Annotated in this window: 395 protein-coding genes, 3 tRNA genes, 2 other RNA genes, 2 pseudogenes and 2 riboswitches (2 of these 404 only partly in view); of the genes and pseudogenes, 193 read left to right on the top strand and 209 right to left on the bottom strand. The window is 70.2% G+C overall.

What is annotated here, in order from left to right:
- From pyrC to HYN04_RS09840, 5 genes are all read left to right on the top strand, one after another.
- Nucleotides 1-901, top strand: partial view of a dihydroorotase gene (gene pyrC, locus HYN04_RS09820; protein WP_110450590.1) — the 3' portion only. Its footprint begins 188 nt before the window's first position; only the last 901 of its 1,089 coding nucleotides appear in the window; its start codon lies off the left edge, out of view; its stop codon occupies nt 899-901.
- Nucleotides 902-1,001: 100 nt separating this feature from the next.
- Nucleotides 1,002-2,282, top strand: coding sequence for a NupC/NupG family nucleoside CNT transporter (locus HYN04_RS09825; protein ID WP_199285950.1), 1,281 nt, complete (start codon nt 1,002-1,004; stop codon nt 2,280-2,282).
- Nucleotides 2,283-2,287: 5 nt separating this feature from the next.
- Nucleotides 2,288-2,890 (top strand): CDP-alcohol phosphatidyltransferase family protein, encoded by a 603-nt coding sequence (locus tag HYN04_RS09830; RefSeq protein ID WP_110450591.1) that lies wholly within the window; start codon nt 2,288-2,290, stop codon nt 2,888-2,890.
- Between the two features lie 48 nt (nt 2,891-2,938).
- Nucleotides 2,939-3,748 (top strand): DUF1499 domain-containing protein, encoded by an 810-nt coding sequence (locus HYN04_RS09835; RefSeq protein WP_110450592.1) that lies wholly within the window; start codon nt 2,939-2,941, stop codon nt 3,746-3,748.
- Nucleotides 3,749-3,759: 11 nt separating this feature from the next.
- Nucleotides 3,760-4,890, top strand: a complete 1,131-nt coding sequence (locus tag HYN04_RS09840) for an NAD(P)/FAD-dependent oxidoreductase (RefSeq protein ID WP_110450593.1) — start codon at nt 3,760-3,762, stop codon at nt 4,888-4,890.
- Here HYN04_RS09840 and HYN04_RS09845 read toward each other — a convergent pair.
- The 11 genes from HYN04_RS09845 to HYN04_RS09890 all read right to left on the bottom strand — a co-directional run bounded on the left by HYN04_RS09845 (nt 4,867) and on the right by HYN04_RS09890 (nt 25,416).
- Complete coding sequence (locus HYN04_RS09845) at nt 4,867-6,285, bottom strand: dihydrolipoyl dehydrogenase family protein (protein WP_110450594.1); 1,419 nt, start codon at nt 6,283-6,285, stop codon at nt 4,867-4,869. The genes HYN04_RS09840 and HYN04_RS09845 overlap by 24 nt on opposite strands.
- Complete coding sequence (locus HYN04_RS09850; RefSeq protein WP_110450595.1) at nt 6,282-6,998, bottom strand: TVP38/TMEM64 family protein; 717 nt, start codon at nt 6,996-6,998, stop codon at nt 6,282-6,284. The genes HYN04_RS09845 and HYN04_RS09850 overlap by 4 nt, the downstream gene beginning before the upstream one ends.
- A gap of 88 nt (nt 6,999-7,086) precedes the next feature.
- Nucleotides 7,087-8,001, bottom strand: coding sequence for a tetratricopeptide repeat protein (locus tag HYN04_RS09855; RefSeq protein WP_110450596.1), 915 nt, complete (start codon nt 7,999-8,001; stop codon nt 7,087-7,089).
- Nucleotides 8,002-8,066: 65 nt separating this feature from the next.
- Nucleotides 8,067-10,631, bottom strand: a complete 2,565-nt coding sequence (locus tag HYN04_RS09860) for a cation-translocating P-type ATPase (RefSeq protein WP_241962605.1) — start codon at nt 10,629-10,631, stop codon at nt 8,067-8,069.
- 70 nt (nt 10,632-10,701) lie between these two features.
- Nucleotides 10,702-11,667: a phosphotriesterase family protein gene (locus HYN04_RS09865; RefSeq protein ID WP_110450597.1), complete on the bottom strand. Its 966-nt coding sequence runs from the start codon at nt 11,665-11,667 to the stop codon at nt 10,702-10,704.
- Between the two features lie 21 nt (nt 11,668-11,688).
- Nucleotides 11,689-13,407: a ShlB/FhaC/HecB family hemolysin secretion/activation protein gene (locus tag HYN04_RS09870; RefSeq protein ID WP_110450598.1), complete on the bottom strand. Its 1,719-nt coding sequence runs from the start codon at nt 13,405-13,407 to the stop codon at nt 11,689-11,691.
- Between the two features lie 10 nt (nt 13,408-13,417).
- On the bottom strand, nt 13,418-21,922 hold the full coding sequence (locus HYN04_RS09875) for an MBG domain-containing protein (protein ID WP_162599619.1): 8,505 nt from the start codon (nt 21,920-21,922) through the stop codon (nt 13,418-13,420).
- 472 nt (nt 21,923-22,394) lie between these two features.
- Nucleotides 22,395-22,742 carry a hypothetical protein gene (locus HYN04_RS13490; RefSeq protein WP_162599620.1) on the bottom strand — a complete coding sequence of 116 codons (348 nt, stop codon included), beginning with the start codon at nt 22,740-22,742 and terminating at the stop codon, nt 22,395-22,397.
- 228 nt (nt 22,743-22,970) lie between these two features.
- On the bottom strand, nt 22,971-23,573 hold the full coding sequence (locus HYN04_RS09880) for a glutathione S-transferase family protein (protein WP_110450600.1): 603 nt from the start codon (nt 23,571-23,573) through the stop codon (nt 22,971-22,973).
- An 87-nt stretch (nt 23,574-23,660) separates the two neighbouring features.
- Nucleotides 23,661-24,263, bottom strand: coding sequence for a hypothetical protein (locus tag HYN04_RS09885; protein ID WP_110450601.1), 603 nt, complete (start codon nt 24,261-24,263; stop codon nt 23,661-23,663).
- Between the two features lie 91 nt (nt 24,264-24,354).
- Complete coding sequence (locus HYN04_RS09890) at nt 24,355-25,416, bottom strand: haloalkane dehalogenase (protein ID WP_110450602.1); 1,062 nt, start codon at nt 25,414-25,416, stop codon at nt 24,355-24,357.
- Nucleotides 25,417-25,719: 303 nt separating this feature from the next.
- On the opposite strand from HYN04_RS09890, the gene HYN04_RS09895 reads away from it, so the two are divergent.
- The 4 genes from HYN04_RS09895 (at nt 25,720) to HYN04_RS09910 (ending at nt 31,748) form a co-directional block, all read left to right on the top strand.
- On the top strand, nt 25,720-27,723 hold the full coding sequence (locus HYN04_RS09895) for an amidohydrolase family protein (protein ID WP_110450603.1): 2,004 nt from the start codon (nt 25,720-25,722) through the stop codon (nt 27,721-27,723).
- Nucleotides 27,724-27,841: 118 nt separating this feature from the next.
- Complete coding sequence (locus HYN04_RS09900; protein ID WP_110450604.1) at nt 27,842-28,894, top strand: Tox-REase-5 domain-containing protein; 1,053 nt, start codon at nt 27,842-27,844, stop codon at nt 28,892-28,894.
- Nucleotides 28,891-29,286, top strand: coding sequence for a hypothetical protein (locus HYN04_RS09905; RefSeq protein WP_110450605.1), 396 nt, complete (start codon nt 28,891-28,893; stop codon nt 29,284-29,286). Before HYN04_RS09900 ends, HYN04_RS09905 begins: the two co-directional genes overlap by 4 nt.
- A gap of 179 nt (nt 29,287-29,465) precedes the next feature.
- The gene (locus HYN04_RS09910; protein WP_110450606.1) at nt 29,466-31,748 is read left to right on the top strand and encodes a penicillin acylase family protein; all 2,283 of its coding nucleotides are present in this window, start codon (nt 29,466-29,468) and stop codon (nt 31,746-31,748) included.
- A gap of 175 nt (nt 31,749-31,923) precedes the next feature.
- Here the strand turns inward: HYN04_RS09910 and HYN04_RS09915 are convergent, their stop codons facing one another.
- On the bottom strand, nt 31,924-32,916 hold the full coding sequence (locus HYN04_RS09915; protein ID WP_110450607.1) for an HNH endonuclease: 993 nt from the start codon (nt 32,914-32,916) through the stop codon (nt 31,924-31,926).
- A gap of 8 nt (nt 32,917-32,924) precedes the next feature.
- Nucleotides 32,925-33,845 carry an HNH endonuclease gene (locus tag HYN04_RS09920; protein WP_110450608.1) on the bottom strand — a complete coding sequence of 307 codons (921 nt, stop codon included), beginning with the start codon at nt 33,843-33,845 and terminating at the stop codon, nt 32,925-32,927.
- 330 nt (nt 33,846-34,175) lie between these two features.
- Between HYN04_RS09920 and HYN04_RS09925 the strand changes: the two genes are divergently transcribed.
- From HYN04_RS09925 to HYN04_RS09950, 6 genes are all read left to right on the top strand, one after another.
- Entirely contained in the window at nt 34,176-35,429 is a 1,254-nt protein-coding gene (locus HYN04_RS09925; RefSeq protein WP_110450609.1) for a tyrosine-type recombinase/integrase, read from the top strand.
- A 997-nt stretch (nt 35,430-36,426) separates the two neighbouring features.
- The gene (locus HYN04_RS09930) at nt 36,427-36,615 is read left to right on the top strand and encodes a helix-turn-helix domain-containing protein (RefSeq protein WP_110450610.1); all 189 of its coding nucleotides are present in this window, start codon (nt 36,427-36,429) and stop codon (nt 36,613-36,615) included.
- A 51-nt stretch (nt 36,616-36,666) separates the two neighbouring features.
- Nucleotides 36,667-36,804 (top strand): hypothetical protein, encoded by a 138-nt coding sequence (locus HYN04_RS09935; RefSeq protein WP_162599621.1) that lies wholly within the window; start codon nt 36,667-36,669, stop codon nt 36,802-36,804.
- On the top strand, nt 36,797-36,991 hold the full coding sequence (locus HYN04_RS09940) for a hypothetical protein (protein ID WP_110450612.1): 195 nt from the start codon (nt 36,797-36,799) through the stop codon (nt 36,989-36,991). Before HYN04_RS09935 ends, HYN04_RS09940 begins: the two co-directional genes overlap by 8 nt.
- Complete coding sequence (locus HYN04_RS09945) at nt 36,984-37,319, top strand: helix-turn-helix domain-containing protein (RefSeq protein ID WP_110450613.1); 336 nt, start codon at nt 36,984-36,986, stop codon at nt 37,317-37,319. Before HYN04_RS09940 ends, HYN04_RS09945 begins: the two co-directional genes overlap by 8 nt.
- An 82-nt stretch (nt 37,320-37,401) precedes the next feature.
- Nucleotides 37,402-37,971 carry a hypothetical protein gene (locus HYN04_RS09950; protein ID WP_110450614.1) on the top strand — a complete coding sequence of 190 codons (570 nt, stop codon included), beginning with the start codon at nt 37,402-37,404 and terminating at the stop codon, nt 37,969-37,971.
- Nucleotides 37,972-38,257: 286 nt separating this feature from the next.
- On the opposite strand, the gene HYN04_RS13495 is transcribed toward HYN04_RS09950, so the two are convergent.
- Nucleotides 38,258-38,650, bottom strand: coding sequence for a hypothetical protein (locus tag HYN04_RS13495; RefSeq protein WP_162599622.1), 393 nt, complete (start codon nt 38,648-38,650; stop codon nt 38,258-38,260).
- A 19-nt stretch (nt 38,651-38,669) separates the two neighbouring features.
- On the opposite strand from HYN04_RS13495, the gene HYN04_RS13835 reads away from it, so the two are divergent.
- Nucleotides 38,670-38,900 (top strand): HGGxSTG domain-containing protein, encoded by a 231-nt coding sequence (locus HYN04_RS13835; RefSeq protein ID WP_422385649.1) that lies wholly within the window; start codon nt 38,670-38,672, stop codon nt 38,898-38,900.
- 797 nt (nt 38,901-39,697) lie between these two features.
- On the opposite strand, the gene HYN04_RS09960 is transcribed toward HYN04_RS13835, so the two are convergent.
- Nucleotides 39,698-39,787 (bottom strand) — tRNA-Ser (locus HYN04_RS09960).
- A gap of 148 nt (nt 39,788-39,935) precedes the next feature.
- On the opposite strand from HYN04_RS09960, the gene msrA reads away from it, so the two are divergent.
- Together msrA and HYN04_RS09970 are read left to right on the top strand one after the other, a co-directional pair.
- Nucleotides 39,936-40,589 carry a peptide-methionine (S)-S-oxide reductase MsrA gene (gene msrA, locus HYN04_RS09965; RefSeq protein ID WP_110450615.1) on the top strand — a complete coding sequence of 218 codons (654 nt, stop codon included), beginning with the start codon at nt 39,936-39,938 and terminating at the stop codon, nt 40,587-40,589.
- Entirely contained in the window at nt 40,586-40,930 is a 345-nt protein-coding gene (locus tag HYN04_RS09970; protein ID WP_110450616.1) for an MmcQ/YjbR family DNA-binding protein, read from the top strand. Before msrA ends, HYN04_RS09970 begins: the two co-directional genes overlap by 4 nt.
- Before the next feature lie 214 nt (nt 40,931-41,144).
- On the opposite strand, the gene HYN04_RS09975 is transcribed toward HYN04_RS09970, so the two are convergent.
- From HYN04_RS09975 to HYN04_RS13500, 6 genes are all read right to left on the bottom strand, one after another.
- Nucleotides 41,145-42,476 (bottom strand): MFS transporter, encoded by a 1,332-nt coding sequence (locus HYN04_RS09975; protein ID WP_110450617.1) that lies wholly within the window; start codon nt 42,474-42,476, stop codon nt 41,145-41,147.
- A gap of 25 nt (nt 42,477-42,501) precedes the next feature.
- Nucleotides 42,502-42,891, bottom strand: a complete 390-nt coding sequence (locus HYN04_RS09980) for a DUF983 domain-containing protein (protein ID WP_422385650.1) — start codon at nt 42,889-42,891, stop codon at nt 42,502-42,504.
- Between the two features lie 57 nt (nt 42,892-42,948).
- Nucleotides 42,949-43,335, bottom strand: coding sequence for a limonene-1,2-epoxide hydrolase family protein (locus HYN04_RS09985; protein ID WP_110450619.1), 387 nt, complete (start codon nt 43,333-43,335; stop codon nt 42,949-42,951).
- Nucleotides 43,336-43,358: 23 nt separating this feature from the next.
- Nucleotides 43,359-43,697 carry a hypothetical protein gene (locus HYN04_RS09990; protein WP_110450620.1) on the bottom strand — a complete coding sequence of 113 codons (339 nt, stop codon included), beginning with the start codon at nt 43,695-43,697 and terminating at the stop codon, nt 43,359-43,361.
- A gap of 100 nt (nt 43,698-43,797) precedes the next feature.
- Nucleotides 43,798-44,229: a hypothetical protein gene (locus HYN04_RS09995; protein ID WP_110450621.1), complete on the bottom strand. Its 432-nt coding sequence runs from the start codon at nt 44,227-44,229 to the stop codon at nt 43,798-43,800.
- A gap of 55 nt (nt 44,230-44,284) precedes the next feature.
- On the bottom strand, nt 44,285-44,761 hold the full coding sequence (locus tag HYN04_RS13500) for a hypothetical protein (RefSeq protein ID WP_162599623.1): 477 nt from the start codon (nt 44,759-44,761) through the stop codon (nt 44,285-44,287).
- A gap of 110 nt (nt 44,762-44,871) precedes the next feature.
- Here HYN04_RS13500 and HYN04_RS10000 point away from each other — a divergent pair, with 110 nt between their 5' ends.
- Nucleotides 44,872-45,429: a TetR family transcriptional regulator gene (locus HYN04_RS10000; RefSeq protein WP_110450622.1), complete on the top strand. Its 558-nt coding sequence runs from the start codon at nt 44,872-44,874 to the stop codon at nt 45,427-45,429.
- A gap of 330 nt (nt 45,430-45,759) precedes the next feature.
- Here the strand turns inward: HYN04_RS10000 and lepA are convergent, their stop codons facing one another.
- The 13 genes from lepA to HYN04_RS10065 all read right to left on the bottom strand — a co-directional run bounded on the left by lepA (nt 45,760) and on the right by HYN04_RS10065 (nt 63,068).
- Nucleotides 45,760-47,565, bottom strand: coding sequence for a translation elongation factor 4 (gene lepA, locus HYN04_RS10005; protein ID WP_110450623.1), 1,806 nt, complete (start codon nt 47,563-47,565; stop codon nt 45,760-45,762).
- A 47-nt stretch (nt 47,566-47,612) separates the two neighbouring features.
- Nucleotides 47,613-48,908, bottom strand: coding sequence for an NAD(P)/FAD-dependent oxidoreductase (locus tag HYN04_RS10010; RefSeq protein ID WP_110450624.1), 1,296 nt, complete (start codon nt 48,906-48,908; stop codon nt 47,613-47,615).
- 10 nt (nt 48,909-48,918) lie between these two features.
- Nucleotides 48,919-50,319 (bottom strand): glutamine synthetase family protein, encoded by a 1,401-nt coding sequence (locus tag HYN04_RS10015; RefSeq protein WP_110450625.1) that lies wholly within the window; start codon nt 50,317-50,319, stop codon nt 48,919-48,921.
- The gene (locus HYN04_RS10020) at nt 50,316-51,719 is read right to left on the bottom strand and encodes an aspartate aminotransferase family protein (protein WP_110450626.1); all 1,404 of its coding nucleotides are present in this window, start codon (nt 51,717-51,719) and stop codon (nt 50,316-50,318) included. Before HYN04_RS10020 ends, HYN04_RS10015 begins: the two co-directional genes overlap by 4 nt.
- A 21-nt stretch (nt 51,720-51,740) precedes the next feature.
- The gene (locus HYN04_RS10025) at nt 51,741-52,490 is read right to left on the bottom strand and encodes a gamma-glutamyl-gamma-aminobutyrate hydrolase family protein (protein ID WP_110450627.1); all 750 of its coding nucleotides are present in this window, start codon (nt 52,488-52,490) and stop codon (nt 51,741-51,743) included.
- Nucleotide 52,491: 1 nt separating this feature from the next.
- Nucleotides 52,492-53,613 carry an ABC transporter ATP-binding protein gene (locus HYN04_RS10030; protein WP_110450628.1) on the bottom strand — a complete coding sequence of 374 codons (1,122 nt, stop codon included), beginning with the start codon at nt 53,611-53,613 and terminating at the stop codon, nt 52,492-52,494.
- Between the two features lie 6 nt (nt 53,614-53,619).
- A complete protein-coding gene (locus HYN04_RS10035; RefSeq protein ID WP_110450629.1) occupies nt 53,620-54,492 on the bottom strand; it encodes an ABC transporter permease in 873 nt (290 codons plus the stop codon).
- Entirely contained in the window at nt 54,492-55,397 is a 906-nt protein-coding gene (locus tag HYN04_RS10040; RefSeq protein ID WP_110450630.1) for an ABC transporter permease, read from the bottom strand. The genes HYN04_RS10035 and HYN04_RS10040 overlap by 1 nt, the downstream gene beginning before the upstream one ends.
- Before the next feature lie 22 nt (nt 55,398-55,419).
- Nucleotides 55,420-56,514, bottom strand: a complete 1,095-nt coding sequence (locus HYN04_RS10045; protein ID WP_110450631.1) for an ABC transporter substrate-binding protein — start codon at nt 56,512-56,514, stop codon at nt 55,420-55,422.
- A 94-nt stretch (nt 56,515-56,608) separates the two neighbouring features.
- Entirely contained in the window at nt 56,609-57,994 is a 1,386-nt protein-coding gene (locus tag HYN04_RS10050; protein ID WP_110450632.1) for a glutamine synthetase family protein, read from the bottom strand.
- A 75-nt stretch (nt 57,995-58,069) separates the two neighbouring features.
- Nucleotides 58,070-58,849 carry a bestrophin-like domain gene (locus HYN04_RS10055; RefSeq protein WP_110450633.1) on the bottom strand — a complete coding sequence of 260 codons (780 nt, stop codon included), beginning with the start codon at nt 58,847-58,849 and terminating at the stop codon, nt 58,070-58,072.
- 24 nt (nt 58,850-58,873) lie between these two features.
- On the bottom strand, nt 58,874-60,709 hold the full coding sequence (gene thiC, locus HYN04_RS10060) for a phosphomethylpyrimidine synthase ThiC (RefSeq protein WP_110450634.1): 1,836 nt from the start codon (nt 60,707-60,709) through the stop codon (nt 58,874-58,876).
- A 40-nt stretch (nt 60,710-60,749) separates the two neighbouring features.
- A riboswitch (TPP riboswitch) is annotated at nt 60,750-60,857 on the bottom strand.
- Between the two features lie 84 nt (nt 60,858-60,941).
- Nucleotides 60,942-63,068: a PQQ-dependent dehydrogenase, methanol/ethanol family gene (locus HYN04_RS10065; protein WP_110450635.1), complete on the bottom strand. Its 2,127-nt coding sequence runs from the start codon at nt 63,066-63,068 to the stop codon at nt 60,942-60,944.
- A gap of 202 nt (nt 63,069-63,270) precedes the next feature.
- Here HYN04_RS10065 and HYN04_RS10070 point away from each other — a divergent pair, with 202 nt between their 5' ends.
- On the top strand, nt 63,271-64,737 hold the full coding sequence (locus HYN04_RS10070) for a sigma-54-dependent transcriptional regulator (protein WP_110450636.1): 1,467 nt from the start codon (nt 63,271-63,273) through the stop codon (nt 64,735-64,737).
- Here HYN04_RS10070 and HYN04_RS10075 read toward each other — a convergent pair whose 3' ends face one another.
- The 3 genes from HYN04_RS10075 to ykgO form a co-directional block, all read right to left on the bottom strand.
- On the bottom strand, nt 64,738-65,076 hold the full coding sequence (locus HYN04_RS10075) for a hypothetical protein (RefSeq protein ID WP_110450637.1): 339 nt from the start codon (nt 65,074-65,076) through the stop codon (nt 64,738-64,740). It abuts the gene before it with no gap.
- Nucleotides 65,073-65,339, bottom strand: coding sequence for a nucleoid-associated protein GapR (gapR, locus tag HYN04_RS10080; RefSeq protein ID WP_110450638.1), 267 nt, complete (start codon nt 65,337-65,339; stop codon nt 65,073-65,075). Before gapR ends, HYN04_RS10075 begins: the two co-directional genes overlap by 4 nt.
- 148 nt (nt 65,340-65,487) lie before the next feature.
- A complete protein-coding gene (ykgO, locus tag HYN04_RS10085; protein ID WP_056023006.1) occupies nt 65,488-65,613 on the bottom strand; it encodes a type B 50S ribosomal protein L36 in 126 nt (41 codons plus the stop codon).
- 151 nt (nt 65,614-65,764) lie between these two features.
- On the opposite strand from ykgO, the gene HYN04_RS10090 reads away from it, so the two are divergent.
- The gene (locus HYN04_RS10090) at nt 65,765-66,982 is read left to right on the top strand and encodes a lytic murein transglycosylase (protein ID WP_110450639.1); all 1,218 of its coding nucleotides are present in this window, start codon (nt 65,765-65,767) and stop codon (nt 66,980-66,982) included.
- On the opposite strand, the gene HYN04_RS10095 is transcribed toward HYN04_RS10090, so the two are convergent.
- Nucleotides 66,979-68,283: an MFS transporter gene (locus HYN04_RS10095; protein WP_110450640.1), complete on the bottom strand. Its 1,305-nt coding sequence runs from the start codon at nt 68,281-68,283 to the stop codon at nt 66,979-66,981. The two genes, HYN04_RS10090 and HYN04_RS10095, sit on opposite strands and share 4 nt — an antisense overlap.
- Nucleotides 68,284-68,393: 110 nt before the next feature.
- Between HYN04_RS10095 and motA the strand changes: the two genes are divergently transcribed.
- Complete coding sequence (gene motA, locus HYN04_RS10100) at nt 68,394-69,263, top strand: flagellar motor stator protein MotA (protein WP_110450641.1); 870 nt, start codon at nt 68,394-68,396, stop codon at nt 69,261-69,263.
- A 5-nt stretch (nt 69,264-69,268) separates the two neighbouring features.
- On the opposite strand, the gene HYN04_RS10105 is transcribed toward motA, so the two are convergent.
- Nucleotides 69,269-70,282 (bottom strand): 5-(carboxyamino)imidazole ribonucleotide synthase, encoded by a 1,014-nt coding sequence (locus HYN04_RS10105; protein ID WP_241962723.1) that lies wholly within the window; start codon nt 70,280-70,282, stop codon nt 69,269-69,271.
- A gap of 67 nt (nt 70,283-70,349) precedes the next feature.
- Nucleotides 70,350-70,844 (bottom strand): 5-(carboxyamino)imidazole ribonucleotide mutase, encoded by a 495-nt coding sequence (gene purE / locus HYN04_RS10110; RefSeq protein ID WP_110450643.1) that lies wholly within the window; start codon nt 70,842-70,844, stop codon nt 70,350-70,352.
- A 95-nt stretch (nt 70,845-70,939) separates the two neighbouring features.
- Between purE and HYN04_RS10115 the strand changes: the two genes are divergently transcribed.
- Nucleotides 70,940-71,677: a GGDEF domain-containing protein gene (locus HYN04_RS10115; protein WP_338418724.1), complete on the top strand. Its 738-nt coding sequence runs from the start codon at nt 70,940-70,942 to the stop codon at nt 71,675-71,677.
- A gap of 21 nt (nt 71,678-71,698) precedes the next feature.
- On the opposite strand, the gene HYN04_RS10120 is transcribed toward HYN04_RS10115, so the two are convergent.
- Complete coding sequence (locus HYN04_RS10120; RefSeq protein ID WP_110450644.1) at nt 71,699-71,917, bottom strand: YdcH family protein; 219 nt, start codon at nt 71,915-71,917, stop codon at nt 71,699-71,701.
- 186 nt (nt 71,918-72,103) lie between these two features.
- Between HYN04_RS10120 and HYN04_RS10125 the strand changes: the two genes are divergently transcribed.
- On the top strand, nt 72,104-72,286 hold the full coding sequence (locus tag HYN04_RS10125; RefSeq protein ID WP_110450645.1) for a YdcH family protein: 183 nt from the start codon (nt 72,104-72,106) through the stop codon (nt 72,284-72,286).
- 11 nt (nt 72,287-72,297) lie between these two features.
- Here HYN04_RS10125 and HYN04_RS10130 read toward each other — a convergent pair whose 3' ends face one another.
- The 5 genes from HYN04_RS10130 to HYN04_RS10150 form a co-directional block, all read right to left on the bottom strand.
- Complete coding sequence (locus HYN04_RS10130) at nt 72,298-72,930, bottom strand: DUF1013 domain-containing protein (protein ID WP_110450646.1); 633 nt, start codon at nt 72,928-72,930, stop codon at nt 72,298-72,300.
- 82 nt (nt 72,931-73,012) lie between these two features.
- The gene (gene ribB, locus HYN04_RS10135; RefSeq protein WP_110450647.1) at nt 73,013-74,155 is read right to left on the bottom strand and encodes a 3,4-dihydroxy-2-butanone-4-phosphate synthase; all 1,143 of its coding nucleotides are present in this window, start codon (nt 74,153-74,155) and stop codon (nt 73,013-73,015) included.
- Nucleotides 74,152-74,727: an NADPH-dependent FMN reductase gene (locus tag HYN04_RS10140; protein WP_110450648.1), complete on the bottom strand. Its 576-nt coding sequence runs from the start codon at nt 74,725-74,727 to the stop codon at nt 74,152-74,154. The genes ribB and HYN04_RS10140 overlap by 4 nt, the downstream gene beginning before the upstream one ends.
- Nucleotides 74,724-76,445, bottom strand: a complete 1,722-nt coding sequence (locus HYN04_RS10145) for a class I adenylate-forming enzyme family protein (RefSeq protein WP_241962606.1) — start codon at nt 76,443-76,445, stop codon at nt 74,724-74,726. Before HYN04_RS10145 ends, HYN04_RS10140 begins: the two co-directional genes overlap by 4 nt.
- 156 nt (nt 76,446-76,601) lie before the next feature.
- On the bottom strand, nt 76,602-77,930 hold the full coding sequence (locus tag HYN04_RS10150; RefSeq protein ID WP_110450650.1) for an acyl-CoA dehydrogenase family protein: 1,329 nt from the start codon (nt 77,928-77,930) through the stop codon (nt 76,602-76,604).
- A gap of 150 nt (nt 77,931-78,080) precedes the next feature.
- Between HYN04_RS10150 and HYN04_RS10155 the strand changes: the two genes are divergently transcribed.
- Nucleotides 78,081-79,298 carry a serine hydrolase domain-containing protein gene (locus HYN04_RS10155; protein WP_110450651.1) on the top strand — a complete coding sequence of 406 codons (1,218 nt, stop codon included), beginning with the start codon at nt 78,081-78,083 and terminating at the stop codon, nt 79,296-79,298.
- Between the two features lie 18 nt (nt 79,299-79,316).
- Here HYN04_RS10155 and HYN04_RS10160 read toward each other — a convergent pair whose 3' ends face one another.
- On the bottom strand, nt 79,317-80,741 hold the full coding sequence (locus tag HYN04_RS10160) for an MATE family efflux transporter (protein ID WP_110450652.1): 1,425 nt from the start codon (nt 80,739-80,741) through the stop codon (nt 79,317-79,319).
- A gap of 294 nt (nt 80,742-81,035) precedes the next feature.
- Here HYN04_RS10160 and rfbB point away from each other — a divergent pair, with 294 nt between their 5' ends.
- Entirely contained in the window at nt 81,036-82,106 is a 1,071-nt protein-coding gene (gene rfbB / locus HYN04_RS10170; RefSeq protein ID WP_338418725.1) for a dTDP-glucose 4,6-dehydratase, read from the top strand.
- On the opposite strand, the gene HYN04_RS10175 is transcribed toward rfbB, so the two are convergent.
- The 4 genes from HYN04_RS10175 to HYN04_RS10190 all read right to left on the bottom strand — a co-directional run bounded on the left by HYN04_RS10175 (nt 82,092) and on the right by HYN04_RS10190 (nt 86,405).
- Entirely contained in the window at nt 82,092-82,913 is an 822-nt protein-coding gene (locus tag HYN04_RS10175; protein ID WP_110450655.1) for a YciC family protein, read from the bottom strand. The genes rfbB and HYN04_RS10175 overlap by 15 nt on opposite strands.
- A gap of 12 nt (nt 82,914-82,925) precedes the next feature.
- Nucleotides 82,926-83,612, bottom strand: coding sequence for a DUF7847 domain-containing protein (locus HYN04_RS10180; RefSeq protein WP_110450656.1), 687 nt, complete (start codon nt 83,610-83,612; stop codon nt 82,926-82,928).
- A gap of 70 nt (nt 83,613-83,682) precedes the next feature.
- On the bottom strand, nt 83,683-85,377 hold the full coding sequence (asnB, locus tag HYN04_RS10185; RefSeq protein ID WP_110450657.1) for an asparagine synthase (glutamine-hydrolyzing): 1,695 nt from the start codon (nt 85,375-85,377) through the stop codon (nt 83,683-83,685).
- Complete coding sequence (locus tag HYN04_RS10190) at nt 85,377-86,405, bottom strand: glycosyltransferase (RefSeq protein WP_110450658.1); 1,029 nt, start codon at nt 86,403-86,405, stop codon at nt 85,377-85,379. The genes asnB and HYN04_RS10190 overlap by 1 nt, the downstream gene beginning before the upstream one ends.
- 97 nt (nt 86,406-86,502) lie before the next feature.
- Between HYN04_RS10190 and HYN04_RS10195 the strand changes: the two genes are divergently transcribed.
- Nucleotides 86,503-86,579 (top strand) — tRNA-Met (locus HYN04_RS10195).
- Nucleotides 86,580-86,613: 34 nt separating this feature from the next.
- Here the strand turns inward: HYN04_RS10195 and HYN04_RS10200 are convergent.
- The 6 genes from HYN04_RS10200 to HYN04_RS10225 all read right to left on the bottom strand — a co-directional run bounded on the left by HYN04_RS10200 (nt 86,614) and on the right by HYN04_RS10225 (nt 96,103).
- Nucleotides 86,614-87,159: a GNAT family N-acetyltransferase gene (locus tag HYN04_RS10200; protein WP_241962607.1), complete on the bottom strand. Its 546-nt coding sequence runs from the start codon at nt 87,157-87,159 to the stop codon at nt 86,614-86,616.
- The gene (locus HYN04_RS10205) at nt 87,156-88,250 is read right to left on the bottom strand and encodes a lectin-like protein (RefSeq protein WP_110450659.1); all 1,095 of its coding nucleotides are present in this window, start codon (nt 88,248-88,250) and stop codon (nt 87,156-87,158) included. The genes HYN04_RS10200 and HYN04_RS10205 overlap by 4 nt, the downstream gene beginning before the upstream one ends.
- A gap of 83 nt (nt 88,251-88,333) precedes the next feature.
- Nucleotides 88,334-88,957 (bottom strand): class I SAM-dependent methyltransferase, encoded by a 624-nt coding sequence (locus HYN04_RS10210; protein WP_110450660.1) that lies wholly within the window; start codon nt 88,955-88,957, stop codon nt 88,334-88,336.
- A 60-nt stretch (nt 88,958-89,017) separates the two neighbouring features.
- The gene (locus tag HYN04_RS10215; protein WP_199285951.1) at nt 89,018-90,121 is read right to left on the bottom strand and encodes a response regulator; all 1,104 of its coding nucleotides are present in this window, start codon (nt 90,119-90,121) and stop codon (nt 89,018-89,020) included.
- Between the two features lie 170 nt (nt 90,122-90,291).
- Entirely contained in the window at nt 90,292-93,090 is a 2,799-nt protein-coding gene (locus tag HYN04_RS10220; RefSeq protein WP_110450661.1) for a TonB-dependent receptor, read from the bottom strand.
- A gap of 292 nt (nt 93,091-93,382) precedes the next feature.
- Nucleotides 93,383-96,103, bottom strand: coding sequence for a TonB-dependent receptor (locus tag HYN04_RS10225; protein WP_110450662.1), 2,721 nt, complete (start codon nt 96,101-96,103; stop codon nt 93,383-93,385).
- Nucleotides 96,104-96,372: 269 nt separating this feature from the next.
- Here HYN04_RS10225 and queC point away from each other — a divergent pair, with 269 nt between their 5' ends.
- Genes queC through HYN04_RS10240 form a run of 3 tightly spaced genes read left to right on the top strand, consistent with a single transcriptional unit; the run spans nt 96,373 to nt 98,121 of the window.
- Nucleotides 96,373-97,095: a 7-cyano-7-deazaguanine synthase QueC gene (gene queC / locus HYN04_RS10230; RefSeq protein ID WP_110450663.1), complete on the top strand. Its 723-nt coding sequence runs from the start codon at nt 96,373-96,375 to the stop codon at nt 97,093-97,095.
- Complete coding sequence (queE, locus tag HYN04_RS10235) at nt 97,092-97,724, top strand: 7-carboxy-7-deazaguanine synthase (protein ID WP_110450664.1); 633 nt, start codon at nt 97,092-97,094, stop codon at nt 97,722-97,724. The genes queC and queE overlap by 4 nt, the downstream gene beginning before the upstream one ends.
- Nucleotides 97,725-97,746: 22 nt before the next feature.
- Entirely contained in the window at nt 97,747-98,121 is a 375-nt protein-coding gene (locus tag HYN04_RS10240) for a 6-pyruvoyl trahydropterin synthase family protein (RefSeq protein ID WP_110450665.1), read from the top strand.
- 74 nt (nt 98,122-98,195) lie between these two features.
- Here HYN04_RS10240 and HYN04_RS10245 read toward each other — a convergent pair whose 3' ends face one another.
- The 3 genes from HYN04_RS10245 to HYN04_RS10255 form a co-directional block, all read right to left on the bottom strand.
- The gene (locus tag HYN04_RS10245) at nt 98,196-98,927 is read right to left on the bottom strand and encodes a superoxide dismutase (protein ID WP_422385651.1); all 732 of its coding nucleotides are present in this window, start codon (nt 98,925-98,927) and stop codon (nt 98,196-98,198) included.
- 80 nt (nt 98,928-99,007) lie between these two features.
- Nucleotides 99,008-100,093, bottom strand: a complete 1,086-nt coding sequence (gene aroC, locus HYN04_RS10250; protein ID WP_110450666.1) for a chorismate synthase — start codon at nt 100,091-100,093, stop codon at nt 99,008-99,010.
- Nucleotides 100,094-100,108: 15 nt separating this feature from the next.
- Nucleotides 100,109-100,789, bottom strand: a complete 681-nt coding sequence (locus HYN04_RS10255) for a dienelactone hydrolase family protein (RefSeq protein ID WP_241962608.1) — start codon at nt 100,787-100,789, stop codon at nt 100,109-100,111.
- Nucleotides 100,790-100,859: 70 nt separating this feature from the next.
- On the opposite strand from HYN04_RS10255, the gene pdxH reads away from it, so the two are divergent.
- Genes pdxH through HYN04_RS10270 form a run of 3 tightly spaced genes read left to right on the top strand, consistent with a single transcriptional unit; the run spans nt 100,860 to nt 103,539 of the window.
- Nucleotides 100,860-101,522, top strand: a complete 663-nt coding sequence (pdxH, locus tag HYN04_RS10260; protein WP_110450667.1) for a pyridoxamine 5'-phosphate oxidase — start codon at nt 100,860-100,862, stop codon at nt 101,520-101,522.
- On the top strand, nt 101,519-103,024 hold the full coding sequence (locus tag HYN04_RS10265; RefSeq protein WP_110450668.1) for a bifunctional aminoglycoside phosphotransferase/ATP-binding protein: 1,506 nt from the start codon (nt 101,519-101,521) through the stop codon (nt 103,022-103,024). Before pdxH ends, HYN04_RS10265 begins: the two co-directional genes overlap by 4 nt.
- Entirely contained in the window at nt 103,021-103,539 is a 519-nt protein-coding gene (locus HYN04_RS10270) for a thioredoxin family protein (RefSeq protein ID WP_110450669.1), read from the top strand. Before HYN04_RS10265 ends, HYN04_RS10270 begins: the two co-directional genes overlap by 4 nt.
- Here HYN04_RS10270 and HYN04_RS10275 read toward each other — a convergent pair.
- Nucleotides 103,536-104,648, bottom strand: coding sequence for an NAD(P)/FAD-dependent oxidoreductase (locus tag HYN04_RS10275; protein ID WP_110450670.1), 1,113 nt, complete (start codon nt 104,646-104,648; stop codon nt 103,536-103,538). The genes HYN04_RS10270 and HYN04_RS10275 overlap by 4 nt on opposite strands.
- A gap of 169 nt (nt 104,649-104,817) precedes the next feature.
- On the opposite strand from HYN04_RS10275, the gene HYN04_RS10280 reads away from it, so the two are divergent.
- The gene (locus HYN04_RS10280; protein WP_110450671.1) at nt 104,818-105,309 is read left to right on the top strand and encodes an Lrp/AsnC family transcriptional regulator; all 492 of its coding nucleotides are present in this window, start codon (nt 104,818-104,820) and stop codon (nt 105,307-105,309) included.
- Between the two features lies 1 nt (nt 105,310).
- Here the strand turns inward: HYN04_RS10280 and pgsA are convergent, their stop codons facing one another.
- The 7 genes from pgsA to HYN04_RS10315 all read right to left on the bottom strand — a co-directional run bounded on the left by pgsA (nt 105,311) and on the right by HYN04_RS10315 (nt 113,394).
- Nucleotides 105,311-105,877, bottom strand: coding sequence for a CDP-diacylglycerol--glycerol-3-phosphate 3-phosphatidyltransferase (pgsA, locus tag HYN04_RS10285; protein ID WP_110450672.1), 567 nt, complete (start codon nt 105,875-105,877; stop codon nt 105,311-105,313).
- The gene (gene uvrC / locus HYN04_RS10290) at nt 105,877-107,763 is read right to left on the bottom strand and encodes an excinuclease ABC subunit UvrC (RefSeq protein ID WP_110450673.1); all 1,887 of its coding nucleotides are present in this window, start codon (nt 107,761-107,763) and stop codon (nt 105,877-105,879) included. Before uvrC ends, pgsA begins: the two co-directional genes overlap by 1 nt.
- Nucleotides 107,764-107,817: 54 nt before the next feature.
- The gene (locus tag HYN04_RS10295; protein ID WP_110450674.1) at nt 107,818-108,120 is read right to left on the bottom strand and encodes a winged helix-turn-helix domain-containing protein; all 303 of its coding nucleotides are present in this window, start codon (nt 108,118-108,120) and stop codon (nt 107,818-107,820) included.
- Entirely contained in the window at nt 108,117-108,734 is a 618-nt protein-coding gene (locus HYN04_RS13605; protein ID WP_110450675.1) for a hypothetical protein, read from the bottom strand. The genes HYN04_RS10295 and HYN04_RS13605 overlap by 4 nt, the downstream gene beginning before the upstream one ends.
- Nucleotides 108,735-108,804: 70 nt before the next feature.
- Nucleotides 108,805-110,589, bottom strand: coding sequence for a long-chain-acyl-CoA synthetase (locus HYN04_RS10305; protein ID WP_110450676.1), 1,785 nt, complete (start codon nt 110,587-110,589; stop codon nt 108,805-108,807).
- A gap of 63 nt (nt 110,590-110,652) precedes the next feature.
- Nucleotides 110,653-111,486 carry a peptidyl-prolyl cis-trans isomerase gene (locus HYN04_RS10310; RefSeq protein WP_110450677.1) on the bottom strand — a complete coding sequence of 278 codons (834 nt, stop codon included), beginning with the start codon at nt 111,484-111,486 and terminating at the stop codon, nt 110,653-110,655.
- Nucleotides 111,487-111,495: 9 nt separating this feature from the next.
- Nucleotides 111,496-113,394, bottom strand: coding sequence for a DUF3604 domain-containing protein (locus tag HYN04_RS10315; protein WP_110450678.1), 1,899 nt, complete (start codon nt 113,392-113,394; stop codon nt 111,496-111,498).
- Between the two features lie 99 nt (nt 113,395-113,493).
- Here HYN04_RS10315 and HYN04_RS10320 point away from each other — a divergent pair, with 99 nt between their 5' ends.
- The gene (locus tag HYN04_RS10320; protein WP_162599625.1) at nt 113,494-114,534 is read left to right on the top strand and encodes a HupE/UreJ family protein; all 1,041 of its coding nucleotides are present in this window, start codon (nt 113,494-113,496) and stop codon (nt 114,532-114,534) included.
- 7 nt (nt 114,535-114,541) lie between these two features.
- Here the strand turns inward: HYN04_RS10320 and HYN04_RS10325 are convergent, their stop codons facing one another.
- On the bottom strand, nt 114,542-115,723 hold the full coding sequence (locus tag HYN04_RS10325) for an amidohydrolase family protein (RefSeq protein ID WP_110450680.1): 1,182 nt from the start codon (nt 115,721-115,723) through the stop codon (nt 114,542-114,544).
- Nucleotides 115,724-115,818: 95 nt separating this feature from the next.
- Nucleotides 115,819-116,301 carry a peroxiredoxin gene (locus HYN04_RS10330; protein WP_110450681.1) on the bottom strand — a complete coding sequence of 161 codons (483 nt, stop codon included), beginning with the start codon at nt 116,299-116,301 and terminating at the stop codon, nt 115,819-115,821.
- Between the two features lie 122 nt (nt 116,302-116,423).
- On the opposite strand from HYN04_RS10330, the gene HYN04_RS10335 reads away from it, so the two are divergent.
- The gene (locus tag HYN04_RS10335; RefSeq protein WP_110450682.1) at nt 116,424-116,996 is read left to right on the top strand and encodes a YqgE/AlgH family protein; all 573 of its coding nucleotides are present in this window, start codon (nt 116,424-116,426) and stop codon (nt 116,994-116,996) included.
- A gap of 6 nt (nt 116,997-117,002) precedes the next feature.
- Here HYN04_RS10335 and HYN04_RS10340 read toward each other — a convergent pair whose 3' ends face one another.
- The 12 genes from HYN04_RS10340 to coxB all read right to left on the bottom strand — a co-directional run bounded on the left by HYN04_RS10340 (nt 117,003) and on the right by coxB (nt 128,480).
- Complete coding sequence (locus HYN04_RS10340) at nt 117,003-118,658, bottom strand: putative bifunctional diguanylate cyclase/phosphodiesterase (protein ID WP_110450683.1); 1,656 nt, start codon at nt 118,656-118,658, stop codon at nt 117,003-117,005.
- Nucleotides 118,659-118,670: 12 nt separating this feature from the next.
- On the bottom strand, nt 118,671-119,282 hold the full coding sequence (locus HYN04_RS10345; RefSeq protein ID WP_110450684.1) for a GNAT family N-acetyltransferase: 612 nt from the start codon (nt 119,280-119,282) through the stop codon (nt 118,671-118,673).
- A 30-nt stretch (nt 119,283-119,312) separates the two neighbouring features.
- On the bottom strand, nt 119,313-120,617 hold the full coding sequence (locus HYN04_RS10350; protein ID WP_110450685.1) for a M16 family metallopeptidase: 1,305 nt from the start codon (nt 120,615-120,617) through the stop codon (nt 119,313-119,315).
- Nucleotides 120,592-121,980 carry a threonine synthase gene (thrC, locus tag HYN04_RS10355; RefSeq protein WP_110450686.1) on the bottom strand — a complete coding sequence of 463 codons (1,389 nt, stop codon included), beginning with the start codon at nt 121,978-121,980 and terminating at the stop codon, nt 120,592-120,594. The genes HYN04_RS10350 and thrC overlap by 26 nt, the downstream gene beginning before the upstream one ends.
- Complete coding sequence (locus HYN04_RS10360; protein ID WP_110450687.1) at nt 121,980-122,732, bottom strand: SURF1 family protein; 753 nt, start codon at nt 122,730-122,732, stop codon at nt 121,980-121,982. The genes thrC and HYN04_RS10360 overlap by 1 nt, the downstream gene beginning before the upstream one ends.
- Nucleotides 122,722-123,072, bottom strand: a complete 351-nt coding sequence (locus HYN04_RS10365) for a DUF983 domain-containing protein (protein ID WP_422385652.1) — start codon at nt 123,070-123,072, stop codon at nt 122,722-122,724. The genes HYN04_RS10360 and HYN04_RS10365 overlap by 11 nt, the downstream gene beginning before the upstream one ends.
- A 15-nt stretch (nt 123,073-123,087) precedes the next feature.
- Complete coding sequence (locus tag HYN04_RS10370) at nt 123,088-123,966, bottom strand: cytochrome c oxidase subunit 3 (RefSeq protein ID WP_110450689.1); 879 nt, start codon at nt 123,964-123,966, stop codon at nt 123,088-123,090.
- 73 nt (nt 123,967-124,039) lie between these two features.
- Complete coding sequence (locus HYN04_RS10375) at nt 124,040-124,645, bottom strand: cytochrome c oxidase assembly protein (protein ID WP_110450690.1); 606 nt, start codon at nt 124,643-124,645, stop codon at nt 124,040-124,042.
- Complete coding sequence (locus HYN04_RS13610) at nt 124,623-124,769, bottom strand: hypothetical protein (protein WP_199285952.1); 147 nt, start codon at nt 124,767-124,769, stop codon at nt 124,623-124,625. The genes HYN04_RS10375 and HYN04_RS13610 overlap by 23 nt, the downstream gene beginning before the upstream one ends.
- Entirely contained in the window at nt 124,766-125,743 is a 978-nt protein-coding gene (cyoE, locus tag HYN04_RS10380) for a heme o synthase (protein WP_110450691.1), read from the bottom strand. The genes HYN04_RS13610 and cyoE overlap by 4 nt, the downstream gene beginning before the upstream one ends.
- Before the next feature lie 105 nt (nt 125,744-125,848).
- Nucleotides 125,849-127,501 carry a cytochrome c oxidase subunit I gene (gene ctaD / locus HYN04_RS10385; RefSeq protein ID WP_110450692.1) on the bottom strand — a complete coding sequence of 551 codons (1,653 nt, stop codon included), beginning with the start codon at nt 127,499-127,501 and terminating at the stop codon, nt 125,849-125,851.
- A gap of 16 nt (nt 127,502-127,517) precedes the next feature.
- The gene (coxB, locus tag HYN04_RS10390; protein WP_110450693.1) at nt 127,518-128,480 is read right to left on the bottom strand and encodes a cytochrome c oxidase subunit II; all 963 of its coding nucleotides are present in this window, start codon (nt 128,478-128,480) and stop codon (nt 127,518-127,520) included.
- A gap of 229 nt (nt 128,481-128,709) precedes the next feature.
- Here coxB and tldD point away from each other — a divergent pair, with 229 nt between their 5' ends.
- Nucleotides 128,710-130,140 (top strand): metalloprotease TldD, encoded by a 1,431-nt coding sequence (gene tldD, locus HYN04_RS10395; RefSeq protein ID WP_110450694.1) that lies wholly within the window; start codon nt 128,710-128,712, stop codon nt 130,138-130,140.
- Nucleotides 130,141-130,156: 16 nt separating this feature from the next.
- Here the strand turns inward: tldD and HYN04_RS10400 are convergent, their stop codons facing one another.
- The 3 genes from HYN04_RS10400 to HYN04_RS10410 all read right to left on the bottom strand — a co-directional run bounded on the left by HYN04_RS10400 (nt 130,157) and on the right by HYN04_RS10410 (nt 134,338).
- Nucleotides 130,157-132,043: a peptide MFS transporter gene (locus HYN04_RS10400; protein ID WP_110450695.1), complete on the bottom strand. Its 1,887-nt coding sequence runs from the start codon at nt 132,041-132,043 to the stop codon at nt 130,157-130,159.
- A gap of 103 nt (nt 132,044-132,146) precedes the next feature.
- The gene (locus HYN04_RS10405; protein WP_110450696.1) at nt 132,147-133,505 is read right to left on the bottom strand and encodes a glutamate--cysteine ligase; all 1,359 of its coding nucleotides are present in this window, start codon (nt 133,503-133,505) and stop codon (nt 132,147-132,149) included.
- A 110-nt stretch (nt 133,506-133,615) separates the two neighbouring features.
- On the bottom strand, nt 133,616-134,338 hold the full coding sequence (locus HYN04_RS10410; RefSeq protein WP_110450697.1) for a 16S rRNA (uracil(1498)-N(3))-methyltransferase: 723 nt from the start codon (nt 134,336-134,338) through the stop codon (nt 133,616-133,618).
- 131 nt (nt 134,339-134,469) lie between these two features.
- Here HYN04_RS10410 and HYN04_RS10415 point away from each other — a divergent pair, with 131 nt between their 5' ends.
- The 3 genes from HYN04_RS10415 to HYN04_RS10425 are packed head-to-tail and all read left to right on the top strand — an operon-like array spanning nt 134,470 to nt 137,363.
- Nucleotides 134,470-135,330 (top strand): hypothetical protein, encoded by an 861-nt coding sequence (locus HYN04_RS10415; protein WP_110450698.1) that lies wholly within the window; start codon nt 134,470-134,472, stop codon nt 135,328-135,330.
- Nucleotides 135,331-135,375: 45 nt separating this feature from the next.
- Entirely contained in the window at nt 135,376-136,149 is a 774-nt protein-coding gene (ppk2, locus tag HYN04_RS10420; RefSeq protein WP_110450699.1) for a polyphosphate kinase 2, read from the top strand.
- The gene (locus HYN04_RS10425) at nt 136,146-137,363 is read left to right on the top strand and encodes a winged helix-turn-helix domain-containing protein (protein ID WP_110450700.1); all 1,218 of its coding nucleotides are present in this window, start codon (nt 136,146-136,148) and stop codon (nt 137,361-137,363) included. The genes ppk2 and HYN04_RS10425 overlap by 4 nt, the downstream gene beginning before the upstream one ends.
- Nucleotides 137,364-137,432: 69 nt before the next feature.
- Here HYN04_RS10425 and HYN04_RS10430 read toward each other — a convergent pair whose 3' ends face one another.
- Nucleotides 137,433-138,242 (bottom strand): class I SAM-dependent methyltransferase, encoded by an 810-nt coding sequence (locus HYN04_RS10430; RefSeq protein WP_110450701.1) that lies wholly within the window; start codon nt 138,240-138,242, stop codon nt 137,433-137,435.
- Nucleotides 138,243-138,301: 59 nt separating this feature from the next.
- Nucleotides 138,302-140,092 carry an ABC transporter ATP-binding protein gene (locus HYN04_RS10435; RefSeq protein ID WP_110450702.1) on the bottom strand — a complete coding sequence of 597 codons (1,791 nt, stop codon included), beginning with the start codon at nt 140,090-140,092 and terminating at the stop codon, nt 138,302-138,304.
- Between the two features lie 265 nt (nt 140,093-140,357).
- Between HYN04_RS10435 and ubiA the strand changes: the two genes are divergently transcribed.
- The 7 genes from ubiA (at nt 140,358) to ggt (ending at nt 148,247) form a co-directional block, all read left to right on the top strand.
- Nucleotides 140,358-141,314, top strand: coding sequence for a 4-hydroxybenzoate octaprenyltransferase (ubiA, locus tag HYN04_RS10440; protein ID WP_110450703.1), 957 nt, complete (start codon nt 140,358-140,360; stop codon nt 141,312-141,314).
- A gap of 49 nt (nt 141,315-141,363) precedes the next feature.
- Complete coding sequence (locus tag HYN04_RS10445; protein WP_110450704.1) at nt 141,364-142,599, top strand: cytochrome P450; 1,236 nt, start codon at nt 141,364-141,366, stop codon at nt 142,597-142,599.
- Nucleotides 142,600-142,679: 80 nt separating this feature from the next.
- Nucleotides 142,680-143,354, top strand: a complete 675-nt coding sequence (locus tag HYN04_RS10450; protein ID WP_110450705.1) for a YiaD family glycine zipper/OmpA-like lipoprotein — start codon at nt 142,680-142,682, stop codon at nt 143,352-143,354.
- A gap of 16 nt (nt 143,355-143,370) precedes the next feature.
- Nucleotides 143,371-144,324, top strand: coding sequence for a fatty acid desaturase family protein (locus HYN04_RS10455; protein ID WP_110450706.1), 954 nt, complete (start codon nt 143,371-143,373; stop codon nt 144,322-144,324).
- Nucleotides 144,321-144,986, top strand: coding sequence for a class I SAM-dependent methyltransferase (locus HYN04_RS10460; RefSeq protein WP_110450707.1), 666 nt, complete (start codon nt 144,321-144,323; stop codon nt 144,984-144,986). The genes HYN04_RS10455 and HYN04_RS10460 overlap by 4 nt, the downstream gene beginning before the upstream one ends.
- A gap of 42 nt (nt 144,987-145,028) precedes the next feature.
- On the top strand, nt 145,029-146,426 hold the full coding sequence (locus tag HYN04_RS10465; protein ID WP_110450708.1) for a S1C family serine protease: 1,398 nt from the start codon (nt 145,029-145,031) through the stop codon (nt 146,424-146,426).
- Between the two features lie 54 nt (nt 146,427-146,480).
- Nucleotides 146,481-148,247 (top strand): gamma-glutamyltransferase, encoded by a 1,767-nt coding sequence (gene ggt / locus HYN04_RS10470; protein WP_110450709.1) that lies wholly within the window; start codon nt 146,481-146,483, stop codon nt 148,245-148,247.
- A gap of 146 nt (nt 148,248-148,393) precedes the next feature.
- Here ggt and HYN04_RS10475 read toward each other — a convergent pair whose 3' ends face one another.
- Nucleotides 148,394-148,639, bottom strand: coding sequence for a hypothetical protein (locus HYN04_RS10475; protein ID WP_110450710.1), 246 nt, complete (start codon nt 148,637-148,639; stop codon nt 148,394-148,396).
- 111 nt (nt 148,640-148,750) lie between these two features.
- On the opposite strand from HYN04_RS10475, the gene HYN04_RS10480 reads away from it, so the two are divergent.
- The 3 genes from HYN04_RS10480 to HYN04_RS10490 all read left to right on the top strand — a co-directional run bounded on the left by HYN04_RS10480 (nt 148,751) and on the right by HYN04_RS10490 (nt 150,948).
- Nucleotides 148,751-149,152: an MAPEG family protein gene (locus tag HYN04_RS10480; RefSeq protein ID WP_110450711.1), complete on the top strand. Its 402-nt coding sequence runs from the start codon at nt 148,751-148,753 to the stop codon at nt 149,150-149,152.
- A gap of 69 nt (nt 149,153-149,221) precedes the next feature.
- Nucleotides 149,222-150,553, top strand: a complete 1,332-nt coding sequence (locus HYN04_RS10485; RefSeq protein ID WP_241962609.1) for a TldD/PmbA family protein — start codon at nt 149,222-149,224, stop codon at nt 150,551-150,553.
- A 158-nt stretch (nt 150,554-150,711) separates the two neighbouring features.
- Nucleotides 150,712-150,948: a DUF4170 domain-containing protein gene (locus tag HYN04_RS10490; RefSeq protein ID WP_110450713.1), complete on the top strand. Its 237-nt coding sequence runs from the start codon at nt 150,712-150,714 to the stop codon at nt 150,946-150,948.
- Between the two features lies 1 nt (nt 150,949).
- On the opposite strand, the gene HYN04_RS10495 is transcribed toward HYN04_RS10490, so the two are convergent.
- Nucleotides 150,950-151,615 carry a fused DSP-PTPase phosphatase/NAD kinase-like protein gene (locus tag HYN04_RS10495; RefSeq protein WP_110450714.1) on the bottom strand — a complete coding sequence of 222 codons (666 nt, stop codon included), beginning with the start codon at nt 151,613-151,615 and terminating at the stop codon, nt 150,950-150,952.
- Between the two features lie 118 nt (nt 151,616-151,733).
- Between HYN04_RS10495 and HYN04_RS10500 the strand changes: the two genes are divergently transcribed.
- From HYN04_RS10500 to lpxK, 5 genes are read left to right on the top strand one after another with little or no spacing between them, the layout of a single operon-like run.
- Nucleotides 151,734-153,512 (top strand): ABC transporter ATP-binding protein, encoded by a 1,779-nt coding sequence (locus HYN04_RS10500; RefSeq protein ID WP_110450715.1) that lies wholly within the window; start codon nt 151,734-151,736, stop codon nt 153,510-153,512.
- Nucleotides 153,509-154,237 carry a lysophospholipid acyltransferase family protein gene (locus HYN04_RS10505; RefSeq protein ID WP_110450716.1) on the top strand — a complete coding sequence of 243 codons (729 nt, stop codon included), beginning with the start codon at nt 153,509-153,511 and terminating at the stop codon, nt 154,235-154,237. Before HYN04_RS10500 ends, HYN04_RS10505 begins: the two co-directional genes overlap by 4 nt.
- 11 nt (nt 154,238-154,248) lie before the next feature.
- A complete protein-coding gene (locus tag HYN04_RS10510; RefSeq protein WP_110450717.1) occupies nt 154,249-155,277 on the top strand; it encodes a cation diffusion facilitator family transporter in 1,029 nt (342 codons plus the stop codon).
- Nucleotides 155,274-156,533, top strand: a complete 1,260-nt coding sequence (locus HYN04_RS10515; protein WP_110450718.1) for a 3-deoxy-D-manno-octulosonic acid transferase — start codon at nt 155,274-155,276, stop codon at nt 156,531-156,533. The genes HYN04_RS10510 and HYN04_RS10515 overlap by 4 nt, the downstream gene beginning before the upstream one ends.
- On the top strand, nt 156,530-157,549 hold the full coding sequence (gene lpxK / locus HYN04_RS10520; RefSeq protein WP_110450719.1) for a tetraacyldisaccharide 4'-kinase: 1,020 nt from the start codon (nt 156,530-156,532) through the stop codon (nt 157,547-157,549). The genes HYN04_RS10515 and lpxK overlap by 4 nt, the downstream gene beginning before the upstream one ends.
- Before the next feature lie 6 nt (nt 157,550-157,555).
- On the opposite strand, the gene HYN04_RS10525 is transcribed toward lpxK, so the two are convergent.
- Nucleotides 157,556-158,623 (bottom strand): phosphotransferase, encoded by a 1,068-nt coding sequence (locus HYN04_RS10525; RefSeq protein WP_110450720.1) that lies wholly within the window; start codon nt 158,621-158,623, stop codon nt 157,556-157,558.
- Between the two features lie 159 nt (nt 158,624-158,782).
- Between HYN04_RS10525 and HYN04_RS10530 the strand changes: the two genes are divergently transcribed.
- Nucleotides 158,783-161,212, top strand: coding sequence for a beta strand repeat-containing protein (locus HYN04_RS10530; RefSeq protein WP_110450721.1), 2,430 nt, complete (start codon nt 158,783-158,785; stop codon nt 161,210-161,212).
- Between the two features lie 3 nt (nt 161,213-161,215).
- On the opposite strand, the gene purD is transcribed toward HYN04_RS10530, so the two are convergent.
- The 7 genes from purD to HYN04_RS10565 all read right to left on the bottom strand — a co-directional run bounded on the left by purD (nt 161,216) and on the right by HYN04_RS10565 (nt 169,025).
- Complete coding sequence (gene purD, locus HYN04_RS10535; RefSeq protein ID WP_110450722.1) at nt 161,216-162,493, bottom strand: phosphoribosylamine--glycine ligase; 1,278 nt, start codon at nt 162,491-162,493, stop codon at nt 161,216-161,218.
- A 31-nt stretch (nt 162,494-162,524) separates the two neighbouring features.
- Nucleotides 162,525-163,241 carry a phosphate regulon transcriptional regulator PhoB gene (gene phoB, locus HYN04_RS10540; RefSeq protein WP_110450723.1) on the bottom strand — a complete coding sequence of 239 codons (717 nt, stop codon included), beginning with the start codon at nt 163,239-163,241 and terminating at the stop codon, nt 162,525-162,527.
- A 5-nt stretch (nt 163,242-163,246) separates the two neighbouring features.
- A complete protein-coding gene (gene phoU, locus HYN04_RS10545) occupies nt 163,247-163,942 on the bottom strand; it encodes a phosphate signaling complex protein PhoU (RefSeq protein ID WP_110450724.1) in 696 nt (231 codons plus the stop codon).
- A gap of 10 nt (nt 163,943-163,952) precedes the next feature.
- The gene (gene pstB / locus HYN04_RS10550; RefSeq protein ID WP_110450725.1) at nt 163,953-164,783 is read right to left on the bottom strand and encodes a phosphate ABC transporter ATP-binding protein PstB; all 831 of its coding nucleotides are present in this window, start codon (nt 164,781-164,783) and stop codon (nt 163,953-163,955) included.
- Between the two features lie 4 nt (nt 164,784-164,787).
- Entirely contained in the window at nt 164,788-166,074 is a 1,287-nt protein-coding gene (gene pstA / locus HYN04_RS10555; protein WP_110450726.1) for a phosphate ABC transporter permease PstA, read from the bottom strand.
- The gene (gene pstC / locus HYN04_RS10560; protein WP_110450727.1) at nt 166,067-167,509 is read right to left on the bottom strand and encodes a phosphate ABC transporter permease subunit PstC; all 1,443 of its coding nucleotides are present in this window, start codon (nt 167,507-167,509) and stop codon (nt 166,067-166,069) included. Before pstC ends, pstA begins: the two co-directional genes overlap by 8 nt.
- A 109-nt stretch (nt 167,510-167,618) precedes the next feature.
- Complete coding sequence (locus tag HYN04_RS10565; protein WP_241962610.1) at nt 167,619-169,025, bottom strand: ATP-binding protein; 1,407 nt, start codon at nt 169,023-169,025, stop codon at nt 167,619-167,621.
- Between the two features lie 199 nt (nt 169,026-169,224).
- Between HYN04_RS10565 and HYN04_RS10570 the strand changes: the two genes are divergently transcribed.
- On the top strand, nt 169,225-171,513 hold the full coding sequence (locus HYN04_RS10570; protein ID WP_110450728.1) for an O-linked N-acetylglucosamine transferase, SPINDLY family protein: 2,289 nt from the start codon (nt 169,225-169,227) through the stop codon (nt 171,511-171,513).
- Entirely contained in the window at nt 171,510-172,346 is an 837-nt protein-coding gene (locus tag HYN04_RS10575) for an FkbM family methyltransferase (RefSeq protein ID WP_110450729.1), read from the top strand. Before HYN04_RS10570 ends, HYN04_RS10575 begins: the two co-directional genes overlap by 4 nt.
- A gap of 7 nt (nt 172,347-172,353) precedes the next feature.
- Here HYN04_RS10575 and HYN04_RS10580 read toward each other — a convergent pair whose 3' ends face one another.
- The 5 genes from HYN04_RS10580 to rfbF are packed head-to-tail and all read right to left on the bottom strand — an operon-like array spanning nt 172,354 to nt 176,945.
- Nucleotides 172,354-173,313 carry an NAD-dependent epimerase/dehydratase family protein gene (locus HYN04_RS10580; protein ID WP_110450730.1) on the bottom strand — a complete coding sequence of 320 codons (960 nt, stop codon included), beginning with the start codon at nt 173,311-173,313 and terminating at the stop codon, nt 172,354-172,356.
- A 2-nt stretch (nt 173,314-173,315) separates the two neighbouring features.
- Nucleotides 173,316-173,849: a dTDP-4-dehydrorhamnose 3,5-epimerase family protein gene (locus HYN04_RS10585; protein WP_110450731.1), complete on the bottom strand. Its 534-nt coding sequence runs from the start codon at nt 173,847-173,849 to the stop codon at nt 173,316-173,318.
- Nucleotides 173,849-175,087 carry a class I SAM-dependent methyltransferase gene (locus HYN04_RS10590; RefSeq protein WP_110450732.1) on the bottom strand — a complete coding sequence of 413 codons (1,239 nt, stop codon included), beginning with the start codon at nt 175,085-175,087 and terminating at the stop codon, nt 173,849-173,851. The genes HYN04_RS10585 and HYN04_RS10590 overlap by 1 nt, the downstream gene beginning before the upstream one ends.
- Entirely contained in the window at nt 175,084-176,181 is a 1,098-nt protein-coding gene (rfbG, locus tag HYN04_RS10595; protein ID WP_241962611.1) for a CDP-glucose 4,6-dehydratase, read from the bottom strand. Before rfbG ends, HYN04_RS10590 begins: the two co-directional genes overlap by 4 nt.
- Nucleotides 176,142-176,945 (bottom strand): glucose-1-phosphate cytidylyltransferase, encoded by an 804-nt coding sequence (gene rfbF / locus HYN04_RS10600; protein WP_338418726.1) that lies wholly within the window; start codon nt 176,943-176,945, stop codon nt 176,142-176,144. The genes rfbG and rfbF overlap by 40 nt, the downstream gene beginning before the upstream one ends.
- 65 nt (nt 176,946-177,010) lie before the next feature.
- On the opposite strand from rfbF, the gene HYN04_RS10605 reads away from it, so the two are divergent.
- Nucleotides 177,011-177,742, top strand: coding sequence for a sulfotransferase domain-containing protein (locus HYN04_RS10605; RefSeq protein ID WP_110450733.1), 732 nt, complete (start codon nt 177,011-177,013; stop codon nt 177,740-177,742).
- 258 nt (nt 177,743-178,000) lie between these two features.
- Nucleotides 178,001-178,981, top strand: coding sequence for a M23 family metallopeptidase (locus HYN04_RS10610; protein ID WP_110450734.1), 981 nt, complete (start codon nt 178,001-178,003; stop codon nt 178,979-178,981).
- 9 nt (nt 178,982-178,990) lie between these two features.
- Here HYN04_RS10610 and HYN04_RS10615 read toward each other — a convergent pair whose 3' ends face one another.
- The 5 genes from HYN04_RS10615 to HYN04_RS10635 form a co-directional block, all read right to left on the bottom strand.
- Entirely contained in the window at nt 178,991-183,763 is a 4,773-nt protein-coding gene (locus HYN04_RS10615; RefSeq protein WP_110450735.1) for a beta strand repeat-containing protein, read from the bottom strand.
- Between the two features lie 110 nt (nt 183,764-183,873).
- The gene (locus HYN04_RS10620) at nt 183,874-193,545 is read right to left on the bottom strand and encodes a calcium-binding protein (RefSeq protein WP_110450736.1); all 9,672 of its coding nucleotides are present in this window, start codon (nt 193,543-193,545) and stop codon (nt 183,874-183,876) included.
- A gap of 204 nt (nt 193,546-193,749) precedes the next feature.
- Complete coding sequence (locus HYN04_RS10625; protein WP_110450737.1) at nt 193,750-196,761, bottom strand: beta strand repeat-containing protein; 3,012 nt, start codon at nt 196,759-196,761, stop codon at nt 193,750-193,752.
- Between the two features lie 243 nt (nt 196,762-197,004).
- Nucleotides 197,005-198,417 carry an HlyD family type I secretion periplasmic adaptor subunit gene (locus HYN04_RS10630; RefSeq protein WP_241962612.1) on the bottom strand — a complete coding sequence of 471 codons (1,413 nt, stop codon included), beginning with the start codon at nt 198,415-198,417 and terminating at the stop codon, nt 197,005-197,007.
- Entirely contained in the window at nt 198,414-200,153 is a 1,740-nt protein-coding gene (locus tag HYN04_RS10635; protein WP_199285953.1) for a type I secretion system permease/ATPase, read from the bottom strand. Before HYN04_RS10635 ends, HYN04_RS10630 begins: the two co-directional genes overlap by 4 nt.
- Before the next feature lie 459 nt (nt 200,154-200,612).
- Between HYN04_RS10635 and HYN04_RS10640 the strand changes: the two genes are divergently transcribed.
- Entirely contained in the window at nt 200,613-201,416 is an 804-nt protein-coding gene (locus HYN04_RS10640; protein WP_110450738.1) for a DUF6270 domain-containing protein, read from the top strand.
- Here the strand turns inward: HYN04_RS10640 and HYN04_RS10645 are convergent.
- The 3 genes from HYN04_RS10645 to HYN04_RS10655 are packed head-to-tail and all read right to left on the bottom strand — an operon-like array spanning nt 201,402 to nt 205,469.
- Nucleotides 201,402-202,490 carry a hypothetical protein gene (locus HYN04_RS10645; RefSeq protein WP_110450739.1) on the bottom strand — a complete coding sequence of 363 codons (1,089 nt, stop codon included), beginning with the start codon at nt 202,488-202,490 and terminating at the stop codon, nt 201,402-201,404. The genes HYN04_RS10640 and HYN04_RS10645 overlap by 15 nt on opposite strands.
- Entirely contained in the window at nt 202,483-203,514 is a 1,032-nt protein-coding gene (locus HYN04_RS10650; RefSeq protein WP_110450740.1) for a hypothetical protein, read from the bottom strand. Before HYN04_RS10650 ends, HYN04_RS10645 begins: the two co-directional genes overlap by 8 nt.
- Entirely contained in the window at nt 203,511-205,469 is a 1,959-nt protein-coding gene (locus HYN04_RS10655) for a hypothetical protein (RefSeq protein WP_110450741.1), read from the bottom strand. The genes HYN04_RS10650 and HYN04_RS10655 overlap by 4 nt, the downstream gene beginning before the upstream one ends.
- A gap of 66 nt (nt 205,470-205,535) precedes the next feature.
- Between HYN04_RS10655 and HYN04_RS10660 the strand changes: the two genes are divergently transcribed.
- The 9 genes from HYN04_RS10660 (at nt 205,536) to HYN04_RS10700 (ending at nt 213,078) form a co-directional block, all read left to right on the top strand.
- Complete coding sequence (locus tag HYN04_RS10660) at nt 205,536-206,804, top strand: hypothetical protein (protein WP_110450742.1); 1,269 nt, start codon at nt 205,536-205,538, stop codon at nt 206,802-206,804.
- A 108-nt stretch (nt 206,805-206,912) separates the two neighbouring features.
- Nucleotides 206,913-207,590: a glycosyltransferase family 2 protein gene (locus HYN04_RS10665; protein WP_110450743.1), complete on the top strand. Its 678-nt coding sequence runs from the start codon at nt 206,913-206,915 to the stop codon at nt 207,588-207,590.
- Nucleotides 207,587-207,922, top strand: a complete 336-nt coding sequence (locus HYN04_RS10670; protein ID WP_110450744.1) for a DUF2304 domain-containing protein — start codon at nt 207,587-207,589, stop codon at nt 207,920-207,922. Before HYN04_RS10665 ends, HYN04_RS10670 begins: the two co-directional genes overlap by 4 nt.
- Nucleotides 207,915-208,853: an NAD-dependent epimerase/dehydratase family protein gene (locus HYN04_RS10675; RefSeq protein WP_199285954.1), complete on the top strand. Its 939-nt coding sequence runs from the start codon at nt 207,915-207,917 to the stop codon at nt 208,851-208,853. Before HYN04_RS10670 ends, HYN04_RS10675 begins: the two co-directional genes overlap by 8 nt.
- Nucleotides 208,854-208,898: 45 nt before the next feature.
- Nucleotides 208,899-210,314: a hypothetical protein gene (locus tag HYN04_RS10680; protein WP_110450746.1), complete on the top strand. Its 1,416-nt coding sequence runs from the start codon at nt 208,899-208,901 to the stop codon at nt 210,312-210,314.
- A complete protein-coding gene (locus HYN04_RS10685) occupies nt 210,311-211,018 on the top strand; it encodes a hypothetical protein (RefSeq protein ID WP_110450747.1) in 708 nt (235 codons plus the stop codon). Before HYN04_RS10680 ends, HYN04_RS10685 begins: the two co-directional genes overlap by 4 nt.
- Nucleotides 211,015-211,386, top strand: a complete 372-nt coding sequence (locus HYN04_RS10690) for a hypothetical protein (RefSeq protein ID WP_110450748.1) — start codon at nt 211,015-211,017, stop codon at nt 211,384-211,386. Before HYN04_RS10685 ends, HYN04_RS10690 begins: the two co-directional genes overlap by 4 nt.
- A 61-nt stretch (nt 211,387-211,447) precedes the next feature.
- On the top strand, nt 211,448-212,284 hold the full coding sequence (locus HYN04_RS10695; RefSeq protein ID WP_110450749.1) for an ABC transporter permease: 837 nt from the start codon (nt 211,448-211,450) through the stop codon (nt 212,282-212,284).
- Nucleotides 212,281-213,078: an ABC transporter ATP-binding protein gene (locus tag HYN04_RS10700; protein WP_110450750.1), complete on the top strand. Its 798-nt coding sequence runs from the start codon at nt 212,281-212,283 to the stop codon at nt 213,076-213,078. Before HYN04_RS10695 ends, HYN04_RS10700 begins: the two co-directional genes overlap by 4 nt.
- Here the strand turns inward: HYN04_RS10700 and HYN04_RS10705 are convergent.
- Nucleotides 213,035-214,678, bottom strand: coding sequence for a glycosyltransferase family protein (locus HYN04_RS10705; protein ID WP_162599626.1), 1,644 nt, complete (start codon nt 214,676-214,678; stop codon nt 213,035-213,037). The two genes, HYN04_RS10700 and HYN04_RS10705, sit on opposite strands and share 44 nt — an antisense overlap.
- 85 nt (nt 214,679-214,763) lie before the next feature.
- Between HYN04_RS10705 and HYN04_RS10710 the strand changes: the two genes are divergently transcribed.
- Nucleotides 214,764-216,749, top strand: a complete 1,986-nt coding sequence (locus HYN04_RS10710; RefSeq protein ID WP_162599627.1) for a glycosyltransferase family 2 protein — start codon at nt 214,764-214,766, stop codon at nt 216,747-216,749.
- On the top strand, nt 216,746-218,014 hold the full coding sequence (locus HYN04_RS10715; RefSeq protein ID WP_110450753.1) for a glutamate carboxypeptidase: 1,269 nt from the start codon (nt 216,746-216,748) through the stop codon (nt 218,012-218,014). Before HYN04_RS10710 ends, HYN04_RS10715 begins: the two co-directional genes overlap by 4 nt.
- On the opposite strand, the gene HYN04_RS10720 is transcribed toward HYN04_RS10715, so the two are convergent.
- Entirely contained in the window at nt 218,004-218,663 is a 660-nt protein-coding gene (locus HYN04_RS10720) for a COQ9 family protein (RefSeq protein WP_241962613.1), read from the bottom strand. The genes HYN04_RS10715 and HYN04_RS10720 overlap by 11 nt on opposite strands.
- 171 nt (nt 218,664-218,834) lie before the next feature.
- On the opposite strand from HYN04_RS10720, the gene rpsU reads away from it, so the two are divergent.
- From rpsU to folP, 3 genes are all read left to right on the top strand, one after another.
- On the top strand, nt 218,835-219,068 hold the full coding sequence (gene rpsU, locus HYN04_RS10725) for a 30S ribosomal protein S21 (RefSeq protein ID WP_110451396.1): 234 nt from the start codon (nt 218,835-218,837) through the stop codon (nt 219,066-219,068).
- Between the two features lie 163 nt (nt 219,069-219,231).
- Nucleotides 219,232-221,118 carry an ATP-dependent zinc metalloprotease FtsH gene (gene ftsH / locus HYN04_RS10730; RefSeq protein ID WP_110450754.1) on the top strand — a complete coding sequence of 629 codons (1,887 nt, stop codon included), beginning with the start codon at nt 219,232-219,234 and terminating at the stop codon, nt 221,116-221,118.
- 35 nt (nt 221,119-221,153) lie between these two features.
- On the top strand, nt 221,154-221,957 hold the full coding sequence (folP, locus tag HYN04_RS10735) for a dihydropteroate synthase (RefSeq protein ID WP_110451397.1): 804 nt from the start codon (nt 221,154-221,156) through the stop codon (nt 221,955-221,957).
- Here the strand turns inward: folP and HYN04_RS10740 are convergent.
- Nucleotides 221,941-222,708 carry an SDR family oxidoreductase gene (locus HYN04_RS10740; RefSeq protein WP_110450755.1) on the bottom strand — a complete coding sequence of 256 codons (768 nt, stop codon included), beginning with the start codon at nt 222,706-222,708 and terminating at the stop codon, nt 221,941-221,943. The genes folP and HYN04_RS10740 overlap by 17 nt on opposite strands.
- Before the next feature lie 65 nt (nt 222,709-222,773).
- Between HYN04_RS10740 and thiD the strand changes: the two genes are divergently transcribed.
- Together thiD and HYN04_RS10750 are read left to right on the top strand one after the other, a co-directional pair.
- Nucleotides 222,774-223,580 carry a bifunctional hydroxymethylpyrimidine kinase/phosphomethylpyrimidine kinase gene (gene thiD / locus HYN04_RS10745; protein WP_110450756.1) on the top strand — a complete coding sequence of 269 codons (807 nt, stop codon included), beginning with the start codon at nt 222,774-222,776 and terminating at the stop codon, nt 223,578-223,580.
- A gap of 47 nt (nt 223,581-223,627) precedes the next feature.
- Nucleotides 223,628-224,146 (top strand): annotated as a pseudogene (locus HYN04_RS10750) (nucleotidyltransferase family protein).
- A 377-nt stretch (nt 224,147-224,523) separates the two neighbouring features.
- On the opposite strand, the gene HYN04_RS10755 reads toward HYN04_RS10750, so the two are convergent.
- On the bottom strand, nt 224,524-226,419 hold the full coding sequence (locus tag HYN04_RS10755; protein WP_110451398.1) for an ATP-binding protein: 1,896 nt from the start codon (nt 226,417-226,419) through the stop codon (nt 224,524-224,526).
- A gap of 241 nt (nt 226,420-226,660) precedes the next feature.
- On the opposite strand from HYN04_RS10755, the gene HYN04_RS10760 reads away from it, so the two are divergent.
- From HYN04_RS10760 to glk, 11 genes are all read left to right on the top strand, one after another.
- The gene (locus HYN04_RS10760; RefSeq protein WP_110450757.1) at nt 226,661-226,996 is read left to right on the top strand and encodes a hypothetical protein; all 336 of its coding nucleotides are present in this window, start codon (nt 226,661-226,663) and stop codon (nt 226,994-226,996) included.
- Nucleotides 226,997-227,057: 61 nt separating this feature from the next.
- Nucleotides 227,058-227,486, top strand: coding sequence for a hypothetical protein (locus tag HYN04_RS13505; protein ID WP_162599628.1), 429 nt, complete (start codon nt 227,058-227,060; stop codon nt 227,484-227,486).
- A gap of 103 nt (nt 227,487-227,589) precedes the next feature.
- On the top strand, nt 227,590-228,750 hold the full coding sequence (locus HYN04_RS10765; protein ID WP_110450758.1) for a phosphoserine transaminase: 1,161 nt from the start codon (nt 227,590-227,592) through the stop codon (nt 228,748-228,750).
- Nucleotides 228,751-228,807: 57 nt separating this feature from the next.
- Nucleotides 228,808-230,382: a phosphoglycerate dehydrogenase gene (gene serA / locus HYN04_RS10770; RefSeq protein WP_110450759.1), complete on the top strand. Its 1,575-nt coding sequence runs from the start codon at nt 228,808-228,810 to the stop codon at nt 230,380-230,382.
- 301 nt (nt 230,383-230,683) lie between these two features.
- Nucleotides 230,684-231,082, top strand: coding sequence for an MmcQ/YjbR family DNA-binding protein (locus HYN04_RS10775; protein ID WP_162599629.1), 399 nt, complete (start codon nt 230,684-230,686; stop codon nt 231,080-231,082).
- A gap of 76 nt (nt 231,083-231,158) precedes the next feature.
- A complete protein-coding gene (locus HYN04_RS10780) occupies nt 231,159-231,959 on the top strand; it encodes an ImuA family protein (protein WP_110450761.1) in 801 nt (266 codons plus the stop codon).
- Nucleotides 231,877-233,442 (top strand): Y-family DNA polymerase, encoded by a 1,566-nt coding sequence (locus HYN04_RS10785; protein ID WP_110450762.1) that lies wholly within the window; start codon nt 231,877-231,879, stop codon nt 233,440-233,442. The genes HYN04_RS10780 and HYN04_RS10785 overlap by 83 nt, the downstream gene beginning before the upstream one ends.
- Nucleotides 233,439-236,636 carry an error-prone DNA polymerase gene (locus HYN04_RS10790; protein ID WP_110450763.1) on the top strand — a complete coding sequence of 1,066 codons (3,198 nt, stop codon included), beginning with the start codon at nt 233,439-233,441 and terminating at the stop codon, nt 236,634-236,636. Before HYN04_RS10785 ends, HYN04_RS10790 begins: the two co-directional genes overlap by 4 nt.
- A 61-nt stretch (nt 236,637-236,697) precedes the next feature.
- The gene (locus tag HYN04_RS10795) at nt 236,698-238,200 is read left to right on the top strand and encodes a carboxylesterase/lipase family protein (protein ID WP_110450764.1); all 1,503 of its coding nucleotides are present in this window, start codon (nt 236,698-236,700) and stop codon (nt 238,198-238,200) included.
- A 186-nt stretch (nt 238,201-238,386) separates the two neighbouring features.
- The gene (gene pyk, locus HYN04_RS10800; protein WP_110450765.1) at nt 238,387-239,808 is read left to right on the top strand and encodes a pyruvate kinase; all 1,422 of its coding nucleotides are present in this window, start codon (nt 238,387-238,389) and stop codon (nt 239,806-239,808) included.
- A 109-nt stretch (nt 239,809-239,917) separates the two neighbouring features.
- Nucleotides 239,918-240,883 (top strand): glucokinase, encoded by a 966-nt coding sequence (glk, locus tag HYN04_RS10805; protein WP_241962724.1) that lies wholly within the window; start codon nt 239,918-239,920, stop codon nt 240,881-240,883.
- 220 nt (nt 240,884-241,103) lie between these two features.
- On the opposite strand, the gene HYN04_RS10810 is transcribed toward glk, so the two are convergent.
- Both HYN04_RS10810 and HYN04_RS10815 read right to left on the bottom strand, forming a co-directional pair.
- Complete coding sequence (locus HYN04_RS10810) at nt 241,104-241,889, bottom strand: enoyl-CoA hydratase/isomerase family protein (protein WP_110450767.1); 786 nt, start codon at nt 241,887-241,889, stop codon at nt 241,104-241,106.
- Nucleotides 241,886-243,052: an acyl-CoA dehydrogenase family protein gene (locus HYN04_RS10815; RefSeq protein ID WP_110450768.1), complete on the bottom strand. Its 1,167-nt coding sequence runs from the start codon at nt 243,050-243,052 to the stop codon at nt 241,886-241,888. The genes HYN04_RS10810 and HYN04_RS10815 overlap by 4 nt, the downstream gene beginning before the upstream one ends.
- A 75-nt stretch (nt 243,053-243,127) precedes the next feature.
- Here HYN04_RS10815 and HYN04_RS10820 point away from each other — a divergent pair, with 75 nt between their 5' ends.
- Together HYN04_RS10820 and HYN04_RS10825 are read left to right on the top strand one after the other, a co-directional pair.
- Nucleotides 243,128-244,345, top strand: a complete 1,218-nt coding sequence (locus tag HYN04_RS10820) for a CaiB/BaiF CoA transferase family protein (protein WP_110450769.1) — start codon at nt 243,128-243,130, stop codon at nt 244,343-244,345.
- Between the two features lie 313 nt (nt 244,346-244,658).
- Nucleotides 244,659-245,204 carry an AAA family ATPase gene (locus HYN04_RS10825; protein ID WP_110450770.1) on the top strand — a complete coding sequence of 182 codons (546 nt, stop codon included), beginning with the start codon at nt 244,659-244,661 and terminating at the stop codon, nt 245,202-245,204.
- Between the two features lie 60 nt (nt 245,205-245,264).
- On the opposite strand, the gene HYN04_RS10830 is transcribed toward HYN04_RS10825, so the two are convergent.
- The 3 genes from HYN04_RS10830 to HYN04_RS10840 all read right to left on the bottom strand — a co-directional run bounded on the left by HYN04_RS10830 (nt 245,265) and on the right by HYN04_RS10840 (nt 247,281).
- Nucleotides 245,265-245,414, bottom strand: coding sequence for an entericidin A/B family lipoprotein (locus tag HYN04_RS10830; protein ID WP_110451399.1), 150 nt, complete (start codon nt 245,412-245,414; stop codon nt 245,265-245,267).
- A gap of 264 nt (nt 245,415-245,678) precedes the next feature.
- Nucleotides 245,679-246,089, bottom strand: a complete 411-nt coding sequence (locus tag HYN04_RS10835) for a Zn-ribbon domain-containing OB-fold protein (protein WP_110450771.1) — start codon at nt 246,087-246,089, stop codon at nt 245,679-245,681.
- 4 nt (nt 246,090-246,093) lie between these two features.
- Nucleotides 246,094-247,281 (bottom strand): thiolase domain-containing protein, encoded by a 1,188-nt coding sequence (locus HYN04_RS10840; protein ID WP_110450772.1) that lies wholly within the window; start codon nt 247,279-247,281, stop codon nt 246,094-246,096.
- A 283-nt stretch (nt 247,282-247,564) separates the two neighbouring features.
- On the opposite strand from HYN04_RS10840, the gene HYN04_RS10845 reads away from it, so the two are divergent.
- The 4 genes from HYN04_RS10845 (at nt 247,565) to HYN04_RS10860 (ending at nt 249,676) form a co-directional block, all read left to right on the top strand.
- Nucleotides 247,565-248,341, top strand: coding sequence for a DUF2092 domain-containing protein (locus HYN04_RS10845; protein WP_110450773.1), 777 nt, complete (start codon nt 247,565-247,567; stop codon nt 248,339-248,341).
- A gap of 11 nt (nt 248,342-248,352) precedes the next feature.
- The gene (locus HYN04_RS10850) at nt 248,353-248,928 is read left to right on the top strand and encodes a DUF6515 family protein (protein WP_110450774.1); all 576 of its coding nucleotides are present in this window, start codon (nt 248,353-248,355) and stop codon (nt 248,926-248,928) included.
- A gap of 79 nt (nt 248,929-249,007) precedes the next feature.
- A complete protein-coding gene (gene rraA / locus HYN04_RS10855) occupies nt 249,008-249,490 on the top strand; it encodes a ribonuclease E activity regulator RraA (RefSeq protein ID WP_110450775.1) in 483 nt (160 codons plus the stop codon).
- A 96-nt stretch (nt 249,491-249,586) separates the two neighbouring features.
- Nucleotides 249,587-249,676: transfer RNA gene (locus HYN04_RS10860), tRNA-Ser, on the top strand.
- 218 nt (nt 249,677-249,894) lie between these two features.
- Here the strand turns inward: HYN04_RS10860 and HYN04_RS10865 are convergent.
- Entirely contained in the window at nt 249,895-250,230 is a 336-nt protein-coding gene (locus HYN04_RS10865) for a hypothetical protein (RefSeq protein WP_110450776.1), read from the bottom strand.
- Nucleotides 250,230-250,553, bottom strand: a complete 324-nt coding sequence (locus HYN04_RS10870; protein WP_110450777.1) for a hypothetical protein — start codon at nt 250,551-250,553, stop codon at nt 250,230-250,232. The genes HYN04_RS10865 and HYN04_RS10870 overlap by 1 nt, the downstream gene beginning before the upstream one ends.
- Before the next feature lie 438 nt (nt 250,554-250,991).
- Here HYN04_RS10870 and HYN04_RS10875 point away from each other — a divergent pair, with 438 nt between their 5' ends.
- From HYN04_RS10875 to HYN04_RS10900, 6 genes are all read left to right on the top strand, one after another.
- Entirely contained in the window at nt 250,992-252,251 is a 1,260-nt protein-coding gene (locus HYN04_RS10875; protein WP_110450778.1) for a cytochrome P450, read from the top strand.
- Between the two features lie 30 nt (nt 252,252-252,281).
- Nucleotides 252,282-252,680, top strand: a complete 399-nt coding sequence (locus tag HYN04_RS10880; RefSeq protein WP_110450779.1) for a cupin domain-containing protein — start codon at nt 252,282-252,284, stop codon at nt 252,678-252,680.
- Between the two features lie 341 nt (nt 252,681-253,021).
- Nucleotides 253,022-253,543: a hypothetical protein gene (locus HYN04_RS10885; protein ID WP_110450780.1), complete on the top strand. Its 522-nt coding sequence runs from the start codon at nt 253,022-253,024 to the stop codon at nt 253,541-253,543.
- 106 nt (nt 253,544-253,649) lie between these two features.
- On the top strand, nt 253,650-254,078 hold the full coding sequence (locus HYN04_RS10890) for a PaaI family thioesterase (RefSeq protein WP_110450781.1): 429 nt from the start codon (nt 253,650-253,652) through the stop codon (nt 254,076-254,078).
- Nucleotides 254,079-254,389: 311 nt separating this feature from the next.
- On the top strand, nt 254,390-257,122 hold the full coding sequence (locus HYN04_RS10895; RefSeq protein ID WP_110450782.1) for a TonB-dependent receptor: 2,733 nt from the start codon (nt 254,390-254,392) through the stop codon (nt 257,120-257,122).
- Nucleotides 257,123-257,431: 309 nt separating this feature from the next.
- Nucleotides 257,432-258,277, top strand: a complete 846-nt coding sequence (locus HYN04_RS10900) for a phytanoyl-CoA dioxygenase family protein (protein WP_110450783.1) — start codon at nt 257,432-257,434, stop codon at nt 258,275-258,277.
- Nucleotides 258,278-258,334: 57 nt separating this feature from the next.
- On the opposite strand, the gene HYN04_RS10905 is transcribed toward HYN04_RS10900, so the two are convergent.
- From HYN04_RS10905 to HYN04_RS10920, 5 genes are read right to left on the bottom strand one after another with little or no spacing between them, the layout of a single operon-like run.
- Complete coding sequence (locus HYN04_RS10905) at nt 258,335-258,610, bottom strand: hypothetical protein (RefSeq protein WP_110450784.1); 276 nt, start codon at nt 258,608-258,610, stop codon at nt 258,335-258,337.
- Between the two features lie 13 nt (nt 258,611-258,623).
- On the bottom strand, nt 258,624-259,475 hold the full coding sequence (locus HYN04_RS10910; RefSeq protein WP_110450785.1) for a S41 family peptidase: 852 nt from the start codon (nt 259,473-259,475) through the stop codon (nt 258,624-258,626).
- 48 nt (nt 259,476-259,523) lie between these two features.
- Nucleotides 259,524-259,667 (bottom strand): hypothetical protein, encoded by a 144-nt coding sequence (locus tag HYN04_RS13510; RefSeq protein ID WP_162599630.1) that lies wholly within the window; start codon nt 259,665-259,667, stop codon nt 259,524-259,526.
- A complete protein-coding gene (locus HYN04_RS10915; protein ID WP_110450786.1) occupies nt 259,640-260,374 on the bottom strand; it encodes a DUF4386 family protein in 735 nt (244 codons plus the stop codon). The genes HYN04_RS13510 and HYN04_RS10915 overlap by 28 nt, the downstream gene beginning before the upstream one ends.
- A gap of 44 nt (nt 260,375-260,418) precedes the next feature.
- Nucleotides 260,419-261,393, bottom strand: coding sequence for an NAD-dependent epimerase/dehydratase family protein (locus HYN04_RS10920; RefSeq protein ID WP_110450787.1), 975 nt, complete (start codon nt 261,391-261,393; stop codon nt 260,419-260,421).
- Between the two features lie 106 nt (nt 261,394-261,499).
- Here HYN04_RS10920 and HYN04_RS10925 point away from each other — a divergent pair, with 106 nt between their 5' ends.
- Entirely contained in the window at nt 261,500-262,426 is a 927-nt protein-coding gene (locus tag HYN04_RS10925) for a LysR family transcriptional regulator (protein ID WP_110450788.1), read from the top strand.
- A 4-nt stretch (nt 262,427-262,430) separates the two neighbouring features.
- Here the strand turns inward: HYN04_RS10925 and HYN04_RS10930 are convergent, their stop codons facing one another.
- The 3 genes from HYN04_RS10930 to HYN04_RS10940 all read right to left on the bottom strand — a co-directional run bounded on the left by HYN04_RS10930 (nt 262,431) and on the right by HYN04_RS10940 (nt 266,211).
- Nucleotides 262,431-263,861, bottom strand: a complete 1,431-nt coding sequence (locus HYN04_RS10930) for an SLC5 family protein (RefSeq protein ID WP_110450789.1) — start codon at nt 263,859-263,861, stop codon at nt 262,431-262,433.
- Between the two features lie 66 nt (nt 263,862-263,927).
- Entirely contained in the window at nt 263,928-265,013 is a 1,086-nt protein-coding gene (locus HYN04_RS10935; protein WP_241962614.1) for an SO2930 family diheme c-type cytochrome, read from the bottom strand.
- A gap of 19 nt (nt 265,014-265,032) precedes the next feature.
- Complete coding sequence (locus HYN04_RS10940) at nt 265,033-266,211, bottom strand: parallel beta-helix domain-containing protein (protein WP_199285956.1); 1,179 nt, start codon at nt 266,209-266,211, stop codon at nt 265,033-265,035.
- Between the two features lie 156 nt (nt 266,212-266,367).
- Between HYN04_RS10940 and HYN04_RS10945 the strand changes: the two genes are divergently transcribed.
- The gene (locus HYN04_RS10945) at nt 266,368-267,288 is read left to right on the top strand and encodes an alpha/beta fold hydrolase (protein WP_110450790.1); all 921 of its coding nucleotides are present in this window, start codon (nt 266,368-266,370) and stop codon (nt 267,286-267,288) included.
- Nucleotides 267,289-267,295: 7 nt separating this feature from the next.
- Here the strand turns inward: HYN04_RS10945 and HYN04_RS10950 are convergent, their stop codons facing one another.
- Nucleotides 267,296-267,706 (bottom strand): DUF2834 domain-containing protein, encoded by a 411-nt coding sequence (locus HYN04_RS10950; protein ID WP_110450791.1) that lies wholly within the window; start codon nt 267,704-267,706, stop codon nt 267,296-267,298.
- Nucleotides 267,707-267,847: 141 nt separating this feature from the next.
- Here HYN04_RS10950 and HYN04_RS10955 point away from each other — a divergent pair, with 141 nt between their 5' ends.
- The 3 genes from HYN04_RS10955 to HYN04_RS10965 are packed head-to-tail and all read left to right on the top strand — an operon-like array spanning nt 267,848 to nt 269,432.
- On the top strand, nt 267,848-268,045 hold the full coding sequence (locus tag HYN04_RS10955; protein WP_110450792.1) for a helix-turn-helix transcriptional regulator: 198 nt from the start codon (nt 267,848-267,850) through the stop codon (nt 268,043-268,045).
- A gap of 24 nt (nt 268,046-268,069) precedes the next feature.
- The gene (locus HYN04_RS10960; protein WP_110450793.1) at nt 268,070-268,510 is read left to right on the top strand and encodes a hypothetical protein; all 441 of its coding nucleotides are present in this window, start codon (nt 268,070-268,072) and stop codon (nt 268,508-268,510) included.
- A gap of 28 nt (nt 268,511-268,538) precedes the next feature.
- Entirely contained in the window at nt 268,539-269,432 is an 894-nt protein-coding gene (locus HYN04_RS10965; protein ID WP_110450794.1) for a TraB/GumN family protein, read from the top strand.
- 33 nt (nt 269,433-269,465) lie between these two features.
- Here the strand turns inward: HYN04_RS10965 and HYN04_RS10970 are convergent, their stop codons facing one another.
- Nucleotides 269,466-270,887, bottom strand: coding sequence for a cytochrome c peroxidase (locus HYN04_RS10970; RefSeq protein ID WP_199285957.1), 1,422 nt, complete (start codon nt 270,885-270,887; stop codon nt 269,466-269,468).
- A 145-nt stretch (nt 270,888-271,032) separates the two neighbouring features.
- Here HYN04_RS10970 and HYN04_RS10975 point away from each other — a divergent pair, with 145 nt between their 5' ends.
- From HYN04_RS10975 to HYN04_RS10995, 5 genes are all read left to right on the top strand, one after another.
- On the top strand, nt 271,033-272,547 hold the full coding sequence (locus HYN04_RS10975; RefSeq protein ID WP_110450795.1) for a flavin-containing monooxygenase: 1,515 nt from the start codon (nt 271,033-271,035) through the stop codon (nt 272,545-272,547).
- 80 nt (nt 272,548-272,627) lie between these two features.
- Nucleotides 272,628-274,433: an arylsulfatase gene (locus HYN04_RS10980; protein ID WP_199285958.1), complete on the top strand. Its 1,806-nt coding sequence runs from the start codon at nt 272,628-272,630 to the stop codon at nt 274,431-274,433.
- Entirely contained in the window at nt 274,430-275,491 is a 1,062-nt protein-coding gene (locus HYN04_RS10985; protein WP_110450796.1) for a glutathione S-transferase family protein, read from the top strand. The genes HYN04_RS10980 and HYN04_RS10985 overlap by 4 nt, the downstream gene beginning before the upstream one ends.
- Before the next feature lie 84 nt (nt 275,492-275,575).
- Entirely contained in the window at nt 275,576-276,025 is a 450-nt protein-coding gene (locus HYN04_RS10990) for a DUF3429 domain-containing protein (protein WP_110450797.1), read from the top strand.
- A 50-nt stretch (nt 276,026-276,075) separates the two neighbouring features.
- The gene (locus HYN04_RS10995; RefSeq protein WP_199285959.1) at nt 276,076-276,489 is read left to right on the top strand and encodes a DoxX family protein; all 414 of its coding nucleotides are present in this window, start codon (nt 276,076-276,078) and stop codon (nt 276,487-276,489) included.
- A 9-nt stretch (nt 276,490-276,498) separates the two neighbouring features.
- On the opposite strand, the gene acuI is transcribed toward HYN04_RS10995, so the two are convergent.
- The 5 genes from acuI to HYN04_RS11020 all read right to left on the bottom strand — a co-directional run bounded on the left by acuI (nt 276,499) and on the right by HYN04_RS11020 (nt 282,395).
- The gene (gene acuI, locus HYN04_RS11000) at nt 276,499-277,494 is read right to left on the bottom strand and encodes an acrylyl-CoA reductase (NADPH) (protein ID WP_110450798.1); all 996 of its coding nucleotides are present in this window, start codon (nt 277,492-277,494) and stop codon (nt 276,499-276,501) included.
- 37 nt (nt 277,495-277,531) lie between these two features.
- On the bottom strand, nt 277,532-278,353 hold the full coding sequence (locus HYN04_RS11005) for an alpha/beta hydrolase (protein WP_110450799.1): 822 nt from the start codon (nt 278,351-278,353) through the stop codon (nt 277,532-277,534).
- Nucleotides 278,354-278,368: 15 nt separating this feature from the next.
- Nucleotides 278,369-278,794: a hypothetical protein gene (locus tag HYN04_RS11010; RefSeq protein ID WP_110450800.1), complete on the bottom strand. Its 426-nt coding sequence runs from the start codon at nt 278,792-278,794 to the stop codon at nt 278,369-278,371.
- A 62-nt stretch (nt 278,795-278,856) separates the two neighbouring features.
- The gene (locus HYN04_RS13515) at nt 278,857-281,517 is read right to left on the bottom strand and encodes a TonB-dependent receptor (RefSeq protein ID WP_162599631.1); all 2,661 of its coding nucleotides are present in this window, start codon (nt 281,515-281,517) and stop codon (nt 278,857-278,859) included.
- A gap of 101 nt (nt 281,518-281,618) precedes the next feature.
- Nucleotides 281,619-282,395 carry a VOC family protein gene (locus HYN04_RS11020; protein ID WP_110450801.1) on the bottom strand — a complete coding sequence of 259 codons (777 nt, stop codon included), beginning with the start codon at nt 282,393-282,395 and terminating at the stop codon, nt 281,619-281,621.
- A gap of 161 nt (nt 282,396-282,556) precedes the next feature.
- Between HYN04_RS11020 and HYN04_RS11025 the strand changes: the two genes are divergently transcribed.
- The 3 genes from HYN04_RS11025 (at nt 282,557) to mdoH (ending at nt 286,422) form a co-directional block, all read left to right on the top strand.
- Nucleotides 282,557-283,678, top strand: coding sequence for an acyltransferase family protein (locus HYN04_RS11025; RefSeq protein WP_162599632.1), 1,122 nt, complete (start codon nt 282,557-282,559; stop codon nt 283,676-283,678).
- A complete protein-coding gene (locus HYN04_RS11030) occupies nt 283,678-284,325 on the top strand; it encodes a DUF998 domain-containing protein (protein WP_110450803.1) in 648 nt (215 codons plus the stop codon). The genes HYN04_RS11025 and HYN04_RS11030 overlap by 1 nt, the downstream gene beginning before the upstream one ends.
- 153 nt (nt 284,326-284,478) lie before the next feature.
- Nucleotides 284,479-286,422 (top strand): glucans biosynthesis glucosyltransferase MdoH, encoded by a 1,944-nt coding sequence (mdoH, locus tag HYN04_RS11035; RefSeq protein WP_110450804.1) that lies wholly within the window; start codon nt 284,479-284,481, stop codon nt 286,420-286,422.
- A gap of 7 nt (nt 286,423-286,429) precedes the next feature.
- Here mdoH and HYN04_RS11040 read toward each other — a convergent pair whose 3' ends face one another.
- A complete protein-coding gene (locus HYN04_RS11040) occupies nt 286,430-286,912 on the bottom strand; it encodes a hypothetical protein (protein WP_110450805.1) in 483 nt (160 codons plus the stop codon).
- A gap of 91 nt (nt 286,913-287,003) precedes the next feature.
- On the opposite strand from HYN04_RS11040, the gene thiE reads away from it, so the two are divergent.
- The 3 genes from thiE (at nt 287,004) to HYN04_RS11055 (ending at nt 289,634) form a co-directional block, all read left to right on the top strand.
- The gene (gene thiE / locus HYN04_RS11045; protein WP_110450806.1) at nt 287,004-287,669 is read left to right on the top strand and encodes a thiamine phosphate synthase; all 666 of its coding nucleotides are present in this window, start codon (nt 287,004-287,006) and stop codon (nt 287,667-287,669) included.
- Nucleotides 287,670-287,698: 29 nt separating this feature from the next.
- The gene (locus HYN04_RS11050) at nt 287,699-288,493 is read left to right on the top strand and encodes an inositol monophosphatase family protein (protein WP_110450807.1); all 795 of its coding nucleotides are present in this window, start codon (nt 287,699-287,701) and stop codon (nt 288,491-288,493) included.
- A 67-nt stretch (nt 288,494-288,560) separates the two neighbouring features.
- Nucleotides 288,561-289,634, top strand: coding sequence for a glycerophosphodiester phosphodiesterase family protein (locus tag HYN04_RS11055; RefSeq protein ID WP_110450808.1), 1,074 nt, complete (start codon nt 288,561-288,563; stop codon nt 289,632-289,634).
- Between the two features lie 4 nt (nt 289,635-289,638).
- Here the strand turns inward: HYN04_RS11055 and HYN04_RS11060 are convergent, their stop codons facing one another.
- On the bottom strand, nt 289,639-291,480 hold the full coding sequence (locus HYN04_RS11060) for an ABC transporter transmembrane domain-containing protein (protein ID WP_110451404.1): 1,842 nt from the start codon (nt 291,478-291,480) through the stop codon (nt 289,639-289,641).
- Nucleotides 291,481-291,601: 121 nt separating this feature from the next.
- Here HYN04_RS11060 and rpmE point away from each other — a divergent pair, with 121 nt between their 5' ends.
- Nucleotides 291,602-291,826 (top strand): 50S ribosomal protein L31, encoded by a 225-nt coding sequence (rpmE, locus tag HYN04_RS11065; RefSeq protein WP_110450809.1) that lies wholly within the window; start codon nt 291,602-291,604, stop codon nt 291,824-291,826.
- Nucleotides 291,827-291,829: 3 nt separating this feature from the next.
- On the opposite strand, the gene rcdA is transcribed toward rpmE, so the two are convergent.
- A complete protein-coding gene (gene rcdA / locus HYN04_RS11070) occupies nt 291,830-292,324 on the bottom strand; it encodes a protease adaptor protein RcdA (protein ID WP_110450810.1) in 495 nt (164 codons plus the stop codon).
- A 93-nt stretch (nt 292,325-292,417) separates the two neighbouring features.
- The gene (locus HYN04_RS11075; RefSeq protein ID WP_110450811.1) at nt 292,418-292,624 is read right to left on the bottom strand and encodes a DUF1192 domain-containing protein; all 207 of its coding nucleotides are present in this window, start codon (nt 292,622-292,624) and stop codon (nt 292,418-292,420) included.
- 95 nt (nt 292,625-292,719) lie between these two features.
- Between HYN04_RS11075 and HYN04_RS11080 the strand changes: the two genes are divergently transcribed.
- The 5 genes from HYN04_RS11080 (at nt 292,720) to HYN04_RS11100 (ending at nt 298,531) form a co-directional block, all read left to right on the top strand.
- On the top strand, nt 292,720-293,700 hold the full coding sequence (locus HYN04_RS11080; RefSeq protein WP_162599633.1) for an NAD(P)H-quinone oxidoreductase: 981 nt from the start codon (nt 292,720-292,722) through the stop codon (nt 293,698-293,700).
- Between the two features lie 180 nt (nt 293,701-293,880).
- On the top strand, nt 293,881-295,338 hold the full coding sequence (locus HYN04_RS11085) for an MFS transporter (RefSeq protein WP_110450812.1): 1,458 nt from the start codon (nt 293,881-293,883) through the stop codon (nt 295,336-295,338).
- Entirely contained in the window at nt 295,335-296,063 is a 729-nt protein-coding gene (locus tag HYN04_RS11090; protein WP_110450813.1) for an enoyl-CoA hydratase/isomerase family protein, read from the top strand. Before HYN04_RS11085 ends, HYN04_RS11090 begins: the two co-directional genes overlap by 4 nt.
- A 54-nt stretch (nt 296,064-296,117) precedes the next feature.
- Nucleotides 296,118-297,257 carry a zinc-binding dehydrogenase gene (locus HYN04_RS11095; protein WP_110450814.1) on the top strand — a complete coding sequence of 380 codons (1,140 nt, stop codon included), beginning with the start codon at nt 296,118-296,120 and terminating at the stop codon, nt 297,255-297,257.
- A 101-nt stretch (nt 297,258-297,358) separates the two neighbouring features.
- Nucleotides 297,359-298,531, top strand: a complete 1,173-nt coding sequence (locus HYN04_RS11100) for an acetyl-CoA C-acyltransferase (protein WP_110450815.1) — start codon at nt 297,359-297,361, stop codon at nt 298,529-298,531.
- 60 nt (nt 298,532-298,591) lie between these two features.
- Here HYN04_RS11100 and HYN04_RS11105 read toward each other — a convergent pair whose 3' ends face one another.
- Nucleotides 298,592-299,779, bottom strand: a complete 1,188-nt coding sequence (locus HYN04_RS11105; RefSeq protein WP_241962616.1) for a CaiB/BaiF CoA transferase family protein — start codon at nt 299,777-299,779, stop codon at nt 298,592-298,594.
- 132 nt (nt 299,780-299,911) lie between these two features.
- On the opposite strand from HYN04_RS11105, the gene HYN04_RS11110 reads away from it, so the two are divergent.
- Nucleotides 299,912-301,153 carry a TetR/AcrR family transcriptional regulator gene (locus tag HYN04_RS11110; RefSeq protein WP_110450816.1) on the top strand — a complete coding sequence of 414 codons (1,242 nt, stop codon included), beginning with the start codon at nt 299,912-299,914 and terminating at the stop codon, nt 301,151-301,153.
- 76 nt (nt 301,154-301,229) lie between these two features.
- Here the strand turns inward: HYN04_RS11110 and HYN04_RS11115 are convergent, their stop codons facing one another.
- From HYN04_RS11115 to HYN04_RS11140, 6 genes are all read right to left on the bottom strand, one after another.
- Entirely contained in the window at nt 301,230-303,110 is a 1,881-nt protein-coding gene (locus HYN04_RS11115) for an amidohydrolase (protein ID WP_162599634.1), read from the bottom strand.
- Between the two features lie 49 nt (nt 303,111-303,159).
- Nucleotides 303,160-304,677 (bottom strand): hypothetical protein, encoded by a 1,518-nt coding sequence (locus HYN04_RS11120; RefSeq protein ID WP_110450818.1) that lies wholly within the window; start codon nt 304,675-304,677, stop codon nt 303,160-303,162.
- 180 nt (nt 304,678-304,857) lie between these two features.
- Nucleotides 304,858-306,495 carry an N-acyl-D-amino-acid deacylase family protein gene (locus HYN04_RS11125; RefSeq protein WP_110450819.1) on the bottom strand — a complete coding sequence of 546 codons (1,638 nt, stop codon included), beginning with the start codon at nt 306,493-306,495 and terminating at the stop codon, nt 304,858-304,860.
- Between the two features lie 135 nt (nt 306,496-306,630).
- Nucleotides 306,631-307,500, bottom strand: a complete 870-nt coding sequence (locus tag HYN04_RS11130) for an SDR family NAD(P)-dependent oxidoreductase (RefSeq protein ID WP_110450820.1) — start codon at nt 307,498-307,500, stop codon at nt 306,631-306,633.
- Nucleotides 307,501-307,545: 45 nt separating this feature from the next.
- On the bottom strand, nt 307,546-308,325 hold the full coding sequence (locus HYN04_RS11135) for an enoyl-CoA hydratase/isomerase family protein (protein ID WP_110450821.1): 780 nt from the start codon (nt 308,323-308,325) through the stop codon (nt 307,546-307,548).
- 7 nt (nt 308,326-308,332) lie between these two features.
- Nucleotides 308,333-310,156, bottom strand: a complete 1,824-nt coding sequence (locus tag HYN04_RS11140) for a flavin-containing monooxygenase (RefSeq protein ID WP_110450822.1) — start codon at nt 310,154-310,156, stop codon at nt 308,333-308,335.
- Nucleotides 310,157-310,387: 231 nt separating this feature from the next.
- Here HYN04_RS11140 and HYN04_RS11145 point away from each other — a divergent pair, with 231 nt between their 5' ends.
- Nucleotides 310,388-311,206, top strand: a complete 819-nt coding sequence (locus HYN04_RS11145) for an enoyl-CoA hydratase (RefSeq protein ID WP_110450823.1) — start codon at nt 310,388-310,390, stop codon at nt 311,204-311,206.
- Nucleotides 311,207-311,215: 9 nt separating this feature from the next.
- Here HYN04_RS11145 and HYN04_RS11150 read toward each other — a convergent pair whose 3' ends face one another.
- Nucleotides 311,216-311,551 carry a hypothetical protein gene (locus HYN04_RS11150; protein WP_110450824.1) on the bottom strand — a complete coding sequence of 112 codons (336 nt, stop codon included), beginning with the start codon at nt 311,549-311,551 and terminating at the stop codon, nt 311,216-311,218.
- A complete protein-coding gene (locus tag HYN04_RS11155) occupies nt 311,548-312,357 on the bottom strand; it encodes an SDR family oxidoreductase (RefSeq protein WP_110450825.1) in 810 nt (269 codons plus the stop codon). Before HYN04_RS11155 ends, HYN04_RS11150 begins: the two co-directional genes overlap by 4 nt.
- A 191-nt stretch (nt 312,358-312,548) precedes the next feature.
- On the opposite strand from HYN04_RS11155, the gene HYN04_RS11160 reads away from it, so the two are divergent.
- The 15 genes from HYN04_RS11160 (at nt 312,549) to HYN04_RS11230 (ending at nt 334,678) form a co-directional block, all read left to right on the top strand.
- A complete protein-coding gene (locus tag HYN04_RS11160) occupies nt 312,549-313,469 on the top strand; it encodes a hypothetical protein (protein ID WP_110450826.1) in 921 nt (306 codons plus the stop codon).
- Nucleotides 313,466-314,605, top strand: coding sequence for a TraB/GumN family protein (locus tag HYN04_RS11165; RefSeq protein ID WP_110450827.1), 1,140 nt, complete (start codon nt 313,466-313,468; stop codon nt 314,603-314,605). The genes HYN04_RS11160 and HYN04_RS11165 overlap by 4 nt, the downstream gene beginning before the upstream one ends.
- A gap of 151 nt (nt 314,606-314,756) precedes the next feature.
- Nucleotides 314,757-317,705 (top strand): TonB-dependent receptor domain-containing protein, encoded by a 2,949-nt coding sequence (locus HYN04_RS11170; RefSeq protein WP_162599635.1) that lies wholly within the window; start codon nt 314,757-314,759, stop codon nt 317,703-317,705.
- Between the two features lie 241 nt (nt 317,706-317,946).
- A complete protein-coding gene (locus tag HYN04_RS11175) occupies nt 317,947-320,658 on the top strand; it encodes a TonB-dependent receptor (protein WP_162599636.1) in 2,712 nt (903 codons plus the stop codon).
- Nucleotides 320,659-320,671: 13 nt separating this feature from the next.
- Nucleotides 320,672-321,574 (top strand): phytanoyl-CoA dioxygenase family protein, encoded by a 903-nt coding sequence (locus tag HYN04_RS11180; RefSeq protein WP_162599637.1) that lies wholly within the window; start codon nt 320,672-320,674, stop codon nt 321,572-321,574.
- An 83-nt stretch (nt 321,575-321,657) separates the two neighbouring features.
- Entirely contained in the window at nt 321,658-322,248 is a 591-nt protein-coding gene (locus tag HYN04_RS11185) for an HD domain-containing protein (RefSeq protein WP_110450831.1), read from the top strand.
- 34 nt (nt 322,249-322,282) lie between these two features.
- A complete protein-coding gene (locus HYN04_RS11190) occupies nt 322,283-323,095 on the top strand; it encodes an enoyl-CoA hydratase (protein ID WP_110450832.1) in 813 nt (270 codons plus the stop codon).
- 33 nt (nt 323,096-323,128) lie between these two features.
- Complete coding sequence (locus HYN04_RS11195) at nt 323,129-324,916, top strand: ABC transporter ATP-binding protein (RefSeq protein WP_199285960.1); 1,788 nt, start codon at nt 323,129-323,131, stop codon at nt 324,914-324,916.
- The gene (locus HYN04_RS11200) at nt 324,913-326,760 is read left to right on the top strand and encodes an ABC transporter ATP-binding protein (protein ID WP_110450833.1); all 1,848 of its coding nucleotides are present in this window, start codon (nt 324,913-324,915) and stop codon (nt 326,758-326,760) included. The genes HYN04_RS11195 and HYN04_RS11200 overlap by 4 nt, the downstream gene beginning before the upstream one ends.
- An 83-nt stretch (nt 326,761-326,843) precedes the next feature.
- The gene (locus HYN04_RS11205) at nt 326,844-327,815 is read left to right on the top strand and encodes an NAD(P)H-dependent flavin oxidoreductase (protein ID WP_110450834.1); all 972 of its coding nucleotides are present in this window, start codon (nt 326,844-326,846) and stop codon (nt 327,813-327,815) included.
- Between the two features lie 37 nt (nt 327,816-327,852).
- Nucleotides 327,853-329,247 carry an amidase family protein gene (locus tag HYN04_RS11210; protein WP_110450835.1) on the top strand — a complete coding sequence of 465 codons (1,395 nt, stop codon included), beginning with the start codon at nt 327,853-327,855 and terminating at the stop codon, nt 329,245-329,247.
- A gap of 10 nt (nt 329,248-329,257) precedes the next feature.
- On the top strand, nt 329,258-330,130 hold the full coding sequence (locus tag HYN04_RS11215) for a MaoC family dehydratase (RefSeq protein WP_110450836.1): 873 nt from the start codon (nt 329,258-329,260) through the stop codon (nt 330,128-330,130).
- Nucleotides 330,131-330,172: 42 nt separating this feature from the next.
- Nucleotides 330,173-330,910: a 2-phosphosulfolactate phosphatase gene (locus HYN04_RS11220; protein ID WP_110450837.1), complete on the top strand. Its 738-nt coding sequence runs from the start codon at nt 330,173-330,175 to the stop codon at nt 330,908-330,910.
- A 94-nt stretch (nt 330,911-331,004) separates the two neighbouring features.
- The gene (locus tag HYN04_RS11225; RefSeq protein ID WP_110450838.1) at nt 331,005-333,035 is read left to right on the top strand and encodes an oxidoreductase; all 2,031 of its coding nucleotides are present in this window, start codon (nt 331,005-331,007) and stop codon (nt 333,033-333,035) included.
- A 149-nt stretch (nt 333,036-333,184) separates the two neighbouring features.
- Complete coding sequence (locus HYN04_RS11230) at nt 333,185-334,678, top strand: MFS transporter (protein ID WP_110450839.1); 1,494 nt, start codon at nt 333,185-333,187, stop codon at nt 334,676-334,678.
- A 19-nt stretch (nt 334,679-334,697) separates the two neighbouring features.
- Here the strand turns inward: HYN04_RS11230 and HYN04_RS11235 are convergent, their stop codons facing one another.
- Both HYN04_RS11235 and HYN04_RS11240 read right to left on the bottom strand, forming a co-directional pair.
- Complete coding sequence (locus HYN04_RS11235) at nt 334,698-335,783, bottom strand: acyl-CoA dehydrogenase family protein (RefSeq protein WP_110450840.1); 1,086 nt, start codon at nt 335,781-335,783, stop codon at nt 334,698-334,700.
- 13 nt (nt 335,784-335,796) lie between these two features.
- Nucleotides 335,797-336,972 carry an acyl-CoA dehydrogenase family protein gene (locus HYN04_RS11240; protein ID WP_110450841.1) on the bottom strand — a complete coding sequence of 392 codons (1,176 nt, stop codon included), beginning with the start codon at nt 336,970-336,972 and terminating at the stop codon, nt 335,797-335,799.
- Between the two features lie 130 nt (nt 336,973-337,102).
- Here HYN04_RS11240 and HYN04_RS11245 point away from each other — a divergent pair, with 130 nt between their 5' ends.
- On the top strand, nt 337,103-338,098 hold the full coding sequence (locus HYN04_RS11245) for an amidohydrolase family protein (protein ID WP_110450842.1): 996 nt from the start codon (nt 337,103-337,105) through the stop codon (nt 338,096-338,098).
- Between the two features lie 198 nt (nt 338,099-338,296).
- On the opposite strand, the gene HYN04_RS11250 is transcribed toward HYN04_RS11245, so the two are convergent.
- On the bottom strand, nt 338,297-339,472 hold the full coding sequence (locus tag HYN04_RS11250; RefSeq protein WP_110450843.1) for a CaiB/BaiF CoA transferase family protein: 1,176 nt from the start codon (nt 339,470-339,472) through the stop codon (nt 338,297-338,299).
- A gap of 132 nt (nt 339,473-339,604) precedes the next feature.
- Here HYN04_RS11250 and HYN04_RS11255 point away from each other — a divergent pair, with 132 nt between their 5' ends.
- From HYN04_RS11255 to HYN04_RS11275, 5 genes are all read left to right on the top strand, one after another.
- On the top strand, nt 339,605-341,083 hold the full coding sequence (locus tag HYN04_RS11255; protein ID WP_110450844.1) for an MFS transporter: 1,479 nt from the start codon (nt 339,605-339,607) through the stop codon (nt 341,081-341,083).
- A gap of 123 nt (nt 341,084-341,206) precedes the next feature.
- Nucleotides 341,207-342,523 carry an acyl-CoA dehydrogenase family protein gene (locus HYN04_RS11260; RefSeq protein ID WP_110450845.1) on the top strand — a complete coding sequence of 439 codons (1,317 nt, stop codon included), beginning with the start codon at nt 341,207-341,209 and terminating at the stop codon, nt 342,521-342,523.
- A 54-nt stretch (nt 342,524-342,577) separates the two neighbouring features.
- Nucleotides 342,578-343,621, top strand: coding sequence for a phosphotransferase (locus HYN04_RS11265; protein ID WP_110450846.1), 1,044 nt, complete (start codon nt 342,578-342,580; stop codon nt 343,619-343,621).
- Complete coding sequence (locus HYN04_RS11270) at nt 343,614-344,894, top strand: aspartate aminotransferase family protein (RefSeq protein ID WP_199285961.1); 1,281 nt, start codon at nt 343,614-343,616, stop codon at nt 344,892-344,894. The genes HYN04_RS11265 and HYN04_RS11270 overlap by 8 nt, the downstream gene beginning before the upstream one ends.
- A complete protein-coding gene (locus HYN04_RS11275; protein WP_110450848.1) occupies nt 344,881-345,882 on the top strand; it encodes a phosphotransferase enzyme family protein in 1,002 nt (333 codons plus the stop codon). Before HYN04_RS11270 ends, HYN04_RS11275 begins: the two co-directional genes overlap by 14 nt.
- A gap of 317 nt (nt 345,883-346,199) precedes the next feature.
- Here HYN04_RS11275 and HYN04_RS11280 read toward each other — a convergent pair whose 3' ends face one another.
- From HYN04_RS11280 to HYN04_RS11300, 5 genes are read right to left on the bottom strand one after another with little or no spacing between them, the layout of a single operon-like run.
- Nucleotides 346,200-346,694 carry an SRPBCC family protein gene (locus tag HYN04_RS11280; protein ID WP_110450849.1) on the bottom strand — a complete coding sequence of 165 codons (495 nt, stop codon included), beginning with the start codon at nt 346,692-346,694 and terminating at the stop codon, nt 346,200-346,202.
- Between the two features lie 11 nt (nt 346,695-346,705).
- Nucleotides 346,706-348,406: a class I adenylate-forming enzyme family protein gene (locus HYN04_RS11285; RefSeq protein WP_110450850.1), complete on the bottom strand. Its 1,701-nt coding sequence runs from the start codon at nt 348,404-348,406 to the stop codon at nt 346,706-346,708.
- A 13-nt stretch (nt 348,407-348,419) separates the two neighbouring features.
- The gene (locus HYN04_RS11290; protein ID WP_110450851.1) at nt 348,420-349,544 is read right to left on the bottom strand and encodes an acyl-CoA dehydrogenase family protein; all 1,125 of its coding nucleotides are present in this window, start codon (nt 349,542-349,544) and stop codon (nt 348,420-348,422) included.
- 14 nt (nt 349,545-349,558) lie between these two features.
- Nucleotides 349,559-350,767: an acyl-CoA dehydrogenase family protein gene (locus HYN04_RS11295; protein WP_110450852.1), complete on the bottom strand. Its 1,209-nt coding sequence runs from the start codon at nt 350,765-350,767 to the stop codon at nt 349,559-349,561.
- A gap of 50 nt (nt 350,768-350,817) precedes the next feature.
- Nucleotides 350,818-351,441: a glutathione S-transferase family protein gene (locus HYN04_RS11300; RefSeq protein ID WP_110450853.1), complete on the bottom strand. Its 624-nt coding sequence runs from the start codon at nt 351,439-351,441 to the stop codon at nt 350,818-350,820.
- Nucleotides 351,442-351,594: 153 nt separating this feature from the next.
- On the opposite strand from HYN04_RS11300, the gene HYN04_RS11305 reads away from it, so the two are divergent.
- The 3 genes from HYN04_RS11305 to HYN04_RS11315 are packed head-to-tail and all read left to right on the top strand — an operon-like array spanning nt 351,595 to nt 354,776.
- On the top strand, nt 351,595-352,557 hold the full coding sequence (locus HYN04_RS11305) for an AAA family ATPase (protein WP_110450854.1): 963 nt from the start codon (nt 351,595-351,597) through the stop codon (nt 352,555-352,557).
- Nucleotides 352,557-353,972 carry a vWA domain-containing protein gene (locus tag HYN04_RS11310; protein ID WP_110450855.1) on the top strand — a complete coding sequence of 472 codons (1,416 nt, stop codon included), beginning with the start codon at nt 352,557-352,559 and terminating at the stop codon, nt 353,970-353,972. Before HYN04_RS11305 ends, HYN04_RS11310 begins: the two co-directional genes overlap by 1 nt.
- Before the next feature lie 12 nt (nt 353,973-353,984).
- The gene (locus tag HYN04_RS11315; protein ID WP_110450856.1) at nt 353,985-354,776 is read left to right on the top strand and encodes an SDR family oxidoreductase; all 792 of its coding nucleotides are present in this window, start codon (nt 353,985-353,987) and stop codon (nt 354,774-354,776) included.
- Between the two features lie 13 nt (nt 354,777-354,789).
- Here HYN04_RS11315 and HYN04_RS11320 read toward each other — a convergent pair whose 3' ends face one another.
- The 4 genes from HYN04_RS11320 to HYN04_RS11335 all read right to left on the bottom strand — a co-directional run bounded on the left by HYN04_RS11320 (nt 354,790) and on the right by HYN04_RS11335 (nt 357,202).
- On the bottom strand, nt 354,790-355,260 hold the full coding sequence (locus HYN04_RS11320) for a DUF6644 family protein (protein ID WP_110450857.1): 471 nt from the start codon (nt 355,258-355,260) through the stop codon (nt 354,790-354,792).
- Entirely contained in the window at nt 355,257-355,808 is a 552-nt protein-coding gene (locus HYN04_RS11325) for a DUF6644 family protein (RefSeq protein ID WP_110450858.1), read from the bottom strand. The genes HYN04_RS11320 and HYN04_RS11325 overlap by 4 nt, the downstream gene beginning before the upstream one ends.
- 27 nt (nt 355,809-355,835) lie before the next feature.
- Entirely contained in the window at nt 355,836-356,297 is a 462-nt protein-coding gene (locus HYN04_RS11330) for a DUF6152 family protein (RefSeq protein ID WP_110450859.1), read from the bottom strand.
- Nucleotides 356,298-356,359: 62 nt separating this feature from the next.
- Nucleotides 356,360-357,202 (bottom strand): hypothetical protein, encoded by an 843-nt coding sequence (locus HYN04_RS11335; protein WP_199285962.1) that lies wholly within the window; start codon nt 357,200-357,202, stop codon nt 356,360-356,362.
- 246 nt (nt 357,203-357,448) lie between these two features.
- Between HYN04_RS11335 and HYN04_RS11340 the strand changes: the two genes are divergently transcribed.
- From HYN04_RS11340 to HYN04_RS11355, 4 genes are all read left to right on the top strand, one after another.
- Nucleotides 357,449-359,527 (top strand): 3-hydroxyacyl-CoA dehydrogenase NAD-binding domain-containing protein, encoded by a 2,079-nt coding sequence (locus HYN04_RS11340; protein WP_110450860.1) that lies wholly within the window; start codon nt 357,449-357,451, stop codon nt 359,525-359,527.
- A gap of 114 nt (nt 359,528-359,641) precedes the next feature.
- Nucleotides 359,642-361,273 carry an MFS transporter gene (locus HYN04_RS11345; protein WP_110450861.1) on the top strand — a complete coding sequence of 544 codons (1,632 nt, stop codon included), beginning with the start codon at nt 359,642-359,644 and terminating at the stop codon, nt 361,271-361,273.
- 295 nt (nt 361,274-361,568) lie between these two features.
- Nucleotides 361,569-363,242 carry a tetratricopeptide repeat protein gene (locus HYN04_RS11350; protein WP_162599638.1) on the top strand — a complete coding sequence of 558 codons (1,674 nt, stop codon included), beginning with the start codon at nt 361,569-361,571 and terminating at the stop codon, nt 363,240-363,242.
- A gap of 65 nt (nt 363,243-363,307) precedes the next feature.
- On the top strand, nt 363,308-368,080 hold the full coding sequence (locus HYN04_RS11355) for a cytochrome P450 (RefSeq protein WP_110450863.1): 4,773 nt from the start codon (nt 363,308-363,310) through the stop codon (nt 368,078-368,080).
- Here the strand turns inward: HYN04_RS11355 and fba are convergent.
- The 5 genes from fba to tkt form a co-directional block, all read right to left on the bottom strand.
- A complete protein-coding gene (fba, locus tag HYN04_RS11360) occupies nt 368,044-369,108 on the bottom strand; it encodes a class II fructose-bisphosphate aldolase (protein ID WP_110450864.1) in 1,065 nt (354 codons plus the stop codon). The two genes, HYN04_RS11355 and fba, sit on opposite strands and share 37 nt — an antisense overlap.
- A 12-nt stretch (nt 369,109-369,120) precedes the next feature.
- The gene (locus tag HYN04_RS11365) at nt 369,121-370,323 is read right to left on the bottom strand and encodes a phosphoglycerate kinase (protein ID WP_110450865.1); all 1,203 of its coding nucleotides are present in this window, start codon (nt 370,321-370,323) and stop codon (nt 369,121-369,123) included.
- Between the two features lie 4 nt (nt 370,324-370,327).
- The gene (gap, locus tag HYN04_RS11370; protein WP_110450866.1) at nt 370,328-371,335 is read right to left on the bottom strand and encodes a type I glyceraldehyde-3-phosphate dehydrogenase; all 1,008 of its coding nucleotides are present in this window, start codon (nt 371,333-371,335) and stop codon (nt 370,328-370,330) included.
- A 123-nt stretch (nt 371,336-371,458) separates the two neighbouring features.
- Nucleotides 371,459-372,670: a formate-dependent phosphoribosylglycinamide formyltransferase gene (gene purT / locus HYN04_RS11375; RefSeq protein ID WP_110450867.1), complete on the bottom strand. Its 1,212-nt coding sequence runs from the start codon at nt 372,668-372,670 to the stop codon at nt 371,459-371,461.
- A 3-nt stretch (nt 372,671-372,673) separates the two neighbouring features.
- On the bottom strand, nt 372,674-374,647 hold the full coding sequence (tkt, locus tag HYN04_RS11380; protein WP_110450868.1) for a transketolase: 1,974 nt from the start codon (nt 374,645-374,647) through the stop codon (nt 372,674-372,676).
- Between the two features lie 130 nt (nt 374,648-374,777).
- On the opposite strand from tkt, the gene HYN04_RS11385 reads away from it, so the two are divergent.
- The 5 genes from HYN04_RS11385 to HYN04_RS11405 all read left to right on the top strand — a co-directional run bounded on the left by HYN04_RS11385 (nt 374,778) and on the right by HYN04_RS11405 (nt 377,040).
- Nucleotides 374,778-375,041, top strand: a complete 264-nt coding sequence (locus HYN04_RS11385; RefSeq protein ID WP_110450869.1) for a DUF4164 family protein — start codon at nt 374,778-374,780, stop codon at nt 375,039-375,041.
- A gap of 3 nt (nt 375,042-375,044) precedes the next feature.
- Nucleotides 375,045-375,371, top strand: coding sequence for a cell division protein ZapA (locus HYN04_RS11390; RefSeq protein ID WP_110450870.1), 327 nt, complete (start codon nt 375,045-375,047; stop codon nt 375,369-375,371).
- Between the two features lie 56 nt (nt 375,372-375,427).
- Nucleotides 375,428-375,588, top strand: a non-coding RNA gene (gene ssrS / locus HYN04_RS11395) — 6S RNA.
- A 21-nt stretch (nt 375,589-375,609) separates the two neighbouring features.
- On the top strand, nt 375,610-376,194 hold the full coding sequence (locus HYN04_RS11400; RefSeq protein WP_110451408.1) for a 5-formyltetrahydrofolate cyclo-ligase: 585 nt from the start codon (nt 375,610-375,612) through the stop codon (nt 376,192-376,194).
- Nucleotides 376,195-376,203: 9 nt separating this feature from the next.
- The gene (locus HYN04_RS11405; protein WP_110450871.1) at nt 376,204-377,040 is read left to right on the top strand and encodes a TIGR00282 family metallophosphoesterase; all 837 of its coding nucleotides are present in this window, start codon (nt 376,204-376,206) and stop codon (nt 377,038-377,040) included.
- Here HYN04_RS11405 and HYN04_RS11410 read toward each other — a convergent pair.
- Nucleotides 377,021-377,680: an EF-hand domain-containing protein gene (locus HYN04_RS11410; protein ID WP_162599639.1), complete on the bottom strand. Its 660-nt coding sequence runs from the start codon at nt 377,678-377,680 to the stop codon at nt 377,021-377,023. The genes HYN04_RS11405 and HYN04_RS11410 overlap by 20 nt on opposite strands.
- A gap of 154 nt (nt 377,681-377,834) precedes the next feature.
- On the opposite strand from HYN04_RS11410, the gene HYN04_RS11415 reads away from it, so the two are divergent.
- Nucleotides 377,835-378,203, top strand: a complete 369-nt coding sequence (locus tag HYN04_RS11415) for a phage holin family protein (RefSeq protein ID WP_110451409.1) — start codon at nt 377,835-377,837, stop codon at nt 378,201-378,203.
- A 68-nt stretch (nt 378,204-378,271) separates the two neighbouring features.
- Here the strand turns inward: HYN04_RS11415 and groL are convergent, their stop codons facing one another.
- Entirely contained in the window at nt 378,272-379,921 is a 1,650-nt protein-coding gene (gene groL / locus HYN04_RS11420; RefSeq protein ID WP_110450873.1) for a chaperonin GroEL, read from the bottom strand.
- A 53-nt stretch (nt 379,922-379,974) separates the two neighbouring features.
- Complete coding sequence (groES, locus tag HYN04_RS11425) at nt 379,975-380,262, bottom strand: co-chaperone GroES (protein WP_110450874.1); 288 nt, start codon at nt 380,260-380,262, stop codon at nt 379,975-379,977.
- A gap of 223 nt (nt 380,263-380,485) precedes the next feature.
- On the opposite strand from groES, the gene HYN04_RS11430 reads away from it, so the two are divergent.
- Complete coding sequence (locus HYN04_RS11430; RefSeq protein WP_110450875.1) at nt 380,486-380,908, top strand: hypothetical protein; 423 nt, start codon at nt 380,486-380,488, stop codon at nt 380,906-380,908.
- A gap of 65 nt (nt 380,909-380,973) precedes the next feature.
- Here HYN04_RS11430 and HYN04_RS11435 read toward each other — a convergent pair whose 3' ends face one another.
- Nucleotides 380,974-382,272, bottom strand: a complete 1,299-nt coding sequence (locus HYN04_RS11435; protein ID WP_110450876.1) for an acyl-CoA dehydrogenase family protein — start codon at nt 382,270-382,272, stop codon at nt 380,974-380,976.
- A 139-nt stretch (nt 382,273-382,411) separates the two neighbouring features.
- Here HYN04_RS11435 and HYN04_RS11440 point away from each other — a divergent pair, with 139 nt between their 5' ends.
- Complete coding sequence (locus tag HYN04_RS11440; RefSeq protein WP_110450877.1) at nt 382,412-383,014, top strand: GNAT family N-acetyltransferase; 603 nt, start codon at nt 382,412-382,414, stop codon at nt 383,012-383,014.
- Nucleotides 383,015-383,030: 16 nt separating this feature from the next.
- Here HYN04_RS11440 and HYN04_RS11445 read toward each other — a convergent pair whose 3' ends face one another.
- Complete coding sequence (locus HYN04_RS11445; protein WP_110450878.1) at nt 383,031-383,909, bottom strand: SDR family NAD(P)-dependent oxidoreductase; 879 nt, start codon at nt 383,907-383,909, stop codon at nt 383,031-383,033.
- 163 nt (nt 383,910-384,072) lie between these two features.
- Here HYN04_RS11445 and HYN04_RS11450 point away from each other — a divergent pair, with 163 nt between their 5' ends.
- The 4 genes from HYN04_RS11450 (at nt 384,073) to HYN04_RS11460 (ending at nt 388,226) form a co-directional block, all read left to right on the top strand.
- Nucleotides 384,073-385,536, top strand: a complete 1,464-nt coding sequence (locus tag HYN04_RS11450) for an MFS transporter (RefSeq protein WP_241962617.1) — start codon at nt 384,073-384,075, stop codon at nt 385,534-385,536.
- Between the two features lie 196 nt (nt 385,537-385,732).
- A complete protein-coding gene (locus tag HYN04_RS13520) occupies nt 385,733-385,903 on the top strand; it encodes a hypothetical protein (protein WP_162599640.1) in 171 nt (56 codons plus the stop codon).
- 86 nt (nt 385,904-385,989) lie between these two features.
- A complete protein-coding gene (locus HYN04_RS11455; protein ID WP_110450879.1) occupies nt 385,990-387,369 on the top strand; it encodes a leucyl aminopeptidase family protein in 1,380 nt (459 codons plus the stop codon).
- Nucleotides 387,366-388,226 carry a C40 family peptidase gene (locus HYN04_RS11460; RefSeq protein ID WP_110450880.1) on the top strand — a complete coding sequence of 287 codons (861 nt, stop codon included), beginning with the start codon at nt 387,366-387,368 and terminating at the stop codon, nt 388,224-388,226. The genes HYN04_RS11455 and HYN04_RS11460 overlap by 4 nt, the downstream gene beginning before the upstream one ends.
- A 16-nt stretch (nt 388,227-388,242) precedes the next feature.
- Here the strand turns inward: HYN04_RS11460 and HYN04_RS11465 are convergent, their stop codons facing one another.
- Nucleotides 388,243-388,920 (bottom strand): c-type cytochrome, encoded by a 678-nt coding sequence (locus HYN04_RS11465; RefSeq protein WP_110450881.1) that lies wholly within the window; start codon nt 388,918-388,920, stop codon nt 388,243-388,245.
- Between the two features lie 166 nt (nt 388,921-389,086).
- On the opposite strand from HYN04_RS11465, the gene HYN04_RS11470 reads away from it, so the two are divergent.
- Together HYN04_RS11470 and HYN04_RS11475 are read left to right on the top strand one after the other, a co-directional pair.
- Complete coding sequence (locus HYN04_RS11470) at nt 389,087-389,833, top strand: 3-deoxy-manno-octulosonate cytidylyltransferase (RefSeq protein WP_110451411.1); 747 nt, start codon at nt 389,087-389,089, stop codon at nt 389,831-389,833.
- Nucleotides 389,830-390,678, top strand: coding sequence for a prephenate dehydratase (locus tag HYN04_RS11475; protein WP_110450882.1), 849 nt, complete (start codon nt 389,830-389,832; stop codon nt 390,676-390,678). Before HYN04_RS11470 ends, HYN04_RS11475 begins: the two co-directional genes overlap by 4 nt.
- A 375-nt stretch (nt 390,679-391,053) precedes the next feature.
- Here HYN04_RS11475 and nudC read toward each other — a convergent pair whose 3' ends face one another.
- Nucleotides 391,054-391,980, bottom strand: coding sequence for an NAD(+) diphosphatase (gene nudC, locus HYN04_RS11480; protein ID WP_110450883.1), 927 nt, complete (start codon nt 391,978-391,980; stop codon nt 391,054-391,056).
- A 73-nt stretch (nt 391,981-392,053) separates the two neighbouring features.
- On the opposite strand from nudC, the gene ffs reads away from it, so the two are divergent.
- Together ffs and HYN04_RS11490 are read left to right on the top strand one after the other, a co-directional pair.
- Nucleotides 392,054-392,152, top strand: an RNA gene (ffs, locus tag HYN04_RS11485) — signal recognition particle sRNA small type.
- A 16-nt stretch (nt 392,153-392,168) separates the two neighbouring features.
- A complete protein-coding gene (locus tag HYN04_RS11490; protein ID WP_110451412.1) occupies nt 392,169-393,995 on the top strand; it encodes a DNA polymerase III subunit gamma/tau in 1,827 nt (608 codons plus the stop codon).
- On the opposite strand, the gene HYN04_RS11495 is transcribed toward HYN04_RS11490, so the two are convergent.
- Nucleotides 393,992-395,710 (bottom strand): DUF4153 domain-containing protein, encoded by a 1,719-nt coding sequence (locus tag HYN04_RS11495; RefSeq protein ID WP_110450884.1) that lies wholly within the window; start codon nt 395,708-395,710, stop codon nt 393,992-393,994. The genes HYN04_RS11490 and HYN04_RS11495 overlap by 4 nt on opposite strands.
- 93 nt (nt 395,711-395,803) lie before the next feature.
- On the opposite strand from HYN04_RS11495, the gene recR reads away from it, so the two are divergent.
- From recR to truA, 5 genes are all read left to right on the top strand, one after another.
- A complete protein-coding gene (recR, locus tag HYN04_RS11500) occupies nt 395,804-396,406 on the top strand; it encodes a recombination mediator RecR (protein ID WP_110451413.1) in 603 nt (200 codons plus the stop codon).
- 44 nt (nt 396,407-396,450) lie between these two features.
- Nucleotides 396,451-397,680 carry a DNA recombination protein RmuC gene (locus HYN04_RS11505; protein ID WP_110450885.1) on the top strand — a complete coding sequence of 410 codons (1,230 nt, stop codon included), beginning with the start codon at nt 396,451-396,453 and terminating at the stop codon, nt 397,678-397,680.
- A gap of 33 nt (nt 397,681-397,713) precedes the next feature.
- Nucleotides 397,714-398,223 (top strand): peptide deformylase, encoded by a 510-nt coding sequence (def, locus tag HYN04_RS11510; RefSeq protein WP_110450886.1) that lies wholly within the window; start codon nt 397,714-397,716, stop codon nt 398,221-398,223.
- A gap of 66 nt (nt 398,224-398,289) precedes the next feature.
- Nucleotides 398,290-399,216: a methionyl-tRNA formyltransferase gene (fmt, locus tag HYN04_RS11515; RefSeq protein WP_110450887.1), complete on the top strand. Its 927-nt coding sequence runs from the start codon at nt 398,290-398,292 to the stop codon at nt 399,214-399,216.
- A complete protein-coding gene (truA, locus tag HYN04_RS11520) occupies nt 399,216-399,974 on the top strand; it encodes a tRNA pseudouridine(38-40) synthase TruA (RefSeq protein ID WP_110450888.1) in 759 nt (252 codons plus the stop codon). Before fmt ends, truA begins: the two co-directional genes overlap by 1 nt.
- Here truA and dapE read toward each other — a convergent pair.
- Genes dapE through argB form a run of 4 tightly spaced genes read right to left on the bottom strand, consistent with a single transcriptional unit; the run spans nt 399,947 to nt 403,533 of the window.
- Nucleotides 399,947-401,101 carry a succinyl-diaminopimelate desuccinylase gene (gene dapE / locus HYN04_RS11525; protein ID WP_110450889.1) on the bottom strand — a complete coding sequence of 385 codons (1,155 nt, stop codon included), beginning with the start codon at nt 401,099-401,101 and terminating at the stop codon, nt 399,947-399,949. The two genes, truA and dapE, sit on opposite strands and share 28 nt — an antisense overlap.
- Before the next feature lie 4 nt (nt 401,102-401,105).
- On the bottom strand, nt 401,106-401,942 hold the full coding sequence (dapD, locus tag HYN04_RS11530) for a 2,3,4,5-tetrahydropyridine-2,6-dicarboxylate N-succinyltransferase (protein ID WP_110450890.1): 837 nt from the start codon (nt 401,940-401,942) through the stop codon (nt 401,106-401,108).
- The gene (locus tag HYN04_RS11535; RefSeq protein WP_110450891.1) at nt 401,942-402,604 is read right to left on the bottom strand and encodes a pyrimidine 5'-nucleotidase; all 663 of its coding nucleotides are present in this window, start codon (nt 402,602-402,604) and stop codon (nt 401,942-401,944) included. The genes dapD and HYN04_RS11535 overlap by 1 nt, the downstream gene beginning before the upstream one ends.
- Nucleotides 402,601-403,533: an acetylglutamate kinase gene (gene argB, locus HYN04_RS11540; protein WP_110451414.1), complete on the bottom strand. Its 933-nt coding sequence runs from the start codon at nt 403,531-403,533 to the stop codon at nt 402,601-402,603. Before argB ends, HYN04_RS11535 begins: the two co-directional genes overlap by 4 nt.
- 139 nt (nt 403,534-403,672) lie before the next feature.
- On the opposite strand from argB, the gene HYN04_RS11545 reads away from it, so the two are divergent.
- On the top strand, nt 403,673-404,941 hold the full coding sequence (locus HYN04_RS11545) for a Xaa-Pro dipeptidase (protein WP_110450892.1): 1,269 nt from the start codon (nt 403,673-403,675) through the stop codon (nt 404,939-404,941).
- A gap of 293 nt (nt 404,942-405,234) precedes the next feature.
- On the opposite strand, the gene HYN04_RS11550 is transcribed toward HYN04_RS11545, so the two are convergent.
- The 11 genes from HYN04_RS11550 to HYN04_RS11600 all read right to left on the bottom strand — a co-directional run bounded on the left by HYN04_RS11550 (nt 405,235) and on the right by HYN04_RS11600 (nt 415,439).
- Nucleotides 405,235-406,377, bottom strand: coding sequence for an acyl-CoA dehydrogenase family protein (locus tag HYN04_RS11550; RefSeq protein ID WP_110450893.1), 1,143 nt, complete (start codon nt 406,375-406,377; stop codon nt 405,235-405,237).
- A gap of 45 nt (nt 406,378-406,422) precedes the next feature.
- Nucleotides 406,423-407,109 (bottom strand): ribosome biogenesis GTP-binding protein YihA/YsxC, encoded by a 687-nt coding sequence (gene yihA, locus HYN04_RS11555; RefSeq protein WP_110450894.1) that lies wholly within the window; start codon nt 407,107-407,109, stop codon nt 406,423-406,425.
- Entirely contained in the window at nt 407,106-408,890 is a 1,785-nt protein-coding gene (gene yidC / locus HYN04_RS11560; RefSeq protein ID WP_110450895.1) for a membrane protein insertase YidC, read from the bottom strand. The genes yihA and yidC overlap by 4 nt, the downstream gene beginning before the upstream one ends.
- Nucleotides 408,891-408,902: 12 nt before the next feature.
- Complete coding sequence (locus tag HYN04_RS11565; protein ID WP_110450896.1) at nt 408,903-409,328, bottom strand: ribonuclease P protein component; 426 nt, start codon at nt 409,326-409,328, stop codon at nt 408,903-408,905.
- Between the two features lie 34 nt (nt 409,329-409,362).
- Nucleotides 409,363-409,497 (bottom strand): 50S ribosomal protein L34, encoded by a 135-nt coding sequence (rpmH, locus tag HYN04_RS11570; RefSeq protein ID WP_110450897.1) that lies wholly within the window; start codon nt 409,495-409,497, stop codon nt 409,363-409,365.
- Nucleotides 409,498-409,592: 95 nt separating this feature from the next.
- The gene (locus tag HYN04_RS11575; RefSeq protein ID WP_110450898.1) at nt 409,593-410,573 is read right to left on the bottom strand and encodes an NADPH:quinone oxidoreductase family protein; all 981 of its coding nucleotides are present in this window, start codon (nt 410,571-410,573) and stop codon (nt 409,593-409,595) included.
- Between the two features lie 4 nt (nt 410,574-410,577).
- Entirely contained in the window at nt 410,578-411,630 is a 1,053-nt protein-coding gene (locus HYN04_RS11580; protein ID WP_110450899.1) for an alpha/beta hydrolase, read from the bottom strand.
- Entirely contained in the window at nt 411,627-412,250 is a 624-nt protein-coding gene (locus HYN04_RS11585) for a TetR/AcrR family transcriptional regulator (RefSeq protein ID WP_199285963.1), read from the bottom strand. The genes HYN04_RS11580 and HYN04_RS11585 overlap by 4 nt, the downstream gene beginning before the upstream one ends.
- Nucleotides 412,251-412,312: 62 nt before the next feature.
- Nucleotides 412,313-413,968 (bottom strand): M28 family metallopeptidase, encoded by a 1,656-nt coding sequence (locus HYN04_RS11590; protein WP_110450901.1) that lies wholly within the window; start codon nt 413,966-413,968, stop codon nt 412,313-412,315.
- 71 nt (nt 413,969-414,039) lie between these two features.
- Nucleotides 414,040-415,026: a threonine ammonia-lyase gene (locus tag HYN04_RS11595; RefSeq protein WP_110450902.1), complete on the bottom strand. Its 987-nt coding sequence runs from the start codon at nt 415,024-415,026 to the stop codon at nt 414,040-414,042.
- A complete protein-coding gene (locus HYN04_RS11600) occupies nt 415,023-415,439 on the bottom strand; it encodes a VOC family protein (RefSeq protein WP_110450903.1) in 417 nt (138 codons plus the stop codon). The genes HYN04_RS11595 and HYN04_RS11600 overlap by 4 nt, the downstream gene beginning before the upstream one ends.
- A 214-nt stretch (nt 415,440-415,653) precedes the next feature.
- On the opposite strand from HYN04_RS11600, the gene HYN04_RS11605 reads away from it, so the two are divergent.
- Nucleotides 415,654-416,943 (top strand): adenylosuccinate synthase, encoded by a 1,290-nt coding sequence (locus tag HYN04_RS11605; RefSeq protein ID WP_110450904.1) that lies wholly within the window; start codon nt 415,654-415,656, stop codon nt 416,941-416,943.
- On the opposite strand, the gene HYN04_RS11610 is transcribed toward HYN04_RS11605, so the two are convergent.
- Entirely contained in the window at nt 416,915-417,991 is a 1,077-nt protein-coding gene (locus HYN04_RS11610; RefSeq protein WP_241962618.1) for an alpha/beta hydrolase family protein, read from the bottom strand. The genes HYN04_RS11605 and HYN04_RS11610 overlap by 29 nt on opposite strands.
- A 144-nt stretch (nt 417,992-418,135) precedes the next feature.
- Between HYN04_RS11610 and HYN04_RS11615 the strand changes: the two genes are divergently transcribed.
- Nucleotides 418,136-418,909, top strand: a complete 774-nt coding sequence (locus tag HYN04_RS11615; RefSeq protein ID WP_110450905.1) for a LytTR family DNA-binding domain-containing protein — start codon at nt 418,136-418,138, stop codon at nt 418,907-418,909.
- A gap of 75 nt (nt 418,910-418,984) precedes the next feature.
- Here the strand turns inward: HYN04_RS11615 and HYN04_RS13790 are convergent, their stop codons facing one another.
- From HYN04_RS13790 to HYN04_RS11635, 4 genes are all read right to left on the bottom strand, one after another.
- On the bottom strand, nt 418,985-419,575 hold the full coding sequence (locus tag HYN04_RS13790) for a TetR/AcrR family transcriptional regulator (RefSeq protein ID WP_110450906.1): 591 nt from the start codon (nt 419,573-419,575) through the stop codon (nt 418,985-418,987).
- 16 nt (nt 419,576-419,591) lie between these two features.
- Complete coding sequence (locus HYN04_RS11625) at nt 419,592-420,890, bottom strand: cytochrome P450 (protein WP_110450907.1); 1,299 nt, start codon at nt 420,888-420,890, stop codon at nt 419,592-419,594.
- A 136-nt stretch (nt 420,891-421,026) separates the two neighbouring features.
- Nucleotides 421,027-421,914: an RNA polymerase sigma factor RpoH gene (gene rpoH, locus HYN04_RS11630; protein ID WP_110450908.1), complete on the bottom strand. Its 888-nt coding sequence runs from the start codon at nt 421,912-421,914 to the stop codon at nt 421,027-421,029.
- A 107-nt stretch (nt 421,915-422,021) separates the two neighbouring features.
- Nucleotides 422,022-423,050, bottom strand: coding sequence for an RluA family pseudouridine synthase (locus tag HYN04_RS11635; protein ID WP_110450909.1), 1,029 nt, complete (start codon nt 423,048-423,050; stop codon nt 422,022-422,024).
- Between the two features lie 155 nt (nt 423,051-423,205).
- Here HYN04_RS11635 and HYN04_RS11640 point away from each other — a divergent pair, with 155 nt between their 5' ends.
- Nucleotides 423,206-424,870, top strand: a complete 1,665-nt coding sequence (locus tag HYN04_RS11640) for an alkaline phosphatase D family protein (RefSeq protein WP_110451416.1) — start codon at nt 423,206-423,208, stop codon at nt 424,868-424,870.
- Between the two features lie 68 nt (nt 424,871-424,938).
- On the opposite strand, the pseudogene HYN04_RS11645 reads toward HYN04_RS11640, so the two are convergent.
- From HYN04_RS11645 to folE, 7 genes and pseudogenes are all read right to left on the bottom strand, one after another.
- Nucleotides 424,939-425,676, bottom strand: a pseudogene (locus tag HYN04_RS11645) (alpha/beta fold hydrolase); the annotation flags it as partial.
- Nucleotides 425,677-426,013: 337 nt separating this feature from the next.
- Nucleotides 426,014-426,358, bottom strand: coding sequence for a helix-turn-helix domain-containing protein (locus HYN04_RS11650; RefSeq protein ID WP_199285964.1), 345 nt, complete (start codon nt 426,356-426,358; stop codon nt 426,014-426,016).
- Nucleotides 426,355-426,705 carry a type II toxin-antitoxin system RelE/ParE family toxin gene (locus HYN04_RS11655; RefSeq protein WP_110450911.1) on the bottom strand — a complete coding sequence of 117 codons (351 nt, stop codon included), beginning with the start codon at nt 426,703-426,705 and terminating at the stop codon, nt 426,355-426,357. The genes HYN04_RS11650 and HYN04_RS11655 overlap by 4 nt, the downstream gene beginning before the upstream one ends.
- Nucleotides 426,706-426,800: 95 nt before the next feature.
- Nucleotides 426,801-427,682, bottom strand: a complete 882-nt coding sequence (locus HYN04_RS11660; RefSeq protein ID WP_199285965.1) for a TOBE domain-containing protein — start codon at nt 427,680-427,682, stop codon at nt 426,801-426,803.
- A 25-nt stretch (nt 427,683-427,707) separates the two neighbouring features.
- The gene (locus HYN04_RS11665) at nt 427,708-430,050 is read right to left on the bottom strand and encodes a TonB-dependent receptor (protein WP_110450912.1); all 2,343 of its coding nucleotides are present in this window, start codon (nt 430,048-430,050) and stop codon (nt 427,708-427,710) included.
- A 58-nt stretch (nt 430,051-430,108) separates the two neighbouring features.
- Nucleotides 430,109-430,537, bottom strand: coding sequence for a phosphoribosyl-AMP cyclohydrolase (hisI, locus tag HYN04_RS11670; protein WP_110450913.1), 429 nt, complete (start codon nt 430,535-430,537; stop codon nt 430,109-430,111).
- 8 nt (nt 430,538-430,545) lie between these two features.
- Nucleotides 430,546-431,172, bottom strand: a complete 627-nt coding sequence (folE, locus tag HYN04_RS11675; protein WP_110450914.1) for a GTP cyclohydrolase I FolE — start codon at nt 431,170-431,172, stop codon at nt 430,546-430,548.
- A 138-nt stretch (nt 431,173-431,310) separates the two neighbouring features.
- On the opposite strand from folE, the gene cysS reads away from it, so the two are divergent.
- Genes cysS through HYN04_RS11705 form a run of 6 tightly spaced genes read left to right on the top strand, consistent with a single transcriptional unit; the run spans nt 431,311 to nt 436,891 of the window.
- Nucleotides 431,311-432,708, top strand: a complete 1,398-nt coding sequence (gene cysS, locus HYN04_RS11680; RefSeq protein ID WP_110450915.1) for a cysteine--tRNA ligase — start codon at nt 431,311-431,313, stop codon at nt 432,706-432,708.
- The gene (locus HYN04_RS11685; protein ID WP_241962619.1) at nt 432,708-433,244 is read left to right on the top strand and encodes an SRPBCC domain-containing protein; all 537 of its coding nucleotides are present in this window, start codon (nt 432,708-432,710) and stop codon (nt 433,242-433,244) included. Before cysS ends, HYN04_RS11685 begins: the two co-directional genes overlap by 1 nt.
- Nucleotides 433,241-433,693 (top strand): iron-sulfur cluster assembly scaffold protein, encoded by a 453-nt coding sequence (locus HYN04_RS11690; protein ID WP_110450916.1) that lies wholly within the window; start codon nt 433,241-433,243, stop codon nt 433,691-433,693. Before HYN04_RS11685 ends, HYN04_RS11690 begins: the two co-directional genes overlap by 4 nt.
- Nucleotides 433,694-433,748: 55 nt before the next feature.
- Entirely contained in the window at nt 433,749-434,024 is a 276-nt protein-coding gene (gene yidD / locus HYN04_RS11695) for a membrane protein insertion efficiency factor YidD (protein WP_110450917.1), read from the top strand.
- 3 nt (nt 434,025-434,027) lie between these two features.
- The gene (gene thrS / locus HYN04_RS11700; RefSeq protein ID WP_110450918.1) at nt 434,028-435,968 is read left to right on the top strand and encodes a threonine--tRNA ligase; all 1,941 of its coding nucleotides are present in this window, start codon (nt 434,028-434,030) and stop codon (nt 435,966-435,968) included.
- Complete coding sequence (locus HYN04_RS11705; RefSeq protein WP_110450919.1) at nt 435,968-436,891, top strand: glycosyltransferase family 2 protein; 924 nt, start codon at nt 435,968-435,970, stop codon at nt 436,889-436,891. The genes thrS and HYN04_RS11705 overlap by 1 nt, the downstream gene beginning before the upstream one ends.
- 6 nt (nt 436,892-436,897) lie before the next feature.
- On the opposite strand, the gene HYN04_RS11710 is transcribed toward HYN04_RS11705, so the two are convergent.
- A complete protein-coding gene (locus HYN04_RS11710; protein ID WP_110450920.1) occupies nt 436,898-437,803 on the bottom strand; it encodes a hydroxymethylglutaryl-CoA lyase in 906 nt (301 codons plus the stop codon).
- The gene (locus tag HYN04_RS11715; protein ID WP_110450921.1) at nt 437,800-439,488 is read right to left on the bottom strand and encodes an ArnT family glycosyltransferase; all 1,689 of its coding nucleotides are present in this window, start codon (nt 439,486-439,488) and stop codon (nt 437,800-437,802) included. The genes HYN04_RS11710 and HYN04_RS11715 overlap by 4 nt, the downstream gene beginning before the upstream one ends.
- A 70-nt stretch (nt 439,489-439,558) precedes the next feature.
- Between HYN04_RS11715 and HYN04_RS11720 the strand changes: the two genes are divergently transcribed.
- Complete coding sequence (locus tag HYN04_RS11720; protein WP_110450922.1) at nt 439,559-440,314, top strand: glycosyltransferase family 2 protein; 756 nt, start codon at nt 439,559-439,561, stop codon at nt 440,312-440,314.
- Nucleotides 440,315-440,330: 16 nt separating this feature from the next.
- On the opposite strand, the gene HYN04_RS13525 is transcribed toward HYN04_RS11720, so the two are convergent.
- Genes HYN04_RS13525 through phaR form a run of 3 tightly spaced genes read right to left on the bottom strand, consistent with a single transcriptional unit; the run spans nt 440,331 to nt 441,545 of the window.
- The gene (locus HYN04_RS13525) at nt 440,331-440,504 is read right to left on the bottom strand and encodes a hypothetical protein (RefSeq protein ID WP_162599641.1); all 174 of its coding nucleotides are present in this window, start codon (nt 440,502-440,504) and stop codon (nt 440,331-440,333) included.
- Between the two features lie 40 nt (nt 440,505-440,544).
- Complete coding sequence (locus tag HYN04_RS11725) at nt 440,545-440,874, bottom strand: hypothetical protein (RefSeq protein WP_110450923.1); 330 nt, start codon at nt 440,872-440,874, stop codon at nt 440,545-440,547.
- Nucleotides 440,871-441,545: a polyhydroxyalkanoate synthesis repressor PhaR gene (gene phaR, locus HYN04_RS11730; RefSeq protein ID WP_110450924.1), complete on the bottom strand. Its 675-nt coding sequence runs from the start codon at nt 441,543-441,545 to the stop codon at nt 440,871-440,873. The genes HYN04_RS11725 and phaR overlap by 4 nt, the downstream gene beginning before the upstream one ends.
- A 137-nt stretch (nt 441,546-441,682) precedes the next feature.
- Between phaR and HYN04_RS11735 the strand changes: the two genes are divergently transcribed.
- The 3 genes from HYN04_RS11735 to HYN04_RS11745 all read left to right on the top strand — a co-directional run bounded on the left by HYN04_RS11735 (nt 441,683) and on the right by HYN04_RS11745 (nt 444,447).
- Nucleotides 441,683-442,858: an acetyl-CoA C-acetyltransferase gene (locus HYN04_RS11735; RefSeq protein WP_110450925.1), complete on the top strand. Its 1,176-nt coding sequence runs from the start codon at nt 441,683-441,685 to the stop codon at nt 442,856-442,858.
- A gap of 26 nt (nt 442,859-442,884) precedes the next feature.
- Nucleotides 442,885-443,610 (top strand): beta-ketoacyl-ACP reductase, encoded by a 726-nt coding sequence (gene phbB, locus HYN04_RS11740; RefSeq protein ID WP_110450926.1) that lies wholly within the window; start codon nt 442,885-442,887, stop codon nt 443,608-443,610.
- A gap of 231 nt (nt 443,611-443,841) precedes the next feature.
- Nucleotides 443,842-444,447 carry a DUF4908 domain-containing protein gene (locus tag HYN04_RS11745; RefSeq protein WP_241962620.1) on the top strand — a complete coding sequence of 202 codons (606 nt, stop codon included), beginning with the start codon at nt 443,842-443,844 and terminating at the stop codon, nt 444,445-444,447.
- Nucleotides 444,448-444,473: 26 nt separating this feature from the next.
- Here the strand turns inward: HYN04_RS11745 and gloB are convergent, their stop codons facing one another.
- Nucleotides 444,474-445,220 carry a hydroxyacylglutathione hydrolase gene (gene gloB, locus HYN04_RS11750; RefSeq protein ID WP_110450927.1) on the bottom strand — a complete coding sequence of 249 codons (747 nt, stop codon included), beginning with the start codon at nt 445,218-445,220 and terminating at the stop codon, nt 444,474-444,476.
- A gap of 72 nt (nt 445,221-445,292) precedes the next feature.
- Here gloB and HYN04_RS11755 point away from each other — a divergent pair, with 72 nt between their 5' ends.
- Together HYN04_RS11755 and HYN04_RS11760 are read left to right on the top strand one after the other, a co-directional pair.
- On the top strand, nt 445,293-446,045 hold the full coding sequence (locus HYN04_RS11755; RefSeq protein WP_110450928.1) for a class I SAM-dependent methyltransferase: 753 nt from the start codon (nt 445,293-445,295) through the stop codon (nt 446,043-446,045).
- A gap of 50 nt (nt 446,046-446,095) precedes the next feature.
- Nucleotides 446,096-446,896 carry an SDR family NAD(P)-dependent oxidoreductase gene (locus tag HYN04_RS11760; protein WP_110450929.1) on the top strand — a complete coding sequence of 267 codons (801 nt, stop codon included), beginning with the start codon at nt 446,096-446,098 and terminating at the stop codon, nt 446,894-446,896.
- A gap of 6 nt (nt 446,897-446,902) precedes the next feature.
- Here HYN04_RS11760 and HYN04_RS11765 read toward each other — a convergent pair whose 3' ends face one another.
- Nucleotides 446,903-447,598: a MarC family protein gene (locus HYN04_RS11765; RefSeq protein WP_110450930.1), complete on the bottom strand. Its 696-nt coding sequence runs from the start codon at nt 447,596-447,598 to the stop codon at nt 446,903-446,905.
- Between the two features lie 57 nt (nt 447,599-447,655).
- Here HYN04_RS11765 and pyrF point away from each other — a divergent pair, with 57 nt between their 5' ends.
- Complete coding sequence (gene pyrF, locus HYN04_RS11770; RefSeq protein WP_110451421.1) at nt 447,656-448,366, top strand: orotidine-5'-phosphate decarboxylase; 711 nt, start codon at nt 447,656-447,658, stop codon at nt 448,364-448,366.
- Nucleotides 448,367-448,514: 148 nt separating this feature from the next.
- On the opposite strand, the gene HYN04_RS11775 is transcribed toward pyrF, so the two are convergent.
- The gene (locus HYN04_RS11775; protein WP_110450931.1) at nt 448,515-448,724 is read right to left on the bottom strand and encodes a DUF1674 domain-containing protein; all 210 of its coding nucleotides are present in this window, start codon (nt 448,722-448,724) and stop codon (nt 448,515-448,517) included.
- Between the two features lie 63 nt (nt 448,725-448,787).
- Here HYN04_RS11775 and HYN04_RS11780 point away from each other — a divergent pair, with 63 nt between their 5' ends.
- The 3 genes from HYN04_RS11780 to purH form a co-directional block, all read left to right on the top strand.
- Nucleotides 448,788-450,137, top strand: coding sequence for an RsmB/NOP family class I SAM-dependent RNA methyltransferase (locus HYN04_RS11780; protein ID WP_110450932.1), 1,350 nt, complete (start codon nt 448,788-448,790; stop codon nt 450,135-450,137).
- Nucleotides 450,134-450,793 carry a ribulose-phosphate 3-epimerase gene (gene rpe, locus HYN04_RS11785; protein WP_110450933.1) on the top strand — a complete coding sequence of 220 codons (660 nt, stop codon included), beginning with the start codon at nt 450,134-450,136 and terminating at the stop codon, nt 450,791-450,793. The genes HYN04_RS11780 and rpe overlap by 4 nt, the downstream gene beginning before the upstream one ends.
- Before the next feature lie 51 nt (nt 450,794-450,844).
- Nucleotides 450,845-450,928: riboswitch (ZMP/ZTP riboswitch) on the top strand.
- A gap of 22 nt (nt 450,929-450,950) precedes the next feature.
- Nucleotides 450,951-451,528, top strand: the 5' portion of a protein-coding gene (gene purH / locus HYN04_RS11790) for a bifunctional phosphoribosylaminoimidazolecarboxamide formyltransferase/IMP cyclohydrolase (protein WP_110450934.1). Its footprint extends 1,036 nt past the window's final position; the window shows 578 of its 1,614 coding nt (coding positions 1-578); it begins with the start codon at nt 450,951-450,953; the stop codon falls past the right edge of the window.

The following is a 451,528-nucleotide window of genomic DNA, read 5'->3' on the forward strand; positions in this document are numbered from 1 at the left end:
GACCGTCGCCGCCGCCCGCGCCTATCGCGAACGCATCCTGGCGGCGGTGGAGCCCGGCCTGGATTTCACGCCCCTGATGACCTGCTACCTGACCGACGGCCTGGATCCCGCCGAGGTCGAGCGGGGCTTTGCCGAAGGGGTCTTCACCGCCTGCAAGCTCTATCCCGCCCACGCCACCACCAACTCCGCAGCCGGCGTGACGGACGTGCGCCACATCCACGGCGTGCTGGAGGCCATGCAGAGGATCGGCATGCCCCTGCTGATCCATGGCGAGGTCACCGACCACCATGTCGATATCTTCGACCGCGAGGCCGTGTTCATCGACCGGGTCCTGAACCAGCTGGTCGCAGATTTCCCGGCCCTGAAGGTGGTGTTCGAGCACATCACCACGGCCGACGCCGTAGCGTTCGTCGAGGCCTCGGGCCCCAACATCGCGGCGACCATCACGCCGCACCACCTGGCGATCAACCGCAACGCCATGTTCGAGGGCGGGATCCGGCCGCACTTCTACTGCCTGCCGGTGGCCAAGCGCGAGCCCCACCGCCTCGCCCTTCGCCGAGCGGCGACCTCGGGCTCGGCCAAGTTCTTCCTGGGCACGGACTCCGCCCCGCACCCGGTGGGGGACAAGGAAACCTCCTGCGGCTGCGCGGGCATCTTCAACGCCCCCTACGCCCTGGAAAGCTACGCCGCCATCTTCGAGGAAGAAGGCGCCCTGGACCGGCTGGAGGCCTTCGCCTCCGAGAACGGGCCGCGCTTCTACGGCCTGCCCCTCAACGCCGGCTCGGTGACCCTCGAGCGGCGCACCGCCTCGGTCCCCGGGGTGCTGAAGCTGGCGGCGGCCGACCTCGTGCCCTTCCACGCCGGGGAAGACCTGGGATGGAGCCTGGCCGACGCCGGCTGAGCAGGAGCGCCGCCGCCGTCCCGGCAGCCCGCCGCAGGTTTCCGGTTCACGGGGCGCCCAGGGTAGGCGTAAGCAGGGTCATCGGACGCAGGGAGATGGCATGGGCGCGGTCATGGAAGGCCTGCAGCAGATTCAGGGACTGGTCGGCCTGGTCTTGCTCACTGCGGGCGCCTGGGTCCTGTCGGAGGACCGGCGGGCCCGGCCTCGGCTTCGTTGGATCCTTGGGGCCCTCCTGCTCCAGGTCCTGATCGCCCTGGTGGTGGTCCGGGTTCCGTTCGTGTGGTCAGTTATCGGCCTTGCAAACCACGCCGTGGCGGCCGTCGAGAAGGCCACCCTTGTCGGCTCCAGCTACATGTTCGGCTACACCGGCGGCGCGCCCGCGCCCTTCGAGCTGAAGCCCGGCGCCGCGGCGCCCGTGATCATCGCCTTCCAGATCCTGCCGCTCATCATCGTCTACTCGGCCCTGGCGGCCCTGCTCTGGCGGTGGGGGGTCCTGTCGCGGATTGTGGCGGGCCTCTCCTGGGCCCTTCGCAGGACCCTCGGCGTCAGCGGCGTGGTGGGCCTCAGCGGCGGCGCGAACATCTTCCTCGGCGTGGTGGAGTCGCCCCTGGTCGTTCGCGCGTATTTCGAGCGGATGAGCCGGTCGGAGCTGTTCGCCGTCATGACCCTGGCCATGTCCACCATCTCAGGCGCCATTCTGGTCCTCTACGCCCAGACCCTCGCCAAGACGGTGCCGGACGCCGTCGGGCACATGATCTCCGCCTCGCTGATATCCCTGCCAGCGTCGGTGCTCCTGGCCCGCCTGATGGTTCCGGGAGACGGTGCGACAGAGACCTCGAGCGATGAGACGGGTCTCACTTATGACAGCAGCATCGACGCCATCGTCCGTGGGACGATGGACGGGGTCCAGCTGTTCCTCGCCGTGATCGGGATGATCATCGTGATCTTCGCCCTGGTCACCCTCGCGGATTTGGCCCTGGCGCTGGCGCCGGCGGTGCAGGGTGAGCCCCTCACCGTGAGGCGAGTCTTCGGCTGGATCTTCTCGCCCCTGATGTGGACCCTGGGCGTGCCCTGGGACCAGGCGCCACAGGCCGGCGCCCTGATGGGGACGAAGACCATCCTGAACGAGTACGTCGCCTACATGGACCTGGCCGCCCTGCCGCAGGGGACGCTGGATCCCCGCAGCCAGCTTATCGTGACCTACGCCCTGTGCGGCGTGGCCAACCTGGCCAGCGTCGGCCTGCTGGTTTCGACCATCGGGACCCTTGCGCCCTCACGCCGGGCGGAGGCTGCGAGCCTGGGCATGAAGTCCTGGGTTGCGGGGAACATGGCCTCGGCCATGACCGGGGCGGTGATCGGCCTCGTCACCCGCATCGCCTGACCGACATGTTCGACGCCCGCCTTCGTCCGCTCATCGACCCGGCCCTGAACCGGATCGGCCTGGCCCTTGCCCGACGGGGCGTGGGCGCAAATCCGGTGAGCGCCGCAGGCGCCATACTGGGTGCGCTTGCAGGGGTGACCATCGCCGCAGGTCATCCGCTTGCGGGACTGGCCCTGGTCCTCGCCAGCCGGTTCCTCGACGGCCTTGACGGCGCGATCGCCCGCGTCCGTGGAACGACCGACTTCGGGGGCTACCTGGACATCGTCTGCGACTATGTCTTCTACCTCGCGGTGCCCCTGGGCTTTGGTTTTGCGGCCCCGGAAAACCTGCCGTTCGCCCTGTTGCTGGCCGCATCCTTCACCCTGACGGCGGTGAGCTTCCTCGCCTACGCGACGCTGGCGGCCAAGCAGGGCCTAGAATCCCGGGCGCATGGGCGGAAGAGCTTTTTCTACAGCACTGGGCTGGCCGAGGGCGCCGAGACCCTGCTGGCCTTTGTCCTGATGTGCCTTTGGCCCGCTGCATTCCCGCAGATCGCCGTCATCTTCTCAGGCCTGTGCCTCCTGACGGTGATCCAGCGTAGCGTGATCGCCCGACGTGTGTTTCGATGACCCTGAGATCGCCGCCCGCCGGGTGCGCGCAGACCTGAAGGTTCCCGCATGAAACTCAAGCTGGCTCGCGCCTCGCTGATCGTTTCGCTCCTTCTGCCGCTCTACTTCATGGTGGCGGCGCTGGGCGTGAAGTTCGGCCTCTGGTCCTGGCAGACCGGGCTCGTGAAGATGATCATCCAGCTCGGGGCGCCGCTGATCGGGCTCACCCTCCTTCTCGGCCTTGTCGCGACGGTCGTCACCCTTTTCCGGAAGCCGCGCACGGGCTGGCGGATGGCCCTCGCCGGCCTGCTGGTCCCCGTCCTCGCCCTCGTCTATGTGGGCCAGGTCCAGTCCCGGTCGGCGCGCATTCCCCCGATCCATGACGTCTCCACCAACATTACGGACCCGCCGGTCTTTTCCCCCGCAGTCATGGCCGCCCGGAAGGCCGCCGGAGCCAACCCGGTCAGCGCCATGGACGCGCCGATGGGCAGCCTTCCCGCATACCAGGGGCCCGGCTTCGCCGCCCTGGCCGCCAAGACCCTCGGGCAGGTCGGACATGAGGCCTATCCGGCCGTTCGTCCCCTGGCCCTGTCCGCCGACCCGGCCAGGGTCGCGGCGGCGGCCGAGGCCGAGGCCAAGGCCCAGGGCTGGACCCTTGCGACCTCGGACCCGGCCGGAGGCGTCATCGAGGCGACGGCGGAGACCTTCTGGTTCGGCTTCAAGGATGACGTCGCCATCCGCATCCGGCCCGGGGTGAACGGAGGCTCTGTCGTGGACGTCCGCTCCACCTCCCGGGTCGGCCTGAGCGACATCGGCGCCAACGCCGTCCGCATCGAGGGCTTCCTTGCGGGGCTGAAGGTCCGGACCGAAGCCCGCTAGCCGCACAGCGGATGCTCCGCGCACGCGTCCGGGTCGTCCTGGTCGGGGCGGGACACGCCCACCTCCTGGTGCTGAAGCACGCCGGCGCCCTGCGTGCGGCCGGGGTCGAGCCGATCCTCGTCGCGCCGCCGACCTTCCACTATTCGGGCCTTGCGACCGCCGTGCTCTCCGGCGCCCTCCCGCCGGGCAGAGCCCTCCTGGACGTCGGCGCCCTCGCCGCGCGCTACGGGGTCCGGCACCTGCCGGCGGAGGTTGCGGCGATCGACCGGCAGGCACGCCGCCTGCATCTTTCCGATGGGCAGGACCTCGCCTACGACGCCGTCTCCTTCAACATCGGCAGCGTCACGGCCTGCGGGGGCGACCTTCAGGGCGAAGGCGAGGCCTGGCCGGTCAAGCCGCTTTCGGGTCTTGCCGGCCTCCGCAGGCGCCTGGAGGACCACCTTGCAGACGGCGTTTCGCCATCGATCGTGGTGGCGGGCGGCGGCCCCACGGGATTTGAGGTCGCCGCCGCCCTCGCCGGACGGGTGGAACGGGCGGGCCTGTCGCCGCGTGTGCTGATCCTCCGGCGGTCGATGCCGGACTGGGCGTCCGCTCGGGCCCTGGGAAGGCTCTCGGCGGCGCTCCAGCGCCGCGGAATCCTCCAGACCTCTGGCGAGGCCGCTGGGCGCCGACCGGGTGAGGTCCTGCTTTTGGATGGAGGAGCCCTGCCCTGCGACCTCCTGGTGATGGCCACCGGCCTGCAGGCGCCCGCCGTGATCGCCGACCTTGGCCTTCCCCTCTCCCAGGACGGTCGCCTCGCGGTCGGGCCCACCCTCCAGTCGCCTGGGGACCCCACGGTCCTCGCTGTCGGGGACTGCGCGGTGATCACCGGTTCGCCGCGCCCTCCAGCAGGGGTGTTCGGGGTGCGGGCCGCTCCGATCCTTGCCCACAACCTGGCGGCGCTGGGGACGGGCGCGCGCCTTGCAACCTTCGCGCCCCAGTCTCGATGGCTCTCCATCCTCGACCTTGGCGACGGGACCGGACTGGCCCTGCGGGGCCGGGTCTGGAGCCTCGGGCGCGGCGCCCTCATGCTGAAGCGCCGGCTCGACCTTGGCTTCGTCGACGGCCTGCGCGCCGCCTCAGGCGAAGTGCTTGAGGACTGACACCAACCTGCGGGTGCGGTCTGAGAACAGGGCCGGGGTGTAGAACTGGCCGGCCAGCCGCTTGTTGATCTCGCCGCGCGTGGGATAGGGCGCGATCATCCCAGTCATCTGGCTGAGCTTCAGCCCCGAGGCGAGGGCCAGGGACCAGAGGTGGATGTGATCCCCCGCATGGCGGCCCGCCAGGGTCACGCCCAGGATCTTGCCCCGGCCGGTGGTGACAAGCTTGCCGAAGCCCCGCACATCGCCCTCGGCCTGGGCCCGGTCGTTCTCGGCGAACTCGAAGACCTGGACCCGGACATCCGCCCCATGGCGTCGGCGCGCCTCGGCCTCGCCCAGGCCGATCGCCGCCACCTCGGGATCGCAGTAGGTCACCCGGGGGACCTGCAGGGCGTCAGCGTTGACCGGCAGGGCGAAGAGGGCCCGACGGACCACCAGAGAGGCGTGGGCGCCGGCGAGGTGGGTGAACTGGCCCCTCCCGGCGGCGTCGCCGATGGCGAAGACCCGGCGGTTGGTGGTCAGGAGCGAACGGTCGGTGCGAACGCCCTGCCGATCGAAGGCGATCCCGGCAGCCTCCAGGTTCAGCCCCTCCAGCGAGGGGGTCCGGCCCACGGCGACGAGGAGGTGTGATCCGGAGATCCGAACCTCATCGTCCCCTGACTTCGCGACCAGGACCGGGCCCGGCTCGACCCGGAGCACCGTGTGTCGCTCGAGGAGCTCGACCCCGTCGGCGAGCAGCTGGCGACGCACCACGCCGGCGGCTTGAGGGTCCTCGCGGCCGAGGATGTCCCCGGCCTCGACCACGACGACCTCGGAGCCCAGCCGGCGGAAGGCCTGGCCCAGCTCCACCCCGATGGGTCCGCCGCCCAGGACGATCAGGCGCTCCGGCAGGGCCTTGAGCTCGAACACGGTCTCGTTGGTCAGGTAGGGCGTGGCGTCCAGGCCCGGGATGGGGGGAACGGCAGCCCGGGAGCCAGTGGCGATGACGAACTTGCGGGCGGTTACGCGGATGCTGTTGCTGGCGACGGTCCGGCGGTCGACGAAACGGGCGGCCTCGCGCACCACCTGCACGCCCAGGCCTTCGAACCGCTCCTGGCTGTCGACCGGGGCAATGGTCCGGATGGTCTCGTGGACGTGGGCCATGACCCGGGCGAAGTCGACCTCGACCGGGCCGGCGGTGACGCCGAGGCCCCCGCCGCTGCGCGCCGAGTGGGCGGCGGAGGCGGCGGCGATCAGGGCCTTGGACGGGACGCAGCCATAGTTGAGGCAGTCGCCCCCCATTTCGCCCTTCTCGAAGAGGACGACCTTCAGGCCCAGCTGGGCGGCGCCTGCGGCCACGGAGAGCCCTCCGGAACCGGCACCGATGATGGCGATGTCCGCCTGGATCGTCTGGGTCACAGGGGCTTTCCCGAGCGGGCCCGGAGGCGCTGGAAGACGGTGGCGCCCAGGGTCAGGAGACCGAGGGCCAGGAGGGGCAGGAAGACCTTGGGCGAGAAGATCACCCCGAGGTCTGGGGTCCCGCCGCGGGAGAGGATCTCGCCGATCCCGGCGCCGATGCCGCTGTAGATGAAGGTCGCCGGCATGATGCCCAGGAAGGTCGCCAGGGCGTAGGCCCGCAGGGGGGCGTGGGCCAGGGCGGCGGCCACATTGACCAGCCAGAAGGGGGCCAGGGGAATGAGGCGCAGGGTCAGGATGTAGCCAAACGCGCCTTCCTGGACCCCGTCGATCACCGCCTTCAGCCGCCCGCCTGAAGCCTCGGCCCGGTCCCGCAGGGTCTGCCCGAGGGAGGTCTTGACGGCATAGAAGACCAGGATCGCGCCGAGGGTGGCGCCAATCACGGTCGCCGCGCCGCCGATCCAGGTCCCAAACAGGAAACCGCCAGCCAGGGTCAGGATCGTCCCTCCCGGGAGGCTGACCGCGGTGGCGAGGGCGTAGACCGCGATGAAGGCGAGGAGCGCCAGGGGCAACTGCTGGGCCACGAAGGCCCGCAAGGTGGCCTCATGGGCCTGGAGGGATGCGAGGTTGAGGTAGCCGCCGGCGCCACTGGCGAAGACGGCGATCACCCCTGCCAGAAGCAGGAGCAGGGGCAGGAAGCGTTTGAGGCGAGCCATCCGGTCTCCGATGCGGCGGGGCGCCTCCTCTTAGCGGCGACAGCGGGTAGGCGCCATCGCCTTGTCGCCGGGACGGAGGATGGCCCGCCTAGAGGTAGCCTGCGGTCGTGACGACGCACTTAACCCGGGCGATCTGCTCCCGGGCAAGGCGTTCGCCCTCGGCCTCCTGGGCGGCGTTGAGGACGTTCTTCGCATCCATGACAACGGTCTCGACGACGCCCTGGCGCATCTGGATGGTCTTGTCGCTGATATAGTCCGGCGGGGGTGCGGAGGCCGCGACCAGGGCCCACTTGTAGGCCTCGACCGGGTCCTTCTTCACGCCCTCGCCCGTGCGGTAATAGACGGAAACGGTGTCGGCATGATCGCACCAGCCCTGCTCGGCGGCCTTCCTGTACCAGTAGACGGCGCGGGACTTGTTGGGCAGGAACTCCGTCCGCTTTTCCCCGAGGCCGACCGCCACCAGGTCGGAAGCGTCGAAGGTGAACCCGAGATCGTACATGGTGGCCAGGTGATACTGGGCGTGGGGGTCGCCCTTCTCGGCGGCCTTCTCGTAGTAGGCGCCCGCCCCGGCGAAGTCGTGGCGGTTCTCGAGGATCTTGCCCAGGCGCTTCATGGCCTCCACGTGGCCCTGGGCCGCCGCCTTTTGGAATTCCTTGGCGGCCAGGTCGGTGCTTCCCTCCACCCCGGTCCCGGTCTGTAGGACGTCTCCGAGGGTGAACTGGGCCTCGGCGAGCCCCTGTTCCGCCGCCTTGCGGTACCAGGTCACCGCCTCTGTGGTGTCCTGGGGCGCGCCGTCTCCCGTCGCGTACATGCGGCCGACCTTGAGCTGGGCCGCCGCATCCCCCTTGTCCGCCGCCCCGCGGACGGCCGCGGCCTGCTGGGGGGTGTAGGCGGGCGCTGCGGCCTTGGCCTCATCCTCGTCGGGCGCCTTTCCGCAGCTGGCGAGACCGAGCGCTGAGACGAGGGCGAGGGCCGCGAGGCCCTTCAGACGTAGGCTGTGCATCCTGCCGGATCCTCCTTCTGCATCACCGGGCAGGCCATTCGACCCTTTCCGTTCCCAAGGAACCCTTAATGCGGGCGGAGGCGTCGCCGGAGCCACAGGACCTTGAGGCCTTCCAGACCAAGGAAGACGAACAGGGCCGCGAGGAGGACCAGGGCGGCCTCATGCGGGCCAAGGGGGGCGAAGCGGAACAGGCCGGCGAGGGCCGGCAGGACCTGCGAGGCCAGCAGCCCCAACGTGACCAGTCCCAGCACGACAGCGAGGGCCGGGTTGGGCCTGCGGACCGCCGAGGCCAGGGAGGCGCTGAAGCGGCGGTTGACGAGGATCAGGGCGACAATGCCCAGGACCAAGGCCAGGAAGGTGGCGGAGCGCAGGGTGTCGGCGTCCAGCCCCGTCCTCCAGAGCCCCAGGGACAGGCCCGCTGCGACGAGCAGGATAAGGGCGCCCTGCAACAGCGCCCCGCCGACCAGGCCCCGGGAGACCAGGGGCTCATCCGAGGGGCGCGGCGGGCGCTGTAGGAGGTCGCCCTCCTCGACCTCCGCCTCGAAGACGAGGGCGCAGACCGGGTCGATGATCATCTCCAGGACGGCGATGTGGAAGGGTCCCAGCAGGAGGGGCATGCCCGTGAGCAGGGGCAGGAGGGCCAGGCCGGCAATGGGGATGTGGGCGGCGACAATGAAGGCCATGGCCTTACGCAGGTTGTCGTAGATGCGCCGGCCCATGCCGATGGCCCGGACGATGGAGCCGAAGTCGTCGTCGAGCAGGACGAGGGACGAAGCCTCCCGGGCGACGTCGGCGCCGCGTCCGCCCATGGCGATGCCGATGTGGGCGGCCTTGAGCGAAGGGGCGTCATTGACCCCGTCGCCGGTCATGGCGACGACCTCGTCGGCGGCCTTCAGGGCCTCGACCAGCCTCAGCTTCTGCTCGGGCAGGATGCGGGCGCAAACGCCGACGGTCCGGAGCCTCTGCGCGAGGCCGGCGTCGTCCAGGGCCGCAAGCTCGGCGCCCGTCAGCACGTCATCGGCGTCTATGCCCGCCTGCCGGGCGATGGCCCGCGCCGTCTGGGGATAGTCGCCGGTGATCATGATCACGCGGATGCCGGCGGCCCGGCACTGGCGCACAGCTTCAGGAACTGAGGCCCGCAGGGGATCGGCCAGGCCGACGAGGCCCCGGAAGACCAAGGGAAAGTCGCGCTGGGAGGCCGGTGGCGGGCCTTCAGGCCAGCGGGCGTCGGCGACGCCCAGCACGCGTAGCCCCTGCCCGGCCAGCGCGTCCACCGCCGCCTCCATTCGGGTGCGGTCCGCGCCCGCCAGGCCGCAGAGGTCGGCGATGGCCTCCGGCGCGCCCTTGGCGGCGACGAGACAACCGCCGGCGGCCGGGTCGCCCTCCCAGACCTGGGTCATGGCCAGCAGGGCGCGGTCCAAGGGATAGTGCGCGACCAGGGCCCCAACGGCGCTCCGGGCGGCCGGGTCGCCGCCAAGGTCGTGGAAGGCGACTTCCATCGGGTCCACCGGCTCGGGCGCGCTGGCGAGGATGCCAAGCCTGACGAGATCAAGGAAGTCCGGGCCCAGGGGGAAGCCGCCGCCCCGCCCCCGCCGGGCGGTGCGCCCGTCGGCCAGGTGCAGGGCCTCGATCCGCATGCGGTTCTCGGTAAGGGTGCCGGTCTTGTCCGTGCACAGGACGGTGGCGGACCCGAGGGTCTCAATGGCGGCGGCGCGCCGGGTCAGCACCCGTCCCCGGGACATCCGCATGGCCCCCATGGCCAGGAAGATGGTCAGGACCAGGGGAAACTCCTCGGGTAGCATGGCCATACCCAGGGCGATGCCCGCCAGGGCCGCCTCCAGCCAGCCGCCCCGCAGGAGCCCGTAGAGGAGGGTCGCCAGGAGGCTGGCGGCGAGGCCGGCGGCGGCGAATCCCAGGACAAGCCGCCGGGTCTGGCGCTGGAGCCTTGGCGCCTCGGTCTCCAGGCTCGCCAGGACGCCGCCGATCCGGCCGATCTCGCTGGACGCGCCGGTGGCCGTGACGACGCAGAGCCCGGACCCGGCGACCACCAGGGCGCCCGCAAAGATGAAGGGCAGGTCCTCACCCCCCGGACGCGCCGTCGCCCCGGGCCCACCCGGGCCACAGGCAGCCTTGCGGACAGGGACGGACTCGCCCGTGAGCAGGGACTCGTCCACCTGGAGCCCCCGCCCCTCATACAGCCAGCCGTCGGCCGGCGCCCGGTCGCCCTCGTTCAACGCGACAAGATCGCCGCGGACCACCTCCCGCCCCGCGATGCGCTTGCGCACGCCCCCGCGGATGACCAGGGCCCGGGGGCTGGTCAGGTCGCGCAGGGCCTCAAGGGCCCGCTCGGTCCGCGCCTCCTGCACCACGGTGATGAGGCCGGACAGCACGGCGAAGGCCGCCAGGACCAGGGCCTCCTTGCGGTCGCCCAGGGCCATATAGATGCCGCCGGCGACAAGCAGCAGGGCCAGCATGGGCTCGCGCAGGACATCCGCCAGGATGCGGAACAGGGTGCGCCGCCCCTGCCGGGGCAGGACATTGAAGCCTTCGGCCTGCAGGCGGCGGGCCGCCTCGGCGTCGGTCAGGCCCGTAGGGGGCGGCGCTTCCAGACCGGGTGGCGACAGGCTCACGATGATGGGCTTCCCTGCGGGATGAGGGGTGAGCCTAGACCCGCTGGGGGCCGGGGTCTTTGACTTATCCCTAACCCTCGCCCGTCAGGAACCGGCGCGGGTTGTCCACGAACAGCATCCGGATGTCGTCGTCCGTGGCGCCCATCTCCTGGAGGTCCGGGATCACATGCCGGTGCATGTAGAGGTACTGGTCCGGATTGGACTTCAGGAAGGCGTGCTCGTCCGGCATGGAGCCGTCGGGCAGTTCGTTGTGGACATGCAGGCAGATGCAGTCGTGGGAGGGGCAGAGCCGGTGTCCCCAGCCGGCGTCCATCAGCCGCTTCAGGGTCACCGTGCGCATGTGCGGGCTCACATGCCGGCCCGGATAGCGGTCGAGGCCCAGATAGCAGCCCTGGTCGAGGATCCAGGTCAGGTATTCGGTGTCGGTGGTGTCATTGGAGTGGTCGATCTTCACCCGGGTGAGGTCGACGCCCTCCTCCTTGAAAATGGCGATCTGGCGCCTGGCGACCTGGCCGGTCGGGAAGGAGTGCACCATGATCGGCGCCCCGGTCTCCCGGTGGGCGCGGGCCACGGCCCTGGCCATGGTCTCCAGGGGCGGGGTCACGCCCTCGAAGTCGGCGGCGCACTTCAGCATGCCGGCCTTGACCCCCGTGCCGCGGAAGCCCTCCTCGATGTCGCGGATGAACTCCCGGGCCATCTGGTTGGGCCCGACGCCGGTGAGGAAACGCGGGACGTCCAGCCACCAGCCGGTGACGTTGATGATGTTGACCCCCGAGCCCTTCGAGGCCGCGACCAGCAGCTCGGCGTTGCGGCCGAGGTCGAAGGTGGTGGCGTCCAGGATGGTGTCGATCCCCGCGGCCTTGGCCTCCGACAGGGCGGCGATGGCGCGGGCCTCCCGGTCCTGGCCCAGGAGGTCGGGATAGGCGTCGTAGAGGCCGCTGGCGGCGACCATGACGTGCTCGTGCATGAGGGTGAAGCCGAGCTGGTCGCCGGAGATCGGCCCGAGCACGGAGTTTACAAGGCCAGAGCTCGCCATGGTGTTCCCTCCCCCGCCGGCTCAGTATCGCCAGGTCAGCGACGCCGAGATCCAGTCCCGGTCGGCGAACGCCTGGTCGCTTTCGACATGTGACCATTCCAGCCGGCCGAACATCGAGGCTCGCCCAGTCGTCGCCGCCTCGAAGCGCAGGCCCGCGCCAAGCTGGCGCGTATCCGCGCGGCCAAGCTCGCCCGGCAGCGGGGACTGGAGCCAGGTCCGCCCGGCCGCCCCAAAGACGTAGGGCAGGATTGTGGTGCGACCCGCCGGGAGGGCCCGGCTCACGTCGAGCCGGGCGGCAAGCATGTCGTCGCCGAGTAGGGAGCCGGTCGGCGGGCCGGAAATGAGATCAGCCGAGGCGATTGCGCCCTGCTCAGAGCGCAGCAGGGGATTCCCGAAGCCGGTCTGGCCTCGCAGCAGAACCCTCGCGGATGAGGCGTCCCCGAGCGGCGCGAAGACGCCCAGCGACCCCTGGAGGCGCGTGAATTTCGCATCCGCCCCGAAGCGGGACAGGGGCCTCAGGGGCGTCGCCTCGTCGACGGACCGGGCGCCCAGGCCATCTAAGCCCTGCGACACCTCAAGTTCGTAGTCCACGCGGCCGCCACGATCGAGGGCCTCAAAGCCGTCGATAGCGATCCTGGCGACCCGGGTCCGGTCCGCGAACAGGTCCACGGCGGGGCCCAGGATGCCGGTGGTCTGGCCTTCGCTGGCAGCCTCAAGGGTGAGCCGGATATCTTGTGAACGGTGGCGGGAGCGCAGGGTCGCGAGATTCACGAAAACGCCCACCCGGTTGAACTCATTCTGGAGGGCCAGCGGGGCGCTAGCGCCCCTCGGAGCCGACGCGCTGAAGGCGAGTTCACCCCCGACGCTCAGGCCACGGTTACCGAGCGGGACCTGGGCATGGAGCGAGGCGTAGCGACGAAGCGTGTCGTCGGACCAGGAGGGGTCGTCCGGCGAAATCGCGGCGGTGAGGAGGATCCGCTCACCCAGGCCCAGGAGACTGTTGAGCGCCAGGGAACCCGTCAGCTGCTCGCGCCCGACCTCTTCGCTCAGGCTGTTGTCGATCGTGACGGCCATCTGGAACGGTCGGTGTTCTCCAGCCACCACAAGAACCGTTCCGCCGGTGAGGGTGCCCGGGCTCAGCGCGGATTGCAGGGCCAGGCCGGAGGCGTCGCCGGCCAGCAGGAGGCGCCGCTCGAACTCGGAGGCGAGCAGGGGCTCGCGATCGACCAGGGGCGTGAGCACAGCCTCCACCCTGGCCCGTACGGCGTCGGGCAGACCCTGGAGGTCAATCCGCTCGACAAACCCGGATACGACCAGGACCCGCACGATCCCGGTGTCGCGTTCAAGATCCTGGGCGGGCACAACGACGCGCACAAGCGGGTAACCCGCCTCGAAATAGGCCGCCTGCAGGGCGGCGGCGTAACCATAGACATCCGCGACGGAGACTTCGGCCCCGAGGGCCGGCTTCAACGCCTGCGTCCGGGCCTCCAGCTGCGCCAGGCCGCCGTCGACCTGCAGGTCGCGCAGGGCGAAGCGAATGGCGTCTGCACCCTCCGGCGCACCCTGTCCCCTTGCGGCGGGGAAGCGAAAGCCGCCGGGAGGAACCTGGTTCTCGAGCGCCTGTGCTGGCCGTGACTGGCTTGGCGATGGCGTCTGGGCAAGGGATGGCGCCGACGCCAACATGACCACGCTGGTGACCAGGGCGAAGGCCGTCGACCTTGCGGCCAGGGAAGGCGTCATCGGCAGGTTCCTATTCGGGGGGCAGACAGACGCCGGCGGCGGCCGCGACACAGGCTCCGGCCACAGCGCCCACCGCCGGACGCTCTGTTGCGTCTCCGACCCCCGCCGCACCGTCGATCACAGCCGAGCCCTGTAGGGCTGGGGCGCTCCCCGACGCACCGCCGCCAGGCCCCGGCGCCGGACCTGTCCCCGGGAGCTGGCTTGCGGGAATGAGGTCGGGACCCAGGCCAATGATGGTCAGGTCCGCGCCGATAAAGGCGATCTGGTAGTTCGGATTGCCGACCGAGCCGATGAGGATCGGATAGGCCCCCGGCGCTTCTCCAGCCATTCGGGCCAGGCGTCCCGAAAGGGTGTCGGCGAACTGCAGGGCCCCGGTCGTGACCCGGTAGGTCAGGGCCGGATCCGGCTGACCCACGAAGCGCCTTACGGCATCGGCCGTAATCGTGATCGGCCTCGGGGTGATGGTCAGGTTGGCCCCGACATAGGTGACCGCGTAGTTGGCGCCGGCCGCCAGGCTGCCCTGGGTGATGGCCACGGTTCCCACCCCGGTGGACGGGGTGGCGGTGGTGGCCAGGGCCCCGGTCAGGACGTCGCCGTTGACCAGCCCCGAGCCCCCGACCGTGTAGGTCAGGGCCGGGTTCGCCTCGCCGTAGACGCGGCTCAGGGCGTTGGCCGTGAGGAGCAGGGGCCTCGGGGTGATGGTCAGGTTGGCCCCGACATAGGTGACCGCGTAGTTGGCGTTAGCCGCAAGACTGCCCTGGGTGATGGCCACGGTTCCCACCCCGGTGGACGGGGTGGCGGTGGTGGCGAGCGCCCCGGTCAGGACGTCGCCGTTGACCAGCCCCGAGCCCCCGACCGTGTAGGTCAGGGCCGGGTTCGCCTCGCCGTAGACGCGGCTCAGGGCGTTGGCCGTGAGGAGCAGGGGCCTCGGGGTGATGGTCAGGTTGGCCCCGACATAGGTGACCGCGTAGTTGGCCCCGGCTGCCAGGCTGCCCTGGGTGATGGCCACGGTTCCCACCCCGGTGGACGGGGTGGCGGTGGTGGCCAGGGCCCCGGTCAGGACGTCGCCGTTGACCAGCCCCGAGCCTCCGACCGTGTAGGTCAGGGCCGGGTTCGCCTCGCCGTAGACGCGGCTCAGGGCGTTGGCCGTGAGGAGCAGGGGCCTCGGGGTGATGGTCAGGTTGGCCCCGACATAGGTGACCGCGTAGTTGGCGCCGGCCGCCAGGCTGCCCTGGGTGATGGCCACGGTTCCCACCCCGGTGGACGGGGTGGCGGTGGTGGCCAGGGCCCCGGTCAGGACGTCGCCGTTGACCAGCCCCGAGCCCCCGACCGTGTAGGTCAGGGCCGGGTTCGCCTCGCCGTAGACGCGGCTCAGGGCGTTGGCCGTGAGGAGCAGGGGCCTCGGGGTGATGGTCAGGTTGGCCCCGACATAGGTGACCGCGTAGTTGGCGTTAGCCGCAAGGCTGCCCTGGGTGATGGCCACGGTTCCGACACCGGTGGATGGGGTGGCGGTGGTGGCGAGGGCCCCGGTCACGGTGTCGCCGTTGACCAGGCCGGAGCCCCCGACCGTGTAGGTCAGGGCCGGGTTCGCCTCGCCGTAGACGCGGCTCAGGGCGTTGGCCGTGAGGAGCAGGGGCCTCGGGGTGATGGTCAGGTTGGCCCCGACATAGGTGACCGCGTAGTTGGCGTTAGCCGCAAGGCTGCCCTGGGTGATGGCCACGGTTCCGACACCGGTGGATGGAGTGGCGGTGGTGGCGAGGGCCCCGGTCACGGTGTCGCCGTTGACCAGGCCGGAGCCCCCGACCGTGTAGGTCAGGGCCGGGTTCGCCTCGCCGTAGACGCGGCTCAGGGCGTCTGCGGTCAGGGTGATCGGCCGCGGGGTGATGCCCAGCGTACCGTTGACCAGGGTGAACTGGTAACCCACTTCGGAAGCGAGCATGCCCAGGGCGACCGTGATCGGCGCCGACCCGACGCCGGTGGACGCGGTCGCTGTTGTGCTGAGGCTCGCTGCACCCGTCGTGCTGTTGGCCAGGGTGTCGCCGGTCAGGAAGCCGGTCACGCCATAGGTCAGGGTCGGGTTGGCGTTTCCATAGATGCGGCTCAACGAGTCGGCGGTCACTGTCAGGACCGGCGCGATGCGATAGGCGATCACATTGGCGCCGGCGGGCGCATAGGCCGCAAATGCAGCTGCGTCGGCGATGTTGTAGCGCCGGGTGAAGCCGGTCACCCCCTCCAGCGTGTTGTCCGGCGTGTCGGAGAAGACCCCGTAGACGCCGCCGCCGGTCAGGCTGAAGGCCCCTGCCCCGGCGTTGTTGGTGAAGGTCCCGGTCCGAGCCTGAAGGTCGATGGCCCGGCCCGGGCCCGAGGCGGCCAGGACCGTCCCGGGGTTCAGGACGAGGTTGCTGCCTGTGGTCGGACCGGCGTTGGAGACGGCGATCGTCCGGGCGGTGATGGAATTCAGGGTCACCGAACCGCTGGTCGGCGTGGTGAGGCCCGCACCCGGCGCGAGGGTGATGCTGACCGCGCCGGTTCCCGCGTTGAGGGTCGCGCCGGCGCCCATGGTGATGACCGCCGCCCCCGCCTGGCGGTTGGCGTTGACGGTCGCAAGGTCTGACCCACCGGAATTGGCGGTCAGGTTCACGGAGCCATTGGCCGTGGTCATCGGGGCGTTCAGCAGGATGGATCGTCCCGACGTCAGGGTCAGGGTCCCAGCCGTGGCGCCACCAACATTCAGGGCGCTGATGAGGGTGATGTCGTTGGAGGCTTCCAGCGTGATGTTGGTCCCGCTGGCCAGGGCGGCGGCAAGGCCTGCGACGGGGACATAGCTGGTCCCCGTGGAATTGGTGGCGAAGGCCAGGCTGCCGGCTGGCAAAAGCGTGGATGTGAACAGGTGCACGGCGCCTGTATTGGACCCAAACACTGGTGAGCCGAGCGCCAGTCGCTCGCCCGCGGCGTCGAAGGCCACCGCGCTGCCGAACCCTCCGACCAGTCCCAGCCCATAGAGGTCCAGATTCCCGGTTCCGACATAACCCGCGCCCAGGGTCGCCGAGAGCGCACCGCCGCCAAAGCTGGTGTTCGTGAAGGTGAACAGCCGCACTGAGCCGGAGTCGGAGACCAAATTGCTGAAGCCGTCGTCGTTGGGCGCCCCGACCGCCAGCCGATTCCCGGGCCCGTTCAGCGAGGCGGAGACGCCGAACCAGTCGCTGGCATCCAGGTCGGCGCCGAGGTCGATGTTGTTTCCGCCGGTATAGCCCCGGCCAATAGTCGCCGCGAGCGCACCACCGCCAAAGCTGGTGTTCGTGAAGGTGAACAGCCGCACCGAGCCGGAGTTGGTGACAACATTGCCGAAGCCATCGTCTCCGTATGCCCCTACCGCCAGCCGATCCCCGGCCCCGTTCAGCGAGACTGAAAAGCCGAAGACATCGCTGGCCTCCAGGGCGGCGTCGAGGTCGAGATTATCTCCACCGACATAGCCCCGGCCCAGTGTCGCCGCGAGCGCACCACCGCCAAAGCTGGTGTTCGTGAAGGTGAACAGCCGCACCGAGCCGGAGTCGGAGTACCCATTGCCAAAACCGTCGTCTCCGGCCGCCCCGACCGCCAGCCGGTCCCCGGCGGCATTCAGCGAGACGGAGGCGCTGAACTGGTCGAAGGTGCCCAGGTCGGCGCCAAGGTCGAGATTACTTCCGCCGCTATAGCCCCGGCCGAAGGTCGCCGCGAGCGCGCCACCGGCGAAGCTGGTATTGGTGAAGGTGAATAGCCGCACCGAGCCGGAATTTGTGAACGCATTGGCGGAGCCGTCGTCCCCGGTTGCCCCGACCGCCAGCCGGTCACCGGCCGCATTGAGCGAGACGGAGAAGCCGAACCAGTCGTTCGCCTCGAGTGCCACACCGAGATCGAGATTGTTTCCGCCGGTATAGCCCCGGCCAATGGTCGCCGCGAGCGCACCACCGCCAAAGCTGGTGTTCGTGAAGGTGAACAGCCGCACCGAGCCGGAGTTCGTAAAGGCATTGCCGAGGCCGTCATCGCCGAATGCCCCGACCGCCAGCCCGTCCCCGGCCGCGTTGAGCGAGACGGAGAAGCCGAACTGGTCGCTGGACTCCAGGGCGGCGCCGAGGTCGAGATTGTTTCCAACGGGATAACCCCGGCCGAGGGTGGCCGCGAGCGAACCGCCGGCAAAGCTGGTGTTGGTGAAGGTGAAGAGCCGCACCGAGCCAGAGTTGGCGAAAACATCGCCAAACCCGGCGTCCCCCCACGCCCCGACCGCCAGCCGGTCCCCGGCGGCGTTCAGCGAGACCGAGCCCAACGCGTCATTAGCCACCAGGGTGGCGCCGAGGTCGAGATTGTTTCCCCCGCCATAGCCCCTGCCGAGGGTCGCCGCGAGGGCGCCTCCACCAAAACTGGCGCCGGTGAAGGTGAATAACCGCGCCGAGCCAGAGTTGAAGAATGCATTGGCGAAGCCGTCATCGCCCGCCGCCCCGACCGCCAGCCGGTCTCCGGCCGCATTGAGTGAGACGGAGACGCCAAACTGGTCGGAGTTCTCCAGGACCGCGCCCAGATCGATATTGCTTCCGCCGGTATAGCCCCGGCCAATGATGGCCGCGAGCGCACCTCCGCTGAAGCTGCTGTTGCTGAAGGTGAAGAGACGAACAGAGCCGGAGTCGGCGAACGCATTGCCGAAGCCATCGTCATTGTTCGCCCCGACAGCTAACCGGTCGCCCGCTGCACTCAGCGAGACGGATGTACCGAACTGGTCGTTGGCCTCCAGGGCGGCCCCGAGGTCGAGATTGGCGCCGCCCGAATAGCTCCGCCCGAGGGTCGCCGCGAGCGACCCGCCGCCGAAGCTGGCGTTGGTAAAGGTGAACAGACGCACTGAGCCTGACACGCCGAACGCGTTGCCAAAGCCGGCGTCGCCGGGCGCACCGACCGCCAGCCGGTCACCAGCCGCGTTCAGCGAGACGGAGGCGCCGAACTTATCGCCGCTGTCCAGGGCCGCGCCGAGGTCGAGATTGGCGCCGCCGGTATAGCCACGGCCGATCGTCGCTGCGAGCGCCCCGCCACCGAAGCTGCCGTTGGCAAAGGTGAACAGACGAACAGAACCAAAAAAGTCGACGCTACTTCCGAAACCATCGTCATTGGGCGACCCGACCGCCAGCCGGTCACCGACCGCATTCAATGAGACGGAATGGCCGAAGAGATCATTGGCCTCCAGGTCGGCGCCAAGGTCGAGATTGTTACCGCCGGCATAGCCCCGGCCAAGGGTCGCCGTGAGCGCGCCGCCGCCGAAGCTGGTGTTGGTGAAGGTGAACAGCCGCACCGAGCCGGAGTCGGTGAACCCGTTGCCAAAGCCGTCGTCGAGGGGAGCCCCGACCGCCAGCCGGTCCCCGGCCGCGTTCAGCGAGGTGGAGAAACCGAACTGGTCGTTGGCCTCCAGGGCGACACCGAGGTCGAGATTGCTTCCACCGCCATAGCCGCGACCCAGGGTCGCTGCGAGGGCCCCTCCGCCGAAGCTGGTGTTGGTGAAGGTGAACAACCGGACCGAGCCGGAGTCGGTGAACCCGTTGCCGAAGCCGTCTTCCACGGGCGCCCCGACCGCCAGTCGGTCGCCGGCGGCGTTCAGCGAGACGGACCAGCCCATGCGATCGCCAGCCTCGAGGGCGGCCCCGAGGTCGATGTTGTTGCCGCCCGTATAGCCTCGACCGATCGTGGCCGCGAGCGCGCCGCCGCCGAAGCTGGTGTTGGTGAAGGTGAACAACCGGACCGAGCCGGAATCGGAGACCGCATTGCCGAAGCCGTCTTCAATTCCCGCCCCAGCCGCAAGCCGGTCTCCCGCCGCATTCAGCGAGACGGAGATGCCGAAGAGGTCGAAGGCCTCCAGGGCGGCGCCGAGGTCGAGATTGTTCCCCCCGGTATAGCCCCGTCCGATCGTCGCCGTGAGCGCGCCGCCGCCGAAGCTGGTGTTGGTGAAGGTGAACAGCCGCACTGAGCCGGACAAGGAAAACCCATTGCCCGAACCCGCGTCGAAGGGCGCCCCAACCGCCAGCCGGTCGCCGGCCGCGTTCAGCGAGACCGAGACGCCGAACTGATCGCTGTTCTCCAGGGTGGCGCCGAGGTCGATGTTGTTGCCGCCGGTATAGCCCCGGCCAATCGTCGCCGCGAGCGCCCCGCCGCCGAAACTGGTGTTTGTAAAAGTGAACAGCCGCACCGAGCCGGAATAGGGGACCGTATTGGTCGCGCCGGCGTCGATGGGCGCCCCCACCGCCAGCCGGTCGCCTGCCGCGTTGAGCGAGACGGACCGACCGAAGGTATCCCCACCTTCCAGGGCGGCGCCGAGGTCGAGATTGCTGCCCCCGGTATAGCCCCGGCCAATGGTCGCTGCGAGCACCCCGCCGGCAAAACGGGTGTTGGTGAAGGTGAACAGCCGGACCGAGCCAGAGTCCGTGAACCCGTTGCTGGAGCCATCATCGAAATAGGCGCCGACCGCCAGCCGGTCCCCGGCCGCGTTGAGAGAGACGGACCCGCCGAACTGGTCATTGCTCCCGAGGGCGGCGCCGAGGTCGATGTTGTTTCCGCCCGTGTAGCCCCGGCCAATGGTCGCCGCGAGCGCCCCGCCGGCAAAGCCGGCGTCGGTGAATGTGAACAGCCGCACCGAGCCGGAGTCGGTGGCCGTATTGCCGAACCCGTCGTCGGTGGCCGCACCGACCGCCAGCCGGTCCCCGGCCGCATTCAGCGAGGTGGAGAAACCGAACTGGTCGTTGGCCTCCAGGGTGGAGCCGATGTCACGATCGGGACTTCCGAACCCGGTCCCGATGATCCCGGCATACTGCCAGGCCTGGGCCTGGGGGAAGTCACCGATGATGATGTCGCGGGGGTCCAGCAGCAGGCCCCCGCCCACACCGGTTTCGATCCGCGTCAGGTCGACATAGCGCAGGGTCTCCTTGCCTGAGACCTCGACCCAGCCGCCGCCGCGACGTCCGGTGGCGAGGACCGAGCCCAGCATGGTCGTGAGGTCGTCGGACCAGATCACCGCCGATCCGCCCTGGCCCCGGGACGAGGCGACATCTATCGTGACGCCGTCGTTGACGAAGGTGCTCCGGGCGGCGGCCAGGGTGGGCAGGAGCCCGAAACGGCCCTCATGCGAGGTATAGTCAGCCCGGGCCGTGCGATCCGCCGCGCCGCCCTGGAAGGCGCCGCCGACGCGGACCAGTCCGCCCATCGCCCCGCCCGAGGCGTCGATCCGGGTCGAAAGCAGGCGCACCGACCCGCCCGTAAGGTCCACCCGTCCGCCATAGCCGAGGAAGCCCGACGCCAGGTAGGCGCCCGAGGTCGCAAGGTCCCCGGTCGCCGTCACGGTGATGACGCCGCCGTGAAGTCCGCCAGAGGCGTTGTTGACCGCCCCCGCGATCTCCGTCACCGCGCCGCCGGCGGTATAGGTCAGCCGGCCGCCGGCGCCGGTCCGTCCCATCGCCGCAATCTGGTCCGCCAGGCTCAGGGTGCGCTCGGCGCGCAGGGTCACAGACCCGCCGTTGACCCCGCCCGAAGCGTTGATCGTTCCGCCCAGGCCGAGGAAGCCGCCCGCGACCTCGATCGTCCCGCCGTCCAGCCCTGCGCCGCCCGAGGCGTCGATGCGGCCCGTGACCTGGACCAGGTCCGACCCGCCCCCGTCGATGGCGACATTGCCCAGGCGAACCCGCCCGCCAGGGCCCTCGCGCACCGTGGTGGCGATCAGCGACCCGTCCACCCTGACCGCACCCAGCATGAGCTCGCGTGCACCCTGGGCCGACAGATAGATGCGCCCGCCCTCAGCCCGGGCGGTTCCGCCCGCCGTGACGAGGGCGCTGAGTGGACGCCCCAGGGCGTCCACGAGACCCTCGGCATCTGTCACCGGCAGCGCGACCTGCAGGAACTTGTCCCCCGAGAAGTCCACCGTCAGGAGATCGCCGGCGCCGAGGCCGATGCGGCCCAGCCGCGCCTCGACCACGCCCTCGTTGACCACACCCGACCCGACCAGGGCTGCGCCCTGAGAGGCCGTGACGGTTCCCTGGTTGACCACGGTGGCGGCGCGGCCGGCGCGCCGGAAGGTCAGGTTTCCTGACAGGAAGTCGGCGTCGGCGATGTCCAGGGTCGAACCGACGAACGCGCCCGTATCGATCGTCGCGCCATTGGTTATGGCGATGCCGTTGGGGTTGACCAGCAGGAACTGGCCATTGGCGCTCAGGGACCCGGCGAGGATCGAGGCGTCCTGGCCGGTCACGCGCCCCAGGAAGGCCGCCAGCGGACCCGGCTGATCGATGCGCACGCCGGCGCCTGAGGCGATGTCGAAGCTCTGGAAGTTGACGATCGCCCGTTGGGTGGACTGGGTGATCAGCAGGCGGTTCGGGGCGGGGTTCCCAAAGGCGACGCCGCCCTGCACGACCTGGGGTCCGACCGGCAGCTCACGCCCAGCCAGCGGCGCGACGGCGGAGGCTTCCTGGGCGATGGCTGGACCGAAGAACAGGGTTGCGACGCTGGCGAGCATCGCCCCGCGCAGGGATGTCCGAAGATGTCGACCGTTAATCGGTGAAGGGCGAACGCCAGGAGCAGGTTGCGCCAGTCGAATGGGCGAATCCGGCATTCAAATGCTCCGCCTGGGTGAGCGAGTCCATCGCCACCCCAAATAGCTATTCGACAGTTATGTTCTCTCGAGGAGGCCAACGGATGTCGGGGATTAAGGCATTATTTAGCGTGTCTTCCCCTGCTGTTCCAGCCCTCAACCCTGACGCGAGCACTCCGGACCCGCGCTTGCGCAGCAGTTGCGGGAGGCGTGGGGTCAGGCTGACCCCAGGCAGGTCTTCACACCGCCGGCCGGCGGAGGCTGGACCCCGCAGCCTGAGACCTTCACCCTTCGCCACATCCCGGCCAAGCCGGAACGGGAGCCCGCTTTACGGTCATCCCCATTGCTGGGACAGTCCTCGCCCTGACCCGGAGGGCGCGACATGGCGGCTGGCGTTTCATCCTTCCTTGCGGCCCTGGCCCTGGCGGCGGCGGGCGCCTCCGCCGAGGCGACCCTGCGGGCCGACGACATTCCCGTGGCGCATACCCCGAAGGTCCCGGGCGGATACGGCCGGACCTTCCCTGAGCCGGTCCTGAAGCGGTGCGGCGAGCCCCTGGCGGCGGGCGCCCCGGACCTGCGGGGGATCTGGCGGATCGTCGAGGTCAACGGCCGGGCGCCGGCGCCGGGCGAGCGCATGCACGGCTATGTCGAGCGGATCGAGCAGTGCGGGAACCGGATCGTCGACATGGGGGGCGGGACCATCGCCGACGCCCGGGCCGACGGGACCGAGGCCAACGCCGTGCACGACGTCTCGGTGCGGGACTTCCGCACCCCCATCGTCGCGATCGCGACCTACGAGGCGGGGGCCTTCATCCTGCGGCCCAAGGGGATGCCGGGGATAGAGGTCCGCCGCTGGCTGGAGCCTGACGGCCGGATGGGCTGGACCCGGCCCGACCTCGGCCGCATGCGGCTGGAGCGCATCGGCGGGCCGAACGATCCCTACACCCGGGGGAGTAGGCCCCGGCCAGCCCGCTCAGGCGGCCTCGGCGGCCCTGAAGGCGGGGCGCGCCTCCAGCCGGTCGGCATAGGCGCCGAGGTTCGGGAAGTTGCCGAAGTCCGCGCCGAGGCGGCGGGACATGATGACGGCGTGTCCCGTGATGGTGTCGGCGATGGTGAAGTCCCCGGCGATGAACTCGCGCCCGGCCATGTGCGCCTCGGCGGCCTCGAGCACGCGGTTGAGCAGCTTCACGGCCCGCGCCGCCATCTCCGGGTTCCGCCGGTCGGGGGGCAGGAGGACCGTCTCGACCACGTAGTTGTTGATCGGCGGCATGATCATGCCTTCCGCATAGTGCAGCCACTGCAGGAAGAGCGCGAAGTTGGGGGCGTCCAGACCGGGGGTCAGGTGCTGGGCGTACTTCGCCCCGAGATATTGGGCGATCGCGGTGCTCTCGGAGATGGTCGTGTCGCCGTCGATCAGGGTCGGGACCCGCCCGTTCGGGTTGATCCGGGTGTATTCCGGCCCCCGCATCTCCCTCTGGCCGAGGGTGAAGCGCTCCAGCTCGTAGGGCAGGCCGATCTCCTCGAGGAGCCAGACCGTACGCACGGCGCGGGAGTTCGGAGCGAAATAGACCTTCATGGGGATGTCCTTGCCTGAGGGGCGCCGGAAGAGGGGCAAAGCCTAGCAGCCCGAAGGATGTCGGGGCAACGGGCGGAGGGGACCGGTTTACCTCGGCCGCAGGAGGCCCCATCCGGCGAGACCGAGGGCGCCGAACACCCCTGCCGCAGCCAGCTGGATCGCAAGGAGCGAGAACACCGGCGTGGTCGCCCGGGCCTCGGTATAGGTCAGGGAGGCAAACTTGTTGCCGACGCCTGAGGTCATGGCCGGATCGGTGAAGATGACCAGGAAGTCGCGCAGGGATCGGTAGCGGACCAGGGCGGCGCGGTTAAACGCCCTGGGGTGGTCTCCGATCAGCTGCCCCTGGACACGACCGATGTAGACCGGCAGGGAACCGTTCCTGAGCAAGGCCGGAAGCACGACGCGCGCATAGGCCATGTCCGCCTTACGGGCCTCCGGGCCTGCGGCAAGCTGCTCAAGGTTCAACATGTAGAACTCTCGTCCGTCATCGCGGGCGATCAGGGTCTCCAGGGTCGTCAGGACCTCGGGATGTCCGGAGGCGGACGGGGACGTCCGAACTCGCTCCAGGAAGGCCCTGCCCTCGCTGGGCGTCAGGGCCGGGCCGGAACCCCCATACCAGAGAAGACAGGCCAGGTAGGCGAGGCCGACAAGCACCACCCAGCCCAGACGCAGTCTCTGACGGTTGATCATGCGTCACGCTCCCGATGGATTCCCGGCGCGCCGGCGGGCGAAGACTGGCCCTGTGGATGGGCATCTTGCAGACGATAGGCAGGCCCGGGCGTCACGGGAAGCGCTGGATGAAGGCGATGATCTCTCCAGCCATTTCGGGACCCGCGTCCTCCTGGCTGAAGTGCCCGGCAGCAAAAACCTTGTGCTCAACCCCCGGCCGCTTCGCACCTGGGATCTGGGAACGGTACATCTCGCCCCGCTCCGAATAGGTGAACGGGCAACGATCCCCCCACAGGGTCAGGAAGGGTATGTCCGATGCGCGCAGGACGTCCCAGGCCGCGTCGCAGCGCGTCCGTTCGACATCGTCGGCGGTGATCGGCACCAGCAGGGGGAAACGCCTGGACCCCGCCTTGTAACTCTCGTCGGGGAAGGGAGCGTCATAGGCCGCGCGGGCGGCGGCGGAGACCGGACTCACGCACCATCCCGGAATGATCCTCGAAGGCGCGAGGTCTGCGACAGTCTGGCTGTAGACCCGCCAGGCGAGGAAATAGAAGGATGGCCCGCGGGCGATCAGGGCCTGGATCTTCTCCGCATTTATCGTGTCATCCGGGTCCAGGGTCTCGCGCCAGTCCACCCCGAAGCGCTCCCGCAGCTGATCCGCCGTGAACGGCGCCTGGGCGGTCAGTCCGGGTATGGCCGGGCCGCTTGCGGGCAGGGCGGTGTTCGACATCACCGCGCGCGCGAACCTGTCGGGGTTCTCCGCCAAGACCCGGCCGCCGATCAGGCCACCCCAGTCCTGGCCGAAGATGGTCATTTGTTTCAGGTCGAGCTTGTCGATCAGAGCGCTGACCCAGGCGACATGGCCGCTGTAGGTGTAGCGCTCGGGGTCGATGAACTTGTCCGACCGGCCGAACCCGATCAGGTCGGGGACGATCACCCGATAGCCGGCTTCAACCAGCGGCCCGATCATCTTCCGGTAGAGATAGCCCCACATCGGCTCCCCATGGAGCAGGAGCAGGGTCTCCCGCGCGTCGCTGGGTCCGGCGTCGACATAGGCCATCCGCAGGCCGGGCTCGACTTCGAGGTAGCTGGGCGACCAGGGATAGTCTTCGACAACGGAGAACCGGGCTTCCGGCGTCCGCAGGATCCCCGTTCCGGGCTGGCCTTCGGGCATGGTCGCTCCCTTGCTGTCTGTGCTTGGCTTCGGCCAGATGCCCGAGGCCCCAGGCTGGGAAGCTTTCCGGGTCGTCCGGAGGCAGCTCTCAGGAGGCTATGCGGCGACGGGGACCGCGTCCATCGCAACCAAGGTCGTGGAGACGATCCAGGACGGGCGACGATCTACACCGCCGGCAAGCAGGCCAGCGCCAGGGGTGAGCCGGGTTCGCGGCGGCTTGCATGCGCACCCACGGTGACGCAACGTGCCGCCCTGTTTTTCGGGGGATTGGCGATGAGACTGGCGACTTACCTGGTTGCAGGAATGACGAGCGCTTCCCTGCTGGTTTGCGCACCGGCGGCGAACGCCCAGTCCGAGCGCTTCTCCCTGGTCGCGAACGGGAACAGGGTCGGCTATCTGAACGTCGATGGCGACGCGCGTCGACGGACCATCGCCTTCGACTACAAGATCAACGGCCGCGGGCCCTCAAGCACCGAGACCCTTGAGCTCGACGCCGCCGGACTGCCCGTCGCCTGGACAATCGACGGGGCTACGACCTTCGGCAGCAAGACAAAGGAAAGCTTTCGCCTCCGCGGCCGTCGCGCGACCTGGAGCGACGCCGCCGGGCCCGGGTCGGCGACCGTCGCCGACCCCAGCCTCTACATCTCCCAGCACGCCAGCCTCTGGGCGCCGGGTCTCTACGCCCGCGCCCTGCTGAAGGACGCCGACAGGGAGATGCCCGCGCTTCCCGGCGGCAGGGTGCGGCTCGAGAAGATCGAGGACCTCAACCTGCAGAGCACCACTGGCCCCGTGCGGGCCACGGCCTGGCGGCTGTCGGGCCTGGAGCTCACGCCCGTGACGATGGTTCTCGACGCCGACGGGAATCTCCTGGCGCGCGGGATCGGTCGCGCCGCCCTGGTCCGGGAAGGGCTGGAGGGTGAAGAGCGGCGCCTGCGGGACCTGACCGCGATCTGGAACGCGGATTGGCTGGTCGGGCTCCAGAAGGACGCCGCGCACCGCTACGACGGGCCCGTGCGGGTCCGGAACGTCCGGCTGTTCGATCCCCGCGCGAAGGTCGTGACGGGTCCGGTATCCGTCGTCTTCCACCGCGGACGCATCTCGGCGGTCGCCCCCTCAGACACGCCCGCGACCCCGGGCGAGACCTCCATCGACGGCGGCGGCGGCACGCTGGTTCCGGGCCTCTTCGAAATGCACGGCCATCTCGGCGACTTCGGCGCCCTGTGGAACGTGCTCGCCGGGGTGACCACCGTTCGCGACATGGGATCGGACAACACCATCCTGAGCGGCCTCATCGAGAACATCGACACCGGAAGGCTCGCCGGCCCCAACGTGATCCGTGCGGGGATGATCGAGGGCAACAGCGCGACGAACAATCAGACGGGGTTCGTCGTCGACAGCGAGGCGGCGGCGGTCCAGGCGGTCCGCTGGTACGCCGCGCGGGGCTATGACGACATCAAGATCTATTCCTCCATCAAGCCGGCCTGGGTCCCGGCGATGATCGCCGAGGCGCGCGCACAGGGCATGGGCGTCCTGGGCCACGTGCCGGCCTTCACGACGGCCGACGCGATGATCGACGCCGGCTACGATGAGATCACCCACATCAACCAGTTGATGCTGGGTTGGGTCCTCAAGCCGGACGAAGACACCCGCACCCTTCTTCGCCTCACAGCGCTGCGGCGTCTGCCGCAACTCGACCTCAACAGCGAGGCGGTCCAGGGGACCCTGCAGCGGCTGATCGACCGCAAGGTGGCGCTGGACCCGACCTTCGTGATCCACGAGGACCTGACGCTGAACCGCACCGGCGCGATGCCGCCGGGCGCTGCGGACTACTTCGATCACATGCCGGTCGGATGGCGGCGGGACGCGATGCAGGCGCTCACCGACGCGTCGAGGCCGGAGGATGATGTCGCCTATCGGGGCGCCTTCGATCAGATCGAAAAGTTCCTGACCCTCGCGCATCGGCGCGGGATCAAGATCGTGCCCGGAACAGACACCGGCGGCGCCTTCACCCTCCACCGTGAGCTCGAACTCTATCAGCGCCTCGGGATGACGCCCGCGGAGATCCTGGCGCGCGCGACGCTGGAGATGGCCCAGCACACCGGTCGGGACCAGACGCTGGGCTCGATCGAGAAGGGTAAGGCGGCCGACTTCTTTCTCGTGCCCGGCGACCCGACAAAGGACCTGAAGGCGATCAAGACCATCCGGATGGTCGTACGCGGGGGCGTGGTTTACTTCCCCAGTGAAGTGTACCCGAAGCTCGGCGTGCGGCCGTTCACGACGGCGCCTGCCGTGACGCCCGGCGGATAGACGGGACGCCGGAAGACTGAGGGAACCGGGAGAAACGCCCGACCCCAAAATGTTCTTGTTTTGTTCTTGTCAATCGGGCGATCGCGTGTGAGGGTCTCTTCCAGCCAAGGAGACCTGAATGCGCCAGTACCGACCGGATCCCTCCCGCCTCGAGGGCGAGGCGCTCGATCTTTGGTACAGGCGCTCTCCAGCCCGGATCCGGGCTGAGCGGGAGGCTGCGAGGCGGGAGCAATACGACGCCTTCTTCGGCCGGGCTGACAGGACCTCGGACGCTGTTCCGCAGGATGAAACGCCCTCGGCCCCGCCGTCCAACGTCATCCAGTTCGCCCGGGTCGGGCCGATCACGACGGCGCCCGCGGTCATCCCTACGGGCGCGCGCCCGATCCTCGGGGTTCCCCCCGTCACCGGACGGGAACCGGCTACGGGAGATCCGGGAAGCTTCTTCGCGACCTACAGAGCCATCCCCAACCCCGTGCGGGGGCCAGCCTACGTCACGGATCTTCCCAGGCCCCTGAACCTTGTGACGCCGCGGGCCGGCAACTGGTTCGAGCTGGGTGACGGGCGCCTCGTCCGGGGCGCAGATGAAGTCGAACGGCTCTTCGTCGAACAGCAACTGCGCCTGTCGGGGGAGGACAAGCCCGAGCCTCCGGCGCAGGTCCATGCTGGCGACCACTTCCGCGACGGCGCCATTCCCCGGGCGGAGCAGCTGGCCAAGGGAGAGCGGGAGATCGACCCGACCTGTCACGTCAATGGCGGCTGGGAGCCGGACCCGACCTTCTCGGGATACAAGGCCTGGACCCAGGACTACGAGGACCAGATCACCCGGGCCCCGGGCCTGGACTATGTCGTGCGCAATCCCTCCGAGAAGCCGGTGCGGTTCGACGGATGCGCCGTCTGGGACCCGCGCCGCCCGCTGCTTGAGGCCAAGGGGCCCGGCTATGAAGCCCTGGATCGAATGGCCCGAAAATCGACATTCTTGCGGTTCATCTGGAACGGCGTGCGGGACCAGGCCCGGAGGCAGAACAACGCCGCCCGGGGCCGAACCGTCGAATGGCATGTCGCCGAACCCGCCGTTGTTCCAACCTTCAGGGAGATCATCGAGCCCGCCCCCTCCCTCCGGGTCCTCCAGACTTCACCTCGGCCCGGCGCGCCCCTACCCAAGAGAAAGTGATCGAAATGACCCCCACAGACGACCGGACTCCGCAGGACGATGCAGACGCCTTGTACGAGCGCAGGCGAGAAGCGCGCAATTCGAGCTCAGAGGCCGAGGTCAGGCAGCGTCGCGAGGCCGACTTCCCCGAGCCCATGCAGGGTCGATGGATCGACCCGGAAGGTTCGGACATCGAAGTCATCATTCAGGGAAGCCAGATCCTCTGGGCCGGCGAACCCCGGCCCTACTTCGACAAGATGCTCGTGGGCGTCGAGGCGGACGAACTCTGCTACGAAATCTGCTTCCCCGAGAACATCGAGGAAGACAGTGTGACAACTCTGCTTCTTATGGGCGACGATCTCTTCTTCCAAAGCTGGCACGCCGTCGCCAGCTTCGTGCGGGAGGAGTCCTGAGGGGCTGTCCGCCTGACGACGTCCCTCCCGACCCACACCGCAATTTGACCCGTCCGGGAGGAACGCCCGACGGCGGGGGCCTGCCCCATCGCCCGGTCGGGCTCCGCGCCGTGATGCGACAGGGTCTGGCGTCCCGCCGGCCTGCCCACTAGCCTGTGGGAAACAGCGGGGGGAAGGTCATGGGACGAGTGATGGCGGCGGGGCTCGTGGCGGCCCTTCTCGCGCTTCCGGCGGCGGCGGCCGAGCCTGATTACCGGGCGGAGGTGATCCGCACTGCCTACGGCGCGCCTCACGTCATCGCCCGCGACTACGGCGGGCTCGGCTACGGCGCGGGCTATGCCTCCGCCGAGGACAATTTCTGCGACTTCGCCGAGCGGCAGATGACGGTGAACGCCCAGCGGTCCCGCTACCTCGGGCCGGGCGAGAAGAACGCCAACGTCATCAGTGACCTCTACCACCAGCACCTGATCCAGACCGGCGGCCTGGACGCCCTGATGGCTGGCCGGGGCAAGCCTTCGGCGCAGGCGCGCGCCCTCGCCCGCGGCTTCGTCGCCGGGGTCAACCGCTATGTCCGGGACGTCGGGGTCGCCAACCTCCCGGACGCCCGCTGCCGGGGCGCGGCCTGGGTGCGCACCTACGACGAGATGGACTACTGGCGTTCGGTGGTCGCGACCCAGCAGCCGACCCTGATGGCCGGCGTCGTCGCGGCCGCGCCTCCCGGCGCTCCGGACCTGCCGGGCCTGCAGGCGCCGGTGGAGCGCTCGCCGGTTCCGGAGGGACAGGGCAGCAACGCCTATGCCCTGGGCCGCGAGGTGACAAAGAGCGGCCGGGGCGTCCTGCTGGGCAATCCGCACTATCCCTGGGACGGCATCAACCGCTTCACGCGAATGCACATGATCCTTCCGGGCAAGCTCAACATCGTCGGCGCCGGGCTGCAGAACACCCCCACAATCGGTATCGGCCACAACCGCTGGGTCGCCTGGACCCACACGGTCTCCACGGCCCGCAGGTTCGGCCTGTTCGAGCTGATCCTGGATCCGAAGGACCCCACGGCCTACGTCTTCGAGGGCAGGTCCACGCCGATGACGCGCACAGTCGTCACCGTCCAGGTAAAGACCGATGCGGGTCTGCAGCCCGTCAGCCGCACCTTCTACGGCACGCGGTTCGGCCAGGTCGTCGAGAACGCCGGGCCGCCGTCCACGCCCTGGACCGCCGAGCGGGCCTATGCGGTCCGCGACGCCGGCCCCGGACTGCGCGCGACCGACCAGTACCTCGAGATGTACCAGGCCCGAAGCGTCCGCCAGCTGGCCGCCACCCTGGCGAAGTTCCAGGCTGCAGGGTTCAACACCACGGCCGTCGACGCCTCGGGTGAAGCCTATTACGGCGACGTGGGCGCCCTGCCCCATGTGACCGACGCCAAGGCGGAGGCCTGCACGGTCTCGGAAATGGCCAGGATCCTGTGGCGCACCCAGCGCCTGCCGGTCCTCGACGGTTCGCGCGCCGCCTGCGAGTGGGGGTCCGACCCGCGCGCCGTGACGCCCGGGGTCTTTCCGCCGCAGTCCCTGCCGCAGCTCTTCCGCTCGGACTACACCAGCAATTCCAACGACAGCTACTGGCTCACCAACCCGAGGGCGCCGCTGGCCGGCTATCCGCGCATTCTCGGCGAGGAGGCCACGGCGCGCTCGCTCCGCACCCGCCTCAGCCTGAAGCAGATCGACGACCGGGTCGCCGGACGCGACGGCCTGGACGGCGCAAAGTTCGACCTGGCCAGCGTCCAGGGGGTGCTGTTCGCCAATCGCAACCTCGGGGCGGAGATGGCCCGCGACCCCCTGGTCGGCCTTTGCCGGACGGCGGCGGCCGGACCGCACCCCGACCTCGCCGACGCCTGCCGGGCCCTCGAGGCCTGGGACCTGAGGGTCAACCTCGACAGCCGCGGGGCGCACCTCTTCCGGCTGTTCGCGGAGAAGGGCGGCCTGGTGTTCAGGGTCCCCTTCGATCCGGCCGACCCGGTGAACACCCCGAACACCCTGGATGTCGACAATCCCCGGGTGCTGGCCGCCCTGGTGGACTCGGTGAAGCAGCTACGGGGGCTCGGCATCCCCATGGACGCGGCCCTGGGCCAGGTGCAGACCGAACCCCGCGCCGGGGGCGAGCGGATCCCGATCCACGGGGGGCCGGGTCCCGAGGGGATCTTCAACGTGATCACCCCCGTCGACCTGAAGCCCGGCCTCGGCTGGACGAAGATCCGCCACGGCTCGAGCTGGATCATGGCGGTGGAGTTCACCGACAGGGGGCCCGTCAGCCAGGGCCTCCTCAGCTATTCCCAGTCCACGAACCCGGATTCACCGCACGCCGCCGACCAGACCCGCCTCTACTCGCAGAAGGGCTGGGACGACCTGCGGTTCACCGAGGCGGCGGTGCGCCGGGACGCCGTGTCGCGGGTGGTGCTGCGGGGGCGGTGAGGCCGGGCGTTACGCGTGACGGTGCACCGAGCCTAGCGACATTCCGGCGAGGCGCGCCTTTGGCTGACATGGCGCCGCCCGCTGATCGCGCCCAATCGCGGGTGCGGGGCGACAGGACGGATGGCTTGAGGTGGCGGACCTGTGCCCACGTTGCGCTAGGCGTCGGGCGACCGCCTCACCCCGCTAGGAACACATTCTCGCGGTGGTAAGCCAGGTAGGCCTCGCGGGCAGCGTTCAGGTTCTGCGCCTGCCAGGCGACCGAAGCGTCCTGCAGGCCGGAGGGCGAGAGGCTGACATGGCCCAGGCCGAGACGGTTCAGGTCCTCGCGGTCGATACGCGCCGAGACCATGACCTCGCCAGCCTCCCCGAACCCGATGAAGCCGCGATCGAACAGGAGGTCAGCATCCGGGGTCAGCATCAGGCCGTTCAGCCCGTCGAGACGTTCCTGCGGAGTCGTGCAGACCCGCCAGGGCTTGATGTGGCTGGCGATCAGGAGGGTGGGGTTGGTGACTCCAGTCAGCGGACAGACCGCACAGAGCTTGAGCACGTTTGAGCGGAACTGTCCCTGCCCGCGCCGGGCGTCGATGACTGACTTGCGCACAGTGGCGTCGAGGGTGATGTCGGACTTCAGCATCGACTCGACCTGGTCCTCGATCAGCTCGCGGATCAGGTCGCCTTGCCGGCTGTTCGCGCCCGGCCGACTGAAGTCGACATCCGGGAATTCGGCCGCCCGGGCCACAATCTGGAAAACTGCAGGAGACACCTCTGCAAGATAGGCCTTCTGGTTTCCCGCGCCGGTCTCCCTGTGGATGGGCGAATACTTCTCCGGCAGCATGGGTCCAAGTGTGGAGATCAACGTCTTCGGACTGACCGGCGCTTCGACGGGGATCCAGGATACGGGAAGAAGCCAGCCCTCGGCCTCCCAATAGGACCCGACGTTCTCGAACTCCGCAGGCTTCAAAGCGGTGAAGGCGTAGTCGGTCACCTGCCCCACAAAGCGAACCGCCTGCCGGGAGTAGGAGATCACCAGGTCACCGGGCGCCGCCTCGCGCATATTGTCGTAGAAGCGACTGCGGGCGCCGCCGGACTCCCGCTTGGGCGACCATAGGAAGCCGCCATCAACCTCCTGGCGCGCCGTCTGATTGTGATTGACCCACCAGAACCTCATCCGTCGCCTCAGGCCAGGAACAGGTTGTCGTTGTGCCAGCGCAGGGCGGCAGGGTCGGGCCTGCGGCTCAGGTCCTCCGGGGCGTGGATCGGCGCGCCATGCAATTCGTAATAGTGGCGTCCGTTCTGGAACTCCTCGCGGATGCGACGGCTCACTTCGAACCGCAAGTCAGGGGTCACCGTCACGTAGCCAGAATCAAAGAGACTGTGGATGTCCCGGCGCAGCAGGAGACCGTTCGCGGCCACATGTTCGCCGCCTTCGGCGTAGGGCCGGATATGGGCCGCCTCGAGCGCTGGCAGGGTCTTCTCACGGGTGATGGCGCAGCGGCGCTCGTAGGAATCCGTGACCAGCACCCGGAAAGCACCCTGCCCCAGCCGGGGACGGATCAGCTGTGGCGTGCCAAAGCGCGCAGCCTCTTCCGACATTCCAGAAGCGGCGGAGTCCGTCATCCGCGCAGACACCGAATCCCACAGCGCCGCCCCCTCGACCTCTGCAGTATCGTAGGTCTTGAACTGAACGATGTTGGGTTGCCAGCTGGAGGGCATCGGCAGCCAGTCGCGCTCCTCCAGGAAGAAGGGCTGAGTGAGAATGCGACAGCCGATCTGGAAGTCAGACCGGTCCGCGGGGTCCTGCCTTCGATACCGCGCAACCCGGCTCCGCACTTCGCCAAGCGAGGCGGCTCCGTTGGCTTCACCAAAGGCCTGCCAGGCCAGTGAAACAGGCATCTGGCTCGCATAGGCGAAGACCCCGCCACCGACGATGAAGTTTCGTGGAGAATGCAGTTTGAAGAGAAAGAGCTCGCCTGGGCGCAGGGCCTTGAAGCTGGCTGCCGACGGCGCCCAGAAGTTGACCTCACTGAGGTTCGGCTTGTGACGCAAAGTCTCGAACCAGTCGCCGTCTGTCACAGCGATTATCAGCCGCACGCCCATAGCCTGAAAGGTCAGTCAGAAAGCATGAGCGGTCAAGCGAGGATCGTAACAGAAACGACGGTCTCGGTCGTTCGACTGCGCGCCTTCAGATCGGACACCAACAACCCTACTATGGGGCGGCGGATCACTCCTCGGATTTTGCTGTCGAGGTGGCGGTGAGAGAGTCCGCCTCACACCCGATCCATGCCGTCCCACAATGTCGCTCAAACCCAATGAAACCGGGCATTCTAGCTTGGTCGTCCGTTACAATCCGTCCCGTTCCGTCCCATTGCGCTCCCCTAAAGACCGGCTATCTTAAGGGGAACGCATAGGGGAACGGGAACCCACGCCATGCCGCGCAAGGTCGAGAACCAACTGACCGCCCTACAGGTCAAGAACCTGGAGGCCGGGAGCTACATTGACGGCGGCGGCCTTCGGCTCCTGGTCAAACCCACCGGCGCGCGGTCCTGGGTCTTCCGCTTCACCCTGCGGGGAAAGACGCGGGACCTGGGGTTAGGCGATGCCGGGCCGGACGGCGTGAAGCTGAGCGAGGCCCGCGATCTGGCGGCGGCCCTGCGGCTCAAGGTCAAGGCCGGCGTCGATCCCCTGGGGGAACGCGAGCGGGAGGCCGCTGAGGCCCTTGCGAGGGCTCAGGCGGACAAGATAGCCGCCGTCACCTTCAAGGCCGCTGCGGAGGCTCATATTGAGGCCAATGGCGAAAGCTGGCGGAACCCGAAGCACCGGAAGCAATGGGGGAGCACCCTCAAGACCTACGTCTATCCGCACATGGGCGACATTCCGGTTTCCGAGGTCACGACAACCCATGTCCTGGCGGCACTGGAGCCGATCTGGAAAAATCGGCCGGAGACGGCAAGCCGGGTGAGAGGCCGGATTGAAGCGGTCCTGAACGCGGCCAAGGCCAAGGGACAACGCTCCGGCGAGAACCCGGCGACCTGGCGCGGCCACCTGAAAATGATCCTCCCCGCCCGGTCAAAGCTGACCCGGGGCCATCATGCGGCCATGCCCTACGCCAAGGTTCCGGCCTTCATGGCGCGTCTTCGGGCGGCGCGATCGGTCGGCGCCCGCGCGCTGGAGTTTGCGATCCTGACCGCCTCCCGGACTGGCGAGGTCCTGGGCATGACCTGGCGGGAGGTCGATCTGAAAGACAACGTCTGGACGGTCCCGGCGGCGCGCATGAAGGCCGGCAAGCTCCACCGGGTTCCGCTCTCCCCCCGCGCCCTGGCGATCCTGGCGGAAATGCGGAAGGCCGGCGCTGAGCTCGATGCGCCCGTCTTCCCCGGCCCCAAGGGCGGCCATCTGTCAAACATGGCGCTGGCCATGGTGCTCAGGCGCTTGGGTCATGAGGAAACCGTCCATGGGTTCCGATCTGCGTTCCGGGATTGGGGTTCCGAACAGACGGGATACTCAAACGAGGCGCTTGAAATGGCCCTGGCCCATACGATCGCGAACGCGGTCGAGCGCGCCTATCGGCGCGGCGATCTTCTGGAGCGCCGGGTGCGGCTTATGGCGGACTGGGCGGCCTATTGCGAGGGCGAGGCGGTGGCCGCCGGCGACAACGTGACACCGCTCAGGCAACCCGCCTGAGGGTCATGGACCCCGGGCGGAACAGGACCGGAACACGCCCGTTGACCAATCACCGCCGGCCACCGCAAGATTGCCTCAGGGGATAGGCCGGCCAGCCGACAAGCGCGTTTCCCGGCGCGCTTCCCCGATCACTCCGGGACCGCTGCGGGAGGCGGGCAATGGCATTGATCGGCGGGCACGGACGGAGGCGCACTAAGGACGCTGACGCCCAGTCTAGCGCAATACCGGCGGCTGAGGTCCCGCCGACCGACCTACGCTCAGAGCTACTCAACCTTGATTTTCGCTTTGGGCGCGCGGCTCTGATTGCAGAGCTTGAGCGGTTGACGGCCCCGCCGCGAGGGAGGCGCCCGCTCAATGACCGCGAGATATTGGATCCCCAGTTTGAGAGCGACGCCCGCGCTCTACTTGAGGGCAAGGACCCGTTTGCGCTCGCACCGCGCGCCGAAATTGTGCGAGCACTTTCAGAGGCCAACCCGGGCCATAACTTGGCGTCAACAAAGGCGCGCCTTAGAAAATACCTGAAGGAGAACAGAGCGGCGGCGGTTCTCATGAAGGTCATTCTAGCCCGGGGGCATGACTACCGGCACGGTGCATACATCGCGGCGCTTCGGTGTCGCGTGCCGGCTGAGTATGAAGTATCTGAAGCAATGCGGGAGGTTGTCGCGGTATGGGCTGACCAGGCGGAGGCAATGGTTTCCCGTTACCGCGACCGGCTGGGGGAGCCGCCAGGCACGATGACCCTGCGCGAGATTGAAACCGCCCTGGCGGCTTGGGTTCCACCACCTCCAACGATAGCCGACAATCTCTCTGGATTGAGCCCTGACCCGGAAAGTCCGCTTGGGGTCCTATGGCGCATGGCAGAGGGCTCCGAGAGACCTAGCGGCGGAGACGCAGAAAAATAGGGCCGGATTAACTTTGTATCCGGCCCAGACGGCAGCCTCTAATTGGTTCCCCGCTCGCCCATGGCAATCCAGCCCGGGCCAGCCGGGACCGCACTATGAACACCACAACCCGCGAGCCTGAGAAGCTCGCCTATTCGCTCGCTGAGGCGGCCAGGGTTTCCAGCCTGGGCCGCTCCACCCTCTACCGGCACATTCGGGCCAAGCGCCTGGAGCTGGTCCGCGTTGGCGGACGGAGCCTGATCCCCGCTGCGGCGCTGCATCGGCTTGTCCGGGGGGAGGCATAGCCCATGCCTCAAAAAGAAACCCCCCGCACGAGGGCGAGGGGCCGGACTGATTTGGCGATCGGTGTCCGCGCTCTCTCTAACCCGGCGACCCGCCAGGCGCAAATCCTGCGGTGTCGCTATGGCGTTCGCCCGATCCTGGCCGGCGTCCTGGCGGCGCTGATCTTCGGGGAGGCCGCTGACCATGGCTGAACCCCCCGTTGACCACCGCGAGACGGCGCGCGCGATCCTGCGGACAGATGCGCCCCTCCGGGAAAAGGAAGGGCAGTTTTTGGGCGGCCTGGCCTATCGCGCTGAGCCCATCTCCGAACGCCAGGCCAATTGGCTGGCGGTCCTGGTCAGCCGCTATGGCCCGAAGGCGGGAGGCGCGCATGACTGACCGCTATCCCGACCATCCCGGGAGCAAAGGCACGGACGGAACGTCTCAGGCCGCTGCGGCGGCCATGGCCCGCCCCGCGCAACGTCTCCGCCGGCGCGCTCTTGAAACCCTCGCCCGGCTCAGGGAGGCCACCGCCTTGGAGGTTGTCGAGGCGGCCCAGGTCCCCCGCGAGGCCCTTCAACCCCGGCTCTCTGAGCTGCGGAGGCTGGGCCTGGTCGAGCCCACCGGCGAGCGCCGGCGCAACCCCTCCGGCAAGTCGGCGGCGGCCCTTCGGCTGACTGATCGTGGCGCGGCGGCTCTCAGAAAGGAGGCTGGCGCGGCGTCCTAGGGCGCTTCGGCGGTCGGTGGCGCGCTGTCCCCGGACGGCGGCCACCGGCCAGCCTGGAGCCCCTGAGAGCCCCGCAATTCGCATGGGCAACAAGAAACCCCGACCCGGAAAGACCCTGAGCCATGGCCCGCCGGAAAACCAACCCTGGTTCTGGGTGACTAAGGCCATGCTGGGATCGATCACCTACAGAGCCCTGGGCATAAATGCCCGCCGGGTCCTGGATGCGGCGCTCTATGAGCACATGTCCCATGGGGGCGCGGAGAACGGCAATCTTGGCCTGACCTATGACCAACTGGCGGCCTGGGGAGTAAACCGGGCGGACGTTCGGAAAGCCCTGGCGGAAGTGTTCGCTACAGGCTTCCTCCGGCGGACCCGCGAGGGCGCCTTCACCCTGGGCGGGCGGATACAAGCCCGCTATGCCCTGACCTGGCTTCCAACCGGCGTCTGGCCAGGCGGTGGCCCGGCAACCCATGACTGGATCGAGGTCCTTGATCGGCTGGGCAAGGCCGGGATCGGGTCCGTCGCCCAGGCGAAGCTATGGCTGCGGGCCGAGGTCGAGACGTTCAGCCGCTCGAAACCCGCCGGCCAGAAACAGAAGCTAGCCCCTCATTTGAAAATCGTCCGCACCTCAAATGAGGGCCGGGTCAGATGAAAGCCGGCGCGCTCCGCCCCTCATTTGAAACCTTGGCCGGCCCCTCATTTGAGGGGTCCCTTCTATATCTTGGAAGGACAGGCACGGCGGAGCGAACGGGGGAGGGAGCGCGCCCCCCAAAAGGGCGCCGTAGCGACCGGACCCGGAAGCGGGCCGCCACACTCAGGGATGACCACCCATGACTAAGCGCCGTCGCGCGAGCCCCACGCCACCGCAAGGCCCAGACACCGCCTTGAGGGTTCCAACTGGACCCGATGAAGCGCTGGCGTTTGCGCTTGCCCGAACGCTACTTGAGCCGGGCGCCCGCCATGCCCTGGCGGCGGGGGAGTTTGCCGTTAAGGCCCTGAGCGATCAGCCCAAGCCCGGAGCTGGCGATTTTCAGAGGGCGATGGACCTTGCGCTTGATCGGGCCGGCGACCGGGAGGCCGCACGGAAGATGCTGGCCGCCCAGGCGGTGACGCTGGATGGTGTCTTTTGCGAGCTGACCCGGCGCGCGGGGGCGAACCTGGGAACCTATCCCGACGCGGTGGAGCGTTACCTTCGGCTGGCCATGAAAGCCCAGGCGAACGCGCGAGCGACCCTGGAGGCCCTTGCGCGGCTGAATGATCCCCCACCGGCCCCGCCCCGGATGGTTCAGCTCAGAGACAACGCCCAGGCTGTCATAGCCGACCAGTTCCACATTTCAGGGGGACAATCCCATGCAACCGCCGCAATTGGCCCAGTCCCCGCGATGCCGGGCGAGAACCCGGCGCGGTGGCCCGTGCCAAGCTCCGGCGGTGAAGGGCAAGGTTAGATGCCGGATGCATGGCGGGACCAACCCGGGGCCGCCGGCTGGGAACCGCAATGCTCTCCGGCATGGCTACTACGCCCTGAGCGTTCAAAGCCTCCGCCGCGCCCTGGCCCACATCCGAAGGGCTCAAGGCGCCTGAGCGCCGGGTCTGGTCTGCGTTCTCTGTCGGCGTCCTACTTCACACGGGCGGCGGCTCTGCGGCGGGCACACTCCCACGCCAAAGCTTGATCGTCGGCGTCACCAAACTTGAGAGCTATCATCATTGCGTCTTCGCAACGCCCCTCCTGGAGCGCCTGGACGTAGTTAGGCGCCGCCATCTTGGCGGCCCTGCGTTCGGCGGCGATTTGGCCTAACAGGGAAATGAGTGGGGCAAGGTTGGCGGGTGCCGAAGCATCCGGCATTGGGAGCAGGTTGCCGAAGGGCGAGGTCCTGGGTCGAAGTGTGTCTGGGTCGAGGCCCCGGCTCCAGTCGCGATCGATTGCAAGACCACCGCCTGGCTCGATCGACCTGCCTCCACCTGGCTCGATTGATTGACCGCCGCCGGGCTCGATCGATCGACCGCCGCCGGGAAGAATAGACAAGCCTCCCCCAGGCTCAATCGACCTACCGCCGCCGGGCTCGATGGAGTCACATCCCCCAGGCAGGATTGATCCAGGGATACACTCGCGCCAAGCTTGCGCCTGGGCGGCTTGCAGGCCCGCACCAAGGACAAGTGCAGCAACGGCGGCGGCCAGTCCCGATCGCATGTAAGCCCCCATCTCTCTGCTGGACCATCCCAGTTAGGTGGCCAACGGCGCTGGAGGAAACAGTGCCACGCTTCCCAAAAACCCGGAAGGCACACCCTGAGACAGCATGGCCTAGCAAGTCCCCCTATGGGGATCGTTATGGGGGACAAACGCCCCTCAAGCCGAATTGTTTAGTAAAAACAATGGCCAGTGGCGGTGAGAGAGGGATTCGAACCCTCGATAGAGTTTCCCCTATACACGCGTTCCAGGCGTGCGCCTTCAACCACTCGGCCACCTCACCCCACGGGCCGGAGGCGGGCCTCCGGCGTGGACGGGTGGAGATATACCGGCGCGGGGCGGCGGGCAAGGCGGCAGGTGCAATCGGCGGCGGGCGGGCCTATCTTGAGGCCAGACATCGCCGTCGCACCCCCGCCCCTCAGGAGCCCCGCATGGTCTTCTTCCGCAAGTCGCCCGACATGCCCACCGCCGCCACCGCCCTGCCCGGCCGGCCGGATCCCCTGCCCACGGCGGCGGTCAACTTCGTCACCGGCCAGCCGCTGAAGGGGCCCTTCGGCGAGGGCCTCTCCGTCGCCCTGTTCGCCATGGGCTGCTTCTGGGGCGTGGAGCGCAAGTTCTGGCAGACGCCCGGCGTGGTCGCCACGGCGGTGGGCTATGTCAACGGCTTCACCCCCAACCCGACCTACGAGGAGGTCTGCAGCGGGCGCACCGGCCACACCGAGGCCGTGCTCGTGCACTTCGACCCCGCCGTCATCTCGTTCGAGGGCCTGCTGAAGGTGTTCTGGGAAGGACACGACCCCACCCAGGGCATGCGCCAGGGCAATGACATCGGCAGCCAGTACCGGTCGGGGATCTACGCCTTCGACGAGGCCCAGGCCGAGGCGGCGCGCGCCTCGAAGGCCGCCTACCAGGGCGCCCTTTCGGCGAAGGGCTTCGGCGCCATCACCACCGAGATCGCCCCGGCCCCGGCCTTCTACTACGCCGAGCACTACCACCAGCAGTACCTGGCCAAGGTGCCCGACGGCTATTGCGGCGTCGGCGGCACGGGCGTGGCCTGCCCCATCGGGGTCGGCGTGAAGGCGTGACCCCGGAGGCCTTCGAGGCCGCCGCCCTGGCCCTGCCTGCGACGGAGAAGGTCGTCCAGTGGGGCGGCGCCGACGTCTACAAGGTGGGCGGTCGGGTGTTCGCCCTCAGGACCCTGGAAGGAGCCCTGTCGATCAAGGTCAGCGACATCGCCTACGCCGTGCTGGTCGAGACGGGGCGGGCCCGGCCGGCGCCCTACCTGGCGCGCGCCAAATGGGTGGCCTTTGAGGCGCTGGAGGACCTGGACGCGGACGAGGTGCGCGGCTGGCTGGCCAGCGCCCACGCCCTGGTCGCCGCCCGGCTGACGCGCAAGGCCCGGGCCGAACTGGGCCTCTCCGTTTAGGTGACGGGGATCACGGGCGGCCCCGGAGACCCCCTCCGTCGCGCATTCGCGCGCCACCTCCCCCTGATGGGGAGGAACTAGGGAGCCATTGCTCCCCCAAGGGGGAGCTCCCGGCGAAGCCGGGTGAGGGGGTCAATCCACGTCGCCGCCGTCCCCCTCCGGCCCGCTTCGCGGTCTGCGTCCCCCTGACGGGGAGGAATTGGGGGCCAGCCGCCTAGTCCTCGAGGATCAGGCTCTGCTTCTGGGTGTCGCGCAGGCGCAGGGCGACCAGGAAGGCGATGGACATGACGATCGCCACATAGGCGTAGAAGCCGCTCTCAGCGCCGGCCTTCTTGAACGCCAGGGCCACATACTCCGCCGACCCGCCGAAGATGGAGTTGGCCAGGGCGTAGGGCAGGGCCACCCCCAGGGCGCGGACATGGGCGGGGAAGAGCTCGGCCTTCAGCACGGCGTTCACCGCCGTGTAGCCCGACAGGATGAAGAGCAGCAGGACCACCAGGCCCAGGGCCAGGGCGGGCGAGGCGGCCGTGGACAGGGCCGTCATCACGGGAAAGGTCGCCAGGGCGCCGGCCCCGAAGGCGAAGGCCAGGGTGGTCTTGCGGCCCACCCGGTCCGACAAGAGGCCGAACAGGGGCTGGATGAGCATGTAGACCACCAGCGAGCCGGCGCTGATGGCCGTGGCCGTGTCCTTGGAGAAGCCCGTAGTGTTGACCAGGAACTTCTGCATGTAGGTCGTGTAGGCGTAGAAGGCGAGCGAGCCGGCCGAGGTCAGGACGAAGATCATCGCCGTCTCGCGCGGGAAGCGCCGGAACAGGAGGGCGGCGCTCGACTTCTCCGGCGCCGCAGCCTGGGCCGCCAGGAAGGAGGGGCTCTCGTGGATGCCCCGGCGGATGATGAAGACCACCACCGCCAGCAGGCCGCCGATCACGAAGGGAATGCGCCAGCCCCAGGCCTCCAGGGCCTCCCTGGGCATCAGGTTCTGCAGCAGGATCAGCACGGCCAGGGCCGTCAGCTGGCCCATGATCAGGGTGGTGAACTGGAAGCTGGACCAGAAGCCGCGGCGGGTCTTGCCCGCGACCTCCGACATGTAGGTGGCGCTGGCGCCGTACTCGCCGCCCAGGGACAGGCCTTGGACCAGGCGCGCCGCCACCAGGCAGATCGGCGCCAGCGGGCCCCAGACCGAATAGTCCGGCAGGATGGCGATGGCGAAGGAGCCGGCGCACATCAGCGAGACCGACAGGGTCAGGGCGGCGCGCCGGCCGGCCCGGTCTGCGTAGAGGCCGGTCAGCCAGGCGCCCAGGGGCCGGGCCAGGAAGCCCACCCAGAAGACCGCCGCGGCCTGCATCAGCTGGGCCGTCGTGTCGCCTTTGGGGAAGAAGTGCGGGGCGAAATAGAGGGCGAAGGACGAGTAGGCGAACCAGTCGTACCACTCCACCAGGTTGCCGGCGGCGCCGCCCATGATGGCGCGGATGCGGGCCAGGGGGCTGAGGGGCGGCGGTGCAGCGGGCGCGGGCCCGGCAGACGCTGAAGCGGCGGCCTCGGTCATGTCTCCCCCTCCCCGCCCGGCGCGTTCAGGCCCGGTCGGCCGTGTGGCGCTCCGCCTGGTCGGCGGTGGCGCGCAGGAAGGCCATGTGCCCGATGAAGGCGCCCTTCACGATCGGCAGGAAGGCCAGGGTCACGGCCGCCAGGAAGCCCAGGGTCACCGGCACGGTGACCAGGGTCGGCCCCTGCCAGACCCAGGGAATGAACAGCACCGGCACGATCACCAGGTGGCCGACGATCAGGATGGTGAAATAGGCCGGGCCGTCGTCGGCCGGATAGCGCGCCAGGTCGACGCCGCAGGCCGGGCAGGCCGGGTTCACCTTGAGGTAGGTCCGGAACAGCCGCCCCTCGCCGCAGTGCGGGCAGCGACCGCGAAGGCCGCGGGACAGGGCGGTGGCGAATGCGGGGCTCTGGGTCATGCGCCCCATATGCGCGCAGGCGGGGCAAAACGCCAGAGGGGCGGGGCGTCGCGGCCCCTATCCCGCCAGCTGGGCGGTCAGGACCTGGGCGTCGAAATAGTCGCGGTAGAAGACGATCTTGCCGTCCCTGACCTCGAAGACGCCGGTCACCGGCAGCTCCACCCACTTCGATCCGAAGAGATGCCTGTCGAGGCGCTCCATGAACACCACTGGCCCGGCGACGGCCCGGCGCAGGACATGGAACTCGTTCTTCGCGATCGGGGCGAAGAAGGGCTCCAGGAAGCCCACCACTCCGGCCGGGCCCACATGCACCATGCCCGGGGCGTTCATGTTCTCGTAGTGGCAGTCCTCGGCGACGAAGGGGGCGGCGGCGGCGTAGTCCTTGGCCTCCATGGCGGCCAGGAAGGCGTCGACCACGGCGGCGGGATCATTGGGGGCGCTCATGGGCGGTCTCCGGTTCAGGTGGGTCAGGCGCGGGCGTCGCCCAGGAGGACGCGGCGCATGTCGCCGCCCGTCCGGGCGATCAGGAAGAGCAGGTAGATGCAGAGGAAGGGCATGCCGCCGAAGAAGGCCACGACCGCCAGGCCCAACCCGCCGGCCGAGAAGCCGTTGCGCCAGGCCGTCCAGATCGCCGACAGGGCCAGCATGAACATGAAGTCCAGGTTGAACTGCCCCGCCCAGCCCATGCCGGCCATGTCGCCGAAGAAGGCCGGGAAGAGGTTCAGGCCGTGATTGGCGATCACAATCGCCGTATAGACGGTGATGACGCCGAGGGCGGCGACGAGGAAGATGCGGAAGAGGGTCATGGCCCGGACTCCGGAATGTAGCAGTTGCTACATTTGTGGCATAGTGTAGCGGGCGCTACAAGGGCGATCGGTCGGGATGACCCGACCGCACCTCCCAATCCTAGCGACTGGCTAGCAGCAGGGTTTTGAGGAGAGAGATCAAGGGACCAGCCATCGCGAGGAGCGTCAGGAGCACGATCGCCTGAGAGACGTAACCCCACTCGATCACGACCGCTGGGCGCGAGAGCAGCGGCTCGATGTCAGGGTCCACGACCTGGGTGAATACCATCGCAAAGATCGCGACCAGGACTAGCCCGAGCAAGGCGCCGCTGCAAACCAGGAGCCAGCCCCGGTAACCGTCCAGGGCGATTTTGGCTGCCCCTGTCTCCAGGATGCTCCAAAGCACCATCGTCGACATGAAGATCGCGAAGACCGGAAGGAGGCGAAGGAGGCCAGGATAGGGGAGCGGGAAGACCAACTTCCGATCCAGACCCCAGAACCTGATGACGACGGGTACAGTCAAGGCGGCCCTCCTCAAGTCTTCCGACTGCATGACTATTGCGGATCTTGCTCGAATACGCGAGCACGCGATGATGAGGTGACAACCCTCACGCTGTTTTAATCCGACCTGCCGCCCTCAAATTGCGGGAAATCCGGCGAAGAACGGACCACGGCACTTCCACCGCGCCGTTCGCCGGATCGAGGGTGACGTCGAAGCGGGGATGTGACGGCGTTACTGAAGGCGGCGTCGACAGTCGCCAAGACTCAGGTTCCAGGGCGGGAACCCGCGTGTAACCCTTTTGGGAAAGGTCGCGCCTGACGGCCTCGATCGGCGCGCCCGCCATGGCCAGACGCGCAGGGTACACGCGCAGCACGTCCCAGTAGCCGAACCCCAAACCGAGGCCCAGGAGCCAAAAACCCAAGCCGAAATCACGTTCCCAAGCGCGGAGAGCAAGCAAGACGAGGAAGAGGATTGCAGTCACGATGGCTCTTGGGCCTCGGCAGGGCCAGACAAGCGCCCGCGCCAGGCCGCCCCTGAAGGTCAGCGTCATCCCCGGGTTCGAATTCGCATGAAGCTCGACCACGACCCGCCTCCCAGCTCTCCCGCTCAAAAGCCTGCTCCCATTCCGAAGACGAGGCAACCCGGAGCCCTGTCCGGTTTGGCGCACCCGCCTGTCTCCGCTACAACCCTCCCATGACGGTCCGCGCGGCGCAGAGGCAGGTGGTGACGGAGCGGCTGGCGGGGCACCTGCTGGCCACCGGGCTGTCGCGCACCAGCGTCCGGCAGCTGGCGGCGGCGGCCGGGGTCTCCGACCGCATGCTGCTCTACTATTTCCGGGACAAGGCCGAGGCCCTGGGCGAGGCCATGGGGCATGTGGCGGCCCAGCTGGGCGGGCGGCTGGAGGCGGCCCTGCCGGCGGGCGCGCGCCTGTCGCCCGAGCGCCTGCTGGCCGAGTCGGCGCGGATCGTCACCGCGCCCGATGTGCGACCCTTCATGGCCCTGTGGATGGAGGTCATCGCCGCCGCCGCCCGGGGCGAAGCGCCCTTCGCCGGCATCGCCGGACAGGTCACCGCCGGCTTCCTGGGCTGGATCGAGACCCGGCTGGACATCGAGGATGCGGAGCGGCGGGCGGCGACGGCCGGCCTCATCCTGGCGGCCGTCGACGGCCTCGCCCTGCTGGAGATCGGCGCCGGGGCGCCGGCCGCCCTGGCGGCGGCGGAGCGGGCGCGGGACTTGCGCTTCACGCCGTAAGAATCCGACCCAACCGCCGTTGACCCCCTCACCCGGCTTCGCCGGGAGCTCCCCCTGATGGGGAGCAATTGGCTCCCTAATTCCTCCCCCAAGGGGGGAGGTGGACCGCGAAAGCGGGCCGGAGGGGGTCTGCTGAGGCGCCGTTGACCCCCTCACCGGGCTTTGCCCGGAGCTCCCCCTTGGGGGAGCAATTGAGCGTTCTAATTCCTCCCCATCAGGGGGAGGTGGACCGGGGCGCAGCCTCGGGACGGAGGGGGTCTCCTGAGAGACGCCGTTGACCCCCTCACCCGGCTTCGCCGGGAGCTCCCCCTTGGGGGAGCAATTCACGCCCTAGTCCGCGTCCATCTTCAGGGCGGCGATGAAGGCTTCCTGCGGGATGTCGACCTTGCCGAACTGGCGCATGCGCTTCTTGCCGGCCTTCTGCTTGTCCAGCAGCTTGCGCTTGCGGCTCATGTCGCCGCCATAGCACTTGGCGGTGACGTCCTTGCGCAGGGCGCGGATGGTTTCGCGGGCGATGATCCGGCCGCCGATCGCCGCCTGGAGCGGGATCTGGAACATGTGCGGGCTGATCAGGTCCTTCATCTTCTCGACCATGCCCCGGCCGCGGGCCTCGGCCCGGTCGCGGTGGACCAGCATGGACAGGGCGTCGACGGGCTCGGCGTTGACCAGGATGCTCATCTTGACCAGGTCGCCGACCCGGTAGTCCTCGACCTGGTAGTCGAAGGAGGCGTAGCCCTTGGAGACGCTCTTCAGCCGGTCGTAGAAGTCGAAGACCACCTCGTTCAGGGGCAGGTCGTAGATCACCATGGCCCGGCTGCCCACGTAGGACAGCTCGCGCTGCACGCCGCGGCGGTCCTGGCAGAGCTTGATCACCGCGCCGAGGTACTCGTCCGGCGTCAGGATGGTGGCCTTGATCCAGGGCTCGGCGATGGTGTCGATCTTCACCGGGTCGGGCATGTCGGCGGGGTTGTGGAGCTCCAGCACCTCGCCGTTGGTCAGGGTGATCCGGTAGACCACGCTGGGGGCGGTGGCGATCAGGTCGAGGTCGAACTCGCGCGACAGGCGCTCCTGGATGATCTCCAGGTGCAGGAGGCCCAGGAAGCCGCAGCGGAAGCCGAAGCCCAGGGCCGCCGAGGTCTCCATCTCGTAGGTGAAGCTGGCGTCGTTCAGGCGCAGGCGGCCGATGGCCGCGCGCAGGTCCTCGAAGTCGGCGGCGTCCACCGGGAAGAGGCCGCAGAACACCACCGACTGGGCGACGCGGAAGCCCGGCAGGGGGCTGGAGGTCTGGCGCTTCTCCTCGGTGAGGGTGTCGCCGACGGCGGCGTCGGCCACCTGCTTGATCTGGGCGGTGATGTAGCCGATCTCGCCGGGGCCCAGCTCGTCCACCTCGACCTGCTTGGGCCGGAAGACGCCGATCCGGTCGACCTGGTGGACGGCGCCGGAGTTGATCATCCGCACCTTCATGCCGGCGCGCAGGCGCCCGTCCATGACCCGCACCAGCACCACAACGCCCAGGTAGGGGTCGTACCAGGCGTCCACCAGCAGGGCCTTCAGGGGGGCGTCGATGTCGCCCTTGGGCGCCGGCAGCCGTGTGACCACGGCCTCCAGGACGTCGGCGATCCCCTCCCCCGTCTTGGCCGAGCAGAGGACGGCGTCGGAGGCGTCGATGCCGATCACGTCCTCGATCTGCTCGCGCACCCGGTCCGGGTCGGCGGCGGGCAGGTCGATCTTGTTCAGGACCGGGACGATCTCATGGTCGTTGTCGATGGCCTGGTAGACGTTGGCCAGGGTCTGGGCCTCGACGCCCTGGCTGGAGTCCACCACCAGGATGGAGCCCTCGCAGGCGGCCAGGCTGCGGCTGACCTCGTAGGCGAAGTCCACGTGGCCGGGGGTGTCCATCAGGTTGAGGATGTAGGTCTCGCCGTCCCGGGCCTTGTACTCCAGGCGCACGGTCTGGGCCTTGATGGTGATCCCGCGCTCGCGCTCGATGTCCATGTTGTCGAGGACCTGCTCGGTCATCTCGCGCTTCGACAGGGCGCCCGTCTCCTGGATGAGGCGGTCGGACAGGGTCGACTTGCCGTGGTCGATGTGGGCCACGATCGAGAAGTTGCGGATTCGGCTGAGCGGGGTGGTCATGTCGGGCCGGGCCTTAGCACACTCCGGCGCTCCGGGGCGAGGCCGGTTCAGAGCCGGTCGCGCAGGGCGTACCAGGTCAGGCCGGCCATGGTCAGGGGCCGACGCAGGAAGCGCCCGCCGGGGAAGGCCGGGGTCGGCAGGCGACGAAGGGACTCCAGCGCCCCGGACGCCGCCTCGTCCCCCGCCGCCTCGCACCCGAGGAGGTGGCCGACATAAGGCGCCAGCATGACCCCCTGCCCCGAATATCCCGCCGCCAGGGTCACGCCCGGCGCCGGCGCAGCGACGAGGGGCGTGCGGGGCAGGGTCACCCCCACCGAGCCGCCCCAGGCGTGGGTGATGCGGACGTCCGCCAGGCCAGGGTAGATCTTCAGGAGGCTGCGGCGGACATAGCCCGCGAGGTCGGCGGGATAGGTCTGGCGGTAGGTCTCGCCGCCGCCGAACAGGAGCCGGCCGTCGTCGGTCTTGCGGAAGTAGTTCACGACGAAGCGGGTGTCCGCCGCCGCCGCCCCGCTGCGCAGAATCCGGTCCGCCCGCGCCCCGAGGGGCTCGGTGACGAGGACGAAGTTGTTGATCGGCATGACCCGGTCCCGGGCCGTCCCGGCGATGGCGGTCAGGTAGCCGTCGCCGGTCAGGACCAGCCGGTCGCAGGCGATGCGAGCCGTGGAGGTGGCGACCTCGATGCCTCCGCCCCGGCGGGACCAGGACAGGGCGGGCGCTTGCTCGCAAATCCGTGCGCCGGCGGCCAGGACGGCCCGGGCCATGCCCAGGGCGAGGTTGAGGGGGTGCAGGTGGCCGCCGTCCCGGTCGAGGACGCCGCCATGATAGACGTCGGTCCCCAGGTCCTCCGCGAGGGCGTCCCGGGAGACGAGGCTCAGGGCCTCGCAGCCATAGACCCGGGCCATGTGATCGATGTGGGCCGCGTCCGCCCCCTCCCCGCCCGGACGGTGGCGGGCGACGATGAGACCAGGCCGGTAGCCTGCCTCGGGCGCAACATCGGCGAGAAGATCGGCCAGGTGGGCCCGCCCGGCCTCCGCCAGCTTCCAGAGCCGCAGGGCCTCGCCCGCGCCAACCCGGGACTCCAGCCAGGCCTGGTCCTGGCGATGGCCGGGATGGACCTGGCCGCCATTGCGCCCCGAGGCGCCCGAGCCGACCCGGGCGGCCTCCAGTACGACGACGGGGACCCCCGCCCGCGCCAGGGCCAGGGCCGCCCCCAGGCCGGTGAAGCCGGCGCCGACCACGCAGACCCCGGTGCGGACCTCGCCCTCCGGAGCCGGCAGGTCCGGCAGGCGGATGGCCGCCGTCTCGGCGTACCAGGAGCCCTTGGGGTGGCCGTCGTTGCGCATGGCGGCGGGCCTAGACGTTCAGCAGCAGGAACTCGCGCTCCCAGGGGCTGATGGTCTGCATGAAGGTCTCGTACTCGGCTCGCTTCACGGTTGCGTAGGCGCCGCAGAAGATCCCGCCCAGGACGTCCTTCAGGGCCTCGCACTGCTCGAAGAGGACAAGGGCCTCCAGGAGGTTGCGCGGCAGCTCGATGCCCAGGGCGGAGGCGTCGGTGGCCACAGGCTCGGTGGGGGTCAGGTCCTGGGTCATGCCCAGCCAGCCCGCCGCCAGGACGGCGGCGATGGCCAGGTAGGGATTGGCGTCGGACGAGGGGATCCGGTTCTCCAGCCGTCGGTTGGCGGGGTCCGACGGCGGCGCGCGCAGGCCGCAGGTGCGGTTGTCATGGCCCCACTGGGTGTTCACCGGGGCGCCCGTCCCCCGGGCGATGCGGCGGTAGGAGTTCACGTAGGGCGCCAGCACGGCCATGACGGCCGGAAGGTAGCGCTGCTGGCCGGCGATGAAGGACAGGTAGGCCCGGGTGGCCTCGCCCGTCTTGCGGTCCGAGAACAGGGGCCGGCCGTCGGCGTCCAGGATGGACTGGTGGATGTGCATGGCGCTGCCCGGCTCGCCGGCCATCGGCTTGGCCATGAAGGTGGCGTAGATGTCGTGCTCCAGCGCCGCCTCGCGGATGGTGCGCTTGAACATGAAGACCTGGTCGGCCAGCTCCAGCGGGTCGCCATGCCGGAGGTTGATCTCCATCTGCGCCACGCCGCTCTCGTGGATCAGGGTGTCGATCTCCAGGCCCTGGGCGTCGGAGTACTCGTACATGTCCTCGAAGAGGGCGTCGAACTCGTTGACCGCGGCGATGGAATAGCCCTGCCGGCCCGTCTCCGGCCGCCCCGACCGCCCGACCGGCGGGCGCAGCGGGTAGTCGGGGTCGGTGTTCTTGTCGACCAGGTAGAATTCCAGCTCGGGGGCGACCACGGGGGTCCAGCCCCGGTCGCGGTAGAGGCCGAGCACCCGGCGAAGGACCTGCCGCGGCGCCTCTTCGACGGGGCGGCCGTCGGGGTGGAAGGCGTCGTGGATCACCTGGGCCGTCGGATCCTGCGCCCAGGGCACCACCGCCAGGGTGGCGAAGTCGGGGTTCAGGAAGATGTCGGTGTCCGACTGGACCGCGGAGATGGTCCCCATCACCTCCGGGAAGTCGCCGGTGATGGTCTGGTAGAAGACCGCCAGGGGCAGGTTCATGGACGGCGCGCCGAGGAACTTGCGGACCGGCATGATCTTGCCGCGCGCCACCCCGGCGAGGTCGGGGACGACGCACTCGATCTCCTCGATGGACTGGCGCGCCAGCCAGGGCCCGGCGGCCTCCAGGGAGGCGACGCCGCGCTTCTCCCGGGAGCCCGGGGGCGGACGCTTCTTGCGGGAGGTCATCCCGCAGCCTCCGGCTTCAGGGCCCGCAGGATGGGCTCGGCTTCGTCGAGGGATCGGCGGATGATGGAGACCAGCCGGTCGATCTCGGCGTGGGTGATGATGAGAGGCGGGCAGCACACGATGGTGTCGCGGATGCCGCGCACCATAAGGCCGTTGCGGATGCAGAGGTCGCGCACCACCGGGCCGGCCTCGCCCTCCTTGTCGAGGAACCGCTTGTTGGTCCCGGGCTCGCGGACGATCTCCACCGCCCCGATCAGGCCGAGGGAGCGGGTCTCGCCCACCAGGGGGTGGTCGTTGAGGGTGGCCAGGGCGCGGGCCAGGTAGGGGCCGGTATCCTCGCGGGTGCGCTCCACCAGGCCCTCACGCTCGATGATGTCGAGGTTGGCCAGGGCCACGGCGGCGGCGGTCGGGTGGCCGCTGTAGGTATAGCCATGGACGAAGTCGCCGCCCTTCTCGCGCAGCTCGGCCACGATGTGATCGGCTACGCCGGTGGCGCTGATCGGCAGGTAGCCCGAGGACAGGCCCTTGGCCATGGAGATCATGTCCGGCTTCACGCCGTAGTGGTGGTGGCCGAACCACTGGCCCAGCCGGCCAAAGCCGCAGATCACCTCATCGCAGACCAAGAGGATGCCGTACTTGCGGCAGATGGCCTCGACCCTCGGCCAATAGCCCTCGGGCGGGATGATGACCCCGCCGGCGCCCTGGACGGGCTCACCAATGAAGGCCGCGACGTTCTCGGGGCCGACCTCGAGGATTCTGTCCTCGATGGCCTGGGCGGCGCGGGCGGCGAAGGCGTCAGGGTCCTCGCCGAAGCCCTCTCCGAAGAGGTAGGGCTGCATGACGTGCTCGACGCCGGGCACCGGCAGGTCGCCCTGGGCGTGCATGGCCTTCATGCCGCCCAGCGACACCCCCGCCACGGTGGAGCCGTGGTAGGCGTTCCAGCGGCTGATGAAGATGCGGCGCTGGGGCTGGCCCTTCAGCTTCCAGTAGTGACGGGCCAGGCGGAAGACCGTGTCGACAGCCTCGGAGCCCGAAGAGTTGAAGAAGACATGGCTCAGGTGGCCGCCCATCTTGCTGGCGATGCGGGCCGCCAGCTTCACCGGGGGCGGCGTCGCCGTCCGGAAGAAGGTGTTGTAGTAGGGCAGCTCGAGCATCTGGTCGTAGGCGGCCTTGGCCAGCTCCTCCCGACCATAGCCCACATTGACGCACCAGAGCCCGGCCATGCCGTCGAGGATGGCGTTCCCCTCCCCGTCGAAGATCGTGCTGCCCTCGGCCCGGGTGATGATCCGGCTGCCGCCCAGGCTGGCGATCAGCCGGTGGTCAGCCTGGGCCGGCAGGTGGTGCGCCAGGTCCAGCCGGCGAAGCTCGGCGATGTCGTGGTTGCGGATCGGAACAGTCACGCGGGGAACTCCTGAAGCGGATCAGCGGACAAGCGGTTCGCCCCGGAGGGCCCGCCCGAAGACGTTGAAGAATACCTGACTTTGCGGATTTTCGCCCGTCCGCCATTCCGGGTGCCACTGGACGGCGAGGACCGGGGCGGCGTTCACGCGCGCCGAGAAGGCCTCGACCACGCCGTCATCGGCCCGGGCCTCGACATTGAGGCCATCGCCCAGCCGCGAGACCCCCTGGAAGTGGACGGAGTTCACCCGGATCCGGTCCTCGCCCAGGGCCGCGGCCAGGACCCCGCCGGGCGTCAGGGCCACGTCGTGGGCGTGGTCGAACATCTCGTTGAAGCCCACCTCGTCCGGGGCGTGGTGCTTCAGCAGGTCCGGATGCTCCGAGACATCCCGCCGCAGGCTGCCGCCGAAGGCCACGTTCAGCTCCTGGAAGCCCCGGCAGATGCCGAAGACCGGCCGGCCCAGGTCGAGCATGGCGCGGATCAGGTCGCCGGTCATGGAGTCGCGGGCCGGATCGAAGGGGCCCGGGGCGTCGTCCGCAGCCTCACCGTAGGCTGAGGGGTCCAGGTTGGAGGGACTGCCCGTCAGGAGCAGGCCGTCCAGCCGCCCGGCCACATCCGAGGCCCGCATGTACTGCGGCATCGAAGGGATCAACAGGGCGGCGGCGTCGGCATAGGCCATGGCGGAGGCCACATAGCGGTTCATCACCGCCTGGGCGGGCTCGATCCCGACTGTGCGGGTGCAGCAGACGATGCCGGCGACGGGACGGGCCATGTCAGTTCAGGAGGACGGCGGGCGAGCAGGCGTGCCAGCCGAGCCAGACCTCCTCGCCAAGGGCGAAGTCCTCCTGGTCCCAGCGGGTCAGGTTGGACCTGAGCACCTTGACCCGCCGCCCCCCGGCGATCTCCACCTCATAGGTGCTCTCGCTGCCCAGGTAGGACTCGTGGCGGATGACGCCCCGTACGAGGTTGGAGCCGGCGGGGGAGTCGTCCAGCACCGGCGGGGGCCGCCCCGGCGCATACTTGTGCAGCTCGATCTTCTCGGGACGCAGGGCCGCCCAGACGGTGGCTCCCTTGCCGCCCGTGACGCCGTGGTCGAGGTAGATGTCGGTGGGGAGTTCCGGGGAGCGGATCACCGCCTGGTCCTGTTCATCCACGGCGAGGACACCCTCGAACAGGTTCACGGACCCGATGAAGTCGGCCACGAAGCGGCTGCCCGGAAACTCGTAGAGGTCGTTGGGCGTCGCCACCTGCTGCAGCAGGCCGCGGTTCATGACCGCGCACCGGCTGGCCAGGGCCAGGGCCTCGTCCTGGTCGTGGGTGACCATGATGAAGGTGATGCCGACGGTCTCCTGAAGGGAGCTCAGCTCGGTGCGCATCTGGTCGCGCAGCTTGGCGTCCAGGGCCGACAGGGGCTCGTCCAGCAGGAGCACCCGCGGGCGCTTGACCAGGGCCCGGGCCAGGGCCACGCGCTGGCGCTGCCCGCCGGACAGCTGGTCCGGCTTGCGTCCGCCCAGGCCGCCGAGCTGCACCAGCTCCAGCGCCTCCTCGACCCGCCGGTCCCGCTCCGCCGCCGGGACCCGGTCGATCCTGAGGCCGTAGGCGACGTTGTCGGCCACGCTCATGTGCGGGAAGACCGCGTAGGACTGGAAGACCATGTTCACCGGCCGCCGGTTGGGCGGCACGGTGGAGATGTCCTGCCCGTCGATCAGGATGCGGCCCTCGGTAGGGGTCTCGAACCCGGCGAGCATGCGCAGGAGGGTGGTCTTGCCGCAGCCCGAGGGGCCCAGCAGGCAGAAGAACTCCCCCTCGTCGATGGTGAGCGAGACGTTGTCGACGGCGACCATGCGGCCGAAGCGCTTGGTGACGTTCTCGAAGGTGATGATGGGCTTGCTCATGGCGCCTCAGGGACGGTCTTTGGGGCGGTCGAGGGCGGCGTGGCCTCCCGCCGTGGAGGCCGGGTCGCCCTGGACCTTCAGGGCGATGGCGGTGAGGACAACGGTCAGGACGATGAGAATTGTGGAGGCGGCGTTGACCTCCGGCGTCACCGAGAAGCGGACCATGGAGTAGACCTTGACCGGGAAGGTCACGGTGTCCGGGCCAGACGTGAAGAAGGTGATGACGAAATCGTCCAGGCTGAGGGTGAAGGCGAGGAAGCCGCCGGCGACCAGGGAGGGCGCCATGTGCGGCAGGATGACGTCCTTCAGCGTACGCCACTCACTGGCGCCGAGGTCCCGGGCGGCCTCTTCAAGCTCCCGGTTGAAGCTGGCCATTCTCGCCCGGACCACCACCGCCACGAAGGGGAAGGAGAAGGAGACGTGGGCGATGATGATGGCGCCCAAGTTCATCGGCCAGGGCAGGCCCTGCGGCCAGGGCAGGACCTTGGCGAAGAAAACCAGCATGGCCACGCCCAGGCAGATCTCGGGCGCCACGATGGGCAGGGCCAGGGCGCCGTCGAAGCCGGCCTTGCCCGGAAAACGGAACCGCCAGAGGGCCAGGGCGGCCAGGGCGCCGAGGATCAGGCTCAGGAAGGTGGAGACCGCGGCGATGGTCAGGCTGTTGACGAAGGCCTCAATCAGCGAGGCGTTGTTCAGCGCCTTCTCGTAGTACTTCAGGGTGAAGCCCTGCCAGACGATGTTGCGCCGGCTGTCGTTGAAGCTGAACACCATCAGCGCGACCAGCGGGGCGTAGAGAAAGACGCCGACGCCGGCCAGCCAAAGCTGCAGGGGCCACCGGCGCAGGTATTCCAGGGGACCGGGAGCCGGACGCTTCGCCATCAGGCCGGCTCCCGTCCGCGCCGCGAGAGCACCGCCTGCAGGGCGATGGCGATGAAGGTCATGTACATCAGGAGGAAGGACAGGGCCGCGCCGAAGGGCCAGTCATTGGCCCGCTTGAACTGCCGCTCGATGATGTTGGCGATCATCTGGCTGTCAGGTCCGCCCAGCAGGTCCGGCGTGAGGTAGGACCCCAGGGCCGGGATGAAGGTGATCACCACCCCCGAGGCGATCCCCGGCAGGGCCAGGGGCGCCACGATGGTCAGGAGGGTCCTCAGGTGCCCGGCGCCCAGGTCGAGGCTGGCCTCGATGAGCGAGGTGTCCAGGCGGTCCAGGGCCGAGTAGAGCGGCAGGACCATGAAGGGCAGGTGCACGTAAACCAGGCCCAACACGACGGCGAAGTTGTTGTGCAGGAGCTCCAGGGGCTGGAAGGGCCCGAGCGCCCCAAGTCCGAGTGCGCCGACCCCTGCGCCCATCCCGTTCCATAGCCATTCCAGGGACTGGTTGACGTAGCCTTCGGTCCGCAGGACTGCGATCAGGGCATAGGTGCGGATCAGGAGATTGGTCCAGAAGGGCAGCATGACGGCCAGGAGCAGCCAGGTCTTGGCCTTCGGGGGGGCGAAGGTGATGGCAAGGGCGACCGGGAAGCCGATCACCAGGCAGATCAGGGTGGTCAGGCCGGCGATGCCGACCGACTTTACGAAGATCTTCAGGTAGAGTGGATCGAGGGCCCTGAGATAGTTCGAGAAGGTCCCGGTCAGGGCGATCTCGGTCAGGCCCCGGTTCTCGCCGAAGGAATAGAGCCAGACGATCCCCATCGGGACCAGGAAAAACAGGGCCAGCCAGAACAGCGGCGGCGCCAGGACCGCGCCGAACAGGGCCTTGGCCGATTTCCAGTGCTGTTCCATCCCGCGGGGCCCCGGCGCCGGATCAGGCTGCGCGCACCCGGGTGACCACCTCCTCGTAGAGGCTGGCCTTGGCCGCCCCCTCGAAGGCGCCGTACTCGCACTTGGCCATGACGTCGGGGGGCGGGAAGATGGCGGGGTTGTTGCGGTAGCTCTCCGGCATCAGCGCCTTCGCCGCCGCGTTCGGCGTCGGATAAAGGATGGTCTCGCTGATCTTCTTCCCGGCCTCGGCGTCGAGGAGGTAGTTGATGAAGGCATGCGCATTGTTCGGGCGCGGCGCCCCCGCCGGGATGCAGAGGTTATCGGAGTTGATCAGGCTGCCCTCCTTGGGCACGACGAAGCCGATGTCAGGGTCCTCGGCCATGATCTGGGCGATGTCGCCGTTGTACTCCAGGACCAGGTCGACCTCGCCGGACAGCAGCATGTCCTGGCCGTTGTCCTCGTGGAAGGCCTTCACGAAGGGCTTCTGGCGGACCAGCATCTTCTCGATCTCGGCGACCATCTCGGGCGGGATGTTGTTGACCGAGTGACCCTTGTACTTGGCGGCCAGCCGGATCAGGTCGGCGGACTCGGACAGGAGGGCGATCTTGCCCTTGTAGGCGTCGGAGTCGAACAGCCATTTCCAGCTGTCCGGGACGCCCTTCACCTTGCTCTTGCGGTACCCGATGCCGAGGACCAGCCAGGTGTAGGGGACCGACATCTTCCGGCCGGGATCGTAGTCCGGGTTCATGAAGCTGGGGTCGATGTTCTTCAGGTTCGGGATCTTGGAATGGTCGAGGGGCTGGATGAGCTTGGCCTCGGTCATCCGGCTGACGAACTCGTTGGACGGCACGATGACGTCGAAGCCCGGATTGCCCGCCTTCAGCTTGGCGAACAGCTCGTCGTTGGTGGCGAAGAGGCTCATGTTCACGTCGACGCCGGAGGCCGCCTTGAAGTCGGCCAGGGTCGTCTCGCCGATGTAGGTGTCCCAGTTGTAGAAGTTCAGCTTGGGTTCCTCGCCGCCGCCGGCGGGTGCGGCGCCGGGCTGGGAGCAGGCGCTGAACGAGACCCCGATGGCGGCGGCGCCAAAGGCGGTGAGCAGGCTGCGGCGGGACGCGCCGCGTCCAGAAAGCATCGACATCGGGAAGGCCTCTCCAGGTGCTGGGATCTTTCCCGGAGGATGACGGCGCCGGCGCGCCCGGATCAATCCCGAAAGCGCCTTATCCTGTCCGGATTCAGGCGTTGCCCAGATACCAGTCGTAGTCGAGGGCGGTGACGACCGCGCCGAAGCGGTCCTGCTCCGTGCGCTTTACGGAGGTGAACATCTCCACGAAGCGCGGGCCAAGGTAATCCCGAAGCACCTCGGACCGTTCGAACATGTCAACGGCCGCGACCCAGTCGGTAGGCAGTCGGACCCCGTCCCGGGCTGCGGCGGCGTATCCGTCGCCCTCCACCGCCGGCCCCGGGTCCAGCCGGTTCACGATCCCATGGTGGGCGGCCGCCAGCAGGGCCGCCAGCACGAGATGGGGATGGGCGTCGGCCCCGGCGACCCGGTGCTCTACGTGCCGGGTGACCGGCGGCCCTGCCGGGATGCGCAGGGAGACGGTGCGGTTGTTCACCCCCCAGGTCGGCGCCACGGGCGCGTAGGAGTTGGCCCGGAACCGCCGGTAGCTGTTGGCGTTGGGCGCCAGGATGGCCATGCAGTCCGCCATCAGGGCCTTCATCCCGCCGATGGCGTGGCGCAGCAGGTCCGAGCCCTCGGGCCGCTCATCGGCGCAGAGGTTCTTTCCCTCGGAATCCGCGAAGCTCACATGCACATGGAAGCCGCTGCCGGCCCGGTCCGCCCAGGGCTTGGCCATGAAGGTGGCCTCGCAGCCATGTCGCGGCGCAATCCCCTTCACCGCGCGCTTGTAGCGGACCGCGTCGTCTGCGGCGGCCATGGCGTCGGGCTTATGGTGCAGGGTCAGCTCGAGCTGGGCCGGGGCGAACTCGGAGATGGCGCCCTCGAGGGGCAGGCCCATGATGTCGGCGGTGTCCCAGAGCTCGCGCAGGAAGGGGGCGTGATCCTCAAGCTCGGGCAGGCCGTAGACCTGGATGCCCTCGGGTCGCCGGCCGGTGCGGACGGAGCGGGCCGGGAGGATCTCGCCGTTCGGGCCGCGTTCCATGTCGAGGAGGTAGAATTCCAGCTCGCAGGCGGCGACGGGGGTCAGGCCGTCGGCGGCGTAGCGGTCGAGCACCCGGCGCAGCACATGGCGGGGGTCGAGGTCATTGGGGGTCCCGTCCAGCTCGTACATGGACAGCATGACCTGGGCGACGTCCGGGCCCAGCCAGGGCGCAAGCGTCAGGGTGCCGGGGACAGGACGGGCGCGACGGTCAGCGTCGCCGTCCTCCCAGACCAGGCCGGTCTCCTCGCAGTCCGCGCCCTGGGTGTCGACGACCAGGACGGAGCCCGGCAGGAAGCGGCCGTAGTCATAGACCGCCGCCAACTCCTCGATCCGCAGGCGCTTGCCCCGGGGCACGCCGGTCATGCTGGTGAAGACCACCTCGACGAACCTCACCTCGGGATGGGCGGCCAGGAAGGCGCGGCATTCCTCGGGATCGGCGACGGGATTGGCGGGCATGGGCGGGGACCTCGGGTCAGATATCTCGGGCACCTTTGCCACGCCCGGCGGGACGCGCCAACAGCCGGCGGCGGCCTACCGGGTCCCGGACTCGCTGGCGATGAGGGCGGCGACCCGCTCCATGGGCGCCTGCGACGTCGTGATGAGGCCCGAGGCCCCATTGTCCATGTCGATGATCAGGCTCAGGGCGAGGGCGACCAGGACGAAGAGGCCGCTCGTCGACATGAAGTGCCGGGAGCCGGTGGCGGCCAGGGTCAGTCCGACCAGCAGGGCCGATCCGAAGGCGTAGCCCAGGAGGCTCCGGATGATCCGGTCCGGGATCTTGGCGTCGAAGGCCGCATACCGGCGCTCGGCGTCGTCGAACATCTCGTTGGTGGCGTTCAGCAGGGGCACCGCGATCCGCTGGCCGGACGGCGTCTCGAGGGCCCTGTCGGTGGCGGCCCAGATGCGTCGCTGCAGGTCGCCGGTCTGGCGGCCGACGGCGTCAAGGGCCTCCCGGTCGCTCCTCGCTGCGGCGAACTGCATCCGCACCTTCACGTACTCCGCCATGAGGGGGTTGATCTCACTCCGGTTGGCGTCATCCAGCAGCTGTTGGCGCAGGTGGGTCGTGGAGATGGCGTTGGCCTCATGGGTCACGAGGTCCCGCCTCAGCTCGAAGTTGGACTGGGCCATGCCGAAGGTGAATCCGACCAGCAGGGCCAGCATGGTCAGGGCGGCGGACATGACGAAGGTCGTGCCCTCCTCGCTGGACATGTCGCGGCGCGCGCGGAACCAGAGGTAGGACCGGAACCCCAGCTCCAGGGTCAGGATGAGGAGGGTGGAGAGACCGATCCAGGTGAGGGCGGGGTTGATCATGGACGGCTCCTGGCGGGGGCCGGCCTAGTCCGCGGCGCCTCCCCTCAACGGAACATAGACCTCTCCGCCGCCGTCACGGAAGCGCTTCGCCATGTCGGCCATGCCGTCGGCGACGTCGTTCTGGGCCGCCGCCGCATCGCGGATCTCCTGGCTGATCTTCATCGAGCAGAACTTCGGCCCGCACATCGAGCAGAAGTGGGCGGTCTTGAAGGCTTCCTTGGGCAGGGTCTCGTCGTGGTAGGCGCGGGCGGTCTCGGGGTCGAGGCCGAGGTTGAACTGGTCCTCCCAGCGGAACTCGAACCGGGCCCGCGATAGCGCGTCGTCCCAGGCGCGGGCGGCGGGATGGCCCTTGGCCAGGTCGGCGGCGTGGGCGGCGATCCGGTAGGCGATGACCCCGTCCTTGACGTCCTTGCGATCCGGCAGGCCGAGATGCTCCTTCGGCGTGACGTAGCAGAGCATGGCGGTGCCGAACCATCCGATCATGGCCGCCCCGATGGCCGAGGTGATGTGGTCGTAGCCAGGGGCGACGTCCGTCGTCAGCGGGCCGAGGGTGTAGAAGGGCGCCTCGCCGCAGGCGGCCAGCTGCTTGTCCATATTGGCCTTGATCTTGTGCATGGGCACATGGCCAGGGCCTTCGATCATGGTCTGGACGCCATGCTTCCAGGCCACCTTGGTCAGCTCGCCCAGGGTCTCGAGCTCGGCGAACTGGGCGGCGTCATTGGCGTCGGCCAGAGAGCCGGGGCGCAGGCCGTCGCCAAGGCTGAACGAGACGTCGTAGGCCCGCATGATCTCGCAGATGTCCTCGAAGTGCTCGTAGAGGAAGTTCTCGCGATGGTGGGCAAGGCACCACTTGGCCAGGATGGAGCCGCCCCGGGAGACGATGCCTGTGACCCGCTTGGCCGTCAGGGGAATGTACGCCAGCCGGACGCCGGCGTGGATGGTGAAGTAGTCCACCCCCTGTTCGGCCTGCTCGATAAGGGTGTCGCGGAACACCTCCCAGTTGAGGTCCTCGGCCACGCCACCGACCTTTTCCAGGGCCTGGTAGATCGGCACTGTACCAATCGGGACCGGGCTGTTGCGCACGATCCAGTCGCGGATGTTGTGGATGTTCCGGCCGGTGGACAGGTCCATGACGGTGTCGGCGCCCCAGCGTATCGCCCAGACCATCTTGTCGACCTCATCGGCGACCGTGGAGAGGACGGCGGAGTTGCCGATGTTGGCGTTCACCTTGACCAGGAAGTTGCGGCCGATGGCCATCGGCTCCAGCTCGGTGTGGTTGATGTTGGCCGGGATGATGGCCCGGCCCCTCGCCACCTCGTCGCGGACGAACTCGGGCGTCACGAAGTCGGGGATGGAGGCGCCGAAGTCCTCGCCGTCGCGCAGGGCCGGGTCCGAGGCCTGGCGACGCAGGTTCTCGCGGATCGCGACGTACTCCATCTCAGGGGTAATGAGCCCCCGGCGGGCGTATTCGAGCTGGGTGACGGCGGCGCCGGCGCGGGCGCGGTAGACCCGACGGGGCGCCTCGAAGGCGGGCGCCAGGTGGGCGCCGGAGGCCCCGCCATTGTCCTCGGGACGGACCTCCCGGGGTTGGGAGACGATCTCGACGTCGCCGCGGGAGACGACCCAGGGCTCCCGCGTGCGCGCCAGGCCCCGGTTGATGTCGATGTCGACCGTCGGGTCGGTGTAGGGGCCTGAGGGGTCGTAGAGGGTGACGGGCGGCTCGCCGGCGGAGGGGTGGACGGCCACCTCACGGAACGGCACGCGTATGTCAGGCCAGTGCGTTCCGGCCTGGTGGACCTTGCGCGAGCCCGGAATGGCTCCCGTGGCGACTTCGGACCGGATGGGATTCTGGACGTTCATCGGCGATCTCCGCATGCAGCGGGCCGACGGCGCGGGCGAGCGTTTTCAAGGCGCCTTTCCCTTCGCCGGCATGACCCGGATCAGGTTCTGCGGGTCGCGGGCTCACCCGCCTCTCAGCCGCCTAGGCGCGGCTCCCCGAGGACCTTGGGACCCTAGGCCGGATTCCGGGACCTGGAAAGAAAAAGGGCGGCCGCCAGACCGGCGACCGCCCCATTCCGTTCCGGAGAGCGGCTCAGCCCTTCGGCGAAGCCGCGGCCCCGGCCGCCGTGCGGGTCTGGGACTTCTTCGACTCGGTGAGGATGTAGGCGCGCAGGTCCTCCACCTCCTTGGCGTTCAGGAACCGCGAGAAGCTCGCCATGCCGCGGCTGGCCAGGGCGCCGTCCAGCATGACCGACTTGAAGCTGTCCGCGGTGAGCAGCATCTGCGACTTGCGCAGGTCGGGCAGGTAGGTCCCCGAGACGCTGGGTCCATGACAGACCTGGCAGTTCTCGTGGTAGAGCGCGAAGCCGTTCTTTGCATCGCCCTTGCCCGCCACGACCTGGGTCAGGTCGAGGGCCGGGATCTCGGGGATGACGTAGGGCTTGGCGGTCGCCTTGCCGCCCAGCTTGAAGACCATCAGCCGGCCGGCGAGGCGGGGGCGGTCCTTCAGCATGATCGAGGCCGAGGTCGGGCCGGCGCCGCCATAGCCCACCATGAGGGCCACGTACTGCTCGCCGTCGAGCTCGTAGGTCGAAGGCGCCGCGACGATGCCGTTGCCGGTGTCCAGGCTCCAGAGCTTCTTGCCGGTGGCGGCCTCGTAGGCGACGAAGTCCCCCTCGCCCGCACCCTGGAAGACCAGGCCGCCCGCCGTCGACAGGATGCCGCCATTCCAGAAGAAGGGATGTTCGACGGTCCAGCGCGGCTTGCCCGCCACCGGGTCCCAGGCGATCAGCTGTCCCTTGTACATGGCCTTGATGGCCTTGATCTGGGCGGCGTCGTCAGGAAGGGCGTTGGCCAGGATGTCGGTGCCGACATTCCAGGCGCCGGCCTTGTACTTGAAGTCCTTCACGTTGGTGTAGGCGAAGGGCGCCGTGTGGGCGGGGATGTAGACCAGCCCCTCCTTCGGGTTGAACGCCATGGGATGCCAGTTGTGGGCGCCCAGCGGGCCCGGAAGGGCCATGGCGGGGGCGTTCTCGTAGCGCGCGCCCTCGACCTCGATGGGACGGCCGGTCTTCAGGTCGACACCCTTGGCCCAGGTGACCGGGGCGTAGGCGTTGGCCGAGATGAGCTGGCCGGTCGCCCGGTCGATCACATAGAAGAAGCCGTTCTTCGGCGCCTGCATCAGCACCTTGCGCGGCTGGCCGCCAATGGTCAGGTCCGCCAGCATGATGTGCTGGGTGGCCGTGTAGTCCCAGCTCTCGCCCGGGGTGGTCTGGTAGTGCCAGACGTACTCGCCGGTGTCCGGCTTCAGGGCCAGGATGGACGAGACGAAGAGATTGTCGCCCTTGCCGTCCGAGCGCTTCTGGTGGTTCCAGGGCGTACCGTTGCCGACACCCAGGTAGACGATGTCCAGGGCCGGGTCATAGGCCATGGAGTCCCAGATGGTCGCGCCGCCGCCGGTCTTCTTCCAGGTCTCGCCAAACCAGGTGCCCGAGGCCTTCTCGGCCATGATCTTGTCCGAGGCCGCGCCATCCGGCTTACCCTCGGGGTTGGGGGCTGTGTAGAAGCGCCAGACCATCTTGCCGGTGGCGGCGTCATAGGCGGAGACATAGCCGCGGACGCCGTACTCAGCGCCGCCGTTCCCGATCAGGACCTTGTCCTTCACGATCCGCGGTGCGCCGGTGATGGTGTAGGGCTTGGAATTGTCAGTGGTCTGCACCGACCAGGCAGGCTTGCCGCTGTCGGCGTTCAGGGCGATCAACCGGCCGTCCAGCGTGCCAAAGTAGACCTTGCCCTTCCAGACGGCGACGCCCCGGTTCACCACGTCGCAGCAGGCGTCAAAGCCCTTGGAGCCATCGACCTTGGGATCGTAGGACCACTTCAGGGCCCCCGAGCGGGCGTCGAAGGCGTAGACCTTGGACCAGGCGGTGGTGGTGTAGAGCACGCCGTCGACCATGACCGGGGTGGCCTCCTGGCCGCGGTCGGTATCGAACTCATGGTACCAGGCCAGGCCGAGGTCCTTGACGTTGGAGATGTTGATCTTGTCGAGCGGGCTGTAGCGCTGCTCGTCATAGGTCCGGCCGACGGCCAGCCATTCGCCATTGGCGTTCGCCGCAGCAAGGCGCTCACCATCCACGCGTCCACCCTTGCCGCCAGCCTGTCCGCAGGCCGCGAGCAGGACCGTCAGGGCGAATACTCCCGCAAGGCGCATAACCGTCATCGTTCCCTCCCCGGAGGCCCACATCTGGGCCAGGGTCGAGTATGCTCAGGGCGGAGGGAACGGCAAGCCATGACGTGGCGTCACTTGCCCGGGGGTGTTAACCTCGTGATCATGGACCGGAAACCCGGCCTTTACCTGCACCTGCCAGTCTAGGGCGTCGGGCGGGTTGTCAGTCCGTCCGGAACCCCAGGGAACGCGGCTCATGAGCAAGACCATCGTTGTGGTGGATGATGACCCGACCCAGAGACGCCTGATCCAGGCCGTACTCGAGCGGGAGGGATTCACCGCGACCTTGCTGGGCAGCGGGGACGCCCTGCTCGACCGGATGGCGACAGGAGCGCCGTGCGACCTCATCCTCCTGGATCTGGTCATGCCGGGCCGCTCGGGTCTGGAGACCCTGACTGAACTCCGAAGCCGCGGGCATCTGCATCCCGTCATTGTCCTGACCGCCTCGGGTGGCATCGACACCGTGGTCCAGGCCATGCAGGCCGGCGCCTCGGACTTCTTCGTCAAACCCGCTTCGCCCGAGCGGATCGCGATCTCGATCAACAACGCCCTTTCCATCGGAGCCCTTCGCTCGGAAGTCGCCCAGCTCCGGAAGCGGGCCGAGGGCCGGACTACCTTCGCCGACCTGGTCGGGGAGTCCCCGGCCATGAACCTCGTCCGCCGGATGGGCGAGCGGGCCGCTAGGTCCTCCATCCCAGTCCTGATCACCGGCGAGAGCGGGGTCGGTAAGGAGGTGATGGCCCGGGCCGTGCACGGCTCTTCCGACAGGGCCGGTCGTCCCTTCGTGGCCGTGAACTGCGGCGCCATTCCCGAAGCCCTGGTGGAGTCCATCCTCTTCGGCCACGAGAAGGGCAGCTTCACCGGCGCCACCGATCGCCATGCCGGCAAGTTCCAGGAGGCCAACGGGGGCACCCTGCTCCTGGATGAGGTGGGCGAGTTGCCCCTGGACGTCCAGGTCAAGCTCCTGCGGGTCCTCCAGGAGGGCGAGGTGGACCCGGTTGGCGCCCGCAGGTCGGTGAAGGTCGACGTCCGCATCATCTCGGCGACCAATCGGGACCTCGCCCGGGCGGTGGCCGAGGGCGTGTTCCGCGAGGATCTCTTCTACCGGCTCAATGTGTTTCCGATCGAGGCGCCGCCCTTGAGGGAGCGCCGCCAGGATATCCCCGCCCTGGTGGAGGCCTTCCTCCGAAGGTTCAGTATCGAGGAAGGTCGCGCCATCGCCGGGGCCAGCGCCGAGACCATGGACCTCCTGGTGAACTACGACTGGCCGGGCAACATCCGCCAACTGGAGAATGCGGTCTACCGGGCGATCGTCCTGGCCGATTCCCCCCAGCTTCAGCCTTATGACTTTCCCGCGATCTCGGGCCAATCGCCCCCCGCGCCCGCCGCAGCTGCGCCGTCACCGCCGCCCGCCCACCTTCCGCCGGCGGCCGTTCCCGCAGGCGCAACGAGCGCCGCACCGGCGCCCGTGAGCCTGCTGGACGAGGAGGGACACCTGCGGACCCTTGAAGCCATTGAGGCGGACCTCATCCGGCTCGCCATCGAGCGCTACCAGGGCCACATGAGCGAAGTCGCCCGCCGCCTCGGCATCGGCCGGTCGACCCTTTACCGCAAGGTGCGGGAGAATGGCCTGGGCGACCTCGTCGGACTTGGCGACGCCTGATCAGTCCCCGTCGTCCTGGGCGGGCGCCGGACGGTCTTTCCCACCCCTCCGGAAGCGAGACCGGCGGTTCGGCCCCGCGACCTCGCCGGTCGCCTTCGCGGCGATTTCCTTGAGCTTGCGCTGCTGGAGCGCGGAAAGCGCCTGGCCCGGGGCGCCCTTCTCCGGGTCTCCAAACGCCCGTCCATAGGTCTGGATCCGGGTCTCGACGGACCCCAGGAACTCACCCTCCCAATCGGAAAGGTCGACGCCGGAGCGTTCCGCCTTGCGGCGCGTCCGCCTGAGGGCGTTCAGGGCGGCCCGTCTCGCCGCCTCACGCGGATCGGCGGGCCCCCGCTTCAAATCTCGCCGATCGCCGAGAGGTAGAGGTCGAGGATGGCCTCTTCCTCCTGGCGCTTGGCCCGGTCCTGCTTGCGAAGCCGGACGACCTTGCGGAGGATCTTGACGTCGAAGCCGGCGCCCTTGGCCTCGGAAAAGACCTCCTTGATCTGCTCCATCACCTCGGCCTTCTCCTGCTCGAGGCGCTCGATGCGCTCCACGATGGTGCGAAGGCGCCCCTGGGCGTCCTGGTTCAGAACATCTGAGTGGGCGTCGTCGCCGGCCATGAAGTCAGGCTCCTGCAGGAATGTGTCTGGGATTGGGCGCAGACCCTAGTCGCAGGCGCACGATCTGTCTCACCCGCTCAGGGGAAGGCGGGGCGGCGAACCGGGTTCAGCTGTGGAAAACCGCATGCCTGGGCCCGCAGGCGTCGGCTCAGCCCTGCTTGGCCTTGAAGCGGGGGTCGGTCTTGTTAATGACGTAGACCACGCCCTTGCGGCGCACCAGCTTGCAGTCGCGGTGGCGAGTCTTGAGCGACTTGAGCGAGCTTCTGACCTTCATGACCTTCGTCTTCTCTGGGTGCGGACCAACGCCCGGGCGACCGAGTGAGGGGCGCGTATACGGAACCGCCGGGGCCGAGTCAATTGGGCGGGGGCCGGCGCCCGCGCAGATGGCGTTGCCCCGGCGGGCGGCGCGCCCTAACTCTTTGGGAATGAAGCGCCGAACCTTTCTCGCCACCGCGGTGGCCGCCATGGCCACGCCGGCCCTCGGGGCGGATCCCCCTGCGCCTCCGCCGGCTGGAGTCGACGTGGCCTTCGCCACATGGCTTTCAGGGTTCAGGGCCCGGGCCCTCGCCTCGGGCCTGCCCGCCGCCGTGATCGAGGCGGAACTGGATGGCCTGGCGCCCGACCCCCGCGTCCGGGGGGCCGACCGGAGCCAGCCGGAATTCTCCCGCCCGTTCAGTCACTACGTGAAGCGGGCGGCAGGCGAGGACCGGGCGGCGATCGGCAGGCGAAGGATGGCCGAGCTCGAACCGGGCCTGGCGCGGATCCAATCCGACTTCGGTGTCCCCCGGGAGGTGCTTGTCGCGATCTGGGGCATGGAGTCCGGGTATGGCGCGACGCTGGGAAGCCAGGACGTCATCCGGTCCATGGCGACCCTCGCCGCAGACGGGAGACGCCAGGCCTTTGCCGAAGAACAGCTCCTGGCCACCCTGCGCATCATCGCCTCGGGGGAATGGCCCCGCAGTCGGCTGGTAGGGTCCTGGGCCGGCGCCATGGGCCAGACCCAGTTCATCCCGGCGACCTTCCTGTCCCTGGCGGTGGACGCCGACGGGGACGGCCGGCGCGACCTCTGGGGCTCCGCCCTGGACGCCCTGGCCTCTGCGGCGAACCTTCTGGCCAAGGCCGGATGGCGGCGCGGCGAGGGCTGGGCGATCGAGGTGTCCGCGCCGGGCGGGTTTGACTTCTCCGTCGCGGAGACCCTGAAGGCCCCCCTGCCCGCCTGGGCGGAGATGGGACTGGTCCGGGCCGATGGCGCGGCCCTGTCGGCCGGCCCGCCTGAGGCCAGCCTGATTGCGCCGACAGGATGGCGGGGCCCCCTGTTCCTTCTCCTGCCGAACCATTTCGTGATCCGGCGCTACAACAACGCCGTGACCTACGCCATGGCCGGCGGATTGCTGGCGGACCGGATCGCCGGCCGGCCGGACCTGGTCCGCGCCTGGCCCGAGGAAGTCCCCCTTTCGCTGTCAGACCGGATCGCCGCCCAGACCGCCCTGCAGGCGGCGGGCCATGATGTCGGCGAGCCGGACGGTGTGATCGGCCTCAAGAGCCGCGCCGCGCTCCGGGCCTGGCAGAAGGCGCAGGGCTTGCCGGCCGATGGCTACCTCTCGCCGGACATGGTGGCCCGACTCCGCGGACCGGCCGCCTAGACCAGGGCCTCGTCCGCCGGCTCGACCTTTGCAGGCCGCGGATTCGCGGCCCTCAACTGCGGGTTGCGGTAGGCGTAAGCCAGCATCGCGACCATCAGGACGGCGTTCAGCAGGAAGGGCGCCGGGCGTATGTGCTCGTAGAGGAAGACAAACGCCGGGGCGAGGACGACGTTGATCCCGTTCACGGCGGCGATGGCGCCGGCGGCCCTGGCCTGCTCTTCCATCCGGACCGCCAGGGAGGCGCCGACGGTGAATCCCGGCCGCGCGAGGCCGAAACCCAGGCTGGAGATGGCGTACCCCGCCACGACGCCCCAGTAGTCGGGAGCCGCAGCGACAATCAGGTTGCCGATGGCGGCGATGGCGACGCCCCATCGCAGCAGTTGGCGCGGGGTCATCTCGAAGCGGGGTATCAGACCCCACTGGGCCAGGAGGCCCGCCATGGCCCCGAACATCATGGCGATGGCGATGAAGCCCTGGGCGGCGGTCGGGGAGAGCGCCAGCTTGTCGATGATCAGGAAGCCCAGGGTCTGGCCCTGGGCGGTCTGGCTGACGGCGACGATGAAGCCGTAGATCAGGAAGGGCGTCAGGCGCGGATCACGCCACATCGGCGGCCCGGACGGCTTGTCCGACCCGCTGGACCGCGGCGGCGGCGGGGGCCGGAATTGGCTTTCCGGGAGACGCCTCCAGACCACGACCAGCATCACCCCGGCCATCAGGGAGAAGCAGGCCATGGGCCCGGCGAGGCCCAGGAAGGGCAGTACGAAGAGCGGGGCGATGAAGGGGCCGATCACGGTGCCCAGGCTGAAGGCGCCCGCGAGGCCTGACATGGACTGGGTGCGCTGGGACTCCGGCGTGTGCTCGGCCACATAGGCCTGGGTGGCCGGGTTGGAGGCGGCCCCGAAGAGGCCGAAGAGGGCCCTCGCCAACAGGAACAAGATGAAGATTACGAACGGCGCCGCCAGATGGTGGAGCCCGGCGGCCACCACGACCGCGCAGAAGGCCATGGAGACCATGAAGCCGGCGAGGCCGACCATCATCAGCGGCTTTCGACCGTAGCGGTCGGACATCCGCGCCCAGAAGGGCGAGGAGAAGGCCCAGAGCAGGGCCGACAAGGAGAAGACAGCGGCCACCATAGGGTCCGGCATGCCGATCGATCGGCCGATGGCCGGCAGGACCGAGATCATCCCGGTGTTGCCAATGGCGGTGACCATGGAGACCGCGAAGATGATGGCGAAGGTTGACCGCGGCAGGCCTGTTGGGCCGCTGGGGCTGCTGGCGACGGGCGGGGAGCCGCTGGACATGGATCGGGTGATAGGACCCCGGCGGCCGCTGCGCCAGCCCGGATCATGCTCACCGGACGTTAAGCATTCCGGGCTAACGCTCAGTCGAACAGTCACCGGGCGCCGAACGCATGTTCCAGATCATTGGCATCGTCCTGCTCTTCGTCTGCGTCTTCGGCGTCTACATCGTCCATGGCGGACGCATGGACGTCGTCATCGCTGCGGCTCCCTTCGAGCTCGCCACGATTTTCGGAGCCGGCATCGCCGCCCTGCTCATCGGTAACTCGCCGACGGTCATCAAGGGCGTGGCTTCGGGCATGGGCAAGATCTTCTCAGGCCCACAGTGGAAGGCCTCGGACTACAAGGACCTCCTGTCCCTCCTGTTCCTGCTGACCAAGACCATGAAGGCCAAGGGCGTCATCGCCCTGGAGAGCCACATCGAGAATCCGCACGACTCAACGCTGTTCGGCCGGTTTCCAAAGATCGTGAAGGACCACTTCGCGGTCGACTTCATCTGCGACACCCTTCGCATGATGACCATGAACCTCGAGGACCCACACCAGGTCGAGGACGCCATGGAAAAGCAACTGGAGAAACACCACCACGAGGCCCTGGCCCCTGCGCACGCGCTTCAGAACATGGCCGACGCCCTGCCCGCCCTGGGGATCGTGGCCGCCGTTCTGGGGGTGATCAAGACGATGGGCTCCATCACCGAGCCGCCGGCCGTCCTCGGCGGCATGATCGGCAGCGCCCTGGTCGGCACCTTCCTCGGGGTGTTCCTGGCCTATGGCCTGGTTGGCCCCTTCGCGACCCGACTGAACGCCGTCGTCGAAGAAGAGTCGTCCTTCTACCGAATCATCCAATCGGTGCTGGTGGCCCACCTGCACGGCAACGCCGCCCAGATCTCCGTCGAGATCGGCCGCGGCAGTGTTCCCAGCATGACCCAGCCAACCTTCTCTGAGTTGGAGGAGGCCCTCCAGGCCATCCCGCCCGAGGCCTGAGGCCCCTAGAGACCCGAGATCCGGTTCACGTGGGCCATCTTGCGGCCGGCCCGCGCCTCCCGCTTGCCATAGACGTGCAGCCGGCAGGCCGGATCCGCCGCCAGGGCGGGTAACTGAAGGACTTCATCGCCCAGCAGGTTGGTCATTTCCACGCGGGCCGTGGCGTGGGTCGGGCCGAGCGGCCAGCCCGCCACCGCCCGGATATGCTGCTCGAACTGGTCGGTGGCGGCGCCGTCCTGGGTCCAGTGACCGCTGTTGTGGACGCGTGGGGCGATCTCGTTGACCCGGAGGCTTCCGTCCTCCAGCTCGAAGAGCTCGATTCCGGCCACACCGACATAATCCAGGCCCACCAGGACCTTGCGGGCGATGTCCTCGGCGCGCTGGGCGGTCTTGGCGTCCACCCCGGCTGGCGCTGTCGATCGTCGCAGTATGCCGTTCTCGTGGACATTCTCGGCCAGGGGGAAGGCGGCGACCATGCCCGCCCAGTTCCGGGCGGCGATGACCGAAAGCTCGCGGCGGAAGGCCGCCGGCGCCTCAACGATGACCGGTCGGCCTCCCAGGTCACGAAAGACAGCCGCCGCCGCCTCGGGAGATGCAGCCCAGGCCTGACCCTTGCCGTCGTAACCCTCGCGCCGCGTCTTGATCAGCACCCTTCCGCCCAGGTCCGCGGCGGCCCGAGCCGCCTCTTCGGCGGTGCCGGCGGCGGCGAAGGCGACGGTCGGTGCGCCGGCGGCGTTCAGGAAGGTCTTTTCATCCACCCGGTCTTGGGCGATCGCCAGGGCGCGCGGGCCAGGCGCCACGGGAACGCCCAGGCCGATCAGGGCCTCCAGGGCCCCGGCGGGCACGTTCTCGAACTCGACCGTGACCACCCCACAAAGCTCCGCCAGGGTTGCCAGGGCGGTGGGGTCGGAATAGTGCGCCGCGATATGGCGGGCGCTCACCCGGGCGGCCGGGCAGTCCGGCTCCGGGTCCAGGATCACCACGTCCAGGCCAAGGCGCCCGGCGGCCAGGGCCAGCATCCGCCCCAACTGGCCTCCGCCAAGAATGCCGATGGTCGATCCGGGAGGAAGGGGCTTCACGGCGCCCTCAGTCGTCCGAGACAGTAGTGGCCACGGAGGCGGTCTGGGCCTGACGCCAGGCGGCCAGTCGCCGGGCCAGGGCCTCGTCTGACAGAGACAGGATCTGGGCCGCCAGTTGTCCGGCGTTGCGGGCGCCGGCCTCGCCAATCGCCAGGGTGGCCACCGGCACGCCGGCAGGCATCTGGACGATGGAGAGAAGGCTATCCATGCCCTTGAGGGCCTTGGACTCCACAGGCACGCCCAGCACCGGCAGGTCGGTCAGCGACGCCGTCATCCCGGGAAGGTGGGCGGCCCCGCCGGCGCCGGCGATGATCACCTTGACCCCGGCGGCGCGGGCGCCCTGGGCGAACTCGACCATGCGAAGTGGGGTCCGGTGGGCCGAAACCACCTGGGCCGTCCAGGCCACGCCAAGGGCGTCCAGCATGTCGGCGGCGCCCTTCAGGGTCGGCCAGTCGGATCGGCTGCCCATGATGATGGCGACGGGTGCGGCGGCGGCGCTCATGACATGGGCCCTCTGGCGGCGAGGCGCGGGAGCATAGGCGCCGGCCCCCGCGGGTCAACACGCCGTCAGCATAATGCTATGGTTAACAGTGATTCGTGGGGGTCGTTCCTATGGTGCTGAAGATCACCGGGGCGAGAAACCAGCCGTTTTCGGACATCCGCAAACGCGCCCTGGTCCAGGCTGGCGCCAAGGTCGTCGGGCGGGGCCCCACGAGACCCGACGAGACCGCCTTCCTGGGCCTGTCAGAAGCTGACCTCACCCCCGCCGTACAGGGGGCTATCCGCACCCTGCTCACGGAAATCGACGACCTGAGGCAGGAAGTGGCGCGGCTCAAGGCCCGGCTCACCCAGGCCGAGGTCTTGGCGGACCAGGACGCCCTGACTCCGGCCCTGAACCGGCGGGCGCTCATGCGCGAGCTCGACCGGATCCGGACCTTCAGCCATCGTTACGGCTCGCCCGCGGCCCTGGTCTACATCGACCTCGACGATTTCAAGGGCGTCAATGACCGCTTTGGTCATGCCGCCGGAGACGCCGCCCTCCGGGCCGTGGCCGAACGCCTGAGATCACAGGTCGCCGGCTCGGACATTGTCGCCCGGATGGGCGGGGACGAGTTCGCTGTCGTCTTCACCCAGGCCAGCATGGCCGCCGCTGAGGCGAGGGCCTGGAGCCTGGCGCGCGCCCTGGAATCCAGCCCCATCCGCTTCGGGGAATGGTCAGCGCCCCTGCATGTCTCCTACGGCGTGGCGGAGATCACGCCGGACGTCGAGAGCGAGGAGATCGTGGCCCGGGCGGATGCAGCCATGTACGCCCGCCGGCGCGAGCGCCGGACCTGACGCACGGGCGGCCTTCGACCTTCAGGCGATGATGTCGGGGGTCAGCTGGTCCTTCAGCCGCTCGATCTCGTCCTTCAGGGCGAGTTTCTTCCGCTTGAGGCGACCGATCACCATCATGTCCGGGACCGGGGACAGGCCGATGGCCTGGATGGCGACCTCGAGGTCGTTATGATCCAGCTGAAGCTCAGACAGGCGACGACGGATCGCGGCTTCTTCGCCCGTGAGGCCCTCTCCGCTCATGGCGCTTCCCCCGGGGTGGCGACGCGGGGAAGAAGGCCCGCCCGGAAAAGAGGCTGTACCGGACGGGAGATGCTCATGTTCCGATCCCGGGGCTGCAAGGGGCCTGGAAAGCAACCTTATGTGATCTGACAACCGCCGTCAGCGGGTGTTCACTGTCTCCAGTCGCATGGAAGGAGACCCTGAGTCATGTCCATAGACGCCCGCATCCGCGAACTTGACCGCCGGCACCGGTCGCTGGAGTCAGACCTCCGGGAGGCAATGGCCCACCCCAGTTCCGAAGACGCCGCGATCCGGCAGATCAAACGGCGAAAACTCCGCATCAAGGAAGAGATCGAGGCGCTCAGGTCGCGGGTCCGCTCCGCAGCCTGAGCCTCCGGGTCTCAGTCCTCGTCATCCGTCTGGGGCCAGGGCTCCTGGGTCGTCTCGGCGGCCGGTTCGAGAGTCGGCCCCTCGGGCTCGACGATGCCCTTGCGGGCGTTGTCGCGGGCGCGCTTCTCGGCGGCCTTGCGGACAATGTCGTCCAGCTCGATCTGGGTCGAGAGACCGAGGCTCACCGGGTCGACCGGCTTGATGTTGGCCGAGTTCCAGTGGGTGCGGTTGCGCACCTGGTCGATCGTGGCCTTGGTGGTGCCGAGCAGGCGGGCGATCTGGGCGTCGGCGACCTCCGGGTGGTTCCGGACGAACCAGGCGATGGCGTCAGGGCGGTCCTGGCGGCGCGACACCGGCGTGTAGCGCGGCGCCTTCTTGGCAGGCTTGAGGTGCTCGGCATGCCGGCTCTTCAGCGCCGTCATCCGACGCTTCGCATCCTGCTGGGCCGCATCGATCTCCTCGCGGGAAAGCTGGCCATTGGCAATCGGGTCGGCGCCGCGGATATCGCGCGCAACCTCGCCATCGGCGATGCCCTTCACCTCAAGGGGGTGAAGACCGCAGAAATCGGCGATCTGCTCGAAGGTCAGGGAGGTGTTGTCGACCAGCCAGACAGCGGTCGCCTTCGGCATCAGAATGTCGGCCATGGCGGTCTCCTGAAATGACGGCGCCCGACCTTTCGGCCGGGCGCTGCGTAAAGCGGGGGTCTTATACTCCGGAATCCCCGGTTCAGTCGAGGGGGCGGCGCTCGACGATCCGTAGGCCATAGCCGGCTGAGCCGGGCAGAACGGTGGCGGAGTTGGTCAGGAGGACCATGTCCCTTACCCCGAGGTCGATCAGGATCTGGGCCCCGACCCCATAGTCCCGCAGGACGTTGGCGCCATGATCCACCGCAGGGTCGGCGCCATAGCGCTCGGAAAGCCACGACGGGTTGGAGTCGCTGATGAAGACCGCGACGCCCGCGCCATCGGCTGCACCGAGGGTCTCCAGGGCCTTGCTCACGAAACCCGAACGCACCCCACCGGCCCCGATCACGTCGGCGGCGAGGTCGAGGCGGTGCATGCGCACCAGGGTCGGACGGTCGGCCTCAATGCGCCCGCGGGTCAGGACCATGTGCTCGGTCCGGTCCAGGATGTTGCGGTAGATGACCATCCTGAAGCGACCCCCGAAGGCGCTTTCCACCGGGGTCTCAAGCACCCGCTCCACCTGGCGTTCGGTCCGCCGGCGGTAAGCGATGAGGTCGGCGATGGTGCCGATCTTCAGGCCATGGGTCTGGGCGAAGACGATCAGGTCAGGCAGCCGGGCCATGGACCCGTCGTCCTTCATGATCTCGCAGATGACACCCGCCGGGTTCAGGCCTGCAAGACGCGAGATATCCACGGCGGCCTCGGTGTGGCCGGCGCGGACCAGGACGCCGCCGTCCCGGGCGACCAGGGGGAAGACGTGGCCGGGCGAAACGATGTCGTCCGCGCCCTTGGTCGGGTCCACCGCCACGGCGATGGTGTGCGCCCGGTCATGGGCCGAGATGCCGGTAGTCACGCCTTCGCGGGCCTCGATGGAGACGGTGAAGGCGGTGCCGTGCCCCGACTGGTTGTCCGCCGACATGGGCGGAAGGCGCAGCTGGCGCGACCGCTCGCCGGTGATCGACAGGCAGATCAGGCCGCGAGCGTGCTTGGCCATGAAGTTGATCTGCTCGGGCGTGGCGAACTGGGCCGGGATAATGACATCGCCCTCGTTCTCGCGGTCCTCGGCGTCCACCAGGATGTAGGGACGGCCGTTGCGGGCGTCCTCGATGATGTCCTCGATGGGGCTGATGGCGGACTCGCCCGGGGCGGAGGCCGGCGGGTCGGTGACGAGATAGGGACGCTTCATGACGTGAACCTCATCCTTGCAAACTGGACGACCTGGCTGGCGACGGTGTCGAGCTGCCAGGCGTCGTGGGCCTCCCGCGGACGTCCGTCCTCGCCGAAGGAGGCGCTGTTGACGGTCATGGCGGCCCCGTAGGGGGTCGGCCAGCCGCGAAGGGCGTGAATGATCGAGCGTACGGCGGTCAGGGTCGTTCCCGAAGCCTGCGGGCCGGCGGCGGTCACGATCACCCCGACGGCGCGCCCCGAGAAATAGGGACGGGAATCCTCCCGGAGAAGCTCCAGGGTGTCGAGGGCGTTCTTCACCACCCCCGAGAGCGAGCCATGATAGCCGGGCGTGGCCAGGATCAGGCCGTCAGCGCCCCGCACGATGTCCGCCAGTTCCGCCTGGCGTTCCGACGGGCCGCCGGGACGCGGGTCATAGATGGGGAGCTCGGCCAGGAAGGCGCCGCCCACCAGCCGGGTCCGGGCGCCCAGCCCTTCCGCCGCCGAAAGGGCCGCCGACAGGGCAAGCTCAGTGCTCGAGCCCGCCCGCGTGGTGCCGCCCAGTCCGACGATCAGGGGCGCAGCGGCGGTCATTCCCGGGCCTCGAACACGGTCTTGAGCTCGGTCTTGAGAATCTTGCCGTTGGCGTTGCGCGGCAGGGGCTCGGGCCAGAACCGCACCTCCACCGGAACCTTGAAGGCGGCGAGGCGCTCGCGCACCCACTGCCTCAGCTCGGCCTCGCCGGCGGTTCCGCCGGGCTTCAGGTGGACCACGGCGGCGGGCTCCTCTCCAAGGGTCTTGTGGGGAACCCCGACCAGGGCGGCGTCCATCACGTCCGGATGGTCGAAAAGGACGTTCTCGACCTCGACGCAGTAGATGTTCTCGCCGCCGCGGATCAGCATGTCCTTGGCCCGGTCGACGATGAACATGAAGCCCTCCTCGTCCAGGCGGGCGAGGTCGCCGGTGCGGAGCCAGCCGTCGCGGAAGGTCTCGGCCGTCGCCTCGGGCTTGTTCCAGTAAAGCTTCACCACCTGCGGGCCCTTGACCCACAGCTCGCCCACCTGCCCGACCGGCAAGAGGGTGATCCCGTCGCCAGGATCGCGGATCTGCATCTCGCCCACCGGCGCGGCGGGACCGGCGCTGTCCGGCCGGGCCTCGTAGTCCTTGCCGGTGTGGCTGGTGAAGGTGGCCGTGGTCTCGGTCATGCCCCAGCCATTGCCCGGCGCAGAGCCGGGGAACACCTCGACGATGCGCCGCACCAGCTCCGGCGCCGAAGGCGCGCCGCCATAGGAGACCGAGACCAGGGAGGACAGGTCGTACTTCGCCCGGGCCGGGTGCTCGATCAGCTGCCAGGCGATGGTGGGCACGCCGCCGGTGGCGTCGATCCGCTCGCGCTCGATGATCTGCATGGCCTGCTCGGCCTCCCAGCGGCGCATGAGCACGATCTTGCCGCCGGCGTTCATGGTGGGGCCGAGGGTGGCCGACAGGCCCGTGGCGTGGAACAGGGGCACGACCAGCAGCGAGCTGCGCTGGGGCAGCTTGTGCGGGTCGCTTTCCGGCAGGGGCTGGCCGGCACGCAGGAAGTTCCGGACGGCGGCGATCCCGCTGGTCATGACGTTGGTGGTCATGTTGCGATGGGTGCCCAGGGCGCCCTTGGGCCGGCCCGTGGTGCCGGAGGTGTAGAGGATGGTCGCATCATCCTCCGGATCGATCGCCACGTCGGGAAGGGGCGCGTCGGGAAGGTCCATCCAGCTGTTGACCGGACCGATCGCTTGCTCCAGCCGGGCGGCCCGCGGGCCGGGGTCAGCGCCAGCGGGCAGGCGGGCGACATAGATCTTCTCGAGGTCCGGAAGCTCGTCCAGGTGAGGCGCGATCCGCTCCAGGCGCTCATCGTCCACCAGGGCCACCTTGGTCCCGGAGTCCGCCAGTCCGTACTGCAGCTCCGGCCCGGTCCACCAGCCGTTAAGGGGCGTCACGATCGCCCCGGCCAGGATCCCGGCGAAAAAGGCGACGGGCCACTCCGGCAGGTTGCGCATGATGACGGCGACCCGATCGCCCTTGCGCACGCCGTCGGCCTGCAGCTGGCGGGCCAGGGCGATGGTGGCGCGGGCGAAGGCCTCATAGGTCGCGCGGTCGTCCTCGTAGACGAGGAACTCGCGGGCGCCGAAGGTGCGGCCATTGAGGAAGATGTCCCGCAGGGTGGGCGGGGCGTTCTTCCACACCCGCTGGGCGACGCCACGGATCACCTTCTCCTCCATCTCGAACCGCTGGCCCGGCGCCGTCAGGCGCGCGTGCGCCTCGGCGATCGACATGACGGGCCATTCGGGAGTGGAGTCAGACGGCATAAGGGGTCTCGGCGGGAACTGGACGACGGCCGGGACCCTGAGGGCCTAACGCGACGGCGATCAAGTCAAAAAGGAAAAGGGGCGCCCCGAAGGACGCCCCCTGGAAACCGCATCAACGCCGGCTCAGGCCGAGGCGGCGTCCCGAGCCCGGCGGGCGTACTCTTCCTTCATCTCCGAAAGCTCCTTGGAGAACTTCTCCTGGGCTTCCTCGCGCAGGCGGGGGATGTGGTACTTGGGGAAGAGGTCGTTGTCGGGCCGGTAGTCCTTGAGCACCTGCTTGGCCAGGGTGACCTTGTGCACCTCGGTCGGGCCGTCGGCGATGCCCATCACCAGCGAGCTGGTGACCATATGCATGAAGGGCATCTCGTTCGAGACACCCAGGGCGCCGTGCAGGTGGGCGGCCTTTGTGGCGATGTCGTTGTAGACCTTGGGCATGGCCACCTTGATGGCGGCGATGTCCTTACGGACCATATTGTAGTCCTTGTGCTTGTCGATCAGCCAAGCCGTCCTCAGCACCAGGAGGCGGAAGCTCTCCAGGGCGATCCAGGAGTCGGCGATCTGCTCCTGGACCATCTGCAGGTCGGCCAGGCGGCCGTCGCGCGTGGTGCGGGAGACGGCCCGCTGGCACATCAGGTCCAGGGCGTGCTTGCAGGCGCCGACCGTCCGCATGGCGTGGTGCACCCGGCCGCCGCCCAGGCGCACCTGGGCGATCACGAAGGCCGCGCCGCGCTCGCCCAGCAGGGCGTCGTAGGGAACCCGGACGTCCTTGTACTCGACATAGCCCTCGTTCCCGCCGCCGATCTCGCCGCCGGCGCCGACGGCGACGTTGCGGATGATGCGGACCCCGGGGGTATCGGTGGGCACCAGGAAGATGGAGGTGCGCCGGTAGGGGTCCTTCGCGTCAGGGTCGGTGATGGCGTAGACCACCAGCACCTTGGCCCAGCGGGCGTTGGTCGAGTACCACTTCTCGCCGTTGATCACCCACTCGTCGCCGTCCAGCACGGCGCGGGTGCGGAAGGTCAGGGGGTCAGAACCGCCGGTGGGTTCCGACATGGAGAAGGCCGAGCGGATCTCGCCGTTCAGGAGGGGCCAGAGGTACTGCTCCTTCTGCTTGTCCGTGCCGTAGTGGGCGATGATCTCGGCGTTGCCGGTGTCCGGCGCCTGACAGCCGAAGATGGTGGGAGCCAGGCCGTTGCGGCCGAGCTTTTCGTTCATCAGGCCCAGCTTCAGCTGGCCATAGCCCTGGCCGCCAAGCTCGGGGCCGAGGTGGCAGGCCCACAGGCCCTGGGCCTTCACCTTGTCCTGCAGGGGCTTGATGAACTTCTCGCGGCCCAGGGGGCCGTGGGCGGCCATGCCAAGGTGGCTGAGGGGTTCGACCTCCTCGCGCATGAAGTCCTCGATCCAGTCGAGTTTCTTCTGGAATTCAGGATCGGTTTCGAAGTCCCAGGCCATGTCTTTCCTCCCGGCCGCCCGCAGGCGGCGTGGTGTTTTTCCGACTATCTGACGGCCTGAGAATTTGCGCAACGGCGGGCTTTCCCGGAAGGCGCAGGCGGGGCAAGGTCGGGGAGAGGCGCCCTGAGGGCCCAGTGGAGGAAACCGGACATGAGCACACCTGAATCCCACGGATTCTCCAGCACACGGCTGGCGCGCCTCGACCGGTTTCTGAAGGAAAAGTACCTCGATACGGGCCGGTTACCCTGCGCCCAGGTCCAGGTCCTGAGGGGCGACGACCTCGTGCACGAGAGCGTCCAGGGCCTGTCGGACCGCGAGCGGGGTCGCGCCTCCACCCGGGACGATGTCTACCGCATCTATTCCATGACCAAGCCGATCACGAGCCTGGCCTTCATGATGCTGGTCGAGGAGGGCGCGGTGGCCCTGGACGACCCGGTCGCGCGCTTCATTCCCGAGTGGAAGGACCTGGCGGTCTTCTCCGCCGGGACCGGTCCCTACCTGACGACCCCGCCGTCGCAGCCCATGCAGATGGTGGACCTCCTGCGGCATACCTCCGGCCTGACCTATGGCTTCCAGACCCGGACCAATGTCGACGCCGCCTACCGTAAGCTGAAGATCGCCGACTCCCATGGCGACCTCGACACCCAGGGCTTCGTCGACGCCCTGGCCCGCTTGCCCCTCGAGTTCTCGCCGGGAGAAGCCTGGAACTATTCCGTCTCCACCGACGTGCTGGGGGTCCTGGTCGAGCGGATTTCAGGGCGTCCCTTCCAGGACTTCCTGGCCGACCGGATCTTCGCACCCCTCGGCATGACAGAGACCGGGTTCAGCGTCCGCCCCGACCAGGCGGACCGCTTTGCGGCCTGCTACGCCCCGACCCCGCAGGGCGGCCTGACCCTCCAGGACGATCCGGCCACCAGCGCCTATCACCGCACGCCGAGCTTCCATTCAGGGGGCGGCGGCCTGGTCTCGACGGCGGACGACTACATGAAGTTCTGCCGGATGCTGGTGAACCGCGGCGAGCTGGGCGGCCATCGCCTGGTCGCGCCGGCCACCCTGCGCCTCATGGCCTCCAACCACCTGCCGGGCGGCCAGGACCTGACCATGCTGTCGCGCTCGCTCTTCTCGGAGGCGACCAACGCCGGCGTGGGCTTCGGCCTGGGCTTCGCCGTCACCTTCGACCCGGTCCGGGCCATGCTGACCTCCAGCCCTGGCGAGTACTACTGGGGGGGGGCGGCCTCGACGGCCTTCTGGATCGATCCGGTCAAGGATATCGCCGTGGTCTTCCTGACCCAGTTGATGGGCTCGTCGACCTACCCGATCCGGCGCGAGCTGCGGACCCTGGTCTACTCGGCCCTGATGGAGCCCTGATGGAAGCTCAAGCCGGGGTCAGGGGGTGTCCACCCGGGGCGGGGCCGCGGCGAGGTTGGGTTCAGGCTCCCCACTCCTGGGGGCGAAGGCGGCCAGAAGGCTCGACTTGCGCCAGTTGCCCCAGCGGTACCAGGCCAGGGCCAGCAGGCAGGAGGCGATCGACCCGATTGGGAAGCTGATCCAGACGGCGTCGGCGCCCAGCCAGGGCTGGAGCAGGGTCGCCACCGGGATGCGGATGCCCCACATGGCGATGATCATCGAGATCAGCGGCGGCCAGACCGAGCCGGTGGCCCGCACGATGCCCGAGAGGATGAAACTCATGCCGAAAGGGATGAATCCCCAGAGGACGAAATAGTTGATGTGCTGGGCGATGGGGATGGAGGGGCTGCCCTCCGGCAGGAAGAGCCGGGGCGCCAGGGGCCCGGCCGCATAGATCAGGAGGATCGGCAGGGCGCTGAGCAGGGCGGCGTAGCCAATGCCGGTCTTGGCCACCTGGTCCACGCGGTCCATCCGCCCGGCCCCGACGTTCTGGGCCGCCATGGACGAGACCGCCATGCCGAGGGCCATGGCCGGCATCTGGACATAGGCCCACATTTGCATGGCCACGCCGTAGGCCGCCGCCGTGGTCGAGCCATAGCTGTTGACGAAGCTGGTCATCGTCAGGGCGGCGAAGGACATGATGAACATCTGCAGGCCCATGGGCAGGCCCTTGAAGACCAGGCTGCGGATGATGCTGGGATCGGGAATCAGGTTCCGAAGTTCACCCGGCCGGGGGATCAGGATCGAGTCCTTCCGGTGCAGCCAGAAGATGATCGCCGCAAGGGTCAGCCCCTGGCAGATCAGGGTGGCGGAGGCGGACCCGGCGATGCCCATCCGGGGAAACGGCCCGAACCCGGTGATCAGCATCGGATTGAGCACGACCTCCATCGAGATGGCCAGGAGGGCGAAATAGAAGGGTGTCCGAGAGTCCCCCGTCCCTCTCTGCGCCATCTGCACGAAGGAGAAGAAGTACATGATGGGGATCGCCATGAAGATGACCCGCAGATAGGTCGTGGCGTCCGCCCGGGCGTCGCCCGGGGTGCCCATGGCGGCCAGTATTCCCGGCGTGGCCAGGAAGCCTGTAAGGCCGACCAGCAGGGAGATGGCCAGGAAGAAGATGATGCAGGTGCCCACCACGCGCTTGGCGAGCTCGCGGTTCCCAGATCCGATCGCCTGCCCGATCAGCAGGTTGGCGGACATGGAGACCCCGAACATGGCCCCCATCATCAGGAAGAAGACCTGGTTGGCGTTGGTGGTGGCGGTCAGGGCGGCTGGCCCCAGGACATGGCTGACCCAGAAGGCGTTTGAGGTGCCGCTGAGGGACTGGAGGATGTTGGTGCCCAGCACCGGCAGGGCGAAGGTGACGAGGGTGGGGCCGATGGGGCCCGTCGTCAGGTCCGGCATGCCGGGCCGCCGGCCCGGTCCGAACCCACCGGGTCCGCCGGGGCCTCCCGGGCCGCGGGGCGGGCCGCCGCCGAAGCCCCCTGAGGGGCCCTCGCGTCTGACGACCGAAGCCTCCATGCCCTGGCTCTTCCCTGGTCTGCGGGCCTGTCTCCCCCGGGGAAGCCGGCTCGCGGGGGCGTCCCGCGGCGGGGCGGCCCTTCTTGCGACTCCACTCTAGGCCCCGACGCAGGGCGCCTCAACCCGCCCGGCGGATTCCCTTGCGTCCCGAACGTCGCTAGGAACGGGTGAAGGTTCTTGAAGGCAGGTCCCCAGATGAAGCTCATCGTCACCGGCGGCGCAGGATTCATCGGGTCGGCCGTGGTCCGCAGGGCCGTCGGCGAAGGACGGCAGGTGGTCAACCTGGACGCCCTCACCTATTCCGCCAGCCTCGACAACGTCGCCTCCGTGGCGCGGTCTCCCGGCTATGTCTTCGAGCACGCCGACATCTGCGACGCCGCCGCGGTGGCCGCCATCTTCGAGCGCCACCAGCCGGACGCCCTCATGCACCTGGCGGCCGAGAGCCATAACGACCGGGCCATCGACGGCCCCATCGACTTCGTGCGCACCAATGTCCTGGGGACCGCCGTCCTGCTGGAGGCCGCGCGACTCTACTGGTCCGCCCTGCCCCCGGGCCGGCGCGAGGCCTTCCGTTTCCACCATGTCTCGACGGACGAGGTCTTCGGCGCCCTGGGCGAGGACGGCGCCTTCAGCGAGGCCACGCCCTACGACCCCAACTCGCCCTACTCCGCCTCCAAGGCCGGCGCCGACCATCTGGTGCGGGCCTGGGGCCGGACCTACGGCCTGCCGGTGGTGATCACCAACTGCGCCAACAACTACGGCCCCTTCCAGTTCCCGGAGAAGCTGATCCCGACGGTGGTGGTGCGGGCCCTGGAGGGCAAGACCATCCCCGTCTACGGCGATGGCCGGCAGGTCCGCGACTGGCTGCACGTGGACGACCACGCCGAGGCCCTGCTCACCGTTCTGGACCGCGGCCGGCTGGGCGAGACCTACTGCATCGGCGGCGACTCCACCCGCCGCAACATCGAGGTCGTACGCATGCTCTGCGAGGCCCTGGACCGCCATGCCCCGGCCAACACCCCGCACGCCGACAAGATCACCTTCGTCACCGACCGGCCGGGCCACGACTTCCGCTACGCCATCGACGCCTCGAAGATCCGCGACGAGCTGGGCTGGGCCCCGCGCACGCCGGTCCCCCAGGGCCTGGACGAGACCGTGCGCTGGTACGTCGAGAACCAGGCCTGGTGGCAGGCCATCCGCGACCGCGGCTTCGCCTCCGAACGCCAGGGCCTGTCAGGCGGCGGGTGAGGCCTCCGGAGCCGGAGCCGGGGCCACGGCCGGGCCGTCCTTCAGGGCGCGGAGCGACCGATAGATCGTCACCGCCAGGACGACGGTGAAGATCGAGCTCGCGAATGAGACCGCAAGATTAAGTAGGAAGAAGACGCCGGTGAGCGGCGAAAGGGCGATGTCCGGGTCGCTATCCAGGGGAAGGCTCGTCAGGAGGGACGCCGGGAAGAAGAGAAGCCCCGAGAGGATGAAGAGCCCGAGGAGTCGCCAGCGGTTGCCCCGGGTCAGGTCCCGGCTGCGCCGGAGCGCGTCGCCGAGGTCCTTCCCCTCGAAGATCATGGCCATCGGCGCCATGCAGAAGGCGAGGGCGATCATGATCCCGGGAACGATGAACAGGATCATGCCCAGAAGGGTGAAGATGCCGACGACCAGGGTCAGCAGGAAGAAGCTGACAAGGCTGGGCTTCGGGTCGCGCAGGACGTCCATCAGCCTCGGGTTCCGCCCCTCAGCGGAGGCGTCCGCCAGCTTGTACTGGGCGACGGCGAACCGCAGGACGATGGCGATGAACACCCCGATGAAGCCAAGGATCAGGGGCGCCATGGCGAGCCCGAACGGCAGCGATTCCGGATCAAGCCCAAGGCCCCTCTGCAGGGCAAGTCCCAGTCCGGCGAGCGGTATGGCCATGGCGACCAGCCCGGCGACGGTGACGCCGATGAGAAGCAGCATCAGGAGCGCCAGCGGGCCCAGAGCCTTGAGGAAGGCCCTGCAGGTCTTTTCGAAGGTCGCGATGACGGGAAGCTTGCTGGGCGCAAACGAAATGTCGGTCATACGGGGACTCCTTCAGACCAGCGGCGCCGGGGCCGAGGCCTCATTAAGACGGCGCAGTTCGAGGAAGGTGTGGGTCACGACAATCGTCCCGAAGACCCCCAGGAGGCCCCCCGCCGCCGCAGACACGACCGGGGCCACAAGGGCCCCGATCCCGGCGGTCGGGATCTCGCCCAGCAGGCCGGCTGCGGTGTAGAAGAGGAGGAGGATCAGCACGAGCCCGAGCAGCCGCCAGCGGTTCCCGCGGGTGAGCTCCCGGCTGCGCTTCAGGGCCTCCATCGGAGGCCGGTCCTCCAGGATGCAGGCGACGGTCGAGACCGTAAGCATGACGGCGAGGAACACCCCGGGGACAACCAGAACGATCAAGCCGAGAGTAACGAAAATCCACACCAGTAGGGATGTCAGAAACACAGGTAGGAACTTCGGCAGGGCCGCCTGTACGGCCGGCACGAACTCCGTACCGGCGTCGGCGCCCAGCGGCCCCGTCGTCGCCCGCACCGTCAGGATGTCCGTAACCGCACCGACCGCGAGAGTCAGCAGGATCCCGATCAGCAGCAGGGGGCCGTTCGCCACCAGGCCGGGAAGGCCAAACATCAGGCCCGCGAAGACGAAGAACAGGAGCTTGGACTGAAAGGTTGCAAAGGCCTGGCTGAAGATAGCCCCGACATTCAGCTTTCCCGGCGCCATGGTGATGTCGGTCATTGTGTCCTCCCCAGGGCCCTTCAACGGGCCGGGGTCAGTAACGCACAGTCCGGGCGCCCCGTCGAGGGCGCTACAGGCGTCCTGTACACCCCTCCAGGGCGGCGGCGGGCTCGGCCCCTTCCAGGTGGATCAGCGACCAGACGGCGAGGAAAAGCAGGGGCCAGGCCCCCTTGCCGCCCGGCGCGAAGGCGGCGGCGACCGCCTCGGGGGTTCGCAGGCGCCGGATGGTCTCCACCTGGGCTACGCGGGGGGCGATGTCGGCGGCGCGGGGCGCGATCCAGGCCTCGACAGGAACCGTGAAGCCCTGCTTCCGCGCCCAGGGGGCCGCCGCTGGGCAGGTCCGCGCCAGCCAGGCCCTGAGCAGGTACTTGCCGAACCGGCCGCGCACCTTGAAGCGATCCGGCAGGGTGAAGGCGAAGTCAGCGACCTCTGGGTCGAGGAACGGGGTGCGCCCCTCCAGGCCGTTCGCCATCAGGCAGCGGTCGAGCTTGATGAGGAGGTCGTTGGGTAGCCAGGTGGCCACGTCCGACCACTGGGCCGACTGCAGGGTCGACAGGCCACGGGGCGGGCGTCCAGCCTCCCGCCAGCGGGCAAGGACCTCAGGACGGTCGGGGCGGGGGTCGGCGGGGCGACCGCCCAACAGGGCGGGCCGGAGGGCGCGGCGATAGCGGCCATAGCCCCCGAAGAGTTCATCGCCCCCCTCCCCCGTCAGCACCACGCGCAGAGAGTCCCGGGCCGCCTCGGCCAGGCGATAGGTGGGCAGGGCGGCGTAGTCGGCGGTGGGATCATCGAGCGCCAGGGCGACCCGCGGCAGGAGACGCCAGAACTCGCTCTCATCGAAGCGCACCTCGCGCCAGTCGAGGTTGAGGGCGCGCGCCACGCGCTCGGCCTGGCCCCGTTCGTCCGCCGCGCCCTCGGCGTCGAAGCCGCAGGTGAAGGCTGTCACGGGACGGTCGGACAGCCGCGCCATCAGGGCGGCGATGGCGGCGCTGTCGATGCCGCCGGACAGGAAGAGGCCGTAGGGAACGTCGGACCTCTGGTGGACGCGGACGCTCTCCTCCAGGACCGCGTCCAGCCGGTCGACCAGGGCGGCCTCATCGGCCTCCCGCCGCGGCGCCCGGGCCGGAAGGCTGGGGCGGCCCGGGTGGGGCACAAGGCCGGCGGGCGTCACCTCGAGGATCTCGCCAGGGGCCATGCGCCGCAGGGACGGGAAGATGGTCGCCTTCCCCGTGGTGTAGGACAGGCCCAGGAGGTCCTCGGCGGCGGAGGCGTCCATGACCGGGTCGATCAGGCCCGCCGCCAGGAAGGCGCGGGGTTCGGAGGCGAAGATGACGGCCCCGTCCCGCTCCAGCAGGTAGAGGGGCTTGATGCCGAAGGGGTCACGGACCAGCCAGGTGCGCCCGTCCCCGCCCACCAGGCAGAAGGCGTACATGCCGCGCAGCCGGCGAAAGGCGTCCGGACCCTCGCGGGCGTAGAGGTGCAGAAGGGGCTCGAAGTCGGAGCCGGTGGCCAGGATGGGGCCGAGACCGTGATCCTCCGCCAGTTCCAGGTAGTTGTAGATTTCGCCATTGCCCACCACCACCGAGCCGGCGGCGTGCAGGGGCTGCCAGCCGCCCTCCAGGTCGATGATCGACAGGCGGGCGTGGGCCAGGTTCGCGCCCGGCAGGCTCTCGGTCCGGATGCCGTCAGGCCCACGGTGCGCCAGGGCGGCGATCAGGTCCGTGGCGAGGCGCTCGCCATTCAGTACGCCGGCGATGCCGCACATCAGCCCGCCCCGTATTCGCTGAAGAGATCGCCCCACCGGGCGACGACGGCGGCCTGGGAGAATTCCCCGGCGACCCGTGCAAGGCCCGCCTGGGCCAGCCCGGCGCGGGCGGCCGGATCATCCAGCAGGGCGCGGGCGGCCCCGGCCAGGGCGGCGGGATCGTCCACCGGGACCAGCCGGCCGTCCTCCCCGTCGCGGATCAGGGCCGCCGGGCCGGTGGAGGCCGCCGCCACCACGGGCAGGCCGTGGGCCCAGGCCTGGATCACCACATTGCCGAGGGGCTCGTAGCGGGAGGGAAAGACGCACAGGTCCGCGGTGCGGTAAAGGGCCGAGGCGTCGGTGCGCCAGCCCAGGAAGCGCACCCGGGAAGCCAGGCCCAGGCTCTCGGACAGGGCCTTCAGCCGCCCCTCCTCGGGGCCGGCGCCGGCGATCCAGAGGAAGGCGTCGGGCAGGCGCACCAGGGCCTCGAGCGCCACGTCGTGGGCCTTGGCCTCATGCAGCCGACCCATGGCCAGCAGGAGGGGCGCATCGGCAGGGGTGTCGAGGCCGGCCCGGTCGACGGGCCGGGCGTCCTCGGCGGGTGCGGCGAAGTTGGGGATGCAGCGGACCCGCCCGGCTGGCCAGCCCTGGGCGACGATCCAGTCGGCGATGTCCTCGGTGTTGGCCACCAGGGCGTCGAAGCCGCGATAGTACTTGAGGTTGTAATAGCCCCCCAGGCGACCCACCCGGGCCCAGGGCCCTTTCGGCGTGTGGCGGGCGGCCCGGTTCATCCAGGCCAGGGCGAGGCGGGTTCCCGAACCACGGGCGAACCGGCCCGCAAGGGGGGTGGTGAGCAGGTCGAGGGGGCCGCCGAACCTCAGAACCCGGGTCGGGACCCCAGCCGCCGTGAGCGCCGCCTGCCGGTGCGCATTGCCGCGGATCGCCGCCGACTGCGCCAGCCCGGTTCCGGACAGGGCCGTCACCAGGTCGACGAAATAGGTCTCAGCGCCGCCTTCGCCGGCCGTTCCCAGGAGATGCAGGACGCTCATCGCAGGACGGAACCTAGCAAGCCCTGCCCCGCTTCCCAAGCGGCTTGAAGCGCGCCGCGCCAGACCCTATAAACCGCCCCTCGCCGAAAGGCCCGGCGGCTGGGTAGCTCAGATGGTTAGAGCGGTGGATTCATAACCCACAGGTCGGCGGTTCGATCCCGCCCCCAGCTACCAATCCGGTACACTTCATCGCCATCATGATCCGGGGTCATTTCGCCGGGACGGATCCGCGGGCTTCGCGGCGCATGAAGACCCTTCGGCTTTCATCGAGACCCCGGGCCTCATGGTCGCTCTGGATGGCTTCCAGTTCGGCCGACAGGACGTCGATGACCTTGAACCCGATCCGCTCGTACCAGGGCGCATTCCAGGGAATGTCCCGGAAGGTCGAGAGAATGACGGCTGACAGGCCCGCCTCATGCGCCAGGGCCTCGGCCCGGTCCAGCAGGGCTGCGCCGAGGCGTCGCCCGGCGAACGCCGGCAGGACGTCAAGCTGCTCGACGTAAAGAGCCACGTTGAGGGCGCGGAACCGAATGGCGGCGACGGGATGCTGTCCGTCAAGAGTGGCGACCCACAGGCCGCCTGCTTCCAGCCGTGTGGCGAGCAGGGCCTCCGGAGCCGGTGGGTCCTCGGCGACCCAGGCTTCTCGCGTCCCCCGGAACCGCTGGGCCGCCTCGCGTTCAATCTCGCGAATGGCTGGAAGTTCGAACCGCCAGGCTGGCCGGACCAGACATTGCGCGGGCTCCGGAGGGCTCAAAGGATCCAGCCGCTTCCCAGGCTTGCGAGGGAGACGCCGACCAGGATGACCTGGTCGCCATTGCCCATGTCGACGATGACGTCCGCGCCTACCTGGCTGACCGAGTAGGACGGCCCGCCCTCCAGCTTCAGCCGGTCGCCCTCGGCGTAGGAGAAGTCGGTGATCCGGTCGATCCCGGCGCCCGCGAAGGAATAGAACAGGTCCGCGCCGGCTCCGCCGCTGATCGTGTCGTTGCCCCTGTCACCCCAGAGCCAGTCGTCACCCGCTCCGGACACGACGGAGTCATCGCCCTGACCCCCGCGGACCCAGTCGTTCCCGGCCCCGCCGTCGACCGTGTCATTGCCCATGTTGCCGTAGACGATGTCGAAGGCCGCATCGCCGAAGATCAGGTCGTTGTCCTTGCCGCCGACGACCCAGTCCTCGCCGTCGTTCCCGCGAAGGGTGTCGGCGCCCATGTTGCCGTTAATGTCGTCGAAACCCGAGCCGCCAAAGACGGAGTCATCGCCGGCGTCGCCGCGAAGGTAGTTGGAGCCCTGGGCCAGGCTGATGATGTCGTTGCCCTCCAGGCCATACACCGTGGCGTTGCCGGTCTGGGAGATGCTGTCCGCGCCAGTCGTGCCGCGGATGTGGTCCCACTCCACCACGAAGTAGAGGCTGTTGGCGGGGTTGATGTCATTCCACTTGAAGGCTGTTCCGATGCCGCCGGACGGCTGGGGCCAGGACTGCAGGCCAAAGGCCATGGCGTCCTGCACGCCGCCATAGTTGTCCGGCTCCACCCCCAGGGCGCCGGCGCCCCAGTTCGAGTATCCGGAGGTCACCAGGGTCCCGTCGCCCCAGCGCCATGTCCCCTCGACGTCGGCGTCCGAGCCCCCCAGCCAGAGGTAGCGGGCGCCGCCTCCGTCAGCCGCCGACGGCGCCAGGTCGAGGCCGGTCGTCAGCTGGGTCATGGACACCAGGGCCTGGTTCTCAGCGGCGCTGGTAATGTAGGCGAGGTGCCCGCCCTGGCTCTCGGCCCAGGCCTTGGCCGCCGCCCAGGTCATGGCGGTCTTGACGATCTGATAGGTGTGTCCGGCGTAGTAGTACGTCCCCACGGTGCGGGCTCCTCAAGCGTTGTGTCGGACCGACAAGAAGCGGCTCGGGTAAACGCCGGACCAAGACACAGGGCTAAACGGCGTTAACCTTTCACCGCCTCGCCCAGGACGTTCCAGCCGGCGAACCTCGGGACATTGGGCAGGAAGTCGCACTCGGCGCCTGAGGTTGGGAATCCGGCCCCCTCCAAGAGGGGAAGGATGGGTCGGGTCAGGCGGCAGCCGCCGGCCAGGCGCTTCCAGACCGGCTCTATCCGCCTCTGCCACCGGGCGACGCCTGGCTCAGGCGCCAGGCCGTGCTCGCAATAGAACAGGCGGCCTCCGGGCTTGAGCACCCGCATGGCTTCGGCAAGGGCCCGGTCCGGCGCATGCACCGAACAGAGGGTGAAGGTGCAGACAACGCTGTCGAAGCTGGAAGACTCAAAGGGCAGGTCCTCGGCCACGCCCGGCAGGATCTCCACCGCAAGACCCTCGGGCCGGGGCGCCGCCTCGGCCAGGTCGCGGAGCTCGGCCGCCGGATCCACGCCGCTGACGGAAATGACTTTGGCCGGATCGTAGAAGGCGAGGTTGAGGCCCATGCCCACGCCCAGTTCAAGCACCCGGCCGGAGGCGCGCGGCACCAGGCGCGAACGCTGTCGCATCATCTGCGGCCCTGAACAGGCGCAGGAGAGGAACTTCGGAAGAATCTTGCGTTCGTACCAGCTCGCCATTCCCAGCCTCCCTCGCCTCAAGGGGGCAGCATGGCCCGCCCCGTCGGCGCTGCAAAGGGGTCAGGCTGCGGCGACGGCGCCGTCGGCGCCGAGGGCAAGGGTATCCCGCACGACCTGGAGCAGTTGGTCGGGCTTCATCGGCTTCTCGACCACGCCGTTCATCCCGGCGCCCAGATAGGCCGCCGTCTCCTCGGAGTCGGCGTTGGCGGTCAGGGCGATGATCGGTGTGCGGCCCACCGGCTCAGGCATGGCCCGGATCCGCCGGGTGGCGGCGACGCCGTCCATCCGCGGCATGCGGATGTCCATGAGGATCAGGTCGAAGCGCCCGGAGGCGGCGGCGGTCACGGCCTCCTCGCCATCCTCGGCCGGCTCCGTCGTGCAGCCGAACATGCTGCACAGGGTCTCGGCGACCATGCGGTTGGTGGCGTTGTCGTCGACCACAAGGATGTGGGCGGCGCGGTCCGTGCCCGCGACCTCGGCGGGCCGCTCAGGCGGCTTCTCGGCCCGGAAGGCGAAGCTGAGGGTTTCGCCCTGGCCGGGATTGTGGAGGGTCCGCGCCCGGCCGCCCAGGCGACGGAGAATGTGGCGGCCCAGCATGAAGCCCATGGCGGCCTCCAGGCCGAACATGGCTTCGATCTCGCGCACATCGACCTCGAAGTCCGCGCGGGGGCCTCCGGACGCTGAGCGCACCCGGCCCTCCAGGATGACGTCCTCGCCGGATTCCCGCACGCGGAGCATGGCTTCCACCGCCCCGCGCTGGACGCCTGAGAGGGCATGGGCGAGGAAGCCGTCGAACACCTGCAGGGTCCGGTCGGCGTCAATCATGGCCGCGCCTTCGGGGGGGCCGTCATACGATACGAGGAGGGTGATGCCGGAGCCGGCCAGTCGGCTGCGCCAGCGGTCGTCCAGCCGGTCGACGAGGTCGCGCAGGGCCACGGGGCCAGGCGTGAGCGCGAGAGTGTCGGACATGGCGGCGCGAATGTCCGAAGAGGCCGCCGTGATCCGCCGGACGGACTCCGCCGCCGCCGCCACGCCCTCGACGCAGGCCCGCGCATCCGCGGGCGGCAAGGGGCCGGCCAGGCGAGTGGTGAGCGCCAGAATGCAATCCATCTGCTGACGGATCTCCTGGGTCACGCGGTCGAAGAGATAGTCCGGGGCCGACATGTCGTTCGGTGAGCCTTCTGCCTCGGGCAAAAGCCGTAAGGGGGCAGTCTTTCCCTAAAGTTAAGACTGAAACAATCCGGCCGCGAACTCCCGGAAAAGCGAAAGGGGCCCGCGGTCGCCCGCGAGCCCCTGAACACGGGCCCGGCCGGATCACCCGGCCGGATCTGCGCTTACCAGGTCTTGGAGACGCCGACGCCGAAGGTCCGCGGCTCGGTGTAGAAGGCGTTCCGGTACAGACCCGACGAGTCATCCGTCAGGTAGGTGTCGGTGATCACCTCTTCATCCGTCGCGTTCTTCACGAAGGCCTCGACAGACCAGCCATTGTCGGCGTTAGCCACCGAGAGCGTCAGGTTGACGTTGCTCCAGGCCTGGATCTCGTCCGGACCGGAATTGTAGATCCGGGCGAAGCTCTCAGTCTGGTGGTAATAGTCGGCGCGGGCGACGGCGGCCCAGCCGTTATCCATTTCCATCGTGTACTGGGCGCCCAGCGACACCGTGAAGTGCGGCGCGTTCGGCAGTTCCTTGCCCTTCAGGTTCACGTTGACACCGTCCGAAGCCGGCCCGAACGCGCCCGAGCAGGCCCCGAGAAGGTTGAAGGGGTTGTTGGTGGCGTTGGAGACCGACAGGGCGGTGCCCGCCGTCGCCTTGGAAACCACGCAGTTGGAAGCATTACTGGCCTTGACGACCATCAGGTTGGGATCGCCCTGGGTACGGTCAAAGACGTCGATCGAGGTCCCGCCGGTGATCTCGCTTTCCAGCCAACCGATGCTGGCGTTGAAGCGCAGGGGCTGGATCGGGTTCCAGATGGACTCCAGCTCGATGCCCTTCACCTTGGCGTCGATGTTCTCGTTGATCGAGGTCCGGTTCACGATCTTCGACACCTGGTAGCCGGTGTAGTCGTACATGAAGACGGTACCGTTCAGCTGGAGGGTGCCGTCCAGCAGGGTGTTCTTCGCGCCGATCTCGTAGGCGTTGATGAACTCAGGCTCGAAGGTCGCGTTCAGGCCCGTGCAGTTCTGCGAGCAGGCCGGGTTCAGGCCGCCTGCCTTGTAGCCGCGCGAGTAGAAGGCATAGATCAGGGACTGGTTGGTGAAGGACAGTTCCGGCTTCCAGTCGAAGCCAAAGCGGCCCGTCATTTCCTCGAAGTCCACGGCCAGGACCGGGGGGGTTCCGGCGGGCGGCCCGATGAGGCCAGAGGCAGGGATACCCTGCGCAGAATTCCCGGGAACGCCAAGCGTCACAGCGTAGTTCTTCTGTTCCTTCTCGTCCTTCGTCCAGCGCAGACCCAGGGTCCACTTGAAGTTCTCGGCCATCTCCCAGTAGACCTCACCAAAGACGGCGGTCGAAGTGAGAGAATAGGGCGCAAAGCTGTCGAAGTAGTTGTGGCCAGAGCGGTTCGGCTCCTTGTTCGGATCAATACCGACACAGCCATTCCCGGTGGTGCAGTTGGCATTTCCCGTATTCAGGAAATTGTTCACCTGATACCAGGCCGTGCCAGTATTGAACATCACGTAGTAGTCACCCTCGGCCGTGAAGTCGAGGTAGAGGGCGCCGACGTTGAAGTTCAAGGGACCGTCGAAGGACGACTGGAGCCGGATTTCCTGGTTGAACTGCTTGTTGGACGAAGCCGAGATATCGCTCGTCGTAAAGCGGTTGGCTGGCCCGTTCTGCGGATCGTTCACAACGCCGTTCGGGAACAGGGCCGGATAGATCACGTTCGGGTAGGCCGGGCCAACCGCGGCAAGGGCGTTCACCGGGTTCGGCGCGGTGTTGAAGTTCACCGACGGCGTGTAGCGGTTGTAGTCCTGGCGGGTGTAGAGCCGGGTGCGGGCCTGGTTGGTCAGCGAGGTCAGCAGCAGGTTGTCGGTGACGTCCCACTCCAGGTGGAGCTGAACGATGTCGGTGTCCGCGCGGTAGATCGGGTCAAAGGTCGACTCGATGTCGCGGACGTCCTTGATCTGCATCTTGCCGGCGTAGGCGTCTCCCGTCTGGAAGCCGCCAAGGGCGCCAAAGAGGCCGCCCAGGGTCGCCTGGGAGTTCACCGTGCCGAGACCGTCCGCGGCGTAGAGCGAGGTGGCGCGGCAGCCCTGGCTGAAGAGGCCGCGCTGGACCTGGGCGATGGCGGGCACTGCGGAGAAGGCCACGCCGTTGACGTTGGCCGGTCCCACGTCCTTCGAGCAGAACTGCTTGCCGATCCGCGAACGGGAGTCATCTTCGTGGAACTTGTCGTAGACGACGATGGCCTTGAAGGTGTCGGTCGGCTCGAACTTCACGCTGGCGCGGTAGCCGTACATGTCGCGGGAGTCGGCGTCATTGCCGGTGATGATGTTCTCGCCGTAACCGTCGCGCTTCAGGTAGGCGCCCGCGAGACGCACCGCAAAAGCGTCGCTCAGGGGCACGTTGACCATGCCGCGAAGCTTGATCGAGTTGTAGTTGCCGTACTCGCCCCGGGCCATGCCCTCGAGCTTGTCGGACGGCTTGTTGGAGATCAGGTTGACCACGCCGCCGGTGGCGTTCCGGCCGTACAGCGTGCCCTGCGGGCCGCGCAGGACCTCGACGCGCTCGACGTCGTAGAACTCGGTCTCGAACAGGTTGTTGGAGATCAGCGGGGCGTTGTTCAGGTGGATGCCGGTGCCGGCGTCGCCCGAACCGGCCACCAGCTTGGAGCCAATGCCGCGGATCTGGAAGTTGTAGCCGGTGAAGTTCCCCTTGGAGAAGTTCACGTTCGGGATCGCGAGCACCAGGTTCGGACCGCCGTCGATCCGAGACTTCTGGAGGGCGTCCTGCGAGAAGGCGGACACGGCGATCGGCACGTCCTGGATGGACTCGGCCTTCTTCTGGGCGGTGACGACCAGTTCCTCGATGGTGGCGACGTCCTCGGCGGCGAAGGCCGAGGAGGCGACGCCCGCCATGGCGAGGGCGGAAGCGCCGGCAACGAGCAGCGCCTTCATCTGATGGGTCTTACGCATGCAACTCCTCCTGACGGGGCGGCCTTTGTAGGTTCGCCGCCTCCGGTTTCAGCGCCCGCCCGGGGGCGGGGGTTCGCCAGCGGGACGCCGGCTATGGTGCGGATGTCAGGTGAGGAGGGTCGCAAGTCAACGGGCGCCGCAGCGTAAACTGGACGCCTCGCCTGCTTTGGACTGACAATGTTGCCGGAAAGCCCGAAAGTTTCGACATTTCTGTCAGAAAAGAGGGCTTTCAGGTTGAAACGGTTTCGCCGTGAGCCGGCCGCCCCTGCGACTCAGGGGCGGCCGGAACCGGTCAGAACTTGTACTGCAGCTCGATGCCGTAGATCCGGGGCGGAGCCACCGAGTAGCTCTTGGTGATGCCCTGGACCTGGGGGGTCGTGGCGCCTGTCGCCGAGAGGATGTAGCCCGCCTCCCGGTTGCCGACGGCGCCCGCGTCGTAGCTGATGTTGTCCGTGAGGTTCTTGCCGTAGGCGATGATCTTGTAGCGGTTGTCCGCAGAGGACCATGTCAGGCGGGCATCGATCTGGTCCCAGTCCGGAGCCTCGGTGTACCAGCGCTGGAAGACCGTGCCGTACTGCTTGTCCCGCCAGAAGTAGCTGAGCGACCCGGCGAGGGAGCCAGCCTCGAACTCCCAGGTGTAGTTGACGTTCAACGCCACCTTGTTCTTGGCCGCGTTGGGCAGGGCGCTGCCCTCGAGGCTCTGCGTGCGGGTATAGTTCACGCCCGCCGTGGGGGTGTAGGCGTCGACCGGGCAGGCCGTCACGCCGCCTGTGACCACCGCGCACTGGGCGAAGGTCAGCAGGGGCTTCGCCTTCGGGTCGATGGCCGTCGGGTCGACGGAGTCGACCGCCGTCCCCTCCTGGATCTCCGTGTTGTTGTAGGAGTAGTTGAACAGGATCTGGAGGTTGTCGATCGGCTGCCAGGTCGTCTCCAGCTCAAAGCCCTGCGAGATGGACTTGGGCACATTGTAGAAGTCCGTTGCCGTCGTCGGCCCCGGCCCGAAGGCTGGCACCGCGCCCGTCGATACCCGGGTGATGGGGATCTGCAGGTTATCGTACATGTAGTGGAACAGGGCCATGTTCGTCTGGAGGGTCGGCCCAAAGTTCTTCTTCAGTCCAATCTCAAAAGAGTCGACCATCTCCTTGTCGGTAGTCGGGAAATAACTCAGAACTGTGAAGATACCGATGTTAAAGCCACCCGCCTTGTATCCCTTGCTGTACTTTCCGTAGAGCATGGTGTCTTCGTCGGGCTTCCATTCCAGGCCCGCAGTTCCCGTCACGGCCTCCCAGCTCTGCCGCTGACGCCGCGTGGCGAACCCGGTGGCGGGATCATAGGTCGTCGGTCCCACCACGCCTGGCTTCAGGACGTCGCCCGACGACACGACGCTGCCGAGCTGGGTCAGGTCGATGATGGGCGGGACGCCGAGGGCGGAGAAGTCGCATCCCGGCACCGCAAAACAGGTGATCCGGACGGACTCCTGGCCCCACTTCTCGTCGTGCGAGTAGCGCAGGCCCAGGGTGGTCTTCCAGGTCTCATTCAGCTGCCAGTCGACCTGGCCAAAGACGGCGTACGACTCCGAATGGACGTCCGGACGGTTGTCGAAGCGCCGGAAATCACCGGTCGTCGCGGGGCAGACGCCGCCTGTCTGGGCGCAGAGGAAACCGAAGGCGAACGGACCATTCCACTGGGGCTGCCGCGGGTTGGTCGTGTAGACCGGCTGGGTGTAGTGCTGCTTGAAGTAATAGGCGCCGGCAACCCACTGGAGAGGGCTATCATTTGTCGAGATCACATTGATCTCATGGCTCCAAAAGGAGTTGTCCTCCTGATAGTTGAAGGCCTCGCTGGGGTTGATCACCAGGGGCCCGCGGGCCCCCAGGGCCGGCAGCGTGTAGGAGGCGATCGGCGCAGCGCGGTTGGTGTCGGTCGTGCCCTGCAGGATGTAGTGATAGTGCACCCCGCCGGTCAGGTATTTCACGTCGAAGTTGTCGGCGTGATAGATCCACTCGTTGGCGATGGTCAGGGCCACGGGCAGCGTGACCTTGTAGGGCACCTGCCGGGCCATCTTCCAGGGGCTTTCCTTGGCGGGGTTCGAGCAGCCCGTGGGATTGAGGTTCACCACATTTGTGACGCCCGTCGCAATCGGGCCATTGTAGCAGGCGAAGCCCTGGTTGGGCTGGGTCGCCCCGGGGGGAGAGAAATAGGTCGGCCAGTCATATGGCGTCCAGTTGCCGGAGGCGGCGCCCGGACCGCCCGCACCGTTGCGCCACTGGGTGCCGATGACCTTCAGCCAGGTCTCGAGCTTGTCGTTGAAGTCGATCTTGACCTGGAGCTCGGTGGTCCACTCGTTCCGGACGTTGCCCTCGTCAGGCATGCCCGGGACCATGTTGTCTATCCAGCCATTGCTCTGGTTGAACCAGTTACCCGAAAGGCGGATGCCGATCCTGTCATTGAGGGGAAGCGAATAGGTCGCCTCCAGGCTGGTGGCGCCGTAGTTGTCGACGCCAAAGCGCGCTTCGCCGCCAGCCTCCTTCGAGGGACGCTTGGAAATGATGTTCAGGGCGCCGCCGATGGAGTTCCGGCCGTAGAGGGTGCCCTGCGGTCCGCGCAGCACTTCGACCCGGTCAATGTACATGGTGGAGGCGCCGGCCCGGACTGCAAAGGTCTCGTAGATGCCGTCGGCATAGTTCGCGACCGCGGCGTCCGCGGACAGCACGTTGGTCAGGCGGCCCACGCCCCGCAGGGACACCCGGTCGGTCGAGCTGTTGTACTGCAGGCCGGGGGTGAAGTTCGTGATGTCCTGGATCGTGTTGATCCCGATCAGGTCCCGCTTGGCGGCCGAGAAGGCGGACACCGCCACCGGCACGTCCTGTAGGCTCTGCTCCCGCTTCTCGGCGGTGACGACGAGCTCCTCGATCACATTGGACGATTGGGCGAAAGCGGCCTGGGAAGTCGCCGCAATGGCGAAACCGGACGCAGAGACGCAAAGAATGCGCTTCAGACTCGACGAACTCATGACTCGATCCTCCCCCCGGTGGAAACAGCCCGGTTTTGATGATTATGTTTACTTTGTAAGCGACTCCCTTGAATCCCCGCCTGCGGGAATACTCAACATTACAGAGAGTTTAGCATGGGGAACCTAAGTCAATTCATCCTCACTCAACATTTCGTGAGGGTGCAATGCACAACAAATCGCTCCATACCGACCCTTCTGGAAACTGAATCCTTACTCAGCAAGGAAGTCCGGGATTTTGCATCGCAGCGTAAGCGAGGGTATTGAAGCGCATGATCCACACCGACCACGCCCTGGTGCTGTTCTCGGGCGGGCAGGACTCCGCCGCCTGCCTGGCCTGGGCCCTGGACCGCTATGCGCATGTGGAGACGGTCGGCTTTGATTATGGCCAGCGCCATGCGGTCGAGATGGTCCAGAGGGCGATAGTGCTGGACAGGGTGCGGCAAGCCTTCCCGGAGTGGGCGCCGAGACTCGGCACGGATCATCGCCTCGACCTCTCGGCCTTCGGGGCCATCGGCGAGACGGCCCTGACCTCGGAGCGCGCCTTCGAGATGACGGAACGGGGCCTGCCCAACACCTTCGTGCCCGGACGCAACCTCGTCTTCCTGACCTGGGCGGCCGCCCTGGCGGACAGGCGGGGCCTGGGGCGCCTTGTCGGCGGCATGTGCGAAACGGATTTCTCGGGCTATCCCGACTGCCGCCGCGACACCCTCGACGCCCTGCAGGCGGCGCTCAACCTGGGCATGGACCGGAGCTTTGTGATCGACACGCCCCTGATGCGCCTGACCAAGGCGCAGACATGGGCCCTGACCCTCGGGCTGGGCGGCCAGGCCCTTGTCGACATTGTCCTTGAGGACACCCACACCTGCTATGCTGGCGAACGCGGCGCCCGGCAGGACTGGGGGCATGGCTGCGGCGCCTGCCCGGCCTGCGAACTGCGCGCCCGCGGCTGGCGGGAATGGGAGGCGGCGGGTCGCCCTGCACTGGCCGCATGAGCTACGCGGTCAAGGAGATCTTCCTGACCCTTCAGGGCGAAGGCGGACAGGCGGGCCGGGCCGCGGTCTTCTGTCGCTTCGCCGGCTGCAACCTCTGGTCTGGCCGGGAAGAGGACCGGGCGACGGCGGCCTGCAACTTCTGCGACACGGACTTCGTGGGCATGGATGGCCCGGGCGGGGGGCGGTTCGGCTCCGCCGAGGCCCTGGCTGACGCGATCCGGGAGGCCTGGCGCGGCGGCTTAGAGGACCGGCTGGTGGTGCTGACCGGGGGCGAACCTCTTCTCCAGGTCGACCCCGCACTGATCGGCGCCCTGCACGACCGCGGCTTCAGCATCGCCCTCGAGACCAACGGCTCCCTCCCCTGCCCGCCCGGTGTCGACTGGATCTGCGTCAGTCCCAAGGGCCAGGTCCCGGTCGTTCAGATGGCGGGACAGGAGCTCAAGCTGGTTTTTCCCCAGCCGGGCGTCGATCCGGCCGCCTTCGAGGGCTGGGACTTCGAGCGCTTCCTCCTGCAGCCCATGGATGGTCCCCGGCTGGCCGAAGCCACCCGGGCGGCGATCGACTATTGCCTTTCGCACCCGCGCTGGCGTTTAAGCGTCCAGACCCACAAGACCCTCGGCATTCCCTGAGCGGTTCGCCGACCCGCCCGATATGACCCAGCGCCAGTTCGAAATCACCAAGGCCGCGACCTTTGACGCCGCGCATTACCTGACGGAGGGGCCCGAGGACCGGCCCTACCGACGGCTGCACGGTCATTCCTTCCGGGTCGAGGCCTCGGTCAGGGGCGCAGCCGACGGGCCTGTCGGCTGGGTCGCCGACCTGGCTGACCTCGACTCCGACCTGCGTGCGGCGGCGGGAGAACTGGACCACGGGCTCCTGAATGACACGCCAGGGCTGGAGCGCCCTACGCTCGAGACCCTCTGCGCCTGGTTCGCAGACCGCCTCGCGGCCCGGTATCCGGGGCTCTCGAGGATTACGGTGTCCCGGCCCACACTGGGCGAGTCCTGCACCCTGACCCTCGGCTGAGTCCCCAGACGAGGCAGGAACCCGGAAGCCATGGCGCCCCCGAAGGGCGGAGCTCCGGATGAACCCGGGAAACCCTACTTGCCCTTGCGGGTGGCCGCCTCGAACAGGCGGTTGGCCTCGTTCCAGTTCAGCACGCCCCACCAGCCCGAAAGGTAGGCCCCGCGGTTGTTCTGGTGCTTGAGGTAATAGGCGTGCTCCCAGACATCATTGGCGATGACCGGCGCGCCCTTGACCGGGGCGTCGCCCATCAGGGGGTTGTCCTGGTTCGGCGTGCTGGTCACCGCCAGGCGGTCGCCCGTCCAGATGAGCCAGGCCCAGCCTGAGCCGAAGCGCTGGGCGCCTGCGGCCTGGAAGGCCTCCTTGAAGGCTTCAAGCGAGCCAAAGTCCTTGCGGATCTGCGCAGCCAGCGCCGCAGAGGGCTCGCCGCCCTGGCCGGCGGGCGCCATCAGCTTCCAGAAAAGGGTGTGGTTGTAGTGGCCGCCGCCATTGTTGCGGATGGCCGGCGGCAGGCTCGCCACATCGGCCAGCAGGGCCTCGAGGGACTTGCCCTGCAGGGCTGGGTTGGCCTTCACCGCCGCATTGAGGTTGTTCACGTAGCCCTGGTGGTGCTTGCCGTGATGGATGCGCATGGTCTGGGCGTCGATCACCGGCTCCAGGGCCTCGTAGGCATAGGGCAGGGGCGCGAGGCTGAAGGGTTCTGCGCGGGCCGGAGCCTGGGCCGGGGCGGCGGGCGCCGAGGCCGCGAGGGCGAGCCCGGGCAGGCTGAGGGCGACGGCGGCGGCGGCGAGGCGTGCAAACATGGGCATGGGGGCTCCTGGCGCTCCGGGGGACGACTTCGGGGCAGATGGGCCCGGCCGGCCCGGTCTGCAATCTCAGGTCGCAGGAACTACCCGGCTTGCCCGCGGTGCCGCAGGAAGGCATCGGCCAGCACGCAGGCGGTCATGGCCTCCACCACCGGCACGGCCCGGATGCCGACGCAGGGGTCATGCCGGCCCTTGGTTCGCAGGTCGATCTCCTCGCCGTCGGCATTCACCGACTGGCGCAGGGTCAGGATGGACGAGGTGGGCTTGAAGGCGATCCGCGCCGTGACCGGCTGGCCGCTGGAAATGCCCCCCAGGATTCCCCCGGCATGGTTCGACAGGAAGACCGGGCCCTCAGGACCCATCCGCATCTCGTCGGCGTTCGCTTCGCCGGAAAGCGCGGCCGAGGCGAACCCGTCGCCGATCTCCACGCCCTTGGCGGCGTTGATCGACATCAGGGCCGCGGCGAGCTCGGCGTCCAGCTTGCCGTAGAGGGGCGCGCCCCATCCGGCGGGAACCCCGGTCGCCTCGACCTCGATGATCGCCCCGGTGGACGAGCCGGCCTTGCGTACCTGCTCGAGGTGCGACTCCCAGACTTCAACAATGCCGGCGTCGGGCGCCCAGAAGGGATTCTCCGTCCGCTGGTCCCAGTCGAAGCGGGACCGGTCGATGGCGTGCGGACCGATCTGCACGACCGCGGCCCGGATGGAGACACCGGGAAGGACCTTGCGGGCGACGGCGCCCGCCGCCACCCGCGCGGCGGTCTCCCGCGCCGAGGAGCGGCCTCCGCCGCGATAGTCGCGGACCCCGTACTTGGCGTCGTAGGTGTAGTCGGCGTGACCCGGCCGGTAGGCCCGGGCGATCTCGGAATAGTCGCGGCTGCGCGGGTCGACGTTCTCGATCATCAGCGAGATGGGCGTCCCGGTGGTGATCGGCCCGCCGGTGCGCTCGTCCTCAAAGACCCCGGACAGGATCCGCACGGCGTCGGGCTCCTGTCTCTGGGTCACGAACTTGCCCTGGCCCGGCCGGCGCTGGTCCAGGAAGACCTGGATGTCCTCGGCGGTCAGGGACAGGCCGGGCGGACAGCCATCCACCACGCAGCCCAGGGCGGGCCCGTGGCTCTCGCCCCAGGTGGTCACGCGGAACAGGTGGCCAAAGGTGTTGTGCGACATGCGGAAGGGTCCGGCCTAGCCGCCGTTCGCATGGAACAGCGCCAGGGTCCGCTCGCGGGCCAGCTTGGCGCTCGGCTCGTGGTAGTCGGTCCGCCGGTCGGACTGGAAGCCATGGCCCGCGTCGTAGATGTACACCCCCACCTCGGGATGCAGTTCGGCCACCCGCTCCACACCGGGCAAGGGGATGCCGTGGTCGTGAGCGCCGAAGTGCAGGATGGTCGGGCACTTCGGCTCCAGGTTCGCCTGGGTCGGGATCATGCCCCCGTAATAGCCGGAGGCGGCGGCCAGGTCGCCGGACCGGGCCGCCATGGCCCAGGTGACAGAACCGCCATAGCAGTAGCCGGTCATGAAGACGGGGCCCTTGCCCTTCAGGGCGTCGATGCAGGTCTGGGCGTCCTTGAGCGAGACCTCGAAGTCATGAAGCTGCCGGGCCACCTGGATGGCGCGCTGGATGTCTTCTTCCGAATAGGTGGCCTCGAAGCCAGGGACCTCGCGGTCGTAGAGGGCCGGGGCCAGGACCTCGTAGCCCAGGTCAGCGAAGAGGTCGCACTGCTCGCGGATGTGCTCGGTGACGCCGAAGATCTCCTGGATCAGGACCAGGCCGCCCCGCCGCTCGCCAGTCGGCTCGACGTGGTAGACGCCGATCTCGGCGCCGTCGCTCATCTGCATCCGGATCATCTGTCCGCGCATGGGCATGGCGATCCCTCCTCGCTCCCGTGTCCGGCTAGCCATACCTTTGGCGGCCCGCCTGCGCTATAGGGCGCGCATGAGCGCCAAGCCCCCCATCCCCCCGTCGCCCACCGAAGACGAGTACCTCAAGGCCGTCGCCAGCGCCGACCTTCCGCCCCTTACGGCGGAGGACCCGGTGGGCCTCTTCGCCGAGTGGCTGGCCGAGGCGGTGAAGTCCGAGGTCAATGATCCCAACGCCATGGCCCTGGCCACCGTCGATGCCGGCGGCCTGCCCGACGTGCGCATGGTCCTGCTGAAGGACGCCGGCCCCGACGGCTTCGTCTTCTACACCAACCTTGGCAGCGCCAAGGGCCAGCAGCTGGCCGCCAGCGGCAAGGCCGCCCTGCTCTTCCACTGGAAGTCCCTGCGCCGCCAGGTGCGGGTCCGGGGAATGGTCACGCCGGTCAGCGCCGAGGAGGCGGACGCCTACTGGGCCACCCGGGCCCGTCCCGCCCAGCTGGGCGCCTGGGCCTCGCAGCAGTCCCAGCCCCTGCCCGACCGCCTCGCCTTCGAGAAGGCCATCGCCGCCTACGGGGTGAAGTTCGGCCTCGGCAAGGCGCCGCGTCCGCCGCATTGGTCGGGCTTCCGCCTGACGCCCTCGCACATCGAGTTCTGGCGGGACCGGCCCTTCCGCCTGCACGAGCGGCTGGTGTTCGACGCCGCCCCGGGCGGCTGGACCACGAGCCGGCTCTATCCGTGAGCCAGGCGGCCGACGACGGGGCGGAGGTCGACGCCTTCTTCACCGCCCTCGGCGGCCGCCGGATCGAGACCGCCTGCAACCGCGTCTACCTGGCCGGCGACACGGCCTGGAAGGTCAAGCGGCCGGTCGACCTGGGCTATGTGGACTTCACCACCCTTGAACTGCGAAGACGCGCGGCCGAGCGCGAGATCGCCTTCAACACCGCCGCGGCGCCGGACATCTACCGTCGGGTCCACGCCGTCACCCGGTGCACGGACGGCCTCGAGTTGGATGGCCAGGGCCCGGCGGTCGACTACGTCGTGGAGATGCGGCGCTTTGATGAAGGCTCGGTCCTGTCGGCCCGGCCTGAGGTCGTGGACGGCGCACTTGCCGAGGCCCTCGGCCGCGAGATTGCGCGCCTGCACGCCGCCACACCCCTGCGCCCCGAGGGCGGCGGGGCGTCCGGGCTGGCCTACACCATCGACTCCAACGCCCATCTCCTCACCGGCCTGGCGGACCGCCTCGGGCGGGAAACGGTCAGAGCCGTGATCGCCGGGACAGCGGACGCCTTCGCCGCCGCCACCCCGCTCCTGGAGGCCCGCCGCCGGGGCGGGTTCACGCGCCGTTGCCACGCCGACCTGCACCTCGGAAACATCCTCCTGGAGAACGGCCGGCCCGTCCTCTTCGACTGCATCGAGTTCAACGACACGCTGTCGGACATCGACGTCCAGTACGACCTCGCCTTCCTCCTGATGGACCTCGATTTCCGGGGCCGGCGCGACGCCGCCTGCCGGGTGCTGGACGCCTGGCTGGACGAGACCGCCCGGCGGGAGGACAGGGCCCTGCGCGAAGGCCTCGCCGCCCTGCCCCTCATGATGTCGGTCCGGGCCGTGGTGCGCGCGCACGTCGAGGCCAATTCCGGCCATGACGCGACGGGCCGGGCCTACCTGGAAGCGGCGCTCCGGCACCTGCAGCCTGGGCCACCTAGGCTCTTCGCGGTGGGGGGGATGTCGGGGACCGGAAAGACCACCCTGGCCCGCGCCGCCGCGCCGCAGCTGGGCGCCTCGCCGGGGGCCGTGGTCCTGCGCTCGGATGAGATCCGCAAGCGGCTCTCAGGCGTGACCCCGACGGATCGCCTCCCGCCTGAGGCCTATGAATCGGACATGTCGGCCCGGGTGCACGAGTCCCTTTTCGCCGAGGCGGAGGATCTCCTGGCCGCGGGGCGGAGCGTGATCCTCGACGCCACCTTCCTAGACCCCGGACACAGGGCCCGGGCCGCGGACCTGGCGGGGCGGTGTGGGACGCCCCTGGGCGCGGTCTGGCTGGAGGCGTCGGTGGATCTCCTGCGCGCCCGGCTCGCCGGTCGGTCCGGCGATGCCTCCGACGCCACCCCGGAGACCCTGGACCTACAGGTCCAGCGGGCGCCGGGCCCGATTGAATGGCCTTGTCTCGGGACCGACCTTGACGTGACCGCAGCCGCGCTGGAAGCCTTTGCGCGAACCCCCGGAGCCCCGCCGAAATGAACCGTCGTCGCCTCATCCTGACTGCCGCCGCTGCGACAGCCGCCGCACAGCCTGCGCTTGCCGCCAAACCGGCGCCCCGGCTTTCGGTCAAGACCTTCGCCGAGCTCAAGACCCCCCTGCCCCTGCCATATGACGAAGCGGCCGACGCCAGAGCCGTCGTCGACCGCGCCCGGGCCCAGGCGCGACGCCAGGGCAAGCGCCTCCTCATCGACCTGGGCGGCAACTGGTGCCCCGACTGCCGCATCCTGGCCGGGACCATGGCCCTTCCCGAGTTCGACCGGTTCCTGAAGACCCACTTCGTGGTGGTGATGGTCGACGTCGGGCGCTTTGACCGGAACCTGCAGATCCCCGCCCGTTACGGGATCACAGGACGCCTGCCGGGCGTACCGGCGCTCCTGGTGATCGACCCCAAGACCGACAAGCTCCTGAATCCCGGAAACTTCTCCGCCCTGTCCAACGCGCGGGGCATGTCGCCCCAGGCCCTGGCGGACTGGGTCGCCGGCTGGGCCGCCTAAAGCCCCAGGCGGGCGGCGACCTCGTCGCCAATGGCCAGGGAGCTGGTCAGTCCGGGGCTTTCAATGCCGAACAGGACCACCAGGCCGTCCATCGCGTGCGCCTCCGGGCCTTCGATCCGGAAGTCGGGCTGAGTTTCGTCCGGGCCATGCAGCTTGGGCCGGACCCCCGCATAGTCGGGCTGTAGGGCCCCATCCGGAAGGGCTGGCCAGAACTTGCGGATGTAGGCGGTGAAGACCTCCGCCCGGGCCGGATCCACCGAATAGTCCGGTGCTTCCACGAACTCGAGGTCGGGACCAAAGACGGCCTGCCCGCCGAGATCCCGGCGATAGTGCGTGCCCAGGGCCCCGTGGATCGGCGGCGGATAGATGAGGCGGGCGAAGGGCGCCCGGCCCGATAGCCGGAAGTAGACGCCCTTGCCAAAGTGCGCCGCCGGGATGGCGGCCGCGGGAAAGCCCTCGATCCGACGCGCCACCGCCTGGGCGTCAAGGCCGGGCGCCGTGACCAGCCGCCCGGTAGTGAGGACGGTGGGATCCGCCCCGCCCGTCCGGACCCTCCAGCCGCCCCCCGCCAGGGGCTCGGCGCCCTCGAACGGCGTGGACAGGGCCACTGCACCGCCGCGGGCCTCGATCTCGCCCTGCAGGGCCAGCATGTAGCCGTGGCTGTCGAAGACGCCGCTTTCCGGTGAGACCAGCGCCGCGTCGCATTGCAGCTCCGGCTCCAGGGCGCGAGCCTGCGCCACCGTCAGGATTTCCATCCCCTCGACGTCATTGGTCCGCGCCTGGGCGAGGATGCCGTCCAGCCGGGCGAGTTCCTCCGGGCCGTTGAACACCACCAGCTTGCCGCAGCGGTCGTAGGCCACTCCGTGCGCCTCCAGGAAGGCGTAGAGGGCCCGCCGACCGGTCACGCACAGTCGCGCCTTGAGTGAGCCGGTCGGATAGTAGAGCCCGCCGTGGATGACTTCGGAGTTCCGGGCGGAGACCCCCTCGCCGATGCGCGGGCCGGCCTCCAAGACCACCGTCGACTGGCCCCTGCGGGCCAGGGCGTAGCCGCAGGCCAGGCCCACGGCGCCCGCCCCCACCACCACGGCGTCAAAGTCGAACCCGGACATGCCCCACGCCTAGCCGACTTGCCGCGGAAAGCAAGACATCGCCGCCGCCGGCCGGTATCGCGGGAGGGTATTGCGCCGGGGCGTGGTTCCGGGGCAAAAGCCTGCGCGAAGTCGCAGGGATCGGCGCCCTTTCGGGAAGATCCGTGCGCCAGACCTGCAAGGAGTCCGCGTGCCGGAGACCCTGGACGCCATCGACGCCCGGATACTGGAGCTGATCCAGAACGACGCCGGACTCTCCGTGGCCGAGATCGCCGAACGGGTCGGCCTGTCCTCCAGTCCCTGCTGGCGGCGGATCAAGCGCCTCGAGGACACAGGGATCATCCAGCGCCGGGTGACCATACTCGACCGCGAGAAGCTGGGCCTGTCCTTCGAGGTCTACTGCACCGTCAAGCTGGCCCTGCCGACCAAGGACAACCTCGACGCCTTCGACCAGGCGATCTCGGGCATGCCCGAGGTGGTCCAGTGCGCCACGGTCACTGGATCGGCGGATTACGAGCTGCGGATCGTGACCCGGGACATGCCGGCCTTCGACGCCTTCCTCAGGGAGGAGCTCCTCTCCCTCGGGCTGGTTTCGAACATCGAGAGCCGGATCGTCATCCGGTCCGTGAAAAACACCACGGCCGCGCCCCTGGGGCTCATCACCCCGCACGTCCCCGGCTAGTTCAGGCCAGTCCGGCAAGACCCCGCCGGGTCTGGAGCAGGTACTCGACCCCGGTCCAGACGGTCAGGACCGCGGCGACCCAGACCAGGCCAAGAGGCAGGAGCGGCGGCAGGGCCGGAAACAGGCCGACCCCCAACATGGCCGTCAGGGCGACCAGCTGCACCGCCGTCTTCCACTTGGCGAGGCCGGTGACCGGCAGCTTCAGGCCCCTTGAGGCCCCCACTTCACGAAGGGCGCTGACGGCGAATTCGCGGAACAGGATCAGGCCAGCCGGCAGGGCGAAGGCCGGGCCGGCGCCCGCCGCCATCAGGCCCACGACGGCGCCGCAGACGAGGATCTTGTCGCCGATCGGATCCAGGATGGTCCCCCAGACCGTGACGGCGTCGAACCGCCGGGCCAGCCAGCCATCGAGGAAGTCCGTCACCGCGGCGATGGCGAAGGCCCAGAAGGCGAAGGCCGCCAGCTGGCCCCCGGGGTCCCGGCCGGCGCCGATCGCGACAAGGGCGGCGAACATGGCCAGGGTCAGGAGGATGCGGGCGGTGGACAGGATGTTGGGAAGGGCCTTCATCAGCGCTCCTTGTGGAAGGCGGCGAATATGCGTTCGGCGAGGGCGCGGCTGACGCCATCCACCTTCTCGAGATCGTCGGCGGAAGCCCGGGCCACGCCGGCGGCGGACCCGAAGGCATGCAGGAGGGCCCGCTTGCGGCCCGGACCGATCCCGTCGATCTCGTCCAGCGGATTGCGCCGGAGGTCGGCGGCCCGCCGGGCCCGGTGGCTTCCGATGGCGTAGCGGTGAGCCTCGTCGCGCAGCCTCTGCAGGAAGTAGAGGACCGGACTCTTGGGTTCCAGCATGAAGGGCGGCTGGCCGGGCAGGAAGAAGCGCTCGAGGCCTGCGTCCCGGTCGGGGCCCTTGGCCACGCCGACCACGGGGATGTCGTCGACCCCCAGTTCGGTCAGGACCTCCAGGGCCGCACCCAGCTGGCCACCGCCTCCGTCGATCAGAACCAGGTCCGGTCGCACCGTGGTCTCGCCGGAGCCGCCTTCACGGACCAGGCGGCCGAAGCGTCGCCGAAGGACCTCGCGCATCATGCCGTAGTCGTCGCCGGGGGTGAGTTCCGTGCTGCGGATGTTGAACTTGCGGTACTGGGCCTTCTGGAAGCCCTCGGGTCCCGCCACGATCATGCCGCCGACCGCGTTGGTCCCCATGATGTGGCTGTTGTCGTAGACCTCGATCCGCTGGGGCGGCGCGTCGAGGCCAAAGGCTTCGGCAACCCCGGTAAGGAGCTTGGACTGAGCGGAGCCTTCCGCCAGCCGGCGGCCCAGAGCCTCCCTGGCGTTGGTCAGGGCCTCATCGACCAGGGCGCGCTTCTCGCCCCGTTCCGGCCTGCGGATCTCGACCTTCCGTCCCGACTTCAGGCTGAAGGCTTCGGCCAGGAGGTCAACCTCTTCGGGCTCGCAGCTCGCCAGGATGAGCTTCGGGATCGGCCGGTCGTCGTAGAACTGGCCGATGAAGGCCGCGAGGATCGCCGGGTCCGGATCAGTGCGGTCGATGCGCGGGAAATAGGCCCGGTTGCCCCAGTTCTGGCCCGCCCGGAAAAAGAACACCTGGACGCAGGCCTGGCCGCCGTCGCTGTGCAGGGCGAAGACATCCGCCTCCTCGAGGCTCTCGGGATTGACCAGGGTCTCCTGGCTAACGGCCGCCAGGGCCCGGATGCGGTCGCGGAGGCGGGCGGCCTGCTCGAACTCCATGTCATCCGAGGCCGCCTGCATCGCCTCCGACAGCCGGGTCATCACCGCCCGGCTCCGGCCGCGCAGGAAGTCCTCGGCCTGGTCCACCAGGGCGGCGTAGTCCTCAAGGCTGATCGCACCCGTACATGGGGCGGCGCAGCGGCGGATCTGGTGCAGCATGCACGGACGGGTCCGGCCCTCGTAGACGCTGTCCGTGCAGGACCGCAGGAGAAAGGCCTTCTGAAGGGTGTTGAGGGTGCGGTTCACCGCGTTCGCCGAGGCGAAGGGGCCGAAATAGTCGCCCCTGAGGGTATGGGCGCCGCGGTGCTTGCGCAGCTGGGCGGCGGGATGGTCGCGCCGGATGACGATCTCGGGAAAGCTCTTGTCGTCGCGCAGCAGGACGTTGAAGCGCGGCTTCATCTGCTTGATCAGGTTGATCTCGAGCAGGAGGGCGTCGGTCTCGGTCCGGGTGGTGACGAACTCCATGCCCCGGGTCAGGTCGACCATCAGGGCGATGCGCTGGGTGTGGAAGCGGCCCTGGGCGTACTGCAGCACCCGCTTCTTCAGCGACCGGGCCTTGCCGACGTAGAGGACCTCGCCGCCCTCGCCGATCATCCGGTAGACGCCGGGGCCGTCCGGCAGGCGGCGCACCTGGTCGCGGATCAGGGCCGCCCCGGTCAGGGGCGCGCCTTCGGCCAGGGCGTGGGGTTCGGCGTCCGGGGACATGCCCCACCTATAGGCGACTCCCGCCCCGGAGGGGACCCCGGGGAGGGGGGCCGGTCACTCGGGGGGCAAGAGCCCCTTGAGAGCCTCCAGGTAGGCGGCGAAGGCGGCCCGGCCCGGGTCCGTGATCCGGACGGTGGTGAGCGGCTTGCGGCCGGAGAAAGTCTTCTCGATGCCCACATATCCAGCCTCCTCGAGCTTCCTCAGGTGGACCGACAGGTTGCCGTCGGTGGCCGACAGGCGGGCCTTGAGCTCCCCGAATTCGGCCGCCCCGGCGCCGGCGAGATAGGCCATGACCCCGAGCCGGATCCGGCCATGGATCACCTCGTCCAGGCGCTCGATATCAAATCCCGGCTTCACCGCGGGCCTTCCTGGCGCATCAACTTCAGGCCCGGCGCAAGGCCAAGGGCGAACAGGGAGATGGCGTAGGCCAGCCAGAGCAGGGGGCTGCCGGCCAATCCGGCCACTGCGACCGAGGCGATGAAGCTGCCGACTCCGACCCGACGCAGCCATCCCGTCCGCCCGATCTGGGCCGCCGCCATCCAGCAGAGACCATAGAGGGCCAGGATGACCGACGGGAAGAGGTTGAAGACACCCCAGTCCGATGTCCGGAAGCCAGCCACCAACAGGGCGACGAAGATGACCCAGATGACGATCCCGGCCTGGGTCCAGACCGCGCCGATGGTCTCGTTGAGGGTGCTCGCCGAGCCCATGCGGCTCCGGGTCCGGCGATTGAGGAAAGGAAGGGCGAAGACGAAGGCCAGCCCGCTGGCCGGCCAGATCCAGCCGAGGGCCTGGGGCGGCAGGGGCAGGAAGCCCGCCTGGATGGCGTAGGCGAAGAGGCTGGTCAGGCCAAACAGGCCGCCGCCGAGGGCCATGTAGGGGCCGGCGAGAACGGGTGCAGCCCGCCCCTCCTCCGCCAGGGTCTTCAGATAGGCGATGTCCTCGCCGAGGGTGTTCTGGGCGTCCGTCATGGAAGGCTCCTTGGAGTTGTTGGAGCCAAGGTAGCAAACTACTCTATCATGTAAAGTGCTTTTTATCCGATCAGATACGTATGCGCCCGTGGATGATCCCTTCGTGGGCGGCGGGGTCGAGCGGGCGGTATCCACCGTCGGCTGCGCGGTGGAAGAGGGGGCCCGTCACCCGGCCCGGGTCGAAGCCCTCTTCGACCAGGTCCACCTTTCTCTGCTTGAAGGTGCCAGTGACCGCCATCTCGGGCTGGAGGCGGAGGAAGGCGGGCCGGGCGTACTCCGGCAGGTCCGCGGCAATTCTCGCGGCGAGAATGCCGATGTCGAAGTCCCCGTTGGTGACGAGGGCGGCCATGCCCGCCCTGCCGTCGGCGCCCGGCACCGCGACGCCATAGACATTGGCCTCGATCACGCCGGGAACGGCCTGCAGGCGCAGGGCGACCTCGGCGGTGGAGACGTTCTCGCCCTTCCAGCGGAAGGTGTCCCCGACCCGGTCGACGAAATAGACATACCCGTCGGCGTCCTGGCGCAGCAGGTCGCCCGTCCGGAACCAGGCGTCCCCTGGGGCGAAGACGTTCCGGAGCACCTTCTTCTCAGAGGCCGTCGAGTCCAGGTATCCCGTGAACTCCGCCCGGGGATCAGCGGAGTCGATGCGGCCAAGGCACTCACCCGCCTCCCCGGCGTCCGCCTCGGTGCAATAGCCGTCCGCCCCCCGCAATGGGGCCTCGGATTCGTAGTCGAAGCGCACGATGCGGGCGTTGAAGCGCTGTTTCAGGGGCCGTGGGATCCGACCGATGGCCCCGGCCCGGCCATCGAAGTTGAACATCGAGACATTGCCCTCGGTGGAGCCGTAGAACTCCAGGACCCGGGGCACGCCGAAGCGGCCGGTGACCTTGTCCCAGACATCCGGCCGCAACCCGTTCCCGAAGGCCAGGCGCAGCTGGTGAGATCGCTCGTCCGGATGCGGCGGCTGGTTGGCGAGATAGCGGCAGAGCTCGCCGATATAGACGAACTGGGTGCACCCCTCGCGCCGGATGTCCTCCCAGAACTGGGTGGCCGAGAACTTCGCCCTCAGCACAACGCAAGCGCCGTTCAGAAGAGCGGCGCCCATGCCGCAGAGACCGCCGGTGGCGTGGTACAGCGGAAGGGCCACGTAGATTCGGTCGTCCGGCCCGGCGCCCGTCGCCCCGGCGAAGCCGCGCATGTAGAGCTGCACCCGGACATGGGTCACCCGCGCCGCCTTCGGCAGGCCGGTGGTCCCGGAGGTGTAGATCAGCAGGGCGGTGTCCCCAGCCTTGAGCCCCTCGCGAATGGCCGCAGGCGGCGGATCGGCGGATCGCCCGGCAAGGTCCGCGGCAAGGTCGCCCTCGCCGGGCAACGGCGCGTCCAGGCTCCAGAGCCGGGGCGTGTGTTCCAGGTCGCCGAGGACGTCCTGGAGGGCGCGCGACGTCTCGGCGTCCACGATGACTTCATGTGCGCCCGCCAGGGTCAGGCAGTGGGCCAGGGCCTGGCCGGTCAGCTGGTTGTTGATCAGGGCCGAAACCACGCCGACCTTGGACAGGCCGTACCAGGCCGGCAGGTACTCGATGCGGTTGGGCAGGAAGAGGGCGACCCGGTCGCCGGGCTTCAGACCCGCCTCCAGCGCCCAGCGGGCGAACCGGTTGGCCAGGGCGTCCATCTCGCCGTAGGTCAGGCTGCGGCCTTCGAACCGCAGGGCCTCACGATCACGCCACCCTCGGACCGAAGCCTCGAGGTCATCGCAGATCCGGCGGGGGCTGGCGGGATGGATCCCCCTCACCCGCGCCAGGGTGCGATAGAGCCCGGAAGCAAAGCGAAGGTCGCGCGCAAGGGAAGCGATCATCCGGGCCCCAGTTCCTCTCCGTATCTTCAGAAGCCCGTGATCTGGCGGTGCAGGGCCCCGGTTTCAAGTCGGCGGGGAGTCGGACATCCCCGCGACCTCGACGCGATAGCGCGCCCTCAGCTTCCGGATGAAGGCCTGGTTGGCCTGATTGCGCCGGTCAGCCTTCCAGGCTTCGGCGACGTCGGGACGTACGGTCTCGAAGGGGGAGGGAGCGGCGGGGGCGCGGCGTTCGACGTACAGGATATGCCAACCGTAGGCGGACCTCACGGGGCCGCTCCACCGACCCGCGGGCGCGCTTTCCAGCTGCCTTGAGAAGGCCGGGCCAAAGTCGCGCTCGATATCGCGGACGGCGGCGCCGACAAAGGACAGGGGCAGGACAAAGGGCTGGCCCGCCTCGGCCGGCCGCGTAAGGGCCAGGGCCGCGCGGGCCCGGGCCTCCGCATCCTCATTGTCGCCGCTGAAGAAGACATGGCGGAAGGTCGCCGTCGCAGGCGAGACATAGTCGCCGGGGTGGGCGGCGTACCAGGCGCGCAGGTCCGCCTCCCTGGGCTCGGGGACCGGCTCAAGGTCTTCAGAGGCAAAGGCCATCTTCTGGGCCAGGCGGCGCCGGATGATCAGGTCGTCCCGGTCCAGCCCGAGGCGGACCGCCTCCCGGGCGAGGAGTTCCTCGTCGATCCGCTCGCGGAGCATGGCGCTCAGCTCGTCGCGGGTCGGCGGACGCTGGGCCTGGGCCTCCCAGTAGGCGACGATCTGGTTGAGCTCGGCCTCATCTATCCTCACGACCGGGCGCCGCAGGTCCCGGGCCAAGGACACGACCGCGAACAGCACGAGACCGACCAGCAGGAACTGGGTCAGCGGCTCGCGAAGGATCGCCCGCGCGACCGGCGGCAGGGTCATCAGGTGTCCTCAGGCCTTGGGATCGTACCAGATGGGCGAAGACCAGGCCCGCTCCATCACGGTCGGGGACAGGTCGGGATTGGCCGGGGTTCCGTTCCTCAGGGCGTCCCAGGTCGACCAGCGGCACGAGGGGTTCTCCAGCATGCGGACATAGTAGAAGGCCCGCTGCCGCGGATTGAAACTGGGATCCGTCCAGACCGTGCGCATCTCCACATCGCCCTTGAATCGCGTGGGCGTGCACGTGGCCAGGTCGACCGTGGCGCCATTGTCCGGACAGCGACCCGTCGTCGGATTGACCGCCAGCCCATCGGAGCAGGCCACATCGTAGACCTTCTCCTTCGCCACCCCATTCTCGATCCAGCCTTTCACGACCTGGGCGCGCTGGAGGTATCCGCCGTTGGGATCCCGCAGGCCCCAGACCAGGAAACTGGGCGCCTTGCCCTTGGAGATCATGAGATCACCGCCCATCGGCACGCCATGGGCATAGGCTTGGCGGACCGTGTCCGGTCGGGACAGGAGGTCGGAAGGAAAGTCGTAGGAAGCGAAGAAGCGAACACGGATCCGAGGGCCGGAGGTGGCGAAGGTCTCCCGGCGACGCAGGGCGTCGTAGATGGACTCCCGGGTATTCTCTTCCGCCCAGACCCCGGCAAGGCCCGAGGCCCCCCAGTTCTGGTAGCGGGTCGGCTCCTTGGGCGCCGGGTTCCAGGCCCGAGCGCCGCCAGGCGGAACCGAGCCCCTGAGGGCCGGCCGGCCGTCGGATCGGCCGACCTTGGAGAAGTAGTTGTCCTCCTCGACCGATCCCGGTGCGGCGTTGTGGGTGTCGGAAGAGCCGATGAAGCCGAACTTGTAGGGGTTGAAGCCCTTGCCCTCCTGAAGGAGCAGGCCGGTCTTCAGCGCATCCCGGACATAGCCGCCCGCGAACTTGGTCACAGCCTTGTTGGTGCCGATGTAGGTCTCGAAAATCTCGAAGCCGCCCCATTCGTCATTGGGCGAGAGGGACGGGTGGGTCTCGGAGGTGCCCTTGATCTGGGTGATCTCGACCAGGGGCTCGTTGCGGCGGCGGAGGTCGGCATAGACCCTGTCCATAGGCGCCCCGTTGAACCGGGTCGTCTCGAACATGGTCCCGTCGCTGCCATTGGAGTTATGCGGGATGGCGAGGGCCTCCACGCCCCTGCCGCGCCAGGCCTCCATGCGCTTCCAGAGTTCCTCGGGGTCCGCGGACTCCCGCGAGGAATAGGGAAGGTCCGGGACATCCGCCGACTTGAAGATGACGTTCCGGTGGAGGTTCCGGCCGTCGGGTGCGGAGGTGAACTCGTACCCGACAAATGTGGTGAACCGGCCCGGCTCGTAGTTCCGCGCCGCGGCCTCACGGACCTCCTTCCAGGCCCGGGCGTGGATAGCCGGGTCATTGAACGCCTTGGGCATGGAGTTATCGCGCATAGAGGCGATGAAGTTGGCGAAGGCCTTGCCGATCTCCACTGGGTCCGGGCTGAACAGGGCCGAGACCCCGGGAACCTTGGAGATCGCCGTGCCGGGGGTGTTGGCCTGCTCCATCGCGCCGATGAACTCGGAGTGGTCGGTCACCGCCGCGAAGTCGAGGGGGCCGCCGGCCAGGCGGATGTCGAAGCCGGAGGCGTGGCCGATCGTCTCGCCCTTGGCGAAGCGGTAAGCGTCGTCGGGGGAGGCCCGGACGTTGAAGATGTAGGCGTCGAAGGACAGCTTGGTGTGGACATGCAGGTCGCCGAAGTAGGCGTTACGTTCGGGGTTGAAGCCGGACGTTCGCTCCTTGGACGGGGTCTTGGGCGAGGACGCCACCGCCGGGGGGCCGCCGGCGCTGAGGGCGAGGGCGATCACCGCAAGGGATGCACCCGCAATCGCCGAGACGGCGAGATTTCCATTGATCCGCATTCCAGCTTCCTCCCCGAGGGGCGTGACCCTAGGTCGGTCCGCCCCTTCCTTCCCGGGCCCATATTGCGTCCGCCGCGCGCGGCCTGTCAAAATGCTTCGGTGAAAGCCGCCCGCCCCCGAACCGTATTCCCGGCGCCGCGGGCCCTGGCGGCCCTACTCCTGCTCATCGGGACCCTCCTGGCTACAGGCGGGCGGGCCCTGGCCCATGAGGTGCGACCGGCCCTCGTCCAGATTGTCGAGGCGCCTTCAGGGGCGGCGGAGATCACCTGGAAGCAGCCCGTCGCCGGCGAGGTGGCCATCCGCCTGTCACCCCGGCTTTCCGGAGGCGCCCTCGACCGCCCCCCGGACTCCGAGACAATCTCGCCGGCCTACCGGATCCGGGTCTGGCGACTGCCGGCCGACGCCCGCCTTTCCGGACAGACCCTGTCCATCGACGGACTCAACATGACCGTCACGGACGTGCTGGTGCAGGCGAGGCTGCGGCAGGGCGAGATCAGCACGGTGCTCAAGCCCTCGCGGCCGAGCCTGAAGCTCTCAGCCGACACCCCGGGGGGCGCCGCCGTACCCGCCTACCTGAGGATGGGGGTGGAGCACATCCTGACCGGGTTCGACCACCTGGCCTTTGTCCTCGGGCTGTTGCTGCTGGTTGGCCTGAACCGGGGCGTGGTGAAGGCCGTCACCGCCTTCACCCTCGCCCACAGCGTGACCCTGGCCTGCACCGCCCTGGGTTGGGTGAGGGTCGATCCGGCGGCGATTGAGGTGCTGGTGGCGCTGAGCATCGTCTTCGTGGCCGTGGAGCTCATCCCCCGCCCAGGCCAGCCGCCCAGCCTGATCCGGCGACGACCCTGGCTGGTGGCCCTGGCGTTCGGCCTCCTGCATGGCTTCGCCTTCGCCGGCGCGCTGGCCCAGGTGGGCTTGCCCAAGGACGCCGCCCCCCAGGCCCTCCTCCTCTTCAACATCGGGGTTGAGATCGGGCAACTGGTCTTCATCGCCGCCGCCAGCCTGGTGATCCTGGCGCTCCGGCGGATTCGTCCCAGCCTGCCTTTCGACACCGAGGCCCTCGCCCGCCTTGCGCCGGCCTACGCCATCGGCGGCCTGTCCGCCTACTGGCTGATCGACCGCCTGGCGGGACTCTTCTGAGCCCGCCTCAGGCGGCGGTCCTCGCCGGTATGTCGTGGAGGTCGGCGGGCAGGCCCTCGCCCATCAGATCGATGAAGTTGTCCCTCCAGAACCGTCGGCGGACGGCTTCCGGAACGCCTTCCAGGGACTCCCCGAACCGCTTGAGGGGGTGACGACCACCCTCGATGTGCGGGAAGTCGGACGAGAACATGCAGACCTGCTCGCCGGCGTTGGCGATGATCCAGGCGACGTCCTCATGCGGATAGGGCGTGGCGCGGAACTGCCGCTGCAGGATCTCGCTCGGCCTTGCGGACAGGCGCTGGAGCCGCGCCTCGCGGCCAAAGGCGGCGGCCCCCGAATCCATGAACTTCATCAGGCTGGGAACCCAGGAGGCGCCCAGTTCGATGGCCCCGAACTTCAGCCTCGGGAACCGGTCGAAGACGCCGTCGAAGACCAGGGCCGCCAGGGTCTGCCAGACCGCGATCGGGATTGTCATGAAGGACAGGGAGGTGAAGTTCTCGGCGCCGCCATGGAAGTCGAGGACCCGGGGAAGCCCGTTCTCGAAATAGGCCGGGTTCATCTTCTCCTCGCCGCCAACGTGGAACAGGACCGGCAGGCCGGCCTCCTCGATGAGGGCCCAGAGGGGATCGAGGCCCACATGGCTGGGGCTGTGGCCGGGGGGACAGCGCGAGGGGATCATCAGGCCACGGCACCCCAGATCGATCGCCTCGCGGGCGATCCGGGGTGCGGCCTCGATGTCGACCAGGGGGACATAGCCGGTCGCCAGGAGTCGACGGTCGACCGAGCAGAAGTCGGCCATCATCCGGTTGTGGGCGCGGGCGCCAGCCAGGGCCAGGTCGACCCGACCGGCTTCCTCCAGGCCATAGTTGCCGAGGGCGTGGGTGGTGAAGACCAGCTGGCTGGCGAAGCCCAGCAGGTCCAGGGCCCGCGGGCGGTCTTCCCTGCGGAAGGCGCCGAGGGCCTGGTAGTTCTTGCGCAGGAGAAGGTTGTCTTCGTCGCCGGCGCGGAACCCGGGGTCGTCATGCTGGGCGCGGGCCTTTTCCGCCCAGCCCGCCAGGTCGTTGGGCTTGCGGATCGCCTCCGAAAAGGTCGCCCTCAGGCCGGGGTCGACATAACGGTCGATCTCACCCGGCAGCTCCATGACGTGCGCATCGGCGTCATGGACCGTAAAGCCTTCCACATAGGGCATGGCCTTCCCTCCCCGTCATCGTCGTTGCCGACACTTCGGACCGGAGAGACCAGGCGGTCAAGCCCCGCCGAGAACGGCGGGGCCCGACGCCGGGATCAGAGCTGGGCCAGCAGGTAGTCGGCGGCCGAGACCTTGAACTCGCCGCCGGCCTCGACATTGAGCTGCTTCACCACGCCGTCGACGACGTACATCGAATAGCGCTGCGAGCGCAGGCCCAGGCCGAACTTGGAACCGTCCATGGTCAGGTCCACGGCCTTGGTGAAGTCACCGGCCGGGTCGGCGATCATCTCGATCTCACCCAGCACGCCCTGGTTCTCGCCCCAGGCCTTCATGACGAAGGCGTCGTTGACCGACAGGCAGACAATGGCGTCGACGCCCTTGGCCTTGAGGTCGGCGGCCAGGTCCTTGTAGCCCGGCAGGTGCCGCGCCGAGCAGGTCGGGGTGAAGGCTCCGGGGACGGCGAAGAAGGCCACCTTGCGGCCCTTGAAGATCTCGTCGACCGTGGTGGGCTTGGGGCCCTCGGCGGTGCCGGCGATGAGGTTGGCGGCGGGAAGCGTGTCTCCGACCTTGAGGGTCATGGCCTGTCTCCGGGCTCTGTTCGGAAGGGAAGCGGCAGAGATAACCCGTCGGCGCGGCCCTGCAATGGCCAAGTGTCATTCCGCGTCTTGAATCCGCCGCAAGGGCGCCGGAGAAATCAGGCATGGACCCTGCAGCCTACCTTTCCGGCCAGCTCCTGATCGCCCTGCCCGCGATTGGCGACCGCCGCTTCGAGCGGGCCGTCGTCCTTGTCTTCGCCCATGACGCCGACCACGCCATGGGCCTGGTCCTGAACCAGCGCCTCGAAAGCCTGACGCTGGGAGAGGTTCTGGATCAGCTCGCCCTGCCCTGCCCGGAGGCCCGGCGCAGGGAGACCGTCTCTCTGGGGGGGCCGGTCCAGAGGGAGAGGGGTTTCGTCCTCCACACCGATGACTTCCGCGCCGAGGACGGCTCCACCCTGGCGCCGTCCGGGGGCCTCTCCTGCACCCCCACCCGCGAAGCGCTGGAGGCCCTCTCGCGCGGGGACGCCGCTCCCCGGCGGTCGCGACTGGCCCTGGGTTACGCCGGGTGGGGCCCGGGCCAGCTTGAGCAGGAAATCCGGCAGAACGTCTGGCTGACCTGCCCCGCCGACGAGGCCCTTGTGTTCGACACCCCGATTGCCGAGGTGTGGGCGGCGGCCCTGGGACGGCTGGGGGTTGACCCTTCCTTCCTCACCGCAGAGGCGGGCGAGGCCTGAGCCTTCTCAGCCCCTCGGCTTCACCGGCGCGGCGCCATCGACATAGCACTCGTTGAGGTAGACCTCGGCCTCCTGCGGCGACAGGGCCGGGGCATAGCCATAGCCCTGCCCGTAATTGCATCCCAGGGCCCGCAGGCGGCGCGCGATCTGGGCGCTCTCCACCCCCTCGGCGACCACTTCCAGCGACAGGTCGCGTCCCAGCTTGATGACCGAGGAGACGATCTTGGCCGAACCTTCGTTGGTGGCCATGGTGCGCACGAAGTAGCGGTCGATCTTCAGGGTGTCGAAGGGCAGGCGCGCCAGGTAGCTGAGCGAGGAGAAGCCCGTCCCGAAGTCATCAAGGGCCAGGCCCGCGCCAGCCTCCTTGAGGTCTGACAGGATGATGGCGGCCGCGTCCGGATCGCGCATGACGTCATTCTCGGTGACCTCCAGCTTGAGGGCGCCGGGGGGCAGGCCGGTTTCCTTGCGGATTCGGATGATGTCGTTGACCAAGCCCTCGCGATAGACCTCGCCCGTCGAGAGGTTCACCGAGACCGTCAGTTCCCCCGCCGCCCAATGATCCCGACGCCAGCGGGCCAGCTGGACCGCCGCATCACACTGCATGAAGGCGCCGAGCTCGCTGATCAGCCCCATCTCCTCGCAAAGGCCCAGGAAGGCGTCCGGGGTCAGGAGACCACGACGCGGGTGGTTCCAGCGGACCAGGGCCTCGAAGCCCGACAGGGCCCCCGTGGTGAGGTCGACGATGGGCTGGTAATGCGGCCGCAGTTCACCCCGGCCGATGGCGCCGCGCAGGTCACCCTCCAGGGCCAGGCGGGACAGCCCGTCGGATTCCAGGGTGCGGCCATAGGCGACGGCTGACCCCCGGCCCTCCGCCTTGGCGGTCTCGACGGCCAGCTCTGCACGACGCAGCAGCTCGGCGGCCTCCACCTCCTCGCCCTCCTCCGCCTCCACGGCCCCCAGGGCCAGCGTGGGGTGGATGTCGAGCCCGGAGATCCGCAGGGGCTGTTCCAGGGCCCGTCTCAGGACTTCCTCCGGGCCAGGCCGGCTCCGGGGCGCCAGCACGGCGAATTCGTCCTCACCGACCCGTGCCGTCAGGGCCTCGGAAGGAAAGGCCGCCGCCAGCCGCGCACCGAGGGCGGCGAGCACCAGGTCGGCCCGCTCATGTCCCAGGGCCTCATTGAGCCTGCGAAAGCGGTCGAGGTCGGCGACCACGAGGATGCTGTCCCCCGGGGACCTCAGGCGTTCCTGGGCCCGGCTCACAAAGGTCCGCCGATCCAGAAGGCCGGTCAGGCTGTCGAAGCCCGAGACCGAGAACCGGGTTTCGGCGGCGACCATGCCGGCGGCCCTGACACCGTCCTCAAGCCAGACCCCTCGCCAGAGACACTGTTCGCCCCCGAGGATCTTCAGGCGCAGCTCGATTTCGGATCCCGGGACCTGAACGGAGAGCAGCTCGGCGGCGACAGACCGGTCCTGGGGTTGGGTGAGGGCCCGCAGGGCCGCGGACGAGCATTCGGGCGCAAGCGGACCGAGGCCGAGGGCCCGGGTGGGTCCCGTGAAGCTCATGCGGTCTAGCCCGGGCTCCCAGAGCCAGAGGGCGACGGAGGCGGCGCCCAGCGCCTCAAGCGTCGCCGTCGCATCCCAGATCCAGCGGTCGTTCGGCATCCGGCGTCCTGGTCAGGTGGAGGGCATTCCCTTCGGACCCTCGCCGCGCGGGGGCGGCGCAACCAGTCCGAACAGAACATGGTCTCGCCATTCGCCGTTAATTTTCAGATAAGCCTGCGCCAGTCCTTCCTCCGCGAACCCCGCCTGGCCAAGCAGGCGGCGCGAGGGCGTGTTCTCGGGCAGACAGGCCGCCTCCAGCCGGTGCAGGGCCAGGGTGCGGAACGCGAAGCCCGCCAGCGTGCGCACCGCGGCGAGGGTATGGCCCTGGCGCGTGTGGGCCGCCCCGCACCAGTAGCCCACCGTACCCATCTGGGCGACGCCCCGCCGGATGTTGGACAGGGTGATCCCACCGGTCAGGGCGCCATCGCTGAGGCGGAAGACCAGGAAGGGATAGGCGACGCCCAGGTCGATGTCGCGGGCGTAGGAGGCCAGCCTGCGGCGCCAGGCGGCGCGGGTCAGGTCGTCTTCCGGCCAGGTCGGCTCCCAGGGCTGGAGGAAGTCACGGGACGCCCGGCGAAGGTCGCTCCACTCAGGAAAGTCGGAGGGGCGCGGGGGACGGATCTCGATCCCCTCGCCCTGCAGCCGCAGGCCGTCACCCGGCGTGATCCAGTCCAGAAGCGCCATCCGGGCAAACTCCCCCCTTTTCCCCCGGCGTCAAGCCGTCCCCGCCAGGGACTGCAACCGCGAGCGGAAGGCCTCGGCCGCCGGATGCGCCGCCGAGGGCCCAAGGACTGCCGCCGCAGCGAGGCCGGATCCAAGGAGGCGCGCGCCCGCGCGCTGCACGGCCGACGCATCGCAGGCGTCGATCCGCTCGGCGATCTCGGGGGCCGGGACCAGCCTGCCGTGTGTCAGGACCTGGGAGGCGGCCTGCTCGGCCCGGGCCAGCAGGGACTCCGCGGCCATGAACTGGCCGGCCTTCAGCTGGGCGCGGGCGCGGGAAAGCTCCGCCCCGCGCGGCGATCCGGCGAGATCGACCATCTGCTCCACGACCAGGCGGGCGAGGTCGGGGGCGCTTTCAGCCTCGCAGCCGGCGAAGACGCCGACGATCCCGCAGTCGGACCAGAACTCGCCCCAGGCGTCCACCGCGTAGGCGAGCCCCCGGTCCTCGCGGGCCTCCTGGAACAGGCGCGAGGCCATGCCCCCGCCCAGGCACTCCACAAAGACCTGCGCGGACCAGGCGTCGGGATCGGTGGCGGCCAGTCCCGGGCAGAGGAAGACCAGGTTGGCCTGCTCCAGGGACTTGTCGTCCGTCCGGATCCCGCCGGTGAAGCGGGCGGGCGCCGGCGAGGCCGGGGTCGCCGAGGCGGCGGCCGCGGCGAAGTCGCGCTCGGCGAGGCGCAGCAGGGCGTCCTCGTCGACCGCCCCGGAGGCGACGATGACCAGCCGGTCCGGGGCATAGAGCCGGGCTCGCCAGTCCGCCAGGGCTGGGGCGCCGGCGCGGGCGAGGCTCGCAGCGTCGCCCAGGATGTTGCGTCCCAGGGACTGGTCCTGAAAGGCGGCGGCCTGGGCCATCTCGAAGACGAGATCGTCGGGCGTGTCCTCGGCCTCGGCGATCTCCTGCAATACCACACGCCGCTCGCGTTCGAGGTCCCCGGGGTCCAGAGTCGGGCGCAGGAGGATGTCCGAGAGAAGAGCCGAGGCGCCGTCCAGCCCCTCGGGAAGGGTCCGGACGTGAAAGACCGTCCGCTCGAACCCGGTCTCGGCGTTCATCTGTCCGCCGCCGGCCTCGATCGCCTCGGCCAGCTCGCGGGCGTTGCGGCCCGCAGCACCCTTGAAGACCATATGCTCGAGCAGGTGCGACCAGCCGGACTCCCGCGTCCCCTCGCAACGCGCCCCTCGGCCCGCCGCCACGACCAGGGCGACAGTATGGACGCCGGGCGCCGGGTCACAGACCAGGCGGACGCCATTGGGAAGGGTGTGGATCCGGGGCGTCTCAGCCGCCGGCGAAGGCCCGGACATAGGCGGCGACCTTTCCCGCATCGGCGCCGATGCGTTCGAAACGTTCCGGACGTTCGGCCAGGGACCGGGCCCGGACGGGGGTGACGGGGGGCTGGCCGGTGGCCGCCTGCACCGCCTCCGGGAACTTGGCCGGATGCGCCGTCGCCAGGACGACCGTTGGGCCTGGCCCCGGCGTCCGCCGCAGGGCCGAAAGCGCCACGGCGGTGTGGGGGTCGGCGGTCTGGCCCGTCTCGGCCAGGGTCAGGCGCATCTCCGCAGCCGTGCCCGCCTCGTCCGTCGAGGCGCCGGTGAAGAGGGCCTTCATGGCCGCCAGCGCCTCTGGCGGGGTCACGATGTCGCGCCCGGCGGCGAAGCCTGTGAAGGCCGCCGCCGTCGCCGCCCCGTCCCGCCCCGTCGCCTCGAAGAAGAGGCGCTCGAAGTTGGAGGCGGACTGGATGTCCATGGCGGGCGACTGGGTCTCGGCCACAACGCCACGGGCGTAGGTCCCGGTCGCGAAGGTCCGGGCCAGGATGTCGTTGGCGTTGGTGGCGATCAGGATCCGGCTGACCGGAAGGCCCATGCGATGCGCCACATATCCCGCGAAGCCATCCCCGAAATTGCCGGAGGGCACGGCGAAGGCGACAGACCTGTGCGGCGCGCCGAGGGCGACGGCCGTCGTGAAGTAATAGACCGACTGGGCGACGATCCGTGCGAAGTTGATGGAATTGACGGCCGAGAGTCCCACCGCCTTCTGGAGTTGGGAGTCGGCCAGGGCGGTCTTGAGGATCGCCTGGCAGGCGTCGAAGTCCCCGGCGACGGCCAGGCAGCGGACATTGTCCTCGGCGGCCGTCGTCATGAAGCGCCGCTGGACCTCCGAGATTCGCCCGTCCGGGAACATGGCGACGATCCGGGTGTTGGCCCGACCGCGGAAGGCTTCGACCGCCGCCCCGCCGGTGTCGCCCGACGTCGCGCAGAGGATGGTCTGGGTACGCCCGGCTCGCTCCAGGACATGGTCGGACAGCCGGGCCAGGAGCTGCATGGCCACGTCCTTGAAGGCCAGGCTGGGGCCATGGAACAGCTCGGCCAGGAAGACGTCCGGACCCAGCTGCACCAGGGGAACCACGGCTGGGTGGTCAAAGGCCGCGTAGGCCTCGCGACACATCCGCCCCAGGTCGTCGGCAGCGATCTCGTCCCCCGCGAAACGGCCCAGGACCGCCGCGGCGACCTCGGCGTAGGGCCGCCCGGCGAAGGCCGCGATCTCCTCGATGGAGAACTGGGGCCAGGCTTCGGGGACATAGAGCCCGCCGTCCGGGGCCAGGCCCGCCAGGACCGCCTCGACGAAGCCGACGGCGGGCGAGCCGCCGCGTGTGGAGATGTAGCGCATCAGGATCTGTAGTGCTTGCGGAGGCGGGCGGCATAGACCCCGACCAGGGCGGCGGCAAGGCCGAACCAGGTCAGGGCGTACTCCAGGTGCCGGTTGGAGATGGCGGCGGGAACGGGGGAAGGGATCAGGGCCTTGAAGGCGGGATTCGAGGACGTCTCGGCCATGAGCATGACCGGCGCAGGGCGCGGGGCGCCGAGGCTGGCGGCCATGCCGCCGATGTCCCGCGCGAACCAGAGACCTTTCTCCGGGTCCGCCGCCGGGGTGAACCGGTTGGGACGATCCGGGATCCTGAGTATTCCGGTTACGGAGGCCGAGGCGGCGCCGGGCCCCGGAGCCGCGGCCGGCGCGCCCACCGCCGGGCGCTCGGTCACGGAGTCCGGGACGAAACCGCGATCGACGAGGATGCTGGCGTAGGGGCCCTCGCCCAGAGCGCACGCCGAGATCAGTCGCCGACCCGAATCTCCATCCATCAAGCCGTAGAGTTCGACGAAGGGCGCGCCGGGGAGGCCCGGGCAGTCCAGCCGGACCCGGACCATGTCCAGGTCCTCCGGAGCCGTCGCCGACTTCAGGGTTGGGACAAGGCCAGCGGGGGCTGCAGTCTCGAGGCGTGCGATCCGCGCCAGCAGCGCCTCCTTCCAGGCGAGGCGCTGGACCTGCCAGAGGCCGAGGCTGACAAGGATGGCCAGGCCGACCCCCGCAGCAAGGGTCAGGCCGAGGGGGAAACGTCTTCGCGGAAGGGGCTCAGTCGTCATGGCGGGCTTCCGCCGCCCGGTTGGCGAACTGCGCCGCCAGGAGGATGCCCTTCATGGGGCGAAGGAGCCCCCCACAGACCACGACGGTCAGGGGCAGGAAGACCACCAGGTGCACCCAAATGGGGGGGCGGTAGGCGATCTCCGTGAACAGGGCCGCGAAGGCGACGATGAAGCCGCCGATGAGGATCACGAAGACAGCAGGGCCATCGCCCGAGTCCGCTCGCCCCAGGTCGTAGCCGCAGGCGTCGCATCGGTCGGCGACGGTCAGGAAGCCTCGGAAAAGCTGGCCTTCCCCACAATTGGGACAGCGGCCGGCGAGCCCCGCCAGGAGGGGGTTCACGCCGGCCACCGAGGGTCAGTGTCCGCCCGACGCGCCGAACACGACGTAGATGAAGGCGAACAGGAACAGCCAGACCACATCCACGAAATGCCAGTACCAGGCCGCGGCCTCGAAGCCGAAGTGCTGCTTGGGGGAGAAGCCCTTGCCCATCAGCCGCCCAAGGCAGACCAGCAGGAACAGGGTCCCGATCAGCACATGGAAGCCGTGGAAGCCCGTCGCCATGAAGAAGGCCGAGCCGTAGAGGCCCGAGTTCTCAGCGCCCTCGCCCCCGAAGAAGTACTTGTGCTGGAGGATGTGGTGGTACTCGTAGACCTGAACCGCGGTGAAGATGGCGCCGAGGATGACGGTCAGGAGCACGCCGATCTTCGCGCCGCGGCGGTCGCCGGTCTGCAGGGCGTGGTGGGCCCAGGTCACCGTGGTGCCGGACAGCAGCAGGATCAGGGTGTTGAGCAGGGGCAGGTTCCAGGCGGGCACCGTCTCGACGCCCTTGGGCGGCCAGGTGGCCCAGGCGGCGCGGACTTCCTCGATCCCGGAATGCGTCCGGACGTCGTTGAAGAGCGCCATCTCGAAGAAGATCCAGAACCAGGCCACGAAGAACATCACCTCGGAGGCGATGAACATGATCATGCCGTAGCGCAGGCCGATGCTGACAACCGGGGTGTGGTCGCCCTGGTTGGCCTCGATGGTGACGTCGCGCCACCAGCCGGCCATGGTCAGGAGAACGCCGGCGAAGCCTGCGATAAGCACCGTGAGGTCGCCCTTCGGCAGGCCGAAAAGGCCCTTCATGGCGATGACGCCGCCCACGGCCATGACGCAGGCGGCCAAGGAGCCCACCAGCGGCCAGGGGCTGGGATTGACGAGATGGTAGTCGTGTTTGACGTCGCCCGCAGACATTGCGTCCCTGTTCCTCTTACTGCCGCTTCCCGCCGTTGAGTCGCAGGACCGGCGGGAGTTTGTCGTTGTGTCCCTATAGCCCTGCTTTCGGCGTTCCGCCAAGCGCGGAAGGCGCCTGCGCCGCCTTCGGCGTCGCGTCCTGAGCCGGGAAGAAGGTGTAGGACAGGGTCACCTCTGACTTGCCGCGGGTGTCGAAGTCCTCGGCGAACTTGGGGTCGACGAAATAGACAACCGGAAACTCGATGGTCTTGCCCGCCGGTATGGTCTGGTTGGAGAAGCAGAAGCACTCCAGCTTCTGGAAGTAGGCCCCGGCCAGTTGGGGCGTCACGTTGTAGACGGCATGCCCGGTGATGGGCTGGTCGCTGTTGTTGGTGACCGTGAAATAGGCCAGCCCGGTTTCGCCGATCCGCAGGGTCTGGGTGGTCTGTTGGGGACGGAAGCTCCAGGGCAGGTCACGGACATTGGCGTCAAAGCGGACCACCAGGCTGCGCTCTAGGGTCTTGGTCGCCCCCTGCTCAGCCCGGCGGGGCGTCCCGTCAAAGCCCGTCAGCTCGCAGAACATGCGATAGAGCGGGACCGAGGCGTAGGCGGCGCCGATCATGACGACGAAGCCGGCCGTGCACCAGGCCGCGAGGCGAGCGTTGCGGCGCGTGACGTCAGAGGGGTCGGTCGAGGACATTTCCACCCATCCTGAAAACGGTGACGAGATAGACCAGCACCACGAAGCCTACGAGGCCAAGGGCGATCGCAAGGTTTCGGCCACGGCGCGCGCGCCGGGCGGAGGAATCTTCAGGCTCGATCATGTCAGGACTCCCGGCAGTCCCGCCGCGCGCACGCCGAGGAGATGCTCTCCCAGCAGGGTCGCGAACAGGAGGGTCAGGTAAAGGATGGAGTAGGCGAAGAGGTTACGGGCGTCACGCGCCGCCGACTTGACGTCATAAAGGCCGTCGGTGACCCGGGGGTCTGAGGCGTCCCCGGCCCGCCCGGTGCGGACACGCCAGGCGAGCAGCAGGAAGACGGCGCCCCCCACTGCGGCCACCGCTAGGTAGGCCGGCCCGCCGAGCCCGGTGGCGGCGGGGGCCAGGCACACCGGGATGAGCAGGAGGCTGTAGATCCAGATCTGACGACGGGTCGCCGCCGCGCCGGCCGTGACCGGCAGCATGGGCACGCCCGCCGCGGCATAGTCCTCGCTGGTGTAGAGCGAGAGCGCCCAGAAGTGCGGGGGCGTCCACATGAAGATGATGGCGCAGAGCAACCAGGCGTCGAGGGGCGCCTGCCCCGTGGCCGCCGCCCAGCCGATCACCGGCGGGAGGGCCCCGGCCAGCCCGCCAATGACGATGTTCTGGGCCGTCCAGCGCTTCAGCCACATGGTGTAGACCACGGCGTAGAAGAAGATGGTGAAGGCCAGGAGTCCGGCCGCGAACCAGTTCAGGGCGAGACCCAGCAGCATCACCGAGAACAGGGACAGGACGATCCCCAGGGCCAGGGCGTCGGCGCCCTGCACCCGTCCGGCCGGCACGGGCCGGCCCCGGGTCCGCCGCATGCGGGCGTCGATGTCGGCGTCGTACCACATGTTCAGGGCGGCCGAGGCCCCTGCCCCCACGGCGATGCACAGGATGGCGATGGCCCCCATCACCGGATGCAGGGGCGCGCCGGCGCAGATCAGGCCCGTGGCGGCGGTGAAGACCACCAGGGACATGACCCGGGGCTTGAGCAGCTGGACATAGTCCTGCCAGCGGGCCGGGGTGGCGGAACGAAGGGCTGCGGGTGTGGTCATCGTGACCTGGACGCCTGACACGGAGAGGGGCGCGACCCGGATCAGACCGGCCCGCGCCCCCCTATTTGGTGACTCAGTCCCGCCCGTTGAACCGGGCGGGCGCGATTAGTGGTGCGAGTCCGGCTTGAAAACCGGCGGATCGCTGAACTGGTGGAACGGCGGCGGAGAGGACAGGGTCCACTCCAGGGTGGTCGCGCCTTCGCCCCAGGGATTGGCTTCCGCCTTGCGACGGCGCACCGCGGCCTCCACGAGGATCAGCAGGAAGACGCCGACGCCGACCACGGTGACCAGATAGCCGTAGGTGGAGACCTGATTCCAGAAGGTGAAGGCCTCCGGATAGTCGACATAGCGGCGGGGCATGCCCTGCAGCCCGAGGAAGTGCTGCGGGAAGAAGATCAGGTTCACGCCGACGAAGGTGATCCAGAAATGCACCACGCCGAGGAACTCGTTGTACTTCACTCCCCACATCTTCTCGAACCAGTAGTAGAAGCCGGCGAAGATCGCGAACACGGCGCCCAGGCTGAGCACGTAGTGGAAGTGCGCCACCACGTAGTAGGTGTCGTGCAGGCTGTAGTCGATGCCGGCGTTGGCCAGAACCACGCCCGTCACGCCGCCGACGGTGAACAGGAAGATGAAGCCGATCGCCCACAGCATGGGCGTCTTGAAGTCCAGGGAGCCGCCCCACATCGTGGCGATCCAGGAGAAGACCTTCACCCCCGTAGGCACCGCGATGACCATGGTGGCCGCCACGAAGTAGGCCCGCAGGTCGATGGGCATGCCGACGGTGTACATGTGGTGGGCCCACACGATGAAGCCGACGAAGCCGATCGCCACCATGGCGTAGGCCATGGCGAGGTAGCCGAAGATCGGCTTCCGCGAGAAGGTCGAGACGATATGGCTGACGATGCCGAAGCCCGGCAGGATCAGGATGTACACTTCCGGGTGTCCGAAGAACCAGAAGAGGTGCTGGAACATTACCGGATCGCCGCCGCCGGCGGGATCGAAGAAGTGGGTGTTAAAGTTCCGGTCCGTCAGCAGCATGGTGATGGCGCCGGCCAGCACGGGCAGGGACAGGAGCAGGAGGAAGGCGGTCACCAGCACCGACCAGGCGAACAGCGGCATCTGGTGCAGGGTCATGCCCGGCGCGCGCATGTTGAAGATGGTGGTGATGAAGTTGATCGCACCGAGGATCGAGCTCGCGCCCGCCAGGTGGAGGGACAGGATGGCCAGGTCCATCGAGGGCCCGGTGTGGCCCTTGGTCGAGAGCGGCGGATAGATCGTCCAGCCGCCGCCGAAGCCCTTGCCTGGGCCGCCGTCCGCGAAGAGGGAGAGGCAGAGCAGGATCCAGGCCGCCACGAGCAGCCAGAACGAGATGTTGTTCATCCGCGGGAAGGCCATGTCCGGCGCACCGATCATGATCGGGACGAACCAGTTGCCGAACCCGCCGATCATAGCCGGCATGACCATGAAGAAGATCATGATCAGGGCGTGGGCGGTGACCACGGCGTTGTAGCCATGCTTGGACGCCTCGACGACGCCGAGCTGGTCGAGCCAGCCGCCCTTTACGAAGACCTGCATGCCCGGCTCGGCGAGTTCGAGCCGGATCAGGCCCGAGAGGGCGCCGCCGACGATCCCCGCCATGATGGCGAAGATGATGTAGAGCGTGCCGATGTCCTTGTGGTTCGTGGAGAAGAGCCACCGAACCAGGAAGGGCGGCTTGTGATCGTGGTCGTGATCAACAGTGGAAGCGTGGGCCATTGAACTATTCCTGACCTCAGTTCGACGCCGGCGCCGAGGCGGGCGCGGGCGTAGCGGAAGGCGCGGGCGCTGCAGCCGGGGCCGCAGCGGGAGCAGGAGCCGCGGCGGGGGCCGCAGCGGTCACGGGAGCGGGAGCAGCGGGGGCGGGCGCGGCGCCCACCTTGTAGCCGCCCTTGGTGGCGACCCAGGCGTCGAACTCAGCCTGGCTGACCGCCCGGACCTCGATCGGCATGTAGGCGTGCTCCGAGCCACACAGCTCGCGGCAGTTGCCGTAGTAGACGCCGGCCTTCTCGATCGTGAACCAGGTCTCGTTCAGGCGGCCCGGGACGGCGTCGCTGATGATACCGAAGGCCGGGACCGCAAAGGCGTGGATCACGTCGGCGCCCGTCACCTGGACCCGGACCGGCTTGCCCACCGGCACGACGAGCGGCTCGGTGGTGGCCAGGAGGTAGGGCACCTTCTGGGCCTTGGCCTTGTCTTCCGGCAGGATGTTGGAGACGAACTCGCTGATCCCGTTATCCGGGTATTCGTAGCCCCAGTACCACTGATAGCCCGTGGCCTTGATCGTCATGTAGGGCTTGGGCATGTCGTTGTAGGCGTAGAGAAGCCGGAACGAGAAGATCGCGATGAACATCAGGATCAGGACCGGGACGATGGTCCAGGCCACCTCGATGGCGGTGTTATGGCTCCATTTCGCCGGGGTCGGGTTCGCCTTCTTGTTGTAGCGGACCATGACCCAAACCAGCAGGACCAGCACGAAGAGCGTGATGACCGTGATGATCGGCAGCAGGATCACGTTGTGGAAGAAGGTCGCGTCGTGCTTGAGCGGGGTCACCCCCGGCTGAAGGCCGATCGCCCCTGGCGTCGGCTGACCGACCCGCATTTCGTCGGCCAGGGCGGGAAGCGCCCAGACCATCGTCATCGCGGCGGCGGCGGCGGACGCCAGACCTGCCCGAATGCCTTGAACCCTAGACTTCATGTCCCCTCGGTCTTTGCTCGCGGACGGCTCCGGCCCGGGAGGGCGGCCCCGCCGACGTCTACGCGGGCCGCACAGCCAGATGGCCGAAGTCGGGTCCCTCGTGGGCGTCCATACGCGCTCGCGGTTCGCTTGCCAAGCGGTCCCAATGCCTTTCCCGACGCCGCCGACAGGGTGACGCAGGGGCCTGCACGTCCTATCTGTGACAAGTCGATCCCGCATGGAGTCCCGCATGTCCCTCCCCCCCGAATCCGCCTCCCTCCTCGAGACCCACGGCCTGGCCCCGGAAACGGCCCGGCGGGTGCTTTCGGAGGCGATCGGGGACGCAGATGACGGCGAAATCTTTCTCGAGCGGTCGCGAAGCGAATCCTTCCTGTTCGATGACGGCAGGCTGAAATCGGCGGCCTTCGACACCTCTGACGGGTTCGGCCTGCGCGTCGTGGCGGGCGAGTCGGCCGGTTACGCTCATTCCAGCGAGGTCTCCGAGGCGGCGCTGAAGCGGGCGGCGGGGTCCGCCGCCCTCGCCCGGCGCGGCTATTCCGGCAAGGCCGACGAAGGGCCCCGCCCGACCAACCAGCGCCTCTACGACGACGTCGACCCCACCGACTCGCCCGACTTCGAGTCCAAGGTCGCCCTTCTCCAGGAGATCGACGCCTGGTGCCGCGCCCGCGACCCCCGTGTGGTGCAGGTCATGGCCTCCCTCGCCGGCGAGCAGAGGACGGTCGAGATCCTGCGCGCCGACGGCCGGCTGATCCGCGACGTCCGGCCCCTCGCCCGGATCAATGTCCAGATCACGGTGGAGCGGGACGGCCGTCGAGAGAGCGGCTTCGCAGGCGCCGGCGGGCGGGCGGGCTTCGAGGCCTGGATCACGCCGGACAGCTGGCGCAGCCAGGCCGAGGAGGCCCTGCGCCAGGCCCTGGTGAACCTTGAAGCTGGCCCCTGCCCGGCCGGCGAGATGGACGTGGTCCTGGGTCCGGGCTGGAATGGCGTCCTGCTTCACGAGGCGGTGGGCCACGGGCTGGAGGGCGACTTCAACCGCAAGGGCTCCTCCGCCTTCTCCGGCCGGATCGGCGAGCAGGTCGCCGCCCGCGGGGTCACGGTCTACGACGACGGCACCCTGCCAGGTCGCCGCGGCTCCCTGTCCGTGGACGACGAGGGCACCCCGACGGAACGTACCGTCCTGATCGAGGACGGCATCCTGGTGGGCTACATGCACGATCGGATGAGTGCGCGCCTGATGGGTTTGGCGGCCACCGGCAACGGCCGTCGCCAGTCCTACGCCCACATCCCCATGCCCCGGATGACCAACACCGCCATGGAGGGCGGCTCCACGCCCCGCGAGGAGATGATCGCCTCGACCCGGCGCGGGCTCTACTGCGCCAACTTCGGCGGCGGCCAGGTGGACATCACCAACGGCAAGTTCGTCTTCCAGTGCACCGAGGCCTACCTGATCGAGGACGGGCGGATCACCCGGCCCGTCAAGGGCGCCACTCTGATCGGTGATGGCCCGACGGCCCTGACGCGGGTCACCATGGTCGGCGACGACTTCGACTTTGACCCCGGCGTCGGCGTCTGCGGCAAGTCGGGCCAGTCCGTGCCGGTCGGCGTGGGCCAGCCCTCGCTGAAGATCACCGGCCTGACGGTCGGCGGCGCCGGGGGCTGAACCCCGGCGGGCCGCCTCAGGCGGCGGGCGTCTCCGGCTCGCCGCGGACCGGCTTGCCCTCGTGCGCCCAGCCGCGGACCACGAAGCTGATCGCCACGAAGGCGACGCCGCAGATGACGCCGGCCCAGCCCAGGGCCCTGAAGCCCGCTATGGCGGTGTCGAGGGCCAGCTTGGGATCCAGGACCTCGCCGCCGACGGACTCCGTGACCAGGAAGCCGGCGATCCAGCCGCCGACATACTGGGCGATGGAGGAAGCCAGGAACCAGACCGCCATCATGAACGAGACCACGCCCGGCAGGGTCAGCTTGGTGATCTCCGACAGGCCGACGGGCGACAGGAAGAGCTCGCCCGTGGTGTGCAGCAGGTAGAGCAGGCCCAGGAGGACCAGGGGCACCCGGAAGGCGCTGTCATGCAGGCTCGCCCCCCAGACCACGATCAGGAAGCCCAGGCCCACCTGGACCAGGCCGAAGCCGAACTTCAGGGTCGGGTTCGGGTCCTTGCCGCGCCGGCCGAGCCAGGTCCACAGCGCCGCCAGCAGGGGCGCGAAGATCAGGATGAAGCCGGCGTTGAACGACTGGGTCTGGGCCGCGCCCACCGAGGTGTCGATCCAGCTCCACCAGCTTGAGGGCTTCACGCCGATGGCCGCCAGCTGCTCCGGCGTGCCGTAGGGAATGCCCAGGAAGCGCCCGGCTTCGTGGGTCAGGGACAGGTCGACATTGGTCGAGGCGAACAGGTTCAGCGAGGATCCGGCCTGCTCGAAGAGGGTGAAGAAGATCACCGAACCCAGGATCAGGATGACCGCCAGGCTCATCCTCTGGCGCTCCACCGTCGTCTGGCAGACCCGGATGATGATCCAGGCCAGCGCCACCAGGGAGCCCACGATGGCGAACGCCAGGGCTACGCCCACCAGTCGGCTGTTCTGGACCGTCAGGAAGATGATGCCGATGGCCAGGATCGACATGATGTAGGTCATCCACTCGCGGCTGATGAAGCCGGCGAAGGGCTCGCGCAGCTTGCGGGGATTGGGCGGCTCGCCCTTGCCCTCCAGCAGGGGCCGGCCCAGGACGAAGACGATCCAGCCCAGGAACATCCCGACCCCGGCCAGGCCGAAGCCCGCCCACCATCCGAAGTGCTGGCCCAGGAGGCCGCAGAGGATAGAGGCCCAGAAGGCCCCGAGGTTGATGCCGTAATAGTAGAGGGTGAAACCGGAATCCCGCCGCGGGTCGCCGTGGGGATAGAGGTCGCCCACCACCGCCGAGATATTGGGCTTCAGGAAGCCGACGCCGAGGATGATCAGCGACACGGCGAAATAGAACATGCTGGCCGAGCCATTGTTGATCAGGGTGCGGATCTCATAGTCGCCCTCGGGGATCGAGGTCGGCAGGCCGGTGGAGATGGGCACGCCCGGGATCGAGATGCCGCCGCCCTCGCGCGGGCCAAACTCGTACTTGGTCCCCTCGACCAGGATATGCGCCACCCGGTCGTCCATCCGGCCCTCGGCGACGATGGGATAGACATTTCCGCCGTAGATCAGGTCCTGCTGCGAGGGCCGCCCCTCGAAGCCCATGGAGATATGGCCCGCCACCAGCAGCAGGGCGCCGAAGGCGACCGCCTTGCGGGACCCCAGCCAGCGGTCGGCGATGAAGCCGCCCAGCAGGGGCAGGAGGTACACAAGGGCGGTGTAGGACGCGTAGAGGGAGCTGGCCTCGTCTCGGTCGAACATCAGGTGTTGGGTCAGGTAGAAGATCAGGATCCCGCGCATGCCGTAGTAGGAAAAGCGCTCCCACATCTCGGCGAAGAACAGGACCAGCAGCCCCTTGGGATGCTCGCGCAGGAGCTGGCGCAGGACCGGGATTCCGGTGGCCAGGGTGACGAGCAGTCCAAGGAGAATGACGATGTTCATCTCAGGGAATCCGGAAGCCGGGCAGGCCCGGCGGACCCGCGAAATCATGAAACCCTGAACAGACCATGCGCCGCCGGTTCAGGCAAGCAAGCCGCCGCCGGAGTCAGAAGGCGGCGTCGCTCCAGACCGGGTCGAGGCGTCCGCCCCACGGCCCGTGGAACTTCGCCAGCAGCCGGTCCGCCTGGGTCAGGCCGCTTTCGGCGATCTCGGCCAGGGGCTCGAGGTAGACGCGCTCGTCCGCGCCCGAGGCGTTGGTGCGGGCCCGGCGCTTCAGGCCTTCGGAGGCGATGGCGACGAGGTCGCGGGCCACGTCCTGCACGGTCCGCGAACCGATCTTCGCCTTCAGGCCCAGGCGGGTCACGTCCGCGCGCAGGCGCTCATGTGACTCCAGCGGCCAGTCGCGACAGAGGTCCCAGGCCGCCTCCAGGGCCGCCCGGTCGTAGAGGATCCCGGTCCACAGGGTCGGCAGGGCGTCGAGCATGGGACGGGGGCCCGCGTCGGCGCCGCGCATCTCCAGGTACTGCTTGAGCCGCACCTCGGGGAAGGCGGTGGTGGCGTGGTCGGAAAAGTCCTTGAGGCTCGGCCGGTCACCCGGCAGGTCGTCGAAGCCCGAGGTCATGAACTGCCGGAAAGAGCGCCCGGAAAGGTCGATATAGGCCCCGTTCCGCTTGGCGAAATACATCGGGACATCAAGGAGATAGTTGGCGTAGGCCTCATAGCCGAACCCGTCGGCGAAGACGAAGCCCAGCATCCCCGTGCGGTCAGGATCGGTGTCGGTCCAGACATTGGCGCGGGCGGTCAGGAAGCCCGAAGGCCGGCCCTCCACGAAGGGGGAGTTGGCGAACAGGGCGGTCACCACCGGCTGCAGGGCCAGGCTTGCGCGGAACTTCAGCCGCATGTCCGCCTCGTCCACGAAGTCGAGGTTGGCCTGCACCGTGCAGGTGCGGAACATCATGTCCAGGCCCAGCCCGCCGACCTTCGGCATGTAGGCGCGCATGATGCGATAGCGGCCCTTGGGCATGACCGGCACCTGGGCGCGGGTCCATTCCGGGGTGAAGCCCAGGCCGAGGAAGCCCAGGCCCAGCCGTTCGCCAACCGCCTTGACCTCGTCCAGGTGCCCCGCCGTCTCGGCGGCGATCTCGTGCATGTCGGCCAGGGGGGCGCCGGACAGCTCGAACTGGCCGCCCGGCTCGAGGCTGACATTGGCCTTGCCGCGCTCAAGCCCGATCAGGGTCTGGCCCTCGAGGACATCGGTCCAGCCATAGGGCTTGAGGCCCTCCATCAGGGCCAGGATGCCGCTGTCGCCCTCGTAGGGAACCGGGGCGTGATCCGCCGTCCGGAACACGAACTTCTCGTGCTCCGCACCCACGCGCCAGTCTGCAGGCGGGGTCTCGCCCGCCTGGATCCAGGCCACGATGTCAGAAAATTCCAGCGGTCGACCGTCGACCTTGGAGTCGGCCATGCCCTCTACCCGTAGGTTCCCTTCCCGGAACCGCGTCTCCGCGGCGCGCGATCTTTACGCCGTTAAGTCGGTTTCGCGCAAATCAGGATTTCTGGAGCGCCCGCAGGAATTCAGGTCGTCCAGTCTCCGCCGACGGCCTGGGCCAGGGTCAGGGCCGAGAGGGCCGCCGTATCCGCCCGCAGGATGCGGGGCCCAAGGGAAACCGGGATCGTCCCAACCCGCGCCCGCAGGCCCGCCCGCTCCGCCGGTGAGAAACCGCCCTCCGGACCGACCAGGATGGCGAGGGGACCCTTGGGCAGGCCGCCAAGGGCCGCGAGGATGGGCGGCGCCTCGCCCGCCTCGTCACAGAAGACCAGCGGGCCGCCGCCGGCAAGGGCTTCGAGGACGCGGGACAAGGGCGCCGGCGCCTGGAGGCGCGGGACGTCCAGGCGGCCCGTCTGCTCGGCCGCCTCGGCGGCGATCGCCTCCAGCCGGTCCATCCGGGTGTGGTCGGCATTGGTCCGTTCGGTGTTGACCAGCCGGATCTCCGCGACGCCCAGCTCCACCGCCTTGGCGACCGCCGTCTCGAGGGGCGTCCGCTTGACCAGGGCCATGACCAGGACGATCCCGCCGGGCGGAGGCTGGACCCGGGTCTGGTCCACCACCTCCAGCGTCGTCGCCCGCTTGCCCGCAGCGACGATCCGCGCCCGCCATTCGCCGTCCCGCCCGTTGAAGACAAGGACCTCGTCCCCGGGCCCGCGCCGCATCACCTGCACCAGGTAGCGCGCCTGGGCGTCGGCCAGGAGGATCGGCCGGCCGCCGGATAGGTCATCTGGGACAAGAAGTCGGATCATGGTTCAGGTCCGGACCGCCAGGGGAATCGCAGTCGCTGCAGGAAGTGAGTAGAACCACCTCCCGCCCTGCCGTCCATGTCCCGGATCCGGCCGGCCGAATGACGCACTGCAAGGGCAGGGAGCCCCCACCCATGAGCCGGCTGAAGCCTCTTCTCATCGCCCTTTTCCTGCTCGGGACCACGGGATGCGCGAGCTTGTGGAACCCCCGCGAAACCAGCTCCTGTCCCGCCGCCCCGCGCGAGACCCTGAACACCCCCGGCTGCGTCAAGGCCATGGCGGCCCTGGGTTACGAATACGGTGTGCTCGCGGCCCTGGCCTACGAACCGCAGGCCTCGCCCGACCTGGCGCCCCCTGCGGGCGTGGTCGAGGCCGAGTCCTGCACAGAGATCGCGTGCGATGGCGCCAAGGGCTACCAGTACCGGGTCTTTCACCGTGTCCGCGACGGGCAGGTCGCTGAGAAGATCATCGCCTTCCGGGGTACGGACGGAAGGGGGGACTGGTCCACCAACCTCTTCGGCAGGAAGGACCAGAACCGCGCTGCGCTCGCCACCTTCCTCAGGGTGCGCGGGGACGGAACGATTCCTGTTTCCGTGACAGGTGACTCCCTGGGCGGCGCCCTCGCGATCCAGGTGTCCATGTGTCACCCTGTGCATCTGAGGGTCGCCCTGGACGCTTCACCGCGGTTCTACAAGAGCCTGTGCCCGGGGGGCCGCGCGCTTCCGCCGCCTGCCGACGCCGATACGAAGCTTCTCCTCTTTTCGGAGACTGGCGAAATCCTGAGCCCGACACGATGGCTGGGCCGTAATCCCGACCAGTTGGCCACCCGGGTCGACTGTATCGTCGGCGAGAACACGATCTCGCAGCACGACGTTCGCCGGCTGGCCGCCTGCATGATCCACCGCGCGGTGGAGGGCGGTTCAGAGGATGCCCGTCGATACAGGGACGCGAACCGCAGGGCCTTCGACCGCTACCTTCCCGATCCGCAGGGCTGACGGCACGTCTGGACGAGGCCTCCGCCTCCCGACTAGGTTCGGCGAATGAGCGACAAGATCTCTTCCGACGACGCCTACGAGGCGGACCTCCAGCGCCTCCAGCTGGCCCTCGTCCGCTACCAGCAGCACGCGATCGCCGCCGGCGACAAGGTGCTGATCATCTTCGAGGGCCGCGACGCGGCGGGCAAGGACGGCTCGATCCAGAGGATCACCGAGCACCTGTCCACCCGGGCGACCCGGGTCATCGCCCCGCCCAAGCCCTCGGACCGCGAGAAGACCCAGTGGTTCTTCCAGCGCTATGTCCCCTGGCTTCCGGCGGCGGGCGAGACCGTCATCTTCAACCGCTCCTGGTACAACCGGGGCGGGGTGGAGCCGGTCATGGGCTTCTGCACCGAGGACGAACACGAGCACTTCCTGCGCGAGGTTCCCGCCTTCGAAGGCATGCTGGTCGACAGCGGCGTCCGCCTGGTCAAGCTCTGGCTGGACGTCAGCCGCAAGGAGCAGAAGAAGCGGCTCGAGGAGCGCCGGACCGATCCCCTCAAGGCCCTCAAGACCAGCCCCCTGGACGAGGCCGCCCAGTCCCGGTTCGACGCCTACTCCGACGCCCGGGACGGCATGCTGAGGCGGACCCATTCGGACAAGTCGCCCTGGACCTGTGTCCGCTCCGACCAGAAGAAGCCCGCCCGGCTGGACATCCTTCGCCACCTGGTCCGCGCCCTGGCGCCGGAAGAGATCGCCCGCGAGATCGAGGCGCCGGACCCCGCCATCCTCTTCCCGTTTGAGCTGGGCGCCCTGTCGGACGGCCGCCTGGCCCGGTGAAGGCCGACCTATCCGCCCGGGACGCCCGCCGGCTGGCCCTGGCGGCGCAGGGCTTCAGCAAGGCGCCGCCGGCCGCACCGGGACGGGCCGACCTGCTCAGGATCGTGGGCCGGCTTGGCGTGGTGCAGATGGACTCCGTCAACGTCCTGGCCAGGTCGCACTACCTGCCATTTCATTCCCGCCTCGGCGCCTATCCCCGCGAGGCCCTCGAGGACCTGGCCTGGGGCGGCCGACCCGGCCTCTTCGAGTACTGGATGCACGAGGCCTCCCTGGCCTCGCTGGAGATCCAGCCCCTTCTGAGGTGGCGCATGGAGGACGCCGAGGCCGGGGTCGGCGTCTGGCGGGGCGTGGCGGCCTTCCTGCGCAGCCACGGCGACTTCATCGACCGGGTCCTGGCGGAGATCCGCGACCGAGGGCCCCTGTCATCGGCTGAACTCGGCCTCGGGGCCCCGGGCGCCGGCGGCTGGTGGGGATGGAGCGAGGGCAAGCGGGCCCTGGAGTGCCTGTTCTGGACGGGCCGCCTGACCACCGCCGCCCGCCGGGGCGCCTTCGAGCGCGTCTATGGCCTGCCGGAACAGGTCCACCCGCCCGGCGTCCTGGCGGCGCCGACGCCGGACCGGGGCGAGGCCCAGAGGGCGCTCCTGCGGATTGCCGCCCGGGCCCAGGGCGTGGCGACCGAAGCGGACCTGCGGGACTATTTCCGGATGCCGGCGGCCGACGCCCGGCTGCGGGTGGCGGAACTGGTGGAGGCCGGCGACCTGACCCCCGTGCGCGTCGAGGGCTGGCGGGGCCAAGCCTACCTGTCGCCCGAAGCCGCGGCTCCCCGCAAGGTAAGGGCGGAAGCCCTGCTCAGTCCCTTCGACAACCTCATCTGGTTTCGGGACCGGGCCGAACGGCTCTTCGACGTGCGGATCCGGCTGGAAATCTACACTCCCGCCCCGCGCCGGGTGCACGGGTACTACGTCCTGCCCTTCCTCGAGGGCGAGGCGATCACCGCACGGGTCGACCTCAAGGCGGACAGGAAGGGCGGGCGGCTCCTCGTGCAGGCGGCCCATGCCGAGCCGGCGGCCGGCCCCGGAACCCCGGAAGCCCTGGCGCGGAACCTGCGGCGCATGGCCGGCTGGCTTGGGTTGGGCTCGGTGGCCGTCGCGCCGAGGGGCGACTTTGCTCCGCGCCTCGCGGCCGAGTTCGACCGCGACGACGCCGCCGCCTAGTCCGCGGCCTCAGCGACGCCTTCCCAGACCCATTCCGGCCCGTGGGCGAGGAATGACCGGGTCCGGAGCCTAGCCCTTCGCCTTCGGGACCATCACCAGCCAGGGGGTCGGCGCGGCGCGGAACTCCCAGACGGCGAGCAGCTGGTCCAGGTGGCTGCGGTTGCGCAGGAGCTCAGGCAGGGCCGCGGTCTTGGGGCCCGGATTCACCACGGTGATGCAGTGGGAGGCCGCGAAACGGGCGCGGACCCGGTCCATCACCCCCGGGCGATAGACATCGTGAGTCTCGACGATCAGCCGCATTCCGGCCAGGGCCGGGGCGAGGTCCGGCCGGAGCAGGTCGTCCTCAGCGCCCTCGATGTCGACGATGACCAGGCACCGCTGACCGGCGAACTGCTGGAAATCCTCCGGATGGAAGAGGCCCCCGATGCGGATGCGGGCCTCCACCCCGTTCAGCCCGGCCATCCGCCGGCAGGCCGCCTGAGCGGTCTCCGAGGTGTCATGGGCATGGACCACCGCACCGGGCGCCAGCCGAGCCAGGCCCGCGGCGTAGTAGCCTTCGGCGCAGCCGATATCGAGGATGACCTCGGGGTCCGCCGCCAGGGCCTCGGCCAGGTGGGGATGAAGCTCGTCCTCGTAGGTCCCGATCAGGCGGGGGGCCAGGGCGCCCTCGGTGGCGTCTTCCACATAGGCCATGCCCGCGAAGGGGCCGCCCAGGACCCTGCCGCCGTTCTGCTCCCTCAGCGCCCGGGCGATCATGCGCGAGCGCCAGATAGCCAGGACCCGCAGGCCAAGCGCCGCCCCCTCCGGCGTGGACAGGCCGCCCGGCGCATCCAGCCGGGCGCGGAACCACTCCCGGACGGTCTCAAGGTAACTGGCCATCAGGACTCCGGCGCTGCGCCCGCACTGTGCCTGCCGGGCGGGGCGGGCTCAAGCGGTCCTCAGGCGGCGCCCAGTGTCACGGCGTGGAGGCGGGCGTAGGCGCCGCCGCGCCGGACCAGCTCGTCATGGCCACCCTCCTCCAGGATGCGGCCGTCCTCGAAGACGAGGATGCGGTCGGCATTGCGGACGGTGGAGAGCCGGTGAGCGATGATGACCGTGGTCCGCCCCTCCATCAGGGCCTCCATGGCGGCCTGGACCTCGCGCTCGGTCTCCACGTCGAGAGAGGAGGTCGCCTCGTCGAGGACCAGGATCGGCGCATCCGCCAGGAAGGCCCGGGCGATGGCCACCCGCTGGCGCTCGCCCCCGGACAGCTTGACCCCCCGCTCGCCCACCAGTGTGGCGTAGCCGCCGGGCAGGCGGGCGATGAAGTCATGGGCGCGGGCCCGGCGCGCAGCCATTTCAATCGCCTCCGGGGTGGCGTCAGGCCGGCCGTAGGCGATGTTCTCGGCGATGCTCCGGTGGAACAGGGCCGGGTCCTGGGGCACCACGGCGATGGCCCGCCGCAGGCTCGCCTGGGTCACCGCAGCCACGTCCTGGCCGTCGACCCGGATCGCGCCGGAATCCACGTCATAGAGCCGCTGGATCAGCTTGACGAAGGTCGACTTGCCAGAGCCGGTAGGGCCCACCAGGGCCACGCGCTCGCCAGGCCGGATCTGCAGGGTGAAGTCGTTGAACAGGCGACGCCCCGACTTGGCGTAGCCAAAGCCCGCCCGGTCGAAGACGATCTCGCCCGGGCCCGGCGCGAAGGGCCGGGCGTCCGGCCGGTCCGGCACCTGCGGCCCGGTGCGCATGTAGCGGGCCAGGTCCTCGGCGTCGTCCAGGCCCTTCTGCAGCATGCGGATGTTGTCGCCCAGGTTCCGCAGGTAGCCGCTCATCAGCATGAAGGCCGTCACCCCGAAGACCACGTCTCCTGGGGTGGCGCGACCCTGGGTCCAGAGGTGGATGAGCAGGCCCGTCAGGCCGGCCTGGAGGAAGGCCAGCAGGAGGTTCTGCACCAGCCAGATATCGGTGAAGCTGTACCAGGTGCGGATCACGGCGTCGCGCCAGAGGGAAGTCACGCCGGCGATCCGGGCCTCCTCCCGCGCCTCGGCGCCGAAGCTGCGCACCGCGGCGTTACCCGAGATGGAGTCGGCCAGGGCGCCGCCGATCCGGGTGTCCAGCGCCACCGAGCGCTGGTTGAGGGGCCGGGCGAAACGCGAGATCAGGAACAGGTTGGTGGCGATGAACAGGCCGACGGCGAACAGCGAGAACAGGCCGACCATGGGCCAGCGCAGGATCATCATCACCGACAGGCCGACCAGCACCAGCAGGGCTGGGCCAATCCACATGACCACGGCGTCGGAGACCTGGTCGTAGGCCCACATGGCCCGGCTCAGCTTGCGCACGGTGGCGCCCGCGAAGGCGTCGGCGTGCCAGTCGGCGGAGTAGGCCTGGACCCGCGCAAACCCGGCGTCGGTCATCTCCTTCATGTTGAAGGCCGCCAGTTGGCACCAGGGCTTGTCGCGGATGTTGCGGACGATGGCCAGGGCCACGCCCAGCCCGATGAAGATCGCCCACCAGCGCCAGGCGTCAGGCGCCAGGACGGGCCCCTGGGTCAGGGTGTCCACCATCCGTCCCGCCGCCCAGGGCATGGCCATGTCTAGGCCGATGGAGACCAGGCAGAAGGTCACGACCCAGGACAGTCGCCAGGGACGCCGGAGCCAGAAGCTGGCGATGAAGCCCAGCACCTGGAGGTTGCTCAGGGCGCGCTCGCGGGGCCCCTCGTCCTCATCTTCGTAATGTTCGGTCATGTCTGCAGCAGGGTTGGCCCAGCCGCGTTCAGGGGCGGGGCGAAGTCAGGAAGGTATCCGGTGAAGGTCGGTCTGGACGGGGCGTCAGCCCCGAAGTCGATCCGCCTTGCGAAGGGCGCCGCCGAAAAACTCCATCATTCCGGCCCCCCTTTCCTGTCGCTGAGAGCAGGTTGGTGATGCCCCTGCGGAAACCCGGGGTCAACCCGGGCACAGGCGGTCCTTTTCGACTGATGCGGCCCGGTCACAGTCTGGTAGAAGCGCGGGCATGCCTGAGACGCCGCAGTCCGAAATCCTTCCCGACGCCCGTCCCGACAACTGGGTCGACCGGTTCGCCCCGGAGGGACTGAGACCCTGGCTGAAGCTGGGTCGTTTCGACCGTCCGGTGGGGATCTGGCTGCTCATGCTGCCGGGCTGGCAGGGCGCCGCCCTCGCAGCCTCGATGTCCGGTCGTTGGCCCGATCTCGTCCTCATGGCCAAGATCTTCCTGGGGGCCGCCCTCATGCGCGCCGCCGGATGCGCGTACAATGACATCCTCGACCGGGACCTGGACGCCAAGGTCGCCCGCACCGCCGGCCGGCCTGTCGCATCGGGCCGGATCTCCGTCCGACAGGCCTGGGCCTTCCTCGTCGCCTGCAGCCTGGGCGGGGCGGCCATCCTCTTCACCCTGCCGCCCCTGGCCATCGCCCTGGGGATCGCCTCCCTCGTCCTGGTGGCGGCCTACCCCTTCATGAAGCGGATCACCTGGTGGCCGCAGGCCTGGCTGGGACTCACCTTCAACTGGGGCGCCCTGCTGGGATTTGCAGCGGCGACGGGCGAGCTCGGGATTACCGCCATCCTGCTCTACCTCGGCGGGGTCTTCTGGACCCTGGGCTATGACACCCTCTACGCGGTGCAGGACATGGAGGACGACGCCCTGGCTGGCATCAAGTCCTCGGCCCGCCGCCTCGGCCCCTCCGCCCCGAGGGCGGTGCTGGGCTTCTACGCCCTGGCCTTCCTGTTCGCCCTGTCCTGCGCCTTCGCGGCCCGGCTTGGGCCCCTCTTCCTGCCTCTCGCCGCCGGCTATGGCCTGCACCTGTCGCGCCAGGCCGCACGGCTGGACATGGACGACCCCAGGGGCGCACTCGCCCTGTTCCGCTCCAACGCCCTGGCCGGCCTGATCCTCTTCGCCGCCATCGTTGCAGGGCGCTTTGGACAGGGGCTCTGGGGCGGCGGGGGCTTGTAGAGCGGCCGGCCGCACCCGATAGTCTGTAGCATCCGCCAGGGAGGATGACATGGCCGACGACGCCCTTCCGACGATCCTGCAGCTGACGCCGCTCGACGAGGACTACCGCCGCGACCCGGCGACGGTCCTGGCGAAGCTGCGCAGCGCCTGCCCCGTCCACCATGACGCCTTCAGCGGGGCCACCTTCGTATCCCGCTATTCCGACGTCCGGGGGGTGGCGACTGACCTGACCCTCTGGCGGGACCCATTGCTCGCCGACCCGGAGAGCCGGCGCCTGCAGCGCTTCGATCCGCCGGACCCCAGCCTGCCGCGCAGCGAGACTTCGTCCATCCTGACTCTCGACGACCCGGACCACGCCCGGATCCGCGGCCCCCTGTCCCGCGCCCTCTACGCCCGGGTCGCCCGTTTCCGGCCCGAGGTCGAGCGGATCGTCGACGAGGCCCTCGACCGGATCGGGACCCAGGCCGAGGTCGACCTGATGGACCTGTTCTGCGTGCCGATCCCCATCGACGTGATCGCGTCGATCCTGGGCGTGCCGCACGACCAGCTGGAAGCCTTCCGGGACTGGTCCGAGGGCCTGATCCAGGGACTGAACCCGTTCCGGAACGCCGAGCAGACCGCCCACATGGAGCGGTCCAGCCTGGCCCTGACCGCCTACTTCACCGAGGCCCTCGCCGACCGGCGCGCCCATCCCCGCGACGACCTGATCTCGGACATGGTCCGCCTGCAGGGCGAGGGCGCGCCCCTCAGCGACACCGAGCTGCGCATTAACCTCACGGCCCTTCTCGTGGGCGGCAACCTCACCACCACAGACCTGATCGGCAACGGCGCCCGGCTCCTGATGCTGAACCCGTCCGAGAAGGCCAAGCTGATGGCCGACCCGGGCCTGGCCTCCGCCCTGGTCGAGGAGGTGCTCCGCTTTGACCCGCCCGTCGACGCGACCTCCAGGATCGCCTCCCGGGACCTGGAGATCAGCGGCTGCCCGATCGCCAAGACACGCAGCGTCAACCTGCTGCTGAGAGGCGCCAACCGCGATCCCGAGGCCTTCGAGAACCCCGATGTCTTCGACATCACCCGCAAGAAGGTCCCGCACATGTCGTTTGGCGGCGGCGCCCACATCTGCATTGGCGCGCCCCTGGCCCGGCTGGAGGCCCAGGTCGCCCTGCCGCGCCTGTTCGGCCGCTATCCGGGTCTCGCCCTGGCCGATCCCGAGGCCGAGCCCGCCTGGCGCAAGCTGCCCTTCTTCAGGGGCCTGGAAACCCTCACGGTCCGGACCGGAGCCTGATTCCGGCTGTAAACCTCTGGAAGGAAGGGCTCAATCCGGTTACCGGACGCCCCTGAGTAACACGCAAAAGGAGAATACCCATGCGTAAGGTCCTCGCTCTCGCGGCCTGCCTCCTTGGAGCCGCCGCCCTCACCGCCTGCACCACGGTCGACGCCACCACCGGCGAGACCGTCAAGAGCAACACCAAGACCGGCGCCCTGACCGGAGCCCTCGCCGGCGCCGCCCTCGGCTACCTGACCAACACCAACAACAGCGACCAGGGACGCAAGAACGCCCTGATCGGCGCCGGCATAGGCGCCCTCACGGGCTCGGCCGTCGGCAACTACATGGACAAGCAGCAGGCCGAGCTGCGCCGCGAACTCGCCGGCACCGGCGTCAACGTCGAGCGGCAGGGCGAGAACATCGTCCTCCAGATGCCCGGCGACGTGACCTTCGACACCAACCGGTCCGAGATCAAGCCGCAGTTCTACACCGTGCTGAACGATGTCGCGGGCACCCTGAACAAGTACCCACAGACCACGGTCGACGTGATCGGCCACGCCGACTCCACCGGCTCCGCCGAGCTGAACCAGGGCCTGTCCGAGCGCCGGGCCGGCTCGGTGGCGGAATACCTCGTCACCGCCGGCGGCGTGATGCGCGAGCGCCTGGCGGTCGCCGGCAAGGGCTCTACCGCCCCGATCGCCGACAATTCGACCCCGGACGGCCGGGCCAAGAACCGCCGCGTCGAGATCGTCCTGAAGCCGATCACCAGCTGATCCGGAACGGCGAACCGTGCCCGCCGCCGCCCGCGTAGATCCCAAGGCCTACTTCAGTCCAGCGGAGTGGGCGCCCCTCGCCCGACGCTCGCGCTGGAAGGGACTTGCCCTCCTCGCCCACGCCTGGGGTGTGATCTTCGCGGCGGCGGCCATGGCTGTTGTCTGGCCCCTGACCCTGCCCCTCGCCGTCGTCATCATCGGCGGGCGGCAGCTGGGCCTCTCGATCCTGATGCATGACGCCGCCCACGGCGCCCTGCACCCAAGCCCGAAGATCAATGACCTGGCGGGCGAATGGCTCACCGGCGGAGGCCTCCTTCGCTACAGGGCCTACCACCTGGGGCACCACAAGTTCGCCCAGCAGGACGAGGACCCGGACATTGGCCTGTCCGCGCCCTTTCCCATCACCCGCACCTCCCTGAGGCGAAAGCTGCTCCGGGACCTGACCGGTCAGACCTTCTTCAAGCAGAGGTTCGGCGACCTGGCCCGGCGGCTGAAGGCCCGCAAGCCCGGCCAGCCGCTTCTGCCCATCCTCGCCGAAGAGGTGCGCCGCAAGCGCCGCTGGCTGCTGGGCGGCGTGGTCATCACCCTCATCGGCGGGGTGTTTGGCGTCTGGTGGGCCTGGCCCGTCTTCTGGGTCCTGCCCCAGGCGACCTGGTTCCCGGTCATCACCCGCCTGCGCAACATCGCCGAGCACGCCTGCATCCCCGGGGGCGAACCGGACCCCCTGCGGCAGGCCCGCACCACCCATGCGGGATGGATCGCCCGCGCCCTGCTCGCGCCCTACTGGGTGAACTATCACTGCGAGCACCACATGTTCATGCACCTGCCCTGCTACAACCTGCCCAAGGCGCACCGCCTGCTGGCCGGCAAGGGCGTGCTGGCCGAAATGCTCCATGAGCCGGGGGGCTATCGCGTGATCCTGGCCCGCGCCGCCTCACGGCCAGACGTCGCCGCCGCGGCGGCGGGATGATCGGCGCCGATCCGGAGAGCCGCCGGAGCTTCATCCTGGCGCACACCCGGCTCCAGTTCCCGCCGCATACGCCGGAGCTGGCCCTGCACCTGGCGGACGAGATCACGCCGATCTGGCGGATGACCGAGGAAGCCCTCGAGGAGATCGGCCTGCCGCCGCCCTTCTGGGCGTTCGCCTGGGCCGGCGGTCAGGCCCTGGCCCGCTACATCCTCGACGCCCCGGAGACGGTCGCCGGCCTGCGGGTCCTGGATTTCGCCTCCGGGTCGGGCATCGTCGCCATCGCCGCCGCACGGGCCGGGGCCCGGCATGTCCTCGCGGCGGATATCGACGGCTTCTGCGGCGCCGCCCTGGCCCTGAACGCCGAGGCCAATGGCGTCGCCGTCGATTTCACCGACCAAGACCTCCTCGATCAGCCGCCGCCTGAGGCCGACGTCATCCTGGCGGGAGACATCTGCTACGAGAAACCGCTCGCCGAGCGGGTCATGGCCTGGCTGGACGCGGGCCGGTCCCGGGGCGCGCGGGTGCTGATCGGCGATCCAGGCCGGTCCTATTTTCCCCGGGAGGGGCTGGTGCGCCTGGCGGAGTACCAGGTGCCCACCACCCGCGAGCTCGAGGACATGGAGGTCAAGCGTACGGCGGTGTGGACATTCCCCTCGCCCTGATCTAGCGTGAACATAAAAGGAACAGAGGAAGGATCCGCCCCCATGAACCTCCAACTCCGGATCCCGGACGTGCGCTGGGGGCGGCGCACCCGGGCCGCGCCTCCACCCTGGCCTGCACGCTGGCCTGCGATCCAGTTCCTCGCCGTCATGTTCGCCGCCGCAGCGGCCTTGCCGGCCATGGCCGCTGAACCCCCTCAACTGTCCGTCTTCAGCAAGCCTGCGCCGCCCCCCGTTGTCGACCGGCCCCTCGAGAAGGACCGCACGAGCCAGACCCTGGGCCTCGCCCGCATCGCCTCGTCGATCCGGCATGGCGCGCCCTACGCCCTGGTGCTGTGGGGCAAGAAGTGCGCGCCCGACAACCTGGCCTCCTGGGATCAAGCCAACGACGGATTCGAGAAGAGCGAGGTGGACGAGCGCATCTTCCACGAGACCCTGACAGGGCTGGGCTTCCGCGTGGCCGGAGACCCGACGGACCTTTTCCGGGACGCCGAGGCTCCCGAGGGCGACCTCCAGGTCGGGGCCCTCATCACCGACTACACGGCGTCGATCTGCGGCGGCTTCATGCCCGGCGAGCAGAAACTGGAACTCGACACCGCCATCGGCACGGGGGTCGCGCAGATGACCGTCGAATGGCAGATCCACGCTCCCGCCCTGTCGAAGACCATCGCCCGGATCCGCACCACGGTGCGCGTCGAGACCCCCAGCCCGATCATCAACGCCCCGGAGGCCCTCTACCAGGCCCTCATGCGGGACAGCCTGCGCGCCCTCGCCGCCGACGAGACCTTCCGGACGGCGGCGGTGACGCCGATCCGGGCGCCGTCAGGACTGGTGGAGCCCCCCGCGACAGCCCCCCTCCGCCTCCCGGCGGCCCGGACGCCGGCGAACGTGCCCGACGCCCACCGGGCGGTGGCGGCGGTGCTCACGGGCGCCAGCCTGGGTACCGCCTTCCTCGTCTCGGACCAGGGCTACCTCCTCACCAACCGGCACGTGGTCGGGTCCACCCGGATGATCAAGCTGAGGTGGTCGGACGGTTCCGAAAGCGTCGGCGAGGTGGTGCGCTCGGACGCGGGACGCGACGTCGCCCTGATCCGGACCGACCCCCGCGCCGGACCCGCTTTCCGGCTGAGGACCGAGCCCGTCCGCCAGGGCGAGACGGTCTATGCCCTTGGCACGCCCATGGAGACGCGCCTGCAGGGCACCCTGACCCGGGGCGTCATCTCCGCCAGCCGTAGCCTGGCAGGATACCGTTTCATCCAGAGCGATGCGGCCGTGAACCCCGGGAACAGCGGCGGACCCCTTCTGGATGAGACTGGCCGGGTGGTGGGCATGACGGTCTCCCGCTACGCCTCCGCCCCCGAGGATGGGATCCAGGGATTGAACTTCTTCATTCCCATAGAAGACGCCCTCAGGTTTCTGGCGCTCACCCTCGAGCCGCGCTAGTCCTCGGCGATGTTGCGGGGCCTGACGCCCCTGCGCCGCGCTGGAGGGCGAAACATGCTGCGCCGGACCTTTCTCGCCACTCTTCCCGCCCTGGCCGCGGCCGGCGGCGCCGCTGCCCAGAGCCGGGAGGCCAATCCCAACCGCAATCGCCCGGATGTTGGCCCCGGCGACCGGATCGACGGCGCCACCTTCGCCAGCCGGAGCGCGGCCTGGGGCGTCCGCGGCGCAGCCGCCACAGCCCATCCCCTCGCGACGCAGACCGCCATCGACATCCTTCGCAAGGGTGGCTCGGCGGTGGACGCCGCCATCGCCGCAAACGCCGTCCTGGGCTTTGTCGAGCCCATCGCCTGCGGGATCGGCGGCGACACCTTCGCCATGCTGTGGGATCCGCGGACCCGCCGGGTGGAGGGGCTGAACGGCTCGGGCCGAAGCCCCAGGGGACTTAAGCTCGAAACGGTCCGGGCCCGGTCGCGGAACGGCCTCATCCCCTCCTTCGGCGCCATCTCGGTCAGCGTCCCCGGCGCGGTGGACGCCTGGTGGACCCTGCACCAGCGCTACGGCAAGCTGCCCTGGAAGGACCTCCTGGCGCCCGCCGCCGCCCTGGCCCGCGAGGGCGCCCCGGTCAGCCAGAATGTCGCCTACTACCTCGCCCGGTCGCTGCGCGGCTTCACCCGGCCCGGCGCCGGGATCGAGGAGGTCGAGAACTTCCGCCGCACCTGGGCGCCAGGCGGCCGAACCCCCGTCGAAGGCGAGGTCTTCGCCAATCCCGACCTCGCCCGCACCTACGACCTGATCGCCGCGGGCGGGCGGGACGCCTTCTACCAGGGCGAGATCGCCGAGCGGATCGAGCGCTACTTCAAGCGTATCGGCGGCTGGATGACCCGGGCCGACCTGGCGGCCCACCGCAGCCGCTGGGACCCGCCGCAGAAGACGACCTACCGGGGGGTGGAGGTCTATGGGCTGTCCCCCAACAGCCAGGGCCTGGCCACCCTGCAGATGCTCAACATCCTCGAGACCTTCGATGTCGCCGGCATGGGCTTCCAGTCCGCCGCCGCCATCCACCACGGCGTCGAGGCCAAGCGCCTCGCCTTCGAGGACCGGGCCCGTTTTTACGCCGATCCGGATTTCGCCCGGATCCCCACGGAATGGCTCCTGTCCCGGGACTACGCCGCGCAGAGGGCGCGACTGATCCGCCCTGACGCCATCCTGTCCGACCTCCGGCCCGGCCAGGCGCCCTCGCGCGGGGACACCACCTATTTCTGCACCGCAGACGCCGACGGGATGATGGTTTCCTTCATCCAGTCGAACTATCGCGGCATGGGTTCGGGCCTTGCGGCGGATGGCCTGGGCTTCATGTTCCAGAACCGGGGCGAACTGTTCGCGCTGCAGGACGGACACCCCAACCTCTACGCCCCTGGCAAGCGGCCCTTCCAGACCATCATCCCCGGCTTCGCCGTCAGGGAGGGCGAGCCCTGGCTGGCCTTCGGCGTGATGGGCGGCGACATGCAGCCCCAGGGACAGAGCCAGATCTTGTCCAACATGATCGACTTCGGCCTCGGCGTTCAGGAGGCTGGAGACTCGCCGCGCTGGCATCATGAGGGCTCGCCCGAACCCACTGGCGAGCCGGCCCGGCCCGGGGCGGGCCTCCTGAGACTCGAGAACGGGGTGCCGAGGGCGACCCGGGCGGCGCTGGCCGCCCTCGGCTGGCCGATCGGGGAGAGCGACGGCGGTTTCGGCGGCTACCAGGCCATCCAGCGCTGGCCCGGCCGCTACGCCGCCGCCACCGAGATGCGCAAGGACGGCGTCGCCCTCGCCTGGTGACGAGGTCGACCCAGACCCCCGCCGCCGCGCTAGGCCCGCCACCTCCCCCTGGGGGAGGAGTAGGCGCTCAATTGCTTCCCCAAGGGCGAGCTCCGGCCGAAGGCCGGTGAGGGGGTCAACGGCGACGGCGAGGTTCAGCGTGAAGGCTAGAATTCGTCTTCCATCAGTGAGCGGAACTGCTCAAAGATTTCCGCCGCCCGGGCCTCGCCCGTAGGCGCAGGGGCTGGCTCGCCTCCGTCCGGCGCGCCCGCCTGGGTCTCCGAAGCCGCGGCGCCTTCCAGCCGACCCACCACGAGCCCGTTCTGGACAAGGGTCAGCGTCTCACCGGCCTCCAGGCTGGCGAGGATTTGGGCGACCCGGGGCGGAAGGTCGTCGAGGTCGATCTGCTTCATCGCGGGTCACTTTAATGCCGCCGGTGAGGGCGGCAAGCCGGCAGGCTCAGGCATGGACGCGGAGGCCGGAAAGGGCGACACTCCCCTCCCGAGTTCCCGGAGGCCATGCCCATGGACCCGATCCCCGCCGGCCACGCCCTGGCCCTCTGGGCCGCCCTGCACATCCTCCTCCTGCTCGGCCTGTCCCTGCTGGTGGTGCGCCAGAGGCGACGGCACGCCGTGGCCCTGGGCGACGGCGGGGTGCCTGAATTGGCCTGCGCCATCCGCGCCTTCGGGAACGCCACGGAGTACATCCCCATGGGCCTGGTGGGCCTCGCCGCCCTCACCCTGGCCGGCGCCCCGCCCCTGGCCGTACATCCGGCCGGGCTGGTCCTGTTCGGCGGACGCCTGGCGCACGCCATCGGCCTGTCCCGGTCCGGAGAGGCCTCACCCCTCCGCGCCGGCGGGGTGGCCGCCACCTGGGGCGCCTACATCTACCTCGCGGTCGCCCTGCTCTTCTACGCCCTGCCCTGAAGCGTCCCGGCCCGGTCCCCCGGCCCGCCGCGGCTTGCCGGGGCGACGGCGGGCGGCCATATGGCGTCCATGAGCACCGAACTTTCCGCTGATCTTGTCGCCGCCGCCCTTCGGGCCGGGGCCGACGCCGCCGAGGCCGTCGACGCCGAGCACCAGGCGCTTTCCGTCACCGTCCGGCACGGCGCCCTCGAGGAGGTCGAGCGGGAAGAGGCGCGGGACCTCAGTCTGCGGGTCTTCGTCGGCCGGCGTCAAGCCACCGTCTCGGGCTCGGACATTTCGGCCGACGGCCGTGCACGCCTGGTGGAGCGGGCCGTGGCCATGGCCCGTCTCGCGCCCGAGGACCCCTGGTCCGGCCTGGTCGAGCCTGGCGCCCTGGCCTCGGGCCCGCACCCCGCACTGGACCTTTGCGACCCTTCCGATCCGGATCCCGAGACCCTGGAGACCCTGGCCCGGCAGGCCGAAGCCGCCGCCCTGGGAATGCCGCGCATCGCCAATTCCGACGGCGGGTCGGCCTCGGCCTCGCGCTCGGCCTGGCGGCTGGCCACATCGAACGGCTTTTTCGGCGAGCACAGGGCCACCGGTTTCCACGTCGGCGCCGCGGTGATCGCCGGTGAAGGCGAGGGCATGGAGAGCGGGTACGACGGCCTCTCGCGCCGCTGGTTCGGCGACCTTCCGTCGCCCGAGAAGGTCGGCCGAGAGGCGGCGCGACGGGCCGCCGCCCGCCTCGGGGCCCGCAAGATCGCCTCGACCACCGCCCCCGTCATCTTCGAGAACCGGATCGCCACCTCCCTGATCGGTCCCTTCATCGGCGCCATCAGCGGCCCTTCGGTGGCGCGGGGCGTCTCCTTCCTCAAGGACCGGCTGGGCGAGGCGGTTTTCGCCGAGGCCATCACCCTGCTGGATGATCCCCACCAGCCCCGGGGCCTGGGCTCCTCACCCTTCGACGACGAGGGCGCCCTCAACCGCCGCACCGCCCTCGTGGACAGGGGCGTCGTGACCACCTGGCTGCACAACGCCACTTCGGCGCGGCAGCTGGGAATGGACCTGACGGGCCACGCCTCCCGGGGGTCGGCGGGTCCTGCAGGGGTGGGGACTTCCAACCTGACCCTGGCGCCGGGCGAGCGGGACCTGGCCGGCCTCATGGCGGACGCCGGGACCGGCCTCCTCGTGACCTCCATGTTCGGGCCGTCCCTGAACGCCAACACCGGCGACTGGTCTGTCGGCTGCTCGGGCTTCTGGTTCGAGAATGGCGAGATCGCCTACCCCGTCTCGGAGATCACCGTGGCCGGCGCCCTGCCGGATATCTATGCCCGGCTGGTCCCGGGTGCGGACCTGGAGTTCAGGGGCTCCGCCAATTCGCCCTCCCTCCTGGTCGACGCCCTGTCAATCGCCGGCAAGTAGAGCCCCAACAAGCGCGCCTGCAGGGGCCGGGGCGCCCTTCAGGCCGGGGACGGCGCACGAATGGACCCCCTGCCGGGGATTTTCCGGTACGGTCCATTGATCCTTAACCGCCGCGGGACTATCGCGCGTCCAGACACCCGGATCCAGGAGGCGCAGCCATGCCCCATCGCCAGCTTCTTCACCTCGTCATCGGCGGCGAACTCATCGACGTGGATACGGTCGAGTTCCGCGACCTCTCGAAGATCGACCTGGTCGGCGCCTACCCAAGCTACCAGGAGGCGGTGGACGCCTGGCGGGCCAAGGCCCAGTCGACGGTGGACAACGCCCTGATGCGCTACTTCATCATCCACGCGCACAAGCTGCTGGACCCCGACACCGACGACCACGACCACTGAGCTATTCGCGGCGCAGCAGGGTCTCCGTCAGGGCGCGGCCCCACATGTTCGACCGGAAGTCGGCCTTGATGGCGTCAGGGTCGTAGGCCGGGCTGTCCACCCATTCCAGGAAGGTCTGGCCGGCCGGTTCGCCCTCGGCGAGGTAGCGCTCGAAGGTGTAGTCCAGCACCCCGGTCTTCCCCGCCTTCACGTGCAGGTACTTCAGGCTGAGCTGGGCCAGGGCCTCGCGGATCGGCACGCCCTTGCGGAAGTGCAGGTAGAGGACGCTCATAATCCCCGCCCGGTCCGCCCCTGACTTGCAGTGCATGAGGGCGGGGTACTCCAGGCTGTCGAACAGGGCCTTGGCGCCATGCACCCGCGCGCGGCTGGGGACCTCGCGGGAGGTGATGGTGAAGTCCACCAGGTTCAGGCCCAGGCGCGCGCAGGCGTCCTTTTCCAGGGCGTAGAAGCTGGCGTCGAAGCCGCCGCGCAGGTTCATCACCGTGCGGATCCCCCGGGCCTTCCAGTCCTCGAGCTGGAAGGGCCAGGGCTGGTTGGCCCGGTAGAGCTCCTCCGACACCGCATGGGCGTTGGAAAAGCGCAGCCGCAGGAAGGCGTGGTCCTTGAATATGTAGTCGAGGTAGGCGCGCCGCCGCCCCTTCGGCGTGGTGAGGTCGTAATCCGCCAAGTCGGGGCTCCTGAGTGGGCCTCCTATCTAGGGCGCCGGCGCCGCACCGCAAAGCCCGTGGGCGTGCGGCGGGGACCCGCATCTTGACTTCCCCCGCTGCAGGGCCGACCCCAGCGGAATGAACGCCCCGGCGGATCACAACCGACTGTCGACCCGCGAGATCCTCGCGCGGACCTGGCGCGTCTACCTGGCGCCCCGCTGGACCGGCCTGTTGCTGGCCGGCCTATGCGCCGTGGTCGTGGCCGTCCTCAGCGCCCGACTGGTGCAGATCCTTGAGCCGGCGATCAACGACCTGATCGCCCGGCCCAAGCCCGGCGCCCTGCTCGCCATCCCCCTGACCATCGCCGCCCTGGCCATCGGCCGGGGCCTGGCCCAGGTCCTCCAGGCCACCCTGGTCAACCGGATCGGCAACGCCGTGGTCGGCGACGTCCAGGTCCAGCTGTTCGGCAAGCTGGTCCGGGCCGACCTCGCCCGGCTCCGCTCGCAGCATTCGGGCGCCTTCGTCTCCTCGGTGCTCTACGACGCCGGCCTGATCCGTGAGGCGGCGACCGCGGGGATCATCAACTATACCCAGCACGCCCTGACGGTGATCGGCGCCATAAGCGTCATGGTCTCGAATGACCTTGTCCTGTCCCTGGCCCTGATCGTGGCCGCCCCCATCGCAAGCGTCATCATGCGGCGCTACGCCAGGCGCTCCTCGCGGGCGGCACAGGGCGCCATGGCCGAGACCTCCGCCCTGTCCACCGCCATCATGGAGAGCCTCGACGGCGTCCGGGTGGTGAAGATCGAGAACCGCGAGGCCTTCGAGGAGGCCCGGGTCGCGGAGGTGGTGCGCCGCCGCCAGGACTTCCTGGTCCGCGGCGCAAACGCCCGCGCCCGCGCAGCCCCGGCGACCGAGACCCTGATGACCCTGATCACCGCCGCGGTGATCGCCTGGGCGGGGCTGAGGTCGCAGGAGGGCGGCATGAACGCCGGCGCCTTCGTCGCCTTCATCGGCGCCCTGGCCCTGGCCTCCCAGTCCCTGCGCCAGCTGGCCAACCTCCAGACCGTCTTCTCCGAGGGGTTGTCGGCGGCGCACCGGCTCTTCGCCGCCCTGGACGTCGAGCCCGAGGTCCGGGACCGGGCGGGCGCCGTGGAAACCCCACGGGGCGAGGGCCGGGTCGCCTTCGAGGACGTCCGCTTCGCCTACGGCGAGGGGCCCGAGGTCCTGGAGGGGGTCAGCCTGACGGTATCCCGCGGCGAGACCGTCGCCCTGGTCGGACCCTCGGGGGGCGGCAAGTCGACCCTGCTCAACCTGATCCCGCGCTTCTACGACGTCACCTGCGGCCGGGTGACCCTGGACGGTCGCGACGTGCGCGACCTGACCCTGGCCTCCCTGCGTCGCCGGATCGCCCTGGTCACCCAGGAGCCCTTCCTCTTCGACGACACCCTGCGGGCCAATATCGCCTACGCCCGCCCTGAGGCCTCGGAAGCGGAGATCGAGGCCGCCGCCCGGGCCGCCGCCGCGCACGACTTCATCCTGGCCCTGCCCCAGGGCTACGACACCCCCGCCGGCGAGGCCGGTCTGAGGCTGTCTGGGGGCCAGAGGCAGCGCATCGCCATCGCCCGGGCCTTCCTGAAGGACGCCCCCATCCTGCTGCTCGACGAGGCGACCAGCGCCCTGGATTCCGAGAGCGAGGCCCAGGTCCAGGCCGCCCTGGCCCGGCTCATGGAGGGCCGGACCACCCTGCTCGTCGCCCATCGCCTGTCCACCGTGCGGACGGCCGACAGGATCTACGTCCTCGACCGCGGGCGGATCGCCGAGAGCGGGACCCACGAGTCCCTGGTCGCCGCCGGGGGGCTCTACGCCCGCCTGGCCAGGGGAGCCGACCTGGAGACGGTGGAGGCGAAGGCGTGAAGGGACTGCTGCGCAAGCCCTGGGTCCAGGCCCTGCTCGGGCGGGTCCTCGCCGGCTACCTCATCCTGATCCGCCGCACGACGCGCTGGCGGCACGAGGGGCTGGAGGCCATGGAGCCCATGTTCGCCTCCGGGCAGGGCGCCATCGGCCTGTTCTGGCACGGACGGATCCCGATCTGCCTCGGCATGGCCGAGACCTGGTGGCGCAAGGACAGCCGGCGGTGTCTCGTCTCACCCTCCTCCGACGGTGAATTCGTCGCCCTGGCCCTGGAGTACGCCGGCTTCCCGGCCATCCGAATGTCCACCGCCAAGAAAGGCGACTCCGCCAAGGCGCGGGCTGCGGTGGCCGCCTTCCGGGAGGCGGTCCAGCACGTGGCCGGCGGTGGCGTCCTGATCATCACGCCCGACGGCCCGCGCGGTCCCAACGAGGAGGTCGCCGCCGGCGCCCTGCAGATCGCCCGCCGGACCGGGGCGCCGGTCTATCTCACCGGCCTGGCGGTCTCGCCGTCGATCCAGCTGGAGAGCCTCTGGGACCGGGTCATGATCGCCGCCCCCTTTGGCCGGGGGGTCTGCATCTGGGAGGGACCCTTCCATGTCCCGCCGGACGCGGACGAGCAGGAGATCGACAGGCTCCGCGCCGACTGGTCAGCCCGCATGGCCGCCTCCACCCGTCGGGCCGAGGCCCAGGTGGGTCGCCGGCCGGTTGATCCCCCCGCCCTCGGGTGAGAGACAGGGCCATGCCGCACGACGCCCCCCAACACGAGCACAAGCACGACCACCCCCACGACCATGCCCCTGGGCGCGCGCACCCTGGCAGACCGCATCATGGGCACGGTCATGGCCATCATGGGCACGGCCACCACGGGCATGGCCACCACGGGCATGGCGCGCCTCCGGCCGATTTCACGGGCGCCTTCGCCCTGGGCATCCTGCTGAACGCAGGCTTTGTCGCGGTCGAGGCGACAGTGGGTTTCGCCACTGGCTCCCTCGCCCTGCTGGCCGACGCCGGGCATAACGCCGCGGACGTCCTGTCCCTGGTCCTGGCCTGGGGAGCCGCGGTCCTCGCCCGTCGGCGGCCCGGCGCCCGTCACACCTACGGCCTCGGCAAGGCCACGATCATGGCCTCGGTGACCAACGGGATCCTGTTGGTCGCCGCGGTCGGCGCCATCGGCTGGGAGGCGGTCCAGAGGCTGGCCGCCCCCGGTCCCGTCGCCGCCGGCCCCGTCCTGATCACCGCAGCCGTGGGCGTGGTGATCAACACCCTGACCGCCCTCCTCTTCCTGCGCGGGCAGAACGACCTGAATGTCCGGGGCGCCTTCCTGCACATGATCGCCGACGCCGCCGTCTCCGCCGCCGTGGTGGTTTCGGCCGGCCTCATGCTTCTGACCGGCGGCCTGCACTGGCTGGACCCCGTCCTCAGCCTGGTCATCGTGGCGGTCATCCTGTCCGGCGCCTGGGGCCTCCTGAGGGACTCCGCGTCCATGGCCATGGACGCCGCGCCGGCCGGCATCGACGTGGGTGAGGTCCGGGCCTGGCTCGCCGCCCGGCCAGGGGTGAGCGAGGTCCACGACCTCCACGTCTGGTCCCTCTCGACCACCCGAACCGCCCTAACCGCCCATCTGGTGCGCCCGGAGGGAGGTTCCTCGGACGCCTTCCTGGCCGAGACCGCGCGCGGCCTGGAAGCGATCTTCCGCATCGACCACGCGACCCTTCAGGTCGAGACGGGCGAGCTGGACTGCGAACTCGCGCCCGACGAGGTGGTGTGACCCTCCCTCTCGCCCTCTACAGCCTCCTTGCGGGCCTGGCGGAGTCCTTTGCGCCCGGCCTCCTGCGGCGGCGTGCAGCGGCGGGCCGCGAGGACCCCGAGCGATTGGGCGAACGCCTGGGACGCGCCAGCCAGCCCCGGCCTGGCGGGCCCCTGGTGTGGCTGCACGGGGTCAGCGTGGGCGAGTCCCTCTCCCTCCTCGCCCTCGTCGAGGGCCTAAGGGCGCGCCGGCCCGACCTCGCCCTCCTGGTGACCTCGGGCACCCGCACCTCGGCGGACCTCCTGGCCCGGCGACTGCCCGAAGGCGTCGTCCACCAGTACGTTCCGGTGGACGGGCCCCAGGCGGTGCGACGCTTCCTCGACCACTGGCGGCCGGACCTGGGCGTCTTCGCCGAGAGCGAGCTCTGGCCCAACCTCCTCCGGTCCGCCCGGCGCCACGGGACCCGCCTGGCCCTGGTCTCGGCCCGGATCACCGAGGGAACCGCCGGGACCTGGCGCAAGGCCCCCGCCTCCGCCCGCAGCCTGCTGGGCCTCTTTGACCTCATCCTGCCTCAGGACCGCGCCAGCGCCGCCCGGCTGACAGAGCTCGGCGCCGCCTGCGGCCGGGAGCTGAACCTGAAGCGGGCCGGGGCGCCGCTGCCCTTCGATCCGGCCGAAATGGAGCGCCTCCAGGGCCTCGCTGCGGGACGGCCCGTCATCGTGGCGGCCAGCACCCACCCTGGAGAGGATACCCTGGTCGCCGGCGCGGCGGAGGGCCTGGGCGCCCTCCTGGTCCTGGCCCCGCGGCATCCCGAGCGTGGAGGCGAGATCGCCGCCGCCCTCGCCGCTCCGAGGCGCGCCCTCGGCCAGTCCCCCGGACCAGACGACCCAGTCTGGATCGCGGACACCCTGGGAGAAATGGGCCTCTTCTTCCGCCTTGCCGATCTGGTGGTGATGGGCGGCAGCTTTCCCGGCGGCATCGGCGGCCACAACCCGCTCGAGCCGGCCCGACTGGGGGTCCCGGTCCTGACCGGTCCCGACATCGCCAACTCGGCCGACGTCTACGGCGAGATGTTTGACGAGGCCTGCGCGCTTACCGCCCGCGACGGCCCGGACCTGCGGCGCAAGCTGGCCGGCCTGCTGGGGCAGCCCGCCCTGAGACGTCGCATGCGCGAGGCGGCCCTGGGCTATGCGGCGCGGCAAGGCGAGAGTCTCTCGGCGGCCCTGGACGACCTGGCGCCCCTCTTGCCGCCCCTGACGGGAGAGGGGGCTGCATGAAGCTCCCGACCCCACGCTGGTGGTACGTTCGGGAGGGGCGGCCCGGGCCGGTCCTGCACCTCCTCCTCAAGCCCCTGTCCTGGGCCTGGGCGGCCGCGACGGCCCGCCGCATCGCCCGGGGCCGGCCCGTGGACCCGGGCGTCCCGGTGATCTGCGTCGGCAACCTGACCCTGGGGGGGACGGGCAAGACCCCAGTGGTCGCCGCCCTCGCGCGGCGGCTGTCCGACGGCGGCCGGCGTCCCGCCATCCTCTCGCGGGGCTACGGTGGCCGACTGGAAGGACCCGTCCGGGTGGACCCGGCGCGCCACTCCGCTGAAGAGACCGGCGACGAGCCCCTGATGCTCGCCCAGGCCCTGCCCGGCGTGGACGTCTGGGTCGCCCGCGACCGTGCGGCCGGCGCCCTGGCCGCAGCCCAGGCTGGCGCCGACGTGATCCTCATGGACGACGGACACCAGAACCCCTCGGTCCTGAAGACCCTGTCCCTGGTGGTCAGCGACGGCGAGACCCGCGACGGGGAATGGCCCCTGGGCGACGGCGGTGTCTTTCCCGCGGGTCCCCTGCGCGAGCCCCTGGCGGCGGGCCTCGCCCGCGCCGACGCCGTTGTCCTGCTCCTGCCGGCGGATCTGGCTGAGCCGGATTCCGACCTGGTCGCCGCTCTCTCCGGCCCGGTCCTCCTGACCGCCCGCCTGGAGCCGGAGGCTTCGCCGCCCGCCGGCCCGCAGGTTGGCTTCGCCGGCGTCGGAAAGCCCTGGAAGGTGGAGCGCGCCCTCAGGGCCGCCGGCTGCGAGCTCGCAGACTTCGCCGCCTTCCCCGATCACGCTCCCTGGACGCCGGCGCGGCTGAAGGCGCTGGAGGCCCTGGCCGCCGCGCACAACGCCGGGCTGTTGACAACGACCAAGGATTGGGTGCGCCTGCCCCCGGACTGGCGCGCCAGGGTCACGGCCTGGCCCGTCCGGGCGGTCTTCGGGGACACGGCGGCGCTGGACGCCCTGCTCGGGCGCCTTCCCCGCCGCTGAGCCTGATCAGGCGCCGGCGCGCTGGGCGAAATGCCAGGCCGCGGAGGCCAGCTGGGGCACGCGCTCTTCCATGGCGGCGGCCTGCGGGCTGTTGGCGGTGCCGTCCCGGGCCCGGCCGACAATGCCCTGGCAGATGCCGGCCAGGCGGAAGAGGTTGTAGGCGAAGAACCAGTCGACGTTGGGAACCTGGTCCCGGCCGGTCAGGCGGCAGTACTCGGCCACGGTCTCCTCGACGGTGGGAATCCCGTGGGCCGTCAGGTCGGGAATGCCGGCGATGGTCCCGTTCACCCAGTGCATGAGGAAGTAGGTGAAGTCGGCCATGGGATCGCCCAGGGTCGACAGCTCCCAGTCCAGGACGGCCGCGACCCGGGGCTCGGTCGGGTGCAGGACCATGTTGTCCAGGCGGTAGTCGCCATGGACGACGGTGTTTCGGTCCTGGTGCGGCAGGGTCTGGGGCAGCCAGTCCATCAGCCGCTCCATGGTGTCGAGCTTGACGGTTTCGGAGGCGCGGTACTGCTTGGTCCAGCGGTCGACCTGCCGGCCCATGTAGTTACCGGGCTTGCCGAAGTCGGACAGGCCCACCGCATCGACATCGGTGTTGTGCAGGTCGGCCAGGGTCTTGATCTTGGCCATGTAGATCGCCCGGCGCTCGGCGGGCTCGTACTGCGGCAGGGTCTGGTCCCAGAGGATCCGGCCCTCGACCATGTCCATGACGTAGAACCAGGTGCCGATCACCGACTCGTCGGTGCACAGGCCGTAGGAGCGGGCCACGGGAAAGCCGGTCGGGTAAAGGGCCGTGATGACCTTGTACTCGCGGTCCACCGCGTGAGCCGAGGGCAGGAGCTTGCCCGGCGGCTTGCGGCGCATGACGTACTTCTTGCCCGGGGTGACCAGCTGGTAGGTCGGATTGGACTGGCCGCCCTTGAACTGGCGCACCTCCAGCGGGCCCTCGTAGCCCTCGACATGGGCCTGCATCCAGGCGGCCAGGGAGGCTTCGTCGAAGCGGTGGGAGTCGACCACGGGCTTGGTGCCCGTATTGGCGGCCTCGCGTTCCTGTTCCGGCGTCATGGCCATGAGCCTCGCTCCCCTGGATTCTGTGTCTTGTGACGATGTCTTAGCCAACGGTGGGGGCCTGCGGCAAGCACGCTCGCATGCCGCTCCCAAGCCGGATTTCGTTAACCGGCGGGGAGTAAGCAGGGTCATTCGCCTCCCTCTGCGTTCCAAGGACCGCCCATGGCCAGCTATGTTTTCGAGACCCTGACCCCCGAGCAGGCGGCGGCTTTCGCAACGACGGACACCCTGACCTTCTCGACCCCCGGCGCTACGGCGCGGGCGGTGGCGGTCACCCTGGTTCCCTATGTGGCCCCCAACTTCTTCCTGGGCCTGACGGGCTCGACCGCCTCGGTCACCCTCGCCTTCGGCGGCAAGACCGTGGTCTTCACAGGGTCTGGTTCCAACGCCCCCGGCATCGCCGGCCTCGGGGCGACTGCGGGCCAGATCATCATGCCCGACGGCTCGCGCCTGTTCATCGGAAGCCTCGGAGCGGATTCCGTCTCGGGCGGGACCACGCCCGACGCCCTCTACGGCGGCGACGGGGCGGACACCCTGGTGGGACTGGATGGCGACGACCTGCTGCAGGGCAACCAGGGCAATGACAGCCTGGCCGGCGGCAGCGGTGCGGATACGCTTCTCGGCGGCCAGGGTGATGACACCCTCGCCCTCGGCGACGGCGTCAACTATGGGCAGGGCAACCTGGGCCAGGACACCCTGACCGGCGGCACGGGAGCGGACACCCTCCTGGGCGGACAGGGCAACGACCTCCTGACCGGCGGCGGCGGCGGGGACTACCTGTCCGGCGACCTCGGGGACGATACCCTGACCGGCTCCACGGCGGCGGACCAGCTGTTTGGCGGCGACGGAAATGACCTGATCACCGGTGGCGGCGGCGCGGATATCGTCAATGGCAACCAGGGCGCGGACTCCCTGGTGGGCGGAACCGGGGCCGACAGCCTTCTGGGCGGCCAGGGCGGCGACAGCATCGTCGCCGACGCCGGGACCAACTACGCCCATGGCAACCTGGGCGACGACATCATCACGGCCCTTGGGGGCGCGGACACCCTGCTCGGCGGGCAGGGCAATGACACCCTCTCGGGGGGCGACGGCGTCAACTATCTCTCCGGCGACCTCGGGGACGACTCCGTGACCTCGGGAACCGGGACGGACTCGCTGGTGGGCGCGGACGGGGCGGACACCCTGGTCGGCGGCGGTGGGGCCGACACTCTCGACGGGGGCGCCGGCAATGACCGGATCTTCGCCGGAACAGCGGCCGACCGCATCATCGCCGGGGCTGGCGACGACAGCGTGAGCGACGGCGGCGGTGCGAACCTGATGGCTCTGGGCGACGGCGCTGACACGCTCTCGACCGGCGCCGGCGGCGACACGGTCCTCGGCGAGACCGGGGCGGACAGCCTGCTCGCCGGAGCTGGCGACAACAGCGTCCTCGGGGGCGATGGCGCGGACACCGTGATCGCCGGAGCCGGCGCCGACAGCCTGCTGGGCGGCGACGGGGACGACAGCCTGAGCGCCGGCGGCGGTGCGGACTCCATCGACGGAGGCCTCGGGAACGATACCCTGGTCCAGGCGATGACCTCGGCCGGGGTGGCCACCCTGATTGGCGGCGAGGGGGACGACGACTTCGACCTCACGGGCTCCGTAGGCGGCTCCTCGGTGCTTTCAGACGCGGGTGCGGGGGCCGACAGCCTGCTTGGCGGCGGCGGCATCGACTACTTCATCGGCGGCGCCGGGGCGGACACCGCCGTCGCCGGGGGCGGGGCCGACACCTTGGTGGGCGGGGACGACGGCGACAGCCTCACGGGCGGCGCGGGCGCCGCCAGCCTGGCTGGAGACGCCGGGGCCGACACCCTTGCCGGCGGGACGGGTTCAGAAACCCTTTCCGGCGGCTCCGGCGTGGACATCCTGACCACCGGCGGCGGCTCGGATAGCCTCTCCGGCGGCGACGATACCGACAGCCTCACCGGCGGCGCGGGCTCGGCCACCCTTTCGGGAGACGCCGGCGGCGACACCCTGGCGGGCGGCGGCGGTGCGGAGTCGCTGATGGGCGGATCGGGGGCCGACGTCCTGACCAGCGGCGGCGGGGCCGATACCCTAACAGGCGGGGCGGATGGCGACAGCCTGACCGGCGGGGCCGGCGGGTCCAGCCTGTCCGGAGATGACGGCGCCGACACCCTGGCCGGCGGCCTGGGCGCAGAGACCCTGAGTGGCGGCGCAGGCCAGGACCTCCTGACCGGCGGCGCCGGCGCGGACGTCTTCCTGTTCCAGACCGCCGCCTCGAGCGCCATCGCGCGGGACGTCATCACCGACTTCGTCGCGGGAACCGACAAGATCGCGTTCGGGCTGGGCGCGGCCAATAACGGGACGGGCCCGGCCGGCTTCAGCGCAGGGGCGGACGCCGCCTCCTTCGCCGCGGCCCAGGCGACGGCGGCGGCCCTGATCTCGGCGGGGACGGATGACGTCGTGGCCGTACGGGATACGGCGGCCAGCCTGACCTACGTCTTCGCGGACACTGACGGCGACAACGCCATCGACACGGTGGTGGAGCTGACCGGCCTGGTCACCCTGGCCCAGACCGACTTCACCGGCTGAGCCTCAGCCCCGGGGGGCCAGGGCGCGCCAGCCGATATCGGTGCGGTGGAAGCTCTCCGGCCAATCGATCCGGGCGATGGCCGCATAGGCCCGCGTGCGAGCGGTCTCCAGGTCTGGGCCCCGGGCGCAGATGTTGAGCACCCGCCCCCCCGCCGCCCTCAGGATCCCGTCAGAATCCCGGGTGGTGCCGGCATGGAAGACGGCGACGTCGGGCCCGAAGTCCTGCTCGGCGCCCAGGATGGCGGTCCCGGTGCGCGGGGCGTCGGGATAGCCCTCGGCGGCCATGACCACGCAGATCGCCACCTCGTCGCGCCATTCCGGCTCGGGCAGGTCGGCCAGGGTCCCGTTCGCGCAGGCGGCCAGGTAGGGAACGAGGTCGCTCTCCAACCGCAGCATCAGGACCTGGCATTCGGGGTCGCCGAACCGGGCGTTGAACTCCACCAGCCGGGGGCCGTCGGCCGTGGCCATCAGCTCCACGAACAGGGCGCCGCGATAGGGCGAGCCCTCGGCGGCGATGCCCTCCAGCGCCGGGACGGCGAGGCGGGTCATGACCTGGTCGACCAGGGCGTCCGTGAAGACCGGCGCCGGGCAATAGGTCCCCATGCCCCCGGTGTTGGGCCCCTTTTCCCCGTCGAAGGCCCGCTTGTGGTCCTGGGCGGCCCCAAAGAACCGGCAGGTCGCGCCGTCCGACAGGACGAAGAGCGAGCCGATCTCGCCCTCTAGGAACTCCTCGATGACCACCCGGGCGCCGGCGGCGCCGAACCGCCCGCCCAGGGCGTCGTCAATGGCCGCCTCGGCTGTTGCGCGGTCGGCGGCGACGGTGACCCCCTTGCCCGCCGCCAGGCCGTCGGCCTTGACCACGTAGGGCGGGGCGAACCGGTCCAGGGCGGCGCGGGCCGCGCCTGCGTCCTCGCACACCGTCCAGGCGGCGGTGGGCAGGCCATGGCGGTCACAGAAGGCCTTGGTGAAGGCCTTGGAGCTCTCCAGCCGCCCGGCGGCGGCGACCGGGCCGAAGCACGGGACCCCGGCGAGGGCCAGGGCGTCGGCGAGGCCCGCCTCGACCGACGACTCCGGACCTATGACCACCAGGTCGGCGGCGATCTCTTGGGCCAGGTCCACCAGGGCGTCGATCTCGGTCGGCTTGACCGGCCGCAGCTCTCCCAGGGACGCCATGCCGGGATTGCCGGGGGCCATGACCAGCCGGCGGGTGAGGGGCGAGGCGGCGATCTTCCAGGCGAGGGCGTGTTCGCGCCCGCCGGATCCGACGAGAAGGATATTCATGGCCCGCCTTTCGCGCGGCCCGGCGCCAAGGTCAATCGGCCTCGGCCTTGCGGCGATCGACCTCCAGGGCATAGCCCGCCGAGCGCACCGTACGGATCGGGTCGAAGCCGGGCGCGCCCTTGGACAGGGCCTTGCGAAGCCGGCCGATGTGGACGTCCACCGTCCGGGCCTCGACATAGACGTCCGAGCCCCAGACCGCATCCAGCAGCTGCTCGCGGCTGAACACCCGGCCCGGGTTCTGCATGAAGAAATCCAGCAGCCGGAATTCGGTGGGGCCCAGGTGCACCTCGACGCCGTCGCGGCTCACCCGGTGGGCCGAGCGGTCGAGGGCCAGGGCGCCGCGGACAACCACGTCCTCGGCAAGGCCCGGCCGCAGGCGCCTCAGCACAGCGCGGATCCGGGCGGCCAGTTCGGTGACCGCGAAGGGCTTGACCACATAGTCGTCGGCGCCGGTGTCGAGCCCGCGGATGCGGTCGCTCTCCTCGCCCCGGGCGGTCAGCATGATGATGGGCACATTGCGGCTCTGGGGCCTTTGGCGCAGCCGCCGGCAGACCTCGATGCCCGAGACCTTGGGCAACATCCAGTCCAGGACCACCAGGTCCGGAAGGGTCTCCTCGGACTGCATCAGCGCCTCCTCGCCATCGGTGGCGACAGCGACTGAATAGCCTTCCCGCTCGAGGTTGTAGCGGAGCAGGGTTCCGAGGGCGTCGTCGTCCTCGACGACAAGGATTCTGGGGCTTACGGACATAGGATCTAGGCCTGGAGATCGTCGGAGCGGGGCCGGTCCGCGGGACTGACCTGCTCGCCGGTGATTTCGTAGTGGACGATTTCGGCGATGTTGGTGGCGTGGTCGCCGATCCGCTCCAGGTTCTTGGCCACGAACAGGAGGTGGGCGCAGGCTGTGATGGTCCGGGGATCGCCCATCATGTAGGTCAGGAGCTCGCGGAAAAGGCTGTTGTAGTGCTCGTCGACCTCATGGTCACGCCGCCAGACGTCCATGGCCCGGTCGGGGTCGTTGGAGATGTAGGCGTCCAAAACCTCCTTCAGCCGGGCCTCGACCAGTCGCCCCATCCGCTCGATGGAGCGGCTCAGGGCCGGCATGGGTTCGATCTCCGACAGGACCAGGGTGCGCTTGGCGATGTTCTTGGCGAGGTCGCCGCACCGTTCCAGGTTCGAGGCGATCTTCATGGCCGCCATGGTCTTGCGCAGGTCGTTGGCCATGGGCTGGCGCAGGGCGATCAGGCGGATCGCCTTCTGCTCGACGTCGGCCTCGATCTCGTCCAGGCGGTCATCCTGCTGCAGGACCTTGGTCGCCAGGGCCGGGTCGCGGCGCACGACGGCGTCGACGGCGTCCCCCAGCTGGGATTCGGCCAGGCCGCCGAGCCGGACGCAGGCCGCCCCCAGGGTGTTCAGTTCGTCCTCGTAGGACTTGACGATGTGCTCGTTCATGGGATCGCCCTCAGCCGAACCGGCCGGTGATGTAGTCCTGGGTCCGGGAGTCCCCCGGACGGGTGAAGATGTCGCCCGTGGGTCCGGCCTCGACCAGCCGGCCCATGTGGAAGAAGGCGGTGCGTTGCGAGACCCGCGCGGCCTGGGCCATCGAGTGGGTGACGATGATGATGCAGTACTGGGCCCGGAGCTCGTCGATCAGCTCCTCGATCCGGGCGGTCGCGATCGGGTCCAGGGCCGAGCAGGGCTCGTCCATCAGGATCACCTCCGGATTGATCGCGATGGCCCGGGCGATCACCAGGCGCTGCTGCTGGCCGCCCGACAGGCCGGTGCCCGGCTGGTCAAGCCGGTCGGAGACCTCCCTCCAGAGGCCGGCGCGCTTCAGCGCCTGTTCAACCACCCCCTCCAGCTCGGAGCGGGAGGTGGCGATGCCGTGGATGCGGGGCCCGTAGGCGACGTTCTCGAAGATGCTCTTGGGAAAGGGGTTGGGCTTCTGGAAGACCATGCCCACCCGCGCCCGGAGCAGGACGGGGTCAAGGTCGCGGTCATTCACGTCCTCGCCGTCCAGCAGGATGCGGCCCTCCACCCGGGCGCCCGGGATGGTGTCGTTCATCCGGTTGATGCACCGAAGAAAGGTCGACTTGCCGCAGCCCGAGGGGCCGATCAGGGCGGTTACGGCGCGGTCCGGGACGTCGAGGTCGATGTCGAAGAGGGCCTGCTTCTCGCCGTAGAAGACCCGGACGCCCGAGGCGGAGATGCGCGGGGCGCCGTCGGTCGGCGCGGAAGCGCCCGGGGCGGGCACGGGCGGGGGTGGGGCGGTCTGGACGGTTGCGTCAGTCATCGGGTCACCAGCGGCGTTCGAACCGGCGCCTCAGGAGGACGGCGGCGAGGTTCATCAGGATCATGAAGGCCAGCAGCACCATGATGGCGGCGGCCGTGCGTTCGTGGAAAGCGCGCTCCGAGGCGTTCTCCCAGATGTAGATCTGGACCGGCAGGACGGTGCTGGCCGAGGTCAGGGAGTCGGGGACGCCCGGCACGAAGGAGACCATGCCCACCATCAGCAGGGGCGCGGTCTCCCCCAGGGCGTGGGCCAGGGAGAGGATGGCGCCGGTCATCACCCCGGGCATGGCGAGGGGCAGGACATGGTGGAAGACCGTCTGGGTCCGCGAGGCGCCGAGGGCGAGGGCCGCCTCCCGGATCGACGGCGGCACCGCCTTGAGGGCCGAGCGCGTGGCGATGATCACCGTCGGCAGGGACATCAGGGCCAGGACCAGGCCGCCCACCAGGGGCGAGGACCGGGGCACGTTCATCCAGTTGATGAAGACCGCCAGGCCCAGCAGGCCGTAGACGATGGAGGGCACGGCGGCCAGGTTGTTGATGTTCACCTCGACGAGGTCGGTCCAGCGGTTCTTGGGCGCGAATTCCTCCAGGTAGGTCGCCGCCAGCACGCCGATGGGGATGGCCAGGGCCGCCGTCAGGATCAGCATCAGGGCCGAACCCACCACTGCGCCCAGCACCCCGGCCTGTTCAGGCTCGGTGGAGTCGGACCGGGTCAGGAAGGTGGTGTTGAAGCCGGACTTCACCAGGCCCTTGGCGTTCAGCTGGTCCAGCCAGTCCAGCTGCTCGTCGCTGAGGGGCCGCTCCTCGGCGGGAGAGGCGCGCTGGATCTGGCCCTTGAAGTAGAGGCCCGCGTCCGCCTTGAGCGGCGCCGAGAGGGTCAGGGTCTTTCCGATCAGGCCCGGGTCGGCCTTCACCTTGTCCATGACCTGGAAGCCGAGGTCGCCCGAGAGGAGGCCCTTCATCGCGTCGCTGCGCGAGCCGTACTCGTCGTCCGCCACGCCGATCCGCTTGAGCAGCTGCTCGGCGATCAGGAGGTCGTAGCTGGCCCCGCCGGGGTCCGCCGCGTCGATCCGGGCCGGATCCAGGTAGACCTGGGTCGTCAGCCGGTAGTCGATGAAGGTCGACCAGCCCTGCTGGACGATCCGGCCGAGGAGAAGGACCAGGAAGCCCAGGGCGACGGCGATGGCGATGCGGCCATAGAGGCGGAAGCGCCGTTCGGCGGCGTTGCGGGCCTTGAGCCGCCGGGCGACGGCGGCCTTCAGGTCGTCCGTTACGGGGCGGAGGTCAGTCATACTGTTCCCGATACTTCTGCACGATCCGCAGGGCGATCACGTTCAGCGCCAGGGTCACGACGAAGAGGGTCAGGCCCAGGCCGAAGGCCGAAAGGGTGCGTGGACTGTCGAATTCCTGGTCGCCGGTCAGCAGGGTGACGATCTGGACCGTCACCGTGGTCACGGTCTCAAGCGGGTTGAAGGTCGTCTTTGCCTGGAGCCCGGCCGCCATGGTCACGATCATGGTCTCGCCCACGGCCCGGGAGACGGCCAGAAGCATGGCCGCCATCACCCCGGGAAGGGCGGCCGGCAGGACCACCTTCTTCACGGTCTCGGAGCGCGTGGCGCCCATGGCCAGGCTGCCGTCCCGCAGGGACTGGGGCACGGCGTTGATGATGTCGTCCGACAGGGAGGAGACGAAGGGGATCAGCATGACCCCCATGACGGCGCCCGCCACCAGGGCCATCTGGTTCTGGACCTCTCCCAGGTAGAGGCCGAGGTCGTTGAAGGGTCCGCCGACCAGTTGGGCGCCGATGGCGTTGAAGCCAGCGCGGAACAGGGGCCCGACGGTCAGGGCGGCGAAGAAACCGTAGACCACGGTCGGAACCCCGGCCAGGACCTCCAGCAGGGGCTTCACGATCGCCCGGGTCCGGGCCGAGGCGTACTCGGACAGGTAGATGGCGGCGAAGAGGCCCACAGGCGCGGCCACCAACATGGCGATCATCATGATCAGGAAGGTGCCGGCGAACAGGGGAATGGCCCCGAAAGCGCCCTCCGACACCACCTGGTCGGCGTACATGGCGCTCTGAGGATCCCATTCCAGGCCGAAGAGGAAGGCCTGGGGCGGCACCGCCTGGAAGAAGCGCCAGCTCTCCCAGACGAGGGAGGCGACGATCCCAACGGTGGTGAACACGGCCGTCACCGAGCAGGCCAGCAGGAGGGCCTGGAGCCAGCGCTCGACGCCGGCCCTTGCGCGGAAGGCGGGGCGGATCCGGCCCAACGCCCAGATCGCGCCGGACAGGGCCAATACCGCCGCGGCCGCAAGGCTGCTGAAGTTCAGGGTCCGCTCAAGCCCCTTCACCTGGGCGGCGGTCTGGTCCAGGGCGGCCTGTACGTCGGGCGAGTAAGGGGTCTCGCTGCGGGCCTTGCCGCGCGCGAGGGAGATGGCGTCGTCGAGGAAGACCTGGCGCTCGGCGGTCTCCATGGCGCGCACCGCCTCGGGCAGCCGGGCCGAGACCAGGGCCTCCTCCACCGGATCGCTCAGGAATCCGGCCAGGATCAGCACCAGGGCGGCCGGGGCGGCGGTCCAGACCGCGGCGTAGGCGGCGTGGTGCCCCGGGCGGGAGTTGACCGGCGCGCGGCCCTCGCCGGACAGGGCGCCGGCGCGACGCCGGGCCAGGCCATAGACGGCCCCGGAGAAGACCACGAGGACCAGAAGGGCGACGGTGATCAGCATGGGTCGGTCACGTCCAGGATCCTCACGGGCCGGGCGGCCCTTGTCCGGTCGCCCGGGGCCGATCCTTCAGTCATTCGGGCGCGCCACGCGCGTCCTTCGCCGTAGGTCATTACTGCGACACTTCCGTTACAGGGAGTCCCGACGGGATCAGGACGGTGAAGACCGTGCCCCGCCCCTGGGCGCTCTCCACCGCCAGCACGCCCTGGTGGCGGTTGACGATGTGTTTGACGATGGACAGGCCAAGACCGGTCCCGGGGCGTTCGCCGCTCTTCTGTCCCTCGACCCGGTAGAATCGCTCGGCGAGGCGCGGAAGGTGCTCCCGGGCGAGGCCGGGACCCTCGTCCTGGATCCGGACCATGGCGTAGGTCCCCCTGGCGGCGTCCGGGCTGACGAGGGTCAGGCGGGCGGCGTCCGCCAGGATAGGCGCCAGGGCGGTCTCCCGCTCGGCCGGACCGCGGACCGTCAGGCGCACGACCCCGCCCTCCGGGGCGTACTTCACGGCGTTGTCGGTCAGGTTCTGGATGACCTGCACCAGCTGGTCGCGGTCGCCGCAGAGCGCGGCCTCGCCGGGCGCGGCCAGGTCCGCCTCGATCCGGACGCCGCGCCTTGCAGCCTGGGGGCCCAGGGCGTCGACCACGTCGGCGGCGGCAAGGGCCAGGTCGGTGCGTCCCTGCGGCGCCACGTGCTCGTTCAGCTCGATCCGCGAGAGGGACAAGAGGTCGTCGATCAGGCGGCCCATCCGATCGGCCTGGTTCTGCATGATGGCGAGGAACCGGTCCTGCGCCTCACGGTCGTCGCGCGCATGGCCCCTCAGGGTCTCGATGAACCCGGAGAGGGAGGCCAGCGGCGTGCGAAGCTCATGGCTGGCGTTGGCCAGGAAGTCCGCCCGGGTGCGTTCGGCGCGGCGCAGGTCGGTCTCGTCCCGGAACAGCACGACGGCGCGTCGGCGGCCATCGGCCTCTGGCGGGAGGGGACGGACCAGGACCTGGAAGGTGCGTTCCTGGGCGGCGCCGGAGGTGAAGCCGCACGCGGCCTCGACCCCGCCGAACAGGGCCTCGTCCACGGCGGAGAGGACCTCGGGATCCCGCAGGACCGAAACCAGGAGGGCGGGGGGCGCCACGGGACGGAAGAGGGTGCGGGCGGCGGCGTTCGCGCGCTCGATGCGCAGGCCGGTGAGGTCATCAGGCTCTCGCGCCGACACCACCAGCAGGGGGTCGGGCGAGGCGTCCAGCAGGGTGGCGACCCGGGCCTCGGCCTGCTCTGCGGCTTCCCGGGCCTGTCGGTCGGCGGCTTCGACGGCGGGGCGGATGCGGGCGGGGCGGAAACGGCGGGCCGCCCAGGCGGCGCCGGCGGCGCCCGCCAGGAGCACGAGGCCGGCCTCCGGGACGCCCTGGCCAGGGCCGCCGCCGAGCCCAAGCGCGACCCAGGCGCCGACCGCAGCCATCAGCACCGCCGCAACCCCCAGGGCGAGGGCGGCGCCGGCGGCGGGGTCCGGTCGGGTGTCAGGCTGAGGCAAGTCCGGTCCCCTTCGGGCGAGCGCCCATTGAGGCTCGCCGCGTATGACATTTGCATGACAGTTTGATGACAGCCCCCGGATATCCTTCCCAGGCGGGGGCAAGGCCGCCGCCGGGCGCCCCGGCGATTGTCCCGGAGGACGCCAGGGCCTAGATTGCCGCACCGCCCACAGCCCCCGCGGCCGCCGCTCCGGAGCCTCCATGTCCCTCAATCGATTCGCCGAAGCCGAAGCCGCGTTCCAGGCCGGGCGACGGGACGAGGGAAAGTCGCTGACGGCCCGCCAGCTGGAGGCCGACCCGGACGCGCCGGCGGCCGTCTACCGTAACTTCGGGGCCATGCTGATCCGCGACCGCGACTACGCCCAGGCCGAACAGGTGGGGCGCAGGGCGGTGGAGCGGCACGCCCGTGACCCCGAGCTCTGGAACATCCTGGGCGTCGCCCTGCGGCGCCTCAAGCGCTATCCCGAGGCCGTCGACGCCCTGGAGAAGGCCGCACGGCTCAGCCCCCGCAGCGATGCGATCCAGCAGAACCTGGGCAACGTCTTCAACGACGCGCGGGACGCCCGGGCCATCAAGGTCTTTTCCCAACTCGTGCGGAACGCCCCGTCGAACGCCGAGCACCAGCGCCAGCTGGGCCGGGCCCACTGGTTCACCCGGGACTTCGACAAGGCGATCCAGCGTCTCAACCTCGCCGCCCGTCTCAAGCCTGACATGGTCGACGCCTGGCTGGACCTGTCCGCCGCCAGCGCCGACGCCCGCGGCCCGGTCGAGGGGCTTGAGGCCCTGGACCGCGGCCTCAAGGCCTGCCCCGGCGAGGCCCGCCTCCAGGAGGCGCGCCTGTCCATGCTTCGCCGCTCGGGGCGGATGCGCGAAGCCGAGCAGCAGATGCTGGACATGCTCAAGGTCACGCCGGACGCGGCCTGGCTGCATTTCCAGCTCGGCGGCGCCCTGACCGACTACGACCGGATCCGGGCCAACGAACACTTCCGGCGGGCCATCGAGCTGGCGCCCGACAATGTCGACTACCGGATCACCTATGCCGAGAGCCTGGGCCGCGACCGGACCGGCGACGAGGGCGGGAACCTCGAGGCCGCCTACCGCACCATGGTCGAGGTGCTCGACAAGGCCGAGCTGACCCCCGGCAACCTGAAGGTCATCTACGAGCTCCTCGTCCGCGTCGCCGACTATGACCGGCTGGAGGCCCTGGGCAGCTTCTCCAAGGTGGGCCGCACCTGGGCTGAAGCCGGCCGCCACACGGCCCTCATGGCCCACCTGGCGCGGGTGAAGACGGCCGAGGACCGGCTGGAGCTGGTCGAGCAGCACCGCATCTGGGGCCGGCTGGCCGACGCCGCCGCCGCCCGGCGGCCCATCACCCATCCCGCGCCGCGGGCGCCCGGCGGCAAGATCCGCGTGGGCTACATGTCCTCGGACCTGCGCGGCCACCCGGTGGCCTATTTCGCCCTGCCCCTCCTGGAGCACTACGACCGCAACCGGTTCGAGGTGTTCTGCTACTCCTGGTACCAGGGCGAGGAAGACCCGACCCAGAAGCAGATCGCCCAGTGGGTCGACGGCTTCCGCTGGCACAAGGACATCACCGACCGCGAGGCCGCCCAGCTCATCGCCGACGACAACCTCGACATGCTGTTCGAGCTGGGCGCCACGACCCACATGAACAAGCTTTCGGTCATGTCCTACCGGCCGGCCCCCCGCCAGGCGAGCTGGGTGGGCTATCCCCATTCCGCTGGCCCCGAGACCATCGACTATCTGGTCCTCGACCCCTGGATGAACCCGCCCGACCCGCGGCTGGTGATCGAGAAACCCCTGCTCCTGGCCCACACCTGGTACGCCATGGGCGAGCGCGCCTTCCGCGAGCAGCCGGCGGTGGACCCTGTCGCCCCTGTGGAGCGTAACGGCTACGTCACCTTCGGCACCGCCAACAACCCCTACAAGTACACCCGCGAGACCGTCACGGCCTGGGCGCGGGCCGTCGCCGGCACGCCCGGTTCGAAGTTCATGTTCGTCCGGCCCGAGGGGACGACGCCCACCTTCACCGCCAATATCCGGGCGGTGTTCGAGGGCCAGGGCGTGTCGGGCGACAGGGTTGTCTTCGAGACTGTCCGGGGCCGCCACCTGCCCTTCTACAACCAGATGGACATCTCGCTGGACACCTTCCCCCAGACCGGCGGCACCACGACCTGCGAGTCCCTCTGGATGGGCGTGCCGGTCGTGGCCCGGGTGGGCGACGCCGTCTTCGAGCGAATGAGCTACTCCATCCTCAACAATGTCGGCCTGGGCGACCTGGTGGGGAAGACCACCGACGAATACGTCGACATCGCCGTGCGGCTGGCCGCCGACCCGGCCCGGATCGGCGAGCTCCGCCGCACCCTGCGCGACCGCCTGGGCGCCAGCCCCCTGCGCGACGCCCGCGGCTTCTCCACCGACTGGTACGCCATGGTCGAGCGCGCCATGGCCGATCCTGTGCGAAAATGAGCCTTCTGGACGTCACCCGCGCCTTCGACCTCGACCTCCGGTTCCCCGCCTCCGACACCATTGTTGGGCCCACCCTGCGGACATTCGGCGAGTTCTCGCGGGTCGAGCTGGACGTCCTCCTGCACCTCGCCTCGGACCCGTCCGGCGTGATGATCGACGCCGGCGCCAATATCGGTTCCCTGGCCCTGCCCTTTGCCCGGGCGCGGCCGGGTTGGCGGGTCATGGCCTTCGAGGCTCAAAGGTGGATCTGCCACCTGCTGGCGTCCAACGCGATCTCCAACAACCTCCTGAACGTCGAGCCGGTCCACGCCGCCCTGGGCCCCCAGGAGGGCCTGGCGGGCTTTCCCATGGCCGGCCTGGCCTCGAGCCTTAACTTCGGCGGACTGGGTTTCGGCGCCAGCGGAGCCCCCCAGGAGAAGGTCCGGGTCACCCGATTGGACGATCTGCCGCCCCCGGTCCACGGCGCCGTCCGGGTCGTGAAGATGGATATCCAGGGCTTCGAGCCGGAGGTCCTGCGCGGCGCCGGCGACCTGCTCACCCGGGTCCGGCCGGCCTGGATCGCTGAGGCGGACCGCAAGCAGGAGGACGTGGCCCGGACCACGATCCGGATCTTCTTCGAGGCCGGCTACGATGTCTTCTGGCTGTTCGTGCCCTTCGCGACCCGGACCGCGCCGCGGAACGGCGGCCAGGCGACCCTGACCGGCGACTTCAACATCATCGCCGTACCGCCCGGGACGGCCCTTCCCCCGGACATTCCCCGCCTGGAAGGCCCGGACGCGCCCTTCCCCGCCACCCTGGACGGCCTGCCCTACCTGCGTCGATACGGCTTCTGAGCCAGGCTCAAGACGGCCCGCTGAGCCGCCCCTCCGCCGCCAGTCGGGCGTAGTAGGCGCAGTAGGCGTCGAAGAAGGCCTCGCCGGTCCAGCCGGGCGGCAGGCAGGGTTCGTCGTTCACCCGCACCCTCGGCTCGGGGAAGTCGACCTGGTCGTTGAGCACGAGGTCACAGACCCGGCCCAGGCGCGGGGCGGCCTCGGCGGCGAGGCGCCGGGCGAAGTCGCCCTGGGTCCCCACAAGGCCCGAGGGTCGGGCGTCGAGCCGCACCGGGTCGGGCGCCGCCAGCAGCCGCTCCGCCAGCCGGGCATAGGCCGCCGTCAGGTCAGGGACCGGCTGGTTGTCGCGGACATAGGCCGGAGTCAGGACCCGCCCGGGCTCGCCCCGGAACCAGGCCTGGAAGAGGGACCAGGCCATCCGGCCCTCCTCCAGGACGCCGAAGGGGTTGGCGATGACGAACCGGCCGAAGGACAGGCCGGCGTCCTCCGCGTATCCCGCCAGGGCCTGGCCGGTCAGGCCCTTGGAGACGCCATAGGGGCTCACGGCCGGGGCATAGGGCCCCTCGCCGCCTTCGCCGGGCTCGAAGACCGTCGAGGTGGAGACCAGGGCCCGGCAGCCGCCCGCCGCCACGGCCTGGACCGCCGCCTCTGCACCCGCCAGGTTGCGGGCCACGCCCGCGGCGACGTCGTAGTCGGGCGAGCGATAGCCGGGGATGTCCGCCGCATGATGGGCGAAGAGGTCGAACCGGCCGGTCCGGGCCAGGTCGCGGAAGGCGTCGCTGTCGAGGGGCGTTCCGAAGACGCGGTCGGCGCTCGCCGCCAGCCGCTCGACCCTTTCACCCCTCAGCCCGGGATAGTCCTCCGCCCCGCGTCGCAGGGGAGCGACCACCTCGTGGCCGGCCCCGGCCAGGGCCTCGGCGATCCAAAGGCCGGTGAAGGAGCTGGCGCCGGTCAGGAGGATCCGGGCCATGGTCAGGCGGGGCTGAAGTCCGGCCAGGCGGCGTCGCGCCCGGACATCACCCGGGGTTCCGCCGGCCAGTCGATGGCGAAGGCCGGGTCGTTCCACCGCACCCCCTCGCCCTTCCCGGGCTCGAAGAAGCGGTCAATGTCGTAGAGGACGTCGGTATCGGCCTCCAGGGTCAGGAAGCCGTGCGCCAGTCCCCGGCCAATGAGGAAGGCCCGGCCATTGTCGGCGCTGAGCTCCACGCCGGTCCACTGGCGGAAGGTGGGGCTCTGGGGCCGGAGGTCCAAGGCGACGTCGAAGATCCGCCCCCGCGCCACGCGCACCAGCTTGCCCTCGTCGAAGGGCGCGGCCTGGAAGTGCATGCCCCTCAGGGTGAAGGCGGCGGTGTTCCGCGACAGGCTGGTCTGGGCCGGCGAGAAGGGATGACCGGCGGCGGCGAAGGCCCTTGGGCAGAACAGCCGGGCGAAGGCGCCCCGCTCGTCCTCGACGGGGTCCATGTCCACCACCACGGCGCCGGCGATGGGGGTCGGCGTAAAGCGCATCAGTCCCAGGTCCGGGGCTCGGGAGAGGCGGTGACGAAACGGCCGCCCCAGCCGCGGATTCGGGCCGTCTGCGCCATGATCTCCTCGCGCAGGTTCCAGGGCAGGATCAGGAGGTCGTCCGGCCGCACCGCGTCGATCTGGTCGGGCGCCAGGATCGGGATGTGGCTGCCGGGCAGGAACCGGCCCTGCTTATGCGGGTTGGCGTCGAAGCAGGCCACGATGTCCGCAGCGCCAACGCCGGCGTAGTTCAGGAAGGTGTTGCCCTTGGCCGCCGCGCCATAGGCCGCCACCTTGCGGCCGGCCGCCCGCGCCTGCGCCAGGTAGGCCAGGAAGGCCGCCCGCACCGCCTCGACCCGCGCCGTGAAGCCGCCGTAGGTTTCCAGCCTGCCCAGGCCCGCCGCCGCCTCCCGGGCGCGCAGGGCCCTCAGCGCTTCGGTCTCCGCATGGGACGCCTCCGCCCGGCAGCAGAACAGCCGCAGCGACCCGCCGTGGGTGGAAAGGAGCTCAACGTCGAAGGGCCGCAAGCCCTTGGCCTTTAGCACCGTCTCCACCGCCAGCAGGGACAGGTAGGAGAAATGCTCGTGATAGATGGTGTCGAACTGCACCTGCTCGATCAGGTTCAACAGGTGCGGGAACTCGAAGGTCAGCACGCCCTCGGGTTTCAGCACGTGCCGGAAGCCGCCGACGAAGTCGCCGATGTCCGGCACGTGGGCCAGGACGTTGTTGGCGGCCATGAGGTCGGCGGTCAGGCCCCGGGCGGCCAGGTCCCGCCCTGTCGCCTCGTGGAAGAAGACCACCTCGGTGGGCACCCCGCGCTCGCGCGCCGCCGCCGCCGTGTTGGCCGTGGGCTCGATGCCCAGAACCGGCACGCCCATGTCGACGAAGTGCTGGAGCAGGTAGCCGTCATTGCTGGCCACCTCGATGACCCGCGACTCCGGCCCCAGTCCGAAGCGCTTGGCCATGGCCCCGGCGTAGGCCCGGGCGTGGGCCACCCAGCTGTCCGAGTAGGATGAGAAATAGGCGTAGCCGTCGTCGAAGATCTCGCCCGCCGGCACGGGATCGTCCGCCTGGACCAGGAAGCAGGATCCGCAGACCCGGGTGTGCAGGGGATAGGTCTTCTCCGTCCCCGCCGCGAGCTGTTCGGGCGTCAGGTAGGCGTTGGCCAGGGGCTGGAGGCCCAGGTCCAGGAAGTCCTGGGTCAGGGGCGCGCGGCAGAATCGGCAGGCGGGGGCGGTCATGGCAGGGCCTCATACCGCGCGATCTGCTCGCGGCACAGGGCCAGGGCGGGCTCACCGGCCGCCTGCCGCCGGTACCACTCCATGCTCCAGTCGATGGCCTCGGGCGCCGCCAGCCGGCTCTCGAAGCCCAGCACCTTCCGTGTCAGGCCGGCGTCTATGCCCAGGGCCCTGGCCTCCAGGGAGGCGGGGTCCGGCTCATGCCGCCAGGGCCGCCCGCCAAGCGCCGCCGTCGCCCGGCTGGCCAGCTCGCCGACCGTCACCTCGGCCCCGCCTGGCGCAGGGCCGAAGTTCAGGGCCCTCGGCGACGCCGGGTCCTTCGCCAGGCGCTCCAGGAAGACGAGATAGCCCGCCGCGCAGTCCACCACGTGCTGCCAGGGCCGGGTGGCCTCGGGATGGCGCAGGACCACCGCCTCGTCCGCCGCCGCGGCCCGCACGATGTCGGCCACGATCCGGTCGCGGGAGAAGTCGCCGCCCCCGATGACGTTTCCGCCCCGGGCCGTGGCCACCGGCACGCCGGCCCGGTCGAAATAGCTGCGGGCCATGGAGGCGGTGACGATCTCCGTCGCCGCCTTGGAGGCCGAGTAGGGATCCTTGCCCCCCAGGGAGTCGCCCTCGGTGAAGGGCCGGCCGGTCTCCGCGTTGGCGTAGACCTTGTCCGAGGTCACCACCAGCACGGCGGCGAGGCCCGGCCGGTCGCGCAGGGCCTGCAGCAGGTGGGCGGTGCCCATGATGTTGGCCGCGAAGGTCGCCACGGGGTCGGCGATGGCCGTGCGCACGATGGGCTGGGCGGCCATGTGCAGGACCAGGTCGAACTCGGCCGCCATCAGGGTCTGGGCCACGTCGGTGGCGTCGCGCAGGTCGGCGATCCGGGAGTCCACCAGCCCGCCCACCCCGGCCAGGTCGAAGAGGGCCGGGTCCTGGTCGGGCGCCAGGGCCAGGCCTGTCACCTTCGCCCCCATGGCGGCCAGCCAGATCGCCGTCCAGCCGCCCTTGAAGCCGGTGTGCCCGGTCAGCAGGACCCGCTTTCCGGCCCAGAAGGCGGGATCAGGACGGGTCAGGACCACAGCTTCCAGGGCGCCTGGCCCGACGCCCACAGGGCCTCGAGGTTGTTCTTGTCGCGCAGGGTGTCCATGCCGGTCCAGAAGCCCGGGTGAGGAAAGGCCATCAGCTGGCCGTCGGCGGCCAGGCCTTGCAGGGGCTCCGACTCCCAGGGCATGGGATCGCCGGAAATACGGCTTACCACCTCGGGCTGGAGGACGAAGAAGCCGCCGTTGATCAGCCCCTCGTCGCCGGGGGGCTTTTCCACGAAGCGCCTTACGGCGCCGTCATTGATGTCCAGGGCCCCATAGCGCCCGGGAGGCGAGACCGCCGTCACCGTCGCCTGCCGCCCATGCGAGCGGTGGAAGGCCGCCAGCGCGCCGATGTCCACGTCGGCGACACCGTCGCCATAGGTGAAGAAGAAGGGCTGACCCGGCTCCAGATAGCCCGCCACCCGCCTCAGCCGACCGCCGGTCATGGTCTCGGCCCCGGTGTCCACCAGGGTCACCCGCCAGGGCTCGTGGTGGGTGGCGTGGTACTCCACCGCGCCCTTGGCCAGGTCGACCGTCAGGTCGGCGTTGTGCAGGACGTAGTTGGCGAAATACTCCTTGATCATGTAGCCCCGGTAGCCGAGGCAGATGATGAAATCCCGGACCCCGAAGTGGGAGTACAGCTTCATGATGTGCCAGAGGATCGGTCGGCCGCCGATCTCGATCATGGGCTTGGGCCGCAGGTGGCTTTCCTCGGAGATCCGGGTGCCCAGGCCGCCGGCCAGGATCACCGCCTTCATGCCCGCCGCGGGACTGTCGGATTGGGTCAAGACGCTCTGCATCCCTCTGGCGCGCCGCCTGCGCGCCCTTCCTCTTAGCCCGAAGCTTTGCGCCAATGAAGCCTGAACGGCCCGTCGACCTCATCGTCATCGGCGCCCAGAAGGCCGGCACCACCGCCCTCTTCGACTATCTGGGCGACGATCCCGCCTTCGTCCGCTCCGACATCAAGGAGGTCCACTTCTTCGACGTCGAGGACCCGGCGGCGCCGACCCCGGACCTGTCGGCCTACGCCGCACACTTCCCCGATCGTCCGGGCGTCCGCGTCGAGGCCACCCCCATCTACATCTACTGGCCCGGCGCCCTGGAGCGGATCGCCGCCGCCTGCCCGGGCGCGCGCCTCGTCCTCCTGCTGCGCGACCCGGTCGAAAGGGCCTGGTCCCACTGGCGCATGGAGACGGCCCGGGGCGCGGAGACCCAGCCCTTCGCCTGGTGCATCCGCCGGGGCCGCCAGCGCCTCTTCGAGGCCGAGCCCTTCGGCTTCCATCGCGAGTTCTCCTATGTCGAGCGCGGCTTCTACGGCGAGCAGGTCGAGCGCCTCTTTTCCCTCTTCGATCCCGCCGACGTCCTGATCGCCCGGGCCGAGGACCTCGACACAGATCCCGCCGCCGTCCTTTCCCGGCTCTCCGCCTTCGCCGGGACCCCGCCGCCCCCGCCCGTCCGTCCCCGCCGGGTCCACGTGGGCGAACCCGCCCCCATCCCGCCCGAAGACGCCGCCTTCCTGCGACAGGTCTACGCCCCCGACCAGGCCCGCCTGACCACCCTGACCGGGATCCGCTGGGGCGCCTGAATAGCCACCGGCCTCCACCCGGACCGCCCCCACCCAATTCCTCCCCCCAGCGGGCCGGAAGGGGTCAGCTGAGATGCCGTTGACCCCCTCACCGGGCTCCGCCCGGAGCTCCCCCTTGGGGGAGCAATTGCCCACTCATTCCTCCCCCAAGGGGGAGGTGGACCGGGGCGAAAGCCGCGGGACGGAGGGGGTCAAGGGCGCTCGACAAGAGGCAACCCAAGGGCCAAGCTTGAGGCCTTGCAATAGTGGGGTGCCCCCATGCGCAGCCTCTACGCCCTGCCCCTCCTGCTCCTGCTCGCCGCCGCCGCGCCGGCGCCGCCGCGGCTGGCCCTGCCTATCGCCTGCACGCCCGGTTCGGACTGCTTCCTGCAGAACCATGTCGACCGCGATCCCGGCCCGGGGGCGCGGGACTTCCGCTGCGGCGGCCAGACCTACGAGGCCCATACGGGCACGGACATCCGCATCCCCGACCACGCTGCACGGGCGCGGGGCGTCGACGTCCTGGCCGCGGCGCCCGGGCGGGTGGTGCGGCTGCGCGACGGCGAGCCGGACGTCTCGGTAAAGGACCCTGCCGCGCCGCCCGTCGCTGGCCGGGAGTGCGGCAACGGCGTCGTCATCGACCACGGCGGCGGCTGGGAGACCCAGTCCTGCCACCTGGCCCGGGGCTCGATCCGCGTGAAGGTGGGCCAGGAGGTCGCCGCCGGCCAGCCCATCGCCCGGGTCGGACTGTCAGGGAACACCGAGTATCCCCACCTGCACCTCACGGTCCGGCAGGGCGCGCGGACCGTGGATCCCTTCCTGCCCGACGGCGGGGCGGCCTGCTCGGTAGGGGCTGGCGGCGCCGGCCTCTGGACGCCCGCAGCCGGAGCGGCCCTGGCCTATCGCCCTGGCGGAGCGGTGTTGAACGCCGGCTTTGCCGACGGCCCCGTGGACAACGCCCGTGTGGAGGCCGGCGGCCCGCCGCGCCCTGGGCGAAGCGCCCCGGCCCTCGTGGCCTATGTCCGCGCCATCAACCTCGCCGGCGGCGACCGGCCGGTCCTGACCCTCACCGGGCCCGGCGGCGTGGTTCTCGCCCGCAGCGAGGGGGCGCCCCTGGACCGAAGCAAGGCCCAGTGGCTGGTCTATGTGGGCAAGAGGACCCCGCCCGGCGGATGGCCGCCGGGACTCTACCGGGCCGACTACGCGGTCCTGCGGGACGGACGCGCCATCCTGTCCCGCAGCTTCGACATCGCGCTCTGAGGGCGGGCCTCAGGTCACGATGTCTGCAGCGCTGATCCCGGCGCTGGTCACCCCGGCCAGGACGATCACCTGGTCGGCGTCGCCATCGCTGTCCGTATCGATGAACAGGTAGCCGTTGGTCCCGTCGAACTGGAAGGCGTAGAGCTGCGTCGCCGAGGACGTCCCGTTCAGGGCGGCCAGGGCGATGTCTGCGGCGGCCAGTGCGGCGGCGAAGTCCGCCACGGCGGCGCCCGCTTCCACATAGTTGCCGGTCCCCGCAGTGGCGTCACCCGCAAGGCCGAGGCCCAGCGTGTCCGCGCCGGAGGTGAAGTCGGCGATACTGTCCGCCGTTCCCAGGGTCAGGCCGGAGTCTGTCGATCCGAAGACGAAGGTGTCCGAACCGCTCCCGCCGACCAGGCTGTCAGCCCCGGCGCCCCCGGTGATCCGGTCCGCGGCGGACGAGCCCGTCAGGGTCTCGGCGCCCAGGGCCCCGTTCAGGTTGGTGGAGAGGTTGGCCAGGCCGGTCAGGCTGGCCAGGCTCGCGCTGCCTCCCGTCGCCGCCGTGACGTTCAGGGTCTCCGTCCCGCCGCCCGCCGTGCCGTTGATGGACCAGGTCTGGCCCGCCACCTGGGCGGCGGTCAGGATCAGGGTGGCGCCATCGGCGAGGGAGAAGGCTTCGACGCTGGTGAAGGCCACGCTCGTGAGGTTGGTGCTGGAGGCGAGGCGCACCGTGTCTGTGCCGTTTCCGCCATTCACCGTCTCCCCCACCGCGGTGTCCGGCGTGCCGTTGTAGACGAAGGTGTCGTTGCCATCGCCGCCGGCCATGATGTCGATCCCGAGGCCGCCGGTGATCGTGTCCGTTCCCAGCGATCCGGTCAGGACCTCGTCGCCCGCCGCCCCGACAAGGGAGATCCCGGCGTTGGTCACCGCCGTGAAGGTCGACAGGTCGACCGTGGCGCCGGAGGCGGCGTTCACCACCATGGTCTCGGCCGCGCCGCCAGCGACGCCCGTTACGGTCCACGCCAGACCGGTGACCTGGGCCCCGGTGAAGGTGGCCGTCTGGCCGCTGGCGATGGACACGCCGTCGATGTTCAGCATGACCAGGCCGGTCAGGTCCGTGCTGGCGGTCACGAGCAGGGTGTCCGTGCCCGAGGTCCCGTCCACGGTCTCGCCCGTGGTCACTTCCGAGGTCCCGCCGAAGGCGAAGACGTCATTGCCCAGGCCGCCGATCACGCTGTCGTTGCCGGCGCCGCCGCTGAGGGTGTCATTGCCGGTATCGCCGACCAGGGTGTCATTGCCGCCAAGACCCTGGATCGACTCGTCGCCCGTCCAGCCGGTGATGAACTGGTTGCCGCCGTCGCCGACGACGCGGACCGCCACACCCGAATAGCCTTGTGACGACGGCAGGGTATAGGTCGACGAGGTGACGTTGACCGTCAGGGTCGAGCCCGCGCCGCCGGAGACCGTCGGCAGGGTGGCGAGCTGGGCGGTCGAGATCGTGGCGTCCTGGCCCGAGGCGATCGACAGGGCGTCGATATTGTTGAAGGTCACGCCGCTGTTGAAGGTGGTCGAGCCCACCACCAGCACCGTGTCGGTGCCGGACACGCCGTCCACGATCTCACCCGCTGCCGCTTCCGAGCTGCCCCGGTAGACGAAGACGTCGTCGCCCAGGCCGCCGTTCATGGTGTCGGCGCCATTGCCGCCCACCAGGGTGTCGTTGCCGCCAGCCCCCGGGTTGTTGTCGCCCGAAAGCGAGTCATTGCCGTCGTAGCCGTGGATGTAGTCGGCGCCGTTGCTGCCCGTCAGGGTGTCGGCCCCGATGTCGCCGGTCAGCACGCCAACCGTCAGCCCCGCCAGGCGCACCGCCGTGTCGAGGACGTTGTCGCCATTGGTGTCTGCGAACACATAGGTCCCGTCGCCGGCGACCACCGTCGAGATCACGTCATGCAGCCCGGCCGTGATCAGGGCCTGGGCGGAGGTCAGGGCCGCCGCATAGGTGGCCGCGCCCGCCGAGGTGAAGTAGCTCGTCGCCGCCGTCAGGCCGACCAGGTAGTGGTCGAACTCGGTGGTGGTGAAGTCCGAGATGGTCTCCACGGCGCCCCCGGTCAGGACGCTGGCGTCGCCGGTGGCGAAGGTGAAGAAGTCCAGCCCCGTGCCGCCGGCCAGGCTGTCCGTACCCGCGCCGCCTGTAATCGTGTCCGACCCGCCGGCGCCGTTCAGGGTGTCGGCGCCGACGCCGCCCAGGAGCAGGCCGGTCCCGGACAGGCCGTTCAGGACGTCGTCGGCGTCATCGCCGGACAGGGTGCCGTCGCCCGAGAGCGTGTCCGTCCCGAGGCCGCCGGTCACCGTATTGGCGCCCGTGTCGGCGCTGAGGTTGTCGGCGCCATCGCCTCCCACCAGGGTGTCCGTGCCGGTCGTGCCGGACAGGGTGTCATTGCCCACGCCGCCGTCGACGCTGTTGTTCCCGGCCATGGCCGAGACGGAATCGTCGCCCTCGGCGCCGAGCACGGTTTCGCCGCCCGTGGAGCCCAGGACCGTGTCGTTGGCCGTCCCGGCGAGGATCAGGTCCGCGCCACCGCCCGAGGTGATGCTGTCGGCGCCGTCGCCGCCCGAGATCGTTTCCGAACCCGCGCCGCCGGCCACGGTGTCCGCCCCGGCGTCGCCGGTGAGGGAGGAGCCGCCCGCACCGCCCACCAGGCTGTCGGTCCCGTCGCCGCCGATCAGGCTGTCGGCGCCGCCGCCCGAGACCACGGTGTCGTTGCCCAGGCCGCCGGTGACATAGTCGATGCCCGCGCCGCCCAGGATACTGTCATTGCCTTCGCCGCCGTCGCCAATGACCGAGGAGGCCGCGTTGGCGGACAGGTCCAGGGCGTCGTCGCCGGTCCCGCCCACCAGGGTCGAGGAGCCAGAGCCCGACACCAGGGTGTCGGCGCCCGCGCCGCCATCCATCGTGTCCGCACCCGCCCCAGAGCTGGCCAGGCGGTCATTGCCGTCGCCGCCCGTCAGGGTGTCCGTACCGGCGCCACCGATCAGGGTGTCATTGCCCGCGCCGCCGGTGACGCTGTTGGCCCCGGCCCCGGCGTTGACGCTGTCATCGCCCTCGTCGCCCGAGATCAGGTCGTTGCCAGTCCCGGAGCTGAGGTTGTCGTTGTCTGCGCCGCCCGTCAGGGTGTTGGCGCCGTCGCCGGCCGAGACCGTGTCGGCACCCGCCCCGCCGGTCACATTGTCATTGCCGGAACCCGCGGCGACGCTGTCGTTGCCGTCACCGCCCGTGACAAGGTTGTTGCCCGCGCCAACGTCGGCGGTGTCGTTGCCGGCGCCCAGGTCGACAATGTCGTTGCCGGCCCCGGAGGCGACGGAGTCGTTGCCTTCGCCGCCGGAGAGGGACTGGTTGCCCCCGCCACCGAACAGGGTGTCGTTGCCCGCGTCTCCAGTCACGGTGGAGGCGCCCGCGTTGGAGCCCAGGCTGTCGTCTCCGGCGCCGCCGAGGATCACCGAGGCGCCCGTCCCGGCGTCGGACACGACCGTGTCACTTCCTGCGCCGCCGTCGACGCTGTCCGCCCCGGTCCCCGCACCCAGGACGAAGCGGTCATTGCCGTCGCCGCCCGTCAGGCTGTCGGCGCCGGTCCCGCCGGCCAGGGTGTCGTCGCCCAGGTCGCCGAACACCAGGTTGGCGCCGTCGCCGGCCCTGAGGTCGTCATTGCCCTGGCCGCCATAGATCGTGTCGGCGCCGGTCCCGGCGGTGACGCTGTCATTGCCGATGTTGCCGTGCAGGAAGTTCGCCCCGTCCGACCCGGTCAGGGTGTCGTTGTCCTGGCCGCCCAGCAGGGTGTCCGCGGAGGCTGAGCCCACCAGGCTGTCCGCCCCGGCGTTGCCGTTCACGCTGTCGGCGCCGCCGCCGCCCACCACTGTGTCGTTGCCCGCACCGCCGGAGATCGTATCGGCGAGGATGGAGCCCGTCAGGCTGTCGGCCCCGCCGTCACCCGAGATGTTGTTGGCGCCCCCGGCGTCGGTCACGGTGTCGTTGTCGTCACCGCCCGAGATCACGTCGGCGCCGGCGCCGCCGGCGATGACGTCCGCGCCCGAACCGCCCTCGAGGCGGTTGGCCCCGTCGCCGCCAGAGAGGCTGTCATCGCCTTCGCCGCCCAGCAGGGTATCGGCGCCGGTCTGGCCGGAGAGGGTGTCTGCGCCCAGGTCGCCCGAAGCATAGTTGGCGCCGTCACCGGCCCTGATGTCGTCATTGTCCTGGCCGCCCAGCAGGGTGTCGGCGCTGGCGCCGCCCACCAGGGTGTCCGCGCCGAGGTTGCCGTGCATCCAGTTGACGCCGGCGTCGCCCACGACGCTGTCGTTGCCCTTGCCGCCATAGAGGCTGTCGCCACCGGCGCCGCCCGACAGGGTGTCGTTGCCGATATTGCCCTGGATGATGTCGTTCCCGTCGAGGCCAGACAGGGAGTCATCGCCATCATTGCCATAGAGGGCGTCGTTCAGGGCCGAGCCCGCCCGGCTGTCGGCGCCTGTCGTGCCGAGGTAGAGCATGGTGCCGTCAGGCAGGTTGATCTGGCCGGTCACGCCGCCCATCCCCGCCAGCGCCGTGCTGAACACCTTTGTCGTCGTCCCGACGGTCAGGGTGATGTTGGCCGGGACCACGGGCGCGGGCGGAAAGCCGCCGCCGCCCGTCTGGGGGTTGAACCTCACCTCCACCGACTGGGCCGTCAGGGTGGGGTTGGAGAAGGTCAGGGTATCGCCGGGCTGGAAGGCCGCAGCCTGGGCGTCGGTGATGGTCTCGAAGGTATAGGCGGTCATGGACAGGCTCCGGAAGGCGCGGTTCCGCCCGCGCTCGGCGCAGGGGTTAAGATCAGCTTTACCTTTTCCTTAGCGCCCCAGTCTGTCGAGTCCAAGTCAGTGTGGGGTTATCAGGCGATCACATCCCCAAACGAGAGGTCAGTGACCCCCGTCAGCTTGATGGCCTCATCCACCGCCGCATCGCCATTGCGGTCGACCAGCAGGTAGCCGTCTGTTCCGACCACCACGAAGACATAGCGCACGGTCCCGTCCATCAGGCCTTGCGCCACGGTGATGGCGCCCGCGAGGCTTCCGGCGTTTGCAAGGCTTTCGGTATAGTTGGCCGCGCCGCCGGCCACGCCCAGGGACAGGGAGTCCGTCCCGGCGTTGAAGTCGAGGATCTCGTCCACCGTTCCCGCGGTGGTCCCGGTGTCGCCTGCAGCGAAGACGAAGACATCCGCGCCCGAGCTCCCATGCAGGGTGTCCGCGCCGGCGCCGCCGACCAGGGTGTCGGCGCTACCCGCCCCATCGAGGGAGTCGGCGCCCAGGCCGCCGGAGAGGCTGTCCGTTCCGCTGCCGCCGGCCAGGACATCGGCGCCGCCATTGCCCGACAGGGTGTCGTTCCCGCCTACGCCGGAAATGGTGTCGGCCGCGCCGGAGCCCCGGAGGTCCTCGTTGCCGCCCGCGCCGTTGAGCGTGACGCCGACATTGGTGACGGTCCCGAGGCCCGAGAGGTCGACCGTCGCCCCGGAGGCGGCGTTCACGACAAGGGACTCGGTTCCGCCGCCGGCGACGCCGGTCACGGTCCACGTCTTCCCCGTGATCTGGGCGCCGTCGAAGGTCGCTGTCAGCCCGTCGTCGATGACCAGGGCCTGGAGGTTGGTGAAGGTCGCCCCGCCGACGTCGACGCTGGCGCTGAACCGGAGGGTGTTGGTTCCGGTCCCGCCGTCAATGGTCTCGCCGGTAGCAATGTCGGAACCCGCGGTCAGGAGGAACAGGTCGTCGCCGATCCCGCCGGACAGGCTGTCCGCCCCCGCTCCGCCGAGCAGGGTGTCATTGCCGCCGCCGCCCGAGAGGGTGTCGTCCCCGCCGAGGCCGGAGACGGACTCCGCCGCGGCGGACCCCGTGATGTTCTCGTTGCCCGCAGCGCCGGTGACCAGGACGCTGGCGTTGGAGACCGCGCCGAGGCTCGCAAGGCTGACGGTGGTCCCGGTGGCGACATTCACCGCCAGGGTCTCCGTCGCCCCACCTGCGACGCCGCCGACCGACCAGGTCTGGCCCGACAGCTGGGCGCCCGAGAAGGTCGCCGTCAGGCCGCTGCCGATCGCCAGCGCCTGGATGCCGGTGATGGTCACCGCGCTCATGTCGATGGAGGCGGCGAGGGAGACGGTGTTGGTCCCGGCGCCGCCGTCCACGGCCTCGCCCGCCGCGACCTCCGACCCGGCGTTGTAGAGGAAGGTGTCGTCGCCAAGGCCGCCGGACAGGCTGTCCGCGCCGTCGCCGCCGACGAGGGTGTCATTGCCGCCGCCGCCGGACAGGGTGTCGTCCCCGGCCAGGCCGAGAAGGGAGTCCGCCGATCCCGAGCCGGTGATGTCCTCGTTCCCCGCCGCGCCTGTCAACTGGACCGTGGCGTTGGAGACCGCGCCGAGGCTCGACAGGCTCGCCGTGGCGCCAGACGCCACGTTGACCACCAGGGTCTCCACCGCCCCGCCGGAGACGCCGCCGACCGTCCAGGTCTGGCCCGCCAGCTGGGTGGCGCTGAAGGTGGCTGTCAGGCCGCTGCCGATCGTCACCGCCTGGATGTTGCTGAAGGCGACGGCGCTGACGTCCACGGTGGCCGCGAAGGCGATGGTGTTGGTCCCGGCCCCGCCGTCCACGGTCTCGCCGGTGACGCCGTCGGATGCCCCGGAATAGACGAAGGTGTCGTTGCCGCCGCCGCCCGCCAGGACGTCGGCCCCGCCGCCGCCGGTCAGGCTGTCCGTTCCGGACGAGCCGGTAAGGTTTTCCGCCCCGGCCGCGCCGACCAGGGACATGGCGGCGTTGGTGACCGAGGCAAGGGCGGCGAGGCTCACCGTCGATCCCGAGGCTGCGTTCACCACCACGGTCTCGGTCACGCCGCCCGCCGCGCCGGCGACGGACCAGGCCTGGCCCGTGATCTGGCTGCCGGCGAAGGTGGCCGTGAAGCCCTCGTTGACCAGCAGGGCCTGGATGTTGCTGAAGCTCACAGCAGAGACGTCGACGCTGGCGCTGAACTGGACGGTGTTGGTCCCGGTCCCGCCGTCCACGGTGTCGCCCGTGCTGGCGTCCGTCGCGGCGCTGTAGAGGAAGGTGTCGTTGCCGGCGTCACCCGCCAGGCTGTCATTGCCCGCCCCACCGAGGAGGGTGTCGTTCCCGCCGCCGCCTGCAAGTGTGTCGTTCCCGGCAAGGCCGCTCAGCGACTCCGACGCCGCCGAGCCCGTGATGTTCTCGTTCCCGGCTGCGCCGTTGATCTGCACCGTCAGGTCGCTGATCGTCCCCAGGGCCGTCAGGTCCGTGGTCGTGCCCGAAGCCACGTTGACCACCAGGGTCTCCACCGCCCCGCCAGCCACGCCGGCCATGGTGAAGGTCTGACCCGCCAGCTGGCTGGCCGAGAAGGTCCCGGTCAGGCCCGAGCCGATCGTCACCGCCTGGATGTTGGCGAAGGTCGCGCCGGTCATGTCCAGGGAGGCCGTCAGCGAGACCGTGTTGGTTCCCGCCCCGCCGTCGATGGCTTCGCCTGCTCCGGACTCCCCCGCCGCCGCATAGACGAAGAGGTCGTTGCCGGCGTCACCCGCCAGGCTGTCATTGCCCGCGCCGCCGAGCAGGGTGTCGTTCCCGCCGCCGCCTGCAAGCGTGTCGTTCCCGGCAAGGCCGCTCAGCGACTCCGAGGCCGCCGAGCCGGTGATGTTCTCGTTGCCCGCCGCGCCGTTGATCTGGACCGTCAGGTCGCTGATTGTCCCCAGGGCCGTCAGGTCCGTGGTCGTGCCCGAAGCCACGTTGACCACCAGGGTCTCCACCGCCCCGCCGGCCACGCCGGCCATGGTGAAGGTCTGGCCGGTCAGCTGGCTGCCCGAGAAGGTCCCGGTCAGGCCCGAGCCGATCGTCACCGCCTGGATGTTGGCGAAGGTCGCCCCGGTCATGTCCAGGGAGGCCGTCAGCGAGATCGTGTTGGTTCCGCCGCCGCCATCCACCGTCTCGCCCGATCCGGACTCGCCCGCCGCGGTGTAGACGAAGAGGTCGTCTCCGGTTCCGCCCGACAGGCTGTCCGCCCCGAGGCCGCCGGTCAGGGTGTCGTTCCCGGCGCCGCCCGCCAGGGTGTCGCCGCCAATGCCCGCCAGGATCGAGTCTTCGCCCAGACCGCCGTCAACCTGGTTGGAGCCGTCCCCGGCGCTGATCCGGTCGTTGCCGTCGCCGCCGAGGATCGAGTCGGCGCCCGCCCCCGCCACCAGGCTGTCGGCGCCGGTGTCCCCCGTCATGGTGTTGTTCCCCGCGCCGCCGTCGATCGTGTCGTCGCCGTCGTCCCCGGAGACGACGTCCGTCGCCACGCCGCCCAGGACCGAGTCCGCGCCCAGGCCCGCCTGGACCACGTTCGCGCCGTCCCCGGCGCTGATCGTGTCATTGCCGTCGCCGCCCAGCAGGGAGTCTGCGCCCGTGCCCGCGAGCAGGCTGTCGGCGCCGGTCTCGCCCGACAGGGTGTTGGCCCCGGAGCCGCCCGCCAGGGTGTCGTTACCGTCGCCGCCGACAAGGGAATCGTCACCGGTCCCGCCGGCAAGGCTGTCCGCCCCCGTCTCGCCCAGCACGGTGTTGTTCCCCGTCCCGGCGTCCACGGTGTCGGCGCCGTCGCCGCCCCGGACAAGGTCATTGCCCGCCCCGGCGGAGATCGTGTCGGCGATGTTCGAGCCCGTCAGGGTCTCGTCCCCCGCCGCCCCGTTCACCTGCACAACGACATTGCTGAGGGTCAGGCCGGACAGGTCGGCGCTGGTCCCGGCGGCGGCGTTCACCACCAGGGTCTCGGCCGCGCCGCCCGCCACGCCGTTCACCGTCCAGGCCTGGCCCGTCATCTGCACCCCGGCGAAGGTCGCCGTCAGGCCGCTGGCGATGTTCACCGCCTGGAGGTTCGTGAAGGTCGCCCCGGTCAGGTCGATCGAGGCGTTCAGCTGCAGGGCGTTCGCGCCCGCCCCGCCGTCCACGGCCTCGCCGGCGCTCACCTCGCCCGCCGCCGAATAGACGAAGAGGTCGTCGCCGCCGCCGCCGGACAGGCTGTCCGCGCCCGTTCCGCCGAACAGGGTGTCCGCGCCGCCTCCCCCCGCCAGGGTGTCGGCGCCGCCCTGGCCGGAGATCGACTCCGCCGCCGCAGAGCCCGTGATGTTCTCGTTGCCCGCCGCGCCGTTCACCTGCACCGTCAGGTCGCTGACCGTCCCCAGGGCCGTCAGGTCCGTGGTCGTGCCCGAAGCCACGTTCACCACCAGGGTCTCCACCGCCCCGCCGGCGACGCCGCTCATCGTGAAGGTCTGGCCGGTCAGCTGGGCGCCCGAGAAGGTCCCGGTCAGGCCCGAGCCGATCGTCACCGCCTGGACGTTGCTGAAGATCGCCCCGGTCATGTCGACCGCCGCGGTCAGCGAGACCGTGTTGGTTCCGCCGCCGCCATCCACCGTCTCGCCCGAGCCGGACTCGCCCGCCGCGGTGTAGACGAAGAGGTCGTCTCCGGTTCCCCCCGACAGGCTGTCCGCCCCCAGGCCGCCGGTCAGGGTGTCGTTCCCGGCGCCGCCCGCCAGGGTGTCGCCGCCAATGCCCGCCAGGATCGAGTCTTCGCCCAGCCCCCCGTCAACCTGGTTGGCGCCGTCCCCGGCGCCGATCCGGTCGTTGCCGTCGCCGCCGAGGATCGAGTCCGCTCCGGCCCCCGCCACCAGGCTGTCGGCGCCGGTCTCGCCCGACAGGGTGTTGGCCCCGGAGCCGCCCGCCAGGGTGTCGTTACCGTCGCCGCCGACGAAGGAATCGTCACCGGCCCCGGCCAACAGGCTGTCCGCCCCGGTCTCGCCCAGCACGGTGTTGTTCCCCGCCCCGGCGTCCACCGTATCGTCGCCGTCGTCGCCGAAGACGCAGTCGTTCCCCGTCCCGCCCAGGACGGTGTCGGCGCCCAGCCCGGCCAGCACGGCGTTGGCGCCGTCGCCTGTGCTGATGGTGTCGTTCCCGTCCTCGCCGACGAGGGATTCCGCCCCGGTTCCCCCGAACAGGCTGTCGGCGCCCGCCTCGCCCACCAGGGTGTTGTCGCCGGCGAGGCCGACCAGGGTGTCGTTGCCGGCGCCGCCCAGGATGGAGTCCGCTCCGCCCCCGCCGGTGATGTTCTCGTTCCCCGGTCCCCCGGAGATCTGCACGATCAGGCCCGCATACCCCAGGCTGGGCAGGGTGAAGGCTCCCCCCGAGGGCACGTTCATCTTCAGGGTCGCCCCCGACCCGCCCCCCGAGGCGACGCTGAAGCCCGACAGCTGGGTCGTGGTGATGTTCACCACCGTGCCGGCGGCGATGAACAGGCTCTCCACGCTGGTCAGGAAGAGCCCCGTGGGGAAGTTGGTCGAGACGGCGATGGACAGGCTGTCCGTCCCCGCCCCGCCGTCGAAGGACTCCGCCGGGTCCAGCTCGGAGGTGTCGGTGATCAGGTAGGCGTCATCGCCATCTCCGCCCGACATGACGTCCGCGCCGGCCCCGCCGCTGAAGGTGTCGTTGCCGTCGCCGCCGACCAGGCTGTCGTCCCCGGTCCCGCCGGACAGGGAGTCCGAGCCCGCATCGCCGGCCAGGGTGTCGTTCCCGGCGTCACCGGCCAGGGTGTCGTTGTCGGCGCCGCCCGCCAGGCTGTCGAGCCCGGCTGCGCCCCACAGGCTGTCGGCGCCCGTCTGGCCCGCCAGGGTGTCGGCCCCGTCCGCCCCGTCCAGGGTGTCGGCGCCATCGCCGCCCAGCACGGAATCGCCTCCGGTCCCGCCCAGCACCAGGTCGGCGCCCGCGCCGCCGTCGGCGCGGTTGGCGCCGTCGCCCGTCAGGATCCGGTCGTCGCCGTCACCGCCGGCCAGGGTGTCGTCCGCCGCCCCACCGGACAGGGTGTCGCCCCCCGCGTCGCCGGACAGGCTGTCGCCCTCCGCCCCGCCGCCCACGAGGGAGTCGTTGTCCGCCCCGCCGGCCAGGCTGTCTGCGCCCAAGGCGTCGCTGACCGTGTCTGCGCCCGCGCCGCCCAGCACCAGGTCAGCCCCGGTCTCGCCGTTCAGGGAGTCCGCCCCGCCGCCGCCGTCCAGCTGGTCCGACCCGTCGCCGCCCAGGGTGGTGTCGCCTCCGGCGCCGCCGAAGAAGCTGTCGTTCCCGGCGCCGCCCATCAGGCTGTTGTCGCCGTCGTTGCCGCCAATCCGGTCGTCCCCTGCGTCGCCAAGGAGGGTGTCATTCCCCGCCCCGCCGGTCAGGGTGTCGTCGCCGGTCCCGCCACTCGCCGAGTTCGCCCCGTCGCTCGGGCTGACGACATCGTTCCCGTCGCCGCCCGACAGGGTGTCGTTCCCGGCGAAGCCGGTCAGGGTGTCGTTCCCGGTCCCGCCGTCCAGGTTGTTGTTCCCCGCCCCACCCACCAGGCTGTCGTCGCCCTCGCCGCCCACCAGGAGGTCGTCGTTGGCCATGCCGTTCAGGGTGTCGTTTCCGGTCCCGCCGTCCAGGGTGTCGGCTCCACCGAAGATCGGGTCGTTGTCGCCGATGATCAGGTCGCCTGAGCCAAAGCCGTTCAGCAGGTCCGCCCCGCCATTGCCGGTCAGGGTGTCCGGGCCCTCGGTCCCGGTCAGGGGCGAGCCGCTGTAGGCCGCCAGCCGGATGTAGAGGTCGATCCGGTTGTCGTTGTCGGTGTCGGCGAAGACATAGGTGTCGGCGGCGCCGACCACCGTATAGACGACGTCATGCAGGCCGGAGCTGATGAGCCCCTCGGCCTGGGTCAGGGCCGACTCGTAGGTCTCGGCCGGCTGGGCGGTGAAGCCGCTGACGCCGCCGCCAAGGCCCATGTCCAGTTCGTCGCCCTCGGCGGAGTTGAAGTCGGTAATGACCTCCATGGTTCCCGGGGTCTGGGATCCGGCGTCGCCCAGGGCGAAGACGAAGCGGTCGGCGCCGGCCCCGCCGCTCAGGGTGTCGGCGCCCGCCCCGCCGCGCAGGGTGTCGGCGCCGCCGCTTCCCGCCAGGCTGTCCGCCCCGGTCCCGCCCGAAAGGCTGCCGTCGCCCATGGACCCGGCCAGGGTGTCCGCGCCGGTCTCGCCCGACAGGGTCCCGTCGCCGACCAGGGCGTCGTTCCCCGCGCCCCCTGACAGGGAGTTGCCCCCCAGGCCCCCGAACAGGCTGTCGTCGCCATCCTCGCCCAAAAGGGTGTCCAGGCCGGTCCCGCCCTGCAGGGTGTCGTTCCCCGCGCCGCCCCAGGCCTGGTTGTCGCCTTCCATGGCGGCGAGGGAGTCGTCGCCGTCGCCGCCCAGCAGCCGGTCGGCCGGGTCGCCGCCCTGGACGGTGTCGTTCCCCGCCCCGCCCAGCACGCTGTCGCCGCCATTGCCGGAGATCACCCGGTCGTCGCCATCCCCGCCCAGGATCGTCTCGGACCCGCCGCCGCCCAGGATGGTGTCCGCGCCGGAGTCGCCCGAGAGAGAGGCCGCCCCGCCGCCGCCGACAAGGCGGTCGTCCCCCAGGCCGCCGCTCAGGGTGTCGGGCCCGCCGCCGCTGGTCAGGGTGTCCGCGCCCTCGTCCCCCTGCAGGAAGTCGAGGCCGGCCCCGCCGGTCAGGTTGTCGTTTCCAGCCCCGCCGTATCCGGCGACCGAGCCCGAGCTGTTGGCCGAGAAGTCCAGGCGGTCGTCGCCGTCGCCGCCGCGCAGGGTGGCGCCGCCGGCGAGCCCGCCCGACAGGAGGGTGTCGTTCCCCGCCCCGCCCTCGACCGTGTCGTCGCCGGCCCCGGCGCTCAGGCTGTCGTCCCCGTCGCCACCCATCAGGGTGTCGGCGCTGGTCCCCGAGGCCAGGGTGTCGTTCCCCGCCCCGCCGGACAGGCTGTTGGCGCCCTCGCCGGACTCCAGGCGGTCATTCCCGTCTTCGCCGGACAGGAGGTCGGCGCCGCCACCGGCGGCCAGGGTGTCGGCGCCAGAGCCTCCCCACAGGGTGTTGGCGCCGCCGGCGGCGCTGACGCTGTCGTCGCCTTCGCCGCCCAGGACCAGGTCGGCGCCGCCCAGGGTGGCCACCGTGTCGTTCCCCAGGCCCAGGTCGACCCGGTCATTGCCGCCGCCGCCCAGAACGCTGTCGGCGCCGTCCCCGGCGCTGATCGTGTCGGCCGCCGCGCCGCCCGTGATGACGTCGTTCCCCGCGCCGCCCGACAGGGATTCCGCGCCGGCGCCGCCCGCCAGGGTGTCGGCGCCCTCGCCGCCGGACAGGGTGGAGGCGCCCGCATTGGCCACCAGGCTGTCGTCGCCGTCGCCGCCCAGGATGACTGACGCGCCGGTCCCGGCGTCGCCGATGATCGTGTCGGCGCCCGATCCGCCGTCGACGCTGTCCACACCCGCCCCGGCCAGCAGGATCCGGTCGTCCCCGCCGCCGCCCAGCACCGTATCGGCGCCGGTCCCGGTGATGAGGGTGTCATTGCCCAGGTCGCCGAAGACCAGGTTGGCGCCGTCGCCGGCGTCCACCGCGTCATTGCCCTGGCCGCCCAGGATCGTGTCGGCGCCCGCCCCGGCCAGCAGGGTGTCCTCGCCCAGGTTGCCGTGCAGGTAGTTGGCGCCCTCGCCGGCGACCAGGGTGTCGTTCCCCTGTCCGCCCAGCAGGCTGTCGCGCCCGGAGCCGCCCGTGACGCTGTCCTCGCCCTGGTTGCCGTTGACGCTGTCGTCGCCGCCGCCCCCGGTGATCAGGTCGTTGTCGGCCCCGCCGGAGATCGTGTCCGAGCCGGTCCCGGCCGACAGGGTGTCCGCCCCGGTATCCCCGGACAGGCTGTTGTTCCCCGCCCCGGCGGAGAGGCTGTCATTGGCGTCCCCGCCCAAGAGGGTGTCGGCGCCCGCGCCGGCCAGAAGGGTGTCCGCTCCCGTGGCGCCGTCCAGCCGGTTGGCCCCGTCGCCGGCCGACAGGCTGTCGGCCCCGTCCCCGCCCAGCAGGGTGTCGGCCCCGGTCCCGCCGGTGAGGGTGTCGGCGCCCAGGTCGCCCGAGGCATAGTTGGCGCCGTCGCCGGCCCTCAGGTCATCGCTGTCCTGGCCGCCCAACAGGGTGTCGTTCCCGGCGCCCCCGGTGACCGTATCCGCGCCGATGTTGCCGTTGGCCCAGTTGGCGCCGGGGCCCAGGTCGATCAGGTCGGAGTCCCGGCCCCCATAGACCGTGTCATTGCCCGCGCCGCCGGACAGGGTGTCGGCCCCGGCGTTTCCCTGGATGAAGTCATCCCCGTCGCCGCCGGCGAAGCTGTCGGACCCCTCGTCGCCATAGAGGCCGTCGCCAAATCCCGATCCCTGGATGGAGTCCGCCCCGCCCGTGCCCGGATAGAGCATGGAGCCGTCGGGAAAGTTGATCTGGCCGGTGAAGCCGCCGTTGCCCGCCATGGCCGCCGCGGGGAAATCCCGCGAGATCCCGTTGTACGCCAGGGTGATCTTGGCCGGGATGAGGGGGCTGGGCGGGATCCCCGATCCGCCCGACGCCGGCGTAAACAGCACCCGCACCTGCGAGGCCGTCGCGCCCGGCGTGGTGAAGGTCAGCGTATCGCCAGCCGTGAAGGCCGCGGCCTGGGCGTCGGTGATGGTCTCGAAGGTGTAAGCCGTCACGACCTGTCCACCGGCTCCCTGCAGCGAAACTGCGCCGCCGCCTGCGCCCCGGGAGAATCCCTCAAAGGCGACACTATCCCCACGAAAACTGGACGCAAGCCCCCGGGCGGTGTGGAGGCCGCTGGCCCCGGAGCTCCCCGGCTCGCCCCAAACGAAAAGGGCCGCCCCGAAGGGCGGCCCAATCCGTTGTGCCGGTCGTCTGGCTTAGACGAAGTCGGCCGAGGTGAGCGTGCCGGTCACCGTCAGGGCGAGGACCGTATCGATCACGTTGTCGGCGTTGGTGTCAGCGAAGACGTAGGTCGTTCCGCTGATCGTCGTCGCCACGATGTCCGCCGTACCGGCGCCGATGACACCCGTCGCAGCCGTGAGGGCGGCGGCGTAGTCAGCGGGCGTCGAGCCCAGGACTTCGAAGTTGGTGCCGGACCCGACCACGCCCAGGGCGATGGAGTCGTCCGTCACGTTGAAGTCCGTGATGGTCTCGAGGGTCGCCAGGGTGGTGGACGAGGCGTCGCCCGCACCGAAGACGAACCGGTCGGCGTCCGCGCCACCCGTCAGGGTGTCGGAGCCAGCGCCACCGGTGATGGTGTCGGCGCCCGCGCCAGCCGAGAGGACGTCGCCGCCCGCACCGCCGGTGAGGGCGTCAGCGCCGCCGCCAGAGGAGACATTGTCGTCGCCGTCGCCGCCAGAGACGGTGTCCGCGCCGCCGGTCGACACGATCGTGTCGTTGCCGGCGCCACCCGTGAGGTTGTTGGCGCCGTCGCCGGCATCGATGTTGTCGTTGCCGTCGCCACCGACCACCGTGTCAGCGCCCGCCGTGCCGCTGAGGGTGTCGTTGCCGGCGCCCCCGTCCACGTTGTTGGCGCCGTCGCCGGCCGCGATGTTGTCGGCGCCGTCGCCGCCCGTGATGACTTCACCCAGGGCCCCGCCGGTGACGGTGTCGTCGCCAGCGCCAGCCGTGATGGTGTCAGCGCCACCGGAGTTGCTGATGACGTCGTTGCCGTCACCGCCGGTGATCTTTTCAGCGCCGCCTGCGCCCGCGATGGTGTCGTTGCCCGCGTCGCCCGTGAGCGAGGCGGCGCCGGCGCCACCGACGATGCTGTCGTTACCTTCGCCGCCCATCAGGGTGTCGAGGCCGTCACCAGAGGTCAGGGTGTCGTTGCCCAGGCCGCCGATCACGTAGTCGACGCCGAGGCCGCCAGCCACGTTGTCGTTGCCTTCGCCAGCGTCAGCCAAGACCGAGCCGGCCGCGTTGGCCGCCAGGTTCAGGGTGTCGTCGCCGAGGCCGCCCACCAGGGTGGCGCCGCCGACGGCGGTGCCGGAGGTGACGGTGTCGTTGCCGGCGCCCGCATCGACCGTATCCGCGCCGTTGCCGCCGCTGATGTCGTCGTTGCCGTCGCCGCCGACCAGGGTGTCAGCGCCCGCGCCGGAGGCGAGGGTGTCATTGCCCGCGCCGCCGGAGACGTTGTTGGCGCCGTCGCTGACACTGATGTTGTCGTTGCCGTCGTCGCCGGTGGCCACGTCATTGCCCGTGCCGCCGGTGATGACGTCGTTGCCGGCGCCGCCCGTCAGGGTGTTGTTCCCGATACCGCCAGCAAGGGTGTCGTCGCCCGCGCCGCCGTTGGCGTTGTCATTGCCGTCGCCGGCCGTGACATCGTCGTTGCCGTCGCCGCCGGTGATCACGTCGTTGCCGGTGGTGGTGGTCACGGTGTCGTTGCCCGCGCCGAGGTCGACGGTGTCATTGCCGCCGCCGCCGGTCACGGCGTCGTTGCCGTCGCCGCCCGACAGGGACTCGTTGCCCGTGCCGCCCGTGACGGTGTCGTTGCCGGCGTCGCCGGTAACGGTCGAAGCGCCGTTGTTGGAGGCGAGGTTGTCGTCGCCGGCGCCGCCGGTGATGACCGAGGCGCCCGTGCCGGTGTCGCCGATCACGGTGTCGTTGCCGGCGCCGCCGTCGATCACGTCAGCGGCGGTGCCGCCCGTGCCGTTGGAAACGATCCGGTCGCCGTCGTCGCCACCCAGAAGGGTGTCGGCGCCGGTCCCACCCGTGATGGTGTCAGCGCCCAGGTCGCCCGACACGTAGTTGGCGCCAGCGCCAGCCGTGATGTCGTCATTGCCCTGGCCGCCGAGGATGGTGTCGGAGCCCGTGCCGGCGGTGATGGTGTCAGCGCCGAGGTTGCCGTGCAGGTAGTTGGCGCCGTCGGACCCGACGATGTTGTCGTTGCCCTGGCCGCCCAGCAGGCTGTCGGCGCCCGTGCCGCCGGTGATGGTGTCGTCGCCGGCGTTGCCGTTGACGCTGTCCGCGCCGCCGCCGCCGGTGATGGCGTCGTTGCCGTCGCCGCCGGTGATCACGTCAGAGCCCGTGCCCGCCGCGAGGGTGTCGGCGCCGGAGCCGCCATCCACGTTGTTGGCGCCGTCACCGGCGTTGATGTTGTCGTCGTCCAGGCCGCCAACGATGACGTCAGCGCCCGTGCCGGCGGTGATGGTGTCGGCGCCGGAGCCGCCGTCCACGTTGTTGGCGCCCGCGCCGGCCGCGATGTTGTCGGCGCCGTCGCCGCCCATCACGGTGTCGGCGCCCGTACCGGCCGTGACCGTGTCGGCGCCGAGGTCGCCCGAGACGTAGTTCGCGCCGTCGCTGGCGCGAATGTCGTCGCCGTCCTGGCCGCCCAGGAGGGTGTCGGCGCCCGTGCCGCCGATCAGGGTGTCAGCGCCGATGTTGCCGTTGACGTAGTTGGCGCCCGCGCCGCCATCGACCGAGTCGGCGTCCTTGCCGCCGTAGATCGTGTCGCCGCCCGCACCGCCCGCGAGGGTGTCGGCGCCGGTGTTGCCCTGGAGGATGTCGTTGCCGTCGCCGGCCGCGAAGGAGTCGGCGCCGGAGCCGCCGTAGAGGGCGTCGTTACCCGCAGAGCCGGCCACAGAGTCCGCACCGTCCACACCGATGTAAAGCATGGAGGAGTCGGGGAAGATGATCTGGCCCGTCGTCGCGCCCAGACCCTGGATGCCGACGCCGAACACCTTGGTGACGCCACCGAAGGTCAGGGAAACGGAGGCCGGGGTGCCCGGGACCGGGGGGAAGCCCGTCGCGGGGGTCGCGGCCGTGAACACCACCGAGACCGCCGTCGCCGTCGCGCCCGGGGTCGTGAACGTCAGGGTGTCAACCGTCGTCGTGTTGAACGCCGTCGCCTGTGCGTCGGTGATCGTTTCGAACGTGTAGGCGGTCATTCTTCTCTCCAGTGTGTTTTACGCGGACCGTCGAAATGTCCGGCGCACCGACCCCATGGACGCTTCCATCGGACGGGTTCCGGCGGTCCGTATCCTTCACGCATGGGGTATCATGGCGAAGGTTAAACGAGCCCGAACAAGCCTTAGCCCGGTGGATTCAATTCCGCAACAGCTAAAACCCCTAGGAATCCACGGCTCTTGGGGGGGGTGATGCAGGAAGGACACGCCCTCCTCCCGGCGCCCCTACTTGTCCCTCAGGGAGGCGTTCAGCGTGTCGCTCAGGGGGCCGACGATATAGCCCATCACGGTGCGCCGGCCCGTGGTGATCATCACTTCAGCGGGCATTCCGGGGGTCACCGCCTCGCCCTTGGGCAGTTTGGCCAGCTCCTTGGGGTCAATCGCGACGTCGGCGCGGAAGAAGGAGAGGCCCGACTTCTCGTCGGTCAGCTCGTCGGCCGAGACATTGGTCACCACGCCCTCCAGGGGCGAGACCCGCCGGTTGGAGAAGGCGGTCAGGCTGACCCGGGCCTTCATGCCGGCGGTGATTCCCTCGACCTCGCCGGGCTTGATTCGCGCGGTGACGGCCAGGGGCACGTCCGAAGGCACCACGGCCATCAGCAGTTCGCCGGCGCCCACCACCCCGCCCACGGTGGACTGGGTCAGGTTCAGGACATAGCCGTCCACGGGCGCGCGCACCGTGGCGCCCTCCAGGGTCTGGAGGGCGGCGGCCAGCTTGGGCCGGGCGTCGGCCAGGGCGGCCTGCATCTGGCGCAGGCCCTCGGCCGACTGGCTGATCCTCTGGTCGCTGAGGGCGCCCAGCTGGACCTGGGCCTCGCCCTTCTGCTGGGCCAGGCGCTGCTGCTCGGCGGTCAGGGCGCCCCGGCGGCCGGCCAGGTCGGACAGGGCCCGCTGGTAGCGCAGGATCAGGGTCTTGGGCGCATAGCCCTGGGCGTAGAGGGTCTCGTAGCCCGCCAGCTCCTGGCGGGTCAGGGCGGCGTTCTCGTCCAGGGCGGTGATCTGGGCGCGCACGCCGGCGACCTGCGAATCGATCTGCTGGACGCGCTGGCGCAGCACCGCGGACTGGCTGTCAAAGAACTGCAGCCGGCTGGAGAACAGGAACTCCTGGTCGCGGACCAGGGCCGCCACCCGGGGATCGGAGATCCGCGAGGTCAGCTCGGCCGGAAAGCTGATCTGCCGGGCGCCCGTGGCCTCGGCGTCAAAGCGGGCCACCTGGGCCGCGTAGGTGTCGACCTGGTTCTGCATCACGTCCACGGCGGCCCGGGGCTGGACGTCGTCCATGGTCAGGAGGACCTGCCCCTTCTTCACCTTCTCGCCCTCGCGCACCAGGATGGCGCGGACGATCCCGCCCTCGCGGTGGCGCAGGACCTTGCGGTTCTCCTCCACGCGCACCACGCCGGGGGCGATGACGGCGCTGTCCAGGGGGGCCAGCACGGCCCAGCCCAGGAAGCCCAGCACGAACACGCCGATCAGGATGGCGCCGGTCACCATGGGACGGCGCAGGCGGCGCTCCAGGTCCGGGTCCAGGGGCTGGTCCGAGACCTTCAGGGCGGGCTCCAGCCACTTGCGCATGCGGTCCAGGGGCTTGCGGCGCGCCGGGGTGCGGTCAAAGGCCGACTTCTTGGGGTCGAGGTTCATCGCGGGCCGCCCCCTTCCACGGCGCGCAGCGGGGCGGCGGCGCCGGGGGCGAACTTGGCCATCACCGCGTCGCGGGGCCCAAAGGCCTCCATGCGGCCGTCGCGCAGCACCAGCATCTTGTCGGCGGCGCGGAAGATCGAGGGCTTGTGCGCCACCAGCACGATGGTCGCCCCGCGGGCCTTGGCGGCCTCCAGGGCGGTCAGCAGGGCCTCCTCGCCCTCGGCGTCCAGGGCGGCGTTGGGCTCGTCCAGCACCAGCAGGGACGGATCGCCGATCAGGGCGCGGGCCAGGCCCACGCGCTGGCGCTGGCCGGCAGACAGGATGCGGCCGCTCTCGCCCAGGTCGGTCTCATAGCCCTGGGGCAGGCGCAGGATCATGGCGTGGACGCCGGCGGCCTGGGCGGCGCCCACCACCATCTCGTCGGTAATGTCGTCACGGAAGCGGGCGATGTTGTCGCGCACCGTGCCGGGGAAGAGCTCGGTGTCCTGGGGCAGGTAGCCGACATTGCGGCCGAAGTCCGTGCGCTCCCAGGCGTGGACATCGGCCCCGTCCAGCCGGATCGAGCCGTGGGTCGGGGGCCAGATGCCGACGATCAGCCGGGCCAGGGTCGACTTGCCGGCGCCGGAGGGGCCGATGATCCCCAGCATCTCGCCGGGCTCGACCCGGAAGGCCAGGGCCTGCAGCACGAAGCGGCCGGCGCCGGGCGGGGCGAAGTTGACGCCCTCCACCGTCAGCAGGCCCTTGGCCTTCGGCAGGGCCGTGGCGGGGCGGGGCTCCTGGTAGCCCTCGAACACCGTGGTCAGGCGCTCGAAGGCGCGGGCGCCGTTCATCAGGCTGTCCCAGCTGGCCACCAGGCGGTCGATGGGCTGCAGGGCGCGGGCGCCCAGGATCATGTTGGCGAACAGGAGGCCCGCGTGGATCTTGCCGGTCACCACCAGCCAGGCGCCGACGGCGATGATCAGCACCTGGATGCCCTGGCGCAGCCCCCGCGAGATGTTGCTCATGAAGCTGGCGTCGTCGCTGGCCACCGAGCTGCGGTCCATGGTGGTCTGGCGGAAGCCGCGCCAGCGGGCCGCCAGGGGCTCGGTCAGGCCCATGGCCCGGACCACCTCATTGTTCTTCAGGGCCTGGTCGGTGAAGCCATAGCTGCGCAGGGCGGCCTCGTTGGCCTCCTGCATCAGGGGCCGGGTGCGGATGTCCTGCAGCAGGGCCACGCCGAACAGGACCAGCGCGCCCAGAAAGGTGATGACGCCGATCACCGGGTCCACCACGAACAGGACCAGCATGAACAGCGGCATCCAGGGCAGGTCGAACAGCACGCCGAAGGCCGGGCCGGTCAGCATCTGGCGGAAGGAGTCCAGGTCGCGCAGGGCCTGGCTGCGGGCCTGGGGCATGCCCCGCGCCGCGCCCTCGAACAGGGCCCCGAAGACGTGGGCCGAGACGCGCTGGTCCAAAAGGACGCCGAAGCTGATCAGCACCTTGGACCGGTAGTGGTCGATGATCGACGACATGGCGAAGGCCGCCAGCACGCCGAAGGTCAGCACCAGAAGGGTCGGCACGCTCCCGCTGGGCAGCACGCCGCCATAGATGTGCGTGGTGTAGAGCGGCATGGCGAAATAGAGCAGGTTCGACACCAGGCTGAAGACGCCCGCATAGATCAACGGCCGCCGCCCCTCCTTGACCGCGCGGGTCAGGGGATTGTCGGGCATGGCGGCGAAGGGGTTGAAGATCTTCATCCTGGGTCCTGGCTCGGGCCGGCGCTCCGGCTCCCGCGTGGGGGCCGACCATCACCCCGGAAGGTTTACGAAAAGCAAGGAGATTACGCGAGGGGGGTTCTGGACACCCCCTCCCGCCGTGTCCCCGGCGCCACGCCGCCCTCCTTCCGGGCCCAACCGCACCGCGGGATGCAGAACCGCCGCAAACCCCCTCACCGCCCTCCAGTCGGCGCTCCCCCTCGGCTCCCTGATTCCTCCCCCCAGGGGGAGGTGGACCGCGAGTGCGGGACGGAGGGGGGCAGCTGAGCCGCCGTCGACCCCCTCACCCGGCTTCGCCGGGAGCTCCCCCTTGGGGGAGCAATTGGCTCAGTCATTCCTCCCCCCAGGGGGAGGCGGCGCGCGCAGCGCGACGGAGGGGGTCACCGGCCTCTCAGCCGCCGCCCGGATGTGCGGCGGATCGATTCGTCCTAGTCTGGCGCCATGACCGGACCTTCCCGTCTTCCGCCGCCCCTCGCCGGGGGCGGCCGCGTGGCCATCCTGGGCAGCTGCGTGAGCCGCGACCTCTGGCGGATGGCCGGGGCGCCGACGGACGACCTTCTCTATATATCCCGCACCCGGCTGCCGAGCCTGTTCGGCGCCCGGCCGGCGGGGCTGGTCCTGCCCGAGGGGCCGGCGCCGGGCCTCAGGCCCAATCCCGCCCGGGCCCTCCGTACCGATCTCTCAAAAACAGGGTTGGACGAAATCGTCCGGTTCCGTCCAGATGTCGTCCTGCTCGACTTCATCGACGAGCGTTTCGACCTTTTGGCCGGCGAGGGAGCGGTCGTGACCGCCTCCTGGGAGCTGGAGACGTCCGGCTGGGACGCCCTCCCCCCCCTCATGCCCCTACGGCGCCTGGACGCCCTGGGCGACGCGGACGCGACGCTGTGGCGACGCGCCCTGGACGCCCTGGCGACGCTGTTCACCCCCGGCGCCCCCCTGTCGGGCGCCCGGCCCGTGCTCCATGCGGCGACCTGGGCCGGCGCCCTGCGCACCGCCTCCGGCCGGACCGAGGCCCTCGAGCCGGAGCTTGAGATCACCCCCGGCCGGCGCGCCCCGCGGGAGGCGCACAACGCCCGGCTGGCGCGCATGCACGCCCTCGCCCGCGCCGCCATTCCCGGCCTGGAAGTCGTCAAGGCCCCGGATTCCCTGATCTTTTCAGATCCGGACCATGTCTGGGGCCTCAGCCCCTTCCACTATGTGGGCGACTACTACGCCGAGATCTGGCGCCAGCTAGGCGGCCGCTGAGCGCCGGGCCAGGGCCTCCGCCGGGGTCATTCCGGAGCGGATCGCATCCGGGTCGTCCATCAAGGCCAGGGCCGGATGCAGCCCTTCCGGGCCCAGGACCGCCCAGGCGCCGCCGGCCAGGTAGTCGCTCAGGGGGTCCTTCGAGGGGTCCATGGCGGCGCCCCGGGCGTCGGCGTAAGTCCTTGAATTGAAATAGGGACCTGGACTTTCGAGAGTGTCCCGGGCGGTCAGGGCGAAGCGCGCCAGGGGCTCGGACTCGCCGTCGTCCAGGCCCTGTTCCCGCCGCCAGGCCGGGTCGAACAGGGGGTGAGGCGAGGCGCCCTGCCGCCAGCCTTCGGCCAGGTACCAGACAAGGTCGCCGCCGGCCCACTCCGGGTCGAAGAGGGGATGCGGCGACAGCCCCCGCGCGGCGCCGGTCCGCAGGTAGTGGAGCACCGGATTCTCGCCCGTCGCGGCCAGTTCCGGGGCCTGGGCGATGTAGGCTTCCAGGCTGAAGAGGGGGTGCGGATCGCGGCCGTCGGCGGCGCCTTCGCGCAGGAAGTGGTCCAGCGGGGTCAGGCCGGTGCGGGCCAGTTCGGCGGCGTTGCGGTCGGCGTAGAACCTTGAATCGAAAAGAGGATGGGGCGACAGCCGGGCGTCGCCGCCCCAGGTCAGGTAGTGGGCCAGGGGGTCGGCGCCGACCGGGCCGGGCGCGGCCTGGCGGTAGTGGTCGGCATCGAAGAGGGCCCCGCCCCCGCCCAGGGCCGCCCGGGCGCGGACCAGGGCCCGCCCCGGCGCGCCCAGCCGGGCCAGGACCTTCTCGGCCAGCCGCCGGAGCCGGTTGCGCCGGTCCGGCCGCCGGTGCGCCAGGGCCGCCGTGCGGTAGCGGTCGAACTGCGAGGCGCGCAGCCGGGCCTCGGCCACGCTCCGGGCGCCGAGGGCCTCCGCCACGGCCTCGCCCAGACGCAGCCGCGCCAGGGCCTCGCCGGCCTCGGCCCGCTGGGATTCCGCCCGCAGGACGTCCAGCCGCCGGCTCGCGGCGTCCACCGCCGCCGACAGCCGGATGGCCTCGGGCGTGGGACGGGGACTAGCCACGCCGGCCGGGCCCCTCGGCCTTCCACCAGGCCTGGTATCCGCCCTCGAAGGGGTCGGGGAAGGCCGCCTGCAGGTCGGCGCGCTCTCGGTAGAGCACCCGCTGCGGCTTGGCGATCGCCGCCCCGTCGTCGAACTGGCCATGGGCCCACCAGCGCTCGGGAATGGCCGGATCGGTGGCCGCCGCAACGGCCTCCTTGTACCAGCGCCAGACCTCATAGACCTCGAAGTTGTCGCCGGCGTAGCGCTTGGTCATGACGTCGCCCGTCGGGCCCAGCTTGGTGAAGTGCCAGAAGCGCAGGGTCGCGCCGTTGACGAGAATCTCGCCCTCCCGGGTGATGGCCACCTTGCGCGTGGACAGGTTCCAGCTGGCCACGTTGTAGCCGGGGTCGCGGACCACCTTCACCCGGTCGAACAGGGCCGGGACGTGGTCGCACCACTTCTGGTCCACGAAGAGGCCGCTCGGGATGTCGTCGTAGCAGAAGGCCAGCAGGCGGTCGTTCCACCAGCGGGCGAAGCGGGCGCCCTCGCCGGTGGTGCGGATGGCCACGAAGCCCAGGTTGAAGATGCCCGTGCGCGAGGCCGACAGGTCGTTGTCGAGGATCGCCGCCCGGTCGTCATTGGGGTCGATCAGGTGCGGCGTCAGCAGGATGTCGTCCCGCTGCAGCATTTCCACGAGGGGATCGAGAGGGGCGAAGAGGGCCGTGTCCGGGTCGAGGTAGATGGCGATGTCCGCCTCGCCCGCCTCGCAGACCTGGTGCAGGAAGGGGCCCTTCACCGCGGTGCAGACCTCGACCACGTCATGCCGGAAGAGCCAGCCCCGGAAGGGCTCGATCCCCAGGTCCTTCGCCCAGACCACCCTGTCGAAGGGCTCGGCGGCGGGGTCGAAGCTGAAGCCCGGCGGCGGCTCGTCGGTGATCAGGGCCACGGTCTCCCAGTCGGGATGGAAGCGCCGGAGGGTCTGGTAGAGGACCCGCGCCCGGTTCAGGTAGGAGAAGGTGAAGCTCGAATAGACCAGGACCTTCACGACAGGGCCTCCAGGAGATCGACGCTCATTCCGCTGTAGGTGATGTCGCAGATGTCAGGATTCCGGGACGCCCGGGACAGGTACCGGACAGCACCGGACTCGAACTGGGCGAACAGGGCCGACTCGTCGGGAAGCACCAGGCCATGGCCGCCGGCCCGGGTGAAGGCGGCGATGTTGCCGCTGTCCGGCCCGGTCAGGATGGCCGCCCCCGCGGCGGCGGCCTCGTAGGCGGCGAAGGAGAAGGTCTCGCGGCAGAGAGACCAGAGGACGGCCACGTCTATCCCCGCCGTCTCCAGAGCCTGGCGCATGGCGTGGGGATTGTCGGCGGTGACCGAGACATCGATGTGGTCTGCGGGGGCCCCGGGCGCGGCGGCGGAGCCGAGGCGTACGAATCGGTAGCGAGGATCGTCGCGGAACCGGTGGGCCAGGTCGGTGAAGACCGGCCAGCCCTTGTAGGCCGAGGGCATGCCGAGGAAGGCGACGGCGAGGGGCGCTTCCGGGTCGCCCTCCGCCCGACGGCCCGTGGGCGCGAGGCGGGCGTGGGGGTGAACGACCTGGCGCTGGGCCTGCGGCGCATCCGGGGCGGCGTTCCAGACGTCCAGGGCCGCCTGCGACGGGGCGACGAGGGTCAGGTCCAGGGTCTCGAAGAGCCGACGGTGGGCGGAGAGGTGCAGGTCGCGGCCGGGACCGAAGACGCAGATGCGGCAGGCCGCGCTGCCGGCCGGCGGCGCACCGCAGTCCCGGGCCTCGTCGCGCATCAGGTGGTAGCCGGCGCAAAGGCCGGCGAAGTCGTGCATCCAGAAGAGGCCCCGGCGCGCGCCGGCGGCGGCCAGGACGTCCAGGGTCTCGCCGATCTCGTGCCCGAGCAGGCTGTGGATCGCGAAGGTCACGCCCCCCGGGGACCGCGCCGCCCGCGCCTTCACGGCGCGGCGGATGTCGGCGGCGGCGAAGCCGCCAAGGGTCCGCCCGTTCCAGACCACGCCGACGGCGGCCCGGCTTCCGGCCGGCCTCAGGGTGGGCCAGGGTGCGACGGGGAAAAGGTGCAGGTGGTCGATCCCCCGCCCGGCCAGTCCGGCCGCCTCAGTCTGGAGGCAGAGCTGCGCGCCGCCGACCCGGGCGGTGTAGTCGTCATGGCTGAAGGTCAGGTGCAGGCCCCCGCCCCGGCCCTTTACCGAGAGGGGCGAGAGACCCCGGGCGGGACCGGCGGGCAGGTCGGCGGCGGCCCGGGCGGCGGCCTCCTGGCGCTCGGACAGGGGGGTGAGGCCGGCGACGATCCGTCCGCGGAATCCCAGCTCAAACCGCAGTGGCCGACCCTCAGCCTGGCCGGCCACCCGCCAGTGCAGGAAGGGATCCACGCCCGAGGCGGCGACGTCCGGGTTCACCTCCAGGTAGTCGGCGGCGTTGAAGTCCGGCCGGGGATCGCGCCCCTCGCGCCGGCCCGCCGTCAGGTAATGGTCGAGGGGGTCGACCCCGGCGGCGGCGATGTCCGGATAGGCAGACAGGTAGTGCGCGCGGTCGAAGGCGGCGGCGACCAACTCCCGGGCCGACTCGCGGGTCAGGCCTTCGGGCAGGTCCGGATCGACGGGTGCGACCGCCGGGCCCTGGGGCTCACCGGCATCCAGCGCGACCGCGGGCGCCCGCACGGGGGCTCCGCTCCGCTCCAGGAAGCGTTCGCGGTGGCGGGACGGCGCCGGCTCGGCTCCCTCGCGCCAGCCACGGTCGAGGTAGTGGGAGAAGGGATCGGAACCTGAAACGTCAGGCCGACGCTCGAGGTAGGCCCGTGTGGAGAACCAGGGCGCCGGGTCGCGCCCCTCACGCCAGCCGGTCTCGGCATAGTGGCGGAAGGGATCCGCGCCGGACCGGGCGATGTCGTCGTAGACGGTTCTGTAGAAGACCGGGTCGAAAGCCGCCGCAAGGGCTCGGCGGGTGCGTTCCGGGGCGTCGCCCTGGCCCATGCGGAAATTCCTGTTCGGTGGCGGGCCTGTGTGCAACAGAAGGCGGTCACGATCAACTGATCCGCCATGTCCGACAAGCCCAGCCCCTCCGCCCCGCCGCCGCAAAGGACGGCCTACCTCGTCCTGGGCATGCACCGGTCGGGGACCAGCGCCCTGGCCAATGTCCTGGCCCTGGCCGGCGCCGACCTGCCGCGCGAGATCATGCCCGCCGACAGCCACAACGCCCGGGGATATTTCGAGCCCTGGCGGATCGCCGTCTTCAATGACCGGCGCCTGGCGGCGGCCGGGACGGCCTGGGACGACCCCTTCGCCGCCCTCGCCACGCCGCCCGCCGACGAGGCGACCTGGCGGGAGGAGGCCCGCAGCCTTTTCCGCGCCCAGTTCGGTCGCCGCCGCCGACCCCTGCTGAAGGACCCTCGGGTCACCGTCCTGTGGGACCTCTGGCGCCCGGTTCTGGAGGCCGAGGGCCTGGCCCTGCGGGTGCTGGTCCCCGTCCGCAGCCCGCTGGCCGTGGCGGGGTCCCTTGCGGCGCGGGACGGCTTTCCTTTGCGCAAGTCGGTGATGGTGTGGTGCGCCTACATGCTGGCCGCCGAGGCCGGCAGCCGGGACCTGCCCCGGGCCTTCGTGGACTATGACGCCCTGCTGGAGGACTGGCGGCCCCAGGTCGCGGGCGCCGAGGCGAGGCTGGGCGAGCCCCTGCCCGCCCTGACCCCCGCCGCCGGGAGGAAGATCGACGCCTTCCTGTCGACGGAGCTGAGGCGCAATTCCGGCGAGGGCGACCTGTCGGCCCTGGGCGAGGCCGGCGCCATGGCCGCCGGGGTCCTGGACTGGCTGCGCGCCGCCGCCCGGGACGCCGAGCCGGACAGGGCGCCCCTGGACCGCGCAGCAGCCTGGCTGGCGGCGCAGAAGACCCTCTACGGAGACCTGGTCTCGCCGGTCTCGGCCGACCGGTCCCTGGCCCGCTCCGCCCTGGCCGACGCCGAGGGCCGGGCAGCGTTCCTTGAGCAGACCGTCGAGGAGACGCGGCAAGAGGGCGAACTCCGAGCCGCCTTCCTGGAGAAAACCGTCGAGGAGACGCGGCAAGAGGGCGAACTCCGAGCCGCCTTCCTGGAAAGGACCCTGGAGGAGACGCGGGAAATCGTCAGGACCCTCGAGGAGAGGATCCAGTCCCTCTACGGCACGATCGGCGACATGAAGGATCATGTCGATTCGCTCACGCGGACCTGCAAGGACCTGCGCCGTCAGGCCCGCAGCCTGGAGACCCAGCTCAAGGCCTCCCAGGCCGCAGTGCGCGAGGCCGCCGGGCGTCTCGAAAGCCTTGTGGCGCCGGGGTGACGGGTCAGGGTCGGGGGCGAAGTCCCTTGCCCGAGGCGGGAGGCGCGGCTTACACCCGGCGGGACGGGCGGCCTTTGTGCGCCGCCGCCAGGAAACGACGAGGACGCCATGTCCCGGGAAGAGTCCCTCTGGTTCGTGATCGCGGCCTTCAACGAGGGCCCCATGATCGCCGAAGTGGTGCGCGGCGTGACGCCGCACGCCCGCGTGGTGGTGGTGGACGACGGATCCTCGGATGACACGGGCGACCAGGCCCTGGCCGGCGGCGCCTGCGTCGCCACCCACCTGGTCAACCGGGGGCAGGGCGCGGCCCTGCAGACCGGGATAGACTTCGCCCTGTCCCAAGGCGCTGGGCATGTCGTGACCTTCGACGCGGACGGCCAGCACAATGTCGACGAGGCGCTGGAGATGGTCGCCCGGTGCCGGACCGAGGGGCTGGACGCCGTTCTGGGGTCCCGGTTCCTGGGGACAACGGTGAACATGCCCGCCCTGCGCCGCATTGTGATCAAGGCGGCGGTGATCTTCACACGCCTGACGACGGGGCTGCGGCTGACCGATGCCCACAACGGCCTGCGCGTCCTGTCCCGTGAGGCCGCCCGGAAGATCCGCATCCGGCAGGACCGCATGGCCCACGCCTCGGAGATCCTGTCCCAGATCGCCCGTTTGCACCTGAACTGGCGCGAGCATCCGGTGACCATCACCTATTCCGAGTACTCCCTGGCCAAGGGCCAGAAGCTGTCGAACTCGGTCCGCATCCTCGAGGACATCCTGTTTGGGGCGCGGTCATGATCGTGTCGCTGGTCGCCTCGGCCCTCTTCGGATCGGTCCTTTTCCTGGCCGCCGTACGCAAGTTCACCTTCCTGGGGCTGAAACTGGCGGTGATGACCTTCGCTGCAGCGGGGGTCTACTTCGTCTGGAACCCCGACCAGATGACCCGGCTGGCCCAGATGGTGGGCATCGGTCGCGGGGCGGACCTCGTCACCTACGCCACGACCCTGATCCTCTTCCTGACCGTGGTGGCAGCGATCATGCGCGAACGTCGGTCCAACGACGTCCTGACGCTGCTGGTGCGGCGACTGGCCATCCAGCAGGCCCGGTTCCCGGATGCCCCCGGTGGGTGAGGCGCCCCGGCGGGTGCTGGTCACCGGCGGGGCGGGCTTCATCGGGCGCGCCCTGGTCGAAAGGCTGGTCCGGGGCGGCGGCCAGGTGACCGTCCTCGACGACCTTTCCAGCGGCGACGCCGCCCGCCTCGACCCCGGCGCCCGCCTCATCGAGGCTTCGGTGACCGACCCCGGCGCAGTCGCCGAGGCGGTGTCCGGCGCCGACGCGGTCTTCCACCTGGCCGCCATCGCCTCCGTGGCCCGGTGCAACGAGGACCTGGCGGCCTCCCACCGGGTGAACCTCGGCGGCTTCGTCAACCTCCTGGAAGCGGCGGCCGCCATGAAGACGCGGCCGGCCCTGGTCTACGCCTCCTCGGCGGCGGTCTACGGCGACAATCCGGACGCCCCCCTGGCGGAGACCGCCCAGACCCGGCCCCTGTCGCCCTACGGGGCGGACAAGCTGGGCTGCGAGCTGCACGCCTCAGCCGCCGCGACCGTCCACGGGGTCAGGTCGACCGGGCTCAGGTTCTTCAATGTCTATGGCCCTGGCCAGGATCCCGGCTCGCCCTATTCAGGCGTGATCTCCAGGTTCCACCGGGCCGCGAGCCGGGGCGAGGGCGTGACCATCTTCGGCGACGGGCTCCAGACCCGGGACTTCGTCTTCGTGGGCGACGTGGTGGAGGCCCTGCTGGCCGCCGCGGTCCGCCAGGAGGGCGAGGCCAGCGAGGTCCTCAATGTCTGCACTGGCCATGAAACCGCGGTCCTGGACCTGGCCAGCCTGCTCGCGGGCCTTACCGGGCGCCCAGTCCCGGTCACCCATGCCCCGGGCAGGGCCGGGGATATCCGCCGGTCCTCCGGCGATCCCGGACGCCTGGCGCAGACCCTGGGCCTGCGTCCCTCCACCGGCCTGGCGGAGGGACTGAAGGTCCTCGTTGAGCACGGGGCCGGGTGATGGGAGGCTCAAGGCCTTCGCGCCCGCCTCAGGAGGGGAAGGCAGATGCTGGACAAGGTTGACCCCATTCCCAGGGCGGCGCCCAGGCTTGGGACCCTCTCGGGCAGCCTCTATGCCTGGGCCCTCGCCGCCGGGCTCCTGTTCGTGCTGGCCGCGGGCCTTCCGGGTCACATGACCACGGACTCGGTCATCCAACTGGCCGAAGGGCGCACGGGCGCCCAGCGCTCGTTCAACCCGGCCTTCATGTCCTGGCTCTTGGGCCGGCTCGACAGCCTGCTGTCGGGGACATCGCTGTTCGTCGCTTTCAACGTCGCCCTGCTCTTCGGCGCCCTCGCCGCCCTGCCGCGACTTGCCGGGCGGGTGCACTGGCTGGCCGCCCCCGTCCTGCTGGCTGTGGTCCTGTCGCCGCAGGTGCTGATCTACCAGGGCGCCGTCTGGAAGGATGTCTTCTTCGCCAACGCCGCCATCGCCGGCACGGTCCTCCTGGCCTTTGCAGCAGAGCGGCGGGGAGGCGCGCTGCCGGGGCGAGCCGCGTGGGCCGCGGGGCTTGCCCTCCTCGTGGTGGCGGCCCTCGTCCGACAAAACGGGATCCTGGCCCTGGGCGCCGGCGCCCTGGCCTACGGGGTGGCGACCGGATCACGACAGGGCTGGAGGCGGGGCGTCACCGCAGCGGGGGCCCTCGTCGCCGCCGGGCTCGTCCTCTTCCTCGTCGTCGGCCTCGCCATGTCGAGGGTCATGCCCTCCTCCTCGCCCCAGGCGGCGGGCGCGGGCCTGAGGGTCATCCAGCATTTCGACCTGGTCGGGGTGGCGGCGCGGGACCCCAAGGCCTCGCTGGAGCCGCTCGAGACCGAAGACCCCGAGGCGGCCGCGACCCTGCGGTCGCTGGCGCCGCAGGGCTACAATCCCGAGCGCGTCGACAACATCAGCGACGCCCCGGGCCTCGGCGAGGCCCTCTGGAAAACGCCCAAGGGCGCCGTGGCCCGGACATGGGCCCATGTGGCGACCACCGAGTTCCCGGACTATGCGGCCCACCGGCTGGAGGTGTTCCGCCAGGCCTTCCTCACGCCCGACATCCTGGCCTGCCTGCCGGTGACGACAGGCGTCCAGGGGCCGGAGGCGGTGCTGCAGGAACTGGACATGCCGGCCCGGCAGGACCGGCGCGACCGTGAACTGTACAACTACGCCACCTGGTTCTTCGGCACGCCGGTACTCTCGCACCTTTCCTTCGCCCTGGTGTCGCTGGGCGTGATGACAGCCCTCATCCTGAGGGGCCGGCCGTCGGACTGGGTCCTGGCGGGTTTGCAGGCGGGCGCCCTCGCCTTCGCCGGCAGCTTCCTGGCCATCGCCCTGGCCTGCGATTACCGCTATCTCTACTTCCTCGACCTCGCCGCCCTGTTCGGCCTGGTCCACCTGGCACTTGACCCGCCCTGGACGGCGATCCTCAGACGGTTCCGAAAATGAAGACCCTTCTCCCGCTCCTCCGCCCGACGGCGGTCCTCCTGGCCGGCGCCCTGGCCCTCTCGGCCTGCGACCAGCCCAAGCCGGCGCCCAAGTCCGAGGCCGAAGCCCCGGCCGCCAAGGTGCGGCCGCCAAGGCCCCCCGAGCCCATCGCCTGGGATCCGGCGCAGAAGGCCTTCGTGATGGACGGCACACCCCTGAAGAGCCTGGCCCAGTGGACCTTCGAGGCTGGAACGGACGGCTTCCAGGGCGCAGGATCGACCCTTGCCGCCCGGCCGGGCGGCGGACTGGACGTAACCGGCGACCTCTTCGACCCCATCGTACGGTTCCCCAAGGACCTGTCGGTCAAGGGATCGGAGGCCAATGCGGTTCTGGTGCGGATCACCCGCAACCGCGACACCGAGCGCTGGGATGGCTCGCTCTTCTGGGCGACCGCGGCCCATGGCGAGGCCGCCGGCTTTGCGACCAAGCCGGTCCGGGGCGCCGATCCCGCCGTCGGCGAAACCACGATCATGGTCTACGACCTCGCCAAGCCCCGGAAGGGCGGGGACGACTGGCTCAAGTCGGTGATCACCGGGATCCGGCTGGACCTGGACGACTCGGCGGGCGGGGCCTTCACCCTCCAGCAGGTGGCGATCGTCAGCATCCCGGGCGGGGCGACCCCTGAGGCCGCGGCCGTTCCGGCCAAGGCCCCGGCCGCGCCGTGACGCGGGGGCTTTCCGGGCTCGACCTCGCCCTCTGCCTCGCCTTCGCCCTGGCGTTGCCGGCGGGCCAGGTGCTGTTCAAGATGGGGGCCGAGCAGACCCGGCGGATCGATGGCGGCGTGATCGCCAAGGTGGCGCTGAACCTGCCCCTGATGGGCGCCTTCGCCTGGTATGGGCTGACCTCGCTCCTGTGGGTGTACATCCTGACCCGGGCGCCGCTTAGCCAGGTCTATCCCTTCTCCATCCTTGGCGCGGCCCTGACGCCCGTGCTTGCGGTCATGCTTTTCCGGGAGTCGCTCCCCCCGCAGGCCTGGCTGGGCTACGCCGTCATGCTGGCCGGCTTCATGCTGGTGATGCGGCCGGCGGGCTGACCCCGCCCCGGTTGCGCCGCCGAATCCGACCTGTTACCTCGGCCCCGACCCGGGAGCGCAGATGGACATCGCCGAACACATGCTGCGCACGGGCTCCCGGGGGTTCCGGGATGACCTGGACCGGGCGGTCGATGACCTGAAGCGCTCGGTCCGCGGGCTGGGCCTGTCCTGGTCCCTGGCCTGGCATGACGTGGTCTCGCGCTATCGCGGGTCGATCCTCGGTCCCTTCTGGATCACCCTGTCCATGGCCGTAATGGTGCTGGGGATCGGCTTCCTCTACGCCGAGCTGCAGAACATCCCGCTGGAGACCACCCTGCCCTTCGTGGCCCTGGGCATCGTCTTCTGGGGACTGATCTCGCAGACGGTGATCGAGGGGTGCGAGTCCTTCGTCCAGGCCTCGGGCATGCTGAGCCAGACCTCCCTGCCCATGCTGACCTTTGTCTGGCGCACGGTGCTACGGAACCTGGCGGCCCTGCTGCATCACCTGGTGATCGTGGTGGCGGTGATCGCCGGCTTCGGCCTGTGGCGCACCATGGACCTGCCCCTGGCCCTGGCGGGCCTGGGGCTGGTTCTGGCCAACGTCTCGTGGATGTGCCTGCTGACGGCCATCATCTCGGCCCGGTTCCGGGACATCCCGCAGATCGTGATGTCGATCATGCAGTTCTCGATGTTCATGACCCCGGTCTTCTGGCAGCCGGGCGAACGGGTCGGGCTGATGGACGCGGTCCTGACCTGGAATCCCTTCTTCCACATGCTGGACGCCATCCGCGCGCCCCTGATGGGCGTGGCGCCCGAGGCCTCGACCTTCTCGGTCCTGGTCGTCATGGCCCTGGCTGGCTGGGCCGTCGCCTTCGGCCTCTTCACCGCCACCCGCCGCCGGATCGTGCACTACCTATGAGCCGCAGCGCAAAACCCCCGACAGCGCCGCCCCGGCCCGACCAGGCCTTCATCAGCGTGCGCGGCCTGACCCTGCGTTTCCCGGTCTATGGCTACGACGCCAAGTCCCTGAAGAAGCACCTGGCCCGGGTGGCCGTGGGCGGAAGGCTGGACCAGGCGCGCCACGGCTCGACCACGGTGACGGCCGTCACCGGACTGGACCTGGAGCTGAGGGCCGGCGACCGGCTGGGCCTGATCGGCCACAACGGTTCGGGCAAGACCACCCTGCTGCGGGCCCTGTCCGGCGCCTACGAGCCCGACGAGGGGCAGATCGAGGTGCGGGGCAAGATCGCCCCCCTGCTGGACCTGTCCCTGGGCATCGATCCCACCGCCACGGGCCTGGAGAACATCCGGCTTCGCGGCCGGATCGCCGGCCTTTCCGCCCGCCAGGTGGAGGACAAGCTTGAGGAAATCGCCGCCTTCACGGGCCTCGGCCCCTTCCTGGCCATGCCGCTGAAGACCTATTCGGCAGGCATGCAGGCGCGGCTGGCCTTCGCCGTGGCCACGGCCGTGGAGGCCGACGTCCTGTTGATGGACGAGTGGATCGCCGTGGGCGACGCCGACTTCCAGAAGATCGCCCACCAGCGCCTGCTGGGCCTGGTGGAGCGGGCGGGCATACTGGTGCTGGCCTCCCACGACCTCGACCTGATCCGGCTCTACTGCAACAAGGTGATGCGGATGGACGCCGGCGTCGGCTCGGAGGTGGTGTCCATCAAGGCCCTGGACGAACTCCTGGCGCGGCCGTCAGTCCGCTGAAGACCATGTCCCGGACCCGGGCGCCGCGGGCGGACCGGGACAGGGACAGGACCTCGCCGGTCTCGAAGGCGGCGAACAGGGCCGACTCGTCCTCCAGCACCCGGCCGGGAAGCCCGGCCTTCACCTGTGCGGCGATGTTCCCGCTGTCAGGACCCGTGAGGACGGCGGCGCCCGCTGCGGCGGCCTCGAGGGCGGTGAAGCCGAAGGTCTCGGCGCAGAGCGACCAGGTCAGGGCGACATCCACCCCGGCGCCAACCAGGGCGTTGCGCATGGCGTGAGGCTGGTCTGCACTGACCCGGGCCTCGACAAAGCCCATGCCGGCATAGCCCGCGCCCTGTGCGCCCAGCTGGACGAAGGCATAGCGAGGATCGCCCGAGAAGCGCCGGACGAGGTCCTGGAAGATCTCCCAGCCCTTGTGCGGGACGGGGGCGCCGAGGAAGGCGACGCGAAGGACACCCTCCGAAGCGGGAGGCTCCAGGGCGTCCGTCACCTCGCCCAGGGCGGCGAGGGGCAGGACCCGGGCGGGAACCTCAGCCAGGCCTGAAGCGCGCCGCCAGAGGTCCAGGGCGACCTGGGAGGGTGTCAGGACCTCCAGGCCGAAGCCCTCGATGAGGCGGCGGTGCCCCTCGGCGTGGAGGGCCCGGCGCTGGCCATAGAGGCAGACCCCGCAGGCGGCGCTGCCGGCCGGCGGGGCGCCGCAGTCCACCAGGTCGTCGCGCATCAGGTGGACCCCGGCGCAGAGGCTGGCGAAGTCGTGCAGCCAGAAGACGCCCCTGGCGAAGCCGGCGGTCCGCAGGAGGGTCTCGACGGCGGCGGGGTCGTGGCCGAGCAGGCTGTGGAGGGCGAAGGTCCGGCGGCCGCCCGAGGGCAGGGCTTCCGCGAGGGCGGCGCCGACATCCGCCGCGGCCCAGGCGCCGAGGGCCTCGCCGTTGAGGGCGACGCCCAGGAGGCCGCCGCCGTCCTCGCGCAGGGTGGGCCAGGTGTCGACGGGGTGCAGGTGCAGGCCGCTCACGCCCTGGGCGGCGAAGGCGGCGTGCTCGCGCTGGACGCAGAGCTGCAGGCCGCCAACGTTGCGGAAGGCGTCGTCGTGGCTGACCGTCAGGTGGACGTCGGACAGGGCCGGACCGAGGGCGGCGAGGCGCCGGCACAGGGCCTCGCGCACGGCGGGTCTCGCCTGCGGCCAGCGGCGGGCCGCGCGGTCCAGCCGGACCTGGAGGGGCTCAAGCAGGGCCGCGGCCCGGGCCGTGCGGCCAATTTCGCGGCGGGGGAGCCGGCCCTCGGCCTTGCCGGCCTTCAGCCAGTGCAGGAAGGGGTTGATCCCGGCCTCGGCGATGTCCGGGTAGAGCTCCAGGTAGTCGCGGACGCTGAAGCCTGCGATGGGATCGCGGCCCTCGCGCCAGCCGTGACGCAGGAAGTGGTCGGCAGGGTCCGCGCCCGAGGCGGCGACGTCCGGGTTCATCGCCCGGTACCAGTCCGGGTCCATGCCGTCGGCGACGAGGGCGTCGTCCCCGGTGCGTACGGCCGAGCGGGCGCGTGCGGCCAGTCCGGGCAGGCGGCCGAGAAGGCTTCGGGCGAGGGTTCGCAAGGGGCTGTCGGTCACGCCGGTCTCCGCAGCCAGACCTAGAACCCTTCGGCGACGACGGGAAGGGGTCGCCGGAGGGCGCGAGGCGGCTGTAGAAAGGGACATGGCCTCCGCCCCGCCGCCCCGACCGAACGCCGGACCCGCCGCCGCCCTGCGCCGGCTGGCCGCCCGTGGGCTGGGTTTCGTGCGCTCGGTCCCAGCCCTGCACCGACCGGTCCACGCCCTGGCTGAGCGCATCGCCCGGCATCCGGCGGGGGCGCGGCTGATCCGCAGCGTGCTGGAGCCCCACGCCCTGGACCCGGCCGCCTACGCCCGCTGGATCGCCCGGTGCGACACCCTGACCGTGGCCGACCTGGCGGCGGCCCGGGACCTGGCGCGCCGGCTGGAGGCGCGGGGCCCCCTGATCTCGGTGGTGATCCCGGTCTTCGATCCCGACCCGGCGCACCTGGAGGCGGCCATCGCCTCGGTGAAGGCGCAGGTCTGGCCGAAGTGGGAGTTGTGCCTGGCCGACGACGCCTCGCCGGGCGGGGCGGCCTGGGCGAGGCTGGAGGCGGCGGCCTCGGCGGATCCGCGCATCCGCATCGTAAGGCGGGAGGCCAACGGCCACATCAGCGCGGCGACCAACTCGGCCCTGGCCCAGGCGGGCGGGGAGTTCGTCGCCTTCATGGACCAGGACGACCTGATCCCGCCCCACGCCCTGCTGGAGGTGGCGGCCGAGTTGGTGCGCCATCCGGAGACGGACCTCATCTACACCGACGAGGACAAGCTCGACGGGCGCGGGCGGCGGGTGGAGCCGCACTTCAAGACCGGCTGGGACCCGGAGCTCATGCTGTCCCAGAACATGGCCAGCCACCTGACCGTGATCCGCCGCAGCCGGGTGACCGAGGCCGGCGGCCTTCGCGAGGGGCTTGAGGGCGCCCAGGACTGGGACCTCGTTCTGCGCGTGGCGCGGGCGGCGGGGCCGGGGCGGATCCGGCACGTCCCGGCTGTGCTCTACCACTGGCGCAAGGCGGGGCGGTCCTCGTTCTCGGAGACGGCCATGGCGCGCTGCCGGGCGGCGGCGGAGCGGGCGGTGAACGACCACCTGTCGTCGACGGGCCAGGCGGCCCGGGCGAAGGCGACGGCGTCGGGACCGGCCTGGCTGGAGATCACGCGCGACCTGCCCGACCCAGCGCCGAAGGTCTCGGTGATCGTCCCCACGCGGGACCGGGCGGACCTGCTGGAGGCCTGCGCCCGGGGCGTCCTGGAGCGGACCGACTGGCCGGACCTGGAGCTTCTGGTCGTCGACAACGACAGCGTCGAGCCGGCGACCACAGCCCTCTTCGCGCGCCTGGCGGCGGACCCGAGGGTGCGGATCCTGCCGGCGCCGGGGCCCTTCAACTATTCGGCGATCAACAATGCGGCGGTGGAGGCGGCGCGGGGCGACCTGCTGGTCTTCCTGAACAACGACGTAGAGGTCCGCGACGCCGGCTGGCTGAAGGCCCTGGCCGCCCAGGCCCTGCGGCCAGAGGTGGGTGCGGCGGGGGCCCTGCTGCGGTTTCCGGACGGCCGGGTGCAGCACGCGGGCGTAGCCCTGGGCATCGGCGCGGCGGGCGTGGCGGGGGCCCTGGGCGTCGGCGCCGGACCACAGGACCCAGGCCCCTCAAACCGGTTGCGGACGGCGCGCGGCGTCTCGGCCGCGACGGCGGCCTGCCTGGCGGTGCGCCGGGAGGTGTTCGCGGCGGCGGGGGGCTTCGACGCCGAACACCTGCCGGTGGCTTTCAACGACATCGACCTGTGCCTGAAGATCGGCGCCCTGGGCCTGCAGGTGATCTGGACGCCCCAGGCGGACCTGATCCACAGGGAGTCGGCCTCACGGGGCTCGGACCTGGAGGCGCGTCATGCAGAACGCTTCGCGCGAGAAGCCGCCTGGATGCGGACGCGCTGGGGCGAGAAGCTGGACGCAGACCCTTTCTATGGCTTGAACATGGACCTGGCGGGCGGCGACTGGCGACCGGCCGACCCGCCGCGACGCCTGCGCCCCTGGGCCTTGCCGCCGCAGGCCTGGGAGGCCATGGTCGGCGCGCCCACAGACGGAGAGACCCCATGATGCGCGCGCACCCGCGGAACCGGACAGTCCTGGCCCTGGCCCTCCTGGCGGCGGGGGCAAGCGCCCTGCCCGCCCTGGCTGCGCCGCGCAAGGACGAGGGCCTGTGGAAGGCGGCGGAGGCGGCGCGCCCTGAGCAGCTGAAGCTGCTGGAAACCCTGGTCAACATCGATTCCGGCACGGGCGACGTCGAGGGCGGCACGCGGGTGCTGGACGTCCTGGCGCCCCGGCTGGAGGCCCTGGGGGCCAGGATCGAGCGCGTGCCCGCCGAAATCCCCGGCCTGCCGGACAACCTCGTCGCCACCCTGAAGGGCAAGGGCAAGGCGAAGATCCTGATGATCGGCCACATCGACACCGTCTTCGAGCCTGGCACGACGGCGAAGTGGCGCTATTCGGTGAGCGGCGATCGGGCCACGGGCCCCGGCGTGGGCGACGAGAAGGGCGGTGTGGTCCAGGCTGTCGTCGCCCTTGAGATCCTGACCGCCCGCGGCTTCCGCAACTTCGACACCCTGACCCTGCTGCTGGAGAGCAGCGAGGAGCGTGGCTCGCCGGGGACACGGGCCCTGATCGACCGCCTGGTGAAGAGCCATGAGGTGGAGCTGAACCTCGAGCCCGGCGACGCCCCGGACAAGATCACGGTCTGGCGCAAGGGCAGCTCGACCTTCAACATCGACGTCAAGGGCCGGCCCGCCCACGCCGGGGTGGCCCCGCAGGACGGCCGCAACGCCGCCACTGAGCTTGTCCACCAGCTGGCGACCGTGGACACCCTGCCCAAGTCGGGCGACGGCCTGACCGCCAACCTGACCATCATCCAGGCCGGCAGCCGGTACAACATCATCCCCGAGAACGCCCGGGCCCAGGTCAATGTGCGGATCCGCGACAAGGCTGACCTCGAGCGGGTCCAGTCGCTCCTCGAGGAGAGCGCCCGGAACACCAAGGTGCCCGACACCAGGGTCACGGTGAGCCGCGAGAACTCGTTCCCGCCCCTTCCCGACAACCCCCATACCGACGCCCTGGCCGTTCGGGCGAAGGGCATCTACGCCGAACTGGGTCGCGAGCTGGGGACGGGCGGCAATGGCGGGGCCTCGGAATCGGCCCTGGCGCACGAGGCTGGAACTCCGGCCCTCGACGGCCTGGGCCCGGTGGGGGGCAGCTTCCACACCGACAAGGAGTGGATCGACCTGACCACGGTCACGCCGCGCACCTACCTGCTGATGCGGCTGATCCAGGACCTGGCCGCTCGGCCGGCCAAGCGCTTCATCCCCTGACGCCGTAGCGCAGCCGGCCCAGGCCCTCGGCGAGCCGGCGCAGGGGCTTGCCCGGCGTCTGCTTCGCCTTCCAGGCTTCAAAAGCCATGACGTTGGCGATGCGCGCGTCGACATAGGCCTCGGACTCGGCCTCGCCCTGTCGCAGGCGGACCGCGAGGGCGGAGACCAGGATGCCCGCCAGGATGGCGCGCTTGGAATAATGGTTCTCGTCGGCAGCGGTGTCGCCCGCCCAGCGCCAGAGGGCGTCGGCGCTCTCCCAGGCCAGGGACAGGCCCTGCGGGGCATTCGGCGGCAGGGCCAGCCAGCCCGACCAGCGGCGCACGGCGGGAGCGTCGAACGCGGCGGCCTCCAGGCGGGCGAGGACGGCGGCGCGGATGCGCTGGCGGATCTTCAGCCCCGCCGGGTCGGGAAGGGCGGCGAGGGCGGCGGCGTCATGCCGGCGCGACAGAAGGGCCGCCAGGTCCGCCGGGCCGTGGGGCAGGATGAGCTCGGTCTCCCCGGGGGTGAATCCGGCGTCGGCGCCGGCGGCGGTGGCCATCGCGCGGGTCCAGCCCATGGCCGGGGCGCGGGCCAGAGCGGCTGTGAGGACGGCCTCTTCGGCGCGCCGCAGCCAAGCCTCGGGGTCTTCCTGCATGTCCATGCGGTCCATATAGGGCCAAACCCCTTGCGTGTCCGCCGTGGACAGGCGTTTTCCGGTCTGCTATTGCCCGCGGCCTGCCCGGTCGGGAGACCGTCGGGAACAAAAGGCTATTGTCCGTTCGCCGCTGAGGCCTCCCCCGGAGGCGACGCCGAGCGGGAACGGGTGACAGGAGAGAGACCTCTGGTTCAGATTTTCGTCCGCGACAACAATGTCGACCAGGCCCTGAAGGCGCTGAAGAAGAAGATGCAGCGCGAGGGCTCGTTCCGCGAGATGAAGCGTCACGTGCACTACGAGAAGCCCTCGGAGAAGCGCGCTCGCCAGCAGGCCGAGGCCGTCCGCCGCGCCCGCAAGCTGGCCCGCAAGCGCGCCCAGCGCGAAGGCCTGATCGCCGCGCCGAAGAAGCCTGCGCGCTGATCCTGCGCCACGCCGGATTTACCGAGTTTTTGAAGGGCCGTGCGCACCCCGCACGGCCTTTTCTTCGTCAGGACGCCTGTGATGGACAGGATCGCTGGAGATTCCCCGGGCGGGCGCCTATCTTGAGACCGGAACGGCATTCAACCCCTGGGATCGGACGCCAATGAACTTTCGTAATCTGGGCATCTGGGCCGCCATCATCATCGCCCTGGCGGGCATGTACGCGCTGATGAACCCCAGCCAGCGCACCGCGACGGTCAGCGAACTCAGCTATTCCCAGCTGCTCGCCAAGATCGATGGCGGGAGCGTCAAGTCGGTCGAGATGGCCGGTCCGAAGATCATCGTGAAGGACAGCGCCGGGAAGACCTTCGCTTCCACCACGCCGAACAACCAGGAAGACCTGGTCAAGCGGCTTGAGGCCCGGAACGTCGACATCAAGGTCAAGCCGCCCGGGGGCATGAGCGCCGGCGCCATCCTCCTGCAGCTGCTGCCGATCATCATCATGGTCGGCATCTGGATCTTCTTCATGCGCCAGATGCAGGGCGGGGCCCGCGGCGCCATGGGTTTTGGCAAGTCCAAGGCCAAGATGCTGACCGAGAACCGCAACCGCGTGACCTTCGAGGACGTGGCCGGCGTGGATGAAGCCAAGGAAGAGCTTTCGGAAATCGTCGACTTCCTGAAGGACCCGGGCAAGTTCCAGCGCCTGGGCGGCAAGATCCCCAAGGGCGCCCTGATGGTTGGCCCTCCTGGCACCGGCAAGACCCTGCTCGGCCGCGCCGTGGCCGGCGAGGCGGGCGTACCCTTCTTCTACATCTCGGGCTCGGACTTCGTGGAGATGTTCGTCGGCGTCGGCGCCAGCCGGGTGCGCGACATGTTCGAGCAGGCCAAGAAGAACAGCCCCTGCATCATCTTCATCGACGAGATCGACGCGGTCGGTCGCCATCGCGGCGCAGGCCTCGGCGGCGGCAATGACGAGCGCGAGCAGACCCTGAACCAGCTGCTGGTGGAGATGGACGGCTTCGACCCGTCCGACGCCATCATCGTGATCGCCTCGACCAACCGGCCGGACGTTCTGGACCCCGCCCTGCTGCGCCCGGGCCGCTTTGACCGGCAGGTGGTGGTGGGCAATCCGGACGTGAACGGCCGGGAGCGGATCCTGCGGGTGCACATGCGCAATGTGCCCCTGGCGGCGGACGTGGACATCCGCACCATCGCCCGCGGCACGCCGGGCTTTTCGGGCGCAGACCTGGCCAACCTGGTCAACGAGGCCGCCCTGATGGCCGCCCGCAAGAACAGGAAGATGGTCACCCAGCGCGACTTCGAGGACGCCAAGGACCGGGTCATGATGGGCGCCGAGCGCAAGTCCATGGCCATGACCGACGACGAGAAGCGCCTGACCGCCTACCACGAGGGCGGCCACGCCCTGGTGGCCCTGAGCGTTCCCGCCTCGGACCCGGTGCACAAGGCGACCATCATCCCGCGCGGCCGGGCCCTGGGCATGGTCATGCAGCTGCCCGAGCGCGACCAGCTGTCCATGAGCTTCCAGCAGATGACCTCGCGCCTCACCATCCTGATGGGCGGCCGGCTGGCCGAGGAGATCATCTTCGGCCGCGAGAAGATCACCTCCGGCGCCTCGTCCGACATCGACCAGGCCACCCGCCTGGCCCGGGCCATGGTGACCAAGTGGGGCTTCTCCGACCGCCTGGGCGTGGTCTCCTACGGCGAGAACCAGGACGAGGTCTTCCTGGGCCATTCCGTCTCGCGGACCCAGAACGTCTCGGAAGAGACCGCCCGGATCATCGACGAGGAGGTCAAGCGCCTGGTGCAGGCCGGCTACGACGAGGCCAAGCGGATCCTCACCGAGAAGATCGAGGACCTGCACACCCTGGCCAAGGCCCTGCTGGAATACGAGACCCTGACCGGCGACGAGATCACCAATGCGCTGAAGGGGGTCATGCCCAAGCGGGACGACCTGGGCGACGCCGGCCCCGCCCTGCCCTCCGTCTCGGTTCCCCTGGCCCCGACCGCCGTGCGGCCCCAGCCGGCGTGAGCGAGGCCCCGGCCGCCGGCCGCCGCCCCCTTGTCATGGGGGTGGTGAACGTCACCCCGGACAGCTTCTCGGACGGCGGGCGGCTGCAGGGGGTCGAGGGGGCGGTTTCCTACGCCCTGGCGCTGGACCGGGCGGGAGCGGACATTCTCGACATTGGCGGCGAGTCCACCCGCCCTGGCGCCGCCCCGGTCAGCGCCGAGGCCGAGCTTGGGCGTGTCCTGCCCGTCCTGCATACCCTGCGCCCCCTGACCCCCCGCCGCATCTCCGTCGACACCTGCAAGCCCGAGGTGGCCCGGGCGGCGGTGGAGGCGGGGGCGGACATCTGGAACGACGTCACCGCCCTGGGCGCCCCCGGCGCGGCGGACCTGGCGGCGGAACTCGGCTGCGAGGTCATGCTGATGCACATGCAGGGCGAGCCGCGCACCATGCAGGCCGCCCCGCAGTACGAGGACGTCCTGGCCGAGGTCTGCGAGTTCCTGGAGGCCCGGGCCGCGACCGCCCTTACGGCGGGCGTGGCGCGGGAGAAGATCTGGCTGGATCCCGGCATCGGCTTCGGCAAGACCGTGGCCCACAACCTGGCCCTGCTTGCGGGGCTGGAGCGGATCGTCGCCCTCGGCTTCCCGGTCCTGCTGGGCGCCAGCCGCAAGCGCTTCATCGCCGCCGTCGGCGCAGGCGGGCAGCTGGCTTCAGACCGGCTGGGCGGCTCGCTGGCGGCGGCCCTGGCCGGAGCGCGGGCGGGCGTGGCGGCGGTGCGTGTCCACGACGTGGCCGAGACCGTCCAGGCCCTTGAGGTCCAGGCGGTGATCGCGGCTGGCGGCGGCTTCAGCCCCGCCCGATGAAGGGCATGGCGGTGGCCATGACCGTCATGAACTGGACATTGGCGCCGAGGGGCAGGCCGGCCATGTAGGCCACCGCCTCGGCGACGGCCCCGACATCCATGGTGGGCTCGCGCGCCACGGACCCGTCGGCCTGGAGGACGCCCCGGGACATCCGCGCGGTCATCTCGGTGGCGGCGTTGCCAATGTCGATCTGTCCGCAGGCGATATTGTAGGCGCGCCCGTCCAGGCTGGCCTGGCGGGTCAGGCCGGTCATGGCGTGCTTGGTGGCCGTGTAGGCGACGGACCGCGGACGCGGGACCTGGGCCGAGATCGAGCCATTGTTGATGATGCGCCCGCCCTGGGGGTCCTGAGCCTTCATGCGCCGGAAGGCGGCCTGCAGGCACAGGAAGGCGCCGGTCAGGTTGACGTCGACCACCCGGCGCCAGTCCTCAAGGGACAGGTCCTCCAGGGGAACGGGCGGCGCCCCCGTCCCGGCGTTGTTGAACAACAGGTCCACGCGACCGAAACGCACCACGGTTCCATCGAAGAGGGCCTCGACCTGGTCGCGGTCGGACACATCCGTGGCCTGGACGTGGAGGCGGGCGGGGTCGGAGGCCAGGTCCCGGGTCTGGGCCAGGGCGTCGGCGCGGCGTCCGGCGAGGACGACGGACCAGCCCCGGTCGGCGAGGGCGAGGGCCGCGGCGCGGCCGATGCCGGAACCGGCGCCGGTGACGACGGCGACACCGGGCGGGAAGGAAGGCGTGTCGGACATGGGGCGAGCCTATCCCCGCCCGCGAGGCCCGTGCAATTCCCCGTGGGCCGGGATAGGAGAGGCCCATGTCAAAAGCCCTCGGAAGAGTCCTGATCATCGCCGGCTCCGACTCCGGAGGCGGCGCCGGCCTGCAGGCCGACCTGAAGACGGTCACCGCCCTGGGCGGCTTTGCGGCGACGGCGGTGACGGCCATCACGGTGCAGAACACCCTGGGGGTCAGCGGGGTCCTGCCGGTGCCGGCGGAGATGGTGACGGCCCAGGCCCGGGCCGTCCTGGACGACATCGGCGCCGACGCCCTCAAGACCGGCATGCTGGGCGATGTCGCCATGGTCGAGACCGTGGCGGCCATCCTGGATACGGTTCCCGACATCCCCGCCGTGGTCGATCCGGTGATGACCGCCAAGGGCGGCGCGGCCCTGCTGGCCGCCGAGGCCATGGACGCCGTCCGCCGCCTCATGATCCCCCGGGCCTGGCTCCTCACCCCCAACGCCCCGGAGGCTGAGGCCCTGACCGGCCTGGAGGTCCGGACGCCGGACGACCAGAGGCGGGCCGGCGAGGCCCTGCTGGCCCTGGGCGCCCGGGCGGTGCTGATGAAGGGCGGCCACCTGGACGGGGGCCGGGTGGTGGACCTGCTGATCACCCCCTCCGGCGAGACCCTGTTCGAGGCCGGCCGCATCGACACCCGCCACACCCACGGCACGGGCTGCACCCTGGCCTCAGCCTGCGCGGCGGGCCTGGCGCAGGGCCTCCCCCTTGAAGCCGCCGTGGCGCGGGCCTGGGCCTATGTCCAGGAAGCCATCGCCCGGGCGCCCGGCCTGGGCGGCGGCCATGGCCCCCTGGACCACGCCTGGCCGCTGCGGGGGCGGGCGTGAGCCGCGCCGATGAACTCGAGGTCCTGGTCCGGAAGTCCGACAGCCTGATGGGCGTCCTTCGCGCCGCCCGCAGCCTCGACCTGCCGGACTGGCTGGTCTTCTCGGGGGCGGTCTACCAGAAGGTGCTGAACCACCTGACCGGCCGGCCGGACGCCCACGGGCTCAAGGACTACGACCTGGGCTATTTCGACGCCTCGGACACGAGCTGGGAGGCGGAGGACGTGGTGATCCGCAGGGCCGCCGCCGTCCTGCCGCCGCCCCTCGACCGGCTGGTGGAGGTGCGCAACCAGGCCCGGGTCCACCTCTGGTTCGAAGGCCGGTTCGGAGAGCCCTAAGCCCCCCTGGGCCGGAGCGCCGAGGCCCTGGAGCGCTTCGTCTCGCCGACCTTTGCCGTCGGCGTGCGGCTGGAGGCCGACGACCGGCTGACGGTGGAGGCGCCCTTTGGGCTGGACGACCTGTTTGACCTGAGGCTGAGGCCCAACCCGAACCGGCCCGAAGGGGACTTCCGGCGCAAGGTCTCTGGCGTGCTGGCGCGCTGGCCGGAACTGAAGGTCGAGGCCCGGTAAGGCGATCAACCGGACCGCCGTTGACCCCCTCCGCCGCGCTACGCGCGCCACCTCCCCCCGGGGGGAGGAATTACCGGCTCAGCTCGGCGTGAAGCTCGGTGAAGGGGTCAGCCGGACCGCCGTTGACCCCCTCCGCCGCGCTACGCGCGCCACCTCCCCCCGGGGGGAGGAATTACCGGCTCAGCTCGGCGTGAAGCTCGGTGAAGGGGTCAGCTGAGCCGCCGGAGACCCCCTCCGCCGCGCGACGCGCGCCACCTCCCCCTAGGGGGGAGGAATTCGCGCTCAATTGCTCCCCCAAGGGGGAGCTCCGGCCGAAGGCCGGTGAGGGGGTCAACGGCGGTTCAGCGCGCCCAAGGGGCCCAGGGGGATGGGCAGGATCAGGCCTGGGCGGCCCTGGGGCCTTGCCCCAGGTCCGGGTCGCTGGTGACCCGGCTGATGGTTTCCACCAGGCGCTTGATCTCGATAGGCTTGGAAAGGTGCTCGTCCATGCCGGCGGCGAGGTACTCGGCGACCTGGTGGGTCAGGGCGTCGGCCGTGAGGGCGATGATCGGGGTCCGGGGCAGGCCGCGGTTGCGCTCGAGGGCGCGGATGGCCCGGGCGGCCTCGACCCCGCCCATGACGGGCATGTGGATGTCCATGAGGATCAGGTCGAAGCGACCGGTCTTCCAGGCGGCCACTGCGGCGGCGCCGTCGGACACCACCTCGAGGGCGCAGCCCACCGAGGCCATGACGGCGGTCAGGACCTGCTGGTTGGTGGGATTGTCTTCGGCCGCGAGGACCCGCAGGGGCGGCCAGGCCTCGTCCTCATCATCGAAGAGGCCGTCATCAAGGCGTTCGGCGTCGGAGTCGCTGGCGCGGAGGAGGGGCGCGGTGAAGCGGAAGGTCGAGCCCAGTCCCTCGGTGCTGTCGAAGCTGATCCGGCCGCCCATCATGTGGGTCAGTTCAGCCGAGATGGCGAGGCCGAGGCCCGTGCCGCCAAAGCGCCGCGTGGCCGAATTGTCGACCTGGACGAACTTCTCGAACAGGACGGCGTGCTTCTCCGGGGGGATGCCGACGCCGGTGTCGCGCACGGTCATGACCAGCTGGTCCGCGACCTGGTCGATATGAAGGCTGATCGAGCCGTGATGGGTGAACTTGACCGCGTTGGAGACCAGGTTGCTGAGGATCTGGCGCAGACGGCCGGGATCGCCGCGCCAGGCCCCGGAAGCGGCGGGCGTGATGCGCATCTCGAACTCCAGCCCCTTCTCCCGCGCGGCGGGGGCGAAGAGGTCGCGGACGGGGCTGAGGGCGTCCTCGAGGTCGAAGACCTCGTCGGTCAGGGTCATCCGGCCCGCCTCGATCTTGGACAGGTCCAGCACGTCGTTGAGGATGGCCAGGAGCAGGCCGCCGGACTGGCGGACGACGTCGAGACGCTTCCTCTGCTCGGCCGGCAGGTCGCCCATGGCCATGATCTCGGCCATGGTCAGCACCCCGTTCAGGGGCGTGCGGATCTCGTGGCTCATGTTGGCCAGGAACTGGGTCTTCATCAGGCTGGCGTCGTCGGCGCGGTCGCGGGCGTCCTGCAGCTCGGTCATCATGGCCTGCTGCTGGGCCTCACGGACCGACAGCCGGTGGAGCAGGTGGTTGAAGGAGGCGCTGAGGCCGCGGAACAGGCCATCCCGGGTCTTCAGGAGGATGGGTTCGTAGCTGCCGCTCTCCGAGACCCTCTGCATGGCGGCCGAGAGCTCGACGACGGGCTCGACGACGCGGTCAGCCTGCTGCTTGGCCATCACCATGGCGGCGCCGATGCCGGCGAAGAGCAGGGCGCCGGCCAGGGCCAGGAGCTGGGGCGCCACGTCGGACAGGCCGGCCGGACGGCCGGCGGTGACGATCTCGCCAAACCGCTCGCCCCCTCGGGTGACCGGGGTGCGGATGACCACGGTGGCGGAGTTCGCCTCGAGGGCCTCGCGGCGGAAGCCGGCGACCCTGTGGCCCTCGGAATCGAAGTACTCGGCCGAGACCAGGGCGGGCGCGAGTCCCAGGGAGCGGACGGCGGACTCCACCGCGGCCTTGTCCCCCGCCTTTGCCGCGTCGGCGATGCTGATCGCGGCCATGCCGCCGAGGGTCGCCTGGAGGTTACGGTTCTGCGCGTGGACCATGGCCCACTGCTGGCCCATGAAGGCCAGGCTGGCGATCAGGAGGACGCTGAGCGCCGTGACCAGGGCGGCGGCCGAGATCCGGGCGTGGAAGCCCGTCGTCGGCGGCGTCTTGGGTCGGAACTCGGGCGGCTTCATTCGGGTGGCCTTCTGCATTCCCGTCGGCTTCGAGCCCCAATCTCCCACGAGTGTCCTAACGTTTCCCTGAATTAACCTTTTGAAAAACAGACGCCCGAGATCGAATCAGGTTGAAAATCGACCCGAATCGCTCCATCTGCGACAAAATGCCACGGTTAACAAAGTGTGAATCCCCGAGACGCCCGTTAACCTCCGATTTACCTTAACAACGAGGCTATTGCGCCGGTTGAGGGGGATACCCATGGATAAGGCTTTCATCGCCAAGCGTTCGCAGGAAAAGCTCGTCGCCACCGAGGCGGCGATTGATGCAGCACTGATCGAGACCACCCAGCTGCTCGCCGACCTGCTGCAGGCCCGCGCCGACGTTGGCGCGCCCGTGTCCTTCGCCGACGACGTGCAGGTGAAGCTGACCGAGGCCGTCGCAGCCCTCAGCTCGGCCCGCACCACGATGGGCCAGGTACACTCCGGCCTGGAGGAAGCCGCCCTCCGCCTTGGCATCCGCCCGCGGATGGTTGGTCCCTACCGGAAGAGCGACTTCCGCCTCTCCGCTGAAGAGTCGGATCGCTCCGCCGCCTGACGGGCGTCACAACCTGTTAAAGAATTTGGGGCTCTTCTCATCTGAGAGGAGCCCTTTTTTCATGTCGCCCAGCGAACTTCTTTTGCAGATTCCGCTGTATGCGCTGGTGATTGGCGTGCCAGCCTGGGCGCTGATATCAGGCGGAAGAGCCGAGAAAATTTCGGCGTTGATTTTTGTATTCGCAACATTAGCGACTAACTTTGTCGGCCTTTTCTCTGCATTCAAGAATTCCGCAACCATCATACTTTTGATCGATGGAGTGATGGCCCTTAGCTATCTTGCTCTTGCGTTAATATATGGACATCTATGGATTTCACTCATGATGTTTGCCATGGGTGGATTCTTTGCGATACATGCATACTTTCAAATGTCAGGCCGATCGTTGGATCCGACCTTTGCCCTTGCCAGCAATTTGGCAACAGTAGTCCTCTTGACCAGCCTCGCCATCGGCGTCTGGACCTCCCGGCGTCGGGCGGCCGAAGAGGGCTGACCCCACTTCTCCCTTGCCTTCCGGTGCAAACCGGCGTTCTTGCGCGGCGGGCCACGCCCCCCCAACGGGGCGCAGTCCATCTGCAAGGATGGGAGACATCGCAATGACTACGACCCCGCGGCCGGCCGTGCGCCCGGCCCGTCCCGAATTTTCCTCCGGCCCCTGCGCCAAGCGCCCCGGATGGACCCCCGAAGCCCTCAAGGACGCCGTCCTCGGCCGGTCTCACCGGTCGAAGCCCGGCAAGGCGCGCCTGCAGGACGCCATCAACCGCACCCGCCGGGTGCTGGAGGTTCCCGACAGCCACCTGATCGGCATCGTCCCCGGCTCGGACACCGGGGCGGTGGAGATGGCGCTCTGGTCCCTGCTGGGTCCGCGCAAGATCCAGCTCCTGGCCTTCGAGAGCTTTGGCAAGGACTGGGTCACCGACGTGGTCAAGCAGCTGAAGCTGCCCGCCGAGGTTCTGGAGGCGCCCTACGGCGAACTGCCCGACCTGTCGCGGGTCGATCCCGCCGCCGACCTGGTCTTCACCTGGAACGGCACCACCTCGGGGGTGCGCGTACCGGACGCGGGCTTCATCGCCGCAGACCGCGAGGGCCTGACGATCTGCGACGCCACCTCGGCCGCCTTCGCCCAGGACCTGGACTGGGCCAAGCTCGATGTCGTGACCTTTTCCTGGCAGAAGGCCCTGGGCGGCGAAGGCGCGCACGGCGTGCTGGTCCTGTCCCCCCGCGCCGTGGCGCGGCTGGAGAGCCATACCCCGGCCTGGCCCATGCCCAAGCTGTTCCGCATGACCAAGAACGGCAAGGTGACCCTGGACCTGTTCGAGGGCGCGACCATCAACACCCCCTCCATGCTGTGCGTCGAGGACGTGATCGACGCCCTGGCCTGGGGCGAGGCGATCGGCGGCCTTGCAGCCATGCGCGCCCGGGCCGACGCCAACCTGGCCGTCCTGGCCGAGTGGGTGGGCCGGACCCCCTGGGTGGACTTCCTGGCCGCCAACCCGGCGACCCGGTCCAACACCTCGGTCTGCCTGAAGGTGGTCGATGCGCGGGTGGCGGCCCTGTCCGCCGACGCCCAGGCCGACTTCGCCAAGACCCTGGCCTCCCTGCTCGAGAAGGAGGGTGCGGCCCTGGACGTCGGCGGCTATCGCGACGCCCCGCCCGGCCTGCGGATCTGGTGCGGCGCCACGGTGGAGACGGACGACCTGCGCGCCCTGACCCCCTGGCTCGACTGGGCCTTCGAGACCGCCGCCGCCGGGCTCTGAGCCCGTACGCGGCCCCCCGCCATTCCTCCTGCCTTCCCCGTGAAGAAAGACACCGCCATGCCCCGCGTGCTGATCGCTGACAAACTTTCCCCCGCCGCCGTCGACATCTTCCGCCAGAGGGGGGTCGAGGCCGACGTGAAGACCGGCCTGTCCAAGGACGAGCTCCTGAAGATCATCGGCGAGTACGACGGCCTGGCCGTCCGCTCGGCCACCAAGGCCGACAAGGACGTGATCGCCGCCGCCGGCCAGCTCAAGGTCATCGGCCGGGCCGGGATCGGGGTCGACAATGTCGACATCCCCGCCGCGACCTCCAAGGGCATCGTGGTGATGAACACCCCCTTCGGGAACTCCATCACCACCGCCGAGCATGCCGTGGCCATGATGTTCGCCCTGGCCCGCCAGATCCCCGCCGCCGACGCCTCCACCCAGGCCGGCAAGTGGGAGAAGAACCGGTTCATGGGCATCGAGCTCTACGCCAAGACCCTGGGCCTGATCGGGGCGGGCAATATCGGCTCCATCGTCGCCGACCGGGCCAACGGCCTGAAGATGAAGGTGGTGGCCTACGATCCCTTCCTGTCCGCCGAGCGGGCCGTGGAGATCGGCGTGGAGAAGGTCGAGCTGGATGACCTGCTGGCCCGGGCCGACATCATCACCCTGCACACCCCCCTGACCGACAAGACCCGCAACATCCTGTCGGCCGAGAGCCTGGCCAAGGCGAAGAAGGGCGTGCTGATCGTCAACTGCGCCCGCGGCGGCCTGGTGGACGAGGCGGCCCTGCGCACCCTGCTGGACTCCGGCCATGTGGGAGGGGCGGCCTTCGACGTCTTCGTCGAGGAGCCGGCGACGGCCAACGTCCTGTTCGGCGCGCCGAACTTCATCGCCACCCCGCACCTGGGCGCCTCGACCCTGGAGGCGCAGGAGAACGTCGCCCTGCAGGTGGCCGAGCAGATGAGCGACTACCTGCTGACCGGGGCGGTGACCAACGCCCTCAACAGCCCGTCGGTGAGCGCCGAGGAGGCCCCCAAGCTGAAGCCGTTCGTGGCCCTGGCCGAGCGCCTCGGCGCCTTCGCCGGCCAGATGATCGACGTGGAGATCAAGGCCGTGGAACTGGCCTACGAGGGCGAGGTGGCCCTGCTGAACACCCGGCCCCTGACCGCTGCGGCCCTGGCCGGGGTGATGCGGCCCGTGCTGGCCGAGATCAACATGGTCTCGGCCCCCGCCGCCGCGCGGGAGCGGGGCGTGACGGTGACCGAGTCCAAGCAGGACGACTCGCCGGTCTTCGAGAGCCTGGTGCGGATCACCGTGACCACGACCATGGGCAAGCGCTCCTTCGCCGGGACGGTGGTGGCCGGGACCCCGCGCATCGTCGAGGTCAAGGGCATGGAGCTGGACGCCCCCTTCAGCCCGACCATGCTGTACGTGAACAACCAGGACAAGCCGGGCTTCATCGGCGCTGTGGGCGCCCTGTTGTCCGAGGCGCAGGTCAACATCGCCACCTTCAACCTGGGCCGGGTGGCCGCCGGCGAGGACGCCATCTGCCTGATCGGCGTGGACCAGGAGCCCGACGACGGCCTGGTGGGCCGCATCCGCGCCCTGCCCCACGTCAAGGAAGCCCGTATCCTGAGGTTCTAGGCCCCGGCTTCATCGCCGTTGACCTCCTCACCCGGCTTCGCCGGGAACTCCCCCTTGGGGGAGCAATTGAGCGCTGTAATTCCTCCCCATCAGGGGGAGGTGGACCGCGCAGCGGGCCGGAGGGGGTTTGCGGAGAGGGGGATTGACCCCCTCACCCGGCTGCGCCGGGAGCTCCCCCTTGGGGGAGCAATTGGGCGCTGTAATTCCTCCCCATCAGGGGGACGCAGCCCGCGAATGCGGGCCGGAGGGGGTCAGCCGGGCCGCCGTTGACCTCCGCCTCCGGCCCGAGGGAGGATGGGGCGTGAGCGCGCCCCGGAACCCCTGCCGCCAGGCGGAAGCCGAACTGCTGGCCCATGGCCTCAGCCTGCCGGAGACCGACCTGGCCCCGCCATCCCGGGCGGGGGATCATTTCCGTTACCTGCGGGTGGCCGGGAAGGGCTTCGCCGTCCTCGGCGAGCGGGGCGAGGCGCCGGATGCGCTGACACTGACGGTCAAGCTGCCCGTCTCCGCCGGGATGGTCGCGGACCTGCCCTTCGTGCGGGAAAGCACCGGCTGGTACAGGCGCCACAACTGGGTCATCGCCCATTTCGGGCCGGACGACGATGTCCTGGCCGAGATGGAGACCCTGAAGGCCTGGATGCGGCAGAGCTACCTGGCTGTCGCCCCCCGACGGCTGGCGCGGCAGGTCGCCGGCGACTGATCCTTCCCGTCCTCCCGGGAGGCCATTGACTCCCTGCTCGCCTGGACTAGAACAAAAAGCGAACACGAGGTTGGGCATGGACGGGGACAGGCGGAACAGGCTGGCGACGCTGCGGGCGGACATCCGGCGGCTGGAGCGGTGGACAGGACCGGCGCGGGGGCGGCTGTCCCTGGGCGATCCGCGCCTGGATTCCGCCCTGGGCGGAGGCCTGGCCCTGGGCCAGTGGCACGAGATCGGCGGTGAAGGGGTCGAGGCCGAGACCTGCGCCGCCCCCGCCGCCTTCGCCGCCCGGCTGGCCGCCGCCCTGCTGGCCCGGCCGGACCAGCGCGGCCGCTCGGCCGTCTGGATCCTGCGCCGCGACGACCTCTTCCCTCCCGGCCTGGCGGAGCTGGGCCTGCCGGCGGACCGGCTGGTGGGGGTCTGCGCCCGGGACGAGGCCGAGGCCCTGGCCGTCGCCGAGGACGCCCTGGCCTCTCCCGGCGTCGGGGTGGTGCTGGCCGAGGTCGGCGCCGTGGACCTGACCGCCGGGCGGCGCCTGCAGCTGGCCTGCGAGGTGCGCGGCGGCACGGGGCTGGTGATCCTGCGCCGGCCCTTCGGCGGGGCGGCGGCGGGGACGTCGGGCGGCACGGCGGCGGCCACCTGCTGGCGGGTGTCGCCGGCGGCCAGCGCGCCAAATCCGGGTGAACTGGGCCTGGGACCGCCCCGCTGGCGCCTGCGCCTGACCCGCGGCCGGGGCGGCCGGGCCGGCGCCTGGAGCGTGGAGGCCGGCGCAAGCGGAGACGAGGGAGAAGCCGATGTCGCGCATCCTCTGCGTCTGGTCGCCGAACTGGGCGATCGAGACCTGGCGGCGCCGGCGGCCCTCAGCGCCGCAGGTTGAACCCTTCGCCCTGGTCGGACCGGATCGCGGACTGAGGGTGCTGACCGCCGTCAGCCCGCAGGCCGCCGCCGCGGGCCTCTTTCCCGGCCAGAGGGTGACCGACGCCCAGGCCCTGCGCCCCGACCTGGTCCTGGCCGAGGCCGAGCCGGAAGCCGACGCCCGCGCCCTGGAGGCCCTGGCCGACTGGTGCGTGCGCTTCTCCCCCGCCGTGGCCCCGGACCCGCCGGACGGCCTGTTCCTGGACATCGGCGGGGTCGCCCACCTGTGGGGCGGCGAGGCGGAGATGGCCGCCGACCTGGCCGCCCGCCTGGCGAGGGACGGCCTGACCCCCCGGATCGCCGCAGCGGATACGGCCGGCGCGGCCTGGGCCCTGGCGCGGAGCCCGGCGGCGGAGGCGGGACCGCAGGTCCTGGCCTCCTGGGATCCTGACGGGCGGGAGGCGTCGCCCCCGCCGCCAGAGCTGGCCGGCCTGCCCCTGTCGACCCTGCGCCTGTCGCCGGCGGCGGTGGAACGTCTGTCCCGGCTGGGCCTGAGGCGGATCGGCCAGCTGGCCGCCCTGCCCCGCGGCCCCCTGGCCAGGCGCTTTGGCGCCGGGGTCCTGCTGCGCCTGGACCAGGCCCTGGGCCGGGCGCCCGAGGCCCTGGCCTTCCGCCGTCCGCCCACCCCCTGGTTCGCCCGCCTGGACCTGGCCGAGCCGGTGAGCGCCCCGGACGACCTGGCCCGCCTGTGCCGGGACGTCGCCCTGCGCCTCTGCGCGCGGCTGGAGACGGCCGGGCGCGGGGCCCGCCGCCTGCGCCTGGACTTCCACCGGGTGGACGGCGCCCCCGTAGGCCTGGAGCTGGGCCTGTCCCGCCCCGCCCGGGACCCCGACCGCATCGCCCGCCTCTTCCTGCCCCGGCTGGAGACCCTGGACCCCGGCTTCGGGATCGAGGCGGTCAGCCTGCAGGCGGCGGAGGTCGAGGTCCTGTCCCCGGGCCAGGCCGACCTGGCCAGCCTGCTGGAGCCCGTCGAGGGACCCGAGGCCCTGGCGCCCCTGATCGACCGGCTGAACGCCCGGCTGGGGCCCGGGCGGGTCTGGCGCAGCCGGCCCCGGGCCAGCCATGTCCCTGAACGCTCGGTGCGCCGGACCGCCGCCCTGGAGACGGAGGCCGGCCCAGCCGTGAGATGGCCCGCCTGGCGACCCCGCCCCTTACGCCTCCTGCCTCGCCCCGAGGTCCTGGAGGCGGTGATCGCCCTGACCCCCGACGAGCCGCCCCGGCAGTTCCGCTGGCGCCGGCGCGTGCACCGCATCCGCCTGGCCGAGGGGCCCGAGCGGATCGGCGCGGAGTGGTGGCGGAGCGGGATCGAGGCGGTCCGGACCGACCAGGTGCGCGACTACTACCGGGTGGAGGACCAGGACGGGGCCCGCTTCTGGGTCTTCCGCTCGGGCCTGCACGACCATGACCGGCCGGTGCGCTGGTGGCTGCACGGCCTGTTCGGATGAGCCGCTACGCCGAGCTGGCGGCGGCCAGCAACTTCTCCTTCCTGCGCGCCGCCTCGCATCCCGAGGAGCTGGTGCAGACCGCCGCCGCCCTGGGGCTGGAAGCCCTGGGGATCGCCGACCGCAACAGCGTCGCCGGCGTGGTGCGGGCCTGGGCGGCGGGGCGGAAGCTGGAGGCGGGGCCGCGCGTGCTGGCGGGAACGCGGCTGGTCTTCGCCGACGGGACGCCGGACCTGATCTGCTATCCGCAGGACCGGGCCGCCTGGGGACGGCTGACCCGCCTGTTGACCCTGGGCAAGCGGCGGGCGCGCAAGGGCGGGTGCGACTTCGGCCTTGGCGACTTCCTTGACCATGCGGAGGGCCTGCTGGGCATCGTCCTGCCCCCGGCGCCGGGGGACCCCGCCGGCGCGGACTTTCCCCGGCGGCTGGAGGCCCTGGCCCGGGCCCGGCGGGGGTCGGTCTGGCTGGGCGGAGTGCGCCGCTACGGCCCCCGCGACCTGGCGGAGCTGGCCCGGCTGGAAGCCCTGGGCGCGGCGGCGGGAGCGCCCCTGGTCGCGGTGGGCGAGGTGCTCTACCACGACGCCCGCCGGCGGCCCCTGCAGGACGTCCTGACCTGTATCCGCGAGGGCTGCACGATCCACGAGGCGGGGCTGAGGCTGGAGGCCAACGCCGAGCGCCGTCTGAAGTCTCCCGCCGAGATGGCCCGCCTGTTCGCCCGCTTCCCCGGCGCCGTCGAGCGCAGCCTGGAGATCGCCGGCCGGGTCGGCTTCGACCTGTCGGAACTGCGGTACGAATACCCCGACGAGCCCGTCCCGCCGGGCAAGACCGCCCTGCAGCACCTGCGCGACCTGACCTGGGAGGGGGCGGCCTGGCGCTTCGAGGGCGGGCTGGGCGAACGCGAGCGGCGGACCCTGGAGCACGAGCTCGACCTGATCGGCAAGCTGGGCTTTCCCAACTACTTCCTGACCGTCCACGACATTGTCCGCTGGGCGCGGGAGCAGGGCATCCTCTGCCAGGGGCGCGGGTCGGCGGCCAACTCCGTGGTCTGCTTCTGCCTGGGCATCACCGCCGTCGACCCCACCAAGAAGGACCAGGACCTGCTGTTCTCGCGCTTCATCTCCGAGGCGCGGGGCGAGCCGCCGGACATCGACGTCGACTTCGAGCACGAGCGGCGCGAGGAGGTCATGCAGTACCTGTTCCGCCGCTATGGCCGCGAGCGGGCGGCCATCGCCGCCACGGTGATCCACTTCCGGCCGCGCATGGCCATCCGCCAGGTGGGCAAGGCCCTGGGCCTGACCGAGGACGTCACCGCCGCCCTGGCCGGCACGGTCTGGGGGCCCTGGAGCGGCATGAGCCCGGACCCCTACATCCGCCAGGCGGGCCTGGACCCGGACGCCCCGGAGATTCGCCGGGCCACCACCCTGGCCGGCGAGTTGCTGGGCTTTCCCCGCCACCTGTCCCAGCACGTGGGCGGCTATGTCCTGACCCGGGGCCGGCTGGACGAGATGGCGCCCATCGGCAACGCCGCCATGCCCGACCGCACCTTCATCGAGTGGGACAAGGACGACATCGACGCCCTGGGCCTGATGAAGGTGGACATCCTGGCCCTGGGCATGCTGAGCGCCCTGCGCAAGAGCTTTGCGATGATCCCCCCGCGGGCCGACGGGACCCGGCTGACCGACATCGCCCAGGTCCCCCAGGAGGTCCCCCAGGTCTACGACATGCTGTGCCGGGCGGATTCCGTGGGCGTCTTCCAGGTGGAGAGCCGGGCGCAGATGTCCATGCTGCCGCGCCTGAAGCCCCGGCGGTTCTACGACCTGGTGATCGAGGTGGCGATCGTGCGGCCCGGCCCCATCCAGGGCGACATGGTCCATCCCTACCTGCGCCGGCGCGACGGGACCGACCCGGTGGACTTCCCCGCCCCCGCGCCGGAGCACGGCCCGCCGGACGAGCTGCACCGGGTGCTGGGCAAGACCCTGGGGGTGCCCCTGTTCCAGGAACAGGCCATGCGCCTGGCCATCGAGGCGGCCCGGTTCAGCGAGAACGACGCCGACGGCCTGCGCCGGGCCATGGCCACATTCCGCAACCTGGGGAGCGTCAGCGAATACCGTCGCCGCTTCCTGGAGGGCATGACCGGGCGGGGCTACGATCCGGACTTCGCCGAGCGCTGCTTCCGCCAGATCGAGGGGTTCGGCTCCTACGGCTTCCCCGAGAGCCACGCCATCAGCTTCGCCCTCCTGGTCTACGCCTCGGCCTGGGTGAAGTGGCGCTGGCCCGACGCCTTCTGCGCGGCCCTGATCAATTCCCAGCCCATGGGCTTCTACCAGCCCGCCCAGCTGGTGCGCGACGCCCAGGCGCACGGGGTGGAGGTGCGACCCGTCGACGTGATGGCCAGCGACTGGGACTGCACCCTGGAGCCGGTTCCCGGCCGGCGTCTGAGGGCCGTGCGCCTGGGCCTGCGACAGGTGCGGGGCCTGGCCCGGGAGGACGCCGCCCGACTGCTCCGGGTCCGCGACCGGGGCGCCCGCGCCGTCGCCGACTTCGCCCGGGAGGTGAGCGGCCGGGGGATGGAGCTGCTGGCCGAGGCCGACGCCTTCGCCGGGCTCGGGGTGAGCCGGCGCCAGGCCCTGTGGGCGGTGAAGGGGCTGGCCGGCGCCGACCGGGCCGACCGCGAGGCGCCCCTGGCGGCCGGGGCCGACCTGCCCGAGCCGGAGGCCGCCCTGCCGGTCATGACCGCCGCCCGGGAGACCGCCGAGGACTATCGGACCCTGCGCCTGTCCCTGAAGGCCCACCCCTGCGCCTTCCTGCGCGGCGAGCTGGCGGCGCGGGGCGCACGGACGGCGGCCGAGCTGGGGCGGATGCGCGATGGGCGCCGCACCGCGGTGGCCGGCCTGGTCCTGGTGCGCCAGAGGCCCGGGACGGCCAAGGGCGTGGTCTTCATGACCCTGGAGGACGAGACCGGCGCGGCCAACATCATCGTCTGGAAGGACGTCTTCGAGGCGCACAGGCCGGCGGTCATGCGCTCGGGCCTGGTGCTGGTGGAGGGCCGGCTGCAGGTGGCCGGCCAGATCGTCCACCTGGTGGCCGAGCGGATCACCGACCTGTCCTTCCTGGCCGCCGCACTGAGGACGGAGGAGGCCGGCGAGGCCCCGCCCGCCGGTGGCGGACGGCTGGTGGCCAGCCGGGACTTCCATTGAGCCCCGGAACTTGACGCCCATCCGGACCTGCGGCGAAGTCAAGGCGACAGGGAGACACGCCATGCTCAAGATGCTCGCCAGGGCCGCCGCCCTCGCCCTTCCTCTGCTGGCCGGGATCGCCGCGGCCGAACCCGCCCGGGTGAAGGTCGAGACAGGCGTCCTGGCGGGAGAGGCGAAGGACGGCGTGGGCGTCTGGCGCGCCATCCCCTACGCCGCCCCGCCCGTGGGCGAGCGCCGCTGGGCGCCGCCGGCCCGGGCCGCAGCCTGGAAAGGCGATCGCGACGCGACCAAGAACGGCCCCTCCTGCGTCCAGAAGATGAACGCCGACGGGACCCCGAACGGCGGCGGCGCCAATGGCCCCATGAGCGAGGACTGCCTGCAGCTCAACGTCTTCGCCCCGGTTGAGGCCCGCAAGGCGCCGGTCATGGTCTGGATCCACGGCGGCAGCCACCGGGAGGGGGCCGGCTGGATCTACGACGGCTCGGCCTTCGCCCGGCAGGGGATCGTGGTGGTGACGATCAACTACCGGCTGGGCCCGCTGGGTTATTTCGCCCACCCCGCCCTGACCGCGGCGGCGCGCAAGGACGAACCCCTCGCCAACTACGGCCTGATGGACCAGGTCGCCGCCCTCCAGTGGGTGAAGAGCAACATCGCCGCCTTCGGGGGCGATCCCCGGCAGGTGACGGTGTTCGGCGAGAGCGCCGGGGGCATGAGCACCCTGGCCCTGCTGGCGACGCCGTCGGCCAAGGGCCTCTACGCCCGCGCCATCGTCCAGTCGGGCGGCGGCTGGTTCCCGCCGACGACCCTGGCCGCCAAGGCCGAGACGGGCGAGAAGGCCCTGGCGGCCCTGGGCCATGCCAAGGCCTCAGCCGCCGACCTGCGGACCCTGCCGGCCGAGACCCTGATCAAGGGCGTCGGCGGGAGTTTCGGCCCGATCCCGGACGGGCGTCTGCTGAAGGAGACCCCCACCCAGGCCTTCGCCGCCGGCCGGGCCGCCGACGTGCCGCTGATCATCGGCTGGAATTCCGGCGAGGACTCCCTGATGGGCCCCTGGCGCCCGGAAATGGCGGCCAGCCTCCCGCCCGGCGTCCGTGCGGCCTATCCTGCCGAAGCCGCCAAGGGCGACGAGACCCTGGCCCGCGCCGTCTTCACCGACCGGGCCATGGGCGCCCCGGCCCGCTGGATCGCCCGCCAGGCGGCCTCGGGCGCCCCGGCCTGGCTCTACCACTTCTCCTATGTGGGAACCCGCTTCCGGCCCTTCACAGACCGGGCCGCACACGCCGCGGAGATCCAGTACGTCTTCCAGTACTGGGGCCGGCGGACCCCCATGTCGGCGGTGTCGGAAGAGGACCGCGCCATGGCCGTCCTGATGAACGGCTGCTGGACGGCCTTCGCGAAGACAGGACGCCCGGACTGCCCCGGCGGCCAGGCCTGGCCTGTCTATTCGCGGGATGCGGACACCCTGCTGGAGTTCGGCCGCGAGACCGGCCTGAGGACCGGATTCCAGGCGGGTCGCCTCGACTTCCAGGAGGCCAGGACCCTGTCGGGCCTCGGGTTGCGGTAAAGTCCATTGCTCCCCCAAGGGGGAGCTCCGGCCGCAGGCTGGTGAGGGGGTCTGCTGAGCCGCCGCTGACCTCCTCCGGCCCGCTTCGCGGTCCACCTCCCCCTGGGGGGAGGAATTAGGCGCCACCGTTAAACCCCTTTCAAAGTTTAGGGCTAAGGGTGAACCCAATCCGAAGCAGGACCCCTCATGATTCGCGCCCGCAGAGCCCGCATTGTCGCCACCCTCGGACCGGCGACCCGTGAGCCGGAGCAGATCATCGCCCTGGCCCGCGCCGGCGCCGACGTCTTCCGGGTCAATTTCAGTCATGGCGAGCATTCCGACCACGCCACCGCGATCGCCCGGGTCCGGGCCGCCGAGGCCGAGGTGGGGCGGCCCCTGGCCGTCCTGGCCGACCTGCAGGGCCCCAAGATCCGGCTGGGCGAGTTCCGCGACGGGCGCGTCGAGCTGACGCGGGGCCAGGCCTTCCGTCTCGACCGCGACCCGACCCCCGGGGATTCCCATCGGGTCTGCGTGCCCCATCCCGAGATCTTCGCCGCCCTGAAGACCGGCGCGGATGTGCTGCTGGACGACGGCAAGGTCCGCCTGAAGGTCGGCCGCTTTGGCGTGGACTTCGCCGAGACCGAGGTGATCAGCGGCGAGGCCCTGTCGGACCACAAGGGCCTGAACCTGCCCGGCCTGGCCATTCCCATCCCCGCCCTGACCGAGAAGGACCGGATCGACCTGGACTTCGCCCTGGCCCAGGGCGTGGACTGGGTGGCCCTGTCCTTCGTCCAGCGCGCCGCCGACATGGCCGAGTTGAGGCAGATCGTCCTGGGCCGCGCAGGCGTGCTAGCCAAGATCGAGAAACCCGCCGCCCTGGAGGCCCTGGACGAAATCCTGGACCTGTCCGAGGCCGTCATGGTGGCCCGCGGCGACCTGGGCGTGGAGCTGGCGCCCGAGGACGTTCCGGTGGTCCAGAAGACCCTGGTGCGCGCGGCGAGAACGCGGGGCATCCCCGTCATCGTGGCCACCCAGATGCTGGAGTCCATGATCCACTCGCCGACTCCCACCCGAGCCGAGGCCTCGGACGTGGCCGCCGCCGTCTATGAGGGCGCCGACGCCGTCATGCTGTCGGCCGAGACCGCCGCAGGCGAGTATCCCATGGAGGCGGTGACCATGATGGACCGGATCCTGGCGCGGGTGGAGCGGGATCCCCGCTGGCCCGAGCTGATGGCCGCCGAATACCCGGTGGAGGACGCCGACGCCGACGCCCTGGTCGCCGCCGCACGGCGGGCCGCCGACTCCGCCTCGACAGGCTGCCTCGCCGCCTTCACCACCACCGGCCAGACCGCCCTTCGCCTGTCGCGGGAGCGCCCCCTCCAGCCGACCCTGGCCCTGACCACCCGCCTGGCCACCGCCCGGCGCCTGGCCCTGGCCTGGGGGGTCGAGGCGAGGGTGGTCGACATCATCACCGATCCCGAGGACCTGGCCCGGGTCGCCGTGGACGAGGCCCTGGCGGCGGGCCTCTGCCCGCCCGGGCACAGGGTGCTGATCCTGGCCGGCCTGCCCATGGGCTCACCCGGGGCGGCCAACATCCTGCGGATCGCGCACGCCCCCCTGAGACGCTGAGGCCCACCCCCAAAGGAAGGCGTGCAAGGCGGCCAGGTTTGGGCTATTCCCCGCGCCGCGCGCCCGGACCGGCGCATGCCTGCGCCTGCGGGGTGAGACCTTGAAGAACGTGTACACCGGGCTTGTCGGCGACATCGGCGGCACCCACGCCCGCCTCGCCCTGGTCGACGAGGAAGGGCATATCCGCCACCCCGTCACCTACGAGGAGAGGAACTATCCCTCCCTGACGGAGGTGATCGCGACCTACCTGGAGAAGACCCTGGGCCGGAAGCGGCCGGGACGCGCCGTCCTGGCGGTGGCCGGGCCGGTGGTGGATGGCGAGATCCAGTTCACCAACAACAGCTGGCGGGCCTCCGAGGGCGAGCTCTTCGTCGCCTTCGAGTTCGAGTCCGTCCGGCTGATCAATGACTTCGCCGCCCAGGCCCTGGCGGCCCCGCTCCTGCCGGCGGACACCCTGAGGCGGATCGGCCCGGATGTCCGGGGAGCTGACTTCGCCCCCCTGGTGGTCCTGGGCGCCGGCACGGGCTTCGGCGTCGCGGGCCTGGCCCGGTCGGAAAGGGGGGACGTGGAGGTGGCCGGCGAGGGGGGCCATGCGGCCTTCGCCCCGACCGACGACGTCGAGATCGAGGTCGACCGGATCCTCAGCCGCCGCTTTGGCCGAACCTCCATCGAGCGGATCCTTTCGGGTCCTGGCTTGTTCAACCTCTATTCGGCCCTGGCGGAGATCCGCGGTGTCGAGCCGGTCCTGGCGGACGAGGCGGCGGTCACTGCGGCGGCGGGCAAGGGCGAGGCCCTCGCCAGCGAGACCCTGGACCGCTTCTGCGCCATCCTCGGATCCGTCGCCGGCGACCTGGCCCTGACCTACGGCGCCCGGGGCGGGGTCTATATCTCGGGCGGCCTGGCGCCGCGCATGGCCGACCGGCTTGCGGGCGGCGATTTCCGCCGCCGCTTCGAGGCCAAGGGCCGGATGAGCGCCTACATGGCCGAGATCCCGACCACCCTCATCCAGCACCCCTACGCCGCCCTGGTGGGCGCGGCCCGGGCCCTGAAGCGGCCGGCCGTCGGCCTGCGCTGATCGCCGGCCTTCCGTCAGTCGCCGTTGACCCCCTCCGTCCCGGGGCGCCGCACCGGTCCACCTCCCCCTGGGGGGAGGAATTACAGAGCTATTGCTCCCCCAAGGGGGAGCTCCGGGCGAAGCCCGGTCAGGGGGTCAATCCCCATCGCCGCTGACCCCCTCCGGCCCGCTGCGCGGCCCACCTCCCCCTTGGGGGAGGAATTGGGGGACCTGCTAGCGCCTACCGGCCCTTGAAGTTGCCTGGCCGCCGCTCGGCCACGGCGCGGACGCCCTCGGCGAAGTCCTCGGTGGCGCGCAGGATGGTCTGCTGGCCATGCTCGTGGTCGGTCTGGGCCCGGACGGCGGCGGCGAGGCCGGCGCGCAGGGTCTTGCGGGTGGCGACCACCGCCAGGGGGGCGTTCTCGGCGATCTCGGCGGCGAGGGCCTTGGCCGCCTCGAGCAGTTCGGGCTGGGGGACCACCTCGTCCACCAGGCCCCAGGCCAGGGCCTCCTCGGGCTTCACCCGACGGCCCGTCAGGAACATGAGGTTAGCCCTCTGCTCGCCGATCACCCGGGGCAGGGTGTGGGTCAGGCCGAAGCCGGGATGGAAGCCCAGCTTGACGAAATTGGCCGTGAACCGGGCCTCGGGCGAGGCGATGCGGAAGTCTGCGACGAGGGCCAGGCCCAGGCCCGCGCCCACCGCGGCGCCCTGCACGGCGGCGATGATGGGGGTCTCCACCGAGAACAGGCGCACGGCCTGGGTGTAGAGGTCGTTGATCCCGTTCATTCCCGAGCCGCCGATCCCGTCCGGGGCGACAAGGTCGGCGCCGGCGCAGAAGGCCTTGCCGGCCGAGGCGAGGACGACGGCCCGGACCTCGTCGTCGGCGTCGATCTTCTCGAGGAGGTCGGCCAGGTCGCGCATCAGCGGCACGGAGACGTGGTTGTTGGGCGGCCGGTCGAGGGTGACCACGGCGATGTGGCCGGTCTTCTCGACGGTGATCTCGGGGCGCTCGGTCGTCGTGGTCATCTCTTCACTCCCAGGAGGTTGCGGGCGACCACCATGCGGTGGACTTCGGAGGGCCCGTCGTAGATTCGCATGTTGCGGATGCTGGCCGCCATCAGGTGCAGGGGCAGTTCCTTGGTCATGCCCATGGCGCCGAAGCACTGCATGACATTGTCCAGGACCTCCCAGGCCATCTCGGTGGCGAAGACCTTGATCATCGAGATCTCGTTCTTCACGTCCTGGCCCTGGTCCAGCTTCCAGGCGCAGTGATAGGTCATCAGTCGCGCGGCGTGGATCTTGGTCGCGGCGTCGGCGGCCCACCACTGCACCGCCTGGCGCTGGGACAGGGGCTGGCCGAAGGTGACGCGCTGGGGGGCGTACTCGATCATCATGTCGAGGGCCCGCTGGGCGAGGCCGATGCACCAGGCGGCCATCTCGATGCGGCGGGTGCCGAGGCGCACCTGCATGGGGGCGAAGCCCTGCCCCTCGACGCCCAGCAGCTTCCAGCCCGGGACGCGGACGTCGTCGAGGGCGATCTCGTAGGTGAAGGCGCCGGCCAGCATGGGGATGCGGCGCAGGATCTTGAAGCCGGGCGTGTCCCTGTCGACCAGGAAGGCGCTCATGCCGCCGCGGGAGCCCTTGGCCTTGTCGGTCACGGCCATGACGATGGTGAAGTCGGCCTGCTCGGCCCGGCTGGTCCAGATCTTCCGGCCGTTGAGGATCCAGTCGTCGCCGTCGCGCTCGGCCCGGGTGGTCATGCCCGCCGGGTCGGCGCCCGCGCCAGGTTCGGAAATACCGATGGCGCTGATGGTCTTGCCCGCCGCGTAGGGGGCCAGGTAGGCCTCACGCTGGCGCTCGTTCACCGTGGCCATCAGCATGCGCAGGTTCGGGGAGTCCGGCGGCAGGGTGTAGGGCGTGATGGTCGAGCCCATGGCCTCGTTGACGCCGATCAGGGCCACCTGGGGCAGGTCGAAGCCGCCGACGTCCTCCGGGGCGTCCAGGCCCCACAGGCCCATCTTCTGCGAGACCTCGTCGATCCGGGCCCGCTCCTCAGGCGAGAGCCAGATCCCCTGCCCGGCCGCGTCCCGGGCCAGGACCGCGCCCTCGAGGGGGATGAGCTCCTCGCGGACGAAGCGCTCGGCGAGGTCCTTGAGCATCCGGTGCTCTTCGGAAAGCTGAAAGTCCATGAGGCGGTCTCCTCCCGGCTTGCGCCATCCGCTGGGGCGATCATAACGGCGGAAACGGCCAAGGGGAGACACGACGTGGCGGAAACCCGGGAACTTGCGACGACGGCGACGGGCCCGCTGGCGGGAATCCGCATCCTGGACCTGACCAGCGTGGTCTTCGGCTCCTATGCGACCCAGATCCTGGGCGACCAGGGGGCCGAGGTGTTCAAGATCGAGGACCCGGGTTCCGGGCGCGGCGACGGCGGCGACATCATGCGCTGGGCCGGCCACGTGCCCGAGGGCGCGCCCCGGGACCTGGGCCCGATCTTCCTGACCATCAACCGCAACAAGCGCTCGGTGGTGGTGGACATGAAGGACCCGGCGACCAAGCCGCTGATGGAGGCCCTGATCCGCTCGTGCGAGGTCTTCGCCACCTCCATCCGCTACGAGGGCCTCAAGCGCCTGGGCCTGGCCTACGAGGATGTCCGCGCCCTGCGTCCGGACGTCGTCTATGTCCACGCGGCGGGCTATGGCTCGGAGGGGCCCTATGCCGGCGAGCCGGCCTATGACGACCTGATCCAGTCGGCCTCCGGCCTGGCCGACCTCCTGCCGCGCACGGACGGGAACCCCACGCCGCGCATCCTGCCGACCCTGGTCGCCGACAAGGTCTCGGGCCTGTTCATGAGCCAGGCCATCACCGCCGGCCTCCTGCACCGCGAGCGCACCGGCGAGGGCCAGTTCATCGAGGTGCCCATGCTGGAGTGCATGACCAGCTTCACCCTGGTCGAGCACCTCTACGACCACGCCTTCGACCCGCCCATCGGCCAGTGGGCCTACCAGCGCGTGGCCAATCCCAACCGCCGGCCCTACCAGACGAAGGACGGCTACATCGGCCTGTTGCCCTACACGGACAAGCAGTGGGACCAGTTCTTCGCCGCCGCCGGCATGGCCGAGAGCTTCGGCAAGGACCCGCGGTTCTCCGACTACGCCACCCGCGGCAAGCACATCCAGGAGCTCTATGGCCTGGTCGGCGAGGTCACCCAGACCAAGACGACCCAGGAGTGGCTGGACCTCCTCAAGCCCCTGTCCATCCCGGTGGTGCGCACCGCCCGGCTGGACGACCTGCCCGACGACCCGCACCTGTCCGCCGTGGGCTTCTTCGAGCGCCACGAGCACCCGCACGCCGGTCCGTATCTCGCCATGAAGCCGCCGGTGAAGTTCGCCGCCTCGCCCAGCAACATCCGCCGCCACCCGCCCCGCCTGGGCGAGCACACCGACGAGGTCTGGGCGGAGCTGGGTCTGGAGAAGCCGTGAGGGGATGGCGGAGGGGCCGGTGACCCCCTATAAGTCGGCTTCACCGACAGCTCCCCCTGGGGGGAGCAATTGAGCGCTCTAATTCCTCCCCCAAGGGGGAGGTGGACCGCGCAGCGGGCCGGAGGGGGTCTGCGGCGAGGGGGATTGACCCCCTCACCGACCTTCGGTCGGAGCTCCCCCTTGGGGGAGCAATGGGTTCCATAATTCCTCCCCATCAGGGGGAGGTGGACCGGGACGCCAGTCCCGGGACGGAGGGGGTCTCCCGAGCCGCCATGGGTTAGGGGACTGTGTTCCAGCGAAGAAGGAAGGCCTGATGCGCATCTCGATCATGGGGGTTTCCGGGGCGGGCAAGTCGACCCTGGCCGCCAGCCTGGCTGAGCGGCTCGGCCTGGAGCGGGTCGAGCTGGACGCCCTGAACTGGCTGCCGGGCTGGCGCGACCTACACAGCGAGGACCCTCAGGCCTTCGTCGACCGGGTGGAGGCCGCCACACGGGGCGAGAGATGGGTCACCGACGGCAACTACACCATCTGCCAGGACCTTATCTGGAGCCGGGCCACCGACGTCATCTGGCTGGACTATCCCCTCTCGGTCAGCATGCCGCGGCTCCTAAGGCGCACGCTGAACCGGGCGGTCACGGGGCGCGAGCTGTGGGGAACGGGCAACCGCGAGCACTTCACCCGCTGGTTCGACAAGGACCATCCGGTCTGGTTCACCCTGCGCCATCGCACCCGGGCGAACGCCAAGCGCGAGGCGCGGTTCGCGGACCCGAAGTGGGCGGGCCTGCGCCTTCACCGGGTGAAGTCGCCCCGGGAGGCCGAAGCCCTGCTGGAGCGGATGGCGGCGGACGCCCGGGCATGAAAAAGCCCGGCCGCCTTGCGGGCGACCGGGCGGTTCCGGAGGCGAAAAGTCCCTTTCGGGTTACTTCTTGACGCCGTCCTTGGCCTCGTCCGCCGTCTTGGTGACGGCGCTGCCGGCGGCCTGGACGTCCTTGCCGACGCCCGCGATGGTGTTGCAGCCGGCCACGGCGAGGGTCGCCGCGGCGGCCGCGAGGATGAGGATCTTGCGCATGTCGGCCATCCTTTGCCTGAGCCTGAAAACTGTCGTCCCTTAGGCTCCCGCTTTGGTTAACAGACGCTGAACAGGAGGCGGTGAGGCCGTTGACCTCCGCCCAGGCTTCGCCGGGAGCTCCCCGTTGGGTGAGCAATGGCTCCCTAATTCCTCCCCCCAGGGGGAGGTGGCCCGCGAATGCGGGCCGGAGGGGGTCAGCTGAGCCGCCGTTGACCCCCTCACCGCGCTGCGCGCGGAGCTCCCCCTTGGGGGAGCAATGGCGCTTCAGGCCGGACGGAAGACCGGCGCCGGAGGGCCGCCCTCGGTGGGCTGGAAGCGCACCTTCACCCTCTGGCCGATCTTCAGGCTGTCCGGGTCGCAGTCCACGAAGTTGGTCAGCACCGCCGGGCCCTCGTCGAGGGTGACGTAGCCGATCACGTAGGGACCCGTGGGCGAGCGCCGCATGATGGAGAAGGTGTAGATCACGCCCTCCCCGGGGCTCTCCTCCCACACGGTGTCGTCCGAGGCGCAGAAGGGGCAGATGGCCCGGGGGTACCAGTGCGCCTTGCCGCAGGCGGTGCAGCGCTTGATCAGGAACCGGCCCTCGGCGGCGGCGTCCCAGAAGGGCTTGGACTCGACGGTGACGGCGGGGGCGGGAATGGCCCGGCCGGCCGGCTTGGCTTCAGCTTCGCTCATCGTCCTACTCCCGCTCGAGGATGACCGTGGCCGCGCCGTGGCGCGTGCCGAGGGACCCGCCCGTGCCGTGGGCGATGGCCAGGTCGCAGTTGGCCACCTGGACCTTGGGGTGGGCCTCGCCGCGCAGCTGGCGCACCGCCTCGATGACCTTGGTGATGCCGCCCCGGTTGGTGGGGTGGTTGTTGCACAGGCCGCCGCCGTCGGTGTTGAAGGGCAGCTTGCCGACGCCCGAGATCAGGTTGCCGTCGGCCACGAAGCGCCCGCCCTGGCCCTTGGGGCAGAAGCCCAGGTCCTCGAGCTGCATCAGCACGGTGATGGTGAAGCTGTCGTAGATGGAGGCGTACTTGATGTCGGCGGGGGTGACGCCGGCCTCCTCGAAGGCCCGGGGACCGGACCAGACCGCGCCGGAATAGGTCAGGTCCAGGCCGTGGCCGCCGCTGGGGCCCTTGGGCGCCTCGCCGGCGCCGATCACCTTGACCTTCGGCCGGTTCAGGCTGCGGGCCACCTCGGGCGAGGTGACGATAAGGGCGCCGCCGCCGTCGGTGACGACGCAGCAGTCCAGGAGGTGCAGGGGATCGGCGATCATCCGCGAATTGACGACGTCCTCGACGGTGACCACGTCCTTCAGGAAGGCGTGCTCATTCCACTGGGCGTGGTGGCTGGCGGCCACCTTGATCCAGGCCAGCTGCTCGGAGGTGGTGCCGTACTCGTGCATGTGGCGCATGGCGCACATGCCGTAGGTGTTGTGGGTCGAGCCGCCGTAGATGTTCTCGAAGCCGGCCTCGGGCGGGCCGTCGGACAGCTGGCCGGGACGCGCGCCGCCGCCGCCGGGGCGGCCGCCCTGGCCCTGGCGCGGACGCCCGGCCAGGGTGATCAGGGCCACCTGGCACTTGCCGGCGGCGATGGCCTGGGCGGCATGGCCCACGTGCAGGATGTAGGAGGAGCCGCCGGTCTCCGTGGAGTCCAGGTGGCGGACATTGCGCAGGCCCATGTAGTCGACCATGGACATGCCGCCGAAGCCCGGCGCGTCGCCGGCGCAGAAGTAGCCGTCGACGTCGTCGAATGACAGGCCGGCGTCGGCCAGGGCGCCGCGGGCGCTCTCGAAATGCAGCTGGGCGCTGGTCTTGTCGGGGGCGTCGCGGGTGGGATGCTCCCACGCCCCCATGATGTAGGCCTTGCCTTTGAGGCTCATCTTCCTCCCCTTCCGGTGTGCTTCCGCCGGTTTGACCGGCAGGGCTTACCGCGCCCCGGCGAACGGGGAAAGCCCCGAGGCGGGCGAAGCCCGGTGAGGGGGTCGACGGCGACTCAGGAGACCCCCTCCGGCCCGCTGCGCGGTCCACCTCTCCCTGATGGGGGGAGGAATTGGAGGGCGGCCATAACCCGGGCAGATAGGGCTCTTGCCAATTGCCCAATACCGGACTGTGCGCGGCGGGCGCAGGGTGCAGGCTCGTCTTGCAGCCTCCACAGGACATCCGATGCCTCGTCCCCGAACCCTCCTCCTCGCCGCCGCCCTTGCGGGCGCGATGGCGCCCCAGGCCGTCCTGGCGGCCTCGCCGCCGAAGACGCCGGCGCCCGCCGCCGCCCCTGCGCTCGACCCCGCGGCGGCCGCGGCCCTGGACCGCATGGGCGCCTACCTGCGCTCGCTCAAGGCCTTCGACGTCCATGTCGAGACCGCCAGCGACGTCATCCTGAACAGCGGCCAGCGCATCCAGACCGAGCGCACCGTCGACTACGCCGTCGAGACGCCGAACCGCCTCGCCGCCCGGATCGAGGGCCCGCGCGGGGTGGTGAACCTCACCTATGACGGCGCGGCCTTCACCGTCGCCGGCGAGGACGGCTACTACGCCCAGGCGCCCCTGACCGGCTCGATCTCCACCCTGCTCGGCAAGGCCTACACGGCCTACGGGATCGACTTTCCCCTGCAGGACCTGTTCCGCTGGGGCGATCCCTCGGCGGTGACGCCCAGGCCGAGCGAGGGCTTCCGCGTCGGCTCGGCGAAGGTCGGCGGCGTGGCGACCGACCACTACGCCTTCCGCCAGCCGGGCGTCGACTTCCAGGTCTGGATCGACCAGGGCGACAAGCCCCTGCCCCGCAAGATGGTCATCACCTCCCTGACCGACCCCGCCCAGCCCCAGTACGTGGCGGTGATGAGCTGGAACCTGGCCCCCCGCCACGCGGACGGCCAGTTCACCTTCAAGCCCGCGCCCGGCGCGAAGAAGATCCGGTTCCGCGACGAACCGGCCGCGAAGTGAGGAGACCCCGCATGCGCATCCGAACCCTTCACCTGATGGCGCCGGTCCTGGCCCTGGCGGTCATCCTGCCGGCCGAGGCCTTCTCCCAGGCGCGCGGCGCCGCCCGGGGCGGTGCGCCCGTCGCCCGCGCGGCGGTCGGGCCCGGCCCGGCCAAGCGCGTCGAAGGCCCCCGCGACGTTCGCTCCTCGGCCCGCTCCAGCGTCAACGCCCCGGGCCGCGGCAACGTCAATGTCGGCAGCGGCGGCAACACCGTGGTGGTCAACAACGGCCGGCCCATGGACCAGCGCCGCTACGGCGCCCCGCCTCCGGGCTACCGGTCCGGCGGCTACTACTATGGCGGCGGCTACTACTATGACGACGACGACAACGAGTTCCTCGAGTTCGTCGGCAAGACCGCGGCGGTGACCGCCGGGGCGGCCATCGTCGGCTCCATCATCACCAGCAAGCCGACCGACAGCAATGGCGGCGACTGCAAGGAGCAGATGTCCGGCGGGCAGGTCTACCTCTACTGCAACGGCAAGTACTACCAGCCGGTCCAGACCAGCGGCGGCACGGCCTACCAGGTGGTGAACGCCCCGCCGAAGTAGGCCCCGGGCGCGGAAAAGGGCTGGCGCGGCGGGCGGCGGCGGGGCATCGATCCGCCGACCCCTCTTGCGGAGACGCCCCATGCCCACCCTCGCCGACCTCTGCGACGCCCACGAGGACGTGATCGAGGTCTGCCACGTTCCCTTCCGCGACTTCGGCGGCCGCGCGGCCTTTTCCGGCCCGATCCGCACCGTGCGCTGCTTCGAGGACAACGCCCTGGTCAAGCAGGCCCTGTCCGAGCCCGGCGATGGCGCGGTGCTGGTGGTGGACGGCGGCGGCTCCCTGCGCCGGTCCCTGCTGGGCGACAACCTCGCCGCCGACGCCGTGCGGAACGGCTGGGCCGGGGTGGTGGTGTTCGGCGCCGTGCGCGACACGGCCGAGCTCGCCGGCATGGACCTGGGGATCAAGGCCCTGGGGACCTGCCCCATGCGCACGGTCAAGCGCGGCGAGGGCCTGCGCGACGCCCCCGTCGCCTTCGGCGGCGTGGTCTTCGTGCCCGGCGACATCCTCCACGCCGACGAGGACGGCCTGGCCGTGCTGCCGGTGGAGGACGACGAGGCCTAGGGGCCCGGCGCTCAGCCGGGCTTGCCTCCGCCCGGCGCCATCGCTAGTTTCCGCGCCTCGCCCTCACCGGCCCCCTCCGGGGCGCCGTTCCTCGTCGGAGAGGTGGCTGAGTGGTCGAAAGCACCGCACTCGAAATGCGGCGTACCTTTACGGGTACCGTGGGTTCGAATCCCACCCTCTCCGCCACCCTTGTTTGAAAAATAAGGGAAATACGCCGCCGAATTGGTCGGGTCCCACTTTCGGTCCCACTTTGGGTGCCGAATTAAGTGCGAATTGCCAATTTCTACGCTGCGCGCTTCTCCACGGCAGGCACAGAGCGAGCGATTTTCTCGGCTACAGCTTTGAGCGTCTTTTCGTCTAGCCTCTGCTTTCGGTCGGTGGAGAACGTCTCGCGCACAAGCCGTTCAGCCTCGGCTAGAATTTCCGTTTGCGACATCTCCGTCCTCCTCAATCTGCGTCCAGAGACGATCGATAATCAGGTTGGTGAAGTAGCGAAACCAGTATTTTGGTTTCAGCTTCTTCATAGCCAGCTGGGCCTGAAGCGGCTCGTCCACTTCGACCAGTGGCAAGAGGGTTTTGGCCAGATCGTCGGGGCGGATGGTCGTGCCAGACGGTAGTGTCGCCTTGAGGAACGCATGGGTCCTCTTAACGGTCGCAAGCCAGGTCGCCTGACTTGTCAAGAAGAACGCAATCAGACCCGCTGCTTCGAGCTTTTGCTCCTCGTCGAGGGTAAGGGCCATCAGGCAATCTCCTTGACGCCGTTGAAGGCGATCAAGGCGATCCATGTGATCGCCCCTAGCAGCAGCGCGAGGGAAATCGCGCTCCAGCATTGGTTCATGTAGAGCCGACCGCCCAACCCAGTCGCTAGAGAGGCAAGGCAGAGAAGGAAACCTCCCAAAGCCGACCTGGCTTTGGCCCTATAGCCCTTCAGCACATGCTTTCGGTCTTGGACCGGATAGCCTTCGAAGCCCGAGAAGATCGCGCCCATGAATACGAGGATTAGGCCCGCGAGCGAAGCCGACGCACCTACAAGTTCAGTCGTGATGGCATAGAAATTCGGCAAATCTCCCCCCGGAGGCCGCTACGATTTCTAAGAGCATTGGTGATTTGCACGCCAACGGCAATAGCGGGACGTGAAAGCCGCCTCCGAGTGCCGCAAGGCTGAGACGCATTAAGACGGTTTTCGTCTTAGAAAGCGTCTTAATGCGTCTCATTTTCCGCTTTTGAGACACCCAAGCGTCTTGGCGGGTCGCCGCAAGCTGGCTTCATCGAGCGACCTGAACCTTGCTATAAACTTGCTATGATCTTGTGGTTCCCGCTGGCCGCTTCGAGGACGTTGCACCCTAACTACCAGCTCTTTGGTGAGACCCTGAGCGGAGGGCATAGGACCACCCTCACGAGGTCAGCAAGCCGACCTCGGCGGTCCCAGCCCCCCAACTTCCCATTTGCCACCCCGCCCCGCCGCGCGCACTCTTCTCGCAAGGACCCGAGGAGACCCGCCATGGCCGAAGGCGACAGCGCCCTGATGCAATCCGCCCGGGAGCGGGCCGCGGCGACGCCGCTCGACCGGTTCCACGTCGCGGACGTCAGCCACTTCACCAGCGACACCTGGGGGCCCTGGTTCGAGCGGCTGCGGCGGGAGGATCCGGTCCACTACTGCGCCGACAGCGAGTATGGGCCCTACTGGTCGGTGACCCGCTTCAACGACATCGTCGCGGTGGATTCCAACCACGAGGCCTTTTCGTCCTCCTCCGAGCGGGGCGGGATCGCGATCCAGGACGGCTACCAGCCCAACGCACTCTCCAGCTTCATCGGCCTGGACCCGCCGGACCATGACGCCCAGCGGCGGGTGGTCATGCCCCGGTTCTCGACCCAAGGCCTGGCCGGGCTGGAGCCCCTGATCCGCAGCCGGGCGGCGGCCATCCTCGACGAACTGCCGGTGGGCGAGACCTTCGACTTCGTCGACAGGGTCTCGGTGGAGCTGACCAGCCAGATGCTGGCCACCCTGTTCGACTTTCCCTTCGAGGCGCGGCGCCTCCTGCCCCAGGCCTCGGACATCATCCTCGCCCCCACGGGGGAGGGCGCCGAGTTCCGGACCAACGAGGACCGCCAGGCGGCCCTGACGCCCTATTTCGAGACCTTCGTGGGCCTGTGGGAGTCCCGCAAGGGCGGTGCGGGGGACGACCTCTTGTCCCTGCTGGCCAGCGACCCGGTCACCCGCAAGGACGGCCAGATGTTCGGCTACATGGGCAATGTGGTCCTCCTGACCGTGGCCGGCAGCGACACGACCCGGCACTCAATCACCGGCGCCCTCCTGGCCTTCCAGGACAATCCCGACGCCTATGACCGGCTGCGCGCCGACCCCGCCCTGCTGGACTCCGCCGTGCCGGAGATCATCCGCTGGCAGAGCCCCGTGGCCCACATGCGCCGCACCGCCACCCGCGACGTGGAGCTGGGCGGCAAGACCATCCGCAAGGGCGACAAGGTCATCATGTGGTACGTCTCGGGCAACCGGGACGGCGAGGTCATCGCCGATCCGGACCGCTTCGTGATCGACCGGACCCGGCCCCGCCAGCACGTGGCCTTCGGCTTCGGCATCCACCGCTGCGTCGGCAACCGGCTGGCCGAGATGCAGCTGAAGGTGGTGTGGGAGGAGATCCTCAGGCGCTTCCGGCGCATCGAGGTCGTGGCCCCGCCGCGGCGGCTGAACTCCAACTTCGTCAAGGGCTACGAGACCCTGCCGGTCCGCATCCTGCCCTGACGGGCTTCCCTTCCAGCAGAGGCGCGCGCCATGTCCGTCCAGGCCACCCTTGTCCACGAGGCCGACTGCGAGCTGGAGGGCTGGGAGGAGCCGGCGCCCGGCCTGGTGACCTGGCGCACCCTGTTCAGCGGCGAGCGGACCCCGACCCGGGGCCTCGTCCAGGGCGTGGCCGAGGTGCGCGCCACCCTGGCGACCCGCCCCGGCCTGCACCGCCACGCCCACGCCGAGACCTACTACATCCTCTCCGGGCGCGGGGTGATCGACCTGGACGGCGAGATGCGCCCTCTGGCGCCCGGCGACGCCGTCTTCATCCCCGGCGACGCCTGGCACGCCGCCTGGAGCGAGGGGGATGAGCCCCTGCGCATCCTCTACACCTTCGCCGCCGACGCCTTCGAAGACGTGGTCTACGAGTTCGCCGACAAAGGCTGAGGGGACGGGGCGGCGATGCCGTTGACCCCCTCCGGCCCGCTGCGCGGTCCACCTCCCCCTGGGGGGAGGAATGACACAGCAGTTGCTCCCCCAAGGGGGAGCTGTCGGCGAAGCCGACTGAGGGGGTCAAGGGCCCCTCAGCTGCACCCCCAGGCCGTACCGATCGCGCGCGCCGGGTCGGAGAGCCAGCGCCCGGTCGAGCTGCCCGCCTTGGCGGAGGGCCTGGCAACAGGTATGCGCCCTGCCCTTCCGGCAGCGCGGGCATGAATTCCCGGCCCTGCGCATCCGCCCGACCTGATGTAGGCTCCGTCCCTGCAAGACCTGACCCGGTGAGGTTCCCCGTGGCCGCCAAGACCCGCGCCGATCTCCTCAAGCGACTGGACCCCTATTGGAAGATGGAGGCGGCGAACGTCCTGTTCGTGCCGGCCTTCCTGATCTGGTTGGCCGGCGGCAAGGTGGGCTGGATCACCCTGGCGCCCATGGCGGCGACGGTCCTGCTCCTGGTCATCGGCGCGCTCTACTGGCGAGGAAAGGTTCGGCGGCTTCGGGGGGATGGCGGCGACTTCGCGGCGCTCCTGAGACGCCTCGCGGCCTGGAAGGCGCCGGCCCTGGTCCTGACCCTGGCGGGATGCGCCACCGCCCTGGCGGGATGGTGGGTTCCCGCCTGGTCAGCGGGCCTGGCCGACCGGAATGTCGCCACCGCCTGCGCGGTCCTCGCCGTCCTGGAATACGTGAACTACTACCACCGCCAGCTGCAGCACTTCGACAGCCGAGAGGACTTCCGCCGGCTGCTGACAGGCAGGGGCTTCCGGAAGTCCTGGCTGGCGCGCGACCTCGAGGCCCTTGGGCGGTCACCCGGATGAGGACAAGGGCGGCGGGGGGGCCTACCGGGAGGGGCGGCCTTTCCCGCTTTGCCCCGCCGCCTCCGCTTCCCTATCTGTCGACAGCCTCTCCTGGAGGGACCGCTTCATGTCTTCGCCCCTGACCGCCCCGCCCGAAGGCTTTGGCCCGATCCTGCGCTCGAGCCCGGTGCTGGACGCCCTGGGCGGGTTCATGAGCCGGGGCGAGGGCGAGGAGCTGGAGGTCGGGCTCTGGGTCGGACCCAACCACCTCAACGCCCGGGGCGGCCTGCACGGCGGGGTCATCGCCACCCTGATGGACGTGGCGACGGGCTACATGCTTGTCGCCCGGTCAGGCGGCCGGCGCCGGCTCACGGCGCGGATGACCCTGGACTACCGCGCAGCGGCGGGGCCAGGCGAATGGCTGCAGGTCTTCCTCGACCGCACGGAAGAAGACGGGCGCAAGACCCTGGTCCACGCCCGCCTGATGTCGGGCGAGCGGCGGGTGGCCGAGGCGACCGTCCTGTTCGTGGACGCCCCGGCGGCCCGGCCGGGCTGAAGACCGGACACCTGCAGGGATGGGGTTGGTGCGCCAGAATCTCCTCGAGCGCTTCCACCGGATCGAGGTGGCTGGCCCGACAGGCCGCCTGAACCCAAACCGCAGAATGGACCACGAGACCCTGCCGGTCCGCACCGCCGCGTGATCGGCGGGGATCGCAATCCCGGGCCAAGCCTGCGGCGTCACGAAAACGTATTTCACGCAAATCGCATCACCCCGTCGTGGGATTGACTTGCCTTTCGCTGTCAGCCAGCGTGGCGCGATGCACAGGCAATAGCGCTGGCAGTTTCATAAAGGGGAGTGAAAACCAGATGCAGTCCAAGGCCATACTGTTGGCTTCGAGCATTCTCGCCGCGAGCGCGGTGGGTCTCTCGGCCCAGGCCCAGAACGCCATGAACACCATCGACGAGTTGGTGGTGACCGCCGAAAAGCGCGAGCAGAGCCTTCAGGACGTTCCTGTCGCGATCTCCGCCTTCACCAGCAAGCAGCGCGACCTGGTCGGCATCTCGACCGTTCAGGACCTGACCAACTTCACCCCGGGCTTCGTTTACCAGTCGTCGAATGACCGCGCCTCGATGCGCGGCATCGGCCGACTCACCAACGTGCACGCCGTGGACGGCGCGGTGTCGATCTATATCGACGGCCTCTTCACCACCTCGACCGTCCTCGCGGGCGGCCCGCCCCTGGATGTGGCGCGGGTGGAAATCCTCCGTGGCCCCCAGGGCACCCTCTACGGCCGTAACGCCATCGGCGGCACGGTCAACGTGATCTCCGTGCGGCCGACCAAGGAACTCTACGCCGAAGTCCGCGGGATCGTGGAGAATTACGACTTCACCAACCTGCAGTTCGCCGCCTCCGGCCCCCTCACCGAGGGGCTGCGGCTGCGCGTGTCGGGCTACAAGCTCGACCAGCGGCAGGGCTACTTCAAGAACGTGACGCCGGGCCAGCCTTCGGAAGGCTCCGTGCGGAATGAATACCAGGTCCAGGTCCAGCTCGAGGCCGATCTCGGCGAGAACGCCGAGTTCTGGGCGTCGTACAAGACGCTCGGCTGGGACAACCGCGGCGGTCCGGGCGCCCGGTCCGGCTACCGCGCCGACCCCTTCTCGACCGGCCGGCTCGATCCGAACTATTCGATCGTCTACGCTTCGGCCCACGGGCTGACCCCGGAGACCGGCCTGGCCGGCATTGTTCCGGGCAGCCTTCGCCAGTTCAATGGCTCGACCGTCAAGTCGAACCCGGCGGCGCTGGACAATCGGACCTTCAGCGGGAACATCGCCCAGAAGGTTTCCCTGAGCGACGTGAACTCGTTCACGACCCAGTTCGTTTATCACTTCCCGACGATCGACGTTAAGTATGTCGGCGGCTACCAGGAGTACAAGTACGACCTCTACGGCGATACGGACGGCACCGATGTCCTGTCCTATCAGATCCCCCTGGCGCCTGGGTCGATTTGCGGAACGGTGGGCAATCTGTTTTCCGCGGGACTTTCCCCGGTTAACTGCTCACCCCTGACGGTCAACGCCAACAACGGGTATCACTACTTCGAGTACCCGAAGTGGTACAGCCACGAGATCAACATCTCGTCGACGGACGATGGTCCGCTGCAGTGGATTGTCGGCGCCTTCTACTTCAACGAGCAGTACACCGGCACCGGAAGCACGGCCGACTTCTTCCTGGTGGGCCCGTCCTCACTCCAGACCCCGATCCTGGGCGCGGCGCGCAATCCCCAGAACTACTGGTCGACGGGCAACTACGCCCTGACGACCGAGAGCAAGGCGGTCTTCGGTCAGATTGACTACCAGATGACCGACGCCCTCAAGTTCACCGCCGGCCTGCGCTACACCCAGGACGACAAATTCGGGACCGAATACCGGCGCATTGTCTGTAACTCGGACGCCTGCTACCCCGGCCTCTACCCGGCCCTCGGCCTTGGCGCCTTCGGTCCGGGCACCGCCGCAAACTGGGGCAGCCTGCTCGGCGACCTGAACTCCACCGCGCGCCTGGCCCCCGTCCTGGGAATCCCGGCGCTCGCCGGCCTCAATGGCCTGGGGAACGGGGCGATGGACCTCACCGACGCCCTCGCGCCGAAGAGCACGGCCGGCCTGATCCCGGGCGTCAGCACACCTGGCGTGAACACCAACGGGGTGGTTCGCCAGTACGTGGTCGATCCGGCCACCGGCATCGCCAGCCGTAACCTCGACGGGTCTTCCGACGCCGTCACCGGCACCCTCGGCGTCCAGTGGGAGCCGGACAGCGACACCATGGCCTACGCCCGCTACAGCCGCGGCTACAAGGCGTTCGGCTTCTCGGCCGGCGGCTTCCTCGCGGTGCCCAAGGCGGACGAGGAGACGGTCAACTCCTACGAGATCGGGTACAAGAAGGACTTTGACCGGTTCCAGGTGAACCTGGCGGCCTTCTTCCTCGACTACCGCGGCCTTCAGGCTCCGGTGGCCGTTCGTGTCGGCGCGACAAACGTCACCCAGTTCGTGAACATCGATAAGGCGGAGTCCTACGGGGTCGAGTTCAGCGGAATCTGGCGGCCGGTGGATGCCCTCCGCCTGACCCTGGACTACGGCTGGAACCCGACCGAGATCACCAAGAGCGACCCGCTCGTGGATGTGAACGACAACGTCAACACCGGAGCCGTCAGCATCGTCGGAAACGACCTGCCGCAGGCGCCGGAGCACAAGGTGGCGGTCAACGGCACCTACACCTTCCGGACTGACGCCGGGGACATCGTCGCCGGCGCCAGCTACCTCTACCGGTCGGAGTCCTACGCGAACGTCTTCAGCCGTGATTACAACGCCACAGATTCCTGGGACCAGGTGGACCTGCGTCTGCTCTGGATGCCGACGGGCGGCAAGTACACGGTGATCGCCTACGTCAAGAATGCGCTCGACGAGGACGGCTACGCCGCCGCGGTCGCGGCCTCTCAGCGGAACAACAGCGCGACTGTTGCGTCTGACAGGTACCTCAACGGCGCCCGGAACTTCGAACTGACGCCTCCGCGCATCTTCGGTCTGGAAGTGCAGTACCGCTTCTGATCCGACCCGCCCAAGGGCGGTGAGTTCAAGGGTCCCCGGCGCGCCGGGGACCCTTTTTCTTTGGCCCCTCCATCTGGTCGCCGAAGTCCGCGATCAGGTCTGAGGCGATGGCCACCCAGGGCTCGGCGTCATCTCACTGGAACCCGGCCGAGTAGAGCTTGGCGAGGCCGCAGGCCCAGGTCACACCCGCGCTCCCGTTCCGGCGGACGAGGACGGGGACCCGCGACGTCCTCCGCCTTGCTGGCCCCCCGGGCCCAATGGTATCCAACCGTTAGGACCCCCACCCCGCACGCGCAAAGGGCCTGCAAGATGATCCGACGCGGTCGCCCCTATCTTGAATTTCGCGCCGAGCCCGCGAGCGCGGAAACCGCCCAGCTCGAGCGCGAGGGCTACACCATCATCCGTGGCCTGCTGGACGCTGACGAGCTCTCTGAGCTGAGGCGCGAGGTCAGCGAGGTCTTCGAGCGCGATCCTCCGGACTACGGGCGCCGGCGCGCGGAAGATGACGCCGCCATGTTCCGATACGCCATGTTGAACCGCAGCGCCGCAGCGCAGCGCGCCTGCGCCCATCCGCGCCTTCTGTCGGTGATCGAGCCCCTGCTGGGCGAGGACTGCCACGTGATCGCCAACACCGCCTGGCGCAATCCCGCCGGCGATCCCGGCGCGCATGCCGGGCAGAACTGGCATATTGATGCAGGCCCGCATGTGCCCCTGCCTGAGGGTGTGCGCTGGCCGGCCGACATTCCCCACCCGGTGTTCGCCATCGGCGTCCACATCTATCTGCAGGACTGCGCCCTCGAGGACGGACCGACCGGCGTCCTGCCGCACAGCCACCTGTCGGGCCGGCCGCCGCCACCGGGCCGCCATCTGGACGATGACCTCGACTATGAAGGCGCCCGCGTCACGCCCCTGATCACCCAGGCCGGGGACGCAGGACTGTTCGTCTCCGACGTATGGCATCGTCGCATGCCGACCCTGGACGGCGATCACGGCCGCTTCTTCCTCCAGGTTCACTATGGGCGGCGGGACATCGCCCAGCGCCTGCTGCCGACGGCGGAAAGCAACCCGCTCTCCGCCGAGGCCATCGCCAGAGCGACCACGGATCGGGAACGCCGGGTCATCGGCCTGCACCCGAAACTGTTCTACGACGGCTGAACCCCAGGGCCGACTTCCCCCGGAAATGGGAGGAGTCAGAGCGCTCAGTTGCTCCCCTCAGGGGGCCTCCAGCCAGGCCCTCACGCGTTCGATTTCCGCACCCGGGTCCTCTGCCGCCGCGACTGGCGGAAAATAGATGTCCGGGGGAATCCCTGCGGCGTCGACCAGTAGGTACGGCAGGCGAAGGGAGCGCGAGGTCGCATACCAAAGCAGCCGCTCGCCCGAAGGCAGCACCTGTGGCCTGAGGTTCGAATAGTCGAGGGATCCCGCCGTGCGCCGCCCGAACAGCTTGACGTTGTAGCTCTGACGCACCGACAGCAGGAACTGGCGCACGCCTCGTCAATCATCACGCCGACCCGGCGCGGCGCCTCTCGGGGGGCGCGGTGGTCGCGCTCGACCGAGGCCGCTTCCTTGCGCCCGGGGGCAGGACGTAGTCGCCTGGGCGGGCGCCGCGCATGGCGTCGACCAGGGGCGCGACCGCAGCCGCGCAGGAAGCGTCCCCGTAGACCTCGCAGAGCCCGGCGGTGTTGGCGATGTTGGCGGGGGTGGACAGGAATTCCGCGCCCACCTCCATGCGCGGGCTGACCATGATGGCCTCCAGGAGGGAAGCGTAGGTCGAGTCGGAGCCTCCATCGTTGTCCCGGATGTCCAGGATCCAGTTGGGCGTCCGGTCGAGCCGGCGCCGCTGGGACACCAGGAGTGCTTCGAGGTGTTCCCGCTCAGCGGGGTCGAAGGTGGGCAGGGTGACCAGCACAGTCTTGTCCGAGAGCCAGCGCAGGGAGGCGAGGCCCGGTCGCGCAGGCGGTTCGGCCGGTAGGGTAGCGGCATCGCCCGGGGTCTTCCCCGGCGCCGGCGAGACGTCAATGTGTCCCGGCCGCCAGGCCCTCACATAGCGTTTCAGGATGGAGCGGCATTCGGCGCCGGTCGGGTCGGCGGCGATCCGGTCCCGCGCCTCGGCCATGGCCTTGTCCAGGGCTGGGCCGCCAAGCCTCCCGAGGTGCTCGGGGGCGCCGGTGTCGTTCTCCAGAAGGAAGCCCGGAATGAACTCCAGGTCCCTACGACAGGCCCCCTGCCCGTTCCCGGGATCGGCGGCCAGGGCGCGCGTCGTCGCCAGGGCGGACAGCCCTCCCGCCAGGGCGAGGGGGATCGCCAGGCACGCCCAACGACGCCAGGCGGCGTGTCTTCCGGTGGTCTCCATCGCCTCAGGGTGAGCCACCGGGACCAGGCTTGGCAAGAGGGGCGCCCCCTACTTGTCCGGCGCGGTGATCGGGCGGGCGTCCTCCCAGCGGTAGGGCAGGTTGTCGGGGGTCACCTGGACCTCGGTGGTGAATTTCAGCGGGGACTTGCCGCCGCTGGGATAGGTCAGGCGGCGCGGCGGCGCCCGCGCCACAGGAACAAGAGGCCAAGCGCCATGAACCAGAGCTGGATCCCGGTGGTCGAGAGCACGATCGACACGGGTGGCGCGATGCCGAAGAGTTCGAGCCCGGGAAGGGCCACGAGGGCGCCGGCCGCAAGGCCCGCCAGGCCCGCCCAGGCCGGGAGCTGGCGATCGCGCAGGATCAGCAGGCTGGCCGAGATCGCCCAGATCGCCGCGAAGGCGGCCACGCCCAGGGCCTCGCCGATGGCGCCGCCCCAGGAATTGATGGCGCCCTGAGTGGCTTCGATCGCCGTGCGGGCATCTGCAGAAAGGCCGGGCGCGGAATAGGCTTCCGCCAGGGCTGTACTGCCGGTCAGCCAGCGGAGGATGCCGATCGCCCGGGCGAGTGCGGAAGCCGCCGCCGCGCCAACGGCGACCAGGCCGAGAACGCCCAGCGGACCCGGGCGGGAGGCCAGGCGCACGGTCAGGACGCCGGTCACCAGGAAGAGCAGGGAGTAGCCGAGGTAGAGGCCGTAACCGAGCCGAACGGCGTCGATCTGGGCCAGGAGCAGGGGCAGCATCCGCGCGGGCGGGTAGTCCAGGCTGTCCGGCCACTGGATCGCCCCGCCGAGCACGGCCATGGGCGCAAAGATGCTGAAGCCCTGGAGGAGGAGGACGATCCCGGCGAAGAGGAACAGGGTTCGGGAGGGCGGTGGGGCGGCGGTGTCATGGGAGGACATGGGCGGGACCCTTCAGATGGGGGTTGGGGGAAACGGGGTGCGCGTCAGCGTGCAGGCGCGCCGAAGCCGAGGTCACGGAGGGCCTGGGCCAGGGCCTGGCGGGGCGGGATGGCGGTCAGCTCTCCCACCCGGGTCGCCAGGCGGGCGCCGTCCAGGGCGTGAGGGACGCGCCAGAGATAGCTCATCTCGGCCACCGCCTTCAGGTTGGGGACAAAGGCGCCCATCAGCCGGATCACGCCCCAGGGCATGCCTCCCCGGCGGAAGCCGCGGGCGGGGGCCGCGCCGATGTCGGCGGCGGCGGCCTCGATGAGATCCAGCAGCTGGGCGCCGGTCAGGGTGTCGCCGGCGAAGTGCAGCGTCTCGAAGGCCGGCGTCCCGTCCTGGAGCGACCTTTCGGCCACCGCCACGAAGGCCCGGGCGAGGTCGGGCAGGTAGGCCCAGGCGTGCGGCAGGTCGAGGGGGCCGGGATAGACCAGCCGTCCCTTCGCCAGGTCCTTGACGATCGACAGGTCGAGCCAGGAGCCCTCGCCGGATCCGTAGAAGTCCCCGGCCCGGAGGACGACCGCGCGGAAGCCTCCCGCCTCGGCGCGTGCGCGCATCTCACCCTCCAGCGCGACCCTGAGCCGGCCCTTTGAGGTCGTCGGGTGCTCGGGCGTGTCCTCGGACAGCCGGGCGGGCATGGCCTCGCCGTAGCCATAGACATTCCCCGGCAGCATGAAGAGGGCGCCGAGCCGCTCAGCGACGTCCATGCCCTGGCGTCCGAGCGGCATGACCTGGGCCTCCCAGTCGGTGTAGGGCGGGTTGACCGCGTGGAGCACGACCTCTGCGCCCACGGCGGCGGCGGCCAGGGCCTCTTTCTCGCCAAGGGCGATGTCCAGCGGCTCGGCGCCCGACGGCAGGGTCGGCTGGGCGCGGCGGGCCTGGGCCAGGACCCGCCATCCCGCATCGGCGAAGGCCTTTACGGCGGCGGCGCCGAAGCGGCCGTTGGCGCCGAGGACGAGGACGGTGCGGCGGGTCATGGGAAGCTCCTGTTGCGGCGCGGCGCGGGGCCGGTGAAGGCCAGACTGCGCCTCTCCCGGCCATCCGGCCATTTGCGATGTGCGTAACTGAGGTATACGTTTTCGTATGTCCTCCACCCTGGCCGACCCCCGCCTCGACGCCTTCGACTGGACCCTGGTCCGGAGCTTCCTGGCCGTCCTGGACGCCGGCAGCCTGAGCGGCGCCGCCAAGCGGCTGGGCGCGCACCAGCCCACCCTGTCCCGGCAGGTGGCCCAGCTGGAGGCGCAGCTGGGGGCGCCCCTGTTCGAGCGCACCGGGCGTGGCGCGACGCCCACCGCCCTGGCCCTGGCCATCGCCGACGACGCCCGGGCCATGCAGGAGGGCGCCGAACGGCTGCGCCATCGTCTCACCCGGGCGCGGGCCGAGACCACCGGCGACGTCCGCATCACCACCAGCCAGGTGGCGGCCAGCTACCTGCTGCCGCCCGTCCTGGCGGCCCTTCAACTTGCCGAGCCCGGCATCCGGGTCGAGCTGGTCGCCTCCAACGCCCTGTCCAACCTCATCCGGCGGGAGGCCGACATCGCCGTGCGAATGGCGCGCCCGGCCCAGGGTTCCCTGGTGGCCCGAAAGCTGGCGGATATCCCCATCGTCGCCTGCGCACACCGGGACTATCTCGCCCGGGCCGGGACGCCGGAGGTCCCCGGGGACCTCCTCCGCCACCGGCTGGTGGGCTATGACCGGGACGAGACGATGGTGCGGGGGTTGGCCGCCGGCGGCCTGCCGGTCACCCGCGAGAACTTCCACATCCTGACCGACGACCAGTTGGCCTACGGTCGGCTCCTGGCGGCGGGCGCCGGCGTGGGCTTCGTCGCCGGCTACAACCTGTCCTTCCTCTCCGGCGTGGTGCAGGTCCTGCCGGACCTGCGGATCCCGCCCCTGCCCTGCTGGCTGGTCACCCACCGGGAAATCCGCGGCAATCCCCTGGTGCGGCGCACCTTCGACTTCCTGGCGGAGCAGATCCCGGCCGCACTCGAAGGGATGAGCGCCCGCTGAGCGCCTAGGCCCGACCGAAGACCCCCAGCTCCGCCCGGCGACCGAAGACCAGGCGGTTCACCGCGAGGCCCACGCCCAGGCAGGCGATCAGCGTCACCAGCATCAGGTGGATGTAGTGGACCGGCGTCCAGACGAAGGTGAAGACGGCGTAGAGGCCGACACCGAAGCCCACGGCGGCCATGGCGGCCCGGGCGTCCACGTTGCGGAAGACCAGCCCCAGGATGAAGGCCGACAGGATGGGCATGGAGAGCAGGCCGTTCAGCTGCTGCACCAGGTTGATGATCGAGGCGGCGCCGGAATAGACCGGCACCAGGGCGATCGACAGCGCCATGAAGGCCAGGGAGATCACGGTGTTCAGCCGCTTCACGTCCGGGTTGGGTGCGATGTAGGGCTCGTGCAGGTCGCAGACATAGAGGGTGACCGACGAGTTCAGCACCGAGGTGTAGCTGGTCAGGACGGCGGCGGCCATGAAGGCGGCGAAGGCGCCCGAGAGCCAGGAGGGCATGACCTCCGCCACCACCCGGCCATAGGTCGCGTCGCCGATGTCGCCGAACAGCTTGTAGGCGCAGACCCCGGGGATCACCACGATGGCCGGCACGAAGAGGATGCGGATGACGATGGCCGCGAACACCCCCTTCTGCCCCTCGCGCAGGGTGGGGGCGGCCATGGCCCTCTGGGTGATGGTCTGGTTGGTGGACCAGTAGAACATCTGGATGAAGATCATCCCGGTCAGCAGGGTCGGCCAGGGGATGGGGCTGTCGGGCCCGCCGATCATGCTGAGACGCTCCGGCGGGATGCCCGAGAAATCGAAGCCGATGGCCGCCATGGCCAGCACGGTCACCGCCGCCGCCATGCCTAGGACGCCCACCCCCGACAGGGTGTCGTAGACCGCCACGGCGCGCAGGCCCCCCAGCACGGTGTAGGCCGCCCCCACGGCGGCGATGCCGCCCGCCAGGACCATCAGGGGCGGGGTGCCCTCGAACATGGTCGAGAGGAAGAGGGCGCCCGTGTAGGTCATGATCGGCAGGTAGATGAAGACATTGCCCAGCAGGAACAGGAGCGAGACCGTCGCCCTCAGCCCCTTCGACCCGTACTTGCGCTCGAGCAGCTCTGTCGTCGTGGTGCAGTTGTTGCGGTAGTAGATGGGCAGGAAGACCAGGGCCAGCATGGCCAGGCCCGCCACGGCGGCGAGCTCCCACCAGGCCAGCAGCAGCATCTGGTTGCCGTTCATGCCCACCAGCTGGTCGGTGGACAGGTTGGTCAGGGTGATGGAGCCGGCGACGAAGGGCCAGGACAGGTTCCGCCCGGCCAGGAAGTACTCGCTGTTGCTGTCGGTGGAGCGCCCGCCCATCCGACGCACCTGCCACCAGGTGGCCAGGGCCATCAGCCCGGTCAGGACGGCGAAGACGCCCCACTGGATCGCGTTGGATGTCATGCCTGGCCGCCCCCCAACGGCGAGGCCAGTCTAGGCGGAACCGGCGCCGAACGCCAACCGGAGGCGTCAGCCGCCTGGCCGGCCTGCAGGCGGCATGGACCGGATCCAGTCGCGGATGAGCGCCACGCCCTCCTCATGCACCAGGGCGCGGCCCAGTTCGGGCATCATGACGCCGGGCTCGCCCGAGGCCATGCGGAAGGCCAGGATGGAGCGCTCGGGATGTCCGGGATCGATGGCCACGGCCAGGTCGCCCGAGCCCCGGCCGGCGGCCACCGGGGGCTTGCCGACGCCCAGGGCGGCGGGGCGGGTCTCCTCGGCGGTCAGGAAGAGGCCCGAATTGCTCGCCGAGCCCGAGGGGTTGTGGCAGTGGCCGCAGTTGATGTCGAGATAGGCCCGGGCGCGGGCCTCCAGGGGCTGGGCGGCGTCGTTCCAGGCGGCGAGGCGGGGCATGGCCTCCGGGGCGGGGGCGCCATCGAGCAGGCCGGCCCGGCCCCAGAGGGCCAGCAGGTTGGCGCGGCCGCCGCCGGCCAGCGCCACCTCATGGTTCAGGTTCCGGGCCTTGGGGCCGATGGGGGCGACCGCGCCGTCGAGCTGGTGGCAGGTCTTGCACTGGTTCTGGTTGGGCACGGCGTAGTCCAGGGCGACCTCGCGGCCCGCAGGGTCGGTGAAGCGGACCGGCAGGCGGGCGCCGGCGCGCTTCAGGACCGCCTCCGTGCCCTCGGCGTTCCAGACATAGGTCTGGGCCGTCCAGCCCGAGGCCTTGTGGACCAGCAGGCGGGTCTCGACCTTGCGCACCTCGCGGTCGGGGCGACGCAGGTCGGCGGGATAGGCGAAGGTCTTCACCAGGACGGCGCCCACCGGGAAGTCCAGGATCCCTGTCGGCGTGTAGCCGATCCGCTGGCCCGGCGGGGTGAAGACGAAGCGGGCCTTCTCGGCATGGTCGGTGAACAGAGGCGTGGCGAGGTCGTAGGGCGCCACCCGACCGTTAGGCCGGTCCGCGCCGGCGTCCAGGAAGAGGCGATAGTCGGACAGGCGGGGGGCCGGCGCATCCGCGAGCACGACCTCCAGGTCGACCCCCGGCGCCGGCGCGGCCGCGCCCAGGCCCATCAGGGCCGAGAGCAGGACGGCCGGCAGGAAAAGGCCGCGCCTCACGGGCGGGCGGCCTCCAGGCTCACCGCAGGGGGCTCGGCGAGGGCGGCGTCGACCACCGAGGCGCTGACGGTCGGGGCGGCGGCGTCGACCCGGCCCGGCCCCGGAAGGTTGAGGTTGAGGACCGGGCCGTCGGCCAGGCGCACCTTGACCTCGGTGGGCTTGCCGGCGGCGGCGCGTACCCCGTCCCAGACGACGGGCGGCAGGGGCCCGCCCAGGGCCTTGGCGATCTCCGGGCCGCCGGGGAACCTGGGGTCCCAGCCGTTACGGCCAAACCGGTTGTCGCGGACGACGATGTCTCGCGGCAGGGGTTGTAGGCCGGGTCGTTGAAGGCCTGGGTGTAGCTGACCAGCAGGACCCCGGCGCTCTGGTTGCCGGAAACCTCGTTCCCGAAGACGTGGATGTTGCGGTTGGCCATGACCATCACGCCCGTCCCGGTGGGCACGCTGGCGACGATGTTGCCCTTGGGGGCGAAGTTGGGGGTGTCGTTGTCCACCACCCGGTTGTTGAACACCCGGGTGGAGTGGCCGCCCATCTGGGGCAGGTTGGGCAGGTCGAAGACCAGGATTCCGCCGGCGTTGCGGGTGGCGACGTTGTCGTGGACGTCGGCGAACATGGAGTTCTCGATCTCGATCCCGGCGACGTTGAACTCGGCCCGGCTGTTGCGGACGACGATGTGCCTGGACTGGCCCACATAGATGCCGGCGTCCGAGGCCCCGCGCACGGTCACCCCGTCGATCAGCACCCTCTGGGAGGAGACCGGATAGACCCCGTAGGCGCCGTTGGTCTCCTTCGGCCCGCCGGTCCACTCCACGCGCAGGTTGAGGTAGCGGATGTCGTCGGCCCCCTTGGACTTGATCCCGTCGCCGCGGGTGTCCTCCACCGCAAGGTCCTTCACCGTGACGCGGTCGGAGGTGATGAGGAGGCCCTCGCCCGACCCCTTCTGGCCCTTGAAGGACAGGATGGTGGCGCCGGGGCCGGCGCCGGCGACGGTGACCCCGTCGACATCCAGGGACAGGCCGTCGGTCAGGTCATAGCGACCGGCGGCGATCCGGACGGTGTCGCCGGGTTTCGCATCGAGGAGGGCGGTCTGCAGCCGCTCCTGGGCGTCGGGGCCGGGCGCCACGGCCAGGGTGGCGGCGTGGGCGAGGGCTGGCGCCGCCAGCAGGACGACGGCGAGCGCAAAGGTGGTCCTGGACATGGCTTCCCCCGGGAAGGCCCTGGCGACACGGATGGCCGGGCTTTTGCGGGGGCATGTTACGGCCTGAAGGCGGCCTGTCCAGCGGCCGGGTCGGCCCGCTTGCCCGGCCCTGATGGCAGACTTACGGTCTTCGGACATCCTTGCCGGAGCGTCCCCATGACCCGCAGGCCCCGCCTGGCCGCCCTCGCCACCCTGGCGGGCCTGACCACCCTCACCCTCGGCGCCAGGCGCGCCGCCGCAGCCCCGCAAGACCGCTACGCCGACAACGGCGGAGTCAGGATCCACTATGTGGTCGCGGGCAAGGGGCCGCTGGTGGTGATGATCCACGGCTTCCCCGACTACTGGGCCACCTGGAAACCCCTTATGGCCGTCCTGCAGGCGGCGGGATACCGCACGGCGGCCCTCGACGGGCGGGGATACAACCTCTCGGACAAGCCGGAAGGTGTGGAGGCCTACGCCATGCCCAACCTGGTGAGAGACGTCGCGGCAGTCATCGCCGCGGAAGGCGCCACGGACGCCGTGGTGGTCGGCCACGACTGGGGCGCCGCCATCGCCTGGCAGGTGGCCATCACCCGGCCCGACCTGGTCAACCGGCTGGTCATCCTGTCCGTCCCCCATCCCGCCGGCTTCGGCCGCGAGATGGCCGGCAACGCCGAGCAGCAGGAGAACAGCCAGTACGCACGCAACTTCCAGACCCCGGGCTTCGAGAAGAACCTGATCGCCGAGGGCCTGGCCGGCTGGGTGAAGGACCCGGCGGAACGGGCCGGCTATGTCGAGGCCTTCCGGCGCTCGAGCCTGGCGGGCATGCTGAACTACTACCGGGCCAACTATCCCTCCGGCGCCGGCGCGGCGGCCCCCGTCGTCGACCGGGAACCGCCGCCCGTCCAGGCGCCGGTGCTGGTCATTCACGGAATGAAGGACAAGGCCCTGTCCGCCGCCGGCCACGCCGGGACCTGGGACCATGTGGCCCGGGACACCACCCTGCTCATGATCCCCGACGCCGACCACTTCGTGCAGCACGACGCCGAGGCCCTGGTGAACCGCACCGTCCTCAGCTGGCTGGCCGACCGCCGCTGAAGCGGCGTCAGGCGGCGCCGGAGCGGCGCTGTTCCAGGTAGAGGCAGCGGGCCAGCATCAGGTAGAGGCCGATACACCCCGTGGCCGCCACCGCGAGGAGCCAGGGAAGGGGCCGCATGCCCGCGCGCTTGATGCGGGGCAGGAGCAGCACCCAGGCCAGCCCGACCGCCATGAGCAGGTCGAACCAGACCTGGTTGCCCCAGGCGTTCCGGACGTGCTCGGCCCAGACGCCCCCGAGGCCGCCCTCAGCGAGGGCGTGCAGGGACCACAGGAAGAACAGGACCGAGGCGACGAGCGGCAGGGGCCAGAGCCGGCCGGGCAGGTCGGCCAGGCGGGGCAGGAAGACCGGCGCCGCGATGGCGGCGAGGAAGAGGCAGAGGGCGACAACGGGCAGGACGGGATAAAGGTCGGAAATCATGCCTGGGCTCCTGTAGCGACTGCTACAGGATAGGCTTGTGTAGCGGTCGCTACAAGCTCTTGGGAGCGTAATGTCAGGTTGACTTGACATGGTCAGGTCAGGCTGACATATTGTCAGGGCAACTTGACACCACGGGACGCCATGAACAATCGACTCAGACTTCTGAGGGCCGAGCGGGGCTGGAGCCAGGCCGAGCTCGCGGGACGCATCGATGTCTCGCGCCAGGCGGTCAACGCCATAGAGACCGGCAAGCACGACCCCTCCCTCAGCCTCGCCTTCCGCATCGCCCGCGAATTCAGCCTGCCCATCGAGCAGGTCTTCGACGGCGGCGAAGCCTGACCCCAGATGACAGGACAAACGACCATGACCTCACCAGAAACCCCCTCCCCCAAGGTCCTGACCGGCGAGGCGCGACTGCGCCAGCGCAGCCGGCGAATCCGGAACATCTGGATCACGACCCTGGGGGCCGGCCTCCTCTTTGGCGTTGCGGTTGGCGTTGCAGACAAACGCTTTGGCGCCGAGCTTCCGCCTCTCGCCTTCTGGGCCATGATGGCCGCCCTTGTCGTCATGACCGTCGTGATCAACGTCTGGTACCTGCAGGGCGTCGACGAGGTCGAGGTTCAGGACAACCTCTGGGCCGCCTTTGCGGGGCTGAACGCCCACACTCTTATCGGTGTTGGCTGGTACTCGGCGGCGGCTCGCGGCCTTGCCCCGACGCCCGACGTCCTGGCCGTCCTCCTTGCCACCTTCATCATCACCCTCCTGGCCTACGCCGGCCTCAAGCTGCGCCGGCGGCTGGGCTGATCCCTCCCCTTCTTCCCGGAGATTCCTGATGTTCCGCCGCCTCGCCGCCTCCGCGGCCGCCCTCTCCGCCGCCCTGGGCCTCGCCTGTACGCCGGCCCTCGCCGCTCCCCGCGACGCCGATCCCGCCCTCTGGGTGGTGCGCGACGCCGACACCACGATCTACCTCTTCGGGACCGTCCACTTCCTGCCCAAGGACCTGTCCTGGTTCGACGAGGCCGTGGCCGACGCCTTCAACGCGTCCGACGAGTTGAGGATGGAGCTCCTGCCCGTGGACGACCCGGCCAGCCTCGCCCCCCTCATCATGAAGCTGGCCGTCGACCCGCAGGGCCGGACCATGGCCCAGAAGCTCACGCCGGAGGACCACGCGGCCTACGTCAAGGCGATGAACGAGGTTGGACTGCCCGCAGGACAGCTTGAGCCCCTCGAGCCCTGGTTCATCTCCGTCCAGGCGGCGGCGGTGATGTACATGAAGGCCGGCATGGACCCGAAGAGCGGATCGGAGGAGGTGCTGACCCAGGCGGCCCGGAAGTCGGGCAAGCGGATCACGGCCTTCGAGACCCCCGAACAGCAGTTCTCCATGCTGGACTCAACGCCGGAGGCCGAGCAACTGCGGGGAATCCGCGACATCGCCTACCGGCGCGACGAGAGCCTTGCGATGATGACGCGGCTTATCGACCACTGGACGCGCGGCGAGGCCGACGAGACCGGCCGCCTCATGAACGAGGAAATGAAGTCGACCCCCGAGACCGCCCGCATCCTGCTGACCGAGCGCAACGCCCGCTGGGCGAAGGACCTGAAGGCCCGCATGGACAGCCCGGGCGCGGTCTTCGTCGCCGTCGGCGCGGGCCACCTGACCGGCAAGGACAGCGTCCAGGACCTGCTGGCCCGCGACGGCCTGAAGGTCGAGCGCGTCCTGTACTGAGCCCCGGAGGCCGTCCCGATCAGAAGGGCCCGATCAGAAGGGGTTCGAGAACTTCGGATCCTGGATCAGGGCGGTGTCCGTCAGGGTCCCGAGGAAGGCGACCAGGGCCAGCTTGTCAGCCTCGCTCAGGTTGAGCCGCCTCGGGGCCCCGGCGTTGTCCCTCAGCTGGGGCGCCAGGTTGGGGCTGTCCTGGACCCCGTGGTCGTAATGCTCGACCACGTCCCGCAGGGTGGCGAAGCGTCCATCGTGCATGTAGGGGCCCCGCACGGCGACGTTCCGGAGAGAAGGCGACTTGAACCTCCCGCCGCCGGCGCCCGCGTCGGTGACCGTCGCATCCAGGCCGTTGTTGAAGATGTTGGGGCTGATGTGGGCGTCTGTCCCATGGCAGCCGTCGCACCGGCCCACGCCGGTGTAGACTTGGCGGCCCCGCTCCTCCTGGGCGGTGAGGACGGCGGGGAAGTTGGGGACGCCGTTGACGAAGGCCTGGTCGTACTTCGCCCGGTAGGAGGACATGGCCCTCACGAACTGGGACAGGGCCAGGGCGATACGCTGGCGGGTGACCTCCGTGGTGCCGAAGGCGTCCCGGAACAGGGCGGGATAGAAGTCCGTCGCCGCCAGCTTGGCCTCGAGTTCCGCCAGGGTCATGCCCATCTCGGTCGTGTCCTGGATGGGCGTCAGCACCTGGTCTTCCAGGGTCGCGGCCCGTTCATCCCAGAAGAACCGCCCCCGGGCGTAGTAGCGCGCATTGCTGAGGCCCATGGAGTGGCGGGTGGTCGTCCCGCCCCGGAAGCCGACGCTCAGCCGTGCGGAGTCCGAGAAACCCTTGGCCTGCTGGTGGCAGCTGGCGCAGGCGACGGTGTCGTTCTGCGAGAGTCGGCGGTCGTAGAAGAGCACGCGCCCGAGGGTGGCGCCGGCGTTGGTCACCGGATTGTTCTGGGGCGTGTTGTCCGCTCCCGCTGGCGCTCCAGGACCCGTCCGGGTGTAGTGCGCCGGGAGGCCGATCCCGGCGTCCGAATAGGCCAGCAGGGCCACGGGCAGGGTCGGGCGGCCGAGGGCCGCCTGGGAGACGGGTGACACCACGATGTTGAAGGTCTGGGTGGCCGAGCCTCCGCGGCCGTCGCTCGCGGTGATGGTGACCGCGACAGTCCCGGCCGTGTGCGGGGTCCCGCTGACCGTGGTTCCAGAGACCGACAGGCCGACAGTCGTGACGCTCAGGTTGACCGCATAGGTCATTGGGTCGCCGTCGGCATCCGTGAAGGTCGTCCCGCCCTGGCTGGCGTCGTAGCTGAAGGCGGTCCCGACCGTCGCGGCCTGGGCCGAGTTGGGGCGTGCGACCACCGGCGCGCGGTTGGCGGTCACGGTAGGCGTACCGGATCCTCCGCCGCCGCCGCCACCACAGGCGGCGAGCAGGCAGGCGCTGAAGGCCAGGACAAGGACGGAGCGGATCTGGATCATGGGTCGCCTCTGTCCTGTAAACGGCCGGGCGGGAGCGTTCCGTCGCCGGCGGGCGCCCCCCATTGCACTCCGCGGCGGGGCGCTTATTGAGGAGACGGGCCGACGGCGGGAAACGACCGGCGGGGACTTGGGGAGAATGGACGGGATGTCAGACGGAAACCTTTCAGAGCGCACGCGCGACCCGTCCGGGCCCGGGGGTGAGGCGGGCCGTGTCGACGTCCTCATCGTCGGGGCGGGCATCTCCGGCATCGGCGCGGCCTACCACCTGCAGACCCAGTCGCCCGGCAAGACCTTCCGCATTGTCGAGACCCAGGCCGACTTCGGCGGCACCTGGCGGACCCACAAGTACCCGGGCGTGCGCTCCGACAGCGACCTCCACACCTTCGGCTACCGGTTCAAGGCCTGGCGCGGGCCGCCCATCGCCACGGCGGAAGAGATCCTGGCCTACATGGGCGAGGTGATCGACGAGAACGACATCGCCCGCCACATCCGGTACCGCACCCGGGTGCTGACCGCCGACTGGTCCGAGGCCGACTGCGCCTGGTCCGTCGAAATGGAGGACGTCGACACCGGCCAGCGCAGCCGCCTGACCGCCGGCTTCCTCTGGATGTGCCAGGGCTACTACCGCCACAGCGAGGGCTACACCCCCGAGTGGCCGGGCATGGACGATTACCGCGGCCGCCTGGTCCACCCCCAGACCTGGCCCGAGGACCTGGACTACGCCGGCAAGCGCATCGTCGTCATCGGCTCGGGCGCCACGGCGGCGACCCTGATCCCGGCCCTGGCGGAGGCGGCGGGGCATGTCACCATGCTCCAGCGCTCGCCCACCTACTTCACCCCCGGGCGGAACCGGAACGAGCTGGCCGAGACCCTGCGCGAGCTGGAGATCGACCCGGCCTGGACCCATGAGATCGTCCGCCGGGCGATGCTGAAGACCGGCGCCCAGATGACCAAGCGCGCCCTGGAACAGCCCGCCGAAGTGCGCGAGGAGCTGCTGGGCGTGCTGCGCGGCCTGCTGGGGGAGGACTATGTCGCCGAGCACTTCACCCCGCGCTACGACCCCTGGCGCCAGCGCATCGCCTTCGTGCCGAACGGCGACTTCTTCCAGGCCGTGAAGGCCGGAAAGGCCGGGGTCGTGACCGACGAGATCGACCGCTTCGTCCCCGAGGGAATCCGCCTGAAGTCCGGCAAGGTGCTGGAGGCCGACATCATCATCACGGCCACGGGCTTCAACCTGAACGTCCTGGGCGACATCGCCTTCTCGGTGGAAGGCCGGCCCGTCGACCTGTCCCAGTCGGTCACCTATCGCGGCATGATGTTCACCGGCCTGCCGAACCTGGCCTGGGTGTTCGGATACTTCCGCGCCAGCTGGACCCTGCGCGCCGACCTGATGGGCGACTTCGTCACCCGCCTCCTGCACTACATGGACGAAAAGGGCCTGCGCCGCGTCGAGCCGGCCCTGCGGCCCGAGGATGCGGACATGAAGCTGGGCCCCTGGATCGACGAGACCGAGTTCAATCCCGGCTACCTGATGCGGGGCGTCCACCTCATGCCCAAGGCCGGGGACAAGCCGGAATGGCGGCACACCCAGGACTACTGGAGCGAGAAGGACCTGCTGCCGAACCTGGACCTCGACGACCCGATCTTCCGATACCGCTGAGGCCTGAAGCCCGGACGTCTTGCCCTCGGCGGCGCCACATGACACTCCTTGTGCCAATAGTTTACGGGCGGAGACGGGACATGCCGGTCGGGAAAACTCCTCGGAAGCGACTTCTGGCGGCGGGCGCGGCGATCGGCGCCCTCGCCCTCGCCATGACCTCCCCGGCCTTCGCCCGGAGCGAGGCCCCGGCGCCCGGGCGGACGCGTCCCAACATCGTCGTGATCCTGTTTGACGACGTCGCCCTGATGGACCTGGGCGCCTACGGCGGCGAGGCGCGCACCCCGAACATCGACCGGCTGGCCCGGCAGGGCGCCATGTTCACAGGCTACCGCACCTCGCCCCTCTGCACCCCCTCGCGGGCCATGCTGCTGACCGGCCTGGACAACCACCGGGCGGGGGCGGCGACCATCGAGGAGATCCTGCCGCCCGACATGCGGAACCGGCCGGGATACCGCCTGCGCATCGAGCCCGAGGTCCTGACCATCGCCGAGCGCCTGCGGGCCGAGGGCTACCGGACCCTGATGGCCGGCAAGTGGCACCTGGGTCACGGGCCCGGCGAACTGCCCGATGGCCAGGGCTTTGACCGCTCCCTCGCCCTCGACGCCTCCGGCGCGGACAACTGGGCGCCCAAGCCCTACATGCCCTACTACACCGAGGCGCCCTGGTACGAGGATGGCCGGCCCGCACGGATGCCGGGCTCCTTCTATTCCTCGGACCTGCTGGTGGACCGGCTGACCCGCTACATTGACGAGGCGCCCGCGGGCCGGGAGCCCTTCTTCGCCTACCTGGCCCTGCAGGCGGTCCACATCCCCGTCCAGGCGCCCGCCCGTTACACAGACGGCTATCGCGGTCGGTTCGATGCGGGCTGGGCGGCCCTGCGCGAGGCCCGGTCCGGGCGGGCCCGCCAGCTGGGCCTCCTGCCCGAAGGGGCGGCGACCGATGGCTTCTCACCCGACGCCCGGGACTGGACCTCTCTGACGCCCGAGGAACGGCGCATCTCGGCCCGGTCCATGGAGGTCTACGCCGGCATGCTGGAGGCCGCCGACGCGGCCGTTGGCCGGCTCATGTCCCGCCTGGAGGCCCGGGGCGAACTGGACAACACCCTGTTCGTCGTGACCTCCGACAACGGCCCCGAGCCCAGCGACCCGGTCCACCAGACGGGCATGGGGCTGTGGATGCGGACCCACGGCTACAGCTGGAGGCTTGAAGGCCTGGGCGGTCCCGGCAGCCTGAACTACATCGGGCGGGAGTGGGCCGAGGCCCTGGCTGCGCCCGGGCGACGCTACAAGTTCTATGTGTCAGAGGGCGGGATCCGCGCACCCCTCATCGTCTCCGGACCTGGGGTGGCGCCCGGCAGGCGCATTGACGGCCTGACCTTCGTGACCGACGTCACCCCGACCCTGGCGGAGTTTGGGGGCGCCCGTGCGACTCCGGAGGCGCCGGCCATGGACGGGGTCAGCCTGCGGGCGGTCCTGCAGGGCGAGCCGGGACCGGTCCGAGGTGCGGACAGCCCGCTGGGCGTCGAGGTGTCCGGCAACGCCGCCCTCTACCGGGGCGACTACAAGATCGTCCGCGACATGGCGCCACTGGGCGATGGTCGCTGGAGACTCTACGACGTGACCCGCGATCCGGGTGAGACCCGCGACCTGTCGGCCGCCGAGCCCGAGAGGCTCAAGGCCATGCTGGCCGATTACGCCGCCTACGAGGCGCGGGTCGGGGTGGCGCCCCTGCCCCCGGGCTATTCGACCCAGAAGCAATTGGCCGCCAACGCCATGGCCCGGCAGATGCCCGTCCTGGCTTCGGCGGCGGCGGTCCTGGCCCTTCTGCTCGGCGGTGGCGGATTCCTCGCCTGGCGCTGGAGCCGCCGGCGCGGCGGGCGGGTGTGAGTGGCGGGACCTGGGAGCTTCATGGCCTGAAGCTTTCCTACTTCACGGGCAAGCTCGAGGCCTGGCTCCGCGTCCGGGGGCTGCCCTTCCGGTTCGTCGAGATGGATATGGCCGGCTTCCGCGCCTGCGCACGGGCCACGGGTGTCGCGCAGATGCCGGCCCTGCGTTCGCCGGACGGGACCTGGCTGACCGACACCACCGCCATCCTGCGCCGGCTGGAGGCCGAGGCGGCCGGCCCGGCCCTGCAACCGGCGGACCCCCTCGCCGCCTTCCTCAGCCTTTTCCTGGAAGACGCCTTCGACGAATGGCTCTGGCGGCCGGCCCTCTACTATCGCTGGGCCTTCACCGATGACGCCCAGCTGATGGGCCGCCGCATCGCCGCCACCCTGATGCGGGACCTTCCTCTTCCCCTGGCCCTGAAGGCGGCCGTCGTGCGCCGCCGCCAGCAGACGGTCTACCTGCGCCAGGACGGGGTCACCCGGACGACGGCTCCCTCGGTGGCGGGGCTCTACCTCGAGATGCTGGACACCCTTGAGCCCCTCCTCGCCCGGCGGCCCTTCCTGTTCGGGAGCCGTCCGGTGGCGGCCGATTTCGGCCTCTTCGGGCCCATGTTCAGGCATTTCGCCAGCGATCCCACGCCTTCGGACCTCATGCGCGAGCGGGCGCCGTCGGTCCTGGCCTGGACCGCCCGGCTCTGGAACACCCGCCCGGAGGGGATCGCCGCAGCCCCCCTGCCGGAGACCGCGCCCGCCGACCTCGATCCCCTGCTGCGGCTGGCGGTGCGCGATCACCTTGCGGAAATGGACGCCAACGCCCAGGCGGCGGCCCGGGGCCTGAAGCGCGTCCGCTTCCATCGCGGGGGCGTGGACTGGCGCCTGCCCGTCTCGCCCTACCGGGTGCAGTGCCTGGCGGACCTCCAGGCCGCCTTCGCCGCCCTCGGGACCACGGAGCGCGCAGGGGTGCTGGAGCGCCTGGGCCCCGGGGCGGAGGTCCTCGCGCGGCCTGTCCAGCCGGCCCTGCCGCCAGGCCGGCGGATCCGCAACCGCCTCTGGACCTGATGCGGGCCAGATCCGGGACGGGCTTGCAACGAAGGCGATCCCGGGACAAGACCGGGCCCTGGACACGCGTCGGGAGGCGGCAGGATGACCTCGGGCGATCCCTCGGGCGGGGCGAAACCCATCCCCCGCCCCGTTCTGGCCTGGGGCCTCGCCGGCCTCATCCCCTTCCTGGGCCTTCCCGGGCTGTCCCTGGCCGCACCCGAACTGTCGGCTGGTTGTGACCGGGCCCTCGGCCTCTATGCGGCGGTGATCCTTTCCTTCCTGGGCGGCGCGCGCTGGGGCCAGGAGGTCGCCTCGGCGGCCCCGGACCCGCGCCTCATCGCCCTGAGCATGGCGCCCAGCGTCGCCGCCTGGGCGCTGGCCCTGCTGCCGCCGGGACACGCCGGCCTCCAGCTGGCGGGCCTGGCGGGCGCCCTTGTCCTGCACCTTCTTTGGGACCTGCGCTCGCAAGGACTTCCCGGCTGGTATCCGCGCCTTCGCCTGATCCTGACCGCCGGGGCCGTCGCAGGCCTGGCGGCGGGCGCCCTCCTCTGAGTCCGGCAAGGCGCCCGGCCCCTGACCTTCACCCCCCACCCGGAGCTTCCATGAAAAACCCGTTGGACCCGCTGCTCGACAGGCTCAGCCTGCCCATGGACGTCGCCGGGCGCGTCCTCTTGGGGCTCTACTTCGTGGTTCCCGGCCTGATGAAGGTCGGCGGGTTCGCCGGAACGCTGGCCTACATGAAGCTCCACGGGGTGCCGTTCGCCCTGCCGCTGCTGCTGCTGACCATCCCCCTTCAGGTCGGCGGCGGACTGGCGCTGATGGCGAACTGGAACACGCGCACCGCCGCCTTCCTGCTCGCCGGCCTGACCCTGGTGATCAACCTCTTCATGCACGACTTCTGGAACGACTACCCCGGCGGCGACCCGCAGCACGAGATGCAGAACTTCATCAAGAACCTGGGCATCTTCGCCGGCCTGCTGCTCCTCGCCGCACGGCGGCCAGGGCGGCAGCCTTAAGGCCATCCGCTAGGTCGAGGGATCGATCACCACGCGGCCGCGGACCTTGCCCTCAAGGATCTCGGCGGCGAGGCGGGGCAGGTCGGACAGGCCCGCCACCTCGGTCATGGCGTCCAAGCGGGCGAGGTCCAGGTCGGTTCCAAGCCGCCGCCAGGCCTCGATCCGGTCCGGCGTCGGCCGCATCACGCTGTCGACCCCCGCCAGGACCACGCTGCGCAGGATGAAGGGGGCCACCGAGCCGGGCAGGTCCAGGCCCTGGGCCATGCCGCAGGCGGCCACCGCGCCGCCGTAACGGGTCTGGGAGATGGCGGTCGCCAGGGTGTGGCTGCCCACAGAGTCCACCACGCCGGCCCAGCGCTCCTTGCCGATGGGGCGGGCGGGGCCGGAGAATTCGGCGGCGTCGATCACCTCCGCCGCGCCGAGCCCGCGCAGGTAGGCGCCCTCGGCTTCCGCCCGGCGGGACGAGGCCACCACCCGGTGTCCCAGGCCCGACAGCAGGGTGATGGCGACGCCGCCCACCCCGCCTGCGGCGCCGGTGACCAGGATGTCGCCGGACCCCGGCGCCACCCCCTGGCGCTCCAGGGCCATGACGCAGAGCATGGCGGTGTAGCCCGCCGTCCCGATGGCCATGGCCCGGGCGGTGGAAAGGCTGTCCGGCAGGCGGACCAGCCAGTCGCCCTTGACCCGCGCCCTCTGGGCGTAGCCGCCGTGCCAGGTCTCGCCCACGCCCCAGCCGTTCAGGACGACCCGGTCGCCCGGGGCGAACCCGGCGTGGCTCGAGGCCTCGACCACGCCGGCGAAGTCGATGCCGGGGATCAGGGGAAAGGTGCGCAGGATGGGCGAGCGGCCGGTCAGGGCCAGGCCGTCCTTGAAGTTGATTGTCGAGGCCTCGACCCGGACCGTCACGTCGCCGTCCATCAGGTCGGCGTCGGTCAGGGTCTCCAGCCGGGTCTCGATACCGGCGTCGGTCTTGTGGGCGCGCAGGGCGCGGAAGGTGTCGGACACGGTGGGGGCTCCGTCGGGTTTGGGTTGCGGGGGCGCCTCAGGCGTCCTTGAGGGCGAAGTCGAGCAGGGGATTGATGGCCGGCCAGACGACGCCGGTATGGGTCTCGCCGTCGAAGACCCGCGAGGCGAAGCGCCAGCCCGGCGGCCCCGACAGGGCGCTGAACCGGGCCGACAGCTCGACCGCGTTGTCGACCATTCGGGCGGGGGAGCCCTCGGGTTGCTCCAGGCCGCCGACCCCGACGAACAGCTTCGGCGGCCGGGCCAGGGCCGGCAGGGCGGCGGTGAACCCCGCCTCGCCCTTCAGGACCGTCCGGTTGTCCCACCAGATGGAGGGGCTGAGGGACAGCCAGGCCGAGAAGGCCTCGGGCCGGCGGAACAGGCTGTAGAGGACGAAGAGGCCGCCGAGGGAGTGGCCGAACACGGCCTCCCGCGCCGGGTCGACGGGCAGGACCCCGGCGACGCGGGGGCGCACCTCCCCGGTCAGGATCTCGAGGAAGTCGTCGGCCCCGGCATAGCGGAGCTCGCCCGAGGCGAAGCTGTGGTTGGCCTTCTCCGCCGCGTCCGGCTCGGTGGGGGTCAGGTCCAGGAAGCGCCGGCCAAGGGCGCCGGTAAAGTCCTCGGCGGGATAGCCCACGCCCACCACCACGGCGTGCGGGATCTCCATGCCGGCGGCGGCGCGCAGGCGGGCGGCGTCGGCGAAGGTCCCGAAATAGCCGTCGCCGTCCAGGACATAGACCACCGGATATCCTGACGCCGGCGGCGGCCCGAAGGGCGTGGCGATCCTCAGCCGGTAGGCCCTGCCATTGACCCGGGAGGTGAAGTCCTGCTGGCGGGCAAGCGGGTAGCTGGCGGCTTTCATGCGGACGCTCCAGGTTCAGGGCGCATAGCTGGACCGGCCCTGGACGCCCCAGCGGCCGTCCTGGAGGGTCACGATGTAGATGGAGTCAAAGGCGCTGATCTGGCTGCCGTCCGGCCGGAAACGGGCGAAGCGGGTGTCGAACTGGACCTTGTCGGCGCCGGCGTGGATCACCTCGCGCCGGAGCCAGGCCGACCGGCCCCATTCCGTTAGGGAACGACCTGCGTACATGCGGTCATTGACGTCCTCGGGCGACATGACCCGGACCTTCCCCGAGGCGAAACGCACGTGCGGGAAGTTGAAGCTGGCCCGGACGCCGTCGGCGTCCCGGGCGTTCCAGGACGTCATGAAGGCGTCGAGCACGTCCTGGGCGGCCAAGACCTGGGCGGCGAAGGCGGCGTGTTCGGCGCGCACGGGGGGGCGCGGGACCGATGGGTCTGTCATGGCGGCGTCCTCCCGGAGGCTTTGGGCCTAGGGAAGTCCAGCCCGTCGCCGGGCGCAACCCCTCAGAACACCTTGCGGAAGCTCACCTCGACCACGCGGCCCACGGGATCGAGGACATCCCGGGCGTACCCCGCCGGAACCAGGCCCTGTGCGTCGCGGACCTCAAGGCGGGCGTCGAAGACGTTGTCCACCGCCAGGGTCACCCGGGCGCCCTTCAGGAAGGGCCAGCGCCGCACCAGGTCCGGCGAGCCGGAAAAGGTGTCGAACAGGCGGATGTCCACCGTCGCCAGGTCTGAGAAGACGAGGTCCCCGCCGGGGGTCTCGCCCCGGACCGTCGAGCCGGATCTCCAGGACGCGGTCAGGCGGGCGCCGCGCCCCTGCCGGAAAATCCCCGACTGTAGCTCCACGGTGTGGGCCGGCGAGCCGCCCCGGGCGCCGGCGGCCGATCCGTCCAGGAGGTCAAAGACCGGCCCGCCCTGGCGCACCACGATCCGGTCGGTGAGGGCCGCCGTGTGATAGATCGACACCTGCCAGCCGTTCCGACCCGGCGGCCCGCCCATGCCGGGACCGCCCATCATGGCCATTGGCCGGCCGCCGCCGCCCGCCCCGGGAGGCGGTCCGCCCGGGCCGCGCGGCGGTCCCCCGCCGGGACGGCCCGAGGCGGGTCCCTGGGCGGGCCCCTGGCCGCCGAACCAGTTGAAGCCCCAGCGGATCTCCTCACGCTCGCTGCGCAGGAAGTTGACCGGCCGGACGTCGACCACCGCCAGGCGGCCGCTCGCGTCCCGCAGGAACTTCTCGGGAAAGGCCGCCTGCACCTCCGCCGTCGCCGCCGGCAGGGCGGAGGCCGGATCCTGCGCCTCATTCACGGTGTAGCTGACCGAGAGGTTGAGCTCGCGGGCCGCAAAGGGCTTCCAGTTGATCCCCAGGCGCGTGGAGTCCCGCTGGTCGCTGCTCAGGGTGGGATCGCCCCCGGAGACCTGGACCACCTCCACCGTCTCGCCGCGGACATAGTCAAAAACACGGACCCCGCTGGTCACGGTGCGGGGCGCCCCCAGCTGGACCAGGGTCGGCGGCGACTGGTCCCGGCTGAAGGAGGCCAGGAAGGTCAGGCGGTCCACGGGCGACCAGTTCACCCCGCCGCCCCATGCGCCCAGGTTGCCGGCGTCGGAGAGCGTCTCGCCCTGCAGGTTGAAGTTTACGGACAGGTCGCCCAACCGGCCCCAGCCCTCCACGTCGCGTCGCAGCAGGGGGACATCCAGGCTGGCCTGGCCGCTGACGCCGGTCCGCGACAGGTCGACCTCGCGCTCGACGCCGCGCCGCACCGAGCGCGACTTCAGCCAGGCGCCGGAGGCGCCGGCGCGCGCCGACAGGAAGAGCGGGCCGGCCGGCAGCTCCGCCAGGGCCCCGGCCGCCAGCCCCTGGACTTCGGCGCCCGCGTTGCGCGAGCGGGTTCGGTCGGCCTCGAAGACGGAGAGATCGCCGGGCCCCGGCGCATACGGATTGAAGGCCGGATCTCCGGCGGAGAGACGCGCCTGGGCCAGAGCCGCGTTCACGCCCCCGTCGGTGCGGCCCACGGCGTCCGAAAGGTCCAGGCCGCCGGTCAGGGAGGTGCGCCAGCCGCTTCGGGCGCCATTCAGGCCAAAGCCCAGGCGGGCGCTCCAGTCCTCCGAGGTCTGGCGGACGGCGCCGCGCGAAGCGTCCCGTCGCAGGAGGTCTGTCGTCCCGGAGAAGGGCGACCAGGGGCTCGTCGACGGTACGGCCAGGGCATAGGACGGGCGGCCTTGTAGGGACTCGGATCCGCCGAGATTGAGGACGGCGTTGACCGTCGCCGTCGTCCCAGAGGGCAGGCTGCGCGCCAGGACGCCGTTCACGCTCAGCTTCCGGGTCTCAGGCGTCAGGGTGCGGAAGGCGCCCTCGCCCTGCCCGGGGACCTGTCCGGCCAGGGCGGCGACCTCGGACAGGGTGGGTGGCCGGCTGGCGGCGACCGGGGGCAGGCCGGCGATCGTGACGAAGCTTCCGGCCTGGGCGCTGAGGGCCGGGTCGATCTCGCCGCCGGGTCCGCCTCCGCGGAACAGCCCCTCCGCAGTGAAGAGGGCGGCGGACCCATCCTGCGGGATATCCCGTTCATCCTCGGTGACGGCCGAGGTGTCGGTCCAGTCGACCCGGAGCTGGGTGCGGCGATCCCCGTCAATCCGGAAGACGCCCGCCTCGACCTCCCGGGTCACGGTCCCGCCGGCGGTGGCGGCCTCGATGTCGATCTCGGAGGTCACCGCCCTGAAGGTCTTGCGGGTCACGAAGTTCAGCACCCTCTGGTCGGCGGGATAGCCGTACTTGAGGGCCGCCTCCTCGGGCAGGACATCGACCCTGAGGATGGCCTCGGACGGGAGGTCGCGAAGCTCGGCAAAGCCCGAGATCCGCGCGCCATTGAGCAGGACCACCGGCATGCCGCCGCGGCTGCGGCCCCGGCCGGACTGGGTCTGGGGCGCCAGCTGGGCGACCAGTTCGGCGACGTTGCTGACGCCGTAGGACTGGATTTCCGCCTCGTCGATCCTGAGCTCGGGCCGGATATCGCCCATCGCGGCTCCAGCCCGGTCCGCCGGAGCCTCGACCACGAGTTCATCGACCACGGCCTCTTCGGCCTTCGGCGGAGCCGCAAGGGCGGGGCCGGAGGCGACGACGGCGAAGGCGGGCGCCGCGAGGGCCGCGAGAAGTCGGTTTGGCACGTTGGGGAAGTCCCGGCTGTCCAGTCGCGGACCGGGCGGAGATAGGCGCGGTCGGACCCTGAGCCAACGCTTTCCGCAGGAAAATCCGTCGGGGACGGTGCTCAGGCCCTCGTGAGGTGGAAGCGCACGCCGCAGACTTCGACACGGTCCTCGATGGCGGGCAGGCCGCGCGCCCGGGCGCGGGCGACGATCTGTGCGGGATCGCGAACCTTCAGGTCCACCGCCGAAAGACCGGGGCCGCGACCGTCGGCGGCCGGGACGAAGCGCAGGCCTGCATTGTTGAGCCGGACCCAGGGGACGCCCGCCTCGACCTGGACCGGAGCGCCCGTGACGGCGCTCCAGAGCCGCGCGGCGCCCGCCGGATCGTCGGCCTGGAGCTCGACCGCGGTGAAGTCGACGACCAGGTCCTGGCGCACGCTGGCCTCCCAGCCCGTTCCGCCCGCCGGCGGCCAGGGTCCGGCAAGGTCGCCCGCCGCGTCCCACTCGACGTCCAGGAAGGTGGTCCTGAGGTCGCCGGGGTGAAGCTGGATGAGGGTCCAGCCCGGCCGCGAGGACTCCCAGGCCACCCGCACCCCGGCCTCGCCCGCCTGGCGTCGGACATCCTCCAGTTCGGCAAGGGTCGCCGTCTGGGTGATGACCATGTAGCCACCGTCGCCCTTGCGGCGCTCCAGGTACCGCCCGCCCGCTGTGCCGGGCTTCACGGGCGCCACCACCTCGAAGAAGTTGCGGCCCACAGGCATGAGGGTGTTCTCGAGCCCGAAGACGCCGACCCCCGGGTCAACGAAGCACCGGGCCAGGCCAAAGACAGCCTCGAAGTCCTGCAGGACGGGTTCGAGCCGCTCGGCGACAAGGGCGATCTGCCTGAGCTGGAGGGTCATGGTGCGGGTTCTCGGCTGCGGAGTCTTCGCGGCTCACCCTGGGGGCGACGGGGAAGCCTGGCAAGGCCCGGCCTGGGGCGCCCACGCCCCTGGCCGCCGCCTCGCCTCGCCCAAGAGGTCGGCATGGACAGGCGGGGCCCTGGCGTCGCATAGGAGGGTCCGTGACACCGGCCCCCTCACAGCGCCGCGCGGACATCGACTGGATCCGCATCGCCGCCTTTGGCGTGCTGATCCTGTATCATGTCGGCCTGGTCTATGCGCCGTGGGACTGGCACGTGCACAGTCCGCACACGATCGAGGCGCTGGGCCTGGCCGCCCTGGTCACCAATCCCTGGCGGCTCACCCTGCTGTTCATGGTCTCGGGAGTCGCCCTGCGGTTCATGGTCCGCAAGACGCCCCCGGCCCAGGCCTTCGGGCAGAGGCTCAGGCGGCTGGTCCCGCCCCTGCTGTTCGGCGTCCTGGTCCTGGTCCCGCCCCAGTCCTGGATCGAGGCGGTGGAGAAGGGCAGTTTCCAGGGCGGGCTCGGCGCCTGGTGGCTCTCGGAGTTCAGCCTCCCGGGGCTGAGGGACGGCATACCCCTGAACCACGTCTGGTTCGTCCTCTACATCACGGTCTACAGCCTGGCCGCCCTGGCCCTGGCGGCCTCGCCACGCCGGTTCGCCTGGCTTGAGGGCGCGCTGGGACGGCTGCTGGCCGGCGGCCGCCTGCTCGTGGTTCCCATGGTCTACCTGGCGCTGCTCCGGCTCCTGGTCTTTCCCTGGGCAGGCCTGACAAACCACATCGCCGACGATCCCTACAACCACGCCATGTCCCTGGGCGTCTTCCTCACGGGCTTCCTCCTGGCCCTTCGCGATGACGTCTGGACACGGTTCGAGCGGATGCGGTGGACGTCCCTGGCGGTGGCCGCGGCCAGCCTGCCGGCCCTGATCGTCCTGTCCCAGCCGATAGACCAGCCGCCCTCGGCGCCGGCCAACCTGATGTTCGCCGTCTACCAGTGGGCCACCATCTGCGCCGTCCTCGGCTTTGGCAGCCGTCACCTGCGGAGCGCGGACGGACCGGCCCTGCGCTACCTGACCGACGCCGTCTTCCCCTGTTATCTCGCCCACCAGACCCTGCTGGTGATCGCCGCCCATCTCCTGAAACCCCATGGCCTGCCGGTCGGCGCCGAGGCGGGGCTGCTGGTCCTCATCACCCTGGGCGGCAGCTTCGCCGTTTACGAGATCGTGCGGCGCATCGACCTCCTGCGCCCCCTCTGGGGCCTGCGCCCGAGAGCGAAGACCTGATGCGCCAGTTCCGCCGCCGCCGCTTCCTGCTGCATATCGGGATCGCCGCCCCGATCCTGGCCTATGTCAGCGTGGGGATCGCGGCCCTGACCTGGCCGGGGTTCGACCACGCCACCCAGTACATCAGCGAACTGGGAGGCGAAGCGGCGCCCCATCCGGCCATCTTCAACATCGGCGTCCTGGTCTCGGGCGTCGGGGCCGGGATCGCCGGGATCGGCTTCGCCCTGTCGGTCCTGGCCCTGGGCGGCGCGCGGGTCTCGGCCGCCGTCATCGCCCTCTGCTTCGCCCTCGCCGGTGTGGGGCTGGTGGTCTCCAGCATCTACCCCTGGCCGGATCCCCGGCACCTGGCGATCAACCTCGGACTCGGCATCCAGATCGCACCCCTCGCCCTGGTCTGGGCGCTGAGGAAGATCGAGGGCATGGGACGGCTGCGAGTGTTCCTGCTCGCCGTCTTCGTCGTCATGGCCATCCTGACGGTCCTGACCAAGCACCTGATCTTCAAGGGCCTGGTGAACGACGACAATGTCGGCTGGTGGGAGAGGGGCTTCGCCATCGTCCTGGTGGGGTGGACCGGGGTGGCCGCCTACGTCCTCGAGCGCCGACTCCTGGCCCTCGCCAAGGCCGATTCCGCTGTCGAGCCCGCCTAGGGCGCCCGGAATTCCGGCGCCCGGCGTGCTGGAACGCCTGCGGAGTGTACAGGCTTGCGTTCACGTTTCCGTTATTGCATATGCGGCGCTGCAACATAACGCGTTCGTGATCCACTACCGACAGTGGGTCGAACGAGGGAGCGGCACGGGACTATGGACGGTCTTCGCAACAGGGAGTTCGGCGCGTCCGCAGACGCCGCCTGGACCGGCGAAGCCCCCGTGCGCGCATGGCTCCCCGAGGAAGCCCCCCTGGACATGCCCCGCCAGGGTCTTGCCGAGGAGGGCGCGCCGCCTCCGGTTCCCGGCCCCAGCGGTCTCGTCCCTCGCCGGGTGGTCATGCTGGCGGCCACCCTGGCCCTGGCCCTCTTTGCCTTCCTGACCCCCGCGCGCATTTATGCCGAGGACGGCTTCACGGCCCTTGAGATCATCGCGCTTTGCCTGTTCTCGGCCCTGATCATCCCGCTTTCGGGCTGGTTCTGCAGCGCCTTCTCCGGCCTGGTGCTCCAGTTGGTCCGCGGCGACCGGGACGTCTTCGACTTCCCCGACCGCCCCCGCCGGCCGCAGGTCCGCACCGCCCTTCTCATGCCGCTGTACAATGAGGACGCCGGCGCCGCCTTCGCCCGCCTGGCCCGGATGGACCGGGGCCTGGCCGAACTCGACGCCGCGGGCGCCTTTGACCTCTTCGTCCTGTCCGACTCGACCTGCCCCGAGGCCGCCGAGGCCGAATGGTCCGCCTTCCAGCGGTTCCGCCTGACCTCGGCCTGCCGGACCTATTACCGCCGGCGGGAGTCCAACACCGAGCGCAAGGCCGGCAACATCGCCGACTGGGTCAAGCGGTTCGGCGGCGCCTATCCGCACATGGTCATCCTCGATGCCGACAGCCTGATGTCGGGCGAGACCCTGCTGCACCTAGTCGACGCCATGGAGCGGACGCCCCGGGCCGGCCTGATCCAGACCACCCCGGCCATCATCAACGCCGAGACCCTCTACCAGCGCGTCCAGCAGTTCGGCGTGCGCCTGTACGGCCGCGTCGCCGCCACCGGCCTCGCCTGGTGGACCGGGCCGGAGTCGGCCTACTTCGGGCACAACGCCATCGTCCGGGTCCGCGCCTTCGCCGAGTCCTGCGGCCTGCCGGTCCTGCCGGGCCGCAAGCCCCTGGGCGGGCATGTCATGAGCCATGACTCCGTCGAGGCCGCCTACCTCCGCCGCCAGGGCTGGTCCGTGCACATGACCGGCGCCCTGTCCGGCAGCTACGAGGAAGCCCCGCCCGGCCTGCAGGCCTTCCTGGCGCGCGACCGTCGCTGGTGCCAGGGCAACATGCAGCACCTGAGGTTTCTCACCGCGCCGGGCCTGCACCCCATGAGCCGGCTGCAGATGCTGATCGGGGTCATGGCCTACCTGGCCTCGCCCCTCTGGTTCCTGGCCCTGCTGACGGGGCTGGTCATCCAGTTCCAGACCCAGCCGCGCCTGCTGGAGGTGTCCACCCTTCATGGCTGGCGCACCCTGGTCGAGCCCCGCAACGACGGCCTGATCGTGATGTGGATGGCGGCGCTGTCCTGGTTCCTGCTGTTCGGGCCCAAGCTGTTCGGCAGCCTCCTGGTTCTGGCGCGCCGGCGCGACCGCGAGGCCTTTGGCGGCGCCGGCTTCATCCTGCCCGGCGTGGCCCTCGAGATGGTCATGTCCATGGTCATGGCGCCCATCATGATGGTCAGCCACACGCGGATGCTGATCGAGATCTTCTCCGGACGGGACTCCGGCTGGCGGCCCCAGCAGCGCGAGGCCGGGCGCATGACCTGGTCAGAGGCCTTCGCCGCCCACGCCTGGGAGGTCCGCGCCGGGGTGGTCTTCGCCGCCGCCCTCCTGGCGCGCCCGGACCTGACCCTGGTCTTCCTGCCGATCGTGCTGCCCCTGCTGGCGGCGCCGGCCATCTCGCTCCTCGGCTCGCGGGTCGAGGTGGGGGCCGCCGCCCGACGCTTCGGCTTCCTGCTGACGCCGGAAGAGCTGGACCTGCCGCCGCGCCCCGTGCGCGAGCGCCGCCAGACGCAGGCCGTCCCGGCCCCCGCAAACCTCGCCGGCGCCCTGCCGAAAGCGGCCTGAGCCGACCTCAGGCGCCGGGATAGGTCTCGTCGACCAGGGCCAGGGGCTCGCCATCCGGCGTGACCAGCACAGCACGGCAATGAAGGGCCGAAGGCCGCCCGTCCGTCTCGAGGATCCGCGTCTCCAGCCGGACCCGGCGATAGTCGAGCGGGCGCGCGACAACCCCGAAGGGCTCGTCGGTCTCGTCCAGGCGCCGGCGCATTTCGGGGGTCAGGCGGGCCGGCCTGTACCAGTTGACGGCGCGGGAGAGGAGGCGCTCACCCCAGACCAGCCGCACATGGCGGCAGGCCAGGACCTCGTCCTCGGGCGCCCCCAGCCGGCGTCGCACCTCGGCGTCCGGCGACAGGTCGGCGGCCTCGATCCGGGCCAGGACCCTCGGCCCGCCCGGCAGGCCGAGGGCCTCACACCGGGCCTGCAGGACCGCAGTGGCGCTGTCGGCGGCGTCGAGGTCCCGTCGGAGGGACTCCAGATCGTCGGTGAGGAGGAACATCGTGCGGGGCCTTAGCATTGCCGGCGGCCCGGCCCAACCCATTCCCGACAGGGGCCTTGGGCGCCCGGCGACGGCGCGCTAAGAGGGACCCATGCCTCCGCCCGCCTGCCGCCTCTATCTCATCACACCGCCCCGGCTGGAGGATCCCGCCGCTTTTGCTGTCCGCCTCGAGGCGGCCCTTTCGGCAGGCGACGTCGCCGCCGTCCAGGTCCGGCTCAAGGACGCTTCAGAGGCCGAGATCACCGAGGCGATCCGGGTGCTCGGCCCTGTCGTCCGCGCCCACGACGCGGCCCTGATCCTGAACGACGATCCCGCCCTGGCCGCCCGGCTGGACTGTGACGGCGTTCATGTGGGCCAGTCCGACGCGCCCTACGCCCAGGCCCGTCGCCTGATGGGCCGGGACCGGATCGTCGGGGTCACCTGCCACGACAGCCGGCACCTGGCCATGGAGGCCGCAGAGCAGGGCGCAGACTACGTGGCCTTCGGCGCCTTCTTCCCCACCACGACCAAGGACGCCCCGACCCGGGCGGAGCCCGAGATCCTGTCGGTCTGGCAGGAGACCATGGAGACCCCCTGCGTCGCCATTGGCGGGATCACGCCGGAGAACGCCCGGGGCCTGGCCGCGGCGGGGGCGGACTTCCTGGCGGTCTCGGCGGGGGTGTGGAGCCATCCCGCCGGCGAGGCCGCGGCCGTGAAGGCCCTGAACGCGGCCATCGCCGCTGGCCTGGCGGACCGGGCCGGCGCCGCCTTGCCTTGAGGGGCCCGGACCACTAGGGTCCGCGCCCCATGTCGACCCCTTCCGCACTCCTCAAGGTCATGTCCGACGCCGCCCGCAAGGCGGCCCGGGGCCTCAACCGCGACTTCGGCGAGCTCGCCGAACTCCAGGTCTCCCGCAAGGGCGCCGCGGACTTTGTCTCCGCCGCCGACATCAAGGCCGAGCAGTCCCTGTTCGAGAGCCTGACCAAGGCCCGGCCCGGATACGGCTTCCTGGGCGAGGAGCGGGGCATGGTCGAGGGCACCGACAAGACCCACACCTGGATCGTCGATCCGCTGGACGGCACGACCAACTTCCTGCACGCCATCCCGCACTTCGCCATCAACATCGCCCTCCAGCGCGAGGGGGCGGTCGTGGCGGCCGTCACCTACAACCCCGTGAGCAACGAGCTTTTCTGGGCCGAGAAGGGCAAGGGCGCCTTCGTCAATGACCGCCGCCTGCGGGTCGCCGTGCGCCAGCGCCTCGACGAGTCCGTCCTGGCGACGGGCATCCCCTTCCTGGGCCATGGCCAGCACGCCCGGTTCCTGAAGGAGCTGCACCAGGTCAGCCAGCGCGTCGCCGGGGTCCGCCGTTTCGGCGCCGCGGCCCTCGACCTGGCCTGGGTGGCCGCCGGCCGGATGGACGGATTCTGGGAACGCGACCTGAGCCCCTGGGACCTGGCGGCGGGCCTGCTCCTCGTCACCGAGGCGGGCGGAAAGGTCACCACCGCCGAGGGGGGCGACGATATCCTGGCCGCCGGCAGCGTCTGCGCGGCCAACCTGGACCTGCATCCGCTGATCCTCGAGCGCCTGCGCGCCGCGGCCTGAGCCGACCTGGGCCGGGCCTGGCGGCCAGCTTGACGAAACCGTCACGCCCCTGCGTTAGTTCCGGGACATGCGCCCCCTCGCCCCCTCCCGCCGCGCCTTCGGCGTCGGCCTCGCCGCCGCAGGAGCCGTCATGGCCTCCGCCCGCCCCTCCTCCGCCGCGCCCCGCCCGCAGGTGGTCGCCCATCGCGGCGCCAGCGGCTACCGGCCGGAGCACACCGCCTCCGCCTACCTCCTGGCCATCGCCCAGGGCGCCGACGTCATCGAGCCGGACCTGGTCCTGACGAAGGACGGGGCCCTGGTGGCCCGCCACGAGAACGAGATCGGCGGCGCCACCGACGTGGCCTCCCGTCCTGAGTTCGCGGCCCGCAAGACGGTCCGGGACGTCGACGGCGAGCGCGTCGAGGGCTGGTTCACCGAGGACTTCACCCTGGCCGAGCTGAAGACCCTGCGCGCCCGCGAGCGCCTGCCGCAGTTACGCCCCGACAGCGCCCGCCACGATGGCGAGGACGGCGTGCTGACCTTCGCCGAGGTGGCGGCCCTCGCCCGGCGGGAATCGGCGCGCCTCGGGCGGACCATCGGCCTCTGCCCCGAGATGAAGCACCCGGCCCACTTCCGCAGGCTGGGCATGGCCTTCGAACTGATCATGGCCGCCGCCCTGAAGGCCGAAGGCCTGGATGACGCGGCTGCGCCGGTCCTGGTCCAGTGCTTCGAGGTCGGTCCCCTGAAGACCCTGGCGACCCTGTCCCGGGCGACCCGCGTCCAGCTGGTCTCGGCCGAGGGCGGCCCCGCCGACCTGCCCGGCGTGCGCTACGCCGACATGGTGACCGCGGCGGGCCTGAAGTCCATCGCCGGCTACGCCCAGGCCGTGGGGCCGGAATGGCGCCAGGTCCTGAAGGTGGACGCCGTCGGCGCCCTGGCCGGGCCGACCGCCCTGGTGACCGACGCCCATGCGGCTGGCCTGAAGGTCTTTCCCTGGACTGTGCGGGCCGAGAACGCCTTCCTGCCGCAGGCCCTGCAGCGGGGGGCCGCGCCTGGCGACCGGGGCGACGTCGCCGCCCTCCTGAAGGCCCTCTACGCCGCCGGGGTCGACGGCCTGTTCAGCGATTTCCCCGACCTGGCCGTGGCGGCGCGCGGGGGCTGAGGCCTCAGTCGGCGCCGTCTGTGAACTGCAGGGCCGCCAGCCGGGCGTAAAGACCGCCCCGAGCCGTCAGTTCAGCGTGGGAGCCGGTCTCCACGACCCGGCCCTCATCCATCACGACGATGCGGTCGGCCTTGAGCACCGTGGCCAGCCGGTGGGCGATCACCAGGGTGGTCCGGCCGCGCATGGCCTCGTCCAGGGCCTCCTGGACCAGCTTCTCGTTCTCGGCGTCCAGGGCGCTGGTCGCTTCGTCCAGCAGAAGGATAGGCGCCTGGCGCACCAGGGCGCGGGCGATGGCAAGGCGCTGCCTCTGGCCGCCTGAAAGTCCCCTCGCCCGTTCGCCGAGGGCAGAGCCGAATCCTTCGGGAAGGGCCTCGATGAAGGTTTCCGCCTGGGCGGCGCGGGCCGCGGCGCGCACGTCCGCCTCGCTGGCCCCGTCCCGACCGAAGGCGATGTTCTCGGCAGCCGAGCCGGAGAAGAGCGGGCTGTCCTGGGCCACCAGGGCGGCCTGGGCGCGGATGTCCCGGGGGTCGGCCTGGCGCAGGTCCACCCCGTCGATCCGAACGACGCCGGAAGACGGATCGTAGAACCGCAGGAGCAGGCGGAAGACGGTGCTTTTCCCCGCGCCTGAGGGGCCCACGAGGGCGACGCGCTCACCGGGGGCCACGGTGAGGGTCAGGCCCTTCAGGGCCGGGTTCGCCTCACGGCCGGGATAGGCGAAGACCACCTCCTCGAAGCGGATCTCGCCCCGGCCGGGCAGCTTCTGGGGATCGGCCGGCGGGGCGATCCCGGGCCGGGCGGACAGGAGCTCGGCGATCCGCTCCATGGCCCCGGCCGCCTTCTGGACATCGCCCCACATCTCGCCGAGGGCGCCGACGGAGCTGGCGGCGAAAACCGAGAGGAAGGCGAACTGGAACAGGGCGCCCCAGGTCAGTTCCCCCCTCTGGCCGGCGTGGACGCCCAGCCAGAAGACCGCCACGACCCCGCCGAAGACCAGCACGATGGCCGCCGCCGTCATCACCGCCCGGGCGGACATCCGGCGAAGCGAGGTGCGGAATGAACGCTCCACCGCCGCGCCGAAGCGCTCGGAAGCGGCCTGCTCGCGACCGAAGGCCTGGACCGTCTCCAGGGCGTCCAGCGTCTCGCCCGCGTGGCCCACGGCCCGGGCGAACTCGTCCTGGGTGGCCGTGGTCAGGTTTCGGAGCGGGCGGGCGAAGAGGAAGAGGGGCACGACCACGACCGGGATGATCAGCAGCACGAGCAAGGTCAGCTTGGGGCTGACCAGCAGCATGAGGGCCAGGGCGCCGATCAGGATCAGGATGTTGCGCAGGAAGATCGAGGCCGAGGTCGCCAGCAGGTTCTCGATGATCTGGATGTCGGTGGTCAGGCGCGACAGGACCTCGCCGGTCCGGGTGGCCATGAAGAAGGCGGGGTCGAGGGTCAGGATGTGGCCGTAGACGTTTTTGCGGAGGTCCGCGACGATCCGCTCGCCCAGGCGCGTCACCCAGTAATAGCGAAGGGCCGTGAACAGGCCGAGGGCGACGGCCACCCCGCCCAGGAGCCAGAACCAGGGGTCCACCGAGGCCGAGCTGCGTTGCGAGGTCAGGTGCTCCACCAGCAGGCGGATGGCGCCGCTCATGCCCAGGGTGGTCGCCGAGGTCGCCACCATGAGCAGGCAGGCGATGAAGGTCTCGAACCCGTGGGCTTTCAGGATGGGCCAGAGGGTCGAAAGGGCCTTGAGGTTACGGGTCGAGCTCCGGCGCTCGGCCGCCGCCTCCATGTCCTGGGCCAGGGCGCCGCCCGCGCTGGGGCGGCCATCCACCGGAGATTCTACGGAACTGTCGGACATCAGGACCACGCCCTTGCTCTACCGGCGCCCTTTGCTGTAGAAGGCGCGCTTTCCGCTCCCCGGCTGGCCGGCGGGCGGCGGACTCAAAACTGGCCGCTCCTTTACGTCGGATGCTCCCGAGATGAAACAAGACACCCATCCCGACTATCACTTCATCACCGTGGTGATGACCGACGGCTCCAGCTACCAGACGCGCTCGACCTACGGGAAGGAGGGCGCGACCCTCAACCTGGACATCGATCCCAAGACCCATCCGGCCTGGACGGGCGGAAACCAGCAGCTGCTGGACCGCGGCGGTCGCGTGTCGCGGTTCAACGCCAAGTTCGGCGGCTTCACCCGCAAGTAGGCTTCAGCCTGCGAAGGCGGACCTCAGCCGGTCCAGCTGGGAGGCCACCGGGTTGGCCGGGGCCTCCACCTCCACGTACATCTGCCGGTCCATCCGGCTGACCCTCTCGAAGAGGCGGTCGACCCTGCGCGAGAGGTTGGCCAGGGCCTCGGGCAGGCGAGGCGACAGGCGCACCGGCGTGTGGGCGCCCAGCCGGTATCGGGGCTCGGCGGCGATCTCCGCCGGGGTCTCGCCATCCCGGACCGATTTCTGGACCAGCAGCCAGGAGGCGACCTGCATCAGGCGGGTCGTCAGGCGCATGCTTTCGGCGGCGTAATCCGAGGCCGCCTCGCGGCTCAGGCGGCGGGCCTCGAGGCGGCCGGCGCCGTCAAGATAGGCGGACGCCTCGCCCACCAGGTCCATGCCCTCGCGGTAGGTGCGCTCGAACAGCTCGGCGGCGGCCTGGTCAAGGACGACCCCGGCCCTGGGGGCGAGCGCCGGTCGTGCTCCCGAGTTCATCCCTGGCTCCTTCCCGGGACTCCCCGGGGCCTGACGATTCGCGTTCTCGCCAGTCCTGCCTGACGGCTTTCCGCCGGGTCGGCAAGGGGGGCTTTAGCCGCCGGGCTTCCGGAACAGGGCGTCCGCCGCCTCGCGACCGGCGGCCTTGCGCCCGATCTGGGCCCTGCAGCGGTCGATCTCACCCTCCAGAAGGGCGATGCGTTCCTCAAGGTCGCCCACCGAGAAGAGCTCGAGATCCTCCTTCAGCGCCGGCTCAAGGGCGGCGCCCCGGCCGCGCCGGACCTCCTCGGCTTCATCCATGACGGCCCCCTGATCTCCACGCGCCCCTTGGCGGCTTCCCGAACTTGGTTCTATCTGGCGCCACAGCCCGGAAGGGCGCAAGCGGGGGTGGACGGATGGACCAGGCGATGATGACGGCGATCGCCGTCGAGGGCGGACGCGGGGGTCCCGAGGCCCTGAAGCCCATCCAGCTCGCGGCGCCGACGCCCCAGGCCGGCGAGATCCTCATCCGCGTGGCGGCGGCCGGCGTGAACCGGCCGGACCTGCTCCAGCGCATGGGCGGATATCCCCCACCCCCCGGCGCCCCCGACACCCTTGGCCTGGAGGTCGCCGGCGAGGTCGTGACCGGCGCCGGGCGCTGGCGGCCCGGGGACCGGGTCTGCGCCCTGCTGGGTGGCGGCGGCTATGCCGGGTACGCGGTGGTCGACGCCCGCCACGCCCTGCCCGTCCCGGACGGCCTGAGCCTCGTGGAGGCCGCGAGCCTGCCCGAGACGGTCTTCACGGTCTGGGCCAACGTCTTCGAGCACGGGGCGCTTCAGGCGGGTGAGACCCTGCTGGTCCATGGGGCGACCTCGGGGATCGGCGTCACCGCGATCCAGATGGCCAAGGCGGCCGGCGCCCGGGTCATCGCCACCGCCCGGGGCGCGGCCAAGGCCGCAAGGGCGCTTGAACTGGGCGCCGACATCGCCATCGACGCCACCGCCGAGGACTTCGGAGCCCGCGTGAAGGCCGAAGGTGGGGCGGACGTGGTCCTCGACATGGTGGGCGGCGACTATTTCGGCCGCGAGCTGGACGCCCTCAAGACCGGCGGCCGGATCGTCTTCATCGCCTCCCTGGGCGGCGGTGAAGTCGCCCTGCCCATCTTCCGGGTGATGCAGAAGCGGGCGGTGGTCACCGGCTCGACCCTGCGGCCCCGTTCCGCCGACGAGAAGGCGCGACTGGCGGCCGCCATCGAAGCCCGTGTCTGGCCCTGGATCCTCTCGGGCCTGGTGCGGCCGGTGGTCGACCAGACCTTCCCGCTCGAGAAGGCCGGCGACGCCCACGCCGCCCTGGAGGCCGGGGATCACGTGGGCAAGATTGTCCTGACCTGTGGCTGAAGCCCGGGATCGTCCGGGCGGGGGCGCGGGCGGATAGCCTTGAAACCGGATTGAGTATCGGCCCGCGTCAGGCGCCGGTACCAGCTTGACAAAGTCCCGACGCCGTCATGCTCTGGCCTCCGGGGGGAAGGAACGGCCGGACATCAGTCCGGCTGCAAACCCGTAGTAGCGGGAGGCGGCATGACCGTTCAGGACGTTGGGGAAGACCAGGAGCCTTTGGGGTCCTATCGCCGGGGACTGCCTTTCCAGACCAAGGCCTTTTTCGGGATTGGCTCGGTGGCCAACGGCGCCTACGGAGCCCTCGCCGGCCTGACCATGTTCTTCTACAGCCAGGTGGTCGGCGTGCCTCCGCACATCGCCAGCCTGGCCATCTCGGCCGTCATCTTCATCGATGGTTTCTGGGACCCCCTGATCGGGCATGGCTCCGACCAGTTCCGCTCGCGAATCGGCCGGCGGCACCCCTTCATCTACCTGGCCCTCCTGCTGATTCCCGTGGCCCTCTTCCTGAGGTGGCACCCGCCCGGCTGGGAGGCGTCGGCCATGTTCTGGTACATCCTCGGCACGGGGCTTTTCCTGAACCTCGCCTGGAGTCTCTACGAGGTCCCCTCGGGGGCCCTGGCGCCTGAACTGGCGCCCGACTACCACGACCGGACCGTCCTGCTGGGCTATCGCTGGATGCTCGGCTCCCTCGGCACCGCCCTTGCGACCGTGCTGATCTACGGCATCTTCCTCAAGAAGACCCCTGAACACCCCGTGGGCCAGCTCAACGCCGACGGCTACGGGCCCCTGTCCCTCGCCATCACCCTGATCTTCCTGGCTGCGGGCCTGACCATGGCCCTGGGCACGCAGAAGAAGGCGGCGGGCTTCCACCAGCGCGCCCACGAGCCCGGCAGGACCTTCAAGGACGACTGGCGCGACGCCCTTGTCACCCTGACCAACCGCAACTTCCTCGTCGCCCTGATGGCCCAGGTGATCGCGGGCCTGGCCTTTGGCATCGCCGCGGGACTGACCCTCTATTTCCAGACCTACCTCTGGGAACTGAAGGCGCAGGACATCCTGGTCCTGACCCTGCTGGGCATTCCCGGGCCCATTTTCGGCGGCATCATCGCGCCGCGCCTGGCCCGGCGTTTCGGCAAGAAGAAGGCGGCCATGGGCCTCTTCCTCACCAGCGTGATCTTCGGCCACACGCCCATGTTCCTGAAGCTGATCGGCGTGCTGCAGCTCAACGGGACCCCGGCCCTGCTCTGGGTCCTGGCCGCCTTCACCTTCGTACAGACCGTCAGCGCCATCGCCGGCTACATCCTGGCCTCGTCGATGATCGGCGACATCGTCGAGGAGGTACAGGTCCGCACCGGGCGCCGGGCCGAGGGCCTCCTGACCACGGCCGACAGCCTGCCCAGCAAGATCGTCAACGCCATCGCCGCACTGATCCCGGGCCTGATCCTCACCGCCGTGGCCTTCCCCACCAAGGCCCAGCCCAGTGAAAAGACCATGGAGCTGATCACCCAGGTGGCCTGGCTCTACCTCCCCACGGTGATCATCCTTTTCCTGGCCTCCATCGCGAGCTGGAGCTTCTACCGCCTGGATGAGGAAAGCCACGCGCGGAACCTCGAGACCATTGCAGGCGATCGGTCTTGAGCGACGCGCCAGTTCTGGCGATCCCGCATGAAGGCTGGGGCGAACTGGTCCTGAACCGGCCCGGCCGCCGCAACGCCCTCGCCCCGGACTCCGCCGCCGCCCTCCGTGAGGGACTTTCCACCCTGCTCGCAGGCGGGGCGCGCGTCGTCCTGCTGAGGGGCGAAGGCGGGACCTTCTGCTCGGGCCTCGACGTCGACCTCTTCCAGGGCGGAGCGGGCGCGGCCTGGGCCTCCGACTGGACGGGCTTCCACCGGGACCTCCACGCCTGCCCCGCCGTGGTGATCTGCGCCCTCGAGCGCTACGCCATCAACGCCGGCGCGGCCCTGGCCCTGGGCTCGGACCTGATGGTGGCGGGCGAGGACGCGATCCTGACCGTGGGCGAGGCGGCGATCGGCATGCACGCCCCGATGAACCTGGCCTGGCTGAGGCTGAAGGCCCCCGAGTCCGTGGCCGCCCAACTGGCCCTTGGCGCCGGCCGGATGGGCGGGGCGGACCTGCACCGCCTGGGCCTGGCCTGGGCCCTCGTCCCCGACGGGGAGGTACACGACCACGCCCGGGCGGCGGCCGTCCGGATGGCGGGGTGGCATGCGGGAACCCTGGCGGGGATCAAGGCCGCCCTGCGCCGTCCCATACCCGAAGGCGGCGATGTCTTCGGCGCCGTCCAGGCCCGTCCCGGACAGGGCGGCGCGGCGCCCACGCGGATCGCGGCCGACCGCCGACCTTGACATACCCCCCGCTCAAATGAGCGTATCGCCGCCCAGACGCAGAGAGGCGCCCCCATGACCACGACCGTTCCCGACACCTTCCTCCAGCTGCGCTCGGAGGTCACCGCCGACGGCTCCGAGCTGCGCCTGTCCCTGGCGCGGGTCCCGACGCCGAAGCCAGGCGATGGCGAGGTCCTGGTGCGGGTGCGCGCCACGCCGATCAACCCCTCGGACCTCGGGCTCCTGGTGGGTCCCGCCGACCTGGAGGCGGCGAAGGTCTCCGGATCGGGCGAGGCCGCCGTCCTGTCCGCACCCATCCCGCCGTCCCTGCGCCGGGCCGTGGCCGCCCGCGCCGGCGCCGCCCTGCCCGTCGGCAACGAGGGCGCTGGCGAGGTCGTGGCGGCCGGCGCCTCCGCCGCGGCCCAGGCCCTGCTGGGCCGCACCGTGGCCATCCTGGGCGGCGAGATGTACGCCGAGTACCGCTGCGTCCGGGCCGCCGACGCCCTGCTGCTGCCGGAAGGTACCGATCCCCGCGACGGCGCCTCCTGCTTCGTCAATCCGCTGACCGCCCTGGGCATGGTCGAGACCATGAAGCTCGAAGGACATTCCGGCCTCGTCCACACGGCGGCGGCCTCCAACCTCGGCCAGATGCTGAACCGCATCTGCCTGGAGGACGGCGTACCCCTGGTGAACATCGTGCGCAGCCCCGCCCAGGCGAAGATCCTGAAGGACCAGGGCGCCAAGATCGTCTGCGACTCCTCGCAGCCGGACTTCATGGAGAGCCTGGTGGCGGCCCTGACCGAGACCGGCGCCACCCTGGGCTTTGACGCCACAGGCGGCGGCAAGCTGGCCGGCCAGATCCTCACCGGCATGGAAGTCGCCGCCAACGCCCGCAGCCCGGGCGGCTTCTCGCGCTATGGCTCGACCACGCACAAGCAGGTCTACATCTACGGCGGCCTTGACACCGGCCCCACCGAGCTGAACCGCGCCTTCGGGATGGCCTGGGGCCTGGGCGGCTGGCTCCTGACGCCCTTCCTGATCCGCATCGGCAAGGAGGCCGCCGACCGCCTGCGGGCCCGGGTCGTGGCGGGGCTGAAGACCACCTTCGCCTCGGGCTACACCACCGAGGTCTCGCTCACCGACCTGCTTACCCCCGAGGCGGTCCGGGCCTGCAACCGCAAGGCCACCGGAGAGAAGTTCCTCGTCCGTCCGTGACCCCGAAAAGGCCCCGGCGGGACGGGTTTCCGTCGGGGGATTCACATTGCCAAGGCCGACATGCGCGGCCATAACCGAAGAGATAAAGGGAGGTTCTTCTCATGCGTGAAGCCGTAATCGTTTCCTATGCCCGCACGGGCCTGGCCAAGTCCGGCCGGGGCGGGTTCAACATGACGCCGCCGATGTCCATGGCGGCCCACGCGATCAAGCACGCCGTGGAAAAGTCGGGCGTCGAGAAGGACTTCGTCGAGGACTGCTTCCTCGGCAACAACGCCCACGGCGCCCCGAACATCGGCCGCCAGGCCGCCCTGCTCGCCGGCATGCCCGTGACCACCGCCGGCGTATCCGTGAACCGCTTCTGCTCGTCCGGCCTGCAGACCATCGCCATGGCCGCCAACCACATCCGTGGCGACGGCGCGGACTGCGTCGTGGCCGGCGGCGTGGAGAGCATCTCGGTCGGCGGCGGGCGCCTGCCCGCCGAGGCCATGGACCCTGAACTCGCCAAGATCGCCCCGGCCATCTACATGGCCATGATCGACACCGCCGACATCGTGGCCAAGCGCTACAAGGTCAGCCGCGAGGCCCAGGACGAGTTCTCCCTGCGCTCGCAGGTCCGGATGGCCGCCGCCCAGCAGGCCAACCTCTTCGCCGACGAAATCGTCCCGATGAAGACCAAGATGAAGCAGGTCAACAAGGAGACGAAGGAAGAGACCATCGTCGACTACGTGGTGAACCGTGACGAGTGCAACCGTCCCGACACCACCCTCGAGGGCCTCTCCAAGCTCCAGCCCGTCATGGGCGAGGGCAACTTCATCACCGCCGGCAACGCCTCCCAGCTGTCCGACGGCGCCGCCGCGGTCCTGCTGATGGAAGGCAAGGAAGCCGAGCGCCGGGGCCTCAAGCCCCTCGGCCGTTTCGTTTCCTGGGCCGTCGCCGGCTGCGAGCCCGACGAGATGGGCATCGGCCCGGTCTTCGCCATTCCGAAGCTCCTGAAGCGGAACGGCCTGAAGGTCGACGACATCGACCTGTGGGAACTGAACGAGGCCTTCGCCAGCCAGTGCCTCTACTGCCGCGACCACCTCGGCATCGATCCCGAGAAGTACAATGTGAACGGCGGCTCCATCGCCATCGGCCACCCCTTCGGCATGACCGGCGCCCGCCTGACGGGCCACGTCCTGCAGGAAGGCCAGCGCCGCAAGGCCAAGTGGGCCGTGGTGACCATGTGCATCGGCGGCGGCCAGGGCGGCGCCGGCCTGTTCGAAGTCTACAACTGATCGGCAAGGCCCCCGCCTCCGGGCGGGGGCTGACGCCTCAGCGCCTGTCGTGGCCCGTGCTCACCCGAGCCGGGCCATGACTTTTTGGATCACCTCTTCCGCGACCCCGGCCTCGGCGAGGACCTCGCGCGTGTGCTCGCCCAGCTTCGGCGCGCCGCGGGTGACCTCCGGCGCGCCTTCGGGGAAGCGGCCCGGCGCCGCCGGCGAGGCCATGCGCCCGCCCCAGCCGTCAGACACCTCCACCGCGCAGCCGGTGGCCAGGTACTGCTCGCTGCCCACCACCTCCGAGAGGCTCTGCAGGGGCGCCCAGGCCAGGTCCGCCTCGGTCAGGATCACCGCCGCCTCGGCCAGGGTCATTCGCGCGAAGGCCGCGTCCGCCCGGGCCCGGATCTCGCGGACGATGTCGAGGTCCGTGGTCGGCAGGGCGTAACGGGGATCGTCGATGACCTCAGGATGCCCAAGCACCTTCATCAGGGTTGGATAGCAGGTGGGCCCCTTGAGCACGAAGGTGATCCAGCGGTCGTCCAGGGTCCGGAAATAGATCCCTGAGATCGGATGCGGCCGCAGGTTCCGGGGCTGGGTGGTCGGCGCCTCGCCAAAGCGCAGCTGGGTGGCCATGTCCCAGCCCAGGGCGTAGGAGGCCGTGCGCAGGAGGGAGCATTCCACCAGCCGTCCGCGCCCGGTCGCGTGGCGCTCGTGCAGGGCCGCCAGGATCGAGGACAGGGTGGCCAGGGCCGTGGTGTGGTCGCCAAAGCCCGGGCGGCAGGCGAAGGGCTCCTGGTCCGGCGGGATATGCGAGCGGCCGACGCCGCTCTTGGTCCAGAAGACGGTGATGTCGAAGGCCGGCAGGTCCACGTCCGGCCCCTCCAGGCCCACCCCCGAGACGCTGGCGTAGATCAGCCGCGGGAAGGCCGCCTTCAGGGTCTCGTAGTCGAGCCGGGCCCGCTTCAGGGCGCCGGGCCGGACATTGGTGATGAAGACATCCGCCCCGCTGAGGATGCCCAGCATGGCCTCGCGGCCCTCGGGGGAGGCGATGTCCAGGGCCACCCCGCGCTTGCCGCGGTTCTCCATGGTGAAGATGGGATTGCCAGGGGTCTCGGGGCTCTCCGGAAAGAAGGTGCGGGTGGCGTCGCCCCCCAGGGACTCCACCTTGATCACGTCGGCGCCCCAGTCGGCCATGATGGCCGCGCATCCGGGCGCGGCGATCCAGGTGGCGAGCTCGACGACCTTCAGTCCCTGAAGCAGCATGGCGTTTCCCCCGACGGCGTCTGCGCGCCCTCTGGCGGCAAGATTGGCCCTGATTGACCGGCCTCACAAGCCACACTATCCCCAAGGGAAAGCTTGTCGGCGCCGGTCCGGCGCCCGGCGCGGAGCCGTCCCATGTCCACCCCCGACACCGCTTCCGAAACCGCCCCGGGCGCTCCGGCGGTGCGGACACCCAGCCGGCGCTACATGGCCCGCCGTGACGCCATCATCGCCTCGGCCATCCGCGAGATGAACCGCCACGGCGTGCGCGGCATGACCCTGGGCGACGTCGCCGCCCGCCTGGACCTCGTGCCCACCGGGGTCATCTACTATTTCCGCAACAAGGAAGACCTGGCCGCCGCCGCCTTCGAGCGCAGCATCGGCCGCATCCAGGAACTGGCCGAGGTCGCCCGCGAGCACCCCACGGAGCGCGAACGCGTCAAGGTCTTCATCGACCTCTTCATCCTGCTCCAACAGAGGATCGAGCTGGGCGAGGCTGAGCCCCTGACGGTCTTCAACGACGTCCGCGCCCTGAACAGCGAAAGCGTCAACCAGGCCTTCGTCGCCCTGTTCCGGACGGTCCGCTCGCTCCTGGACCGCCGCGAGACCCGGACCCGGGCCGACCTGAACGGCCGCACCCACCTGCTGATCAACGCCCTGACCTTCGTCAGCGCCTGGATCTACACCTGGCGGGTCGAGGACTATCCGCGCATCGGCCAGCGCATCGCCTCCATCCTGCTGGACGGGATCCCGCGGGGCGGAAACGTGCCCGGCGTCCGGTTCCTGGACCTTCAGCCTGCGGGTGACGAGATCGACGAGGGCTCGGCCGAGCACTTCCTGCGGGCCGCCACCCAGCTGATCAACGACGAGGGTTACCACGGCGCGTCGGTGGACCGGATCTCCTCCAAGCTCAACGTCACCAAGGGCGCCTTCTACCACTACAACGCCACCAAGGATGACCTGGTGGTGGCCTGCTTCCAGCGGACCTTCGACGTCCTCTGGCGGGCCATCGATGCGGCGGAAGCCGGCGGCGACGACGGCCTGGAGATCATGCACTCCCTGCTCCAGGCCGTGGTTCAGCTTCAGGTGGGCCCCGCGCCCCTGCTTCGGACCAGCGCCCTGACCACGGTGCCCGAGGAAATCCGTGCAGACCTGATGTTCCGGCTGCGGCAGATCTCGATCCGCCTGGGCTCAATGCTTTGCGACGGCATTGCCGACGGATCCGTCCGGCCGCTGGACACCAGCATCACCGCCCAGATCCTGACCGCCGGGATCAATGCGGCCTCCGAGCTGAACTGGTGGCAGCCCGGCGAGGACCCGGAGGCGGGCGCCCGCCTCTTCGTCGAAGCCATGGTGCGCGGGCTGCTCTGGAGATGAGTTCCGCCCGCCACCCCCCGGGTGGGGAGGTGCGGCGGACGGGCGCCCGGGTCGGAGACCGGACGCCCGGGGCGCTTCAGTCCTGCGCGCCCGCCTCGACAAGGGCGGCCAGGGTCCGGCGGTCCCGCTCGGACAGCTCACGCTCGGGCCCCGCAGGCGGATGGGCGTCCTCTCCATGGACGGAGGCTGGAATCTGCGCAGTCTTCACCGGCGCGCTGGCCGGACGGGCATAGACGACCCGGCCCTCCTTGAGGGTTTGCAGCACCTGGATGTCCTTGATGGCTGCGGGGTCCACCTTCACGGGGTTGGCGCTGAGGATCACAAGGTCAGCGAGCTTGCCGGCCTCAAGGGTGCCCTTGGTCTTTTCCTCACGGTACTGGTAGGCGCCGTTGATCGTGATGGCGCGCATGGCGGCGTAGGCGCTCACCCTCTCTTCAGGGACCAACACCGCCCCTGAGCGGGTCTGGCGGTTGACCACGTTCCAGGCGGCGTAGAGGAGGCTGGGGCTGACCCCGGCGGGCCAGTCGGTATTGATCGTCCAGTTCACCCCAAGCCGCTCCGCGGAGTTCGCCGGCCCGACCCAGCTCACGCGCTCGGGGCCGATCAGGTCGCGGATGTAGTCTCCCATCGGGTAGATGCCGGCCGCGGTGAAGCTCACCGTCCCGTTCAGGGCCTTGACCCGCTGCAGCTGGTCCGGGCGCAGGAACTGCGCATGCTGGACGATCGGCCGGTCGTCGCCCATGCCCTTGTCCCGGGCCGTCGCCTCCGCCGCGACCAGGAGCTGTTCAATGGCCTCGTCGCCGATGGCGTGGGCGGCGATCTGGCGGTTGCTCTTCCAGTACTTGTCAAGGGCGGCCACCAGTTGATCCTGGGGATCGACCCGCATGCCGCGGTAGTCCGGAGTGGTGACCCCCGGCGGGTTCTTGGCGAAGGGCCGGGACAGGAAGGCCGTGTCGACGCTGCCGTCCATCCAGAACTTGATGCCCGCCAGTCGCACACGGTTGATGTAGCGCTTGTCGAGGTCTGGCCGGACGGCCAAGAGGTCGGCGCTCGTCTCCCCGTTGGGGTTCGTGTGGCTCTTCTGGATCTGGTAGGCGGAATCGATGATCCGCTCCGAGGCCGACGCCTTGGCGAAGATGACCAGGTCGATGGGAAGGAGCTTCTCGTTGATGATGGTGGTGACGATCGGGATGTCGTCGCCGCTCAGTCCAAGTCCCAGCTCACTGGCGGTGGTCATCCCGTTCTCGACCCAGAGCTGGGAAGCCCGCTGGACACCCTTGCGGGTCTGGGCGTCCGTCAGGGGCTTGCGGGTCGCCAGGATCGCCATCCACGCCGTCTCCGCGGCATGTCCCTCGAGCTCGCGGCTTCCCTGGATGCGGTCGAAGAATCCACCTTCCGGGTCTGGCGTGCCGGCCCCGAGCTTGAGCTCCTTCATGAGTGCGGTGTTGAAGACGCCATGGTGGCCCGAACCATCCGAAATCGTGATGGGGCGTGTGGCGCTGACGGTATCCAGCTCCGCGCGGGTCGGGTGCCTCTTCTCGGCCATCTGCTCGGCGCGGTAGCCCATGCCGACAATGCGTTCTCCCTCAGGCGTCTCGGCGGCGTGCGCCTTCAGCCGGGCCAGGAGCTCTGGGATGTCCTTCACCCCCGCCAGGTCGGCGTCGAGCATGGTGTGGGTGGCGTAGACGAGATGCCCGTGGGCGTCGATGAAGCCCGGCAGCAGGGCGGCGCCCGCAAGGTCGACCTTACGGGCGTCCTTGCCTGCGGCGCGCAGGGCGCCCGACTTCTTGCCGACGAAAAGGATCCTGCCGTCCTTCTCGACCAGGGCTTCGACATACCTGGGCGTGGGCCCCTGCATGGTCAGGATGTCCCCGCCGCTGTAGACCGTGGCGGGCGCCGCGAAGGCCGAGGCGCCCAGCATCAGGCTGGCGAGGAATCCTGAGGTAACGGCTTTCATGGTCGTTCTCCGGTTGTCTTGGCGCCCCTCTCGAGCGGGGCTGGCGAACTCAGAAGCGAAGTTCCGACGACAGCATGAAGGCGAAGCCGTCATTGTCGACGTAGACGGGGCGGCCCAGGGGGTCGAAGCCGGCGAGAAGGGCCGTCTGGCGCCAGGTGGCTTCGAAGCCCAAGGTCGTCATCGGGCTGGGGTCCCAGAAGAGATTGAGGAAGGCGGTCTCATTGTCGCCGATCCCCGGGCCATCGCCCCGGTCGGGGCGATCGATGCCGTAGCCCAGGTGGGAATGCAGCTTGGGGGTCCAGTAGTACGCCGCCTCGCCCCAGTACCCGTCACTGGAGATCGGCTTTCGCTCAGTGCTGTTCACGGTCTGGAAGGCCGTGGCGAGATAGGCCCCCAGCGCCTTTCCGGAATAGTACTCGCCCTGTACGCCGAACCGGTCGGTGACCCTCCAGGCCCCCTCGACGGCGACCCCGTTGAGGGTGGTGGTGTAGGAGCTGATCTCGGAGATCGCCGGATCGGGATTCCGGTCGTACAGGGTCCGGAAGCGCCCCGTGGCGCCGGAGACGCCCAGGACGTACTTGGGCCAGGGCAGGGTGGCCTCCTGGTCGTTGCCCCGGGTCCAGGCGATCCGTCCCTCGAAGTTGGGAACGCCCGTGTTCTCGGTGGAATCGACGAAGCCGGGCTTGATGTTGCTGGGCAGGGCGTCCGCCACTGCGCCCTGGAGCACAAGCCGGTCCGGTCCGTTCACGAAGAAGCGCTCGACCCTCAGCTGCGGCTTGAAGGAGTTGCCGGCGTTGCCGGAGCCCGCGAAGGCCGACATGCGGTCGACCATGGTGGGGATCATCGGGCTGAAGACGTCCTGCTGCAGGCCTGCGGCGAACCGCCACTTGTCGCTGGTCGCATCGATATAGGCCATGCCGGGATAGACGCCGTACTTCCCCGACAGGAGGTCGCCATCGAACAGGTAGGCGTAGATCGTGCCGCCCAGCTGGAAGTCCCCCAGCTGGGCGCCCCTGATCTTGAAGAACAGGGACGACAGGCGGGCATCGATCTTGGTGGTCCCTTCCGGGACCCCGGGGATCTTGGGAAGCACGAAGAAGGGGGCGGCGTCCGGCTGCATCCGGGCCGTCGTCGTGGTGACCGTGGTGCGAAGCGCTCCGCCCAGGATCACGTCCAGCCCTGCGAAACGGGTTCCGACCGGCCCGGGGCGGGCCTGTTCCTCGCGGGTCTCCGCACCCGGCTCCGGGAGGGCCAGCTGGGCGACGGCGTCGACCCCGGCCGCAGGCGGCGTCTCCGTCCGGGCTACGGCCGCTGCAGGGACGAGGTTGGCTGGCGCAGGCGCGGCCGGCCCGATCCGCGCCGCCAGATCCCGGAGCAGGCGTTCCTGCTGCTGCAGGCGCGCCTCCTGGCTTTCGATGATCGCCTGCTGGCGCTCGAGTTGTTCCCGGAGCTTCTGGACCTGTGGGTCTTCCGCCGCGAGGGCTCCCGAGGCGCCCAGCAGGATCAGGCCGGCCAGGCTTCCGGCAAGGGCCTGGACGTGGCTCGGGGTACGACGAGGGTGGATCACAGCGGCTCCCAAGGCTTCCAACACGGAAAAGTCTAGGAAGGCGCGCCCTCTAAGCGCAAGCAATTATTTACCTTCTGGGCCGCCGGGAGGCCCAAAAGAAGCGCCGGAAGCGGTTGCCCGCTCCGGCGCAGTTTCAGCTTCAAGAGGAGTTGCGGTGAAGCTGGGTCGGTGTGGTCCGGCTCAGTGGAGGCGACGCAGGACCTGGCCAGCGCGGCCGCCGGTGTGCCGGTCATTCTCGATGTTGACGGCCCCGTTGACGATGGTGGCGCGATAGCCGCTGGCGCGCTGGATGTAGCGCGGCGCCCCGCCGGGGAAATCGTTGACGATCTGCGGCTGGAGGGACTTCAGGCCCGCGAGGTCAATGACGTTGATGTCCGCCCGGCGGCCCGCCTCCAGCACGCCCCGGTCCGAAAGACCCAGCACCCGGGCCGGTCCCGAGGTCAGGCGGCGGACGCCCTCTTCCACCGAGTAGATCCCGCGGTCGCGGACCCAGTGGGACAGGACAAAGGTGGACCAGTCGGCGTCCATGATCTGCGAGACATGCGCGCCGGCGTCGCCAAGGCTGGGGAAGATGCGGGGGCTTGCCAGAAGGTCGCCCAGCTCGTCCAGGTTCTGGCAGAACATGCGCAGGTTGAAGAGACCCCGTCCGTCCGTCGCCAGGGCCTGGTCGAGGAAGATCTCCACGAAGCTTCGGCCCGTGGCCTCCATGGCCTGGCGGACATTCTGGTCCGGGGCGTGGCCATGGTCAGGGCTCTCGCCCGCGCCGAGGTCGAAGACGGTCTTCAGGTCTTCCCACCTGTCAGTTCGCCGGCCTTCGGCGATCAGCTTCTCCCGGGTTTCAGGATCCCGGATGGCCTCAAGCCGGCCGGCCAGGTCCAGCCTCTTGACCTGTTCCCAGGTCTCGCCGCGGAAAGGCAGGTGAGACTGCAGGCCGAACATGAAGCCGGTGCCGCGCACCTGAATAATGGCGGTCATGTCCCGCTCGCCGATCATCTGGTCGAGGAAGGCGGCGCCGCCGCGACCCGCACCCTTCTGGGCGCCGACCCCCCAGCTGAACAGGACCCGGGCGCCGGTGTCGGCCATGGCCTGGAGCACGTCCGGCGAGGCCCCCACGGCCTGCATCAGCCCGCCCCGGGCGCCGACCGTGCGGGCGATCGCGACCAGTTCCGAGACATCCGCGAAGGTGCCGGGGATGGAGCGGCCGTCCGGCGCCTTGTGCGGCTCGTAGCGGTTGGTCGAGAACCCGAGGGCGCCGCGATCCATGGCCTCGGCCACGATGGCGCAGATCTGCGCCAGCTCTTCAGGCGTCGCCTGGTCGGTGAAGGACCGGTCGCCCATCACGGCGTAGCGGACGGCGCAGTGCCCCACCAGGCCCGCCACGTTGATCCCCGGGCGGATGCCGTCGAGGGCGTCGAGATAGCCGCCATAGTCTTCCCAGGTCCAGGGCAGGCCGGAGAGGATGGCCTCGCGGGGGATGTCCTCCACCGTCTCCATCATGGCCGCCAGAAGGGGGCGGTCGGCCGGCTTGCAGGGGGCGAAGGTCAGGCCGCAGTTGCCGAGCAGGGCGGTGGTCACGCCATGCCAGCTGACCGGCGTCAGCTCCGGGTCCCAGCCGATCTGGGCGTCGAGGTGGGTGTGCAGGTCGACGAAGCCCGGGGTGACCAGCAGGCCCTCCGCGTCAATCTCGCGGCGGCCACGGGCCTCGACCTTCCCGATGGCCGTAATCAGGCCCCCGTCGATGGCGATGTCCGCCGTCCGCGCCGCTGCGCCCGTCCCGTCCACGACGGAACCGCCCCGGATGACCAGGTCATGACCCATGACTACCCCCCAAACGTGCTTTGGTTGCAGTGCGGGCCCTGAAAACGGCAGGCGAACCCGCACAAGCGCTATCTCACTTGAGATACCACTTGCTCAAAGTTCCATGGAATCCGGGGGCCGTCAACCGGGGGGCGCCTAGCCTGCGGCGCGGGCCTGGGCCACGAGGTCCGCCATGCCGTGCTCGTAGGCCTGCTCGGGGTGGGCGCGGACCGCCTGGTCCAGGGCGACAGCGTCGGGACCGACCAGGATCCGCCAGCGCTCCTCGCGCACGCCGTCCAGGATGATCTTCGCCGCCTCGGGCGGGGGCAGGCCATTGTCCCGGAAGGCCTCGCCCATGGCCTTGGCCTCGGCGGTCGCGCCGTCGGGCGGGGCGAACTCGGCCATGGAATTGATGGCGATATTGGTGCCGATGTGGCCGGGCATGACCACGCTGGCCTTCACGTGGGGGGCGTTATTGCGGAAGTCGTTGATGAGAGCCTCGGTAAAGCCCTTCACGGCGAACTTGGCCGCCGAGTAGGCGGTGTGCGAGGTCTGCGGCCCGAGGGAAGCCCAGAAGCCGTTCACTGACGAAACATTGATCATGTGCGCCTCGGGCGCCTTCAGCAGCATCGGCAGGAAGGCCCGGGCGTTGTAGTAGACCCCGTACCAGCAGACGGCGAAGGTCCGCTCCCACTGGTCGCGCGGCGTGTTGACGAAGCTGCCGCCCCCGCCGATCCCCGCATTGTTGAACAGCAGGTGGACGTGGTCGGTCTCATGCTGCTCCCCTGTGTGGTCGCGGAAGGACAGGGTCTCCTTCTCCTGGGCCACATCGGCCACGAAGGTGGTGATCTTCACCCCCTGGACGGCGGTCTTCTCGGCCAGGCGCACCGTCTCCAGCATGTCGGCCTCGCGGATGTCGCACATGGCCACGCTGCAGCCTTCCGAGGTCAGGGCCTGCACCAGGGCCCGGCCGATGCCGCTGCCGCCGCCGGTCACCACCGCGATCTTGCCGCTGAAGTCCTTCATGCCCGTCCTCCTCTGGATCCCGGTCTGCGCCGGGCCGTGTTGATGTCAGCCGCCGCGCTCGGCCCGGTGCTGGTCGGCCACCCCCTTGAGGAGGGCCTGGGTCTCGGGCTGCTGCATGAGGTCGGCGAAGAGCCGGCCCTCGAGTTTCAGCATGTCCATGGTCACCGGCGAGACCGCCTCGCGCACCAGGCGCTTGATGTGGGCCACCGCCCGCGCCGGCCGGCCGGCGATCTCCCGGGCGATGACGAGGGCCCGGTCGAGGGCCGTCTCGGGGCTGTCCGCGGGGACCACCTCCTGGAAGACCCCCAGCTGCAGCATCTCCTGGGCCGAGACCAGGCGCGGCCGCAGCATCATCTCCAGGGCGCGGCCCCGGCCGACGATGGCGGTCAGCCTCTGGGTGCCGCCGCCGCCGGGGAGGATGCCCACCGACACCTCCGGCAGTCCAAAGCGGAAGGGGCCGTCCTTGGCCACCCGGATGTCCGCCGCCAGGGCGAACTCCAGCCCGCCGCCGGCCGCCGAGCCGTTGAGGGCGCAGATGAAGGGCTTGGGCAGGTGCTCCAGCTCATACAGGATCTCGGCCATGGGCCGGTCCCAGCCGCCGCCCCCACCCCGGGTGTTCTCGTCCAGTTCCTCCACCGAGAAGTGGCGGATGAAATAGGTCGCATCCGAGCCTGTGAAGACGATGGCCCGAACCTCGTCGGAGCGCAGCTGCGGCAGCATCCGGTTCAGCTCGTTCATCGTCGACGGGGTCATCACCTGCAGCGGCGGGTTGCTGAAGGTGATGACGGCGACGCCGTCGCGCAGGTCGAGGGAAAGCTGGCCCATGGCCGCCTCAGCTCACCTCAAGGCCCGGCAGGTCGCCCGAGGCCCGCCAGTCGGCGAGGATCCGGAAGTACTCGATCGGCCCGCCGCCGTAGTTCGTGTTCTGGGCGTTGGCCAGGTAGGGCTTGCCCTCGTTGTTGTAGTAGCCGGGCGTGCAGGCCTCGAGATACGCTTGGTTGTTGCGGGCCTTTTCGATGATGGTCGCCACCCAGTCGGCCTCGGCCGCCTCGGAGGGCTCCGCCGCCCGGCCCTGCCGCGCCTTGACCTGGTCGATGACATAGGTCGCGTGGGCCGCCTGCTCGCGCAGGTTGTGCGGATAGTTGGCCGTGAAGCCGCCCTGGGTCGAGCCCAGGAAGAAGAGGTTGGGGAAGCCGCGGACCATCAGGCCGTGCAGGCTGCGCACCCCGTTCGCCCAGGCCTGGCTGAGGGGCTGGCCCCCGCGGCCATGGATGTCGTAGCCATAGCGGCGGCTGAAGCTGGTGCCGACCTCGAAGCCCGTGGAGAAGATCAGGCAGTCGATCTCGTAGGCGACACCGTCCACCACCACCGCGTTCTCGGTGATCCGCTCCACGCCCTTGCCCTGGGTGTCCACCAGCTTGACGGTGGGCCGGTTGAAGGCCTGCAGGTACTCGTCGTGGAAGCACGGCCGCTTGCAGAACTGGCGGTACCAGGGCTTCAGGGCCTCGGCCGTGGCCGGGTCGTTCACCACCGCCTCGGCCCGGGCGCGGATGCGCTCCATGGTGGCGAAGTCGGCAAGCTCCATCAGCTCGGCCAGCTTCTCGGGCGACAGGCCCGCCGCGCCCTCCTTGCGGGCGATGAAGACCAGCTCGCGGAAGGCCTCGGTCCAGCCGTCGTTGACCAGGTCCTCCTCGGCGTATCCGCCGCTGAGCAGGAGGTTGAAGTTGTCCATCCGGTGGTTCTGCCAGCCGGGGGGCAGGGAGCGGACCCAGTCCGCGTCGATGGGCTGGTCATTGCGCACGTTCACCGCCGAGGGCGTGCGCTGGAAGACGTAGAGCTGGCCCGCGCCCTCGGCCAGGTGGGGCACGCACTGCACGGCGGTGGCGCCGGTGCCGATGATGCCGATCCTCTTGTCGCCGATCCGGTCCAGCCCGCCCAGCACGGACCCGCCGGTGTACTCATAGTCCCAGCGGCTGGTGTGGAAGGCGTGGCCCTTGAAGGTCTCGATGCCGGGGATGCCCGGCAGCTTGGGCTTGTTGAGGGGACCATTGGACATGACCACGAACCGCGCGCGCATGGCGTCGCCCTGGTTGGTCGTGATGATCCAGCGCTGGGCCGCCTCGTCCCAGGACAGGTCCTTCACCGAGGTCTGGAAGCAGGCGTCCTCGTAGAGGTTGAAGTGGCGGGCGATCCGGCGCGAGTGCTCGAAGATCTCCGGCGCCTTGGTGTAGCGCATCGCGGGGATGAAACCGGTCTCCTCCAGGAGCGGCAGGTAGACCAGGCTCTCGATGTCGCAGGCCGCGCCCGGATAGCGGTTCCAGTACCAGGTGCCGCCAAAGTCGCCGGCCGCCTCGATCATGCGCAGGGACTTCACCCCCGCCTCGCGCAGGCGGGCGCCCGCCAGCAGGCCGCCGAAGCCGCCGCCGATCACCGCCACCTCGACCTCGTCGGTCAGGGGCGCGCGCTGGATGGGCGCCTCGATGTAGGGATCGTCGCCGAAGTCCGCGAACCGGCCGGCGATCTGGAGGTACTGCTCGTTCCCGTCGGCGCGGATGCGCTTGTCGCGCTCGGCGCGGTAGCGATCGCGCAGGGCGTCCGGATCAAAGGGCGCCTCTTCCCGCGTGAGCACCTTTCCACCGCTGGCCACGTCGCCCATGTCTGGTCTCCCTGTCGCAGGCATTGCCCCTGCGTAAGTCTGTTTTGATACTGCGGTATGAAGCGTCTCACCGCCTCCGGCGGGGGTCAAGCATCACGCTTCCGACAGTCTGCGGAGGATACGGCGTTGACGCCAGCCCGCCGCGGGCCTGAAACTGAACGCAGGGTATCTGCATCGACCGTCGCGCGCGGACCGCCGCCCGATACCCGTCATTCACTGAGAGGATTTCCCATGGCCGCCATCGACACCGGAACCCAGGACCTGCTCGCCGACCTCGACGCGGGCGTCCTGACCCTGACCCTCAACCGCCCCGAGGCGCGCAACGCCATGAGCGGGGACATGACGGCGGCCCTCGCCGACCAGCTGGCCAAGGCCGAGCTGGACAGCGAGGTGAAGGTCGTGGTGCTGACCGGGGCCGGCAAGGGCTTCTGCGCCGGCGGCGACGTGAAGGGCATGGATGAGTCCAACCAGGGCGGGGGCGGCAGCTCCATCGACGCCGCCATCCACCGCCAGAGGGTGAACCAGAGGGCCACCGCGGGTCGCCTGTTCAAGATGCCCAAGCCCACCCTGGCCGCCCTGCCCGGTCCCGCCGCCGGGGCGGGCCTGTCCCTGGCCCTGGCCTGCGACATGCGCATCATGGCCTCCAGCGCCATCCTGACCACGGCCTTCGCCCGGGTCGGCTTCTCGGGCGACTATGGCGGCACCTACTTCCTCACCCAGCTGGTGGGCTCGGCCAAGGCGAGGGAGCTCTACTACCTGTCCGAGCGGGTCAGCGCCGACGAGGCCCTGCGCCTGGGCCTGGCCAACTGGGTGGTCGCGCCCGAGGAGCTGGCGGCGAAGGCCCGCGAGGTGGCCCTGCGCCTGGCCGGCGGACCCACCGTGGCCTACCGCTACATGAAGGAAAACCTCAACCGGGCCATGTCCGGCGAGGTGGACGACTGCCTGGACCTGGAGGCCACCCACCACGTCCACTGCGGCCAGACGACCGACCACAAGGAAGCGGCCCGCGCCTTCGTGGAAAAGCGCGAGCCGGTCTTCATCGGCCGCTGAGCCGGCGGCTCAGCGGCCCGAGACGCAGAAGTCGCCCTCGTTGGCGTAGCCGAAGGGGCAGCTTCCGCCCTGCCGCGGAATGGCCAGCCGGGCGGAGGCCTCCGCCACGCAATAGGCCCCCTCGCTGCGATAGTTGGAGGGACAGGAGCCCGACGGGCCCTTGAGCAGGGCGAAGCGCGCGCCGGATCCCGGGGTGCAGTACCGGGAATCGCTGGCGTAGCCGAAGGGGCAGCTCCCCTTCTGCGGCAGGGGTCCCGGCGCCGGGACGGGCGCGGCGACGGCCGCAGCCGCCGCCAGGACCAGCCCCAGGGCCGCGCCCGAGAGGAGGGCCGCCGGCCGCCTCACGACGTTCCCACGGCGCCGCCGTCGCTGGCGATGACCTGGCCGACCACATACTCCCCCGCCCGCGAGGACAGGAAGATGGCCAGGCCCGCAATGTCCTGGGCCGTCCCGACCCGGCCCGAGGGATTGCCCCGGCCCACCTGGTCCCAGTCGGCGTTCTCGGTCTCGCCGCCGAAGCCCACGCCGGTGGACAGCATCCAGGTCGGATAGGGACCGGGCGCAATGGCGTTGCAGAGGATCTTCTCCTTGGTCAGGTGCGCAGCCAGGAAGCGCGTCAGGTGGTGCACGGCCGCCTTGGAGGCGCCGTAGGAGAAGGTGTCGAAGGCCGCCGACTTCAGGCCGTCGATGGAGCCGATGTTGATCACCCGGGCCGGGGCGCCCTCGGCCGCCGCCTTGCGCAGCAGGGGCAGGAGCTTCTGGGTCAGGAAGAAGACGCCCTTGACGTTGGTGTCCATCACCTTGTCCCAGCCCACCTCGGGGAAGGACTCGATGGGCGCGCCCCAGGCGGCGCCGGCGTTGTTCACCAGGATGTCGAGCCTGGTTTCCTTCTCCGCGAGGCGGGCCGCGAGGGACTCGATCCCGCTCATCTGCGACAGGTCGGCGGGCAGGGAGATGCAGGTCCCGCCGTAGGTCTTCGCGAGCCGCTCCGCGGTGGCGTCGCAGACATCGGCCTTGCGCGAGGAGATGTAGACCTTGGCCCCCGCGGCCAGGAAGCCGGCGGCGATCATCTCGCCGATGCCGCGCGAGCCGCCGGTGACCAGGGCGACCTTGCCCCGGATGGAAAAGATGTCGTCGAAGCCCGTGGTCATGTCTCTCTCCCTGGAGTGCGCCCAGGGTGGATACCCCCGGGTGAAATGACATCCCTCCGTCCGTTTGGATCGGGGATGTTGGTGCGTGGCGAAAGCCGTATAGGATCGGACCCGGGCGGACAATCCGGTCTGCAGGGCATACCGGAAGCAGAAATCCGCCGGAAACCATCCGGGACAGGAGGCCCGCCGGCATGAGCTTTGACACCCCCCTCGTCCTGACCGGACCCCTGCGTGCGCCGCGCCAGATGCTGGCCGACCAGGAGTATGGCGGCCACAGCTCCATCCATGACGACGCCATGGCCGAGAAGCTGGGCTTCCGGGCGGGTCCCATCGAGGGACCGACCCACTTCAGCCTTTTCCCGCCCCTCCTTCAGCAGGTCTGGGGCCAGGCCTGGTTCGAGCGGGGCTGCATCTCGTCGCACTACCTGAACATGGTGGTGGAGGGAGAGGAGGTCCGGGCCTTCGTCGAGGTTCCCAACCCGGGCGCGACCTCCACCCGGATCTGGGCCGAGAAGGCCGACGGCACGCCGGTGCTGGAGGCCTCGGCCAGCCTGGGCCCAGACCACGGCCAGACCCTGCTGGAGGGCCGCATGGCCGCCCTGCGCCCACCCGGCCGGCTGGTCATCCTGGAGGACCTGCACGTGGGCCTGAAGGGCGCCGCCGAGGAGCGGGTCCGGATGGACCCGGACCAGCACATGGGCGCCCTCTATCCCTTCAGCCTGAACGACAAGCTCAAGGTCATCACCGAGACCTCGCCCTGGTATTCCGACGCCGCCGCCTCGCCCTGGGGCCGGCCCATCATCCCCTTCGAGATGATCAGCGTCCTGGCGGAATACTCGTCGCACTCGGCGCGTTTCCCGGTGAAGGGCCCGGCTGTCGGCCTGTTCGCCGACCAGGAAATCCGGCTGATCAAGGGCCCTCTCTTCGTCGGCGAGGACTATGTCATCCGCCGCGAGATCGCCGCCCTGGCCCAGAGCAAGCGCACGGAATCCTACTGGGTGCGGACCCGCATCTACGATTCCACCGGGACCGAGCAGGTGGCCGAGATGCTGCTGAACCACGCCACCCTGAAGCACTCCTACGCGGATTATCCGCCGGAACTGCTGGCATGAGGGACGCCCTGGACGCCTGGCTTGACCGGGCGGTCCTGGAACCCGGCGATCTTGACCCCGGCGAGGCCGAGGTCCTGGTGCTGGGCGAGTTCAACCACTTCATCCACGAGAAGAGCGACTTCCGGATCGTGATGGCCGGGGAGGCGCGGCGGCTGGGCTTCCAGGTCTGGGCCGAGGAACTGGGCTGGTCCGACGGGCGCCGGCTCGCCCGCTATTTCGCGACCCGCGACGAGGCCGTCTTCGATCGCCTGTCCCTGTTCGGCTGGCGCGGCGAGGCGCGGGCCGACCGGGATGACCGTCCGACAGGGATCTTCCGGGCGTCCTGGGAAACCTACCCCTTCGACCTCATGCGCGCGGAACAGGCCCGTTTCTACCGGGCCCTTTCCCCCCGGGCCCTTTACGGATTCGACGTCGCGGCGGGACATGACGGCGGCTACGCCGACCTGTTCGCTCGCCTGGAGGCCACGGGCGCGCCCCGGGCCTGGACAGAAGCCCTCGCCCGGCGCCCCGGCGAAAGCCTGGCCGAGGAGGTGCAACGCCTGACGCGACTGGCGGTGGAAGCGCCCGCCGGGTCCGACCGCCTCGCCCGCGCCGACCTGTCGGCCCTCATCGACGGCCTGACCTATACCGGCCTCGTGAAGACTGCGGCGACCTACGCCGAGACCGCCCCGGCCATGGCCTTCCGGGAGGACGCCATGAAGCGGCGCCTGGCGTCCATCCGGGCCCTCAGCCCCGGCCGGCTGGTGCTGATGGGCCACGCCCTGCACCTGGTCCGGGATGATGCGGCCATCTCCGCACCGGGCATCGTCGGCCCCGGCGGCCAGAGGACGTCCTCCCTCGGACACCATGTGGGCCGTGAACTGGGCCTGCCCATGTTCATCGTCTGGATGATCTATGGCGGCGGCGAGGACTCCCAGCCCCTGCCCGACCTGCCCCGCACGGCGGCCTTCGGGCCGGAGACCCTCAACGCCCGCCTTCGCCGGCGGTTCGACCGTCCCGTCCTGCTTGATGCCCGCCGGGCGCCTGAGACCCCGGTCGAGATCGCCCACATGTACAACTCGGTCATTGAGACCCGGCTGCCCGGCGTCGTCGACGCCCTGTGGTTTGTCCCGGAGGCGGGCCCCCTTCGTCCCTGAGGGTCAGGCTTGTTTGGACGAAAAGACTTGCTCCGTCCCGAATTGTGGCAAAAATGTAATAGCGGTATCGCTCCGGACGGGGCAATCTGCATCCAGAATGGCGCCGAACAGTTCAGGCAATCAGGCCGCCGGCGAAGGGAGAGGAACCAGCATGAAGGGTCGTTATCTTTATGGTGCGTCGGCGGTTGCAGTCGCAGCCGGGCTGATGGTCGCGGGCGCCGCCCAGGCGCAGGACGCCAAGCCGACCACGGTCGAGGAAGTCGTCGTCACCGGCTCCTTCATCCAGGGCACGCCCAAGGACACCGCCATCCCGGTGGCGGTGCTGAACCAGGAAGACCTGGAAAAGCGCGGCTCGCCCTCCATCCTCGACATCATCAAGACCCTTCCGATCTCTGGTCCGGTCCTCGGCGACTCCAACCAGTTCTCGCCGAACGCCCAGGGTCGCGCCGGCGGCGGCACCATCAACATCCGCGGCCTCGGCGCCCAGCGGACCCTGGTGCTCCTGAACGGCAAGCGCTTCGCCGGCTACCAGGCCGACACCAACCTGCTCCCCGAGTCGGCCATCGGCCGGGTCGAGGTGCTGAAGGACGGCGCTGCGGCGACCTACGGCTCCGACGCCATCGGCGGCGTGGCCAACTTCATCACCCGCAAGAACCTCAACGGCTTCGAGGTCGGCGGCGACTATCGCTATGTCCCCGGCTCGGACGGCGGCGACTACAACTTCAACGTCCTCTACGGCTGGGTCGGCGACACCTCCAACCTGCTGCTCAGCTTCGGCTACAAGCATCGCGGCGAGCTCTCCAACACCGAGCGTGACTGGGTTCTGGCGCCCTACACCACCAACCCCTCGGGCTGGTCGGTCCTGGGCCAGCCGGGCGCCTACACGCTCCGCTCCGGCGCTTCGGGCGGCGGCTCGACCGTCGGCTTCGCGGTGGACGCCAACTGCGCCGCAGTGGGCGGCCATCCCGGCTTCACCGGCGCGACCCCGGCCTGCTATTTCAGCTACCTGCCCTTCGACAACATCGTCGAAGAGACCGACCAGTACCAGCTCTACGGCGAATTCAACGCCGACGTGGGCGACTCCTCCAAGTTCCATGTCGAGGCCCTGTACAGCCAGACCTCGCTGCCGGATTATCGCTTCTCGCCGGGCTATCCGCCGACCTCCGGCCCCAATGGTCCCGGCTCGGTGAACGTCTACACCATCCCGGCCTCGAACCCCGGCTTCAACACCTTCCTGACCCAGACGGGCAACAGCGCCCTGATCGGCACGGCCCAGAGCGCTTTTGCGACCCTGTGGCGTCCTCTGGGTGGTGGCGGCAACAACACCACCGGCGGCAAGGGCGGCCAGAGCGGCAGCCGGAAGTTCGAGCATGTCCGGATCTCGGCCGACCTGTCGGGCGACACCTTCATCGACGGCATCGGCTATGACGTCGGCGTCACCTACATCCGCGAGATGCAGGACCAGCAGACGACCGACATCCTGATCGACCGCCTGCAGAAGGCCATGAACGGCTTCGGCGGCCCGGCCTGCACCGGCACTGTGGCCGGCGCCAATGGCTGCCAGTACTTCAACCCCTTCTCCAACGCCTATCCGGGCAACCCGGCCCTGGGCCTCACCAACCCCGGCTTCGTGTCGACCAACGCCAACCCCAAGTCCGTGGTGGCCTGGCTGTTCGACCGCCAGAAGTTCCGGGCGCAGCAGGACACCTTCGTCGTCGACGCGGTCCTGAACGGCCAACTGCCTCTGACCCTGCCGGGCGGCGACATCGGTTGGGCCGCGGGCGCCCAGTACCGGAAGGTGACCTACCTCCAGCAGATCGACAGCCCCTTCTACAACGCCGAGATCACCCCCTGCCCGGTGGTGGGCGTCACCAACTGCGCCTTCCCCACCGGTCCCTACATCTTCCTGGGGCAGAACAAGAACCTGCGCCTCGAGCAGAGCGTCTACGCGGTCTTCGGTGAAGTTAACCTGCCGATCACCGACACCCTGAACGCCCAGGTCGCCCTGCGCTTCGAGGACTATGGCGGCCAGACCGGCTCGACCACCAACCCGCAGATCCGGGTGAAGTGGCAGGCCATGGAGATGCTGGCCCTGCGCGGCTCCTTCGGCACCTCCTTCCGGGGTCCGACCTCCGGCAACGTGGCGCCCACGGGCACCACCTCGCTGGCCGGCATCGCCGCCTCGGGCAACAACTTCAAGTCGGTGGACAACTTCGGCAACCCGGCCACCCAGGCCGAGACGGCCACCACCTACTCGGTGGGCGCCATCCTGCAGACCGACGCCCTGACCGCGACCCTGGACTACTGGTCCTACGACCTGAAGGACCAGATCACCCAGGTCCCGGCCAACGTGGTCGCCACGGCCGTGGCCGGCATCGGGAACGGCAGCCAGTTCGTCAACTGCGCGAGCCCCGTCCGGTACCTGATCACGTTCAACAACGGCAACGCCTGCACCCAGGGCGTGACCGTCGGCAACGACATCGCCCGGGTCCGTTCGGACACCACCAACGGTCCGCAGATCAAGACCACCGGCATCGACGCCGATGTCGACTATCGCTTCGACGACCTGTTCGGCGGCGAGGTGCACGTGGGCGGTAACGTCAGCTACGTGCTCAGCTTCGAGCAGGAGGCGTTCAAGTTCGCCGGCGTGACCGTCTCCGGCGCCTACGACGCCGTCGGCCTGGCCAACTACAACCGCCTGCCCGGGACCATCCCGGACTGGCGCGGCCAGTTCTACGCCGACTACAACCGCGACATGCACAATGTCCGGTGGACCATGAACTATGTCGACGGCGTCAAGGACGACCGCGGCCCGACCACGGTGCAGACCGGGGCGTCCACGAACTGCAACGTGGCCAACGCCCAGGCTGGCACTGCGACCAACTGCAAGCTGATCACCTTCGGCCTGGAGCAGGACGCCTTCATCAGCCACGACCTGACCTACCGGCTGCAGCTGCCGAACGACCTGACGGTGACCGCCTCGGTGTTCAACGTCCTCGACACCGAGCCCGCCCAGGCCCGGATCGAGATGAGCTACGATCCCTTCATCGGGAACCCGCTGGGCCGGACCTTCAAGGTCGGCGTCCGCAAGAAGTTCTGATCCCCTCACCCGAGGCTTCAGGCGCGCCGCCCCCCGGAAACGGGGGGCGGCGTTTCTGTTCCTGGTGGCGGACACTGGTTTGAGTCGGGGCCCGATCCTGGCCCCAGAAACCCCTTCCCCGCCCGGGGTTTTTGAGCATACCGGATGCTAAAAACGTTGACGCGCAGGCAGTATGTCGTCAGCCTTTCCCAGGACGTCAGGGGGCCTCGAAAGCGCCCGCCGGCGAAACGGGGGGGAAGACATGTTCAGGAAAACCGCCTGGGTGGCCGGAGCCGCCCTGTCCGTTCTGGCCGCCAGCAGCGCCATGGCCCAGCAGGCCGGCCGCAGGGATGCCGAGACCGAGGCCACCACCATTGGCGAGTTGATCGTCACGGCGGAGAAGCGCGAGCAGAAGCTGCAGGATGTTCCCATCGCCATCACGGCGTTCACGGCCAAGCAGAGGGAGACGACCGGGATCGTCACGATCCAGGACATAACCAACTTTACGCCCGGCCTGACCTACAATTCCGGATTGGACCGCGCCGCCATCCGGGGTGTCGGACGCCTGACCAACCGCCTGTCCTCGGATGCGGCGGTGGCCACCTATTCCGACGGCTTCTACACCACCTCGGTGGCAGAGGCGGGCAAGTCGACCCTGATCGTCGACCGCGTGGAAGTGCTGCGCGGGCCGCAGGGCACCCTGTACGGCCGAAACGCCATCGGCGGCGCGATCAACGTGATCTCCAAGCGACCGACGGACACGAAGGTTGGCGAAGCCCGTGTAACCCTCGGCAACTACGGCCTGCACAACTACGAGCTGCTCGTCTCCGGCCCGCTGACGGACTTCGCGCGGGTTCAGTTCTACGGCCAGTTCGTCGAGCAGACGGAGAGCTACTTCCGCAATGTCGCGACGGGCAACCGCATCAAGGACGCCCTGAACCGCAACTACCTGGAAGTCCAGGCCGACATTGACGTCGGCGAACGGGGCCACCTCTGGGTGAAGTACGCCAAGCCCAAGTGGTTCAACGAGTCCGGAAACAGCGGCGGCACCCTGAGCAACAGGGAGTACTCGTACAACTACTCGGGCGTGGACGCCCTTACGATCAATCCCGCCTTCGGCCTGACCCTGGCCAACAGGGTGCAGGTCGGGAACGTCACCTCGAACCCGCAGCTCAAGGATCCCCGGACCGTCAACACGGACTTCCCCACACGGATCAAGAACGGCGGGATCAACATCCTGACCGCCGAATACACCCAGGAATTCGACGCCTTCGACCTGAAGTATGTAGGGGGCTTCGACTCCTACAAGTACGACCAGCTCTCAGACAGCGACGGGCTTCCGATCCTGAGCTTCCAGGTGCCTCTCAACGTCTCGCCCCTGCCATCGCAGAATACCTGCCAGTATGTTCCGGGCTGCAGGCCGCTGACCATCGACGCCAGCGGCAACCGCTTCAGCTATATCGAGGACAAGTCCTGGATCAGCCACGAGATCAACATCTCATCCAACCAGGAGGGACCGCTTCAGTGGATCCTCGGGCTCTATTACTTCAAGGACACCTACCACAATCCACAGATCTCCTATTCGTCACAGCCCGGAGCGCTGACGCCTTCGGGGGCCGGGGTTGGCAATCCGCTTGGGAACGCGATCAATCCGCGCGGTGAGTTCTATTACTTCGACTACGACATGACGACAGAGAGCCGGGCCGTGTTCGGCCAGCTCGACTGGAAGTTCCGCGACGTCTGGCAGTTCACCGCGGGCCTTCGCTACACCGCCGACCACAAGGATGGCTTTGAGTCCTTCCGCTCCCTGTGCATGACCAACTCCTGCATCGGCGACCCGCGGGTGTTCGGCACCCTGGTGGGCGGCGCAGCCCTGGACATCACCACCCTGCTGGCCGCCGGCTATCCCTCCCAGGCCGCAGCCAGGGTGGAAGGCGTCAAGACCGCCCCGACCCAGCAGGCCGCCAACAAGTGGGTCAACTACGTGATCGATCCCGCCACCGGCCGCGCCAACCGGCAGCTCGAGAACGACTGGTCGGGCGTGACCGGCACCCTCGGCATCGAATGGAACCCCGACACAAGCACCAACGCCTACTTCCGCTATGGCCGGGGCTACAAGTCCGGCGGCTTCAACGCCGCGGAGATCGTTCCTTCGCCCTCGACGGACGCGGAAACGGTCGACGCCTACGAGATCGGCCTGAAGAAGGATTTCGGCTCCACGCTGCGGGTCAACACGGCGGTCTTCCTCTACAACTACAAGGACCTCCAGATCCCCATCCGGGTCCTCGTCCAGACCGAGCTTGGCAATACGGTCCAGACCCGGTTCCTGAACGTCCCGGAATCGGAGTCCAAGGGCGTCGAGATCGAGGCCAACTGGAAGCCTGTCCGCGGCCTCGATTTCCTGGCGAGCTATTCCTACAACCCGACCCAGGTGAAGAGCACCTGCACCACCGCGGACACCCGCGCCTGCGTGCTCGACGTGGCGGACCCCCTGGCCCAGGCGCCCGGCGCCCAGCCCGCCATCACCGTCAGCACGCCGACGACCACGCCGAACGACACCCAGACCAAGGTGCTGCAGAGCCTGAAGGGCAACAGCCTGCCGTATGCGCCCGAGAGCAAGTTCGCCCTCAGCGCCACCTACACCTGGCTCCTCGAGAACAGCAGCCTGACCGTGGGCGCCAACTATGTCTGGCGCGACGCCTCCTACGCCAACCTCTTCACCCGGGACTACAACCGGGCCCCGGCCTGGGACTCCAAGGACTTCCGGGTCATCTGGCGGACCTATTCCGGCAAGTACACGGTCACCGCCTACATGCGGAACGCCTTCGACGACCTGACCTTCAACTCGGCGAACGGCGGCACTCGCCTGGCGCCGGACCCGTCGAACCCCACGAACTTCAACAATGTCGTCCAGTCCCTGGCGATGAACCCGCCCAAGACCTACGGCGTGGCGGTCTACTACAAGTTCTGGTGACGGAGAGGGGATGATGGCGGAGGGCGCAGGAACCGGTCGAACGGAGCTGATCCGCCGCCTGGGCCTTGAGCCCTACGTCCTGGAGCTGGAGATCGATGGCCTGACCGTCGTGCCGCCGGAGGTGCACGGGGTTCCCCTCGCGGCCTTCGACGCCATGGCGGACTGGCTGCTCGAGGCCAGCGAGCGGATCGTCGGCTGCCGCTTCACCCTGGAGGACGGCCCCGAGGCCGAGGTCGAGGTTCCCGACGGGGCGACCCGGCTGGGCGAGCGCGGCGGGGAGAACACCCAGTTCCTCCTGCCGCAGCTGGCGCGCGGCCACCGCCTGTTCCGGGACCTGGCGGTGAACCCCGTCGCCGTGGCCCTGGCGCGCTACATGATCGGCCTGCGCGAGACCCGGTTCTCGAGCCACAACGCTTTCATCAAGTGGCGGGGCGGCTATGGCTACGGCCCGAACCTCGGGCTGCACGCCGACCAGGGCGCCTCGCCCCAGCCCTGGGGCCGTACGGCCCTGGCGGCGAACAGCAACTGGACCCTGACCGACTACACCCTCGAGGCGGGGCCCCTCGCCTTCGTGCGGGGCTCCCACCGCTCGGTCTCCCAGCCCCTGCAGCCGGGAGCGACCCGCCGGGCCGAGCCGGTGATCTGCCCCAGGGGATCGCTGATCATGTTCCACGGCGCAACCTGGCACGGGGCCTTCCCGCGGACGGCGCCGGGCATGCGGCTGATGGTGGCCAACTATTACCGCCACATGATGACCCTGCCGCAGGAGGAGTTCCGCAACGGCTTCCCCCGGGACCTGGCGGGGGACTGCGCAGACCCGGCGACCTTCGCGACCCTCTGCGGGTTTGCCGACGAGTTCCCCTATGTCAGGGCCGAGCGCCCCTTCCCGCGGGTCCGAGGGGCGGCGGCGCGTTGACACCTCCCCGGGCCGGGCTCAGGATACCGGCTCATCAAAAATCGGCCGGACGCAGCTCCGGCGACCAGGGCAGGGAGGCCGACATGGCGGACGGTGAGATGCAGATGAAGGCGAATTTCCACGCCATGACCGAGAGCACCGCCGAGGACTGGGCCGCCATCGGCCGCGCCGGCGCGCCCTTCCACCGCGAGTTCCCGAACCGGCTGATCGCCCACCTGAACATGCTTGGCGAGGACAGCGGCGGCTTCGCCGTGACCCGCCTGGAGCACTCCCTGCAGACCGCCACCCGCGCCCACCGCGACGGCCGGGACGAGGAGTACGTGGTCTGCGCCCTGCTGCACGACGTGGGCGACATCCTGGCGCCGTCCAACCACGCCGAGCTGGGAGCCATGATCCTGAAGCCCTACATCTCCGAGCAGAACTACTGGATGATGGACAAGCACGGGATCTTCCAGGGTTACTACTTCTTCCACCACCTGGGCCTGGACCGCGACATGCGCGACGAGTTCCGGGGCCATCCCTGGTTCGAGTACACGGCCCAGTTCTGCCACCTCTACGACCAGAACAGCTTTGACCCGGCCTACGAGTCCATGCCCCTGTCGGCCTTCGAGCCCATGATCCACCGCGTGACGGCCCAGCCCAAGCGCTCGATCTACCGCCGCAAGGACGCCTGAGGGAGCGGGGCCGCCCGGCCCCGGACTGGCCCGCATGGCCTTTGAAGACATCCTCTACGAGGTGGAGGCGGGGGTGGCGACGGTCACCCTCAACCGCCCCGACCGGCTGAACGCCTGGCGGGGCGTGATGGAGGCCGAGCTTCGCCAGGCCATGCGCCTGGCGGCGGACGACGCCGAGGTGAAGGTCATTGTCCTGACCGGCGCCGGGCGCGGCTTCTGCGCGGGCGCGGACATGGACGTCCTGCAGGGCGCCGTTTCCGCCGGAGGAACGGGCGGTGGCGCGCCTGACGCCTTCGACCCGGCCTCGCGCCCGGACTTCCGCCTGCAGTACCCCTACTTCCCGGCCGTCCCGAAGCCGATCCTTGGGGCGATCAACGGCGCCTGCGCCGGCCTGGGCATGGTGATGGCCCTCTACACCGACATCCGGTTCGCCTCGGAGGCGACGGTCTTCACCACCGCCTTCTCGCGCCGCGGCCTGATCGCCGAGCACGGGATGTCCTGGCTCCTGCCGCGGATCGTCGGCATGGCCAACGCCGCCGACCTGCTCTACTCGGCCCGACGGGTCGACGCCGCCGAGGCCCTCCGGATCGGGCTGGTCAACCGGGTCTTCCCGGCCGCCACCTTCCGGGACGAGGTCATGGCCTACGCACGGATGCTGGCCAGCGAGGTCTCGCCCCGGTCCCTCGCCGTGATGAAGCGCGAGCTCTGGAACAGCCCGTTCCAGTCGCTCTCCGAAGCGATCGTCGACGCCAACGCCGACATGGCCCTCAGCCTGAAGTCCGAGGACTTCAAGGAGGGCGTCGCCCACTTCCTCGAGAAGCGACCGGCGAGGTTCACGGGGCGTTGACGTCGGAAGGTTCCAGTCGGGGAGTGCGTTCAGGTGGGGCGTGAGGCGGCCAAGCCGGCGGACGGCGCCGCCGTGCTTGCCGTCTACCTGCGGCCGGAGGGCCGGCGGCTGGCCGCCCTCGCCGTCTTCCTGCTCGCCGGTACGGCCGTGCAGCTGGCTTCGCCCCAGATCATCCGGACCTTCATCGATACGGCCGCCACCGGCGGCGCCGACGCGCCCCTTGAACGGCTCTGGATGCTGGCGGGCCTGTTCATCGCCGTCACCATCCTGGCCCAGCTCCTGCAGATCGGCTCCACCTATTTCAGCGAGCAGCTGGGCTGGTCGGCCACGAACCGGATGCGCCAGGACCTGGCGACCCACGCCCTGCACCTGGACATGGCCTTCCACACCGCCAAGTCGCCGGGTGAACTGATCGAGAGGGTGGACGGCGACGTCGCCGCCCTGGCGGCTTTCTTCTCCCAGTTCATCCTGCAGATCATCGGCGGCGCCCTGCTGCTGGCCGGCATCCTCATCGTCCTCTACCTGCAGGACTGGCGGATCGGCGTCCTCCTGACCGGCTTCGCCGTTGTCGCCGGCCTGGTCCTGCACGCCATCCGCCGGATCGCAGGCGGCCGGTGGGAGCGCCTGCGCGAGGCCTGGTCGGCCTTCTCGGGCTTCCTGGAGGAGAGGCTGGCGGGCCTGGACGACGTCCGGGCCAATGGCGGCGGGCCCCATGTCATGCGGCGAATGGGCGAGGTGAACGCAGAGCTCCTCGACGCCAACGTCGCCGCCGCCCGGCGCGGGCACTGGATCTTCCTGACCGCCAGCGCCCTCTTCTCCATCGGCTTCGGCATGGCCCTGGCCCTGGGGGTCTGGCTGTTCCAGCGGGGCGAGGCCAGCATCGGCACGGTCTTCATGTTCATGCAGTACGCCGGGATGATGTCCCTGCCGATCATGCTGATCGGCCAGCAGCTGCAGCAGTTCCAGGCGGCCTCGGCCAGCCTCAACCGGATCCGCGACCTGCGCGCCATCCAGGCGGAGCTGACCGACGGGCCGGGCGTCGGCTGGGAGGGTCGGCGCACCGACGCGCCCGCCGTCGGCTTCGAGGCGCTGACCTTCGCCTACCGGGCGGACACCCCGGTGATCCGCGGCCTCGACCTGCAGGTTCCGGCCGGCGAGGTGATGGGCCTGCTGGGCCGGACCGGCAGCGGCAAGACGACCCTGACCCGCCTGCTCTTCCGGCTCTATGACCCGCAGGGCGGGGCCGTGACCCTGGACGGGGTGGACATCCGCGGGGCCCGGCTGGCGGAGCTGCGCGGCCGGATCGGCCTGGTCACCCAGGAGGTCCAGCTCTTCGACGCCAGCATTCGCGACAACGCCACCCTGTTCGATCCCGCCATCCCCGACGCCCGCATCACCGAGGTCCTGGAAGACCTGGGCCTGGGCGACTGGCTGTCGCGCCAGTCTTCGGGCCTGGCCACAGTGCTTCGGGCCGGCGGGGGGCTGTCGGCGGGCGAGGCCCAGCTCCTGGCCTTCGCCCGGGTCTTCCTCAAGGACCCGGGGCTCGTGGTGCTGGACGAGGCGTCCTCGCGCCTCGACCCGGCCACCGACCAGCTGATCGAGCGGGCCCTTGACCGCCTCCTCGGCGCGGACGGGACCGGGCGGCGGCGGACCGCCATCATCATCGCCCACAAGCTCTCGACCGTTCAGAGGGCCGACCGGATCGCCATCCTCGACCAGGGCCGCCTGATGGAGACCGGGCGGCGGGCCGAGCTCGAGGCCGACCCGGAGTCGGCCTACGCCCGCCTGCTGCGCACCGGCCTTGAGGAGGTCATGGCGTGAGCGAGATCGAACGCCCCTCCGCGAACCCCGAGGCCGGCGAGATCCCGCCGCCCCTGCCGGCGCCGGACCAGACCGCCTTCCGCCAGGCCGTGCGGATCGCGGCGGCCCGGCCCTGGCTGTTCGGCGTCAGCATGGCGCTCTACGCCGCCTTCTACGCCCTGCCCCTCCTGTCCGGCCTCGTCCAGCGGGCGATCTTCGACAACCTGTCGGGCCACGCCCAGGCCGGGTTCAACGTCTGGACCCTGGTGGGGTTCTGGTTCGCCGCCCAGCTGTCGCCCCTGTTCGTCTCCTACTTCACGCCCTGGGCCTTCGTGACCTTCACCTCGGCGTCGCGGCTGATGATCCGCTCGAACATGATGGGCTGGATCATGTTCGCGAAGGGCCCGCGGGTCTCTCCCGGCACCTCGGGCGAGGCGCTCAGCCGCTTCCGCGACGACGTCGCCGAGGTCATCGCCTTCATGGAGGGCTGGGCCGAGACCTTCGGCCAGGCGGTGTTCGCGGTGCTGGCCCTGATCATCATGTGGCGGATCAACACCCCCGTGACCCTGGCCATCATCGCCCCGATGATCCTGATGGTCTTCATCACCCAGAAGATCACCGCCGGCATCCACCGGTACTCCCGGGTGGCCAGGGAGGCGGAGGCGCGCGTCACCTCCTTCGTGGGCGAGGCCTTCACAGCCGTCCAGGCCGTGCGGGTGGCCGGCGCCGAGGACCGGGTCCTGGGCCGGCTGTCGGACCTCAACGAGACCCGCAGGACGACGGCCGTCCGTCACCGCATCTACGTCACCCTCCTGGACACCTTCGGGGCGGGAACCTCCAGCCTGGCCCTCGGCCTGATCCTGCTGCTGGCGGCGGGCGCCATGAAGGCGGGCGAGTTCTCGGTGGGCGACTTCACCCTCTTCGCCGCCTATGTCGGCGCCGCGACCTCGGCGCCCCGCTGGCTGGGCCGGCTGCTGGCGCGCAAGCGCACCGCCGATGTCGCCCTGATGCGCATCGAGACCCTTCTGGGCGACGCCCCGCGCGAGCGGATCACCGAGGCCCGGCCCCAGGGCCCGGAGCCCACCGGTCGCCACGAGCCCCTGCGCACCCTGGAGGTCCGCGGCCTGACCTGTCGCCATGGCGGGACCGGCAACGGGGTGGAGGACGTCAGCTTCACCCTGGAGAGGGGCACTGTGACCATCGTCACGGGACGGGTGGGGGCAGGCAAGACCACCTTGCTCCGCGGCCTCCTGGGCCTGCTTCCCGCCCAGGCCGGAGAGGTGTTCTGGAACGGCGAGCGCGTCGAGGACCCCGCCACCTTCCTGACCCCGCCACGCTGCGCCTACACGGGCCAGACCCCGCGCCTGTTCACCGAGACCCTGCGCGACAACATCGCCATGGGCCTGGACCTGACGCCGGCGGACCTGGACCGCGCGGTCCACCTGGCGGTGATGGAGGAGGACGTGGCGCGCCTCGCCGAGGGCCTGGACACCCGGGTCGGCACCCGGGGCGTGACCCTCTCGGGTGGCCAGGTCCAGCGCTCGGCCGCAGCCCGCATGTTCGCCCGCCGGCCGGACCTCCTGGTCTTCGACGACGCCTCCAGCGCCCTGGACGTGCGCACCGAGCACGCCTTCTGGACCCGCCTGTTCGAGCAGGAGGACGACCGACCCACCTGCCTCGCCGTCTCGCACCGGCTGGAGGCCTATCGCCGGGCGGACCAGATCCTGGTGATCGAGGGCGGGCGGATCGCGGCGCGGGGCGACCTTCGCACCCTCCTGAAGGACAGCCCCCTGTTCCACGAGATCTGGACCGAGACCCTCAAGGCCCACGCCCACGGCGAGGAGGCCGTTGCGCTCCCAACCTGAGGCGGACGCCTGCGCCCTTGCCCTGCCGGTCCCGGCGCCGCAAAGTTTCCATACGTATCGTTCAAAACCCCGGAGAGCCTCCCGTGAAGACCCGCATTACTGAACTGTTCGGCATCGAGCACCCCATCGTCCAGGGGGGCATGCACTTCGTGGGCCTGGCGGAAATGGCCGCCGCCGTCTCCAACGCCGGGGGCCTGGGCATCATCACCGGCCTGACCCAGCGCACGCCGGACGACCTGGCCAAGGAAATCCGCCGCTGCCGGGAAATGACCGACAAGCCCTTCGGCGTGAACCTGACCTTCCTGCCCTCGATCAACCCGCCGGACTATCCGGGCTACATCCGGGCGATCATCGACAACGGCGTGAAGATCGTCGAGACCGCCGGCAACAACCCCCAGAAGTACATGGCCGACCTGAAGGCGGCGGGGGTCAAGGTGATCCACAAGTGCACCTCGGTCCGCCACTCCCTGAAGGCCGAGGCCGTGGGCTGCGACGCCATCAGCGTCGACGGCTTCGAGTGCGGCGGCCATCCCGGCGAGGATGACGTGCCCAACTTCATCCTCCTGCCCCGGGCGGCCGAGGAGCTGAAGATCCCCTTCGTCGCCTCCGGCGGCGTAGCCAACGGCAAGCAGCTGGCGGCGGCCCTGGCCCTCGGCGCCGAGGGCATCAACATGGGCACCCGCTTCATCGCCACGAAGGAGGCCCCGGTCCACGACAACGTCAAGCAGGCCATCGTGGACGCCTCCGAGCTGGACACCCGCCTGGTCATGCGCCCCCTGCGCAACACCGAGCGCGTGCTGAACAACGCCGCCGTCCAGCGCCTTCTGGAAAAGGAAAAGGCCCTGGGCCCGAACCTGAAGTTCGAGGACATCATCCATGAGGTGGGCGGGGTCTATCCGCGCATCATGCAGGATGGCGAGATGGACGCCGGCGCCTGGTCCTGCGGCATGGTGGTGGGCCTGATCCACGACGTCCCCACCTGCAAGGAGCTGATCGAGGGCATCGTCGCCGAGGCCGAGGAGATCATCCGCGGCCGCCTCGCGCGCTTCGCCTGACCTGACCAGAGCACACCGGAACCCAGGAGCCCCCGCCATGACCCAGGACCTGACCCGCGCCTCCGCCGCCGAGCTTTCGGGCCTCTACGCCGCCCGAAAGGCCTCGCCCGTCGAGGTCCTGGAAGCGGTCCTGGACAAGGCGGCCCGGCTCAATCCGGTGCTCAACGCCCTGCCCCTGATCGACGCCGACGGCGCCCGGGCCCAGGCCAGGGCGTCCGAGGCCCGCTGGGCCAAGGGCGAGCCCCTGTCGCCCCTCGACGGGGTCCCGGTCTCGATCAAGGAGCTGATCAAGGTGAAGGGCTGGCCCCTCACCATGGCCAGCCAGCTGACCGACAAGACCCCGCAGACGGAGGACGCCACCACCGTCTCCCGCCTGCGGGAAGCCGGGACCGTGATCTTCGCCTCCAACTCCAGCCCCGAATACGGGTTCAAGGGGGTGACGGACTCGCCGCTGAACGGGATCACCCGCAACCCCTGGAACACCGAGCGGACGCCGGGCGGCTCCTCCGGCGGCGCGGGGGCTGCGGTGGCGGCGGGGATCGGGCCCCTGTCCATCGGCACGGACGGCGGCGGCTCGGTGCGGATCCCGGCGGCCTGCACGGGCCTGGTGGGGCTGAAGGCCACCTACGGCCGCATCCCGGCCTGGCCGGCCTCCATGCACGGGGACCTGGCCAACACCGGCCCCATGACCCGCACAACCCGGGACGCGGCCCTGATGCTCAACGTGCTGAAGGGCGCGGACGTTCGCGACCCCCTCGCCCTGCCGCCCACCGACGTCGACTTCGTCGCCGGCCTGGACCGCAGCCTGAAGGGGCTGAAGGTCGGCCTGGTCCTGAAGTTCGGCGACTTCTTCCTCGATCCCGAGGTCGAAGCCGCGGTCCTGAAGGCCGCCGACCGGTTCCGCGCCCTGGGCTGCGAAGTGGTTCCCATCACTTCGCCCACGGAGAACGGCGAGACCGGCCGGGTCTTCGTCGCCCACTGGTTCGCCGCCCTGCAGCGCCTGCTGCAGCTCTACCCCGAGGCGCGCCATGGCGAGTTCGACCCGGCCCTCTACGAGCAGGCCAAGATCGGCGCCAAGCTGGACGTGAAGACCATCATCGATTCCCAGGTCCGCCGCCGCGAGATGGCCCACGCCTGGAACCAGGTCTTCGCCGAGTACGACCTCGTCCTGTCGCCCACCATGTCGACCCTGCCCCCGCAGGTGGGACGAAACGTCCCCGACGGGCCGGACGGACGGCCCAACCCCTACTGGACCAATACCGCCATCTTCAACCTGACGCGCCATCCGGCGGTGTCGGTTCCCTGCGGGATCTCCAGCATCGGCGCCCCCTTCGGCCTGCAGATCGCCGCCGCCCATTCCCGCGACGACCTGGTCCTGGCCGCCGCCGAGGCCTTCGAGCGCCAGGACCCCCTGGCCTTCCCGCACCTGTAAGGAGACGCCCATGGCCGTCTACAACGCCAGGGCCGCCCTGCCGGGCGGCGGCCCGGCCGCCTGGGGCGAACCGGTCCGCATCGCCTATGACCGCCGCGACATCCTGCTCTACGCCGTCGGCATCAACAGCCGGGACCTGAGGTTCATCTTCGAAGGTCACAAGGACTTCGCCGTCTTCCCGACCTTCCCCATCCGCTGGGGCGGCGCCGGGGCGGTGGTGGACCGCGCCGCCATCCCGCCCTCGCCCGGCCCCCTGACCATCGACGCCGAGCGCTATCTCGAGGTGGTGCGCCCCCTGCCCCTGGGCGGGGAGGTGAGCGTGGTCTCGCGCCTGATCGGCGTACACCCGCGCGGCAAGGGCGCCGGCTTCGTCGAGTACGAGAGCGAGGTGCGCAACGCCGAGGGCCAGGTCTGCGTGAAGATGGTCTCGGGCTCCTTCCGCCGGGGTGTCGAGCGGCTGGGCGACATCGAGCCCTTCGAGGGCGCCGGGACGACCTTCTCCGCCCCCGTGACGGTCCCCGACCGGGCGCCGGACGTCGAGACCGGGGCGCACATCCCCGAGAACCAGGCCGACATCTATCGCCTGTCCGGCGACTACAACCCCCTGCACATCGACCCTGAGGCGGCCAGGTTCGGCGGCTTCGACAAACCGATCCTGCACGGCCTGTGCACCTTCGGCCACTGCGCCCACCTGCTGCTCAGCACCCTCTGCGACGGCGACCCGGCCCGGTTCCGCAGGATCAAGGTCCGCTTCTCCTCGCCGGTCCTGCCGGGCGACGACCTGAAGGTCCTGGCCTGGCGCGACGGCCCCGGCCGGGTGATTTTCGAGGCCCGCGTCGGGGACCGCACCGTCGTCTCCCACGCCTGGTTCGAGTACGCCTGAAGGCGGAGACCGGGGGGCCTCGACGTCCGAAGGAGGGCGGGTTTGGTCAGAGTCGTCTGCGAATGGGACCTTGCCGGGATTGAGGCCTGGAAGGAGCGTGCGGACGTATTTGTCATTGTCGACGTCCTTTCGTTCTCCACTTCCGTATCGGTGGCTCTGGATCGCGGGGCGACCGTTATTCCCTTTCCTTACGGCGACGCGGCGGCGGCGGAACGGGCTGCGGCCAGTCTCGGAGCCGTCGCCGCGTCGAAGGACAGAACCCGCAGCCCAAGCCTCTCGCCTTCGAGCCTGAGAGATCTTCCCGCGAACACCCGGCTCCTCCTGCCCTCGCCCAACGGATCCAGGCTGTCCCTGGCGACAGGATCGACGCCGACCTTCTGCGCCAGCTTGCGCAATGCCCAGGCGACAGCCGCGGCGGCGCGCCGGACAGCAGGCGCCGAGGGTGTGATCGCCGTCATTCCCGCCGGAGAAAGATGGGACGATGGGAGCCTTCGCCCCGCTCTGGAAGACTGGCTTGGCGCCGGCGCCGTGATTGCTGCGCTCGGTGGAATCCCAAACGCCGAGGCGGACCTTGCCGCTTCCGCGTTCGCACGGGCGGACAAGCGGCTCGGGGACATGATCCGGACGAGCCGGTCTGGACTTGAGCTGTCCGAACGCGGCTTCGCGGCGGACCTGGACATCGCCCTGGAAATCGACTCGAGCCGGACCGCCCCCCGACTGGTGGACGGCCAGTATTCCAACGACGCCCGTCCATCGGATCTGGCCGTGAAGGCGCCCTGACGCAGGGTCAGGTTTGACAGGAGGGGCCCGCCTCCCGGATGGTGGCGGAAAGCGCCGCGCCGCAGGGCCCGGTGACCGTCCGGAGAGGAAACCCATGTCCGCCAGCCGCTATCCGCTGATGTTCTCGCCCCTCGACCTCGGCTTCACCAAGCTGAAGAACCGGGTGCTCATGGGCTCCATGCACACCGGCCTGGAGGAGGCCTCCGGCGGGCTGTCGCGCATGGCCGCCTACTTCGCCGAACGCGCCCGGGGCGGGGTCGGCATGATCATCACCGGCGGCATCTCGCCGAACGCCGGCGCGGGTCCCGGCGCCCGCCTGTCCACGCCCGAGGAAGCCGAGGCCCACCGGGAGGTCACCGAGGCCGTTCACGCCGCCGACCCGGACGTGAAGATCTGCCTGCAGATCCTGCACAGCGGCCCCCTGGCCCGGACCCCGGAGGCCGTCGCCGCCTCGGCGGTGCGCTCGCGGATCGGCGCCTTCACGCCCAACGAGCTGGACGCCGACGGCATCGAGCAGCAGCTCTCCGACTTCGCCCGCTGCGCCGCCCTGGCCCGCGAGGCCGGCTATGACGGCGTCGAGATCATCGGCTCGGCCGGCTACCTGCTCTCGACCTTCCTGGTGGAGAAGACCAACCGCCGGACCGACGAATGGGGCGGGCCCTTCGAGAACCGCATGCGCTTCCCCGTGGAAGTGGTGCGCCGGGTGCGCGAGGCCGTAGGCCCCGACTTCATCGTCATCTTCCGCATCGCCGCCATGGACATGCTGGAGGGCGGCATGTCCTGGGACGAGGTCGTGACCCTGGCCAAAGCCATCGAGGCCGCAGGCGCGACCATCATCTCGACCCACTTCTGCTGGCACGAGGCGCCGGTCCCGACCATCGCCACCATGGTGCCCCGCGCCGCCTTCACCAGCGTCACCGGCCGCCTGCGCAAGGTGGTGAACGTGCCGGTCATCACCTCGAACCGGATCAACATGCCCTCGGTCGTCGAGGAGGTCCTGGCCCGGGGCGACGGCGACCTGGTCTCCATGGCCCGGCCCATGCTGGCCGACCCGGACCTGGTGAAGAAGGCCGCCGAGGGCCGCGAGGACGAGATCAACACCTGCATCGCCTGCAACCAGGCCTGCCTGGACCACACCTTCACCGGCCGGATGACCAGCTGCCTGGTCAATCCCCGGGCCTGCTACGAGACCGAGCTGGTCTATGAAAAGACCACCGCGCCCAAGTCCGTCGCCGTGGTGGGAGCGGGCCCGGCCGGCCTGGCCTACGCCACCGTGGCGGCCGAGCGGGGCCACCGGGTCACACTGTTCGAGGCCTCCGCCGAGATCGGCGGCCAGTTCAACCTGGCGAAGAAGGTCCCGGGCAAGGAGGAGTTCTCCGAGACCCTCCGCTACTACGCCCGGAGGATCGAGGTGCTGAAGATCGACCTGAGGCTGAACACCCGGGCCGACGCCCGCAGCCTGGTCAACGGCGGCTTCGACGAGATCGTCATCGCCACCGGCATCACCCCGCGCACCCCCGACATCCCGGGCATCGACCACCCCATGGTCGCCAGCTACGTCGACGTCATCAACGGCAAGGCGAAGGTCGGCAAGAAGGTCGCCCTGATCGGCGCCGGCGGCATCGGCTTCGACGTGGCCGAGCTGGTCAGCCACGCCGGGGTCTCGGCCTCCATGGACGTGGACGTCTTCGCCGCCGAGTGGGGCATCGACTTCAAGAACCATCCCCGGGGCGGCGTCACCGGCGTTGTCCCCCACGTCGAGAAGGCCGACCGGACCGTCACCCTCCTGCAGCGCAAGGCCGAGTCCCTGGGCCGGTCCCTGGGCAAGACCACGGGCTGGACGCACAAGGCCACCCTGCAGAAGCGCGGCGTGCAGATGATCGGCGGCGTGACCTACGAGAAGATCGACGATGCGGGGCTTCACGTCCTGATCGGGACCGAGCCTCGCCTCATCGAGGCCGACACCATCATTGTCTGCGCGGGGCAAGACCCCCTGCGGGCCCTGCACGACGAGCTGGCCGCCCTGGGCGTCGCCTCCACCCTGGTGGGGGGCTCGGACGTGGCGGCCGAGCTGGACGCCAAGCGGGCCATCAACCAGGCCAGCCGGCTGGCCGCCGCCATCTGATTTCAACAGGCGGTCAGCTCCGGAACGCCGCCAAAGCATTGTCTTGACGGCATTCCGGGGCTGGGTTTGACTTCCCTGTCCGCCGACCGACGGCGCGGCTGCGAAGGGTCGCAGACTGCGCCGGGGATCGCGTGACAGGGGGAAATGGCATGACCGTGGAAACCGCCGCCGGAGGCGCGCCCGGACCCAGGATCGAGACGACCAAGCCATCCCTGTGGACCAAGATCTCCTATGGCTTCGGGGCGGTGGCCTTCGGGGTCAAGGACAACGGCTTCAGCTACTTCCTGCTGATCTTCTACAGCCAGGTCATCGGCCTGGACGCCCGGCTGGTCGGCCTCGCCCTGACCATCTCCCTCATTGTCGACGCCTTTTTCGATCCCATCCTCGGATACTGGTCGGACAACCTGCGTTCGAAGTGGGGCCGGCGACATCCCTTCATGTACGCCGCCGCCATCCCCATCGCGGCGACCTACTTCCTGCTCTGGAGCCCGCCCCAGGGCTGGGAGGACTTCCACCTCTTCCTCTACCTGCTGGTCCTGTCGATCGTCGTCCGCATGATGATCTCGATCTACGAGATCCCGAGCACGGCCCTGGCCCCGGAGCTGACGGACGACTACGACGAGCGCAGCTCCCTGCAGGCCTATCGTTCCTATTTCGGCTGGACGGGTGGGAACGCCATGTCGGTGTTCAACTTCATCGTCCTGTTCCCGCTGTTCGCGACGGCGGCCATCCCGAACGGCCAGTTCAATCCCGAGGCCTACCGGACCTACGGCTTGATCGCCTCGGGCCTCCTCCTGGTCTCGGTCCTGGCGTCCTCGATCGGCACCCACAGCCGCATCATGCATCTCAAGCCGGCCCCGCCGAAGCGCGTCCTGGGCCCGGCGACCATCTTCAGGGAGATCTTCGAGACCCTCTCGAACCGGTCGTTCCTGGCCCTCTTCATCTCGGCCATCTTCGGCTCGATCGCCGGGGGCCTTTCGGCGGCCCTGGCCTTCTACTTCTATACCTACTTCTGGAACTTCAGCACCGCTCAGTCGGGCCTGATCACCAGCGGCGTTTTCGTCTCGGCGATCATCGGGGCGGTCCTGGCCCCCATTGTCAGCCGGACCATCGGCAAGAAGAAGGGGGCGATCATCATTGGCCTGATCGCCTTCCTGGGCTCGCCCATGCCTGTCGTCCTGCGCCTCATGGGCGTGCTGCCGGACAATTCGAGCCCCGTCGTCTTCTGGTTCGTCTTCTTCACCACCATGATCGACGTGGGCCTGATCATCTGTTTCCAGATCCTGTCAGGCTCGATGATGGCCGACCTGGTCGAGCAGGCCGAGATCAAGACAGGGCGACGGTCAGAGGGCATTTTCTTCGCCGCCTCCGCCTTCATCCGGAAAGTTGTGGGCGGCCTCGGCCTGACGGCGGCGACCTTCGTCCTGACCCTTGCCGGGTTGAAGGCCGGGGCCGACCCCAGCCAGGTCTCCCACGAGACCGTCATGCGTCTGGGCATGTTCTATGTGCCCGCCATCCTGTCGCTCTGGATGATCATGCTGGCCATCATGTCGACCTACACCATCACCCGGGACGGCCATGAGGCGAACCTGCGGATCCTGGCCGAGATGAAGGGCAAGGAAGGCGACGGCGGCGACGACTGAGCCGCCGCCGGTCACACCCTCAGGCCGCCAGTCCCTGCAGGGCCGCCGCCTCGGCGCGGACGGCCTGCGGGCCGCCCAGGACCTGGCGGTTGTAGCCGATCCGCTTGAACCAGTAGTGCAGGCCGACGAGGTCGGTGAAGCCCATGCCGCCGTGCACCTCGGTGGAGGTGCGGGCCACGAAGGTCCCCACTTCCGACAGATGCGCCTTGGCGTGGCAGGCCATGACCGGGGCCTCCTCCGGCAGGTGGTCGAGGGCGTGGCCGGCGTACCAGACCAGGGACCGGCAGGGCTCCAGCGAGGCCGCCATCTCGGCGCACATGTGCTTGACCGCCTGGAAGGTGGCGATGGCCCGGCCGAACTGGACCCGGCCCTTGGCGTAGGCCACGGCCTGGTCGAGCATGTCCTGGGCCGCGCCCAGGGTGTCGGCGGCCAGCATGACCCGGCCTGCGTCGATCATGGCGCGCACGGCGGCGGGGCCGTCGCCGGCCTTCAGGGGCTCGGCCGCGACGCCGTCGAAGACCAGCTCCCCGGTGGGCCGGGTGGCGTCGATGGTTCGGAAGTCCGTGCGGGTGAGACCGGGGGCGTCCGCCGCGACCAGGTGCAGGCCGCGCGCCCGGTCGGCGACGACGAAGAGGTCGGCCTCGTAGTCCACGACGAACTGGGCGCGGCCGTGCAGGCGCCCGTCGCGGGCCTCGACCCCGGCGCCGTCCCGGGCGCCGGTGACCTCGGAAAGGGCCACCCCCGCCACCGTCGCGCCGGAAGCGAGTTTGGGCAGCCAGGCCGCCTGCTGGCCGGCGTCGCCCGCCTTCAGGAGGGCCAGGGGGGCCATGACCGCCGTGCCGGCGAAGGGCGCCGGGGCGACGAACCGGCCCAGCTGCTCGGCGGCCAGGGCGGCGTCCAGCAGGGACAGCCCGACCCCGCCGTGGACCTCGGGGATGATGAGGCCGGTGACGCCCAGCTCGGCCAGGCCCCGCAGCACGTCCGGGGCGCGGCGGTCCTTGCCGGCGGCGAAGGCGCGGGTGCGCTCCAGCCCGCCGGTCCCGGACAGGAACCGGGCCAGGGCGTCCTGCAGCATGACCTGTTCGTCAGAGAGTCCGAATTCCATGGCGCGTCTCTCCTCAGGCCTTGGCCAGCTTGGGCTCGCGGGGCATGTCCAGCCCGCGCTCGGCGATGATGTTCTTCTGGATCTGCGAGGTGCCCCCGCCGATGATCAGGCCGAGGAAGTACATGTAGTCCCTCTGCCAGGAGCCGCCGCCACGCAGGCGGGGCGTGTCGCCATAGAGCAGGCCCAGCTCGCCCATGACGTCGATGGCGAAGCCCTCCAGCTCGTGGCGCAGCTCAGTGCCCTGCAGCTTGACCACCATGCCGGCCAGGGGCGCGCTCTGGCGGTTCACCGCCGCCGAGAGCAGGCGCAGGTCGTTGCAGCGCAGGGCCTGGACCCGGCCCTGGATCGCCATCAGCCGGTCCCGGTAGATAGGGTTGTCGATGACCCGGCTTCCGTCGAGGGTCTCGGCCTTCATCAGGTCGATCAGGGCGTTCAGCCGGCTCTGCATGACATTGGGGTCGGCGAGGGAGCCGCGCTCATGGCGCAGGATGGCGTTGGCGACCTTCCAGCCCTCGCCCCGCCGTCCGACGATCTGGTGGGCCGGGACGCGGACGTCGGTGAAGAAGACCTCGTTGAAGTTGGCGGCGCCGGTCATGTCCACCAGGGGGCGGATCTCGATGCCCGGGGTCTTCATGTCGAACAGCAGGAAGCTGATGCCCTCGTGCTTGGGGGCGTCTGGCTCGGTGCGCACGAGACAGAAAATCCAGTGCGCGAGGTGGGCGGTGGAGGTCCAGATCTTCTGGCCGTTGATCACCCACTCATCGCCCTCGAGCACGCCCTTGGTGGCCAGGGCGGCGAGGTCGGAGCCGGCGTTGGGTTCGGAATAGCCCTGGCACCACAGCATCTCGCCGCGCAGGGTCGGGGCGATGAACTGGCGCTTCTGTTCTTCCGACCCCACCTCGAGCAGGGTCGGGACCAGCATGGAGATGCCCTGGCCGCCTAGGCCCGGCGACAGCTGGGCGCGGGCGAACTCCTCGGCGATGATCCGGGACTTCAGGATGTCCGGCTCACCGCCGTAGCCGCCATACTCGCGCGGGATGGTGCGGGCGGCGTAGCCGTTCTCGATGAGCAGCTTCTGCCAGGTCAGGCCGTTGCCGCCATGGCCCGGAGCCTGGCTGCGGTTGGCTTCGAGGAAGCCGCGCACTTCGGCGCGGAAGGCCTCGTATTCGGCGCTGTAGGACAGGTCCATGGGTCTCCTCCCGTCGCGGTCCGGCCTTGAGCCTCTAACCTTGAGCCTCCGTCCCGCCGGGTCCAGTCTCCCAACAGGGCGGACGGCAGGCAAGCCGCAGCCGCCAAAGCGATTAGGGGAGGCCCGCCTCATGGACAAGCCATCCGCGACGGAAGCCGCGCCGGAACCCATCCTGGACCCGGACCGCCGGATCCTCGACCCGCACCACCATCTCTGGCCGGCGGGAGCGGGACCGGCCTACCTGCTGGAGGACCTGAGGGGCGATACGGGCGACGGCCACCGGGTCGAGGCCACCATCTTCGTCGAGTGCATGACGGGCTACCTCACGGAAGGGCCCGAGGCCCTGCGCCGCTCCGGCGAGAGCGCCTATGTCGCCCGGATCGCCCGGGCCTCGCAGGACGGGAGGGGGGCGCGGATCGCCGCCATCGTCGGCTCGGCCGACCTCCTGGCGCCCGACGATCTCGACGCCCTGCTGGACGCCCACATCGAGGCCGGCGAGGGCCTCTTCCGGGGGATCCGCCACGCCGCGGCCTGGGACGCCTCGAACGCCATCCGCCCCTCGCATCACCACCCGCCGCCGCACCTCTACCTCAATGAAACCTTCCGGCGGGGCTTTGCGAAGCTGGCGGCCCGGGGCCTGACCTTCGACGCCTGGCTCTTCCATCCCCAGATCCCCGAGCTGACGGACCTGGCCCGGGCCTTCCCCGAGGCCAGCATCATCCTCGACCACCTGGGCGGGCCCCTGGGCATCGGCCCCTACGCCGGCAAGCGCGGCGAGTACTTCCCGACATGGCGGGCGGACATGGCCGGCCTGGTGACCTGCCCGAACGTGACGGTCAAGCTGGGCGGCATGGCCATGCCCATCAACGGCTGGGACTGGCACAAGACCGGCGCCCCGGACTCCGCCGCCTTCGCCGCCGCCCAGGGCGACTGGTACAGGGCCGCCATCGATCTCTTCGGCCCGGCCCGCTGCATGTTCGAGAGCAACTTCCCCGTCGACCGGGCGAGCCTGTCCTACCGCACCCTCTGGAACGGCCTCAAGCGCATCGCCGCGCCCTACTCCGAAGCCGAGAAGGACCTGATGTTCTCCGGGACCGCGGCGCGGGTCTACGGGATCGAGCTGTAGCCGCCGCCGCTGACCCCCTCAGTCAGCTTCGCTGACAGCTCCCCCTTGGGGGAGCAATGCGCGCTTCAATTCCTCCCCCAAGGGGGAGGTGGACCGGGGCGCAGCCCCGGGACGGAGGGGGTCTGCGGCGAGGGGTATTGACCCCCTCAACCGGCTTCGCCGGGAGCTCCCCCTTGGGGGAGCAATTCCGGGGGCGCGTCAGCCTTCCGCCCCCAGGACCCCGGCCTGGGAGAAGGCCGTCACCTGGGCCGCGTCCAGGCCCAGCCACTCGGACAGGACCTCGGCGTTGTGCTCGCCCCGGTGGGGGGCGACGCCGCGCACGCCGCTTCTCGCCGCCGAGAACCGGTAGGGCGACTGGGGGATGGGACGGGTCCCGCCCTCGCGGTCGTCGATGTCCACGATCGAACCCCGGTGGGCCAGGGTCGGCTGCTCGCGAAGGCGGGCGCCGTCGCGCACCTCGCCCCAGGCGATGTTCATGGCGGCCATGGCGGCGGTGACCTTCTCCCAGTCGGTCAGGCCCATCATGAGCTCACCCACCGCCGCACGGCGCAGGGCGATCTTGCGGTCGAGGTCGGACACGCCCTCGCCGGGATCCTTTAGGCCCAGCTTGGTCGTCAGTTGGCGGAAGAGGTAGCGGAAGTCCGCCGAGACCAGGATGGGGCCGGCGCCCGTCTCCCAGATGTCGGGGGGCAGGTCCATGGTGTCCTCGGAGTCCTCGGCCTCATAGTGAAACTGGTCGTCGGTCACGAGGGTGGCGTCGACCATGGCGATGTCGATGTGCTGGCCGCGGCCGGTCCGTTCGCGCTGGATCACCGCTGACAGGAGGCCGATCAGGCCGTGCAGGGAGGCGTTGGTGTCGGCCACCGACAGGGGCAGGTCGGTCCGGCGGACGCCGTTGCGGCGGGCCTGGCGGGCGATCAGCCCCATCTCGGCGTGGACGATGGGGGCGTAGGCGGGACGGCGCGACTCCGGCCCGCCGGCGCCGAAGCCCGAGATGGACAGCATGATGAGGCGGGGATTGGCCTCGGACAGGACATCGTAGCCCAGGCCCAGCCGGCCCATGACGTCGGGCCGGTAGTTCTCGATCAGGATGTCCGCCTGGCGGACAAGGTCCAGCACCAGCTCCCGGGCGCCCGGCGCGCGCAGGTCGATGCAGATGTTCCGCTTGCCCGCATTCTGCTGGTGGAAGAAGCCCGGCACGCCGCCCTTCACCCGGCCCCAGTTGCGGGTCACGTCGCCCTCGGGGGGCTCGACCTTGACCACGTCGGCGCCCAGGTCCGACAGCAGCCGCCCGGCGAAGGGCCCGGCCAGGACACGGGAGAAGTCCAGCACCCTCAGTCCCGACAGCGGATAGTCTGCGGACGCCTCGGCCATGTCGTCTCTCCTTCCGGTCTTGGTCGACCACGCACGCTAGAGGCGGCCCTGCAACGGGACAAGGGCGGCGGCGGTTGACGCCCTGCCCGCGGGCTGACCCAATGGACCCCGGGAAGGGTTCTGGGGGAAAACATGGCTTCTGCAGCGTCGCCGGCGACGGACGGGCGGCTCGATCGCTCGACGCGGTTCTTCTACGGCCTGGGCTCCGTCGCCTTCGGGGTGAAGGACAACGGCTTCAGCTACATGCTGATGCTCTTCTACAACCAGGTCCTGGGAGTGCCCGCCAGCCTGGTGGCGGTCGCCCTGCTGACCGCCCTGGTCTTTGACGCCGTGATCGATCCACTGATCGGGCATGTCTCGGACAACCTGCGCTCGGCCTGGGGCCGCCGGCATCCCTTCATGTACGCCGCCGCCCTGCCGGTGGCCGTCTCCTACGCCGCCCTGTGGAACCCGCCGGACCTGTCGCCCCAGGGGCTGTTTGTCTACCTGACCGTCCTGGCCGTGGTGATCCGCGCCTTCATCGCCTTCTACGAGGTGCCCTCCTCGGCCCTCGCGGCCGAGTTCACCTCAGGCTACGACGACCGGTCAGTCCTGCTCAGCTACCGCTTTTTCTTCGCCTGGATCGGCGGCCTGTCCATCCAGGCCCTGGCCTTCGGCGTCCTCCTGAAGCCGGACGCCACACACGCCGTCGGCCAGCTCAATCCCGAGGGTTACGCCCGATACGGCCTGATCGCCTCGGGGATCATGCTGGTCGCCATCGTCGTCTCGGCGGCGGGAACCCACCGGCACATCCCCACCCTGCGGGCGCCCCCGGAGAAGCGGCGGAAGTCGCTGGGCCAGACCCTTGCGGAGGTGCGCGAGACCCTGAACAACCGCTCCTTCCTGTTCCTCCTGGCCTCGAGCATCGCCACCGCCCTGGCCGGCGGCCTGGTCGCGTCCATGAATGGCTATTTCAACACCTTCTTCTGGGGCTTCAGCGCCGCCCAGATCTCGGTGATCACCCTGGGAGTCTTCGTCTCGGCCTTCGTCGCCCTGCCGTCCGCCCCCCTTCTTTCGCGGCGCTTTGGCAAGAAGCACACCGCCATGCTGCTGGCGGTCCTGTCCCTGCTGATCGGGATCGGCCCGGTCCTGTTGCGCCTTGCGGGCCTCTTCCCGCCCAATGGCGACCCGGCGGTCTTCGGCATCCTGTTCACCACCTCCATCGTGGGGGTGACCTGCGGGATCATCGCCTCGACCATGGGCTCCTCCATGATCGCCGACGTGGTGGAAGAGGCCGAACTCAAGACCGGGCGCCGGTCTGAGGGCCTGTTCTTCGCCGCCTCCGCCTTCGTGGGCAAGTCCGTGTCCGGCTTTGGCATCCTGGCCGCCGCCCTGCTGATCGACGCCATCGGCCTGAAGCCGGGGGTGGCCCCCGCCGACATGCCGGCCGAGGTCATCCAGCGGATGGGCGCCGTCTACGCCCCGGTGATCATCATGCTGTACCTGGTCGGCTTCGCCCTGCTTTCCGGCTACCGGATCAGCCGGGAATCCCATGCCGCCACCCTGCGCGCCCTGGCCGCAGACGCCGAGGAGGCCGCCCACCCCTTTCCCGTGAAGGAAGATGGCCGGTGACCCGGCGTCACCCCTCAAAAACGGTTGGCGAATGAGGGTCGGCTGCCATACTGATCGCTCAGATTAGCGCTGCAGGCCGCGGCGACGGATGCGATGACAGGCCAGACAGAGAGGACATCAAGCATGAACACGATCACCCCGGCCAAGGCCGCTTTCGGCTTCGATCCCAAGGACGACCTGAACGACCTGCGGATGAGCGAGAAGGCGACGCCGCTCTACGAGCACGTCAAGCGCTTCGTCCACGAGACCGTCGCCCCCATGTCGGAGAAGTTCCACAAGCTGGGCGAGGGCCGGGCTGACCGCTGGGGCTATGCCCCCGGCCAGCTGGAGCTGCTCGAGGAAGCCAAGAACCAGGCGAAGAAGGAAGGCCTCTGGAACTTCTTCCTGCCTGACGCCGAGACCGGCGAGGGACTGTCCAACCTCGACTACGCCTACATCGCCGTGGAGCTGGGCAAGGTCCCGCTCGCTTCGGAAGTGATGAACTGCTCGGCCCCGGACACGGGCAACATGGAAGTGCTGGAGCGTGTCGGCACGCCCGAGCAGAAGGAGCGCTGGCTGAAGCCCCTGCTGAACGGCGAGATCCGCTCGGCCTTCGCCATGACCGAGCCGGACCGGGCCTCCTCCGACGCCAAGAACGTCGGCATGAGCGCGGTGCTGGAGAACGGCGAGTGGGTGATCAACGGCGAGAAGTACTACATCTCCGGCGCCGGCGACCCGCGCTGCAAGATCATGATCACCATGGTCAAGACCAGCCCGGACGCGCCCCCCAGCCGCCAGCAGTCGCAGATCCTGGTGCCCATCGACACGGCCGGCGTGGAGATCCTCGGCCCGATGCACGTCTTTGGCGAGGATGACGCGCCGCACGGCCACATGCACATCCGCTTCACCAACGTGCGGGTGCCGGAATCCAACATGCTGCTGGGCGAGGGCCGCGGCTTCGAGATCAGCCAGCTGCGCCTCGGCCCGGGCCGGATCCACCACTGCATGCGCTCGATCGGCCAGGCCGAGCGGGCCCTGGACCTGATGGTCCGCCGGGGCCTGTCGCGCGAGGCCTTCGGCCGCAAGATCGCCTGGCTGGGCGGCAACGTCGAGATCATCTCCCGCGCCCGGATCGACATCGAGGCCATGCGCCTGATGGTCCTCAAGGCCGCCAAGGCCATGGACATCCTCGGTAACCGCGAAGCCCGCGTCTGGGTGCACATGGTCAAGGCCATGGTCCCCGAGCGGGTCTGCCAGATCATCGACCAGGCCATCCAGATGCACGGCGCCACCGGCGTCTCGCAGTGGACCCCCCTGTCCCGGATGTACACCGGCCAGCGCACCCTGCGCATCGCCGACGGCCCGGATGAGGTCCATCACCTGGTGGTCGGCCGCAATGAGATCCGCCAGTACGAGGGCGGCGGCGAAGACCAGACCTCGGGCGTCGTCTGGCGGAACTGAGGCCGGGCGCGGACGGCGGCCCCGGCCGCCGTCCGGCTTCCACAGGAGGTTCGGATGTCCGAAGGCGAGGCCGAGATCACTGAGGTGCGGGCCGCGCACCGCTTCGACGAGGCCCGGCTGGAGGCCTGGCTGGACGGGCGGCTTGAGGGCTTTCGCAGGCCGCTGACCGTCCGCCAGTTCGAGGGCGGGCACTCCAACCCCACCTTCCTGATCGCCTCGCCGGACCGCCGCTGGGTGGTGCGCAAGAAGCCGCCCGGCGACCTCCTGCCCTCGGCCCACCAGGTCGGGCGCGAGTACACCGTGCTCAAGGCCCTGGGCGGCTCCGGCGTGCCGGTGCCCACCGTACGCCTGCACTGCGAGGATGCGTCGGTCATCGGTTCCGAGTTCTTCGTCATGGACTGGGTCAAAGGCCGGATCTTCCTCGATCCTTCCCTGCCCGGCATGACCCCCGCCGAGCGCCGGGCGGTCTTCACCGACTACCTCAGGGTGCTGGCCAGGCTACACGCCGTCGACCCCGCCTCGGTCGGACTGTCCGACTACGGACGGCCGGGCAACTACTACGAGCGGCAGATCAGCCGCTGGGTGCGCCAGTACAAGGCCGCCCAGACCGACGACCATCCCGACATGGAGCGGCTGATGGAGTGGCTGCCGGCCCACATGCCGGCGGAGAGCGAGACCCGGATCGTCCACGGCGACTTCTCGATCCGCAACTGCATGCTGCACCCGACCGAGCCGAAGCTCGAGGCCGTGCTGGACTGGGAGCTGTCGACCCTGGGCGACCCCTATTCCGACGTCGCCTACACCACCCTCTTCATGATGGGCGAGACCACCCAGAAGACCCTCACAGACCTGGGGATCCCGTCCCAGGCCGAGATATTCGAGATCTACGCCGAGGCTTCGGGCCGGCCTGCCCTGAAGGACTGGAGCTTCCACCTGGCCTTCACCCTGTTCCGCATCGCGGCCATCAACCAGGGGGTCTACAAGCGCGGCCTGGACGGCAACGCCTCGTCGGACCGGTATGTCGAGGCCTATCCCTCGATCCAGCGCTACGCCGCCCGCGCCTGGTCCATCGCCAACGGGGGCCCTGCGGTTGTCTGACGGACTGCTTGAGCGTCGCAACCGGGCCTTCGGCGCGGGGGCGGCCCTCTTCTACGAGACGCCCCTGCACATCGTCCGGGGCGAAGGCGCCTGGCTCTTCGACGTCGACGGCCGGCGATATGTGGACATGTACAACAACGTGCCCTGCGTGGGGCACGGCAACCCCCGGGTGGCCGAGGCCATCGGCCGCCAGCAGGGGACCCTGAACGTCCACTCCCGCTACCTGCACGAGGACATCATCCGCCTGGCCGAACGGGTGGCCGGCCTGCACGGCGACTTCGCGCAGAGCGTGATCTTTTCCTGCTCGGGGACCGAGGCCAACGAGATCGCCCTGCGCATGGCCCGCATGGCCACGGGCCGTCGGGGCATCCTCTGCACGGACGCCACCTACCACGGCAATACCGAGCTCGTCGGGGCCATGAGCGGCCTGCCGGCGGGGTCCGAGCGGTCGCCGGGGTTCCGCAGCTTTCCCTTTCCCCAGACCTTCCGGACGCCGGAGCCCGGCCTGTCCGGCGCGGCCCTGACCGAGGCCTACCTGGTGGGTCTGGACAGGGCCATGGACGCCCTGGAGGCCTCCGGCGACGGGATCGCGGCCCTGATCGTCTGCTCCATCCTGGCCAATGAGGGCCTGCCCGACCTCCCGCCGGGCTTCATGGGCAGGGCCGCCGAACGGGTGCGGGCCCGCGGGGGGCTCATCATCGCCGACGAGGTTCAGTCCGGTTACGGCCGCACGGGCCAGTGGTGGGGCTATCAGGTGACCGGCTTCACACCGGACATCGTGGTGACGGGCAAGCCCATGGGCAACGGCGTGCCGTTGGCCGCGACCACCGCCTCCCGCGCCCTGGTCGAGACCTTCCGGTCCCGGACCCGCTATTTCAACACCTTCGCCTCCAGCCCCCTGCAGGCGGCGGCGGGTCACGCCGTGCTGGACGAGATCGAGTCCCGGGACCTGCTGGCCAACGCCGGACGGGTCGGGGCCTTCCTGAAGGCCGAGCTGAAGGCGCGGGTCGGCCGCTGGCCCGGCGTGGCCGACGCCCGGGGCTGCGGCCTCTTCCTGGGGGTGGAGATGGTCGGTCCCGACGGCGCCCCGGACCTCGCTGCAGCCCGGGCCGTATGCAATGGGCTCAAGGACCGGGGCTTCCTGACCTCGAACGCCGGGGCCTTCAACAACGTGGTCAAGATCCGGCCGCCCCTGGTCTTCAGCCAGGCCGACGCCGAGGCCTTCCTCCCCGCCTTTGACGCGACGCTGGACACCCTCCATGGAGCCGGCTGAGGCCGAACGGGTCTTCCTGCCCGCCGCCCGGGAGGCCGCCAAGGCCTTTCCGGTGGAAGACCCCCAGCTGTCACTGGTCACGGTCTCGGAGAACGTCACCTTCCGCCTGACGGACGGCAGGACTGGCGAGGACTGGGTCCTGCGCCTGCACCGGCCGGGCTACAATTCCGAGGCGGAGCTGGAGGCCGAGCGGGTCTGGACCTCGGCCCTGCGCGAGGCCGGACTGGCCGCCCCCGAGCCCTTGCATGCCCGGGACGGACGGGCCTTCACGCCGCAGGCCGTGGCCGGGACCGGAGAGGTGCGGCTGGTCGGGGTGACCCGCTGGATCGAAGGCGAGGTGCTGGACGATTTCCTGGAGTCGCCGGACCGGACCGGCGAGCGCCCCTTGTGGTTCCGCCGCCTCGGCGCCCTGGTCGCCCGAACCCACCTGCAGTCCGAGGCCTGGACCCCGCCGCCCGGCTTCGCACGGACGCGCCTGGACGCCGACGGCCTGATGGGTCCTGCGCCCCGGTGGGGCCCCTTCTGGGACCATGCGGCCCTCGGCCCCGAGGACCGTGACCTTGCCATCCAGGCGCGGGATGTCCTGCACGCGCGCCTGTCCGCCCTGCCCTTGGAACCGTCCGTCTTCGGTATGATCCACGCCGACCTGCACCCCGGGAACCTTCTGGTTCGGGACGGGGACCTCGCCATCATCGACTTCGACGACGCGGCCTTCGGCTGGCGGATGTACGACATCGCCGTGGCCCTCACGCACCAACAGGCTTCGCAGGATTTCGCTGCGGTCAGGGACGCCTTCCTGGCCGGATACCGGCAGGTGCGCGACCTGCCGGAGACCGAGGCGGCGCAGCTGTCCGATTTCCTGCTGGTGCGCGACCTCGTCCAGCTGGGCTGGCTGCACGAGCGGCCGGAGATCGAGACCGGCGACTGGCTTCCGGCCCGGGTCGACCTGATCCGCCGGCGCTGCGAGGCCCTTCTGGCGGACGCCTAGCCCAGGAATTAGGGCGCCAATTGCTCCCCATCAGGGGGAGCTGCCGGCGAAGCCGGCTGAGGGGGTCAACGGCGCCTCAGCAGACCCCCTCCGGCCCGCTGCGCGGTCCACCTCCCCCTGGGGGGAGGAATGAAGAGTGAATTGCTCCCCATCAGGGGGAGCTGTCGGCGAAGCCGACTGAGGGGGTCAACCCTATCGCCGTAGACCCCCTCCGGCCCGCTACGCGGGCCACCTCCCCCTTGGGGGAGGAATTGGGAGCCAGTTGCCGCCCATCAGGGGAAGTCCCCGGCGAAGGCCGGTGAGGGGGTCAGCGGCGGTTACTGGCTTTCGGCGAGGGCCTTCATGTTGCGCAGGGCGCCCTCGAACATGGCCCGGCGGCGGGCCTGGTCGGCGGTGCGGGCGGCGGCGTCCGGCAGGCCGGAGACGTCGTACATCAGGGTGTATTCGAGCACCGAGGTCTTCGCGGTGACCGGCTTGGCCTCCAGGAAGCCGTGGTAGAGGTCGTAGGGGCGCCCCTCCACCGGCGGCTGGGCGTAGCCGTAGGACAGGTCGGTGCGCGCCACCATGATCTCGGTGACCCGGCCGCCGGCGATGGAGCGGACCGAGCCGATGCCGCCATCGCCCTTCGTGACCGTGCAGTCGATCTTCATCCAGGCGCCCAGGTCGCACCAGCCGCCCACCTTCTTCCAGGCCTCGGCCGCCGGGCGATCGACAGGCTGGCTCATGCGGATGACGGCGTACTCCGGGCTGGCGGCCAGGGCGGCGCCCGGGAGGGCGACGGCAAGGACGGCGGCGACGAGGAAGCGCTTCATGGAGGGGCCTTTCAAGTCGTGGCGGCGGCGGCGAGGCGACGGGCGGCCTCGTCGCGCAGGCCGCGCTTGAGGATCTTGCCCGAGGCGATGCGCGGCAGGGGTTCAGGCGAGATGTCGATGTAGCGGGGAACCTCGAACCGGGCGAGGTGATCCTTGAGGAAGTCGCGGATTTCGTCGGGGTCGAGGCCAGGGTCGCCGTGGACGGTGGCGCCGACCTCCTCGCCCAGCCGCTCGTCGGGGACGGCGTAGACCGCAGCCTCATGGATATGCGGATGCTTGAGCAGGGCCGCCTCCACCTGGCCGCAGCCGATGTTCTCGCCGCCCCGGATGATCAGGTCCTTGATGCGGTCGACGATGAAGAGGTAGCCCTCGTCGTCCAGGTAGGCGACGTCGCCGGTCCGGAACCAGCCGTCCTCGAAGATCTCGGCGTTGAGCTCGGGGCGGTTCCAGTAGCCGCGGAAGAGGCTCGTCCCGCGGATCAGCAGCTCGCCTCGCTCGCCGGCCGGCAGGACCCGGCCCTGTTCGTCGAGAATCTTCAGCTCCAGCACCGCCGAGCAGCGGCCCGAACTGGCCGGACGGTTGAGGTATTCCTCGCCGCCGATGCCGGTGCCGATGGCGTTGGTCTCGGTCATGCCCCAGCCGGTATTGGGCATGGCCTGGGCGAAGGACGAGCCGATCTGGGCCACCTGCTCGGGCGCCCGGGGCGCGCCGCCACCGCCCACGGTGAGCAGGCTGGAGAGATCCCGGGAGGTCCGCTTGGCCTCGCGCACCAGGTCGCCGGTCATGGCCGCGGGGGCGGTGAAGCTGGTGACCTTCTCGCGCTCGATGATCTCGGCGGCGAGCTCGGCGTCCCACTTGTACATGCAGACCATGGCGCGCTGGGCGCGGTAGCATTGCAGGAAGATGGCGTTGGCGCCGGTGACGTGGAACAGGGGCACGCCCAGGAGGGCCACAGGCTGGCGGGCCGGCGGGACGGGCTCGATCCCCTGCATGAGGGCCCCGGCGCGGACGTCCAGCTCCCAGGAGAAGAGGGCCGAGATGATGTTCCGGTGGGAAGACACCACCCCTTTGGGATGGCCCGTCGAGCCCGAGGTGTAGAAGATGGTGGCGTCGTCGTCGGGGGCGATATCGATGGCGGGCAGGCTGGCGCCCGCAGCCTCGGCCATCAGGTCCTCGTAGCGCGCCGCCTCGCCCGGCCGGTCGGCGCGGACGGCGATCACCGGGACCTTGAGGTCCGGCGAGCAGCCGGCCAGGCGGTCCAGCCGCTCCTGATCGGCGATGAAGACCTTCGCGCCGCAGTCCTTCAGGCCGTACTCCAGCTCGTCCGACTGCCACAGGGCGTTCATCGCCACGGCCACCGCCCCGATGGAGGTCGCCGCCTGGTAGGAGATCACCCACTCCGGGAAGTTGCGCATGGAGAAGGCGACCCGGTCGCCCTTGCCCACGCCGAAGCGGGAGACGAGGACCGAGGCAAGGCGGCCTGCGTCCCGGGTGACCTCGGCGAAGGTCATCCGCTCCTCGCCATAGACCAGGAAGGTGGCGTCCGAGACCGCCGCCGCGAACATCTCCCGCAGGGTCGGCGGGGCATGGACGAACACCTTCCGGGGGTATCCGCCGATCTCGAGGGTCGCCAGCTCAAAGGGCTGGCCGGTCGCCGTGAGGAGGGCGAGGGCTTCAGCCCGGGTGGCGGGCGGGGGCGCGGCGTCAGTCATGGAGGTTCCGGGATCAGAAAAGGAGGCGGGCGAGCTTCTTGCGGTGGAAGGCGGCGTCGCCGAACTGGGCCGCATGCCAGATGGCCCGGCGGCGATAGAGCTGGGCGTCGCAGTCCCAGGTGAAGCCGAAGCCTCCGTGGAACTGGATCGCCCGGTCGGCGGCGAAGCTGTAGGCGACGTCAGCGGCGGCCTTGGCCATGCGCACGGCGATCTCGCCGGTCCCCTGCTCGTTGAAGCAGTGGGCGGCGCTGTAGAGGTGCGACCGGGCCTGCTCGTAGCGGGTGTAAGCGTCGACGATGGGGTGCTTCAGCGCCTGGTAGGAGCCGATCACCTTGCCGAACTGGGTGCGGGTGCGCAGGTAGTCCAGGGTGTAGTCGATGCAGGCCTGGGTCCCGCCCACCATGTCGGCGGCGGCCAGGAGATTGGCCACCAGGTGGATGTGCTCGAGAGCGGCGCCTGCGCGGTCCGGGTCGAGAAGCCGGTCGGCATCCAGGACGATCCCGTCGAGGGCGAGGGCGAAGGACCTGCGGGTCTCGTCGATCACCGTCTCCCGGCGAAGGGCGCCGGAGGGCAGGTCCTCGGGCGTCAGGAGCACCAGGGCGGGGGCGCCGTCCAGGCGGACCGAGGCGATGATCCGGCGGGCCTCGGCGGCGTCGGTGACCAGGATCTTCCGGCCGGACAGGGCCAGCCGACCGTCAGGCCGTCGCGTCGCGGTGCAGCCGATGGTCTCCGGCTCCCAGTCGGTGTCCAGCTCGGCCAGGGCCAGGGTGGCCGCCTCGCCGGCGGCGATCCGCGGCAGGGCCTCCCGCTTCTGGTCCTCGGTCCCGCCGGCGATCAGGGCCTGGGCGGCGAGGGTGGTCGAGACGAAGGGCCCCGCCATGAGCCGCCGGCCCATCTGCTCCACCAGGGGAACGACCTCGGCGAGGCCAAGTCCAGAGCCGCCGTAGGCCTCCGGAATGGCCACGCCCAGCCAGCCGAGGTCGCCCAGCTCGGCCCAGACTGCAGGGTCGTGGCCAGCCTCGGCCTCCATGAGGCGGCGAACCGTCGCCACGGGGGACCGCCGCTGGCAGAAGTCCGTCGCGACCTCGAGGAGGGTCGCCTGGTCCTCGGAAAACCCGATCCTTCCCAGATCCTTCATCGCCCTCGCCTCCCTTACGACTTCGGCAGGCCGAGCACGTGCTCGCCGACGATGTTGGCCTGGATCTGGGAGGTGCCCCCGCCGATCGTGGCCGAGAAGGAATTGAGGTAGTTGCGCGCCCACAGGCCATTGTCCGCAGCCTCGGGCTCGTCGACATAGTAGGCGCCCCGGGCGCCCGTCAGCTGGACGGCGAAGTCATTGAGGCGCCGGGACATCTCCGTGCCCATGAGCTTGGAGGCCAGGGGGATGCCCTGGGGGCGGTCGGCGATCAGTTCGGGCACCTGGGTGCGCTGTCCATTGAGGGTCAGGGCCTGGATCTCCATGAGGAAGCCGACCATCTCGTCGGCGACCAGGGGATCCTCCAGGACGGGCCGGCCGCCACGCGTTGTCCGCTGGGCCAGGTCGAAGACGTCGAACGCGTTGGCGCCAACAGAGACATAGCCGCCGGCCTGCCCGCCCCGGGCCCCGCGCTCGTACTCGAGGGTGCGCATGGCCACCTTCCAGCCGCCACCCTCGGGGCCCACGAGGCCGTCGACGGGGGCCTTGGCGTCGGTGAAGAAGGTCTGGGTGAAGCCGTGTTCGCCGGTCAGCTTGCGGATCGGGACGGTCTCGATCCCCGGCGCCTTCATGGGCATGAGGAAGAAGCTCAGGCCGTCATACTTGCGCTCAGTGGAGGGATCAGTCCGGGCCAGCAGGATCATGTACCTGGCGTAGCGGCCCAGGGTGGTCCAGATCTTCGAGCCGTTGACCACATAGTGGTCGCCATTGCGCACCGCCCGGGTCTGGGCCGAGCCCAGGTCCGAGCCGTGGCCCGGTTCGGAGAAGCCCTGGCACCAGATGTCCTCGGCCGAGAGGATGCCCTTGAGGTAAGCCGCCTTCTGCGCCTCGGTCCCCATCTCCAGGATCAGGGGACCCGCCCAGTTGATGCCGATGGCGTTCAGCATGATCGGGCCGTGGTGCTTGCGCATGGCCCGGGTGGCGGCGCTCTGGAAGGCCTGGGACAGGCCGCCGCCGCCGTAGGCCTTCGGCCAGGCCGCGCCCAGGTAGCCCGCTTCCCAGACCTTGTTCTGCCAGTCGCGCAGGAAGTGGAACTGCTTGTCGGTCCCGACCTCCATGAAGGTCAGGGGCAGCATGAAGCCGGGGTCGCGGACAACGTTCTCGGCGAACCAGGCGTCGGCCTGCTCGGCAAAGGCGGCGAGGTCCTTGGGATCAACTGTGCTCATGGTCTCACTCCCGGGGCGGGGCCCCTCACTGTAACGGGCATACCGTCCGGTCAGTCCGCCCGGAGGGCCTGCTTCTCGCGGGCCCTGAGGAAGGCCGGACGTTCCTTGAGGCGCTCAAGATAGTCGCGGCTGCGGGGCTTGTAGCGCTCGGCGAGGCCCAGGGTCTCGCCGAGGAAAAGGGCGTAGTGGACCGCGATGTCCGCCATGGTGAAACGGCCCGCGCAGAGGAACTCCCGGTCCTCCAGGGCCGCCTCGACGCTGCGCAGACGCGAGAGGTACCAGACCGTGTAGTCTTCGGCCGCCTGCGGCAGGCGGCGCTCCTTTGGCTCGAGCCGGGTGTAGCGAAGCACGATCGTCTGGGGAAAGGTCAGGGTCGCGTCGCTCCGGTACATCCAGTTGAGGTACTCGCCGTAGGCCGGCTCGGAGGGATCGACCCGCAGGTCGGTGGGCGCGAGCTTCTCGCCCAGATAGTGGCAGATGCCCGTGGACTCGGTGAGGGTGACCTCGCCGTCGACGAAGGTCGGGACGGTGCCCAGGGGATTGATGTTGAGGTAGCCGGGATAGGTCGCCCGGGGCGGGAAAGCCATGTTGACCAGCTCGTAGTCGGCGCCCAGCTCCTCCAGCGCCCAGAGGGGGCGCAGGGAACGGGCGTCGGCGCAGTGATAGAGCTTCATGGGCCTCCCCGGACTCTTCGGTCGCTCCATACACCTTATTCAAATTTCGCCGGCACGAAAGGGATCACGGTTGGTCTGGGCCGTTCTGTCCGGTAATGCTCGAACCAGACTGGACATGAACAGGACCCGCGCGCAGCGGGCGGGGGAGACCATATGACGGACGGGGCGAAGCAGAAGGAGACGCCAGCGGGCCTGGCCTCGGTGGAGGCGGTGACGCAGATGCTGGCGGGGACCGGCTACATCGCCACGCCGGAGATCGCCACGGCGGTCTACCTGGCCCACCACCTGCGCAAGCCTGTCCTCATCGAAGGCCCCGCCGGGGTCGGCAAGACCGACCTCGCCCGCTCGGTCGCCATCGGCCTGGACCAGCCCCTGATCCGGATGCAGTGCTACGAGGGCCTGGACGAGTCCAAGGCCCTGTACGAGTGGAAGTACGGCAAGCAGCTCCTCTACACCCAGATCCTGAAGGACAAGATCGGCCACCTGGTCGAGGACGCCGACAGCCTGGACGAGGCCCTGCACAAGCTGACCGGCTTCCAGGACATCTTCTTCTCCCGGGACTTCCTCGAGCCGCGGCCCCTCCTGAAGGCCATGGAGCAGTCGACCGGCTCGGTCCTGCTGATCGACGAGATCGACAAGTCCGACGAGGAGTTCGAGGCCCTGCTGCTGGAGGTGCTGTCGGACTACCAGGTGACCGTGCCGGAGATCGGCACCATCGCCGCCCAAGTGCCGCCCCTGGTGGTGCTGACCTCCAACGCCACGCGGGAGCTGGGCGACGCCCTGAAGCGCCGCTGCCTGCACCTCCACATCGACTTCCCCGATGCGGACCTGGAGGCGCGGATCGTCCGCACACGGGTGCCCGAGGTGACCGAGCGGCTGCTGGAGCGGCTGGTCGACTTCGTCCAGGCGGTGCGGGGCGAGAACATCCGCAAGCTGCCGTCGATCAGCGAGACCATCGACTGGGCCCGGACCCTGATCCTGCTGCACGCGGACTCCCTGGACCCGGCCCTGGTGCGCTCGACCCTCAATGTCATCCTCAAGCGCCAGTCGGACATCGCCGAGGTGGCGGGCAAGGTGGAGGCCCTGCTGGCGGGCGGGGACAAGGCCAGCCGCTGATGGAGCGGACCCTCACCCGCTACATCCGCGCCCTCCGGTCCGCCGGCGCCGGGGTCTCGACCACCGAGGCCATGGATGCGGCGCGGACCGTGGATGTCGTGGGCTGGGAGGACCGGGGCGTCCTGAAGACCGCCCTGGGGACGGTTCTGGCCAAGTCCGTCGAGGAAAAGGCCATCCACGAACAGCTGTTCGAACTCTACTTCAGCCGGGAAGCGGCCTCGGCCGCCGCGGCGGAGGGACAGCCCGGCGAAGGCGGCGATCCCGACACCGGACGACCCGGCGACGGGGAGGCCGGCGCGGATCCCCAGTCCGGTGACGCCGAGGGAGGTGAAGGCGGCGAGGGGGGCGATCCTGTGGAGGCCCTGTCGGCGCTGGCGCAGGGCAAGAACCCCGGACAACTGGCCATGGCCCTGGAGCGGGCCGCCGCCGCCGCAGGGGTGGACGAGATCCGCTTCGCCACCCAGTCGGGATATTTCGTCCGCAAGATGATGGAGCAGATGGGCGTCGAGGCCCTGGAGGCCCGGCTCATGGAGGCCCTCTCCCGGCGCACCCCCGAGGGCGAGGCGGAGGCCGAGGGGCTGATCGGGACGCGCTCGGCCCTGCAGAAACAGGCCCGCGCCTTCGTCGAGGCCCGGTTCGAGATCTACGGGAAGTCGGCGCAGGACGCCTTCATGAACGAGATCCTGGCCGAACGCAGCTTCGGCGCCCTGGGGCGCAGCGACACCGAGCGCATGCGGGCTCTGGTCGAGCGCATGGCCAAGCGGCTGGCGGTGCGGCACGCCCGTCGCCGGAAGGTGAAGGACCGGGGGCGGCTGGACGTCCGCCGCACCCTAAGGGCCAACGCCGGGCACGACGGCGTGCCCTTCGACATCATCTGGAAGATCCGGCGCAAGGACCGGCCCAAGATCGTGGCGGTCTGCGACGTCTCTGGCTCGGTGGCCCAGTATGTCCGCTTCCTCCTGCTCTTCCTCCACGCCCTGAAGGAAAAGGTCACCGACCTCGAGACCTTCGCCTTCTCGGCCCACCTGGCCGATGTCAGCCGGCCGCTGGAGACCCTGCCCTTCGAGACCGCCATGCGGGCCATCGTCGACGAGGTGGGCTCGGGCGGGACCGACTATGGCGCGGCCTTCCTCGAGCTCGACCGTGACTTCGGCGAGGTCATCGACCGACGGACCACCGTGCTGGTGCTGGGCGACGGCCGCTCGAACTATTCGAACCCCCGCCTGGACGTCTTCAAGCAGATCGCCGACCAGGCCAAGCGGCTGGTCTGGCTGTGCCCGGAGCCGGCGACGAACTGGGGGTCGGGAGACAGCTGCCTCCTGGAATACCGGCCCTTCTGCACCCTGCTCACCCACTGCTCGACCGTCACCGACCTGGAGCGGGCGCTCGACGAAATCCTGATGGCCTACGACTAGGAGACCCGACCCATGAAGGTTCAGGGAAAGATCATCATCGTCACCGGCGGCGCCGATGGCATCGGCGCGGCCCTCTGCCGGCGCTTCGCCCGGGAGGGGGCGGCCCACGTGGCCGTGGTCGACCTCAACGCCGAGGGCGCGGCGAAGGTGGCCGCCGAGATCGGCGGCTCGTCCTTTGGCGTGGACGTCTCGGACCCGGCGGCCGTGGAGGCGATGGTCCGGGCGGTGGAGGCCGCGCACGGGCGTATCGACCTCTTCTGCCAGAACGCCGGCGTGGGCGGCGGTGAGCCGGACCCCGACAACGCCGCCTCGGCGCCGGACGCGGTCTGGAACCGGGCCTGGGGCGTCAATGTCATGGCCCATGTCTACGGCGCCCGCGCCGCCCTGCCCGGCATGATCGCCCGGGGCGAGGGCTACATCCTGAACACCGTTTCGGCGGCGGGCCTGCTGTCGCAGATCGGCAGCGCCGTCTACTCCACCACCAAGCACGCGGCCATCGGCTTTGCTGAGAGCCTGGCCATCGCCCAGGGCGACCTGGGGATCAAGGTCTCGGTCCTCTGCCCCCAGGGCGTGGATACGGCCATGCTGAGGGCCGGCGGCGGGCAGGAGCAGCCCCAGAACCTGGATGGGGTCCTGTCGCCTGACGACGTGGCTGAGGCGGTGGTGAAGGGACTGGAGGCCGAGAGCTTCCTGATCCTGCCCCACGAGATCGTCCGCACCTACATGCAGCGCAAGACGGCCGACTATGACCGCTGGCTGGGCGGCATGCGCAGGCTGCGGTCGAAAGTGCTGGGCCGGGCCTGACCCCGGGCCCGGATCAGGAGAAGCCGATCCAGCGGCCCGCCACGGCCGTGGTCAGCCACAGGCAGGTCGAGAGGGCGCCGACGGCGAAGCTGAAGGCTCCGCCGCGGGGATTGCGCGCGATCAGGGCCCGGCGGGCCGTGAAGGCCAGCAGCAGGCCAAGGGTCAGGGTGATCATCTTCAGGAAAAAGGCCGGCCGGTCATAGAGCTTCACCGCCTCGGAGATCCCGAGAAGCACGCCGGTCGTCAGCATAAGGGTCAGGGCCCCCAGGAACCAGGCTCGGGCGCCCTGCTCCACCTCGGCGATGGACTGGCGGGTCAGGCCCGCGCCCATCAGCCTCAGGTCGACCACGAAGAGCGAGCCGCCCAGGATGGCGAGGCCCACAAGGTGGACCGCCTCGATCACCGGGAAGAGCCAGAGGGACTCCCGGATCGCAGCCGACAGGGCCGTGGCCTCGATGGCCTCGCAGAGGGCGTACAGGCTCATGGCGTGAAGCTCCGGCAGGCGGAAACCGCGGAGATGAAGGCCGGCTGGGGCTTGTCGCAGTCGAACCAGTTGTAGGCGATGAACCGGCCGAAGAAGATCACGCCGATCCAGAGGCACAGGGAGGCCAGGGCCGAGAAGCGGGCGCGGGCCGGGGCCGGCCCCATGTCCCACGCCCCCGGAGAGAGGCCGTAGGCCCTGTGGAAGCGCCAGACGTTCAGCCCCGCCAGCAACAGCAGAAGCATCTTCGCCCGGAACCAGAAGCTGTGGAAGGTGCGCTCGGGGATGGCGTAGAACAGCAGCGCCCCGGTTACGATCAGGATGACGAAGCCCAGGACCGTCCAGGGAAGGAGCCGGCGCAGGACCTGGGACACGGGAACCCGACCGAGGGCCAGGCCCAGCACCCTCAGGTCGATCATGGCGATCGTTCCCACGAACAGGGTGATGGACACCACGTGGGTCGTCTCCACGATGGCGTACATGTACAGCGACTCGTGAAGCGCAATGCTCCCGGGCGTTGTGGCCAGCCAGGCGACGAAGGCGTCAATCATCGGCTCAGGGTATCCGTCGGGGTGAACCTAGCGACGACGATCACCGGGATCCGCGCCATCCTTGGGCGCCCCGGTGCCGGAGGAGCCCATGAAGACCCGACGGCCATCCGTGAAAGTCACGTCGCGCCCGTTGGCCTTGCAGGCCGGGGCGCAGGCCTTGTCCTTGGACTGGTAACCCCTGACGATCACAGCGGTCCCGGGCTTGAGGGAGTCCCGAGAAAGGCCGGAACGGAGAAGGGTGTTGGGCGTGCCGCCCTCGACCATCCAGACCTGCGCGCCGCCGCCGGCCTTGGGAACCGCGACATGGACCCAGGCGTGGGGGTTGATCCACTCGACCTTGGTGACCGTCCCGCGCAGCAGGACCGGGGCGTTGCCATCGAACTCGGCGGCGAAGGCGTGGTGGGCGTCGGCCTCACCCGCAACGCCGGCGATGGACAGTCCCGCGACGGCGGCGAGGGCGGCGAGGGCTTTCGAGGGGCTCTGGATCATGGTCGGGTCTCCGGGAGGATCGTCTGGCGGATGGCGGCTTAGGGCAGCGTTTCGACGGCGTCTCAGGGCAGAGGGTTCTTGCGGTACTTGCCGAACATCAACTCCTCGACGAACTCGACGCACTTGAACTGCTGGAGCCGGGCGTCCTCGCCGACCCGCCGGTAGAGCACCATCGACATCTTCCAGGGGCGGGTGAAGGTCTCAGGATCGGTGATCTCCGCCTCATAGCGGAGGTGGTCGGGTCCGATCAGGGTCCAGCGCTCGACGACGGTCATGCTGGCGGAATGGTGGTTCCCGGCCCGGTCGAACCAGGTGGAGTCCGACTGCCCTGTGACCTTCACGACCAAGGTGTCGCCCTCCCACCTGGCCACCGACTGGCCCATCCAGGAATCCACCGGCGGCGGGCCCGGGTCCTTGAACACGAGGTTTCGGACCGCGCCGGCATACTCGTAGACGATCAGGGTCTCGCTCCCGCCCTGGATGATCTGCAGGGGGAAGGCCATGTAGTTGGCGCGCGGCACGCCGGGCAGGTAGCACTTGATCTCGGGATCCCGGTTGAGCCAGTCGGCGCGGTTCTCATCGCGCCGGGCCCGGGCTTCCGGCGTGTAGGGCAGGGCTCCGCCCTCGACCACGCCAGGTCCGGCTGGGACGGCGCCGATGGCCCCGAGGGCCAGGACCTCCTTCGCCGGGACCGGGACGACCGGCCCAGGCCGGAAGGCCAGGGCGGCGCGCGCGGCGTGGGGCTCGATATCCCAGTTGGCGGTGTTCAGGACCTGCCAGACCCCGTTGAGGTCCGGGCGCTTGTCGGGGGTTCGCGGAATCTTCGCCGGCGCCGCCACCGCGACATTGAAAACCGTTGCGGCGAAAATGGCCGCCAGAGCCGCGCCAAGGACCTTGAGACGCATGGGTACTCCCCGTTTCCCCCCGCGCGCCGTGAAGGCCGGCGCAGCGTTTCCCGACCGGCGCCTCAGGCGGGCGTCCGTATCCCCAGAGGCGGTCTCACAGTTGGTCGGGACGGTCAAGCCGAACGGTCCGGAGGGCTCAGTTTTGACTCGCCCGCATCTGGCGCGGCGTATAAACCGCCCGGGGAATTCGACGCCGGAGCCGGCCCCTTGAACGGCTGGTCCGGAAACCGCAGAGCGAGGAAACGCATGACCGCCATCAATCCGGTGACCGACCTTTCGATGGACGGCGACGTCGCCGTCATCACCCTCAACTCGCCGCCCGTGAACGCGCTGTCGGCCAATGTGCGCGAGGGTCTCTTCGAGGGCTTCAAGGCCGCGACCGCCGACCCGGCCGCCAAGGCCATCGTGCTGATCTGCGAAGGCCGCACCTTCATCGCCGGCGCCGACATCACCGAGTTCGGCGGCGCCTCGCGCGGGCCGTCGCTGTTCGACGTCCAGGAGATGATGGAGAACGCGCCCAAGCCGGTGATCGCCGCCATCCACGGCACCGCCCTCGGCGGCGGCCTGGAGGTCGCCCTGGTCGCCCACTACCGCGTCGCGGTCCCCTCGGCCCGCCTGGGCCTGCCCGAGGTGAACCTCGGCCTCCTGCCGGGCGCCGGCGGCACCCAGCGCCTGCCCCGGGTGGCCGGGCCCGAGAAGGCCCTCGAGATGATGACCTCGGGCCGCCACGCCCCCGCCAAGGAAGCCCTTGAGATGGGCCTGGTCGACGAGCTGGCCGAGGAAGGCAAGCTGCGCGAGGCCGCCGTGGCCTTCGCCCGCCGCTGCGTGGCCGAGAACAAGCCCCTGGTGCGGGTGCGCGACAACAACTCCAAGGTCGAGGCCGCCCGCGGCAAGCCCGAGATCTTCGAGGCCTTCCGCAAGGCCAACGCCCGGAAGTTCCGCGGCTTCCTGGCGCCCGAGTACAACATCCGCTGCATCGAGGCGGCGGTGAACCTGCCCTTCGACGAAGGCCTGGCCGTCGAGCGCAAGCTGTTCGGCGAGCTGGTCACCGGCTCGCAGTCGGCCGCCCAGCGGTATTCCTTCTTCGCCGAGCGCCAGGCCCAGAAGATCCCGGACGTGCCGGACGACACCCCCCTGATCCCGGTGAAGTCGGTGGGCATCATCGGCGCCGGCACCATGGGCGGCGGCATCGCGATGAACTTCGCCAATGTCGGCATCGCGGTCACCATCGTCGAGGTCCAGAAGGAAGCCCTGGAGCGTGGCCTGAAGGTCATCCGCGGCAACTACGAGCGCACGGCGTCCCGCGGCGGCATCACCGCCGCCCAGGTCGAGGAGCGCATGGCCCTGATCACGGGCTCGCTGGACATGAACGACCTGGCCCCGGTCGACCTGGTCATCGAGGCGGTGTTCGAGCGCATGGACGTGAAGAAGGACATCTTCACCAAGCTGGACGCCATCTGCAAGCCGGGCGCCATCCTGGCCACAAACACCTCGGGCCTGAACATCGACGAGATCGCCTCGGTGACCAAGCGCCCCGAGGCGGTGATCGGCCTGCACTTCTTCTCGCCCGCCAACGTGATGAAGCTGCTGGAAATCGTCCGCGCCGACCACACCTCCAAGTCGGTCATCGCCACCTCGATGAAGCTGGCCAAGCAGATCGGCAAGATCGCCGCCCTGGTCGGCGTCTGCCCGGGCTTCGTCGGCAACCGCATCCTGGCCCAGCGCCAGCGCGAGGCCCAGAAGCTGGTCATGGAAGGCGCCATGCCCTGGGATATCGACCGGGTGCTCTATGACTTCGGCTTCCCCATGGGCCCCTTCGCCATGAGCGACCTGGCCGGCCTGGACATCGGCTGGGTCAAGGAACGCTCGAAGGGCGAGAGCATCCGCGACGTCCTGTGCGAGATGGACCGTCGCGGCCAGAAGACCGGGGCGGGCTATTACGACTACGACGAGAACCGCAACGCCAAGCCGAGCCCGGTGACCGAGAAGATCATCAACGACTTCATCGTCAAGACCGGCTCCAACCCGCGGACCGTCAGCGACGAGGAGATCCTCGAGCGCTGCATCTACCCGATGATCAACGAGGGCGTGAAGATCCTCGAGGAGGGCAAGGCCATCCGGTCCTCCGACATCGATGTGGTCTGGCAGAACGGTTACGGCTGGCCCGTCTATCGCGGCGGCCCCATGTGGTACGGCGACCAGATCGGCGCGGCCAAGGTCCTGGAGAAGATGAAGGAATTCCAGGCCAAGATGGGCGACGACTTCAAGCCCGCCGCCCTGCTCGAGAAGCTGGTGGCCGAGGGCAAGAAGTTCTCCGACCTCTGATCCCAAGGGCTCCGGGCCGGCGCTGTCGCCGGCCCGGGCGCCCCATCCTGCTCTGGATTCGGCGCGCGAACGGGGCCTATCCTCCCCCAGGGGCACAGACCTGGGGAGGCGAGCATGGCGAGCGAGGCGCGGAATGACCGGATGATCGTGGGGGCGGCCTCCGCCGGCACGGTCTTCGAGTGGTACGACTTCTACCTCTACGGTTCGCTGACCGCCTTCATCAGCCTTCACTTCTTTTCCGGTGTGAACGAGACCACGGGCTTCATCCTGGCCCTGATGGCCTTCGCGGCGGGATTCGCCGTCCGGCCCTTCGGGGCCATCGTCTTCGGACGTCTCGGCGACCTCTGGGGCCGAAAGAACACCTTCCTGGTCACAATGCTTCTCATGGGGCTGTCGACCTTCGCGGTGGGCCTCCTGCCCGACTACAGTCAGATCGGGATCGCAGCGCCGATCCTGCTGGTGCTCCTGCGCCTGCTGCAGGGCCTGGCCCTGGGCGGCGAGTACGGCGGCGCAGCCACCTACGTGGCCGAGCACGCGCCGGACGGCAAGCGCGGCCTCTACACCAGCTGGATCCAGACCACGGCCACCCTGGGCCTCTTCCTGTCCCTGGTGGTCATCATCCTGGTCAGGACCCAGGTCGGCGAAGACGCCTTCAAGGCGTGGGGATGGCGGATCCCCTTCCTCGTCTCCGCCGTCCTGCTGGCCCTGTCCATGTGGATCCGGCTGAAGCTCAACGAGAGCCCGGTCTTCCAGAAGATGGTCGATGAGGGCCGGACCTCGAAGAAGCCGCTGACCGAGGCCTTCGCCGACCGGGCGAACCTGAAGCTCATCCTGCTGGCCCTGGTGGGTTTGACCGCTGGCCAGGCGGTGGTCTGGTATACGGGCCAGTTCTACAGCCTCTTCTTCCTGGAAAAGACGCTGAAGGTGGACGGCCTGACCACCAACGCCCTGGTGGCGACCGCCCTGCTGATCGGAACGCCCTTCTTCGTGGTCTTCGGCTGGCTGTCGGACAAGATCGGCCGCAAGCCCATAATCCTGGCCGGCTGCCTCCTGGCGGTGCTGACCTATTTCCCGATCTTCAAGGCCCTGACACACGCCGCCAACCCCGCCCTCGCGGCGGCCAGCGCCTCGGCGCCGGTGACGGTGATCGCCGATCCGGCGGACTGCGCCTTCCAGTTCGATCCCATCGGCAAGAAGGCCTTCGCCTCGTCCTGCGATATCGCCAAGTCCGCCCTGGCCAGCGCCGGGGTCAGCTACCGAAACGAGTCGGCGCCGGCGGGCGCCCTGGCCCGGGTCCGGGTCGGTCAGGCCGAGATCGCCTCCATCGACGGTCGCAGCCTGACCGGCAAGGCGCTTGCGGACGCCCGGGCGGCCTGGACGAAGTCCCTCTCCGCCACCCTCGCCGGGGCGGGGTATCCGGCCAAGGCCGACCCGGCCCGCATCAACAAGCCCCTGGTGGTCGGCCTGCTCACCCTGCTCGTCCTGTACGTCACCATGGTCTACGGACCTGTCGCCGCCGCCCTGGTGGAAATGTTCCCGGCCCGGATCCGCTACACCTCGATGTCCCTGCCCTACCACATCGGCAATGGCTGGTTCGGCGGCTTCCTGCCGGCCACCGCCTTCGCCATGGTGGCGGCCTCGGGCGACATCTACCGGGGCCTTTGGTACCCCATCGTCATCGCGGCGATCACCCTGGTCGCCGGCGGCTTCTTCCTGCGGGAGATGCGCGGGGCTCCCATCGACTGAGAGCCCGTGAAATCGCCGTGAAAATAGCGTGAATCATGCGTTAAGGGCTAGCCTGCCCTTGCGGGATGGTTGCCATCTAAACAGCTACTCAAGTCTCAGTTGATCTTTGCAAGTACCGGTAAAGACGGGCCAAGGTTGTGGTTCGGGGGGCCTCCCGACGTGAAGATTGCGTGAAACACGGGGTTGGGCGTTGCGATGGCGACGTCCCGGGGTGATTTGAATGACGGGGCGATCCGGAATCTACTCTGTTCGGCTAATGGGGGCGTTCCGCCTCCTGGGGGCGGACGGGAACAGGGTGGAAGTCGCAAGCAGGAAGGCGATCGGGCTTATCGCCCTCCTGGCCACGGGCCGGGATGGCGAACGTACGCGCCAGTTCCTCCAGGACAAGCTCTGGGGCTCGCGGGAATCCAGCCAGGCCCAGACCAGCCTGCGCCGGGAGCTGTCAAACCTGCGCAAGATCCTCGCCGACGAACCCGAGCCCCTGCTCTTCACCGAAGGGGCGAGGGTCCGGCTGAATCTTCCGAAGATCGCGTTCGATATCCCGGTCCCCGGCGCCGCGAACGAGGATGAGCGCCCTGAACCGAGGGGCATCGCCGAGTTCCTTGAAGGCCTCGATCTTCCGGGGGAAGAAGGTTTCGAGGACTGGCTGAGGGAGCAGCGCGCCCTGATCCAGGCCCAGTCGTCCGCCTGGGAGGCGCCCGGCGCCTACGACCCCGCCCCGCCGCTTCCGGTCCACCTCGTGGACCTGACGCAACCTGCGCCCGGCTTTGAGGGACGGCCGGCCCTGGCGGTCCTGAAGTTCCAGAACCAGACCTCGGACCCCGCGCTGGACTTCGCGGCCGAGGGCATCAGCGAAGACCTCATCGACCAGATGTCCCGGCTGCGCTGGCTGCCGGTCATCGCCCGGAGCTCCAGCTTCAGCCAGGACCTCGCCACCACTGACGCCAAGCAGGTGGGTCAGGGCCTGGGCGCAAGATACCTGGTCGAGGGGCGGCTGCGCGCCGCCGCCAAGGGCTTCCAGCTGGCGATATCGACCATCGACTCCGAAAACGGCCAGGTGATCTGGTCCGAGCGCTTCGGCCTTCCGGACAGCCTCTCCAACGAAAGCCTCGCGCCTGTCCTGAACGGCCTGACTGCGGTCCTGGGGGCCCGGATCGACCACGCGGAACAGTCGAGGGCGGTGGCGAGGCCATCGACAAGCCGGGACGTGAACACCCTGATCTGGCGGGGCCGCTGGCACCTCAACCGCATGTCCAGGGCGGACTCCCGGGCCGCTCGCGAGCTCTTCGACGAGGCCCTGGCGCGGGAGCCGGAAAACCCCGAGGTCCTGGTTCAGGCCGCCTGGAGCATGGGTTGGAACATCTGGGCGGAACGGATCAGTCCCGAGGAAATGGGCGTCTGGACGCGCCTGGCCCGGCGAGCCATGCAGGCGGCCCCCGAGGATGGCCGCGCTCACGCCGTGCTGGGCGCGGCGGAGATGTTCCAGAGGAACAATGCGCCGGCGATCCGGCTCTTCCGGCGGGCCATCGAGCTGAATCCCAGCCTGCCACAGGCCCACGCCTTCATTGGGTCGGCGCTGAACCTCGCCGGACGGCCCGACGAGGCCCAAGGCAGCCTCCGGACTTCCCTCCGTCTCAGCCCGAACGACCCCTTCGTCTTCCATACGCTTGGCGAACTGGCCACCTCGTATTGCATGTCGGGGAAGTGGGAGGAGGCGGTTGACCTGGCCGAGCAGTCGCTCATCCGGCGACCGGGCTACTGGCTGGCGCACCTGGTGAAGGTCAACGCCCTCGCCCGCAGCGGCGAGGCGAAGGCGTCGAAGGATGCGGCGCTACAGATGATGGAACAGTGCCGGGGCTTCAGTGAGGCGGACATCGACTGGCTGCCTTACGTGGACCCGGACTGGAATGGGTATTTCAAGGAAGGCCTCAGGCGGGCGTTGGAGGGGTGTGAGACCGGGACGCCATAGGCGTCCGCCCGGAGCACGCTCGCCCGCTACGCCTCGAGGTCTCCGGGCAGGAGCGGAGCCTAGACATGTGGGTGGGGCGGGTTCGTGAGTTCATTCTGGTGGCGGGCCTTTGGGCCCTGCCGGTCGTGGCCATTCTTTGGCTGGGTGGCGTCGTAGCGGCTTGGGCCCTGAGAACCTGGCCTGGGCTTGCCCCCTTCGCCTTTGGCCTGTTGGCCATCGTAATCCTGGGGAAGGCGGCCCTCTGGCTGGTGCGGGGAGGCCCCGGCGACCTCAGGCAGAAGCTGACACAGAAGTACTGGGGCAAGATCGACGCCGCACGGGCGCTTGAGAAAGCGGATCCCTTCCAGAAGCCCGCGCCCTTCAGGCTGGATCCGGAAGCCCCCGCCGGCGGCCTCGCCATCGGCATGGACAGCTTCATCAAGGCCATCACCGGGCTGGGCCTGGGAGTGATCCGGGTCATGGCGCCGAACGCGAGGCTCTGGCCGATCCCCCTCCGGCTGGTGACCCGGTATGACGACGTGGCTGCAGTCCTGACGACCCCAGCCGTCTTTGAGACCGCCTATGGCGCGGAAATGATGGACATGGGCCAAGGGGCCAACTTCGTGCTTGGCATGAATGGCGCTGAACACACTGCGGCGCGCCAGGTTCTCGACGCGGTCGTCGGACAGATCGCGAATCCCGGCGACCGCGCGCGGGTCGAGCGTCGGGCCGCCGAGGTGGCCACCGCCCTCGTGGAACAGGCGCAGGGCCGGATAGATGTGGTCGCCGACCTTATCCGGCGCACGGCCGCAGAGACCTGCATCGACTACTTCGGACTCGAGGCCCCGGACCCGGACGCCCTCGCCGACTGGACCATCGGCATCAACCGACTGGTCTTCGCCGATCCCTTCGGGGTCCCCGAGACCCGGTCCCAGGCCCTGCAGGCGGCCCTTCACTTCCGGGCGATTGTGGAGCGTAGCCTCGACGTCGCCAGGGCGAGGCGCGGGAACGACACCCTGATCGATCGCCTCCTCACTCTTCAGGATAAGGGCCAGATCACCCATGCCGAGATCATCAGCTTCCTGACCGGCAATGCGACGGGACTGATTCCGACGACGACCATCGGGATGACCGCCATCATCGAAGAGCTCCTTTCCTGGCCGGAATGGTGGACAGAGGCGCGGCGTGTCGCAGCGGTGGCGCGTAACGGTGGACCCGGCTCTGCAGTCGCCGCTCGAGCACGCCTGCGGGACATCCTGCTGGAAGCCGCGCGGCTGTCGCCGACCCTCTTCCCGGGCCAGTTCCGGATCGCCGCGGCCAAGGGCGTGATCGCCAAGGGGACGCTGCGCGCCGCTGCGGTCCGGCCTGGCGACCTGGTCATGGCGGCCACCGCCTCCGCCCTCCGGGATGGCCGTCGCTTCCATCGGCCCAACACCTTCAACCCCGACCGGCCCCTGGCGGAAAAGCAGGCCGCCGAGATCATGTTCGGCTGGGGGGTCCACAAGTGCGTCGGCATTCACCTGGCCGTCGCCGTGATGGTCGAGATCGCCGTGGCCCTCTTCTCGCGTGAGGACCTGCAGCCTGCGGCGGGCAACGCCGGCAAGGTGCGGTCTGCGGGTCCCTACCCGAGACACATGGAGATGACCTGGCGCCCGGACAGATCCGGCGGCGGGAATGCAAGGCCGGCCGTCTTCGCGGATCAGCAGACCCTGATGGTCATTGCGGCTCCTCTGCCGCCGGGAGCGAAGCCCGAAGTGATCCAGATGGCCCTGCAGGGCATGAGGCAGGCGCCAGGCAACGGCGGCCTTGGAACCGCCGACATCGTTCACTTCGCTTCCTTCAGCGTCCTTGACCTGGGCACGGCGACCAAGCCCGAGCATTGGCTCGTGGGTGACCTGAATGTGGACGGGGACGCCGGGTCGGCGATCGCCGCCCTTGCCAGTGAGATGACGGACTGGCTTCCCGTCTTCAGGCAGGTGGATCCCTCTCTGGCCACAACGGACGACCTTGCACGGTTCCTGAGCCAGAACGTCCTGGACATCCGGTGCACGCCCTGGGGCGCGACAGGCCTCCAGTATCCGGGGTCCGTCGGAATCTCCGCCTCGGATATCCGCCGGCAGAAGGACCTCGCGGATTTCGTGCGAGAGGTGATCGACTATCTGAACCTTCATGGCCCGGTGGAGTCCGGCCTCGGCGCTCGGGGTACGGAGGCCGTCCCCGACGCCCTGAACGTCCTGGACACAGTCCGGCGACTTATCCGCCAGGATCCGAGTGTCGTCCCGACCGCGCCCGATCCAATCGCGATGGGGCCATTGTTCCAGAGGGGCGCCGCCTTCAGGAGCTTCCTGATCCGGCCGAGGAGCCAGCGGCTTGCCTTTGCGGACTACGTGACGAGCCCGGACAGTGAGAACCCTCCGCCAGGCCGGGTCGCCGCCCTTATCGCTGCGGACCGCCAGAGGGCGGTAACCCTCGGCGTCCTCCTGGCCCTCGCTGTAGGCATCGTGGCGTCCCTTCGGATCTTTCCGGGCGGAGGCCCTCTCCCCGGCGTCCTCGACATCGCCGGCATCGTCGGAGAGAGCCTCATCTGGGTCGCGATTACGGCCCTGGTCACCGCCGGCCTGGCGGCGGGCGTGTTCACGCTCCTCCTGCTCGCCCACGAGGCGGGCGACCGCGGTGACCCGAGCAACGCCTCTCCCGCTCAGGTCACGGAGGTCGAGACCTTCGAGAACGAACCGGGGTACGCGCAGAACCACATGATCTCGGTCACCCGGCTGAAGGCGGGACCGTTCCGCCGGTACACCCTCGCCCTCGGCATGTGGCTCATCCGGCTCCTGGCGCTGTTCGCGTTCCGGCAGGGTAACCTGGCGCGGATGGGAACCATCCACTTCGCCCGCTGGGTGAAGCCGCCGGGCACGAAGGCCCTGGTCTTCCTGTCCAACTACGACGGCTCCTGGCTGAGCTACCTGGAGGACTTCACCGCCCTGGCGTCGACAGGCCTGAACATGGCGTGGGGGCACAGCCAGGGCGCGCCCACCCCGCGACTGCTCGTGCTGGATGGCGCGTCAGACGCAGACGCCTTCAAGCGTTTCGCCAAGCGCTCCCTGCAGAAAACCAACTTCTGGTTCTCGGGCTATCCGGGCCTGACCCTGGAGAACATCCGCAGAAATGCGCTGATCCACGACGGCCTCATGCGGGCCTCCAACACCAGCGAGGCGCGGGACTGGCTCGACATGCTGGCCTCGGTCAAGCGGCCGGACCAGGAGATCGAGACCCCCGAGGTCCAGACCCTGATCCTCCGGGGCCTTGGCTCCCTGCCGGCCATGGCCTGCGGACTAGTCAGGTTTGATTCCGCCGCCAATCTCGGCGCCTGGGCCGATACCCTGACCCGGACCGTGACCTTCGGGAACGAGGACCCTGACCCGCATCGGTGGGAGCAGCGGCTCTGGTCCCAGGTTCTGACTGGCGATCGACGCGACCTGCCGGAGGAGCCTACGGCGACCTTCGTGGCCTTTACGGCCACCGGACTGACCAAACTGGGCTTGCCGGCGCCGGACTCCGGCACGGGGCTCGGCTCCTTCCTGGCCCCATTCAACCAGGGCATGGGAGGTCGGTCCCGCGTACTGAGGGACGCCGGACCATCGTCTCCGGCCGCCTGGCGATGGTCAGACGCCTCTCCCTGGACCGGGCGTCCTGAAGATGATCGCTCCGTGGACGCAGTACTGCTGGTCTACGGGGTCAATCCGGGGACCTGTCATGCGGTCATCAACAGCCACGTAGGGGCCCACGGGCTCACGCTGGTGAAGATGATCACCAGCCCGGTCCGTCCGGTCCTGGAGAATGGCCTGCGGGCTGAGCCGTTTGGGTTTGCCGACGGTATCTCCAACCCGGCCATCAAGGGTCTTCGGGGGAACCCAGGGCTGAAGGCCGACCAGGTCTCCCCCGGGGAGATCCTGCTGGGCTATCCCCACATGCGCGGCGGCCTGCCCCCGACCTGCGAGATCCCCGGGCACCTCGATCCACTGGACATCCTTCCCGCGATCCGCGGCCAGGCATACAGGCGCTATCCGGCCTTTGGACTGGAGACCGGTGCGGCGGCGGACCATGATTTCGGCCGCAACGGGACCTTCCTGGTGGTGCGCCAACTGGAACAGGATGTGGCGGCCTTCATCGACTACACGCGGCAGGCGGCCGCAGCCCTCGTGGGCCAGGCTGGCGCCCCCAGGGTCGACGCCGAGTGGGTCGCCGCCAAGATGGTGGGGAGATGGAGGGATGGATCGCCGGTGGTTCTGTACCCCGACCGGCAGCCGCGAAAGCCCGACATGACCAATGACTTCCTCTACGCCACTCTGGACCCCCGGGGTTTCGCCTGCCCCCTCGGGTCCCATGTCCGGCGTACGAATCCGCGGGACAGCCTGATGGCCGACGACCTCAAGACGCCCAACCACATCAGCAGCCACCGGATCCTCCGTCGCGGCCGGGCCTACCTCGAGACCGAAGGAGAGGGAAAGCAATCCGAGGGCCTGATCTTCCTGGCCGCCTGCGCCGACCTCGAGCGGCAGTTCGAGTTCGTCCAGCAGACCTGGATCGGCGATCCGTCCTTCCATGGCCTGACCGGCGAATCCGACCCTGCCGTGGACTCGGACGGCAGGCTTCAGGACCTGTCCCTGCCGGACGGCCGGACGGTGCGCCGGCTGAGGGGCATCCCCGACTTCGTGACCGTGCGGGGTGGCGGCTACTTCTTCATGCCGAGCCGGTCGGCCCTGCACTACCTGGCGGACAGGGCCCAGAGGCTCGGAGGGGCTCAGCCGACTTTAGGCGGGCCTCAGCCCACCTTCGGTGACAGGGCGCCGGAGGCGTAGCGCTTCGCCATCTCCGACAGGGGAACCGGCCTGATCTTCGAGGCGTGGCCGGCGGTTCCGAACTCCTCGAACCGCTGGCGGCAGACGGCGCGCATGGCCTCCATGGCGGGCTTGAGGTACTTGCGCGGGTCGAACTCGCCGGGGTTCTCGGCGAAGACCTTGCGGATGGCGCCGGTCATGGCCATCCGGTTGTCGGTGTCGATGTTGATCTTCCGTACGCCGTTCTTGATGCCGCGCTGGATCTCCTCCACCGGCACGCCCCAGGTCTGGGGCATCTCGCCGCCGTACTGGTTGATGATGTCCTGGAGCTCCTGGGGCACGCTGGAAGAGCCATGCATGACCAGGTGGGTGTTGGGCAGGCGGCGGTGGATCTCCTCGATCACGTGCATGGCCAGGACGTCGCCGTCCGGCTTGCGGGTGAACTTGTAGGCGCCGTGGCTGGTGCCCATGGCGATGGCCAGGGCGTCGACCTGGGTGGCCTTCACGAAGGCCACGGCCTGGTCGGGATCGGTCAGCAGCTGGTCATGGTCGAGCTTGCCCTCGAATCCGTGGCCGTCCTCCTTCTCGCCCATGCCGGTCTCAAGGCTGCCCAGCACGCCGAGCTCGCCCTCCACCGAGGCGCCGACCCAATGGGCCATGTCCACCACGTTGCGGGTGACCCGGACGTTGTAGTCGTAGTCAGCGGGGGTCTTGCCGTCGGCCATCAGCGAGCCGTCCATCATCACCGAGGTGAAGCCGTACTGGATGGCGGTGGCGCAGGTGGCCTCGTTGTTCCCGTGGTCCTGGTGCATGCAGATCGGGATGTGCGGGTACATCTCGGCCAGGGCGTCGATCAGGTGCTTCAGGACGATGTCGTTGGCGTAGGAGCGGGCGCCGCGGCTGGCCTGGATGATGACGGGCGAGTCCGTCGCCTCAGCCGCCTCGAGGATGGCCAGCCCCTGCTCCATATTGTTGATGTTGAAGGCCGGGACGCCGTAGCCGTGCTCGGCGGCGTGGTCGAGGAGCTGTCGCAGGGTGATCCGGGCCATGTGCCGTCTCCGTTAGCGTTGGGTCTGTTTCGTCAGGGCGGCGACGCCGGGCAGGATCTTGCCCTCCATCCACTCCAGGAAGGCGCCGCCGGCGGTCGAGACAAAGGTGAAACCATCGGCGCAGCCGGCGTGGTGCAGGGCCGCGACCGTATCGCCCCCGCCGGCCACCGCGACGAGCTTGCCGGCCTTGACCAGGTCGGCGGCGGCGCGGGCCGCGTCAACCGTGCCGCGGTCGAAGGGCGGCATCTCGAAGACGCCGAGCGGGCCGTTCCAGATCAGGGTCTTCGAATTGCCCATGGCCCGGCGCAGGCGCTCGACCGTCTTGGGACCGGCGTCGAGAATCCGCTCCTCGTCGTCCATGGCGCCCAGCTCGCGCACCCGCGCCGGAGCGCCGGGGGCCAGCTTCTCGGCCACGACGATGTCGATGGGCAGGAAGAGCTTGCAGTTGTGCTGGCCGGCCAGGCGGATGATCTCCCGCGCCGTGTCCGCCAGGTCCTTCTCGCAGTAGGAGGCGCCGACCTCATGCCCCTGGGCGTAGAGGAAGGTGTTGGCCATGCCCCCGCCGATGGCCAGCTTGTCCAGCCGGGTGACGAGGTTCGACAACAGGTCCAACTTGGTCGAGACCTTGGAGCCGCCGACAATGCCCATGACCGGGCGTTCCGGCCGGCCCAGGGCGCGGTCCAGGGCGTTCAGCTCCAGCCGCATCTGCTCGCCGGCGCAGGCGGGCAGGAGGTGGGCCAGGCCCTCGGTGGAAGCGTGCGCCCTGTGGGCGGCCGAGAAGGCGTCGTTGACATAGAGGTCGCCATTGACAGCCAGGGCGCGGGCGAAGGCCGGATCATTGGCCTCCTCGCCCGGATAGAAGCGGACATTCTCCAGGAGGATCACGTCGCCGGGCGCCATGGCGGCGACGGCCGCGGCCACGTCCTTGCCTGCGCAGTCCGGGACGAAGGTCACAGGTCGCCCCAGAACCGCTGACAGGGCCGGGGCGATGGGCGCCAGGCTCATCTCCGGGACCCACTTGCCCTTGGGCCGGTCGAAATGGGCCAGCAGGATCACCTTCGCCCCACCGGCGCGGAGCTTCTCGATGGTCGGGACGGCCGCCCTCAGCCGGGTGTCGTCGGTGACGGCGCCGTCCGCCATGGGGACGTTGAAGTCCACCCGGACCAGGGCCCTGACGCCGGCCAGGGAAACGTCGTCGAGGGTCTGGAAGGCCATGGGCTCAGATCAGGCGGGCCATGGCCGCGGCGGTGTCGGCCATCCGCGTGGAGAAGCCCCACTCGTTGTCGTACCAGGACAGGATCCGGCCAAGGCCGCCGTCGATCACCTGGGTCTGGGCCAGGGCGACGGTTGACGAGGCGGCCACATGGTTGAAGTCGGTGGAGACCAGGGCCTCGTCGGTCACCGCCAGGACGCCCTTCAGGGGGCCTTCGGCGGCGGCGCGCAGGGCGTCGTTGATTTCCTTGACGGTCAGGGTGCGGCCCGGGGTCCAGACCAGGTCCACCACCGAGACGTTCGGGGTCGGCACCCGGATGGACGAGCCGTCCAGCTTGCCCTGCAGGGCGGGGATGACCAGGCCCAGGGCCTTGGCGGCGCCGGTGGAGGTGGGGATCATGGACATGGCCGCGGCGCGGGCGCGGTAGAGGTCCTTGTGCATGGTGTCCAGCGTCGGCTGGTCGCCCGTGTAGGAGTGGATGGTGGTCATGTAGCCGCGCTCGATGCCGGCCAGCTCCTGCAGGACCTTGGCCACCGGAGCCAGGCAGTTTGTGGTGCAGGAGGCGTTGGAGACCACCAGGTCGGCGGCGGTCAGGGTGTCGTGGTTCACCCCATAGACGATGGTCTTGTCGGCGTTGTCGCAGGGCGCGCTGACCAGGACCCGCTTGGCGCCGGCCGTCAGGTGGGCGCTGGCCTTGTCCTTGGAGGTGAAGATGCCGGTGCACTCGAAGGCGATGTCGACACCCAGTTCGCGGTGCGGCAGTTCGGCGGGATCGCGGACGGCGGTGACCTTGATCTTGCCGCGGCCGACGTCGATCGTGTCGCCGTCCACCTTCACCTCGCCGGCGAAGCGGCCGTGGACGCTGTCATAGCGGAACAGGTGGGCGTTGGTCTCGACGGGACCCAGGTCGTTGATCGCCACGACCTCGATGTCCGTCCGGCCGTGCTCGACCAGGGAGCGCAGGATGTTGCGGCCGATCCGGCCGAATCCGTTGATGGCGACACGCACAGTCATGAATCGGTCTCCGAACCTTTAACTTCGCTGGTTGGCGGCGGTTTTTTAGGTCCGGGGCAGGGAAGTCAACCCTGACGATCACGGTTTCGGGAGCGACAGGCTCCGTCCCGCCGAATCCTGTGGTCAGCCCCCGACGACCCGCACCTTCCCGGCCGCCTCCGCCGCCCTCGCCCGGGCGGTGTCGACATCGTCGGCGCGGGCCAGTGCGACCCCCATGCGCCGCCGCTCGAAGGCCTCGGGCTTGCCGAAGAGGCGCAGGTCCGCGCCGGGGACAGACAGGGCGGCGGCGACCCCTTCGAAGGCCACGCCACGCCCCTCAAGACCGCCGTAGATCACCGCGCTGGCGCCGGTCTCGCGCAGGGTCGCATCGACGGGCAGGCCCAGTATGGCGCGTGCGTGCAGGGCGAATTCGCTCTGGACCTGGGTGGCCAGGGTGACCAGGCCGGTGTCGTGCGGCCGGGGGCTGACCTCGGAGAACCAGACGTCGTCGCCCTTCACGAAGAGCTCGACGCCGAAAACGCCCAACCCGCCCAGCTCGGCGGTCACCGCCCCGGCGATCCGCCGCGACCGCTCCAGGGCGGCGGAGGACATGGCCTGGGGCTGCCAGCTTTCCACATAGTCGCCCTTCACCTGGCGGTGCCCGATGGGCGCGCAGAAGTCGGTGCGCACGGCGCCTTCGGCGCCCAGGCTGCGGACCGTCAGCTGGGTGATCTCGAAGTCGAAGTCGACCCGACCCTCGACGATGACCCGGGGTTGCTCCACCCGGCCGCCTTCCAGGGCGTAGCGCCAGGCGGCGGCGATGCCTTCGGCCCCCTCGACAAAGGACTGGCCCTTGCCGGACGAGCTCATCACCGGCTTCACGAAGCAGGGAAAGCCCGTGACCTGGGCCGCCGCCTCGGCCAGTTCGGCCTCGGAGCTGGCGAAGGCGTAGGTGGAGGTCGGCAGTCCCAGGGCCTCGGCGGCCAGTCGGCGGATGCCCTCGCGGTTCATGGTCAGCTGGGCGGCCCTGGCGGTGGGAATGACCGTCGCCAGGCCCTCGGCCTCCAGGCGCACCAGCTCATCCGTGGCGATGGCCTCGATCTCGGGCACGATCAGGTGGGGCCGCTCGGCCTCCACCAGGGCGCGCAGGGCCGCTGCATCCGTCATGGCCAGGACGTGGCTGCGGTGGGCGACCTGCATGGCCGGGGCGTCGGCGTAGCGGTCGGCGGCGATGACCTCGCAGCCCAGGCGCTGGAGCTCGATCACCACCTCCTTGCCCAGTTCGCCCGAGCCCAGCAGCAGGACCCGGACGGCGGAGGGCGAGAGGGGCGTGCCCAGGCGGGCCGGCGGGGCCACGGCTCAGCCCAGCTTCTGGCGGACGGCGTCCGCCACCGCCTGGGGCGTGATGGCGAAGGCCTCATAGAGCCGCTCGGCCGGGGCGGAGGCGCCAAAGCCCTTCATGCCGACAAAGATCCCGTCGGCGCCGATGAAGCGGTCCCAGCCCATGCGGACGCCCGCCTCGACGGCGGCCCTGACCTCGGTCTCGCCGATGACGGCGGCCTTGTAGCGGTCGGTCTGGGCCTCGAAGAGCTCCCAGCAGGGGGCGGAGACCACGCGGGTCCCGATGCCCTCGGCCTCGAGCAGGTCGCGGGCGGCCAGGGCGACGGCCACCTCGGTGCCCGTGGCGAACAGGGTGACCCGAGCGGGGGAGCCGGCGGCGGCCAGCTGGTAGGCGCCATGGGCCGACAGGTTCTCGCCGGAGGCGGCGGTGCGCACGGCGGGAACCTTCTGGCGGGACAGGGCCATGACAGACGGCGTGGTCCGGGCGGAGACGGCCAGCTTCCAGCACTCGGCGGTCTCCACCGCGTCGGCGGGGCGGAAGACCAGGAGGTTGGGCATGGCCCGGAGGGAGGCCACGTGCTCCACCGGCTGGTGGGTGGGGCCGTCCTCGCCGACGCCGATGGAGTCGTGCGTCATCACATGGACGACCCGGGCCCCCATCAGGGCGCCCAGGCGGATGGCGGGGCGCGAATAGTCCGAGAAGACCAGGAAGGTGCCCGAGAAGGGGATCACGCCCCCGTGCAGGGCCATGCCGTTCATCGCCGCGGCCATGCCGTGCTCGCGCACGCCCCAGTGGACGTACCGCCCCGCATAGTCCGGGACGTCGAAGGCGGCCGTTCCCTTGACGAAGGTGTTGTTGGACCCGGTCAGGTCCGCCGAACCGCCGATCATCTCGGGAATGGCCGGGAAAAGGTGATCGAGAGCCGAGCCGGAGTGCTGGCGGGTGGCCGCCGCGGGCCTGGCGTCCACCGCCGCGGCGATGTGGGCGTCGAGGGCCTCGAAGGCCCCGGCCGGAAGCTCGCCGGCCATGGCGCGCTGGAAGTCGCCGGCCTTGGGCGAGGTCGCCAGCCGGCCCTGCCAGGACTTGCGGGTGCGCACACCCTTCCGGCCGGCCCGGCGCCAGGCCTTCACCAGGTCCTCCGGCAGCTCGAAGGGCGGCAGGTTCCAGCCCATGGCCTTGCGGGCCTCGGCGATCTCGCCGTCGAACAGGGTGTAGCCGTGGCTGTGCGGGTCGCCTTCCTTGGGCCCGGCGCCCTTGGAGATGCGGGTGCGGCAGGCGATCAGGGTCGGGCGGTCCTGCTTGGTCGCCCAGCGGAGGGCGGCGGCGATCTTGCCGTGGTCGTGCCCGTCCACCGCCCTGACCGCCCAGCCATAGGCCTTGAAGCGGGCCAGCTGGTCGCCGGTCTCGGCGATGGTCGCCTCACCATCGATCGTGGTGTTGTTGTCGTCGAACAGGACGGTCAGCCGGTTCAGCCGGAACCGTCCGGCGATGGAGGCGGCCTCGTGGCTGACGCCCTCCATCAGGCAGCCGTCGCCGGCGATGACCCAGGTCCGGTGGTCCACCAGGTCCTCGCCGAACCGGGCGGCCAGGTGGCGCTCGGCCATGGCCATGCCGACGGCGGTGGCGATGCCCTGGCCCAGAGGACCGGTGGTGGTCTCGACCCCAGGGGTGTGCCCGAACTCCGGATGTCCGGGGGTGTTGGAGCCCCACTGCCGGAAGTTCCGGACCTGGTCCATCGTCACCGCCTTGAACCCGGTCAGGTGCAGCAGGGCGTAGAGCAGCATGGAGCCATGACCGGCCGACAGGACGAACCGGTCGCGGTCGGCCCAGTCCGGCCGCGAGGCGTCGAACTTCAGGAACTTCGTCCACAGCACGGTGGCCACGTCGGCCATGCCCATGGGCATGCCCTGGTGGCCGGACTTGGCCCTGTGCACCGCATCCATCGAGAGGACGCGGATGGCGTCGGCCATTTTCACGGGCGAGACAGGCATGGGGGGAATCCGGTTGTCGGCGGGAAGAGGCTTGGGCCTCGCACAGGGGACCGGAAGGGTCAAGAAAGGTAAGTGTTCCGGCGGCGCGGCGTATGGCGCTATAGAGGGAAGGCAACCTCCGGAGTCCCTCATGACCCAGGACGAATCCGCCCTCGACCAGGCCGCCAGGCGGCTGGATCGCGCCCTGTCCCTGCTCGAGCAGGAACTCGCCGGACGCCGGGCTGGCGGCGAAGGCGAACTGTTCGACCCCGCCCGCAGCGGCCTTGCCGCCGAACTGGAGCGAAGCCGCCAGCGGGAGCGCCATCTCGAGGCCGCAGGCGCCGATGCCTCGCGCGCCCTCGGCCAGGCCATCGCCCAGATCGAAGCGGTGCTGGGCGGCGGAAGGGAAGGCTGAACCATGGCCCAGGTGACCCTCAGCGTGAATGGCCGTCCCTACGTGGTCGGCTGCGAGGACGGCCAGGAGGCCCACCTCACAGAGCTGGCCCGCCTTTTCGACGCCCAGGTGCAACAGGTCTCCAAGGATGTCGGCCAGCTTGGCGAGACCCGGCTCTTCCTGATGGCGGCCCTGCTCCTCGCCGACGAGTTGTCCGATCTCCGGGGCCGCCTGGCGGGCCTGCAGGCTGACCACGCCCGGCTCCAGTCCGAGGCCGGGTCCGTCGAGGGCCGGGCTGTCGCGGCCCTGGAGGCCGCCGCCCGTCGCGTCGAGAAGCTGGCCGGGGCCTGACGTCGCGCGCCGGCCTTGCCGCAGGGGCCTGCCGGACCTAGACTGGGAAGTGGCGGGTCTTGCTGCAGCTCGCGTCGAAGGCGACTAATCCCAGCGACCTTAATTCACTCGAAGGGAGCTGTCCCTGGCCGGGTCCGTGGACCCGGGCACATGGCGCCCACCTGGTTATCCAGGTCGAGGGGATTGAACAGTCCTTCACGGTTTCCGCGGCGCCGCCACCTCTTTTCCCGGACACGCCTTGCCGTCCAGCGACCCTGACCCAGACTCCCGACACGACCTGCGAAGGCGCCTCAGGCGCCGGCGCAGGGCGCTGGCGATCGCCGCGCCGGATGCGGGCGAGGCTGCGGCCCGTCACCTGCCCCCCGACGCCCTGCCCCGGGTCCGCACCTTCGCCGCCTACCTGCCGGCGGGGGGCGAAATCGATCCCGGCCCCCTCTCAGTGCGACTGCTGGCCCTGGGCGCCGAGCGGCTCCTGCCGCGGGCCCTCGAGGACGGGAGCCTGAAGTTCCTGGACGCCCCGCTGGACGCGCCCCTCGCGCCGGACGCCGTCGGCGTCCCCGCCCCGCTCCCGGACAGCCCCGAGCGGCGCCCCGACCTCGTCATCACGCCGCTTGTCGGCTTCGACCGGTTCGGCGGCCGCCTCGGCCAGGGGGGCGGCCACTACGACCGGGCCCTGGAACGGCTGAGAAGGACCGGCCCCGTCTTCGTCCTGGGCCTGGCCTTCGCCGGGCAGGAGGTGGACAGGCTGGCGCTTGAGCCCCACGATCAGACCCTTGACGCCGTCCTGACAGAGGCCGGATACCGCAGCCTCCCCCAGGCCTGAAGGAACAGCATGCGTTTCGCCTTTTTCGGAGACGTGGTCGGGAAGTCCGGCCGGGACGGCCTGGCCGACCACCTGCCCGGCCTGCGCCGGCGGCTCGACCTGGAATTCGTCATCATCAACGCCGAGAATGCGGCGGCGGGGTTCGGCATCACCGAGCGCACAGCCCGCGACCTCTTCGACGCCGGCGCCGACTGCCTGACCCTGGGCAACCACGCCTGGGACCAGAAGGAGGCCATGACCTACATCGTCCGCGAGCCCCGGCTGATCCGCCCCCTGAACTATCCGGTCCTGGCCGATGCGCCGGGCCTGGGCGCCAACCTCTTCGAGACCCGCGGCGGGCGGCGCATCCTGGTGATCAACCTCCTGGGCCGGGTCCACATGGACAGCCTGGACGACCCCTTCGCCGCCGTGGACCGCGAGCTCGACAAGGCCCCCCTGGGCATGGTGGCCGACGCCGTGGTGGTGGACATGCACGCGGAGGTGACCTCGGAGAAGATGGCCATGGGCCACTTCTGCGACGGACGGGCGAGCCTGGTGGTCGGGACCCACACCCACGTTCCCACCGCCGACGCCCAGATCCTGCCCGGCGGCACCGCCTACCAGACCGACGCCGGCGCATGCGCCGACTATGACAGCGTCATCGGCAACATGAAGGAAGAGCCCCTCCGCAGGTTCACGACCCGGATCTCCGGCGGTCGGTTCAAGCCGGCGGAGGGTCCGGCCACCGTATGCGGGGTCTTTGTCGAGACCGACGACGCCACCGGCCTCGCGCTGAGGATCGCCCCCATCCGGATCGGGGGGCGCCTCGCCGAGACCGTTCCCGACCTCAGTCCGGCCGCCGCCTGAAGAAGCGACCGAACCCGGAAGCCGGCGCCTGCCGGGCCTCCAGACGCGCCTGCAGGACCGGCAGGGTCAGGCCGCCGCTCGCGGCCTCGTCCAACAGGGCGAAGCGACGGCCAGCGGCCTGGGACTGCTCTTCCGCGGTGATCTTGCCGTCATAGTTCCGGTCGGCCCCGCGGACGGGCTGGGGTTCGTCCAGGAGGCCGAAGGAGGAGGCCCCGTCCAGGCCCCGGCTTCGCGGCGCCGGTGCGCCCGGCTCGCCCCGGTCGGACCGGAAGGCGGCGGACTGGGGCAGGATCTCGGGCGCCACCTCGTTCTCGTAGGCGTTGTTCTCGAAACCATCCACGCGCCCGTCACGGTCGGCGTCCAGCCGGGCGTGGAACCTGAGGCCGTCTGCGGCGAACTCCTTCCGGGTCAGGGTCCCGTCATGGTCGGCGTCGGCGCCGGCGAACCAGTCAGCAAGCCCCGTGGCCGACCGGAAGGGCTCGCCAAATGGGCTGATGAACAGGGCGTCGCCGGCCGGCGCCTTCGCCGGGGACGACTGGCCGTTGGCCGTCGCGGCGGGAAGGAGCCCCACCGAGGCGATGGCCAGTCCAAGCCCGGGTCCGGCCAGGCCCCGGGCCCGGCGCAAAGGGGAACGACTCATGTTGCGAACTCCCGATTGGGTGGGAAGACAGAACGGTCTTGCGACGGCGTCAATGTGGCGCCGCCGCTCGGGGACGGCTTCGGGGCTTGCCAATGGGGGACCGGTGGCGGAGTCTTCCACCATGGCGTCGCTGATGGAACGCCGGAGGTCCGACATGCTGCATTTTCTGCTTCGCGCGCTTTTCGCCGCCTTTGGCCTGGCCATCGCCTCGCGGATTGTTCCCGGAGTGACCTACGACGCGCCCCTGACCCTGTTCCTGGCCGCCCTGCTCCTGGGGGTGGTCAACGCCCTCCTGAGGCCGCTGCTGGTGATCCTGACCCTTCCCGTCACCGTCGTCACCTTCGGGCTTTTCCTTCTGGTGATCAACGCGGGCATGATCCTGCTGGTCTCGAGGATCATTCCCGGCTTCCACATCTCCGGCTTCTGGCCGGCCGTGGTGGCGGCGGTCGTCACCGGGGTCACAAGCTGGGCCGGCTACATGCTGTTGGGCGACCTGAAGCGCCTGAACACGCGGGCTGGCTGACGTCCGGAAACGAAAAAGGGGGCGGGGCCTGAAGCCCCGCCCCCCGGACTTTCGGGAAACGACCTGGATCAGAAGTCCATGTCGCCCATGCCGCCCATGCCGCCGGGCATGCCCGGAGCGCCGCCGGCGCCGCCCTTCTTGGGGGCCTCGACGATGGCGGCTTCCGTGGTGATCAGCAGGCCGGCCACCGAGGCGGCGTCCTGCAGGGCGGTGCGAACCACCTTGGCCGGGTCGATGACGCCGGCCTTCACCATGTCCACGTACTCTTCGGTCTGGGCGTTGAAGCCGAAGGTGGGCGAGCTGTTCTCGAGCACCTTGCCGACCACGATCGAGCCTTCGACGCCGGCGTTCTCGGAGATCTGCCGGATCGGGGCCTGGAGGGCGCGACGCACGATGGCGACACCGGCCTCCTGGTCGTCGTTGTCACCCTTCAGGCCGTCGAGGGCCTTGGAGGCCTTCAGCAGGGCCACGCCGCCGCCGGGGACGATGCCTTCTTCCACGGCCGCGCGGGTCGCGTTGAGGGCGTCATCGACGCGGTCCTTCTTTTCCTTCACCTCGACTTCGGTCGAGCCGCCGACGCGGATCACGGCGACGCCGCCGGCCAGCTTGGCCAGCCGCTCCTGCAGCTTTTCCTTGTCGTAGTCCGAGGTGGTGTCCTCGATCTGGCGCTTGATCTGGCCGATGCGGGCCTCGATGCCGTCCTTGGCGCCGGCGCCGTCGACGATGGTGGTGTCGTCCTTGGTGATCGACACCTTCTTGGCGCGGCCCAGCATTTCGAGGGTCACGTTCTCAAGCTTGATGCCGAGGTCCTCGGAGATCAGCTCACCGCCGGTCAGGATGGCGATGTCCTCGAGCATGGCCTTGCGGCGGTCGCCGAAGCCCGGGGCCTTGACGGCCGCGACCCGCAGGCCGCCGCGGAGCTTGTTGACCACCAGGGTGGCCAGGGCCTCGCCCTCGACGTCCTCGGCGATGATCAGCAGGGGACGGCCGGACTGCACGACGGCCTCGAGGACCGGCAGCAGGGGCTGGAGGGAGGTCAGCTTCTTCTCGAAGAGCAGGATCAGGGGCTCGTCGAGTTCAGCCTCCATCTTGTCGGCGTTGGTGATGAAGTACGGCGACAGGTAGCCGCGGTCGAACTGCATCCCCTCGACGACGTCGAGCTCGGTCTCGGCGGTCTTGGCCTCTTCGACCGTGATCACGCCTTCATTGCCGACCTTGTCCATGGCCTTGGCGATCATCTCGCCAACCTCAGTGTCGCCGTTGGCGGAGATGGTGCCGACCTGGGCGATCTCGGCGTTGGTGGTGACCTTGCGCGAGGACTCGCGGATGGACTCGACCACCTTGGCCACGGCCTTGTCGACGCCGCGCTTCAGGTCCATCGGGTTCATGCCCGCGGCGACCGACTTCATGCCCTCGACCACGATGGCCTGGGCCAGGACGGTGGCGGTGGTGGTGCCGTCGCCGGCCTTGTCGTTGGTCTTGGAGGCGACTTCACGGATCAGCTGGGCGCCGAGGTTCTCGAAGCGGTCAGACAGCTCGATTTCCTTGGCGACGGACACGCCGTCCTTGGTGGAGCGGGGCGCGCCGAAGGACTTCTCGATGACCACGTTGCGGCCCTTGGGGCCCAGGGTCACCTTCACGGCGTTGGCGAGGGTGTTCACGCCGCGCAGCATCCTGTCGCGGGCGTCGGAACCGAAATAGACGTCTTTGGCAGCCATTGGCTTACTCTTTCAGAAAGGGATTGTGGGGTCTGGAAAGGCGGTCGGGGGATCTATTCGATCACGCCCAGGACGTCGCTTTCCTTCATGATCAGCAGGTCCTGGCCGTCGACCTTGACCTCGGTGCCGGACCACTTGCCGAACAGGATGCGGTCGCCCTTCTTCAGGTCGAGGGGCTGCACCTTGCCAGAGTCATCACGGGCGCCGGGGCCGACGGCGATGACTTCGCCTTCCTGCGGCTTCTCCTTGGCGGTGTCGGGGATGATGATCCCGCCCTTGGTCTTCTGTTCTTCTTCGACGCGCTTCACGAGGACGCGGTCACCGAGGGGACGAAACGCCATGTCTTGGTCTCTCCATTTAGGACGAGTGTTGCTGGAACTCCCGGGGGCGGCGCCGCCTTTGGCAGCCGTCGCCTCCGAGTGCTAACGCGTCGGGGAGTTAGGGATGGGGACTGGCGGAGTCAAGCGCCGCGCCCCCCGAAAGGGCCCTCAGTTCCGGTTGGACCGGGGCGACGGCGGCGGCTAAGGTCCCCTTCAGCTGTGACGCCACAACAAGGAAACGCCCATGCGCCGCGCCCCCGTGATCGCCGCCCTGTCGGCCCTCGCCTTCGCCCTGCCCGCCGTGGCGGAGACCTGGACGCCCTATACCGAGCCGACCGACAAGGGGCTCCAGTGGTCCTTTGACCGCGACTATTCCTACCGCGACGCCGCCTCGGGCCGGATCGTGGTGATGACCGCCATCGGCAAGGTCGGCGCGACGCCCCGCATGGGCCCATCCGCCCCAGGCGCCGCCGATGGCGTGGGCTTTGTCTACGCCCTCGACTGCAAGGCCAGGAACCTGATCCCCATGGGCAGCTATTCGCCGAAGAAGCCGCTCGAGATCGCCTCTGGCTGGAGGGGCGAAGCCGCCAAGAAGGCGGACGGGTCCGACGATGCGGCCCTGATGCGCCAGGTCTGTTCCGCCGAGGGCGCGTACCCGACGAAATAGGGCCACCAGGACCCTTTCCCACGAACCGGGGCGGCCCGCCGGGGCCGCCCCTTTTCTTTGGGTCCTCAGCGCATGCCCACGGGAACCCGCTCGGCGTCGCGCTCGGCGCGGATCTTCATCTGCAGGTCGCCGTATTTCGCCAGCTCCATGCGGGCGATGGTGCGGTTGTGCACCTCGTCGGGCCCGTCGGCCAGGCGCAGGGTGCGCTGGCTGGCGTAGGCCTTGGCGAGGCCGAAGTCGCTGGTGACCCCGCCGCCGCCATGGGCCTGGATGGCGTCGTCGATGACCTTGATCGCCATGGTCGGCGCCTGGACCTTGATCATGGCGATCTCCATCCGGGCCACCTTGTTGCCTGCCTTGTCCATCATGTCCGCGGCCTTCAGGCAGAGCAGGCGGGTCATCTCGATGTCGATGCGGGCGCGGGCGATCCGCTCCTCCCAGACCGAGTGCTCGGAGATGTACTTGCCGAAGGCCTTCCGGGTCATGAGCCGCCGGCACATCTTCTCCAGGGCGACCTCCGCCGCGCCGATGGTGCGCATGCAGTGATGGATGCGGCCGGGGCCCAGCCGGGCCTGGCTGATCTCGAAGCCGCGCCCCTCGCCCAGCACGAGGGAGTCCTCCACCGGCACCCGGACATTCTCCAGCAGGACCTCGGCGTGGCCGTGCGGGGCGTCGTCGTAGCCGAACACCGGCAGCATGCGCAGGACCTTGATCCCGGGCGTATCCATGGGGACCAGCACCTGCGACTGCTGGGCGTGAAGGGCGGCCTCGGAATTGGTCTTGCCCATCACGATGGCGACCTTGCACCGGGGGTCGCCCACGCCCGAGGACCACCACTTGCGGCCATTGATGACATAGTGGTCGCCATCCCGGTCGATGCGGGTCTCGATGTTGGTGGCGTCCGAGGAGGCCACCAGGGGCTCGGTCATCAGGAAGGCCGAGCGGATCTCGCCGCGCATCAGGGGCGACAGCCAAAGGTCCTTCTGCTCGCGGGTCCCGAAGCGGTTCAGGACCTCCATGTTGCCGGTGTCCGGCGCCGAGCAGTTGAAGACCTCCGAGGCGAAGCCCACCCGCCCCATGATCTCGGCGATGGGGGCGTACTCGAGGTTCGACAGCTGGACGCCCTCGAAGACGAAGGTGTCGTCCACGTGCGGGTGGCCGGAGTCCGGCGGCATGAACATGTTCCAGAGCCCGGCGGCGCGGGCCCTGGCCTTCAGGTCCTCGACGACGGGGATGACCTTCCAGGGATCGCCCTCGGCCTGCTGGGCCTCATAGACGGGGACGGCGGGATGGATGTGCGCATCCATGAAGTCGCTGACGCGGCGGATGAGTTCCTTCTGGCGGGGGGAGTACTCGAAATCCATGACGGTCGACCTTCCTTGAGGCGCCCTCCGGGTCGCCGGGGGCTGCGCGCCCCGGAAGGTCCCGGCCCGGCCCCCGCGCGTCCTTGATCTGGCTCAAGCCAGGCTGGCCAATTCGTCCGGGGCGGGCCAGAAAAGGGGTATGGTCCCGGACTTTCCCCATCGCCCCCTCGCCAACGCCTTCGTCACCCTCGAGCCCCTGTCCGAGGCGCACAGGGAGCCCTTGAGGGCCGCCTGCGCCGCCGATCCCGAGATCTGGGAGACGCAGTATTCGCTCTCCCTCTACGGCGAGAACTTCGATCGGTTCTGGAACGGCAAGCGGATCGCGGACAGGGACTCAGGCGCGGCGCGTCATTTCGCAGTGATGTCGGACACGCGCTGCGTCGGCGTCACCGGCTTCCTGAAGATCGACCGGGCCAACGCCGCCCTCGAGATCGGCCTCACCTACTACGCCCCACAGGCGAGGGGCGGGCACGTCAATCCCTCCGCCAAGCGCCTCCTCCTGGAGGAAGCCTTCGCCGCCGGCTTTGTCCGGGTCCAGTTCCACGTCGATGAGATCAACGCCAGGTCCCGGGCGGCGGTGCTCAAGCTGGGGGCGACCTTCGAGGGCGTCCAGCGGTGGGACCGGGTCGTCTGGACAGGCCGGCGGCGCAGCACGGCCGTCTATTCCATCATCGCCCCGGACTGGCCCGCCGTACGCGAGGGGCTGGACCGCCGGCTCGCCGCCTTCGGGCCCGGGGCCTGAAGGCGGCGGCGCAGGATCAGCGGACTGGCGCGGTCCGGGTCTGGCTTTCGGCGAAGAAGACCTTTTCGGCGTTCTCGGCCACTTCCTGGGCGGTGTAGGGCCGGCCGGGCTGGAAGCCTTCGGTCTCCAGCATCTTGATCTCGCGTACCCCGCGGGAGGAGACGCCCAGCACCTTGCCGGTGTGGTCAGCGGCCAGGTCCGAGACCATGTAGAGCACGCCCGGCGCCACATTCTCCGGCAGGCTCAGCGGATCCGGCTCGCGGCCGGCCCGTCCGGGCAGGTCGGAGGTCATACGGGTGAAGGCGCCCGGCGCCAGGCCCATGACCCGGATGCCGTACTTGCGCCCCTCGATGGCCAGGACGCGCATGAAGCCATAGATGCCCGCCTTGGCCGCCCCATAGTTCGACTGGCCGAAGTTGCCGTAGAGGCCCGAGGTCGAGCTGGTCATGACGATGGTCCCGGGACGCCCGTTGTCCTTCAGCCACTTCCAGACCGGCATGGTGCAGCAGTAGGTGCCCTTCAGGTGCACCTTGACCACCAGGTCCCAGTCGGCCTCCGTCGTGTTGGCGAAGGTCTTGTCGCGCAGGATGCCCGCATTGCAGACCAGGATGTCGACCTGTCCAAAGGCGTCGAGGGCGGTCTTCAGGATGTTCTCCCCGCCCGCCAGGGTCGACACGTCGTCGCCATTGGCCACGGCGCGGCCGCCTTCGGCCAGGATGTCGTTGACCACCTTCTGCGCCGCGCTGACCGAGCCGTCGCCCGAGCCGTCGCGGGAACCGCCCAGGTCATTGACCACCACGGCGGCCCCTTCACGGGCGAAGAGCCGGGCATAGGCCTCTCCAAGCCCGCCGCCGGCGCCGGTGATGATGGCCACCTTTCCGTCCAGAAGTCCCATGGTGCGTCTCCCTAATGTTTTTCTGAAAGGCGCATCTTCCAACCGGTCCGGCGGGGAGTCGAGTCCGGGTCGGCGCCCTGCTTTCCGACTCCACAAGCGTCCCGGTTGGAGTAGGCTCCGCCGACAGCCGGCGCACCAGACGCTGGCGAAGGGGGGAAGCGCCGTGTCCGCAAATCTGCCAGCCGGCGAGGCCCACGGGCTGGGCGCCATCGTCGATTCCCCCATCGCCGCCGAACTGGCTGGCGACGGGCGCATGACCCGCGGGGCGGTCGCCTGGTCTTTCTTCGAGGGCGCCCGAAACCCCTATGTCGTCCTGGTCACCATCTACATCTTCGCGCCCTACATCGCCTCGGTGATGATCGGCGACCCGGTGAAGGGCCAGGCGGTGATCTCGCAGTGGAGCCAGTATTCGGGCTGGATCATCATGGCCACAGCGCCCTTCCTGGGGGCCTCCATCGACCAGCTCGGCGGCCGCAAGATCTGGCTGGGCCTGGTGGTCGCCGCCATGGTCCCGATGATGGCGGCTCTCTGGTGGGCCAGGCCGGACGGGTCGGGGCTGTCGGTCACCATGACCATGCTGCTCATCACCCTGATCGGGCTGGGGTTCGCCTTCTCGGAAGTCCTGCACAATTCCCTGCTGATCCGGGCGGCGGGCATGAAGGCGGCGCACAAGGCCTCTGGCCTGGCCCTCGCCCTGGGCAACGCCTTCTCCGTCCTGGCCCTGGGCTTCACCGCCTGGGCCTTCGCCCTGCCTGGCCGGGTCGACTGGGCCTGGGTGCCCAAGGCGCCGCTCTTCGGCCTGGACACCGCCGCCCACGAGCACGAGCGGATCGTCGTCCTCATGGCGGCGGGCATCTTCGCCATTGGCGCCCTGCCCCTCTTCCTCTTCACGCCAGACGCGCCGCGCACAGGAATTCCCGTCCTGCGGGCCTTCCGGAACGGGGCTCGCCAGCTCTGGGAGATGCTCGCCACCGTCCGCAACTACAGGGACGCCGCCATCTACCTCGCCAGCCGCATGGCCTTTGTCGACGGCATGAACGCCATCCTGATCTACGCCGGGGTCTACGCCGTGGGCGTGATGAAGTGGCAGGCCCTCGAGATGCTCTTCTACGGCATCCTCCTGTCCATCCTGGCCGTGCTCGGGGGTTTTGTCGGACGGTGGATGGACGCCGCCTTCGGCCCGAAGAACGCCCTCAGGATCGCGATCTTCATGTCGATCCTCGGCATTGTCGCCATGCTGGGCATGTCGCCGACCCGGATCCTCTACCTGTGGAGCTACGACCCCTCCGCGCATGCGCCGGTCTGGGACGGCCCCGTCTTCCGGACCCTGCCCGAGGTCATCTTCCTGCTGATCGGGTTCGTGAACGCCGTCTTCATCACGGCCCAGTACGCCTCGGCCCGGACCATGCTGACCCGCCTCACCCCGCCGGAAAAGACCGGGGCCTTCTTCGGGGTCTACGCCCTGTCCGGCGTCGCGACAGGATGGCTGGGGCCCATGATGGTGAACTTCGGGACCAACCTGACCAAGACCCAGCAGGGCGGATTCGCCACGGTGATCATCCTCCTCGTTGCAGGATTGGCGGGGCTGGGCTTCGTCCGGGGCGGCGGCAAGTCGATCGAGGCCTGACTTCAGGGAGGTCAGCCCCGATTACTGTTAACCATGTTTGTAAACCTAAGTTAAAGTCGACAGACCCTCGCGGCCCTTCTCACGTTTACTTTCCATTAAGCTCGATGAGCGAAGAGTAACCACGAGTGTACGGGGAAGCCGAAAGGCTCAGCCGGGGCGTGGGGACTCCCGCCCTCCCGTGTCACGGGAGAACAGAATGTCCAGGTTGCTCGCCAGGGTGCTCCGTGAGGAGGCATCCGCGCCCGTCTTCGAATATGGGGTCGTCGCCGCCCTGATCGCGGCCATGCTCCTTGCGGCGGCGAGCCTTTCGCCCGCCCGCCAGCCGGCGCCCAACATCCCGCCTGATCTCCGCGCCGCATCGCACTGATCCGCGACGTCGCCCCGTTGCGGCGACCCCGGCTTTGGCCCAAATGATCCCCCATGCGCCGGGGCGGCGCAGGTGGAGTGCTGACCATGGCCAATGACCTTCCTTCTGGGACCGACGACGCCGCAATTCCCGTGACCTGCCTGTGCGAGGGCGACCTCGCCGCCTGGCGACAGTCCGCCCCGCCCCTGGACGCCGGCCTCGCCGGGACCGAGTTCCGCGCCCGCCCGGGCCAGGCGGTCATCGTTCCGGGGCCTGACGGCAAGCCAGCCCGGGTGCTCCTGGGCCTCGGCGCCGCGCCCGGGGATGTCCTGTCCTTCCGGAACCTGGCCGGCCGACTTCCGGCGGGGACCTACCGCCTGGAGGCCGTCCCCGGCGGGCTCGACCCCACGGACGCCGCCATCGCCTTCGCCCTGGGCCTCTATCGGTTCGAGCGCTACCGCAAGCGCGAGTCCGCCCCGCCCCAGCTGGCCGTCCCGGGGGCCAACGCCGGCGAGGCCGAGGCCATCGCCGCCGCCTGCGCCCTGGCCCGGGATCTGGTCAACACGCCCGCCAACGACCTCGGCCCCGCCGAGCTGGAGACCGCCGCCCGCGACCTTGCGACCCGCTTTGGGGCCACGGTCGACGTGGTGACTGGCGAGGCCCTCCTGTCCCAGGGCTATCCCAGCGTCCACGCGGTCGGGCGCGCCGCTGCACCGGGGCGCGAGCCCCGCATGATCGAGGTCACCTGGGGCGAACCCGGCCACCCGGTCCTGGCCCTGGTGGGCAAGGGGGTGGTCTTCGACACCGGCGGCCTGGACCTCAAGCCCTCGGCCGGCATGCGGCTGATGAAGAAGGACATGGGCGGCGCCGCCCACGTCCTGGCCCTCGGCGCCCTGGTCATGCAGGCCCGCCTGCCGGTCCGCCTGGCCCTCCTCATCCCGGCCGTCGAGAACGCCGTCGGCGGGGCCGCCATGAGGCCCGGCGACGTCCTGGCCACGCGCAAGGGCCTGAGCGTCGAGGTCGGAAACACCGACGCCGAGGGACGGCTTATCCTGGCCGACGCCCTCACACGCGCGGGCGAGCTCTCGCCCGACCTGACCCTCGACATGGCCACCCTGACGGGTGCGGCGCGGGTCGCCCTGGGGCCGCAGCTGCCGCCCTTCTTCACCGATGACGAGGCCCTGGCCGCCGCCATCGAGGCGGGCGCCCGCAAGGCCTTTGATCCCGTCTGGCGCCTGCCCCTCTGGAAGGGCTACCTGCCGTCCCTGGACTCCGAGATCGCCGACCTGAAGAACGATCCCGACGCCTGGGCCCAGGCGGGAGCCATGACCGCCGCCCTCTTCCTGCAGAAGTTCGCCCCGGAAGGCGCCTGGGCGCACTTCGACGTCTTCGCCTGGAACCCGCGCAGCCAGCCGGGATCGCCGGCGGGAGGCGAGGTCCAGGCCATCCGGGGCCTCTACGCCATGCTGAAGGCGCGCTACGCGTGAGCTCCGACCCTCGCCTGACCCTGGCCCGGCCAGACCTCGCCTCCGAGGCCCTGGAGGGCTGGATACCGGCCGCCCGCTACGCCCGCCCCCGGCGGATGCAGGCGGCGGTCCCGTCGACGGCGATCCGCCGGGAGCCCCGGGCCGAAGCCGAGCAGCTGGACCAACTGTTGCTGGGCGAGAGGTTCGACGTCCTGGAGATCCGCGACGGCTTCGCCTGGGGCCAGTCGGTGCGCGACGGCTATGTCGGGCATGTCGCCTTCGGCGCCCTGGCGCCCGAGGGTCCACCGCCCACCCACCGGGTGCAGGTTGTGCTGAGCTATGGCTTCGACGGGCCCAGCATCAAGTCCCGTCCGACCGGCCCGATCTCCCTGAACAGCCTGGTCACGGTCACCGCGCGGGAGGGGCGCCTCGCCCTCTGCGACGCGGGGTTCTGGATGCCGGAAAGCCACCTCGCCCCTCTGGGCGATTTCTCAGGAGATCCTGCGGCGGTGGCCGAGGCCCACCTGGGCGCAGCCTATCTCTGGGGCGGACGCGAGGGCTGCGGGCTCGACTGCTCGGGCCTGGTCCAGCAGGCGCTCCTGGCCTGCGGGCGGGCCTGTCCGAGGGATTCCGACCTACAGCAGGCCCTGGGCGTACACGTCGATCCATCGGGCCTCGAGCGGGGAGACCTGGTCTTCTGGCGGGGGCATGTCGCCATGATGGTGGATGCGGTCCGGATGGTGCACGCCAACGCCCACCACATGGCCGTGGCCATCGAGCCGCTTGCCGAGGCGACGGACAGGATTGTCGCCGCGGGCGGCGGCGAGCCCGTCGCCTTCCGGCGACCGTTGGACAGGGCGCGACCGCAGGCCGGCTAGGCCGGCCCTGCGGGGATCAGGCCGCCGGCTTGGCGGCCGGAGCGGCGGCCGCAGGCGTAGCCGCCGGGGCGGCGCCAGCCGCAGCCGGGGCGGCGCCGGCGGCGGGAGCCGCAGCGTCGGCGGGCGCAGCCGCGGGAGCCGCAGCCGCCGGATTCGGCGCCGGCAGGGGCAGGGTGGCGCCCTGGGCGCGGAGATACGCGATCAGGTTGACGCGGTCCTCGGACTTCTTCAGGCCGACGAAGGACATCTTGGTGCCCGAGATGTACTTCGCAGGCGCCCGGAGGAACTCGTAGAGGTGCACGTCGTCCCAGACGCCCTGCTTGGCGCCGAACTCGGTCATCGCGGCGGAATAGGCGTAACCGGCGTGGGATCCGGGCTTGTGGCCGACAATGCCCCAGAGGTTGGGACCGGTCCCGTTGGCGCCGCCATTGGCGACGTTGTGGCAGGACTGGCACTTGGCGAAGACCGCCTCGCCAGCCTTCACGTCTGCCGCCGGCAGGACGGTCCCGAAGTCGGGAAGGACATCCGCCGCCGGCGCGTCGCCGCCGGCCTCCACGGCCGCCTCGATCAGGTAGCCGGGCTTCTCAGGCGCCGCGACGGTGAATAGCCCCGTGGTGACTTCCCGAAGGCCGACGATCGCCAGGACCGTCGCGAGCCCGGCGCCTGCGATCTTGTTGAAGGTCAGATTGCTCATCGTCCCGAAACCGATTCTTTCGGGACCGAAGCCCCGCCACCCAAAACCAGAAAGGCCGACTCAAGGCCCTGCGGAACCGGAGATTCCCGACCCCTTATTGCGTTCGCGTCTCTTACACGCTACCGGCGCTTGCGCAACCGGGCAGATGGCCCCGGGCCTCAGGTTCATGACGCCGATCCTCCTCATCCCCGCCCGAATGGCCGCCACCCGCCTGCCCGGAAAGCCCCTGGCGGACATTGGCGGCCTGCCGATGATCGTGCGGGTCCTGCGGCAGGCCGAGGCCGCCGGCATCGGCCCGGTGGCCGTGGCGGCGGGAGACGCAGAGATCGTCGAGGCGGTCGAGGCGGCCGGAGGGCGCGCTGTCCTGACCGACCCCGACCTGCCGTCCGGGTCAGACCGCATCCTGGCCGCCCTGGGGGCCCTGGACCCCGAAGGCCGCTTCGACGTGGTGATCAACCTGCAGGGCGACATCCCCTTCATCGCCCCAGAGGCGATCCGGGCCTGCGCCGGCCTCCTCGACCAGCGGCCGCATGCCGACATCTCGACTGTGATGGTCGCAGAGGCGGGGCCGGAGGACCGGACCAATCCGGACATGCCCAAGGTGGTTGCGTCCATGGACCCGGACGGACGATCCGGCCGGGCCCTCTATTTCACCCGCTCGGTCCTCTACGGCGATGGCCCGGTCTGGATCCACCATGGCATCTACGGCTACCGGCGCGCGGCGCTCGAGCGGTTCACCGCCGCCACGCCCTCGCCGCTGGAGCGCCGCGAGCGGCTTGAACAGCTGAGGGCCCTGGAGATGGGCATGACGATCTGGTCGGCCGTGCTGGACGAGGCGCCCGTCTCGGTGGACAACCCCGCCGACCTGGACCGCGCCCGCGCCCACGCCCGGCGCCTTGGAGCCCCCGCATGAGCCGCAACCGGATCGCCTTCCAGGGAGAGCTTGGGGCCAACAGCCACGAGGCCTGCCTGGCCGCCTTCCCGGACATGGAGCCGGTCCCCTGCGCCACCTTCGAGGAGGCCTTCGAGGCGGTACGCGCGGGCGAGTGCCGGCTGGGCATGATCCCGGTGGAGAACTCGATCGCCGGCCGCGTGGCCGACGTCCATCACCTCCTGCCGTCCTCCGGACTGCGGATCATCGGCGAGCACTTCAAGCCCATCCACTTCCAGCTGATGGCCAATCCCGGCGTGCGGGTCGAGGACCTGAAGTCGGTGGCCTCCATGCCCATCGCCTTCGCCCAGTGCCGCGGGACCATCGCCCGCCTGGGCCTGGCCCGGGAGCCGGTCAGCGACACCGCCCTGGCCGCCCGCCAGTTGTCCGAGCGGCCGGACCCGAACCGGGCGGCCATCGCCCCGGCCCTGGCCGCGCGCCTCTACGGCCTCGACATCCTGGAAAGGGACATCGAGGACACCCACAACAACACCACCCGCTTCCTGGTCATGACCGCGGACGCCGACGCCCCGGCGCCCGGGCCGGGCGTGAAGTGCGTGACCAGCTTCGTCTTCCGGGTCCGCAACCTGCCCGCCGCCCTCTACAAGGCGCTGGGCGGCTTTGCGACCAATGGCGTCAACATGACCAAGCTCGAGAGCTACATGGAGAACGCCGCCTTCACGGCGACCTTCTTCTACTCCGAGATCGACGGTCGGCCCGGGGACGAGGCCGTCGCCCGCGCCTTCGAGGAGCTGCAGTTCTTCTCCGAGCGCTTCGAGATCCTCGGGGTCTACCCCGCGGATCCTTACCGCGCCCAGGTCGGCTAGCCCGCCCGGCGGCGACAGGTCAGGGGTTTACGGAGACGCAGTTGCCCCCCTCCGTCCCACCTCCCTTGGGGGAGGAATGAGGAGGCAATTGCTCCCCCAAGGGGGAGCTGTCAGCGAAGCTGACTGAGGGGGTCAACGGCGCCTCAGCAGACCCCCTCCGGCCCGCTTCGCGGTCCACCTCCCCCTGATGGGGAGGAATTGGGGAGCCATTGCTCCCCCAAGGGGGAGCTCCCGGCGAAGCCGGGTGAGGGGGTCAACGGCGGCTCAGCAGACCCCCTCCGTCCCGCTTCGCGGTCCACCTCCCCCTGGGGGGAGGAATTACGGAGCTGATGGCCCCCCCAGTGGAAGCTCCGGGCGTAGGCCGGTGAGGCGGGCTCAGGCCTCCTCGGCCCAGGCGCGGATCAGCTGGTGGGCGATGGCCATACCGCCGGGGGCGAAGCTGCCCTTGATCTCGCCGGCCAGCAGGGCGCGGGCCTCGGCGCGGGTGTACCAGCGCACCTCGGACAACTCGGTCTGGTCCGGCTGGGCCTCATCGCCGTCCACCTCGGCGATCAGGCCGATCATCAGCGAGTTGGGGAAGGGCCAGGGCTGGGTGGAGTGATAGCGTACCGAGGTGGCCCTCAGCCCCGCCTCCTCGAACAGTTCCCGGGCGCAGGCCTCTTCGATTGTCTCGCCAGGCTCCAGGAAGCCCGCCAGGGCGGAGAACATACCGGCGGGCCAGATTTCCTGGCGGCCCAGCATGCAGCGGTCGCCATGCACGGCCAGCATGATGACCACCGGGTCCGTGCGGGGGAAATGCTCGGCGCTGCAGGAGGAACACTCGCGCTTCCAGCCGCCCTCGGTGGGGTGGGTGGCCTCGCCGCAGACCGAGCAGCGGCGATGCTTGCGGCGCCATTCGAAGACCCCCTTGGCGGTGCCGACAATGGCGATCTCGCCAGAAGGAAGGCTGGCGGCCAGGGCCCGCGCATCCTCGAACCGGCCCATCCCCTGCAGTGGGCCGTCAGTGGGGTCGGCGGGGCCTTCCAGGTCGACGGCGAACACCGCCGTGTCCTGCCAGAGCCCCATGAACAGGAGGCGCTCGGGACCGCCGGACAGGTCCTCGACCAGCCGGGAGGGAAGGTAGGCGATCTGCATCCCGCCCGAGCTGGACCGCTCCACCAGGGCCTTGCCGTTCCACAGGACCATGCCCAGGGACTGGTCGGAGGCGAGGCGTTCCGCCAGCCAGGCGGCGTCCTTGCGACGGTCGCTGGCGCGGTCGAGGGGATTGCCGGCGAAGGTGTTCTGGAAGGCGTTCAGAGGCATGAGTCGTCTTTTAGCCCACAGGCGCGGATCTGCACACGCTTGCATGCACGCCTCGGGACCGCGATATAGGGGGCGGAGATCGGCGACGGGCGGACGCCTCGCCAACCCGGTCAGGTCCGGAAGGAAGCAGCCGTAACGAGTCCCGTTCCGGGTCGTTGTCCGGTCTCCACCCAGCCCAAATGGCGACCATGGCCGACGAAGACCTCACGCCCGAACCCGATGCGCCGGAGCGTGATCCCGACACCGCGGACATGTTCGGCGATCCTGCGCCCGCCCCGGCGCCTGTGTCTTCGGCGGCGCCTGCACCCGGGACTGCACCGACCGGCAACGCCGCCTACACCGTCATCGCCCGCAAGTACCGGCCCCGCACCTTCGAGGACCTCTATGGCCAGGAGGCCATGGTCCGGACCCTGCGCAACGCCTTCGCCGCCGGGCGGATCGCCCACGCCTTCATGCTCACCGGCGTACGTGGGGTGGGCAAGACCACCACGGCCCGGCTGTTGGCCCGGGCCCTGAACTTCCAGACGGACTCCATCGACGCCCCCAGCCTGGACCTGTCCATCGAGGGCCGGCACTGCCGCGCCATCATCGAGGGCCGGCACATGGACGTGCTGGAGCTGGACGCCGCCAGTCGGACCGGCGTGGGCGACATGCGCGACCTGCTCGACGGGGTGCGCTACGCCCCGGTGGAGGCCCGCTACAAGGTCTACATCATCGACGAAGTGCACATGCTCTCCACGGGAGCCTTCAACGCCCTGCTGAAGACCCTCGAGGAGCCCCCGCCGCACGCCAAGTTCATCTTCGCCACCACCGAGATCCGCAAGGTGCCGGTGACCATCCTCTCCCGCTGCCAGAGGTTCGACCTGCGCCGGGTGGAGCCCGCCGACCTCATCGGCAACCTGCAGATGATCCTGGAGGCCGAAGGGGTGCGGGTCGAGGCCGAGGGCCTGACCCTGATCGCCCGGGCTGCTGAAGGCTCGGTGCGCGACGCCCAGTCCCTGCTGGACCAGGCCATCGTCCAGGCCGAGCCCGGCCAGACCGTCCCCGCCGCCCTGATCCGCGACATGCTGGGCCTGGCCGACCGGGCCGGGACCCTGGACCTGTTCGAATTCATCCTGAAGGGCGACCCCGGCGGCACCGTCAGCGCCTTCCGCCAGCTCTACGCCCTGGGCGCCGATCCCGCCCAGGTGGTGCTCGACCTCATGGAGCACGTTCACGGCGCCTCGGTCGCCCGGGCGGTCGGCCCGCAGGCCCTGGCCCTGCCCAAGGACCAGTCGGCCCGCCTCGCCTCGGCCGGAGCCGCGGTGTCGGCGCCTATCCTGGCCCGCCTCTGGCAGATGCTCCTGCGCGCCCACGAGGAGGTCGGGCGGGCGCCGGACCCGGCGGCGGCCACGGACATGGCCCTGATCCGCCTGGCGCACGCCGCGGACCTTCCCGGGCCCGAGGAAGCCCTCAAGCTGCTGCGGAACGGCGACACGCCGGCCTCCGGCCCCTCGGGCGGAAGCGGGTCCGGCGGCGGATCGGCCCCCGGCGGGGCGGCGAGGGCCCTCTCGCCCCAGGCCGCCCTGCAGTCGGCGCCCCAGGCCGAGGCCCGCCAGGCGCCCGTCCTGCAGTCCTTCGAGGACCTCGTCGCCCTGATCGACGCCGAGCGCGACATCGCCCTGAAGCTGGACGTCGAACGCTTCGTCCGGCCCGTCAGCTTCCGCCCCGGCGTGCTGGAGTTCGAGCCCGCGCCCGGCGCGCCCGCCAACCTCGCCCAGCGCCTGGTGGGCCGCCTCAAGGCCTGGACCGGCCAGCCCTGGCTGGTGGCGGCCCAGGGCGGCGGCGGGGCGGAGAGTTTGTGGGAGCGCCAGACCCGTGAAGCCCGCGAGACCCGCGCCGAGATCGCCCAGGACCCCTTCGTGCTTTCCGTGATCGAGGCCTTCCCCGGCGCCGAGGTCGTCCAGATCCGCCACCTGCCCCCGCCCGAACCCGTCTTGGTCGACGACCTGGGCGAAGAGGCGGTGGAGGACTAGCCCCCGCCGCCAGAAGGGGGACAGCCGGCGATTTCGGGAACAAACCGCAGCCGCATTCCGCCCACCTCGACATCCTGCACCGGAATCTGGGGCGGCGTGACGCGGACCTCGCCCGCCCGGAAACGCCTGTCGTCCACGAGGCAGGGCGCGCTCAGTTCGCCCAACAGGCGCCAACCCGAATCCTCCCGGATCCAGGCGAGAACGGTAATGCCGCTCTTCAGCAGGACCTCGGCGGAGCCGTCGCCCGTGATGTCGAGGCTCAGGGCCATGCAGTCTGCGCCCGGTGTGCAGTTCACCGTCGCCGGACTGGTGAGGAAGTCCGCAGGGATCGGCGCCCCGCCGATGGGCGTGACCACCGGAGGCGCCAGCCTCAGGTCGTTCCGGGACTTGGTCGCCAGGGCCTCCGAGGCCCGGCGCCGGATCTCGGCGTCGCGCGGACTGTCCCCAGGTCGGGACGCAAGCTCCCGAAGGGCGGCGCGACCGGGCTCGCCGGTGTCGAACCTCAGTTGCCCGTAGTCGAATCGATCCACCGTGACCTTCCCCGTATTCAGGCGTCGCACCTGGTCCAGGACCGACAGCCGATCAGGATCCCCGACGGGGCTCAGGGTGAAGAGCGAGGCCACGAGGGCCGCCAGCACGCCGGTGAGGTTGGCCTTGCCGAAGGCTTCGAGCCAGGATCGGCGGGACAAGGCCGCCAGGGCGTGGCCGCCGGCGAAGACCGCCAGGGTCACAATGCAGGCCAGGGCCCGGACCCGGTCCGGCGTCAGGCCGTGCTGGCCGATCCGCAGGAAGACGCCGACGGCGGCGATGACGATCAGCGGAACCATCAGGAGGCCGGCAAGACGCGCGGCCATGCGCAGGACGCGCGGAATCTTGGCGATGTTCGTCGCGTCCTGCACGGCGGCGTTGGACAGGATGATCAGGCCGACGCAGGCGGCCATGAGCACGGCGGCTGCAAACTGGGTGCCCCAGAGGGGCTCCAGTCCCGTGAAGGGCAGGGATCCCAGGAAGGCGAGGATCAGCAGGGTCATCAGGGGCAGGAGCCAGGCCAGGAGACCCAGGCCCAGGGCCCGGGCGCCTTCGGCCAGGTCCGCCCGGGTCGCCGTGAAATGGACGCCAAGGGCGAAGGCGAGCCAGGTTGCCGGCCACAGGACGATAGGACGGAAGAGGAACTGGCCCACCTGCTTCAGTCCGATCACCTCGAACAGGCCTCCCGCAAGGCCAAGGAGGCCGACCAGGGCCCCGGCGAGGGCGGCGGACAGAGCGACCCGGAAGCCATCGGTCCAGGCGATGGTGAAGTGGCGCGGCCAGGGATTGCCCCGGCCGGCGCCTTCCCGGGCGCGGACCAGGACATGGCCCATGGCCAGGATCAGGCAGGTCAGGAACAGGACGGAGCCTTCCGGAACCGGCGGAACGATCCGGCCCGCACCTTCCTCCCAGGCCGTCCTGCCGAGGCCGCCCAGGAGGACCACGCCGCCGGCCGCCAGGACCCAGAGGGACAGCGTCCGCCAACGCAGGGCGCCATAGGCGCCCAGGAGGACCACGGGCAGGGTCGCGGAGGCCAGGGCCAGGACGCCCCGCAGGACCTTCAGGTCTTCGCCGGCCGGGGTCCAGCGGGCCACAGCCCAGGCGGCGATCCCGCCCGTCAGTCCGATGGCGGCGCGCACGAGAAGGTCGCGGAGTTCGGTAGCGTGGGGGCGTGAGGTGCGGGCCATGGGGGCTTCCTGTCCCGAGGGGCGGGCTTGGACAGAATCACCCCGGGAGGTGCACCCTGCAACATCCTTTGCGACAGAATGGAGGCCCGGGCCTTGGCCGCATCCGCCGGACCCGAGATCGAACGGCTGATCAGCCTCCTGTCCCGCCTGCCGGGACTGGGGCCCCGTTCCGCACGCCGGGCCGCCCTGACCCTCCTCAAGCGTCGGGAACAGTTGATGACGCCCCTGGCCGAGGCCCTGGCCGACGCCGCAGCCAAGGTCCGGGCCTGCAACACCTGCGGCGCCCTCGACACCCGGGACCCCTGCACGGTCTGCTCGGACGGCTCGCGGGACGCCGGCCTCATCTGCGTGGTCGAGGAGGCCGGCGCCCTCTGGGCCCTCGAGCGGGCGGGCGCCTTCCGGGGTCGCTACCATGTGCTGGGCGGCCTGCTCTCGGCCCTGGACGGCGTCGGGCCGGACGACCTGCGCATCACTGGCCTGCTCGCCCGGGTCGCCGCCGGGGGCGTGCGCGAGGTCATCCTCGCCCTGCCGGCCACCGTCGACGGCCAGACCACCGCCCACTACCTGGCCGAAAGGCTCTCCGGGGGCGGCGCAGAGGTCACCCTCCTCGCCCGGGGCGTGCCCGTGGGCGGCGAGCTCGACTGGCTGGACGATGGCACCCTGACCCAGGCCCTGCGCGCCCGCCGACCCGCCTGACCGCGCCCGGTGACACGACGGCGATTCCGACTTAAGAACACTTCATGAACTCCGAGCTCATCATCGCCCTCCTGGGCTTCGCCGTCGCGCTGGTCGCCGTCATCTGGGCCGTGCTTGAGCGGGGCCGGGCGGACCGGGCGGAGGCGAGGGTCGGCGACCTCCAGGCCACGGCCGCCCGGGTCCAGGTCATCGAGGAGATGGCCGCCCGCAACGCCGAGCTTCTCCAGGCCGAGGCCGCCGGCGCCATTGCCGAGCAGCTCATCGCCCGGGCCAATGAGAGCTTCGAGCTGCGCGAGAAGATCGCCGAGGAGAAGATCGCCGGACAGCTCAAGCCCGTGACCGAGACCCTCGAGAAGTTCCAGAAGCAGGTCACTGACATGGAGACGGCCCGGGCCCAGGAGACCGGGGGCCTGCGTGAACAGATCGGCGCCCTCCTCCAGGCCTCGACCGCGGCCCGGGACGAGACCCAGAAGCTCACAGCCGCCCTTCGCCGGGGGGTGGGCGTCCAGGGTCGCTGGGGCGAGCAGACCCTTCGCAACGTCCTGGAGATGGCCGGCCTGCAGAACCGTTTCGACTTCCTCGAGCAGGTCACGGTGTCCTCCGGCGAGCGCCGCCAGCGGCCCGACGTGGTGGTGCGCATGCCCGGCGGCGGCGAACTGGTCATCGACGCCAAGGTCTCCATCGGCGCCTTCCTTGACGCCCAGGACGCTCCGGACGAGGCCCAGCGCGAGGCCGCCCTCGTCCGTCACGCCGACAGCGTCCGCACCCATGTGCGCACCCTCGCCTCCCGGGGCTACCAGGACGAACTGGGCGGCAGCGCCGACTTCGTGGCCATGTTCATTCCCGGCGACAGCTTTCTGGTCGCCGCCCTAGACCGCCAGCCCGACCTCCTGAACGAGGCCATGGCCCAGAAGGTCGTAGTGGTGACCCCCACCACCCTCTTCGCCCTGTGCAAGGCGGTCTCCTATGGCTGGCGGGTGGAGGACCAGGCCCGGGGCGCCGCCGAGATCGCCAAGGTCGCCCGCGAGCTCTACAAGCGCCTGTCCGACATGGGCGGCCATGTGGCCGGGGTCGGCAAGGCCCTGACCCAGGCCGTGGAGAAGTACAACCAGGTGGTCGGCTCCCTCGAGAGCCGGGTCCTGCCCCAGGCCCGCCGCTTCGAAGCCCTGGGGGTCGACCATGAAGGCAAGCCCATGCCTGAGCTGCCCCACGTCGAGACCGGGGTCCGCCCCCTCGCCCGCCTGGACCCCAAGGCGGATGACGGCGCGGCTTGACGCTGCCCGGACCCGTCCCTAACTGGCGAAGCCATGGCCCTCCTCGACATCCTCACCGTCCCCAACCCCGTCCTGAAGCAGGTCTCCAAGCCCGTAGAACGGGTGGACGATGACCTGCGCCGGCTCATGGACGACATGCTGGAGACCATGTACGCGGCCCCCGGCATCGGCCTCGCCGCCATCCAGGTGGGCGTGCCCAAACAGGTCATCGTCATGGACCTGGCCCGGCAGGACGAGCCGCCCCAGCCGCGCTACTTCGTCAATCCCGAGATCCTCTGGGCCTCGGAGGACACCGCCCCCTACGAGGAAGGCTGCCTGTCCGTGCCGGAGGTCTACGACGAGGTCGACCGCCCGGCCCGGGTCAAGCTGCGCTACCTCGACTATCACGGCAAGGAAGTCACCGAGGACGCCGAGGGCCTCTTCGCCGTCTGCATCCAGCACGAGATGGACCACCTGAAGGGGGTCCTCTTCATCGACCACCTGTCCCGGCTCAAGCGCGACCGGGCGGTGGCCCGTGTGCGCAAGCTGGCCCGCACGGGCTGATCCCGACCCTTCCGGTTCCCCCCCTTTCAGTTCCCTCGCCGGCGCGGGAGGGGTAAACCCACGCCCATGCGCATCGCCTTCCTCGGAACCCCCGACATCGCCGCCGCCTGCCTGAAGGCCGTCGCCGGGGCGGGGCATGAGGTCGCGGTCGTCTACGCCCAGCCCCCGGCGCCGCGCGGACGTGGCCAGGCCATGCGGCCCTCCCCGGTCCAGGCCCTGGCGGAGTCCCTGGGCCTGCCGGTCCGCACCCCCGCCTCCATGCGCGATCCGGCCGAAGTCGAGGCCTTCCGCGCCCTGGGCCTCGACGCCGCCGTGGTGGTCGCCTACGGCCAGATCCTGCCCCGCGAGGTGCTGGAAGCGCCGCGCCTGGGCGCCTTCAACCTGCACGCCTCCCTCCTGCCCCGCTGGCGCGGCGCCGCCCCCATCCAGCGCGCCATCCTGGCCGGCGACGCTGAGACCGGGGTCCAGGTCATGCGCATGACGGAGGGGCTCGACGAGGGGCCCATCCTCTCTACCGCCCGCCTGGCCATCGCGCCGGACGAGACCGCCGGGACCCTGCACGACCGGATGGCGGAGGCCGGCGCCGCCCTGCTGGCGGCCACCCTGGTCGACATCGCCGCCGGCCGCGCCGTCGAGACCCCCCAGGCTGACGAGGGCGCCACCTACGCGAAGAAGATCAGCGCCCGCACCGCCCGCCTGCGCTGGACCCGCCCGGCGGCTGAACTGGACTGCAAGATCCGCGGCCTCTCGCCCTTCCCTGGCGCCTGGTTCGAGGCGCCCGGCCCCCGCGGCCCGGTCCGGGTCAAGGCCCTCCTCAGCCGGGCCGAAGCCGGATCGGGCGAACCTGGAGAGGTGCTCGACGAGGCCCTGCTGGTGGCGACGGGCGAGGGCGCGGTGCGCCTGCTGCGCCTCCAGCGCGAAGGACGCGGCCCCCAGGACGCGGCCGACTTCCTGCGCGGCCTGCCCCTGCCCTCCGGGACCAGGCTGGCCTGATGCCCCGCTACCGCCTGACCCTCGAATACGATGGCGGCCCCTACAAGGGCTTCCAGGCCCAGGGCGACCTGCCCACGGTCCAGGGCGTGGTGGAGCGGGCGGTCATGGCCTTCACCGGCGAGGCCGTACGCCTGCAGGCCGCCGGCCGCACCGACACGGGCGTCCATGCGACAGGCCAGGTGGTGCATGTGGACCTTGCCCGGGACTGGCCGGCCCAGACCGTGCGCAACGCCCTCAACGCCCACCTGGTCGACGAAGCCGTGGTCGTCCTCGACGCCGAGGTCGCCCCGGAGGGCTGGCACGCTCGGTTCTCCGCCACCGAGCGGCGCTATCTCTACCGCATCCTCAACCGCCCCGCGCCGCCAGCCCTCGACCGGGGCCGGGTCTGGCACGTCAAGTCGCACCTGGACGCCGACGCCATGCACGCCGCCGCCCAGGTCCTGGTCGGCCACCACGACTTCACCACCTTCCGCGACCTGGCCTGCCAGGCGAAGTCGCCGGTCAAGACCCTGGACCTGGCCGAGGTCAGCCGCCGGGGCGAGGAGGTCTGGCTCAGCTTCGCCTCGCGATCCTTCCTGCACCGCCAGGTCCGGTCCATGACCGGCACACTGGCCGAGGTGGGCGTCGGGCGATGGACGTCGCAGGACGTGAAGGCCGCCCTGGAAGCGCGCGACCGCCGGGCCTGCGGCCCCGTGGCGCCGGCCTCGGGCCTCAGCCTGACGGGGGTCGCCTACGCCGAGGGCGGGGCGGCGAAGTAGCGCTGGATCAGGGTCTCGTAGACGGCCTGCAGGCGGCGGATCTCCTCCACCGGCGCCCGCTCGTCCACGGCGTGCATGGTGCGGCCCACCAGGCCCAGCTCCACCACCGGGCACAGGGCGCGGATGAAGCGGGCGTCGGAGGTCCCCCCCGTGGTCGAAAGGTCCGGTCGCTGGCCTGAGACCGCCTCGACGGCTCCGGCGACCAGCTCGGTGAAGGGCCCCTGCTCGGTCAGGAAGGCCTCGCCGCTGATCGCCGGGGTCAGGGTGATCGTCCCGGCAAAGCCCTCGGCGGCGCGGTCGGCCTCGGCCTGGATCCAGGCGGCCAGGTCCGCGCCCCGGTGGGCGGGATTGAAGCGGATGTTCAGCCGCGCCGTGGCGACGGCGGGAATGAGGTTGGTGGTGGGATTGCCCACGTCCACCGTGGTGACCTCCAGGTTCGACGGCTGGAAGTCGGCGTATCCCTCGTCCAGCACCCGCGCCTGAAGGTCGGCGAGCAGGCGGATCAGGACCGGCACGGGATTGGCCGCGCGGTGGGGATAGGCCACATGGCCCTGGATCCCCTCCACCCGGACGCCAACATTGATCGAGCCCCGGCGGCCGATCTTGACCATGTCGCCAAAGCTCTCGGCGCTGGTCGGCTCGCCGACGATGCAGTGGTCTATGACCTCGCCCTCGGCCATCAGGGTCTCGACCACCCGCTTGGTGCCGTCGAGCGCTGCGCCCTCCTCGTCCCCGGTGATCAGGAAGGACAGGGAGCCCTTCACCGCGCCCTCGGCCAGGGCCGCAGCGGCGGCGGCGGCGAAGGCGGCGATGGCGCTCTTCATGTCCACGGCGCCCCGGCCGATGAGCACCCCGTCGACGATGTCGGCGGCGAAGGCCTCGCGGCTCCAGGCCCCGGCGTCGCCCACCGGCACCACGTCGGTGTGGCCGGCGAAGCAGAGGTTGGGCCGGGCCTTCCCGATCCGGGCGTAGAGGTTCTCGATCTCGCCAAACCGCATCCGGCGGCAGGTGAAGCCCAGGCCCGCCAGGACCTGCTCGACCACGTCCATGGCCCCGGCGTCGGCGGGCGTCACGGAGGGTCGGCGGATCAGCTCGCGGGTCAGCTCGACGGCGTCGATCCCGGCCATGGGCCTAGTCCCTCAGGAGTTCGTTGATCGAGGTCTTGGCCCGGGTGCGGGCGTCCACCGTCTTCATGATGACCGCACAGTAGGTGCCGGGCAGACCCTCGTGCGGGCTCGGGCGGCTCCCGGACATGACCACCGAATAGGGCGGCACCTCGCCGGTGAAGACCTCGCCGGTGCGCCGGTCGATGATCGGGGTGGTGGAGGTCAGGTAGACGCCCATGGACAGGACGCTGCCCTCGCGCACAATCACGCCCTCGGCCACCTCGGAACGGGCGCCGATGAAGCAGTTGTCCTCGATGATGGTCGGGTTGGCCTGCAGGGGCTCCAGGACCCCGCCGATCCCCGCGCCGCCGGACAGGTGCACGTTCTTGCCGATCTGGGCGCAGGATCCGACCGTGGCCCAGGTGTCGACCATGGTCCCCTCGTCCACGAAGGCGCCGATGTTCACGAAGGAGGGCATCAGCACCACGTTGCGGGCGATGAAGGCGCCCTTGCGCACCACGCAGCCCGGCACGGCGCGGAAGCCGGCGGCCTCGAAGCGGGCGGCCTCCCAGCCCTCGAACTTGGTGTCCACCTTGTCCCAGTAGGGGCCAGGCCCAGGGGCGTGATGGACCCGGTTGGGGTTGAGGCGGAAGGACAGGAGGATGGCCTGCTTGACCCACTGGTGGGTCGTCCAGGCGCCGTCCTCGCCCCGGGTCGCCACCCGCAGGTCGCCGCTGTCGAGCAGGCGCAGGGTCTCGTCCACGGCGGTGCGCACGGGGCCGGTGGTGGCGGTGGAGACGCCGTCGCGGGCCTCCCAGGCGGCTTCGATCTCGGTGCGGAGGTCGGCGTAGGTCAGGCTCATCAGGCGGTCTCCCGGAGGCGGGCGTGATTGAGGAAGGGGGTCAGGTGCGCCGTGCGGTGATGGACGAATGGCGCCTCGGAGGCGCTCGCCCGGGGCCCGACCAGCACGGTGGTCATGCCCAGGTCGTGGGCCGGCTTCAGGTTGCGCTCGGAGTCTTCGAAGAAGGCGGTGGCGGCGGGGTCCAGCCCGTGGCCCTCGATCATCCGCAGGAAGCCCAGGGGGTCGGGCTTGGGCGCAAAGCCAAAGGAGTGGATGTGGAAGACCTCGTCGAACAGGTGGGTCAGGCCCAGGTGGTTCAGCACCCGCTCGGCGTGGAAGTCGTCGGCGTTGGTGAAGATCAGCCGCCGCCCGGGCAGGCGGGCGAGGGCCACGAGCAGTTCCGGGTCATGGGCCAGTGCGTCCAGGCTCAGGTCATGGAACAGGGCGTGGAAGTCCGCCGGCTCCACCCCGTGGTGTCGCATCAGCCCGCCCAGGGTCAGGCCGTGCTCGGCCAGGTACTTCTTCTGCAGGGCGAAGGCGGCGTCCCGCTCCAGCCCCGTCACCTTCATCACGAAGGCGGTCATGCGGCTCTCGACCTGCCGCATGAAGCCGGACTCCTCCGGGTAGAGGGTGTTGTCCAGGTCGAACAGCCAGGTGTCGATGTGGCTGAGGTCCGGGCTCATCGGGTGATGAGGGTTCCCGACCCGTGCTCGGTGAACAGCTCGACCAGCATGGCGTGCGGCCGGCGGCCATCCAGGATGACCACGGCCTCGACCCCGGCCTCGACCGCGGCGATGGCCGTCTCCAGCTTGGGGATCATGCCGCCCGAGGCCACGCCCGAGGCGATGGCCCCCCGGGCCTCGTCCACCGACATCTGGCGGATCAGCTCGCCGTCCGCGCCCAGGACGCCGGCCACGTCGGTCAGCAGCAGCATCCGCTTGGCCGACAGGGCGCCGGCCAGGGCGCCGGCCACCGTGTCGGCGTTGATGTTGTAGGTCTGGCCGTCCTCGGAGACGCCGATGGGGGCGATGACCGGGATGTAGTCGTGATCGGCCGAGATCAGGCCCTGGATCAGCTGGGGGTCGATCCGGGTCGGCTCGCCCACGAAGCCCAGGTCCACCACCTGCTCGATCTGGCTGTCCGGGTCCTTGCGGGTCCGGGTCGCCTTTTCCACCGTGATGAGGCGGGCGTCCTTGCCCGACAGGCCCACCCCGCGCACGTCCGCCTCGGCGCCGGCCAGGGTGATCCAGTTGGCGATCTCCTTGTTGATGGCGCCGGACAGGACCATCTCGGCCACCTCCATGGTGGCCTCGTCGGTGACGCGCAGGCCGTCCACGAAGGTCGACTTCACGCCGGCCTTGTCCAGCATGCGCGAGATCTGCGGCCCGCCGCCGTGGACGACCACGGGATGCAGGCCGAGAAGCTTCAGGAGGACCGAGTCCGCCGCGAACAGGCGCGCCGACTCCTCCTGGCCCATGGCGTGGCCGCCGTACTTGATGACCACGGTCTCGCGGTCGTACTGCTGGATGAAGGGCAGGGCCTCGGCCAGGGTGCGGGCGGTCGCCCAGCCCTGCTCCTCGGCGCCTTCGCGGGTGGCTGACGTATCGCTCAAGTCCCGGACCTCCTGCACGCGTCGCGCGCTCCGATACCGGACACAGGCCCCCGTGTCACCCGCCGGGCGCCCTCGGGGGCGCCATTGGGGGTGCGGGGCATGCTAGGAGGAGTTCCCGCCCTTCACGCCGGAGTCCGCCATGCGCCGCCTCGCCTCCCTCGCCGCCGCCCTCACCCTCGCAGCGCCTGTCGCGCAGGCGGCCACCGTCGCCGTCACCGCGGACCGGATGATCGACGTGGCCACTGGCGCCCGCATAGAGCGGCCCCAGGTCATCATCACCGACGGCCGGATCATCCAGGTCGGCCGCCAGGGCGATGCGATCCCGGCGGGCGCCGAGCGGATCGACCTGCCGGGCGTGACCCTCACGCCGGGCCTGATCGACATGCACGTGCACATCACCTCATCACCCCTCTACGGCGGCTACAACAGCCTGCTGTTCACCGACTCCTTCTGGACGGCCATCGGCGTCGCCCACGCGAAATCCACCCTGCAGGCGGGGTTCACCACCATCCGAAATGTGGGCTCGGAGGGGTATGGCGACGTCGGCCTCAAGCAGGCCATCGACGCCGGCTTCGTGCCCGGCCCGCGCATTGTCCCGGCGGCCTACGCCCTGGGCGCCACGGGCGGGCACTGCGACTCCACCTTCTTCCCGCCGTCCATGAACGAGCAGAGCCCGGCGGTGATCGACAGCCCGGACGAGGCCCGCCGCATGGTGCGCAAGATGCGCAAGTACGGCGCCGAGGTGATCAAGATCTGCGCCACCGGCGGGGTCTTTTCCCGGGGGTCCTCCCCGGGCGCCCAGCAGATGACCCTCGCCGAGATGCAGGCCGTGGTGGATGAAGCCCACGCGGCGGGCATGAAGGTGGCCGCCCACGCCCACGGCGCCTCGGGCATCCGCCAGGCCATCGAGGCCGGCGTCGACACCATCGAGCATGTCAGCCTGGTCGATGACGAGGGCATCCGCCTGGCGGTCCGCAAGGGCGCCTGGTTCGCCATGGACATCTACAACACCGACTACACCCAGGCCGAGGGCGCGAAGAACGGCGTGCTCGAGGAGAACCTCCAGAAGGACCGGGACATCGGCCTGATCCAGCGCCAGAATTTCCAGAAGGCGCTGAGGGCCGGCGTGAAGATGGTCTACGCCACCGATGCGGGGGTCTATCCGCACGGCGACAATGCGAAACAGTTCGCGGTCATGGTCCAGTGGGGCGCCACGCCCCTCCAGGCCCTCCAGTCCGCCACCCTCAACGCCGCCGAGGCCCTGGGCCAGTCGGGTCAGGTGGGGCAGGTCAAGGCCGGGGCCTGGGGCGACCTGGTGGGGGTCAAGGGCGACCCCCTCTCGGACGTGAAGGTGCTGGAGGCGCCGGTCTTCGTGATGAAGGCCGGCGAGACGGTCCGCCGGCCCTAGCTCTGACCGATTGCAGGAGGCGTCCGCAAGAAGGCCGTTGACCCCCTCACCCGGCTTCGCCGGGAGCTCCCCCTTGGGGGAGCAATTCCCTCTTCATTCCCCCCCTAGGGGGAGGTGGCGCCCAGCGCGGCGGAGGGGAGCTGCCGCGACGGGTTTGACCCCCTCACCCGGCTTCGCCGGGAGTTCCCCTTGGGGGAGCAATTCCCTCTTCATTCCTCCCCCAAGGGGGAGGTGGACCGCGAAGCGGGCCGGAGGGGGTCAGCAGGGTCGCCGTCCGGGGCCCCGCAGCCAGGTCAGAGCGAGCGGGCGACGACTTCCTTCATGATCTCCGACGTGCCGCCGTAGATGCGCTGCACCCGGGCGTCGCGCCACAGGCGGGCGATCGGGTACTCGTTCATGTAGCCGGCGCCGCCATGCAGCTGCAGGGCCGCGTCGCAGACCTCCCACTGCAGCTCGGTGTGGAAGAGCTTGGCGGCCGAGGCCTCGGCGGCGGTCAGCTCACCCTTGAGGTGGCGGGCCGTGCACCAGTCCAGGTGCGCCCAGCCGGCCTGCAGCTTGGCCTTCAGGTTGGCCAGGGTGAAGCGGGTGTTCTGGAAGTCGAAGACGGTCTGGCGGAAGGCCTTGCGGTCCTTGGTGAACTTGACCGCCTCGTCAAAGGCCCTCTGGGCGCCGGCCTGGCCAGAGATGGCGATCTGCAGGCGCTCCTGGGGCAGTTGGGTCATCAGGTAGACGAAACCCTGGTTCTCCTGGCCCAGCAGGTTGCCGACGGGGACCCGGACGTCCTCGAAGAAGAGCTCGGAGGTGTCGGCGGAGTTCTGGCCGATCTTGTCCAGGTTCCGGCCGCGCCGGAAACCCTCGCGGGTCGCCTCCACCAGGATCAGGGAGATGCCCTTGGCGCCCTTGTCCGGGTCCGTCTTGGCCACGACGACCACGATGTCGGCGCTCTGGCCGTTGGTGATGTAGGTCTTCGACCCCGAGATCACATAGTGGTCCCCGTCCCGCCGGGCGGTGGTGCGCACCCCCTGCAGGTCGGACCCGGCGCCCGGCTCGGTCATGGCGATGGCGACGATGGCCTCGCCCGAGACCATCTTCGGAAGCCAGGCCTGTTTCAGTTCCTCGCTCGCATAGTGGATGAGGTAGGGGGCCACGATGTCTGACTGCAGGGTGATGCCCGCCGTCGACCCGGCATAGGTCAGCTCCTCGCCGATCACGGCGTTGTAGCGGTAGTCCAGGTCCAGGCCGCCATAGGCCTGTGGGACCTGGGGGCAGAGCAGGCCGGCGTCGCCACAGGCGCGCCAGAAGGCCCGGTCCACCACGCCCTCTTCCTCCCAACGGTCCAGGTGGGGCGTCAGGTGCTGGGCGAAGACCTTGCGGACCTGCTCCCGGAAGATCGCCAGGTCCTCGTCGAAGATGGGGCGTCCTGAGGTGTCGATCATTGGGGGGCTCCCGTCATCCGGCATGAAGGCAAGGTCTATGCCGCCTCACGCCGCGTCAGGCGAGTCCCCGATGGCGCAGGCCTCGGCGATGGCGGCCCTCAGTTCGGGCAGGCCGGTTCCCTTTTCCGATGAGGTGGCGATCACCCCCGGGAAGGCGGCGGGCCGCTTGGCGATCCGGGCCTCGGTGCGGGCGCGCACGGCCTCGACCTCGGCGGGCTTCAGCTTGTCGGCCTTGGTCAGGATCACCTGGTAGGAGACCGCCGCCCGGTCAAAGGCCGCCATGGGCTCCTCGTCCACGTCCTTCAGGCCATGGCGGGCGTCGATCAGCAGGTAGGCCCGGCGCAGGTTGGGCCGGCCGCGCAGGTAGTCCCGGCCCAGGGCCTGGAACTTCTTCACCTCGCCCTTGCCGGCCCGGGCCCAGCCATAGCCGGGCAGGTCCACAAGGCGCAGCCGCTCATCGACCACGAAGAAGTTCACCTCCCGGGTCCGGCCAGGTTCGTTGGACGCCCGCGCCAGGTGTTTCTGGCCCACCAGGGCGTTGATGAGCGACGACTTGCCCACGTTGGAGCGGCCGGCGAAGGCCACCTCGGGCAGGTCGGCCGCCGGCAGGCCGTCCACCGACACCGCGCCCATCATGAAGACCGCCGGCCGGGCGAACAGGATCCGGGCGGCCTCGATCTCTTCGGCCGAGGGGACCGAAGCCTCCGGGTCCGGGGCGCCGTCGGGGCTCACCCGGCGGCCTTCCGCGCCTTTATCCGGGCCAGGAAGTCGTCGATCGGGTTCTCCACCTTGTACTTCCGCATGATGACGTACTGCTGGAGGATCGTGAGGACGTTGCTCCAGGTGTAGTAGATCATCAGGCCCACCGCGAGCGGGGCCAGGACGAAGGTGAAGATCACCGGCATCAGTTCCATGATCCGCTGCTGGATCGGATCCGGCGCCGGCGGGCTCATCTTCATGGACAGCCACTGGGTGACCCCGTAGGCCAGGGGCCAGACGCCGATGTGCAGGGGGCCGGCCAGAAGGCCGCCGATGAAGGGCGTGGTCGCAGGATCCCAGGGGATCAGGCCGAACAGGTTCAGGAGCGTGGTCGGATCCCGCGCCGAGAGGTCCTGAATCCACCCGTAGAAGGGGGCGTGGCGCATCTCGATGGCGACCGAGAGGACCTTGAAGAGGGCCAGGAAGATCGGGATGGTCGCCAGCATGGGCAGGCAGCCCATGAGCGGATTGATCTTCTCGGACTGGTAGAGCCGCATCAGCTCCTGCTGCTGCTTCTGCGGATCGTCCTTGAGCCGCGCGCGGAGCTCCTCCACCTGCGGCTGGACCTTCTTCATCTTGGTCAGGGACTCGTAGGACAGGTTCGCCGGATAGAACATCAGCAGGCGGACCACGACGGTCAGGGCCAGGATGGCCAGGCCGAAGTTCCCCATCAGCCCGTTGAAGGTCTCCAGCAGCCAGAAGATCGGCTTGGTGAAGAAGTAGAGGCGGCCCCAGTCTACCGCGTCCTGGAAACGGGGAATGCCAAGGGACGTCTCGTACTCTCGCAGGACCGGGACCGTCTTGGCGCCCGCAAAGAGGCGGCTCACATGGGTGTAGGTCGCGCCCGGCTGCACCACACGAGGCTGGGCGGAGAAATTCGCCTCGTAGATGTCCAGGCCCGACAGGGTGGTGGCGCGGTAGAGGGCGTTCACCTTTTCCTTCTGCTCGGGGATGACCGCCGCCAGCCAGTACTTGTCCGTCACGCCCAGCCAGCCGCCGGTGGCGGAGAAGGCCTTCTCGCCGTCCTTCTTGAGCTGCTTGTACTTCAGCATCTCGAGCACGCCGTCCATGACGCCGACAGCGCCTTCGTGGGCGTTCGCCGCCGGGACGGCGGGCGCGCCGCGGCGCTGGACCACGGCGTAGGGGGCGATGGTCACCGGGTTGGGCAGGCTGTTGGCCACCGTGTCGGTGACCGTGAACATGAACTTGTCGTCCACCTCGATCCGCCGGGTAAAGGCCAGGCCCTGGCCGGCGTCGTAGCGAAGGACCACGGGGCGGCCCGGCGAAAGCCTGTCGCCCTGGACCAGGGTCCACTGGGCGCCCGCCGTCGGCAGCCCTGGCAGGTTGGCGCCCGACCAGCCAAACTCGGCGAACCAGGCGTCCCTCACGCCCTCAGGCCGCAGGAGCTCGACGGGCGGGGACTTGGGGTTCACCTCGGTCCGGTAGCCCTTGAGGAACAGGTCGTCGATGCGGCCGCCGCGAAGGGAGACCGACCCCTGCAGGGACGGAGTGTCCACCTGGACCCGGGGGGCGCCGGCGATGGCGGCTTCCCGTGAGACGAAGACCGGGCCTGTGGCCGGGGCGACGGGCGCGCCCGTCCCAGGGGCCTGGGCCGCCTGGGCCGTCTCGCGGGCCTTCAGCTCGGCCTCGCGCTGCTTGTTCTGCGGCCCCAGCACCAGGGCCTGGTAGCCGAACAGCAGGACGAGCGAGGCGATGACGAAGAGGATCGTGTTGCGGTTCGAGTTGTCGGGCATGCTGTCGCGCGCTCAGTCTGTTGAAGAGGGGGCGCGGTCAGGCGCGCGGGCAGGGCGGTCGCCCTCGGTCGCGAGGCTTATCAGCGCGGTTTTCACATCGTCAAGCAAACGGGGCCAGGGACGGGTCGGAGTCCCGCCCCGGGCGATCAGCACATAGTCGCATCCGGGCCTTCCCAGGTCCGGGACCAGCAGCCGCGCGGCCTCGCGCAGGCGGCGTTTGGCGCGGTTCCGGACGACGGCGCCGCCGATGCGGCGGGTGGCCGTGAAGCCCACGCGGATCCGGGCGTCTCCATCGGCCCGGTCGCGCACCTGGAGCAGGACCGCGCCGCGGGCGCACGCGCGACCCTTGGCGGCGGCCAGGAAGCCTGGACGGGTCTTCAGCCGCTCAAGGCGGGGGCCCGCATCGGGCGGGACCTGGTGGGGGGCGGGTTCCTCCATCCGGAGGGCCCTGCGGATCGCGGAAAGCGGCCCGTCAGGCGGTCAGGCGCTTGCGGCCCTTGGACCGGCGGCGCGCGATGACCTTGCGGCCATTCTTGGTGGCCATGCGGGCGCGCCAGCCGTGACGGCGCGCACGCACGAGACGGGAGGGCTGAAAAGTGCGCTTCACGGGACCAGCTCCGGGAAAAAATCAAGGCGCGGGGAATAGGGGATGCCCGGCCCCCTGTCAATGCCGGGCAGAGGGAAGCCGGGCCGAAAGGGGCTTCAGAGGTCGGGGCGGATGATGGTCTTTCCGACCACGGTCCGCTCGGCCAGGGTGTCGAAGGCCTCGCGCCAGCCGTCGAGGGGGAACTCGCGGTCGACCCGGGGATGCACCGCCCCTTCCTCCGCCAGCCGCCAGATCGCCGCATTGTTCTCGCGCCCCCGCTCGGGGAACTGGCGGCCATACTCGCCCGCCCGCACGCCCATGACCGAGAAGCCCTTGATGAGGGCGTAGTTGACCGGCAGCACCGGCAGGCGGCCCGAGGTGAAGCCGATGGACAGGATGCGGCCGTCAAAGGCGATGCAGCGCACGCTCTCATCGAAGACGTCGCCGCCGACGGGATCAAAGATGACATCGGCGCCGCGGCCCCCGGTGATCTCCTTCACCCGGTCCTTGAAGCCCTTCGACACGTTCACCACCGCGTCGGGGGCGTATTCCTTCTCGATGACCGCCAGCTTGGCGTCCGAGGCCGAGGCGGCGATGACCCGGCAGCCCAGGTGGCGGGCCAGGTCCACCGCCGCAAGGCCGGTGCCGCCCGCCGCCCCGTGGACCAGGACCCATTCGCCGGGCTGGACCTGGGCCCGCCGCACCAGGGCCACCCAGGCGGTCAGGTAGCAGACGGGATAGCCCGCGGCCTGGCCATAGGTCATGCCGGCGGGCTTGCGGTGCAGGCCCGCGGCCGGGACCACGGCCAGTTCGGCGAAGGCGCCCCTGGCCCCGCCGGCGACGGCGTCTCCAGGCCGGAAGTCCGTGACCCCCTCGCCCACCGCCTCGACATCCCCCGCCAGCTCCATGCCGGGCACAAAGGGCACGGGCGGCTTGTGCTGGTGCTCGCCCCGGGTCTGCATCAGGTCGGGGAAGTTCACCGCCCCGGCCCGGACGCGGACCAGGACCTCGCCCGGCCCGGGTTTGGGGTCCGGCAGGTCCCTGACCCGGCAGCCGGCGTATTCCGCAGCCAGTTCCTCGACGACGAGCGCGCGCATGGGGTCAGTCCTTCTGCAGGGTTTGGGACAGCCGGGCGGCCGCCAGGGCGGCGATCTCGGCGCAGGCCCGACGGGCCTCGGGGATCACGCCGGCAAACGCGGTGAAGCCGTGCACCAGGCTGTCGTACCGGCGGTAGTCCACCGGCACGCCGGCGGCGACAAGTCGGCGGGCGTAGGCCTCGCCCTGGTCGACCAGGGGATCAAAGCCGGCGGTGGCGATGATGGCGGGCGCCAGGCCCGAGAGGTCGGCGGTCCGTCCCGGCGACAGGCGCGGGTCGGCGGGGTCCTCGCCCGGCGGCAGGTAGTGCCCGACGAACCATTCCATGGTCGCCCGGTCCAGGGGGAAGGCGTCGGCGAAGGTGGTCATCGAGGGGGTCTCGCTGGCCAGGTCCACGCAGGGGTAGATGAGCAGCTGGAGCTCCGGCCCCGGCTCGCCGGTCCGGTGCATCTCCTGGGCGACCGCCGCGGCGAAAAGGCCGCCCATAGAGTCGCCGCCGATCGCCGCCCGGCCGGGCGCAGCCCCCAGGCCGACCCCGGTGTCGCGGGCCCAGCGGAAGGCCGCCAGGACATCCTCGTACCCCGCCGGGGAGCGGTGCTCGGGAGCCAGCCGGTAGTCCACCGACAGGACAGGACCGCCCAGGGCCTCGGCCAGCCGGCCGCAGAAGCCGTCGACCGTGTCCAGGTCGCCGATGACCCCGCCGCCCATGTGGGCGAAGACCAGGACCGGGACCTCCGGCGATCCCCGGGCGGGGCGGTAGAGGCGGGCCGGACGGTCGCCGGCGCCGCCGGGGACGGTCAGGGCCTCGACCCTCACTCCGGCCGGCGGCGCCTCGGCGGTGGCGCGGAAGGCGGCGGCGCTGGCGCGGCGGGCCTCCTCGGGGGTCATGGCGCTCATGGGCCGGCCGCGGCGGGCGCCGGCGGCCAGGAACTGCAGGCGGGGATCAAGGGTGCGCCCCTCCCGATAGGTCGCCGCTCCCCCTGACAGGAGGCGCAGCACCGGCGCAGGCAGGGACAGGATCCAGGACAGGACCGCCTGGGCCTGGCCGGACCGGCTCACCGCGAGGCCTCCGACAGGCCCGCTGTGCCGCGCAGGATCAGGGTCGCGGCGAAGTCCGTGGCGGCGGCGGTGTCGACCGGCCGGCGCGCCAGCATTTTCCAGCCGATCTCCCGCGCCAGGCCGATGCAGGCGGCGGCCAGGTAGTCGGCGTCCACCCCCCGCGCCCCGCCCCGCTCGGCCTCGTCGATGATGGAGCGGCGGACCTCCTCGAAGACGGCGGCCATCTCGGGGGTTTCGCCCATCAGGGCCTCGCCCGATTCCGCCGCCGTGCGCCGGGCCAGCCAGCTGTCGTGCTCGCTGGCGAGGAAGTCGTAATAGGCGCCCAGGGCGCCGCGGACGAACTCCGCCCAGGTCCGGGCGCGCTCGCGCTGGGCCTTCAGGATCGGCGAGAACCGGCGGGCGCCATCCCGCGACAGGGCCGACGCCACCTCGTCCTTAGAGCGGAAGTAGTTGTAGAAGGTGCCCGAGGCCAGGCCGGTGCGGCGGATGATGTCGCGCACGGTGACGGTCTCGAACCCGGCCTCGCCGAACACCTCGCGCGCGGCGTCGAGGATCGCCTGGCGGTTCTGCGCCTTGGTGATCTCGCGCTTTCCGGCCGGGGCCAGGGCGGTGTCGGGCATGGTCTCGCTCAAAAGATGACGCGCGTCACCATAGGGCATCGCGCGTCGCCGTCGAGCCCCCGCTACTTCCTCTGGGCCGAGGTGCCGGCGCGGACGGCGCGGAATTCCGAGCCTTCCTTCCAGTCCGGCCAGCGGCGGGAGTTGGCCAGCTCGCGGCCGAGGTCATAGAGCAGATGCCCGTCCTGCACCGTCCCGGCCAGGTTCCAGTCCGGCGACCATTCGTCGGCGGGCTGGTGGTAGCGATAGGTCGTGTAGTCCCTCGCCAGGGCCTCGCCCCGCGCCCGGCCGCCCTCGACCAGGTCCTGTCCGGAGCCGAAGGAGATGGCGGGCACGCCGCGCTTGGCGAAGGGGAAGTGGTCCGAGCGGAAGAAGCTGCCCGCGCCCGGACGGGGATCGGGCGAATAGGCCCGGCCGCGCTTGGCGCCCAGGGCCACCAGGTCGTCCTGCAGGGTCAGGGGCGCATCGCCCGAGGTGGTGAAGTCCCGCGCCGGCCCCGCCGTGGAGCCACCGTCCATGTTGATGACCCCCGCCGTGGTCGCGAGGGGATAGAGGGGATTGGAGGCGTAGTATTCCGAACCGAGGAGGCCCTTTTCCTCTGCGGTCACCGCCAGGAAGACCACTGAACGGTCCGTCGCCGGGGCCTTGGCGTACTCGCGGCCGATCTCCAGCAAGGAGGCCGTGCCCAGCGAATTGTCCAGGGCGCCGTTGTAGATCCGGTCGCCCCTGGCGTCCGGCAGGCCGACGCCCAGGTGGTCCCAGTGGGCCGTGTAGATCACCGTCTCGTCGGGGTGCTTCCGGCCCGGCTTGCGCGCCGCCACGTTCTTCGAGACGATCTTCTGGGCCTTGACTGCGTGGTCCGTGGAGAAGGTCACGCCGGTCAGCTCCACCGGACGGAAGTCGCGGGTCTGGGCCTTGGCCTTCAGGGCCTCGAAATCCAGGCCGGCGGCCTTGAACAGGTCCACCGTCACGCCGCGCTGGACCCATCCCTCCAGGGGCGCATGGGCCTCGGCGGGATTGGCGCGGATGATGTCGAAGATGGTGTTGGTGTTCGAATTCTTCACCGTCGCCCAGCCGTAGGAGGCCGGGTCGGTCTCGTGGATCACCAGGAAGCCCACCGCGCCCCGCCGTGCGGCCTCCTCGAACTTGTAGGTCCAGCGGCCGTAATAGGTCATGGCCTTGCCGCCGAACTCGCCCTTGCCGGTCTCGAAGTCCGGGTCGTTGATCAGCACCAGGCCGATCTTTCCCTTCATGTCGACGCCCTTGAAGTCATCCCAGTTCCGCTCGGGGGCGGTGACGCCATAGCCGATGAAGACCAGGGGAACGTCCTTCAGGGTCAGGCGGCTGATCCCGGTCTGGGCCGCGCGGATGGCGATCTCCTCGCCCTGGGTCCAGGCGCGGGTCTGGCCGCCGACGTTCACGCTTACCGCCACCGGGCCCTCGGTGTCGAAGCGGGCCAGGGGCACGTCCTGGGTCCAGGCGCGGGTCCCGTCCTTCTGCAGGTCGCCGCCGGGCGCCAGGCCGAAGCTTTTGAACTGCTCGACCAGGTAGGCCACGGTCTTGCGCTCGCCCTCGGTGTCGGGGCCGCGCCCCTCGAAGGCGTCGGAAGACAGGATCTTCACATGCTCGGTCAGGCGGGCCGGATCCAGGTCGGCGGCCAGGACGGGCGAGGCGAGCAGGACGGCCGCCAGGCTGGCCAGGAGCGTGCGCTTGAAGGACATTCGGTTTCCCTTGGAAGGAAGTTTCAAGGCGTGATTACCCGCAGCCGCCGGCTTTCGCCAGAAGCGCCGGGTCAGAATTCGCCCTGCAGGATGCGGGCGAAGAGGGCGGGGTCCACATTCCCCCCGGACAGGACCAGGCCCACGCAGGCGCCGGCCCCCGCTTCGGGGACCTTGCCGGCCAGCAGGGCGGCGAGCCCTACCGCTCCGCCCGGCTCCACCACCAGCTTGAGGATGGAGAAGGCCAGCCGCACGGCCTGGGCCACCTCGGCGTCGCTGACCGTCGCGATCCCCGACAGCCTCGCCTGCAGGATGGGAAAGGTCAGCTCGCCCGTCGACGGGGTCTCCAGGGAGTCGCAGAGGGTCCGCACGGTGGGCGCCGCGCTTTCGCGCCGGCCGCTGGCCAGGGACCGGCGGGCGTCGTCGTAGAGCTCGGGCTCCACCCCCACGATCCGGGTCTGCGGCGACAGGGTCTGGACCGCCAGGGCCACTCCCGCCATCAGGCCGCCGCCCCCCACCGGGCCGACGACCAGGTCCAGCTCCGCCCCCAGGGCCTGCGCCTGCCGGGCCAGCTCCAGCCCCGCCGTGCCCTGCCCCGCAATGATGTCGCGGTCATCGTAGGCCGGCACGATGACCGCCCCCCTCTCTCCCGCCAGCCGTGCCGCGATCGCCTCGCGGCTCTCGGTCATCCGGTCGTAGAAGACCACCTCGGCGCCGTAGCCCCGCGTGGCCTCCACCTTCACCGCCGGGGCGTCGGCGGGCATGACGATCACCGCCGGCATGTCCAGCAGGCGCGCCGCCAGGGCCACGCCCTGGGCATGGTTGCCCGAGGAAAAGGCCACCACCCCGCGCGGCCGGTCCGCCGGCGCCACCTGCGACAGCCGGTTGAAGGCCCCGCGGAACTTGAAGGCGCCGACCCTCTGAAGGGTCTCGGGCTTGATCAGCACCCTCAGGCCCAGCCGGTCGTTCAGGGCCGGGCTCTCGATGAGGGGCGTGACGACCGCCTGTCCCGAAAGGCGCTCGGCCGCCGCCTCGATGTCGGCGAAGGCGACGGCGCTCACCGGGCGAACACCATGGCGTCGTCGGCGAAGGCCTTGAACTCCAGGGCGTTGCCCGAGGGGTCCAGGAAGAACAGGGTCGCCTGCTCCCCCGGCTGGCCCTGGAAGCGGATCTGCGGCGGGATGATGAAGTCGACGCCGGCCGCCTCCAGCCGCCCGGCCAGGTCGCGCCAGGCGGGCAGGTCCAGGATCACGCCGAAATGACGCACGGGCACGTTCTCGCCATCCACGGGATTGGTCGCCACGGTCTCCGGCGCCGGCGCCAGGTGGGCGACGATCTGGTGGCCGTGGAAGTCGAAGTCCACCCACTCCGGGCTCGACCGGCCCTCGGCGCAGCCCAGCAGGCCGCCATAGAAGGCGCGGGCCTCTTCGAGGTCGCGGACGGGAAAGGCGAGGTGGAAGCGCGGTCTGGACATGCCCCTGTCCTAGCGCCGGCCGGACGATGGCTCCAGACCGAAATCCCTTGACGACGGCGCCGCCCGACTGTCTATCCCCCTGGACCGGGAAGCCGGCGCCGCTGCGCTCTTCCTGGCCGCGACAATCTGCAAACTCCCCCCGCCGAGCGCCTGTCGAAGGGCGGGGAGGGATCCGCCCGGCAGGCGGACTTCGCGCATCTGACAGGATCACATCATGGGCAACGTCACCGTCATCGGCGGCCAGTGGGGCGACGAGGGCAAGGGCAAGGTCATCGACTGGCTGGCCGACCGGGCCGACGTCGTGGTCCGCTTCCAGGGCGGCAACAACGCCGGCCACACCATCGTGGTGGGCGACAGGACCTACAAGCTGTCCCTGCTGCCCTCGGGCGTCGTCCAGGGCAAGCTCAGCATCATCGGCAACGGCGTCGTGGTGGATCCCTGGTCCCTGATGGACGAGATCGGCCGCGCCCGGGCCCAGGGCCTCACCATCACCCCGGACGTCCTGGTCGTGGCCGACAACGCCACGGTCATCCTGCCCCTGCACCGCGACCTCGACCAGGCCCGCGAGGCCCGGGCCGGCGCGGGCAGGATCGGCACCACCGGCCGGGGCATCGGCCCGGCCTACGAGGACAAGGTCGGGCGCCGGGCCATCCGCTTCGCCGACCTCGCCGACCGCGAGGCCCTGGAGACCAAGATCGAGCGCCTGCTGGCCCACCACGGCGCCCTGCGCGCGGGCCTCGGCCTGACCCCCGTCACCCCCGCTGATATCCTTGCCCAGCTGGCCGAGATCACCCCCCAGGTCGCCCCCTTTGTGAAACCGGCCTGGCGCATCCTCGGCGACCAGATCCGCGCCGGCCGCAGGGTCCTGTTCGAGGGCGCCCAGGCCACCCTGCTGGACGTCGACCACGGCACCTATCCCTACGTGACCAGCTCCAACACCGTGGCGGGGCAGGTGGCGGCGGGCTCCGGCGTCGGGCCCCAGGCCGGGGGCTATGTCCTGGGCATCGTCAAGGCCTACACCACCCGGGTGGGCGAGGGCCCCTTCCCCACCGAACTGCATGACGAGATCGGCGCCCGGCTGGGCGACCGCGGGCACGAGTTCGGCACGGTCACCGGCCGGCCCCGCCGCTGCGGCTGGTTCGACGCGGCCCTGGTCCGCCAGTCCATCCGCGTCGGCGGGGTCCAGGGCATCGTCCTGACCAAGCTGGACGTGCTGGACGGGATCGAGACCCTGAAGATCTGCACCGGCTACACCCTCGACGGCCGGTCCTTCGACTACCTACCCGCCGGCCTGCGCGACCAGGCCCGCCTGGTCCCGGTCTACGAGGAGATCGAGGGCTGGACCGACAGCACCGAGGGCGCCCGCTCCTGGAAGGACCTGCCCGGCGCGGCGGTGAAGTACGTGCGCCGGATCGAGGAGCTGGTCGGCGCCCCCGTGGCCCTCTTGTCCACCAGTCCCCAGCGGGACGACATCATCATGATGCGGGACCCGTTCCTGGACTGAGGCGGGCGCTCTGGCCGGGGACAGAGCCCTCCGAAGCCGCCGGCCTGGGTGACGGTACGCGCAGATGCGTGGTGAAGAACCGGATCACGTCCCGGTCAAAGGTCTCGTGGAAGGCCGCCCTGTCAAAGCCGGGCGTCGGCGCGCAGATCGCCGGCGCAAAGAGCTTCAGCTGGGCCGAACAGGGCGGCATGAAGTCGTAATGGCCGGCGCCTTCGACCCGAAAGAACTCCGGCGGCTTCGGCAAGGCGGCTTTCACGGGCTCCACATAGCTCGGCGCCGGCAGGATCTGGTCCGCGCCGGCCTGCCACAATTGGACGGGCTGGGTCACCTCGGCCAGGCCTTTGCCGGCGAAGGTGAAGCCAAGGGCAGGCGCGGCGATCACAAGGGCCTTCAGGCGCGGATCCCGATGGATCACCAGGGCGTCCCGGGCGGCCGGACTTCCAGTCGAGGGAGTCTTGGCGACCAGACGGCAGTCGAAATAGTCGGGATGGGAGCGGCAGTGTTCGACCACCCGGGTCATGTCCGGCTCGCCGCCAGCTGCCGCCAGCATGGTGAACCCGCCGGCCGAATATCCGAAGGCGCCGATCTGCTTGGCGTCGATCCCGCCCCGGCCCTCCCACGCGGTCAGCATGTAATCGATCAGCACAGAGACCTGGCGCGTCCGCCCGCCCAGGTCGGACGCCCGGCTCTGGTCGCGCCAGTTGTCGCCCGTATGGGTCAGGGCGACGACGACAAAGCCTGCTCGGGCCAGGGCCTCGGCAGTGGCGAGGTGGCTACGGAAGTCCCCGCCTGTGCCGTGAGAGATGACGATCAAGGGGCGCGGAGCCGCCGCCGGTCCCACGGCGCGCCACACACCCGCTTCGATATCGGGCTGATCGCCGTCAGGGACCAGGAACCGGTTGAAGACGACAGAGTCTTGAACCGCCGCCCCGGTCTTCTGTGGGGCGGCCGGGGCCATATCCGGAATGGAGCAGGCCGCTGCCGCCAGGGTGGCGGCGGCAAGCGTCGCGAGGGACAGTGCGGAGAGAGGGCGTGTGCGTATGGACATGCTGGGGGCTTTCGAGAAGAAGAAGATGTTGGGTTTGGACCGTGCACCCTCCCTCTCCGCCAGCGGTGATGGGCAAATGGGCGAATGGGTTCGCCGGCCGGCGAACGGTCACGCCCCCCTGGGCGCTGAGGACAGGAGACTGAGATGGCGTGGGCCTGGGGAAGGGCGGCATTGCAGCGTCCGGCGGTGATCGGCTTGGTCGCCTCCACGGCCTGCGGCCTGGCGCTGGGTGTCCTGGGCCCTTTCGGCAGCTATCTCAGCGGCTCGCTCGGCGTGCGGATCGGCTACTGGCTGGTCTGTGTCTGGGCGGGATCCCTGACCTTCGCGATCGGCGTGCCGGCCCTGGCGCGGTGGGCCCAGACCCGAGGGCTGGCCACCTGGGTCTGGGCGCCCCCCGCCGTCGCCCTCCTGACCCTGCCGCCGGCCGCCCTCAGCCGGCTCCTCGCCCTGAAGCTTTGGCCGGTCGTCGGCCGGGTTTCGGTGGCGGAGTGGTTTGGCCAGTGTCTGGCGATCAGCGCGATCGCCATGGCGGTCATCCTCTGGGTCACCCGAGGGCGGGTCACATCGGCGCCCGCACCGGATTCGACTTCAGCCGACCTGCGGGACCGCCTGTCGCCCCGCCTCGGGCGCACTGTCCTCTGCCTGCAGGTGGAGGACCACTATGTAAGGGTGCACACATCACAGGGCTCGACCCTGATTCTGATGTCCCTCTCCCAGGCCATCGCCGGCCTTAGGGATATCGAAGGGGTGCAGACTCATCGTTCATGGTGGGTGGCGCGCGCCGCCATCACCGGTGTGGTCGAGGATGGCCGCAACCTGCGCCTCCAGCTGGTTGGTGGCCTGGAGGCGCCTGTCTCTCGCTCACGGGTGGGCCTCCTGCGGCAGGAAGGCTGGCTGGCCGGGGCCGCGGCGGACTGAGCCGGCGCGATCCTGCGGTAACCACGGACCCTATCGCTCGGCCCCGATCACCCAGGCCCGATCACCCAGGCCCGATCACCCAGGCCCGATCACCCCGTCGATCACCGCAGTGACGCGCTCGACGAAGGCCGTCCGCTCCGCGCCCTCCAGGGCGGCGCCGCGGATCAGGCGCTCGACCAGGAAGCCGATGTAGATGGCGGCCAGCACGCGGGCCCGTTCCTGACCGGCCTCGTCGCCGAGCCAGTCCCGGATGGGCGCCAGGAAGCGCTCCTGCACCGCCCGTCCCAGTAGGGGCGCGGTGGTGGGCGAGGTCGCCGCCTGCAGCAGGAACTGGAAGGTCCGGGTCCGGGGATCGGCGATGTCGGCGGCGCCGGCCATCATCTCGGCCACGTCCCGGGCGAAGCGGCGACGGTCCCAGTCGCGCAGGCGGTCGGGGGCGATGGTCGCCTTCAGGGCCTCGGTGAACAGCCCCTCCTTGCCGCCGAAATAGCGCGGGATCAGGGCCACGTCCGAGCCCGCCAGGGCGGCGATGTCGCGCAGGGAGGTCCGGTCGTAGCCCGTCACGGCGAAGGCGGTCTTGGCCGCCTCCAGTATGGCCGCGCGCGTGGCCCCGGCGTCACGCCGCCGCGGCGGCGCGGGGGCCGTAGCCTCCGCCAACTCGGTCATGGGGTCAGGTCCCGGCTCAGTTCCGGGTCGGGATGATGACCGGCAGGGTCTCGAAGCCGTGCACGAAGGCCGAGAAGTTGCGCACCGGCTCGCCGGAGACCCGGACTTCGGGGAAGCGCTTCAGGATCTCTTCCCAGATGATGGTCAGCTGCAGCTCGGCCACCCGGTTGCCCACGCAGCGGTGCACGCCGAAGCCGAACGACATGTGGTGCCGCGACTGGTCCCGGTCGATGATGTAGGCGTTGGGGTTGTCGATCTCGTCCTCATCCCGGTTGCCGGAGAGGTACCACATCACCACGCGCTCGCCGGCCTTGATGGTCTTGCCGCCCAGCTCGAAGTCGGTCTTCGCCACCCGGGCCATGTGGGCCAGGGGGGTCTGCCAGCGGATGGTCTCGGAGACCATGGAGGGGATCAGGGACGGGTTGGCGCGCAGCTTGTCGTACTGGGCCGGGAACTGGTTCAGGGCCAGGATGCTGCCGGAGATGGTGTTCCGGGTGGTATCGTTGCCGCCGACGATCAGCAGGATGACGTTGCCGCGATAGGTGTCGCGGTCCATGTCGCGGGTCGCCGGGTTGTGCACCAGCATGGAGATCAGGTCGGCCGAGGGCTCGGCGTTGATCTTCTGGTTCCACAGTTCCTCGAAGGCGCCAAAGCATTCGCCCATGGCCTGGAACTTGTGCTCCCAGCTCTTCACAGGGCCGTGGCCCGGCGGGTTGGTGACCATGTCCGACCAGTAGGTCAGCTTGCGACGGTCCTCGAAGGAGAAGTCGAACAGGGTCGCCAGGGTCATGGCGGTCAGTTCCTTCGACACCAGGTCGACCCAGTCGAACTCCTTGCCGATGGGCAGGGAGTCGAGGATCAGGCCCGCCCGCTCGCGGACGATGGGGGCCATGCGCTGCAGGTTGGCCGGCGCCACGGTGGGGCTCACGGCCTTGCGCTGGGCCCCATGCTCGGGCTCGTCCATGGTGATGAAGCCAGCGCCGCCGCCGGTCCGGGGCCGGGCCAGCTCGCCCAGCACCTTCTGCTGTTCGGCCAGGGCCACCAGGTTGGGCAGGGTGATGCCCTGGGCCGAGGAGAAGATCTCGTGGTTGGTGTCCACCGCCATGATGTCCTTCCAGCGGGTCACGGACCAATAGGGCCCGAAGTCGCTTTCGGCGGTGAAGTGGACCGGGTCCTCGCGCCGCAGGCGGGCGAAGACCGGCAGGATGGTGTCCTTCTGGAACCGGTCGGCGCGGCCGGGGTTCAGGAGTTCAAGGGGGGTTTCGTTGGCCTCACGGATGGCCTCGTCGGAATCGATCCTGACGGCGATGTTCATGGCGCTCTCCCCTGGTGTCATTTCCTGCCCGCGGGGCCGCGTGGTTTCCGCAGCCTCCCGCAGCGGGACCCTGACTCCGGGCCCACCCCATGTCAATGCGCGTTGACTTGCAGGTCGCCGCCGGTCGGCGGGGCCGTCAGGCCTCCACCAGGTTCTTTTCCCGGGCCGAGGCGATCATGGCCTTCTGCAGCTTCTCGAAGGCCCGGACCTCGATCTGGCGCACCCGCTCCCGGCTGACCCCGTACTGGGAGGCCAGGTCCTCGAGGGTGGTCGGGTCGTCCTTCAGTCGACGCTCGGTCAGGATGTGGCGCTCACGGTCCGTCAGCTCGGTCATGGCGGCCTCCAGGAGGCTCATCCTCTGGGTCCGCTCCTGGGACTCGGCGACCTGGGTCTCCTGGCTGACGGCGCCCGTATCCTCCAGCCAGTCCTGCCACTCGCTCTCGCCATCCACCCGCATGGGGGCGTTCAGCGAGGCGTCCGGGCCGGACAGCCTGCGGTTCATGGAGACGACCTCGGTTTGCTCCACGCCCAGCTTGGTGGCGATCAGCTCGACCTGGTCGGGATGGAGGTCGCCCTCCTGGAAGGCCGAGATGGCGCTCTTGGCCTTGCGCAGGTTGAAGAACAGCTTCTTCTGCGAGGCGGTGGTGCCCATCTTCACCAGGCTCCAGGACCGCAGGATGTATTCCTGGATCGAGGCGCGGATCCACCACATGGCGTAGGTGGCCAGGCGGAAACCCTTGTCGGGCTCGAACTTCTTGACGGCCTGCATCAGGCCCACATTGCCCTCGGAGATCACCTCGCCGATCGGCAGGCCGTAGCCGCGGTAGCCCATGGCGATCTTGGCCACGAGGCGCAGGTGGCTGGTGACCAGGCGGTGCGCCGCCTTCGGATCCTCGTGCTCACGCCAGCGCTTGGCCAGCATGAACTCCTCGTCCTTGGTCAGCATGGGGAACTTGCGAATCTCGGTCAGGTAGCGCGACAGACCGCCTTCGGGGGTCATCACGGCCAGAGCGTTCGCGGCCATCGGTCGGTTTCCTCCAGATGGGAGGACGGCAAAGACCAACCCCCCAGGTCGGATTTCACCTAGTGACCGAAAGCGGCGGCTTCAAGGCAAAGGCCGCAGGCGCCCGGTTACAATTCAGACAGGCGCGCCTCGACCCCGGCCATGTCCGGCGGCGGAGGCGCCTCGAACCTCAGCCTTTCGCCCGTGACCGGATGCAGGAAGCCCAGGACCGCCGCATGCAGGGCCTGGCGGGAAAGACCGGCGGCCTTCAGCGCCTCGCGCACCGCCGCGGCGGGTGCGCCCGAGCCATAGACCGGGTCACCCAGGCAGGGGCAGCCCAGCGAGGCCATGTGCACCCGGATCTGGTGGGTCCGCCCGGTCTCCAGCCGGCAGGCCACCCGCGCCGCCAGGGGCGCGCCCGGCGGGCCGAAGGTGCGTTCGGTCCGGTAGTGGGTCACGGCCTCGCGTCCGCCCGCCTTCAGGACCGCCATCTTCATCCGGTCATGGGTCGACCGTCCGATCCGGGTGCGGATCTCGCCGCCCGGCGGCCTCGGCGCGCCGCGCACCAGGGCGATGTAGCTGCGGTCGATGTCATGGGCGGCGAACAGGGCGGCCAGGCCCTGGTGGGCGGCGTCGGTCTTGGCCGCGACCATGACCCCGGAGGTCTCCTTGTCCAGCCGGTGGACGATCCCCGGCCGGGCCACCCCGCCGATCCCCGACAGGGAGGCGCCGCAGTGATGCAGAAGGGCGTTGACCAGGGTGCCGTCCGGCACGCCCGGCCCCGGGTGCACGGCCATGCCCGCGGCCTTGTTCAGGACGATCAGGTGGGCGTCCTCGAACAGGACGTCCAGCGGCAGGTCCTGGGGCTCGGGGAGGGCCGCCGCCGGCGGCGGGACCTCCACCCGGTAGATCCCGGGGGCCGCCCGGCCAGAAGCGTCCCGCACCACCGCCCCGTCCCGGGTCACGGCGTCGGTTTCCATCAGCGCCCGGAGGCGCGCCCGCGAAAGCTGCGGCAAGGCGTCGGCCAGGGCCCGGTCCAGCCGCCCGGCGACGCCGGCTGCAAGGATGGCCTCCAGGAACTCGCCGGCCGGGGCGGCCTCCTGGGAATCGTCCGGACCGTCATCCTCGAATCCGGCGGGGGGGTGGGCGGCGGGCATGGGCGCATGATCGCGGTTGCCGCGCCGCGCGCAAGGCCCCATCCCGGGGAAGGGCGGTCTGGACACAACGCTGTCATCGGGGTTCTTTAGGGGGGTCTGCAGGCCCGCGTCGGGACGACGCCGGTCGACAGGTCCGAATGGGGGAGTACAAGAACATGCGCGTGGATCGTCGCCGGGCCCTGGCCCTTTTCGGGGCGGGCACAGCCGCCGTCGCAGGCCCTTCGGCCGCCCAGGACCGCACGGTCCGCTTCGACCATGGGGTGGCCTCCGGCGATCCCACGGCGGACCGGGTCATCCTGTGGACCCGCATCACGCCCATGGACCCCTCAGGCGGCGCCATCACCTACGAGTGGAGCCTCAATCCCATCGACCGAAGGGCCGGCGGGGCCAAGTCGGGCCGGGGAACCACCTCCGCGGCCAGGGACTTCACGGTCAAGGTGGACGTGGGCGGCCTCGATCCCGGCCGGGCCTATACCTTCACCTTCACCTCCAATGGCGTCACCTCGCCCATGGGCCGCACGCGCACCCTGCCCGAGGGACCGGTGGAGGACGCCGTCCTGGCCATCGCCTCCTGCGCCCTCTATCCGGGCGGCTACTTCAACGCCTACCAGGCCATCGCCGACCTGCCCCGGGTGGACGCGGTCCTGCACCTGGGCGACTACATCTATGAGTACGGCGCCGACGGCTACGGCGCCGCGACGGGCAAGAAGCTGAACCGCCTGGTCAGGCCGGCCCACGAGATCTTCACCCTCTCGGACTACCGCAACCGCCACGCCCAGGTGAAGACCGACCCCCAACTCCAGGCCGCCCACGCCCGGGCCCCCTGGATCGTTGTCTGGGACGACCACGAGACCGCCAACAACAGCTGGGAAGGCGGCGCCGAGAACCACGAGAAGGACGAGGGCTCCTGGAACCGCCGGAAGGCGGCGGCCATCAAGGCCTATTACGAATGGATGCCGATCCGCGAGCCGGACGGCGGTGGCTTCTCCATCAACCGAGCCTTCGAGTTCGGCGACCTCGCCACCCTGTTCATGCTCGAGACCCGCCTCACGGCCCGCGACGAGCAGCTTGACTACGGCAAGGACCTCAATGGTCCGGACGGCAAGCCGGACGTCGCCCGGTTCCGCAAGCGGCTGGCCGATCCCGACCGCCGGATGATGGGTCCCTCCCAGGCCGACTGGCTTCGCCGGGGCCTCGCCAACTCCGTCCGGACCGGCCGCACCTGGCAGGTCCTGGGAAACGAGGTGGTCATGGCCCGGGTGAACGTGCCCGACCTTCGCGCCGCCCTGGGCCCGGACAAGTTCGCCGCCGCCACGGCAGACCTTGGCCCCGACGGCCTGCGACGCATCGACCGCATGGCCGGGATTGCGAAGCTGGGCCTGCCCTATGGCCTCGACATGTGGGACGGCTATCCCGCTGACCGCCAGCGCCTCTATGGCCTGATCAGCCGGGCGAAGGCCAACGCCGTGGTCGTCTCTGGCGACAGCCACGCCTTCTGGGCCAATGAACTCTACGACGCCCCGGAGGCCGGCAGGCGGGTGGCCGTGGAGTTCGGGACGACCGCAATCACCAGCCCCGGCGCCGGCGACGCCCTGCCGGGCGTGCCCGTGGGCCAGGTCATGGCCGACGCCAACCGCGAGGTGGTCTACTCCGACCAGGCCGCCAAGGGCTTCGTCCTCCTCACCCTCGGGCGGACCAGCGGCAAGGCCGAGATGATGGCCGTCTCCACCATCCTGGAGACCACCTTCACCACCAGCGTCCTGAAGACCTTCACCTTCACCCCCGGCGCCGAGGGGGTCTCCGGACTGAAGGAAGCCTAGCCACAAGCGCCCGGAGGCTCCTCCCAGGGGGGGGCTCCGGGCAGGGCCCGGTGAGGGGGATGCAGCCCTCAATCGATCATTTCGAGGACTTCGTTGACTGCTGCGATCACCGCCTCGGGTCGCTCAAGCTGGATCATGTGCCCGCAGCCGATCGTCTGCTGTACTGCCCGCCCGGAACGGGCTGTGATTTCGGAGTGCATCGCACTCAGCGCCGCTTGGTGGCGAGCGCCGGACTCCTGGGCGGAATCGAAAGATCTGGCTGCAGTCAGCAGTACCATCGGAAGTCTTCCCAGGCGCCGTCGCGCTTCATCCAACTCTGCGGTGCTCCGCGTCTCGAACGAGTCCATTTCTGAGCCCAATGCCCGAAAATAAACCCGTGCGGTTCGTTGCCTGTGGAGGCTCTCGCTCATGGCGGCGGATAGCGTTGGGTCGGGCAATCCCACGAACATCCTGTACGCGTCGGCGCCCGGGACGAGCTGACCAGCTGGGGCCATGGCCAGCGCCCTGGCGCGCGCCCGCTGACCCGCGCGGCGCGCGGACAACTTTTCCTCGGTAGTAAACCACCTCTCCAGCTGACGTTCGCAGGAGGAATCCACGAGGACGAGGCCTGCAACCTCCTCAGGGTGCAGGAAGGCGAAAAGCCAGGCCGCCATCCCTCCAATCGAGTGCCCGACCAAGACGTAGGGTGGGTCAATCTTCAGGCGACGTAAGGCCGCTCGGATATCTCTGACAGCCGCACCGGAGGTGCGCGGAAGGGGTCCAGGTTGACTGAACCCCGCCCCCGCATGGTCGAAGGAAACGCATTTGGCGCGTTTAGCGACCGCGGGTTGAACCCTTCGCCCGTCGAACGTTCCTCCACCAAGTCCCGAAAAAACACCACCGCTGGGGAGCCTCTGCCGAGCAGCATGAGATTCAGCCGCCGGCGAGAGTTGATCCGCACAAGTTGCTGAGGCGCGGCGTAGAGGTCTTGACCTTCAGGGGCGGGGCGAAGTGTCGGTCGCGTCATCAATGGCGGGCCATGGCTGCAACTCAGCTAGGGGTCGCAGATGGCCGCAACCACGGCAAGCGCACCTCACCTCTCCCCGGGCCGGGAAGGGGTGTCGGGAGTGACGGCGGGTTAAAGGGGGAACTGGGCGGCGCGCTTCAGGCCGCCAGTTCCGGAGTCCTGGATCGCCGCGGGACGGGATTGCGAGCGCCAACCGAGATCCTGACCCGGACATCGCGGTTCAGCCGCTCAAGGATGCGCATCAGCCGGTCCACCGTAAACCGGTCGAGCCGGGCCTGACGGATGCGCGAAAAGTCAGCCGCTGCAATGCCAGTACGCGCCGCGGCATCGCGAACGGTGAGCCGTTCCTTGTCGAGCGTCTTGACGACTTCCGAGGCCAGGAGGGCCCGGAGCTGGCGCAGGCTTGCATCGGGTGCGTCGAAGTCGGCAAAAACATTACCGGAGCCGCGCACCAGTTCGATATCGTGGACGAGCTCGTTCACGCCAGCATCTCCTTCAGACGTTTGATCCGGTCGCGCACGAGATCGATCTCGTAACGCGGCGTCGAAATTCCCTTTGTCGACTTCTTCTGGAAGGCATGGACCACCCAGATGTCGTCGCCCAATTGCAGCGCATAGACGACCCGATAGGCATCGCCGCGTTCTCTGATCGCCAGTTCCCAGACCCCGCTGCCCAGTCCACTCAGTGGCTTGGCCAGGTCCGGGGTTCCGCCATCGGCGATAATCGTCAGCGCATCTAACGCCCGATCGATCGCGCGGGCCGGAAACGCCTCGAAATCCTTTCGCGCCGCCTTGATCCACGAAATCGTCCTGAGGGTCGGGCGCGCCATCTCCCAGTGTTGTCATATTTGCCAACTTTTCTCAAGCCGTGCAGAGCGAGGCCTTCATATGGCCTTACCGGCGTACAGTCAGACCCCCGACCCCCTCACCCCACAGCCAGCAGGACATGCCCGGCCTTGATCAGGGCCCGGACCGGCGCCCCCGGGGCCAGGCCCAGGGCCCCGGCGCTGGCGTGGGTGACCATCGCCACCAGGGTCTTGCCGCCGCCGATGTCCACGTGGACCTCGTCGTTCACCGCCCCGGTCTCGAGGCGCGAGACCACGCCTTCCAGGTCATTGCGGGCGCTGGTGCGCAGGGGCGGGGCGTCGCCGTCTGGAACGGCGGCCAGCAGGATGTCGCCGGCGTTGATCAGGGCCAGGGCCGGTAGGCCGGGAGTGAGGCCCAACTCCAGGGCCGCCTCCCGGGTCACGCCAGCCACCAGGCTGCGGCCGTCGCCCAGGTCCAGCACCACCTCCGAGTTCACCGCCCCTTCGGTCACCGAGACCACTTCGCCGCGCAGCATGTTCCGGGCCGAGGTCTTCATGGTCAGGCTCCACAGGAAGGTGGGGTCAAAGTCCGTTCCGCCCTTGGCGAGCCTCAGCTCCAGGGCGCCGAGGACCCACTTCATCTCGGTGTTGAGGCCGTCGTAGGCGCGCAGGACGGCCCAGCCCTCGGGGGTGAGGCGGGCCGCCCCGCCCCGGGCGCCGCCGGGCTGGCCGGTCACCAGCGGCCGGGGGAAGAGGTTGTTCAGGGCCTGGACCGAGTCCCAGGCGGCCCGGTAGCTCAGGCCATGCCGGCTGGCGGCGGCCGAGATCGAGCCTTCCCTGCCGATATCCGCCAGCAGGGCGATGCGGGCGACCGAGACCACGGCCTTGCCGCGCCGGCCCAGGGTCACGCTGACCTCCAGGGGCTCGCCCCTCCGGCGGGGCTGGAACTCAGGCGGCATGGGGGGACGCTTGCGCGGCCCGGTCGGCGTCACGGCGGTCATGTCGGTCTCCGGTTGGAGGTTTCCATCAGTAGGCCACCCTCAGGGTCAGGCCCGCCGACCGCGGGTCGCCCGGCGCCCCCAGGACCAGTCCCGAGTTTCCCGCCTGGACAGTCACCGAGGTCAGCCAGGACGCATCGAAGGCATTGCGCACCCAGGCCGTGAGCTCCCAGGCGCCGGGCCGGCGCAGGCCCGCCGACAGGTTCACCAGGGCGTAGCCGTCGATGACCGTGTAGGCCGAGCCCGTCGCCTCGCCGGCGGCGTCGCTCCATCCATTGGCGTCGAGGCGCAGGAAGACTTCGCTTCCCGGTCCCGGGATCGGGCGGGCGTAGTCCGCCGAGGCGCTCCAGGCCCATTTCGGGGCGCCGGGGAGGCGCCGGCCCGACAGGTCACAGGCGGTGGTCGCCACCCCGATCTGCTCCAGGGGACAGGGCCCGTTGGCGTAGGAGAGGTAGCGGGCGTCGGTCAGGGCCGCCGCGCCGGTCAGCACCAGGCCCGCCAGGGGCCGTAGCTCGGCCTCCGCCTCCACCCCCCGCGAGCGGACGCGCTCGACGTTGGCGAGATAGCCGCGCAGGGCGCCGGGGCCGGTGTCGACCACATTGGCCTGGAAGTCGCGCACCCGGGTCTCGAAGACATCGAGGCTCAGGGCCAGCCGCCCGCCCTCGGGCCGCAGCTTCAAGCCCGCCTCCCAGGCCATGACCCGCTCGGGCCGGATGACGGCGGTGGCGAGGGCCGGCTGGCCCTGGGCGTTTGTCGGCAGGCCCGACATGTTGATTCCGCCCGAGGTCTCCGCCCGCGCCAGGCTGGCATAGGCCGAAAGGCCGGGTGAGAGGCGATAGACCGCCGCGAGGCGTCCCGAGAGCCCGCCGTCGCGGATGGCGGCCTGGTAGGCCTGGGGCCGCAGGATCGACAGCTTGGCGGCCTGTAGGAAGGGGGTTGGCGCCGGGCCGCCGCCGGACACGGTGGAGGCGAACCTGCCCGCCTTGTCTTCCCAGGCATAGCGCAGGCCGGCGGTCAGGCTGAGCCTCTCGGAGGCCGCCCAGGTCGCCTCGCCGAAGACCGCCGCGCTGGTCGAGCGGAACCGGGTACGCCCCTCCGTCCCGTAGCCGTCGAGCAGGCCGGCGGGCCAGGTCGGGGCCGGCCCCAGCAGCCAGGCCGTCGCCGCCGGGCCATAGACCGAGATCGGACGGCCGATGATCACCTGGGAGAAGACGAGGACCCCCGCCGATCCCTGGACCGGTCCCGCCTCCCGGGTGACCAGGCGTAGTTCCTGGCTGACCTGCTCCTGCCGCGAGGGGATGTGCTGGACCGTCTGGATGGACAGGCCGGTGAAGTCGCGGTCGTTGGCCGCATCCCAGTCCCACCAACGCCAGGCGGTCAGGCTGGTCAGATCGAAGGCCCCGGCCCGGGCCCCGATCCGCGCCATGACCCCGCCTTCGGTCGTGTCGATGGCGAGGGGAGCGTCGATGTCCGTGATCCGCGCCTTCGGGTCCAACGGTAGGGGGACGTATCCCGCCGCCGCCGCGAGGGCCGGGAACTGGCGGGCGGGGGGCCTGAGGGTGGTCCCGATACGCATCGGGACCTGGGTGCAGCATTCCGCCTTCAGGCTCGCCATATCTGCAGAGAAATCAATGACTAGGTCGTCTGACGGCGTAATCCTCAGACGTCCCAGGGCGTTGAAGGACCCAAGGAAATTGCTGCGCCTTCCGGATTTCATGTTGCGCAGCATTCCATCTCGCGCCGCGCCGCCCAGGCTGAGCCGGGCGGTGATCTGGTCATCGCCGAGGGACCCGGAAACGCTGGCCCGGGCGCGGCGGTATCCGTAGTCGCCAAGGGTCAGCTCGCCGTCGGCCTGGGGCGCGGTGGCCGGGGCCCGGGTGACCAGGCTGACCACCCCGGCCGTCGAGGTCCGGCCGAAGAGGGTCCCCTGCGGTCCGCGCAGGATCTCCACCCGCTCAAGGTCCTGGAGGTCAAAGGCCGCAGCCGCTGGCCGGGCGCGGTAGACCCCGTCGACATAGAGCCCCACCCCCGGCTCCAGGCCGTCATTGGCCTGGGACACCGCCGCGACCCCGCTGCCCAGGCCGCGGATCGTCAGGGCGGTGTTGCGCGGGTTCGGAGAGGAGAAGCCCAGGGAGGGGACCCGGGCGGCGAGGCCGGCGACCCCGGTGGTCCCCGAGGCGCGGAGGGTGTCGGCCGTGACCACGGTCAGGGAGACCGGGGCGGCCAGGTCGTCCTCAGGACGAAGGCGGGCGGTGACGACCAGGGGCTCCACGCTCGCCGCCGCCTCGGCCCGGGCCGCCGAACCTGCGAGGGACGCCGCCAGGGCGGCGAGGCCCCGGAGAACGGGCTTCAGGCGCAGGATGGGGGGCAAGACGGGTCTCCGCGGGGACGGAGACCGTTATGCAGTCAACCTGCATAACGCTCAAGTTTCAGCCGGCCTCGCGGTCGGGTCCGGCGCCGGGGACGGGGGCGAGGCTGACGCCGTCCGGGGTCACGCTCCGGAAGAAGCAGGTGCGGGCGCCCACATGGCAGGCCCCGCCGTCGCCCTGCGGCCGGACCCTCAGGAGGACGGCGTCCTGGTCGCAGTCGATCCGCACCTCTTCCACGACCTGGACCTGGCCCGAGGTCTCGCCCTTCTTCCAGAGGGCTTGGCGGGAGCGGCTGAAATAGACGGCCTCGCCCGAGGCCAGGGTGGCGCGCAGGGCCTCGGCGTTCATCCAGGCCAGCATGAGCACCTCGCCGGTGTCGGCGTGCTGGGCGATGGCGGCGACCAGGCCGTCGGGGCCAAAGCGGGGGGCCAGGACGTCGCCGGTCTCCAGCGCCTCCACCGACGGGGCCGCAGGGAAGTCGGCGGTCATGGCGGCTCCTATCGGCGGTTGGCGAAGTCCAGGAAGCGCTGGCGCAGGCCGTCGTCGGTCTTGAAGACGCCGGTGAACTGGGTCGTGATCGTCGAGACGTGCCGGTGGTGCAGGCCGCGGGTGGTCATGCACTGGTGGGCGGCGTCGACCAGGACCGCCACGCCCGCCGGGCGCAGGCTGTCGTTGATGGCGTTGGCGATCTGCTGGGTCAGGGTCTCCTGGTTCTGGAGACGGCGGGCGAAGATGGTCACCACCTTGGCCAGCTTGGAGATGCCCACGACCCGGTTGGTCGGCATGTAGGCCACGTAGGCCTTGCCCAGGAAGGGCGCCATGTGGTGCTCGCAGTGGCTCTCCACCTCGATGTCCCGCAGCATGACGATGTCGTCATAGCCCTGGACGTCCTCGAAGGTCTTGGACAGCTCCTTGGCCGGATCCTGGCGGTAGCCCTCGAACCAGTCCTGATAGGCGTCGATGACCCGCTTGGGGGTGTCGATCACGCCTTCCCGGCGGGGGTCGTCGCCCGCCCAGGCGATGAGGGTGCGGACGGCCTCCATGGCCTCCTCGCGGGTCGGCCGGCGCAGGGGCTCGAGGCCCGCGGGGACGGCGGCGGCGGGGGAGTCGGCGGGAGCGGCCATGTCGTCTTCCTTCAGGATCCGCGCGGTGGAGAGGGGCTGTCCCCAAAGTCCTTGGCCCGCCGGACGGCCAGCCTGTATACGGGAGCCGCCCCGCCGGGGGCAACCTCGCGCCGCCTCGGACCTGACCAGACCCGCCCCATGCCCCTCGCCCTCTACGACTCCATGGCCCGCGCCAAGCGGCCCTTCGTCCCCGCCGATCCGGCCCGGGTGACGATGTATGTCTGCGGGCCGACGGTCTACAATTTCGCCCACATCGGCAACGCCCGCCCCGTGGTGGTGTTCGACGTCCTGTTCCGCCTGCTGCGCCAGGCCTACGGTGAGGCCGCCGTGGTCTATGCGGCGAACGTCACGGACGTGGATGACAAGATCAATCGCAGGGCCGCCGAGGAAGGCGTGCCGATCGACGTCATCACCGACCGCTACCTGGCCGCCTACAACGCCGACATGGCCGAGTTGGGCGCCCTGAGGCCCAGCCTCCAGCCCCGGGCGACGCGGACCATGGACGCCATCATCGCCCTGATCGGCCGGCTGGTCGCGAACGGCTCGGCCTACGCCGCCGAGGGGCATGTCCTGTTCGACACCCAGGCCTGCGGCGACTACGGCGCCCTGTCCGGCCACCCGATGGAGGACATGATCGCCGGCGCCCGGGTGGACGTGGCCCCCTACAAGCGCCATCCGGCGGACTTCGTGCTCTGGAAGCCCTCCAAGCCGGGCGAGCCGGTTTGGGACAGCCCCTTCGGCCCTGGCCGGCCGGGCTGGCACATCGAATGCACGGCCATGATCGAGCAGTCCCTGGGCCTGCCCATCGACATCCACGGCGGCGGCATCGACCTGCTCTTCCCGCACCATGAGAACGAGCGGGCGCAGGGGGTCTGCGCCCACGACCCCGGCGCCGACGGCGACCGCACCTACGCCCGCTACTGGATGCACAACGGCTTCCTGAACTTCGGCGAGGAGAAGATGTCGAAGAGCCTGGGCAATGTCGCCCTGGTGAACGACCTCATCAAGTCAGCCCCGGGCGAGGCGCTGCGCTGGGCCCTGCTGGTCGGCCATTACCGCGCACCCCTGGAGTGGACCGGCGACCTCATCGCCCAGTCGGTGAAGGCCCTGGATCGGCTCTACGGCGCCCTGCGCCGGTCGGCGGGAATCGAGGCGGCCGAAACCGGCCCCGCGCAGGCCTTCGTGGCCGCACTGGAAGATGACCTCAACACCCCCGCCGCCATGGCCGAGCTGTTCGGCCTGGCCACCGCCCTGGAGACCGCGACAGGCCCTGGACGGGCCGAGGCCAAGGGCCGGCTGCTGGCCTCCGCCCGGCTGATGGGCTTCCTGTTCGGCGATCCCGAGGCCTGGTTCCAGGGCGGTGCGGATGACGCCCTGAAGGCCCGGATCGACGATCTGGTGGCTCGCCGGTCAGAGGCGCGCGCCGCCAAGGACTGGCCGGCGGCCGACCAGATCCGCGACGAACTGGCCGCCCTGAACGTCGAGGTCATGGACGGCCCGTCCGGCGCGACCTGGAGACTCAAGGAGAGGACGTGATGGCGATCCGCCCGCCGCCCATGTTCGGCATGAAGGGGGGCGCCCCCAAGGCGTCCGGCGGGCCCATCCCGCTGCGCGTCGAGCACCGGATCGGGGTCCAGGTCCCGGCGGAGATCCTGTGGGAACTGCTCAGCAACCTGGAGGGCTGGAGCGGCTGGAATCCCCTCTATCCCCAGGCCCAGGGCCAGATCCGCATCGGCTCCCAGCTCGAGCTGACCGAGGTCCTGCCCGGCCGATCCCCGCGGCAGGCCCGCCCTGTCGTGCTGGAATGGGTGCCCCTGGAACAGATCCACTGGCGGGACTCCCGGTCCGATGGCTGGGTTAAGTCGGTGCGGTTCATCGAGGTCGACATCCTCAGCCCGACCGGATGCATCATCTCCAACGGCGAGATCTTCAGCGGCTGGCTGGCCAAGCGGCACCTCAAGCTCCACGGGCCGGCCCACCGCGAGGGCTTCCGCGCCATGAACGAGGCCCTGGTCGATCATGCCGTCCGCCTCTGGACCGACCGGGGCGGATCACCGCCGGACGCCCGATGATCGACGACATCTATTCGGCCAAGGTCCTGGCCCTGGCGGCCAACCTGCCGCACCTGGGGCGGCTGGCGGCGCCCGACGGGTCGGCGGAGAAGACCTCGCGCCTGTGCGGCAGCCGGGTGCGGGTCGATGTCGGCCTCGATTCGGACGGGCGGATCGCCCGGTTCGCCCAGGACGTTAAGGCCTGCGCCCTGGGCCAGGCGTCGGCCGCCATCCTCGGCGCGGGCGCGATTGGCGCCGACGAGGCCGAGCTTGAGTTGGCGACCGAGGCCTTCCGCTCTATGCTGAAGGCGGGCGGTTCCCCGCCCGAAGGACGCTTTTCGGATCTCGCCATGCTCGCCCCGGTAAAGGACTATCCCGCCCGGCACGCCTCGACCCTCCTGGCCTTCGAGGCCGCACTGGAGGCTGTCCGCCAGGCAGGTGCGCGAACTAGCCCCGCCGGCGCGGCTTGATCCCGGCGACTCTGCGGGATAGGCACAACCCCAATTCGCAAGCCTGCGAGCCGGCATGAACCTCTACGAACGCTGCGTCAGGGGCGCCCACCGCGCCTACAAGCTGACGCTCTCGCCCCTGATCGGGCGCCAGTGCCGGTTTCTTCCGACCTGCTCGGATTACGCCGCAGAAGCCCTGATCACGCACGGTCCCTGGAAAGGCTCCGGACTGGCCGCCAGTCGACTGTGCCGCTGTAATCCCTGGGGTGGATCGGGCTATGACCCGGTCCCGCCCCGGAGCCCCGGAGGCCCCGCCGCGGCGGGACCCGAGGCCCCGAAACGGACGACCTGAACCATGATCGAACTCATCTTTCCCGATGGCTCCAAGCGGGCCTTCGACGAGGGGGCCAGCGGCCGCGACGTCGCCGCCTCCATCGCCAAGTCGCTGGAGAAGCGCGCCCTTCTGGTGCGCCTGGACGGCGAGCTTCTGGACCTGGACCGGCCCCTGCCAGGCGGCGGGACCTTCGAGATCCTGACGCGTGAGAGCCCGGACGCCCTGGAGGTGATCCGCCACGACGCCAGCCACGTGCTGGCCCAGGCTGTGCAGGAGCTCTTCCCCGGCACGCAGGTGACCATCGGCCCGGCCATCGAGGACGGCTTCTACTACGACTTCGCCCGGGATGAGCCCTTCTCGCTGGACGACCTGTCGACCATCGAGGCGCGCATGGCCGAGATCGTCGACCGGGACGAGAAGATCGTCCGCGAGGTCTGGGACCGGAATGAGGCCATCTCGCACTTCAAGGGGATCGGCGAGGCCTACAAGGCCGAGATCATCTCGGACCTGCCCGGGGACGAGGTCATCACGGTCTATCGCCAGGGCGAGTGGAAGGACCTTTGCCTGGGACCGCACCTGCCGTCCACGCGCCACGTGGGCAAGGCCTTCAAGCTGACCAAGCTGGCGGGCGCCTACTGGCGCGGCGACCATCGCAACGCCCAGCTGCAGCGCATCTACGGCACGGCCTGGGCCACCGAGGCGGACCTAGAGGCCCACCTGAAGCGGATCGAGGAGGCCGAGCGCCGGGACCACCGCCGGATCGGCCGGGCCATGGACCTCTTCCACCTGCAGGAGGAAGCCCGGGGGATGATCTTCTGGCATCCGAAGGGCTGGACCCTCTACCGCACGGTCGAGGCCTACATGCGCCGCCGGGTGGAGGCGGACGGCTATGTCGAGGTCAAGGCGCCCCAGATCATGGACCGGGGCCTCTGGGAGAAGTCCGGGCACTGGGAGAAGTTCGGCCAGGCCATGTTCACGTGCGAAACGACGGAAGGCGAAGAGCTGGCCGTTAAGCCCATGAACTGTCCGGGGCACGTCCAGATCTTCAACTTCGGCCAAAAGAGCTATCGCGACCTGCCCCTGCGCATGGCCGAGTTCGGCGCGTGCCACCGGTACGAGCCCTCCGGCGCCCTGCACGGGATCATGCGCCTGCGCGCCTTCACCCAGGATGACGCCCACATCTTCTGCCGTGAGGACCAGATCGAGGCCGAGACGACGAAGTTCGTGAAGCTGCTGAACTCGGTCTACTCCGACTTTGGCCTCGACCTGCACAGCGTGAAGCTGGCCCTGCGGCCGGACATCCGCGCCGGGTCCGACGAGGTGTGGGACGTCGCCGAGGCCAAGCTGGACCGCGCCGCCCGCCAGGCGGTGAACATGGAGGTCGAGCCCCTGCCCGGCGAAGGCGCCTTCTACGGCCCCAAGCTGGAGTTCCACCTGCGCGACGCCATCGGGCGGACCTGGCAGTGCGGCACCCTGCAGCTGGACTTCGTCCTGCCCGAGCGCCTCGACGCCGAGTACGTGGCCGAGGACGGCTCCAAACAGAGGCCGGTCATGCTGCACCGGGCGATCTGCGGCTCCATGGAGCGCTTCCTGGGGGTGGCCATCGAGAACTACGCCGGCGCCTTCCCGCTGTGGCTGGCGCCCACCCAGGCGGTGGTGGCCTCGATCACCTCGGACGCCGACGACTACGCCCGCGAAGTCGCCGCGGCCCTGAAGGCGGCGGGGCTGAGGGTCGAGCTCGACCTGCGCAACGAGAAGATCAACTACAAGGTGCGGGAACACAGCCTGGCCAAGACCCCCGTGATCGCCGCGGTCGGCCGCCGGGAGGCCGAGACCCGCGCCCTGGCCATCCGCAGGCTGGGGGCCGAGGGCCAGACCATCCTGCCGCTGGATGAGGCCGTGGCGGCCCTGGTCGCCGAGGCGGTCCCTCCCGACCTGGCCCGCGCTGCGCTGAGAGGCTGATGCTGGAAGTCTCCGGTCCGGTCGAGGCGATTGCTGCGGCCCCTGCGCATGGCGCGGGGGCCTCGGTGGTGCTTGTGGCCTACATGACCGGGGAGTCCCTGTTTCCCTCCATCGACAGCGCCCTGGCCCAGCCGGAAGTGGCCGAGGTGGTGGTCGTCGACAATGGCTCGACGCCTGAGGACGCCGCCCGCCTGTCCGAGCTCGCCGCCAGGTCGGACCGACTGCGGCTGGTCACCGGCCAGGGCAATGTCGGGTTCGCCCGAGGCGCCAACCTGGGCGCCCGCGCGGCCCGGGGCGACCTGCTGGTCTTCCTGAACCCAGACGCCTTCCTGGGCCCTGGCGGGGTCACCGCCCTGGCCGCAGCCCTGGCGGGCAGGCCCTCGCCCAGCCTGGCGGGGGCCCGCATCCTGAACCAGGACGGGACCGAGCAGAGGGGCGGGCGCCGCGGCGAGGTGACGCCCCTGTCCACCCTCCTCAGCCTGTCCACCCTGGCCCGCCGGGCGCCGGCCCTGCAGCGTTTCGAGGTGCACCTCGAGGATGAGCCGACGCCTTCGGACGTGGTCGAGACCCCGACCATCTCCGGCGCCTGCTTCGCCATGCGCAGGGCCGATTTCGAGGACCTGGCTGGCTTTGACGAGGGCTATTTCCTGCACGTCGAGGACATCGACCTCTGCTGGCGCGCACGGCAGGCGGGCGGCCATGTGGTCTTCCAGCCGGCGGCGGAGGTGGTCCACGTCGGGCACACCAGCCGCGCCAACCCGCTCCGGGTGGAGTACGCCAAGGGCTGCGGCCTGGCCCGGTTCTTCCGCAAGCGGGCCCGGACGCCGATGGGCCTCGTGGCGGCGTGGGCCCTGGGCCCCTTCATCGTCGCCGCCGCCGTTGTCCGCCCGTTCCTGTGGCGACTGGGCGGCCCGCCCGCCTGAGCAGGGTCAGGCCGGCATGGGGAAGAGGCCCGCCCGGGTGACCGAGGCGGTCGGGGTCTTGCCCAGGAGGCCGCACACCCACTCCGCCGTGGAGATCAGGGCCGGCAGGTCGTAGCCGGTCTCAAAGCCCGCACGCTCCAGCATGTAGACGAGGTCCTCGGTGCCGATGTTGCCGGTGGCGTTGGGGGCGAAGGGGCAGCCGCCCAGGCCGCCGCAGCTGGCGTCAAGGACGTCAACTCCCGCCTCCACGCCAGCAAAGGCGTTGGCCAGGCCCGTGTTTCGCGTGTCGTGGAAATGCAGCCTCAGGCGCTTGTCCTGCGCGACGGCGCGGCAGGCCTCCACCAGCCGGCGCACCCCCCAGGGATCGGCTGCGCCGATGGTGTCGGCCAGGGCGATCTCGTCCAGTGGGAGGAGGGCCGCCTCGCGCACGAGGTCGATCACCCGGGCGGGGTCGACCTCGCCCTCGAAGGGACAGCCAAAGGCGACGGAGAAGGTGACGGACAGGCGCGGCCCGCCCTCGGCGGCGCGGCGCCCGGCCACGGCGGCCAGGGTCGCCATCTGCTCGGCCGTCGTCGCCCCCTGGTTGCGGACCCCGAAAGCGTCGGAGGCGCAGACCACCACATTGGCCTCATCGCAGCCGGTGGAGACCGCCCGGTCCCAGCCGCGCATGTTGAGCACCAGGCCGATCCGCGAGCGGGCCGCATCGGCCGGGAGGGCTGCGCAGACCTCCTCGGCGCCCGCCATCTGCGGCACCCGGGCGGGATTCACGAAGGAGACGGTCTCGGTCCGCCGGGCGCCGGCGGCCTCGAGCCTCTGGATGAACTCGACCCTCTGGGCGGGGGTGAGGGTGGTCTTCTCGTTCTGCAGGCCGTCGCGCGGACCGACCTCGACGATCTCGATGAAGCGGCTCATGGGCGGGCCTCCGGTACGGCGCGGGACGGTGGGGCGTAGACGGTGAGCTCGGTCTCATCGCCATTCGAGTAATTCAGGCCCGCGACCCGGCCGACCTCCACCGGACGGACGCCGGCGCGGGCCAGGGCCTGGCGGAAGGCGGCCTGCTCGCGGGATTCCACCACCGCCGCACGGCCTGAGGCCAGGGCCTCGGCGGCGTCCTTGGCGTCACCCAGTCCCGTGTTGGTGCCGACCTGGAAGACCAGGCTGGGCTCGGCGTAGCCCGCCACCGCCACCGGCCCGGGAACCACCCCCTGGGCGGGAAGCAGCCGGGCGCCGGCCAGGAGGTCGACGGTCCGCCCCGAAAGCATCAGGGGCTGGAGGCCAGGGACCAGCAGGGCGGTCAGGGCGGCGTGGGCCAGGACCCCGGCCGGAAGCGCCCAGACGACGGCGCGGGGCGCCTGGCCCCTCAGGAGCAGGACCGCCCCGGCGCCGGCGGCGAACAGGAAGAGGCCTGCCGTCAGGAGGGCCGCAGGCAGGTCCCAGCCATCGCCGTAGGTGACCGCGAGATAGACGGCCGCAGCCGCCAGCAGGGCGCCGGCGAGGCCGTGCAGGAGGGCGCCTGCCCGTCGCACGACAGGGCCCGCCGCCTGGGTCAGGGCCGCCGCGCACAGCCAGGCGAGAGCCGCGTAGCAGGGCAGGACATAGTGCGGCAGCTTGGTCGGGGTGGCCTCGAAGACCAACCAGGCGGGGATCAGCCAGGCCAGGGCGAACCGCACCCCCGGCTCGGCCCGGCGGCGCCAGGCGAACAGGGCGGCGGCCGGAAGCATGAGGGTGGCCGGGAACATCAGGAGGGGCGCGGCTAGGGCGTGCATGCCGGGCGGGGCCCCGTGGCTCTCATGGCCGCCGGCCAGCTTGGGCGCGAGGTCGCCGCCGATGGCCACGGCCCAGAAGGCGCCGTCGGTGGCGATGGTCACCGCCCAGGCCCAGGGACCGACGATCGCGGCGAAGGCGATCAAGCCCCAGGCCCAGCCGATCGGCCGCGCCGTCAGGGGCCGCCGGTCGGCGATGCGCAGGGCCAGGGCGGCGAGGCCGACGACCAGCAGGGCGATGGGCCCCTTGACCAGGACGGCCAGGGCCAGGGCCACCCAGAAGGCGGGGACGGCGAGACGGCCCGCGGGCCGACCGCCCCGGGCCTCGGCGTAGAGTCGGCCCAGCGCCGCCATGGCCAGGACGGTGAGCCCGGTCAGGACCGAGTCCGTCTTGGCGATGAAGGCCTCGGTGGAGAGGAGAAGGCCCCCGCCGAGCATCAGGCCCGAAAGGAGGGCGACGCCCTGGCTGAAGAAGCCGGCGGCGCCCCAGACGCAGGCCGCCGCCGCCAGCATGGCGCCCAGCAGGGAGGGAATCCGATAGAGCCGGATGTCCCTCTGCCCCGCGTCCCCAAAGGTCGAGACCGCGGCCGCCTGCATCCAGTGGATGCCCACCGGCTTCTTGAACCGGGGCTGGTCCTGGAAGCGGATGACCACATAGTCGTCCTGCTCAAGCATCTGGGCGGTGGCCTGGGCGAAGCGGGCCTCGTCCCGGTCGAGGGGCGGCAGGGCCAGGAGGCCCGGGAGGCCGGCCAGGAAGGCGAACAGGGCCGCAGCCGCCGGGCCGCGCCAGCCGCCGGGCCGCCGGAAGGCGTCGATGATGTCCGCGAGCCACATGGCCTGCTGGTTAGCACGAACCGGCCGCGCCGTCGTTTCCCTTGAGCCGGGAAAGATCGTAGGGTGCCGCATGGCTTCCGACCCGTCCCAGACGCCGCCCGCAGGGCCCCGGCCCGAGGTTTCCGTGGTGGTTCCGGTGTACAACGAGTCCGGCGCCGCCCCGGACCTGGCGCGGGAGATCGCCGACGCCTTCCGCGGCTGGAGTGTCGAAATCCTGTTCGTCGATGACTGCAGCCGGGACGATACCCGCGAGCGCCTGGCGGCCCTGAAACCCGAACTGCCGTCCCTCAGGCTCCTGGTCCACGCCGCGAACGCCGGCCAGAGCCGGGCGGTCCGCACCGGCGTCCTGGCGGCGCGGGGGGACATCATCGTGACCCTGGACGGCGACGGCCAGAACGACCCGGCCGACGCCCCGCGCCTGGTGGAGGCCCTGAAGGCCGGGCCGGCGGACCTGGCCCTGGTGGGTGGGGAGCGCGTCCGCCGCCAGGACAGCGCCGCCAAGAAGGTCGCCTCGCGGGTCGGCAACGGCGTGCGCAAGCGGCTGCTGAAGGACACGGCCAACGACACCGGCTGCGGCCTGAAGGCCTTCCGCCGGGAGGCCTTCCTGCGCCTGCCCTACTTTGACCACATCCACCGCTACCTGCCGGCCCTGATGCTGCGCGAGGGCTATCGCACGGCCTTCCTGCCCGTCGGCCACCGGCCGCGCACGACCGGGGCCTCGAAGTACACGAACCTGGGCCGGCTCTGGGCCTCGCTTTCCGACCTTCGCGGCGTGATGTGGCTGCAGTCCCGCGCCCGGCTGCCCGGAGAGATCACCGAGAGCTGAGCCCCGGGATCGGCCCTCAGGTGAAGGCGGTCAGGATGGCCACGACCAGGGCGATGTCGAAGACGCGGGAGACGAGGGCGGTCATGAGGGCCTCCTGGGCGGTTTCGCCAGGGAGCCCTGCAAGGCCTGAGCCAAGGCCCAGTCTTCTGAAAACACTCAGGACTTCGGAATTCGAGCCTTCTGCGACCACGGCAATCCCGGCCGGTCGGCGGAATTGACCCGGCGCCGGGTCAGGTCTTCACGCGCGCCTTGCGGCCGGACTTCTTGCGCCGGTCCGCCCGTCCCGACCATTCCGTGGCCTCGTAGGCCTCCTTGGCGGCGTCCAGGACCGGCGCGCCGCCCTTCAGCCCGCGTCGGGCGCCCTTCTGGCCCAGGAGGTGGGCGCTGAGGGCCGCAGCGCCCTCGGCCAGGGGCGCTTCGGTCGGCGGACGCACCCGGTCTGAGCGCCCGGCGCCCGAGGTGGGGGGCGGAACCTCGGGCTCCGAGGTGGGACCGGACAGGAGATTCTGGGGCTCCCGGCTCCGCCGGGAACGCCCGATGGGGTTGATCGGGCTGGTCATCGGCCGGAGGCGAGCCTGTCGATCTGGGCGGCCATTTCCTCCATCCGCCGCTTGAGGTCGGCGATCGCGTCGTCGCCCCCGTCGACGGGGCCCCGCGGGGCGGCGGGAGGCGCAGGCTCGGGCGCTGCAGCGACGGTCGACGGGGAGCCAGACTGGGGAGCGGCCGATGGGGTCCCGCCCGCCGCCGGGGCGTCCGGCCGTGGGTATGCGAAGGGCGAGAACATCTGCATGGCCTGGCTGAACAGGGCGATGTTCTTCTTCACCTGGTCCTCGTAGACGGACAGGCTGGGGGCCGGGCCCATGCCGGAGAACTGCTGGCGCAGGCGCTCCTGCTGCTCGGCGAAGGAGGCCAGCGACATCTCGAGGTAGGAGGGCAGGAAGGCCTGCATGGAGTTGCCGTAGAAGCCGATGAGTTGGCGCAGGAACTGGATCGGCAGCAGGCTCTCCGACCGGCTTTCCTCGTCAAAGATGATCTGGGCCAGGACCGAGCGTGTGATGTCGTCGCCGGACTTGGCGTCGTAGACCACGAAGTCGACGCCCTTGCGGACCATGTCCGCCAGGTGCTCGAGCGTGACGTAGGTGCTTGAGGCCGTGTTGTAGAGCCTTCGGTTGGCGTATTTCTTGATGACGACCGGGCCCTCGCCCGACTTGGCGCCCTTCGGATCGGCCATGGCGGTTCCTTCCTGCGCGATGCCGCGCCAGAGGCTTCATTATTGCATTGCAGTATTGCCGATGCGAGCGTCTTCTGGAAGGTGACGGAAGCGGCCGCCGGGCCTGGCGCAGCCGCACCCCTGAAGGAGCCCCCGCCATGACCGACGTCGTCATCGTCTCCGCCGCCCGGACCCCCGTCGGGTCCTTCAACGGCGCCCTCTCCGGCCTGCCGGCGCATGAACTGGGCCGTACGGCCATCGCCGGCGCCCTGGAGCGGGCCGGTGTGGCCGGGGCCGACGTCAGCGAGGTGATCCTGGGCCAGGTGCTGCAGGCCGGCGCCGGCCAGGGCCCGGCCCGCCAGGCGGCCATCGCCGCCGGGGCGCCGGTGGAGGCGCCGGCCTGGAGCCTGAACCAGCTGTGCGGCTCGGGCCTGAGGGCCGTGGCCCTGGGCGCCCAGCAGATCGTCGACGGCGCCGCCCGGGTGGTGGTGGCCGGAGGCCAGGAAAGCATGAGCCAGGCGCCTCACGCCCAGTACCTGAGGGGCGGCCAGAAGATGGGCGACCTGGCCCTGGTCGACACCATGATCAAGGACGGCCTCTGGGACGCCTTCCACGGCTATCACATGGGCCAGACCGCCGAGAACATCGCCGCCCGCTGGCAGATCACCCGCGAGGACCAGGACCGCTTCGCCGTGACCTCCCAGAACCGGGCCGAGGCGGCCCAGAAGGCCGGCCGCTTCGCCTCGGAGATCGTTCCGGTCACGGTGAAGGGCCGCAAGGGCGAAACGGTGGTCGACCAGGACGAGTACATCCGCCATGGGGCCACCCTGGAGAGCGTGGCGGGCCTGCGCCCGGCCTTCACCAAGGATGGGTCGGTGACGGCCGCCAACGCCTCGGGGATCAATGACGGCGCCGCGGCCCTGGTGCTGATGTCGGCGGCCGAAGCCAAGGCCCGCGGCCTGGCGCCCCTGGCGAGGATCGCCTCCTGGGCCCAGGCCGGCGTCGCCCCCGAGATCATGGGGACGGGCCCGATCCCGGCCACCCGCCGGGCCCTGGAGCGCGCCGGCTGGAGCGTGGCGGACCTGGACCTCGTGGAATCCAACGAGGCCTTCGCCGCCCAGGCCCTGTGCGTGGTGCGCGAACTGGGCCTCGACCCCGACAAGGTGAACGTCAATGGCGGGGCCATCGCCATCGGCCATCCCATCGGCGCCTCGGGCGCCCGGATCCTGACCACCCTGCTGCACGAGATGAAGCGGTCGGGCGCGGCCAGGGGCCTCGCCACCCTGTGCGTCGGCGGCGGCATGGGTGTGGCCCTCTGCGTCGAGCAGGTCTGACACCCGAAACCCCCAAGGAGGCGGCGATGGCGAGAGTGGCGTTCGTGACCGGAGGCACCCGCGGTATCGGCCGCGCCATCTGCGAGCGGCTGAAGGCCGACGGGATGAAGGTGGCGGCGGGCTATTCCGGCAATGAGGAGGCCGCCCAGGCCTGCGCCCGCGAGCTGGGCGTGATGGTGGTGAAGGGCAATGTCGGCTCCTACGAGGACTGCGACCGGGCGGTCCGGTCGGTGGAGGCCGAGCTGGGGCCCGTGGACGTGCTGGTGAACAACGCCGGCATCACCCGGGACGGGGTCTTCCACAAGATGTCGCCGGCCCAGTGGTCGGACGTGATCCGGGTGAACATGGACTCGGTCTTCAACATGACCCGCCAGGTCATCGAGGGGATGCGCGAGCGCGAGTGGGGCCGGATCGTCAACATCAGCTCGATCAACGGCCAGAAGGGCCAGATGGGCCAGACCAACTACGCCGCCGCCAAGGCCGGCATGATCGGCTTCACCAAGGCCCTGGCCCTGGAGAACGCGCGCAAGGGCGTGACGGTGAACTGCATCTGCCCGGGCTACATCGACACCGAGATGGTGCAGGCCGTGCCCGAGAACGTCCTGGCCGCGATCATCGCCCAGATTCCGGTGGGCCGGCTGGGTCGCGGCGAGGAGATCGCCGACATGGTGGCCTTCCTGGCGGGCGAGCACGCCGGCTTCGTCACCGGCTCCACCCTGTCGCTCAACGGCGGCCAGTACATGGCGGGATGAGGCCTGCGTCCAAAATCCGCCCCAGTCGGGGTGCATTGGCTTTCCCTGATGCCTTCCTGCGGACCTCCTGACCGGCTGCGACGAAGCCGCCTGGGCCTGCTCGCCGTCTTCCTGGCGGCGGGCGGCCTGCTCGTCGCCCCGCCTTCGGCGCGGGGGCAATCGGCGCCGGCCGCGCGCGGGCCCCTGTTCGGTCCGTCCGGCAGCCCCGCCGGACCGGCCGGAGCGCCGCCCGTGGCGCGGTATGTCTCCGAGACCGGGGTGAAGTTCACCTTCGACCGCAGCCAGGGCCTGCCCCTGGTCAAGTTCGACCGCAGCCCGGAGGTCTGGGTCCTGCGCCCCCAGCCGGCGCCGCGGGGCGACATGCTCTACCTCAACGACCTGGGCGAGCCGATCCTGCGGGCCAGCCGGACCGGCGGCCTGACGGTCTTCACCACCGATCGCCCCGAGGGCCTGGCCGTGGCCCTGTCCGGCGGCGGCCCGGCCTTGCGGATGACGCCCCTGGGGCCCCAGCAACTGCTTGAGCGGCTGGCCATGGCGAGCACCCGGGCCACCCGGGCGGCGCGGCGGCTGATCCCCTTCGAGGCCGACGCCTCCCCCGCCTCCTCGGCCCTGACCGCCGACGCCGCCATGGTGGCCGCCGAGGCCATCATCCGCATGACCCGCCTGGCGGACGGACGCCTGGTGCTGGGCGGGATCGACCGTGTGCGCCTGGTCGAGGGCCGCCAGGCCCGGGCCGCCCTGCGCCAGGGTGTGATCGAGATCACCGTGGCCCCCGGCCAGGGCATGTCCGGCCGGCCCTCCTCCGACCGGATCCTGGCCGCCGCAGGGGTCCGCTAGTTCCCCAGCCCCGGGGCCGGTGGGGGTCAGCCACGGAAGACGTCCTTCTCGGACCGCAGGGCGGCGAAGGCTTCATGCGGCGGCAGGCCGGGGCGCAGGTGCGGCGCCCTCAGGAAGGGATTGGTGGCCTTCTCCTCGGCCAGGGTGCTGGGCACGGTGGGCTCGCCCCGCTCGCGCGCCGCAAACACCGCGTCGGCGCGCGCCTTCACCGCCGGATCGGCGTCGACGGCCAGGGCGAAGCGGGCGTTGGAGGCGGTGTACTCATGCGCGCAGTAGATCCGCGTCTCGTCCGGCAGGGCGGCGAGGCGCTGGAGGCTGGCCCACATCTGGGCCGGCGAGCCCTCGAACATCCGCCCGCATCCCAGGGCGAAGAGAGTGTCCCCGACAAAGGCCGCCGAGGCGGAGGGCGCGAAATAGGCGATGTGGCCCAGGGTGTGGCCGCCGGACTCCAGGACCTCGAAATCCGTGTCGCCGAGGGCCACGGTCTCGCCGGGCGCCAGGACGCGGTCGACGGGGAAGCGGCCCGTCACCTCGGCCGGCCCCAGGAGCTGGCAGCCGGTGGCGGCCTTGACCTCGGCGTTCCCGCCGGCGTGATCGGCGTGCCAGTGGGTGTTGAGCACCAGGTCCAGCCCCCAGCCCAGCCGGTCCAGCTCGGCCAGGATGGCGGCGGCGTCCGGGGTGTCGATACAGGCCGTGCGGCCCGTCGAATCGTCGCGCACGAGGTAGCCGTAATTGTCGGACAGGCAGGGAAACTGGTGAACGGTCAGGGTCATGGGGTCCTTCCTTGGGCGGAACACGCCCGGTGAGGGCTCGCCGCCGGCCGCGACTAGGCCTAAATCCGCGTCATGCGGCAAGGCGTCTCTGAACTTTCGGCCTTCTACGCCTCGCCCCTGGGCCAGGCGGCGCGGGACATGACCACCCGAAAGGTGCTCCAGTCCTGGGGCGACTGCCAGGGATTGGAAGTCCTGGGGGCCGGCTACGCCGCGCCCTTCCTGGGCGCCCTGTCGGACCGCGCCCTGAGGGCGGTGGCGATCATGCCGCCCGAGCAGGGGGCCGAGGCATGGCCGTCGATCCGCCGCAGCCGGACGGCCCTGGCCGCCGAAGACGCCCTGCCCCTCCCCAACGCCCGCTTCGACCGGATCCTCCTGGTCCACGCCCTGGAGGAGAGCCCGGACCCCGAGGCCCTGCTGCGGGAGATGACCCGGGTCCTGGCGCCCGCCGGCCGCCTGATCGCCGTGGCGGCGGCGCGGAACGGGCCCTGGGCGCCCTTTGAATCCACCCCCTTCGGGCACGGCAGGCCCTTCAGCCGGCGCCAGCTGGCCGCACGTCTACGCGCCGCCGGCCTCGAGCCCACCGGCTGGACCCGCGCCCTCTACGTCCCGCCCCTGCCCTGGCTGGCCGGCTGGGCCGAGGGCTTCGAGCGGGCGGGATCGCTGCTCTGGCCGCCCCTCTCGGGCCTCGTCCTGATGGAGGCGGTCAAGCAGTCCCTGGCCCTGCAGCCGCGGCCCGCCCGGGCCGTCGCCCGGCGTCCCGTTCGCCAGCGTGCGGCGGCGGGGGCCCGACCCCAGCCCGTCGGGCGGGACCCGGCGGGGGCTTGAACCCGGCGGGCCGGTTCGCCACCCTTGCGACGACGGAGACAGGAGACGGCATGGACCGACGACTCGCCCTGGTGACCGGCGCCTCCGCCGGGATCGGCGCCGCCCTGGCCCGGACCCTGGCGGCCCGCGGCTACGACCTGGCCCTGACCGCACGGAGGCGGGAGCGGCTGGAGACCCTGGCCGACGAGGTCCGGCTTCGCTTTGGTGTGGAGGCCCTGGTCGTCCCCGAGGACCTGGCCGAACCCGCCGCCCCCGCCCGGCTGCTCGCCGCCGTGGAGGCCGCTGGCCGCGACGTGGACGTGCTGGTGAACAATGCCGGTTACGGCCTGCCGGGGGTCTTCGCCGAGACCGGCTGGCAGGAGCAGGCCGACTTCCTCCAGGTCCTGCTGCACGCACCGACCGAGCTGGTCCACCGGACGCTGCCCGGCATGACCGAGCGGCGCTTCGGCCGCATCCTGAACGTCGCCTCCCTGGCCGGCCTCCTGCCCGGCGCCCGGGGACACACCCTCTACGCCGCGACCAAGGCCTACCTTGTGCGCTTCTCGCAGAGCCTGCACCTGGAGACCCGCTCCCAGGGCGTGCATGTCAGCGCCCTCTGCCCGGGCTTCACCTGGTCCGAATTCCACGACGTCAACGGGACCCGGGACCTGACCCGCAAGGCGACGCCGGACTGGCTGTGGATGGGGGCCGACGAGGTGGCCGAGGCCGGGGTCGAGGCCCTGGAGGCCAACCGGCCGGTCTGCGTGCCCGGGGCCCCCAACAAGGCCATCGCGGCCCTGGGCCGACTGATCCCCGAGGACTGGGCCCTGGCCCTGATGGAGTCCCAGGGCGGGCGCCTGCGCAAACCCTGACCCGGTTCAGGACTTGTAGGGCTGGGACGCCTCTTCGAGGATCAGGCCGTGGGTCGAGTCGGCAATGCCTGACAGGATGAACTGCACCGCCATGGCGCAGAGGATCAGGCCCAGCACCCGCACGACGATGGCCAGGCCGATCCGGCCGAGCAGGCGCGAGATGATCGGCGTCGCCCAGAAGGACAGCATGGTCGAGAGGGCCACCAGGGCGATGACCCCCACCCCGGTCACGACGCCGACCATGCCGTAGTCCCGCGCCTCGCTGGCGTAGATGATGACCGTGGAGATCGCTCCCGGCCCGATCAGCAGGGGCATGGCGAAGGGCACGATCATGGACTCGAAGCGCCGGCGCGCCTGGGCGGTGCGACCGCCTGCGGCCACGCCCTCTTCGTCGGTGCTCGCCTGCAGGGACGCCGTGAAGTCGTTCCGGGTCATGTCCAGGCCCAGCAGCAGCAAGAGGATGCCGCCGGCGATCCGGAAGGCCGGGAGGGAAATGCCGAAGAAGGCCAGGAGGCTGAGGCCGGTGAAGTAGAAGAAGATCAGGAAGCCCAGGACGAACAGCGACACGAAGACGGCGATCAGCCGGGCGGTGCTGTTCTTCAGGCCGCTGGTCGCCGCCGCGAACAGGGGCACGTTGCCCACCGGATCGATCAGGGCGAACAGGGCGATGAAGAAGTTGACGGCGAAAATGTCGGGGATCATGGGAGGCTCTTACCCCAATTCCCCGTTCCCGCCGACCCCGGAGAGCCCAGGATGATGATGCCCGCCGCCGATCCCCGCCTGATCGTCCCCCTGGACCAGCCCGGCCTGACCGAGGCCCGGGCGCTCGTGGCGCAACTGGGCGACCGGGTCAGTTTCTACAAGGTAGGCCTGGAACTCTTCGCCCGGGGCGGAATGGGGCTGGCCCGCGAGCTGAAGGGGCAGGGCAAGCAGGTCTTCCTGGACTGGAAGCTGCACGACATCGGCGCGACCGTGGAGCGGGCGGCGGCGGCCCTGTCGGACTCCGGCTGCGACCTCCTGACGGTCCACGCCGAGCCCCAGGTCATGGCGGCGGCGGTCCGCGGCGTGGGCCAGTCGAGCCTGAAGGTCCTGGCGGTCACCGTCCTGACCAGCCTGTCCGACGCCGACCTCAAGGAGATCGGCTACGCCTCCGGCGCCCGCAGCCTGGTCGAGCGCCGTATCCACCAGGCCCTGGCCGCCGGCTGCGCCGGGGTGGTCGCCAGCCCGCAGGAGGCCGAGCTGGCGCGGAAGATCGGCGGCAAGGACTTCCTGGTGGTGACGCCCGGCGTCCGGCCCGAGTGGTCGGCGAAGAACGACCAGGTCCGGGCCGCAACGCCCGCCGAGGCCCTGCGCGCCGGCGCCTCGCACCTGGTGTGCGGCCGGCCGATCTCGGCCGCCAACGACCCGGCGGATGCCGCTGCAAAGGTCATCGCCGAGATGGCGGCCGTTCCGGCCCCGCCAGCGGCCTGACTGCCATCAGGGAGCCGCTGACCCGCCGTTGACCCCCTCACCCGGCTTCGCCGGGAGCTCCCCCTGGGGGGAGCAATTTGCTCAGGCATTCCTCCCCATCAGGGGGAGGTGGACCGCGAAGCGGGCCGGAGGGGGTCTGCCGGGCCGCCTAGAAGTCGACGGCGATTCCCTTGCGCTCCCAGTCGCCGAAGCGGGTGGGCTCCAGGCCGGCGGGGCCGCCCTGCTCGGCGAGGCGTTCGGCCTCGGCGGCTTCGGCGGCCTTGCGGGCGGCGGCCTCTTCGAGGGCGCGGCGGGCGGCGGGGCTCAGGGCCTTGCCGGGGGCGGCGTTGGGCGGGGCTTCGTCTTCCATGACCTTCATCTAGGCGTCCGCGCAGGCAAACGCCAGTTGCCCTTAAGGCCGGAACCGGGCACGGGGCTTTGCGTGACCGAGACCCCGACACCCCGCCGGCTTCCCACCGGACTTCCCGCCCGCCGCGCCGCCCTGGACCTGCTGGCCGCCGCCCTGTCCCGCCGCGCGGGCCTGGAGGACGATCAGGCCGCCGCCGGGCTGGCCGGACTGGAGCCCCGCGACCGGGCCTTCGCCCGGATCCTGGCCCTGACGGCCCTGCGACGGCTGGGTCCCCTGGACCGGGCCCTTGAGGCGCGGATCCCCCGTCCGCCGCCGGAGGTGGTGCGCCACATCCTGAGGCTGGGGGCGGTGCAGGCCCTGGTCCTGGGCGCCCCGCCGCACGCCGCGGTGAGCGCCAGCGTGGACCTCGCCGAGTCCCTGCCCGCGGCGCGCCGGTTCAAGGGCCTGGTCAACGCCGTGCTGCGGGGCCTGCTGCGGGAGCCGCCGAACCTGTCCGACCCCGAGGCCCTGGCGCCCGGCTGGCTGCTGGCCCGCTGGAGCGCCGCCTGGGGCCGCACCACCGCCCTGGAGATCGCCGCCGTGATCGCCGGCGAGCCCGACACCGACCTGACCTTCCGGGGTGAACCCGGCCCCCTGGCGGAGGCCCTGGAACTGGTCCCCGTCGCCGCCGATACCTGGCGCACCCCCAGGCGCGGCGAGGTGGCCGGCTGGGAGGGTTTCGAGGCCGGCCGCTGGTGGGTGCAGGACGCCAGCGCGGCGGTCCCGGCGCGCCTCCTGAGGCCCAGGCCCGGCCTGTCCGTCCTGGACATGTGCGCCGCCCCAGGGGGCAAGACCCTGCAGCTGGCGGCGGGCGGCGCGGAGGTCACGGCCCTGGACCGATCCCCGGCCCGCCTGCGCAAGGTGCGGGAAAACCTGGAGCGGACCGGCCTGGCGGCCGAGATCGTCGCCGCGGACGCCGCCGCCTGGGAGGACGCCCGGGACTTCGAGGCCGTCCTCCTGGATGCGCCCTGCAGCGCCACGGGGACCTTCCGCCGGAACCCCGACGTCCTGTGGGCCGTGAAGCCCGGCGACATCGCCGCCCTCGCCGCCACCCAGGCCCGGCTGATGGACGCCGCCGCCCGGCGGGTCCGGACCGGCGGCCGGCTGGTCTACTGCGTCTGCTCGCTGGAGCCCGAGGAAGGCGAGGGGCAGGTGGCGGGATTCCTGAAGCGGCACGCCGACTTCGCCCTGGATCCGATCGCCCCCGGAGAGGGCGGCGCGCCGGCCGAGAGCCGGCTGGAGGACGGGACGCTCCGCATCCTGCCGACCCATCGCCCCGGGGGAACGGACGGCTTCTTCATCGCCCGGTTCGCCCGCCGGCTGAACCGCCGCGCCCGCCGGGACTTGGCGCAGGCGGCGGGGGCCGCTAAGTCCGAAGCATGAGCCCGCGCCCGATCATCGCCCCCTCGCTCCTCGCCGCCGACTTCGCCCGGCTGGGCGAGGAGGTCCGCGCCGTCCAGGCCGCCGGCGCCGACTGGCTGCACATCGACGTGATGGACGGCCATTTCGTGCCGAACATCACCCTTGGCCCGGACATCGTCCGGGCCCTGAAGCCGCACGCGACCGTCCCCATGGACGTGCACCTGATGATCGCCCCGGTGGACCCCTACCTGGAGGCCTTCGTCGAGGCGGGCGCCGACATCGTCAGCGTCCATCCGGAGAGCGGGCCGCACCTGAACCGGACCCTGAAGCGCATCCGCCAGCTGGGCGCCCGGGCCGGGGTGGTCTTCAACCCCTCGACCTCGCCCTCGGTGATCGAGTGGATGATGGACGAGGTGGACCTGATCCTCGTCATGTCCATCAACCCGGGCTTTGGCGGCCAGACCTTCATGCATTCCCAGCTGGCCAAGATCGAGGCCCTGAGGCGGATGATCGACGCCAGCGGACGGGACATCGTGCTGGAGGTTGACGGCGGCGTGACCGCCGACACCGCCCGGCTGTGCGTGGACGCCGGCGCCACCGCCCTGGTGGCCGGAACCGCGGTCTTCCGGGGCGGGCCCGACGCCTACGCCGCCAATATCGCCGCCCTTCGCGGCTGACGGCGAAGCCGGCGGGCGGTTTCCGGGAATCGCCGGAAGCGCTAGAAGGTTCGTGTCCTGCGTGACTGGCGAAACAGGTGGTCCACCACCGGGGAGCGCACGGACGTCAATGCGCCGCTCGCCTGGGCCGACCTTCCGAACCGCCACGGAGAGCGCGATGCCTGCCGCCCCTGACTTCCCGCCTGCGCCTGATCGCGTTCCCGTCCGCCGCGCCCTGATCTCGGTCTCGGACAAGACCGGCCTGGTCGAGGCCGCCCGGGCCCTGGCCGAAGGGGGCGTCGAGCTTGTGTCGACGGGCGGCACCCGGGCGGCCATCGCCGCTGCAGGGCTGGCCGTGAAGGACGTCTCGGACCTGACCGGCTTTCCGGAAATGATGGACGGGCGGGTCAAGACCCTGCACCCGGTGGTGCACGGCGGGCTCCTGGGCGTGCGCGACGCCCCGGCCCACGCCGCCGCCATGGCCGAGCACGGGATCGGCGGGATCGACCTCGTCTACGTCAACCTCTACCCCTTCGAGAAGACGGTGGCGGCCGGGGGCGACTTCGCGAGCGCCATCGAGAACATCGACATCGGCGGGCCGGCCATGATCCGGTCTGCCGCCAAGAACCATGGGTATGTGGCGGTCTGCACCGAGGTGGAGGATCTCCAGGCGGTCCTGGCCGAGCTGGCGGCGGGGGGGACGACGAGCCTGGCCCTGCGCAAGACCCTGGCGGCCCGGGCCTATGCCCGCACGGC

Origin of the sequence: Phenylobacterium parvum (genome assembly GCF_003150835.1) — a bacterium.
GTDB lineage: Bacteria > Pseudomonadota > Alphaproteobacteria > Caulobacterales > Caulobacteraceae > Phenylobacterium > Phenylobacterium parvum.

What these genes read in the sequence shown, in the direction of transcription:
- msrA (WP_110450615.1), top strand. Translation starts at nt 39,936, where the DNA reads ATGGTCTTCTTCCGCAAGTCGCCCGACATGCCCACCGCCGCCACCGCC.
- HYN04_RS11250 (WP_110450843.1), bottom strand. Translation starts at nt 339,472, where the DNA reads ATGGCCGAGGCGTCCGCAGACTATCCGCTGTCGGGACTGAGGGTGCTG.
- HYN04_RS11735 (WP_110450925.1), top strand. Translation starts at nt 441,683, where the DNA reads ATGACCGACGTCGTCATCGTCTCCGCCGCCCGGACCCCCGTCGGGTCC.
- HYN04_RS11550 (WP_110450893.1), bottom strand. Translation starts at nt 406,377, where the DNA reads ATGATCGACACCTCAGGACGCCCCATCTTCGACGAGGACCTGGCGATC.
- HYN04_RS11085 (WP_110450812.1), top strand. Translation starts at nt 293,881, where the DNA reads ATGACCGTTCAGGACGTTGGGGAAGACCAGGAGCCTTTGGGGTCCTAT.
- asnB (WP_110450657.1), bottom strand. Translation starts at nt 85,377, where the DNA reads ATGTGCGGCATCGCCGGCGTACTGAATGGCGAGCGCCTCGCCACGGAC.
- HYN04_RS10680 (WP_110450746.1), top strand. Translation starts at nt 208,899, where the DNA reads ATGCTGGACAAGGTTGACCCCATTCCCAGGGCGGCGCCCAGGCTTGGG.
- HYN04_RS10605 (WP_110450733.1), top strand. Translation starts at nt 177,011, where the DNA reads ATGAAGCCTGAACGGCCCGTCGACCTCATCGTCATCGGCGCCCAGAAG.
- HYN04_RS09980 (WP_422385650.1), bottom strand. Translation starts at nt 42,891, where the DNA reads ATGACCCAGAGCCCCGCATTCGCCACCGCCCTGTCCCGCGGCCTTCGC.
- HYN04_RS11265 (WP_110450846.1), top strand. Translation starts at nt 342,578, where the DNA reads ATGTCCGAAGGCGAGGCCGAGATCACTGAGGTGCGGGCCGCGCACCGC.
- uvrC (WP_110450673.1), bottom strand. Translation starts at nt 107,763, where the DNA reads ATGTCCCCGGACGCCGAACCCCACGCCCTGGCCGAAGGCGCGCCCCTG.
- fmt (WP_110450887.1), top strand. Translation starts at nt 398,290, where the DNA reads ATGCGCATCGCCTTCCTCGGAACCCCCGACATCGCCGCCGCCTGCCTG.
- HYN04_RS10765 (WP_110450758.1), top strand. Translation starts at nt 227,590, where the DNA reads ATGACTACGACCCCGCGGCCGGCCGTGCGCCCGGCCCGTCCCGAATTT.
- HYN04_RS10160 (WP_110450652.1), bottom strand. Translation starts at nt 80,741, where the DNA reads ATGCCGGACCTGACGACGGGCCCCATCGGCCCCACCCTCGTCACCTTC.
- HYN04_RS10445 (WP_110450704.1), top strand. Translation starts at nt 141,364, where the DNA reads ATGGCCGACGACGCCCTTCCGACGATCCTGCAGCTGACGCCGCTCGAC.
- hisI (WP_110450913.1), bottom strand. Translation starts at nt 430,537, where the DNA reads ATGACCGCCGACTTCCCTGCGGCCCCGTCGGTGGAGGCGCTGGAGACC.
- HYN04_RS11385 (WP_110450869.1), top strand. Translation starts at nt 374,778, where the DNA reads ATGACCCAGGACGAATCCGCCCTCGACCAGGCCGCCAGGCGGCTGGAT.
- HYN04_RS11075 (WP_110450811.1), bottom strand. Translation starts at nt 292,624, where the DNA reads ATGGATGAAGCCGAGGAGGTCCGGCGCGGCCGGGGCGCCGCCCTTGAG.
- HYN04_RS10045 (WP_110450631.1), bottom strand. Translation starts at nt 56,514, where the DNA reads ATGTCGATGCTTTCTGGACGCGGCGCGTCCCGCCGCAGCCTGCTCACC.
- HYN04_RS11635 (WP_110450909.1), bottom strand. Translation starts at nt 423,050, where the DNA reads ATGCCCGCCGCCCACCCCCCCGCCGGATTCGAGGATGACGGTCCGGAC.
- HYN04_RS11275 (WP_110450848.1), top strand. Translation starts at nt 344,881, where the DNA reads ATGGAGCCGGCTGAGGCCGAACGGGTCTTCCTGCCCGCCGCCCGGGAG.
- HYN04_RS11330 (WP_110450859.1), bottom strand. Translation starts at nt 356,297, where the DNA reads ATGATCCAGAGCCCCTCGAAAGCCCTCGCCGCCCTCGCCGCCGTCGCG.
- HYN04_RS11690 (WP_110450916.1), top strand. Translation starts at nt 433,241, where the DNA reads ATGATCGACGACATCTATTCGGCCAAGGTCCTGGCCCTGGCGGCCAAC.
- HYN04_RS11160 (WP_110450826.1), top strand. Translation starts at nt 312,549, where the DNA reads ATGAGCTTTGACACCCCCCTCGTCCTGACCGGACCCCTGCGTGCGCCG.
- HYN04_RS10220 (WP_110450661.1), bottom strand. Translation starts at nt 93,090, where the DNA reads ATGCGTAAGACCCATCAGATGAAGGCGCTGCTCGTTGCCGGCGCTTCC.
- HYN04_RS10795 (WP_110450764.1), top strand. Translation starts at nt 236,698, where the DNA reads ATGCTCAAGATGCTCGCCAGGGCCGCCGCCCTCGCCCTTCCTCTGCTG.
- HYN04_RS09910 (WP_110450606.1), top strand. Translation starts at nt 29,466, where the DNA reads ATGGGACGAGTGATGGCGGCGGGGCTCGTGGCGGCCCTTCTCGCGCTT.
- HYN04_RS10415 (WP_110450698.1), top strand. Translation starts at nt 134,470, where the DNA reads ATGAGCCGGCTGAAGCCTCTTCTCATCGCCCTTTTCCTGCTCGGGACC.
- HYN04_RS11055 (WP_110450808.1), top strand. Translation starts at nt 288,561, where the DNA reads ATGCGCCCCCTCGCCCCCTCCCGCCGCGCCTTCGGCGTCGGCCTCGCC.
- queC (WP_110450663.1), top strand. Translation starts at nt 96,373, where the DNA reads ATGATCCACACCGACCACGCCCTGGTGCTGTTCTCGGGCGGGCAGGAC.
- HYN04_RS10950 (WP_110450791.1), bottom strand. Translation starts at nt 267,706, where the DNA reads ATGATTTCCGACCTTTATCCCGTCCTGCCCGTTGTCGCCCTCTGCCTC.
- HYN04_RS10715 (WP_110450753.1), top strand. Translation starts at nt 216,746, where the DNA reads ATGATGCGCGCGCACCCGCGGAACCGGACAGTCCTGGCCCTGGCCCTC.
- HYN04_RS11470 (WP_110451411.1), top strand. Translation starts at nt 389,087, where the DNA reads ATGACGCCGATCCTCCTCATCCCCGCCCGAATGGCCGCCACCCGCCTG.
- aroC (WP_110450666.1), bottom strand. Translation starts at nt 100,093, where the DNA reads ATGTCGCACAACACCTTTGGCCACCTGTTCCGCGTGACCACCTGGGGC.
- HYN04_RS10990 (WP_110450797.1), top strand. Translation starts at nt 275,576, where the DNA reads ATGACCTCGGGCGATCCCTCGGGCGGGGCGAAACCCATCCCCCGCCCC.
- HYN04_RS10995 (WP_199285959.1), top strand. Translation starts at nt 276,076, where the DNA reads ATGAAAAACCCGTTGGACCCGCTGCTCGACAGGCTCAGCCTGCCCATG.
- HYN04_RS11405 (WP_110450871.1), top strand. Translation starts at nt 376,204, where the DNA reads ATGCGTTTCGCCTTTTTCGGAGACGTGGTCGGGAAGTCCGGCCGGGAC.
- HYN04_RS11080 (WP_162599633.1), top strand. Translation starts at nt 292,720, where the DNA reads ATGGACCAGGCGATGATGACGGCGATCGCCGTCGAGGGCGGACGCGGG.
- HYN04_RS11440 (WP_110450877.1), top strand. Translation starts at nt 382,412, where the DNA reads ATGGTCCCGGACTTTCCCCATCGCCCCCTCGCCAACGCCTTCGTCACC.
- HYN04_RS11240 (WP_110450841.1), bottom strand. Translation starts at nt 336,972, where the DNA reads ATGGACCTGTCCTACAGCGCCGAATACGAGGCCTTCCGCGCCGAAGTG.
- HYN04_RS10525 (WP_110450720.1), bottom strand. Translation starts at nt 158,623, where the DNA reads ATGGCCATGACGCCGGAACAGGAACGCGAGGCCGCCAATACGGGCACC.
- HYN04_RS10825 (WP_110450770.1), top strand. Translation starts at nt 244,659, where the DNA reads ATGCGCATCTCGATCATGGGGGTTTCCGGGGCGGGCAAGTCGACCCTG.
- HYN04_RS11040 (WP_110450805.1), bottom strand. Translation starts at nt 286,912, where the DNA reads ATGTTCCTCCTCACCGACGATCTGGAGTCCCTCCGACGGGACCTCGAC.
- HYN04_RS10695 (WP_110450749.1), top strand. Translation starts at nt 211,448, where the DNA reads ATGGACATCGCCGAACACATGCTGCGCACGGGCTCCCGGGGGTTCCGG.
- HYN04_RS11165 (WP_110450827.1), top strand. Translation starts at nt 313,466, where the DNA reads ATGAGGGACGCCCTGGACGCCTGGCTTGACCGGGCGGTCCTGGAACCC.
- HYN04_RS10335 (WP_110450682.1), top strand. Translation starts at nt 116,424, where the DNA reads ATGGACCCTGCAGCCTACCTTTCCGGCCAGCTCCTGATCGCCCTGCCC.
- HYN04_RS10865 (WP_110450776.1), bottom strand. Translation starts at nt 250,230, where the DNA reads ATGGCCCTTACCCTCGACGAGGAGCAAAAGCTCGAAGCAGCGGGTCTG.
- purE (WP_110450643.1), bottom strand. Translation starts at nt 70,844, where the DNA reads ATGAGCGCCGCCGCCGCACCCGTCGCCATCATCATGGGCAGCCGATCC.
- HYN04_RS10660 (WP_110450742.1), top strand. Translation starts at nt 205,536, where the DNA reads ATGTCCGACAAGCCCAGCCCCTCCGCCCCGCCGCCGCAAAGGACGGCC.
- HYN04_RS10955 (WP_110450792.1), top strand. Translation starts at nt 267,848, where the DNA reads ATGAACAATCGACTCAGACTTCTGAGGGCCGAGCGGGGCTGGAGCCAG.
- HYN04_RS11610 (WP_241962618.1), bottom strand. Translation starts at nt 417,991, where the DNA reads ATGTCCATACGCACACGCCCTCTCTCCGCACTGTCCCTCGCGACGCTT.
- HYN04_RS11775 (WP_110450931.1), bottom strand. Translation starts at nt 448,724, where the DNA reads ATGAAGGTCATGGAAGACGAAGCCCCGCCCAACGCCGCCCCCGGCAAG.
- HYN04_RS10760 (WP_110450757.1), top strand. Translation starts at nt 226,661, where the DNA reads ATGGATAAGGCTTTCATCGCCAAGCGTTCGCAGGAAAAGCTCGTCGCC.
- HYN04_RS11365 (WP_110450865.1), bottom strand. Translation starts at nt 370,323, where the DNA reads ATGGCCTTCCAGACCCTCGACGACGTTTCCCTGGCCGGCGTCAGGGCC.
- HYN04_RS10405 (WP_110450696.1), bottom strand. Translation starts at nt 133,505, where the DNA reads ATGGCCGACTCCAAGGTCGACGGTCGACCGCTGGAATTTTCTGACATC.
- HYN04_RS10450 (WP_110450705.1), top strand. Translation starts at nt 142,680, where the DNA reads ATGCGTAAGGTCCTCGCTCTCGCGGCCTGCCTCCTTGGAGCCGCCGCC.
- HYN04_RS11685 (WP_241962619.1), top strand. Translation starts at nt 432,708, where the DNA reads ATGGCGATCCGCCCGCCGCCCATGTTCGGCATGAAGGGGGGCGCCCCC.
- lpxK (WP_110450719.1), top strand. Translation starts at nt 156,530, where the DNA reads ATGAAGCTCCCGACCCCACGCTGGTGGTACGTTCGGGAGGGGCGGCCC.
- HYN04_RS10925 (WP_110450788.1), top strand. Translation starts at nt 261,500, where the DNA reads ATGTCCTCCACCCTGGCCGACCCCCGCCTCGACGCCTTCGACTGGACC.
- folP (WP_110451397.1), top strand. Translation starts at nt 221,154, where the DNA reads ATGGGGGTGGTGAACGTCACCCCGGACAGCTTCTCGGACGGCGGGCGG.
- thiD (WP_110450756.1), top strand. Translation starts at nt 222,774, where the DNA reads ATGTCAAAAGCCCTCGGAAGAGTCCTGATCATCGCCGGCTCCGACTCC.
- HYN04_RS10310 (WP_110450677.1), bottom strand. Translation starts at nt 111,486, where the DNA reads ATGACCCTGCCGCCGGTCGCGCGGGCGATCCTTCGCGAGCCGCTGACC.
- HYN04_RS10970 (WP_199285957.1), bottom strand. Translation starts at nt 270,887, where the DNA reads ATGATCCAGATCCGCTCCGTCCTTGTCCTGGCCTTCAGCGCCTGCCTG.
- HYN04_RS11300 (WP_110450853.1), bottom strand. Translation starts at nt 351,441, where the DNA reads ATGAAGCTCTATCACTGCGCCGACGCCCGTTCCCTGCGCCCCCTCTGG.
- HYN04_RS10665 (WP_110450743.1), top strand. Translation starts at nt 206,913, where the DNA reads ATGTCCCGGGAAGAGTCCCTCTGGTTCGTGATCGCGGCCTTCAACGAG.
- HYN04_RS11535 (WP_110450891.1), bottom strand. Translation starts at nt 402,604, where the DNA reads ATGAGCCCGGACCTCAGCCACATCGACACCTGGCTGTTCGACCTGGAC.
- HYN04_RS10065 (WP_110450635.1), bottom strand. Translation starts at nt 63,068, where the DNA reads ATGACGGTTATGCGCCTTGCGGGAGTATTCGCCCTGACGGTCCTGCTC.
- gapR (WP_110450638.1), bottom strand. Translation starts at nt 65,339, where the DNA reads ATGGCCGGCGACGACGCCCACTCAGATGTTCTGAACCAGGACGCCCAG.
- HYN04_RS09990 (WP_110450620.1), bottom strand. Translation starts at nt 43,697, where the DNA reads ATGACCCTCTTCCGCATCTTCCTCGTCGCCGCCCTCGGCGTCATCACC.
- HYN04_RS11725 (WP_110450923.1), bottom strand. Translation starts at nt 440,874, where the DNA reads ATGACCAGCCCGATCAACCCCATCGGGCGTTCCCGGCGGAGCCGGGAG.
- mdoH (WP_110450804.1), top strand. Translation starts at nt 284,479, where the DNA reads ATGGACGGTCTTCGCAACAGGGAGTTCGGCGCGTCCGCAGACGCCGCC.
- HYN04_RS11230 (WP_110450839.1), top strand. Translation starts at nt 333,185, where the DNA reads ATGACCGTGGAAACCGCCGCCGGAGGCGCGCCCGGACCCAGGATCGAG.
- HYN04_RS10210 (WP_110450660.1), bottom strand. Translation starts at nt 88,957, where the DNA reads ATGGCGAGCTGGTACGAACGCAAGATTCTTCCGAAGTTCCTCTCCTGC.
- pyk (WP_110450765.1), top strand. Translation starts at nt 238,387, where the DNA reads ATGATTCGCGCCCGCAGAGCCCGCATTGTCGCCACCCTCGGACCGGCG.
- HYN04_RS11720 (WP_110450922.1), top strand. Translation starts at nt 439,559, where the DNA reads ATGGCTTCCGACCCGTCCCAGACGCCGCCCGCAGGGCCCCGGCCCGAG.
- HYN04_RS09885 (WP_110450601.1), bottom strand. Translation starts at nt 24,263, where the DNA reads ATGATCAACCGTCAGAGACTGCGTCTGGGCTGGGTGGTGCTTGTCGGC.
- HYN04_RS09900 (WP_110450604.1), top strand. Translation starts at nt 27,842, where the DNA reads ATGCGCCAGTACCGACCGGATCCCTCCCGCCTCGAGGGCGAGGCGCTC.
- HYN04_RS10120 (WP_110450644.1), bottom strand. Translation starts at nt 71,917, where the DNA reads ATGAGCGGAGAGGGCCTCACGGGCGAAGAAGCCGCGATCCGTCGTCGC.
- HYN04_RS10830 (WP_110451399.1), bottom strand. Translation starts at nt 245,414, where the DNA reads ATGCGCAAGATCCTCATCCTCGCGGCCGCCGCGGCGACCCTCGCCGTG.
- HYN04_RS10240 (WP_110450665.1), top strand. Translation starts at nt 97,747, where the DNA reads ATGACCCAGCGCCAGTTCGAAATCACCAAGGCCGCGACCTTTGACGCC.
- HYN04_RS11060 (WP_110451404.1), bottom strand. Translation starts at nt 291,480, where the DNA reads ATGTCCGACAGTTCCGTAGAATCTCCGGTGGATGGCCGCCCCAGCGCG.
- HYN04_RS10785 (WP_110450762.1), top strand. Translation starts at nt 231,877, where the DNA reads ATGTCGCGCATCCTCTGCGTCTGGTCGCCGAACTGGGCGATCGAGACC.
- HYN04_RS11710 (WP_110450920.1), bottom strand. Translation starts at nt 437,803, where the DNA reads ATGAGCCGCTTCATCGAGATCGTCGAGGTCGGTCCGCGCGACGGCCTG.
- HYN04_RS10815 (WP_110450768.1), bottom strand. Translation starts at nt 243,052, where the DNA reads ATGGACTTTCAGCTTTCCGAAGAGCACCGGATGCTCAAGGACCTCGCC.
- phaR (WP_110450924.1), bottom strand. Translation starts at nt 441,545, where the DNA reads ATGGCCGATCCGAAGGGCGCCAAGTCGGGCGAGGGCCCGGTCGTCATC.
- HYN04_RS09835 (WP_110450592.1), top strand. Translation starts at nt 2,939, where the DNA reads ATGAAACTCAAGCTGGCTCGCGCCTCGCTGATCGTTTCGCTCCTTCTG.
- HYN04_RS11390 (WP_110450870.1), top strand. Translation starts at nt 375,045, where the DNA reads ATGGCCCAGGTGACCCTCAGCGTGAATGGCCGTCCCTACGTGGTCGGC.
- HYN04_RS11325 (WP_110450858.1), bottom strand. Translation starts at nt 355,808, where the DNA reads ATGATTGACGCCTTCGTCGCCTGGCTGGCCACAACGCCCGGGAGCATT.
- HYN04_RS10485 (WP_241962609.1), top strand. Translation starts at nt 149,222, where the DNA reads ATGAGCACCGAACTTTCCGCTGATCTTGTCGCCGCCGCCCTTCGGGCC.
- HYN04_RS11010 (WP_110450800.1), bottom strand. Translation starts at nt 278,794, where the DNA reads ATGACAGACCCATCGGTCCCGCGCCCCCCCGTGCGCGCCGAACACGCC.
- thrC (WP_110450686.1), bottom strand. Translation starts at nt 121,980, where the DNA reads ATGCGCTACATCTCCACACGCGGCGGCTCGCCCGCCGTCGGCTTCGTC.
- HYN04_RS13520 (WP_162599640.1), top strand. Translation starts at nt 385,733, where the DNA reads ATGTCCAGGTTGCTCGCCAGGGTGCTCCGTGAGGAGGCATCCGCGCCC.
- def (WP_110450886.1), top strand. Translation starts at nt 397,714, where the DNA reads ATGGCCCTCCTCGACATCCTCACCGTCCCCAACCCCGTCCTGAAGCAG.
- HYN04_RS10880 (WP_110450779.1), top strand. Translation starts at nt 252,282, where the DNA reads ATGTCCGTCCAGGCCACCCTTGTCCACGAGGCCGACTGCGAGCTGGAG.
- HYN04_RS10360 (WP_110450687.1), bottom strand. Translation starts at nt 122,732, where the DNA reads ATGACGACTGAGCCCCTTCCGCGAAGACGTTTCCCCCTCGGCCTGACC.
- HYN04_RS10175 (WP_110450655.1), bottom strand. Translation starts at nt 82,913, where the DNA reads ATGACCGACATTTCGTTTGCGCCCAGCAAGCTTCCCGTCATCGCGACC.
- HYN04_RS10670 (WP_110450744.1), top strand. Translation starts at nt 207,587, where the DNA reads ATGATCGTGTCGCTGGTCGCCTCGGCCCTCTTCGGATCGGTCCTTTTC.
- HYN04_RS10345 (WP_110450684.1), bottom strand. Translation starts at nt 119,282, where the DNA reads ATGGCGCTTCTGGACTGGATCACGCCGGGTGACGGCCTGCGGCTGCAG.
- HYN04_RS10255 (WP_241962608.1), bottom strand. Translation starts at nt 100,789, where the DNA reads ATGCCCATGCGCGGACAGATGATCCGGATGCAGATGAGCGACGGCGCC.
- HYN04_RS10410 (WP_110450697.1), bottom strand. Translation starts at nt 134,338, where the DNA reads ATGATCCGACTTCTTGTCCCAGATGACCTATCCGGCGGCCGGCCGATC.
- HYN04_RS10275 (WP_110450670.1), bottom strand. Translation starts at nt 104,648, where the DNA reads ATGTCCGGGTTCGACTTTGACGCCGTGGTGGTGGGGGCGGGCGCCGTG.
- HYN04_RS10980 (WP_199285958.1), top strand. Translation starts at nt 272,628, where the DNA reads ATGCCGGTCGGGAAAACTCCTCGGAAGCGACTTCTGGCGGCGGGCGCG.
- HYN04_RS11140 (WP_110450822.1), bottom strand. Translation starts at nt 310,156, where the DNA reads ATGGGCGACGTGGCCAGCGGTGGAAAGGTGCTCACGCGGGAAGAGGCG.
- HYN04_RS13790 (WP_110450906.1), bottom strand. Translation starts at nt 419,575, where the DNA reads ATGACCGAGTTGGCGGAGGCTACGGCCCCCGCGCCGCCGCGGCGGCGT.
- HYN04_RS10325 (WP_110450680.1), bottom strand. Translation starts at nt 115,723, where the DNA reads ATGCCCTATGTGGAAGGCTTTACGGTCCATGACGCCGATGCGCACGTC.
- HYN04_RS11475 (WP_110450882.1), top strand. Translation starts at nt 389,830, where the DNA reads ATGAGCCGCAACCGGATCGCCTTCCAGGGAGAGCTTGGGGCCAACAGC.
- HYN04_RS10900 (WP_110450783.1), top strand. Translation starts at nt 257,432, where the DNA reads ATGATCCGACGCGGTCGCCCCTATCTTGAATTTCGCGCCGAGCCCGCG.
- HYN04_RS11260 (WP_110450845.1), top strand. Translation starts at nt 341,207, where the DNA reads ATGAACACGATCACCCCGGCCAAGGCCGCTTTCGGCTTCGATCCCAAG.
- HYN04_RS09850 (WP_110450595.1), bottom strand. Translation starts at nt 6,998, where the DNA reads ATGGCTCGCCTCAAACGCTTCCTGCCCCTGCTCCTGCTTCTGGCAGGG.
- HYN04_RS10055 (WP_110450633.1), bottom strand. Translation starts at nt 58,849, where the DNA reads ATGATCAACCCCGCCCTCACCTGGATCGGTCTCTCCACCCTCCTCATC.
- HYN04_RS10640 (WP_110450738.1), top strand. Translation starts at nt 200,613, where the DNA reads ATGACCGGACCTTCCCGTCTTCCGCCGCCCCTCGCCGGGGGCGGCCGC.
- HYN04_RS10740 (WP_110450755.1), bottom strand. Translation starts at nt 222,708, where the DNA reads ATGTCCGACACGCCTTCCTTCCCGCCCGGTGTCGCCGTCGTCACCGGC.
- HYN04_RS11255 (WP_110450844.1), top strand. Translation starts at nt 339,605, where the DNA reads ATGGCTTCTGCAGCGTCGCCGGCGACGGACGGGCGGCTCGATCGCTCG.
- HYN04_RS10630 (WP_241962612.1), bottom strand. Translation starts at nt 198,417, where the DNA reads ATGAACCTCGACCCCAAGAAGTCGGCCTTTGACCGCACCCCGGCGCGC.
- HYN04_RS09840 (WP_110450593.1), top strand. Translation starts at nt 3,760, where the DNA reads ATGCTCCGCGCACGCGTCCGGGTCGTCCTGGTCGGGGCGGGACACGCC.
- pgsA (WP_110450672.1), bottom strand. Translation starts at nt 105,877, where the DNA reads ATGAAGGCCCTTCCCAACATCCTGTCCACCGCCCGCATCCTCCTGACC.
- ubiA (WP_110450703.1), top strand. Translation starts at nt 140,358, where the DNA reads ATGCCTGAGACGCCGCAGTCCGAAATCCTTCCCGACGCCCGTCCCGAC.
- HYN04_RS10040 (WP_110450630.1), bottom strand. Translation starts at nt 55,397, where the DNA reads ATGGAACAGCACTGGAAATCGGCCAAGGCCCTGTTCGGCGCGGTCCTG.
- HYN04_RS10610 (WP_110450734.1), top strand. Translation starts at nt 178,001, where the DNA reads ATGCGCAGCCTCTACGCCCTGCCCCTCCTGCTCCTGCTCGCCGCCGCC.
- HYN04_RS13610 (WP_199285952.1), bottom strand. Translation starts at nt 124,769, where the DNA reads ATGATCGAGCCTGAAGATTCCTCCGCCCGGCGCGCGCGCCGTGGCCGA.
- HYN04_RS10975 (WP_110450795.1), top strand. Translation starts at nt 271,033, where the DNA reads ATGTCAGACGGAAACCTTTCAGAGCGCACGCGCGACCCGTCCGGGCCC.
- HYN04_RS09855 (WP_110450596.1), bottom strand. Translation starts at nt 8,001, where the DNA reads ATGCACAGCCTACGTCTGAAGGGCCTCGCGGCCCTCGCCCTCGTCTCA.
- HYN04_RS10835 (WP_110450771.1), bottom strand. Translation starts at nt 246,089, where the DNA reads ATGAGCGAAGCTGAAGCCAAGCCGGCCGGCCGGGCCATTCCCGCCCCC.
- HYN04_RS11125 (WP_110450819.1), bottom strand. Translation starts at nt 306,495, where the DNA reads ATGGGTCATGACCTGGTCATCCGGGGCGGTTCCGTCGTGGACGGGACG.
- HYN04_RS10850 (WP_110450774.1), top strand. Translation starts at nt 248,353, where the DNA reads ATGCGCATCCGAACCCTTCACCTGATGGCGCCGGTCCTGGCCCTGGCG.
- yidD (WP_110450917.1), top strand. Translation starts at nt 433,749, where the DNA reads ATGAACCTCTACGAACGCTGCGTCAGGGGCGCCCACCGCGCCTACAAG.
- HYN04_RS11020 (WP_110450801.1), bottom strand. Translation starts at nt 282,395, where the DNA reads ATGACCCTCCAGCTCAGGCAGATCGCCCTTGTCGCCGAGCGGCTCGAA.
- HYN04_RS11585 (WP_199285963.1), bottom strand. Translation starts at nt 412,250, where the DNA reads ATGCCCGACACCGCCCTGGCCCCGGCCGGAAAGCGCGAGATCACCAAG.
- HYN04_RS10960 (WP_110450793.1), top strand. Translation starts at nt 268,070, where the DNA reads ATGACCTCACCAGAAACCCCCTCCCCCAAGGTCCTGACCGGCGAGGCG.
- HYN04_RS11145 (WP_110450823.1), top strand. Translation starts at nt 310,388, where the DNA reads ATGGCCGCCATCGACACCGGAACCCAGGACCTGCTCGCCGACCTCGAC.
- HYN04_RS11415 (WP_110451409.1), top strand. Translation starts at nt 377,835, where the DNA reads ATGCTGCATTTTCTGCTTCGCGCGCTTTTCGCCGCCTTTGGCCTGGCC.
- HYN04_RS11335 (WP_199285962.1), bottom strand. Translation starts at nt 357,202, where the DNA reads ATGCGTCTCAAGGTCCTTGGCGCGGCTCTGGCGGCCATTTTCGCCGCA.
- pstC (WP_110450727.1), bottom strand. Translation starts at nt 167,509, where the DNA reads ATGCTGATCACCGTCGCCCTTCTGGTCCTCGTGGTCTTCTCCGGGGCC.
- cysS (WP_110450915.1), top strand. Translation starts at nt 431,311, where the DNA reads ATGCCCCTCGCCCTCTACGACTCCATGGCCCGCGCCAAGCGGCCCTTC.
- HYN04_RS10490 (WP_110450713.1), top strand. Translation starts at nt 150,712, where the DNA reads ATGCCCCATCGCCAGCTTCTTCACCTCGTCATCGGCGGCGAACTCATC.
- HYN04_RS10930 (WP_110450789.1), bottom strand. Translation starts at nt 263,861, where the DNA reads ATGACATCCAACGCGATCCAGTGGGGCGTCTTCGCCGTCCTGACCGGG.
- HYN04_RS10530 (WP_110450721.1), top strand. Translation starts at nt 158,783, where the DNA reads ATGGCCAGCTATGTTTTCGAGACCCTGACCCCCGAGCAGGCGGCGGCT.
- HYN04_RS10910 (WP_110450785.1), bottom strand. Translation starts at nt 259,475, where the DNA reads ATGGAGACCACCGGAAGACACGCCGCCTGGCGTCGTTGGGCGTGCCTG.
- HYN04_RS11465 (WP_110450881.1), bottom strand. Translation starts at nt 388,920, where the DNA reads ATGAGCAATCTGACCTTCAACAAGATCGCAGGCGCCGGGCTCGCGACG.
- HYN04_RS10875 (WP_110450778.1), top strand. Translation starts at nt 250,992, where the DNA reads ATGGCCGAAGGCGACAGCGCCCTGATGCAATCCGCCCGGGAGCGGGCC.
- HYN04_RS09950 (WP_110450614.1), top strand. Translation starts at nt 37,402, where the DNA reads ATGGGCAACAAGAAACCCCGACCCGGAAAGACCCTGAGCCATGGCCCG.
- tkt (WP_110450868.1), bottom strand. Translation starts at nt 374,647, where the DNA reads ATGCCTGTCTCGCCCGTGAAAATGGCCGACGCCATCCGCGTCCTCTCG.
- HYN04_RS10700 (WP_110450750.1), top strand. Translation starts at nt 212,281, where the DNA reads ATGAGCCGCAGCGCAAAACCCCCGACAGCGCCGCCCCGGCCCGACCAG.
- HYN04_RS10270 (WP_110450669.1), top strand. Translation starts at nt 103,021, where the DNA reads ATGAACCGTCGTCGCCTCATCCTGACTGCCGCCGCTGCGACAGCCGCC.
- HYN04_RS11575 (WP_110450898.1), bottom strand. Translation starts at nt 410,573, where the DNA reads ATGCGCGCGCTCGTCGTCGAGGAACTGGCTGCGGAATACGCCGGCTGC.
- HYN04_RS09930 (WP_110450610.1), top strand. Translation starts at nt 36,427, where the DNA reads ATGAACACCACAACCCGCGAGCCTGAGAAGCTCGCCTATTCGCTCGCT.
- queE (WP_110450664.1), top strand. Translation starts at nt 97,092, where the DNA reads ATGAGCTACGCGGTCAAGGAGATCTTCCTGACCCTTCAGGGCGAAGGC.
- HYN04_RS10590 (WP_110450732.1), bottom strand. Translation starts at nt 175,087, where the DNA reads ATGACCGCCCCCGCCTGCCGATTCTGCCGCGCGCCCCTGACCCAGGAC.
- HYN04_RS10130 (WP_110450646.1), bottom strand. Translation starts at nt 72,930, where the DNA reads ATGGCCGACATTCTGATGCCGAAGGCGACCGCTGTCTGGCTGGTCGAC.
- HYN04_RS10615 (WP_110450735.1), bottom strand. Translation starts at nt 183,763, where the DNA reads ATGACCGCCTATACCTTCGAGACCATCACCGACGCCCAGGCTGCGGCC.
- HYN04_RS09945 (WP_110450613.1), top strand. Translation starts at nt 36,984, where the DNA reads ATGACTGACCGCTATCCCGACCATCCCGGGAGCAAAGGCACGGACGGA.
- HYN04_RS10940 (WP_199285956.1), bottom strand. Translation starts at nt 266,211, where the DNA reads ATGTCCAGGACCACCTTTGCGCTCGCCGTCGTCCTGCTGGCGGCGCCA.
- phoU (WP_110450724.1), bottom strand. Translation starts at nt 163,942, where the DNA reads ATGAACGAGCACATCGTCAAGTCCTACGAGGACGAACTGAACACCCTG.
- gloB (WP_110450927.1), bottom strand. Translation starts at nt 445,220, where the DNA reads ATGACCCTGACCGTTCACCAGTTTCCCTGCCTGTCCGACAATTACGGC.
- HYN04_RS11290 (WP_110450851.1), bottom strand. Translation starts at nt 349,544, where the DNA reads ATGAAGGATCTGGGAAGGATCGGGTTTTCCGAGGACCAGGCGACCCTC.
- HYN04_RS11225 (WP_110450838.1), top strand. Translation starts at nt 331,005, where the DNA reads ATGTCCGCCAGCCGCTATCCGCTGATGTTCTCGCCCCTCGACCTCGGC.
- HYN04_RS10920 (WP_110450787.1), bottom strand. Translation starts at nt 261,393, where the DNA reads ATGACCCGCCGCACCGTCCTCGTCCTCGGCGCCAACGGCCGCTTCGGC.
- tldD (WP_110450694.1), top strand. Translation starts at nt 128,710, where the DNA reads ATGTCCCTCCCCCCCGAATCCGCCTCCCTCCTCGAGACCCACGGCCTG.
- HYN04_RS10465 (WP_110450708.1), top strand. Translation starts at nt 145,029, where the DNA reads ATGAACCTCCAACTCCGGATCCCGGACGTGCGCTGGGGGCGGCGCACC.
- phoB (WP_110450723.1), bottom strand. Translation starts at nt 163,241, where the DNA reads ATGTCCGTAAGCCCCAGAATCCTTGTCGTCGAGGACGACGACGCCCTC.
- pyrF (WP_110451421.1), top strand. Translation starts at nt 447,656, where the DNA reads ATGCCCGCCGCCGATCCCCGCCTGATCGTCCCCCTGGACCAGCCCGGC.
- HYN04_RS10315 (WP_110450678.1), bottom strand. Translation starts at nt 113,394, where the DNA reads ATGCGGATCAATGGAAATCTCGCCGTCTCGGCGATTGCGGGTGCATCC.
- ggt (WP_110450709.1), top strand. Translation starts at nt 146,481, where the DNA reads ATGCTGCGCCGGACCTTTCTCGCCACTCTTCCCGCCCTGGCCGCGGCC.
- rpe (WP_110450933.1), top strand. Translation starts at nt 450,134, where the DNA reads ATGAGCCCGCGCCCGATCATCGCCCCCTCGCTCCTCGCCGCCGACTTC.
- HYN04_RS11435 (WP_110450876.1), bottom strand. Translation starts at nt 382,272, where the DNA reads ATGGATTTCGAGTACTCCCCCCGCCAGAAGGAACTCATCCGCCGCGTC.
- HYN04_RS10400 (WP_110450695.1), bottom strand. Translation starts at nt 132,043, where the DNA reads ATGAACATCGTCATTCTCCTTGGACTGCTCGTCACCCTGGCCACCGGA.
- HYN04_RS10140 (WP_110450648.1), bottom strand. Translation starts at nt 74,727, where the DNA reads ATGACCGCCGCTGCGCCCCTGATCGTCGGACTGGGCGGCACCACGCGG.
- HYN04_RS11235 (WP_110450840.1), bottom strand. Translation starts at nt 335,783, where the DNA reads ATGGAATTCGGACTCTCTGACGAACAGGTCATGCTGCAGGACGCCCTG.
- HYN04_RS10655 (WP_110450741.1), bottom strand. Translation starts at nt 205,469, where the DNA reads ATGGGCCAGGGCGACGCCCCGGAACGCACCCGCCGAGCCCTTGCGGCG.
- HYN04_RS11295 (WP_110450852.1), bottom strand. Translation starts at nt 350,767, where the DNA reads ATGAGCACAGTTGATCCCAAGGACCTCGCCGCCTTTGCCGAGCAGGCC.
- purD (WP_110450722.1), bottom strand. Translation starts at nt 162,493, where the DNA reads ATGAATATCCTTCTCGTCGGATCCGGCGGGCGCGAACACGCCCTCGCC.
- HYN04_RS10305 (WP_110450676.1), bottom strand. Translation starts at nt 110,589, where the DNA reads ATGATCGCTTCCCTTGCGCGCGACCTTCGCTTTGCTTCCGGGCTCTAT.
- HYN04_RS13835 (WP_422385649.1), top strand. Translation starts at nt 38,670, where the DNA reads ATGCAACCGCCGCAATTGGCCCAGTCCCCGCGATGCCGGGCGAGAACC.
- HYN04_RS11115 (WP_162599634.1), bottom strand. Translation starts at nt 303,110, where the DNA reads ATGAAAGCCGTTACCTCAGGATTCCTCGCCAGCCTGATGCTGGGCGCC.
- HYN04_RS11285 (WP_110450850.1), bottom strand. Translation starts at nt 348,406, where the DNA reads ATGACTGACGCCGCGCCCCCGCCCGCCACCCGGGCTGAAGCCCTCGCC.
- HYN04_RS11345 (WP_110450861.1), top strand. Translation starts at nt 359,642, where the DNA reads ATGGCGAGCGAGGCGCGGAATGACCGGATGATCGTGGGGGCGGCCTCC.
- HYN04_RS10010 (WP_110450624.1), bottom strand. Translation starts at nt 48,908, where the DNA reads ATGCGCAACGACGGCCACCCCAAGGGCTCCTGGTACGCCGAGACGGCG.
- rcdA (WP_110450810.1), bottom strand. Translation starts at nt 292,324, where the DNA reads ATGAACTCGGGAGCACGACCGGCGCTCGCCCCCAGGGCCGGGGTCGTC.
- HYN04_RS09925 (WP_110450609.1), top strand. Translation starts at nt 34,176, where the DNA reads ATGCCGCGCAAGGTCGAGAACCAACTGACCGCCCTACAGGTCAAGAAC.
- HYN04_RS11625 (WP_110450907.1), bottom strand. Translation starts at nt 420,890, where the DNA reads ATGAACATCGCCGTCAGGATCGATTCCGACGAGGCCATCCGTGAGGCC.
- yidC (WP_110450895.1), bottom strand. Translation starts at nt 408,890, where the DNA reads ATGCCCGACAACTCGAACCGCAACACGATCCTCTTCGTCATCGCCTCG.
- HYN04_RS11410 (WP_162599639.1), bottom strand. Translation starts at nt 377,680, where the DNA reads ATGAGTCGTTCCCCTTTGCGCCGGGCCCGGGGCCTGGCCGGACCCGGG.
- HYN04_RS11050 (WP_110450807.1), top strand. Translation starts at nt 287,699, where the DNA reads ATGTCGACCCCTTCCGCACTCCTCAAGGTCATGTCCGACGCCGCCCGC.
- HYN04_RS13605 (WP_110450675.1), bottom strand. Translation starts at nt 108,734, where the DNA reads ATGACGGACGCCCAGAACACCCTCGGCGAGGACATCGCCTATCTGAAG.
- HYN04_RS11705 (WP_110450919.1), top strand. Translation starts at nt 435,968, where the DNA reads ATGCTGGAAGTCTCCGGTCCGGTCGAGGCGATTGCTGCGGCCCCTGCG.
- rpmE (WP_110450809.1), top strand. Translation starts at nt 291,602, where the DNA reads ATGAAACAAGACACCCATCCCGACTATCACTTCATCACCGTGGTGATG.
- pstA (WP_110450726.1), bottom strand. Translation starts at nt 166,074, where the DNA reads ATGACTGACCTCCGCCCCGTAACGGACGACCTGAAGGCCGCCGTCGCC.
- ykgO (WP_056023006.1), bottom strand. Translation starts at nt 65,613, where the DNA reads ATGAAGGTCAGAAGCTCGCTCAAGTCGCTCAAGACTCGCCACCGCGAC.
- HYN04_RS10215 (WP_199285951.1), bottom strand. Translation starts at nt 90,121, where the DNA reads ATGTCGGCCCCGGACTATCTCTTCGACCGCGTGACCCAGGAGATCCGT.
- HYN04_RS11320 (WP_110450857.1), bottom strand. Translation starts at nt 355,260, where the DNA reads ATGAGCCTGTACGCCCTCTGCGAGGCCATCGAGGCCACGGCCCTGTCG.
- serA (WP_110450759.1), top strand. Translation starts at nt 228,808, where the DNA reads ATGCCCCGCGTGCTGATCGCTGACAAACTTTCCCCCGCCGCCGTCGAC.
- HYN04_RS11640 (WP_110451416.1), top strand. Translation starts at nt 423,206, where the DNA reads ATGCGCGTGGATCGTCGCCGGGCCCTGGCCCTTTTCGGGGCGGGCACA.
- folE (WP_110450914.1), bottom strand. Translation starts at nt 431,172, where the DNA reads ATGGCCGCTCCCGCCGACTCCCCCGCCGCCGCCGTCCCCGCGGGCCTC.
- HYN04_RS10180 (WP_110450656.1), bottom strand. Translation starts at nt 83,612, where the DNA reads ATGACCGACATCACCATGGCGCCGGGAAAGCTGAATGTCGGGGCTATC.
- HYN04_RS09940 (WP_110450612.1), top strand. Translation starts at nt 36,797, where the DNA reads ATGGCTGAACCCCCCGTTGACCACCGCGAGACGGCGCGCGCGATCCTG.
- HYN04_RS11495 (WP_110450884.1), bottom strand. Translation starts at nt 395,710, where the DNA reads ATGGCCCGCACCTCACGCCCCCACGCTACCGAACTCCGCGACCTTCTC.
- HYN04_RS11135 (WP_110450821.1), bottom strand. Translation starts at nt 308,325, where the DNA reads ATGGGCCAGCTTTCCCTCGACCTGCGCGACGGCGTCGCCGTCATCACC.
- HYN04_RS11185 (WP_110450831.1), top strand. Translation starts at nt 321,658, where the DNA reads ATGGCGGACGGTGAGATGCAGATGAAGGCGAATTTCCACGCCATGACC.
- ppk2 (WP_110450699.1), top strand. Translation starts at nt 135,376, where the DNA reads ATGAGCGACAAGATCTCTTCCGACGACGCCTACGAGGCGGACCTCCAG.
- rraA (WP_110450775.1), top strand. Translation starts at nt 249,008, where the DNA reads ATGCCCACCCTCGCCGACCTCTGCGACGCCCACGAGGACGTGATCGAG.
- HYN04_RS09890 (WP_110450602.1), bottom strand. Translation starts at nt 25,416, where the DNA reads ATGCCCGAAGGCCAGCCCGGAACGGGGATCCTGCGGACGCCGGAAGCC.
- HYN04_RS09915 (WP_110450607.1), bottom strand. Translation starts at nt 32,916, where the DNA reads ATGAGGTTCTGGTGGGTCAATCACAATCAGACGGCGCGCCAGGAGGTT.
- truA (WP_110450888.1), top strand. Translation starts at nt 399,216, where the DNA reads ATGCCCCGCTACCGCCTGACCCTCGAATACGATGGCGGCCCCTACAAG.
- HYN04_RS09895 (WP_110450603.1), top strand. Translation starts at nt 25,720, where the DNA reads ATGACGAGCGCTTCCCTGCTGGTTTGCGCACCGGCGGCGAACGCCCAG.
- phbB (WP_110450926.1), top strand. Translation starts at nt 442,885, where the DNA reads ATGGCGAGAGTGGCGTTCGTGACCGGAGGCACCCGCGGTATCGGCCGC.
- HYN04_RS09975 (WP_110450617.1), bottom strand. Translation starts at nt 42,476, where the DNA reads ATGACCGAGGCCGCCGCTTCAGCGTCTGCCGGGCCCGCGCCCGCTGCA.
- HYN04_RS09995 (WP_110450621.1), bottom strand. Translation starts at nt 44,229, where the DNA reads ATGCAGTCGGAAGACTTGAGGAGGGCCGCCTTGACTGTACCCGTCGTC.
- HYN04_RS10050 (WP_110450632.1), bottom strand. Translation starts at nt 57,994, where the DNA reads ATGCCCGCCAATCCCGTCGCCGATCCCGAGGAATGCCGCGCCTTCCTG.
- HYN04_RS09830 (WP_110450591.1), top strand. Translation starts at nt 2,288, where the DNA reads ATGTTCGACGCCCGCCTTCGTCCGCTCATCGACCCGGCCCTGAACCGG.
- ctaD (WP_110450692.1), bottom strand. Translation starts at nt 127,501, where the DNA reads ATGGCCCACGCTTCCACTGTTGATCACGACCACGATCACAAGCCGCCC.
- HYN04_RS11180 (WP_162599637.1), top strand. Translation starts at nt 320,672, where the DNA reads ATGGCGGAGGGCGCAGGAACCGGTCGAACGGAGCTGATCCGCCGCCTG.
- HYN04_RS10575 (WP_110450729.1), top strand. Translation starts at nt 171,510, where the DNA reads ATGAGCCTTCTGGACGTCACCCGCGCCTTCGACCTCGACCTCCGGTTC.
- HYN04_RS11605 (WP_110450904.1), top strand. Translation starts at nt 415,654, where the DNA reads ATGGGCAACGTCACCGTCATCGGCGGCCAGTGGGGCGACGAGGGCAAG.
- HYN04_RS11310 (WP_110450855.1), top strand. Translation starts at nt 352,557, where the DNA reads ATGGAGCGGACCCTCACCCGCTACATCCGCGCCCTCCGGTCCGCCGGC.
- HYN04_RS10810 (WP_110450767.1), bottom strand. Translation starts at nt 241,889, where the DNA reads ATGACCACGACGACCGAGCGCCCCGAGATCACCGTCGAGAAGACCGGC.
- pstB (WP_110450725.1), bottom strand. Translation starts at nt 164,783, where the DNA reads ATGACTGACGCAACCGTCCAGACCGCCCCACCCCCGCCCGTGCCCGCC.
- HYN04_RS11110 (WP_110450816.1), top strand. Translation starts at nt 299,912, where the DNA reads ATGTCCACCCCCGACACCGCTTCCGAAACCGCCCCGGGCGCTCCGGCG.
- HYN04_RS11430 (WP_110450875.1), top strand. Translation starts at nt 380,486, where the DNA reads ATGCGCCGCGCCCCCGTGATCGCCGCCCTGTCGGCCCTCGCCTTCGCC.
- HYN04_RS13505 (WP_162599628.1), top strand. Translation starts at nt 227,058, where the DNA reads ATGTCGCCCAGCGAACTTCTTTTGCAGATTCCGCTGTATGCGCTGGTG.
- HYN04_RS10350 (WP_110450685.1), bottom strand. Translation starts at nt 120,617, where the DNA reads ATGTCCGGGCCTTCGCCGGCGGCTGAGACGCCCCGGATCCACACCCTT.
- HYN04_RS10475 (WP_110450710.1), bottom strand. Translation starts at nt 148,639, where the DNA reads ATGAAGCAGATCGACCTCGACGACCTTCCGCCCCGGGTCGCCCAAATC.
- HYN04_RS11765 (WP_110450930.1), bottom strand. Translation starts at nt 447,598, where the DNA reads ATGATCCCCGACATTTTCGCCGTCAACTTCTTCATCGCCCTGTTCGCC.
- HYN04_RS11655 (WP_110450911.1), bottom strand. Translation starts at nt 426,705, where the DNA reads ATGGCGCGCCCGACCCTCAGGACGATTTCGTGGATCAAGGCGGCGCGA.
- HYN04_RS11445 (WP_110450878.1), bottom strand. Translation starts at nt 383,909, where the DNA reads ATGGGACTTCTGGACGGAAAGGTGGCCATCATCACCGGCGCCGGCGGC.
- HYN04_RS09920 (WP_110450608.1), bottom strand. Translation starts at nt 33,845, where the DNA reads ATGGGCGTGCGGCTGATAATCGCTGTGACAGACGGCGACTGGTTCGAG.
- HYN04_RS10945 (WP_110450790.1), top strand. Translation starts at nt 266,368, where the DNA reads ATGACCCGCAGGCCCCGCCTGGCCGCCCTCGCCACCCTGGCGGGCCTG.
- HYN04_RS11100 (WP_110450815.1), top strand. Translation starts at nt 297,359, where the DNA reads ATGCGTGAAGCCGTAATCGTTTCCTATGCCCGCACGGGCCTGGCCAAG.
- HYN04_RS10460 (WP_110450707.1), top strand. Translation starts at nt 144,321, where the DNA reads ATGATCGGCGCCGATCCGGAGAGCCGCCGGAGCTTCATCCTGGCGCAC.
- HYN04_RS11030 (WP_110450803.1), top strand. Translation starts at nt 283,678, where the DNA reads ATGCGCCAGTTCCGCCGCCGCCGCTTCCTGCTGCATATCGGGATCGCC.
- HYN04_RS11660 (WP_199285965.1), bottom strand. Translation starts at nt 427,682, where the DNA reads ATGACCGCCGTGACGCCGACCGGGCCGCGCAAGCGTCCCCCCATGCCG.
- HYN04_RS10570 (WP_110450728.1), top strand. Translation starts at nt 169,225, where the DNA reads ATGTCCCTCAATCGATTCGCCGAAGCCGAAGCCGCGTTCCAGGCCGGG.
- HYN04_RS10915 (WP_110450786.1), bottom strand. Translation starts at nt 260,374, where the DNA reads ATGTCCTCCCATGACACCGCCGCCCCACCGCCCTCCCGAACCCTGTTC.
- HYN04_RS10755 (WP_110451398.1), bottom strand. Translation starts at nt 226,419, where the DNA reads ATGAAGCCGCCCGAGTTCCGACCCAAGACGCCGCCGACGACGGGCTTC.
- HYN04_RS10435 (WP_110450702.1), bottom strand. Translation starts at nt 140,092, where the DNA reads ATGACCGAACATTACGAAGATGAGGACGAGGGGCCCCGCGAGCGCGCC.
- HYN04_RS10030 (WP_110450628.1), bottom strand. Translation starts at nt 53,613, where the DNA reads ATGAGCAAGCCCATCATCACCTTCGAGAACGTCACCAAGCGCTTCGGC.
- HYN04_RS09880 (WP_110450600.1), bottom strand. Translation starts at nt 23,573, where the DNA reads ATGAAGGTCTATTTCGCTCCGAACTCCCGCGCCGTGCGTACGGTCTGG.
- HYN04_RS11615 (WP_110450905.1), top strand. Translation starts at nt 418,136, where the DNA reads ATGGCGTGGGCCTGGGGAAGGGCGGCATTGCAGCGTCCGGCGGTGATC.
- dapD (WP_110450890.1), bottom strand. Translation starts at nt 401,942, where the DNA reads ATGAGCCTGACCTACGCCGACCTCCGCACCGAGATCGAAGCCGCCTGG.
- HYN04_RS10370 (WP_110450689.1), bottom strand. Translation starts at nt 123,966, where the DNA reads ATGTCTGCGGGCGACGTCAAACACGACTACCATCTCGTCAATCCCAGC.
- cyoE (WP_110450691.1), bottom strand. Translation starts at nt 125,743, where the DNA reads ATGACCACACCCGCAGCCCTTCGTTCCGCCACCCCGGCCCGCTGGCAG.
- HYN04_RS10710 (WP_162599627.1), top strand. Translation starts at nt 214,764, where the DNA reads ATGGCCTCCGCCCCGCCGCCCCGACCGAACGCCGGACCCGCCGCCGCC.
- HYN04_RS11315 (WP_110450856.1), top strand. Translation starts at nt 353,985, where the DNA reads ATGAAGGTTCAGGGAAAGATCATCATCGTCACCGGCGGCGCCGATGGC.
- HYN04_RS09825 (WP_199285950.1), top strand. Translation starts at nt 1,002, where the DNA reads ATGGGCGCGGTCATGGAAGGCCTGCAGCAGATTCAGGGACTGGTCGGC.
- HYN04_RS10895 (WP_110450782.1), top strand. Translation starts at nt 254,390, where the DNA reads ATGCAGTCCAAGGCCATACTGTTGGCTTCGAGCATTCTCGCCGCGAGC.
- HYN04_RS11130 (WP_110450820.1), bottom strand. Translation starts at nt 307,500, where the DNA reads ATGAAGGACTTCAGCGGCAAGATCGCGGTGGTGACCGGCGGCGGCAGC.
- HYN04_RS10965 (WP_110450794.1), top strand. Translation starts at nt 268,539, where the DNA reads ATGTTCCGCCGCCTCGCCGCCTCCGCGGCCGCCCTCTCCGCCGCCCTG.
- ftsH (WP_110450754.1), top strand. Translation starts at nt 219,232, where the DNA reads ATGAACTTTCGTAATCTGGGCATCTGGGCCGCCATCATCATCGCCCTG.
- dapE (WP_110450889.1), bottom strand. Translation starts at nt 401,101, where the DNA reads ATGGCCGGGATCGACGCCGTCGAGCTGACCCGCGAGCTGATCCGCCGA.
- HYN04_RS10015 (WP_110450625.1), bottom strand. Translation starts at nt 50,319, where the DNA reads ATGACCTCCCGCAAGAAGCGTCCGCCCCCGGGCTCCCGGGAGAAGCGC.
- HYN04_RS10780 (WP_110450761.1), top strand. Translation starts at nt 231,159, where the DNA reads ATGGACGGGGACAGGCGGAACAGGCTGGCGACGCTGCGGGCGGACATC.
- HYN04_RS10105 (WP_241962723.1), bottom strand. Translation starts at nt 70,282, where the DNA reads ATGCTGGCCCTGGCCGCCGGGCGCCTTGGCCTGGACGTGGTGATCCTG.
- HYN04_RS11280 (WP_110450849.1), bottom strand. Translation starts at nt 346,694, where the DNA reads ATGAAGCGCTTCCTCGTCGCCGCCGTCCTTGCCGTCGCCCTCCCGGGC.
- HYN04_RS09870 (WP_110450598.1), bottom strand. Translation starts at nt 13,407, where the DNA reads ATGACGCCTTCCCTGGCCGCAAGGTCGACGGCCTTCGCCCTGGTCACC.
- HYN04_RS10375 (WP_110450690.1), bottom strand. Translation starts at nt 124,645, where the DNA reads ATGTCCTCGACCGACCCCTCTGACGTCACGCGCCGCAACGCTCGCCTC.
- HYN04_RS10585 (WP_110450731.1), bottom strand. Translation starts at nt 173,849, where the DNA reads ATGCGCTTTACGCCGACCCCCATCGCCGGCGCCGTGGTGGTGGACATG.
- HYN04_RS10720 (WP_241962613.1), bottom strand. Translation starts at nt 218,663, where the DNA reads ATGGACCGCATGGACATGCAGGAAGACCCCGAGGCTTGGCTGCGGCGC.
- HYN04_RS10635 (WP_199285953.1), bottom strand. Translation starts at nt 200,153, where the DNA reads ATGAAGATCTTCAACCCCTTCGCCGCCATGCCCGACAATCCCCTGACC.
- HYN04_RS10890 (WP_110450781.1), top strand. Translation starts at nt 253,650, where the DNA reads ATGTCTTCGCCCCTGACCGCCCCGCCCGAAGGCTTTGGCCCGATCCTG.
- HYN04_RS10035 (WP_110450629.1), bottom strand. Translation starts at nt 54,492, where the DNA reads ATGGCGAAGCGTCCGGCTCCCGGTCCCCTGGAATACCTGCGCCGGTGG.
- coxB (WP_110450693.1), bottom strand. Translation starts at nt 128,480, where the DNA reads ATGAAGTCTAGGGTTCAAGGCATTCGGGCAGGTCTGGCGTCCGCCGCC.
- HYN04_RS09865 (WP_110450597.1), bottom strand. Translation starts at nt 11,667, where the DNA reads ATGGCGAGCTCTGGCCTTGTAAACTCCGTGCTCGGGCCGATCTCCGGC.
- HYN04_RS10790 (WP_110450763.1), top strand. Translation starts at nt 233,439, where the DNA reads ATGAGCCGCTACGCCGAGCTGGCGGCGGCCAGCAACTTCTCCTTCCTG.
- HYN04_RS10580 (WP_110450730.1), bottom strand. Translation starts at nt 173,313, where the DNA reads ATGGCCCGGATCCTCCTGACCGGCGCCAGCTCCTTCACCGGCCTTTGG.
- HYN04_RS10845 (WP_110450773.1), top strand. Translation starts at nt 247,565, where the DNA reads ATGCCTCGTCCCCGAACCCTCCTCCTCGCCGCCGCCCTTGCGGGCGCG.
- HYN04_RS10150 (WP_110450650.1), bottom strand. Translation starts at nt 77,930, where the DNA reads ATGGCCTGGGACTTCGAAACCGATCCTGAATTCCAGAAGAAACTCGAC.
- rpoH (WP_110450908.1), bottom strand. Translation starts at nt 421,914, where the DNA reads ATGGCCGCGAACGCTCTGGCCGTGATGACCCCCGAAGGCGGTCTGTCG.
- HYN04_RS10125 (WP_110450645.1), top strand. Translation starts at nt 72,104, where the DNA reads ATGTCCATAGACGCCCGCATCCGCGAACTTGACCGCCGGCACCGGTCG.
- HYN04_RS10840 (WP_110450772.1), bottom strand. Translation starts at nt 247,281, where the DNA reads ATGAGCCTCAAAGGCAAGGCCTACATCATGGGGGCGTGGGAGCATCCC.
- HYN04_RS11305 (WP_110450854.1), top strand. Translation starts at nt 351,595, where the DNA reads ATGACGGACGGGGCGAAGCAGAAGGAGACGCCAGCGGGCCTGGCCTCG.
- HYN04_RS09875 (WP_162599619.1), bottom strand. Translation starts at nt 21,922, where the DNA reads ATGCTCGCCAGCGTCGCAACCCTGTTCTTCGGTCCAGCCATCGCCCAG.
- HYN04_RS11175 (WP_162599636.1), top strand. Translation starts at nt 317,947, where the DNA reads ATGTTCAGGAAAACCGCCTGGGTGGCCGGAGCCGCCCTGTCCGTTCTG.
- groL (WP_110450873.1), bottom strand. Translation starts at nt 379,921, where the DNA reads ATGGCTGCCAAAGACGTCTATTTCGGTTCCGACGCCCGCGACAGGATG.
- thrS (WP_110450918.1), top strand. Translation starts at nt 434,028, where the DNA reads ATGATCGAACTCATCTTTCCCGATGGCTCCAAGCGGGCCTTCGACGAG.
- HYN04_RS10625 (WP_110450737.1), bottom strand. Translation starts at nt 196,761, where the DNA reads ATGACCGCCTACACGTTCGAAACGATCACCGACGCACAGGCGACGGCG.
- HYN04_RS11005 (WP_110450799.1), bottom strand. Translation starts at nt 278,353, where the DNA reads ATGAAAGCCGCCAGCTACCCGCTTGCCCGCCAGCAGGACTTCACCTCC.
- HYN04_RS10000 (WP_110450622.1), top strand. Translation starts at nt 44,872, where the DNA reads ATGACGGTCCGCGCGGCGCAGAGGCAGGTGGTGACGGAGCGGCTGGCG.
- HYN04_RS11600 (WP_110450903.1), bottom strand. Translation starts at nt 415,439, where the DNA reads ATGTCCAGACCGCGCTTCCACCTCGCCTTTCCCGTCCGCGACCTCGAA.
- HYN04_RS11190 (WP_110450832.1), top strand. Translation starts at nt 322,283, where the DNA reads ATGGCCTTTGAAGACATCCTCTACGAGGTGGAGGCGGGGGTGGCGACG.
- HYN04_RS11715 (WP_110450921.1), bottom strand. Translation starts at nt 439,488, where the DNA reads ATGTGGCTCGCGGACATCATCGACGCCTTCCGGCGGCCCGGCGGCTGG.
- HYN04_RS11095 (WP_110450814.1), top strand. Translation starts at nt 296,118, where the DNA reads ATGACCACGACCGTTCCCGACACCTTCCTCCAGCTGCGCTCGGAGGTC.
- HYN04_RS10190 (WP_110450658.1), bottom strand. Translation starts at nt 86,405, where the DNA reads ATGAGCGTCCTGCATCTCCTGGGAACGGCCGGCGAAGGCGGCGCTGAG.
- HYN04_RS11245 (WP_110450842.1), top strand. Translation starts at nt 337,103, where the DNA reads ATGGACAAGCCATCCGCGACGGAAGCCGCGCCGGAACCCATCCTGGAC.
- thiC (WP_110450634.1), bottom strand. Translation starts at nt 60,709, where the DNA reads ATGAACGTCCAGAATCCCATCCGGTCCGAAGTCGCCACGGGAGCCATT.
- HYN04_RS10070 (WP_110450636.1), top strand. Translation starts at nt 63,271, where the DNA reads ATGAGCAAGACCATCGTTGTGGTGGATGATGACCCGACCCAGAGACGC.
- HYN04_RS10430 (WP_110450701.1), bottom strand. Translation starts at nt 138,242, where the DNA reads ATGGCCAGTTACCTTGAGACCGTCCGGGAGTGGTTCCGCGCCCGGCTG.
- HYN04_RS11590 (WP_110450901.1), bottom strand. Translation starts at nt 413,968, where the DNA reads ATGTCCTTCAAGCGCACGCTCCTGGCCAGCCTGGCGGCCGTCCTGCTC.
- HYN04_RS11565 (WP_110450896.1), bottom strand. Translation starts at nt 409,328, where the DNA reads ATGGAGGAACCCGCCCCCCACCAGGTCCCGCCCGATGCGGGCCCCCGC.
- HYN04_RS11105 (WP_241962616.1), bottom strand. Translation starts at nt 299,779, where the DNA reads ATGCTGCTTCAGGGACTGAAGGTCGTCGAGCTCGCCACCTGGATCGCC.
- HYN04_RS11490 (WP_110451412.1), top strand. Translation starts at nt 392,169, where the DNA reads ATGGCCGACGAAGACCTCACGCCCGAACCCGATGCGCCGGAGCGTGAT.
- HYN04_RS10500 (WP_110450715.1), top strand. Translation starts at nt 151,734, where the DNA reads ATGAACGCCCCGGCGGATCACAACCGACTGTCGACCCGCGAGATCCTC.
- HYN04_RS10095 (WP_110450640.1), bottom strand. Translation starts at nt 68,283, where the DNA reads ATGTCCAGCGGCTCCCCGCCCGTCGCCAGCAGCCCCAGCGGCCCAACA.
- HYN04_RS11760 (WP_110450929.1), top strand. Translation starts at nt 446,096, where the DNA reads ATGGACCGACGACTCGCCCTGGTGACCGGCGCCTCCGCCGGGATCGGC.
- gap (WP_110450866.1), bottom strand. Translation starts at nt 371,335, where the DNA reads ATGACTGTGCGTGTCGCCATCAACGGATTCGGCCGGATCGGCCGCAAC.
- HYN04_RS11170 (WP_162599635.1), top strand. Translation starts at nt 314,757, where the DNA reads ATGAAGGGTCGTTATCTTTATGGTGCGTCGGCGGTTGCAGTCGCAGCC.
- HYN04_RS10340 (WP_110450683.1), bottom strand. Translation starts at nt 118,658, where the DNA reads ATGCCGAACGACCGCTGGATCTGGGATGCGACGGCGACGCTTGAGGCG.
- HYN04_RS11355 (WP_110450863.1), top strand. Translation starts at nt 363,308, where the DNA reads ATGTGGGTGGGGCGGGTTCGTGAGTTCATTCTGGTGGCGGGCCTTTGG.
- HYN04_RS11455 (WP_110450879.1), top strand. Translation starts at nt 385,990, where the DNA reads ATGGCCAATGACCTTCCTTCTGGGACCGACGACGCCGCAATTCCCGTG.
- ribB (WP_110450647.1), bottom strand. Translation starts at nt 74,155, where the DNA reads ATGAAGCGTCCCTATCTCGTCACCGACCCGCCGGCCTCCGCCCCGGGC.
- thiE (WP_110450806.1), top strand. Translation starts at nt 287,004, where the DNA reads ATGCCTCCGCCCGCCTGCCGCCTCTATCTCATCACACCGCCCCGGCTG.
- HYN04_RS11210 (WP_110450835.1), top strand. Translation starts at nt 327,853, where the DNA reads ATGACCCAGGACCTGACCCGCGCCTCCGCCGCCGAGCTTTCGGGCCTC.
- HYN04_RS10145 (WP_241962606.1), bottom strand. Translation starts at nt 76,445, where the DNA reads ATGTCGATCGCCGAGGCGCACGCGCGCCTGACGGCGCCGGGCCAGCGG.
- HYN04_RS11155 (WP_110450825.1), bottom strand. Translation starts at nt 312,357, where the DNA reads ATGACCACGGGCTTCGACGACATCTTTTCCATCCGGGGCAAGGTCGCC.
- groES (WP_110450874.1), bottom strand. Translation starts at nt 380,262, where the DNA reads ATGGCGTTTCGTCCCCTCGGTGACCGCGTCCTCGTGAAGCGCGTCGAA.
- HYN04_RS10245 (WP_422385651.1), bottom strand. Translation starts at nt 98,927, where the DNA reads ATGCCCATGTTTGCACGCCTCGCCGCCGCCGCCGTCGCCCTCAGCCTG.
- HYN04_RS10025 (WP_110450627.1), bottom strand. Translation starts at nt 52,490, where the DNA reads ATGGCCCGTCCCGTCGCCGGCATCGTCTGCTGCACCCGCACAGTCGGG.
- lepA (WP_110450623.1), bottom strand. Translation starts at nt 47,565, where the DNA reads ATGACCACCCCGCTCAGCCGAATCCGCAACTTCTCGATCGTGGCCCAC.
- HYN04_RS11505 (WP_110450885.1), top strand. Translation starts at nt 396,451, where the DNA reads ATGAACTCCGAGCTCATCATCGCCCTCCTGGGCTTCGCCGTCGCGCTG.
- pdxH (WP_110450667.1), top strand. Translation starts at nt 100,860, where the DNA reads ATGAGCGCCAAGCCCCCCATCCCCCCGTCGCCCACCGAAGACGAGTAC.
- motA (WP_110450641.1), top strand. Translation starts at nt 68,394, where the DNA reads ATGTTCCAGATCATTGGCATCGTCCTGCTCTTCGTCTGCGTCTTCGGC.
- HYN04_RS11755 (WP_110450928.1), top strand. Translation starts at nt 445,293, where the DNA reads ATGCGGCAAGGCGTCTCTGAACTTTCGGCCTTCTACGCCTCGCCCCTG.
- HYN04_RS09985 (WP_110450619.1), bottom strand. Translation starts at nt 43,335, where the DNA reads ATGAGCGCCCCCAATGATCCCGCCGCCGTGGTCGACGCCTTCCTGGCC.
- HYN04_RS11545 (WP_110450892.1), top strand. Translation starts at nt 403,673, where the DNA reads ATGCGCCGCCTCGCCTCCCTCGCCGCCGCCCTCACCCTCGCAGCGCCT.
- HYN04_RS10510 (WP_110450717.1), top strand. Translation starts at nt 154,249, where the DNA reads ATGCCGCACGACGCCCCCCAACACGAGCACAAGCACGACCACCCCCAC.
- HYN04_RS10330 (WP_110450681.1), bottom strand. Translation starts at nt 116,301, where the DNA reads ATGACCCTCAAGGTCGGAGACACGCTTCCCGCCGCCAACCTCATCGCC.
- fba (WP_110450864.1), bottom strand. Translation starts at nt 369,108, where the DNA reads ATGGCCCGGATCACCCTGCGACAGCTCCTCGACCACGCCGCCGAGCAC.
- HYN04_RS10090 (WP_110450639.1), top strand. Translation starts at nt 65,765, where the DNA reads ATGAAGCGCCGAACCTTTCTCGCCACCGCGGTGGCCGCCATGGCCACG.
- HYN04_RS11215 (WP_110450836.1), top strand. Translation starts at nt 329,258, where the DNA reads ATGGCCGTCTACAACGCCAGGGCCGCCCTGCCGGGCGGCGGCCCGGCC.
- HYN04_RS11340 (WP_110450860.1), top strand. Translation starts at nt 357,449, where the DNA reads ATGACCGCCATCAATCCGGTGACCGACCTTTCGATGGACGGCGACGTC.
- HYN04_RS10155 (WP_110450651.1), top strand. Translation starts at nt 78,081, where the DNA reads ATGAGCACACCTGAATCCCACGGATTCTCCAGCACACGGCTGGCGCGC.
- HYN04_RS10685 (WP_110450747.1), top strand. Translation starts at nt 210,311, where the DNA reads ATGAAGACCCTTCTCCCGCTCCTCCGCCCGACGGCGGTCCTCCTGGCC.
- nudC (WP_110450883.1), bottom strand. Translation starts at nt 391,980, where the DNA reads ATGCCTCTGAACGCCTTCCAGAACACCTTCGCCGGCAATCCCCTCGAC.
- HYN04_RS10225 (WP_110450662.1), bottom strand. Translation starts at nt 96,103, where the DNA reads ATGAGTTCGTCGAGTCTGAAGCGCATTCTTTGCGTCTCTGCGTCCGGT.
- HYN04_RS10480 (WP_110450711.1), top strand. Translation starts at nt 148,751, where the DNA reads ATGGACCCGATCCCCGCCGGCCACGCCCTGGCCCTCTGGGCCGCCCTG.